The organism is Lactobacillus sp. ESL0700 (genome assembly GCF_029392095.1).
GTDB lineage: Bacteria > Bacillota > Bacilli > Lactobacillales > Lactobacillaceae > Lactobacillus.
In genome coordinates, this window is sequence record NZ_CP113930.1 from 229,488 (window position 1) to 690,860 (window position 461,373).

The 461,373-nt window shown below is 38.6% G+C and carries 439 protein-coding genes, 36 tRNA genes, 6 rRNA genes, 1 pseudogene, 2 riboswitches and 1 other annotated feature (2 of these 485 running past the window's edge); of the genes and pseudogenes, 408 read left to right on the forward strand and 74 right to left on the reverse strand.

What is annotated here, in order from left to right; genetic code table 11:
* On the forward strand, positions 1–590 hold the 3' portion of the coding sequence (gene rpoN, locus OZX63_RS01175) for an RNA polymerase factor sigma-54 (RefSeq protein ID WP_277143900.1). 673 nt of this gene lie to the left of the window's left edge; the window shows 590 of its 1,263 coding nt (coding positions 674–1,263); its start codon lies off the left edge, out of view; the stop codon is at positions 588–590.
* A 49-nt stretch (positions 591–639) separates the two neighbouring features.
* Here the strand turns inward: rpoN and OZX63_RS01180 are convergent, their stop codons facing one another.
* Complete coding sequence (locus OZX63_RS01180) at positions 640–1,581, reverse strand: aldo/keto reductase (RefSeq protein ID WP_277143902.1); 942 nt, start codon at positions 1,579–1,581, stop codon at positions 640–642.
* A gap of 161 nt (positions 1,582–1,742) precedes the next feature.
* On the opposite strand from OZX63_RS01180, the gene OZX63_RS01185 reads away from it, so the two are divergent.
* The 12 genes from OZX63_RS01185 to OZX63_RS01240 all read left to right on the forward strand — a co-directional run bounded on the left by OZX63_RS01185 (position 1,743) and on the right by OZX63_RS01240 (position 13,142).
* On the forward strand, positions 1,743–2,240 hold the full coding sequence (locus tag OZX63_RS01185; protein ID WP_277143904.1) for a cupin domain-containing protein: 498 nt from the start codon (positions 1,743–1,745) through the stop codon (positions 2,238–2,240).
* A gap of 337 nt (positions 2,241–2,577) precedes the next feature.
* The gene (locus OZX63_RS01190; RefSeq protein WP_277145077.1) at positions 2,578–3,489 is read left to right on the forward strand and encodes an L-lactate dehydrogenase; all 912 of its coding nucleotides are present in this window, start codon (positions 2,578–2,580) and stop codon (positions 3,487–3,489) included.
* A 276-nt stretch (positions 3,490–3,765) separates the two neighbouring features.
* Complete coding sequence (locus tag OZX63_RS01195; protein ID WP_277143906.1) at positions 3,766–4,119, forward strand: helix-turn-helix domain-containing protein; 354 nt, start codon at positions 3,766–3,768, stop codon at positions 4,117–4,119.
* Between the two features lie 34 nt (positions 4,120–4,153).
* Positions 4,154–4,942 carry an ATP-binding cassette domain-containing protein gene (locus tag OZX63_RS01200; protein WP_277143908.1) on the forward strand — a complete coding sequence of 263 codons (789 nt, stop codon included), beginning with the start codon at positions 4,154–4,156 and terminating at the stop codon, positions 4,940–4,942.
* Positions 4,935–5,690 (forward strand): ABC transporter permease, encoded by a 756-nt coding sequence (locus OZX63_RS01205; protein ID WP_277143910.1) that lies wholly within the window; start codon positions 4,935–4,937, stop codon positions 5,688–5,690. Before OZX63_RS01200 ends, OZX63_RS01205 begins: the two co-directional genes overlap by 8 nt.
* Positions 5,691–5,712: 22 nt before the next feature.
* Entirely contained in the window at positions 5,713–6,477 is a 765-nt protein-coding gene (locus tag OZX63_RS01210; protein WP_277143912.1) for an ABC transporter permease, read from the forward strand.
* Positions 6,478–6,582: 105 nt separating this feature from the next.
* Complete coding sequence (locus tag OZX63_RS01215) at positions 6,583–7,413, forward strand: CPBP family intramembrane glutamic endopeptidase (protein WP_277143914.1); 831 nt, start codon at positions 6,583–6,585, stop codon at positions 7,411–7,413.
* 320 nt (positions 7,414–7,733) lie between these two features.
* Positions 7,734–8,819: an ABC transporter ATP-binding protein gene (locus OZX63_RS01220; RefSeq protein ID WP_277143916.1), complete on the forward strand. Its 1,086-nt coding sequence runs from the start codon at positions 7,734–7,736 to the stop codon at positions 8,817–8,819.
* Positions 8,819–9,685 carry a sugar ABC transporter permease gene (locus OZX63_RS01225; RefSeq protein WP_277133352.1) on the forward strand — a complete coding sequence of 289 codons (867 nt, stop codon included), beginning with the start codon at positions 8,819–8,821 and terminating at the stop codon, positions 9,683–9,685. The genes OZX63_RS01220 and OZX63_RS01225 overlap by 1 nt, the downstream gene beginning before the upstream one ends.
* Positions 9,686–10,510, forward strand: coding sequence for a carbohydrate ABC transporter permease (locus OZX63_RS01230; RefSeq protein WP_277133353.1), 825 nt, complete (start codon positions 9,686–9,688; stop codon positions 10,508–10,510).
* The gene (locus OZX63_RS01235) at positions 10,494–11,789 is read left to right on the forward strand and encodes an MBL fold metallo-hydrolase (protein WP_277143918.1); all 1,296 of its coding nucleotides are present in this window, start codon (positions 10,494–10,496) and stop codon (positions 11,787–11,789) included. Before OZX63_RS01230 ends, OZX63_RS01235 begins: the two co-directional genes overlap by 17 nt.
* Before the next feature lie 45 nt (positions 11,790–11,834).
* A complete protein-coding gene (locus tag OZX63_RS01240) occupies positions 11,835–13,142 on the forward strand; it encodes an extracellular solute-binding protein (RefSeq protein ID WP_277143920.1) in 1,308 nt (435 codons plus the stop codon).
* A 79-nt stretch (positions 13,143–13,221) separates the two neighbouring features.
* Here the strand turns inward: OZX63_RS01240 and OZX63_RS01245 are convergent, their stop codons facing one another.
* On the reverse strand, positions 13,222–14,100 hold the full coding sequence (locus OZX63_RS01245) for a LysR family transcriptional regulator (RefSeq protein WP_277143922.1): 879 nt from the start codon (positions 14,098–14,100) through the stop codon (positions 13,222–13,224).
* Positions 14,101–14,243: 143 nt separating this feature from the next.
* On the opposite strand from OZX63_RS01245, the gene OZX63_RS01250 reads away from it, so the two are divergent.
* A complete protein-coding gene (locus OZX63_RS01250) occupies positions 14,244–15,488 on the forward strand; it encodes an MFS transporter (protein WP_277143924.1) in 1,245 nt (414 codons plus the stop codon).
* A gap of 13 nt (positions 15,489–15,501) precedes the next feature.
* Positions 15,502–17,004: an FAD-binding protein gene (locus OZX63_RS01255; protein WP_277143926.1), complete on the forward strand. Its 1,503-nt coding sequence runs from the start codon at positions 15,502–15,504 to the stop codon at positions 17,002–17,004.
* Positions 17,005–17,063: 59 nt separating this feature from the next.
* Here the strand turns inward: OZX63_RS01255 and OZX63_RS01260 are convergent, their stop codons facing one another.
* The gene (locus OZX63_RS01260; protein ID WP_277143928.1) at positions 17,064–17,648 is read right to left on the reverse strand and encodes a hypothetical protein; all 585 of its coding nucleotides are present in this window, start codon (positions 17,646–17,648) and stop codon (positions 17,064–17,066) included.
* Between the two features lie 177 nt (positions 17,649–17,825).
* Between OZX63_RS01260 and OZX63_RS01265 the strand changes: the two genes are divergently transcribed.
* The 11 genes from OZX63_RS01265 to OZX63_RS01315 all read left to right on the forward strand — a co-directional run bounded on the left by OZX63_RS01265 (position 17,826) and on the right by OZX63_RS01315 (position 32,332).
* Positions 17,826–19,664: a beta-glucoside-specific PTS transporter subunit IIABC gene (locus OZX63_RS01265; RefSeq protein WP_277143930.1), complete on the forward strand. Its 1,839-nt coding sequence runs from the start codon at positions 17,826–17,828 to the stop codon at positions 19,662–19,664.
* Between the two features lie 2 nt (positions 19,665–19,666).
* Positions 19,667–19,972 (forward strand): hypothetical protein, encoded by a 306-nt coding sequence (locus OZX63_RS01270; protein WP_277143932.1) that lies wholly within the window; start codon positions 19,667–19,669, stop codon positions 19,970–19,972.
* A gap of 12 nt (positions 19,973–19,984) precedes the next feature.
* The gene (locus OZX63_RS01275) at positions 19,985–21,403 is read left to right on the forward strand and encodes a 6-phospho-beta-glucosidase (protein ID WP_277143935.1); all 1,419 of its coding nucleotides are present in this window, start codon (positions 19,985–19,987) and stop codon (positions 21,401–21,403) included.
* A 45-nt stretch (positions 21,404–21,448) separates the two neighbouring features.
* Positions 21,449–22,420 carry a nitronate monooxygenase gene (locus OZX63_RS01280; RefSeq protein ID WP_277143937.1) on the forward strand — a complete coding sequence of 324 codons (972 nt, stop codon included), beginning with the start codon at positions 21,449–21,451 and terminating at the stop codon, positions 22,418–22,420.
* A 125-nt stretch (positions 22,421–22,545) separates the two neighbouring features.
* Entirely contained in the window at positions 22,546–24,036 is a 1,491-nt protein-coding gene (locus OZX63_RS01285) for a hypothetical protein (RefSeq protein WP_277143939.1), read from the forward strand.
* Between the two features lie 269 nt (positions 24,037–24,305).
* The gene (locus OZX63_RS01290; protein WP_277143941.1) at positions 24,306–25,607 is read left to right on the forward strand and encodes an extracellular solute-binding protein; all 1,302 of its coding nucleotides are present in this window, start codon (positions 24,306–24,308) and stop codon (positions 25,605–25,607) included.
* Positions 25,608–25,746: 139 nt separating this feature from the next.
* A complete protein-coding gene (locus OZX63_RS01295; protein WP_277143943.1) occupies positions 25,747–26,664 on the forward strand; it encodes a magnesium transporter CorA family protein in 918 nt (305 codons plus the stop codon).
* Between the two features lie 14 nt (positions 26,665–26,678).
* Positions 26,679–27,602 (forward strand): serine hydrolase, encoded by a 924-nt coding sequence (locus OZX63_RS01300; RefSeq protein WP_277143945.1) that lies wholly within the window; start codon positions 26,679–26,681, stop codon positions 27,600–27,602.
* 124 nt (positions 27,603–27,726) lie between these two features.
* Complete coding sequence (locus OZX63_RS01305) at positions 27,727–28,290, forward strand: TetR/AcrR family transcriptional regulator (protein ID WP_277143947.1); 564 nt, start codon at positions 27,727–27,729, stop codon at positions 28,288–28,290.
* Positions 28,291–28,304: 14 nt separating this feature from the next.
* A complete protein-coding gene (locus OZX63_RS01310; RefSeq protein ID WP_277143949.1) occupies positions 28,305–31,175 on the forward strand; it encodes an MMPL family transporter in 2,871 nt (956 codons plus the stop codon).
* 137 nt (positions 31,176–31,312) lie between these two features.
* Positions 31,313–32,332 (forward strand): zinc ribbon domain-containing protein, encoded by a 1,020-nt coding sequence (locus OZX63_RS01315; RefSeq protein WP_277143950.1) that lies wholly within the window; start codon positions 31,313–31,315, stop codon positions 32,330–32,332.
* Between the two features lie 54 nt (positions 32,333–32,386).
* Here OZX63_RS01315 and OZX63_RS01320 read toward each other — a convergent pair whose 3' ends face one another.
* The 3 genes from OZX63_RS01320 to OZX63_RS01330 all read right to left on the reverse strand — a co-directional run bounded on the left by OZX63_RS01320 (position 32,387) and on the right by OZX63_RS01330 (position 35,275).
* Entirely contained in the window at positions 32,387–33,763 is a 1,377-nt protein-coding gene (locus tag OZX63_RS01320) for an NAD-dependent succinate-semialdehyde dehydrogenase (RefSeq protein ID WP_277143952.1), read from the reverse strand.
* Between the two features lie 174 nt (positions 33,764–33,937).
* Complete coding sequence (locus tag OZX63_RS01325; RefSeq protein WP_277143954.1) at positions 33,938–34,717, reverse strand: alpha/beta hydrolase; 780 nt, start codon at positions 34,715–34,717, stop codon at positions 33,938–33,940.
* Positions 34,718–34,846: 129 nt separating this feature from the next.
* Positions 34,847–35,275, reverse strand: a complete 429-nt coding sequence (locus tag OZX63_RS01330) for a cytidine deaminase (RefSeq protein ID WP_277143956.1) — start codon at positions 35,273–35,275, stop codon at positions 34,847–34,849.
* 121 nt (positions 35,276–35,396) lie between these two features.
* Here OZX63_RS01330 and OZX63_RS01335 point away from each other — a divergent pair, with 121 nt between their 5' ends.
* The 11 genes from OZX63_RS01335 to OZX63_RS01385 all read left to right on the forward strand — a co-directional run bounded on the left by OZX63_RS01335 (position 35,397) and on the right by OZX63_RS01385 (position 46,938).
* Positions 35,397–36,005: a TVP38/TMEM64 family protein gene (locus tag OZX63_RS01335; protein ID WP_277143958.1), complete on the forward strand. Its 609-nt coding sequence runs from the start codon at positions 35,397–35,399 to the stop codon at positions 36,003–36,005.
* Positions 36,005–36,547 carry a GNAT family N-acetyltransferase gene (locus OZX63_RS01340; RefSeq protein WP_277143960.1) on the forward strand — a complete coding sequence of 181 codons (543 nt, stop codon included), beginning with the start codon at positions 36,005–36,007 and terminating at the stop codon, positions 36,545–36,547. Before OZX63_RS01335 ends, OZX63_RS01340 begins: the two co-directional genes overlap by 1 nt.
* 227 nt (positions 36,548–36,774) lie before the next feature.
* Positions 36,775–38,082 (forward strand): serine--tRNA ligase, encoded by a 1,308-nt coding sequence (gene serS, locus OZX63_RS01345; RefSeq protein ID WP_277143961.1) that lies wholly within the window; start codon positions 36,775–36,777, stop codon positions 38,080–38,082.
* A gap of 592 nt (positions 38,083–38,674) precedes the next feature.
* A 16S ribosomal RNA gene (locus tag OZX63_RS01350) occupies positions 38,675–40,242 on the forward strand.
* Between the two features lie 216 nt (positions 40,243–40,458).
* Positions 40,459–43,367 (forward strand): 23S ribosomal RNA (locus OZX63_RS01355).
* Positions 43,368–43,448: 81 nt separating this feature from the next.
* A 5S ribosomal RNA gene (rrf, locus tag OZX63_RS01360) occupies positions 43,449–43,565 on the forward strand.
* The 16S, 23S and 5S rRNA genes sit together here with 1 tRNA gene alongside, the layout of an rRNA operon.
* 11 nt (positions 43,566–43,576) lie before the next feature.
* Positions 43,577–43,649: transfer RNA gene (locus tag OZX63_RS01365), tRNA-Asn, on the forward strand.
* A gap of 152 nt (positions 43,650–43,801) precedes the next feature.
* Positions 43,802–44,806, forward strand: coding sequence for a mannose/fructose/sorbose PTS transporter subunit IIA (locus tag OZX63_RS01370; protein WP_277143963.1), 1,005 nt, complete (start codon positions 43,802–43,804; stop codon positions 44,804–44,806).
* 18 nt (positions 44,807–44,824) lie between these two features.
* The gene (locus tag OZX63_RS01375; protein ID WP_277143965.1) at positions 44,825–45,631 is read left to right on the forward strand and encodes a PTS mannose/fructose/sorbose transporter subunit IIC; all 807 of its coding nucleotides are present in this window, start codon (positions 44,825–44,827) and stop codon (positions 45,629–45,631) included.
* A 26-nt stretch (positions 45,632–45,657) separates the two neighbouring features.
* On the forward strand, positions 45,658–46,572 hold the full coding sequence (locus tag OZX63_RS01380) for a PTS system mannose/fructose/sorbose family transporter subunit IID (RefSeq protein WP_277143967.1): 915 nt from the start codon (positions 45,658–45,660) through the stop codon (positions 46,570–46,572).
* Positions 46,573–46,578: 6 nt separating this feature from the next.
* Entirely contained in the window at positions 46,579–46,938 is a 360-nt protein-coding gene (locus tag OZX63_RS01385) for a DUF956 family protein (RefSeq protein WP_277143970.1), read from the forward strand.
* Positions 46,939–46,986: 48 nt separating this feature from the next.
* On the opposite strand, the gene OZX63_RS01390 is transcribed toward OZX63_RS01385, so the two are convergent.
* The gene (locus OZX63_RS01390; protein ID WP_277143972.1) at positions 46,987–48,348 is read right to left on the reverse strand and encodes an amino acid permease; all 1,362 of its coding nucleotides are present in this window, start codon (positions 48,346–48,348) and stop codon (positions 46,987–46,989) included.
* 61 nt (positions 48,349–48,409) lie between these two features.
* Entirely contained in the window at positions 48,410–49,780 is a 1,371-nt protein-coding gene (locus tag OZX63_RS01395; RefSeq protein WP_277143974.1) for an amino acid permease, read from the reverse strand.
* A gap of 207 nt (positions 49,781–49,987) precedes the next feature.
* Between OZX63_RS01395 and OZX63_RS01400 the strand changes: the two genes are divergently transcribed.
* Positions 49,988–50,536 carry a GNAT family protein gene (locus OZX63_RS01400; protein ID WP_277143976.1) on the forward strand — a complete coding sequence of 183 codons (549 nt, stop codon included), beginning with the start codon at positions 49,988–49,990 and terminating at the stop codon, positions 50,534–50,536.
* A gap of 36 nt (positions 50,537–50,572) precedes the next feature.
* Here OZX63_RS01400 and galE read toward each other — a convergent pair whose 3' ends face one another.
* Positions 50,573–51,565, reverse strand: a complete 993-nt coding sequence (gene galE, locus OZX63_RS01405; RefSeq protein WP_277143978.1) for a UDP-glucose 4-epimerase GalE — start codon at positions 51,563–51,565, stop codon at positions 50,573–50,575.
* Positions 51,566–51,710: 145 nt separating this feature from the next.
* Here galE and OZX63_RS01410 point away from each other — a divergent pair, with 145 nt between their 5' ends.
* Positions 51,711–52,469, forward strand: coding sequence for an NADPH-dependent oxidoreductase (locus tag OZX63_RS01410; RefSeq protein WP_277143980.1), 759 nt, complete (start codon positions 51,711–51,713; stop codon positions 52,467–52,469).
* A 68-nt stretch (positions 52,470–52,537) separates the two neighbouring features.
* Positions 52,538–52,610, forward strand: a tRNA-Thr gene (locus tag OZX63_RS01415).
* A gap of 245 nt (positions 52,611–52,855) precedes the next feature.
* On the opposite strand, the gene OZX63_RS01420 is transcribed toward OZX63_RS01415, so the two are convergent.
* On the reverse strand, positions 52,856–54,067 hold the full coding sequence (locus OZX63_RS01420) for a hypothetical protein (protein WP_277143982.1): 1,212 nt from the start codon (positions 54,065–54,067) through the stop codon (positions 52,856–52,858).
* Between the two features lie 306 nt (positions 54,068–54,373).
* On the opposite strand from OZX63_RS01420, the gene OZX63_RS01425 reads away from it, so the two are divergent.
* The 4 genes from OZX63_RS01425 (at position 54,374) to OZX63_RS01440 (ending at position 57,305) form a co-directional block, all read left to right on the forward strand.
* A complete protein-coding gene (locus OZX63_RS01425) occupies positions 54,374–54,862 on the forward strand; it encodes a hypothetical protein (protein WP_277143984.1) in 489 nt (162 codons plus the stop codon).
* Positions 54,863–55,320: 458 nt separating this feature from the next.
* A complete protein-coding gene (locus OZX63_RS01430) occupies positions 55,321–55,635 on the forward strand; it encodes a hypothetical protein (protein WP_277143985.1) in 315 nt (104 codons plus the stop codon).
* 1 nt (position 55,636) lies between these two features.
* A complete protein-coding gene (locus OZX63_RS01435; protein ID WP_277143987.1) occupies positions 55,637–56,707 on the forward strand; it encodes a cell division protein FtsK in 1,071 nt (356 codons plus the stop codon).
* Between the two features lie 4 nt (positions 56,708–56,711).
* Entirely contained in the window at positions 56,712–57,305 is a 594-nt protein-coding gene (locus OZX63_RS01440) for a hypothetical protein (RefSeq protein ID WP_277143989.1), read from the forward strand.
* A gap of 128 nt (positions 57,306–57,433) precedes the next feature.
* Here the strand turns inward: OZX63_RS01440 and OZX63_RS01445 are convergent, their stop codons facing one another.
* Complete coding sequence (locus OZX63_RS01445; RefSeq protein WP_277143991.1) at positions 57,434–59,344, reverse strand: hypothetical protein; 1,911 nt, start codon at positions 59,342–59,344, stop codon at positions 57,434–57,436.
* 355 nt (positions 59,345–59,699) lie between these two features.
* Here OZX63_RS01445 and OZX63_RS01450 point away from each other — a divergent pair, with 355 nt between their 5' ends.
* The 4 genes from OZX63_RS01450 (at position 59,700) to OZX63_RS01465 (ending at position 61,880) form a co-directional block, all read left to right on the forward strand.
* Positions 59,700–60,740 (forward strand): hypothetical protein, encoded by a 1,041-nt coding sequence (locus tag OZX63_RS01450; protein WP_277143993.1) that lies wholly within the window; start codon positions 59,700–59,702, stop codon positions 60,738–60,740.
* Positions 60,741–60,917: 177 nt separating this feature from the next.
* Positions 60,918–61,043, forward strand: a complete 126-nt coding sequence (locus OZX63_RS01455) for a hypothetical protein (RefSeq protein ID WP_277143995.1) — start codon at positions 60,918–60,920, stop codon at positions 61,041–61,043.
* Between the two features lie 155 nt (positions 61,044–61,198).
* Complete coding sequence (locus OZX63_RS01460; RefSeq protein ID WP_277143997.1) at positions 61,199–61,360, forward strand: hypothetical protein; 162 nt, start codon at positions 61,199–61,201, stop codon at positions 61,358–61,360.
* On the forward strand, positions 61,350–61,880 hold the full coding sequence (locus OZX63_RS01465) for a GNAT family N-acetyltransferase (protein WP_277143998.1): 531 nt from the start codon (positions 61,350–61,352) through the stop codon (positions 61,878–61,880). The genes OZX63_RS01460 and OZX63_RS01465 overlap by 11 nt, the downstream gene beginning before the upstream one ends.
* Positions 61,881–62,237: 357 nt before the next feature.
* On the opposite strand, the gene OZX63_RS01470 is transcribed toward OZX63_RS01465, so the two are convergent.
* Entirely contained in the window at positions 62,238–62,408 is a 171-nt protein-coding gene (locus OZX63_RS01470) for a hypothetical protein (RefSeq protein ID WP_277144000.1), read from the reverse strand.
* Between the two features lie 136 nt (positions 62,409–62,544).
* On the reverse strand, positions 62,545–63,099 hold the full coding sequence (locus OZX63_RS01475) for a DUF975 family protein (RefSeq protein WP_277144002.1): 555 nt from the start codon (positions 63,097–63,099) through the stop codon (positions 62,545–62,547).
* A gap of 703 nt (positions 63,100–63,802) precedes the next feature.
* Between OZX63_RS01475 and OZX63_RS01480 the strand changes: the two genes are divergently transcribed.
* The 3 genes from OZX63_RS01480 (at position 63,803) to OZX63_RS01490 (ending at position 65,886) form a co-directional block, all read left to right on the forward strand.
* On the forward strand, positions 63,803–64,417 hold the full coding sequence (locus OZX63_RS01480) for a replication protein (RefSeq protein ID WP_277144004.1): 615 nt from the start codon (positions 63,803–63,805) through the stop codon (positions 64,415–64,417).
* Entirely contained in the window at positions 64,398–64,598 is a 201-nt protein-coding gene (locus tag OZX63_RS01485) for a hypothetical protein (RefSeq protein ID WP_277144006.1), read from the forward strand. Before OZX63_RS01480 ends, OZX63_RS01485 begins: the two co-directional genes overlap by 20 nt.
* Positions 64,599–64,659: 61 nt before the next feature.
* Complete coding sequence (locus tag OZX63_RS01490; protein WP_277144008.1) at positions 64,660–65,886, forward strand: tyrosine-type recombinase/integrase; 1,227 nt, start codon at positions 64,660–64,662, stop codon at positions 65,884–65,886.
* Positions 65,887–66,274: 388 nt separating this feature from the next.
* Here OZX63_RS01490 and gap (OZX63_RS01495) read toward each other — a convergent pair whose 3' ends face one another.
* On the reverse strand, positions 66,275–67,288 hold the full coding sequence (gene gap, locus OZX63_RS01495) for a type I glyceraldehyde-3-phosphate dehydrogenase (protein ID WP_277144010.1): 1,014 nt from the start codon (positions 67,286–67,288) through the stop codon (positions 66,275–66,277).
* Positions 67,289–67,403: 115 nt separating this feature from the next.
* On the opposite strand from gap (OZX63_RS01495), the gene OZX63_RS01500 reads away from it, so the two are divergent.
* From OZX63_RS01500 to OZX63_RS01540, 9 genes are all read left to right on the forward strand, one after another.
* Entirely contained in the window at positions 67,404–68,144 is a 741-nt protein-coding gene (locus OZX63_RS01500) for a LysR family transcriptional regulator (RefSeq protein WP_277144012.1), read from the forward strand.
* 647 nt (positions 68,145–68,791) lie between these two features.
* Entirely contained in the window at positions 68,792–70,375 is a 1,584-nt protein-coding gene (locus tag OZX63_RS01505) for an ABC transporter ATP-binding protein (protein WP_277144013.1), read from the forward strand.
* On the forward strand, positions 70,375–71,967 hold the full coding sequence (locus tag OZX63_RS01510; RefSeq protein WP_277144015.1) for an ABC transporter ATP-binding protein: 1,593 nt from the start codon (positions 70,375–70,377) through the stop codon (positions 71,965–71,967). The genes OZX63_RS01505 and OZX63_RS01510 overlap by 1 nt, the downstream gene beginning before the upstream one ends.
* 34 nt (positions 71,968–72,001) lie before the next feature.
* A complete protein-coding gene (locus OZX63_RS01515; protein ID WP_277144017.1) occupies positions 72,002–72,616 on the forward strand; it encodes a Type 1 glutamine amidotransferase-like domain-containing protein in 615 nt (204 codons plus the stop codon).
* 105 nt (positions 72,617–72,721) lie between these two features.
* Positions 72,722–73,234 (forward strand): ClbS/DfsB family four-helix bundle protein, encoded by a 513-nt coding sequence (locus tag OZX63_RS01520; RefSeq protein ID WP_277144019.1) that lies wholly within the window; start codon positions 72,722–72,724, stop codon positions 73,232–73,234.
* Positions 73,235–73,858: 624 nt separating this feature from the next.
* The gene (locus tag OZX63_RS01525; RefSeq protein ID WP_277144021.1) at positions 73,859–73,993 is read left to right on the forward strand and encodes a hypothetical protein; all 135 of its coding nucleotides are present in this window, start codon (positions 73,859–73,861) and stop codon (positions 73,991–73,993) included.
* A 259-nt stretch (positions 73,994–74,252) separates the two neighbouring features.
* Positions 74,253–74,855: a PBECR4 domain-containing protein gene (locus tag OZX63_RS01530; RefSeq protein WP_277144023.1), complete on the forward strand. Its 603-nt coding sequence runs from the start codon at positions 74,253–74,255 to the stop codon at positions 74,853–74,855.
* A gap of 166 nt (positions 74,856–75,021) precedes the next feature.
* On the forward strand, positions 75,022–75,213 hold the full coding sequence (locus OZX63_RS01535; protein WP_277134218.1) for a hypothetical protein: 192 nt from the start codon (positions 75,022–75,024) through the stop codon (positions 75,211–75,213).
* A gap of 659 nt (positions 75,214–75,872) precedes the next feature.
* Complete coding sequence (locus OZX63_RS01540; RefSeq protein ID WP_277144024.1) at positions 75,873–76,031, forward strand: hypothetical protein; 159 nt, start codon at positions 75,873–75,875, stop codon at positions 76,029–76,031.
* Positions 76,032–76,090: 59 nt separating this feature from the next.
* On the opposite strand, the gene OZX63_RS01545 is transcribed toward OZX63_RS01540, so the two are convergent.
* Positions 76,091–77,485 (reverse strand): IS3 family transposase, encoded by a 1,395-nt coding sequence (locus tag OZX63_RS01545; RefSeq protein ID WP_277144629.1) that lies wholly within the window; start codon positions 77,483–77,485, stop codon positions 76,091–76,093.
* Positions 77,486–77,976: 491 nt separating this feature from the next.
* Here OZX63_RS01545 and OZX63_RS01550 point away from each other — a divergent pair, with 491 nt between their 5' ends.
* Positions 77,977–78,906 carry a phosphate/phosphite/phosphonate ABC transporter substrate-binding protein gene (locus OZX63_RS01550; protein ID WP_277144026.1) on the forward strand — a complete coding sequence of 310 codons (930 nt, stop codon included), beginning with the start codon at positions 77,977–77,979 and terminating at the stop codon, positions 78,904–78,906.
* A 65-nt stretch (positions 78,907–78,971) separates the two neighbouring features.
* Here OZX63_RS01550 and OZX63_RS01555 read toward each other — a convergent pair whose 3' ends face one another.
* Both OZX63_RS01555 and OZX63_RS01560 read right to left on the reverse strand, forming a co-directional pair.
* Positions 78,972–80,054 carry a PTS sugar transporter subunit IIC gene (locus tag OZX63_RS01555; RefSeq protein WP_277144028.1) on the reverse strand — a complete coding sequence of 361 codons (1,083 nt, stop codon included), beginning with the start codon at positions 80,052–80,054 and terminating at the stop codon, positions 78,972–78,974.
* Between the two features lie 24 nt (positions 80,055–80,078).
* Positions 80,079–81,851 (reverse strand): oligopeptide ABC transporter substrate-binding protein, encoded by a 1,773-nt coding sequence (locus OZX63_RS01560; RefSeq protein ID WP_277144030.1) that lies wholly within the window; start codon positions 81,849–81,851, stop codon positions 80,079–80,081.
* 238 nt (positions 81,852–82,089) lie between these two features.
* On the opposite strand from OZX63_RS01560, the gene OZX63_RS01565 reads away from it, so the two are divergent.
* The 22 genes from OZX63_RS01565 to OZX63_RS01670 all read left to right on the forward strand — a co-directional run bounded on the left by OZX63_RS01565 (position 82,090) and on the right by OZX63_RS01670 (position 103,723).
* Entirely contained in the window at positions 82,090–84,837 is a 2,748-nt protein-coding gene (locus OZX63_RS01565; protein WP_277144032.1) for a TIM-barrel domain-containing protein, read from the forward strand.
* Positions 84,838–85,089: 252 nt separating this feature from the next.
* On the forward strand, positions 85,090–85,845 hold the full coding sequence (locus tag OZX63_RS01570) for a DeoR/GlpR family DNA-binding transcription regulator (RefSeq protein ID WP_277144034.1): 756 nt from the start codon (positions 85,090–85,092) through the stop codon (positions 85,843–85,845).
* A 22-nt stretch (positions 85,846–85,867) separates the two neighbouring features.
* Complete coding sequence (lacA, locus tag OZX63_RS01575) at positions 85,868–86,296, forward strand: galactose-6-phosphate isomerase subunit LacA (protein WP_277134227.1); 429 nt, start codon at positions 85,868–85,870, stop codon at positions 86,294–86,296.
* Between the two features lie 70 nt (positions 86,297–86,366).
* Positions 86,367–86,885 (forward strand): galactose-6-phosphate isomerase subunit LacB, encoded by a 519-nt coding sequence (lacB, locus tag OZX63_RS01580; protein WP_277145079.1) that lies wholly within the window; start codon positions 86,367–86,369, stop codon positions 86,883–86,885.
* Between the two features lie 204 nt (positions 86,886–87,089).
* Entirely contained in the window at positions 87,090–87,575 is a 486-nt protein-coding gene (locus tag OZX63_RS01585) for a PTS sugar transporter subunit IIA (RefSeq protein ID WP_277144036.1), read from the forward strand.
* A gap of 13 nt (positions 87,576–87,588) precedes the next feature.
* Positions 87,589–87,897 carry a PTS fructose transporter subunit IIB gene (locus OZX63_RS01590; RefSeq protein WP_277134241.1) on the forward strand — a complete coding sequence of 103 codons (309 nt, stop codon included), beginning with the start codon at positions 87,589–87,591 and terminating at the stop codon, positions 87,895–87,897.
* Positions 87,898–87,924: 27 nt separating this feature from the next.
* Positions 87,925–89,340, forward strand: a complete 1,416-nt coding sequence (locus OZX63_RS01595) for a PTS transporter subunit IIC (protein WP_277144038.1) — start codon at positions 87,925–87,927, stop codon at positions 89,338–89,340.
* A gap of 9 nt (positions 89,341–89,349) precedes the next feature.
* The gene (locus OZX63_RS01600) at positions 89,350–89,601 is read left to right on the forward strand and encodes a hypothetical protein (RefSeq protein ID WP_277144040.1); all 252 of its coding nucleotides are present in this window, start codon (positions 89,350–89,352) and stop codon (positions 89,599–89,601) included.
* 222 nt (positions 89,602–89,823) lie between these two features.
* Positions 89,824–90,687, forward strand: a complete 864-nt coding sequence (locus tag OZX63_RS01605) for a PRD domain-containing protein (protein ID WP_277144042.1) — start codon at positions 89,824–89,826, stop codon at positions 90,685–90,687.
* A complete protein-coding gene (locus OZX63_RS01610; RefSeq protein ID WP_277144044.1) occupies positions 90,671–91,027 on the forward strand; it encodes a PTS lactose/cellobiose transporter subunit IIA in 357 nt (118 codons plus the stop codon). Before OZX63_RS01605 ends, OZX63_RS01610 begins: the two co-directional genes overlap by 17 nt.
* A 39-nt stretch (positions 91,028–91,066) precedes the next feature.
* Positions 91,067–92,782, forward strand: a complete 1,716-nt coding sequence (locus OZX63_RS01615; RefSeq protein ID WP_277144045.1) for a PTS lactose transporter subunit IIBC — start codon at positions 91,067–91,069, stop codon at positions 92,780–92,782.
* Positions 92,782–94,215, forward strand: coding sequence for a 6-phospho-beta-galactosidase (lacG, locus tag OZX63_RS01620; protein ID WP_277144047.1), 1,434 nt, complete (start codon positions 92,782–92,784; stop codon positions 94,213–94,215). The genes OZX63_RS01615 and lacG (OZX63_RS01620) overlap by 1 nt, the downstream gene beginning before the upstream one ends.
* 221 nt (positions 94,216–94,436) lie before the next feature.
* Positions 94,437–95,291 (forward strand): PRD domain-containing protein, encoded by an 855-nt coding sequence (locus OZX63_RS01625; protein WP_277144049.1) that lies wholly within the window; start codon positions 94,437–94,439, stop codon positions 95,289–95,291.
* Between the two features lie 9 nt (positions 95,292–95,300).
* Entirely contained in the window at positions 95,301–95,657 is a 357-nt protein-coding gene (locus OZX63_RS01630) for a PTS lactose/cellobiose transporter subunit IIA (RefSeq protein WP_277144051.1), read from the forward strand.
* Between the two features lie 17 nt (positions 95,658–95,674).
* The gene (locus OZX63_RS01635) at positions 95,675–97,399 is read left to right on the forward strand and encodes a PTS lactose transporter subunit IIBC (RefSeq protein WP_277144052.1); all 1,725 of its coding nucleotides are present in this window, start codon (positions 95,675–95,677) and stop codon (positions 97,397–97,399) included.
* A gap of 20 nt (positions 97,400–97,419) precedes the next feature.
* Entirely contained in the window at positions 97,420–98,841 is a 1,422-nt protein-coding gene (gene lacG, locus OZX63_RS01640) for a 6-phospho-beta-galactosidase (protein ID WP_277145081.1), read from the forward strand.
* A 146-nt stretch (positions 98,842–98,987) separates the two neighbouring features.
* Positions 98,988–99,704, forward strand: a complete 717-nt coding sequence (locus OZX63_RS01645) for a GntR family transcriptional regulator (RefSeq protein ID WP_277144054.1) — start codon at positions 98,988–98,990, stop codon at positions 99,702–99,704.
* Positions 99,705–99,731: 27 nt separating this feature from the next.
* On the forward strand, positions 99,732–100,901 hold the full coding sequence (locus OZX63_RS01650; protein WP_277144056.1) for an SIS domain-containing protein: 1,170 nt from the start codon (positions 99,732–99,734) through the stop codon (positions 100,899–100,901).
* A 192-nt stretch (positions 100,902–101,093) separates the two neighbouring features.
* Positions 101,094–101,582, forward strand: coding sequence for a PTS sugar transporter subunit IIB (locus OZX63_RS01655; RefSeq protein WP_277144058.1), 489 nt, complete (start codon positions 101,094–101,096; stop codon positions 101,580–101,582).
* Positions 101,583–101,593: 11 nt separating this feature from the next.
* Positions 101,594–102,493, forward strand: coding sequence for a PTS sugar transporter subunit IIC (locus OZX63_RS01660; protein ID WP_277144060.1), 900 nt, complete (start codon positions 101,594–101,596; stop codon positions 102,491–102,493).
* Complete coding sequence (locus tag OZX63_RS01665) at positions 102,480–103,298, forward strand: PTS system mannose/fructose/sorbose family transporter subunit IID (protein ID WP_277134248.1); 819 nt, start codon at positions 102,480–102,482, stop codon at positions 103,296–103,298. Before OZX63_RS01660 ends, OZX63_RS01665 begins: the two co-directional genes overlap by 14 nt.
* A gap of 23 nt (positions 103,299–103,321) precedes the next feature.
* A complete protein-coding gene (locus tag OZX63_RS01670) occupies positions 103,322–103,723 on the forward strand; it encodes a PTS sugar transporter subunit IIA (RefSeq protein WP_277144062.1) in 402 nt (133 codons plus the stop codon).
* 76 nt (positions 103,724–103,799) lie between these two features.
* On the opposite strand, the gene OZX63_RS01675 is transcribed toward OZX63_RS01670, so the two are convergent.
* Positions 103,800–105,821 carry a hypothetical protein gene (locus OZX63_RS01675; RefSeq protein WP_277144064.1) on the reverse strand — a complete coding sequence of 674 codons (2,022 nt, stop codon included), beginning with the start codon at positions 105,819–105,821 and terminating at the stop codon, positions 103,800–103,802.
* A gap of 265 nt (positions 105,822–106,086) precedes the next feature.
* On the opposite strand from OZX63_RS01675, the gene OZX63_RS01680 reads away from it, so the two are divergent.
* From OZX63_RS01680 to OZX63_RS01715, 8 genes are all read left to right on the forward strand, one after another.
* Positions 106,087–107,082, forward strand: coding sequence for a tagatose 1,6-diphosphate aldolase (locus OZX63_RS01680; protein WP_277144066.1), 996 nt, complete (start codon positions 106,087–106,089; stop codon positions 107,080–107,082).
* Positions 107,083–107,209: 127 nt separating this feature from the next.
* Positions 107,210–108,208: an NAD(P)-dependent oxidoreductase gene (locus OZX63_RS01685; protein ID WP_277144068.1), complete on the forward strand. Its 999-nt coding sequence runs from the start codon at positions 107,210–107,212 to the stop codon at positions 108,206–108,208.
* A gap of 583 nt (positions 108,209–108,791) precedes the next feature.
* Positions 108,792–109,433 (forward strand): hypothetical protein, encoded by a 642-nt coding sequence (locus tag OZX63_RS01690; RefSeq protein WP_277144069.1) that lies wholly within the window; start codon positions 108,792–108,794, stop codon positions 109,431–109,433.
* A gap of 205 nt (positions 109,434–109,638) precedes the next feature.
* Complete coding sequence (locus OZX63_RS01695) at positions 109,639–110,613, forward strand: SIS domain-containing protein (protein WP_277144071.1); 975 nt, start codon at positions 109,639–109,641, stop codon at positions 110,611–110,613.
* A 20-nt stretch (positions 110,614–110,633) separates the two neighbouring features.
* Complete coding sequence (locus OZX63_RS01700) at positions 110,634–111,098, forward strand: PTS sugar transporter subunit IIB (RefSeq protein ID WP_277144073.1); 465 nt, start codon at positions 110,634–110,636, stop codon at positions 111,096–111,098.
* Positions 111,099–111,117: 19 nt separating this feature from the next.
* Positions 111,118–111,864 (forward strand): PTS sugar transporter subunit IIC, encoded by a 747-nt coding sequence (locus tag OZX63_RS01705; RefSeq protein ID WP_277144074.1) that lies wholly within the window; start codon positions 111,118–111,120, stop codon positions 111,862–111,864.
* Positions 111,865–111,866: 2 nt separating this feature from the next.
* Positions 111,867–112,691, forward strand: coding sequence for a PTS system mannose/fructose/sorbose family transporter subunit IID (locus tag OZX63_RS01710; protein ID WP_277144076.1), 825 nt, complete (start codon positions 111,867–111,869; stop codon positions 112,689–112,691).
* Between the two features lie 71 nt (positions 112,692–112,762).
* Positions 112,763–113,485, forward strand: a complete 723-nt coding sequence (locus OZX63_RS01715; RefSeq protein ID WP_277144078.1) for a GntR family transcriptional regulator — start codon at positions 112,763–112,765, stop codon at positions 113,483–113,485.
* A gap of 133 nt (positions 113,486–113,618) precedes the next feature.
* Here the strand turns inward: OZX63_RS01715 and OZX63_RS01720 are convergent, their stop codons facing one another.
* Positions 113,619–114,791, reverse strand: a complete 1,173-nt coding sequence (locus OZX63_RS01720; RefSeq protein WP_277144080.1) for an MFS transporter — start codon at positions 114,789–114,791, stop codon at positions 113,619–113,621.
* Positions 114,792–114,988: 197 nt separating this feature from the next.
* Here OZX63_RS01720 and OZX63_RS01725 point away from each other — a divergent pair, with 197 nt between their 5' ends.
* The gene (locus OZX63_RS01725; protein WP_277144082.1) at positions 114,989–116,044 is read left to right on the forward strand and encodes an SEC10/PgrA surface exclusion domain-containing protein; all 1,056 of its coding nucleotides are present in this window, start codon (positions 114,989–114,991) and stop codon (positions 116,042–116,044) included.
* A 62-nt stretch (positions 116,045–116,106) separates the two neighbouring features.
* Here OZX63_RS01725 and OZX63_RS01730 read toward each other — a convergent pair whose 3' ends face one another.
* Positions 116,107–116,916 carry a Cof-type HAD-IIB family hydrolase gene (locus tag OZX63_RS01730; protein WP_277144084.1) on the reverse strand — a complete coding sequence of 270 codons (810 nt, stop codon included), beginning with the start codon at positions 116,914–116,916 and terminating at the stop codon, positions 116,107–116,109.
* 79 nt (positions 116,917–116,995) lie between these two features.
* Between OZX63_RS01730 and OZX63_RS01735 the strand changes: the two genes are divergently transcribed.
* Both OZX63_RS01735 and OZX63_RS01740 read left to right on the forward strand, forming a co-directional pair.
* Positions 116,996–117,511 (forward strand): GNAT family N-acetyltransferase, encoded by a 516-nt coding sequence (locus OZX63_RS01735; protein ID WP_277144086.1) that lies wholly within the window; start codon positions 116,996–116,998, stop codon positions 117,509–117,511.
* A gap of 85 nt (positions 117,512–117,596) precedes the next feature.
* Positions 117,597–117,668, forward strand: a tRNA-Gln gene (locus tag OZX63_RS01740).
* Positions 117,669–118,483: 815 nt separating this feature from the next.
* On the opposite strand, the gene OZX63_RS01745 is transcribed toward OZX63_RS01740, so the two are convergent.
* Positions 118,484–119,476 carry an AraC family transcriptional regulator gene (locus OZX63_RS01745; protein ID WP_277144088.1) on the reverse strand — a complete coding sequence of 331 codons (993 nt, stop codon included), beginning with the start codon at positions 119,474–119,476 and terminating at the stop codon, positions 118,484–118,486.
* A 111-nt stretch (positions 119,477–119,587) separates the two neighbouring features.
* Here OZX63_RS01745 and OZX63_RS01750 point away from each other — a divergent pair, with 111 nt between their 5' ends.
* Together OZX63_RS01750 and OZX63_RS01755 are read left to right on the forward strand one after the other, a co-directional pair.
* Positions 119,588–121,060: a family 1 glycosylhydrolase gene (locus OZX63_RS01750; RefSeq protein WP_277144089.1), complete on the forward strand. Its 1,473-nt coding sequence runs from the start codon at positions 119,588–119,590 to the stop codon at positions 121,058–121,060.
* 25 nt (positions 121,061–121,085) lie between these two features.
* On the forward strand, positions 121,086–122,921 hold the full coding sequence (locus OZX63_RS01755) for a glucose PTS transporter subunit IIA (RefSeq protein WP_277144091.1): 1,836 nt from the start codon (positions 121,086–121,088) through the stop codon (positions 122,919–122,921).
* A 786-nt stretch (positions 122,922–123,707) separates the two neighbouring features.
* Here OZX63_RS01755 and OZX63_RS01760 read toward each other — a convergent pair.
* A complete protein-coding gene (locus OZX63_RS01760) occupies positions 123,708–125,708 on the reverse strand; it encodes a BspA family leucine-rich repeat surface protein (protein ID WP_277144093.1) in 2,001 nt (666 codons plus the stop codon).
* Between the two features lie 168 nt (positions 125,709–125,876).
* Between OZX63_RS01760 and OZX63_RS01765 the strand changes: the two genes are divergently transcribed.
* The 4 genes from OZX63_RS01765 to OZX63_RS01780 all read left to right on the forward strand — a co-directional run bounded on the left by OZX63_RS01765 (position 125,877) and on the right by OZX63_RS01780 (position 128,084).
* Positions 125,877–126,587 (forward strand): glycerophosphodiester phosphodiesterase family protein, encoded by a 711-nt coding sequence (locus OZX63_RS01765; protein ID WP_277144095.1) that lies wholly within the window; start codon positions 125,877–125,879, stop codon positions 126,585–126,587.
* A 93-nt stretch (positions 126,588–126,680) separates the two neighbouring features.
* Positions 126,681–127,862, forward strand: a complete 1,182-nt coding sequence (locus OZX63_RS01770; protein WP_277144097.1) for an aminotransferase class I/II-fold pyridoxal phosphate-dependent enzyme — start codon at positions 126,681–126,683, stop codon at positions 127,860–127,862.
* Positions 127,863–127,925: 63 nt separating this feature from the next.
* Positions 127,926–128,007 (forward strand) — tRNA-Tyr (locus tag OZX63_RS01775).
* 5 nt (positions 128,008–128,012) lie between these two features.
* A tRNA-Gln gene (locus OZX63_RS01780) sits at positions 128,013–128,084 on the forward strand.
* 110 nt (positions 128,085–128,194) lie between these two features.
* Here the strand turns inward: OZX63_RS01780 and OZX63_RS01785 are convergent.
* A complete protein-coding gene (locus OZX63_RS01785) occupies positions 128,195–129,214 on the reverse strand; it encodes an SLAP domain-containing protein (RefSeq protein WP_277144100.1) in 1,020 nt (339 codons plus the stop codon).
* Between the two features lie 253 nt (positions 129,215–129,467).
* On the opposite strand from OZX63_RS01785, the gene OZX63_RS01790 reads away from it, so the two are divergent.
* Both OZX63_RS01790 and OZX63_RS01795 read left to right on the forward strand, forming a co-directional pair.
* Positions 129,468–130,586 (forward strand): hypothetical protein, encoded by a 1,119-nt coding sequence (locus OZX63_RS01790; RefSeq protein WP_277144102.1) that lies wholly within the window; start codon positions 129,468–129,470, stop codon positions 130,584–130,586.
* Between the two features lie 79 nt (positions 130,587–130,665).
* Entirely contained in the window at positions 130,666–131,364 is a 699-nt protein-coding gene (locus OZX63_RS01795) for a GntR family transcriptional regulator (protein ID WP_277144104.1), read from the forward strand.
* A 49-nt stretch (positions 131,365–131,413) separates the two neighbouring features.
* On the opposite strand, the gene tagD is transcribed toward OZX63_RS01795, so the two are convergent.
* Complete coding sequence (tagD, locus tag OZX63_RS01800) at positions 131,414–131,800, reverse strand: glycerol-3-phosphate cytidylyltransferase (RefSeq protein ID WP_277144106.1); 387 nt, start codon at positions 131,798–131,800, stop codon at positions 131,414–131,416.
* A 129-nt stretch (positions 131,801–131,929) separates the two neighbouring features.
* Here tagD and OZX63_RS01805 point away from each other — a divergent pair, with 129 nt between their 5' ends.
* The 15 genes from OZX63_RS01805 (at position 131,930) to trxA (ending at position 147,114) form a co-directional block, all read left to right on the forward strand.
* Entirely contained in the window at positions 131,930–132,661 is a 732-nt protein-coding gene (locus OZX63_RS01805) for a WecB/TagA/CpsF family glycosyltransferase (RefSeq protein WP_277144107.1), read from the forward strand.
* 1 nt (position 132,662) lies between these two features.
* Entirely contained in the window at positions 132,663–133,760 is a 1,098-nt protein-coding gene (locus OZX63_RS01810; RefSeq protein WP_277144108.1) for a glycosyltransferase, read from the forward strand.
* A 76-nt stretch (positions 133,761–133,836) separates the two neighbouring features.
* On the forward strand, positions 133,837–135,315 hold the full coding sequence (locus OZX63_RS01815; RefSeq protein ID WP_277144109.1) for a nicotinate phosphoribosyltransferase: 1,479 nt from the start codon (positions 133,837–133,839) through the stop codon (positions 135,313–135,315).
* Positions 135,312–136,142, forward strand: a complete 831-nt coding sequence (nadE, locus tag OZX63_RS01820; RefSeq protein WP_277144111.1) for an ammonia-dependent NAD(+) synthetase — start codon at positions 135,312–135,314, stop codon at positions 136,140–136,142. Before OZX63_RS01815 ends, nadE begins: the two co-directional genes overlap by 4 nt.
* Before the next feature lie 125 nt (positions 136,143–136,267).
* Entirely contained in the window at positions 136,268–136,822 is a 555-nt protein-coding gene (locus tag OZX63_RS01825) for a hypothetical protein (RefSeq protein WP_277144113.1), read from the forward strand.
* 198 nt (positions 136,823–137,020) lie between these two features.
* Positions 137,021–137,509, forward strand: coding sequence for a prolyl-tRNA synthetase associated domain-containing protein (locus OZX63_RS01830; protein WP_277144115.1), 489 nt, complete (start codon positions 137,021–137,023; stop codon positions 137,507–137,509).
* 64 nt (positions 137,510–137,573) lie between these two features.
* Entirely contained in the window at positions 137,574–138,167 is a 594-nt protein-coding gene (locus OZX63_RS01835) for a histidine phosphatase family protein (protein ID WP_277144116.1), read from the forward strand.
* 141 nt (positions 138,168–138,308) lie between these two features.
* Positions 138,309–139,373 carry an LLM class flavin-dependent oxidoreductase gene (locus tag OZX63_RS01840; protein ID WP_277144118.1) on the forward strand — a complete coding sequence of 355 codons (1,065 nt, stop codon included), beginning with the start codon at positions 138,309–138,311 and terminating at the stop codon, positions 139,371–139,373.
* 97 nt (positions 139,374–139,470) lie between these two features.
* Positions 139,471–140,061 (forward strand): histidine phosphatase family protein, encoded by a 591-nt coding sequence (locus OZX63_RS01845; RefSeq protein WP_277144120.1) that lies wholly within the window; start codon positions 139,471–139,473, stop codon positions 140,059–140,061.
* A 566-nt stretch (positions 140,062–140,627) separates the two neighbouring features.
* Positions 140,628–143,267, forward strand: a complete 2,640-nt coding sequence (gene alaS, locus OZX63_RS01850; RefSeq protein ID WP_277144122.1) for an alanine--tRNA ligase — start codon at positions 140,628–140,630, stop codon at positions 143,265–143,267.
* A 52-nt stretch (positions 143,268–143,319) separates the two neighbouring features.
* Entirely contained in the window at positions 143,320–143,577 is a 258-nt protein-coding gene (locus tag OZX63_RS01855; RefSeq protein ID WP_212781015.1) for an IreB family regulatory phosphoprotein, read from the forward strand.
* A complete protein-coding gene (ruvX, locus tag OZX63_RS01860; RefSeq protein ID WP_277134294.1) occupies positions 143,577–144,005 on the forward strand; it encodes a Holliday junction resolvase RuvX in 429 nt (142 codons plus the stop codon). The genes OZX63_RS01855 and ruvX overlap by 1 nt, the downstream gene beginning before the upstream one ends.
* A gap of 1 nt (position 144,006) precedes the next feature.
* Complete coding sequence (locus OZX63_RS01865) at positions 144,007–144,312, forward strand: DUF1292 domain-containing protein (protein WP_277134296.1); 306 nt, start codon at positions 144,007–144,009, stop codon at positions 144,310–144,312.
* 57 nt (positions 144,313–144,369) lie between these two features.
* A complete protein-coding gene (locus OZX63_RS01870; RefSeq protein WP_277144124.1) occupies positions 144,370–146,724 on the forward strand; it encodes an endonuclease MutS2 in 2,355 nt (784 codons plus the stop codon).
* A gap of 78 nt (positions 146,725–146,802) precedes the next feature.
* Positions 146,803–147,114 carry a thioredoxin gene (gene trxA, locus OZX63_RS01875; RefSeq protein WP_277134300.1) on the forward strand — a complete coding sequence of 104 codons (312 nt, stop codon included), beginning with the start codon at positions 146,803–146,805 and terminating at the stop codon, positions 147,112–147,114.
* A 52-nt stretch (positions 147,115–147,166) separates the two neighbouring features.
* Here trxA and mscL read toward each other — a convergent pair whose 3' ends face one another.
* The 4 genes from mscL to OZX63_RS01895 form a co-directional block, all read right to left on the reverse strand.
* Positions 147,167–147,535 carry a large-conductance mechanosensitive channel protein MscL gene (gene mscL, locus OZX63_RS01880; RefSeq protein ID WP_277144126.1) on the reverse strand — a complete coding sequence of 123 codons (369 nt, stop codon included), beginning with the start codon at positions 147,533–147,535 and terminating at the stop codon, positions 147,167–147,169.
* 84 nt (positions 147,536–147,619) lie between these two features.
* The gene (locus OZX63_RS01885) at positions 147,620–148,975 is read right to left on the reverse strand and encodes a solute carrier family 23 protein (RefSeq protein WP_277144127.1); all 1,356 of its coding nucleotides are present in this window, start codon (positions 148,973–148,975) and stop codon (positions 147,620–147,622) included.
* The gene (locus tag OZX63_RS01890; protein WP_277144129.1) at positions 148,975–150,321 is read right to left on the reverse strand and encodes an amidohydrolase family protein; all 1,347 of its coding nucleotides are present in this window, start codon (positions 150,319–150,321) and stop codon (positions 148,975–148,977) included. Before OZX63_RS01890 ends, OZX63_RS01885 begins: the two co-directional genes overlap by 1 nt.
* Positions 150,322–150,516: 195 nt before the next feature.
* Positions 150,517–150,614: riboswitch (purine riboswitch) on the reverse strand.
* 234 nt (positions 150,615–150,848) lie between these two features.
* Positions 150,849–151,256: a YslB family protein gene (locus tag OZX63_RS01895; RefSeq protein ID WP_277144131.1), complete on the reverse strand. Its 408-nt coding sequence runs from the start codon at positions 151,254–151,256 to the stop codon at positions 150,849–150,851.
* 79 nt (positions 151,257–151,335) lie between these two features.
* On the opposite strand from OZX63_RS01895, the gene murI reads away from it, so the two are divergent.
* Positions 151,336–152,142, forward strand: a complete 807-nt coding sequence (murI, locus tag OZX63_RS01900) for a glutamate racemase (RefSeq protein ID WP_277145082.1) — start codon at positions 151,336–151,338, stop codon at positions 152,140–152,142.
* Complete coding sequence (locus OZX63_RS01905; RefSeq protein WP_277145084.1) at positions 152,139–152,759, forward strand: XTP/dITP diphosphatase; 621 nt, start codon at positions 152,139–152,141, stop codon at positions 152,757–152,759. Before murI ends, OZX63_RS01905 begins: the two co-directional genes overlap by 4 nt.
* Before the next feature lie 40 nt (positions 152,760–152,799).
* Here OZX63_RS01905 and OZX63_RS01910 read toward each other — a convergent pair whose 3' ends face one another.
* Positions 152,800–153,615: a mechanosensitive ion channel family protein gene (locus OZX63_RS01910; RefSeq protein WP_277144132.1), complete on the reverse strand. Its 816-nt coding sequence runs from the start codon at positions 153,613–153,615 to the stop codon at positions 152,800–152,802.
* A gap of 112 nt (positions 153,616–153,727) precedes the next feature.
* On the opposite strand from OZX63_RS01910, the gene OZX63_RS01915 reads away from it, so the two are divergent.
* Together OZX63_RS01915 and OZX63_RS01920 are read left to right on the forward strand one after the other, a co-directional pair.
* Complete coding sequence (locus OZX63_RS01915; RefSeq protein WP_277144135.1) at positions 153,728–154,153, forward strand: DUF948 domain-containing protein; 426 nt, start codon at positions 153,728–153,730, stop codon at positions 154,151–154,153.
* 18 nt (positions 154,154–154,171) lie between these two features.
* The gene (locus OZX63_RS01920) at positions 154,172–154,534 is read left to right on the forward strand and encodes a DUF1269 domain-containing family protein (protein ID WP_277144137.1); all 363 of its coding nucleotides are present in this window, start codon (positions 154,172–154,174) and stop codon (positions 154,532–154,534) included.
* A gap of 62 nt (positions 154,535–154,596) precedes the next feature.
* Here OZX63_RS01920 and OZX63_RS01925 read toward each other — a convergent pair whose 3' ends face one another.
* Entirely contained in the window at positions 154,597–155,703 is a 1,107-nt protein-coding gene (locus OZX63_RS01925; protein ID WP_277163672.1) for a Xaa-Pro peptidase family protein, read from the reverse strand.
* 147 nt (positions 155,704–155,850) lie between these two features.
* Here OZX63_RS01925 and OZX63_RS01930 point away from each other — a divergent pair, with 147 nt between their 5' ends.
* A complete protein-coding gene (locus OZX63_RS01930; protein ID WP_277144139.1) occupies positions 155,851–156,852 on the forward strand; it encodes a substrate-binding domain-containing protein in 1,002 nt (333 codons plus the stop codon).
* A gap of 47 nt (positions 156,853–156,899) precedes the next feature.
* Here the strand turns inward: OZX63_RS01930 and OZX63_RS01935 are convergent, their stop codons facing one another.
* Positions 156,900–158,270 (reverse strand): glycerophosphodiester phosphodiesterase, encoded by a 1,371-nt coding sequence (locus tag OZX63_RS01935; RefSeq protein ID WP_277144141.1) that lies wholly within the window; start codon positions 158,268–158,270, stop codon positions 156,900–156,902.
* A gap of 87 nt (positions 158,271–158,357) precedes the next feature.
* On the opposite strand from OZX63_RS01935, the gene OZX63_RS01940 reads away from it, so the two are divergent.
* Genes OZX63_RS01940 through OZX63_RS01960 form a run of 5 tightly spaced genes read left to right on the forward strand, consistent with a single transcriptional unit; the run spans position 158,358 to position 162,063 of the window.
* Complete coding sequence (locus OZX63_RS01940) at positions 158,358–158,690, forward strand: hypothetical protein (RefSeq protein WP_277144143.1); 333 nt, start codon at positions 158,358–158,360, stop codon at positions 158,688–158,690.
* A gap of 12 nt (positions 158,691–158,702) precedes the next feature.
* Positions 158,703–160,073 carry a bifunctional UDP-sugar hydrolase/5'-nucleotidase gene (locus tag OZX63_RS01945; RefSeq protein WP_277144144.1) on the forward strand — a complete coding sequence of 457 codons (1,371 nt, stop codon included), beginning with the start codon at positions 158,703–158,705 and terminating at the stop codon, positions 160,071–160,073.
* A 5-nt stretch (positions 160,074–160,078) separates the two neighbouring features.
* A complete protein-coding gene (locus OZX63_RS01950; protein WP_277144146.1) occupies positions 160,079–160,684 on the forward strand; it encodes a YutD family protein in 606 nt (201 codons plus the stop codon).
* Positions 160,685–161,458: a TIGR01457 family HAD-type hydrolase gene (locus tag OZX63_RS01955; RefSeq protein ID WP_277144148.1), complete on the forward strand. Its 774-nt coding sequence runs from the start codon at positions 160,685–160,687 to the stop codon at positions 161,456–161,458.
* On the forward strand, positions 161,455–162,063 hold the full coding sequence (locus tag OZX63_RS01960; RefSeq protein ID WP_277144150.1) for a TIGR01906 family membrane protein: 609 nt from the start codon (positions 161,455–161,457) through the stop codon (positions 162,061–162,063). The genes OZX63_RS01955 and OZX63_RS01960 overlap by 4 nt, the downstream gene beginning before the upstream one ends.
* A gap of 13 nt (positions 162,064–162,076) precedes the next feature.
* Here OZX63_RS01960 and OZX63_RS01965 read toward each other — a convergent pair whose 3' ends face one another.
* Together OZX63_RS01965 and OZX63_RS01970 are read right to left on the reverse strand one after the other, a co-directional pair.
* Positions 162,077–162,727: a VTT domain-containing protein gene (locus OZX63_RS01965; RefSeq protein ID WP_277144152.1), complete on the reverse strand. Its 651-nt coding sequence runs from the start codon at positions 162,725–162,727 to the stop codon at positions 162,077–162,079.
* Between the two features lie 8 nt (positions 162,728–162,735).
* Positions 162,736–163,671, reverse strand: a complete 936-nt coding sequence (locus OZX63_RS01970; protein ID WP_277144154.1) for an NAD(P)/FAD-dependent oxidoreductase — start codon at positions 163,669–163,671, stop codon at positions 162,736–162,738.
* Between the two features lie 502 nt (positions 163,672–164,173).
* Here OZX63_RS01970 and OZX63_RS01975 point away from each other — a divergent pair.
* From OZX63_RS01975 to OZX63_RS02175, 41 genes are all read left to right on the forward strand, one after another.
* Positions 164,174–165,740 (forward strand): 16S ribosomal RNA (locus OZX63_RS01975).
* A gap of 136 nt (positions 165,741–165,876) precedes the next feature.
* Positions 165,877–165,950, forward strand: a tRNA-Ile gene (locus tag OZX63_RS01980).
* 37 nt (positions 165,951–165,987) lie between these two features.
* A tRNA-Ala gene (locus OZX63_RS01985) sits at positions 165,988–166,060 on the forward strand.
* Between the two features lie 125 nt (positions 166,061–166,185).
* Positions 166,186–169,093, forward strand: a 23S ribosomal RNA gene (locus OZX63_RS01990).
* 81 nt (positions 169,094–169,174) lie between these two features.
* A 5S ribosomal RNA gene (gene rrf, locus OZX63_RS01995) occupies positions 169,175–169,291 on the forward strand.
* 3 nt (positions 169,292–169,294) lie between these two features.
* Positions 169,295–169,367, forward strand: a tRNA-Val gene (locus OZX63_RS02000).
* 4 nt (positions 169,368–169,371) lie between these two features.
* Positions 169,372–169,444: transfer RNA gene (locus tag OZX63_RS02005), tRNA-Lys, on the forward strand.
* Between the two features lie 12 nt (positions 169,445–169,456).
* Positions 169,457–169,538, forward strand: a tRNA-Leu gene (locus OZX63_RS02010).
* 32 nt (positions 169,539–169,570) lie between these two features.
* Positions 169,571–169,643 (forward strand) — tRNA-Thr (locus tag OZX63_RS02015).
* A gap of 12 nt (positions 169,644–169,655) precedes the next feature.
* Positions 169,656–169,727 (forward strand) — tRNA-Gly (locus OZX63_RS02020).
* 9 nt (positions 169,728–169,736) lie between these two features.
* Positions 169,737–169,822 (forward strand) — tRNA-Leu (locus tag OZX63_RS02025).
* Between the two features lie 9 nt (positions 169,823–169,831).
* Positions 169,832–169,905, forward strand: a tRNA-Arg gene (locus tag OZX63_RS02030).
* Between the two features lie 6 nt (positions 169,906–169,911).
* Positions 169,912–169,985, forward strand: a tRNA-Pro gene (locus OZX63_RS02035).
* 38 nt (positions 169,986–170,023) lie between these two features.
* A tRNA-Met gene (locus tag OZX63_RS02040) sits at positions 170,024–170,097 on the forward strand.
* An 11-nt stretch (positions 170,098–170,108) separates the two neighbouring features.
* Positions 170,109–170,182: transfer RNA gene (locus OZX63_RS02045), tRNA-Ile, on the forward strand.
* Positions 170,183–170,217: 35 nt separating this feature from the next.
* A tRNA-Met gene (locus OZX63_RS02050) sits at positions 170,218–170,291 on the forward strand.
* 3 nt (positions 170,292–170,294) lie between these two features.
* Positions 170,295–170,368 (forward strand) — tRNA-Asp (locus OZX63_RS02055).
* Positions 170,369–170,374: 6 nt separating this feature from the next.
* Positions 170,375–170,447, forward strand: a tRNA-Phe gene (locus OZX63_RS02060).
* Between the two features lie 20 nt (positions 170,448–170,467).
* Positions 170,468–170,538: transfer RNA gene (locus OZX63_RS02065), tRNA-Gly, on the forward strand.
* Positions 170,539–170,543: 5 nt separating this feature from the next.
* Positions 170,544–170,617 (forward strand) — tRNA-Ile (locus OZX63_RS02070).
* A gap of 2 nt (positions 170,618–170,619) precedes the next feature.
* Positions 170,620–170,709 (forward strand) — tRNA-Ser (locus tag OZX63_RS02075).
* A 940-nt stretch (positions 170,710–171,649) separates the two neighbouring features.
* A tRNA-Glu gene (locus tag OZX63_RS02080) sits at positions 171,650–171,721 on the forward strand.
* A 40-nt stretch (positions 171,722–171,761) separates the two neighbouring features.
* Positions 171,762–171,848: transfer RNA gene (locus tag OZX63_RS02085), tRNA-Ser, on the forward strand.
* A 9-nt stretch (positions 171,849–171,857) separates the two neighbouring features.
* Positions 171,858–171,931, forward strand: a tRNA-Met gene (locus tag OZX63_RS02090).
* Positions 171,932–171,934: 3 nt separating this feature from the next.
* Positions 171,935–172,008 (forward strand) — tRNA-Asp (locus OZX63_RS02095).
* Positions 172,009–172,014: 6 nt separating this feature from the next.
* Positions 172,015–172,087: transfer RNA gene (locus OZX63_RS02100), tRNA-Phe, on the forward strand.
* Between the two features lie 7 nt (positions 172,088–172,094).
* Positions 172,095–172,176, forward strand: a tRNA-Tyr gene (locus tag OZX63_RS02105).
* A gap of 4 nt (positions 172,177–172,180) precedes the next feature.
* Positions 172,181–172,251, forward strand: a tRNA-Trp gene (locus OZX63_RS02110).
* Between the two features lie 12 nt (positions 172,252–172,263).
* A tRNA-His gene (locus OZX63_RS02115) sits at positions 172,264–172,336 on the forward strand.
* Between the two features lie 7 nt (positions 172,337–172,343).
* Positions 172,344–172,415, forward strand: a tRNA-Gln gene (locus tag OZX63_RS02120).
* Positions 172,416–172,434: 19 nt separating this feature from the next.
* Positions 172,435–172,505 (forward strand) — tRNA-Cys (locus tag OZX63_RS02125).
* 43 nt (positions 172,506–172,548) lie between these two features.
* Positions 172,549–172,633: transfer RNA gene (locus tag OZX63_RS02130), tRNA-Leu, on the forward strand.
* 117 nt (positions 172,634–172,750) lie between these two features.
* Positions 172,751–173,923, forward strand: coding sequence for a glycosyltransferase family 4 protein (locus OZX63_RS02135; protein WP_277144155.1), 1,173 nt, complete (start codon positions 172,751–172,753; stop codon positions 173,921–173,923).
* A complete protein-coding gene (locus OZX63_RS02140; protein WP_277144157.1) occupies positions 173,916–174,959 on the forward strand; it encodes a glycosyltransferase family 4 protein in 1,044 nt (347 codons plus the stop codon). Before OZX63_RS02135 ends, OZX63_RS02140 begins: the two co-directional genes overlap by 8 nt.
* Positions 174,959–175,984: a lysylphosphatidylglycerol synthase transmembrane domain-containing protein gene (locus OZX63_RS02145; protein ID WP_277144159.1), complete on the forward strand. Its 1,026-nt coding sequence runs from the start codon at positions 174,959–174,961 to the stop codon at positions 175,982–175,984. Before OZX63_RS02140 ends, OZX63_RS02145 begins: the two co-directional genes overlap by 1 nt.
* 69 nt (positions 175,985–176,053) lie before the next feature.
* Positions 176,054–178,114 (forward strand): LTA synthase family protein, encoded by a 2,061-nt coding sequence (locus OZX63_RS02150; RefSeq protein ID WP_277144160.1) that lies wholly within the window; start codon positions 176,054–176,056, stop codon positions 178,112–178,114.
* 69 nt (positions 178,115–178,183) lie between these two features.
* Positions 178,184–178,417: a preprotein translocase subunit SecG gene (secG, locus tag OZX63_RS02155; protein WP_038521563.1), complete on the forward strand. Its 234-nt coding sequence runs from the start codon at positions 178,184–178,186 to the stop codon at positions 178,415–178,417.
* A 73-nt stretch (positions 178,418–178,490) separates the two neighbouring features.
* Entirely contained in the window at positions 178,491–180,827 is a 2,337-nt protein-coding gene (rnr, locus tag OZX63_RS02160; RefSeq protein ID WP_277144162.1) for a ribonuclease R, read from the forward strand.
* A 12-nt stretch (positions 180,828–180,839) separates the two neighbouring features.
* The gene (smpB, locus tag OZX63_RS02165) at positions 180,840–181,295 is read left to right on the forward strand and encodes an SsrA-binding protein SmpB (protein ID WP_277144164.1); all 456 of its coding nucleotides are present in this window, start codon (positions 180,840–180,842) and stop codon (positions 181,293–181,295) included.
* A 373-nt stretch (positions 181,296–181,668) separates the two neighbouring features.
* The gene (locus OZX63_RS02170; protein WP_277144166.1) at positions 181,669–182,325 is read left to right on the forward strand and encodes a nitroreductase; all 657 of its coding nucleotides are present in this window, start codon (positions 181,669–181,671) and stop codon (positions 182,323–182,325) included.
* 79 nt (positions 182,326–182,404) lie between these two features.
* On the forward strand, positions 182,405–183,757 hold the full coding sequence (locus OZX63_RS02175; RefSeq protein WP_277144168.1) for a hemolysin family protein: 1,353 nt from the start codon (positions 182,405–182,407) through the stop codon (positions 183,755–183,757).
* A gap of 51 nt (positions 183,758–183,808) precedes the next feature.
* Here the strand turns inward: OZX63_RS02175 and hpt are convergent, their stop codons facing one another.
* The gene (gene hpt / locus OZX63_RS02180) at positions 183,809–184,378 is read right to left on the reverse strand and encodes a hypoxanthine phosphoribosyltransferase (protein WP_277144170.1); all 570 of its coding nucleotides are present in this window, start codon (positions 184,376–184,378) and stop codon (positions 183,809–183,811) included.
* A 241-nt stretch (positions 184,379–184,619) separates the two neighbouring features.
* On the opposite strand from hpt, the gene OZX63_RS02185 reads away from it, so the two are divergent.
* The 12 genes from OZX63_RS02185 (at position 184,620) to OZX63_RS02240 (ending at position 195,632) form a co-directional block, all read left to right on the forward strand.
* Positions 184,620–185,702 (forward strand): M42 family peptidase, encoded by a 1,083-nt coding sequence (locus OZX63_RS02185; RefSeq protein WP_277144172.1) that lies wholly within the window; start codon positions 184,620–184,622, stop codon positions 185,700–185,702.
* 102 nt (positions 185,703–185,804) lie between these two features.
* Positions 185,805–187,031, forward strand: coding sequence for an MFS transporter (locus tag OZX63_RS02190; protein ID WP_277144174.1), 1,227 nt, complete (start codon positions 185,805–185,807; stop codon positions 187,029–187,031).
* 168 nt (positions 187,032–187,199) lie between these two features.
* Positions 187,200–188,003, forward strand: a complete 804-nt coding sequence (locus tag OZX63_RS02195) for a YqiA/YcfP family alpha/beta fold hydrolase (protein ID WP_277144176.1) — start codon at positions 187,200–187,202, stop codon at positions 188,001–188,003.
* Between the two features lie 4 nt (positions 188,004–188,007).
* Positions 188,008–189,816, forward strand: coding sequence for a penicillin binding protein PBP4B (gene pbp4b, locus OZX63_RS02200; RefSeq protein WP_277144178.1), 1,809 nt, complete (start codon positions 188,008–188,010; stop codon positions 189,814–189,816).
* A 2-nt stretch (positions 189,817–189,818) separates the two neighbouring features.
* A complete protein-coding gene (locus OZX63_RS02205) occupies positions 189,819–190,691 on the forward strand; it encodes a BadF/BadG/BcrA/BcrD ATPase family protein (protein WP_277144180.1) in 873 nt (290 codons plus the stop codon).
* 43 nt (positions 190,692–190,734) lie between these two features.
* Positions 190,735–191,064 (forward strand): PTS lactose/cellobiose transporter subunit IIA, encoded by a 330-nt coding sequence (locus OZX63_RS02210; RefSeq protein WP_277144182.1) that lies wholly within the window; start codon positions 190,735–190,737, stop codon positions 191,062–191,064.
* A 37-nt stretch (positions 191,065–191,101) separates the two neighbouring features.
* Positions 191,102–192,403: a PTS transporter subunit EIIC gene (locus OZX63_RS02215; RefSeq protein ID WP_277144184.1), complete on the forward strand. Its 1,302-nt coding sequence runs from the start codon at positions 191,102–191,104 to the stop codon at positions 192,401–192,403.
* 22 nt (positions 192,404–192,425) lie between these two features.
* Complete coding sequence (locus OZX63_RS02220) at positions 192,426–192,737, forward strand: PTS fructose transporter subunit IIA (RefSeq protein ID WP_277144186.1); 312 nt, start codon at positions 192,426–192,428, stop codon at positions 192,735–192,737.
* A gap of 74 nt (positions 192,738–192,811) precedes the next feature.
* The gene (locus OZX63_RS02225) at positions 192,812–193,906 is read left to right on the forward strand and encodes a MupG family TIM beta-alpha barrel fold protein (protein ID WP_277144188.1); all 1,095 of its coding nucleotides are present in this window, start codon (positions 192,812–192,814) and stop codon (positions 193,904–193,906) included.
* Between the two features lies 1 nt (position 193,907).
* Positions 193,908–194,237 carry a hypothetical protein gene (locus OZX63_RS02230; RefSeq protein ID WP_277144190.1) on the forward strand — a complete coding sequence of 110 codons (330 nt, stop codon included), beginning with the start codon at positions 193,908–193,910 and terminating at the stop codon, positions 194,235–194,237.
* Between the two features lie 88 nt (positions 194,238–194,325).
* Positions 194,326–194,414, forward strand: a riboswitch (TPP riboswitch).
* Between the two features lie 47 nt (positions 194,415–194,461).
* Positions 194,462–195,040, forward strand: a complete 579-nt coding sequence (locus tag OZX63_RS02235; RefSeq protein ID WP_277144191.1) for an ECF transporter S component — start codon at positions 194,462–194,464, stop codon at positions 195,038–195,040.
* Positions 195,041–195,053: 13 nt separating this feature from the next.
* Complete coding sequence (locus OZX63_RS02240) at positions 195,054–195,632, forward strand: ECF transporter S component (RefSeq protein ID WP_277144193.1); 579 nt, start codon at positions 195,054–195,056, stop codon at positions 195,630–195,632.
* Between the two features lie 43 nt (positions 195,633–195,675).
* Here OZX63_RS02240 and udk read toward each other — a convergent pair whose 3' ends face one another.
* The gene (udk, locus tag OZX63_RS02245) at positions 195,676–196,320 is read right to left on the reverse strand and encodes a uridine kinase (protein ID WP_277144195.1); all 645 of its coding nucleotides are present in this window, start codon (positions 196,318–196,320) and stop codon (positions 195,676–195,678) included.
* A gap of 166 nt (positions 196,321–196,486) precedes the next feature.
* Between udk and OZX63_RS02250 the strand changes: the two genes are divergently transcribed.
* The 11 genes from OZX63_RS02250 (at position 196,487) to OZX63_RS02300 (ending at position 205,967) form a co-directional block, all read left to right on the forward strand.
* Positions 196,487–199,240: a sigma 54-interacting transcriptional regulator gene (locus tag OZX63_RS02250; RefSeq protein ID WP_277144197.1), complete on the forward strand. Its 2,754-nt coding sequence runs from the start codon at positions 196,487–196,489 to the stop codon at positions 199,238–199,240.
* Positions 199,241–199,408: 168 nt separating this feature from the next.
* Positions 199,409–199,879, forward strand: a complete 471-nt coding sequence (locus OZX63_RS02255) for a PTS sugar transporter subunit IIB (RefSeq protein ID WP_277144200.1) — start codon at positions 199,409–199,411, stop codon at positions 199,877–199,879.
* 9 nt (positions 199,880–199,888) lie between these two features.
* Entirely contained in the window at positions 199,889–200,728 is an 840-nt protein-coding gene (locus OZX63_RS02260) for a sugar phosphate isomerase/epimerase family protein (RefSeq protein WP_277144201.1), read from the forward strand.
* 15 nt (positions 200,729–200,743) lie between these two features.
* Positions 200,744–201,532 (forward strand): PTS sugar transporter subunit IIC, encoded by a 789-nt coding sequence (locus OZX63_RS02265; protein ID WP_277144203.1) that lies wholly within the window; start codon positions 200,744–200,746, stop codon positions 201,530–201,532.
* A complete protein-coding gene (locus tag OZX63_RS02270) occupies positions 201,513–202,343 on the forward strand; it encodes a PTS system mannose/fructose/sorbose family transporter subunit IID (RefSeq protein ID WP_348535263.1) in 831 nt (276 codons plus the stop codon). The genes OZX63_RS02265 and OZX63_RS02270 overlap by 20 nt, the downstream gene beginning before the upstream one ends.
* A 35-nt stretch (positions 202,344–202,378) precedes the next feature.
* Positions 202,379–203,374: an SIS domain-containing protein gene (locus tag OZX63_RS02275; protein WP_277144205.1), complete on the forward strand. Its 996-nt coding sequence runs from the start codon at positions 202,379–202,381 to the stop codon at positions 203,372–203,374.
* Between the two features lie 12 nt (positions 203,375–203,386).
* Complete coding sequence (locus OZX63_RS02280) at positions 203,387–203,800, forward strand: PTS sugar transporter subunit IIA (RefSeq protein WP_277144207.1); 414 nt, start codon at positions 203,387–203,389, stop codon at positions 203,798–203,800.
* A 144-nt stretch (positions 203,801–203,944) separates the two neighbouring features.
* Positions 203,945–204,817 (forward strand): fructokinase ScrK, encoded by an 873-nt coding sequence (gene scrK / locus OZX63_RS02285; protein WP_277144209.1) that lies wholly within the window; start codon positions 203,945–203,947, stop codon positions 204,815–204,817.
* Between the two features lie 90 nt (positions 204,818–204,907).
* On the forward strand, positions 204,908–205,126 hold the full coding sequence (locus OZX63_RS02290) for a hypothetical protein (RefSeq protein ID WP_277144211.1): 219 nt from the start codon (positions 204,908–204,910) through the stop codon (positions 205,124–205,126).
* A gap of 173 nt (positions 205,127–205,299) precedes the next feature.
* Positions 205,300–205,686: a PTS lactose/cellobiose transporter subunit IIA gene (locus tag OZX63_RS02295; protein ID WP_277144212.1), complete on the forward strand. Its 387-nt coding sequence runs from the start codon at positions 205,300–205,302 to the stop codon at positions 205,684–205,686.
* Positions 205,687–205,772: 86 nt separating this feature from the next.
* On the forward strand, positions 205,773–205,967 hold the full coding sequence (locus OZX63_RS02300; protein ID WP_277144214.1) for an immunity protein: 195 nt from the start codon (positions 205,773–205,775) through the stop codon (positions 205,965–205,967).
* A 53-nt stretch (positions 205,968–206,020) separates the two neighbouring features.
* Here the strand turns inward: OZX63_RS02300 and OZX63_RS02305 are convergent, their stop codons facing one another.
* The gene (locus OZX63_RS02305) at positions 206,021–206,734 is read right to left on the reverse strand and encodes a GntR family transcriptional regulator (RefSeq protein ID WP_277144216.1); all 714 of its coding nucleotides are present in this window, start codon (positions 206,732–206,734) and stop codon (positions 206,021–206,023) included.
* Positions 206,735–206,869: 135 nt separating this feature from the next.
* Between OZX63_RS02305 and OZX63_RS02310 the strand changes: the two genes are divergently transcribed.
* Both OZX63_RS02310 and OZX63_RS02315 read left to right on the forward strand, forming a co-directional pair.
* Positions 206,870–208,231, forward strand: a complete 1,362-nt coding sequence (locus OZX63_RS02310; protein WP_277144217.1) for a glycoside hydrolase family 1 protein — start codon at positions 206,870–206,872, stop codon at positions 208,229–208,231.
* 18 nt (positions 208,232–208,249) lie between these two features.
* Entirely contained in the window at positions 208,250–209,581 is a 1,332-nt protein-coding gene (locus tag OZX63_RS02315) for a PTS transporter subunit EIIC (RefSeq protein WP_277144219.1), read from the forward strand.
* Positions 209,582–209,664: 83 nt separating this feature from the next.
* Here the strand turns inward: OZX63_RS02315 and OZX63_RS02320 are convergent, their stop codons facing one another.
* Positions 209,665–211,113 (reverse strand): 6-phospho-beta-glucosidase, encoded by a 1,449-nt coding sequence (locus OZX63_RS02320; RefSeq protein ID WP_277144221.1) that lies wholly within the window; start codon positions 211,111–211,113, stop codon positions 209,665–209,667.
* Between the two features lie 191 nt (positions 211,114–211,304).
* Here OZX63_RS02320 and OZX63_RS02325 point away from each other — a divergent pair, with 191 nt between their 5' ends.
* From OZX63_RS02325 to OZX63_RS02360, 8 genes are all read left to right on the forward strand, one after another.
* Positions 211,305–211,640: a PTS sugar transporter subunit IIB gene (locus OZX63_RS02325; RefSeq protein WP_277133773.1), complete on the forward strand. Its 336-nt coding sequence runs from the start codon at positions 211,305–211,307 to the stop codon at positions 211,638–211,640.
* 14 nt (positions 211,641–211,654) lie between these two features.
* Positions 211,655–212,149, forward strand: coding sequence for a PTS cellobiose transporter subunit IIA (locus tag OZX63_RS02330; RefSeq protein ID WP_277144223.1), 495 nt, complete (start codon positions 211,655–211,657; stop codon positions 212,147–212,149).
* 36 nt (positions 212,150–212,185) lie between these two features.
* Positions 212,186–213,544, forward strand: a complete 1,359-nt coding sequence (gene celB, locus OZX63_RS02335) for a PTS cellobiose transporter subunit IIC (RefSeq protein ID WP_277144225.1) — start codon at positions 212,186–212,188, stop codon at positions 213,542–213,544.
* A gap of 161 nt (positions 213,545–213,705) precedes the next feature.
* A complete protein-coding gene (locus OZX63_RS02340) occupies positions 213,706–214,176 on the forward strand; it encodes a DNA starvation/stationary phase protection protein (RefSeq protein ID WP_277144227.1) in 471 nt (156 codons plus the stop codon).
* 157 nt (positions 214,177–214,333) lie between these two features.
* A complete protein-coding gene (gene yidA / locus OZX63_RS02345) occupies positions 214,334–215,146 on the forward strand; it encodes a sugar-phosphatase (protein WP_277144228.1) in 813 nt (270 codons plus the stop codon).
* A gap of 106 nt (positions 215,147–215,252) precedes the next feature.
* A complete protein-coding gene (gene rpiA / locus OZX63_RS02350) occupies positions 215,253–215,945 on the forward strand; it encodes a ribose-5-phosphate isomerase RpiA (RefSeq protein ID WP_277144230.1) in 693 nt (230 codons plus the stop codon).
* Positions 215,946–216,067: 122 nt separating this feature from the next.
* On the forward strand, positions 216,068–216,988 hold the full coding sequence (locus OZX63_RS02355; protein WP_277144232.1) for a nucleoside hydrolase: 921 nt from the start codon (positions 216,068–216,070) through the stop codon (positions 216,986–216,988).
* An 11-nt stretch (positions 216,989–216,999) separates the two neighbouring features.
* A complete protein-coding gene (locus tag OZX63_RS02360) occupies positions 217,000–217,725 on the forward strand; it encodes a GntR family transcriptional regulator (protein ID WP_277144234.1) in 726 nt (241 codons plus the stop codon).
* A 72-nt stretch (positions 217,726–217,797) separates the two neighbouring features.
* On the opposite strand, the gene OZX63_RS02365 is transcribed toward OZX63_RS02360, so the two are convergent.
* A complete protein-coding gene (locus OZX63_RS02365) occupies positions 217,798–218,562 on the reverse strand; it encodes a DeoR/GlpR family DNA-binding transcription regulator (protein WP_277144235.1) in 765 nt (254 codons plus the stop codon).
* A gap of 286 nt (positions 218,563–218,848) precedes the next feature.
* On the opposite strand from OZX63_RS02365, the gene OZX63_RS02370 reads away from it, so the two are divergent.
* From OZX63_RS02370 to OZX63_RS02385, 4 genes are all read left to right on the forward strand, one after another.
* Complete coding sequence (locus OZX63_RS02370) at positions 218,849–221,248, forward strand: phosphoketolase family protein (protein ID WP_277144237.1); 2,400 nt, start codon at positions 218,849–218,851, stop codon at positions 221,246–221,248.
* A 768-nt stretch (positions 221,249–222,016) separates the two neighbouring features.
* Positions 222,017–224,686 carry a calcium-translocating P-type ATPase, PMCA-type gene (locus OZX63_RS02375; RefSeq protein ID WP_277144238.1) on the forward strand — a complete coding sequence of 890 codons (2,670 nt, stop codon included), beginning with the start codon at positions 222,017–222,019 and terminating at the stop codon, positions 224,684–224,686.
* On the forward strand, positions 224,686–225,072 hold the full coding sequence (locus OZX63_RS02380) for a nuclear transport factor 2 family protein (RefSeq protein WP_277144240.1): 387 nt from the start codon (positions 224,686–224,688) through the stop codon (positions 225,070–225,072). The genes OZX63_RS02375 and OZX63_RS02380 overlap by 1 nt, the downstream gene beginning before the upstream one ends.
* Before the next feature lie 85 nt (positions 225,073–225,157).
* Positions 225,158–225,478 carry a hypothetical protein gene (locus OZX63_RS02385; RefSeq protein WP_277144241.1) on the forward strand — a complete coding sequence of 107 codons (321 nt, stop codon included), beginning with the start codon at positions 225,158–225,160 and terminating at the stop codon, positions 225,476–225,478.
* 224 nt (positions 225,479–225,702) lie between these two features.
* On the opposite strand, the gene OZX63_RS09710 is transcribed toward OZX63_RS02385, so the two are convergent.
* Positions 225,703–226,296 (reverse strand): hypothetical protein, encoded by a 594-nt coding sequence (locus OZX63_RS09710; RefSeq protein ID WP_348535264.1) that lies wholly within the window; start codon positions 226,294–226,296, stop codon positions 225,703–225,705.
* Positions 226,269–226,550 (reverse strand): helix-turn-helix transcriptional regulator, encoded by a 282-nt coding sequence (locus tag OZX63_RS02395; RefSeq protein ID WP_277144245.1) that lies wholly within the window; start codon positions 226,548–226,550, stop codon positions 226,269–226,271. Before OZX63_RS02395 ends, OZX63_RS09710 begins: the two co-directional genes overlap by 28 nt.
* A 174-nt stretch (positions 226,551–226,724) precedes the next feature.
* Here OZX63_RS02395 and OZX63_RS02400 point away from each other — a divergent pair, with 174 nt between their 5' ends.
* Positions 226,725–227,666 carry an MraY family glycosyltransferase gene (locus OZX63_RS02400; RefSeq protein WP_277144247.1) on the forward strand — a complete coding sequence of 314 codons (942 nt, stop codon included), beginning with the start codon at positions 226,725–226,727 and terminating at the stop codon, positions 227,664–227,666.
* A 58-nt stretch (positions 227,667–227,724) separates the two neighbouring features.
* Here the strand turns inward: OZX63_RS02400 and OZX63_RS02405 are convergent, their stop codons facing one another.
* Complete coding sequence (locus tag OZX63_RS02405; protein ID WP_277144249.1) at positions 227,725–228,174, reverse strand: GAF domain-containing protein; 450 nt, start codon at positions 228,172–228,174, stop codon at positions 227,725–227,727.
* A gap of 144 nt (positions 228,175–228,318) precedes the next feature.
* On the opposite strand from OZX63_RS02405, the gene OZX63_RS02410 reads away from it, so the two are divergent.
* From OZX63_RS02410 to OZX63_RS02500, 19 genes are all read left to right on the forward strand, one after another.
* Positions 228,319–229,725 carry a DHA2 family efflux MFS transporter permease subunit gene (locus tag OZX63_RS02410; RefSeq protein ID WP_277145087.1) on the forward strand — a complete coding sequence of 469 codons (1,407 nt, stop codon included), beginning with the start codon at positions 228,319–228,321 and terminating at the stop codon, positions 229,723–229,725.
* A 201-nt stretch (positions 229,726–229,926) separates the two neighbouring features.
* Positions 229,927–231,966, forward strand: coding sequence for a BglG family transcription antiterminator (locus OZX63_RS02415; protein WP_277163674.1), 2,040 nt, complete (start codon positions 229,927–229,929; stop codon positions 231,964–231,966).
* A gap of 3 nt (positions 231,967–231,969) precedes the next feature.
* A complete protein-coding gene (locus tag OZX63_RS02420) occupies positions 231,970–232,437 on the forward strand; it encodes a PTS sugar transporter subunit IIA (protein WP_277144253.1) in 468 nt (155 codons plus the stop codon).
* A 5-nt stretch (positions 232,438–232,442) separates the two neighbouring features.
* On the forward strand, positions 232,443–232,739 hold the full coding sequence (locus tag OZX63_RS02425) for a PTS sugar transporter subunit IIB (RefSeq protein ID WP_277144255.1): 297 nt from the start codon (positions 232,443–232,445) through the stop codon (positions 232,737–232,739).
* Positions 232,740–232,774: 35 nt separating this feature from the next.
* Complete coding sequence (locus tag OZX63_RS02430; RefSeq protein ID WP_277144256.1) at positions 232,775–234,025, forward strand: PTS transporter subunit IIC; 1,251 nt, start codon at positions 232,775–232,777, stop codon at positions 234,023–234,025.
* A 17-nt stretch (positions 234,026–234,042) separates the two neighbouring features.
* Entirely contained in the window at positions 234,043–234,690 is a 648-nt protein-coding gene (rpe, locus tag OZX63_RS02435; RefSeq protein WP_277144259.1) for a ribulose-phosphate 3-epimerase, read from the forward strand.
* Positions 234,691–234,710: 20 nt separating this feature from the next.
* Complete coding sequence (gene hxlB, locus OZX63_RS02440; protein WP_277144261.1) at positions 234,711–235,262, forward strand: 6-phospho-3-hexuloisomerase; 552 nt, start codon at positions 234,711–234,713, stop codon at positions 235,260–235,262.
* 19 nt (positions 235,263–235,281) lie between these two features.
* The gene (locus tag OZX63_RS02445) at positions 235,282–236,031 is read left to right on the forward strand and encodes an SDR family NAD(P)-dependent oxidoreductase (RefSeq protein ID WP_277144262.1); all 750 of its coding nucleotides are present in this window, start codon (positions 235,282–235,284) and stop codon (positions 236,029–236,031) included.
* 234 nt (positions 236,032–236,265) lie between these two features.
* The gene (locus tag OZX63_RS02450; protein ID WP_277144264.1) at positions 236,266–237,003 is read left to right on the forward strand and encodes an amino acid ABC transporter ATP-binding protein; all 738 of its coding nucleotides are present in this window, start codon (positions 236,266–236,268) and stop codon (positions 237,001–237,003) included.
* A gap of 12 nt (positions 237,004–237,015) precedes the next feature.
* Positions 237,016–237,831, forward strand: a complete 816-nt coding sequence (locus OZX63_RS02455; protein ID WP_277144266.1) for a transporter substrate-binding domain-containing protein — start codon at positions 237,016–237,018, stop codon at positions 237,829–237,831.
* Positions 237,828–238,466, forward strand: a complete 639-nt coding sequence (locus OZX63_RS02460; RefSeq protein WP_277144268.1) for an amino acid ABC transporter permease — start codon at positions 237,828–237,830, stop codon at positions 238,464–238,466. Before OZX63_RS02455 ends, OZX63_RS02460 begins: the two co-directional genes overlap by 4 nt.
* A gap of 13 nt (positions 238,467–238,479) precedes the next feature.
* The gene (locus tag OZX63_RS02465) at positions 238,480–239,133 is read left to right on the forward strand and encodes an amino acid ABC transporter permease (protein WP_277133799.1); all 654 of its coding nucleotides are present in this window, start codon (positions 238,480–238,482) and stop codon (positions 239,131–239,133) included.
* Between the two features lie 215 nt (positions 239,134–239,348).
* Positions 239,349–240,326, forward strand: coding sequence for an SIS domain-containing protein (locus OZX63_RS02470; protein ID WP_277144270.1), 978 nt, complete (start codon positions 239,349–239,351; stop codon positions 240,324–240,326).
* Between the two features lie 15 nt (positions 240,327–240,341).
* Entirely contained in the window at positions 240,342–241,157 is an 816-nt protein-coding gene (locus OZX63_RS02475; protein ID WP_277144272.1) for a PfkB family carbohydrate kinase, read from the forward strand.
* A gap of 15 nt (positions 241,158–241,172) precedes the next feature.
* Entirely contained in the window at positions 241,173–242,795 is a 1,623-nt protein-coding gene (locus OZX63_RS02480; protein WP_277144274.1) for a peptide ABC transporter substrate-binding protein, read from the forward strand.
* Positions 242,796–242,886: 91 nt separating this feature from the next.
* Positions 242,887–243,819 carry an ABC transporter permease gene (locus OZX63_RS02485; RefSeq protein WP_277144275.1) on the forward strand — a complete coding sequence of 311 codons (933 nt, stop codon included), beginning with the start codon at positions 242,887–242,889 and terminating at the stop codon, positions 243,817–243,819.
* Positions 243,820–243,821: 2 nt separating this feature from the next.
* The gene (locus OZX63_RS02490) at positions 243,822–244,727 is read left to right on the forward strand and encodes an ABC transporter permease (protein ID WP_277144277.1); all 906 of its coding nucleotides are present in this window, start codon (positions 243,822–243,824) and stop codon (positions 244,725–244,727) included.
* A gap of 8 nt (positions 244,728–244,735) precedes the next feature.
* The gene (locus tag OZX63_RS02495; RefSeq protein ID WP_277144279.1) at positions 244,736–245,806 is read left to right on the forward strand and encodes an ABC transporter ATP-binding protein; all 1,071 of its coding nucleotides are present in this window, start codon (positions 244,736–244,738) and stop codon (positions 245,804–245,806) included.
* Positions 245,799–246,701 (forward strand): ATP-binding cassette domain-containing protein, encoded by a 903-nt coding sequence (locus OZX63_RS02500; RefSeq protein ID WP_277144281.1) that lies wholly within the window; start codon positions 245,799–245,801, stop codon positions 246,699–246,701. Before OZX63_RS02495 ends, OZX63_RS02500 begins: the two co-directional genes overlap by 8 nt.
* Here the strand turns inward: OZX63_RS02500 and OZX63_RS02505 are convergent.
* Positions 246,698–247,459: a GntR family transcriptional regulator gene (locus OZX63_RS02505; RefSeq protein ID WP_277144283.1), complete on the reverse strand. Its 762-nt coding sequence runs from the start codon at positions 247,457–247,459 to the stop codon at positions 246,698–246,700. The genes OZX63_RS02500 and OZX63_RS02505 overlap by 4 nt on opposite strands.
* A gap of 184 nt (positions 247,460–247,643) precedes the next feature.
* Between OZX63_RS02505 and OZX63_RS02510 the strand changes: the two genes are divergently transcribed.
* The 16 genes from OZX63_RS02510 (at position 247,644) to OZX63_RS02585 (ending at position 275,781) form a co-directional block, all read left to right on the forward strand.
* On the forward strand, positions 247,644–248,798 hold the full coding sequence (locus OZX63_RS02510; RefSeq protein ID WP_277144285.1) for a CDP-glycerol glycerophosphotransferase family protein: 1,155 nt from the start codon (positions 247,644–247,646) through the stop codon (positions 248,796–248,798).
* A 10-nt stretch (positions 248,799–248,808) separates the two neighbouring features.
* Positions 248,809–250,239: an oligosaccharide flippase family protein gene (locus tag OZX63_RS02515; protein WP_277144287.1), complete on the forward strand. Its 1,431-nt coding sequence runs from the start codon at positions 248,809–248,811 to the stop codon at positions 250,237–250,239.
* A gap of 2 nt (positions 250,240–250,241) precedes the next feature.
* Complete coding sequence (locus OZX63_RS02520) at positions 250,242–250,940, forward strand: glycosyltransferase (protein WP_277144290.1); 699 nt, start codon at positions 250,242–250,244, stop codon at positions 250,938–250,940.
* Positions 250,941–250,942: 2 nt separating this feature from the next.
* Positions 250,943–251,395 (forward strand): SprT family protein, encoded by a 453-nt coding sequence (locus OZX63_RS02525; protein ID WP_277144292.1) that lies wholly within the window; start codon positions 250,943–250,945, stop codon positions 251,393–251,395.
* Between the two features lie 121 nt (positions 251,396–251,516).
* Positions 251,517–252,188, forward strand: coding sequence for a MarR family winged helix-turn-helix transcriptional regulator (locus OZX63_RS02530; protein WP_277144293.1), 672 nt, complete (start codon positions 251,517–251,519; stop codon positions 252,186–252,188).
* A gap of 73 nt (positions 252,189–252,261) precedes the next feature.
* Complete coding sequence (locus OZX63_RS02535) at positions 252,262–254,013, forward strand: ABC transporter ATP-binding protein (protein WP_277144295.1); 1,752 nt, start codon at positions 252,262–252,264, stop codon at positions 254,011–254,013.
* Positions 254,014–254,081: 68 nt separating this feature from the next.
* Positions 254,082–254,167, forward strand: a tRNA-Leu gene (locus OZX63_RS02540).
* Positions 254,168–254,318: 151 nt separating this feature from the next.
* A complete protein-coding gene (locus OZX63_RS02545) occupies positions 254,319–254,966 on the forward strand; it encodes a glycoside hydrolase family 73 protein (RefSeq protein WP_277144297.1) in 648 nt (215 codons plus the stop codon).
* Between the two features lie 80 nt (positions 254,967–255,046).
* Positions 255,047–257,290, forward strand: a complete 2,244-nt coding sequence (pcrA, locus tag OZX63_RS02550; RefSeq protein ID WP_277144299.1) for a DNA helicase PcrA — start codon at positions 255,047–255,049, stop codon at positions 257,288–257,290.
* A gap of 38 nt (positions 257,291–257,328) precedes the next feature.
* Complete coding sequence (gene ligA / locus OZX63_RS02555) at positions 257,329–259,341, forward strand: NAD-dependent DNA ligase LigA (protein WP_277144300.1); 2,013 nt, start codon at positions 257,329–257,331, stop codon at positions 259,339–259,341.
* Positions 259,342–259,354: 13 nt separating this feature from the next.
* On the forward strand, positions 259,355–260,494 hold the full coding sequence (locus OZX63_RS02560) for a CamS family sex pheromone protein (protein ID WP_277144302.1): 1,140 nt from the start codon (positions 259,355–259,357) through the stop codon (positions 260,492–260,494).
* A gap of 13 nt (positions 260,495–260,507) precedes the next feature.
* Positions 260,508–260,810 carry an Asp-tRNA(Asn)/Glu-tRNA(Gln) amidotransferase subunit GatC gene (gatC, locus tag OZX63_RS02565; protein WP_277144304.1) on the forward strand — a complete coding sequence of 101 codons (303 nt, stop codon included), beginning with the start codon at positions 260,508–260,510 and terminating at the stop codon, positions 260,808–260,810.
* Positions 260,810–262,249 (forward strand): Asp-tRNA(Asn)/Glu-tRNA(Gln) amidotransferase subunit GatA, encoded by a 1,440-nt coding sequence (gene gatA / locus OZX63_RS02570; protein WP_277144306.1) that lies wholly within the window; start codon positions 260,810–260,812, stop codon positions 262,247–262,249. The genes gatC and gatA overlap by 1 nt, the downstream gene beginning before the upstream one ends.
* Before the next feature lie 3 nt (positions 262,250–262,252).
* Positions 262,253–263,683, forward strand: coding sequence for an Asp-tRNA(Asn)/Glu-tRNA(Gln) amidotransferase subunit GatB (gatB, locus tag OZX63_RS02575; protein WP_277144308.1), 1,431 nt, complete (start codon positions 262,253–262,255; stop codon positions 263,681–263,683).
* A gap of 30 nt (positions 263,684–263,713) precedes the next feature.
* On the forward strand, positions 263,714–264,634 hold the full coding sequence (locus tag OZX63_RS02580; RefSeq protein WP_277144310.1) for a diacylglycerol kinase family lipid kinase: 921 nt from the start codon (positions 263,714–263,716) through the stop codon (positions 264,632–264,634).
* Positions 264,635–264,900: 266 nt separating this feature from the next.
* Positions 264,901–275,781, forward strand: a complete 10,881-nt coding sequence (locus OZX63_RS02585; protein WP_277144312.1) for a DUF1542 domain-containing protein — start codon at positions 264,901–264,903, stop codon at positions 275,779–275,781.
* 73 nt (positions 275,782–275,854) lie between these two features.
* Here the strand turns inward: OZX63_RS02585 and OZX63_RS02590 are convergent, their stop codons facing one another.
* Positions 275,855–276,565: a Bax inhibitor-1/YccA family protein gene (locus tag OZX63_RS02590; RefSeq protein ID WP_277144313.1), complete on the reverse strand. Its 711-nt coding sequence runs from the start codon at positions 276,563–276,565 to the stop codon at positions 275,855–275,857.
* Between the two features lie 147 nt (positions 276,566–276,712).
* On the opposite strand from OZX63_RS02590, the gene rlmD (OZX63_RS02595) reads away from it, so the two are divergent.
* The gene (rlmD, locus tag OZX63_RS02595) at positions 276,713–278,059 is read left to right on the forward strand and encodes a 23S rRNA (uracil(1939)-C(5))-methyltransferase RlmD (RefSeq protein ID WP_277144315.1); all 1,347 of its coding nucleotides are present in this window, start codon (positions 276,713–276,715) and stop codon (positions 278,057–278,059) included.
* A gap of 368 nt (positions 278,060–278,427) precedes the next feature.
* Positions 278,428–281,163 carry an ATP-dependent RecD-like DNA helicase gene (locus tag OZX63_RS02600; RefSeq protein WP_277144317.1) on the forward strand — a complete coding sequence of 912 codons (2,736 nt, stop codon included), beginning with the start codon at positions 278,428–278,430 and terminating at the stop codon, positions 281,161–281,163.
* 424 nt (positions 281,164–281,587) lie between these two features.
* On the opposite strand, the gene OZX63_RS02605 is transcribed toward OZX63_RS02600, so the two are convergent.
* The gene (locus tag OZX63_RS02605; protein WP_277144319.1) at positions 281,588–282,325 is read right to left on the reverse strand and encodes a DNA methyltransferase; all 738 of its coding nucleotides are present in this window, start codon (positions 282,323–282,325) and stop codon (positions 281,588–281,590) included.
* Positions 282,326–282,439: 114 nt separating this feature from the next.
* Here OZX63_RS02605 and OZX63_RS02610 point away from each other — a divergent pair, with 114 nt between their 5' ends.
* The 8 genes from OZX63_RS02610 (at position 282,440) to OZX63_RS02645 (ending at position 291,872) form a co-directional block, all read left to right on the forward strand.
* A complete protein-coding gene (locus OZX63_RS02610) occupies positions 282,440–283,288 on the forward strand; it encodes a DNA adenine methylase (RefSeq protein ID WP_277144321.1) in 849 nt (282 codons plus the stop codon).
* Positions 283,289–283,299: 11 nt separating this feature from the next.
* Positions 283,300–284,073, forward strand: a complete 774-nt coding sequence (locus tag OZX63_RS02615) for a site-specific DNA-methyltransferase (RefSeq protein ID WP_277144323.1) — start codon at positions 283,300–283,302, stop codon at positions 284,071–284,073.
* Positions 284,070–284,999: a type II restriction endonuclease gene (locus OZX63_RS02620; protein ID WP_277144324.1), complete on the forward strand. Its 930-nt coding sequence runs from the start codon at positions 284,070–284,072 to the stop codon at positions 284,997–284,999. The genes OZX63_RS02615 and OZX63_RS02620 overlap by 4 nt, the downstream gene beginning before the upstream one ends.
* A 6-nt stretch (positions 285,000–285,005) precedes the next feature.
* Positions 285,006–286,325 (forward strand): hypothetical protein, encoded by a 1,320-nt coding sequence (locus OZX63_RS02625; RefSeq protein ID WP_277144326.1) that lies wholly within the window; start codon positions 285,006–285,008, stop codon positions 286,323–286,325.
* On the forward strand, positions 286,315–288,273 hold the full coding sequence (locus OZX63_RS02630; protein WP_277144329.1) for a DUF262 domain-containing protein: 1,959 nt from the start codon (positions 286,315–286,317) through the stop codon (positions 288,271–288,273). The genes OZX63_RS02625 and OZX63_RS02630 overlap by 11 nt, the downstream gene beginning before the upstream one ends.
* 110 nt (positions 288,274–288,383) lie before the next feature.
* Entirely contained in the window at positions 288,384–289,889 is a 1,506-nt protein-coding gene (locus OZX63_RS02635; protein ID WP_277144331.1) for a gluconokinase, read from the forward strand.
* A gap of 67 nt (positions 289,890–289,956) precedes the next feature.
* Entirely contained in the window at positions 289,957–290,424 is a 468-nt protein-coding gene (locus OZX63_RS02640; RefSeq protein WP_277144332.1) for a GNAT family N-acetyltransferase, read from the forward strand.
* Between the two features lie 248 nt (positions 290,425–290,672).
* Positions 290,673–291,872: an amidohydrolase family protein gene (locus tag OZX63_RS02645; protein ID WP_277144334.1), complete on the forward strand. Its 1,200-nt coding sequence runs from the start codon at positions 290,673–290,675 to the stop codon at positions 291,870–291,872.
* A gap of 69 nt (positions 291,873–291,941) precedes the next feature.
* Here the strand turns inward: OZX63_RS02645 and OZX63_RS02650 are convergent, their stop codons facing one another.
* A complete protein-coding gene (locus OZX63_RS02650; RefSeq protein ID WP_277144336.1) occupies positions 291,942–292,808 on the reverse strand; it encodes an AraC family transcriptional regulator in 867 nt (288 codons plus the stop codon).
* Between the two features lie 157 nt (positions 292,809–292,965).
* Here OZX63_RS02650 and OZX63_RS02655 point away from each other — a divergent pair, with 157 nt between their 5' ends.
* The 6 genes from OZX63_RS02655 to OZX63_RS02680 all read left to right on the forward strand — a co-directional run bounded on the left by OZX63_RS02655 (position 292,966) and on the right by OZX63_RS02680 (position 298,327).
* Entirely contained in the window at positions 292,966–294,282 is a 1,317-nt protein-coding gene (locus OZX63_RS02655) for a PTS transporter subunit EIIC (RefSeq protein ID WP_277144338.1), read from the forward strand.
* 1 nt (position 294,283) lies between these two features.
* Entirely contained in the window at positions 294,284–295,780 is a 1,497-nt protein-coding gene (locus OZX63_RS02660; RefSeq protein ID WP_277144340.1) for a glycoside hydrolase family 1 protein, read from the forward strand.
* Between the two features lie 33 nt (positions 295,781–295,813).
* Positions 295,814–296,152, forward strand: coding sequence for a PTS sugar transporter subunit IIB (locus tag OZX63_RS02665; RefSeq protein ID WP_277144342.1), 339 nt, complete (start codon positions 295,814–295,816; stop codon positions 296,150–296,152).
* A 28-nt stretch (positions 296,153–296,180) separates the two neighbouring features.
* A complete protein-coding gene (locus OZX63_RS02670) occupies positions 296,181–296,531 on the forward strand; it encodes a PTS lactose/cellobiose transporter subunit IIA (RefSeq protein WP_277144344.1) in 351 nt (116 codons plus the stop codon).
* Between the two features lie 88 nt (positions 296,532–296,619).
* On the forward strand, positions 296,620–297,441 hold the full coding sequence (locus OZX63_RS02675) for a Cof-type HAD-IIB family hydrolase (protein WP_277144346.1): 822 nt from the start codon (positions 296,620–296,622) through the stop codon (positions 297,439–297,441).
* 520 nt (positions 297,442–297,961) lie between these two features.
* A complete protein-coding gene (locus OZX63_RS02680) occupies positions 297,962–298,327 on the forward strand; it encodes an ester cyclase (protein WP_277144348.1) in 366 nt (121 codons plus the stop codon).
* Between the two features lie 105 nt (positions 298,328–298,432).
* Here OZX63_RS02680 and OZX63_RS02685 read toward each other — a convergent pair whose 3' ends face one another.
* Positions 298,433–299,233: a MurR/RpiR family transcriptional regulator gene (locus OZX63_RS02685; protein ID WP_277144350.1), complete on the reverse strand. Its 801-nt coding sequence runs from the start codon at positions 299,231–299,233 to the stop codon at positions 298,433–298,435.
* Between the two features lie 165 nt (positions 299,234–299,398).
* Between OZX63_RS02685 and OZX63_RS02690 the strand changes: the two genes are divergently transcribed.
* The 10 genes from OZX63_RS02690 (at position 299,399) to OZX63_RS02735 (ending at position 310,390) form a co-directional block, all read left to right on the forward strand.
* On the forward strand, positions 299,399–300,490 hold the full coding sequence (locus OZX63_RS02690) for a tyrosine-protein phosphatase (RefSeq protein ID WP_277144352.1): 1,092 nt from the start codon (positions 299,399–299,401) through the stop codon (positions 300,488–300,490).
* Entirely contained in the window at positions 300,480–300,929 is a 450-nt protein-coding gene (locus tag OZX63_RS02695; protein ID WP_277144354.1) for a PTS sugar transporter subunit IIA, read from the forward strand. Before OZX63_RS02690 ends, OZX63_RS02695 begins: the two co-directional genes overlap by 11 nt.
* Positions 300,910–301,386: a PTS sugar transporter subunit IIB gene (locus OZX63_RS02700; RefSeq protein WP_277144356.1), complete on the forward strand. Its 477-nt coding sequence runs from the start codon at positions 300,910–300,912 to the stop codon at positions 301,384–301,386. The genes OZX63_RS02695 and OZX63_RS02700 overlap by 20 nt, the downstream gene beginning before the upstream one ends.
* The gene (locus OZX63_RS02705; protein ID WP_277144358.1) at positions 301,383–302,204 is read left to right on the forward strand and encodes a PTS sugar transporter subunit IIC; all 822 of its coding nucleotides are present in this window, start codon (positions 301,383–301,385) and stop codon (positions 302,202–302,204) included. The genes OZX63_RS02700 and OZX63_RS02705 overlap by 4 nt, the downstream gene beginning before the upstream one ends.
* Positions 302,201–303,049, forward strand: coding sequence for a PTS system mannose/fructose/sorbose family transporter subunit IID (locus OZX63_RS02710; protein ID WP_277144360.1), 849 nt, complete (start codon positions 302,201–302,203; stop codon positions 303,047–303,049). The genes OZX63_RS02705 and OZX63_RS02710 overlap by 4 nt, the downstream gene beginning before the upstream one ends.
* Positions 303,050–303,389: 340 nt before the next feature.
* Positions 303,390–304,244: a PRD domain-containing protein gene (locus tag OZX63_RS02715; protein ID WP_277144362.1), complete on the forward strand. Its 855-nt coding sequence runs from the start codon at positions 303,390–303,392 to the stop codon at positions 304,242–304,244.
* Entirely contained in the window at positions 304,241–306,118 is a 1,878-nt protein-coding gene (locus OZX63_RS02720) for a beta-glucoside-specific PTS transporter subunit IIABC (protein ID WP_277144364.1), read from the forward strand. Before OZX63_RS02715 ends, OZX63_RS02720 begins: the two co-directional genes overlap by 4 nt.
* 38 nt (positions 306,119–306,156) lie before the next feature.
* On the forward strand, positions 306,157–307,602 hold the full coding sequence (locus OZX63_RS02725) for a glycoside hydrolase family 1 protein (protein WP_277144366.1): 1,446 nt from the start codon (positions 306,157–306,159) through the stop codon (positions 307,600–307,602).
* A gap of 50 nt (positions 307,603–307,652) precedes the next feature.
* Positions 307,653–307,892 (forward strand) — a binding site (T-box leader).
* Between the two features lie 44 nt (positions 307,893–307,936).
* On the forward strand, positions 307,937–309,121 hold the full coding sequence (locus OZX63_RS02730) for an amidohydrolase family protein (RefSeq protein ID WP_277144369.1): 1,185 nt from the start codon (positions 307,937–307,939) through the stop codon (positions 309,119–309,121).
* 87 nt (positions 309,122–309,208) lie between these two features.
* A complete protein-coding gene (locus tag OZX63_RS02735) occupies positions 309,209–310,390 on the forward strand; it encodes an amidohydrolase family protein (protein ID WP_277144371.1) in 1,182 nt (393 codons plus the stop codon).
* An 87-nt stretch (positions 310,391–310,477) separates the two neighbouring features.
* Here the strand turns inward: OZX63_RS02735 and OZX63_RS02740 are convergent, their stop codons facing one another.
* On the reverse strand, positions 310,478–310,675 hold the full coding sequence (locus OZX63_RS02740) for a hypothetical protein (protein WP_277163675.1): 198 nt from the start codon (positions 310,673–310,675) through the stop codon (positions 310,478–310,480).
* Positions 310,676–311,051: 376 nt separating this feature from the next.
* On the opposite strand from OZX63_RS02740, the gene OZX63_RS02745 reads away from it, so the two are divergent.
* The 6 genes from OZX63_RS02745 (at position 311,052) to OZX63_RS02770 (ending at position 317,181) form a co-directional block, all read left to right on the forward strand.
* Positions 311,052–312,515, forward strand: coding sequence for an MFS transporter (locus tag OZX63_RS02745; protein WP_277144376.1), 1,464 nt, complete (start codon positions 311,052–311,054; stop codon positions 312,513–312,515).
* 123 nt (positions 312,516–312,638) lie between these two features.
* Positions 312,639–313,640: a D-2-hydroxyacid dehydrogenase gene (locus OZX63_RS02750; RefSeq protein ID WP_277144378.1), complete on the forward strand. Its 1,002-nt coding sequence runs from the start codon at positions 312,639–312,641 to the stop codon at positions 313,638–313,640.
* Positions 313,641–313,784: 144 nt separating this feature from the next.
* Positions 313,785–314,495, forward strand: coding sequence for a lysozyme (locus OZX63_RS02755; RefSeq protein ID WP_277144380.1), 711 nt, complete (start codon positions 313,785–313,787; stop codon positions 314,493–314,495).
* Positions 314,492–315,730 carry a DEAD/DEAH box helicase gene (locus OZX63_RS02760; protein WP_277145089.1) on the forward strand — a complete coding sequence of 413 codons (1,239 nt, stop codon included), beginning with the start codon at positions 314,492–314,494 and terminating at the stop codon, positions 315,728–315,730. Before OZX63_RS02755 ends, OZX63_RS02760 begins: the two co-directional genes overlap by 4 nt.
* Positions 315,727–317,055, forward strand: coding sequence for a PTS transporter subunit EIIC (locus OZX63_RS02765; RefSeq protein WP_277144381.1), 1,329 nt, complete (start codon positions 315,727–315,729; stop codon positions 317,053–317,055). Before OZX63_RS02760 ends, OZX63_RS02765 begins: the two co-directional genes overlap by 4 nt.
* Positions 317,056–317,108: 53 nt before the next feature.
* A tRNA-Arg gene (locus OZX63_RS02770) sits at positions 317,109–317,181 on the forward strand.
* A gap of 103 nt (positions 317,182–317,284) precedes the next feature.
* On the opposite strand, the gene OZX63_RS02775 is transcribed toward OZX63_RS02770, so the two are convergent.
* The 5 genes from OZX63_RS02775 to OZX63_RS02795 all read right to left on the reverse strand — a co-directional run bounded on the left by OZX63_RS02775 (position 317,285) and on the right by OZX63_RS02795 (position 321,258).
* Complete coding sequence (locus OZX63_RS02775; RefSeq protein ID WP_277144383.1) at positions 317,285–318,367, reverse strand: site-specific integrase; 1,083 nt, start codon at positions 318,365–318,367, stop codon at positions 317,285–317,287.
* Positions 318,368–318,489: 122 nt separating this feature from the next.
* Positions 318,490–318,789, reverse strand: a complete 300-nt coding sequence (locus tag OZX63_RS02780; protein WP_277163676.1) for a hypothetical protein — start codon at positions 318,787–318,789, stop codon at positions 318,490–318,492.
* 19 nt (positions 318,790–318,808) lie between these two features.
* Entirely contained in the window at positions 318,809–320,428 is a 1,620-nt protein-coding gene (locus OZX63_RS02785; protein WP_277144387.1) for a DUF4041 domain-containing protein, read from the reverse strand.
* Positions 320,429–320,504: 76 nt separating this feature from the next.
* Positions 320,505–320,912, reverse strand: a complete 408-nt coding sequence (locus tag OZX63_RS02790) for a M48 family metalloprotease (RefSeq protein ID WP_277144389.1) — start codon at positions 320,910–320,912, stop codon at positions 320,505–320,507.
* Positions 320,913–320,916: 4 nt separating this feature from the next.
* Positions 320,917–321,258, reverse strand: a complete 342-nt coding sequence (locus OZX63_RS02795; protein WP_277144391.1) for a helix-turn-helix transcriptional regulator — start codon at positions 321,256–321,258, stop codon at positions 320,917–320,919.
* Between the two features lie 258 nt (positions 321,259–321,516).
* Between OZX63_RS02795 and OZX63_RS02800 the strand changes: the two genes are divergently transcribed.
* From OZX63_RS02800 to OZX63_RS03075, 56 genes and pseudogenes are all read left to right on the forward strand, one after another.
* Entirely contained in the window at positions 321,517–321,720 is a 204-nt protein-coding gene (locus tag OZX63_RS02800) for a helix-turn-helix transcriptional regulator (protein WP_122025102.1), read from the forward strand.
* A gap of 15 nt (positions 321,721–321,735) precedes the next feature.
* Positions 321,736–322,035: pseudogene (locus OZX63_RS02805) on the forward strand (antA/AntB antirepressor family protein); the annotation flags it as partial.
* A gap of 260 nt (positions 322,036–322,295) precedes the next feature.
* Positions 322,296–322,439, forward strand: a complete 144-nt coding sequence (locus OZX63_RS02810; protein WP_277144395.1) for a hypothetical protein — start codon at positions 322,296–322,298, stop codon at positions 322,437–322,439.
* Between the two features lie 15 nt (positions 322,440–322,454).
* Positions 322,455–322,769 carry a DUF771 domain-containing protein gene (locus OZX63_RS02815; protein ID WP_277144397.1) on the forward strand — a complete coding sequence of 105 codons (315 nt, stop codon included), beginning with the start codon at positions 322,455–322,457 and terminating at the stop codon, positions 322,767–322,769.
* A 6-nt stretch (positions 322,770–322,775) separates the two neighbouring features.
* The gene (locus tag OZX63_RS02820) at positions 322,776–322,937 is read left to right on the forward strand and encodes a hypothetical protein (protein ID WP_277144399.1); all 162 of its coding nucleotides are present in this window, start codon (positions 322,776–322,778) and stop codon (positions 322,935–322,937) included.
* A 71-nt stretch (positions 322,938–323,008) separates the two neighbouring features.
* Positions 323,009–323,362 (forward strand): hypothetical protein, encoded by a 354-nt coding sequence (locus OZX63_RS02825; protein ID WP_277144401.1) that lies wholly within the window; start codon positions 323,009–323,011, stop codon positions 323,360–323,362.
* A gap of 1 nt (position 323,363) precedes the next feature.
* A complete protein-coding gene (locus OZX63_RS02830) occupies positions 323,364–323,801 on the forward strand; it encodes a hypothetical protein (RefSeq protein ID WP_277144403.1) in 438 nt (145 codons plus the stop codon).
* Positions 323,794–324,069 carry a hypothetical protein gene (locus OZX63_RS02835; RefSeq protein WP_277144405.1) on the forward strand — a complete coding sequence of 92 codons (276 nt, stop codon included), beginning with the start codon at positions 323,794–323,796 and terminating at the stop codon, positions 324,067–324,069. The genes OZX63_RS02830 and OZX63_RS02835 overlap by 8 nt, the downstream gene beginning before the upstream one ends.
* On the forward strand, positions 324,041–325,420 hold the full coding sequence (locus tag OZX63_RS02840) for a DEAD/DEAH box helicase (protein ID WP_277144407.1): 1,380 nt from the start codon (positions 324,041–324,043) through the stop codon (positions 325,418–325,420). The genes OZX63_RS02835 and OZX63_RS02840 overlap by 29 nt, the downstream gene beginning before the upstream one ends.
* On the forward strand, positions 325,417–325,587 hold the full coding sequence (locus OZX63_RS02845) for a hypothetical protein (RefSeq protein WP_277144409.1): 171 nt from the start codon (positions 325,417–325,419) through the stop codon (positions 325,585–325,587). Before OZX63_RS02840 ends, OZX63_RS02845 begins: the two co-directional genes overlap by 4 nt.
* Entirely contained in the window at positions 325,587–326,312 is a 726-nt protein-coding gene (locus tag OZX63_RS02850) for an AAA family ATPase (RefSeq protein WP_277144411.1), read from the forward strand. Before OZX63_RS02845 ends, OZX63_RS02850 begins: the two co-directional genes overlap by 1 nt.
* A 2-nt stretch (positions 326,313–326,314) precedes the next feature.
* Positions 326,315–326,890, forward strand: coding sequence for a DUF669 domain-containing protein (locus OZX63_RS02855; protein WP_277144412.1), 576 nt, complete (start codon positions 326,315–326,317; stop codon positions 326,888–326,890).
* Between the two features lie 12 nt (positions 326,891–326,902).
* Positions 326,903–327,478, forward strand: coding sequence for a hypothetical protein (locus OZX63_RS02860; RefSeq protein ID WP_277144414.1), 576 nt, complete (start codon positions 326,903–326,905; stop codon positions 327,476–327,478).
* Complete coding sequence (locus tag OZX63_RS02865) at positions 327,462–327,686, forward strand: hypothetical protein (RefSeq protein ID WP_277144416.1); 225 nt, start codon at positions 327,462–327,464, stop codon at positions 327,684–327,686. Before OZX63_RS02860 ends, OZX63_RS02865 begins: the two co-directional genes overlap by 17 nt.
* Positions 327,687–327,688: 2 nt before the next feature.
* Positions 327,689–328,477 (forward strand): bifunctional DNA primase/polymerase, encoded by a 789-nt coding sequence (locus OZX63_RS02870; protein ID WP_277144418.1) that lies wholly within the window; start codon positions 327,689–327,691, stop codon positions 328,475–328,477.
* Positions 328,478–328,480: 3 nt separating this feature from the next.
* Positions 328,481–329,776 carry a VapE domain-containing protein gene (locus tag OZX63_RS02875; RefSeq protein WP_277144420.1) on the forward strand — a complete coding sequence of 432 codons (1,296 nt, stop codon included), beginning with the start codon at positions 328,481–328,483 and terminating at the stop codon, positions 329,774–329,776.
* A 372-nt stretch (positions 329,777–330,148) separates the two neighbouring features.
* A complete protein-coding gene (locus OZX63_RS02880; RefSeq protein WP_277144422.1) occupies positions 330,149–330,307 on the forward strand; it encodes a hypothetical protein in 159 nt (52 codons plus the stop codon).
* Between the two features lie 10 nt (positions 330,308–330,317).
* Entirely contained in the window at positions 330,318–330,509 is a 192-nt protein-coding gene (locus tag OZX63_RS02885) for a hypothetical protein (protein WP_277144424.1), read from the forward strand.
* A complete protein-coding gene (locus tag OZX63_RS02890; protein WP_277144426.1) occupies positions 330,499–330,999 on the forward strand; it encodes a phosphatidylglycerophosphatase A in 501 nt (166 codons plus the stop codon). Before OZX63_RS02885 ends, OZX63_RS02890 begins: the two co-directional genes overlap by 11 nt.
* 2 nt (positions 331,000–331,001) lie before the next feature.
* Complete coding sequence (locus OZX63_RS02895; RefSeq protein ID WP_277144428.1) at positions 331,002–331,307, forward strand: hypothetical protein; 306 nt, start codon at positions 331,002–331,004, stop codon at positions 331,305–331,307.
* Complete coding sequence (locus OZX63_RS02900) at positions 331,307–331,648, forward strand: VRR-NUC domain-containing protein (RefSeq protein WP_277144430.1); 342 nt, start codon at positions 331,307–331,309, stop codon at positions 331,646–331,648. The genes OZX63_RS02895 and OZX63_RS02900 overlap by 1 nt, the downstream gene beginning before the upstream one ends.
* A 171-nt stretch (positions 331,649–331,819) precedes the next feature.
* Positions 331,820–331,999, forward strand: a complete 180-nt coding sequence (locus OZX63_RS02905) for a hypothetical protein (RefSeq protein WP_277144431.1) — start codon at positions 331,820–331,822, stop codon at positions 331,997–331,999.
* A gap of 37 nt (positions 332,000–332,036) precedes the next feature.
* Positions 332,037–332,225 carry a hypothetical protein gene (locus tag OZX63_RS02910; protein ID WP_277144433.1) on the forward strand — a complete coding sequence of 63 codons (189 nt, stop codon included), beginning with the start codon at positions 332,037–332,039 and terminating at the stop codon, positions 332,223–332,225.
* Between the two features lie 17 nt (positions 332,226–332,242).
* A complete protein-coding gene (locus OZX63_RS02915; RefSeq protein ID WP_277144435.1) occupies positions 332,243–332,713 on the forward strand; it encodes an ArpU family phage packaging/lysis transcriptional regulator in 471 nt (156 codons plus the stop codon).
* A 262-nt stretch (positions 332,714–332,975) separates the two neighbouring features.
* Complete coding sequence (locus OZX63_RS02920; protein WP_277144437.1) at positions 332,976–333,989, forward strand: hypothetical protein; 1,014 nt, start codon at positions 332,976–332,978, stop codon at positions 333,987–333,989.
* A gap of 65 nt (positions 333,990–334,054) precedes the next feature.
* Positions 334,055–334,489, forward strand: coding sequence for a terminase small subunit (locus OZX63_RS02925; protein WP_277144438.1), 435 nt, complete (start codon positions 334,055–334,057; stop codon positions 334,487–334,489).
* The gene (locus OZX63_RS02930; RefSeq protein WP_277144440.1) at positions 334,482–335,729 is read left to right on the forward strand and encodes a PBSX family phage terminase large subunit; all 1,248 of its coding nucleotides are present in this window, start codon (positions 334,482–334,484) and stop codon (positions 335,727–335,729) included. Before OZX63_RS02925 ends, OZX63_RS02930 begins: the two co-directional genes overlap by 8 nt.
* A complete protein-coding gene (locus tag OZX63_RS02935) occupies positions 335,720–337,153 on the forward strand; it encodes a phage portal protein (RefSeq protein ID WP_277144442.1) in 1,434 nt (477 codons plus the stop codon). Before OZX63_RS02930 ends, OZX63_RS02935 begins: the two co-directional genes overlap by 10 nt.
* The gene (locus tag OZX63_RS02940) at positions 337,134–338,633 is read left to right on the forward strand and encodes a minor capsid protein (RefSeq protein WP_277144444.1); all 1,500 of its coding nucleotides are present in this window, start codon (positions 337,134–337,136) and stop codon (positions 338,631–338,633) included. Before OZX63_RS02935 ends, OZX63_RS02940 begins: the two co-directional genes overlap by 20 nt.
* On the forward strand, positions 338,620–338,874 hold the full coding sequence (locus tag OZX63_RS02945; protein WP_277144445.1) for a hypothetical protein: 255 nt from the start codon (positions 338,620–338,622) through the stop codon (positions 338,872–338,874). Before OZX63_RS02940 ends, OZX63_RS02945 begins: the two co-directional genes overlap by 14 nt.
* Positions 338,875–338,987: 113 nt before the next feature.
* Positions 338,988–339,596: a phage scaffolding protein gene (locus OZX63_RS02950; RefSeq protein WP_277144446.1), complete on the forward strand. Its 609-nt coding sequence runs from the start codon at positions 338,988–338,990 to the stop codon at positions 339,594–339,596.
* A 3-nt stretch (positions 339,597–339,599) separates the two neighbouring features.
* Positions 339,600–340,583 (forward strand): hypothetical protein, encoded by a 984-nt coding sequence (locus OZX63_RS02955; protein WP_277144448.1) that lies wholly within the window; start codon positions 339,600–339,602, stop codon positions 340,581–340,583.
* Positions 340,584–340,599: 16 nt separating this feature from the next.
* Complete coding sequence (locus OZX63_RS02960) at positions 340,600–340,995, forward strand: hypothetical protein (protein ID WP_277144450.1); 396 nt, start codon at positions 340,600–340,602, stop codon at positions 340,993–340,995.
* Positions 340,992–341,354: a hypothetical protein gene (locus OZX63_RS02965; RefSeq protein WP_277144452.1), complete on the forward strand. Its 363-nt coding sequence runs from the start codon at positions 340,992–340,994 to the stop codon at positions 341,352–341,354. The genes OZX63_RS02960 and OZX63_RS02965 overlap by 4 nt, the downstream gene beginning before the upstream one ends.
* Positions 341,351–341,752 (forward strand): HK97 gp10 family phage protein, encoded by a 402-nt coding sequence (locus OZX63_RS02970; protein WP_277144454.1) that lies wholly within the window; start codon positions 341,351–341,353, stop codon positions 341,750–341,752. The genes OZX63_RS02965 and OZX63_RS02970 overlap by 4 nt, the downstream gene beginning before the upstream one ends.
* Positions 341,749–342,159 (forward strand): DUF6838 family protein, encoded by a 411-nt coding sequence (locus OZX63_RS02975; RefSeq protein WP_277144456.1) that lies wholly within the window; start codon positions 341,749–341,751, stop codon positions 342,157–342,159. Before OZX63_RS02970 ends, OZX63_RS02975 begins: the two co-directional genes overlap by 4 nt.
* Entirely contained in the window at positions 342,140–342,352 is a 213-nt protein-coding gene (locus OZX63_RS02980; RefSeq protein WP_277144457.1) for a hypothetical protein, read from the forward strand. The genes OZX63_RS02975 and OZX63_RS02980 overlap by 20 nt, the downstream gene beginning before the upstream one ends.
* The gene (locus OZX63_RS02985; RefSeq protein ID WP_277144459.1) at positions 342,353–343,717 is read left to right on the forward strand and encodes a phage tail sheath family protein; all 1,365 of its coding nucleotides are present in this window, start codon (positions 342,353–342,355) and stop codon (positions 343,715–343,717) included.
* 13 nt (positions 343,718–343,730) lie between these two features.
* The gene (locus tag OZX63_RS02990; RefSeq protein ID WP_277132479.1) at positions 343,731–344,207 is read left to right on the forward strand and encodes a phage tail tube protein; all 477 of its coding nucleotides are present in this window, start codon (positions 343,731–343,733) and stop codon (positions 344,205–344,207) included.
* A gap of 11 nt (positions 344,208–344,218) precedes the next feature.
* Positions 344,219–344,632 (forward strand): hypothetical protein, encoded by a 414-nt coding sequence (locus OZX63_RS02995; protein WP_277144462.1) that lies wholly within the window; start codon positions 344,219–344,221, stop codon positions 344,630–344,632.
* Positions 344,633–344,862: 230 nt separating this feature from the next.
* Positions 344,863–347,937, forward strand: coding sequence for a tape measure protein (locus OZX63_RS03000; protein WP_277144464.1), 3,075 nt, complete (start codon positions 344,863–344,865; stop codon positions 347,935–347,937).
* On the forward strand, positions 347,937–348,629 hold the full coding sequence (locus OZX63_RS03005; protein WP_277144466.1) for a hypothetical protein: 693 nt from the start codon (positions 347,937–347,939) through the stop codon (positions 348,627–348,629). The genes OZX63_RS03000 and OZX63_RS03005 overlap by 1 nt, the downstream gene beginning before the upstream one ends.
* Positions 348,626–349,654, forward strand: coding sequence for a late control protein D (locus OZX63_RS03010; RefSeq protein WP_277144468.1), 1,029 nt, complete (start codon positions 348,626–348,628; stop codon positions 349,652–349,654). Before OZX63_RS03005 ends, OZX63_RS03010 begins: the two co-directional genes overlap by 4 nt.
* The gene (locus OZX63_RS03015; RefSeq protein WP_277144471.1) at positions 349,627–350,007 is read left to right on the forward strand and encodes a DUF2577 domain-containing protein; all 381 of its coding nucleotides are present in this window, start codon (positions 349,627–349,629) and stop codon (positions 350,005–350,007) included. The genes OZX63_RS03010 and OZX63_RS03015 overlap by 28 nt, the downstream gene beginning before the upstream one ends.
* 113 nt (positions 350,008–350,120) lie before the next feature.
* Positions 350,121–350,471, forward strand: coding sequence for a DUF2634 domain-containing protein (locus tag OZX63_RS03020; protein ID WP_277145091.1), 351 nt, complete (start codon positions 350,121–350,123; stop codon positions 350,469–350,471).
* Positions 350,458–351,606, forward strand: coding sequence for a baseplate J/gp47 family protein (locus OZX63_RS03025; protein WP_277144473.1), 1,149 nt, complete (start codon positions 350,458–350,460; stop codon positions 351,604–351,606). The genes OZX63_RS03020 and OZX63_RS03025 overlap by 14 nt, the downstream gene beginning before the upstream one ends.
* Positions 351,599–352,144: a putative phage tail protein gene (locus OZX63_RS03030; RefSeq protein WP_277144475.1), complete on the forward strand. Its 546-nt coding sequence runs from the start codon at positions 351,599–351,601 to the stop codon at positions 352,142–352,144. Before OZX63_RS03025 ends, OZX63_RS03030 begins: the two co-directional genes overlap by 8 nt.
* Positions 352,145–352,159: 15 nt before the next feature.
* Positions 352,160–354,280 carry a hypothetical protein gene (locus OZX63_RS03035; RefSeq protein ID WP_277144477.1) on the forward strand — a complete coding sequence of 707 codons (2,121 nt, stop codon included), beginning with the start codon at positions 352,160–352,162 and terminating at the stop codon, positions 354,278–354,280.
* 12 nt (positions 354,281–354,292) lie between these two features.
* Positions 354,293–354,688: a hypothetical protein gene (locus OZX63_RS03040; RefSeq protein ID WP_277144479.1), complete on the forward strand. Its 396-nt coding sequence runs from the start codon at positions 354,293–354,295 to the stop codon at positions 354,686–354,688.
* Positions 354,685–355,032, forward strand: a complete 348-nt coding sequence (locus OZX63_RS03045; RefSeq protein ID WP_277144481.1) for a hypothetical protein — start codon at positions 354,685–354,687, stop codon at positions 355,030–355,032. Before OZX63_RS03040 ends, OZX63_RS03045 begins: the two co-directional genes overlap by 4 nt.
* Positions 355,033–355,065: 33 nt before the next feature.
* A complete protein-coding gene (locus OZX63_RS03050) occupies positions 355,066–355,413 on the forward strand; it encodes a hypothetical protein (RefSeq protein ID WP_277144483.1) in 348 nt (115 codons plus the stop codon).
* Positions 355,414–355,457: 44 nt separating this feature from the next.
* Positions 355,458–355,874, forward strand: a complete 417-nt coding sequence (locus OZX63_RS03055; RefSeq protein ID WP_277144485.1) for a hypothetical protein — start codon at positions 355,458–355,460, stop codon at positions 355,872–355,874.
* Complete coding sequence (locus OZX63_RS03060; RefSeq protein ID WP_277144487.1) at positions 355,874–356,053, forward strand: XkdX family protein; 180 nt, start codon at positions 355,874–355,876, stop codon at positions 356,051–356,053. The genes OZX63_RS03055 and OZX63_RS03060 overlap by 1 nt, the downstream gene beginning before the upstream one ends.
* A gap of 11 nt (positions 356,054–356,064) precedes the next feature.
* Positions 356,065–356,442, forward strand: coding sequence for a hypothetical protein (locus OZX63_RS03065; protein ID WP_277144489.1), 378 nt, complete (start codon positions 356,065–356,067; stop codon positions 356,440–356,442).
* Positions 356,439–356,810, forward strand: coding sequence for a phage holin, LLH family (locus tag OZX63_RS03070; RefSeq protein WP_277144491.1), 372 nt, complete (start codon positions 356,439–356,441; stop codon positions 356,808–356,810). The genes OZX63_RS03065 and OZX63_RS03070 overlap by 4 nt, the downstream gene beginning before the upstream one ends.
* Positions 356,810–357,355 (forward strand): peptidoglycan recognition family protein, encoded by a 546-nt coding sequence (locus tag OZX63_RS03075; RefSeq protein WP_277144492.1) that lies wholly within the window; start codon positions 356,810–356,812, stop codon positions 357,353–357,355. The genes OZX63_RS03070 and OZX63_RS03075 overlap by 1 nt, the downstream gene beginning before the upstream one ends.
* 711 nt (positions 357,356–358,066) lie before the next feature.
* On the opposite strand, the gene OZX63_RS03080 is transcribed toward OZX63_RS03075, so the two are convergent.
* Entirely contained in the window at positions 358,067–358,336 is a 270-nt protein-coding gene (locus tag OZX63_RS03080) for a type II toxin-antitoxin system HicB family antitoxin (protein ID WP_277144494.1), read from the reverse strand.
* A gap of 136 nt (positions 358,337–358,472) precedes the next feature.
* Here OZX63_RS03080 and OZX63_RS03085 point away from each other — a divergent pair, with 136 nt between their 5' ends.
* Positions 358,473–358,613 carry a hypothetical protein gene (locus OZX63_RS03085; RefSeq protein ID WP_277144496.1) on the forward strand — a complete coding sequence of 47 codons (141 nt, stop codon included), beginning with the start codon at positions 358,473–358,475 and terminating at the stop codon, positions 358,611–358,613.
* 279 nt (positions 358,614–358,892) lie between these two features.
* On the opposite strand, the gene OZX63_RS03090 is transcribed toward OZX63_RS03085, so the two are convergent.
* Positions 358,893–360,779 (reverse strand): SHOCT domain-containing protein, encoded by a 1,887-nt coding sequence (locus OZX63_RS03090; RefSeq protein ID WP_277144498.1) that lies wholly within the window; start codon positions 360,777–360,779, stop codon positions 358,893–358,895.
* 199 nt (positions 360,780–360,978) lie between these two features.
* Positions 360,979–361,167, reverse strand: a complete 189-nt coding sequence (locus tag OZX63_RS03095; protein WP_277144501.1) for a hypothetical protein — start codon at positions 361,165–361,167, stop codon at positions 360,979–360,981.
* A 96-nt stretch (positions 361,168–361,263) separates the two neighbouring features.
* Between OZX63_RS03095 and wecB the strand changes: the two genes are divergently transcribed.
* The 3 genes from wecB to OZX63_RS03110 all read left to right on the forward strand — a co-directional run bounded on the left by wecB (position 361,264) and on the right by OZX63_RS03110 (position 363,177).
* Positions 361,264–362,406 carry a UDP-N-acetylglucosamine 2-epimerase (non-hydrolyzing) gene (wecB, locus tag OZX63_RS03100; RefSeq protein ID WP_277144503.1) on the forward strand — a complete coding sequence of 381 codons (1,143 nt, stop codon included), beginning with the start codon at positions 361,264–361,266 and terminating at the stop codon, positions 362,404–362,406.
* A gap of 232 nt (positions 362,407–362,638) precedes the next feature.
* Positions 362,639–362,854, forward strand: a complete 216-nt coding sequence (locus OZX63_RS03105; protein WP_277163677.1) for a hypothetical protein — start codon at positions 362,639–362,641, stop codon at positions 362,852–362,854.
* A gap of 68 nt (positions 362,855–362,922) precedes the next feature.
* On the forward strand, positions 362,923–363,177 hold the full coding sequence (locus OZX63_RS03110; protein ID WP_277144507.1) for a hypothetical protein: 255 nt from the start codon (positions 362,923–362,925) through the stop codon (positions 363,175–363,177).
* Between the two features lie 40 nt (positions 363,178–363,217).
* Here OZX63_RS03110 and OZX63_RS03115 read toward each other — a convergent pair whose 3' ends face one another.
* Complete coding sequence (locus tag OZX63_RS03115; protein ID WP_277144509.1) at positions 363,218–363,706, reverse strand: GtrA family protein; 489 nt, start codon at positions 363,704–363,706, stop codon at positions 363,218–363,220.
* Positions 363,699–364,145 carry a flavodoxin domain-containing protein gene (locus OZX63_RS03120; RefSeq protein WP_277134370.1) on the reverse strand — a complete coding sequence of 149 codons (447 nt, stop codon included), beginning with the start codon at positions 364,143–364,145 and terminating at the stop codon, positions 363,699–363,701. The genes OZX63_RS03115 and OZX63_RS03120 overlap by 8 nt, the downstream gene beginning before the upstream one ends.
* Before the next feature lie 133 nt (positions 364,146–364,278).
* Here OZX63_RS03120 and map point away from each other — a divergent pair, with 133 nt between their 5' ends.
* The 6 genes from map to OZX63_RS03150 all read left to right on the forward strand — a co-directional run bounded on the left by map (position 364,279) and on the right by OZX63_RS03150 (position 370,691).
* Entirely contained in the window at positions 364,279–365,106 is an 828-nt protein-coding gene (gene map / locus OZX63_RS03125) for a type I methionyl aminopeptidase (RefSeq protein WP_277144511.1), read from the forward strand.
* Positions 365,107–365,112: 6 nt separating this feature from the next.
* The gene (locus OZX63_RS03130) at positions 365,113–366,030 is read left to right on the forward strand and encodes a YihY/virulence factor BrkB family protein (RefSeq protein ID WP_277144513.1); all 918 of its coding nucleotides are present in this window, start codon (positions 365,113–365,115) and stop codon (positions 366,028–366,030) included.
* 68 nt (positions 366,031–366,098) lie between these two features.
* Positions 366,099–366,998 carry a UTP--glucose-1-phosphate uridylyltransferase GalU gene (galU, locus tag OZX63_RS03135; protein ID WP_277144514.1) on the forward strand — a complete coding sequence of 300 codons (900 nt, stop codon included), beginning with the start codon at positions 366,099–366,101 and terminating at the stop codon, positions 366,996–366,998.
* Positions 366,999–367,164: 166 nt separating this feature from the next.
* Positions 367,165–368,316 carry a thiolase family protein gene (locus tag OZX63_RS03140; protein ID WP_277144516.1) on the forward strand — a complete coding sequence of 384 codons (1,152 nt, stop codon included), beginning with the start codon at positions 367,165–367,167 and terminating at the stop codon, positions 368,314–368,316.
* Positions 368,317–369,528, forward strand: a complete 1,212-nt coding sequence (locus OZX63_RS03145) for a hydroxymethylglutaryl-CoA reductase, degradative (protein WP_277144518.1) — start codon at positions 368,317–368,319, stop codon at positions 369,526–369,528.
* Positions 369,529–369,530: 2 nt separating this feature from the next.
* The gene (locus OZX63_RS03150) at positions 369,531–370,691 is read left to right on the forward strand and encodes a hydroxymethylglutaryl-CoA synthase (RefSeq protein WP_277144520.1); all 1,161 of its coding nucleotides are present in this window, start codon (positions 369,531–369,533) and stop codon (positions 370,689–370,691) included.
* Positions 370,692–370,721: 30 nt separating this feature from the next.
* Here OZX63_RS03150 and OZX63_RS03155 read toward each other — a convergent pair whose 3' ends face one another.
* Positions 370,722–371,006, reverse strand: coding sequence for a hypothetical protein (locus OZX63_RS03155; RefSeq protein WP_277144522.1), 285 nt, complete (start codon positions 371,004–371,006; stop codon positions 370,722–370,724).
* Between the two features lie 119 nt (positions 371,007–371,125).
* Here OZX63_RS03155 and OZX63_RS03160 point away from each other — a divergent pair, with 119 nt between their 5' ends.
* Positions 371,126–372,037, forward strand: coding sequence for an alpha/beta hydrolase (locus OZX63_RS03160; RefSeq protein ID WP_277163682.1), 912 nt, complete (start codon positions 371,126–371,128; stop codon positions 372,035–372,037).
* A 180-nt stretch (positions 372,038–372,217) separates the two neighbouring features.
* On the opposite strand, the gene rlmD (OZX63_RS03165) is transcribed toward OZX63_RS03160, so the two are convergent.
* Entirely contained in the window at positions 372,218–373,597 is a 1,380-nt protein-coding gene (gene rlmD, locus OZX63_RS03165; RefSeq protein WP_277144524.1) for a 23S rRNA (uracil(1939)-C(5))-methyltransferase RlmD, read from the reverse strand.
* 131 nt (positions 373,598–373,728) lie between these two features.
* On the opposite strand from rlmD (OZX63_RS03165), the gene recX reads away from it, so the two are divergent.
* Together recX and OZX63_RS03175 are read left to right on the forward strand one after the other, a co-directional pair.
* Positions 373,729–374,544 (forward strand): recombination regulator RecX, encoded by an 816-nt coding sequence (gene recX / locus OZX63_RS03170; protein WP_277144526.1) that lies wholly within the window; start codon positions 373,729–373,731, stop codon positions 374,542–374,544.
* 10 nt (positions 374,545–374,554) lie between these two features.
* Positions 374,555–375,034, forward strand: coding sequence for a hypothetical protein (locus OZX63_RS03175; protein ID WP_277144527.1), 480 nt, complete (start codon positions 374,555–374,557; stop codon positions 375,032–375,034).
* On the opposite strand, the gene OZX63_RS03180 is transcribed toward OZX63_RS03175, so the two are convergent.
* The gene (locus OZX63_RS03180; RefSeq protein ID WP_277144529.1) at positions 375,035–375,496 is read right to left on the reverse strand and encodes a hypothetical protein; all 462 of its coding nucleotides are present in this window, start codon (positions 375,494–375,496) and stop codon (positions 375,035–375,037) included.
* Between the two features lie 101 nt (positions 375,497–375,597).
* Between OZX63_RS03180 and OZX63_RS03185 the strand changes: the two genes are divergently transcribed.
* Entirely contained in the window at positions 375,598–376,467 is an 870-nt protein-coding gene (locus tag OZX63_RS03185; RefSeq protein ID WP_277144531.1) for a hemolysin family protein, read from the forward strand.
* A 122-nt stretch (positions 376,468–376,589) separates the two neighbouring features.
* The gene (locus OZX63_RS03190) at positions 376,590–378,161 is read left to right on the forward strand and encodes a peptide chain release factor 3 (RefSeq protein ID WP_277144532.1); all 1,572 of its coding nucleotides are present in this window, start codon (positions 376,590–376,592) and stop codon (positions 378,159–378,161) included.
* A gap of 20 nt (positions 378,162–378,181) precedes the next feature.
* On the opposite strand, the gene OZX63_RS03195 is transcribed toward OZX63_RS03190, so the two are convergent.
* The 3 genes from OZX63_RS03195 to OZX63_RS03205 all read right to left on the reverse strand — a co-directional run bounded on the left by OZX63_RS03195 (position 378,182) and on the right by OZX63_RS03205 (position 381,213).
* Positions 378,182–378,463 (reverse strand): hypothetical protein, encoded by a 282-nt coding sequence (locus OZX63_RS03195; RefSeq protein ID WP_277144534.1) that lies wholly within the window; start codon positions 378,461–378,463, stop codon positions 378,182–378,184.
* 152 nt (positions 378,464–378,615) lie between these two features.
* Entirely contained in the window at positions 378,616–378,897 is a 282-nt protein-coding gene (locus tag OZX63_RS03200) for a DUF1827 family protein (protein WP_277144536.1), read from the reverse strand.
* A gap of 123 nt (positions 378,898–379,020) precedes the next feature.
* Positions 379,021–381,213: an ATP-dependent Clp protease ATP-binding subunit gene (locus OZX63_RS03205; protein ID WP_277144538.1), complete on the reverse strand. Its 2,193-nt coding sequence runs from the start codon at positions 381,211–381,213 to the stop codon at positions 379,021–379,023.
* A gap of 161 nt (positions 381,214–381,374) precedes the next feature.
* On the opposite strand from OZX63_RS03205, the gene OZX63_RS03210 reads away from it, so the two are divergent.
* The 6 genes from OZX63_RS03210 (at position 381,375) to OZX63_RS03235 (ending at position 386,018) form a co-directional block, all read left to right on the forward strand.
* On the forward strand, positions 381,375–381,557 hold the full coding sequence (locus OZX63_RS03210) for a hypothetical protein (protein ID WP_277134399.1): 183 nt from the start codon (positions 381,375–381,377) through the stop codon (positions 381,555–381,557).
* Positions 381,558–381,669: 112 nt separating this feature from the next.
* Complete coding sequence (locus OZX63_RS03215) at positions 381,670–381,936, forward strand: phosphocarrier protein HPr (RefSeq protein ID WP_277134401.1); 267 nt, start codon at positions 381,670–381,672, stop codon at positions 381,934–381,936.
* On the forward strand, positions 381,936–383,669 hold the full coding sequence (gene ptsP, locus OZX63_RS03220) for a phosphoenolpyruvate--protein phosphotransferase (protein ID WP_277144540.1): 1,734 nt from the start codon (positions 381,936–381,938) through the stop codon (positions 383,667–383,669). The genes OZX63_RS03215 and ptsP overlap by 1 nt, the downstream gene beginning before the upstream one ends.
* A gap of 208 nt (positions 383,670–383,877) precedes the next feature.
* Positions 383,878–384,276: a transcriptional regulator SpxA gene (gene spxA / locus OZX63_RS03225; protein WP_277134404.1), complete on the forward strand. Its 399-nt coding sequence runs from the start codon at positions 383,878–383,880 to the stop codon at positions 384,274–384,276.
* Positions 384,277–384,385: 109 nt separating this feature from the next.
* Positions 384,386–385,120: an adaptor protein MecA gene (locus tag OZX63_RS03230; RefSeq protein WP_277144542.1), complete on the forward strand. Its 735-nt coding sequence runs from the start codon at positions 384,386–384,388 to the stop codon at positions 385,118–385,120.
* Between the two features lie 67 nt (positions 385,121–385,187).
* The gene (locus OZX63_RS03235; protein WP_277144544.1) at positions 385,188–386,018 is read left to right on the forward strand and encodes a competence protein CoiA family protein; all 831 of its coding nucleotides are present in this window, start codon (positions 385,188–385,190) and stop codon (positions 386,016–386,018) included.
* Here OZX63_RS03235 and OZX63_RS03240 read toward each other — a convergent pair.
* Complete coding sequence (locus OZX63_RS03240; RefSeq protein WP_277144546.1) at positions 386,010–386,648, reverse strand: DsbA family protein; 639 nt, start codon at positions 386,646–386,648, stop codon at positions 386,010–386,012. The two genes, OZX63_RS03235 and OZX63_RS03240, sit on opposite strands and share 9 nt — an antisense overlap.
* Before the next feature lie 81 nt (positions 386,649–386,729).
* The gene (locus OZX63_RS03245; protein WP_277144548.1) at positions 386,730–387,353 is read right to left on the reverse strand and encodes a CYTH domain-containing protein; all 624 of its coding nucleotides are present in this window, start codon (positions 387,351–387,353) and stop codon (positions 386,730–386,732) included.
* Positions 387,354–387,427: 74 nt separating this feature from the next.
* Between OZX63_RS03245 and OZX63_RS03250 the strand changes: the two genes are divergently transcribed.
* From OZX63_RS03250 to OZX63_RS03260, 3 genes are read left to right on the forward strand one after another with little or no spacing between them, the layout of a single operon-like run.
* Positions 387,428–388,060 (forward strand): GTP pyrophosphokinase family protein, encoded by a 633-nt coding sequence (locus tag OZX63_RS03250; RefSeq protein ID WP_277144550.1) that lies wholly within the window; start codon positions 387,428–387,430, stop codon positions 388,058–388,060.
* On the forward strand, positions 388,057–388,863 hold the full coding sequence (locus OZX63_RS03255) for an NAD kinase (protein ID WP_277144552.1): 807 nt from the start codon (positions 388,057–388,059) through the stop codon (positions 388,861–388,863). Before OZX63_RS03250 ends, OZX63_RS03255 begins: the two co-directional genes overlap by 4 nt.
* A complete protein-coding gene (locus OZX63_RS03260; protein ID WP_277144554.1) occupies positions 388,850–389,737 on the forward strand; it encodes an RluA family pseudouridine synthase in 888 nt (295 codons plus the stop codon). Before OZX63_RS03255 ends, OZX63_RS03260 begins: the two co-directional genes overlap by 14 nt.
* A gap of 41 nt (positions 389,738–389,778) precedes the next feature.
* On the opposite strand, the gene OZX63_RS03265 is transcribed toward OZX63_RS03260, so the two are convergent.
* Positions 389,779–390,801 carry a lactonase family protein gene (locus OZX63_RS03265; RefSeq protein WP_277144556.1) on the reverse strand — a complete coding sequence of 341 codons (1,023 nt, stop codon included), beginning with the start codon at positions 390,799–390,801 and terminating at the stop codon, positions 389,779–389,781.
* A 163-nt stretch (positions 390,802–390,964) separates the two neighbouring features.
* Here OZX63_RS03265 and OZX63_RS03270 point away from each other — a divergent pair, with 163 nt between their 5' ends.
* The 20 genes from OZX63_RS03270 to OZX63_RS03365 all read left to right on the forward strand — a co-directional run bounded on the left by OZX63_RS03270 (position 390,965) and on the right by OZX63_RS03365 (position 413,743).
* Positions 390,965–393,730 carry a cation-transporting P-type ATPase gene (locus OZX63_RS03270; protein ID WP_277144558.1) on the forward strand — a complete coding sequence of 922 codons (2,766 nt, stop codon included), beginning with the start codon at positions 390,965–390,967 and terminating at the stop codon, positions 393,728–393,730.
* Between the two features lie 75 nt (positions 393,731–393,805).
* The gene (locus OZX63_RS03275; protein ID WP_277144560.1) at positions 393,806–394,186 is read left to right on the forward strand and encodes a PTS glucitol/sorbitol transporter subunit IIA; all 381 of its coding nucleotides are present in this window, start codon (positions 393,806–393,808) and stop codon (positions 394,184–394,186) included.
* 13 nt (positions 394,187–394,199) lie between these two features.
* Complete coding sequence (locus tag OZX63_RS03280) at positions 394,200–395,402, forward strand: AI-2E family transporter (RefSeq protein ID WP_277144562.1); 1,203 nt, start codon at positions 394,200–394,202, stop codon at positions 395,400–395,402.
* A 45-nt stretch (positions 395,403–395,447) separates the two neighbouring features.
* Positions 395,448–396,005: a tRNA (uridine(34)/cytosine(34)/5-carboxymethylaminomethyluridine(34)-2'-O)-methyltransferase TrmL gene (gene trmL / locus OZX63_RS03285; protein WP_277144563.1), complete on the forward strand. Its 558-nt coding sequence runs from the start codon at positions 395,448–395,450 to the stop codon at positions 396,003–396,005.
* A 3-nt stretch (positions 396,006–396,008) separates the two neighbouring features.
* Positions 396,009–396,401, forward strand: coding sequence for a DUF1149 family protein (locus tag OZX63_RS03290; RefSeq protein WP_277144566.1), 393 nt, complete (start codon positions 396,009–396,011; stop codon positions 396,399–396,401).
* A gap of 19 nt (positions 396,402–396,420) precedes the next feature.
* Positions 396,421–398,877, forward strand: a complete 2,457-nt coding sequence (locus OZX63_RS03295; protein ID WP_277144568.1) for a DNA translocase FtsK — start codon at positions 396,421–396,423, stop codon at positions 398,875–398,877.
* Between the two features lie 173 nt (positions 398,878–399,050).
* Positions 399,051–399,779 carry an SDR family NAD(P)-dependent oxidoreductase gene (locus OZX63_RS03300; protein WP_277134434.1) on the forward strand — a complete coding sequence of 243 codons (729 nt, stop codon included), beginning with the start codon at positions 399,051–399,053 and terminating at the stop codon, positions 399,777–399,779.
* Positions 399,780–399,846: 67 nt separating this feature from the next.
* Positions 399,847–400,917: a RodZ family helix-turn-helix domain-containing protein gene (locus OZX63_RS03305; protein ID WP_277144569.1), complete on the forward strand. Its 1,071-nt coding sequence runs from the start codon at positions 399,847–399,849 to the stop codon at positions 400,915–400,917.
* 28 nt (positions 400,918–400,945) lie between these two features.
* Positions 400,946–401,506, forward strand: coding sequence for a CDP-diacylglycerol--glycerol-3-phosphate 3-phosphatidyltransferase (pgsA, locus tag OZX63_RS03310; protein WP_277144571.1), 561 nt, complete (start codon positions 400,946–400,948; stop codon positions 401,504–401,506).
* Between the two features lie 158 nt (positions 401,507–401,664).
* Positions 401,665–402,840 carry an ABC transporter ATP-binding protein gene (locus OZX63_RS03315; RefSeq protein ID WP_277144573.1) on the forward strand — a complete coding sequence of 392 codons (1,176 nt, stop codon included), beginning with the start codon at positions 401,665–401,667 and terminating at the stop codon, positions 402,838–402,840.
* A gap of 1 nt (position 402,841) precedes the next feature.
* On the forward strand, positions 402,842–403,465 hold the full coding sequence (locus OZX63_RS03320; RefSeq protein WP_277134442.1) for an ABC transporter permease: 624 nt from the start codon (positions 402,842–402,844) through the stop codon (positions 403,463–403,465).
* A 3-nt stretch (positions 403,466–403,468) separates the two neighbouring features.
* Positions 403,469–404,413, forward strand: coding sequence for a glycine betaine ABC transporter substrate-binding protein (locus OZX63_RS03325; RefSeq protein WP_277144575.1), 945 nt, complete (start codon positions 403,469–403,471; stop codon positions 404,411–404,413).
* Positions 404,413–405,072, forward strand: coding sequence for an ABC transporter permease (locus OZX63_RS03330; protein WP_277144576.1), 660 nt, complete (start codon positions 404,413–404,415; stop codon positions 405,070–405,072). Before OZX63_RS03325 ends, OZX63_RS03330 begins: the two co-directional genes overlap by 1 nt.
* A gap of 136 nt (positions 405,073–405,208) precedes the next feature.
* Complete coding sequence (gene recA / locus OZX63_RS03335; RefSeq protein ID WP_277144578.1) at positions 405,209–406,315, forward strand: recombinase RecA; 1,107 nt, start codon at positions 405,209–405,211, stop codon at positions 406,313–406,315.
* Between the two features lie 131 nt (positions 406,316–406,446).
* The gene (gene rny / locus OZX63_RS03340; RefSeq protein ID WP_277144580.1) at positions 406,447–408,078 is read left to right on the forward strand and encodes a ribonuclease Y; all 1,632 of its coding nucleotides are present in this window, start codon (positions 406,447–406,449) and stop codon (positions 408,076–408,078) included.
* A gap of 110 nt (positions 408,079–408,188) precedes the next feature.
* On the forward strand, positions 408,189–409,349 hold the full coding sequence (locus OZX63_RS03345) for an MraY family glycosyltransferase (RefSeq protein WP_277144582.1): 1,161 nt from the start codon (positions 408,189–408,191) through the stop codon (positions 409,347–409,349).
* Positions 409,350–409,583: 234 nt separating this feature from the next.
* Positions 409,584–410,894, forward strand: coding sequence for a Sapep family Mn(2+)-dependent dipeptidase (locus OZX63_RS03350; RefSeq protein ID WP_277144584.1), 1,311 nt, complete (start codon positions 409,584–409,586; stop codon positions 410,892–410,894).
* A gap of 16 nt (positions 410,895–410,910) precedes the next feature.
* The gene (locus OZX63_RS03355) at positions 410,911–411,864 is read left to right on the forward strand and encodes a N(4)-(beta-N-acetylglucosaminyl)-L-asparaginase (protein ID WP_277144586.1); all 954 of its coding nucleotides are present in this window, start codon (positions 410,911–410,913) and stop codon (positions 411,862–411,864) included.
* An 18-nt stretch (positions 411,865–411,882) separates the two neighbouring features.
* Positions 411,883–412,407, forward strand: a complete 525-nt coding sequence (locus OZX63_RS03360) for a GrdB-related putative oxidoreductase (protein WP_277144588.1) — start codon at positions 411,883–411,885, stop codon at positions 412,405–412,407.
* Positions 412,408–412,429: 22 nt separating this feature from the next.
* Positions 412,430–413,743 (forward strand): PTS sugar transporter subunit IIC, encoded by a 1,314-nt coding sequence (locus OZX63_RS03365; RefSeq protein WP_277144590.1) that lies wholly within the window; start codon positions 412,430–412,432, stop codon positions 413,741–413,743.
* Between the two features lie 50 nt (positions 413,744–413,793).
* Here the strand turns inward: OZX63_RS03365 and OZX63_RS03370 are convergent, their stop codons facing one another.
* Complete coding sequence (locus OZX63_RS03370) at positions 413,794–414,453, reverse strand: YigZ family protein (RefSeq protein ID WP_277144592.1); 660 nt, start codon at positions 414,451–414,453, stop codon at positions 413,794–413,796.
* 45 nt (positions 414,454–414,498) lie between these two features.
* Here OZX63_RS03370 and OZX63_RS03375 point away from each other — a divergent pair, with 45 nt between their 5' ends.
* The 17 genes from OZX63_RS03375 to whiA all read left to right on the forward strand — a co-directional run bounded on the left by OZX63_RS03375 (position 414,499) and on the right by whiA (position 435,319).
* Entirely contained in the window at positions 414,499–415,782 is a 1,284-nt protein-coding gene (locus tag OZX63_RS03375; RefSeq protein WP_277144594.1) for a DEAD/DEAH box helicase family protein, read from the forward strand.
* Complete coding sequence (locus OZX63_RS03380) at positions 415,779–416,465, forward strand: double zinc ribbon domain-containing protein (RefSeq protein ID WP_277144596.1); 687 nt, start codon at positions 415,779–415,781, stop codon at positions 416,463–416,465. Before OZX63_RS03375 ends, OZX63_RS03380 begins: the two co-directional genes overlap by 4 nt.
* 84 nt (positions 416,466–416,549) lie before the next feature.
* Entirely contained in the window at positions 416,550–417,098 is a 549-nt protein-coding gene (gene raiA / locus OZX63_RS03385) for a ribosome-associated translation inhibitor RaiA (protein WP_277134464.1), read from the forward strand.
* Between the two features lie 131 nt (positions 417,099–417,229).
* Positions 417,230–419,629, forward strand: a complete 2,400-nt coding sequence (gene secA, locus OZX63_RS03390) for a preprotein translocase subunit SecA (protein WP_277144597.1) — start codon at positions 417,230–417,232, stop codon at positions 419,627–419,629.
* Positions 419,630–419,698: 69 nt separating this feature from the next.
* A protein-coding gene (gene prfB / locus OZX63_RS03395) for a peptide chain release factor 2 (protein ID WP_277144598.1) occupies positions 419,699–420,815 on the forward strand; the annotation gives its coding sequence in 2 pieces (ribosomal slippage) (positions 419,699–419,770 and positions 419,772–420,815; 1,116 coding nt in all).
* Positions 420,816–420,823: 8 nt separating this feature from the next.
* On the forward strand, positions 420,824–421,093 hold the full coding sequence (locus tag OZX63_RS03400; RefSeq protein WP_277144600.1) for a hypothetical protein: 270 nt from the start codon (positions 420,824–420,826) through the stop codon (positions 421,091–421,093).
* 17 nt (positions 421,094–421,110) lie between these two features.
* A complete protein-coding gene (gene hprK / locus OZX63_RS03405; protein WP_277144602.1) occupies positions 421,111–422,073 on the forward strand; it encodes an HPr(Ser) kinase/phosphatase in 963 nt (320 codons plus the stop codon).
* Positions 422,070–422,906 carry a prolipoprotein diacylglyceryl transferase gene (gene lgt / locus OZX63_RS03410; RefSeq protein WP_277144605.1) on the forward strand — a complete coding sequence of 279 codons (837 nt, stop codon included), beginning with the start codon at positions 422,070–422,072 and terminating at the stop codon, positions 422,904–422,906. The genes hprK and lgt overlap by 4 nt, the downstream gene beginning before the upstream one ends.
* Positions 422,907–422,938: 32 nt before the next feature.
* Positions 422,939–423,958, forward strand: a complete 1,020-nt coding sequence (locus OZX63_RS03415; protein ID WP_277144607.1) for an NAD(P)H-dependent glycerol-3-phosphate dehydrogenase — start codon at positions 422,939–422,941, stop codon at positions 423,956–423,958.
* Positions 423,959–424,015: 57 nt separating this feature from the next.
* Positions 424,016–424,942, forward strand: coding sequence for a thioredoxin-disulfide reductase (trxB, locus tag OZX63_RS03420; RefSeq protein WP_277144609.1), 927 nt, complete (start codon positions 424,016–424,018; stop codon positions 424,940–424,942).
* Positions 424,943–425,054: 112 nt separating this feature from the next.
* Positions 425,055–426,779 (forward strand): phospho-sugar mutase, encoded by a 1,725-nt coding sequence (locus tag OZX63_RS03425; protein WP_277144611.1) that lies wholly within the window; start codon positions 425,055–425,057, stop codon positions 426,777–426,779.
* 96 nt (positions 426,780–426,875) lie between these two features.
* Positions 426,876–428,918: an excinuclease ABC subunit UvrB gene (gene uvrB, locus OZX63_RS03430; RefSeq protein ID WP_277144612.1), complete on the forward strand. Its 2,043-nt coding sequence runs from the start codon at positions 426,876–426,878 to the stop codon at positions 428,916–428,918.
* Complete coding sequence (gene uvrA, locus OZX63_RS03435) at positions 428,908–431,757, forward strand: excinuclease ABC subunit UvrA (protein ID WP_277144614.1); 2,850 nt, start codon at positions 428,908–428,910, stop codon at positions 431,755–431,757. Before uvrB ends, uvrA begins: the two co-directional genes overlap by 11 nt.
* A 55-nt stretch (positions 431,758–431,812) precedes the next feature.
* A complete protein-coding gene (locus OZX63_RS03440) occupies positions 431,813–432,355 on the forward strand; it encodes a DUF308 domain-containing protein (protein ID WP_277144617.1) in 543 nt (180 codons plus the stop codon).
* 103 nt (positions 432,356–432,458) lie between these two features.
* Positions 432,459–433,337, forward strand: coding sequence for an RNase adapter RapZ (rapZ, locus tag OZX63_RS03445; RefSeq protein WP_277144620.1), 879 nt, complete (start codon positions 432,459–432,461; stop codon positions 433,335–433,337).
* A gap of 9 nt (positions 433,338–433,346) precedes the next feature.
* Positions 433,347–434,384 carry a uridine diphosphate-N-acetylglucosamine-binding protein YvcK gene (yvcK, locus tag OZX63_RS03450; protein WP_277144621.1) on the forward strand — a complete coding sequence of 346 codons (1,038 nt, stop codon included), beginning with the start codon at positions 433,347–433,349 and terminating at the stop codon, positions 434,382–434,384.
* Positions 434,384–435,319 carry a DNA-binding protein WhiA gene (gene whiA, locus OZX63_RS03455; protein ID WP_277144623.1) on the forward strand — a complete coding sequence of 312 codons (936 nt, stop codon included), beginning with the start codon at positions 434,384–434,386 and terminating at the stop codon, positions 435,317–435,319. Before yvcK ends, whiA begins: the two co-directional genes overlap by 1 nt.
* 44 nt (positions 435,320–435,363) lie before the next feature.
* Here the strand turns inward: whiA and clpP are convergent, their stop codons facing one another.
* Positions 435,364–435,948, reverse strand: a complete 585-nt coding sequence (gene clpP, locus OZX63_RS03460; protein WP_277144625.1) for an ATP-dependent Clp endopeptidase proteolytic subunit ClpP — start codon at positions 435,946–435,948, stop codon at positions 435,364–435,366.
* A gap of 170 nt (positions 435,949–436,118) precedes the next feature.
* On the opposite strand from clpP, the gene OZX63_RS03465 reads away from it, so the two are divergent.
* The gene (locus tag OZX63_RS03465) at positions 436,119–437,867 is read left to right on the forward strand and encodes an SH3-like domain-containing protein (RefSeq protein ID WP_277144627.1); all 1,749 of its coding nucleotides are present in this window, start codon (positions 436,119–436,121) and stop codon (positions 437,865–437,867) included.
* 234 nt (positions 437,868–438,101) lie between these two features.
* On the opposite strand, the gene OZX63_RS03470 is transcribed toward OZX63_RS03465, so the two are convergent.
* The 3 genes from OZX63_RS03470 to OZX63_RS03480 form a co-directional block, all read right to left on the reverse strand.
* The gene (locus OZX63_RS03470; RefSeq protein ID WP_277144629.1) at positions 438,102–439,496 is read right to left on the reverse strand and encodes an IS3 family transposase; all 1,395 of its coding nucleotides are present in this window, start codon (positions 439,494–439,496) and stop codon (positions 438,102–438,104) included.
* 392 nt (positions 439,497–439,888) lie between these two features.
* Positions 439,889–440,362 carry a Fur family transcriptional regulator gene (locus OZX63_RS03475; protein WP_277144631.1) on the reverse strand — a complete coding sequence of 158 codons (474 nt, stop codon included), beginning with the start codon at positions 440,360–440,362 and terminating at the stop codon, positions 439,889–439,891.
* 95 nt (positions 440,363–440,457) lie between these two features.
* Positions 440,458–441,894: an amino acid permease gene (locus tag OZX63_RS03480; RefSeq protein WP_277144633.1), complete on the reverse strand. Its 1,437-nt coding sequence runs from the start codon at positions 441,892–441,894 to the stop codon at positions 440,458–440,460.
* Positions 441,895–442,086: 192 nt separating this feature from the next.
* Between OZX63_RS03480 and OZX63_RS03485 the strand changes: the two genes are divergently transcribed.
* The 6 genes from OZX63_RS03485 (at position 442,087) to OZX63_RS03510 (ending at position 448,692) form a co-directional block, all read left to right on the forward strand.
* Positions 442,087–443,613 carry an SH3-like domain-containing protein gene (locus tag OZX63_RS03485; RefSeq protein ID WP_277144635.1) on the forward strand — a complete coding sequence of 509 codons (1,527 nt, stop codon included), beginning with the start codon at positions 442,087–442,089 and terminating at the stop codon, positions 443,611–443,613.
* 405 nt (positions 443,614–444,018) lie between these two features.
* On the forward strand, positions 444,019–445,050 hold the full coding sequence (locus OZX63_RS03490) for a sugar-binding domain-containing protein (protein ID WP_277144637.1): 1,032 nt from the start codon (positions 444,019–444,021) through the stop codon (positions 445,048–445,050).
* Positions 445,051–445,113: 63 nt separating this feature from the next.
* A complete protein-coding gene (gap, locus tag OZX63_RS03495) occupies positions 445,114–446,130 on the forward strand; it encodes a type I glyceraldehyde-3-phosphate dehydrogenase (RefSeq protein ID WP_277134490.1) in 1,017 nt (338 codons plus the stop codon).
* Positions 446,131–446,235: 105 nt separating this feature from the next.
* Positions 446,236–447,447 (forward strand): phosphoglycerate kinase, encoded by a 1,212-nt coding sequence (locus OZX63_RS03500; protein WP_277144639.1) that lies wholly within the window; start codon positions 446,236–446,238, stop codon positions 447,445–447,447.
* 20 nt (positions 447,448–447,467) lie between these two features.
* A complete protein-coding gene (gene tpiA / locus OZX63_RS03505) occupies positions 447,468–448,223 on the forward strand; it encodes a triose-phosphate isomerase (RefSeq protein WP_277134493.1) in 756 nt (251 codons plus the stop codon).
* 157 nt (positions 448,224–448,380) lie between these two features.
* Positions 448,381–448,692, forward strand: coding sequence for a hypothetical protein (locus tag OZX63_RS03510; protein WP_277144641.1), 312 nt, complete (start codon positions 448,381–448,383; stop codon positions 448,690–448,692).
* Between the two features lie 63 nt (positions 448,693–448,755).
* On the opposite strand, the gene OZX63_RS03515 is transcribed toward OZX63_RS03510, so the two are convergent.
* On the reverse strand, positions 448,756–449,643 hold the full coding sequence (locus tag OZX63_RS03515; protein WP_277144643.1) for an Rgg/GadR/MutR family transcriptional regulator: 888 nt from the start codon (positions 449,641–449,643) through the stop codon (positions 448,756–448,758).
* A 236-nt stretch (positions 449,644–449,879) separates the two neighbouring features.
* Here OZX63_RS03515 and OZX63_RS03520 point away from each other — a divergent pair, with 236 nt between their 5' ends.
* The 9 genes from OZX63_RS03520 (at position 449,880) to OZX63_RS03560 (ending at position 456,933) form a co-directional block, all read left to right on the forward strand.
* Entirely contained in the window at positions 449,880–450,422 is a 543-nt protein-coding gene (locus OZX63_RS03520; RefSeq protein ID WP_277144645.1) for a hypothetical protein, read from the forward strand.
* A 41-nt stretch (positions 450,423–450,463) separates the two neighbouring features.
* Positions 450,464–450,709: a hypothetical protein gene (locus OZX63_RS03525; protein WP_277144647.1), complete on the forward strand. Its 246-nt coding sequence runs from the start codon at positions 450,464–450,466 to the stop codon at positions 450,707–450,709.
* Positions 450,710–450,883: 174 nt separating this feature from the next.
* A complete protein-coding gene (locus OZX63_RS03530) occupies positions 450,884–451,672 on the forward strand; it encodes a hypothetical protein (RefSeq protein ID WP_277144649.1) in 789 nt (262 codons plus the stop codon).
* The gene (locus OZX63_RS03535; protein WP_277144651.1) at positions 451,659–452,342 is read left to right on the forward strand and encodes a hypothetical protein; all 684 of its coding nucleotides are present in this window, start codon (positions 451,659–451,661) and stop codon (positions 452,340–452,342) included. The genes OZX63_RS03530 and OZX63_RS03535 overlap by 14 nt, the downstream gene beginning before the upstream one ends.
* 14 nt (positions 452,343–452,356) lie before the next feature.
* Positions 452,357–452,995 (forward strand): hypothetical protein, encoded by a 639-nt coding sequence (locus OZX63_RS03540; protein ID WP_277163678.1) that lies wholly within the window; start codon positions 452,357–452,359, stop codon positions 452,993–452,995.
* A 10-nt stretch (positions 452,996–453,005) separates the two neighbouring features.
* A complete protein-coding gene (locus OZX63_RS03545; RefSeq protein WP_277144655.1) occupies positions 453,006–453,641 on the forward strand; it encodes an ATP-binding cassette domain-containing protein in 636 nt (211 codons plus the stop codon).
* Between the two features lie 161 nt (positions 453,642–453,802).
* The gene (locus tag OZX63_RS03550) at positions 453,803–455,809 is read left to right on the forward strand and encodes a hypothetical protein (RefSeq protein ID WP_277144657.1); all 2,007 of its coding nucleotides are present in this window, start codon (positions 453,803–453,805) and stop codon (positions 455,807–455,809) included.
* Positions 455,810–455,819: 10 nt separating this feature from the next.
* Positions 455,820–456,491 carry an ATP-binding cassette domain-containing protein gene (locus tag OZX63_RS03555; RefSeq protein WP_277144659.1) on the forward strand — a complete coding sequence of 224 codons (672 nt, stop codon included), beginning with the start codon at positions 455,820–455,822 and terminating at the stop codon, positions 456,489–456,491.
* Positions 456,492–456,594: 103 nt separating this feature from the next.
* The gene (locus tag OZX63_RS03560; protein ID WP_277144661.1) at positions 456,595–456,933 is read left to right on the forward strand and encodes a YxeA family protein; all 339 of its coding nucleotides are present in this window, start codon (positions 456,595–456,597) and stop codon (positions 456,931–456,933) included.
* Between the two features lie 47 nt (positions 456,934–456,980).
* On the opposite strand, the gene OZX63_RS03565 is transcribed toward OZX63_RS03560, so the two are convergent.
* Complete coding sequence (locus OZX63_RS03565) at positions 456,981–457,832, reverse strand: LysR family transcriptional regulator (protein ID WP_277144663.1); 852 nt, start codon at positions 457,830–457,832, stop codon at positions 456,981–456,983.
* A 143-nt stretch (positions 457,833–457,975) separates the two neighbouring features.
* On the opposite strand from OZX63_RS03565, the gene glpK reads away from it, so the two are divergent.
* Positions 457,976–459,493, forward strand: a complete 1,518-nt coding sequence (gene glpK / locus OZX63_RS03570) for a glycerol kinase GlpK (protein WP_277144666.1) — start codon at positions 457,976–457,978, stop codon at positions 459,491–459,493.
* A 20-nt stretch (positions 459,494–459,513) separates the two neighbouring features.
* On the forward strand, positions 459,514–461,250 hold the full coding sequence (locus OZX63_RS03575; RefSeq protein WP_277144667.1) for an FAD-dependent oxidoreductase: 1,737 nt from the start codon (positions 459,514–459,516) through the stop codon (positions 461,248–461,250).
* A 98-nt stretch (positions 461,251–461,348) separates the two neighbouring features.
* Here the strand turns inward: OZX63_RS03575 and OZX63_RS03580 are convergent, their stop codons facing one another.
* On the reverse strand, positions 461,349–461,373 hold the 3' end of the coding sequence (locus OZX63_RS03580) for a hypothetical protein (protein WP_277163679.1). Its footprint extends 191 nt past the window's final position; 25 of the gene's 216 nt are visible here — the last part of the coding sequence; its start codon lies off the right edge, out of view — the gene reads right to left on this strand; its stop codon occupies positions 461,349–461,351.

Here is a 461,373-nt window from a genome sequence, read left to right on the forward strand (position 1 = left end):
TGATTTACCGGCTAAATGACGGTCGTTTAACAATTGAGAGCTTTCAAAATCAAATCCCTGAAATTTTATTTGATGAGCGTAGTTTTTCTAAATTAAAGAAGCAGTCTGAGCAAAAGCAATATTTTTCTGAACAAAAACAGCGCTATGTTGAATTAAAAGCCGCTATTATGCATCGCCACCAAACATTAATGCGGTTAGGAAAATTTGTTGGTGAGCAGCAGTATGCTTTTTTGACTACTCTTGAAAAAGAGCAACTGCGACCATTGGGGTTAAAAGAGGCAGCTCGCGAGTTGAATTTAGCCCCAAGCACTATCAGTCGAGCAATTAAAGATAAGTACATTCAATGTCAAAATAAAATTTTTAGCTTGAAGCTGCTGTTTCCGCGAGCAGTCACAGCTGACTTGTCTCAGGCAAAGATTGAATACGACTTAATGCAGCTGATTAAGAACGAAGACCATGCTAATCCCTTGAGTGATCAACAGTTAGTTGAGCAATTTGCGGCCAAAGGAATCAACCTAAGTCGACGCGTAATTACAAAATATCGCCAAAAATTAAATATTGCTAACAGTTATCACCGCAAAACAAAATAACAGCAATCCGAGCATTTTCGGATTGCTGCTATTTGTTAATTGTTAAATTTTATGGCAAATCATTGCCGGCTGCTAAATAAATATCGTACCACTCTTGTGCGGTTAAGCTGATGTCGGCTCCCTTAGCACTATCGATGATATGTTCTGGGTTCATTGTACCGATAACAACTTGAATTTTAGCAGGATGGCGCAAAATCCATGCCGCCGCAATGGCATTCTTGGAAACCCCTTTTTGGTCGGCTAATTTTTGTAAGGCCGCATTTACTTCAGGAAACTTAGGATTGTTGATAAAGTTGCCCTCAATTTGTCCATATTGAAATGGTGACCATGACTGAACGGTCATATTATGCAGGCGCGAATAATCAAGTACGCCGCGATCGTGGTCAATGCTGCGCGCATCGGTCATATTCGTGTGGATACCAAAGTCGACTGGTCCAGTGTGCATGACGCTAAATTGCAGTTGGTTAATCAGCAGTTTTTGGCTGATGCCTTGTTGCAATAGTGCAACTTGCATCGGGTTAAAGTTAGAAACGCCGAAGTGGCGCACTTTTCCTGCAGCTTGTAATTCATCAAACGCAGCACCGATTTCGGCTGGATCCATTAAGGCATCAGGCCGATGCAATAACAAGCTATCAAGGTAATCAATTCCCATTCTGCTTAAAATGCCATCAACAGCCTCAATGATATGCTTTTTTGAAAAATCATAACGGGTAGTTTTGTAATCTAACTCCGGATTTTCGTAAATACCAGTTTTAGATTGAATGTAAAAATCATCGCGGGTTAATGACGATTGCTTAAATGCCTTGCCAAAGACTTCTTCGGACTTGCCATGACCGTAAATATCGGCTGAGTCAATATAATTAATCCCGACATCATGCGCTGTTTCTAAAGCAGTCACGGCCTCATCAGTCGTGAGTGCATTCATCCGCATAATACCTAAAGCAATGGCCGAGCCAGTAAAGTTTGTTTGACCAATTTTAATTTGTTTCATAAGAGTACCTCCATACGATTAGTATAAGTCTTTTTAAACTGAAAAGATTGCGATGTTGACTTTCAATTAGGTGGTCATGATGAAGCCTTCTCAACTTTTCTGGGTAATGGTAAAATGATTTTGATTACTAACCTTTAATTATAAGGAAGGGAACAGAATTTATGAATACTAAGGAAGATTATATTAAGCAACTTGACTTGGAGCCGCACGCTGAAGGTGGCTGGTTTAAAGATATTTCTCATAGTCCGGACAAGTATTTTGCGCCAGAAAGCAATGGCGAACGTTACCGCTACACCTCAATTGAGTTTTTACTTGATGCCACAAGTCCATCACATTTACATAAGTTAAATCACGATGAAATCTGGTTTTATCATGATGGTCAGCCGATTACAATCCATTGTATTAGTGAGACTGGTAAATACTGGACGGTAAAATTGGGCAAAGACATTAAAAATGGCGAGGTTTTGCAATACAGTGTGCCGCAGAATACGATTTTTGGGGCTGAGGTAGAAGGCGGCGAAGGCTTTTGCCTTGTAAGTTGCGTGGTAGCGCCGGGATTTGATTATCATGACTTCATTTTATATCGTCGGCAAGAATTGCTAACCAAGTATCCTAAATTAACTGATGTCATTACGCGAATGACAGTTGCAGAAAAATAGCGGACAAAAGAGTACTTCTGAAAGCAGGAGTACTCTTTTAATTTGTGGAAAAAATCTGGTCATAAATTTTATGAACAGGAAATACACACAGCATGTGTAAAAAAATCATGACCGAAATAAAAATCTACTAATTAAGGTAAAATTGGCAATAAAAATAAAGTTATCAACAGAAAATGTGGATAGTTATTCAAAATAAGTGCATTACTTTTTGCAAATTGTGCATAATTTAACCCAGATATTTATTATTTTAATTATTTTTTCAAAATAATTTTATTTTTGTAAAAATAAGATTATAATGGTACTTATATTTACAAATTTATTAACAGAAAGGGAAAATATTATGAGCAAAATAGGTATTATCGGTGATGGTCATGTAGGTTGTACTGTTGCACACCAGCTGATTGTTTCTGGATTAGTAGACGATTTGGTATTGATTGATGAAAACGAAGGCAAAGTTAAGGCAGATGCACTTGACTTTGAAGACGCAATGGCAAACTTGCACTATCATGCCAATATTACGGTTAATGACTATGCGGCCCTTGGGGATGCAGACATCATTATTAGTGCAATGGGCAATATTAAGTTGTCCGCAAAAGATCGCTTTGGCGAGTTACGTTATAATAAGCCGCGTATGGCTGCAGTTACTGATGGCATTAAGAAGAGCGGGTTCAATGGGATTATTATTTGTATTTCCAACCCCGTTGACGTAATTACAGGTTTGTATCAAGAGTTGACGGGGTTGCCGAAGAATCATGTTTTTGGGACAGGAACTTTGCTTGATACCGCTCGGATGAAGCGCGCTGTTGGTAAAAAGACGGGCGTTGATCCACGTTCAGTTATTGGCTTTACACTTGGCGAACACGGTGACTCGCAATTTACTGCTTGGTCAACGGTTAAAGTTTTGGAAAAGCCATTCATTGAAACTGCTAAGAAGAATTCTTGGAGTTTGGATGAGATGAACGAAGAAATCAAGCAAGGTGGCTACACGGTTTATGCAGGTAAGCAATACACTAACTTTGGTATTTCTGCCGCTGCTGTTCGCTTGGTTGAAGCTGTCTTGAGCGACTCACGTACAGAAATGCCAGTATCCAATTATCAAGAAGAATACGGAACATACATGTCCTATCCTGCAGTAGTTGGTCGGGATGGTATCGTGCAAAAGGTTGAATTGAATCTGACTGATGAGGAAAAGAAACAACTGAAGCAAACTGCCGACACTATTAAGGAAAAGGCAAAGAAAGAAATTTAGTGAGATAAGTAATAAAAATCAGTGAGCTGATAAAAGTTCACTGATTTTTTTGTGTAAAATTTTAAAGAATTATTGAGTATTTTGAAGCTCACATAAAATTGCATGCTGTTTTGGCTGCAACCAGATTTATGCCTTATAATTTGGGGGTATTTTATGGTTTGGCAATTATTAGTTGCGTAAATGTTAGTTGCTTTTTACCCTAATGATTAAAATAGTTGCTTGCTTATTTAATCTGTTATGACAAACTAAATGAGTAACAATTTAGGAGGATAAAAGATGATTAAATTTGCAGAACAATTAAAAACTTATCGTAAAAGTAATGCTCTGTCTCAGGATGAACTTGCAGCTAAATTACTTATTAGTAGACAAGCTGTTTCTAAATGGGAATCTGGTGATTCAACACCTGATTTAGATAATGTAGTTAAGTTAGCAGAAATTTTTAATGTTAGCCTTGATGATTTGGTATTAGGTATAAAGACAGATTCGAGAATAGATGAAACGCAGTTTGTCTTTAATCCACAAAAAAATAAATATGTTCGGCGCTATGGTACGATGAATTTTTGGGATTTCTTAAGTCATTTTTGGTGGTTACTTATCATATTCACAATTGTGCTACTTTTTAAGCTTTAGTTATAAGATAAAAAATTAGTTTAGAAGGAAATATATGCTAATAGTTGATAAACTGAATGTCTTTATTGGACACGAAAAAATTGTTAATCAGGTTAGTTTTAATATTAAGACTGGAGAAGTTGTTGGTTTAATTGGTCCAAATGGAGCTGGCAAAACAACGATAATGAAAACTGTTCTGGGGCTAACAAAATTTACCGGTGAAGTTAAAGTAAATAATAAAAAAGTTACTGAAACTAACCATTATGCATTGGCGAACGTAGGTGCACTGATAGAGCATCCAGCAATATATCCCTTTTTAACTGGTAGGCAGAACTTAGAGCTATACAGTCAGCAATCATCAAACATGGATTACTTGATTGCTGTGCTTGAAATGAATAATTATATTGATACAAAAGCTTCAGGATATTCTTTAGGAATGAAACAAAAATTGGGCATAGCAATTGCTTTTTTAAATACGCCACAATTAATTATTCTTGATGAACCAATGAATGGCCTTGATATTGAGTCGACAATTAAAGTTCGGCAACTTATATATCGTTATGCAAAAAACGGGACAGCGTTTTTAATTTCCAGTCATATTTTAAGTGAGCTACAAAAAGTGATGACTGAAAATAATTCTCTTGCAGAAGCTATCCTTGAAACTAAAAAGATTAATTTTGCTAGACAAGATAATTATTTGCTAGTAAAACCACAAAATCTGTATCAAATTCAAGATGAACTTTTAAAGCAAAATGTCCATTTACGAGAAATGTCACCAGTAACAGCTGATTTTGAACAAATTGTAGTTAATATTTTAGCTAACCAAAGGAATCAGCATGATTAGAAGTTTAAAAGAAGAAATTTATAAATTTATCCATCAAAAAAACTCACTGTATGGCCTAGTTGCTTTAGTATTGCTGATGATTTATAGTGCGCTAACTTCTAAGACTAATGCTGATAGTTTAATATCAATTTTTGGCGCAATTGAATGGATACCAATTATTTTAATTGCAATTGGTTCGGCGTTTTTTGCAATGGAATACAGCAATAATACGATTTTGCTGTTGCTATATAAAAATTCTGAAAGATCAAAAATTTATATTGCGAAATTTTTGACTATTTTACTGTATGGCATAGTATTGACTGCTATTTCAATAGTTAGTGCTCTTCTATTAAGTATAGTTTTAAAGAGTAGACAATATAATTTGTTTACAGTGATTGCTGGAAAAACAATCTCAATTCAATTTGGCTTAAATATCTTAGGAATGATAATTTACTCGCTTTTTGCTGTGGCCATGTCCTTTATGTTAATTATGTTGATAAGAGCTAATGCTGTAGTTATTTGTATTGGGCTAGCTTGGGGCTTTTTTGGTGCTAGTTTGTCAACAGCTTTAATGAAGACATTTCCAACAATTAGTAACATTCTAAAATGGAATCCGTTAAATATGGTTTTTATTTCTCAACAATTATCAAAGCCTTTTTATTGTAGAGTTTCTCAGTTAAGTAATTTGCAGTTGATCATGGGGATACTTTTTTATAGCTTGTTTTTTACAATTCTAGGTTACCTGTTATTTAGACAGAGAAGAGTGTAGTTTTTGTGAAATGAGATAAAAAATGATTCTTAATATTAAACAAGAGTTTTATAAACAGCGACATAAAAGAATTATATGGTTTATACCTGTAATTCTTTTAATACTAATGATAATGGCTTCATGTACTTTAGGATATGGAGAGTCGAAGCGTTTGTTGATGACTTGTTATGATGCACCAGACTGGATAATGTTTATTTTAGTAATTATTGGGTCAACGATGTTTTCGATGGAATTTCAAAATAATGCAATTTTGACAATATTGTATAAAGCTTCTAAAAAGTTAGACGTTTACCTATCTAAATATATTGTTGTTATTACCTATGATTGCTTTTTACATGCATTAGCAATTATTTTTACCATTGGTTTGAAGTCGATAACTCTGGGTACCACAATAACTTGGACTACTATTTATGAATATAATCAACCAATTTGGCTAAATATGCTTAATACAATGTTAATAGATTTGTTAACGACGATGCTGATTATTAGCTTAGTATTTTTGCTGTCTTGCTTGATTACTAGTAATGCAATTGTGATTACAACTAGTTTTTTGGTTATCTTTTTAGGACAAGCAGTTTCAGCAAATTTATTAAATTTGGGTAAGTTCGTTAATGTGCTTAAATGGAATCCATTAAATATGGTTAGCCTAACTAGGCAATACTATAACTTTGCAATGTATTATTCGACAACTCACCTTGAAAATGTACAAATTATATTAGGGACGTTGGTATACTTACTAATATTTTTTATCCTTGGCTACATGATTTTTAGGAAAAGGAAGTTTTAGATATTAGTACCTCTTTTTAATTGGATCTTATCATGAAAAAAGTAAACATAAATTTGAAAATGCTAATATAGGAATGTTGAGTTTCAGATGTTTTGGAGGAGAATGGTGAAAAAATTTAAAGTAAGTAATGACAGTGTGTGGACACCAGTCTTGTTTTTTGCTGTGATGGAAGTAGCATTTGTAGTTATTGCATATGGTTTAATGCTTCTTCCTGGCCTTGGATTAAGTGCATTGTATCATTTTAGAATTTTAAGTAGAGGGGCATTACTAACAGCAGCGAATAATTTGGAAGTACCGCTGATTATTATTAGATATATTCTTGCAATTTGGTTATTACTGACTCTGAATAAAAAGTGGTTACAAGAACCGTTACATTTTAAAAATTGGCACTGGTCCTTGGGCACAATATTTGTTGCGTTAATAGCTCTTATTGTTTATAGCTATGGTTTTACAACTACTAAGTTTAGTTTGAATATGAATCTCTGCTTTATCTTTGGCCCAGCAATTTTTGAAGAAATTTGGTTTCGGGGAATTATTTTATCGGCGCTAGTAAGACGATTGTCTCAGAGAAAATTTGGTGTTTTTTTTGCATTGCTGATTTCTGCAATCATTTTTGGCTGTGGTCATATTATTGGTAATAATCAACCAACTTTGCTTGATTTAATTGTTCAAGTAGTGAATGCAACTGGTTTCGGATTTTTAGTTGGTGCTTTATATTTACGTAGTAAAAATTTGTTTTTACCAATGATGCTTCATTTTATTAATGACTTTGGCGTGTACTTTTTTTCTTTGGGATGGGAAGATTTATTACCACTTTCAGCTGTGGGATGTACAATTTTAGAGCTAGTAGTTTGTGTTTGTGCCGCTATTTTATTAATTCATAATTTTAATAGCCAGGCTTGGCTTGAAGGAAATATGAGTAAGCTATATTTTTAATCAGTCGAAATAATAAAATTTTTAACTAATATTCGGTTAATTAGTTTAGTTTTAAATAATAGTTTGCCAAAAAGGTGGTAGTAAGAAATTACCGCCTTTTTGTTTTGTTCTTGTTAATGATAAAACAGAAACATTAAATCATATTTTTGGCAAATAATTAACTATTCAAGCAGTAAAAACGAATATTCGCTTTAAAAAGTAACTTACTTTTAATAAATTACGAATTTTTATTAAGAAAAGATAGTTGTGCTGAAGCGTAATTTATCTTAAAATTAGGGAGGAAAACAAACAGTTAATACAAGATATAGTGGTGCGAACGTATGGATGATAACAAATTCGTTGAAGTAAAAAATCTCAGGAAAGTCTATGACAATGGGCATGAGGCCATTAAGGACGTTAGCTTTTCTGTTAAAAAGGGGGATCTGGTTTGTCTTTTAGGGCCATCTGGCTGTGGTAAAACAACTATTTTGAATATATTAGCAGGCTTACTTAGTCCAACTGCTGGTGATATTTTATTTGGTGGCAAATCAGTAGTGAAGATTGCGCCTAAAGACCGGCACATTGGCTATGTTTTTCAAAACTATGCTTTATATCCGCACATGACGGTTCTGCAAAATGTCATGTTTCCGTTAGTAGTTGGCAAACAAAAGAAGTCGAAGACGGAAGCAGAGCAAATTGCGCGCAAGTACATGGAACTGACACAGATTACAGATTTAGCCGAAGAAAAGCCGGGCAACTTATCAGGTGGTCAGCAACAGCGGGTGGCAATTGCCCGGGCATTAGTTCAGGAGCCGCAGATTTTATTAATGGATGAGCCGCTATCTAACCTTGATGCTCGTTTGCGCTTGAAAATCCGCGAAGAAATTCGCTCATTGGTTAAGTCAGTAGGGATTACAACGCTATTTGTCACTCACGATCAAGAAGAAGCTTTATCAATCGGCGACAAAATTATCCTCTTCAATGATGGTGTTATTCAGCAGGATGATCTGGGACAGAACTTTTATTTGGAACCAAATAATTACTTTGTTGCTAACTTTGTCGGTAATCCCGTGATTGATAATTTCAAGGTTACTAAGACTGCTGATGAATTGCAGGGTAGTGATTTTACAATTAAATTGGCGGAGCTGGAGCAATCACGATTTAAGCGCAATTTACCAGATGGTGAATATACATTGTCGGTGCGGCCAGAAAATATTGTTCCGCAAGAAGATGGTGTCTTGACAACACAGATTGATGATGTCGAGTTAATCGGTCGTGAACGAATTTTGAAGTTTACCCATGATGATGTTCAGGCACGATCATTGGTGAATTTGGAATCGACATTAAGACGCGGTGACCAAATTAAATTGGCGTTGCGACTTGACCGCATCTTTCTCTTTACTCCTGAAGGAGAGCGCGTTTACTAATGAAGACAAATCAAAAAAAGGCGTGGTTGTTTTTAGCGCCGACAATTATTTTTGTTACGTTGTTCAGTATTTATCCTATTTTGCGTGCCTTTGGCATGAGCTTGCAAAAGGGGTCATTAATTGACTTAACATGGGCTGGCTTTAGCAATTATCAGTATATCTTTCATGATCCTGAATTTTGGCTGGCTATTAAAAATACCATCTTGTATGCCGTTATCTCAGTGCCAGTCGGTTTAGCGATTTCGATTATGCTAGCGTGGATTATTTTTAGCAAAGTTAAGCACAAGACCTTCTTTGAAACGACGTTCTTTATGCCGTATGTAACCTCAACAATCGCGATTGGGATTGTCTTTCGCTATATTTTTAACGGAGACTATGGAATGTTGAACTTTATCCTGCGCTGCTTGCACCTGCCAGCACCAGATTGGATTGATGATCCGGCAATGTCTTTAATTACAATTATTATCTTTGGCATTTGGTCAGGCCTGGCCTTTAACATCGTTATTTTGATGGGAGCACTGCGCAACATTGACCCTAACTTTTATACGATAGCCGATATGTATGGTGCCAGCGGCAAAGACAAGTTTTGGCGGATTACGATGCCCGAATTAGTGCCAACCATTGCCTTTTTGTTAACAATGAACATTATTGGTGCCTTTAAAATTTATACTTCGGTTTATGCCTTGTTCAATGGGCAAGCCGGGGTCGGTAATTCCGGCACAACCGCGGTTTTCTATATTTATAATAAATTCCAGATTGTTGGTACGCCGGGTGTAGCGATGGCGGCAACAGTTGTCTTATTTTTAATTATTTTGTTTGCGACATTCTTGCAGCGCAAAATGATGAAGAAGATAGGAGAAAATTAGATGAAAAAACTGCGTTTAGGTGTGTTATTCAGTTATATTATTTTATTTATCTTCGCAATTATTACGGTTTTCCCGTTCATTTATATGCTGCTGGGTGGGCTGATGAGCTTTCAAGAGACGACGTCAATCCCGCCGACGCTCATTCCGCATCATTTTGAATGGAGCAATTATGCAAAAGTCTTCGCTCGGGCTCCTTTTGCTCGGTACTTTTTCAATACAGTGCTGACTGCTAGTATTACAACGATTGTTAGCTTATTTAATTCACTACTTGGTGCCTTTGCGATGGTTAACCTGCACTTTAAGGGCAAGGGCATTGTGCAGATGGTGCTGCTCTCGTTATTAATGGTACCGGGAGAAGCGATTATTTTTACCAATTACAACACAATTGCCCACATGGGTCTGCTCAATACTTATATTGGGTTGGTGTTGCCGTTTTTAACGTCAATTTTTTATATGTATTACCTGCAAAGTTACTTTGGCTCGATTTCGGAGACAATTTATAAGGCAGCCATGATTGATGGGGCCAGTGATTGGGAGTACATTTGGAAAATCTTGGTTCCAATGTCCAAAGGTGGTCTATTTACTGTTGGCCTGCTTAGTTTTATTTCAGGATGGAACTCGTTTCTATGGCCACTCTTAGTAACTAACGAAGATACAATGCGACTGTTGAACAATGGTTTATCGACTTTTGCATCAGATGCCGGGAGCGAAACGCAACTGCAGCTAGCTGCAGCAACGCTGACGGTTTTACCAATTTTGATTTTGTACTTTATTTTTAGAAAACAGATTATCCAAGGAGTGGTACGTAATGACCTTAAAGGATAAGACAACGATTACTTTTTATAATGGTTTGACAACAATTGGCGGACCAATGATTGAGGTTGCTTATAACAAGTCGCATGTGCTGTTTGACTTAGGGGAAGTTTTTCGGCCAGAGTTAAACTTGCCCGATGAAAGTTACGCAACTTTAATTAAAAATCAGTTAATTGGGGATGTGCCAGACTTTTATGATCCACAACTAACAGGCAAGGCGATTAATCATGAACGTTGGGAGCATGCGGCTGCGTACATGTCGCACTTGCATCTTGACCACAGTAAGGCAATGAACTTTTTGGCACCAGAGATACCACTTTACGCTGGACCGATTACTGCCAAAATGCTGCCGGCATTAAATGAATTGGGCGATTTTCTGCTGCCAGCTGCAGGGCATGCAGCTAATTACACGCGGCCGATTATTGCGGCGGAATATCGGCAGCCAATCGAGGTTGGCGACATTACCCTTGAAGTGTGGCCGAGTGATCATGATGCTTATGGGGCAACTGGCTTGATTGTGACAACTCCTGATAAGAAGATTGCCTATACTGGCGATATTCGCTTGCATGGCTATCATCCCGACTGGGTGCACCAATTCTTAGCAGCTGCTAAGGGCAGTGATGTGCTCATCATTGAAGGCACTGGCGTTTCTTGGCCTGAAGAACAGCATGACCAAAATAGTGAAGAATTCACCGGTCCAAAGAATGAGCGGGAATTAACGGAGCAGATTGTTGCACTTCAACGGGAAAATCCGGAGCGCCAGATGACTTTTAACACTTATTCAACTAATGTTGAACGCTTGTTAAGAATTATCAGTGATTCACCGCGGCAAGTTGTATTGCATGCGGCACGGGCACACTTGCTCAAAGAGAGTTTGGGCAAGGATTATCCATATTATTACTTGCCACAGGATGAAAAGTTTGCTGACTTACAACCAGAACTAGCAATTTCTTACCAAGAATTGTTAGCAGATAAGGGCAAATACTTGTGGCAGGCAGTAGCTGACTTTGACAAGTTGCAAGAAGGCGGCATTTATATTCACTCAAATGCAGAACCGTTAGGTGAGTTTGACCCTGCTTATCGGCCATTTGTTGAGCAATTTGCAGCAAAGAAGATTGAGTTTAAGGCATTGCGCTGTTCTGGTCATGCGGATGTTAAAGAGCTCAAGGAAATTATTGCGGAGGTTCAGCCAGCAATGCTGATTCCGGTGCACACATTGCATCCGGAGCTGGAAGAGAACCCATTTGGAAAGCGGATTTTACCTGAGCGTAATCAAACAGTTACGCTTTAGTGAATCAAAATTTATTGTTTAGTTTTATTTTGGGAGGTTTACCAAATGAAGTTTAGTAGAAAACTAGCAGCGGCTTTTGCCACCGGTTTGGTGTTAATGGGGACAGCTGCATGTTCTAATGGTAGCAATTCTTCTTCTTCGTCATCAAGTACGGATAAGATTCCGACAAAGATTACCAAGAAGACCAATATTGTTTTCTGGCACGGAATGACTGGTGTTCAGCAGGCAACATTGAAGAAGCTGACACAGGAATTTGAGCAAAAGAACCCGAAGATTACAGTTAAGTTGGAAAATCAAGGTGCGTACAACGATTTACAAGCTAAGATTAATTCAACATTGCAGTCACCAAATAACTTACCTACAATCACGCAGGCTTATCCAGATTGGTTGTACACGGCTTCAAAGAACAAGCTGCTGGTTGACTTAAAGCCATACATTAATAATAAAAATATTGGCTGGGGTTCAAGCAGTGCTTCTGACATTAAGCCAGCATTACTTTCCGGTGCACAAATAGGCGGCGTTCAATACGGTATTCCATTCAATAAGTCGATTGAAACTTTGACCTACAATGCTGATATGTTCAAGAAGTATGGGATTAAAAAGGCACCAGCAACAATGGCAGAATTGAAGCAAGATGCCGAAACAATTTACACTAAGAGTAAGCATAAGGTTGTTGGTGCTGGCTTTGACTCATTATCTAACTATTACGTTTTGGGGATGAAGAATGAGGGCATTGACTTTTCAAGTAAAATTGACTTTGGCGGTGCTGCTTCTAAGAAAGTTATCAACTATTATGCCGATGGTATCAAGAAGGGCTACTTCAGAACTGCAGGTTCAGAGCATTACCTTTCAGGACCATTTGCTAACCAAAAAGTAGCAATGTATATCGGAACTTCTGCTGGTGAAGGCTTTGTTAAGCAAGGTGTAGGCAACAGATTTACTTATGATGTTGCTCCTCGTCCTGGTAAATACACAATGCAACAAGGGACAGACATTTACATGTTTAAGCATGCAAGTGCTGACCAAAAGGCTGCTGCCTTTCTCTTCATTAAGTTCTTGGTTTCAAAATCAAGCCAGCTTGAATGGGCTAATGCCACAGGTTACATTCCAGTTAACCAAAGTGTAGTTGACTCTAAGGCTTATAAGTCTAATAAGAAGATTAAGCTGCCAGCAAAATTGGAGAGTGCCATGAAGAACTTGTACAGTGTTCCCGTTGTTAAGGACGCTGGTGCAGCTTATGGTCAGCTTAACCCAATCATGCAGAGTATCTACGCTGCTGCACAAAAGAAGCAGAGTACAGACAGTGCCATTAAGACTGGTAAGTCAAAATTTGACGCTGCATGGAAACAATAAAAACTAAACATTTATGTAATTATTTACAATAAAAGGACCTATTCCAATTACGGAATAGGTCCTTTTTGTGATGGAAAAATTACCATTGTGACTTAGAAATGTTAATTGCCTGGGCAATGTACTTACTGACAATCGCAATTTCATCTTTCTTAGTCGAATTAACTGAAGATAAAATACCATATGACAATTTTTGCGGCGTAACTAGTGGTGTATAACGCAAATCCGAATCGCTTTTGTTATATAGGACACTAGGAACAATTCCGATGCCCATCTTTGCTCGCACATACGCAACTAAAATGGATGAATCCGTTTCTTCTTTGAAGCTGATGTCATAATCACTACTTTGCAGACTGAATTTAAGACTTTCAACTGCGGGGAAATTATCGCTGCCATTCCATAGATAAATCTTGCGGCCGATCAGATCGCTGAATTTGATACTATCTTTCAGGTAAAGTCGGTCACCTTGGGCGATTACTACGGAAAAACCTTTTTGAAATAGTTCAAGATAAACGGTTTCCTTTTTCTCACTAATAATATCTTTTTGAATAATTAATAAGTCGATGGTGTCATCGTTAATTAGGTTACTGAGGTCAAGTTTTTGGCCAGGATCGACAAAGACGGGGACCAGATCCAATTGGGTGTGGGAGTTAACCAATCTAAGTGCAATGGGCAGCCACTTTTTTTCAAAAGGTAAGTCAGTGTAGCCCATTTTTATTTTGCGCCGCTTAGTATTATTGCCTTGCTGCAAATTGCGAATGGTATCGCTAATTTCCGCTGCGGTCAGTGACATTTGGTTATAGAAGATTTTGCCTTTTTCTGTTAAAAAAATCTTGTGATAGCCGCGTTCAAAGAGCTTAATCTGTAATTCTTTTTCGAGGTTTTTAATGTTTTTGGAAACTGTCGATTGTGATAGGTACATTTCGTTAGCTGACTTAGTAAAGTTGAGATTTTTTGCCAAAGACAAAAAACAACGTATTTGCGTAGAGTTCATTTAATACAATTCCATTTCATCATAGTGCTATTCATTATTTAGTTCATCATAGCGCTAACATCAGTGTATTATCAAGTCATATTCAAAAGTATCAATGATGAGGTGATCAAATGAGTAAGCAAAAAAGGAATATTAGACCTTGGGTAGTCATGTGCTGTATCGGATTGATTTCGGCAGCTTGCCTAGGATCAAGTATGGTATTGATGGGGTCATTTTTAGCGCCGTTAAGTCAAGCGTTACATACACCAATCTCAACGTTGTCATATTATTACACCGTATTAGTATTGGCGATGGCTGTAATGACACCAAACGTACCGAAAATTTTGGCAAAAGTTAATAATAAATTATTATTCGCAATTGCTAGTTTAGCAGTTGCCGTTAGTTTATTTTTAATGCCACACTTTACAGCGGTTTGGATGTTCTTTGTAATTGCCATTATTATCGGGGTTGCAATTTCATTTATGTCATTCACACCAGTTGGAATTTTAATTGATAACTGGTTTAGTGACCAAGCTGGATTTGCTATCGGCTTGTGCTGGGCAATCACGTCTGTCTTTCAAGGGATTATGAGTCCTGTATTGTCAGTTCTGATTACTAAATATGGCTGGCAACAGAGCATGACGATATTAGCAATTATCGTTGCGGTTTTGAGTATTCCATGTGCCTTATTTGGGATTAACTTTACGCCTGAATTAGAAGGACGCAAGCCATATGGTTACAAGGAAGATGCGACTGATGACACTGAAGAAACTAGTGTAAAGCCGGTTTCTAATCACGAATTATTTAAATCTGTCACATTTTGGTTATTGCTAGCAATCGTAATCTTGTTGCAATTCCCAGCTGTAATGAACCAAATGTTCCCAACTTATGCTGCTAGTGCAGGCTTTAGTGGCGAAGTTGGTGGCTTTATGGTAACGGCCGCAATGGTGTTTGATATTTTCCTTAATCCATTAGTTGGTTCAACTTGTGATAAGTATGGTGCCGAAAAAGCCAGTTTATTCTGGTTAGCAGTTTCTGTTGTTTCGTATATCTTACTAATTCTTGCAACTAACATGCACTCGGCTAACTTAGCAATTTTCAGTGCCGGAATTAATGATATTTTCTATGTCTATTTAGGAACAGGAATCACGACAATTGCAACGGCGGCATTAGGCAAACGTGCCTTTGCTAAAGGCTTTTCGTATGTTAACTCAATTGCTTTTCTGATTGGGGCTTTTGCAATGCCACTTAACAATTTAATTGCCGAAAAATTTGGCGGTTTTAACGCTGTTTATGTGTTCTTTGCTGTAATTGCAATACTTATTATGGTCTTGGTTGCCATAATTGCGAAAAAGCATTTTGAAACAGAAAGTTAGTTAAGGAGAAGAAATGAAGAAAAACGAATATGAAATTATTGTTGTTGGTGCCAGCAATGCCGGTGGAATGGCTGCCGCAGCTGCTGCCGAAAAAGGCGGCGACGTTTTAGTAATTGATAAGGCTGGTAGTGCCGGCTACTTATACAGAGAAACGATTGCTGCAATTCACAGTAAGGCACAAAAAAAGGCGGGCGTTGAAATTGACCGTAATGAATTAGTCAATTTTATTTCAACCTTTAACCAAGGCAATGTTGACCAGCGTTTATTAAATGTTTGGGCTGACAATAGCTCAGAAATGGTTGATTGGCTTGATGATGAAGTCTTGCAGCCTCATGGTGCCTATATCAAGGCAACACCTGACGCTCATTTTGAAACAGACCGTAATCGTGCTTTTCCAACAGGAAATGAAGCTACTGCTCCTGATGGTAAGTATTGGCAAATGGGCTATGGTAACTGGGTAATTGAAAAAGCTGAAAAATTGGGTGCCGAATTTTCCTGGTGGACAATGCTTGAAAGCCTAGTTGTCGAAAATGGTCGCGTAGTGGGTGTTGTTGTTAAAGACGTGAAGACTAAGAAGACAACAACTATTAGAGCAACTAAGGGCGTAATTTTGTGTACTGGTGGTTATGGTTCTAATGAAGCATTGATGCAGAAGTGGAATCCACTTGGCTTAAAGACCAATGTTTATACCGATGGCCAACGAGACGATGGTTCCGGTATTGTTGCCGCTGTGGAAATCGGTGCTGCTAAGGATGAAGAACCAGCTTCAATCGTCTTTAACCGTGGTGCTGTTCCTGTTGGTACTAAAACAGAAAACTTCTATGAAGTTGACTTAACTCCTCCAGATGATCCCGGATATTTGTGGCTTGGTTCCTACCCAATGTTGAAGGTTAACTTGAATGGTGAACGCTTCTTTAATGAAAGTGCCCCATACCAGTTCCAAATGAGTGCTGCTTCTAAACAACCTGGTTATCTTAGTGCCATGATTTGGACTGAAGAAACCATGACTGATGAAGCATTAAGACAATATCATACTTTAGGTTGTTCACGCTTGGGCTTCCCTGGAATTTTCACAGGGGATGAGGCACGTAAAGAAGTTAATGACCGCTTGAAGGAAGGCTTAGTACAAAAGGCTGACACGATTGAAGAATTAGCTGAAAAATTGGGTCTGCCAGTTGCTAATTTAACTAAGACAGTTGCACGCTACAATGAAATGGTAGCTCAAGGCCGCGACGATGACTTTGGCAAGGAAAGTTCACGTTTAGAGCCAGTTAATAAGGCGCCATATTACGGTGCAATTTTGGGTGGCCGGCTATTGGCAACTCTCGATGGCTTACGCATTAATACTAAGATGCAAGTTATTAGTAAGCAAGACAAGGTAATTCCTGGTCTTTACGCTGCTGGTAATTGTTCCGGTGGCTTCTTCTGGGGTGTCTATCCTGATCACATTCCTGGCCTAACAGTTAGTCACGCATTAACTTTTGGTCGTTTAGCTGGAAAGTATGCAGCAGAATAATAATTCAGATTAAAAAGGTCTGTTCCGTAATTGGAACAGACCTTTTTGTGATGGGAAAATTATTTAGTGAAAGCCACGTATGAACCGAATTGCAAACATTTACTGATAATATCGGCAATTTCTTGTGCAGATGAATCTGGGCTTTCATAAAACCACCATTTAATAATTTGCATGGCTGATGCAGCGAATAAGTTTGCTTGCAATTTGTCATATTTAGTACATTCTTGCTTGATTTTTAAGATATAGTCTTTAAATTTAGCAGCAAATGTTTCTTGCATCATGGTAAATACATCTAGTTCAAGGTGATCTGACCAGAGTGTCTTTAACCAACTCTTGTGATGCAGTAGCGGCAACAAGGCTTTGGGCAGTTGTTGCTGGTAACTGGTGAAGGGATTGCTATTTTGAGGATTAAGAAAGGAAACATCAATGTATGCCGAAAATGCCTTAAGTGTTTCGCGCACCATCGTATCGCGTAGGTCATATTTATCATGATAATATTTGTAAAACGTTGATTTATTAATCATCATTGCATCTGTTAGATCGCGAATAGTTATTTTAGAAAAAGGTTTATCATTGATACATTTTGCAAAACCATTTTGAATAACTAATTTGGTTTTGGTAACGCGAAGATCTTCTTTTGTCATTGTTTTATCCAGCTTCACTACACACTTTTAATAAATAAATATACCATAATTTTTGCCCTAAAAGTTGAATAATCAACTAAAAACTACAAAAGGTTGTTTAACCAACACTTTATAAAAATCTTGTGATTTTTGTGAAAACGCAATCATGATAAATTATTTACAGAAAGAGAGGACGTTATGGATTATCAAAAAATCGCTCAAAAAATCATGAATTTGTTGGGCAACAAAGAAAATATTGATCAAGCAACCCACTGTTCAACTAGGTTGCGAGTTAATGTTAATGATATTGATCAGGTAAACTTGTCAGCTATCACAGAAATTGATGGTGTAGTTGATGCGGTATATCAAGCTGGACAAGTGCAGGTTGTGATTGGTACTGATGTCGCAAAAGTATACGATGAATTTGTTAAATTATTGCCAGAGGACACGAATTCTAAAAATACAGTTTCTAAGGAAAAGAAAGGCATTTTTTCACGACTAATTGAATTCATTGCTGGCAGTTTTACACCAATTTTGCCAGTAATTATTGGCGGAGGGTTATTAAAAGGCTTTATTGCAATTTTTGTTGCAATAAACGTATTGAATCCTAATAGCATGGATTATAAGCTTTTGTCTTTAATTGCTGATGCTAGTTTTCAGTTTTTGCCGGTATTGCTAGCCTACACATCTGCTAAAAAGCTTAAGGCTAATCCATTTATCGCTGTGACATTGGCAGGTGTATTATTGCACCCAACTTTTGCGGCAATGGTTGCTAGTGGTCATCCACTGGCACTGTTTGGCTTGCCAATTCGAGCAGTTAACTATGGAGCCAGTGTTATTCCTATCTTGTTAATTGTTTATGTACAATCAAAAATTGAAAAATGGTTAAATAACTTGCTGCCCGCAACGGTAGCTATGTTTGTTACACCAACTGTATCAATTCTTGTTAATACAATTTTGGGCTTAATTATTTTAGGGCCAATTGGCGGTTATATTGGTGATTATTTAGGAATGGCAATTGCCTTCTTAAATCAAAATGTACCATGGCTTGCGCCAACAATTTTAGGTGCCTTTTCGCCACTAATCGTAATGATGGGTATGCATTATTCTCTATTTCCGATTGCATTACAATCAATTGCTAAGTTTGGTTATGATTCATTTTTTACACCATCAGGCTTAAGTGCCAATATGGCTCAAGCAGGTGCCGGATTTGCAGTAGCTGTTAAAAATAAAAAGGCACGTTCAACAGCAATTTCAACGTCATTAACTGCATTACTAGGAATTACGGAACCTGTATTGTATGGCGTCAACTTGAAATTTAAAAAGGCTTTAATAGCAGCAATAATTGGTGGTGCTTGCGGTGGATTGTATGCTGGCTTAACTTTTGTTACTTCAACTGCAATGGCCAGTCCTGGAGTTTTAGCAATCGCGCTGTTTGCAAAAACACCAATGAACTTACTTAATGCAGTAATTACCATGGTAATTGCTTTTGGTGTTTCTTTTGTAATTGGCTTGTTGTTGCTTAAGGACAATGATTTACAAAAAGAAAATTCACAAAGTGACAGTACAGAAAAAACTACGACATTAACCGCAATTACAGAAGGAGAAATCGTAGAATTAAAAAATGTTGCTGATCAAACATTTGCAAATGGTACTTTAGGTAACGGGATTGCTTTTAATAGTACAAATGGAGATATTTATGCACCTGTATCTGGCAAGGTAACAATGGTTTTTCCAACTAAGCATGCTTTAGGTATCACTACACCAGATGGTATTGAAATTTTACTTCATTTGGGAATTAATACGGTTGAGTTACAAGGACAATACTTTACCAATTATGTTGATAAAGGAAGTTCTGTTAAGCAGGGACAAAAAATAGCACATTATGATGTTGCTAAAGTTAAAGCTGCTGGTTATGACCCAATTGCAATAATGATTATCACTAATTCAGACAAGGTAGCTTCACAAAGTTTAGTTACTGAAAAAACTACAGTTAAGCAAATGCAAGATGTCTTAAAAGTAAAAGTTAGGAGTTAAGAATGTATCAATTAAGAACATATACTATTAATAATTCTAAAAATGCTCAAATTTATTTTGATGTTCATTGGTCAAAACATATTAGTAGTTTGAAAAAGTTTGGCATAGAAACATGTGCTGTTTTTCGTACAATGTCAGAGCAAGATAAGCAGCAAGTCATCGCTATCGTTAAATGCGCAGCAGGAGAAGATATTGTATCTTTGAACGATCAATATATGGCTAGTCAAGAATTTAAGGATGACATGCGCGGCTTTGATATGACTGCAATTGAAAATGTTGAAACGGTTGATTTAATCAAAAAAGTTTAAGGAGAGGTTAATTTGGCGACAAGTAAATTTTTGTGGGGTGTAGCAACATCCGCTAGTCAAATTGAAGGTGCATATGCAGACGATCATAAGGGAATGAGCATGGCCGACTTATTACCAAGTGACAAAAAGGAACGTTTGCAGTGCATGTTAGATGGGACTTATGCACTAGCGCATTATTCACCAATACAAAAAACGTATCCGGCGCACAAAGCAATTAATTTCTATTATTCTTATCAAGAAGATATTAAATTATTAGCAGAGATGGGCATCAATGCTTTCCGCTTTTCGATTATGTGGTCCAGAATTTTTCCTAATGGCGAAGAAAGTGAACCCAATCAAGTAGGACTGCAGTTTTATATTAATTTGGTTGATGAATGTCATAAATATGGGATTGAACCGATTGTTACTATTAGTCACTTTGACTTGCCGGTTAATTTAATTAAAAAATATGGCGGCTGGCGTAGTCGTAAATTAATAAAGTTTTATTTGCGGTTATGCGAGACTTTGTTTACAGCCCTTAAAGGTAAAGTTCGGTACTGGATTACATTTAATGAGATTAATATGATTTTGAATTTACCTTTCATTGGTGGCGGCCTTTCTTTTGAATCTGGTGAAAACAAAGAACAAGTTAAATATCAGGCTGCACATAATCAATTAGTGGCATCTGCTGCAGCTACAAAATTAGGGCATGAGATTGATAAAGATAATCAATTTGGTTGTATGTTAGCGGCTGGGGATGTTTACCCGTATTCATGTTCACCGCAAGATGTTATGAAGGCACTAGAGAAAAATCAAGAGCAGTATTTCTTTACAGATATTCAGGTACGTGGTTATTATCCAAGCTATGCACAAAAGTTGTTTGCTGATAAAAAGGTAGCACTTGATATTACTGTTGAAGATAAAGAAATGCTGCAAAACACAGTTGACTTTATTTCGTTTTCTTATTATTCAAGTCGGTGTATTTCGGCTGATCCTGAAGTTATGAAAAATATGACTAGTGGCAATGCATTTGCTTCAGTTAAAAATCCCTATTTGCCTGTCAGTGAATGGGGCTGGCAAATTGATCCCTTGGGTCTGCGTATTACCATGAATCAATTGTTTGATCGCTATCAAAAGCCGTTGATGATAGTTGAGAACGGCTTAGGTGCACGTGATAAAAAGTCAGATGATGGTCAAATTCATGATGATTACCGAATTGATTATTTAACTAAACATTTAGCTGCAATGGCTGATGCAATTAATGATGGTGTTCAAGTGATTGGATATACTGCGTGGAGTGGTATCGATTTGATAAGTGCATCTACTGGCGAGATGGCTAAGCGCTACGGCATGCTTTATGTGGATTTAGATAATCAGGGTAAAGGCTCTGGTAAGAGAATCAAAAAAGACTCATACTATTGGTATCAAAATTTTTTGAAAAATAAAATTTAAAAAGCTAGTTAGCAAAAAATATATATCAGAATTGAGGTAGTAAAAATGAAAGAAAATCGTGTATGTGTAGCTTTAGGAATTGAAAAACCCGTTATTCAAGGGGCAATGGCCTTTGTTTCCACTGCAGATTTGGCTGCGGCAGTTTCTAACGCTGGTGGACTTGGCGTTCTAGGACTTGGTTATGCGCCTGAACCCATGATCCGTCAAGAAATTGCCAAGATTAAAACTTTAACTGACAAAAAGTATGCCTTGCAAGTTGACATGACTTCTCCGCGAATTAGTGAGCTTGACAAGTATATTTCTGAATATGATATTCCAGTTGTCTATGGCTGCGGGATGCAAGATTGGCCACAAAAAATTGTGACTGAATATACGACAAAATGGCATCAAGAACATCGTAAAGTCATCTTCAAGGCGTCGACTGTCGCTGATGCGGTAATCGCTGAAAAAGCTGGCGGCGATGTAATTGCAGTCAAGGGCTGGGAAGGTGGCGGCCACATTTCCTTTGAAAGCACGATGGTTTTGGCAGCTAAAGCCAAGTCAGTCTTAACAGCGCCACTAGTAGTTAGCGGCGGGATTGCTAACGGCGATACAGCTGCAGCTGCGATTGCTTTGGGTGCTGATGGAATTGAAATGGGAACAGTCTTTTTGGCAACAGCTCAAGCGGCAATTCATCCTAATGCTAAAAAGGCGCTGCTTGCAGCAGGTGACATGTCAACGGTTGAAACCAACTATTCCATTGGGCCAACGCGTGAATTAAAGAACGAATTAACCAAGAGAACTGTTGCTCTTGAACAAGGAACGAGCTTTGCTGAAGCTGCTAAAAAATTGAAGAATGCAGATTCAATTACCATTAACAAAGGACTGGTTCATGGTGATACAGAAAACGGCGCCATTATGTGTGGCCAAGATGTCAGCTTAATTAACGAACAAAAAGCAGTGACAGAAATTATTGATGGTGTTCTTGCTGGTGCCCAAGAGAGAATTAAAGAAATGCAAAATTTTAGTTGGGAATAAAAACCCTAATCTGGTAGTGAATCAAGATTGATTCACTATTTTTTATTTCAATTTGGTAAAGGCTTAACAAACACTATATTGATAGATTATAATTATTGCATGAAATTTATTGTGAGGTGTTAATAATGAAAATCAATAAAAAGATTATCTTACTGCTTGGTACAGTTATGTTAGCTGGACCTGCTATGCTAGCAAGTCAGCCTGCTCAAGTTCAAGCTGCAACTGAGCAAACTAATTTGAAAATTAATCATTCACGTGTCTATAACAAGTACGGTCAAAAGCTATGGTCTTATCGTGGTAAAAGCTCGTTAATTACTAGCAAGTCAATTAAAGTTGCTAAGCAGGTAGTACCGACAACTGATCCAAGGTCTAAAAATTATTCTTTTCATGATGAGAACTGGGATTGGTATTACTTACCATATAAAATGATTAAGGGAAAAACTTACTATAGTATTGGTCATGGCGGCTATATCAAGGCAGCCAATGTCACCAAGATTAATGGTCAAGCACTTTTGGCAAATCAAGCTACAATTAAGTTGACTAAGAAGATGTTTGATGATCAAAAGGCTAATACGATTAAGGTATATGATGCAGATTTAGGTAAAAAAGTTGCTAAACATTTTACACCAGGTCAAAAGGTCGTCGTGGATGCTGTAACAAATGGTAGTGATATCGACTATCAAATTGATGAAGGCTATTCAATTATGTATCGCATCAAGGGGAGTAACCAATTTTTAGACGAAGATATTGACGATGATGCTGTTCTAACGGCAATTTACAGTAAAAAGGATTTACAATTATTGCCATGCAGTAAGCATATGGCAATTTTGACAACCAAGAATACCAATTATTATACGTATAAAGGCGAAGTAGCTACTCAGAGCGTAATTCCTAATTCGAACTTGGTTATTGTTCCTGATAATACGCCAAATTCAGTTGTTCAGGGAATTACTGCCAAGAAGGGCAGAATTGAATATGCAACTAAGGCAGTTTATTTATGTGAACCTGGTCAAACTGAACCTGAATTATTTTATCAAGTTGAGTCTACAGTAAGAGATGGTAGCTACGGGCTTCTTAGAGCAGCTGATACTAAGTATATCTATGGTACTAAATTGTCGCCGCTTAATACTAAGGAAGATGCCTTGGCAAATAAACCGTTGGCATCAACTACTAAGCGTGCGGAATTAAAGCAGCTATTGGATCAAGCTCCAGAAATTAGGGCTAGTGAAAAATATCGTTATGCTGGTTCAAGCAACAGTTCATATGAGTATTATTTTAAAAAAGCTCAAATTGCCTATGATTCATTAATTAGTACAGATACGGATGTGCAAAAAGCGATTACCGATCTCCAACAAGCAACAACTGCACTTGATCGCGGTAAGCGGATAAAAGTTAAGGATATCAATCATTTAACCGCTGAAGAAGCTAAAAAGATTCTGCCACTTGCTAACAGTGATATTCAAAGTAAATATCCTAAAGAAAAAAATCGTTATTATAACGCAAAGTTTAATAAAGATTATACTGAGTTAGATGTTTATTTGTCAGATCATACGGTTAATCCAGCTGTAACTACTAAGGTAGGTAAGTTGAATATTGCAGATTATGTAGAAAAATAAAAAATTTAAAGACTGATTGTTTCAACGACAATCAGTCTTTTTTTTGCGGTGATTTTCACTCATTAAACTAGAACGAACTGTATATTTTTAAATCTTTATCGAATAAAATACGAACCTTATCTATCATAGGATATGATATTTTTACAAAAACCGAATTTTTGCTAAAAATTTTGTTGTAATTTTTCAAAGCTTGCTATACAATTAACAAGAATTATCAATTGACAATTTATTAAGAACAATATAATAAATTATTTGGAGGAAAATCTAAAATGAAATTCGGTAAAAAGCTTGCAACCGTTGCAGTAGCGGGCTTGGCTTTAATGGGGACTGCTGCTTGTTCAAAGAGCAATTCGTCAACTTCAACTAATAATAAAATTCCTAAAGTAACTAAGAAAACAACTGTTGTTTTTTGGCATGGAATGCAAGGTGCCCAAGAGAACACCTTGAAGAGTTTGACCAAGGAATTTGAAAAGAAAAACCCTAACATTACAGTTAAGTTAGAGGAGCAAGGTGCTTATAACGATTTACAAGCAAAGATCAATTCAACCTTGCAATCACCAAAGGACTTGCCAACAATTACTCAAGCTTACCCTGACTGGTTAGAGAGTGCTGCTAAGAACAAGGCACTGGTTAACTTGACACCTTACATTAATAACAAGGATGTTGGTTGGGGCAGTCAACAAGCAAGTGGCATTAAGTCCGACTTGCTTGATGGTGCTAAAATTAGCGGGACACAATACGGAATTCCGTTTAACAAGTCAATTGAAATTTTGATTTACAATCCAGCAATGCTTAAGCAATATGGCGTTAAGAAAGTGCCAACTACAATGGCAGAACTTAAGAGCGCTGCCCAAACAATTTACCAAAAGAGTAAGCACAAGGTTGTTGGTGCTGGCTTTGATGCCCTAGACAACTACTACGTCTTGGGGATGAAGAATGCTGGTCAAAACTTCTCCAGCAAGATTGACTTTGCTGGTAATGAATCTAAGCAAGTCATCAATTACTTTGCCGATGGTGAAAAAGCTGGTTACTTCAGAATGCCAGGTTCAGACAAGTACCTGTATATTCCATTTACCAATAAGAAGTTAGCCATGATGGTTACCTCATCATCAACAGAAACTTGGGTTAAGCAAGCTGCCAAGAAAGGCTTCACTTATGATGTTGCTGCTCGTCCAAGCAAGTACACGATGCAACAAGGAACGGACATTTACATGTTCAATCATGCAACTGCCATGCAAAAGTCAGCTGCCTTCATGTACATGAAGTTCTTAGCTTCAGAGTCTAGTCAAGCTAAGTGGGCTAAGGAAACTGGTTATATCCCAGTTAATGAAGCTGTAGCTAAGACTAAGAGTTACAAGGCTAACAAGGCATTAAAACTGCCAGCTAAGTTAGAAGATGTTTTGACTACTAACACAATGTACAGTGTGCCAGTGATTAAAGATTCTGGTGCAACTTACAGTCAATTGCCAGCAATCATGCAATCGATCTTGGCCGCTGCCCAAAAGAAGCAGAATGTTAATAATGCAATTAAGACGGGCAAGACAAAATTTGACGCCGCATGGAAGCAATAATTAAATAGAAGATTTTATAAAAAAACAGACCTCTTGGTCTGTTTTTTATTTATTGTTTTTTGCTTGAATGGTAAGATAAATAAGGCATAAGAATTGGTTATTGTAGGTCAATTAATTTAAAAAGCCAGGGGTGAGAACGGTGATTAGAGAGCAATCTTTTCCTGTGGAAACTGAGTATAGATGGTATGACATCAGTAATTTGAGTGAGGAAGACAGCAATCGGCTGCAGGATGATTTTAGTTTCACCCCGGACATGATTTCTTATATTTCTGACCGTCACGAGCGACCGCACTACGATTACGATACTCATACACAAATTCACTTGCTGGTTTACGATGTGCCGATTTGGCCGACAAAGTCAATTAAGCACTTTACGTCACACCCGATTACTTTTTTAGTATCTGGTGAAAATATTTTTACGTTCCATACTGAGTCGACTAGTTATGTGTTTGACGAATTTAACGACCGACCGATGCGGCGTAAGTTGGCTCAAGCGCAAGATGTAACGGAACTATTAATGAAGTTTCTGCTGTTTTCGTCGCAATATTTCCAGCGGGCTGTCACGCAATTAGATGTTGAACGCAATAGTCTGGACCAAAAGCTGTCTGATGATATTGATAATCATGATTTAGTTGAATTATCAAACATTGAAAAGAGTTTGGTTTATCTTTCCAGTTCCATTCAAACAAATCTAATGATGCTTAAGAGCTTGAAAAAGTCCAAGCTGAGTTTTACTAAGTATGCCGGTGAGCGGCTGGATGATGTGTTAATTGAGTCTAATCAGGCTGCTGAAATGGTGAAGATTTCTCAACAAGTAACGGCAACGTTGTCAGCGACTTCCAATAATATGATGAACAACAACTTGAACGACACGATGAAGTTCTTAACGGTCTGGTCGCTGGTGTTGACAATCCCGACAATTCTAACAGGGTTTTACGGGATGAATGTCAGCTTGCCGGTGGGCCATAAGCCGTCGGACTGGATTGCGATTACCGCTTTTACCATTATCTTAATGGTTTGGCTAATTGTGTTAATGAAACGACACCATTTCTTCTAAATTGAGGCTAATTTATGAAAAACAAAATTTTGGTCGGTTCATTAGTTGCGACTCTTGTATCATTTCTACTTTATTTAAATAATTTAAATCATGTTGAAAATACCAGTGTGCGCATTGTTAGCCCGCAGCAAAGCAAGGTAGTTAAAAATAATAAAGCGGCTAAAAAGAGCCGTGAACCCAGTGTTGATGAAGTCGAATACGCTGCCGATGTTAAAGTTGAATCTGGTAGCGACAAGGACTGGGCCCAGCAAATTGAACAGGTGATGGGCAAAGACAAGAGCTATCAGGTTAGCGTGCAGGATTTAAACTCGCGCAAGTTTGCCCGGGTTAATAATACAATTAAGGCACATGGCATAACTGCCAGCAGCCGACTGTATTTACTAGCCGCAATTTACTATCAAGAGCAGTACGGCAAATTGACATCGCACACGGCAATCAAAATTAAGAAGGCCGATCGCGTCAAGGGTGAGCAAATGTTAAAACCCGGCTATGCTTACGGGATTGCTTACTTGAAGCAGGCGATGATGCACGGCAATAAGACTGCGGCTAATGCCTTATTGCGCAAAGTTGGATCACGTAATGTTAACCGAATTATTGCAAAAATGGGTGCTACTAAGACTAGTATTGGCAAAAAGTTTACTGCTAATCCGGTAAGTACAACGACTGCGACTGACTTGACTAGTGTGATGGTTGATTTATATCAGAATAAAACTCTCAGCCGGCAGTATGCCAATCTGGCTTTAACCGCGCTTAACTTGGCACAATCAAAGCCTAAATTAGTTCGCGGTCTTCATGGGCAAATTTATGCGGCTTCTGATAGTAAATCGGCAGTGGCAATTGTCCAAGATGGTGGGCACGCATACTGTATGAGTGTCTGGAGTAGTGATGATGCGGCGTTTGCTCATTTGGGCCAGACTATTAATCGTTTCTTTAAATAGGAGTAAATCAAAGTCTTATCTTGGTAAGGCTTTTTTATTTCGCCCAAATTAATTTACAGCGTGTAGATTGTAATCTTCATATTGTAGTGATATATTATTCATCGTGCTAGTAGAGGAGGGTACAATGGTTCAAAAAAGGAGCCTTGATTTAAGTAAAGTAATTGCCAAGGCAACAGAGATGATTGAGCAGAAGGGACTTTCTGCGACAACTTTGCCAAACTTGGCCAAGGAGCTCGGTGTGCGGTCGCAATCGCTCTACCACTATGTTTCCGGCCGCAAGCAGTTATTGTCGCTTGTTGGTGCCAGTCGGATTAAGCTATTAAGCGAACGCTTGGTAGAGAATATTATTGGCTTGTCTGGTGTTGATGCCCTGCTTAAATTTGCGGATATTGTGCGAGATTTTATTTTGCATGATCCCGCATTGCTCAGTATTTTGTACCATTTAAACGAATACCAACAAGATGACGCGATTAGCCAAGAAATTATCAATATTATTTCTTTGGCCGAAAAACTAAATTTGCGTCATGACAGCAAGGTATCGCTCCATGCTCTAATTGGTGCAGTCCTTGGTTATGTTTTCTTAGATGTGTCGTCATCGTTTACTGATGAAACCGATGAGGAAGCCGATCAGGGTTACCATAAGTTGCTGCTGCAATTAGTGCAGCCAAAACAAGTTTTACAAAATTAGAAAGGAAAAGTAGAGTGCAAAAACTACTGAAAAACCATGTTTTTTCATTAATTGCATGGGTTTTAATTTTAATTGTTTCTGTGATTGCTTTGCCCAATATTACTGGGCTAACACGTGAGCACTCAAATATTTCTCTCCCACAAACTGTCCAAAGTGAAGTGGCGCAAACAATTCAAAATGATTGGGGACCGAAACAAAAGGACACTTATCAAATTGCGGTTGTATTTAATAAGGACAAGGGCAAGATAACGGATGATGATAAGGTGGCAATTAACCAAACGATTGACTATCTGAAAAATCATCAGGATAAATATGGCATTAAGCAAGTCTTAGGACCTGAGGATAACATTGCTACCAAGAAGAAATTGGAAGCAAAAGATGGTACGACTTGGATTATGCAAATTAATGTTGCCAAGAAGCACGCGCCAATTAACGATGTGGAAACGCAGTTAACTAATGCGGTTAAGACCGCAGGCGTGAAAACTTATGTGACGGGCGCGGATGTCTTGCAAAATGCCTTCACTAATTCTATTCAAGAGGGAATTAAGAAGACAGAATTAATTACCGTCATCTTTATCTTTATTGTTTTGGTAATTGTCTTTAGGTCGCCGATTGTCCCGTTAATTTCATTATTAACGGTTGGCGTATCATTTATTACGGCGTTCTCAATTGTCACCAACTTGGTGGCACATAACAATTTCCCATTTTCTAACTTCACGCAAGTCTTTATGATTATTGTGTTGTTCGGGATTGGGACCGACTATAACATCCTACTTTACGATAAGTTTAAGGAAGACCTCGGCATGGGGATGGATCGCTATCAGGCGATGAAGAGTGCCCTGAAGGTTGCCGGCAAAACGATTTTGTATTCAGGATCTTCGATTTTAATTGGCTTTACTGCTTTGAGTTTGGCTAAGTTTTCGATTTATCAATCAGCTGTCGGTGTCGCTGTCGGTGTTGCCGTTTTGCTGGTTGTCTTGTTAACCTTGAACCCATTCTTTATGGCTGTTTTAGGCGAAAAAATGTTCTGGCCGGTTAAGAAATTTACCGGTGAACATGAAGATAAATTATGGCACGGTATTTCTAAAGGCACACTAGCCCACCCAATTGTTTACTTAGCAATCTTGGCAGTTGTAGTGACGCCGTTTGCTCTCTTGTATTCAGGTCACTTGAATTATGATGATACTGATGAAATTGCCAACAATGTTCCGGCTAAAGCTGGTTTGCAAGTAGTTGAAAAGCATTTCTCCAAGGGGATGGCTGAGCCGACTACACTTTACATTAAGAGTAATCACCGCCTTGACAATGAGGCAGACCTGAAGCTGATTGACCAATTGACAAGACAGTTGCAGGCTTCCAAGGATGTTTCGTTTGTCACCTCGGTTACTCAGCCTTATGGTGAAAGCATCCAGCAACTGTACGTTAATAATCAGTTGAATACAGTTAATGATGGGGTTGATCAGGCACGCAGTGGCTTAAACAAGTTAAGTAAGGCCAGCAAGAAGGTAACATTGGGTGCTAATCAGTTAGCTAATGGTACCGATCAATTGCAAAGTGGTGCTAGCACCTTACAAGGCGGTTCTAGCAAGCTGCAAAGCGGTAGTCAGCAATTAGCATCTGGGTTAAACCAGTTGAATTCGCAATTATCGTCTAGTTCGCAGTCACTGGCTGGAGCGCAGCAGAGCATTAAGACAAACCTTGAACAGGGCTACAAAGAAAACTTGACTCGCAATGTGGCTAAAATTCCAGGCTTAACGCAAAGTCAGCGATTAGCAGTAATGCAAGCTGCTGGTGCGGCACTATCGAAGTCTTGGGCCAGCACTGCTGCAAGTATGCCAGACACTAGTGGTCAAATGGGCCAATTGCAATCAGGTGTCGGCAGTTTGGCTTCTGCTTCTAACCAATTGAGTTCAGGTGCTGCAAGTCTTAATAGCGGGATTGGTCAACTGAATTCAAGTACGGGTCAACTTAGCTCGGGTGCTGGTAAATTGGCGACTAGCACGCCGAAGATTACTTCAGGTGTTGATTCTGTCAATAGTGGTCTAGGTCAAGGTGCTTCGTACTTGACGGGCTTAGCTAGCTCATCTGCGGCTGATACTTTCTACATTCCAACTGAATTTATCAAGTCGGATATGTTCCAAGATTCTGTTAAGGTCTATTTAAGTCCAAATAAGAAGTCCGCAATGTTAATGATGGTCTTCAACTCTAATCCAAGTAGTACCAAGGCAACTAGTGAAGTTGGCGAACTCAGCCAAATGGCTAAGAAATCACTGCAGGGAACTCGTTTAGAAAAGGCAACTGTTGCAATGGGCGGCGAAAGTGCCAAAATTGCGGATATTAAGCAGGTGGCTAACGGTGACTTTATTAGAACCGCTGCAATCATGCTTGTTGGGATTGGCATTGCGCTGATTTTTGTTACCCGATCATTATTGCAACCACTGTATATTCTCGGCACGCTGCTGATTGCTTACTTCTGCTCACTGTCAATTAGTGAGTGGCTTGTTAAGGCTCTACTTGGCAATACCATGCTGACGTGGAATACGCCGTTCTTTAGCTTCATTATGTTGATTGCTCTAGGTGTTGACTACAGTATCTTCTTAATGACGCGTTACCGCGCGATTGAGGGCGGTAAGCCGAGCGAGCGCATTTTGAAGGCTTGTGGAATTATTGGAACCGTCGTTATTTCGGCAGCCATTATTCTTGGCGGTACGTTTGCAGCATTGATTCCATCTGGGATTCCAACGCTGATTGAAGTAGCGCTGGCTGTGATTATTGGCCTGATTATTCTGGTCTTTATCATGCCGATTACTTTATCAGCAGCAGTTAAGCTGACTTATGAAGGTTTGCATTGGAATCGTAAGAATAAACGAATTAAAAATAGTTAATTAAACTAAGATTGAATGACTCAACTTTGAGCTGTTCAATCTTTTTTTATTGCGAAAAATAATGATTTTGGTTGTAAACTAATAATTTTGTTTTATCATTAACTTAAAAGTAACTATAAAATTAAGGAGTGTAGTTTATGACTACTTGTCCAAATTGCGGCAAAGCAATCACCGATGACGACCAGCTGTGCCCCAACTGTCACTTTAATTTGCAAAAATATCGGCAGACGTTTTTTACAGATAGGCACGAAGAGGTAAATTATGAAGACCAAAAGATGGGCAAGAAAATTGCCAGTCGCGAAGCTTACCGGCAGGAGTTTTATCCTGATAAGCAAAATTCAACGATTAAAAAGATGCTAGAATGGATTCGAGCTAACAGTATGATTGTGTTTTTAGTAGGAATTATGTTACTGATTATCATGAGTTTTTCGCGTGGGTTAGGCTGGATTAGCTTTTTCCTGCTGTTCTTCTGGTTGTATGTTGTTTGCCTGCGGCGAGGAAAAATTGAACGCTATACTGTTGACCGGCGCTTAACAGAGAAGGTTAATCAGCTCGGCTCAAATATGTTTAATAGGGTTGAAGATCACAGCCAAAAAGTTTGGTCGCGGTCAAAAACTGCGCCGGATGGCACAGATGAAGTTGAAGAAGAAACAGTTACCGTCAAGAAGCACTTTAACTACATTCAATTGTCAGTAGTAATGACGGCATTAATTAGTTTAATAGTGTTGTTTACCGGTTCTGGAGCGTCTGTTTCCGACATTACCTATACCGGCAAGATGTCGATTACGCGAGTGGCATTGAGCCTAGCCGGACAACTGTTTGGCTCTAGTTCAACGCTTTTGCAAGGGGTCTTGATGTGTGTGATTTGGCTGCTGCTAGTGATTTTTCCGATCATAATCATGTATCAGGCCTTACAAAGCACGAAAAAGGGCAACTGGCTTGCCTTTATTTTCTCTCTAGTGGAAACCGCGTTTTTGATTTATCTTGTCTTTAGATTATCGAGCACCACGCGCGCCAATACAGGCTTATTCCACGGCCTGACTAGTCAACTATTAATGTACGCCGTGTCGGTTGGCGCCTCAACGTACTTTTTAATTCTAGCCAGTTTAATGACAACCGTGCTTGCTGGGGTTAACTTATTTAGAAAACATTCTTAAAAAGAGCAATAAAAATGCTGAGCGTTAAACTCAGCATTTTTGTTTTAGTTAAATTTACTTATGGGAAACATCGATTACAAGGTGTTCGTTAACAAAGGCCATCATCCCTAAGTCGCTCAACTCGCGGCCGTATCCGGAATTCTTAACCCCACCAAATGGTAATTCACCTGAAGTAATCCAAGTGCCGTTAATTACGGTCATACCACTTTCAACTTGAGCAGCTAATTCTTGGGCATGATCAACATCAGAACTGATGATTGATGAGCCAAGACCGTAACTTGAGTCGTTAGCAAGGGCAATTGCTTCGTCTTCGTCTTCTACCTTGTAGACCATTGCAACAGGACCAAACATTTCTTCGTCAAATGCTGGGTTCTTCTTGTCAATGTCAGTCAAGATTACGGGACTAAAGAAGGCACCGTCAGACTTAATTTCTGGATATTGATAAAAGACTTTAGCACCAGCATCAACTGCGGCCTTAACTTGCTTAGTCAGCTTATCTCTTGAGCTGACTGAGTTCATTGGTGGCAAGGTGGTTGCGTCATCCATTGGGTCGCCCGGTTTTAAGTTAGAAAAGACGTTCTTTAATTCGTGTAAAACTTCGTCGTAACGAGATTTAACAACAATAATCCGCTTGGATGAGGTACATACTTGACCGCCATTGTAAGTTCTGGCAGTGCACAGTACTTGTTTCAAAAGTTCTGGGTCAGCGTCATCTAAAATGATGAACGGGTCATTGCCGCCGAGTTCCATTGTTGACTTCTTTAAGTTCTTACCAGCATTAGCAGCAACTGAAGAACCACCACGTTCTGAACCAGTCAGGGCAACACCGGAAATCCGTGGATCAGCAATAATGTCGTCTAATTGGTCGTAAGTTGGGTAAAGGTTAATAAAGCTGCCTTCAGGTGCGCCGCCTTCTTTAACGATTTTAGCAGCTAAAGCAGCAGAACCAGGAACATTGTGGGCGTGCTTCAATAGCATTGGGTTACCAACGATGAAGTTTGGAGCAAAGACCCGGATAATTTGGTAAAGTGGGAAGTTCCACGGCTCGCAAGCCATAATCACACCAGTAGCTTGCTTCAAGTAGCAGGCACGACCAAGTTGCGATTCAACTGGTTGCGGCTTTAACATCTCTGGGCCTTTTTCAGCGTAATATTCACAAATCGAAATACAAATTTCAACTTCTTCTTTGGATTCGTGAATCATTTTACCCATTTCACGGGTCATCATTTCGGCCATTTCGTCTTCATGCTTGCGCAAGCTGTCAGCAACTTGGTGCAAAATTGTGGCACGACTTTCAGGACTTTCGTGTTGCCACTTCTTGTATAACGCATGGGCAAGATTAATTGCTTCGTCAATTTGCGTGGCTGTTGGGTTGTCGTATTCGGCAAACTTTTCATTGGTATATGGGTTGACTGATTGATATTTAGCCATATTGTTACCTCTTTTTAAAAATCATTCTAAAAACAAATAAATGTTTCAAGACACATTATAAAGCGTTATCATGTTAATTTAAATTTTTTGAACCAGACTTTACTAATAATTAATTTGCTTACAAAAAAACCGCGAAAAAGCAATATTTTCGCGATTTTTTAATTATTGTGGTGCTTACATCATTTGCGTTAAGTAGGCAAGTGAAGCATCAATGTAGTCGTTGGCATAAGCCATTGCGTGCTTTTGACCTGGGAGAACAGTAAGTTCTGAGCCGCGGTCTTCTTTAGCCAAAGTTTGGATGAAGTCCAAGACATACTTCAATGGGGATAATTCGTCGGCTGAATTAATTAGCCATAAGTGTCCCAAGTTGGAGTAGTCGTAAGATTTTGCGTCCAGCTTTTCAAGAGTAGCTGCATCGCTTGAACCGGCGTATGCTAAACCGAAGTATTTATAGAAGGAATCGTTAATTTCCTTAGGGTCGGTTAAGCCGAGTTCGCCGCGAGCATCAATTGAGGCCTTAGTGGCTTCGTGTTCTTTCATCCAAGCGGAGTAGTTGACTGGTGCTGACCAAGTAACTGTTGGGAAGCCGTACTTTCCGGCAATGTAGAGGGCCATGACGCCGCCGGAACTGGCACCAATTTGCGTAATGCCCTTGGTGTCTGAGCCGGTATAATCAGAGTCAAGCAGCCATTCAACGAACTTAACGGTATCATCATGCGCAGCTGGGAAAGTGTTGGTTGGTGCCAAACGGTAATTCGGGACAAATGCAGTGAAGCCTTTTTCTGTCATTTTAAGGCATAAGTCTTTAACGTCGCCTTTGTCGCCGCGAATCCAACCGCCACCGTGCCAAAAGATTAAAACCTTAGTCGCTTTTGCGGGCGTATCCGGCAAGTAAATGTCAGTTGCCAAGTGGTGTTCTTCATCATAAATGATATCGTTCTTAATTTTAGCCATATATTTAAACCTCCAATATAACTATATTTATTATCTCTTCTATCTTAGAATAAAATTGTGCTTTTGGCTGAAAAAATTTGGTTAATAAGTCAAATTTATTGTGAAATAGATTAATTGCCTAAACAAAAGTTAATTTTGCGCCGTTATGCGGTCCGTTCCCCACCAATTAGGAATTAGTTTGGCTAAAGTAATTGTTTTTCTTGACGCGTAATCTACCATAAATTCGGTATCTTTATTACGTGCGTCTAATTGCATGAGAAATTCGCGGCAGGCGCCGCAAGGCATACCAGAACTGCCGCCAAATGGTGGCTTGTCGCGAAAGGCGATAATGCGTTTGATGTGAGTTTGGCCCGTTGCCACATACATGTTTAACGCAGCAACGCGCTCAGCGCATAAATTTAAAACGCCGGAGCAACTTTCAATGCAAACACCAACAAAAATTTGCCCATCTTCTGCCTCTAAAGCACAGACAACGTTGCGAGCGTAAATGAAAGGTGAGACATCGCCAGGTCGGTATTCCTTGGCAGCTGCCTTATATAATTGGTTCCAAATATCCATGTTTGCCTCCTTTTAGTATTGATAATTTTAAATTATTTTAATTATTATCCCGAATTAGCTAAAAAAGCAATCATCAGTCGTGAAATTTTGGTAAAATTGACCTTATCTATGGAGGGATATTATGCACTTGTCACCAAAAGCTAGTCGGCGGTTAATTAATATTTTGACCGTTGTTAGTGGGATTATTATCATCTTACTGTGTATCTATTGGTATCGTCTGGGGATTTTTACTAGCCAGGCGAAGATGCGCGCATATTTGGCTAATAAAAAAATCATCGGGCCAGTTATTTTTGTGCTGATTCAGACAACGCAGGTTGTGTTCCCAATTATTCCCGGTGGAGTGTCGCTGCTTGGCGGGGTGGTGTTCTTTGGACCAGTAGCCGGCTTTATCTACAATTATATCGGCGTCTGCATCGGTTCGATTATCGACTTCTTTTTGGCGCGGTATTATGGTCGGCCGTTTATTCTGCACATTGTTTCTGAAAAGACACTGGACAAATATATGAAGTGGACGAAAAACCAGCGCAAGTTTAACTGGTTTTTTGCGATTTGTATTATTGCACCGATGGCACCAGATGACGTGCTATGTATGCTCGCGGGATTAACGGATATGAAATTCTGGACGTACTTTTGGATTATCGTTTTGGGCAAGCCCTGGACAATTGCAGCGTACAGTTTTGCCCTAATGTTTGGGATGGATTGGCTGCTCAAACTTGTTGGCAGTAAGTAATGGCTAAGCGAGTTTATTTGCGCCCCTTTAACTTGGCGGATGCACCGGTTATTTTAAGATGGGGCCAGGACGATTATTACTATCATTACGCTGGCTTTAGTCGCTACCAAAATTTGGCGCAGGCCGAACTTGCCGCTAAGCAATATGCTGCGCGGGATAATAGTTATGCGATTTGTCTACAAGAAACGCAGCAGGTGATTGGCCTTGTTGAATTATATGAGCGCGGGACAAATGATCAGGAATTATTGCAGACTAAAGAAGTTGGTTTCCTATTAGACAAGTCGTTTTCGGGACACGGTTATATGACTGAGGCCTTACAATTGATTTTTGCTTATGCTTTTAATCAGCTTGACCAAACTGAAATTTGGGCGGGGACTTTTGCTCATAACCTAAAATCGCAAAAATTGCTGCAGCGGTTGGGCTTTAAGTACGTTTATTTTGTCGATTTAAGTAAAATTAGTCATCTTTTTTCCTATCAAGAAAAATACTATTTGCTTGATAGGAAAGAATGGCTTAAAATAAATGCAAACACGGAATCTTAAGACTATTTCAGAGAGTTCGCGGCTGGTGTGAGCGGATAAAAGTCGTTTCCAGATTCCTTAAATGTGGGTAATTAATAGTTACACGGGCTGCGGCGCCGTTATCGCCAAACAATGAAGTGCAGTTATTTATCAAAATAACTGAAACTGGGTGGTACCGCGAAGCCATGTATGAGCCAATTCGTCCCAAGATGTAGGGATGAGTTGGCTCTTTTTTATGGAGGTAAACAATGTTAGATATTAAGGTGATTCGTGAGAATCTCGATTGGGCAAAGGAAAAGCTTGCTACGCGTGGGATTAAGCCGGAGCAATTAGATGAATTAATTGAGATTGATAAACAGCGCCGTGAAAGCCTAAATAAGACTGAGCAATTGAAGGCTAAGCGTAACGATGTTTCTAAAGAAATCGCTGAGGCTAAACGCAATAAGGAAGATGCTTCAAGCGTAATCGCTGAAATGCGTGAAGTTGGTAGTGAAATTAAGGATTTGGATAATAAGGTTAGTGAGTTAACTGACAAACAAAATTACATTTTGCTGCGGTTGCCAAACTTCCCTGATGATTCTGATCCAATTGGTCCTGATGAAAGCTACAACCAAGAAGTACGCAAGTGGAGCGAACCAACAAAGTTAGACTTCAAGCCTAAGGCTCACTGGGATTTAGGAACTGACCTCGATATTTTAGACTGGGATCGCGGCGCTAAAGTTTCTGGTGCGCGTTTTGTCTACTATAAAGGTGCAGGTGCACTTTTGGAACGGGCCGTATTTAACTTCTTCCTAGATGAAAACACGAAGGCCGGCTATACGGAAATTATCCCGCCATACTTGGTAAATGACGCTTCAATGCAAGGAACAGGACAATTCCCGAAGTTCCATGAAGATGTTTATACTATAGTAGATAATGATGATCCAGATAAGCCACGGGACCTAACTTTAATTCCAACTGCTGAAGTGCCGCTAGTTAATTACTTCCGTGATGAAATTATTCATGAAGACAGATTGCCAATTAACGTAACTGCACTGTCACCAGCTTTCAGAAGTGAAGCAGGTTCTGCTGGACGCGACACCCGTGGTCTAATCAGAATGCACGAATTCAGAAAAGTTGAAATGGTCAAGGTATGTAAGCCTGAAGAATCATGGCATGAATTAGACAATTTGACAGCAAATGCTGAACACTTACTGCAGAAGTTGAACTTACCGTATCACGTTGTTGCATTGTCAACTGGGGATGCCAGCTTCACCAGTGCCAAGACATATGATTTGGAAGTTTGGATGCCGGCTCAGGACAAGTACCGTGAAATTTCTTCATGTTCTAACTGTACTGACTTCCAGGCACGCCGTGCGCAAATTCGTTACCGCGGTGAAGACGGTAAGCTGCATTTAGCTCATACTTTGAATGGTTCTGGTTTGGCTGTTGGTCGAACAGTTGCCGCTATTTTGGAAAACTACCAGAATGAAGATGGTACAGTAACAGTTCCAGAAGCATTAGTTCCATATATGAACGGAATGACAAAAATTACTAAAGAACAAAGCTTAATTTAAGCGTTAAAGAGGTCCAGATGGACCTCTTTTTTAGTTATTTTGAAAAAAATAAAATTAATTTTGGACTGTTTTTCGCTTAAAAATAGCTAAATTCCGAATGTTTTTAACTAGTTACTCTGTTAAAATTAGAAAAATAAGGTAGTTTTCTATTAGCTTAAACTAATTAGACAGTAGATTTAAGTAAATAGCGAACAAAATGCTAAGCTTGACGAAAGCGCGTAAAGAGGGTAAAGTATTACTTGTCCTTGAGAGAGCTGGTTAGCTTAATCAAGAGCAAAAAATAAAATTAAACAAAGGTCTTGACAATAAGATTTAAGTTTAGTAAGATAATAAACGCTGCTGAGGAAAGCAAGATTTCTTCAGGAGCGGGGCAGAAAAAAGTTCTTGACAAAAGAAAATACATCTGCTAAAATAAAACAAGCGCAGTTGTAAAGCAATTTACAGCAGCGGGTAGTACCTTGAAAACTGAACAATGTTTTCGCAAAGTGTGCGGGTGTAAGAACCCAAAACAAAAAAGCGAAGTCAATTTCGCAAGCAAATAAATCCGAGATGCAAATCTTGGAACGAATGAGCAAACATTCAAACAAACATTAAAAATGAGAGTTTGATCCTGGCTCAGGACGAACGCTGGCGGCGTGCCTAATACATGCAAGTCGAGCGAGCAATTTTAGTTGAATACCTTCGGGTAGGACATTAAAAGCGCGAGCGGCGGATGGGTGAGTAACACGTGGGTAACCTACCCTCTAGATTGGGATACCATTTGGAAACAGATGCTAATACCGAATAAGAAGTAAGATCACATGATCTAGCTATGAAAGGCGGCTTTCGAGCTGTCACTAGAGGATGGACCCGCGGTGCATTAGCTAGTTGGTAAGGTAACGGCTTACCAAGGCGATGATGCATAGCCGAGTTGAGAGACTGAACGGCCACATTGGGACTGAGACACGGCCCAAACTCCTACGGGAGGCAGCAGTAGGGAATCTTCCACAATGGACGCAAGTCTGATGGAGCAACGCCGCGTGAGTGAAGAAGGTTTTCGGATCGTAAAGCTCTGTTGTTGGTGAAGAAGGATAGTTAGAGTAACTGCTAATTATTTGACGGTAATCAACCAGAAAGTCACGGCTAACTACGTGCCAGCAGCCGCGGTAATACGTAGGTGGCAAGCGTTGTCCGGATTTATTGGGCGTAAAGCGAACGCAGGCGGGAAGACAAGTCAGATGTGAAAGCCCTCGGCTCAACCGGGGAATTGCATCTGAAACTGCCTTTCTTGAGTGCAGAAGAGGAGAGTGGAACTCCATGTGTAGCGGTGGAATGCGTAGATATATGGAAGAACACCAGTGGCGAAGGCGGCTCTCTGGTCTGTAACTGACGCTGAGGTTCGAAAGCATGGGTAGCGAACAGGATTAGATACCCTGGTAGTCCATGCCGTAAACGATGAGTGCTAAGTGTTGGGAGGTTTCCGCCTCTCAGTGCTGCAGCTAACGCATTAAGCACTCCGCCTGGGGAGTACGACCGCAAGGTTAAAACTCAAAGGAATTGACGGGGGCCCGCACAAGCGGTGGAGCATGTGGTTTAATTCGAAGCAACGCGAAGAACCTTACCAGGTCTTGACATCTAGTGCAATTCATAGAGATATGAAGTTCTCTTCGGAGACACTAAGACAGGTGGTGCATGGCTGTCGTCAGCTCGTGTCGTGAGATGTTGGGTTAAGTCCCGCAACGAGCGCAACCCTTATTATTAGTTGCCAGCATTAAGTTGGGCACTCTAATGAGACTGCCGGTGACAAACCGGAGGAAGGTGGGGACGACGTCAAGTCATCATGCCCCTTATGACCTGGGCTACACACGTGCTACAATGGTTAGTACAACGAGGAGCGAACCTGTGAAGGCAAGCGAATCTCTTAAAGCTAATCTCAGTTCGGATTGCACTCTGCAACTCGAGTGCATGAAGCTGGAATCGCTAGTAATCGCGGATCAGAACGCCGCGGTGAATACGTTCCCGGGCCTTGTACACACCGCCCGTCACACCATGAGAGTCTGTAATACCCAAAGCCGGTAGGATAACCCTTCGGGGAGTCAGCCGTCTAAGGTAGGACAGATGATTAGGGTGAAGTCGTAACAAGGTAGCCGTAGGAGAACCTGCGGCTGGATCACCTCCTTTCTAAGGAAGAGCGAATAGGTGGAGAGTAGAGATACTAGAGGAAGCCTAGGAGCAACGGAAGCACACGGAGCGAGAACATTGTTTAGTTTTGAGGGTAGTACCTCAAAAGAGTTAGTACATTGAAAACTGAATATAATCCAAGAAAAAACCGAGACACAATCAAAGAGAAAAGAAACAGATTGCAAGAGCGACCGAGAGAGTAGATCTTAAGAGTAAGGTCAAGTAAAGAAGGGCGCACGGTGAATGCCTAGGCACAAGAAGGCGAAGAAGGACGCGACGAACGGCGAAATGCTTCGGGGAGCGGTAAGTACGCAGAGATCCGGAGGTATCCGAATGGGGGAACCCAATATGAGCGATCATATTACTAGCTGATGAATACATAGTCAGGTAGGGCAAGACGCAGTGAACTGAAACATCTAAGTAGCTGCAGGAAGAGAAAGAAAAATCGATTTCCCTAGTAGCGGCGAGCGAAGAGGAAAGAGCCCAAACCGATTGATTTATCAATCGGGGTTGTAGGACTGCAATAAGGTAGTGGAAGAGATAGCAGAATTATCTGGGAAGGTAAGCCAGAGAGGGTGAGAGCCCCGTAAGCGAAATTGAATTCACGCCGAGCAGGATCCTGAGTAGGCCGGAACACGAGGAATTCCGGTTGAAGCAGCGAGGACCATCTCGCAAGGCTAAATACTAATTTGTGACCGATAGTGAACCAGTACCGTGAGGGAAAGGTGAAAAGAACCCCGGAAGGGGAGTGAAAGAGAACCTGAAACCGTGTGCCTACAAGTAGTCAGAGCCCATTAAAGGGTGATGGCGTGCCTTTGTAGAATGAACCGGCGAGTTACGTTAACTAGCGAGGTTAAGTCAGAAAAGACGGAGCCGCAGCGAAAGCGAGTCTGAAAAGGGCGCGATAGTTAGTTGATGTAGACCCGAAACCAAGTGACCTACCCATGGCCAGGTTGAAGGTGCGGTAAAACGCACTGGAGGACCGAACCCACGTAAGTTAAAAATTGCGGGGATGAGCTGTGGGTAGCGGTGAAATTCCAAACGAACTTGGAGATAGCTGGTTCTCTCCGAAATAGCTTTAGGGCTAGCCTGGTGCGAGGATGATAATGGAGGTAGAGCTCTGTTTGGACGAAGGGCCCGTCAGGGGTTACTGAATTCAGATAAACTGCGAATTCCAGATATCAAAGCACTGGAGTCAGACTGCGAGTGATAAGATCCGTAGTCGAAAGGGAAACAGCCCAGATCACCAGTTAAGGTCCCAAAATCTATGCTAAGTGGAAAAGGATGTGGAGTTGCGTAGACAACTAGGATGTTGGCTCAGAAGCAGCCATCATTAAAAGAGTGCGTAATAGCTCACTAGTCGAGTGACGCTGCGCCGAAAATTTACCGGGGCTAAGCATAGTACCGAAACTGTGGATGTGTAGTAATACACGTGGTAGGAGAGCGTTCTAAGTGCGGTGAAGGCTAATCGAGAGGATAGTTGGAGCGCTTAGAAGTGAGAATGCCGGTATGAGTAGCGAAAGATAGGTGAGAATCCTATCCGCCGAAAGACTAAGGTTTCCTGGGGCAGGCTCGTCCGCCCAGGGTAAGTCGGGACCTAAGGTAAGGCCGAGAGGCGTAGCCGATGGACAACAGGTAGAGATTCCTGTACTGCGTTAAATCGTTAATAGCGAAGGAGGGACGCAGGAGGCAAGGAACGCATGGCGCTGGAAGCCATGTTCAAGCGATAAGTGAGAGAGTGAGTCAAATGCTTGCTTTCGATAATCACAAGTCGTGATGAGGAGCGAAATAAAGTAGCGAAGGTTCTGTAGTCACACTGCCAAGAAAAGCTTCTAGTGAGAGATAACGTACCCGTACCGCAAACCGACACAGGTAGTCGAGTGGAGAACACTAAGGTGAGCGAGAGAACTCTCGTTAAGGAACTCGGCAAAATCGCCCCGTAACTTCGGAAGAAGGGGTGCTGGTGTAACAGCCAGCCGCAGTGAATAGGCCCAAACAACTGTTTATCAAAAACACAGGTATCTGCAAAGTCGTAAGACGACGTATAGGTGCTGACACCTGCCCGGTGCTGGAAGGTTAAGGAGAGAGCTTAGTCGTAAGACGAAGGTTCGAACTGAAGCCCCAGTAAACGGCGGCCGTAACTATAACGGTCCTAAGGTAGCGAAATTCCTTGTCGGGTAAGTTCCGACCTGCACGAAAGGTGTAATGATTTGGGCACTGTCTCAACGAGAGACTCGGTGAAATTATAATACCCGTGAAGATGCGGGTTACCCGCGACAGGACGGAAAGACCCCATGGAGCTTTACTGCAATTTGATATTGGGTAGCTGTTAAACATGTACAGGATAGGTAGGAGCCAGAGAAGATAGGACGCTAGTCTTATTGGAGGCAATGTTGGGATACTACCCTTGTTTGATGGCTACTCTAACTAGTATCTCTAAGCGAGATATAGGACAGTGTCAGATGGGCAGTTTGACTGGGGCGGTCGCCTCCTAAAGAGTAACGGAGGCGCCCAAAGGTTCCCTCAGAATGGTTGGAAATCATTCACAGAGTGTAAAGGTATAAGGGAGCTTGACTGCGAGAGAGACAACTCGAGCAGGGACGAAAGTCGGGCTTAGTGATCTGGTGGTACCGCATGGAAGGGCCATCACTCAACGGATAAAAGCTACCCTGGGGATAACAGGCTTATCTCCCCCAAGAGTTCACATCGACGGGGAGGTTTGGCACCTCGATGTCGGCTCGTCGCATCCTGGGGCTGAAGTTGGTCCCAAGGGTTGGGCTGTTCGCCCATTAAAGCGGCACGCGAGCTGGGTTCAGAACGTCGTGAGACAGTTCGGTCCCTATCCGTCGTGGGCGTTGGAAATTTGAGAGGAGCTGTCCTTAGTACGAGAGGACCGGGATGGACATACCGCTGGTGTACCAGTTGTCTTGCCAAAGGCATAGCTGGGTAGCTAAGTATGGCAGGGATAAGCGCTGAAAGCATCTAAGTGCGAAGCCCCCCTCAAGATGAGATTTCCCATACGAAAGTAGTAAGACACCTCTAAGACTAAGAGGTAGATAGGCTAGGAGTGGAAGAGTCGTGAGACTTGGAGCGGACTAGTACTAATCAGTCGAGGACTTGACCAGAGCTTGAGCAATCTGGGATTGTGAGTAAGGATTTTCAAGAGATTATATTTAGTTTTGAGTGTAAGAACTCAAAAGAAAAAGTACGGTGGCAATAGCAAGAAGGAAACACCTGTAACCATGTCGAACACAGTAGTTAAGCTTCTTCACGCCGAGAGTAGTTGGTAGGAGACTGCCTGCGAGGGTAGGACGCTGCCGTGCTTTTTTAATATTCCGGCTTAGCTCAGTTGGTAGAGCGCTTGACTGTTAATCAAGATGTCGTCAGTTCGAGTCTGACAGCCGGAGCAAAGTGAGAGAAAGAGGACCTAGGGTCCTCTTTTTTGTGCGCTATTTTTATCTAATAATTTGTATATGCTTTCTGTTTTGAATACATGAGATTATATTGGTTAAAGGGTATAATAAGAACGGATATGTTTTTATTTAAAGGAGGAAATCACATGGTAGGAATTTTACTTGCTAGCCATGGTGGATTTGCTGATGGCATTGCTCAATCAGCTCAGATGCTATTTGGCGAACAAGAAAATTTTGCTCATGTAACTTTGTCCCCTGATGAGGGACCAGAGGATATTCATGGCAAAATGGAACAAGCAATCGCTTCATTTTCTGATCAAAATGAAGTTTTGATGTTAGTAGATCTTTGGGGTGGAACGCCATTTAATCAGGCTAATACTTTGCTTGAAGATCATTCAAACTGGGCAATTGTTGCTGGTATGAACTTACCGATGGTTGTTGAAGCTTTAACGCAAAGATTGACAAATCCTGATGCTACTGCTCAACAAGTTGCCACAGCAATCATTGCCACAGCTCGTGATGGCATTAAAACTAAACCAACCGATTTAATGCCGCAAGAAGATACAGCAGTTGCTGAGTCAGCTGCACCTGCTAAGACGCAAAAATCAATTCCAGCTGGTACAGTAATTGGTGATGGCCATATTAAAATTGTGTTAGCCCGAATTGATTCACGGCTATTGCATGGTCAAGTTGCGACTGGCTGGATTCCGACAATGCATCCTGACCGGGTAATTGTTGTATCTGATAGCGTTGCTAAGGACGAAATGCGTAAGAGCATGATTCGTGAAGCAGCACCTGCTGGTGTTAAGGCTCATACAGTTCCGCTTGACAAGATGATCGAAATTGCTAAGGATCCACGTTTTGGTAATACCCATGCATTATTATTGTTTGAAAATCCAGAGGATGTTCTAACTGTAATTAAGGGTGGTGTTGATATTAAAACTGTTAATGTTGGTTCAATGTCATATTCAGTTGGTGACGTTAATGCCAACAATGTTTTATCAATGAACCAACAGGACGTTGATACTTTCCATGAACTTGAAAAAATGGGCGTTGAGTATGACGTTCGTAAAGTTCCGACTGATAAGTCGGGCAACATGGATGCAATTTTGAATAAAGCTCAAAGTTTGCTTGATGAGCAAAAGAAGTAATGAAATAGGAGTGAAAAAATGAACGCTATACAAATGGTTTTAGTTGTTCTGGTTGCTTTCCTTGCAGGTATGGAAGGTATCTTGGATCAATGGGAATTTCACCAACCGCTGGTTGCCTGTACATTAATTGGCTTAGTTACCGGACACCTAGATTTAGGAATTATCTTGGGTGGTCAATTACAAATGATCGCTTTAGGTTGGGCTAATATTGGTGCCGCAGTTGCTCCCGACGCAGCTTTAGCATCAGTAGCTTCAGCAATTATTCTGGTTCAAAGTGGTCAAGGTACCAAAGGAATTGGGATGGCAACAGGGATTGCGATGCCTTTAGCTGTTGCTGGTTTGTTCTTAACAATGATTGTGCGGACAATTTCAACTGGTATTGTTCACATTATGGATGCCGATGCCAAAAAGGCAAATTGGCGTAAAATCAACATGTGGCAATGGATTGATGTTTGTTTGCAAGGATTAAGAATTGCTATTCCAGCTGCATTATTGCTGGCTATTCCAGCATCAACTGTTCAATATTGGCTAGGACTTATGCCTACTTGGTTAAGTGATGGTATGTCAATCGGTGGTGCGATGGTTGTAGCCGTTGGTTACGCAATGGTTATCAACATGATGGCTAGCCGTGAAGTTTGGCCATTCTTTGCAATTGGTTTTGCATTGGCAGCAATTAAAGATTTAACATTAATTGCCTTAGGTGCAATTGGTCTTGCAATGGCCGTTATGTACTTAGCTCTTGAATCAAAGGGCGGCAGTGGCAATTCTGGTTCAGATAATGACGGTACCGGCGATCCGCTCGGCGATATCATTGACGATTATTAAAGTGATATTAAGAGGAGGATTTTATAATGGCTGATCAAAAAATCAAATTAACAAAAGCCGACCGCTTCAAGGTTATGTGGCATTCACAATTTTTGCAGGCATCATGGAACTATGAAAGAATGCAAAACGGTGGTTTTGCCTACTCACTAATTCCAGCATTGAGAAAGTTATATCCGAAAAAAGAGGATATGGCGGAAGCTTTGCAACGTCACTTGGTATTCTTCAATGTTCACCCATACTTAGTTTCACCAATTATCGGGGTTACATTAGCTTTAGAAGAAGATAAGGCTAACGGTGCTAAGGTTGAAGATGAAGCTATTCAAGGGGTCAAAGTTGGTATGATGGGACCTTTGGCCGGCGTTGGTGACCCAGTATTCTGGTACACGGTCCGGCCAATTGTTGGTGCCCTTGGTGCCTCAATGGCAATTCAAGGTAATATCTTAGGACCAATTTTGTTCTTTGTTATTTGGAACGTAATCAGATTGGTATTTATGTGGTATACACAGGAATTTGGTTATCGAGCAGGTTCTGCGATTACTAACGATATGTCCGGTGGATTATTGCAAAAAGTTACTCGTGGTGCCTCAATGATGGGAATGTTCGTCCTAGGTTCATTAATTGAACGTTGGGTTAATATCACATTTACTCCGGTTGTTTCAAGGACACCGGTTCAAAAAGGTGGCTACATTGACTGGAACTCACTACCAGCTGGTGCTAAAGGAATTCAACAAGCGTTAATTGGTCAGAGTAATGGCTTATCACTGACCAAATTCAAGACGACAACACTGCAGAATAATCTTGACAGCTTAATTCCAGGTTTAGCAGGGTTATTGCTGACATTCCTTTGCATGTGGCTGCTCAAGAAGAAGGTATCACCAATTGTAATTATTATTGGTATCTTCATCATTGGTGTTGTTCTCCACGTATTGCACGTTCTTTAATCAAAAATGGTTAAGTCAAGCAATACCAAAGTCACTTTGACAATTAATGCTACGTGGTTTCGCGGCATTGCAACCTATGGCAAAGTGATGGTGGGCGATAAGGCATTTGAATTTTATAATGATCGAAATTTGAATGATTACGTGCAAATTCCGTGGGCAGAGATTACTTATGTGGTTGCTGATGTCCATTTTCATGGCCGCTATATTCCGCGGTTTGAAATTCGCACACGTAAGAATGGCACGTTTATCTTTTCAACTCGTGATAATAAAAAAGCATTGCGGGCAATTCGCAATTATGTGCCAAGCAGCAATTTGCGGCAAGCGTTAGGTTTGTGGCAAAAGCTGAAACGGCGGCTTAAATCATAATTTAGGCAAAATAAAATACTTAGATCGATTGATCTAAGTATTTTTTGTTTATTCAGCTTTTTCTTTACGCCAAAGTTTTGCAATTGCATAAAGGATGATAAAGATTGCTAACGCGGCAATCATTGCAATTCTGTTTTCTGGTAAAACCAGCAGCAGAATAATCATTAAGATGAAGAATAGTAAAGTCGCATAATCAAAGAATGGGAAGCCAGGCATCTTAAAGCTAGTTAATTGATCTTCTGGCGTCACCTTTCTGTATGCAACGTGCGAGAGTAACATAATGCACCAGATGATTAGGAACATACTGGTAGTTGTCGATGAGATAAAGGTAAACGCGTCGTTACCGATCATTACGATTAGCAGTGGTGCGAGCTCGATTAGGCAGGCGGATAGGATTAAACCATTTTGCGGCAGTTGCCGGTGTAAGTGACCAAAGGTGTGGTTCCACTTGCCCTTACCGTTAAAGGTAATCGAAAATAACAGCCGTCCGGCACTATAGAGAACACTGTTGGTTGAAGAAATAGCGGCGGAGATAACGACGAAGTTGATGAGTGAACCAGCGTCGTGAATTCCCGTTGCAGCTAGAGTTTGAACGAACGGACTAGAGCTAGTTGAAACCTTGTTCCAAGGAATAACAACTAAAATGGCCACAATTGCCAAAACGTAAAATAAGATAATTCTCGTTGGTACTTCATTGATTGCCTTACTGATCGTTTTCTTAGGATTTTGGGCTTCAGAAGCGGTAAAGCCGAGTAATTCAATCCCAACAAAACTAAAGATAACCATTTGAAACCCTGACAGGAAGCCAACGCCACCTTTGGCAAAGAACCCGCCATTGTTGAACAGGTTGTTAAAACTGACAGGACCATAAGTGGTGCTTTTACCGGTAATCATTAAGTAGGCAACTAGGATAACAAAGGCGATGACCGTTACAATTTTAATAATGGCAAAGCTGAACTCCAAATTACCAAACAATCTGGCGGATAGCATGTTAATGCCTAATAAAACGGCGATGGTAATCAGCCCCGGAACCCAAGTTGGCAAATGGGGGAACCAGTATTGGAAATAAATTCCTAACGCGGTCATTTCCGCCATAGCAAGGGTGATTAAACATATCCAGTAGAGGTAACCGGTGATAAAACCGGTGTCCTTACCCAAGTATTTTTCAATAAATTCGATATACGTGTGCTTACTGAGGTCGGAAATAATCAATTCTCCCAATGCGCGCATAAGGAAAAAGAGAAAAATACCGACGATTAGGTAAATAAGGATAACACTCGGACCAGACTTTTGAATACTGTTGCCAACACCAAGGAAAAGTCCAGTTCCGATAGTTCCACCTAATGCAATTAATTGAATGTGAGTATTGGTTAGCGATCGCTCATACTCAGTAGAATCTTTTTTGTCCATAAAATTACTCCAATTTAGTCTTTAAAATTATTTTTCGGTTGATAAGTGCGCCGTAAGCCGGCTAGATCGCCCGCTCTTGGTGCCAAACTTTGCTGACAGCCCATAAAATGACAAAAATCAGAATGGCACTAATCATTGCCATGCGGTTAGCCGGTAATGACAGTAATAAAATAATCATTAAGCCAAAAAAGATTAGTGTTAGATAGTCTAACCACGGATATAGTGGCATTTGGAAGTTGGTTAACTTGCTTATTTGTGTCTGTCTGCGGTAAGACAAGTGGGTTAAAATCATCAGGCACCAAATAATTAAAAACATACTGGTTGAAGTTGATGAGATGAAATTAAACGCTTGGTTACCAATCAGAATAATCACTAGCGGGGCCAATCCCATTAAGCAGGCTGATAAAATCAAGCCGTTTTGTGGTAATTGGCGTCGTAAATGGCCAAAAGTTTGATTCCATTTTCCCTTGCCGCCATATGTAACCGAGAAGATTAACCGACCAGAACTATATAGGAAACTATTGGTTGAGGAAACAGCGGCAGAAATTACAACGAAGTTGATAATTGAACCAGCATTACGAATACCAGTAGCTCCTAATGCCTGAACAAAGGGACTAGAATCAGTTGCAATTTTAGTCCACGGAATTACCAGCAGAATTGCTAAAATTGCCATGACATAAAACAAAATAATCCGTAGTGGCAATTCATTAATGGCCTTTTTAATAGTAACTTTAGGATTTTGCGCTTCCGATGCAGTTAAGCCGATTAGCTCAACGCCGACAAAACTAAAAATTACCATTTGAAAACCGCCAAAAAATCCAGTAGCCCCTGTAGCAAACAGACCGCCGTTTTGGGTTAAATTGTTAAAGCTAACGGGGCCATAACTTGTACGTCCCCCAGTAACTAAAAGGTAGGCAATCAGCAAGACAAAGGCGATAATCGTAATAATTTTGATAATGGCAAAACTAAATTCCAAATTACCAAATAATCGTGCTGATAGCAGGTTAATAAATAGTAAAACAACGATTGTAATTAACCCAGGAATCCAAGTCGGCAGGTGGGGAAACCAGTATTGGAAGTAAATTCCAAGAGCTGTCATCTCTGCCATGCCTAGACTTATCCAGCTAATCCAGTACAAGTAACCGGTAATAAAACCGATATTCTTACCTAAATATTTTTCGATAAATTCAATATAAGTGTGCTTGTGCAAATCGGAAAGGACCAACTCGCCCAGAGCCCGCATCAAAAAGTAAAGAAAAATGCCGACAATGATATAAATTAAAATCACGCTTGGTCCAGCTTCATGAATGCTGTTACCTACGCCCAAGAAAAGACCGGTGCCAATCGTGCCGCCGAGCGCGATTAACTGGATATGCGCGTTGGTTAGTGTGCGCTTATAGCCTGAATTGGTCTTTGGGTCTTCTGTTGTCATTTAATCACTCCAAATCTATAAGTATTATGTTACATTAGTGTTACATTATTCTATTTTAGCATTTATAAATGAGTTTTGCCTTAATAGATGAAAACTTTGCTAAATCATAACTTTTGTGATGATGAAGCCAATATTGGTAAGCTGGTACTTTTTTAGATGAAATGTTATCATTACTTTTATTAAAAAATAATTAGGAGATGGTGGAGGATGTTTACTTTTGATCGCTTTACAGTTAACGATTTGAAAATTGAATTAGTCTTGCCGGAATTAGACCAGGCACCGGCAATATTAGATTTAATTGCTAAAGACCGAGAAGAGCTCGGTCGCTGGCTGCCGTGGGCAGAAACGACTAAAACCGTTGATGATGAAGCTAACTTTATTGAAATGGTGCGCGAGCAAATGGCTAATTATCAAATGTTAGCATTAGTAATAATGGTAAATGGCCAAGTTGCAGGGATGCTTGACTTGCATAATATTAGTCGTAAAGATCAGTGCGGCGAAATCGGCTATTGGCTAGGTAGTGCATTTCAAGGTCAGGGAATTATGACGGTCGCCGTTAAACGATTGGTTAAATTAGCTTTTACAAAAATGGATTTCCATCGCATCGACTTAATGGCAGATCATGAAAACAAGCCAAGTCGCGCAGTGGCTAAGCATGCGGGACTAGAACACGTGGCCTTACTTCGGGCTAAGGTTAAATATCATGGTGAATTTCGCGATATGGATCTTTATACGATTATTAATGAGGCAAACTAAAAAGCATACTGGTAATTGTCAGTATGCTTTTGTAATTTATTTATCTTCGTAACCATTTGGATGTGATTGGTGCCACTTCCATGCGCTAGTCATGACTTCTTCGGCACTTTCATGCTTTGGCTGCCAATGCAGGATTGTTCTTGCCTTGGTGGAGTCGGCTACGAGTGAGTCAGGATCGCCGCCACGTCTTGGTCCCATAGTATAAGGGATGTCGATACCCGTTACTTTGCGAGCTGCAGCTAAAATTTCCAAATTGGAGTAGCCGTGAGCAGTACCTAAGTTGAAGACATCGGATTTCTTGGTTTTCATTAAATAATCTAATGCCAATAAGTGTGCGTCAATTAAGTCCTCAATTTGAACATAATCGCGGACGTTAGTGCCATCTTTGGTATCATAATCATTGCCAAAAATAGTAAATTTACCGTCACCAGAAAGTGCACTCTTTAAAATATTTGGAATCAGGTGAGTTTCAGGAGCATGATCTTCGCCAATTGAACCATCGCTGGCAGCACCAGCAACGTTGAAGTAGCGCAAAGCGATTGACTTAATGCCATCAGCCTTGTCAGCCCAGTGCATAATCTTTTCCATCATGACCTTAGTGTCACCATAAGGGTTAATCGGATCAAGTGGAGAGTCCTCGGTAATCGGAAGTTTCTTAGGGATGCCGTAAGTTGCGGCACTTGATGAGAAGACCAGATATTTAACGCCGACGTCATTCATTGCTTCAAGCAGTGAAATCATGCCAGCGACATTGTTGTCGTAATATTTCAACGGCTTTTTAACAGATTCAGGCACTAATGAGTAGGCTGCAAAGTGCATTACAGCATCAATTTTTTCATTTCGTAAAATTTGGCTAACTAAAAACTTGTTTTCAATATCGCCTTGATAAAATTTGGCTTGCGGATCGACAGCCTTTTGATGACCGGTGTATAAAGCATCGAGTACAACAACATCATTGCCGTTTTCAATCAACTTTTTAACAGCAATTGAGCCGATGTAGCCCGCGCCGCCAACAACTAAAACGCGCATAATTTCCTCCATATATAATTAATTTAATCAAGTAAATTTTAGCACAAGCATGGCAAGACGGAATATCTTTTTTAGCAATAATTGACAGAGAAAGTATTTTGCAATATATTTACTTTTAGTAAGAGAATGGGGAAGAAGTTAGAAAATGATACATAATTCAACAATTGATAGTCAAATTAATCACCGCTCAATCCGGAAGTTTAAGGACCAAACATTGAGCGCAGAACAACTGCAAACGTTGTACACCGTGTTTCAACATACCGCGACCAGCATGTTCATGCAGAACGCAACGTTGCTGCATATAACTGATGAAGCCAAAAGAGCCAAAATTCGAGAATTGTGCAACCAAAATTATGTGGGTGCTGAAGGGGACTTGTTCATCTTCGTCGTGGACTTATACCGGAACCAGCAGATTCGGCAGCAGCTGGGCAAGGATGATGGCCGGGTGCATATGAGTGACCTGTTTATGCAGGGGATGGACGACACGCTATTGGCATGGCAAAACGTGGCTAATGCTGTGGAAAGTATGGGCTTAGGTTATGTGCCGCTGGGAACGATTAATGATCATCCGCTAGCAATGCTTGAGGCATTGGACTTGCCCCAATTAACGTTTGCGGCTTTGGGGATGCAAGTTGGTGTGCCTGATCAAGAACCGCAATTAAAGCCGCGGCTGCCACTGCAATTTACCACGTTTGAAAATGATTATCCACGTGACTTTAAGGTCAGTGAATTGGCAGATTACGATCAATTGGTAACAACTTACTATGATTTGCGCGATTCTAACCGTCGAATTGATTCTTTCACTAAGCAGATTACCGGTGCTAAGCTCGACAGCCGGAAGATTGACCGCGATCAATTGCCGGAGTTACTGCACAAGCAGGGACTGTGCCTTGATTGGCAGTAAATTAGTTTGATTAGATATTTTTATTGCGTGACGTTTTTTCTTTTGGTATAATTTAAACGTTACGAGTTGCTGATTTAGCTCAGTCGGTAGAGCGTTTCCCTCGTAAAGAAAAGGTCGCCAGTTCGATTCTGGCAATCAGCATTTTTAATAGTAATTCAAAGTAATCAACCCTGATTTATCAACGTTTTTCGAAGATAGTTAAGGTTGATTTTGTTTAATAATAGATATTTGGCACATAAAATGGCACACAGTTTTTAGCTGTGTGTCAGAAAAATCTTTTGGAGTGAAACGGTTGTTGATATGGCGGGCTTTATGCCCGCTTTTTTTTGTGCCAAAAAAGTTTTTAAGTTTTTTATCAACAAGAAGTAACAGGCAAAATCAAAAATTTAAAGTAGAAAAGCTTTAAATTTTTGTTTACTTATTTCAATTTCGTATTCTATTATGTCAGGCCACTTATCATTTATCCAATAAAAAATTCTATTGTCAAAATTCGTTAAGCTGATGCCAGTATCAGTACTATAAAAGTTGATACCAAAGTCTCTTTTATATGAAAGAATAAGATAATCTTTTATTTTTGCAAAAAATTTATTGGAAATGTCTTCGAATAAGTCAAAATTATTTTTTATACAAGGCACATTAGAATCGTAAGTGAATAAATCAAAATTATTTTTTATACAAGGCAAATCATAATTGAATAAATCAGAGTCGTCCGTATGGAAAAACATAACATTATCTATACTATTTGATATCGATGCTAACGTGTTATTGCTATAAAGTCCTGAGTTAATATACTCTTGTTCTATATAATTCATTAAATTATTTTTATAATGTAAGTTACTATAAAAAATATGTATATAACGAGCATTATATGAAAAGGCTTTTCTTAATAACCTAGATATAGGCCATAAATTATTAAACCAATTATCGAATAAAGGATTTCGAATAAATTTAAGAAAGTTTAGTAATTTTTTCTTATTTACTATAAGTTGGTCGTCTTTCCAAAAACTGAAGCCGGTATATGTTGTAAGATGTCTAAATGATTCTGTACCAAGTTGTTTGAAGTTCACGTTATCAGGTTCAAATAAGTAGTCTGAATTAAACTTACTATCGTTTAAAAATTTAACTGTATATACATAATTATTGTTGTAATTTAAGTCGTGGTTTTCATTTTTGATATTACTGATAGCATTATCAAGCGTATTTGACCCTAAAAAATAATCCATTAGCTCTAATATTACAAAAAACTTTTGTCCTAGATTATTACTAATGTTTTTATTTTCCAATTTATTAATATCGAAAGCAAAAAAATTGTGTGCTACTTTGCTATAAAGATTGTATATGAATTCTTCTAATTCTTTATCGTTACCGTAAATAATTCTAGATTCATTAGTATCTAAATTGTTTGCTATTTCTGTCAAAGCATCATCAGGTATAAAAGTTTTATTCTTGCCTTTAAATTTTTTTCTTTCAATGTAACTAATTAGTGTAGGATCATGAGGGCAAATTTCAAATTTAGGCCTTTCGTCAGTTATTACTGATGGACGGGCTTTTTTTATGCGTTCGGAAATTGATGGTATAAGAAGATCTATTGGTTTCATTTGCTTCCTCGATTAAAAATTTCATTTGGGTATAAGGCTATCTAAAAATACGTATTTATAGATTTTATTTTACTCTTTTTTTGGGTAAGTATAGGCTGCTAAATTATACTTATAAGATTTGAGATACAAATCTTACTAAATAAATTTATATTGTCCGAAATGATGCGCATCAAAAAGGACGGAAAAGACATAATAATAAGTCACGTAATCTTAGAATTACTGCTTATTAATAAATGTTAGCCGTATTTTTTGATGTGCTTATTTTTTGTGCCCTTTTTCGTCTGATCGGACGGAAAAGGAATCAATATGGGTAAAATAGAAGCTCGCAATAACAAAAAATTAAAGAATGCAGTTACTGAATTAAAGAATGCAAAAAGTTCTAAAGATAAAGCTTTTTGGAAAAAAGAAATTAAGCATTTACTTGATCTACCTCAAGAAAATCAGGATAGGTCAGATAGAAGAGAAGGTAAATTATTATCGCTTGATTATAAATATGAAGACAAGGACGATGCAACTACATTAATGGACTACATTAGTAGCGATGTTCCTGATCCTTTGGAAGAAGCATTGAAGAACGAAGAATATGAATATTTGTATTCTGCACTTTTATCCTTACCGGATAAAAGAGATTTGATAGTGGTTATTCATTATTTGATATATGGAGAATCAGCAGTAACTATTTCTAAAATAGTCGGCTGGTCCGATAAAACAGTTACAAAGCATTATAACGATTCATTAAATATTCTAAAAAAAGAACTTCAGAAAAATAATGAAATTTACTCCGAATTTAGTTGATTTTTTGTCCTTATAAGTAGAGGTACATGATGTACCTCGATTCGTTAGGCAAGCGAATTAATTATTTTGCAAAGAAAGAATTTTCAAAAATGAAGATTGAAACATGAAAGGCGAATTCTTCACCAGTAAAAATAAATATTCAAGATTTTTCAAAAAAATATCTGAAAAACTCCGAATTTGGTCGATTTTTTGTCCTTATAAGTAGAGGTACATGATGCACCTCAGTTCGCCCGGATGGCGAATCAATTATTTTGCAAAGAAAGGATTTTCAAAAATGAAGATTAAAACATGAAAGGCGAATTCTTCACCAATAAAACTAAATATTCAAGATTTTTCAAAAAAATATCTAAAAAACTCCGAATTTGGTCGATTTTTTGTCCTTATAAGTAGAGATACACGATGTACCTCAATTTGCCCGGATGGCGAATTAATTATTTTACAAAGAAAGGATTTTCATTATGAAGATTCGAGTAAGAAAAGGCGGCTATTCCGCTGATGTTGTTAGAAATTACGTTGATCTGACTCAACCTATTCAATCGTTGAGCTCAAGATTTGATGAAGTTGTAAAGTTTGTTGATGGTAAGCCAACAAATGAAGTAGTTGCCTATAAGGCATGGTTCACCCAAGAAGGTGTTGGACCATTCCAAGTTAAGTTTACAAAGAAGGCCAAATTGCCTAAATATTTGTCAATTGTAGAGTTTGACAATCTTGAGGCTTGTGAGGTAAATTACAACGTTTATTTCCGTGCTGTTAATGTTAAGGAGATTAGATAATATGAATAAGCAAGAATTGGAGCAGTACCTGCTTCAAAGTTTAGACATGGGGCTTAGCCCTATCATTAAAGACGAATCAAGTTACAACAATAGCTTTGATTGCAAAGTGTTAGATGATGGTTTCTTATTCTTACCAAGATTGCCTTCGGGCTATCTTGTTGATGACAATCTGTACGAGAAGATATTTATCATTGCTAACGCTGCACTGTATCCACGTTTTACATTGTTAAAGCAAAATTCTGCTTACTTCGTGCCGATGGATACAGATGATATCCATACGCAACGCGCATTATTCTTCCCGTGGAAGAAAGGAATTTCTAAAAGGTTGATTATTCCTAATCTAGCCCAATTCACGCAAAGTTTGCGTGGATATAGGATACCAGTTATGAAGAACTTATCGATTGATTACGATCAAGTAACTTCGATAGCGCTTTCAGGAGCGAGTGGAGCCGGTAAGACATACCTACTAATTTACTTGCTTAGTGTTTTGAAAAAGATGTCCAAGTTAATAGTTGTAGATCCAAAATTTGATTCGCCAAGTCGGTGGGCTAAGGATAATGATGTCTTGTCCATCTATCCAAGGGCTAATAGATCAAAGTCCGACTTGGTATCTCAAGTCAATGATCAATTAAGCCGTTGTCTAAAAGAGATAGAAACACGGCAAACGCTTAAGTTTAGTGATCCTACAAGGGATTTCGATCATTTAACGATTGCAATTGACGAAACCCTGAGTCTTACAGAGGGGGTTAATAGGACGATAAAGAATTCCTTCTTCTCACTGCTGTCTCAAATTGCTTTAATGGGTCGCGCTACGCGGGTTCACTTGTTGTTAGTTAGCCAAAGATTTGATTTCAACACCATACCAGTTTCTGTTAGGGAGCAGCTAAACGTCTTAATTCAAATCGGTAACATTAATAGTAAAACGACACAATTTTTGTTTCCGGATCTGGACCCCTCAGGCATCGTGATTCCCACCGGAAAAGGCACGGGCTTAATTCAGGTTATTGATAGTGAACACCCATATCAAGTGTTACCACTACTTTGCCCAACATATTATAGTAAGAAAGTGTGAATATATGGAAAAGGTAAAGAAAAACCATTATCAACGTACAATTAGATTTGTACCATACGTATTAATAGCTATTTTAATTACGGCATGTTGTAGTCATATTCCTAAATTGAACACATCTAATGCAAACTCAGGACCTTTAGGACATTTAGAATCTATTTTTGCTAATGGCATTAATGGATTAAGCTTTATTAGCAATTTGCTGGGTCTAATTACCGTATTTTATATAATTTATTGGGCAATTACTGAATACCGTAGTCGAGCACATGATTATCCAGATGAACCAGTTATATGTATCTTATATGACTTTTATCTTTCAATCATTGGAACAATAGCTTTACCATTTTTTATAAATGATAAAAAAAATGGTTCACTTAATAAAGCGATTTTTCGGCTTATTGTTGACTTTAGATGGAACAAGTTAACTATTTTGCTGCCTGTGCCTAATGATTTAGAAGGCGATGCAAGATTGCAAGAATTCAAAAAAAGAATTTGGGAAAAAATTATAAGTCTCTATAAAGGCTGTACTTTTACAATAAAAGAAGATGTTACAATCGGCAATAGACAATATTTTGTTTATGGTGGCCACCTAAATAATTAATTAAAAAGCAAGATTACCAGGAAAATCCCGGTAGATCTTGCTTTTCTGTTTTAAAATGGTAGAATAAATGAGTAAAACTGATGGTTGGATCTCAAGGCTTAATTAATCTAAGCATTAGTTAAAAAGTGTTATGTTTCAAAGCGATGGAACATAACACTTTTTTTATAAATTTTTTGGTGTCTGTTACTCGTCACATCATCATATGTTTTGTCTGATGTGTCATTCAACTGATAAACCTTAACATCACTAACAGTTAAGTTCGGATCAATGTTTTCATCTGAAATCTTAAACCGTTTTAAGCCAGCTACCGGCTGCTTATCATCATTTTGCAGATAAGAACTTGGGTACATCACACTTGTCGCTAAAGCGTAATATGCTGGCTCGTGCTTGTTTAGGCTTAAATGACCAACAGCATCTTTGTAAGCTTTCTTAGTTGCTTCATCACCATCATTTTCATCTTTTTGCGTAAACCATTGACCCTCGTGGGTATTAGACTTACCAGATTTAGCAATGTTGTGATTAGAAACATACTTCACAATTTCTGGATTTGGTAACAATGTTTCCATATTGTTATAACCAAACTTTAGCAAGTTACCAAATTGCACTTGCCCATTAGCATCAATGTTCGCTAACTTGTGACTTGATAAAGATGACTTAGTAAAAGTAGCAGCGCGGCCTTCACCTTTAGTTTTCAGCACATTCTTGACACTAGGTGCCTTATAAGTTGCTGAACTTAGTGACAAAGCGCCACTTGGTGTAGCCCAAGTAGGACTATTAATCAATGTTGAACGTTTAAAATTCAACTTTGATCCATGTAAGAAAGTGAAGTTAGTCGATGATTGCTCACCAGACTTCGACTTAGTGCTTCCCTTAGTCGTTAAAGTCGGTGTATAGGTGATAAAACCACCAGGATCTTGGGTACCAACACTGCCGTGAATACCTTTACTCTTGGCATAATGACCCTCAGTCCAGATAACATGATCCTTATCAACACCTTTGTTGGTATAATCCGCAACTTTATCTGGTGACGAGTCAGCTTCAACTTTGGTTCCCGAAGTTTTCTTCGTCTTTGAATTACGCATACTATCGTGGAAATAAGCATGAGTATTAGCGTCCGATCCATCCATGACTAAACCTTGATTAAAGTCCAAATCTTGACCAGTAATTGGCAGTCTTGGTGCTTGCTTGGTGCCAGTGGTTACGGCATTACCCTTACTGTTAACACGCAATGGTTCTAAGTCGTTGGGCTTTTTTGAAGTATTATAGAAATATTCAACTCTAAAGCCATCAACAGCGTTATCACCTTGCGTTGATACTTTCACGCTTTCACGGTGAAACCATAACTGCACAGCTCTTGCGTGTTCATCCTTAATATTTTGGTTAGGATTTTTATCCTCAGCCTTATTGCCCATCTTATCGCCCATCCAGGTCAATTTAACGGAAATTGGCACTTTCTTTAATTGCGATAAGCCATCTTTATTCTTGTGGATATTGTAGTAATACCCAGCATGGTAATAAACGACCCCGATTTTGCCAAATGAATCTTCACGATACTCTTTTTTACTTGGTTTAAAGTAGCGAATATCAACATTCTTTTGACTAGCTGGCTTTGAGCCTTTGCCCCAAGTTTCCTTTGACGATGCCCATTTACCTTTTTCATGCTTGTTATTATCAAAGTAATACATCTTTTCAGGGCGCTTGTTGCGTACATAACCGTTGATAGTATCAGACTTTAACTTCTTATTACCTGATCCTAGCGACGGTGCTTGTTTATCAGCCGCCAAAAATACATTCCGATCCTTATAGATCTTGTTTGCTTGTTGTACTTGGTGGTTATAAAAGTTCATCTCTTGCGTTGGCTTAGAAGATTTCGTCGGACTCTTCGGTTTCTTGCGCGATTTTGACTTAGACGGTTTCTTTTTAGCAGCAACGGTGGTGGCCGTTGTCGCTAATCCCACTATGGGAGGTAAAGCGCTGCCGCTAAGTAAACATAATGCCATTAAACCTGTACCGAGTTTTTGCTCAAGTTTGTTAGACATCTTACTCAATCCTTTCCTCATAACTAACATCTAATAAATTAACAACGCACGTCTTAACACTTAACACGTGCTTACTAGCTAAAAGTCAAGCCACTATAAAACTGTTTATTAAACGCTGTCATTATCCAGCGCCTATAACACTTTTAGGTCTGCCTTTCAACTTAATTTTTATCATAGCATGTTTTTAAAAAATCTCCGCCTAATTTTCCGCTATTTTTGTAGTTGTTTTAGTCACTGTCAAAGTGATATTATATAAATAAGCCTTGAGATCCAGAATAGTTATTCGCTTATGATTAACTCACAATGAACTGCGTTAATCTTCAAAAAGAAATTATTCGAAAGGATCGAATCAATTATGCTAAAAATTAAAATGCTATCTAAAATGACTTTGGCAGTTGCCTTGCTTGGTACTACTGCTGGGTCAATCATTCCTGCTGTAAGTCAACCCACCATCGTTTCTGCAAAAGCTAAAAAGAAGCACTATAAGCTTCCTAAATATATTCAAAAAGAACTCGCTTTTTGCCCAAGTAAAAAGATTGCGCGTCAATGGGATGCTGAGGATCTTTTCACTAAAAAGGTAATCAAGTCTAAAATTAAAGAATTAGCTAAATATTATAAGCCTAATATGACTAATGGTAAACACGGCAAGACATATTACTATCAAGGATTGCCAGAAGCAGGCTATTGGGTAACTGAGCAATCATTCCACAAGACCGCAACCACTAAAGATATTGCCCACTTGCAAAGCATGGCTGATATGGGCGGTACGCAGTGGCTTAAAGAACCGATTTACTTCTACTCATACGTTGGTCAAGATACGTATAGTTTTACTGGAACACGTGTACCTGATGCTGGAACGTCAGGCAATATTGAAATAATCGGTACCAAAGATATCAGTAATAAGCAATATGCTATTATGCCAAATAATGATGGTAAAATGCTTTTAGTTCCAATAGAAGCTATTACTGCCCCAATGTATCTATATCGCTTAAAATCTGATTCTAAGAATGTTCAAACTTATGCTATTAACGAAGATGAACAAGGCAACAGACAAGCAGTTAAGCATACTGATGGTGACTTTGACGGTGAGGGCAGTTCCGTTAAAATTGGTCATTCAGGGTCTATTAACCTTAATATTACCCATCCTGACATCATCAACGGTGAAAAGTATTATGCTATGACGACTTATGATGGTGCTAGTTCGATGGGCCTAGAAAATTCGAAGTATTGGAGTGTTGCCGTTAAAGCATCTGATTTAGACAAGTTCCAACATTCAAACAAGAAATTTAACTTAAACATCTTCGGTGAAGATACTGGCTACCTTATTCCCGATCAATCTGACTTAACTAAGCCTGCTACGCTTAAACAAAATGACAAATATCAAATTGGTGACTAACGTCAAAACAAGCCCAATAAAAAGTAATGTAAACTAAATAAAAAGAAGTGATCAAATGCGATCGCTTCTTTTTTGTTTCGGGCTTGTTTTTGACGTTGATAAACTATTAACCTTAATTATCCTTGCGGACTATAATTACTCCAAACACTTTTTACAAAAGAAAGGACGGTAAGACTTATGTCAATTAATCACGAAAGCATCATTTACGTTGACGATACCCCTGAATATGAAGAATTCCGCCAAAGTGCGTTAGGTCATCCTAGCCCTGAGCGGCAAAAGAAAATGGCGGCAATTGGTAAATAGCTCAAATTAGATGAAGCGCGTTATGGCTCATAAATCAGCTTTACCCATAAAAATTTGTTAAATTTGGAAACTATTGTTTGCAGAACTATTGAATGTGATAGCAATTTCGCATTATAATAGTTTAAAAGGAAGTACATTTAGAAAGGAAATGAATCATGGTAGCAATTAAAAGACGCAACATTATTTATGCTGATGATACACCAGAATACGAAGAATTTCGCCAAAGTGCATTAGGTCATCCAAGTCAAAAGCGTACAAAACATGTTCGTATGCTTGCTAGAAAGGCTAAACAACGTAAATTAAGATATGGAATATAAATTAGATTTCTATCAAGATGTAAGTAATTATCAAACGATACTTACATCTTTTTGTTCAGGTGAAAAATCTGTTGATAAATTTTTCAACAGTAAAGTTGATGATTTAAACGAAATTTGCAATGTTTTTATTTTTCATGAAGATGACAAATGTATTGGCTGCTGTTCTTTACAAAACGACACCTGTCAAATAGCTAATAGTTATCGTAAACAGCATAATGTTAAAGTTAAAAATTTACATGAATATCCAGCAATTACTTTAACTTATTTTGGCATTAACCAACAATATCAACATCACGGCTATGGTACAGAAATGATGTTCGCCCTCTTTCAAAAACTTTATGATGCTCGTAATTCATTAGGTGCTTATTTAATTCTTGATGTAGAATCGCTCAATGATGTTGTTCCTTTTTATGAAAGTTTTGGCTTTCAACAAATTAATAAGCCAAATTTTGAACCAACAACCTTTTTAGGTATAACCGTTGCAGATATGGAAACATTTATCAATGAATATAAACGTTAAAAAATATTATATATAAAGAAACGATCAAATACGATCACTTCTTTTTTAGTTCATGCTTGTTTTTACGCCCAAATTATTAACCTTAATTATTCTGACGTACCATAATAGCTTCAAGCACTTTTTACAAAAGAAAGGTAGGTAGTATTTATGCCAATTAAAAGACGTAACATCATTTACACTGACGATACCCCTGAATATGAAGAATTTCGCCAAAGCGCCTTTAGTCACCCCAGTCCTGCGCGGCAAAAAAAGAATGTTTGAATTAGGACAAAAAGCCCGTCAACTTGAAATTAAACATGGTTTATCAACTAAGAAAAAGCACCTAAAGGTTAAGTTTTAGGTGCCTTTTCTTTTTGCCTAATTGTATAACGCTTCGTAAAATTCTTTACGGTAATCATCAACGTTGATCATATGTGACTTGAAGCTGGGATCAAGTAGCGGCTCACACGGCTCGGTCATTAATTTTACAAAGTTATCACTTTCGGCCTTGCTAATCTTAATATTTTTGCTAAATGTTGTTGCGGCCATGCTTTTCACCTTCTTTTTATCAAAACAGTTTATTTGTATTTTCATGCATCTACTTTAACGCACGACCTAACAAAAGTTCCAGCTTGTCCTTACTAAAAAAAGCATTACTTTTTTACTAAGCAACACTTTTTCTAGTTTATTCGTAGGCACCGTCTGCAATTTGCCGGTAGAAGTTAGCCTTTGTCGTTTGAATGTAAGGCGCAGCCCATAGCGCTGCTAAACCAAAGGTGATCACGATTAACAGATACCACCCGATAAAGCTCAAATTCAGCATAAACAGTTCCATCTTATGTCCCTGCATCAGTTCCTTACTTTCGCTAATGGCCGAGGTCCAACTAACTTCATCTTCACGGTCACTTTTCACTAAGTCATTCACGATATACGGCGCTAAGGCATAGGAATAACTTTTAATAATCCCTGGCACAATTAAGAGTAGCGTCCACAAAGTTGTAAAAATATACTGCATCACGTATGTTTTCAGTTGCGGTGCCCAATTACCATTACGCACAACTGCAAACGCTGACGGAAAGGCTTCGTCCTTGTACCCATCCATCAGATTAGCAAAGGTAATCATCGCACTCAGCATGAAATACCCCGAAATAAACTCAGTAATTACTAAAAAAATCTTATGCGATTCACTGCCACCAATAATTGTTAACATCCATGCAACAAACCATAAGATTGCTGTCACTCCTGCTGCCCATTTGTGTACTATCTTTTATGGACCGCAAAAAAGTGTTTTTTCGCTTACTACTTTTTTGCGGTCCTTTTGCACTATTGTTGCCTGTTTGATCTATGCCATTTTTTAAGTGCCAAGAGCGTTGCGATTTCACGAAGTGAAAAAAATCGCGAACGCTCTTGGCACTTGCCTGAATGGGCTTTGCCCATTCATCAATTGTACTATTTAACTGCTTTATCATTGTTGTACTTGCTTGCTAAACAATTATTTAACGGGGAACGAATGGGGCTACTACGACCCCCATTCGTTCAATAATCAATAATCAGAAAAGATGGTTATGTTGTAAATTATTAGCAACTTAATTAGGTTAATTGATAAGGCGCTGAGTAAGCAAATAGCCGCTCTAGTTTGAGATTCTAGCGGTTGAAATTTAGTAATCAGTAAATTACCGTGCTTTAAATGAAAACTTATATAAGGAAGTTCTGACACTAACAGAGCTTCTTTTTGTTTGCAATGGTATTGCAGCATGTGTATCAGGAGCAAGTAATTTACTAACTTTTGGAAATATTTACAAAATAGCAAAAATTTATTGGTGAAAATGACAAAAAACTCCGAGAAACTATCAAAAAATGTCCTTAAGGGTGAGGGTAAAAGTTTTGAGTAAAACTTTTAAAAAAGCCCTAAGTATTTTTAATAACCTAAGGAGGTTATAAATATGACAAAACAATTATACAAGCAGCGTTCCACAAAATGGGCATTCTTAATTTACAAAGACAGTGCACCGGAGAATTATTTAGAAGAACTTGAACATATGCATGTTCCGTTTGTATTAAGTCCGTGGCATGACAAGGATGTTAATTCGAAAACTGGCGAAATAAAGAAAGCACACAAACATGGTGCATTATACTTTGACACGCTAAAAAGCTATCCTCAGGTTTCAGAATTGATCAGTAGCAAATTGAATGGACCAGCACACGTGGAACCTGTAATGTCACCTAAAGGCATGTATGATTATTTCACGCATGCGGATAATCCTGAAAAAACACCCTATGATGTTAAAGATATTGAAAGTGGTGCAGGATTTGATTTAGATACATTCTTGATGGAACAAGATAAGGAGGCATTCAATGCTAGCGTGATTGATGTGATTGAAAAAAATGATTTTACTAAATTTAATCAATTAGTACTTTATGCCCGATACAATGATCCTAAACTGCTTAATTTTGTTATTAAGCGCGCTTATTTTGTTTCTAGATATTTGGAATCAAGACATTTTGCTGTAGTTGATAAGCATAAGGAGGCTAAAGCTGATGAAAGTTCTAAACGGTAGAGAATTATGTCGTACTTTTGGTTTTAGTACTACTTTGCTATATAAATTTAGAAAATCAGGCATGCCTTACCATCAAATAGAAGGCGATGGCAGCAGAGCCTATTACATAGCTGATGAGGTGGAAAATTGGCTACGCCAAGCAGGCTTTCATCAAGAAATTAAATCAACTTGGTCTAAATAATTGATTGGTAGTAAAATAGGAGTGAACACTGTTTCGCTCCTTTTTTGGTTAAGGGGTAACAATGATTAAAAAGATTAATTCTGGTAAACATGTAGGTAAGTGGCTAGTAAGAATTCAACCAAGAGAAAAAAGTACTGGTAAAAGAATAGCTTGGCCAGCTCAATATGCAGACAGTAAAAGGCAAGCTGTCCTGACTGAAAATCAAATGTGGGCTGATTATGAAGGTGGCGTAGATATAAATATTGGTAAAGCTGTTTTTGCTGATGAGTTTCAAAAATATGTTAATAAACGTTCAAAAACGATTAGTCCAGTAACATTAAAAACTTGGCAGGATTCCGCGAATGCTTTTCAAAAATATTTTGGTAAAACTAAAATAAATCAGGTTACTACTGAAATGGTGGAAGATTACGCTCATGATTATGTTGATAAACATAACGTGATTGTAAGTAATTCTTCAAATATTGCGAAACGACTAGTGCAAATGCGTAACTTTTTTAAATCATTGGAAGGTAAGGTAATTAGTGAGAATCCAGTTCCTGAAAAAGCTTTAAAATTATTTTTTAGGCAAAGTGATTTTTCAATTAGGCAAGAATGGTATATCTTTACGCCTGATGAATTAGCGCAGATTAGGAATTTAATTATTACTGATTTGAAGGAAAATGATTTCGTTCCTAATTGGACAGGTCGATTAGCTATTTTAATTGAAAGCTACACTGGTATGCGAATTGGTGAATTACAAGCCTTAAAATTTAAAGATATTGTTCATAAAGATGGCGTTTGGACGTTTAAGATTAACGATTCTTGGTCTGATTATATTAAAGGCTTTAATGGGTCTTTAAAAGCTCGTCCTAAAGGCTATTCAAGGACGCTTGTACCTGTACCTGATAAAGTAATTAAGCTTTTACAGATGTTTCAGGACAAGCAAAATGAATATTTACAACAATATAATTGCGAAAATTCATTAGATTTGGTTTTGTTAAACCTACATAATTTTGATGGTAAAAATGCACCAATTACGCAACATGGTATAAATGATATGTTGAAGCAAATTTGCAGTAGGTTAGGTATTAAGTCTAATCATAAACGGTTAAGTGCATATTCATTTAGACATACAATGTGTACTAATTTAGCTAATACTCCGAATATGTCTTATCCTTGGGCTGCTGAAAGAATGGGTCATTCACTGCAAATGTTTATGAAAACGTATGTGGGAATTGATCCTGATATGGATAAGCAAATGAGTATCTTATGGACTGAAAAAATGGCACCTAATTTGGCACAAAAATAAGTAAAAACTCAAAAGAAACGTTGATTTAAAAGGAATACTGAGGCGACTTCTGTTGTGGCAATCAGCATTTTTAATAGTAATTCAAAGTAATCAACCTTGATTTATCAACGTTTTTCGAAGATAAGTTAAGGTTGATTTTGTTTAATAAAAGATTTTTGGCACCAAAAATGGCACACAGTTTTAAGCTGTGTGTCAGAAAAATCTTTTGGAGCAGGATATATGTTGACACAGCGGGCTTTATGCTCGCTTTTTTGTGTGACTAAGTGTGATTAGAATAATTTTGTTGTTAATAGAATTTTGCGACACCTGACCTACAATTTATTTCGTAATAAGAAAAGATTCTCTGTAATAAACAGAGAATCTTTTAAATTGGTATTAACGTTAAAAATTATAATTTGGCGTAGTAATTCAATAGTCGTATCATATTACAAGTAAAACCAAACTCGTTGTCATACCAAGCATGAACTTTTGCAAGACAAGAACCATCACCAATATTAATTACTTCAGTCATTGTAGGATCAAAAATTGCACCGTGAGTATCGTTAATTATGTCTGATGAAACAATACCGGTATCGTCGTAGCCAAAAGTTTCATTATTTTGGGTAATTGCTTTAAAGACTTCATTAATTTCTGTCGTGGTAACAGATTTATTAAGAACAAGAGCAAGTTCAGTTAGTGAGCCGTCACGAACAGGTACTCGTTGAGCTTTTCCTGTTAGTTTGCCGTCAAGTTCAGGAATAACAAGACCGATTGCCTTAGCAGCGCCACTAGAGTGGGGAATGATATTTTCAGTAGCAGAACGATTGGCACGCTTATTTTTGCCTCGAGGACCATCGGTTAAATTTTGTGAAGCTGTATAAGCATGGATTGTGGTGAGACTTCCAGCTTTAATACCAAAATGATCATTCATTGGTTTAGCAAGTAATGCTACCGATTGTGTTGTACATGATCCTGGTGAAATAATACGATCTGAACTGGTTAAGGTATTTTCGTTAATACCATAAACTGCGGTTGGAATTTTACCTGCAGGAGCAGAAATTAAAACTTTTTTAACACCCGCTTTAAGATGAGCGCTAGCCTTTTCCTTGCTTGTATAAAAACCTGTTGATTCAAGAACTAGATCAACATTATCATTGGCAACCCAAGGAATTTTTTCAGCATCTTTTTCGGCATATACTGTATAATGCTTATCATTAACAATAATTCCTGAATCATCAGCTTGTACTTCCGCTGGAAAATCACCGTGAATTGTATCGTGCTTTAATAAATAGGCGATCATGTCCGGATCAGTTAAGTCATTGATTGCCACGACTTCAATTTCAGGATCATTTAATTCAAAAATTCTCCGAAATGCTAAGCGACCAATTCGACCAAAGCCATTGATACCAATTTTAATTGACATTGCTTTACCTCCATAAAAATATTATTTGTTAACGATTTTTAGTATAGGAGCGTTTGGTAGTTTTGAATAATACTAAATAATGGTACCATTATCATTAAAAGTGATAGGTGATGAAATGAATTTTAATGATTTAAAAATATTCCGCACGATTTATGAAGTCGGATCATTGAATAAGGCAGCTCAGACTTTAGGATATGCCCAATCTAATATCACAGCTAGACTAAAATTAATGGAGCAGGAATTAAATTCGACTCTGTTTGTTCGTATGCCCAAAGGAGTGCAGCCAACTGAAGCGGGTAATATTTTTTATAAAGCAGTTTTAAATATTCAGGCAGAGTTGGCGCAAGTGTCTGCTAAAATTAACCAGCGAAAAAAGATGCTACTAGGATCAGAAACTCTAATATCAGAAGTTCTAAGTCATAATAACGTTAATTATAAAAATTTCAGTAAAATTGTTGTTAAAAATCAGAATGATATTGTAAAGGAAGCTGCTAGTCATTTGTACGATATAGTAGTGACTTTTATAAATATGGATAATAGTCATATTTATAATTTAAATAAAGTTTGTCTAATCAGCACTAATTATGCAGCACAGCATCAGTCTGTTTTTAGTGATAAAAGTGTTCCTATCTTGATTAATAGTGATCCAGAATGTGCCTTTAGGAAAAGAACTTTGAAAGATTTGATTGATAAAACAAGAGTATTTGAAGTTGATTCCTTGCAGGCGATTGAATTATTGGTTGAACAAGGAAAAGGGATAGCGTTGTTGCCAAGTAAAGTTATAGAAGAAAGGCACTTGGTTAAAATGCGTACGGACGACATTATACTCAAATATTATTTATATCAAGCAAAGTAGATGGATTAGTTAGTCAGTATAACAAAGTCAAAGATAGCATAAAAGCCCGTTGTATCAATCTTGATATGATGGGCTTTTTACTTGTTATGAAGTATTTTAAGTAGTTGTAAATTAATCTGAAATGTTATGGTCAGTCACACTGCAGGTCACACAAAGTAAAATAAGTTAGAAATTTGTCGTCATTAATTTTTAAGAAATGAACATAATCCTTGATGTAGCGGGCTTTATGCCCGCTTTTTTGTGTGACGAAGTGTGATTAGAATAATTTTGTTGTTAATAGAATTGTTCTTTAACAAGTAAAAAATCTCCATATTCAATCAAGAAATTATTTCAATCTCAAACATTAACTTAAGTAATCGTAATTTAAGTATTGGTCAAGCTATGATCTTTTTGGGTCAATTTATTTCGCCATTTTTAATAACGGAACTACATAACTTGTTTCACTTTAATGTTTTTCAAGTTGGATGTGGATTAAGTTTGATATTACTTTTTCTGAATATAATTAAACCCGTGAGATATTAAAATAACTTGTTTTTATAATAATGTTTTTTTCCAGTTTAAAGTTGTCCCAATATTTTCACAACATTAAAGTGTTGCTAATAAGTAAATATTAGTGTTTAATTAAAAAGAAAATAAGGGGGAATTTATTGAGTATTAAAGAAATTATTAGAGTCAACGTACCAAGAGCTATTTTAATTTTAGTTATTTATATTTTTAGTTCATTTTCAAGCATTGGATCACAATATTTACTTAAATATGCGATAGATGCGATTAGTAAACAGAACTTTTCTAATTTTCTAGTCTGGATAATTACTCAAGCTGTTACTAAGTTTATGGCAACTGCATTACTTGCGGCGGCAACTTATAAATTTAATCAGCAGATGCAGGAGTATATCCACAAAGTACGAGATGAAATTTTACGCCATTATTATGCAAATGGTCAGGATAAAATTTCTAAAATAGAAAATGAATTAAGCAGTAATATGAAGATTTTAACGACTGATTATTTAGAGCCTTGGTCTATTATTGTGCAGTCTTTACTTGTGATTATGCTATCGATTAGTGCCTTATTTACACTACATTGGAGTTTGATTTTAGCAACTATCGTTGTCGCGATTATTGTGTTTCTATTACCAAAAATCATGAAAAAAAGGTTATCAACGGCAACTGCCACTGCAGCGATGCAAAATTCAGAATTGCTTGAAACTATTAGTAATTGGTTTCAAGGTTTAACTGAATTACGACGTTATCACGTTTTTTCAAAAATGAATAAGGAATTAGATCGCACTAGTCAAGCTTTAGCTCAAGCAAATATCAAAAAAGAAAATCTGCATGGTATTGCAATTGGAATTAATGGTATTGGTAATACGCTTGGACAAATTGGAATTATGGGCTATGCACTTGTTTTGCTTGTTAACCATCAAATTGATTTTGGTAGTTGGGTTATTGCTACTAGCTTTTGTTCGAATATTTTCAATGGCTTGTGGGACATAGTTGATGCAATTACATCCATTAATTCAACTAAGCAGTTGCGTGATTTAACTGGAAAATTACGTCAGTTTATTTCGCTACCACAAGTAGTGCCAGTTAATAGTGTTCAAGTTAAAAATTTGGTAGTCGAGTATCAACATGGTGAAAAAATCACTTATCCTGATTTTACAATTAATGCTGGTGATAAAGTATTGCTAACAGGGGATTCTGGTAGTGGTAAATCTACATTATTAAAAGTTTTATTGGGTGAGTTAATACCACAGCAAGGACAAGTTATTTACCAAACAGATAATGGACAGGTAATTAGTCCGCAAAATGCTATGGTTGGTTATATTGCCCAAGATAGTAGTCTATTTCCTACTAGTATTACGGACAATATTACAATGTTTGCCAATAATTTAATTGAAAAAGTCCCTAAAGTTACAGAAAAAATGCAGCTTTCTGCTGACTTAGGTAACTTTCCTGCTGGTTTAAAAACGCAGGTTAATTTGGATCAAGATAATTTATCGGGTGGTCAGAAGCAGAAGATAGTTCTGGCTAGAGCAGAAATTCGTGAACCACAGATGTTGTTACTTGATGAAGCAACTAGTGCAATTGATAGTAATGCAACTGCTAAAATTGTTCATGAATTATTACAGACTAAGCAAACTTTACTGATGGTAGCACATAATTTTAGCCCAAAATTAACGCAGCAATTCGATTATCAAATTAATTTACAAGCTAAAGAAGGTGCAAAATAATGACGATTAAAGACTTTTTTAAGCAAAATCCATTACGTTGCATTCTGATAATTTTTACAGCGGCTTTCTTTCCAGCAATGCATTTGGTTAATACTGGTTTGCTTGCAATAATAACAACAGCCGTAAAAAAATGGCAGATCCCATTTGCTTTTTGGCTAGTTGCAATTATGGCGCTAGTTTCACTGGCTGATTATTTTACTCAAGGTTGGTTTAATTCATTATTTACAAAACAAGCAGAAGAATACAGCGTAACTTTGCGCCGTAAAATAGTTCAGCATTATTTTTATGATCAATCTGATCATCAAGTTTCACAAGTACAAAACCGCTTAACTAATGATATCGAACAAGTAACTTGGGATTACTTTGCATCTTGGTGCAATATTATTATGGACATTAGCTTTTTTGTTTTTGCTTTCTTATTGTTGCTAAACTTTCATTGGTTATTGCTGGTAATTAGTATTGCAATGACAATTATTTCGTTAATTTTGCCTAAATTATTGAATAAGCGATTGCAAAAGGCAACGTTGAATATTTCTAGTGCTAATAAAATTTACCTTGATAGCCTTGAAAAGTGGCTATCTGGATTAGCGGAATTACGCCGATATTTAGCAGGTGCTAAATTATTTAAAGTAATCCAAGTAGATTCTAAAAAATTAGAAGATGCCAATGTTAAACAAGTTGGTTTACAACAAACTTTGGTAGTAATTAACGGTTTAATTTCGGAAAGTTTTAGCTTATTACTTTTTATCCTAGCGGGATGGTTGATTATAAATCATCATGTTCAATTTGGCGCTTGGATCGTTGTGGGAGACTGTCAATATTATCTTGCTAGCTCAATTGAACAAATGATTGCGGCTTACGGGCGAATTGAGGGAAGTAAGTCCCTTAATAAGCAAATTGCGGATTCCGCCACACAAAGTTCAGTAAAACAGGAAAAGAGTGTGGAGACGCCAGTTTCTTTGATGACAGAAAATTTAAGCCTTAAGTTTCTTAATGGTGAGCGACTAACTTTTCCAGACATTAATATTAAAAAGGGTGAAAAAGTGTTGCTTACTGGTGATTCTGGTGCCGGCAAAACTAGCTTACTAAAAATTTTACTTGGTGAAATTACACCTACAACAGGTAAAGTGATATTTAGGAATGAAAAAGGGCAAGAAATCATACCGAACATGAGTAAAATTGGGTATCTTCCCCAACCACCAGTTTTGTTTCCGGGAAGTATTGCCGACAATATGACAATGTTTAGCGCATGTCTAAAATCCAAATTAACACCACTGATTGAGAAAATTCAGTTTACAAGGGATGTTTCTCATTTTCCTACAGGACTAAATACGAGAATTAATTTAAACAAACTAAATGTTTCAGGAGGACAAAAGCAAAAAATTGTTTTAATTCGGGCACTAGTTCATCAAAGTAAAATTATTCTGTTTGATGAAGGAACAAGTGCCATTGATCAACAAGCAACAATCGAAATTTTGCGTGAAGTTACTTCTGGTGAACAAACAGTTATTTTTATTGCTCACAGTCTTAATGATCATATGAGACAGATGTTTGATCGTGAGATTCATTTAGTTAAAAACAAGAATCGATAATATTAATAATTGAAAATCACTATTTGGAGAAAAAATGAAGAAAAATTTTTTATGTTCTTATTTTGCTGGAGTTGTTGAACAATTTAAAGCTTTCATTCAGACTAGTAACATAAAAACTGATAAAGTTTTGTTTATTCCAACTGCTGGTAATGTTGAAGAATATACTGGATATATTGATGAGGGCCGCGAGGCCTTAACTAACTTGCATTATAAAGTTGACGAATTAAACATAGACAAAGAAAATACGGAATACGTAGCAAATAAAATATCAGCTGCCAACATGATCTATATTAGTGGAGGAAATACATTTTATTTATTACAAGAGTTAAAAAGAAAAAATCTTTTGCCATTATTAATCAATAAAATTAATAGTGGTGTTCCTTACATTGGTGAATCAGCTGGTGCAATTATTTTGGCACCTAGCATTGAATACAACAAAATTATGGATGATACACAAATTGCCCCTGACTTAAAAGATTATACGGGACTGAATATTACCGATTTTTATACGTTGCCGCATTTTATTGAACCGCCGTTTACTGATAGCGTTCAAGAAATTTTTAAAACTTATAAAGATCAACTCAACTTGCTTGCTATCAATAATTCACAAGCAATAATAGTTAATGGAGATAATTACAAAGTAATTTAATAGTTAAGAAACGATAACGTATTAAAGGGCTCTTTTGTAAATTTTGATAACAAGATACCATGAGTACTCAATAATATGAAAATATGCAGACTATTAGGAGAAAAAATGAAGACTTACGCCAATAAAGATGAGCTAGTTAATGCGATTCGCCAAAGCTATCAAAAATATATTACTGAATTTACTGATGTACCAGAACGGTTGAAAGATAAACGGATTGAGGAAGTTGATAAGACACCATCTGAAAATTTAGCTTATCAATTAGGTTGGCTAAATTTGTTATTGGAATGGGAAGAGAAGGAAAAAAGAGGGCTGCATGTACAAACTCCAACGGATGAATATAAATGGAATCAACTAGGTGATCTTTACCAGTCATTTTATCAAAAGTACGGCAAGCAAAAGTTAACTGATCAAGTTCAAGAATTAAACCAAAAGGTAGAAGAAGTATGTGCTTGGGTAGATACGCTTAGTGAGCAGGAGTTATTCGAGCCCGGTCAGCGGCAATGGGCAACTACTAAGGCTATGTGGCCGTTATATAAGTTTATCCATATTAATACGGTTGCACCGTTTACTAATTTTAGGACTAAGATTCGTAAGTGGAAAAGGTTGGTTTTGCAGTAATTTCTGTCCTAAATGGAGTATAAACAGTTTAGACTTTATCAAAAATACATATAAAAATAATATTTTATGAAAGCTATATTCATATAAAAATAATTTTGCTATAATTAAGAAACGTAGAAAAGTTAAAAAGGGCGGTGGCTACCGTTTGAAAGAAGATGATGCTTATGGCATTTAATGGACTAATACTCCAATCTCTTAGTAGAAAGGTCAGTCATTTGTGAGTGGTTACGAAGTAGCAACGATTGTGTTGCTATCAGTTACATTTCTTGTTGATTTGTTGACATATATCGACAATCGCAAGAAATAATTGCGAACAAAAACGCCCTGAGAAATAACTTTAGAGAGTTACAGGGCGTATTTGTCAAAAATATCGTTCAGTAGCCACCGTCCTTTGAAGACGGCTCTACGTAGAGAAGTCCTATTATCAGTAGGGCTTCTTTTTAGTTACACCAGTATTATAACATGTGCACGAATGGTAGGCAATTTAATGTTTAGAATAGATAATTATCAGATTTATTTATGAAGTTAGCGTAAAGTATTTGTGGGGAAAATAAAAAATAGAAGATAACCTTCTGCTAAAATGTAGTTTGAACAAAGATTACATTCAGAAAGTTTTTCTTCTATATGACTAGTTTACTACAAGACTTACACCTTTTGTTAGATAATTTGACTGCCAATACTAATAAACTGCTGGACAGTCAGCTTACTTTTGATGATGTATTAGAAATATTCATGCAGGAATTACGCCATTGGGGCTAAAAGTTTATTATCCACAAAAAGTTGACACTAACTTGCTTGCTTTATATTAGAAAATCATGTAACATAATATTTGAAAACAGGTAACTAGAGTATCTGTTAGATGTAGATTTGAGCTAGGTGGGTTGGACTTAATTGCACTTTCTCAAGGAGTCTTTGAAGGGTTGTATGTGAACACCTCGAGCCAATAGAAAACATTCTTATTTGTAAATAAGTATAGGAACTCGTAAGAGTTCCTATTTTTTTGAAAGATTATTGAATAATGGTTGTAGAATCTGAAACAGACTTATTAATATCTGCTGCAAGAGAGTATGAAAAGCTACTGGGCAAAGAAATTAAAATGGTATTGGGTCGAAAAGGTAAAAGTGAAATTATAACTCTTCTTTTTGACTCAAGCGATTTTTATCATTTGGCTGGCTTGCACAAGTTAGCAGATATCCGTGATATTTATCGAGGTGAAGCAACCGATATTTTTGACAAAATTGTGTCTGGCAGAATAGACATTTCTAATATTAACAGATCTGTATTTTTTGATAATATTATCGAACGTTTGGAAATTTTAAGTCAGATAAATGATCTGTTTACTAAAAGCAATACGATTTTTAAATTTAGAAAATTACAAACTCGAAACAGTAAAATTAATTGGAAGTATTTAGTAGAGTTTGAAACAGTTCAAGGCTATTCTGGGTACTTATTTTTGACTGAATACCGTAATAGGCCTAATAATTATGTTTGTATGACAGACTTTAAAAAACATTTAGATTATAGTATAGGCCAAATTAAAATGACCTTATTACAAACAAAATTAATTGATAGTGGAACAGAAATAGTTATTTTTCAAAGTCCTTCATATAAAGACGAATAGTGGATAATTAAACTCTTATTTATAGGCGATTGAATGAGTTTTATTTAATTGATATGTTATAGATTTGTTATCTCCCTTGATTTTATTAATAAGTGTGCATACTCTATTTTTAGATATTTAGATTAAAGATGTTATAGTTTAACTAATGATAGAGGGGAAGTTGAAAATGATGAAAGTCCTGAACGGTAAAGAATTATGTCGTACTCTTGGTTTTAGTACCACTCTACTATATAAATTTAGAAGAGCAGGAATGCCGTATCACCAAATAGAAGGTGGTAGAGCATATTACATAGCTGATGAAGTAGAAGATTGGTTGCGTCAAGCAGGCTATCATCAACAAAAAGTATGGTCTAAATAATATGAAAGGCGAATCTTGTTTTGCATCCTTTAGTTAAGAAATAGCAATGATTAGTTACAACATAAATAGTGGAAGAATGTGACCATAGTTATGAAGAATTAATGGAATTACTAAATAAATAATTATTATATTTAATAAAGGTATAATTGCACTAAAAATGGCGCACAGCTTTTAGCTATGTGCCAAAAAATCTTTTGGAGTGAAACGGTTGTTGATATAGCAGACTTTATGCCTGCTATTTTTTGTGTCAAAATTATATTTTATAAAAGCTATATTCATATAAAAATAGTTTTGCTATAATTAAGAAACGTAGAAAAGTTAAAAAGGGCGGTGGCTACCGTTTGAAAGAAGATGATGCTTATGGCATTTACTGGACTAATACTCCAATCTTTTAGTAGAAAGGTCAGTCACTTGTAAGTGGTTACGAAGTAGCAACAATCGTGTTGCTATCAGTTACGTTTCTTGTTGATGTGTTGACGTATATCGACAATCGCAAGAAATAACTGCAAACAAAAACGCCCTAGCTTTTGCTATAATAAAATACGAACATGAGTAAGAATAGATAGCGGTGACTAATTTCTAACTTAAGGAAGTGGTGCTTATGGTGTAACAACTGTTAAGCTAAAAATCTTGCAGGAAGGATTAGTTAGGTATCCACCATGGATACCGTTATTGCTTTTGGTTTATCAATTGCCATGACTATTTTAGTATTGGTAGAAATTATTAGTAGCTTAACTGAGTTAACTAATAAGGCTACTAATTTAGTCAAGGCATTAGACGAATTAAAGGCTGCTTTAAAGAAATTTAAGGTAAAATAAAAGCCGCTCTAGTTTGAGACAGTGATCTGAACCCTAAAATTAGGACAGATTATTAAATTTTAACTTAGGACTAGCTCCCGATATTTTATCGGGGCTAGTCCTTTTAATTTTATTTTGATTCTTTCGTTATTGTAGTAGTCGATATATTCTCTGATTGCTTGTTCTAATTCAGTTAGACTCTTAAAATTCTTTTCGAAGCCATAAAACATTTCTCGCTTTAAGATGCCAAAGAAGCCTTCCATTAATCCATCATCTAAGGAATTACCCTTACGTGACATTGATTGCTCAACACCATGATTCTTAAGCCATGCTTGAAATGACGCGTGCTGATACTGCCAGCCTTGATCGGTATGAAAGACTAAGCCATTTAATGCTGGATGTTTCTGCCAAGCTAACTTTAACATGTCCATTGTTTGCTTTAAATTAGGACTGCGGGAAATCGTGTAAGAAATAATTTCCTGCGTGCAGCCGTCAATAATTGGCGACAAGTATGTTTTTTGACCATTAAGGTTGAACTCAGTAACATCGGAATACCACTTGTGATCAGGTAAAATAGCGCTAAAATTACGCCGAATTAAATCAGGCTTTATTGGACCTTGAGTTCCACGGTAACTGTTGTACTTCCGCCAACCTTTGATTCTAATGCCATATAATTTCATTTTAGTCATTAATCTTTGAATCTTTTTATGATTGACTTTAATACCTAAATTTTGAATTGTTTGCGCAATACGGCGATAGCCATAACGATGTTTGTTATCTTCATATATTTTGCGTATTAGAGTCATTAACGGTTGATTCTTAGTATCTTTATCTTTCTTATTAATCGTGTAGTAATAATTACTGCGTGACATGTGCGGCAGATCAGGATTGGTATTAATAGTTTCAAGAATAAAAGTTACACTGACTTTAAGTTCACGTCTTAGCTGGGTAACTGCCGCAGCTATTTCTTCGGCTTTTGGTTCTTGTTCCTTTGGTTGACTAAGACGTGCAATTTTTTTACAAATTCGTTTTCGACAGTAAGTTTCAAGTTCTGTTCTTGTAAGTCCTTGACCTGTTGTTTGAGACGATGATTTTCCTGCTTGATCAGCTTGTCTTTGGCGTTCATGTTTAGGGCGTCCTTTCGGTTTAATAACGACATTATACCCGTTTTCTTTGTAAGAGCGTACCCAATTGGTTAACGTACTAGGAGCTTTTAATCCTAATTCAACAGAAACTCCATAAATGGCTTCCTGATTAACAATAATTCGCTTGATAGCCTGCTCTTTAAATTCAAGCGAGTAATGAGCATGAGGTTGGTCTAAGATTTTAAAGCCATGCGTTTTAATTAAAGCAATTAAATAGGTGATACCTTTTTTATTAACCCCATATTTGTCACTTAGCTTTTTTGAACCAATATGATTATTTTTCCATAAATTATAAATATCTATTTTGTCTTGTTTAGATAATTTAGCCATAGTAAAATCCCGAAATTAGTTTGTTCTAATTTCGGGGTTCATATCACAGTAGCGGTTTTTAACAAATCGTAAAGTCATCGCTTTTTAAGCGGAAACTCATGTTAAGAAGTCTTGGTACCAACAAGGCTTCTTTTTAATTACACCGATATTATAGCATGTGCATTAGTCACGGGCAATTAAAACTCATAACTAGAACTCATGAGAATTATAATACGAAAATGTTAAAAATAATACAGATTTTTCTTTAAAAAATGAATGCTTTCTGTTATTATTTTCTATGGCTGAATTTGAGTAAAAGGGGTGGTAGCTATGCCAAGCATTAAAATCGTTTCGATTTCAATTTTAACGCTGGCAGTCTCACCTTTTTATCGAGTTAGGCAGCTCGTTCAATTTTTAAATAATATCCAGACTAAAGGACTTAGTGCTTTTTACATTTGTAATTAGCCGTAAGTCTTTTTTTGTGGGCAGTTTTTGGGAGGTAATAGGTAATTATGCGTAATTTCAAAAAGTTATCGGCATTTGCTGTGGCGCTGCTGGCTACAGTTATGCTGAGTGCATGTGGCAACGGCAATCACAAGCAGAGTAATAGTGCAACACCGAAGTCACTAAATGTCCAATTTGTCCCTAGTGTTGCGGCTAACAAGATGGAGGGTCGTGCTAAACCAATAGAAAAGATGTTGTCTAAACGATTGGGGATTCCCGTTCATGTGACGGTTTCAACCGATAACAATGCCGTGATTGAAGCAATGAAATCCAAGAAGGTTGACGTTGGCTTCTTACCTGCTGATGCCTATGTTCAAGCGCATAAGCAAGGAGCTGCCGATGTCTTGCTGCAATCGGAGCGTTACGGCTTAAAGGAGCCAGGTGGTACATGGACTAAGCAACTTGTTCATACTTTACGTTCAGAAATTCTGGTTAAGAAAAATTCCAAAATTAAGAGTTGGAAGGACTTAAAGGGTAAGTCGATTTCCATTCAAAGTCCAACGTCAACGACTGGGTATATTTTCCCAATTGCGGAGTTAAAGCAGAAGGGTTTTGACGTTACCAAGAATTGTAAGTTAGTTACAGTTACCGGCCATGATCAAGGGGTCTTGAATGTTTTAAGTGGTGACACCGATGCGGCATTTGTCTTTGAAGATGCTCGTAACAATGTTCTGCAAGACAACCCGAAAGTTAAGTCGCAAGTGGTGCCAATTTACTTTACTAGACCAGTACCTAATGACACAATTTCAGTAATTCCAAGTTTGCCGAAGGCTTTTCGTGAAAAACTCGCTAAGGCCTTCATTGCGATTGGGAAGTCCAAGGCTGGTAAGAAGGTAATTGAAAGTGTTTATGACCAAGAAGGTTACATTCCTGCCAAAGACAGTGATTACAACATTGTCCGTAAGTATCAGAAGATTGCTCAAGCCGTTAAAAAGTAATTTTAATTAGCAAAAAAACACGCTCCCAGATTAATTAACTGAGAACGTGTTTTTTGTTTCTGTAATTATTCGCCTAAGTAAGCAAAGGCTACTTTTTCATCGTAAACATGTAGCATTTTATCAAGGATGAAGCGGCAGGCAAGAGCGGTAACAGCTGGGATGACGAACCAAGCAAGTAGCGCCAATAGTAAATTGATGCTGCTTGCACCAGCGTCAAGGGAAGCCAGGGGACCAACAATTCCAACAAGACCGAAGCCGGCTGAAGCAGGAGTTCCAGAAATGTGCCATAAAGCTACCGGCAATGCGGACACTGTTGAGGTGATGATTATTGGGAGCATGATAATTGGATGTCTAAATAAGTTAGGGATCATCATCTTCATAGCGCCGAGGGCAACAGCGATGGTAACGCCGGCCTTGTTAACTTTCCATGAGTGAACAACCAGCACTATTGTGGTTGCGGCGACTCCCATGGCAGCAGCTCCGGCAGCGATGCCACTAAGCTGAATGGCCATCCCGATGGCAACTGTTGAGACAGGTGTGACGATTAAGAGGGCAAACATCCATGAAATTAGAATACACATTAAAATTGGTTGAAGTTTGGTGAAGGAAGCAATAATTGCACCTAGGCCCGTAGTGATTTTACTGACAAATGGCAAAAGCAGGAAACCAATGTAGGCAGAGCCACCTCCAACGACAATTGGACTCAAGACGATTTTGACAGAGCCAAAGAGATTACCAATTAGCATTGTGAGAAAGACGGCGATAGCTGCAGTAATCATCGTGTTAATCAAGTCACCAGTACCGGATGAAATGAAAATTCCGGCTTGCTTGGTTGCAGGATTAATTGCTTGGGCGTTAAATTGGGTAACGCCAGAGCCAACGTAGGATGCGCCTGCAACAATGGCAATATCAATTGGTGCAAAGTTAAATTGATAGGCAATTAGCGCACCAATCAATAGTGGGGTTGCCACTTGGAAAACCAACAAAACATGGGTTAAACCAAGCGTGAAAGCATTGTTGCCGCACAATTTTAAGATTGCGCTCAATACGGCATTAGGAATTAAACCAACGATAATTCCTGTCGCTGTTCCTGATAAAACTTTATTAAAAAATTCCTTTGCTGTAACTTGATTTTTTGTATTATTCATAGTGTTTTTTCCTTAAAGTTGCTTTTATTTGGCAAAACCGATGTCATACCAAATTGGATGTTTGTTGGCACATTTTGATGGGTCAACTGAGTAATTGGTCAGTTTATTATTAACTGCCGTAATTGTGTATTGGCTGTCGAGTGGGACAATGTAGGCTTCCTTATTCATGTAGTTTTGCCATTTATGGAAGACCTCAACCCGATGTTTGTGATTGAAGGAAGCAGGAGCATCCATCTCATTAATCAGGCGCGTGTTTTCTGGAGTAGCAAATCTTGAGTAGTTGCCCAACGACTTTTCGCTGTATAAATTAGCTTGTGAAGGTTCAGTTGATAAGCCGAAGCCTCCAATGTAGGCATTGACGTCAGGATTGTCCTTATTCAATTTATCGTAGAAAGAGTTTTGCTCAGTGAGCCGGCCGCCTAGAAGTTTAACGTCCAAACCAATCTTGTGCCATTGCTGCAAGTAATTTTGAATAATTGGCTCTTGGGTGGCATTACCGCTCATTGCCATGAAGTTAATCTTAAGCGGCTTACCGTTAGGTTGCGTGCGCCACTTGCCCTTCTTCTTGTAGCCAGCTTTATCTAAAATTTCGTTGGCCTTTTTCAGGTTGAAGGTGTAGCCCTTGGCATTTTTATCGAAGTAATCGCCAAAGCCGGCCGGAATTAAGGTTGGAATTCTGAACTTCAATCCTTGTGTATAACGCTTATCTACTTGATCAACGTTCATTGCGTAAGCCATCGCTTGTCTAAGTGGCTTGCTGTTCATAATATTATTTTTGTCAACAACATTCTTTTCTTGCTTGCTATCCCATTTACCAACCTTGAAGCCAAGGTAATAGTAAACAAGTTGGATTTGAGCGACAAAATTGTAGCCCTTGGTCTTTTTGACTTGGTTCCACTGGGTATTAATGACGTTAATCACGTCAAATTTATGACTCCTAATTGCTTCGGAAGCGGAGTTAGTTGAAACAACTGAAGTCAAAATTTTATCCAGTTTTGGTTTGCCACGCCAGTAGTATTTGTTTGGTACCCAAGTAACTGATTGACCACGGACAATCTTTTGCACCTTATAAGGACCAAAGAAGAGCGGTTCTTTTCGAACTTGATCGCTGGATTGTAATTTATCAAACGGCACGTTTTTCAGATAATGGTAAGGAGCAGCTGTTTCGCTGTAGCAATTGCTGCCGGCATTGTACATTCCGGGGTACATCCTTTGGAAGTGAATTACAATGCTGCGGCCATTTTCGCCATCTGGGTATGTAATTCCCGAAATTGTTTTAGCCTTGCCATCATGGTATTGCTTGAGCCCGACAATGTTGGCCATTTGGTCGGTATAACGGTCGCAATTAGTCTTTTTGTTAGCGATAATTTCGTAAGAATATTCCAAATCCTTAGCGGTAACTTGCTTGCCGTCAGACCACTTAACACCCTTTTTGGCAGTTACCGTAATTGTCTTGTCTTGGCGATTAACCTTAAGTGTAGCTGGACCTTTGTCATTAATCTTGTAATGATTGTCATAGTAAAACAAGGTTTCATCGCCGAATTGGGATGCTAAATAGTCGACGACATTTTCTGAAATTTCATCTAAGAAAATTCCCTGAAATGGTGTGTCTGTTTCAAGGGCGACTTTCAGTGTGCCGCCTTGCTTGACGGGCTTTGCAGGAACTGTTGTTTTTAACTTGTCGACTTCTTGTGTTGCATTAGTATTTGAACTAGTATTGCTCTTACCGCAAGCAGTTAAAGCCATCGCTGCTAGCAAAACAGTGCCCAAATATTTAACAAATTTATCTTTCTTCATAATTATTTACCCTATCTTTTGATATTATTTTAATGAAAGTAAATTTCTATTGCTATAAATCATAACAGCGATTAAATTAAAATACAATATATTTTTTAATTTAATTTTATTATTTGAGATAATTATGTATAATGCAGATTAGGTAATTATTTTGCAATGCTAATACTTAATATCTTGGTTTTATTTTAAATTAAAATGAAAATTAAAAAGGCGTATTTGAGAAGGGATGCTAAATTAAATGGTTATTAATATATTGAAGCAAGATAACTTTTATAAAGTTAGCTATGCTAATGGGATGGTTGCACGAGTTTATTTACTTGCGACCAATATTTTTCGCTATTATGTTGATCCAACTAAGCAATATGCTCCGCCGGAGCAATCACAAGCGGGGTTACATGCCCGAATTTTGGCACCGACAGTTGATGAATATGGCTCTCATTCGGTTGACAGTAGTGTTACAGAAACTGCTGTTAATTGGGCAATTCTGACTGATGACATGAAAATCAATTTTGCTAAAGATACCGGTGCAATGAGTGTATGGATAAATGACAAGCTGGTTTTGCAGGAAACGCGTCCAGTTAGTGTCAGCGTTGATGGCAGCGTCCAATTTTTGCAATCAGATAATACAGCTAATTATTTTGGTGGCGGAACGCAGAATGGCCGCTTTAATTTATCTCGGCAACGGATTGTAGTCGCCAACACCAGTAATTGGCTGGACCAAGGCGTGGCGTCACCGGCACCATTTTATTGGTCAACTGCTGGGTATGGTGTTCTACGCTATACTTTTACGCGCGGTGAATATGACTTTGCAAGTAAAACGTCAGGACTGATCACTACAAAGCATGAAGAAAATCGCTTTGATGCCATTTACTTTTTTGCACCAACGCCCTATCAGTTAATCCATACTTATCAGGAGTTAACGGGATTGCCGCTATTGTTACCAATATTTGGCTTTTATGAAGCACACTTGAATGCTTATAATCGAGATTATTGGGTAAAGGCGGACTCGCAGGAAAAGGGTGCGATCAAATATCCGGATGGAAATTTTTATCGGGAATATCATCCTAAAGAGTTGCCGGAAGAATTAAGAGGACAGGCAATACGCGAAACTTTAAATGGTGAGCAAGGTGGAGCCGCTTATTTGTTAAGTGCGCGCGGGATGCTTGACCAATATTTGGCTAACGATATGCCGCTAGGGTGGTTTTTACCAAATGATGGTTATGGTGCGGGTTATGGTCAGACCGATTCATTACAAGGAAATTTGCAAAATTTAGCAGCCTTTATTCGGTATGCAAATAGTCGCGGAGTCGAAGTAGGCTTGTGGACCCAGCAAAGTTTATCTCCGGTGGATCCAGCTCACCCTAAGGCAAGTGATCGTGATTTTGAGCAAGAACTTACGGCTGGAGTTACGGCGCTGAAGACTGATATGGCTTGGGTCGGAGCCGGGTATTCCTTTGGCCTTAATGGTACGCAGACTGCTGCGGCAATGATTAAAAAAATTAAAGGAAAAAATTTACGTCCCTTTATTATCACGATGGATGGCTGGGCAGGTACGCATAATACTGCCGCTGTTTGGACTGGTGACCAAAAAGGTGGCCAGTGGGAGTACATTCGCTTTCAAATACCAACTTACATTGGCGAGGGCTTGTCTGGTCAACCAAATGTGGGTTCTGATATGGATGGCATTTATCTTGGGAGCAATTCTGTGGTAAATACGCGCGACTATCAATGGAAGGCTTTCACACCAATTCAACTGAATATGGATGGCTGGGGGACTAATCCGAAGAATCCATTTGCCTTTTCAGAATCAATTACTGCCATTAATCGGGCATATTTGAAGCAAAAGACAATGCTGCTGCCATACATTTATACTGCTGCTCATGAGGCAGTTGTTGCTGGTAAACCACTTGTTCGCGCCCTATTTTTAGAATATCCAGATTTATCAGAGTGCTACTCAGATTTGGCAAAATATGAATATTTGTGGGGCGATGCCTTTTTGGTTGCACCAATTTATCAAAATACTGCTGCTGATGATGCGGGCAATGATATTCGTGACGGGATTTACCTGCCTGATGAAAAGCAAATTTGGCTTGATTACTATACAGGTCAGGCATATCAGGGCGGTCAGGTCATAAACGAATTTGCGGCACCTATTTGGAAGTTGCCCGTCTTTGTTAAAGCAGGTGCAATTGTTGCTAAAGCACCAGCAACCAATACATCTAAGGAATATTTGCAGGCAAAACAAAGACGGCAATTTGAAATTTATCCTGGAAAGAAAAACCAAATCACGGTTTATGAAGATGACGGTATTTCTGCCAAGTATCAAGATGGTGCCTTTGCTCAAACAATGATTGAGGCAGAGCAGGTAAATGACCAATTATTAGTTAAAATTGCGCCAACAATTGGTCATTATGAGGGGATGAAGCCCCAGCGAACAACAGAATTGGCAATCAAAATGAATAAGCAACCAAATGAAATTGCGATTAAGTTGGGTGACCAGAACTGTGACTTGAAGCAAGCTGAAAGTTTAACTGAATTTGTTCAGGGTAGTAATGTCTATTACTTTGATGAACATTATTTGCCTAATCCGTATTTAGCTGCAGTAGGTAACAATTTAGAACAAACTTTTTTGCGGATAAAGCTAGCAGCAGTTGATGTTAGTCAGACAGGAATTGAACTACAGTTAATTGGCGTAGATACAACAGTTACACCTGAAAATTGTTTACCGAATGAACAGGTTGCAGCCAAGGCGCCAATAGATTTAAGTAGCAGCAGCACGCAAACGACGACTTTGTCGTGGCAATACGCTGATGAAAGTCTGGGTCGTGTTACTTATAATGTTAAAGTTGACGGCGTGCTTTACACTGGAATTAAAGAGCCGAAGCTGGTTGTTCACGGTTTGCTGCCAAATAAACAACATGCTTTTACAGTTCAAATTGTGACTGATAAGGGAACAACGGCGTGGAGCAATGAACAGCTGTTTTAAATATTGAAATTAATAGGAAGACTTTAGTTTAAGTCTTCCTATTTGTTTGTCCTGAATTACTGCTAAAGTGAGACAATTGTTTTAAAATGTTTAATTAGTAAGGAATAGTGTAGAAAAAAGCAACAATCTGCAATTATTTTTGTTTACTTTTTGAAAATTAAACATATTCAAACATTGACAAACAAAAAAGAACAATTATACTAAAGGTGAACTAAATTAGTTGCTGAATCTAGTTTAAAAAGTAGGTAACCAATGTTAAAAAGCGAAAGATTAAAAACGATTTTACAAGTAATTAATACTCAAAAATTTGTTACTGTGGATGAATTGGCTCAGGCACTGACAGTTTCAGATATGACAATTAGACGTGACCTAAATGAATTGGATAAATTAGGTAAAATTTCTCGAATTCATGGCGGTGCGCAATTAATATCGGATCAAACTAGAAATGAAAAGAGCTATCAGCAAAAGCGGGAAATTCATAGTAAGGAAAAGCTTGAGATTGCCAAGCGGGCCTGCAATTTGATTCATGAAAATGATTCTATTTATGTTGGTCCGGGCACTACTTTAGAATTAATGGTTGCTAATCTTAAGACTAAACGTCTGCGAATTGTAACTAATTCGCTACCTGTTTTTGAAGCAGCGCGTAACAATCTTAATGATTATGAGTTAATTATGGTTGGCGGTTCGTACAGAAGAATTAGTGGTGCCTTTTTAGGTACGCTAGCTAATAACGAACTAAAGACCATGTCATTTTCAGTTGGTTTTGTTGGTGTAAATGGGATTAAAAATACTTCTATGACAACAGCTAATTTGGAAGAAGGTCAGACTGAGAGTATAGGACTGGACTGTTCACAAAGTAAATTTGTCGTTGCAGATTATACCAAATTAAATCATAGCGACTTTCATCAGTTTTATGATTTACGGAATGTGGATGGGTTAATTACTAATCGCGAAGTAGGATCAGATGTAGAAAAGCATTACAGTCAATTTACAACTGTTTACAAGTAGTTTTACTGAGAGGAGATTAACTATGAAAGTTGTTATTGGTAGCGATAAAGATGGCTTTGAATTAAAAGAAAAGGTAAAGAATTATCTTAACAGCCATGATTATGACGTTTTAGATGTAACGCCAGAGCCAGCAGAAGACTTTGTTGAATCAAGTTTGAAGGTTACTCATGAGGTAATGGATAACGGGATTAAAAAGGCAATTATGTTTGACGAATATGGTGTTGGTTCTGCTATGGCCTCAAATAAGGTTAAAGGCATGGTTACGGCTAATGTCAATGAGGAAAGAACAGCTCATATGACCGCAATGCACAATGGTGCTAAGGCAATTGCATTAGGCAGCGGAATTGTTGGCGACAAACTGGCATACTCGATTGTGCAACACTATCTTGACACAGAATATGCTGGCGGTCGTCACCAAATTCGTTTGAATATGCTTGAGGAAATGATCTAAGGAGGTTTTGAAAATGTTTGATAATGATAGACCGCAACCAGAATTTGTTGATCCTAAAATTGATAAGCATATGGTGATTGCTTTGGGTAATGACCATATCGTTACCCCAGTGAAAATGGCTATTTCTGACCATTTAAAAGAAGAAGGTTACCAAGTTATTGATGAGGGTACGCACGATAACACGAGAACGCACTATCCAATGTATGGTAAACGAGTTGCTGAAGATGTAGCTGATGGCCGTGCCGATCTTGGTGTCGTTCTTTGTGGTACAGGAATTGGGATTTCGACCGCTGCCAACAAGAACGAAGGCGTTCGTGCAGCGATGGTTGGCGATGTTGCTCAAGCTGAATATGCTAGACGTGAATTAAACGCTAATATTTTAGGCTTTGGTGGTATTGTATTGGGTCGCGACTTTATTTTTGATATTGTCGATTCATACCTGAATGCTAAGTACGAACCTTCTGATGCTAACAGAAAATTGATTGATAAAATTGATCATATTGCTAAGCCAAATCCAGACCAAAAAGACAATGTCCATTTCTTTGATGAAGAAAATAAGAAATGGTCTGAAGGCGTATACCACGACTAATTAGAATAAATAAAAATAATAGACTTTAATCGCACACAAAAAAGGCAACTCATTAAATATGAGCTGCCTTTTTTTATATTTATTTGTGAAAAAGCGCTTGCATTTTTGCACATGGTTACATATAATATCAATAGACGAGCGAACAAAAACTAACACTATCAAACAAAAACGAAAACTCGCCTGAACTGAAAAGGAGTTTGTGCTGTGGATATTAATAATTTGTTTTCACCAGATGCTGTTTTTGTCAGTGAAGCTGAAAGTTCAACAGCTGTTTTTAAAGAGGTTTCTCATAAGTTATTTGAAGAAAAGTGTGTTAAAGATTGTTTCTTTAAAGAAATTACTGAGAGAGAAAGCTCTTATCCAACTGGGATAGACACTTCACCAATTTCAAAAGAATTACCCAATATTGCAGTTCCGCATACAGAAGGAGAATTTGTTAATACACGGCTTATTGTACCAGTTGGGTTAAAGACACCGGTTTGCTTTAAAAATATGATTGCACCAGATCAGGATTTGCAAGTTAAATTCTTATTTATGATTTTAAATAATGATCCTGAAGGACAAGCAAATATTTTAGCTCAAATTATGGACTTCTTAAGACTTACGCCGGTTCCAAAATTACAAAAGTTATTTAATTTCACTTCGACTGATAAAATTTATCAGTTTATGAGTGAAAATTTTAAAAAATAGGAGGTTTGTTTCTATGAGTAGAGAAGTTAAGTTTATTGCGGCATGTGGTGCAGGAGTAAATTCATCACATCAAATCAAGGATGCTGTTGAAGCAGAAATGAGAAAACGAGGCTACAACGTTAAAGTTGATGCCTATATGATTAAGGATGTTAATGAAGATCTGTTGTCAAAATATGATGGTTATTTGACAATTGCTAAAACTGATCTTTCATTTACGCCTAAGATTCCTTTGATTGATGCAGGACCAATTTTGTATCGTATTCCTGCAATGGCAAAACCGGTTTATGATAATGTGGAAAAAGTTGTTAAAGAAATTAATTAAGTAAAATCTTTCTGAAAGGAAATAAAAATGAATGGGATTATTAATTTTGCTAACTCACTTTTTAAGCCATTAATTGATATGGGTGCTGCAACAATTATGTTAATTGTTTTAACATTAATTGCTGTTTTGTTTAAAGTAAAATTTAGTAAAGCACTTGAAGGTGGTATGAAATTAGCGATTGCGATTACAGCTATCGGTAATATTATGAACATGTTAACTACATCGTTCCAAAAGCCGATGCAGCAATTCGTTCAACATACTGGAATTCACATGGATATGCAAGATATGGGTTGGGCTCCTCTAGCTACGATTACTTGGGGTTCGCCTTATACACTCTTTTATCTTCTAGTCCTGATTGTTTTAAATGTTGTACTACTTGTCTTAGATAAAACCAATACATTAGATGTCGATATTTTCGATGTTTGGCACCTAGCATTTGATGGACTGTTCTGTGTTTACGTTGGTGCTCCACTTTGGTTATCAACATTATTGGTATTATTCATTGGTACAATGAAGATTATCAATTCTGATTTAATGAAGCCAACTTTTAATGATCTTCTTGATGCCCCTGAGGGTAACCCAATGACCACTACACACATGAACTATATGATGAATCCAATTATCATGGTCTTTAACAAGTTCTTTGATAAATGCTTACCATGGTTAGATAAGTTTGACTTTGACTCCACTAAGTTAAATGAAAAAATTGGCTTTTGGGGTAGTAGATTTGCAATTGGTGTTTATTTAGGTGTCTTTGTATCCTTACTTGCTGGTAACAATTTTGCTACTGAAGAAGGTTGGAAAGACATGTTCACTCTGTCGTTTGTAGGTGGTTCATGTATTGAACTGTTCTCAGTAATTGGATCATGGTTTATTGCTTCAGTTGAGCCATTATCACAAGGTATCGCTGATTTTGCTACCAAGAAATTCTCTGGCCGTACATTCAACATTGGACTTGACTGGCCATTCTTAGCTGGTCGTTCAGAAATTTGGGCAGCAGCTAATGTTTTGGCACCTATTATGATGCTTGAGGCTATGATTCTTCCAGGAAACAGATTAATGCCTTTAGGTGGTATTATTGCCATGGGTGTAACCCCAGCTTTGCTAGTAGTTACTCGTGGTAAGATTATTCGGATGATTATTATCGGAACAATTGAATTACCTATCTTCCTCTGGGCTGGTACAATGGTTGGTCCATTTGTAACTAATATGGCTCATTCAGTAGGTGCTGCAATTCCTGCACATACAATGGTTTCAGACACTACTATGGAAGGGCCTGTTGAAAAATACTTGGCTTACTTAGTAGGTAATGCATGGAAGCAACATGGTATGTTTATTGTTTATGCTCTACTTGCACTTGCTGCTTACTTACTATTATTCATGTGGTACGCTAAAGAAATGAAGAAGCGTAATGCTGAATATGCTGCAGCTGCTAAAAAATAATTACTGTAGGTGGTTAAATTGAAAAAGATTAAAGTTACTTCAAAAGAAAAGGCAAGAAGAAATAGGTTGTTCATGTGGGCAATGTTTGTGGTTGTTATCAATTTATTACAATTAATTTTGAAGAATTGGATTACAAATTTGATTGCAATGGTTGGAACAATCTACGCCTTATACAAAATTGTAGTTTATGATAATCCTAAGAATCACCTTAGCCAAAAGTATTACGATTGGAAGGGCAACAAATTAAGTAATAAGAATTAAGTATGATGTAGTTGATAATCTATTTATTAAAGCAAGAAATTTCAAATATAGATATTTATATATGTAATCGCTTGCAATATGCGATGTGCTGTATTACAATAAGCATGAATTGAATAGATGGATTGTTACTATTAAATTAGGCAAAACCGCAAATCACAATTTGGGTAAACAAGCTCAATTTGAGAATTGCGGTTTTTCTTTTTTTCAAAAGAAGGCTGAGCGATGTTTAAAGTAGTTCAAGTGTTGAACAATAATGTGGCCGTTGTTCGTGATAACGATGATGAGCAAGAAATTGTTATGGGTAGAGGATTAGCCTTTCAAAAAAAGAAGGGTGACATAATCGCTGATACCAAGGTAGCCAAAGTTTTTGCATTACAAGATTCGCATACTGTTTCGGACTTAACGACACTTTTAGCTAATATTCCATTGGATTTTATCACTGAAAGCTATGACTTGATTAAACGAGCTCAAGATAAATATGGCTTTCAAGTGGAAACATATATTAATGTCACTCTGACAACCCACCTGTTTGCCGCATACCAACGCATGCAGCGTCATGAGGAGACCATTAATTATTTACCTGATTTAAGTTCTAATTATCCGCTCGCTTACCAAATTGCAGATGACTTTATGACCTATTTTCAAAAGGATTTGGGTATCAGCTTTCCTAGTTATGAAAAAAAGAGCATTGCACTTCACTTTATAAATGCACATATTGATCAACCCGAGCATAAGTCTCGTTATCCTAATCCCAACAGTCAAGTGGTTGAAATTGTTGAAAAAGAATTAGCGCGGAATCATCTAGTACGCAATTCTAAAAATGATGGTGATTTTGATCGTTTGTTAATTCATTTAAAGTATTTTGTTGCTCGTCTGCATAATCCGCAAAATAAAGAATTAATTGTTTCACAAAAGATGATTGCTGAAATTAAAGCTGAATATTCACAGGCTTGGGCAATTGTTGACAGGATAACGGAGCAGATTAGGCAACAGTTAAGCGTCAGTCTTTCAATGACAGAAAAGATGTATTTAACAATTCATATTGAGCGTTTATTACAGGAGGAAAAAGATGACATCCGAATCTAAAATTACTAAAGAAGAAATTTCAATGACAGGTTTTGCTATTGTGGCTTATGCAGGGGATGCTAGGACCTATCTAATGCAGGCAATGGATAAAGCAAGTCTGGGAAAGATTACTGAGGCAAAGGATTTAGTCAAAAAGGCAGAAGAATCAATTAACCTAGCTCATAATGAGCAAACTAAGTTACTCAGTAAAGAGGCAGACGGCAATGATCTGGACGTGACTTTTATTATGGTTCATGGCCAGGATACCTTGATGACCACGATGCTGTTAAAGGATGAAATGAAAACCATCATTGATTTGTATGAAAGAGTCAATAATTTGGAAGGAAAACCAACTGAATAATAAACCAAAGTTTAGTTAATTTTTTTAGGAGGAGAAAAAATGAATGGCTTTACAAAAGTAATGGATAAAATGAAACCATCTTTTGAAAAAATAGCAGCTAACCCGTATGTTTCTGCTATCAGAGATGGGTTCATCGCAGCCATGCCAATAATTTTGTTTTCAAGTTTGTTTACGTTATTTGCATATGTTCCTAATTCTTGGGGCTTTTATTGGCCTAAAGAAGTAGAAAATGCGATTATGCTGCCATATAACTATTCAATGGGGCTGTTAGGATTATTTGTAACTGCAACTTGTGCTAAAAACTTAACGGATTACAAGAATACTGGCTTGCCTAAAACTAACCAAATTAATGCAATGAATGTTATTTTAGCAGCTGAAATTTCGTTTATTATTATTGCAATTAAGGTTGGTAAAACTGGAATTGATTTAACATTCTTGGGTACACAAGGATTGATTGCATCTTATATTGTTGGGTTAATCATACCTAATATTTATTCTGCTTGTGTTAAGCACAATATTACAATTAATATGCCAGACCAAGTACCACAAAATATTTCTCAAACTTTCAAAGATATTTTTCCAATGGCATTTTCAGTTGGTCTGTTTTGGATAATTCAGATGGTTTTGGCTAAAGCATTTGGTGCTAACTTATCCGAATGTATTATCAACCTGCTTTCACCATTGTTTAGAGCTGGTGATACCTACGGCGGCTTAGCATTAATTGCCGGTGCGATGGCTTTCTTCTGGTTTATTGGTGTTCAAGGACCATCAATTGTTACGCCAGCCGTTGCCGCAATTGAAATGTCTAATGTTGGTTTAAACCAACAGTTAATGCATGCTGGTGTTCAAGCAACTCACGTTTTAGTTCTTAATACACAAGATTATGTTATGAACATGGGTGGTACTGGTTCAACTTTGATTGTTCCGTTCTTATTCTTATTACTTGCAAAGTCAGAGCAAAATAAGGCAGTTGGTAAAGCAGCTGTTATCCCTGGTTGCTTTTCAGTTAATGAACCAATTTTGTTTGGTGCACCAATAATTATGAACCCAGTCTTTTTCGTTCCGTTTTTGATAACACCAATGTTTAATGTCTGCTTATTTAAGTTCTTTGTTTCTACTTTACATATGAACAGTATTATTGCTACATTGCCATGGACGGTTCCGGCACCGATTGGGATTGTTGTCGGTACAGGTTTTGCGCCATTATCATTTGTTTATGTGATTTTAGCATTGATCGTTGATGTTTTGATTTGGCTTCCATTCTTCCGCTTTTATGACAATGACTTGTACAAGAAGGAACAAGCAGACGCAGCTAAATTAGCTACTGCTACTGATTCACCTGCTCAAGCTGTTACAGAAAATGTAAGTCTTAACAACGAAACTACCACTGAAACTCAGACTGCTTCAGATGAAACCTTAACACAGGACACCAATATTATGGTGATTTGTGCAGGGGGCGGTACTTCTGGCATTTTGGCTAAAGCTTTGAACAAAATGGCCAAAGAACGTAATTTACCGTTACACGCTGCAGCTCGTGCTTACGGGCAACACATGGATATTATTCATGATATGGATTTGATTATTTTAGCGCCACAAATGGACAGCATGAAGGATAATTTAGCACAGATTGCCAATAATGATGGTAGTAAGCTGGTCACAACAACTGGTCGCCAATATATCGAACTAACGCAGAATCCAGATCAAGCTTTCCAATTCGTAATGGACAGTTTAAAAAATGATGAGGGAGATAAATAATGACCGAGTTTAAATTTCCTGATAATTTCTATTTTGGTGGTGCAACAGCAGCTTATCAGTGCGAGGGCGCTACCGATGAAGATGGTAAAGGAGAAGTGATTTGGGATAAATATTTGCGTGAACAAAATACGATTAATCCTAATCCATCATGTGACTTTTATCATCGTTATTCTGAAGATTTGGCTTTGTGCAAAAAGTTTAAGATTAACGCAATTCGTGTTTCGATAGATTGGGCTCGGATTTTTCCAAATGGGACAGGTCAAGTAGAGCCACGTGGTGTAGCGTATTATCATCATGTCTTCCAAGAATGCCACAAAAATGGTGTTGAGCCATTTGTAACTTTACATCATTTTGATACGCCGCAAATTTTACAGGACAAGGGGGGCTGGTTATCGCAAGAAATGCTTGATGCCTTTCTTGCATATGCCAAGTTCTGTTTTAAAGAATATCAAAATGAAGTTAATTATTGGATAACAATTAATGAGCCAACCTCAATGGCTTGTCAGCAGTACGTTAGCGGGACCTTTCCACCCGCTTATCACGATCAGTTTTCTAAATGTTTTCAAGCAGAATATAATCAAAATTTAGTACATGCTAAGATTGTTAACGCCTATAAAGAAGCTGGTTATAAAGGAAAAATCGGTATTGTTCATGCTTTGCAGACAGTTTATCCAGCTTCTGACAGCTTGGGAGATCAACATGCTGCTGCCTTAAAAGACGTTCTAGAAAACCGATTTTACTTGGATGGTACTTTATCTGGAAAATATTCTGAAAAAACTTTGGCTTTAATAAAAGAAATTATTACTGCAAACAATCAGGAAATGATTGCGATAAAAGCTGAAGATGAAGAAATTTTGCAAAAAGCTGCACGGCAATTAGACTTTGTTGGTGTAAATTATTATTTCTCTAAGTTTATGAAAGAATACCATGGTGAGACTGAGATCAGTCATAATGGCACGGGTCAAAAGGGGACAGATGTCAATCGAATGAAGGGTGTAGGTGAAGAAGTGCATCCACAAGATTTGCCTGCAACAGATTGGGATTGGATAATTTATCCACAAGGAATACTGGATCAGCTTAAACGAATAAATGATAATTATCCGTTGGTTCATGAGATTTATATCACCGAAAATGGGATGGGCTATAAAGATAAATTTGTTAGTCCAGATAAATTGATTGATGACACTCCGAGGATCAAATATTTACACGATCATTTAGAGAAAATAGCCGAGGCAATTGAAGCAGGAATACCTGTTTGTGGTTACTTTGTTTGGTCTTTACAAGATATGTTTTCTTGGACAAATGGTTATTCAAAGCGCTACGGCCTGTTTTATGTTGATTTTAAAACTCAAGCAAGATACCCTAAGGCGAGTGCATATTGGTATAAGAAATTAGCAGAAACTAGAGAGTTACCAAAAAATATTAATTACTAAAAAAGTATTGCATTTTTGGTTGCGCTTCCATATAATATTAATAGGTGATAAGCAGCTTATATAGCATATGTACTTATTACCTGCTATAAATAAAATTTAATATTAAAGTGGATTGTTACTACTAAATTAGGCGAGACTACTAGAATTAACTGATTAACTATGTTGAAGCAGGTTATCAGTTAACTAGTAGTCTCTTTTTTTCTGAAAAAGGGGTGAGCAAAATGAAAATCAAAAAAATTTTTAATAATAATAGTGTTTTAGTCGATACTAAAAGTGGTAAAGAAGCCGTAGTTTTTGGTAAAGGAATTGGCTTTAACAAGAGTGAAAATAAGAAAATTGATTCTGATAAAATACAAAAAATTTTTTATGTTGCTGGTAAAAATGACAAAGACTCATTTCTCTATCTTTTTAGAAATATTCCAGTTGAAATCACCTCAATTGTCTTTGATATTGTGAAGCATGCTAAACAAAAATATAATTTTAAAGTTTATGACTCAATTTATTTAACGTTAAGTGAACATATTGCTGGTTCATATAAATCAATTGTTAATAAAAATTATCAGGAAAATGAAATTCCAGATTTTAAACAAAAATATCCGTTAGAATATAAAATTTCTGCAGATGCTGTTTCACTAATTAATGAAAAACTTAAAGTGAAATTTCCACAGTCAGAAGTAAGAAGTATAGCGCTACATTTTATTAATAGTAAAGTTCCAAATAATATTAAACATTTAACTGGTGAAGAAGAAATATTTGATACTTCAAAAATAATAAATATGGTTATCAATATTTTAGATGATAACAATGTATATCAAACAGCTGACAATGAGAATAATTTTCGAAGATTTTTAGTTCATTTGCAATATTTAGCTAATCGAATGAGAAATCCACCGAAAGGTAAAGATTCAATTGATAAAAAAATTCAGGCTGACATGATAAAAGCATATCCTCGATCTTATGCGATTACTCAAAAAATTTTCAAAGCATTAAAAAGAGAGTTCAATTTCGAACCGTCTGATGCAGAAGAAACATATTTTATTATTCATATTCATCAAATCATTATTAATAGTAAATAAGGAGAAAAAATGGCTACTAAAGAAGAAATCTCAATGGCAGGATTTGAAATTGTCGCATATGCAGGAGATGCTAAGACAGCATTGATAAATGCGCTAGATGAGGCGAGAAATGGTAATTATGAAAAAGCACGTGAACTTGTTAAAAGTGCAGATTCTTCGCTCAATGATGCGCACAATGCACAAACTAAATTAATGAGTAAGGAGGCAAGCGGTGAAGAAATGGAAACGACATTTATTATGTCGCATGGTCAAGATACTTTAATGACAACAATGTTGTTAAGGGATGAAGCAAAATATTTCATAGATTTATATGAAAAATACAATTCTGCTCTTGTTGAATTGAATCAATTAAAGGGTAGTAAATAATAAAAAGGAGATTAAAAATGAACGCTTTAATAAAGCAAATTGAAAAAGCTCAGCCTTTTTTTCAAAAAGTAGCTGCTAATAAATATTTGCGAGCAGTACGTGATGGTTTTATTGCTCTAATGCCAATTATTATCTTTTCTAGTTTATTTTTGTTGGTAGCAAATGTGCCACTTATTTGGCATTTTGCTTGGCCAGTTAAAGTGTCTAATGCTCTTAATATGTTTTATAACATGTCTATGGGTGTATTAGCATTAATGGCATCTTCATCTGTTTCGAAAGCTTTGACAGATTCATTAAATTTGGATTTACCAAAAACTTCGCAAATTCCAACAATTGGGGTGCAATTTACTGCTCAAGTTTCATTTATTTTGGTAGCAGTTGATACGTTAACAGATAAATTAAATAATATATATTTTGCTATTTCAATGATTGGTACTAAAGGCCTAATTTGTGCATTTCTTGTAGCTTTCATTGTACCGAATGTTTACTACATTTGTTTTAAGCATCATATTACGATTAAACTGCCAGATGCAGTACCACAAAATATTTCTAGTGCGTTTGAAAATATTATTCCATTTGCGATTAGTACAGGATTTTTCTGGGTCTTTTCACTTGCCTTCAGAGCAGTAACTGGTACCAATTTAGCTACATGGATTATTCAAATTCTGTCACCATTATTTACAGCAGCTGATGGCTACTTTGGCTTAGCAATTGTGTATGGTGCGATGGCTTTCTTTTGGTTTATTGGTATTCAGGGTCCGTCAATTGTCGAACCTGCTGTAACTGCTATTTATTTAAGTAATGTTGAATTAAATTTAGCCGCATGGAAGAGCGGAAATATTGCTGGTGCAAATAAGATTTTGGCTCAAGGTACACAATACTTTGTTGCCACTCTTGGAGGTACTGGTGCAACACTAGTTATTACATTGATGTTTGCCTTTTGGGCAAAATCTAAAGAATTAAAAGCTGTTGGTCGAGCAGCTTCAATTCCCGTACTATTCGGTGTTAATGAACCAATTCTTTTTGGTGCACCATTAATTTTAAACCCTGTTTTCTTTATTCCATTTTTATTGACACCAATTGCAAACGTTTGGCTTTTTAAGATCTTTGTTGATGTTTTCCATATGCCTGGTTTTATTTATAACTTACCGTGGACAACTCCTGGTACGTTAGGCTTAATTATGGGAACAGGATTTTCAATTGGTTCAATTATTTTAGCTATTTTATTACTAATCGTTGATACGATAATGTACTACCCATTTTTCAAGGCATACGATATACAAAAATGTAATGAAGAAGCTCAAAATGTTTCAAATAAAGAACAAGCTCCAACTTCAACTAAAGCTGAAGTCGAAAGTGCATCAGATGTGACGGAAACAAAGCCATCATCTGGAGGAATACCGCTGTCAGCAACTAAAGATGGCAAAGAGTTGAATGTATTAGTTCTATGTGCAGGCGGTGGTACCAGTGGAATTTTAGCTAAGGCATTAAATAAACTAGCTACTGAAAATTCATTACCACTATCTGTCGCTGCCACTTCATTTGGTTCTCATCATGATTTATTAAGTGGGATGGACATTGTCATTTTGGCTCCTCAAATGAATGCAATGAAAGACGAACTTAAGAAGGAATGTGATCAGAATAATGCAAAGATGATTACTACTACTGGAAAACAATACATTAACATGACGCAGCATGCGGACAAATGTTTAGATTTAATTATTGCTAATATTTCAAATTAGAATGTTAAAGGAGAATTTTAATCATGAGCATATTAAATAGAGTACAAAAGTTACCTAAGGACTTTGTTTGGGGAGGAGACACTGCTGCATATCAAGTTGAAGGTAGTACGCAAGTTGACGGCAAAGGAAAGACAATGTGGGATGATTATTTAAAAAAGCAAGGAAGATTTTCACCTGATCCAGCCAGTGATTTTTATAATCGTTATCCTGAAGATATTGCATTAGCTAAAAAGTATGGCTTAAACGCTATTCGTGTTTCAATTGCTTGGACAAGAATTTTTCCTAAGGGTTATGGACAGGTCAATCAGAAAGGTGTTGATTATTACCACCGGTTATTTAAAGAATGCTTGGATAATGGAATTGAACCGTACGTAAGTCTTCATCATTTTGATAGCCCTAAAACATTATTTGAAGATGGTGATTGGCTCAATCGTAAAAATATTGATTATTTTGTAGATTATGCTAAGTTCTGTTTTCAAGAATTTCAAGAAGTTAAAAATTGGTTTACAATAAATGAATTGATTTCTCTAGCTTATTCACAATATATCGCAGGAACTTTCCCACCTAATCATCATTTTGATGTTACTAGTGCAATTCAGGCTGAGCACAATGAATTACTTGCCCACGCACGTGTGGTTAATTTGTATAAAGAAATGGGATTACCTGGAAGAATTGGTTTGATCCATGTTTTGCAACCAGTTTATCCTATTTCTGATTCTGAAGATGATAAACATGCTGCTAAGTTAGAAGATGCATTCTTAAATAAGTTTTTGCTTGATGGCACATTTTTAGGTTATTATTCTGAAGATACGATGTCTTCAATCAATGAAATTTTGCGGTTAAACAATGCGGAGTTAGATATTCAAGATGGGGACTTAGATATTTTAGAAAAAGCAGCTTCGCAGAATGATATTTTTGGCTTAAATTATTATCAAAATCAATTTATTAAAGCATATCATGGTGAAAGTGAGAATCACTTTAACGGAACTGGAGATAAAGGTACATCTTCGTTTAAGTTTAAGGGCGTTGGTGAAACGGTAAAGAAGCCGGGAGTACCAACTACTGATTGGGACTGGAATATTTTTCCTAAAGGTCTTTATGATGTATTAAAACGAGTAAGTAAAGATTATCCAAATTGCCCAACTATCTATGTTACTGAGAATGGATTAGGGTATAAAGATAAGTTTGTTGGTGCCGATCAAATTATTGATGACCAACCAAGAATTGATTTCATTGATCAACATGTTGACGCGCTTCTTAAAGCTAGAAGTGAAGGCGTAAATGTTCAAGGCTATTTTGTTTGGTCATTACAAGATCAGTTTTCATGGGCTAACGGATATAATAAGCGCTATGGCTTATTTTATGTTGATTTTGATACTCAAAAGCGATATGTCAAAAAGAGTGCCTTATGGTTTAAAGCACTAGCAGATACTATGAAGTAAAACTGAATATTAATAAAAAGAAGGCAATTTGCCTTCTTTTTTATTTGTGAAACTGGTAATAATTACTGTAAATCATCATTGCAAATAAGCGCTTTCTTTGCTAGAATTTTAAGTGGTATCAACCAGTTGCAAAGGAGGCGTTGCCAATGCAAAAACCATTATATCGGCAAGTTATTTCAGATTTAGAAAAAAGAATTGGCCAGCTAAAGCCAAATGACAAATTACCTAGTGAGCGGCAGTTGTTAATGCAGTATTCCGTTAGTCGCAACACGATTAGACTAGCACTGCAGGACTTAGAAGAGCGGGGCTTAATCTATCGGTTACATGGCAAAGGCACTTTTGTGTCAAGCATGTACCTTAATCAAACTAATATTGGCGGGATGTATTCTTTTTCAGAGGAAGTCAAACGCGCGGGGCAAAAAGCAACTACCAAAAATTACAGCTTAGAATTGGTAGTACCTAGTAAGCAAATTGCTGAGCAATTGAACTTAAATGAGGGCGAGCAAACTTATAAATTAGTTCGTATTCGCTTGGCCAATGATGAGCCGCGAATCTTAAGTACAACATATTTACCGGAGCCACTTTTTCCGGATCTTAAACTTAGTGACTTGAAGGTTGACCCTCTTTATAGTGTGTTAAAAAATAAGTATCATCAGCTTAGTGTGATGGCTTTTGAAGATGTTCAGGCTGTGAGCTTGACCGCTGTTGAATGTAAATTCTTGGCAGAAAAAGTTGGCGCTCCAAGTTTGAAAATTTATCGTAAGACGATTAATGATAAAAATATTCCTGTTGAATTCACAATCTCGTTAGCTCGCGGGGACAGGTTTATTTATCGTTCAAGACAGTACAATCATTTAATTTAATTTTAGTGAAAGGTAGGAATTAGCAACATGTTTTCAAAAACAGATGAGGAATTAGAACAACTTAGTGCGCGCATTACGACGCGTGAAATCCAGCAACAACCACAATTATGGCAAGAAACTTGGTCAATCTACCAAGATAAAAAGGCAGAAATTCAAGCTTTTTTGGATAAGATTAATCAAAAATGGGGCAAAGTACGAGTAATCTTTACTGGGGCCGGGACGAGTGCCTATGTTGGCAATACCATCATGCCGTACCTGCAGCAACATGGTGATCGGACTAAGTATAATTTTGAATCAATTGACACCACTAAAATTGTTTCCACTCCTAAAGATTATCTTGAAGCAGAAACGCCGACTATTTTGGTTTCCTTTGCGCGCAGCGGTGATTCGCCGGAGTCAGTGGCAACAGTTGAATTAGCTAAAAAGATCGTGAAGCACCTATACCAAATTGCCATCACTTGTGCTCCGGAAGGACAATTAGCTAAGGACTTAAAGGGTGATGCAACAGGGCTGGTTGTGTTAACACCAGCTAAATCCTTAGATCAAGGCTTTGCAATGACTGGTTCATTTTCATGTATGAGCTTAACAGCGCTACTGATTTTTGATACGCTAGATGACCAGCGTAAAGAAAAGATTATTGGTGAAATTGCTCAGATGGGCAAGAGTGTGATTGAACGTGAGCCAGAAATTCAGTCATTAGTCGATACTGATTTTAACCGGATTACATACATTGGCAGTGGTAGTTTGGGTGGCTTGGCTGAAGAAACGCGGCTAAAGATTTTGGAATTAACTGCTGGTGAAGTAGCTGCCTTGTTTGACACGTCAATGGGTTTGCGGCACGGTCCTAAGTCATTTTTAGACAGCAAGACAATTGTCTTTGATTATGTTTCTAACGATTCATATACCAGACAATATGATCTGGATATTTTAAACGAGATTAAGGGCGACGACATTGTGCCGTTAGTCATGGCAGTTGGTCAAGAAAAAGATGGCCAAAATTTTGCGGGTAAATCCTTTATTTTTGAGGCTGATGAATTATTGCCTGATGCTTATCTAGCACTACCAGATGTCATGTTTGGTCAGACGATTGCATTGTTAACTTCGATTAAAGTTAACAATAAACCAGATACACCATCTCCGACAGGAACAGTTAATCGAGTGGTTAAGGGTGTAACTATTCATAAATTTATAGAATAATAATTAATATTTTAATTTTAATGAAGGACTCGTTTTATAATGAGCCTTCATTTTTTATTTTAAAAAACTTCTTATTGACAAAAAGTGGTAGGTACCTTATTATATTACTTGAAAGCGCTTTATAAATATTTTTGTGTATTGATGGTATCGGTTCCAGATTTTGAAACTTAACCATCCATAGGAGGAAGATATATGAATATTGTGGGTGCAAGAATCGATGAACGATTAGTTCATGGTCAAGTTGCCAATCTATGGACACCTAAGCTGCAGGTAGAGCGCATTATTGTGCTCGATGAAGCTGCCGCAAAGGATGATATCCAAAAGAGTGGTTTAAGAATGGCTACGCCAATGACAACTAGACTAAGTGTTTTACCAGTAGATGTTGCCGCAGATCATTTAAAGAAGGATCGTTATGGCAACCAAAGACTATTCCTAGTTGCTAAAAGACCGGAGAAGTTTTTAGATTTGCTTAATCAGGGAATTAAGCTTGATATGATCAATGTTGGTAACATGTCTAAGCGTGATGATACGACCGAATTAACTAAGCAGGTTAACATCAACGAGGAAGATGCTAAGTTGTTTAGACAGATGGCCGATCAAGGCGTTAAGTTAATTGCTCAAGTAAATCCAAGTGTTGATGCACATGACTTCTTGAAGTTAATTGATGAAAAGATGAAGTAGGAGGAAGAAAAATGGCTTGGTGGCAAATATTACTACTTACTTTATACGCAGGCCTGGAAATTCTAGATGAATTACAAATTTATTCATCATTGAATACGCCTGTTGGTGCAGGATTAATTGCCGGATTAATCATGGGCAATTTACCTGCAGGACTGTTTATTGGTGCCTCAATGCAGCTAACTGTTTTAGGTGTTGGTACCTTCGGTGGGGCTTCAAGAATTGATGCGACTACTGGTACAGTTTTAGCAACTGCCTTCTCAGTCAGCATTAAGGGTATGAGTCCACAAGTGGCAATTTCTTCAATTGCCGTTCCAGTTGCGACAATCATGGTGGAATTGGACGTTTTGGCTAGATTTGCGAACACGTACTTTTCACACAGAATTGATCACTTAATTGATGAAGAACACATTAACTATAAGGCAGTTGAACGCAACGTTTTGTACGGTGCTCTGCCATGGTCGCTTTCACGTGCTGTTCCTGTATTTATTGCTTTGGCTTTTGGTCAAGGCTTAGTTCAAACAATCGCCAATGCTTTGAATGGTGACTTGCTTTGGTTAGGTAATGGGTTGACAGTAGCCGGTGCTACATTGCCAGCTGTAGGTTTCGCAATCTTACTGCGGTACTTACCAATTAAAAAGCATGCCGCATACTTAATTTTAGGCTTCACGATTACGACACTGTTCTCAGTTTTGTTCAGCAGTATCCAGGCATTAGGTACTGGTGTTGCTGCAGCAAACAAGAGCTTTACTGCTACCTTTAACGGCTTGCCAATGCTGGCAGTTGCATTGCTAGGTTTAGCACTCGCAATTTTGCACTACAAGAATATTCCGCTTAAGAGCGCTGCACAAAAGACTGCAAGTCAAAGCAACGCAAATGATGACGAGGGGGAAATTACTGATGACGAACTCTAAACCAAAGTATAAATTAACTGATAAAGACTTTAATCAAATTAACAGAAGATCATTATTCGGCTACCAGTTAGGCTGGAACTACGAAAGAATGCAGAACAGTGGCTATCTGTACACGATTTTGCCGCAACTGCGCAAGATTTATGGTGATGATACTCCAGAATTAAGAGAAATGATGAAGACGCACATGCAGTTCTTTAACACTTCTAACTTCTTTAACACGATTATCACGGGACTTGACCTTGCCGTTGAGGAAAATGAAGGAATTGCTGGAAAAGATACGGTTACTGGTATGAAAGTTGGTTTGATGGGTTCATTTGCGGCAATTGGTGACTCAATTTTCGCTTCCTTAATTCCAGCTATCTTTGGGGCTTTAGCAGCTTCAATGGCTCATGAAGGTAACCCAACAGGAGTTATTATCTGGGTTGCAGTCTGCTTATTAATCTGCGTCTTTCGTTGGAAGCAATTACGGATTGCTTATAAGCAAGGTGTTTCTCTAGTTACTGATATGCGGGACCAATTAAATGCATTGACTGATTCAGCCACTGTTCTAGGTGTCTTCATGGTTGGTGCGTTAGTTGCCACAATGGTTAACATTAAGTTCGCTTGGGTACCACAGATTGGTAAAGTATCAATGAATATTCAGAATAATTTGGATATGATTATTCCTAAACTGTTACCTGCAGCAGTTGTTGCCTTTGTCTACTGGCTGCTTGGTAAGAAGGGCATGTCCTCTACTAAGGTAATCTTCATTGTCTTAATCCTTTGTGTAATCTTAGGTGGTACAGGAATTATCGCTAAAATTTAATTTAAGTAATTAGAAAGTATATTATGGCAGAAAAAGAATTAGTTTTGATCAGTCACGGAACGATGGCTGAAGGCTTAAAAGCCAGTGCTGAATTAATCATGGGTGAACAAGAGCATTTACATACAGTGTGCTTGTTGCCTGATGAAGGTCCAGAAGACTTTAAGAAAAAATTTACCGCTAAAATTGCTGGCATGAACCTTGAAGATGTGACAGTTTTTGCCGATTTAATGGGCGGTACTCCAGCTAACGTTGTCAGTCAGATGATTATGGGCGGTCAATCAATCCAGTTAATTTCGGGAATGAACTTGCCGTTGGTAATTGAATGGCTTAACAGTCAAATGAATGGTAACGAATCTGATTATATTACTGCCGGCAAGGCAGGGATGGTTAACATTACCCAAATGCTGGCAAACATGAAGAAGTAAAATTATTTAATGTCTAAAAATACCATGAGCTCAAAAAAAGCTCATGGTATTTTGTTGTCTGGAAGTAATGATAAATTTAATTAAAGAGCAGCTGGATTGTTTCTAATGGGTTAAGTTCAGCGGCGATTGTTGCGATACCATTTGTAACAGTTACCTGGGCAATTTTAGAGCTAACAGCTTGGCCGTTTTTGCGCACAATTGTTACTGTGTTACTTGGTAAGGGTTCACTTAGGTGCCAGCGAATTTGTGAATAAGCGTCTAGGGTAAAGTTGGCTAGCCAAGCAACGCGGCGGTTATCTTGCACATTTAATTTAACATTTGGCATGTCAATCAAATAATCGATTGGCTGGATACTATCAAGCATTTGCTGTAAAAGTCCCTGCTTGTAAGTGGTAAATTGTGATTCCCAGCCATGTTTTGGATCCTGATCCATTGGCAAGACAATAATATGCTTGTCAATTACCGCCATGACATTACCTAGCTCTTCATCAAGTGAACTATAAGCCTTAGACCAGATAGCAACGTCACTGCCTGTTTCATAAGTAAGTTTTAAATAGTTTCCGGTATGTTGAAGCATTGTAATTCTTGGATTCTTGACACCATCAACAGTGACATTATCTGCTTGTTCAAATGACTGGTAGGCAGTGCGATATGGGTGCCAAACAGCTTTTTTAATGTGCAACAGGTTACCTAGACCACGCTCAAGCAAGACGTTAACACTTTCGCCATCTAGTAAAACGGTGTTGTTGTTAAGTAAGGCAGTAATCTGACGATTGGTAAAATTCCGCAATAATTGTCCCGCAATGGCAATAGTTTGTTTTCCGAGTTTAGTGTGGGCATTAACTGGCAGAATTGTGGTCGCAAACCCAAAAGCCGATAGAAGACTAGCCCAATTCTTTTCATGTGGCAATAATTCTTCGGCTGCTTGACCAACTTTAGTATGCAAGCAATAACTGGAATCTTGATCAACTAAAATTTTAATGCCAGCTAAGTGGTTAATCTTTAAGCGGTTTTCAGATAGTTGGTTAACAAATGGCTTGATTTCGGCTAGCATTTTCGCATAATGCCAATTTTCATTAATCCCATTGCCCATCATGTCGAATAAATTAAGTAAAATTCCCTTACTGCCAATCAAAGCAGTGGTGATAATCTGGAACTTGGTAAAGGCGAGCGATTTGACTAGTGGCGAATACATGTAGCTTTCAAGTTCAGGATATAATTCCACATTTTCGCCTAAATAAGCGGCAGTAATACGGGTATATTCTTCAAAATTTCGCCCATATTGTAGTGGTGCAACTTCGTTATAGGCGGGCAAATGGGGTCTGGCTACTTGGGGATGATTTGGTCCAGCTTGAGCAGCGAACAATTGCTGCCAATCACGACCTTCAATTGCGTGCCAGTCAGGGAATGAGGTCATCTGTGCGAGGTCGGTTTTTGGACTAACTTGGTGTACTGCTTGCTCGATTAAATGTTCGTTTTCAATCATTTCCTGGCGAGCCTGATCAAGATAAATTCGCCGTTCTGGCATAGGCTTTCCTGGCTTGAGCATATTTTTAACAAAATCTTCGCGCGACTCTGCCTTGCCCAATTTTTGTTGGTAAAGTCGCATATGATAATCACAAAAACACATCAACTTTAACGGTGTGTGGTTATAATGGCGAAAATCATCTTCGAGCCATAACCACCGAGGATGAATGCTGGCATATTGAGCGTAAGTTTGCGCAAGATATTTGCGCCAAGTTGGGTCGGCAGGACAAGCCATGTCTTGCGCTTTTTGCCCATTGATGTCGACAAAGGTGTTAAAGCCAATTGCGGGATTGACCTGGTAGCCGCGGTCGGAATGCATGATTGTCGTCCAGGGGTTAAGGCTGGTAGTAACACCCATTTGCTTGAGCTTTTTCTGCAGCGGCTTAATCGCATCAAGCCAAACTTGAGTTTCTTGAGTAGTTAAATGACTGTGGTTCAGTTCTTCGCCATTTATAAAAAAGGCAACATCGTCAATTTGCCCTTTTTGAACAAATTCAAGCAATTTTTGGTCTTTTTCAGGTGTGTTGGTGCGAGGATCAAGCATGTATCTGAGCGTATAAATAAAAGACATGAAGTTCTCCTATATAAAATAATATGAGCCAAATAGTCACACTGACCCATTTTGATTGTTAATCTTTATAATTAAAATTATAAAACGCTTCCAAAGAAGATTAAAGTGCTTTAAGCGAAATTTATTTCACTTAATTCAGGCTAATTTTTACTATTTTATAAATAATCGTGAAAAGCTTTACATAAAAGGTAGATAAGCTTTAAAAGCGATTTACATGAGTATATAATAATGGTGTGCGATTAATTTGAATTAAAGGAGAAAAATAATGAGAACAATTTCTTCAGAAGTTGCTAAACATATGGCGAACTTGTCAACTGATGATGGCGTGATTAGCGCCTTGGCGATTGACCAACGTGGTTCATTGAAAAAGATGTTGGCAGAAGCTGCCAACAAGCCAGCCGACGAAACAACAATTGTTGATTTTAAGAAGGCAATTTCAAGTGAATTAACACCTTATGCTTCATCAATTTTGACTGATCCAGAATATGGCTTACCTGCAACTAAAGTTAGAGATAAGAATTGCGGGTTGCTTCTTTCTTATGAAAAGACCGGTTATGATACAACTGAGCCAGGCAGAATGCCAGACTTGATTGCTAACCAATCAGGTTTGCGGATTAAGAATGAAGGCGGCGATGCAATTAAGTTCTTGCTCTACTACGATCCAGATGAGGGTGAAGAAATTAACGATAAAAAGCAAGCCTTCGTTGAAAGAGTCGGTGCTGAAGCTAAAGCCAATGAATTACCATTGTTCTTGGAATTATTGACTTATGATGCAAATATCGCCGATGCCAAAGGTGCAGACTTTGCCAAGGTAAAGGCCGACAAAGTTTTAAAGACCATGAAGGAATTTTCAGCACCAAAATATGGTGTAACAGTTTTGAAGGTAGAAATTCCATTCAACATTAAGTTCGTTGAAGGCTTCAATGGTGATAACGAAGTTGTCTACACACAAGCTCAAGCTAAGGAATTGCTGAAGAAACAATCAGATATTACTGATTTGCCATACATCTTCTTGTCAGCTGGTGTGACGTCAGAAGAATTTATCGCTGAAATCAAGATGGCTGAAGAAGCTGGCGCTGACTATAATGGTGTTCTTTGTGGTCGTGCCACATGGAAGCCATCAATCAAGCCATTTGCTGCAGAAGGTGAAGAAGTCGGTAAGAAATGGCTGGCTACTCAAGGTAAAGAAAATATCGAAAACTTGAACAAAGCATTAACAGGAGCAAAATCTTGGCGTGACAAGTTAGCAGTTGAAAAATAAAATATTTAACTTAAATTAAAACATTCTATGGCTAAAACATAGAATGTTTTTTTGTTTTAGTGTAAATTAGTATTAAATTATTTTTAATAATCTAGAAATATTTAATTTATTTATAAGGAGATATGGAATGCTTAAAATTGTGGCTTATGGTGTTCGTGAAAACGAAGTGGCCTTTTTTGAAAAGTTAAACAAGTATCATTATGACCTGAAACTGGAACAGGAGCTGTTGACTCATGATAATGTAGCAACTGCTAAGGGTGCAGATGCCGTATTATTGCGTGCCAATTGTGTTGCTGATGCAGAAAACTTAGCTAAATTCCATGATTGGGGAATTAAGTATGTTTTTACACGGACAGTTGGCTTTAATCATATTGATTTAAAAACTTGTGCCAAATATGGGATGAAGGTTGCGCGAGTTCCTGCATATTCACCTTATGCGGTTGCAGAATTGGCGTTAACGCTGGGGATGATGCTGTTTCGCCATCTTGCACTAGCAACGACTAGTACAGACAACGGCGACTTTCGCGTGTTACCCAGCATGTTCTCTGGTGAAATCCATTCAGGAACTGTTGGAATTATTGGTACTGGTCGAATTGGTGCTACTGAAGCCAAACTTTATCATGGGTTCGGCACCAATGTTCTTGCCTATGATCCGTACCCGAGTGACTATGCGAAACAATTTGTAACATTTGTTAGTCAAGATGAATTACTTGCTAAGTCTGACATTGTATCAATTCACGTTCCATATTTCCCTGGACAAAATGATAAGCTGATTGATGCCACTTTTTTAAGTAAAATGAAGAAATCAGCCGTGCTAGTTAATACGGCAAGAACGCAGCTGGCAGATTATGATGCAATTATTACTGCTGTCAAAAATGGGACAATTGCTGGCTTTGCCTCAGATGTTTTGCCCAATGAGACCAAAGTGATGGGACAGAACTTTCACGGTCAAATTACTGATCCACAAACGAGGCAACTGCAAGAACTCTATCCTCAAGTCTTGCTCACACCGCATATTGGCTCTTACACCAGTCCGGCCCTAACTGATATGATTGCGGTTAGTTATGAAAACTTTCATCAGATTTTGCTGACTGGGCACACTGATAATGATGTTAAGTTAGAATAATTGCTAAAAAGCACAAGTTTGCAAAATAAAAAAACTTCCTTAAAAGGAAGCTTTTTTATTCTTAGGACTAATCTTCGACCTTCTTAGCCTCATTCATCGCCTTCATCAATGAAGGGTTCTTTGAGTGACAGTCCTTAATCATTTGCCAATCTTTTTCGTCTAATTTAACAACGTATTTGCTCATGATAATTTTCCTTTCATTAAAAGTACAATTTAACTATAGCACTTTTCGCAATAAGAGAAGAATAGAGTTCACAACAATTTTTGCAATTGTGTTGCAAAATTGATTGCTGTCTAGACCATTTGTTATGTGCAAGTCTAAATTTTTAATGGTAAACAATGCTTCAAGTGCTGATTCTAACAAGATTGTTAATTTAAGAAAGCGCTTTTGCAAAATATTACAATTGTTACATAAAGTTGTCATTGGGTAATCAATTCTTAAAGCCTGAGAGATAGTTCTGTTATGGTTCTGACATTTTAACACTGTAGTATAGAGACAATCAAATTGAGTAAGTCGTTTTTGGATTTGTTCAATTTTGGAAAGAAAATGATATGAAATTTTTTTATTAAGGAGAGAAAATTTTTGAAGGTAAAATCTATCTTAGTTAAATCAGCAGCAGTGGCAGCATTAACAGTTTCAGGTGCAATGGTGATGAATAGTGCAAAGACAAGCACTGTTCACGCAGCAACGGTTGCTAATGATGCAGCAGTTGTTACAGTGAACTACGTTGACGGCAACTTAATTCACGTTTGGAATAATTACGAGAATCCAGTAGCTACCGGTCAAGTTTTACCAAGTAATTCTTCTTGGAAAGTTATCAAAACCGCTTACGATGCTCAAGGTCATAAATGGTACGACCTTGGCAAAAACCAATGGGTTAGAGCTGCATACGTTAACAAAGGCTACTACCCAGCTCAAGATACACAAGTAACAACAAATAATGCAGCTACTACTAATAACACTGCTGCTACTAGTCAAAATGTTGTTGCAACTGCTTCTGATTCAGAATCCAGTGCTAAGGCATGGATTGCTGGACGCGAATCAGGCGGCTCATACAGTGCACAAAATGGCCAATACATCGGTAAATACCAACTTTCTTCTTCATACCTTAACGGCGATTATTCTGCCGCTAACCAAGAACGAGTTGCAGATAATTATGTTGCTGGTCGTTACGGCTCATGGGCAGCTGCTAAGGCTTTCTGGCAAGCAAATGGTTGGTATTAATTTTTAAGACCACCAATATCATAAAACTAAATAATCTAAATAGGCGTTAGTCAAAAAATTGGCTAACGTCTATTTTTTTGTAATTTTTTCACTAAAAGCTCAAGTATTTTTAAAGAAATCGTTTACATTTTATTTAAAAATAGTATACTTGAATTAAAGATTATATAAGATTATATAATCAAGCATAATTTAAGGAGCAGATATTATGAAAAAAGAACATATTGATCAAATCAATAGAGCGATTGAGGAAGTTAAGAAGCGGGATATCAAGAGTATTTATTTTGTAGCTTGTGGTGGTTCACAAGCAGTATTAATGCCAGGTAAATACATGATGGACAGAAATACTGATTTAATCAGCCAAGTATATACTGCAAATGAATTCGTTTATGATGCACCAAAATCCTTAGGCAAGAATTCAATTGTTATTTCGATATCACATTCTGGTACTACCCCAGAAACTGTTAATGCTACTAAATTAGGAAGAGAAAAAGGTGCCATCACCATTAGCTTTTCTCATGCTGATGAATCACCATTATGGCAAGCAACTGAATTTCCAATTCACTATGATTGGGGAACAGATGCTGATGCCAGCGATTTAAATAAGCCTGTAGTATATGGTTTAGTATTTAAGTTGTTAGAGCATTTTACTGGTGATAAAAAGTGGGCTGTTTGCTTTGACGAATTGAATAAGTTACAAGACTTAACAGTTAAGGTAAAGAAGGATCACGCTGAATCCGCTGAAAAATGGGGCCAAAGCTATAAACGCAGTGCAAATATTTACACTATTGGTAGTGGTATTAACTATGGTGAAGTTTACTCAACTGCAATGTGCTGGTTTATGGAAATGCAATGGATTAACTCAGCAGCAATCAATTCTGGCGAATACTTCCATGGTCCATTTGAAGTTACAGACTATGATGTACCGTTTATTTTAGTTAAGAGTATTGGTAATACTCGTCACCTTGATGAACGAGTAGAAAAATTTGCTAAGCAACATACTAAGTGCTTAGAAGTTCTTGATCAAGCAGATTTGCCATTAGATGATGTAAAGCCAGAAGCTAAAGAATTTATTGCAGCTATTTTATCTGGTGTTGTTATTAGACAAATGGTTGAGGCAATTGCCTACGAACGCGGTCATTCATTGGATGTTCGTAGATATATGTGGCACCTTGATTATTAATTAAGAGTGGGTAATTAAATATGATTAAACTTTTTAGAGTAGATCATCGTTTAATTCATGGACAAGTTGTTTTTTCATGGGTTAAGCAATATTCTATTAATCGAATTATTGTGGCAGATGACATAGTTCCAAACAATCCAATGGCTAAAATGGCATTGTCAATGGCTAAGCCAACAGATTGCGAATTGGACATTGTGCCGATTAATCAAGTTGCTTCTGTAGTTGAAGCAAATCCAAAAGACCAAATTATGATTTTGGCAAAAGGACCAGTTGAAGCATTAGCAGTAACAGAGCAATTACCAGAAATAACAGAAATTAATTATGGTGGCGTTGCTAAAAAAGATGGTTCAAAGCAATATGGTAAAACTATTTTTCTAAATGATGAAGAATTAGAAGCAACCAGAAAAATTATTGCTAAGAACGTTAAGATTGTGGTTCAACAGGTTCCAGCAGTTTCTCCAGAAAAAGTGGACTTTAATAAATAATAAGTAAGGAGGATGAGTTATGTTAATAAAAGCAATCCTGCTAGGCTTCGTGTCAATAGTTGGCGTTATCGACTCAAGGCTGATTGGTAGACAGAATCTTGGTCGACCATTAATTTTGAGTATGCTGACCGGATTAGCGCTAGGTAACTTAAAAGCCGGCATTATTTTAGGTGCTTCGATGGAATTAATCTCAATGGGATTTGTTGCCATTGGTGCCGCAGCTCCGCCAAACATGCAAATTGGTAGTATTGTAGCTACAGCGTTTGCAATTATTTCTGGTGCTAGTAAAGAAACAGCTCTAGCCATTGCGTTGCCAGTAGCTGTTGCAGCGGAATTTATTGATATTTTAATGAGAATGATTATTGCGCAATTTGGTCACGTAGCCGACAAGGCGATTGATGAGGGCAAATTTAAAAAGGCCCAGCATATTCATGTGATTTGGTCATTTTTATTAAACTCAATACTGTATTTTGCCTTGATTTTCGTTGCCTTTTACTTTGGTGCCAATTCGATCAAGCCGATCGTTAATAGTATTCCTACTGTAATAACTCATGGATTAACAGTTGCGGGTAATCTGTTATCAGCATTGGGATTTGCTATGTTACTGAGTACAATGCTTAGTAAAAAGCTATTTCCATATTTCTTATTCGGCTTTTTAGTAGTTGCATATTCAAATTTGAGTCTGATTGGCTTAACCTGCTTCTCGGTTTTGTTAGCCTTTATTATGGATAAAGTCAATTATGGTGGAAAGAAGGCGGCGAAATAAAAATGGAAGAATCTGAAAAGAAAAGTATCATTACAAAGAAAGACTTACGTAAGGTTTTCTTTAGATCAATGACCATTATGTGTTCGTGGAACTATGAGCGGCAAATGCATATGGGGTTTATGTACGGAATGGCTCCAATTTTAGACAAATTATATGCTAATGATTTGGAAGAAAAGAAAAAGGCCTATAAGCGTCATATGCAATTTTATAACTGTACACCGCAATTGACTTCCTTTATCATGGGGATTGCTGCTTCGATGGAAGAGCAAAATGCTCAAAATAAGGGTGAATACGATCCTGAATCAATCTCAATGATTAAGACCAGTTTAATGGGGCCATTTGCTGGGATTGGTGATTCGTTTTTCCAAGGTACAGTTAGAATAATTACTTTTGGTATTGGGCTTTCATTTGCCAAGCAAGGCAGTATTTTAGGTCCATTGCTAGCAGTTGGATTGTTTATGATACCTTCATTGCTGACTTCATATTACGGTACATTTTTAGGTTATAATTCTGGGAACAAGTACTTAACTAAGATGTATCAAGAAGGTTTAATGGACCGCATAATGGAATTTGCTTCTATTATTGGTTTGTCAATAGTTGGTGGCATGGTTGCTAGCATGGTGGATATTACGACGCCGATTAAATTTGCTGCAGGTGGTGCTAAACTAACTTTGCAGTCAATTTTAAATCAAATGTTTCCTAAAATGTTACCCTTGTTGTTTACTTTAGCAATTTATTATTTGATTAAGAAAAAGATTAATACAAATGCCCTCTTAATTGGTATTATCATTTTCGGTATAATAATAGGTGCTTTGGGAATTTTGTAAAAATAAAAGTCCATTTTCAGCTTAATGTCTGATAAATGGACTTTTTTATTGCTTTATAGTAGGATACACGTATGAAAATGCTGAAAAATGACAAACCATTATATTTACAAATTGCTTCTTTGATTAAAAGCAATATTTATTCTAATAAGTATTATCCCACACAAAAATTACCAACTGAAAGCGAACTTTGTGTTTTGTATTCAGTTAGTAAAATAACAGTTCGTAAAGCAATAAAAATTTTAGAAGCTCAGGATTTAGTTAAAAAGATTCGTGGTAAAGGTACTTTTGTAAAAGTTAAAAAAGAAAGTTTACAAATTGGAAAGAATTCAGTTGGTTTTACTGACTTTTTTTCAACCAAAGGACAACAATTAGAGAGCCAATTTTTGCAAACTCAAATTATTAATGAAGCTAATGAGTTGCCAGAAGAAATTCAAGCCAAATTTTCGGTTCCAGTTGTCTATATTAAACGTCTTTTTATTAGGGAAGGAGTGCCGATCGGGCTAGATAATCTCTATGTTTCTGGTGAGAAATTTCCTAAGTTTATTGAAAAGATGCTAACATCAAAAGGCTTGTATAATACTTTGCTAGAATATTATGGTGTCAAGATTACTAAATCAGAATTGAAAATTGATGGCATAACGGCAGATGCAGAGTATGCGGATGAATTAAAGTGTGCACTTGGTGATCCTCTGTTTGTTGTTAAAAAGGATGGCTATACTGCAGATCATCAATTGATCCATTCTTCTAAGTCAATTGTTAGGTGTGATCGCATAGAATACAAGTTTACTATTTAAAATTATAAATAGTAGAGATTAGGGAAGACAGTTTATGATGTCTTCCTTTTATTTTAAACAAAAATATCCTGTTAACTAGATACTATAAGGTATCTGTTTAACAGGATTTAATGGATTATCTTTAAAATTAATATTAACTATTAAGCGGCTTTTTATTAGTAATAATGATTCCTGAAATTAGCAGTAGCACACCTAAAATCGTATAAACAATAAAAATTGGCGTCCAGGAATGAAGCAAGCCTTGCAAGTAGCCTGATAGGGCAGGACCAACTGCCGCTAAAAGATAGCCGAATGATTGGGCTGTCCCTGACAGTTGAGCTGTTTGCCTAAAGTTAGCTGATTTCTTTTGAAAGAAAACAACACAGAGACTAAAGGCTGAACCAGCACCAATTCCTAAAATAATCGCCAGAATCACATTAGCGGTGAAATTTCCGGGGAATAGTAGTAATAGTCCTGCACCTATGGCAAAGCCACCACCGACGATACTGGATGCTAAAGCCATACCTACTTTTTTTCGAGCAATAATTGGCGTCAATAAGGACATTGGCATCCCACATAATTGAAAAATTGTTGCCAATAGTCCAGCCGTTGTCACGCTAAAGCCTGTGCTGGTCCAAAAGCTTGGCAGCCAAGTCAGCATTGAATAGTAGAGCAGTGACTGGGTACCAAAGAAGAAGGTAATTAACCATGTTAGTTGATAGTGATTAATTGAAGTAACCTTATTTTGCGTAGTTGCCTTGACATGGTGGGGTTTAGGAACAATCCGGACGACAACTGCCCATAATAAAAATCCACCGAGGCCAATTAAACTAAATAATGCCAGCGTCATTGGCAAGTTGATTTTTTTAACTAACGGAGCTGCAAGTCCAGTCCCAAGAGAAGCCACTAGTCCCATAGTAAAAGTATAAAGACTGGTGAAAACCGTCGCCTTGGTTGGAAAGTATTCTTGAATAACGGCAGGAAGCAGCACGTTACCACCGGAAATCCCGATACCAATTAATATTGTTCCTAGCAGTAGAAAGTAGCTGTTAGGGATAACGCGTAAATAGCCGCCAATTGCTAGGATTAAAAGCGTAAAAAATAGCACTTTGGCATTACCTTGCTTAATCCCCAGGTGAGCAATGACTGGCGACAATAAGGCAAACATGACTAGTGGAATGGTTGTCAGCCAGCCGCTCATACTTGGTGCCAAACCAATTTCGCTTTGCAGCCAAGGTAAAATTGGCGGAATCATTGTAATTGGCAGCCGTAAATTAGCGGCAATTAATAAGATACCTGCACCAATTAAAAAATTTTTCTTTTTCACATTAACACGTTCTTTCAATTTGTTTAATTTTCTGAAGCACCAGTAAATAACTTTAGTGGAAAAATAATATTTTGGCAAATGGACCGTTTTAATTGAAGAAGCAGAATTAAATTAATTGGCATTAACTAGCAATAAGTTTTAAAATGACAGTTAAAGCCACAAAGAGATATAGAACTATCGACTCTCGAGGAAATTAAATGAAGAAAAATAAATTTGCGCTTGCTTTAATTAGTGTTACTTTGTTGTTGATTGGTACGGCAGATGTGCAAAACACTTCTCAAACCGTCACGGCGGCAACTCAAGGCTACGTCAAAGTTAAGACAAAGAAAAAGGTCCGGCTTTATTGGGTTTCTGGGAAGCATTCTAATTATTATGCTTTACCGAACCATAAATATTCGTATAGTAGTAAAAGTCGAATTGGTAAGCGGCATGCTTCTGCCTATAAAATTGGTAATAATGCGCACTGGATTTTAGCTAAAGATGTGAAGACAGTTAAAAAAGCTAAAGCTGTTACCTATGTTAAAGCTCAAATGGTGCTGCCGCGAGGATATAATCGGGCAGAATTGCTTAAGGCATATGAGGGACATCCTAGTAAGGCGTTTGTCGCTGCTTCCATGCAGGGGATGAAGACCAATACTTTTAGTCGCAATCATCTTGCCGAAAGTAAGGCAGATAATCAAACAGAGGTTGACTTGGACAATATTACGCCAGAACAATTGACGACTTTATCGGATTTTTCTCTTAGATTAATTAATGAAGCTCGCAATAACTTAGGCCTGAAGGCTTGGGTGGATAGTGCTGGTACGCAGAAATTGGCGCAAGCAATTGCAACAGAGTACGAACAAAATGGCAGAACGATCAAGGATGGCCATTATGTGCCGGGCATTGTCCGCGCCTGCCAAGCTAACGGCTTAAATTTGAATGACAATTACGTTGAAGATATGGCTGGCTTTTATAATCAGAAGCAGACATTGTCGATGACTGAGCTGAAGAAAAGTATTTATTTTGGCATTAAACAAATGATATTTGGCTATGTTGGCAGCGGTGAAAGTGATCGCGGCAAACGTAGCAACTATCAGGAATGGGAACATGCTGGAGATTTGTTTAACACGCAAGGTTCTTTGCATGATGGTGATTATAATTACTTTGGCTTCAGCGTATCGCGGACTGATGACATTTGTTCGCTACATTTTATTAGTGTACCGACCTATGTTGTTAAAGATCAGAAGTATAATTTGAGTTTCAAGCCATAATTCTGGAATTTAAAAAGACAGTTTACAATCGATGTAAGCTGTCTTTCTTTTGCTTGATAATTCTAAAAAACAAATTTGGTAAAGGCTTGGCTAATACCGTCATTGTCATTTGAGCTAGTTATATAATCAGCTTGCTCCTTAGCCTGCTGGCTACCGTTACCCATGCACACACCTGTACCAGCAAAATTAAACATCGGAATATCATTGCGCTCATCGCCAAGTGCCATGACCTCGCTAGCATCAATGTTTAATGTAGCACAAAGCTCTTTTAAGCCATTACCCTTGTTGACCTTGGGATTGAGCAGCTCGATGAAGTGTGGATCGGAGCGAATAACATAGAGATCTTTGCCAAATTCAGCTGTAATACTATCTTGATAGCGATTAAGCAATTCAGACTCGCCGACAAAGCAACCTTTGGCAACCGAAAAGCTATCGGGCAATTCGTCTGGTGTACGTACATATAGAGGAGCGGTATTTTCGTAAGCTTGAAGATAGACAACGTAGTCAATATTATGATTAGCGGTGATGATGTGTGAATCTTCGTCCACAACATTGAATGGTAACTTGTGGGCTAATGCAAATGCCGTCATTTTACGATAAAGTTCATTGTTAACCAGATCTTTAGTGATAATTTTATCGTCAGCATCGCGTGTAATTGCGCCATTTAAGGTAACGGCGTATTGCTCTGGGCCAGTAATACCTAGTTCTGTCATATATGATTTAAGGCCTGCAATTGGCCTGCCAGAACAAAGGACAATTTTGATACCTTGGTTAAGTGCCTCAGTGATTGCCGCTTTAGTTCTGGCTAAAATCTGCCCAGCTGAATTTAATAATGTTCCGTCGGTGTCGATTGCAACTAGTTTAATTGCCATGTTATTTTCCTCCTAGCTGTTGCTATAATTACAACTATTATACTAAAATTAAACTATTAATAATAGTGGAGGAAAAAGAATGTCAGTTTATATTCGCTTGGCGCAAAACGCTGATATGTCGGCAATTATGACGATTATTAACCAAGCAAAAGAGTTGTTAAAACGCGATGGTAGCCCTCAATGGCAAGATGGGCATCCTAATAGGCTAATGTTTCAGGATGATATTATCAAGAAGCGCGCGTACGTGTTAATTGTTGACCAAGAAGTAGCAGGAGTTGCGGTCTTACAAACTACTCCTGATCATAATTACGATGAAATTGCGGGTGCATGGCAAAATACGACGACGGAATATGCAACAATTCATCGAATTGCAATTTCTGATCAATATCGCGGCCAACATTTGGGAATGATTTTTATTTCCAATTTATTGTCGCGGGGAGTATTCTTGGGCTTTCATAACTTCCGCATTGATACGCATGCTTTGAACAAGCGCATGCAGGGGTTAATCAAGAAGTCAGGCTATCAATATCGCGGCGTAATTCAAGTTGATCCAACGCCAGATGGGGCTAGATATGCGTATGAATTAAACTTATAACAAGAAAATAAAAATTTTACTTGACTTAGGCGTTACATTTCTCTATACTTATAAATGTTGAGTGACAAGTAAAAGCTCAAATGTTTGGGTTATAGCCAAGCGGTAAGGCACTAGTTTTTGGTACTAGTATGCGCTGGTTCGAATCCAGCTAACCCAATAGATGTAATTAGTCTTAATGTCAATTAGCTTCAAGCGTTGGTGTTAAGGCTTTTTTGTTGTTAGGAATTAGATAAAATTAGCTGTAATTTTAAGAATCGGTGCAAAATTTTAGGCAAAGGTAGATTAATCAAAATATTCTAAAATTGGTCTAAACGTAAAAAAGTGACCCGAAAAATGCTATAATAAATGTGTTCAGTAATTTAAATCTATTAGCTTAGATACCTCAAGAAAGCCTTAATAACGGGCTTTCTTTTTGTTTATCATTTATTTAGGTTAAACGGTTTTTAGTAAAAATTTGCGGTGCAAAATTTGGTGCATCCCTTTAGGGTGTTAAATTATTTACAATCTATTTGTTTAAGCTAAATCGCCGTAAACCGTGCTGGATAACGAACTGTTATTCAGGCGTATTTTACGGCGGTATCAAAAAATCCTCTGCATAAACAGAGGATCATTTTAATGATTGCCTAAAATGACTGGTTTTAGGACTTATGAGGCTTAAAGCCTTGCTACATTTTATAGCTTTATTTTACGTGGAATTATTAGCATTGTCAATGTATGAAATTCTGGTAAAATGACAAATGGAATTACCTGAAATCCGACTAATTTCAATAATGATAATTCTAGGAGGCAAGAAACCTTGCTATATTTTATAGTTAGCGTTGTGTCTGGTATACTCGCTAACGTTATTGCTGATCTGATTGTAGATTACATCAAAAATCACCATAAGCAATAATTTTCAAAAGGAGAGCGTGTGGGCAATACCACTGCTCTTTTTTATATTCTTAATATTTTTAATTTTACATTTAACATAGATTATATTTGTAAATTTTGATTGTTGATACGGTAGTTTTTTGGTGTCACACCCAAAAAACTTTCAAATTTTTTGTAAAAAAAGGTCATATTTTTGATACCAACATTTTCAGCTATCTCTAAAATTGGAAGAGAGGTTTCTGTTAATAGTAAACATGCTTTTTTTAGTTGTGCTTCAAGTTTTATTTCTGAAAATGCTTTTCCAGTTGAGTTCTTCAATAATTTATAAATACTACTTGTTGATAAATGAAAAGTTTGCGATAGAGAATTTAATGAACAGTTACCATCTAGTTTTTCAATTTCTTGTAAAATCATTAGTGCATTTTTATTTTTAGTGCTGAATATGATATTGTCTTTGTCTTTTTTAATTAGTCTACTTAAATAAAAAAATAAAATTGAGCAATAATTTTCTATAAGCTGTAGACTATTTGATTTTGGAAAATAATGTTCTTCAAGTATCAAATGAAATATTTGCTTAAATTTTTTTGATTGATGTGTATGAAAAATCAAAAAATTATTTTTTATTTGTTGTCCAATGATTGCATTAAGTAGAAATTTCCCTAAGGTATCTGAAGCGCTGAATTGTGATAAGAAAGTTGATGAAAAAAAGTCTTTCTTAAAAATAATATTAAAAACAATGTCGTTTTCACCTTTATATTCAACACTATTAATAACATCAGTGTCTAGTATACAGACATCTCCTTGTTTGAGAGTTATGCGCTTTTTATTGATTAAAAAAGTACATGATCCGGAATAAACGTAGTTCATTTCCATATCTTTATGAAGATGTGGGGGAATAATGGTATAACGGCTTTCTTTAATCATACCAATATTATGTGTTTTAAGTGTATTAATAAAGTCAAAAAAGAATACTTTATTTCCATGATAATTCTTTGTATGTAAGGAATTGTAAAATGGACTTAAAGCGTTTGGATGACTTAAGTGCCATTTTTCACTTTTTGTATTTCTATAAATTAGTTTATCTAAATTATTCATTTTACCGAATATGATATTAAATCTACATGATTATGATATTTAATTAATTTTTAATTACTTATATTATAGCATTGTAACCGCTATATAAATTTAAAAATTGGAGGAAATAAATTGAATAATACTAATTATGATAAAAAGTATTTACTTGGGGGAGCGATGGCATGCTCACAAGCTGAAGGTGGATTTAATGAAGGTGGAAAAGGTGTCTCTACGCAAGATTTAAGATATTTAGATCCATCTTGGACACCTCAACAAATAGAGGAAAAGCATCAAAATAATCCATTTTCTCAAGAAGAATATGATAAAGCTCTAAAAGACATGGGGACTGAGTACTATCCGCTAAGAAGGGGAAATGATTTTTATCATCATTATAAAGACGATATTAAAATGTTGGCTGATATGGGGCTTCAAATTTTTAGAACTTCTATTTCTTGGTCCAGAATTTTCCCTAATGGGGATGACTCTGAACCAAATGAAGAGGGAATTAAATACTACAGAAATATGTTTTTAGAGTGTAAAAAATATGGCATAAAAGTTTTTGCAACAATGATTCACTATGACATACCAGTAAATTTAGTTGAAAAATATGGAGGTTGGAAAAATAGAAAAATTATTAAATTTTTCGAAAATTATGTCACTGTTCTCTACAAAAGATTAGGTGATTTAGTTGATTATTGGCTTCCTTTCAATGAAATTAATGCTTCTAAATTTTCTCCTTGGGATGGTGTTTGCTTAATTCCTGGTACAGAAGAAAATATGAATCAAGAAATTTTTCAATGTTTGCATCATCAATTTTTATGTAGTGCACGTGCGGTTCAACTTGGAAGAAAATTAGTTCCTGGAAAATTGGTTGGAGGAATGATTGCCAGATTTACGACATATCCAGCAACTTCCAAGCCAGAGGATAATTTGCAGGCAATTCAGGATGATCAATATTCTAACTGGTTTTATTTAGATGTGTTGGCGCGTGGATATTATCCCGAATATATTAAACGATATTTTGATGAAATCGATGTTCATGTTCATTTTGAACCAGGAGATAAAGAATTATTACGAGATGGAACGGTAGGATTTGTATCATTTTCTTATTATTTTTCTCAAGTATCTACAAATGATGATAACTGGGAAAAGACAGCTGGAAATCTTATTATGACAAAAAAGAATCCTTATTTGAAAGAGTCAGAATGGGGATGGCAAATTGATCCAGTTGGTTTAAGAGTAACTTTGAATCAAGTTTATGATCGATACCATTTACCTGTAATAGTAGCTGAAAATGGCTTGGGGGCTGCAGATACGTTAACAGCTGATAATCAAATTCATGATGATTACCGAATTGAATATCTAAAGGCGCATTTAGAGCAGTTAGATAAAGCTGTTAAGGATGGGGTAGATTTAATTGCGTACACAATGTGGGGAATTATTGACTTAGTTTCTTGTGGTCCACTAACAATGACCAAGCGTTATGGGGTAATTTATGTTGATTTAGATAATGCAGGTAAAGGAACAGGAAAGCGCTACAAAAAGGATTCATATTATTGGTATAAAAACTGGATAAAGCAACATGTTAAAAATAATGTACTTTAAAATATTTAAAGGAGGATTTTAAGGTATGGATAAACATCAGTTAGCTCAAAAAATAATTTCTCTTTTGGGTGGGAATGAAAATATTAATAATTATTGGCATTGTGTTACTAGATTACGATTTACTGTTAATGATGATTCTAAAACTAATTTATCTGAAATAAAAAAATTGAAGGGAGTTTTAGGTACAGAACTAAGAAATAACCAATATCAAGTTGTAATAGGACCGGGTGTAGATTCACTTTTTTCAGAAGTAGAGAATATTTTAGGTCAAAAAGAAAGTGATAATTCAAATACTACACATAAAATTAGTGGGAAAATAATTTTGGATGTTATTTCGGGAGTTTTTCAACCGATTTTGCCTGCCTTGGTTGCTGGAGGAATGTTAAAAGGAATATTGGCTATAATTTTAGCGATATTTCCTGCTTTGGATAAAAATACTACTATAGCGCTTTTTAACTTAATTGCTGATGTTCCATTTTACTTTTTGCCATTTTTGCTGGCAATCTCATCTGCTAGAAAGTTTAAACTAAATGAATTTTTAGGTATTTGTATGGCTGGAGCACTATTATATCCAAGCTTTACTGCAAAGATTTCGAGTGGCAACTCTGGATTAACTTTGTTTGGATTAAAAATACCTGTATTTAATTATGCTACATCAGTATTTCCAGTTATTTTAGGTGTTGGATTAATGGCAATAATTTATCATTTTATTGATAAGTTTATTCCTGATGTTATTAAACTGGTTGTAGTTCCCGCATTAACGTTAATTATTGCAGTTCCAATTGCTATGTGGATTCTGGCTCCTTTAGGTGCTTATGGTGGACAATATTTAGCCAGTGGTATTGTTTGGCTGTTTAATAAAGCAGGACTATTGGCAGGATTTTTGTTAGGGTTCTTCATGCCTTTAATTGTTTTGACTGGAATGCATCAATCAACTTCTCCTATCCAGATTCAAAATATTGCTACTTTAGGATATGATTATTTATTACCGATTTCATTTGTACACAATTTAGCTGAATCTGGAGCTGCTTTTGGTATGTCTCTTCGAATGAAAGATAAAGAAATGAAATCTGCAGGGATGTCTACTAGCTTTTCAGCATTTTTAGGAATTTCAGAGCCTGCATTATATACGGTTAATGTAATACATAAAAATGCTCTTTTAGGTGCAATGTTTGGGTCAGGAATTGGCGGTATTTTAACTGTTTTGTTTGGTGTAAAGTGTTTTGCGTTTGTTATGCCAGGAATCACTTCGTTACCTGTATATGTCAAAGCAGGTGATGGTTTTACTAATGCAATGTTAATGATTTTCTGCTTGATTGCTGCTTTTGTTGTTAGTGCTTCAGTAGCTTATATATTTGGTAGAGAAAAAAAGAATGAAATTAAAGAACACATTGAAGGAACTGTAGAATTATGTTCTCCTGTATCTGGAAAATTAGTTTCATTAAATGAAGTTAATGACCCAGTTTTTTCTAAAGAAATGATGGGTAAAGGTTTTGCTGTAATGCCAAATTCTGGTGAAATTTATGCACCAGTATCTGGTACTGTATCAATGATTGCCGAAACAAAGCATGCGATTGGAATAACGACTGATAATGGATTAGAGATATTAGTTCATATGGGAATTGATACTGTTGAATCAAAAAATAATCCTTTTACAATTTATGTTGAAAAAAGTCAAAGAGTGAAAATGGGTCAAGAAATAGCTTTAATGGATCTTAAAAAGATTAAAGATGAAAATAAGGACCCTTCGATTATAGTGGTTATTACTAATTCACAAAATAAGATTGGAAGTTTTGATATAGCTGTTACAACAAGTGAATTAAATAGTAATACTAAAGTTGCAAGTGCAAAACTAATTTAGTAGTTTATAGCTTAAGTATCTGGAGAAAGCCTTGATAATGGGCTTTCTTTTTGTTTGTCATTTATTTAGGTTAAACAGTTTTTAGTAAAAATTTGCGGTGCAAAATTTAGTGCATTCCTTTAGAGTGGCAAATTTTTTATAGCTTATTCGACGGCAATAAAAAATCCTCTGCACAAGCAGAGGATCATTTTAATGATTGCCTAAAGTAATCGGCTTTAGGGCTTTCGAGGTTTTACCCCGTGATAAGTTTCATCGTGAATATTGTACGAAAGAACATTGGCATTGTCAACGTATAAAATTCTGGTAAAATGACTAATGGAATTATCTGAGATTTAATCACTCTTAATTATGGTAATTCTAGGAGGCGAAACTCCGATGATAAGTTTCATTATTGGTGTGGTATCTGGGATACTAGCCAATGTTATTTCTGAATTGATTTTAGATTACATCAAAAATCATAGTAAGAAATAATTTTCAAAGGGAGCGTGTGGGCAATACCACTGCTCTCTTTTTATTATAGCAGCTGAGGTACTGAGATGGTATTTGTGAGATCTAATGAACACCTGACGATTTTTTTAATGATTGCCTAAAGTAACCAACTTTAGGACTTATTGAAGCTAACCTCAAATGTTATCATTCATAATTGGCTTAGTATCAGGTATACTAGCCAATGTTATTGCTGATCTGATCGTAGATTACATCAAAAATCACCATAAGCAATAATTTCAAAAGGGAGCGTGTGGACAATACTACTGCTCTCTTTTTTATTATAGCAGGAAATTGTGCCTACTTAAAACTGTTTTCTTTAACGTATTTTCCACTATCGATGCAATAATAATTTTTGCCGTTAATTGTAACTACTGGGCCTAAGACAAGCAATGAATGATTTTTCTTTAATGACTTTTGTCGTGCTTTTTTACCAAATTGATTATAAACGTAAGCATTATGCCGTAACTTTTTAACTGTAAATTGTGGTTTTTGCTTACCGCTATACATTACATAAGTAGCGGTAGGGCACTTAGCATTTGCTTGATTGTATAGGGTCTGTAATTCGCCAGTTGTAAAGGTTTTACCGTTTGGCTTATTGACGGTTCCTGTACCGATTGCTTGAATATAGTCTTTGCCACTTGCAAGGCTTGCATCAGGATAAATCCGGTGATGACCTAGCTTTAAAATGAAGCCGTTGGGATCACCCGTGTTTTTGAGCATATCTTGAATTAAATCGGTTCGATCAAATTTGTTATGAATAATGTGGTTAGTATCGAAGTTGCTGAGATCAAGTTTGATCAGCTTAGTATCGTCTTGGAAGGTGAAGCGATTGTGCGTGACCTTTTTGGTATTAAAGCTTGATAAATTGATGGTCCGCAAGTTTTTAGCACCTTTGAACATTCCGCTCATCCGACGTAATTTCTTGGTGTTGAAACTTGATAAATCAAGGTCGATTAAACTAGTTGTACCGTTAAACATGTCGGTCATGTCGGTCACTTTTTTGGTATTAAAATGGCTTAAATCGATACTGGTTAAATTAGGAGTATCGCGGAACATGCTGTTCATATTGGTAACGTTGCTGGTGTTAAAATTGTGTACATCAATTTTGGCTAAGCCGCTACCTTTGAACATTTGGTCCATATCAGTCACATTTTTAGTATTAAAACTAGAAATATTTAGCTTGGCTAAGTTGGTATCGCCAGCAAATAAGCCTTCCATGTTGGTAACTTGGCTTGTATCAAAGCTTGAAAGGTCCAGCTCGGTCAAATTCGGGTCACTTTCAAAGACCAACAACATGCGCTTAACGTTTTTAGTATTAAAATTATGCAAATCAAGCTTGGTTAAAGCTGTGTCGCGTTCAAACATGCCACTAATGTCAGTTGCTTTGGCAGTATCCAGGCCGCTGGCATCAATTGCTGGCAGTTTGGGATTATTACTGAGCATGCTGTTAAAATCAGTTACATTATGAGTATCTAATTTACCTAAATTAAGGGCAACTAATTGCGGATTATTGGCAATCATACTGCGCATGTTGGTGACTTTACTGGTGTTTAAATTGCTAAGATTGAGTTCGGTTACACCAGTTCCTGAAAACATGTTAGCCATATTGGTAACGTTGCTCGTGTCAAAATTGGCGACGTTCAGCTTAGTAACATTCGGGGTGTAATCAAACATTCCTTCCATATTAGTAACTTTTGCGGTGTTGCACTTACTTACATCAAGGTTAGTTAATTTGTCATCACCAGCAAACATCCACGCCATGTCGGTAACCTTACTGGTATCAAAGTTGCTTAAGTCTAAATTGCGCAAATTATTGTCTTCTTTAAATAAAAAGTGCATGTTGGTTACATTACTGGTATCAACTTTGTCTAATCCAGTAATGTCTTCTAGGCCTTCAAGTTGGCAGAAAAGGTAGCGCGAATCGGCTGGTAACTTAATTTGCCCGGTGAAGACAAGGTGCTTAAGTTTACTATCTCTATAAACTTGCTCCTCAGTATCTTCGTCGCCGAATTTACTGCTGCTAGTAACAATTTGTGCTAACTGCTCAGTTCCCAATTGGTTACCTTTGGTTCCTGGACTAATGGTTAATGTCTGGGAGTTTTTATTGTACGTCCAAACACACTCACCGTCGTTACCAGTGGTGATTTGACTGTCAGTTAGTTCAGTTGACGTTTGATTGTCAGTAGGTGCAGCGGCATTAATAGTAGTATCTGTACCAGCTAAAATAGCTGCGCTAACGGCAACTGCATTGAATAGTAATAGTTGCTTTTTGTTTTTTAAAAAACATTTTTTCTTCATATTAATCTCCTATATTATTTATTACTTACCGCTATTGTAAATGTTTAGTTATTAAAAGTTAATTAGGATTAATAAAATTTTGCTTTTCTATTTAAAAGTGGGGGTAATTGGTTTAAGATAGCCTCTGTAATTTGTTGGAAGATTAATAGAGGTCTCAATAATAACATTATGAATACTGGTAAAAATAAGACAATCGTATTTGGTCATCGTGGTTATCCCGCAAAATTTGCGGAAAACTCGCTTGAAGGTTTTCGCAATGCGATTAAGAATGGCGTTGAAGGTGTTGAATTTGACGTTCACTTAACTAAGGATGGCGTCCCAGTTGTGATGCACGACGAACGTGTTGATCGCACAACTGATGGTCAGGGCTATATCAAGGATTTTACGTTAGTAGAGCTGCGGCAATTGCATTTGGCTAACGGTGAGCCGGTGCCAGAATTGCGTGAGCTCTTTGACTTGCTTAGCGGCAAGGACATTCTAATTAACTTGGAGTTTAAGACGGGAATTATTCATTATCAAGGGATTGAAAAGACGGTATTGTCTTTGGCAAAGCAATACCAATTTGTTCATCCGCTTATTTATTCGTCCTTTGATTACGTAACGTTAAAGAATTGCCAAGAAATTGATCCTAACCAGATTTACTGTTATTTGACAGATCAGGATGTTACTAACTCAGCCAAATTAATTAAGGAAAATCATTTTGCTGGGATTCATCCGGGAAAATTTCTTACTTCACAAGAAGCGATTACGCAGCGGATTTGGACTGTTGACGATCCAGCTGTTGCCAAAAAATACTTCCAGCGTCATGTCGCCGGAATTTTTACCAATAATTATCCTGTAATGATTAAATTGCGGAATCAGGTGCAGGGGCAAGTATAGTAAATTAGCCAAAAATTAAAAAATAATTGTAGAAAAATGATGATATTAATTGTATAATTTGTTCATATGAAAAAGAAAGTTTGGTGAAATTATATGGTTAAATTAATCAATTATATGAAAAAAGGCTTAGCAGATGCTCCTTCAAATCCGATTTTGAAGTTTTCTGATTATGCTAGTAAGATTCCGGATGTTGTTAAGTTCACGTTGGGTGAGCCTGACTTTAACACGCCAGAACATATTAAGGAAGCTGCCAAGAAGAGTATCGACGATAACCATTCTCACTATGCACCTTCTAACGGTACAATGGGGCTCAGAACGGCAGCAAGTCAATTTTTAGCTAAAAAATATGGTCAAAAGTATGACCCAGCTACTGAAGTTTTGGTAACTAATGGGGTAACTGAATCAATTTTTGATGCAGAAGTTGCATGCTTAAATCCTGGCGATATAATGGTTGTTCCAACACCAGCTTTCTCATTATATATGACTGATGAAACTGTGCTGGGGACAGGTGTTAAAATCGTTGAGATTGATACTTCTGAAGACGACTTTAAGTTGACACCAGCTAAGCTGCAAAAAGTTCTTGATGAGTACGGCGACAAGGTTCGGATGCTTGTAATGAACTACCCAAGCAACCCAACTGGTGCAATGTACAGTCAAGCAGAACTTGATGCTTTAGCCGATGTTGTCCGTGATAAGCCAATTTTTGTTGTCTGTGATGAAATTTACAGTGAATTAAATTACGATCAACCACATGCCTCAATGGAAAAGAGCTTGCATGATCAAGTAATCTTGATGAACGGGGTTTCTAAGTCATGGGCAATGACTGGTTACCGGATTGGGATTGTTTGTGCGCCAAAGGATATTTTGGAACAAATTGCCAAAGTTCACCAAGCAGCTAACACTACTGAGCCGACACCGATGCAAGATGCCGCTGAAGAAGCCTTTAAGAACGGGATGGATGATTCACAACCAATGAAGGCAGAATTCTTAAAGCGGCGCGATGTTCTTTACAATGGTTTAACTAAGATTGGTTTTGAATGCGTCAAGCCAAATGGTGCTTTCTACATTTTTGCTAAAATTCCGGATGGCTTAGAACAAGACGATGAAAAGTTCATTTATGAATTGGTTGATAAGGCTCGCGTAGCCGTAACTGCCGGTTCCTGCTTTGACAAAGGCGGCAAGGGCTGGATTAGATTTTCTTATGCCGTTTCGATGGATGTCATTAATGAAGGCCTGAAGCGACTGGAAAAGTTCGTCAAAGAAAATAAGAAATAAAATTTAAGTAATTTTTACTTGCAATTACGCACGTTTTTCGGTAATATAATTAACGTGCGTTATGGAGGAGTAGCGAAGTGGCTAAACGCGGCGGTCTGTAAAACCGCTCTCTCTGAGTTCGGCGGTTCGAATCCACCCTCCTCCATTGATTGGGTTATAGCCAAGCGGTAAGGCACTAGTTTTTGGTACTAGTATGCGCTGGTTCGAATCCAGCTAACCCAATAATTCTTAAAAGAATTACCCAACCCTAAAAGAAGCAACTTCTGAATAGAAGTTGCTTCTTTTTTAACAAAAAAATATCCAGCCTACCGACTGGATATTAGTTTTAATTATTAAAAGTTAGCCCGTTTAATGTAGCGGTTATTGTCAACGATGTAGTAACGTTGACCCTTGATTAAAACGGAGCTGCCGTAAGTGCGAATACTGGACTTAGCAGATAATACCTTGTGACCAATCCGCTTACCGTGCTTATTATATAGGTAAGAATTGTGAGTCAAGGTCCGCTTAGTACCATCAATGTTAGCTGCTAAGACGCGCTTATTACCGTGGTCAAATTCGTAATATTGTTTGCCATTAATTGTTTCACTAATGGCAGCGTAGCACTTAGTACCAATCTTTAAAATCAGTTTATTAGTCCGCTTGCCATTTTCGTCATAAATGTAAGCCTTGTGCTTAAGAACACCATTAATGACTAACCCATCAACATCACCAGGACGTTGTGGTGTTGGGTTGATTTCGACTAAGTCGCCTTTTTTAATGTATTGATTTTGGTCAATTAAGTAGTATTCAGTACCGTTGATGCTAACAGGATCGCCAAAGGTAGGGATGTATTGGTCTTTAGCTAAAACAATTGGCAATCCTTGGTTACCGTTTTGATCATAAATGTAAGAATCGCGAGCAAGTTCGCGAGTTTTGCGGTCAATGTTTCCGGCAGCGATATATAATTGGTTCTTTAAGTTGTAGAACTTACGGTTATTGATTAAAGTCGTACCGTAAGTTTCAACAGTTGAACCAGCATTCATTGTTACATCATTGGCCCGTTTGCCGTCTTGATTGTACAAAAAGGCATTGTGGACTAACGTTTTTTCTTCAGGATCAAAAGATTCCGTTAATTTTTGACGAACAACTGGTTTATCATCAGCATCGTTAGTCTTAGCTGGGGCACTTGTTACCTCGGCCTTAGGTGCAGTCGCGGTTTGTGTTGTCTTAGCATCAGTAGTCGCCGCATTTACAGTTTGCTTACTGAGACCAACTACGCCAGAGGTAAGAGCCAAGCCGATTAATCCAAACTTGATAATATTTTTACTTGAGAAACGATCATAGCCAGTTAATTGTTGACGGTTATGTTTCATATAGAATCCAACCTTTCTAAAGTTTCTTTAATAGTATTGTACTATTTTCTAAAATACACCTTCATTTTACCTTAAAATCAAGATTTTCTCGAATGTTTTTTGTTAAAAACAATTTGCTTAAATTAGGCCAAGCAAATTAAAATAAAGGGGAAGCAATGAGTAAGATTTACTTTTACAAGTTAGTTTTAACTATTGACCTTGAAAAAATAGTACAATGATAGCTAGTTTACTGTTCACTGAGAAAGGGATTGTTATGCCAAGACTAATTAAAGTGGGAGCTGGTGGTGGTGAAATCAGCTGGCATGAGGCGTTGAAGGATTTACGCGCTGATGATGTGATGTTTTTGGAGCCGGGATTTTATGAATTGCCGCAAGGAATTACCTTAGCAGATATTACAATTAAGGGTACTGGCAGCCTGCCCGAAGATACGACGATTTTGGGGTATGTTAATGTTGCAGCTGACAGTCGCTTCGTTAATTTAGAAAATTTATGCATTAACACAAATAATGATAATAATACTTTGTTTGTGCCGGCTGAGGCGAATACTTATCTTAGTCTGCGTAATTGTGTCATCAAGGGCTTTGGCAGTGATACGGCAGCGATTGCGGCTAACGGTAAGATTACGCTGGAACTTTATTCAACTAAGATTATGAACGGCTCGGTGTCATTGTTTGCGGATGCCGATTTTCGCTTGGAAATGAACGATTCTTCTATTGAAAATGTGGCCGAAGAATTTGGCGTTTTGGCTTTGGAAGGTCGCGGGACAGCGATAATTAATAATTCGCGCATTCACGGCAGTATTGATACTTTTGTCAAAACTAATGCCGAAGTGGATTTGAATAATTCGGTTGCCGATACGATTTTATTGCAAGGGAAAACATGGCTGAATATGCTAAACAGCAAGATTTTGTCTGATGATGACGCTTGTATGTATATTACCGATGACTCTTGGGTGAATATCGTTGATAGTTATTTCACCGGCGGAATATATTTGGATAAAAAGCCTCATGTGATTGTTCAAAATAGTCAGCTTAGTCGGATAATTGCAGTTAATGAAACGCAAATTACCCTGATTAATTCGGTAATTTTAAATCATGCGGACTTTCAAGACACCGCAAATTGTATTGCACGACGCGTAACCTTTAATGGTGGCAATGAATACCAATATTTTTTGGCACTAGGTGACAAGGCACAAATTGAAGGACACGACTTAGTGTTTAACCCTAACGGTGCAAGTTTAGCAGTTCAGGATAATGCGCAGATGCGGGTTAGTGTAGTGGCTTCAAGCGAGGAATTATTGCCAGTGGAATGCAGCTCAAAAGCCAATGTCAATATCTTAGGAATTAAATGGACCGCTAAGAAAAAATCGTGATAAAAATCTAGCCGTTTTTGTTTGTGCAAATTAGACCAATTTAGATTATAATAAAAGGACACATTTGGAGGAGTGCCTCATGGAAGAACCAATGTACATCAAAATTCATAATCAGATTAAACGCGACATTGAAAATCACGTCTATCGTGTTGGCAGCAGGATCCCTGCCGAGCGGCAGTTGGCGCTAAAGTTTGGTGTGTCCCGCATGACGCTGCGACAGGCGATTAAGACCTTAGAGGATGAGGGGATTTTGGAGCGCCGCCTTGGCAGTGGTACTTATGTTGCCAGCCAGAAGGTCCAGGAAAAAATGTCGGGCATCATGTCATTCACCGAGATTACACATGCTAACGGACAGACACCATCAAGTAAGTTAATTTCCTATCATATTGGTAAACCATCTTTATCAGAAAAAGAGCGGCTGAACCTTGCCGATAATGAAGAAATTTTGCGGATGGAACGGATTCGTTATGCCGATGAGGTGCCGATCTGTTATGAAGTGGTTACTATTCCGTATCGCTTAATTCAAAAAATGTCTAAATCTGATATTTCTTCGCACTTATACCAAACTTTGGCCAAAAACGGTTATGAAGTTGGTCAGGTGACCGAGCATATTTCGGCGGCTGTTGCTAATGAAAATGCGGCGCGCTTATTAGATGCCCGCAAGGGTGAGGCCTTAATTACAAGGTTGCAGGTAACGGAACTGACAACTGGTGAGCCGTTTGAATACACGCGAGCTAGCTATGTTGCTGATCGGTTCGAATTTACCTTTTCAAAATAAAATAAAATAAAACTCTGAATTAACTAAAGTTAGTTCAGAGTTTTTTTAATTATTTCAAGTCTTCTTTGATTTTACTAGTTGAAATCCCAGGAGTGCGAGGTAAATAGACGACCTTACAATATGGTTTAAGAAAATCGAATTTACCTTCCCAGTCATTGCCCATGACGAAGGTATCAATGTCGTATTTTTGAACATCACTAATTTTTTGTTCCCAACCATCTTCTGGGATGACTTCGTCAACGTAGCGAATTGCTTCCAAAATGTATTTGCGTTCGGCATAATTGTTGTAGGATTCCTTGTGCTTTTGCAGCTGGTTAAATTCATCAGTTGAAAGGCCGACAATTAAGTAGTCGCCCATTTCCTTTGCCCTTTTGAGCAGGCGAACATGTCCGTAGTGCAGTAGATCGAATGTGCCGTAAGTAATAACTTTTTTCATTTTGTAAACGCTCCTATTTGTGCAGCTACCTTAATCGTATCATATTTATAGTATATAAGTTAAAACATATCCCGCAAGGCCTAATTGTTTGCTAAAATAAGATTAAAAAGTGCTCTAGGAGGCTGACAATTGAGTAAAGTAAACGTTTTAGGGATTGACTTCGATAACAAAAGTTTCACCCAATTTCAAAATGAATTTGTTGGTCGGATTAATACCCACCAGTCAACTTTTGTTGTTACTGCTAATCCCGAGATTGTAATGGCGGCGAATGAAAATCCTGAATTTATGAAAATCCTGAATTTTGATGCTGATTACATTACACCCGATGGTATTGGAATTGTGAAGGCAGCTAAAATGTTAAACACACCGCTTAAGGAGCGGGTAACGGGCTATGATTTATTTGTGTGGCTGATGAAGCTCGCTAACGAGCGCAATTTGCGGGTATATTTAATTGGTGCTAAACCAAGCGTTATTCATGCTATCCAGGAAAAAATTGCCCGCGAATATTCGGGAATTCAATTAGTTGGTGCCGAAAATGGCTATTTTAACGAAGACCTGGAAGTTATGGCTTATCAGATTGAACGGACAGAACCTGACTTGGTGTTTGCTGCATTGGGTTCCCCAAGACAGGAAAAGCTGCTGTCACTTTTGCGGAAGAACTTGCTGCCCGCATTAATGATGGGAGTTGGCGGCAGCTTCGACGTCTTTTCAGGAGCTGTTAAGAGAGCACCATTATTTTGGCAGCATGCCCATCTTGAGTGGTTTTACCGTTTAGTTAAAAACCCGAGCCGCTTTAAACGGATGATGGTTTTGCCGAAATTTGTCCACGAAATTCACGAAGAAAAAAAGGAAAAGAAGTAACATGAAAGTTTTGCATGTCAACGCTGGTCTAGAAGCAGGCGGAGGGTTGACGCATATTGTTAACTTATTAACGGAAGCCAAAAAGGAAGGTGAAGATTTTACTTTACTTTGCCTTGCTGAAGGTCCAGTTGCCCAAGCTGCACGAGAAGCGGACTTGCGAGTTGCAGTGCTCGGAATTAATAGCCGCTACGATGTAGCAAGTCTAGGTAAACTTGCTGTCTTTATTAATGATGGTAATTATGACATTGTCCATACTCATGGGGCGCGGGCTAACTTGTTCTTGGCATTAATTCGGCACAAACTCAGCGCTAAGTGGTGTGTGACGGTCCATTCCGACCCTTACCTTGACTTTGCTGGTCGCGGTATGCTGGGCAAGTTGTTCACGGCGGCTAATCTTTATGCACTTAGAAAAAGTGACTGCGTGTTTGCTGTAACCAAAAATTTTGCTAACTTACTTGTGCACAAGGCGCATGTTAATCAAAATAAGGTTCATGTGATCTACAATGGTATTTTCTTTCATCAAGATAGTGAAATTCCGGCCAAATATCCCGAAGCGACGTTTAATATAATTAATGTTGCGCGCGTGGAAAAGGTTAAGGGCCAGGATTTATTATTGCGAGCTTTGAAAAATCTAGATAATGCCAATGTTCATTTGTATATTGCTGGCGATGGTTCGCAAATGACAGCGTTAAAAGATTTAGTGCAAAAGCTAGATTTGGGCCCGCAAGTGACATTTCAAGGTTTTATGACGCAAAAGCAACTGCAAAATTTATATCGGCGGATGGATTTGGCAGTTCTGACTTCGTATTCAGAAAGTTTCCCCTTAGTTCTGCTCGAAGCCTGTGATAATCTAGTGCCGCTGCTATCTACCGATGTTGGTGATATTGAAATGATGATTCCAGATCAAGATAGCGGCTTTATAGCTAAGGTCGGAGACCTTAGCTCAATTACAAATGCTTTGCGTCAGGCAGTTGCTACACCTAAAAACGAATTAGAAGAAATGGCAGTTCGCGAAAAAGCTTATATTACCGAACATTTTTCTGTTGCAAACCAGTTAGAAGCTATTATTCAAGAATATCAGGCAGTAATTAAGCGCTAAAACTATTGCTTATAATCATCTGAATGTCTATAATTAAGAACAAAAATATTAGTGAAAAAATTAATAAGGGGATAAAATGTTTTATCAAGAATTAGATCAAGATGATTCTTTGGTTTTGCATACAGACTTGTATGAATTAAATATGATGTACACCTACTTCAAAGAAGGCATCGCTGACCGTAATGCTGTTTTTGAAGCTTTTTATCGTACTGAACCATTTGGTAACGGCTATTCAGTATTTGCTGGACTAGAGCACGTTATCATGTACTTGAAAAATTTGAAATTTAAGGAAAGTGACCTCCAATATTTGAAGGAAGAAGTTGGCTACGATGATGATTTCATTGATTATTTGCGCCACTTCGAATTTAAATTGAGCGTGCGCTCAATGCGTGAAGGTGAAATTGTCTTTGCCAATGAGCCGCTGATTCAAGTTGAGGGTCCACTAGCCCAATGTCAATTAGTTGAAACGGCGATTTTAAATATTATTAACTTTCAAACGCTGCTGGCAACTAAAGCTGCACGAGTTAAATTAGCTGTTCAGGGCGATGGCGTGATGGAATTTGGCAGTCGGCGCGCGCAAGAAGCCGACGCTGCTATTTGGGGCACACGTGCCGCTTACATCGGTGGCTTTGACTCTACCAGTAATGTTCGTGCTGGCAAATTATTTGGCATCCCCGTTTCTGGAACGCATGCCCACTCACTAGTTGAGGCCTTTGGCAGCGAGTACGAGGGCTTTAAAGCCTACGCCGAAACGCATAAAGATTGTGTCTTCCTAGTTGATACTTACGATACGGTGCGCAGCGGTGTGCCAAATGCCATTCGGGTTGCTAACGAAATGGGCGATAAGATTAATTTTCAAGGTGTGCGCATTGATTCTGGCGACCTCGCCTATATTTCTAAACAAGTACGTAAGGAATTAGACGATGCTGGTTATCCAAATGCCAAAATTTTTGCTTCTAATGACCTTGACGAAACAACGATTACCAGCTTGAAGATGCAAGGTGCTAAAATTGATGTCTGGGGGATTGGTACCAAGTACATTACTGCTTTTGATCAGCCCGCTCTTGGTGCTGTCTATAAGCTGGTATCAATGGCAGATGATCAGGGTAAGATGCATGACACGCTCAAGATTTCTTCAAATGCAATTAAGGTTTCGAATCCGGGCAAAAAGCAAGTTTGGCGGATTTCGGCTAATCGGAAAAAGAAGAATGAGGGTGACTGGATTGCTCGCAGCGGTGTTGATCCGCGCAAGTTTGATTCATTGTATATGTTCCACCCGCAGTACACTTATATCAATAAGGTTGTAACTGATTACACGGCTGAGCCGCTATTGAAGGATATCTTCAAGGACGGCAAGCTTGTCTATGACCAACCTAAATTAATTGATATTAAAAAATTCTGTGCCCAAAATCTTGACGGTCTGTGGGATGAATACAAGCGGATGCTTAATCCGCAGGAATATCCGATTGACTTGTCACAAGACTTATACGACAGCAAGATGAATTTGATTAAAGATATTCGTCAAAAAATTACCGAAAGGAATGCAGCTAAATGAGACCACTGCAAAAAGAAATAATTGCTTACGAGCACGTGTTGCCAGAGATTGACCCACAAACAGAAATTAGGCGGTCCGTTGACTTCTTAAAAGATTATTTAAAGGCGAATCCCTTTTTAAAATCCTATGTGCTAGGTATTTCTGGTGGTCAAGATTCTACTTTGACGGGAAAATTAACGCAGATGGCAATTAGTGAAATGCGCGCAGAAACTGGCGATAATTCTTACCAATTTATTGCTGTGCGCCTGCCTTACGGCGTTCAAGCTGATGCCCAAGATGCAGCTGATGCCGTGACTTTTCAACAACCGGATCAGGACTTGATTGTTAATATTAAGCCAGGAGTTGATGCGACGGTTGCGAGTTTAGAAGCAGCTGGGCAGACAATTACGGATTTTAATAAAGGCAACATTAAAGCGCGGGAACGGATGATTATCCAGTATGCAATTGCTGGTGCTCATCATGGCGCCGTAGTCGGTACCGATCATGCCGCTGAGAACTTTAGCGGCTTTTATACCAAGTATGGTGATGGTGCTGCGGATGTTACACCGTTGTTCCGGTTAGATAAGCGGCAAGGTAAGCAGATGCTTGAAGCGTTGGGCTGTCCTAAGCACCTTTATCTAAAAACACCGACTGCTGATTTGGAAGAAGACCGGCCGTCGTTACCTGATGAAAAGGCGCTCGGCGTCACTTATGATGAAGTCGATGACTACTTAGAAGGCCGCACGGTTTCAGAAGCTGCTGCAAAGCAGATTGAGGCATTGTGGTTAAAGAGCGAACATAAACGGCACTTGCCCGTAACTGTGTTCGATGATTTTTATCAAAAATAAAAAGTCGCTAGCCAGTGGCTTTTTTGTTACGCTAATATTACATTTTGTAATAAAAATGTAATATTTTTGTATAATTTTGGTAAAAATCTGTTATACTATCCTTAATAAATAAAGGAGGTATTCTTATGAAAAACAAATATATTTTACTAGTAGCAGCCGCAACTTTGGCAAGTAGTGGCTTAACAGCGGTCAGTCCAGTCGCTGCAGCCGTTGAGCCGGCACAAGAAACCACTCAAAATACCAGCAATTATCTTACGACTTATCCTAAAAAATTGCGCGGCACTTGGTATTATTATGATGGTAAAAAGTTGTGTAAAGAAGTTATCGGCAAAAAGACAATAACGGATTACAGTAATGGCAAAAAATTTTCTCATCTTGTCTTGCATGCTTATGTTGCTCATGACCCAGCAACAATGGATAAAGCAGAGCTTGCCCGTACTAAGAATTGGGTAACTGCAGAAAAGAGAAAGTTCCAAAACCTTAGCTGGGTCGGCATTCATGGTTGGAGCGATGCAGCTGGCGCTGGCAACTTTATCAACGTTTCGAAATTAAAGGGACACAAAGTTCTAACAAGTGCTTATGGTGCCGGCGTTTGGGCTGACTATCATGCCTATAAAACACCAAAATTAGCTAAAAAATTACAGAAAAAGCATTATCAGCAATTTTCATACCTGCAATAGTCTAGTAATTAGGCAGGGCAAACTGAACCCTGAAGTTAGAATAACTAACTTCGGGGTTTTACTATGACTAAATTATTTAAACTTGAAAGGATTATTTTTAAGTTAATAATCTGACTTCTATTGAGCATACTTCTCTTTTTTGTTAAGTAATCTTGGGCTATACTGGAAATTAATATTTAGTTTCAGGGGGTGACCGGCATGGATAAGCAAGAAATATATCGTTATCTAAGTGCTAAAAATATTTGGCATGAAATTGTGGAGCACAAGGCTGTTTATAATATGGTAGAAGCAGCTGAAATTGACTTACCACATCCGGAAACTAGTGCGAAAAATTTGTTTTTGCATGATGATAAAAAGCGGAATTATTATCTGCTTACGGTTAAGAGCAACAGCCGAGTGGATCTTAAAAAATTTCGTCAAGATAACGGCACAAGACGGCTATCTTTTGCTTCAGCGGCTGAACTGCATACTATCTTAAAGCTAATTCCAGGCGCAGTAACTCCTTTGGGACTATTGAATGATGAGGAGCATAAAGTACAATTTTTTATTGATGAATTTTTCTTGCACCAGCCGGGAATAATTGCGGTCCATCCAAATGATAATACTGCAACCGTATGGCTGAAGACGACAGATTTAATTGAGATTGTTACTAGGCATGGTAATCCAGTTAAAATAATGAAAAGTTAAGCGCCGCCAAGCATTAGAACGCGTAAAATAGCAATAATTATTTAAATAAAGGAGCAATATATTGATGAAAGAACTTTACCTGATGCGTCATGGTGAAACTGTATTTAACAAGCGCAAGTTAATTCAGGGAGCTGTTGACTCGCCATTAACGGCGGACGGCATTAAAATGGCACAAAAAATGGGTGCATATTTAAAAACGCAGGGCTTAACCTTTGATCATGCGTATACATCAACGCAAGAGCGGGCAAGCGATACACTGGAACTAGTGACCAAGCAGCCTTATGAGCGGTTAAAGGGACTCAAAGAATGGGATTTTGGCTTGTTTGAAGCGCAACCGCAATACCTGTTGCCCAAGTTTACTTTTAAAGATCCAGCCGAAGCCAGCTTTTTTGTTCCTTATGGTGGTGAATCAACACAGCAGGTGATGGCCAGGATGCAAAAAACACTTAGCGAGATTATGGCTCATCCTAATCATCAGCGAGTGCTAGTAGTTAGTCATGGATTAGCGATGTGGATGTTTTTGGCCAATTTTATGTCTGTTGCAGAAATGGCAGAAAAAGTTAAGGATATGCCTAATTGTTGCGTCTTGCGACTGGGATATGATGCTGGTAAATTTACATTTGAGCAGATGATTGATGTGCGCAATTTACCAGAATAATTAAAATAAGCGTTACTAGCTAGTACTAGCAATGCTTTTTTAGTTAAAAGCATAAATTCTTGCTTGACCAGAAAAATTCGTGTATTGTGTTACTCAGATTAAACTTACAAAAAGTAAGTAAAAAGAAAGAATAGGTAGAACATGGTACGAATAAATGACGAATTAATTTTTGGCTTGGATTCGTTTGGCGATGTGCCGGATGATCCAGCAACTAATCAGCCAGTGACTTACGATAAGGCTCTCCAGCAGATTATTAAAGAAGCTAAGTTGGCTGATGACTTGGGCATTGACGTAATTGCTTTGGGTGAACACCACCGACCAGAATATGCTATTTCTAGCCCCGAAATTATGTTGGCGGCGATTGCTAGTGTGACTAAGAGAATTAAGCTGAGTACTGGGGTAACGGTTTTAAGTTCAGATGATCCAGTACGCGTTTATGAGCGCTTTGCAACTCTGGATAATATTTCGGGTGGTCGCGCTCAAATCATGCTTGGTCGCGGCTCGTTTACTGAATCATTTCCGCTATTTGGCTATGATTTAAACGATTACAACGAATTATTTGAAGAAAAAGTTGCCATGTTTAACGAATTACGTGAGGGTAAACCGGTAACTTGGGAAAGTGAATACACTCAGGATTTAAATAATGTCGAAATTTACCCTAAGATTACAGGCCATAAGTTAGACACTTACATTGGTGTTGGCGGTACACCAAGTTCTGTTATTCGGGCAGCGCGCTACGGCTTTCCGGTAATTATGGCAATTATTGGTGGTGACCCAGCAAGATTTCGGCCATATGTTGACTTATATAATGCCGCCGCTGCGCAATATCATAATCCGCAATATCCGTTGGGGATGCATTCACACGGGGTCATCGCGAAAACTGATGAAGAAGCATATGAGATTGGTTGGAAATATTTGCGGCGCTCAATGGATCGGATTGGTGCCGATCGTAATTGGCCGCCGATGACCAAGGAACACTTTGATTATGAAATCCAAACGGGTTCTTACTATATTGGTACTCCTGAGCATGTTGCTCACAAGATTGCCGACAAAATGACGCAAGTTGGCGTTAAACGGTTTGACTTTATTTATGGTGCTGGTGGTCAAACTGCTGCTATGCGAGAGAATATTTTACGTTTATACGGACAAAAGGTTGTGCCGATGGTGAAGGATTTGCTTAATTCTGGCGCTTATCAATTTAAATAATCTAATAGCCATGCAAGATAGGTCTTGTATGGCTATTTTAGGATTGTTAAAATATGTAAATAAAAATATCGATTGATTTTGACAAGAGAGAATTAAAATGAAAGATTTGTATTTAATGCGTCATGGCGAAACGATTTTTAATCAACGCAAGTTGGTTCAAGGCGCAGTTGATTCACCATTAACTGCAGCTGGAATTAAAGAAGCCGCTAAAATGGGCACGTACCTTAAAGAGCAAGGATTAACCTTTGACCATGCATTTGCTTCAACGCAAGAGCGAGCAAGCGATACTTTGGAACTAGTGACTAAGCAGCCGTATGAACGGTTAAAGGGATTAAAGGAATGGGACTTTGGCTTATTTGAGGCTCAGCCAGAATATTTATTGCCCAAATTTATCTTTACTGATACTGCCCAAGCCAACTTTTTTGTTCCTTATGGTGGTGAAGCAGCAATGCAGGTCATGGATAGAATGGATAAGACAATTAGCAAAATTATGGCGACGCCTGCTAATCAACAAGTGTTAGTTGTTAGTCATGGTGCTGCTATTTTAATGTTTTTAGTTAAGTGGATGACGAGCACAGAAATAGCTAAAATTAAGGATTTGCCTAATTGCAGTGTGCTGCATTTTACTTATGATACTGCTACTGGCAAGTTTGCTTTTGTGGAAATGTTTGAGCCGCACAAATTATAGTTAAATTTTTAAAAACCAAATATTTGGCTAAAAATTGTCGTAAACTTTTTTGAAAAGGCTTTTTCGCCTAGAAATGTTTTGCTATAATTAAGAAATCGAACAAGAACTAAAAAGTTTTGTGGGCAGTAACTGTTTTTGAATGTAAGACCATACTTAATAGTTAAGGTAGCGCTATTGAGTAATCATAATTTTGCAAGAAGAAGCAGTTAGAGAACCTGTAAGGTTCTTCCCAATAGTTCGGAAGTTAAAGAAGTCCTGCAAATTTGCAGGACTTCTTTTTCTTATATCGAGTTAAGGAGAAAATGCTTGTCCAATTAAAGATTGACAAAGATAGCTCAAGTAGTACAATTATTTTTAACTGAAGATATGTTTTTTGAGTTAGTCATTCAAAGAGAAAACCGTGTGCTGAGAAGGGTTCATGGCTGCTTGAAAAATGCTCCTTGCAGCGTTAAATAATAATAATTAAGAGGTAACAAACACTGTTGCAATTGAGGTGGTACCGCGTTTAGTAGCGTCCTCAAGTTTGCTGACAGTGTTTTTTATTTTATCAAAAAAGGAGAATATTAATGAAGAAACTGACAAGTTCTGAATTTAGACAAATGTTCTTGGACTTCTTTAAAGAACACGGTCACATGGTATTGCCGAGTCAATCACTGATTCCGCAAGATGACCCAACATTATTGTGGATTAACTCTGGGGTAGCCACGATGAAGAAGTATTTTGACGGTTCAGTTGTGCCAAAGAACCACCGAATTACTAGTTCACAAAAATCAATTAGAACTAACGACATTGAGAACGTTGGTAAGACCGCGCGTCACCAGACTTTCTTTGAAATGCTTGGTAACTTTTCAGTTGGTGACTACTTTAAGAAGGAAGCAATTCCGTGGGCTTGGGAGTTTTTAACTAGTCCTGACTGGTTAGGATTAGATAAGGATAAGCTATACTGTACTGTTTATCCTAAAGATACTGAAGCACAAGAAATCTGGATAAAGACTGGGATGCCTGAAGACCATATTGTGAAGCTAGAAGAAAACTTCTGGGATATTGGTGAAGGTCCATGTGGTCCTGACTCCGAAATCTTCTATGACCGTGGTCAAGAAAATAACGATGTTGCAGAAGACGACCCAGAAAACTTCCCGGGTGGTGAAAATGCACGTTACCTGGAAATTTGGAACATTGTGTTCTCACAATATAACCACTTAGCTAATGGTAAATACGTTGACCAGCCGCATAAAAACATTGATACGGGGATGGGACTAGAACGGGTTCTGTCAATCTTGCAAGATGCACCAACTAACTTTGAAACTGACTTGTTCTTGCCAATTATCCATGAAACTGAAAAAATGACCGCTGGCAAGAAGTATGAGATTGATGATGAAAACACGCCGGCATTCAAGATTATTGCCGACCACGTTAGAACTGTCAGCTTTGCGATTGCCGATGGTGCTTTACCATCAAACACTGGTCGCGGCTATGTTTTACGGCGACTAATCCGTCGTGCAGACTTAAATGGTCAACGCTTGGGTATCAAGGGTGCCTTCCTTTATAAACTAGTACCAGTTGTTGGTGAAATTATGCAAAGCCACTATCCAGAAGTGACTGAGCAAAAGAACTTTATTGCCAAGGTAATTAAGAATGAGGAAGAAAGATTCCAAGTAACCCTTGAATCTGGTTTGACTTTGCTTGATGACTTAATTGCTAAGGCACAAAATTCTACTGATAAGACCATTTCTGGTAAGGATGCCTTCAAGTTATTTGATACTTATGGCTTCCCTTATGAATTAACCTTTGAATCCGCTCAAGATGCCGGCTTAAAGGTTGATAAGAAGGGCTTTGATACCGAAATGCAAGCACAAAAAGACCGGGCACGTAATGCTCGTGGTGACTTGCAATCAATGGGTGCACAAGATGTTACCTTAATGAATATTAAGGATCAGTCCGAATTTGAATATGGTGTTTATGAAGAAAAGCACGCTAAATTAATCGATATTATCGTTAATGATGAATTGGTTGACCAGACTGATAGTGAAACTGCTACTTTAATTTTTGATAAAACACCATTTTACGCAGAACGTGGTGGTCAAGTAGCTGACCACGGTGCAATTTACGATCAAGAAGGCGAGCTTGTTGCCAAAGTAACCGATGTGCAACACGCACCAAACGACCAAAACATGCACTTTGTTCAAGTAGTTTTACCACTTGTAAAGGGTCAAGAATACGTCTTGAAGATTGACCGTGACCGCCGCGAAGGCTTGCGCCACTCACACTCAGCAACCCACTTGCTTCATGCAGCACTGCGCAGTATTTTGGGTGACCATACTCACCAGGCTGGTAGTTTAGTTGAACCTGACTATTTACGTTTTGACTTTACAGCCATTGAACCATTAACTGATAAGGAACTTAAGTCAGTTGAAGCTTTAGTCAACCAAAAGATTTGGGAAGCTTTAGACGTTAAGACGACAGTTACTGATGAAGAAACCGGTAAGAAGATGGGCGGCTTGGCCCTGTTTGACGGCAAATACGGCGACAAGGTCCGCGTTGTTCAAATGGGTGACTTCTCTAGTGAGTTCTGTGGTGGGACACACTGTGACAACACCAACCAAATCGGGATTTTCAAGATTACTTCCGAGTCAGCAGTTGGTGCCGGCGTCAGAAGAATTGAAGGAGTAATGTCCAAGAAGGCTTACGAATACTTAGCTGGACGGTCGAACTTACTCGATGATATTCAAGCAGAAGTTAAATCAACTAAGCCAGAAAACATTATTGATAAGATTGATAGCCTTGAAAAAGAACTGCATGACAGTCAAAAGCAAGTTGAAGATCTAAACTTGAAGATTAACCAAGCTAAGGCTGGTGAAATCTTTAATGACGTTGAACAAGCTGGCGATTTGACAGTTATTGCCAAGAAGGCCGACGTTAACGGAATGAATGACTTGCGTGAACTCGCTGATACGTGGAAGAGTGGCAACAAGTCCGATGTCTTAGTCTTAGCAGCAGCTAATGATGGCAAGGCAAACATGATTATTAGTTTGGGTCAAAAAGCTTTGGATAAAGGCTTGAAGGCTGGTGACTTAATTAAGCAAGCTGCACCAATCTTTGGCGGTGGCGGCGGTGGCCGTCCAAATATGGCTCAAGCTGGTGGTAAGAAGCCAGAAGGCCTTGACGATGCTATTAAGGCAGTTGTTGAAATAATTACTAAAAATTAATTGATTGAGTTTGAACTGTTTTTCAAGTAAAATTGTGTTAGGAGGAATGAAAATGAGTTCGCTAGATAAAACAATGCATTTTGATTTTAATCAAAATAAAGGCAAGAATGTTTATGATACTCTCCAAGATGTATATGATGCGCTTGAGGAAAAGGGCTATAATCCAATTAATCAGATTGTCGGCTACCTATTGTCTGGCGATCCAGCATACATTCCGCGGCACAATGACGCTCGTAATTTGATTTTGAAGCATGAGCGTGATGAAATTATTGAAGAACTTGTCAAAAGTTATCTTGGAAAAGACAAGTAATGCGTTTAATAGGTTTAGATGTCGGGTCTAAGACAGTTGGCGTTGCCGTTAGCGATGAGTTGGGGATTACTGCCCAGAAGGTAGAAACAATTCCAATTGATGAAGCTAAGTTTAGTTTTGGGATGCGCCCACTTAAAAAAATCGTGCGGCAATATGATGCGGATGGTTTTGTCTTGGGCTTACCCAAAAATATGGATGGCACATCTGGCAATTCGGTTGCGCGCAGTAAGGCTTATGGTGAGCGGCTGATCGCTAAGTTTGGCTTGCCCGTATATTATTCAGACGAGCGCCTGACAACGATTGAATCACGTCGGGTCTTAGTAGAAGAAGCTGGCATGCATGACCGCCACCAGCGCAAAGAAGTAATTGACCAAATGGCCGCTGTCTTGATTTTACAAAATTATTTAGACTTACACCGAAAGGATTAATATGACACAAGAAGTTCACGGTGATGACCGGCAAATTACCCTTGTTGATGACAAGGGCAATGAAGAATTATACGAAGTTTTATTTACATTTCATTCAGATGACTATGACAAGTCTTACATCTTACTTTATCCAGCTGCAGTAGGTGATGATGAAGAAGTTGAAGTTCAAGCATTTAGTTATGATGCTGATGATGCAGGCGATGTGACCAGCAGCGATTTGCACGAAATTGAATCAGACGATGAATGGAACATGGTTCAAGGGGTGTTGAATACTTTCTTGGATGATGACCGTTTAAGTGGTGAATAAAAAAGAAAGACTGGCTTAGCCAGTCTTTTTTTATTAATAGAGAAAAATAGACGACTAATGAATGACAAAATATTAAAAACGTTGGAATTTTCCAAAATTACGCAAAGGTTGGCTGACCAAGCAATTACGACACCAGCTAAGGAGCGGGCAATAAACTTAAAGCCTAGTGGTGACTTTGCTCAAGTCGAATTATCTTTGAAGCAGACTTTAGCGTTAGTTAATTTATTGCGAATTAAGGGTCAACTGCCGCTAACGGATTTTGAAGATGTTCGTCCTAGCACCAAGCGTTTGCGGATTAAAGCCAATTTGAATGCTAAAGAGCTAGGGAATATCCTGCTTGTTTTGGTGTTAGCCAATGAAGTTAATAGCTTTTTGGCAGATGTTAATGGCGAGCAGCTTAACTTAGAGGCAATTGCAGGAATTGCCTCTAAGTTAGATGTTCCCGAAATGTTATTGAACGAGCTTAAACGCGCGCTTGACTTCGACGGTGAGATTTTAGATACAGCTTCAAGTAACTTGGCTCGCTTGCGTCACGACTTAAAGAGTAATGACGAAGAAATCAAAATGCGAATGGATGCCTATACTAAGGGCGGCAGCAGTAAATATTTATCAGAACAGATTGTGACTATTCGTGATGACCGCTATGTTATTCCGGTTAAGCAAGAATATCGGGCAAAATTTGGTGGTGTGGTTCATGATCAAAGTGCCAGTGGGCAGACTTTATTCGTGGAACCCGGTGCAGTTCTAAGCTTGAACAATCGCCAACAGAATTTATTGGCTCAAGAGCGGCAAGAAATTCACCGTATTTTACGGCAATTGTCGGACTTGGCACGTGAAGAAGTGGCGCGACTAGATGCAATTGCTACGGCGTTAACCGAACTGGACTTTTTGCAGGCCAAGGCACATTTGGCTCGGGCAATGAAAGCAACTGAACCAAAGTTAAACCAAAATCATGAATTGAATTTATTGCAGGCACGCCACCCGTTAATTGATCCAGAAAAGGTCTTGCCTAATGATATTCGCTTGGGACTTGAATTTGATACGATGTTAATTACTGGTCCTAACACTGGTGGTAAGACAATCACGCTCAAGACAACTGGTCTCCTGCAATTAATGGCGCAGGCTGGATTATTTATTCCAGCTGCTGAGGGCAGTCAGGTCGGTGTTTTTAAAGATATTTGTGCTGACATTGGCGATGAGCAGTCAATTGAGCAGTCACTCAGTACTTTTTCATCGCACATTAACGATATTATTCAAATTATGAAAAGGGTTGACGATCAGACACTAGTTTTGATTGATGAAATTGGAGCTGGGACTGATCCAGAAGAAGGTGCCAGCCTAGCAATCAGTATTTTGGACTTTTTACGTAAGAAAAAAGCTAAAATCATGGTCACAACGCACTATCCAGAATTAAAGCTCTATGGTTATAATCGCTCACGGACAAGCAATGCGTCAATGGAATTTGATGTGAAGACGTTATCACCGACTTACCGTTTGCAAATTGGGATCCCTGGTCACAGTAACGCTTTTGCGATTGCGCGGCGGCTGGGAATGCGTGAGGATGTTGTTAAAAATGCCCAAGAATTGATGTCTGATGAAAATTCGGACATTAATACCATGATTGTGCGCTTAGACAAGCAGACCAAGGCAGCAACCGATGCTCGCAATCACTTGGAAAGTAGCCTTGACCGCAGTGAAAAGCTGGCGGAAAAATTGCAGCAGGCACTTGATTGGTATAATCAACGTGTGCAAAAGCAACTTGAATTTGCGCAAGAACGGGCAAATGAAGTTGTTGCGAAGAAGCGTAAAAAGGCCGATCAAATTATTGCTAAGTTGGAAGAGCAGCATGGCAGTGTTAAGCAAAATGAGGTAATCGCCGCCAAGGGTGAGTTCAACCAATTAGCAAAACAGGAAGAAAATCTGGCGCACAATAAGGTTTTGCAGCGCGAAAAGAAGCGTCACCACGTTACAGTTGGCGATCGGGTCAAGGTTTTGTCCTATGGCCAAGTGGGGACAATTACCAAACGCTTAGGTGAGCACCAATATGAAGTGCAAATGGGGATTATTAAAGTTAAAGTTAGTGATCGCGATGTTGAAAAAATTTCGGGTGAAACTAAGACTAAACCGCAAAAAACGGTGCGTGCCACTAGTGCTAATCGCCGCAGCAATGCCCGGAGCGAACTTGACTTGCGCGGTCAACGCTATGAAGAAGCAATGACCAACCTTGATCGCTACATTGATTCGGTTTTGTTAGCTGGACTTGATGTTGTGACAATTATTCATGGTATTGGGACTGGGGCTATTCGTAAAGGTGTCTGGCAATATTTGGCTTCAAGTAACCATGTTAAGAGCTATAATTATGCACCGGCAAATGAAGGTGGCAATGGCGCAACAATTGTTCATTTAAAGTAAAGCACTTGTAAAAAGTAAGTCAGCTTGCTATACTAAAATCATTAAGAGATAACGTAAGTTTATGTAGGAGGTATTTTCATGGTTGATGAATTAACAGATGAAAATTTTGAAGAAGAAACCAAAGATGGTGTTGTTTTAACAGACTTTTGGGCAACTTGGTGTGGCCCATGTAAGATGCAATCACCAGTTGTTGATCAATTGGCTGAAGAACGTCAAGACGTTAAGTTCACTAAGATGGACGTTGACCAAAATAAAGAAACGCCAAACGCTTTAGGAATTATGGCGATTCCAACAATGATTATTAAAAAAGATGGTAAGATTGTTGATCGTTTGACTGGTTATACACCAAAGCCAAAGCTTGACCAAATCTTAAATCAATATACTGACTAGATTAGTAAGAAAGAGCCTCCCGCAAATGCGGGAAGCTCTTTTTTTTGCTATATTATTTTTCTTTTAAGAGGTCACGAATTTCACGTAAGTAATCGTCGGTTGTTGGTCCAGCCGGTGCCTCTTTTTCTGGTTGGTGCTTAGTTAATCGGTTAATTCCTTTAACTAAGAAGAATACGATGAGCGCGATAATTAAGAAGTTAATTACCGTATTGATGAAGGCGCCGTATTTAAAAGTCGCGCCGCCAACTCGTAAAACTAGATTTGACAGGTCAATTTTGCCAATAAATAATCCAATTAGTGGGTTAATCAGGTTGTTGACTAGAGAATTGACGATATTAGTAAAGGCACCACCGATAATTACACCAACGGCCAGATCAATGACGTTGCCGCGTTGAATAAATTCTTTAAATTCTTTGAGCATTTTTTGTCCTCCTATATACCTTAATCATAGGTCAAGATGACCAAGAAGTGGTAGTAAAGAGATTAGAGTGCCGCAAAAAGAAAATTATTTTGTTGATGATGTGGCACTATTAATTATTGCCTGTTTTTTACTAAGAAGGAGATTTAGCACCACCGCAGTGATTGCGGCAATTGAAATAGGAGAGCCTAATAGATATTGCAATAATTTCGGTGCAGCTAATTTAATGCTGTTAGGTAGGAAGGTCATCGCCATAGTCATTGCAATTGGGATGCCAACAATATAATTTTTGTTAGGGAAAGCATTAATGTCACCAATGACGTTAATGCCGTTGAGCATAATAATCGCCATAATTACCAGGCTAACCCCACCGATGACCGGCTTGGGAATAGCTGATAATAGTGCAGAAATTTTACTGAAAAAGCCAAGAATAATGAACCAAGCACCAGCTGAGATAAAGACCTTTCTGCTGGCAACACCGGTAATTGAAATAATACCGGCGTTAGTGGAATAGCCAGTCATGGGGATGCTGCCTAAAAATGCCGAAATCAGGCAGCTCACACCTTCACCAATCATACCGTGGTTCCACTGTTTAGGAGTGATTTTTTCGTCAGTAGCGGCACTCATGGCAAACCAAGTTCCCGTTGTTTCGGTTGTTAAAACCAAAAAGATAATAATAAAGGTTAGGATGGCTGAAGGATTAAAGCTTACACCATAATGAAAAATTGTGGCTTGGGGAAAACTGAATAATGCGGCTTTATTGAAAGAAGTCCAATCCATCCTTCCCATTAGTGAAGCCGCAATTACACCAACAATCATGGTAATAATTACTGATGAAATCTTCAAAAATTGGTGCAGCTGCGGAATATAAGTGCCAATTATAGTCACAATTAAAAAAGTGAGCAGGGTAATACCAGCTAATTCGACATTTTGCATGGTGTTGCCACTGGCTTTAAAAATATTACTGTTTAGTGATGACGGAAAACTGCCTAGGCCAACACAAGTAATAATCGTCCCACCGACAACAGAGGGCAGGAGCTTGTTGATTACCTTTTCGTATATTCCAGTGGCACCAAACAGAATTAACATAAGTGAGCCAGCTAAACAAGAACCAATGACGGCGGCCATCCCACCGTGTTGCCCGCCACTAGCAAAGAAAACACCGACGATTGCTGTTGCGGGAACAAATGATGGTCCTTGACATAAGGGAATTTTCATAAAAAAGGCAGTTTGTAAGATTGTCCCAATTCCGCAAGCTAAGAAAGCTGATTGCAACAATTGTGAAGTTTGGTCAACGCTTAAGGCAAGCATACTGGCAATAATTAATGGCGCCACATAAACGTCCATTGCTAACACGTGCTGCAAGCCTAAAATACCGGCTTCTAGATTAGGGACATTGTCTTCTGGTTTAAATAATAGGCCGTTTGCATTTTGCTCATTCATTATTTAGCTCCCTTAGCAACTATACCTTGAGTCATTACCATATCGATTTCATTAGCAGTTGTTTCGTACATTAACTTTTGGAAAGTCTCATCAGTTGTGCGGTCAACAAATTGAGGATACTTAGAGTGGACAACTTGCAAGTCGGCCGCATAGCCAGCTTTAATCTGACCAGTTTTTAAATGTAAACTCTTAGCCCCGCCAACAGTTGCCATATAAAAAGCGGTGTGAATTGAAAACATGGAATCCCCAACGCCGCGCTTGTCAGCAGGGATCCGATTATCAACACCATCGCTTAAAATACTGGAGCACATTACCGCGTGGCGCATGGTTTCGTAAGTGCTGAGCTCATAGCCACCGCAAATATCAGTTCCTAGGCCAACGTTAATGCCTTTAGCCATGGCGTACTTTGCAGGTAAAATTGCACCGCCCTCAAAAGAATTAGAAATTGGACAGTGAGCAATTGCAACGCCACGCTTTTGGAATAAATCTAAGTCAAAATCATTTAGCATCGTGCCGTGATCCATAATTGACTTGTCGGTTAATAATCCGGCTTCATCTAACATGACAGAATCACGTTTATGAAAATTGTCTAACGCATAATCATTTTCTACCTGATTTTCACTGCAATGAGATTGAATTAATAAGTCATATTTTTTAGCTAAGTCACCTAATTGCCGCATTCCCTTAAGTGTGCAGGAGGTTAAATAGCGCGGCGTAATTACAGGGGCCATTTGCAATTTTTGCCCCTGATTAAGTTCCTTAACAATGCCAATAAATTCCTCAGTGCCGTCAATTGCTGCCTGGGTTGACTCATCGCGATAATAATCTGGGCAGGTTTCGGGATTATCCATTACGACCTTGCCAATTAAAGCACGTTGGTGCAACGTTTGGCATGCTTTCACTAGTTCGGCGTTACCAGCATTATCAACTGAACCAAAATAAAGTACTGTCGTTGTGCCGTTAGCCAGTAAGTTTGCTACTAAGCTGTCATAGACTTTGCGACTAAATTCTGCATCGCTGAATTTTGCTTCCAGTGGAAAAGTATAATTTTTAAACCAGTCGGCATTGCCACAGTTTAGTGCTAGACCAACATTGGGCCATTGTGGTGCATGAACGTGGAGATCAATAAAACCCGGAAGGAGATATTGATTAGCATCCAATTCTTGTAAAATATGATTATTTTGCGCAGCTGCTAAAGTTGGTTCATAAGCAGCATCATCTTTGTGGATAATCTGTGCAATGTTTCCATTTGCGTCTAGGCAAATTAGACTGTTTTCATGATAAGCAACTTCAGTTTTTGAAGCAGACGTAAAATAGTTTCCCTTGATAACTTTGACAAAATTCATTTTTTGATAACCTCAAATAAAAATTATTTAACTTCAAAATTTCCAATTACGAATTTAAGATAATGATCGCTAGCTTTGCCACTTTCCTAGATTCTTCCGATTTAAAAGCGATACTCCTTTTTCAAGAAACAAAAAGGCCTCTTCTACTAAAGCTATAGCAAAAGAGGCCAAAACAAAATAAGCCCTAAGGACCTTGAATTGTACTTTTTCGTCTATAGTTCGGAATTTACGGTTCCGAGTAGAAACTGTCGACCTCATTACGACAATATACAGACTAAATATTTAGTTGAATAAAGCATAGCAGAAATTTACCAAACTGACAAGAAAACTTTCGTAATAGTAGTTATTTTTACCACGAAAGGATTGTTAACGAGAAAATATGGGTTTTAGTTCTTAAGCCACTTGGCATATTCGAATTTTAAATTCGCTTACTTAATCTGAATTTTTAATAAAATTATTCGTGTTTAATCTAAAATTAGTGCAAAAAAATAGTCATAGCAATTAAGCATATGACTTAACAAAAGTGGTTAATCAAATTGTGCAATTAATTGGACCCTTTGCTTTTTTTCGTCAATGTTGACGTCACATTCGGTAATGCGGCCGTTTTGCTTTTGCATTGCCTCGGCGACGATACCAGCCTCAAGTGAAAACTCGTGACTGTCACTATTCAGGCGGTCGATGACAGTTTGACCGTTTAATTCAAAAATAATTGTTGTCCGCTTTTCTTTAATTTTGGTTAAAGTGCCAAATTCAGCTGTCGCAAAAAAGCTGTTAACATCTTCATAGGAGGCTAAATCATATTTGCGGGCGACGCGTTTACCGGCCCAATACAAAATAGCGTCATCGTCGTCGCCTAAAATTTGCGGCAAGATGAAGTCACGGTACAGCTGATTAATAAAATATACGTGTTCGCTTTGCTCATTATTATTTTGCATAAAGTATTCATCCCTTTTATTCTTTTCTATTTTACCGTAAAATTGGTAAGTAGAAAACTTTTAGGGAGAAATTTGTATGATGAACAATCGTCCAATTGGTCTGTTAGATTCCGGTGTTGGCGGCTTAAGTGTCGTAAAAAAGGTACTGCAAAAAATGCCGCATGAATCAACGGTTTTTATTGGGGATAATGCCAACATTCCTTATGGCGACAAGTCACAAGCAGACATTATTGACCTCACACGGCAAAGTGTTAAGTTTTTATTAAGTAAAAACGTTAAGCTGATTATTTTTGCCTGCAATACTGCAACGGCTGCTGCAATGGCCACTATTCAACAAGAAGTCGACCAACAAATTGTTGGTGTTATCCAATCTGGAGGACTTCTAGCGGCACAAACAACGCATAATAAAAAAGTTGCCGTGGTGGCAACGAACTATACGATTTCTCACCACGCTTATCAACAAGAAATTAACTTTCGTGATCCCGAAATTAAGGTAACCGAATTAGCTGCACCCAAGTTGGTGCCGCTAATTGAGCAAGATGCTGATGAGGCGACTTGCCTTGAAGCCGTTAAGTCGACTTTGGCGCCGATCATGACGCAGGAATTTGATACGTTGGTTTTGGGGTGCACCCATTATCCGTTAATTAAGGCTCAGTTTGCCCAAGCTCTTGGGGATAAAGTTAAGTTGGTCGATCCAGCTGATCAGGTAGCGCAATACACGGCAAACGTCATGGAGCGTGATGGTCTGTTAAGTACAGCTGATAATCAGCCGGCACATGAATATTACACAACTGGTGATGTGGCGATGTTTAATGAATTGGGCAGCAAGTTTTTAAATGATCCGGCATTTAAGGCACAACATTTGATTAAGGGAGAAGATTACTGATGAAAGAAATTCTATTTGCGACGACTAATCAAGGTAAAGTTAAAGAATTACGTGAGGCTTTTGCACAGGCAGGGATTGAGGCTGTGATTAAAACCAACGCAGACCTAGATAATCCACCAATTGTGGATGAATACGGGACAACCTTTGAACAGAATGCCAAGCTCAAGGCTCACGAACTCGCTGACTTTAGCGGAATGATTACAATTGCCGATGATTCTGGGTTAATGGTTGATGCGCTTGACGGCGCCCCGGGAGTACATTCTGCTCGTTATGCTGGTGAGGGTCATAATGATGCCCAGAATAATGCGAAATTATTGGCAGAGCTTGGCGGTGTTCCCCAAGAAAAAAGAACAGCCAAGTTTAATACAACAATTGTTGCTTCAATGCCAGGTCAGTTTAACCATGATCTTGTAGTTGATGGTCAATGTGCTGGGCAGATTCTGGCAGCACCTCGCGGTGAAGATGGCTTTGGCTATGATCCGCTATTTTATGTACCAGAAAAGGGTAAAACTTTTGCGCAAATGACTTTGGATGAAAAAAATAGCTTGTCGCATCGCGGACGGGCAATTGTTAAGTTGCTTGCGGCATGGCCGGAATGGTTGGCGCAATTTAATTAAGTAAAAAAGGTTAACTCAATTTAAGTGAGTTAACCTTTTTCTATCCTGCTAAAGTGATCTTGTTGTCTTGTAAAATCTTGAGGTAAGCCGCTAAGTAAATGTCTTGGACGTCTTTTTCTCTGCCGGGCTTAACTTGGAAGTGAATCACATAGTTGACGGTTTTGGCAGTTTGGCTAGTGATGCCGATAATCTTGGGTCCTTGCACCAAAGTCTTTTTAGCAAGTCCAACCTGGTTATTTGCCTGTTTAATCAACGTGCGGACTTTGTCAAAGTCATTTTGGACATTTAATTGCAAGTTAATATCTAGACCAATGCCGCCGTGAGCCAGATTTTGCACAATTGAAATGTTGCGGTTAGGAATGTAGATGATGGACCCGTCAGTACCCTTGAGCCGCGTGGTTCTTAGCCCTAACTGGACCACAGTACCCGTTTGATTGTTAATTTGAACAATATCACCGACGTCAAATTGGTCTTCACTTAAAATGAAAAAACCATTGACTAAGTCGCTGACAAAGCCCTGTGCGCCCATCCCTAAAGCTAGAGAAAAGATGCCGGCACTTGCTAAAAGAGTCCCAATTGGAATCCCCAAAATCGATAAAACTCCAAATAAGTAAAAGAAAATTACGGTATAGCTAAAAATACTATTTATTAAAGCAGCTACGGTTCTAGTACGCTTATTTTGGGGCCGTTTACTATGCTTTAAATAATGGTTTATAATTCTTTTGCCGCAGTAGTCAATGATATAAAAGATTGCTGTTGATAAGACTAGCTGCCAGATTACAGTGAGTAAATGTTCACCGATACTGTCCCAGTTTAATTTTAAAAACTGGCGATTTATTTTAAGTAAGTTATTCATTGCGTTGACCTTTCATGGATGTACATTAACTATAACAAAATATTTACATATCGGTTGAGATTAAAGTGTTTACATGCTAGACTTTTTTTAGAAGTAAAATTGGAGGTAGAAGATGGAAATTTCCTATGGTGCGCTAGCAGGCTTAATTGCTGCTGTCGCATTACTAATTTTAGTACTTTTCGCTATTCCGGTGCTGGTTCGTGCTGCAAAGGCTACTAAAGAAGCAAAGAAAACAATTCAAATTGCGAATGAGTCAATCCAGCAAGTTGCCAAAGACGTTGATGGCTTGCTTGACCAAACAAATGATTTGCTTGACAAGACCAACGTCTTGTTAGCTGATGTTAATGTCAAGATGAAGACCTTAGATCCAGTTGTTCAAGCAGCTGCAGATTTAGGTGAGAGTGTCTCAGATGTTAATGCTTCTTCGCGGAAAATGGCAAAGCGGTTCAGCAGTGTTCATTTTAAGCGTAATGGGGCTGTTTCTTCTGCTTTAACAGCAATGTTTGCACGGCGCAAACGTCGTAAAGGTGAAGATTAAGTAAAAGGAGTTACTTTTATGAAAAAATTTACAAGTTTTTTATTTGGTACAATCGTTGGTTGTGCCGCAGGATTTGTTGCAGGATCATTGTTTGTTACTGATGATCAAGTCGACGATTTAAAGAGTAAGGTTAAGAACAACGATACTGTTCAAGACTTGAAGAAAAAATATGACAATGGCACCGAAGTTGTTAAGAATCAATTAGCATCATTCCCGAAGAATGTTGAAGACGATTCTGAATTAAAAGACTTCGATGATATTGTGATCGATGATTCAAATGAAAATGTTGCTCAAAGTGACAATGCGGAAAACACGGTTGCTGACTTGCACGATGCCGAAAACGACACTGATGTTGAACCACCAATTTATCCACAAGAATAAGTAATGTTAATCAAAAATGCACCAGACAGATTTTTCTGCCTGGTGCATTTTTTGTTTAATAATTAATCTTTAAGTGGTAACACTTTCAATTCCTTGTCAGTGTGGGTGAATGGTTGGTAGCCGTCTTTAGTAACAACACCGCAATCTTCAATTCTCACGCCAGCAACACCGGGGATGTAAATACCAGGTTCAATTGAGAAGCACATGCCTTCTTCAATGATTAAGTCATTGCCTTGAACAATTGATGGGTATTCGTGCACGTCTTTACCAATTCCGTGGCCAAGTCTGTGGATAAAGTATTCACCATAACCGGCCTTGGTAATAATGTCTCGCGCAACGCCGTCAAGTTCTGAAGCAGTCATTCCGGGACGAACGGCATCAATTGCAGCTTGTTGGGCTTCGCGATCGATTTCATAAATTTCCCGTTCTTTAGCGCTAGGTTCACCATAAGCAACAGTCCGACTTGAGTCAGATGCATAGCCGTTGTGCATGGTTCCGAGGTCGAACAAGACTAATTCGTTTGGCTTAACTTTGGTCATTGATGGCCCAAGGTGAGGGTTAGCGGCATTGGCACCAGCCTGCACAATGGTTTCAAAACTTTCGTGCATGACACCTTTTTGTAATTTTAATTGGTAGTCAATTTGACCAGCAATATAACGTTCAGTTACGCCGGTTCTGATGGCATCAAACCCAATTTGAAAAGCAAAATCAGCTTCACGTCCAGCAGCCTGCAATTCCTTAATCTCACTAGGTGTCTTATATAGCCGGATTTTAGCGATGAAGTTAGAAACGTCCCCGCTAAAATCGGCATCTGAAAATTGTTCATGGATTAATTGATAATGGGCAACAGATAAATTATTTTTCTCTAAAGCCCACTTGTGATATTCACTCGTTCTGTTTTTAACTTTGTCGGCAATAATTGCCCAAGGATCTTCTGAATCGAGGTAGCCATAAACGTCGCCATCCCAAGCCGAATTTTTGGCTTCTTCGACATTTAATGCGGGAACGAAAACGAAGGGATCGCTGTCTTTAAAGGCAAGTAGAGCAAAGATACGCTCATGAGGTTCCATCTCGTAGCCGGTGAAGTATGCAATAGTAATTGGATTAGAAATGTAAGCTACATCATTACCAGAACTTTGTAGCCATTCTTGTAATTTATTTAAATTCATCTTAATGTTCCTTTCAAAATAAATCTTAATCATGAAAAGTATATCATGTTCTAAGTGTGAAAAAATGAAAGAATGGTTGTAAACGTTTGCACTTTTTTGCAATTCATGGTAAATTCTATATTGAGAATTTTTACGGAGGAACGAAGGATGCGTAAACAAGATATTACAATTTATGATGTTGCTCGTGAAGCTGAAGTCTCAATGGCGACAGTCTCACGGGTTGTTAATGGCAATACGAATGTGCGTAAAGACACGCGTGAACGGGTAATGGCGGTTATCAATCGCCTGCATTATCAACCAAATGCTGTTGCTCAAGGCCTAGCTTCTAAACGGACAACAACTGTGGGTTTGATTGTGCCAGACTTAACCAACCTGTACTTTGCAGAATTATCAAAAGGGATTGATGATATTGCTTTGCTGTACAAATACAACATTATTATTACAAGTATTGAAAATCGCTTGATGCGTGAAGACCAAGCAATTCAAGGTTTGTTAAATAAGCAGGTTGACGGGGTAATCTACATGTCAAATTGCTTACCAAAAGAAGCAGTTGAAGCATTTAAGCGGACTGATACGCCGGTAGTCTTAGCAGGAACAAAGGACAATCACAAGGAATTTCCGTCAGTAACGATTGATTATCAGAAGGCTGATACCGAAGCCTTGAACTTACTTTACAATGATGGCAAGCGTAACTTGGCCTTAGTTGTTGGGGATGCCGATGCTGTTGTTAATGCGGAATGCCGGATTCCAGCTTACAAGAAATTTATGGCAGAGCATCACTTGGGTGAAGGTCGAGTTTACGAGAATATCAAGGACCATTCAGATGGTTATAACTTGTATTCACGTTTGCTTCAAGACGGTGTTGACGGTGTAGTTGTTACCCGTGATATTACTGCCGTTGGCATTTTAAACTCAGCAATTGATGCTGGTAAGAAAGTGCCGGACGATTTAGAAATTATTACGGCAAGTGCAACTCAAATTGCTTCGGTTGTGCGGCCAGCATTAACCGCAATTCGTCAGCCATTATATGACATGGGTGCTGTTGCGATGAGAATGTTGACCAAGTTGATGAACAACGAGGAAGTAACAGATACACAAATTGAGTTACCATACGAATTGTTGAAGAAGCAAAGTACAAGCAACCAATAATTTTAAGTATAGAAAAACGATTCACAGTTTAGTGAATCGTTTTTTTATTAGTGAATGATTTGCATGGTGGCTTTAATTAGCTCTGGAGTAGTCTTAATTCGCGGTGCCATCTTTGGTAAGTAAGCTGTTAGCGCAATATTATGATAACGACTAATGCGCGGCAATTCGCGGTAGCTTTCCCAACTTTGCTGATCAAAAAAGCCATAGAATAAAATATCTTGCGCCTTAACCCAGCCTAATTTGGTATAAAGCCACATGCTCTTGGGACTGCCATTAAAGTTAGCAATTTTAAAAAGTGTGTTAGCTGGCAAGGTTTTATCAGTCTTTGATTGATTATCAGGCAGGTGGTAGATTGGCACCTGCTTTTGCGGTTTGGCGATGATTTGCTTATCCTGATAAGGTGCAATGTCGCGTGCGGTTAAGTCGAGGTTGACAAATTCAGCTGAGATAAAAGTTTGGTCGGCAACCTGATAATACAGCTGATTATGGGCGCGGACGCCATACATGACGTTGAGCTTTTGCCCGGGATGAATATACTTGTGCTGCTTAATGCGGACGTATGGGTTCATCATGATTGGCGTTTTGCTTTTGCCAAAATAAACGCCGCTTCGGTGAATATCGTACTTACTGGTGCCTTCTTTGGCTAGTTTATATTTAAAACCGGTGGCCGGATAATTAGTGACCACGCCGTCAACATTTTTATTAATTAGCCAGTGCCAAAGAGCAGGCGACTCATCCATTTCTGCCCAAACATAGACCTGCTTATTGAGTAAATGCAGCCAGTGAATCAGCCAAGAATGCTCTTGAATAACGTCGGATGACACGTTGACCGCGTTAACTTGTGGTAAATTACTAAAATTCATGCGCTTGAGGCTACCGACAAGCAAAATTAAATATGCGTTTGGCATTAGTGACCGCAGATGAAAGAGACTGGCCGCCGAAAAAGAGTGGATCATGACACGATTTTGCATGTGGTACTTTTTAATTGTTTGCGCGATTTCATCTTCTAACTGGTAAGATGGATCGACTGAGTGGTCCACCTTGGTTTCTAAAACAAATTTTGTATTTGGCCGCTTTTGGTAATGTTCAAAGAGCTGGTCCAAACTAAGTACATGTTCACCGTTATCATATGTTAATTGGCTAAGTGTTTGCCAAGTATTTTGTGATACAATTGCATGTGTATGAGTAACTCGAAATAAATCATCATCATGTGAGACAACTAAAACTCCGTCTGAGGACAGATGCAGGTCGAGTTCAACGTAATCGGCTCCAGAATTGAAGGCCGAGTCGTCACTCTGAATTGTTTCTTCAGGGTATTTGCTCGGATCGCCTCTGTGACCGACAACGGTAAAGCCGCTGGTCGTGACAAAGATTAAGCTAAAAAAAAGAGCCAGAATTAGATGGCTATATCGTTTCATGTGTACACCTCTATCGCTTAATACAATAGCATGGTTGCACATTTTTTGCTATATAGCAAAAGTTTTTATTTCATGGAGGCGAGGTTAATGGATCAACAATATGAAGAGTTAGATTTAATTGAAGAAATTACCAGAAACGACGGCAGCAAGTACTTTGAGATTTCGAATATTGATCAAAATGGTATTGCAGAATTGGCTGTTGATCATGGCATGATTAAGAATGTCCGAATTTTGCAATTGAATATTCCTAGGACTAAAGCGCTAATTACTTATGAAGAATATATTAATAAGAATTATCATCTGGAAACTTTAACTAACGAAAATGATTGGAAGAATCCGAGTTGGGTTGAATGGGAAAAGCCAAAAGGCAAAATTTGGGATGCCTATCAGATGATTTTGAAATCTAATCAGATTGGATAAAAGAGCAGCATAATGGAAACACTTCGCATTTTACATACCAATGATTTACACTCGCATTTTGAACACTTTCCTAAAATTGGACGTTATTTAAAAACCGCCCAGCAGGATCAGTCGGTTGACCAAGTTTTCACGTTTGATGCCGGTGATTTTATGGATCGTTCGCAGCCGCTAACTGATGCAACATACGGCCAAGCCAATATTGATTTGATGAACTCGTTTAATTACGATGCAATTACTATTGGCAATAATGAAGGAATTTCTAATTCTCATGCGGTGGTTGAGCGGCTGTTTGACCGCGCCAAGTTCCCCGTGATTTTGGCTAATTTGCGCGAGGAAGATGAGACATTGCCGCATTGGTGCGTGCAAGATAAAATCCTGACTACCAAAAAAGGCACGCGAATTGCCCTAATTGGTTTGACGGCAGCATATCCTCTGTCTTATCTGCCTAATCATTGGCACGTTAAGATGTTGAAAGAAACAATGGATGCGGTTTTGCCTAAGATTGAGGGTAAGTACGATGTTTTAATTCTACTAACTCACATTGGCTTGAACATGGATCGCTTTTTGGCAGAAAATTATCCACAGATTGACCTAATTGTCGGCGGTCATAGTCACGATTTATTAAAGCATGGTGAAGAAGTTAATGGCGTCTGGCTGACACAGACGGGCAAGTGGGGCAACTATGTTGGCAATATTCGGATGGAACTTGATGACCAGCACCACGTGCAAAAGATCGTGCCGCATGTTGAACCAACAAGTCTGATGAAGGCGGAGCCGGATGATGAAGAAGTAATTCAAAGTTATCAGGACCGTGGTCGTGACATTTTAATGCAGGAGCAGGTTGCGGATTTACCAGAAAAATTTGCGAATAATCGCGAGGCTGCTATTAAGGTGTCGCTGGATGCAATTGCTAATTTTGCTGGGACAGACCTAGCAATGCTGAGTTCTGGCTTGTTTTTAGACCCGTTTAAGAAGGGCATTTTAACAAAATACGATTTGCAAAGGAGTTTGCCGCACTCAATGCACGTTGTACGCTCAACCTTAAAGGGTAGTGACTTGTGGCGACTGGTTATGGAAATTGAAAAAAACCGGCATTTTCTCGATCATTTTCCGTTGCAGGGGATGAGCTTTCGCGGGAAGATTTTTGGGCAAATGCATTACAAGGGAATTAAATTTGATCCGATTAGTCGCGTTGTTTATGTTAATGGCAAGCAGATTGACCCGCTCAAAGAGTACGAAATCGCGGTGCTGGACCACTACGTACTAGTGCCGTTTTTTCCGACATTAGCAATTGTGGGCGATAATAAATTTTTATTTCCGCAATTTTTGCGGGAAGTTGTTGGCAATTATTTAGCCAAAAAATACCCGATTGATAGGAAGTGAAGTAAATGACGGATAAGACAGTAGCAGACAAGGCAGATAGTTCAAAAAAGCCGGAACGTAATAATAAGTTTACTGAGGACCAGCCGTTGCGCCACCCGCTGGCCGTTGTTGGCCAAGTTGGCGATCAAGTTAAGATTAACAAGCAGCTTTACCAAATACTTGTTAACAAAAGAGAAGCGCTGGATATTGAGGTTTTGCGGCAAAAGTATGATCCGTATCTCGATCAATATGACTTTTTGGTGGGGGATGTTTCCAGTGAGCATTTACGACTAAAGGGTTTCTATAAGGATAATATGCGGACAGCGATTGACCGCAAGGAGCAGACAATTGCGGATTATTTGATGGAATACTGTAATCCGGGAACAGGTTACTTTATTTTGCAGCTGCTCAGTCCGGTTCATCATTATCACTCTAGCAGCCAAAAAAATTGGCATGGCAATTACCGGCAATCTGGATACAGACGATTTGGCACTCATTCAAAGAAGACGGTGGTGTTTAAAAAGCGGCGGGTGCACAAAACCACTTTTAAGAAAAAAGAAACGGTTGCGGTCAAAAAAGAACACAGCAATCATCACTCTTTTGTAATTAAAAAGAGAAAGGGCAGCAAGTAAGTGAAAGATTACCAATTATTTTTGATTGACCTTGACGGTACGATTTATCGCGGCAAGGATACAATTGCTGCTGGTGTGCGTTTTGTTCATCGCTTAGAGCAAGCAGGCAAGGATTATTTATTCTTAACCAATAACACCACCAGAACGCCGCAGATGGTCGTGGATAAGCTGGCGGGTCATGGGATTAAGACGGACATAGAACACGTTTATACGCCCTGTATGGCGACTGTGAGCTATCTTAGAAGGCAGAGTCCGCAATTGACACCACTGAAATTTTATTTAATTGGTGAAATTGGCTTGTGGCATGAATTTTTGCAGCAAAAAGATTTTGAACTGGATCCGCACCACCCAGACTATGTCATTGTGGGGATGGATCGTGATTTAACGTACCGTAAGGTTCAGATTGCTGCCGATGCTATTAGAAGTGGCGCGACGTTTATTGGGACCAATGCCGACGTTAATTTGCCTAGCGATGAGGGATTATTGCCAGGAAATGGGTCGCAGTGTGCGATGATTGCCGTTTCCAGTGGCCAAGAACCGCTGTATATTGGTAAGCCGTCAGCGATTATTGTTGAGATGGCGCTGGCTAAAATGAAGTGCTCGAAGGAGCGGGCAATTTTGGTTGGTGACAATTATGATACTGATATTAAGGCCGGCTTTAATAGTCAGGTTGACCAATTGCTAGTGACCACTGGAATTACGCAGCCGAGCGATATTAAGGATCAGCGGCAACCAACTTATGTCGTTGGTAGTTTGGATCAATTTGAATTATGAACAAGCAAAATAGTATTCTGACGATTATTTATCATTTCGTATTTGCAATTACAAGCAGCGTAGTGGGCGCAATTGTTGCTAGTTGGCCGCTGCTCTTGGTTTTTATTGTTGTCCAAAAAACAAACAAAACGGTGAAACTGACGATTGGTCAAGTAATGCACAATTATGATCAACTAATGTGGTATTTGATTTGGCCGTTTAAGCATGTGTTGCACATGCGCGACTTGCCAACTTCACCGATGGCGGCGCAGCACTTTGCGGCGGTAAAGAAACTTTTTGTCTTGGCAATTGTTGCCTTTTTGTGCTGTTTAGCAATTCATTTTTGGGGCCGGCGGCAAAAAGGTAATGTGCTAAAGTTGAATAAGGTTTGGGCACTGCTATTTTTACTATTACCGATTGCAATTTTGCCGTTTGCCGTGACAAACTTTGACAGTTTTTTCGTTTTGTTTCATCATGTGTTGTTTGCGGGGAGTAATACGTGGTTATTTGACCCAGCAACAGATCCGATTATTAATGTGCTGACAGAGGGCTTTTTTGCCTCGTGTTTTGCCGTTGGTGGAATTATTTATGAATTATACTTTGCTGAAAAATTATTACAGCGTTAAAAAAGGAGTTCCTTTAATGGAACTCCTTTTTTAGTGCGATGTGCTTTTTTAACGCAACAATTAAAATCGGGATGACAGAAATCAAGATGATAGCTAGGATTAAAATTGAAAAATGATCCCTGACAAACGGGATGTTGCCGAAGAAAAAGCCGATGATGGTGAACACGCCGCACCAGAGAATGCCGCCGACAATGTTGTATGCCGCGAATTTACCGTAGTGCATTTTGCTGCCGCCGGAAATGAAGGGAACAAAGGTCCTAATGAACGGGATAAAGCGCCCAATTACAATTGTGATTGGGCCGTGACGTTCAAAAAACTTTTCGGCTGCCAGGCGATTTTTTTGATTAATTAACTTATTGAACCAGGCATAATGGCTGCCGGCATTAACAGATCGGGCGCCAAGCTCATAATTGCAGGCATCACCTAAGACTGCCGCCAGTAGAACCGTTAGGTACACTAGCCAAATATCAAGTTGATATTTGGGATTAACGGCCATCGAACTCGCTGCAAAAATAAGCGAATCCCCGGGTAAAAACGGAAAGATGACCAGGCCGGTTTCAATAAAAATAATGCCAAATAGGATAAGGTAGGTCCAACCGCCAAACTGATTGACGATTGCGATTAGGTGATGATCAATGTGCAAGATAAAGTTGATTAGCGCCATAAAGTCTCCTAAATACTGGTTGAGTGGATGGTTAAAGTTTTCTCTGGGAAAAGTGACCGCATAATTGAAGTAATTGCAATTTGCGCTTCACCAAAGCCAAGGCCAATCACGGGTACGCGTCCGGGATATGTGGCGGCATCACCGACAGCATAAATCCCAGAGACATTGGTCTTCATTTCCTGCCCGACCTTAATTTGTCCGCCGGCAATGTCAACGCCCCATTGTTTAACAAAATTATTGTTGGCGCGAAAACCATAAGCAACCACGATTTCATCAAATGAATGTTGGATAATGTCGGATTGCCCCATTTGTTTTAGGCCAATCTGTAATTGATTATTGACTAACGAACTGACTTTAGGAAGGTAAGGGGTCAGAATTTCAACATTTTTTAAACTTTTAAGTTGCTGAATACTGGATTCTAAACCGCGAAATTCATTTCGCCGGTGGACGAGCTTAACGTGCGTGTTAGGCTGCTGGGCTAATTCGAGTGCCCAATCAAGTGCCGAATCACCGCCGCCGAAAACGCCGACTGTTTTATCAGCAAATTTTTCAGGCTCTCTTATATAGTAGTGAATGTGTTTTTCACTCTCACTGTCCACTTTGAGCGGGAACTTTTTGGGCGTAAACGAACCAGTGCCGCTGGCAATAATGATACTTTTGACGGCAAATTCATCGTCAATAATGAAATAATCGCCATTTTTCGTAATCTCATTAACGCGGTGGTTTAGTGCAAAAGTTGCCTTTGTCTTTGTTTCTTCTGCTAAACGTTCAACTAATTCTTTACCCGTAATTTCATTAAAAACAGGGATGTCAAAGATTTTTTTGAACGGATAAAGTAGTTTTGGTTGCCCACCAACTTCCTTTAATGAGTCAAAAATGATGGTTTGTAGTCCATGCAGATGAGCAAAATTCGCGCTGAAGAGACCAATTGGACCTGCCCCCACGATTGCTATGTCAAATTTTTTTATTTTAAAAACTCCCCTCTAAACGTTGATATAACAACTTTAACATGAAACTAGAAGTAAGTCATTTTAATAAATTTAAAAAAAAGCTTGCAAAAGCAGAAACAAGTTGGTAATATTAATAACTGTCGTCGGGCAAGACAAGTCAAGGCTTGTCAGACCGGGCGGCGAAAGAAAATTAAACAAAGGTCTTGACAAGAGGATTTAAGTTTAGTAAGATAATAAACGCTGCTGAGGAAAGCAAGATTTCTTCAGGAGCGGGGCAGAAAAAAGTTCTTGACAAAAGAAAATACATCTGCTAAAATAAAACAAGCGCAGTTGTAAAGCGATTTACAGCAGCGGGTAGTACCTTGAAAACTGAACAATGTTTTCGCAAAGTGTGCGGGTGTAAGAACCCAAAACAAAAAAGCGAAGTCAATTTTGCAAGCAAATAAATCCGAGATGCAAATCTTGGAACGAATGAGCAAACATTCAAACAAACATTAAAAATGAGAGTTTGATCCTGGCTCAGGACGAACGCTGGCGGCGTGCCTAATACATGCAAGTCGAGCGAGCAATTTTAGTTGAATACCTTCGGGTAGGACATTAAAAGCGCGAGCGGCGGATGGGTGAGTAACACGTGGGTAACCTACCCTCTAGATTGGGATACCATTTGGAAACAGATGCTAATACCGAATAAGAAGTAAGATCACATGATCTAGCTATGAAAGGCGGCTTTCGAGCTGTCACTAGAGGATGGACCCGCGGTGCATTAGCTAGTTGGTAAGGTAACGGCTTACCAAGGCGATGATGCATAGCCGAGTTGAGAGACTGAACGGCCACATTGGGACTGAGACACGGCCCAAACTCCTACGGGAGGCAGCAGTAGGGAATCTTCCACAATGGACGCAAGTCTGATGGAGCAACGCCGCGTGAGTGAAGAAGGTTTTCGGATCGTAAAGCTCTGTTGTTGGTGAAGAAGGATAGTTAGAGTAACTGCTAATTATTTGACGGTAATCAACCAGAAAGTCACGGCTAACTACGTGCCAGCAGCCGCGGTAATACGTAGGTGGCAAGCGTTGTCCGGATTTATTGGGCGTAAAGCGAACGCAGGCGGGAAGACAAGTCAGATGTGAAAGCCCTCGGCTCAACCGGGGAATTGCATCTGAAACTGCCTTTCTTGAGTGCAGAAGAGGAGAGTGGAACTCCATGTGTAGCGGTGGAATGCGTAGATATATGGAAGAACACCAGTGGCGAAGGCGGCTCTCTGGTCTGTAACTGACGCTGAGGTTCGAAAGCATGGGTAGCGAACAGGATTAGATACCCTGGTAGTCCATGCCGTAAACGATGAGTGCTAAGTGTTGGGAGGTTTCCGCCTCTCAGTGCTGCAGCTAACGCATTAAGCACTCCGCCTGGGGAGTACGACCGCAAGGTTAAAACTCAAAGGAATTGACGGGGGCCCGCACAAGCGGTGGAGCATGTGGTTTAATTCGAAGCAACGCGAAGAACCTTACCAGGTCTTGACATCTAGTGCAATTCATAGAGATATGAAGTTCTCTTCGGAGACACTAAGACAGGTGGTGCATGGCTGTCGTCAGCTCGTGTCGTGAGATGTTGGGTTAAGTCCCGCAACGAGCGCAACCCTTATTATTAGTTGCCAGCATTAAGTTGGGCACTCTAATGAGACTGCCGGTGACAAACCGGAGGAAGGTGGGGACGACGTCAAGTCATCATGCCCCTTATGACCTGGGCTACACACGTGCTACAATGGTTAGTACAACGAGGAGCGAACCTGTGAAGGCAAGCGAATCTCTTAAAGCTAATCTCAGTTCGGATTGCACTCTGCAACTCGAGTGCATGAAGCTGGAATCGCTAGTAATCGCGGATCAGAACGCCGCGGTGAATACGTTCCCGGGCCTTGTACACACCGCCCGTCACACCATGAGAGTCTGTAATACCCAAAGCCGGTAGGATAACCCTTCGGGAGTCAGCCGTCTAAGGTAGGACAGATGATTAGGGTGAAGTCGTAACAAGGTAGCCGTAGGAGAACCTGCGGCTGGATCACCTCCTTTCTAAGGAAGAGCGAATAGGTGGAGAGTAGAGATACTAGAGGAAGCCTAGGAGCAACGGAAGCACACGGAGCGAGAACATTGTTTAGTTTTGAGGGTAGTACCTCACAACAGAATAGAGAACAGATACGCAAGAGACGGGCCTATAGCTCAGCTGGTTAGAGCGCACGCCTGATAAGCGTGAGGTCGATGGTTCAAGTCCATTTAGGCCCATTGACATCAGGTTATTGACTGTCGCAGAAGAGTATTTGGGGGCTTAGCTCAGATGGGAGAGCACCTGCTTTGCACGCAGGAGGTCATCGGTTCGATCCCGTTAGCCTCCATTGAGTCGAGAGACTCATGGTTAGTACATTGAAAACTGAATATAATCCAAGAAAAAACCGAGACACAATCAAAGAGAAAAGAAACAGATTGCAAGAGCGACCGAGAGAGTAGATCTTAAGAGTAAGGTCAAGTAAAGAAGGGCGCACGGTGAATGCCTAGGCACAAGAAGGCGAAGAAGGACGCGACGAACGGCGAAATGCTTCGGGGAGCGGTAAGTACGCAGAGATCCGGAGGTATCCGAATGGGGAACCCAATATGAGCGATCATATTACTAGCTGATGAATACATAGTCAGGTAGGGCAAGACGCAGTGAACTGAAACATCTAAGTAGCTGCAGGAAGAGAAAGAAAAATCGATTTCCCTAGTAGCGGCGAGCGAAGAGGAAAGAGCCCAAACCGATTGATTTATCAATCGGGGTTGTAGGACTGCAATAAGGTAGTGGAAGAGATAGCAGAATTATCTGGGAAGGTAAGCCAGAGAGGGTGAGAGCCCCGTAAGCGAAATTGAATTCACGCCGAGCAGGATCCTGAGTAGGCCGGAACACGAGGAATTCCGGTTGAAGCAGCGAGGACCATCTCGCAAGGCTAAATACTAATTTGTGACCGATAGTGAACCAGTACCGTGAGGGAAAGGTGAAAAGAACCCCGGAAGGGGAGTGAAAGAGAACCTGAAACCGTGTGCCTACAAGTAGTCAGAGCCCATTAAAGGGTGATGGCGTGCCTTTTGTAGAATGAACCGGCGAGTTACGTTAACTAGCGAGGTTAAGTCAGAAAAGACGGAGCCGCAGCGAAAGCGAGTCTGAAAAGGGCGCGATAGTTAGTTGATGTAGACCCGAAACCAAGTGACCTACCCATGGCCAGGTTGAAGGTGCGGTAAAACGCACTGGAGGACCGAACCCACGTAAGTTAAAAATTGCGGGGATGAGCTGTGGGTAGCGGTGAAATTCCAAACGAACTTGGAGATAGCTGGTTCTCTCCGAAATAGCTTTAGGGCTAGCCTGGTGCGAGGATGATAATGGAGGTAGAGCTCTGTTTGGACGAAGGGCCCGTCAGGGGTTACTGAATTCAGATAAACTGCGAATTCCAGATATCAAAGCACTGGAGTCAGACTGCGAGTGATAAGATCCGTAGTCGAAAGGGAAACAGCCCAGATCACCAGTTAAGGTCCCAAAATCTATGCTAAGTGGAAAAGGATGTGGAGTTGCGTAGACAACTAGGATGTTGGCTCAGAAGCAGCCATCATTAAAAGAGTGCGTAATAGCTCACTAGTCGAGTGACGCTGCGCCGAAAATTTACCGGGGCTAAGCATAGTACCGAAACTGTGGATGTGTAGTAATACACGTGGTAGGAGAGCGTTCTAAGTGCGGTGAAGGCTAATCGAGAGGATAGTTGGAGCGCTTAGAAGTGAGAATGCCGGTATGAGTAGCGAAAGATAGGTGAGAATCCTATCCGCCGAAAGACTAAGGTTTCCTGGGGCAGGCTCGTCCGCCCAGGGTAAGTCGGGACCTAAGGTAAGGCCGAGAGGCGTAGCCGATGGACAACAGGTAGAGATTCCTGTACTGCGTTAAATCGTTAATAGCGAAGGAGGGACGCAGGAGGCAAGGAACGCATGGCGCTGGAAGCCATGTTCAAGCGATAAGTGAGAGAGTGAGTCAAATGCTTGCTTTCGATAATCACAAGTCGTGATGAGGAGCGAAATAAAGTAGCGAAGGTTCTGTAGTCACACTGCCAAGAAAAGCTTCTAGTGAGAGATAACGTACCCGTACCGCAAACCGACACAGGTAGTCGAGTGGAGAACACTAAGGTGAGCGAGAGAACTCTCGTTAAGGAACTCGGCAAAATCGCCCCGTAACTTCGGAAGAAGGGGTGCTGGTGTAACAGCCAGCCGCAGTGAATAGGCCCAAACAACTGTTTATCAAAAACACAGGTATCTGCAAAGTCGTAAGACGACGTATAGGTGCTGACACCTGCCCGGTGCTGGAAGGTTAAGGAGAGAGCTTAGTCGTAAGACGAAGGTTCGAACTGAAGCCCCAGTAAACGGCGGCCGTAACTATAACGGTCCTAAGGTAGCGAAATTCCTTGTCGGGTAAGTTCCGACCTGCACGAAAGGTGTAATGATTTGGGCACTGTCTCAACGAGAGACTCGGTGAAATTATAATACCCGTGAAGATGCGGGTTACCCGCGACAGGACGGAAAGACCCCATGGAGCTTTACTGCAATTTGATATTGGGTAGCTGTTAAACATGTACAGGATAGGTAGGAGCCAGAGAAGATAGGACGCTAGTCTTATTGGAGGCAATGTTGGGATACTACCCTTGTTTGATGGCTACTCTAACTAGTATCTCTAAGCGAGATATAGGACAGTGTCAGATGGGCAGTTTGACTGGGGCGGTCGCCTCCTAAAGAGTAACGGAGGCGCCCAAAGGTTCCCTCAGAATGGTTGGAAATCATTCACAGAGTGTAAAGGTATAAGGGAGCTTGACTGCGAGAGAGACAACTCGAGCAGGGACGAAAGTCGGGCTTAGTGATCTGGTGGTACCGCATGGAAGGGCCATCACTCAACGGATAAAAGCTACCCTGGGGATAACAGGCTTATCTCCCCAAGAGTTCACATCGACGGGGAGGTTTGGCACCTCGATGTCGGCTCGTCGCATCCTGGGGCTGAAGTTGGTCCCAAGGGTTGGGCTGTTCGCCCATTAAAGCGGCACGCGAGCTGGGTTCAGAACGTCGTGAGACAGTTCGGTCCCTATCCGTCGTGGGCGTTGGAAATTTGAGAGGAGCTGTCCTTAGTACGAGAGGACCGGGATGGACATACCGCTGGTGTACCAGTTGTCTTGCCAAAGGCATAGCTGGGTAGCTAAGTATGGCAGGGATAAGCGCTGAAAGCATCTAAGTGCGAAGCCCCCCTCAAGATGAGATTTCCCATACGAAAGTAGTAAGACACCTCTAAGACTAAGAGGTAGATAGGCTAGGAGTGGAAGAGTCGTGAGACTTGGAGCGGACTAGTACTAATCAGTCGAGGACTTGACCAGAGCTTGAGCAATCTGGGATTGTGAGTAAGGATTTTCAAGAGATTATATTTAGTTTTGAGTGTAAGAACTCAAAAGAAAAAGTACGGTGGCAATAGCAAGAAGGAAACACCTGTAACCATGTCGAACACAGTAGTTAAGCTTCTTCACGCCGAGAGTAGTTGGTAGGAGACTGCCTGCGAGGGTAGGACGCTGCCGTGCTTTGGAGGATTAGCTCAGCTGGGAGAGCATCTGCCTTACAAGCAGGAGGTCACAGGTTCGAGCCCTGTATCCTCCATACCGAGTCGTTAGCTCAGTCGGTAGAGCATCTGACTTTTAATCAGAGGGTCGACGGTTCAAGCCCGTCACGACTCATGGCCCCATTTTGCGGGTGTGGCGGAATTGGCAGACGCGCTAGATTTAGGTTCTAGTGTTTCAGGACGTGTGGGTTCAAGTCCCACCACCCGTATTTGCCAATATTATATACCATATTTACATCTTGCCGATTTAGCTCAGTTGGTAGAGCATCTGTCTTGTAAACAGGGGGTCGTACGTTCAAATCGTATAATCGGCATTTATATATTACGCGGAAGTAGTTCAGTGGTAGAACATCACCTTGCCATGGTGGGGGTCGCGGGTTCGAATCCCGTCTTCCGCTTCATTACTTGCCGGGGTGGCGGAATTGGCAGACGCACGGGACTTAAAATCCCGCGGTTGGTTTCAACCGTACCGGTTCGACTCCGGTCCTCGGCATATAATGACGCGCCCTTAGCGCAACTGGATAGAGTGTCTGACTACGAATCAGAAGGTTGAAGGTTCAATTCCTTCAGGGCGCATTATCTCGGGAAGTGGCTCAGTTTGGTAGAGCACCTGGTTTGGGACCAGGGGGTCGCAGGTTCGAATCCTGTCTTCCCGATTGTAATCTTAATATATAATTTAGCGATTACTTTTTTTGGCGGTGTAGCTCAGCTGGCTAGAGCGTCCGGTTCATACCCGGGAGGTCGAGGGTTCGATCCCCCCCGCCGCTATACTAGAGCTTGGACCTTTAGCTCAGTTGGTTAGAGCAGACGGCTCATAACCGTCCTGTCGTAGGTTCGAGTCCTACAAGGTCCATAAACTGGATTTTGTACTTTTATTTTTTATAACATCGCGGGATGGAGCAGTTAGGTAGCTCGTCGGGCTCATAACCCGAAGGTCGGTGGTTCAAATCCATCTCCCGCAATATGGTCCATTGGAGCAGTGGTTTATCTCGTCTCCCTGTCACGGAGAAGATCATCAGTTCAAATCTGATATGGACCGTAAGATGGCTCGGTAGCTCAGTTGGTAGAGCAAAGGATTGAAGCTCCTTGTGTCGGCGGTTCGATTCCGTCCCGCGCCATTATTGATAATTTGTTTGTTGCGGGTATGGTTTAGTGGTAAAACGAAAGCCTTCCAAGCTTTAGTCGCGAGTCCGATTCTCGTTACCCGCTTTAATGGGCCTATAGCTCAGCTGGTTAGAGCGCACGCCTGATAAGCGTGAGGTCGATGGTTCAAGTCCATTTAGGCCCATTGGAGACTTACTCAAGTGGCTGAAGAGGCGCCCCTGCTAAGGGTGTAGATCGGGTTATTCCGGTGCGAGAGTTCGAATCCCTCAGTCTCCGTCATAAAGAATCTTGTTTATTCAAGGTTCTTTTTTTGTTTATTTAATTTAATTTTGAAAAACTGGCTGTTTAATAATCTCATGTGTTCCATAATTAATGTAGTTGTCGGCCGACACATCGAAATTCATCAATGTCAATGTGCTCGGCGGGGAAGTCATCGGTAGTCATCAACCTGCGGCAACGTTTTAAGTCTAGAAGTAGTAGTACGTAAAACAGTGTTGGCAGAGACATTGTTAGCCTATGTAATTTCTGTTAATGGACGATCGTAGTTAAATCGTGAATTACTTTTGCTTTACTGGATTAGTGAAAGAACAAAGCTTGTCAGCTAAGGAACTATTAACCATTAAAGAATGATGACAGCTGTGGTAAGGCATGACCGCTGCTTATGAAGCTTAATTTAAAGTGTTTTGGAGATATCTAAAGCTAAATACTGCAGGCAAGTAATAATGGCCATTGTGGACTAAGTTAAGGGCAAAATGAGCTCTGCAACTAAAAGAAGCATAATAAAAATAAGAAAAGGTTAGACTAGGGTCTTTAGTATCAAGTAAACGTTTAGTTGAGTAGTTATCATTTGAGGATATAGAAAAATTTCAATTTTAAGCGATATTAGGAAATTTGAGGCGAGATTGTGGCCTCTATTTTTGTGATTGATTTTTTCGATAATCAAATTTGAAGCGGAGTTTTATAATTAACAGTAGGCAATTGAGTAAAAAATGCTATAACAGAGATTGATAAACTAGGGTTAATGCGCTTTCTAAATAAAAAATAAAATATTTTTGCATAAAAGTCTTGCAAGATAGCTGCTAATCCTGTATTATTAATAACGTTGTGATTCAGGTATTACCTGATAGCTCAAAATTTTAAAATAAAACAGTTGACATTTTAATTAATATTAGGTATTATAATTAAGCGTCTTATGTTTTAAGAAGAAAACGAATATGACCCGTTGGTCAAGTGGTTAAGACATCGCCCTTTCACGGCGGTAACATGGGTTCAAATCCCGTACGGGTCATTACCAACAATAGATATTGGTATTTTTATTTTTACATTATGGAGGATTACCCAAGTGGCTTAAGGGGACGGTTTTGAAAACCGTTAGACGGGTTTCTCGTGCGTGGGTTCAAATCCCACATCCTCCTTTATAACATCGCGGGATGGAGCAGTTAGGTAGCTCGTCGGGCTCATAACCCGAAGGTCGGTGGTTCAAATCCATCTCCCGCAATATGGTCCATTGGAGCAGTGGTTTATCTCGTCTCCCTGTCACGGAGAAGATCATCAGTTCAAATCTGATATGGACCGTAAGATGGCTCGGTAGCTCAGTTGGTAGAGCAAAGGATTGAAGCTCCTTGTGTCGGCGGTTCGATTCCGTCCCGCGCCATCAGCCTGGAGGAGTAGCGAAGTGGCTAAACGCGGCGGTCTGTAAAACCGCTCTCTCTGAGTTCGGCGGTTCGAATCCACCCTCCTCCATAATAGGGATATCGTATAAAGGTAGTACATCGGTCTCCAAAACCGCTAGTGTGGGTTCAATTCCTACTATCCCTGTTTACCTTCATGGCGGAATTGGTGAAGGGGTTAACACACCGGTTTGTGGATCCGGCATACATGGGTTCGAATCCCATATTCCGCCCTAGTATTGGGATATAGCCAAGCGGTAAGGCACTAGACTTTGACTCTATTATGCGCTGGTTCGAATCCAGCTATCCCAATCTATTATAAATAGCTGATGGCGGTGTAGCCAAGTGGTAAGGCAGAGGTCTGCAAAACCTTAATCGTCGGTTCAAATCCGATCCCCGCCTTTTGGTTCATTACTAGAACTATTATTTAATAATTTAATACCATGGCGGTGTGGCGGAATTGGCAGACGCGTCAGACTCAAAATCTGGTGTCCTTTTCGGACGTATCGGTTCGACCCCGATCACCGCTATCATGATAAGCAGCTCCTTTCTAGGAGCTGCTTTTGTTTTACAATTAATAATTTTTCTTATAAAAATTGCACAAGTAATGCGGAATCTTTATAATACCAGTATATGGAGGTAGTCAGATGAATATTGGTATTTTTACCGATACATATTTCCCACAAATTAGTGGTGTTGCAACATCGATTAAGACACTCAAAGATGCTCTTGAAGCACAGGGACACAATGTATTTATTTTTACGACAACTGATCCGCACGTTGAAAAGGGAACAGTTGAAGCTAACGTTTTTCGATTTAGTAGTGTTCCTTTTATTTCGTTTACTGATCGGCGAATTGCATTTCGCGGCTTTTTTGAAGCGACTAAAGTGGCACGTGAAGTTAAACTGGACGTTGTCCACACGCAAACTGAATTTGCACTGGGCATGATTGGTAAATATGTTGCGCATCAGCTTAAGATTCCCGCAATCCATACTTACCACACGATGTATGAAGACTATTTGCATTACGTGTTGAATGGTCATTTGCTTAGACCATATCACGTTAAGCAGTTTACCAATGTCTTTCTCAAGAATATGGACGGCGTGATTGCCCCTAGCAAGCGCGTAGAGGCGTTATTACATCGCTATGGCGTAACTATCCCAATGAGAGTTATTCCGACTGGTGTAGCCGTTAATGAGATGAATCAGAAGTCGACGCGTAACATTCGGCAGGAATTGGGAATAGCGCCTGATAGTCCTGTTTTATTAACATTAAGCCGGATTGCTGGTGAGAAAAAAATCGACCGCATTCTAAATGCCATGCCGGAAATTATTGATGAGTTCCCTAAAACTCGGTTGGTAATTGCTGGTGATGGTCCCGATGTTGACGTGTTGAAAGAACAAGTTGAGCGGCTGACGCTTGAAGACTACGTTATTTTTGCAGGAAATGTGCCTCATGAAGATGTTGGGGCATATTACCAAATGGCTGATGTTTTCGTTTCGGCAAGTGATACAGAAACTCAGGGACTAACTTACATTGAAGCCCTAGCTGCCGGTACTAAGTGCGTTGTGTATGATACGGATTATACGGAGCATGTCTTTGATGATCCTGATTTGGGGCAAGTCTTTACAAGGCCTAGTGAGATGTTGACAGAGCTTTTGACTTATTTACAAAAGGGAGATTATCAAATTCCGCAGGCTAAGTTAGCCGATAAACTTAAGCAAATTTCGGCAGAGCATTTTGGCAGCAGCGTTTATCAGTTTTACCAAGATATAATTGCCAATTATCAAGAAAAGCACAAAGAGGATTCAAATGATTAGAATAAATATGTTCTCACAAGCTGCATCAGTTAAGGGGCAGGGGGTTGGCTCGGCCTATAACGAATTAATGAGGTTGTTAAGAACGCATTTAGTTGACGAATTTTATGTGACTAACAACAAGTATGGGGCAAGCGATTTAACGCACTACCACACGATTAATCCTACTTATTTTGTTAACAGTTTCTCACCCAGCCGGGGACGTAAGATCGGCTATGTGCACTTTTTGCCGGAAACACTGGAAGGCTCCATTGAATTGCCGGGTTTTGCTAAAAAAGTTTTTTATCAGTATGTTATCGACTTTTACAAGCGGATGGATCAGATCGTTGTCGTAAATCCGATTTTTATCGATAAATTAGTTAAATATGGCATTAGGCGAGATCGTGTTAAATACATTCCTAATTTTGTCTCTAAGAGCGAATTTTATGCTGAGAGCCAAGAAAAAAAGAATGCTTTTCGGCATCAGTTGGGGATTCCGTTAGATAAGTTTGTCGTTTTTGGCGATGGGCAAGTGCAGGCGCGCAAGGGCGTTGATGATTTTGCTAAAATGGCACAGGCGAATCCCGATATTCAGTTTATTTGGGCCGGAGGCTTTTCCTTCGGCAAAATTACGGATGGCTATGAGCATTTCAAGCAGCTGGTTGACAATCCACCACAAAATCTCAAGTTTACGGGAATTATTGACCGAGCTAAATTGGTGGACTATCTTAATATCGCTGATTTGTTTGTTTTACCGTCTTATGACGAGTTGTTTCCAATGTCGGTACTGGAAGCCTTTAGTTGTGGTACGCCGGTGCTACTGCGTGATTTAGACCTATATCATGCAATTATTAGTGGCTATTACATGAGTGGTCGTGATTTTGAGGAAATGAACGCTCAATTGCAGCTTGCAGCAAGCGACCAGTCGGTGCTGAATAAGTACAGTAATTTATCAAATTTGGCCAGTCAAAAATATTCGGAAGACCATTTAGCCCAAATTTGGGATGAATTTTATCATGAACAATACGAACTTGGTAAAAAGTTAGGACAGATTCGCTAATGAACAAAAAGCATTTATGGGGCATTCTGGTTGTGTTACTAATCAGTGGCGGCGTTCTGTTTGTTGATTTGAAGGAAACACCGGTTGCTCAGCTCTGGGCAGCAGCGCAGAATATTAATCTTGTCGGTTTAGTCGCTGTCTTTGGATTAATGCTTTTGTCCTACGTTTTTGAGGCCAGTATTTTAGCGGTTTTGGCAAAACGGAAAAACGAACCCAAACGTTCGTGCTGGTCATTTTTACGAATACCGATAATTCAAGCCCTGTTTAATGCCATTACCCCAATGTCTACTGGCGGTCAGCCGTCGCAGCTGGCGGCAATGGTGCAGATGGGAATAGAAGGCGGCCGCGCAACTTCACTGTTATTGATGAAGTTTATTATTTATCAAATTGTGGTTTTTATTGCTTATGTGGTCACGATTATCAGCGGCTTTCATATGGTTGCCACTAAATTTGGTGGTCTTGCGTTTTTCATTGCCATCGGCTTTTTAATCCATGTCAGTTCAATCGTCTTGTTATTAGCGGTGTTATTTGCTTACCAGTGGACCAAAAATACGGCTAACTGGTTGATGAATTTGCTGGCCAAGGTAGTTAATCCTAAGAGAGTAGCAGTTTGGCGGCAAAATACGATGGCGAAAATCGATACCTTTTACCGTGAAAGTCAAAAATTAAAACAAGAAAAAAAGAAGCTGCTGTTAAGCGCCGTGTTTACGATTTTGCAGCTGGCTTGCTTTTATTCAATTCCTTACATGGTGCTAGTGGCGCTTAATGTCCCAGCTGATTGGGTCAGTGTAACGCAAATGAATATTATGATTATCATGTTTATGGCAATTATTCCGATTCCTGGTGCGTCTGGTGGGGCAGAATACAGCTTTCAAACGTTGTTTTCGACCTTTATCTCATCAAGCGGCACCCTAATTTTAGGGATGTTCTTATGGCGGTTTGTGACTTACTTTTTTGGGATGATACTGGGGATCTTTGGCTGGATTTTCAAACCGCGCAAAGTCTTGAGTCCGCCAAATAATTAATTTTTGCTAAAATCACTTTGTTTAATCGCGCTTTGGCGTAATATATTAGCATGGTGAGAGGAGAATAGAATGACAAGGATCAAGTCTTTTTTGCAGTGGCTAACAGAGACCAAGCTAGGCTTTTTCATTATTGTTTTAGTAGCTTTTTGGCTAAAAACATACGCAATTTACTTAACTAAATTTAACTTGGGTGCAGTTGGTTCAATGCAGAACTTTTTGCTCCTACTTAATCCGCTGCCAGCGGGAGTATTGCTTTTAGGAATCGGTTTATTTTTTAAGGGACGTAAATCGTATTGGATTATGATTGCGATTGATCTGGTATTAAGCCTATGGCTGTTTGCCAATATCTTATACTATCGTGAGTTTTCCAACTTTTTGTCCTTATCGATTATTAAAACTTCGGGGTCGACCGCGGATAATTTAGGCAAAAGTATCGTGGGGATAACCCATGCAACCGACTTCTTGGCTTTACTTGATGTTGCCATTATTGTTGCTCTATTGTGCAGCAAGCTTATTAAGTATGACTTGCGGCCGCTTAAATTTAAGTTTAACGTGCTAGTTGAAGCCTTGGCCGTTTTGATGATTGGCTTAAACCTGCTGATGGCGCAGAAAGACCGGTCGGGCTTGTTAACCCGGACGTTTGATAACAATTATATCGTCAAGTATTTAGGGATGAACGAGTACGCTGTTTATGACGGCTTTAAGACCGCGCAAACAAGTGCGCAGATGGCGAAGGCGAATGTTTCTGATCTTGGCTCTGTGCAAAAATATCTCAAGGCTAATTATGTTAAGCCTAATCCGCAATATACCGGCGTAGCTAAGGGTAAAAATGTGTTGGTTATCCACCTTGAGAGCTTCCAGCAGTTTTTAATTGGTTACAAGTGGAAGGGCAAGGCCGTAACGCCGAACCTTAACAAGTTGTATCACGCCAAAGATACCTTGAGTTTTGCGAATTTTTATAACCAAGTTGGCCAAGGTAAGACATCTGACGCGGAAATGATGCTGGAAAATTCGCTTTACGGCTTACAATCGGGGTCGGCAATGTCGAGTTACGGTACATCGAACACCTTTGAAAGTGCGCCGGCGATTTTAAACCAGCAAGGCGGCTATACAACGGCCGTAATGCATGGCGGTGCTGGTTCGTTTTGGAACCGCAACAACGCCTACAAGCAGTTTGGGTATCAGTACTTTATGCCGCTGTCGTATTATCAGAATAAGCCCAAGTATTACATCGGTTATGGCTTGAAGGACAAAATCTTTTTTAACCAGTCGATTAAGTACATTGAGCGTCTGCCGCAGCCGTTTTATTTAAAAATGATTACGGTAACTAACCACTATCCGTATGAAATTGACAAGAAGAACCAGTCGATTGACAAGACCGATACGGAAGATGAAACCGTTGATGGTTATGTCCAGACCGCGCATTATCTTGACCAAGCAATTGGTGAATTAATGCAATGGCTGAAGAAAACGGGGCTTGATAAAAATACTTTGATTATGATGTATGGCGATCATTACGGTATTTCCGGCAATCACCATAAGGCCAGTGCCCAATTATTAAATCAGGATGAATTTACCGATTTTGATAATTTGAAGTTTCAACGGGTGCCACTGATGTTCCATATGAAGGGGCTTAAGGGCGGCATTAAGAAAACTTACGGCGGCGAAATTGATGTTTTGCCAACCCTGCTTAACTTATTGGGGATTAACGACAAGAGCACCATTCAATTTGGTCATGATCTGCTTAGTAAAGGTGCACCGCAGATTGTAGCGCAGCGTAACGGCGACTTTATCACGCCGCAATACGCGAAAGTCGGCGGTACTTATTATGATACTAAGACGGGAACGGAGATTGCCAAGCCTGATAAAAAGCTAAAGATGCAGCTGGTGGCAATTTCTAACAAGGTAACTACACAATTATCCTTGTCTGACAGGGTAATTGATGGCAACCTATTACGTTTTTATAAGCCTAAGTGGTTTAAAAAGGTCAAAGCCAGTGATTATGATTATAATAAGGACAAGGCACTGAAGAAGCTATTTAGTGTTAACAAAACTTCTTTGTGGTATCACAACCATAAGAAGACGACACAGAAGAAATTTAAGACGGATGCACCGGAACTTGAAAAATAAATACTCGAAAAAAGCCGTCTTTTATGATAAACTTTGTAAGTAATCGATCTGTATATTGGAGGCAGCGCATTGTACAATTTATTTATGACGCTACTAATTATTGTTTCAATTTTAATTGTTATTGCAACAATGATGCAGCCGCAAAAGCAACAGGATGCATTGAATGCCTTATCCGGCGGCGCAGTTTTTAGTGGCCAAACGAAGAAACGTGGTTTTGAAGCATTTATGGAAAAAGTTACAGCAGTCTTGCTGGTTCTCTTTTTCGCTTTTGCTATTGTATTAGCTTATTTGTCTTCAAAGTAAGTTTTAGTTCCTCCCGATCAAATGTTGGGGAGGACTTTTTTTATATTTTTTAATAAGGAACGGAGATTAGTGCATGGCACAAAACGAAAAAATTTTAGCTAATGTTTTAGAAATCTTTCGCCATAATCCCAAAAAACAATACCAAGTAGAGCAAATTGACAGAATGCTGCGGCGTGATCGCCTCGGTAGTTTTTCTGATATTGTCAAGGCGCTTTCCTTTTTGGAACAAGAAAAGAAAATTATTACTGACGGCAACGGCCATTATCAATTAGCCCAAGAAAATACGGTTGTTGAAGGGTCATTTCGGGCTAATGACAAGGGCTTTGGCTTTGTCAGACTTGAAGATGAAGAAGCCGATGATATTTTTATTGCTAGCGATTATACCGCGTATGCCGTTGATGGCGATAAGGTGCGCGTTAAGATTACAGCTGGCGGTAATCCGTGGAATGGTAAGGGCCCAGAAGGTCAAATTGAGGAAATTATTGAGCGCAGCCTTGATACCTTAGTTGGCGAATTTCACCCGTTGACTGATGCCCAAGTTAAGATTAGCCACTTTTTAGGCTATGTTTTGAGTACCAACAAGAAGCTGCACAAGTATCGTGTTTATGTTGGTGAAAATGGTCTAAAACCCCAAATGGGTGACATGGTTAAGGTATCAATTGCCAATTATCCAAGCAAAGATAACCCTGATTCAATGGCTGGGGTAGTAATTGAAATTATCGGTAACAAAAATGATCCCGGCGTTGATATTATGTCGATCGTTTCTGCCCATGATGTTCGCACTGAGTGGCCAGAAGATGCAATGGCGCAGGCCAATGCCATTCCCGATCATATTGAAGAAGAAGAGCGGAATAATCGTGAAGATATAACGGATCAGCCAGCAGTTACGATTGACGGCGATGATTCTAAGGACTTCGACGATGCCGTAGTTTTATGGCAATTACCTAATGGTAACTATCATTTAGGTGTTCACATTGCCGATGTTTCTCATTATGTTACGGAAAAAACACCGCTGGATGAAGAAGCATTTGCGCGCGGCAACAGTACTTACTTAGTTGACCGTGTAATTCCAATGCTGCCGTTTCGACTGTCAAATGGTATTTGTTCACTTAATGAGGGCCAAGACCGTTTAGTTTTATCGTGTGAAATGGAATTTACGCCGGAAGGTGAGCGGGTAAATTACCGCATTCATCCATCAGTAATGAGGTCACACGGCCGGTTGACTTATAACAAGGTTAATCAAGCGTTAGACCCTAATAACACTGATGAATTAGAAGAAAAGTATGTTAAATTACGACCAATGCTGCAAGACATGGCCGAATTACATAACGCTTTATACAAGAAGCGTCACCAACGTGGTGCAATTGACTTTGAAGAGCCAGAAGCTAAAATTATCGTCGATGAGCAGGGTAAGCCAATCGATATTGTCTTGCATAATCGTGGTACAGCAGAAAAAATGATTGAATCATTCATGCTGGTTGCTAACGAAACTGTTGCTGAAGACTTTTTCAGAAAGCATGTGCCATTTTTGTACCGGGTTCACGAAACGCCAGATGGTGAACGGATTAAGAGTTTCTTTGAGTTTTGTAGTGCGTTTGGTCTGAATATTAAGGCTGACCCGAACCACGTCAAACCAATTGACTTGCAGAAGGTAGTTGCTAAAACAACGGGGACACCTGAAGAAGCAGTTGTGCAAATGATGATGCTGCGCAGTTTAAAGCAGGCCCATTATTCTGAAGAAGCATTGGGTCACTTTGGTTTAGCTGCTAAGTTTTATACCCACTTTACTTCACCAATTAGACGGTATTCTGACCTCATGGTGCACCGGATGATCCATGCTTATAGCGATCAAGGTACTGGTCAAGATGTGCAGCAGCATTTTGCCAGTTACTTGCCGGATGTTGCTGAACAAACTTCAACTCAGGAAAGAGTTTCAGTCGATACCGAACGTGAAGTTAATGATTTGAAGATGACCGAGTTTATGGCCGATCAAGTTGGGCAACATTTTGACGCAGTTGTATCTTCTGTGACAAGTTTTGGGATGTTTATCCAGTTGCCTAACACGGTTGAAGGCTTGATCCACATTTCAAACTTAACCGATGATTTTTATAGCTTTAACGAAAAGAGTCTAACGTTGACTGGTCGCGGTACGCACAAGCAATACCGTGTCGGGATGCCAATTAAGGTCACTTTGATTAATGCCAATATTGAGCAACACCAGTTGGACTTCGAAGTTTATGATCCTAATGCTCCAAAGCATCCGCATCATAATCGTGGCAATAATAATCGCACTCGCGGCAGTCGTGGATTCCATAATGATCATGGTCATCGCGGCGGGCGCAATGGCAATAGTCGGAATGGTTTCCGTAAGAATGGCAACCACCCGCATTTTAGCAAGTATAAGCATTAGGACTGAAAACTGATGAAAGAAAAAAATGAAAATTTGATTGCGCAAAATAAAAAAGCACATCATGATTATTTCATCAAAGAAACATATGAAGCTGGAATTGCATTGACCGGAACAGAGATTAAATCTGTGCGTGCACGGCGAGTTAGTCTGCGTGACGGCTACGTGCAGGTAATTAATGGCTCTGCCTTTTTAGAAAATGTGCATATTAGCGAGTATAAGCAAGGCAACCGTTATAATCATGAACCACTCCGTAGTCGCAGGTTACTTCTGCATAAAAAGGAATTAACTCGACTAGCTAAAGAGCAAGCAGAGCGGGGAATAGCGATTGTACCGCTTAAAGTTTACTTGAAGCATGGCTTTGCCAAGGTCTTAATTGGTGTTGGTCAGGGTAAAAAGCAATACGACAAGCGTGAAACCATTAAAAAGCGTGACCAGGAGCGTGAGCTTCGGCGCCAGTATAAAGTTTAAAGAACGCAGTTTGATTAATTAATATTAGTCAAACTGCTTTTTTATATATAATATAATTTGAAAATAATTAAAATATTATTATCGATAACAAATAATAGGTGCTATAATTGCACTTTGGATAGCTAAATATTAATTTTGCGTTTGTTTGGCTTTGAAAATATTTTTTACTTTTTGGTTATTATTTTTGCAAAATTATGCATTATTTATTAATATTGTATTTATGTGTTTTGTCATATGTTAGGCAATATCTTGCTTAATTGTTTTAGTTAAAAATGAATTAAGCAAATGCTTTGTGATGGTATAATCTAGACGATACCATTTTTAGTAGAAAAAATAATATTTAGTAAGCTAAAATGTTAGGATTTGGGTTTTAATGAAATTTAAGGATGTATACAGTGGCGAACGTGTAACGCGTAAGTTTTCTAATAGAAAAGTCAGTGAAAAGATGCTTGCCAGAATCATTAAAAAGGCACAACAATCGCCGTCACTACTTAATTCGCAACCTTGGCGGGTATATATGGTAACCGGTGATGCACTTAGTAATTTGAGAAAAGACTTTGAGCAGAATATTAAGGATGGGATTAAACCGCATGAAGATTTTGCGACAATCTTGTCACTTAATTGGGATGCTTATCCAAGTCAAAGCTTGGCAACGATGGGCGCATCGCAACCGTACTTTTTTAATAATAAAATGGAACTGTTTACTAATGCCAATGACACGATGTTTAACGCTCAGGATGTTGCGTTTTTGACAATTCCGAAGGCGTCACCTGCTTGGTCAGTGTTTGACTTAGGGATTTTTGCTCAAAGCATCATGTTGCTGGCACTTGACGAAGGTTTGTCAATTATGCCGGCGCACTCGATGGTTTCTTATCCTGAACTAGTTCGTAAATATGCCCAGATTCCAGAAGAAGAGCTCGTGGGAATGGCAATTGGTATTGGTTACAAAGATAACTCAGCCGAAGTGAACGATCCTAAATATTTTCCACCAAGACTACCATTTGAAAAAATCTATAAATTGGTTAAGTAAGATTAATTTTGATGATTAAAAGTCTGCTATTGATGTTAAAATAGAACATAGAAGTTTTTTAACAAAAAGGTGACGAATTTTGAGTACAGCCCAAATAATTACTTACTTAATAGCGACTTTGGTGATTTTTGTCTTTGCGGCGTTTTTTGTCGCTGCAGAGTTTGCATTAGTCCAAACTCGATCAAGTCAGCTGGAAGATATGCTGACAAACAATACCGGTAATCGCCGCAAGGTAAAGCGCGCGCTGCACATGGTACACAATTTAAATGAATATTTATCAACCACACAGGTAGGAACAACGCTTGTGGGGGTTGTTTTAGGTTGGTTTTCTGCTGACACATTTGCAACTTTGTTTGAAAATCTGTTGAACTTAGCCCACCTGAATCCCTCGCTGGTAAAATCGGTAAGTGCATTGCTCGGCGTTATTTTCCTGACTTATTTAGAGGTCGTGATTACGGAAATTGTTCCCAAAAATATTGCGATTGATATGCCGGTTAGAATGCTGCTGAAGTTGGTAACACCGCTGCAAGCCTTTCATACCTTGGTTTATCCGTTTGTCTGGTTACTAAACACGAGCTCGAATGGCTTATTAAAAGTGCTGGGCTTTGAACCAGCTGATGAGGAAAATCAGGTTTATTCGCAGTCGGAAATTATTAAATTATCGCGTAAGGCGGTTCATGGTGGGTCACTTGATAAAAATGACTTAACTTACATGAAGCGGGCCTTTGAATTAAACGATAAAGTTGCCAAAGATATTATGACGGACCGGACGCGGCTAATTGTAATTGACTCAACCGATACAATTGCTCAAGCTCTGCAAATGTACCTTGAAGAAGGATCAAGTCGCTTGCCGGTTGTTCGTGATAATAATAAGGATGACATTGTAGGTTATATTTACGCGTTTGATGTGGTGCAACAGAGTCAGCTTGACGCCCATGTGCCGGTAACGCGGATTATTCGGACAATGATTACGGTGCCTGAGTCGATGCCAATTCAGGATATTTTGCATTTAATGATTAAAAAGCACACCCCGATTGTCTTGGTAGTTGATGAATATGGCGGAACCAGCGGGATTGTAACGGATAAAGATATTTATGAAGAATTATTCGGTACAGTCAAGGACGAAATCGACGATGTTTCTGATGATTACATTATTAAGGACAAGGAAGGCAATATTCATGTTTCTGGGAAAACCACGCTGTACGACTTCGAGCGTTATTTCAGAGCGGATTTAAAGAGCTTTCAAAATAGCGATATTATCACTATCGGTGGCTATATGATGGAACATTATCCGGATTTGAAAAAGGATGAGGCGGTTGAACTTGAAGGCTTTTCGTTTAAGCTGGATAGTATTGAACAAGGCTTTATGCGCTGGTTTATCGTTAAGCCAGTGGTCAAAGAAAATGCGACCGATAAGGAAGAACAAAATTAAACATAAAAAAGCGTTACTCCGATTGAAGTAACGCTTTTTTATTATGTTTAATTATTTGTTATTGGCCAGCTTGATTACCTCAGGCTTTAAGACGCCAATGTAGTTGATATTGCGAAAAGAATTCATAAAGTCTAGGCCATACCCAACGACAAATTCATTACCAACCTTTGAACCATAGTATTCAATCTCAACATCGGTTGTGCGATTGGCTTCCTTGTTAAGGAGCACGCAGCACTTAACACTCTTGGCACCACGCTTTTTAAGCATGTCCTTCATGTATTTCAAAGTAAGACCAGTGTCGACAATATCTTCAACGATTAAGACATCGCGATCCTTAACATCGGTAGTCAGGTCGGTAATTAAGTTAACCTTACCTGAAGAAACTAACCCGTCGCCGTAACTGGAAACATCCATAAAATCGATTTCTTCTTCTACGTCCATTTCGCGGACCAAATCAGTTAAAAAGAAAATCGCACCCTTAAGTGCGCCAACAACTAGTGGCTTTTTACCGGCATAATCTTCAGTCAATTGCTTGCCCAGGCGGACACACATTTGATGAATATCATCTTCAGTAAATAATTTATGATCAATAATTCTATTAATATTGTCGCTTTTTGGCATTTATCTACCCTTCACTTCAACTAATTCAAGATTCCTAATAAATTCGATTATATCATTCTTTCGCATAAAAAGTAGCTTGATTTACACTTTTTACGCGGTTTACAGCTGATTTAGGCGTTAATATTTTACTTAAATTAAAAAATGTGCTTTTTATCTGAAAATTAGCTTAACTTTTTAATTATTAGACAGTTATTTTTGCTACAATAGAAATAAATATTTTTCGCATGAAAGGTTAAGCAAAATGGAAAAAGAACAAGAAATAAAAATGTTGAAGGCTTTTTCAGATGCAAACTCAACTTCAGGCTTTGAAGGCGAGTTTGTTAAGCTGTTTACCGAAACCGTCAAAGATTTTGCCAACGTTAAGGTTGACGGAATGCTGAATGTTTATGCTTCTAAGAAAGAAAATCAGGCGGGGCGGCCCGTTATTCAACTTGATGCACACTCCGATGCAGTCGGGTTTATTACTCAGGCAGTTAGACCTAACGGGATGATTAAATTTGTTCCGCTTGGCGGCTGGGTTAAGTACAATATTCCGGCCTTGCGAGTTCGAGTTAGAAATCGCGATGGTGAATATATCCCGGGCGTTGTAGCAACTAAGCCACCGCACTTTATGACGCAGGCTGAGCGTAATAACGTACCTGATGTAGCTGATATGTCAATCGATGTTGGTTCGAGCTCACGTGAAGAAACGTTAAACGATTATAAGATTGACACTGGCTGTCCAATTTTTGTTGACGTTAAGTGTGAATACAATGAAAAGTCGGGCTTGTTCTTTGGCAAGGACTTCGATGACCGCTTTGGTGCTGCAGCGATGGCCGATGTTTTGGAAACTTTAGACGGCGAAGAAACGCCATTTAATGTTGTTGCTGCATTGTCAAGTCAAGAAGAAGTTGGCTTGCGTGGTGCGTATGTTACTGCGCGTACTGTTAAGCCGGATTTGGGAATTGTCTTGGAATCTTGTCCAGCTGATGATACCTTTACTCCCGCATGGCTGTCGCAAACTGCCTTAAAGCATGGACCGATGATGCGTGATATGGATACGTCATTCTTGCCGAATCCAAAGTTCCAACAATATGCCTGCGACATTGCCGATAAGAACCATATTCCATATACACGTTCAGTTAGAACCGGTGGCGGTCAAGATGGCGCCGCAATTTATTATGAAAATGGGGCACCGACAATTGTAATTGGCATTCCGGTTCGCTATGAGCACTCACCATATTGCTTCAGTGCTTACCAAGATTTCAAGGCAGCCGTTGAGATGACGGTGGCAATTATTCGCGACTTAACTAACGAAAAGTTGGCTAGTTTTAGTCAATTTTAAAAAAGTTTAATATTTTTATTGCAAAAAATTCGTAAACGAGTAAAATAGTCTTCCAAAGAAATAATTAGGCGACAGAGAGCGCTTGTTTCGGAGGAATTAAATATGGATACAACTAATGAGTACAGTCATGCACTAACTACAGACCAGAAGTGGACCATCGCGTCGACTTCATCGGGCTTTATGCTAGAAAACATGGATGTACTTTTTTTATCGTTTGCGATGAGTTCGATGATTGCCGATTTGCACCTATCTGGTGGTGCTGCGGGCTTGATTTCATCGATTACGAACTTGGGAATGCTGTTTGGCGGCGTCGCGTTTGGTATTTTGGGCGATAAAATCGGCCGGGTGAAAACCTTTAGCCACACCGTGATTATTTTCGCGGTAGCTACCGCCTGCATGGCCTTTGCCAATAACATTTATTTGATTTATGTCCTCCGTTTCTTGGCCGGAATTGGTGCCGGTGGGGAATACGGAGTTGGGATTGCATTAATTGCCGAGGCTTTTCCCAAAAAGGAAATTGGTAAAATGACCTCAATTGCGGCAGTTGGCGGTCAGGTGGGAGCGATTTTTGCGGCGCTAATTGCGGCTTGGATTATCCCAACGGCTGGCTGGCACATGTTATTTTTGGTTGGAATTGTGCCAGTTGTGCTCACGGTTTTCATTAGAAAGCACCTGCATGAGAGCCAACAATTTTTAACGGCTAAGGCAGAAGAAAAAGGCTCACTGCTAGCTAACGTTGCCCATAAGATGTTTGCGACACCACGGCTGGCTTGGCAAAGTCTGGGCTTGATGATTATGATGACAGTTCAAATTGCAGGCTACTTTGGTCTGATGAATTGGCTGCCGACGATTGTGCAAAAGCAATTAAATCTAAACGTTGCAAATTCAAGCCTGTGGATGATTGCAACCATTGTTGGGATGAGCATCGGGATGATGACCTTTGGTACCATCTTTGATCATTTTGGTCCGCGCCGTGCGTTTGCGATTTTCCTAATTGGTTCAGCTATCATGGTTTACACCTTGAGTTTAGCGACTAACATGATCACGCTGCTAATCATTGGCGCGATTGTTGGCTTCTTTTCCAATGGGATGTTTGGCGGGTACGGCGCGGTGATTAGTCGCCTATACCCAACGGAAATCAGGTCGAGTGCTAATAACATTATTGTTAACATCGGCCGCGCCGTCGGTGGCTTTTCATCAGTCGTCATCGGTATTTTAATGGACTACTATAATTTAACGGTTGTAATGGGCTTTTTATCAAGCTTGTACGTTATTAGCCTGTTGATTATGATTAGCTTGCCCGGATTAAAAAATTTAACAAACAACTAAAAATAATAGCCATTATGTTCGAGCTACAAAGCCCGGAGTAATGGCTTTTTTGGTTACTGCGTGAAATATTTTTACAAAATTTCGCAAAAAATGTTGTAACAGTATTTTAAATATAATATAATTATTTTGTAAGCGATTACTAAATAAACAAAATGAGAGTTAAATAATATGATTGATAATAGTCAAATTGAAACGGAAATGTTTTATTCTCCTAGTTTAAGATTGGACTGGAATTACGATGTTTACTTGCCTAGCGGCTACGATGAGAAGTCGGGGGACAAATACCCTGTATTATATTTACTGCATGGGTTAGGCGGTAATCATCGTAATTTATTAGAACGATTTGACTCCCAACAAATGCTTGATGATTTGGTTGAACAAACAGGTCAAAAGCTGATTGTTGTTTTTGTTGATGGCTTTAATTCTTTCTATATTAATGGACAAAATGGCGGGATGCAGATGGAAGACGCCGTAATGCAAAACCTAGTACCGCTGATTGAGCGGAACTATCATATTGCACAGGAGCGGTCGCAACATGCAATCGGCGGTATCTCGATGGGCGGCTATGGTGCGGCTCGTTTGGCGTTGAAGTATGCAGATTACTGGTCCAGTGCGGCTTTGATTTCGCCGGCTGTTTGGCAGCATTTGCCATTAGATAATAAATTTAGAAAGACGTTGCATGCATGGCAAAGTGATACTGAAGCTTGGTCTGAACAATTTTATGAACTGGTCTTTCCAACAAGTTATCTCAAAAAAGCTCAGGATGTCAGCTTCTATGTCGAGTCCACGGCTAAAGATACGGTGGTGCCAATCGCTGATGTTGCTTCATTTGTTAACAAATTAACACAATATCAAGTCAAGACTAAGTTCATTCAGGATAACATTGATGATCACAATTGGACTTACTGGGCAAAGGTAGCGCCGCAGGCTTACCAGTGGGTGATTGAACAATTTAAGAATGCTAGGAAGTAGTGTAATGGTTGAACAAGTAACATTTAAGCAGCTTGAAGGTGAGCCGCAAGGAGCTTTTCAAGTCACCGCAATCTATCCAGAGAAAGTGCCAGTGGCTAATGTAACAACGGCACTACTTAACAACCAAATGCAATATTTTACTTCATATCAAGGGCATGGCGAACTGGACATCTTGCTGGAGAAGCCAGTAGATTTGACGTTGTTTGTCAATGGCCAGGAAATTAGCCTTACCCAATTACCTGTTAAGGTTTGGCTGGCGCTGGATTTACGCAAGTTGACCGTTAATGGCCGAAATAAATTGCAGCTTTCTGGTACGTTTAATGAAGGCAAAGTACATCTTAAAATTCCGTTTCCAGTGCTGCAAAATCACGCTGAAGATACGGAAAATCGTGATAATGATGGTTTTAACTTAATTGATAATTTGATTAATAACCAAATTAAGTTTGGCTTTCCATCAGCACAATTGGTTGTGGTTCATAATGGTCAAATCGTTAAGCAGTCTGCTTATGGCCGGGTTAATAGCTATTCGCCAGATGGTAAAAGGTTGACAACTGCGCCCAGGGTAACTGATGAAACTCTTTATGACATTGCTTCCAATACTAAAATGTGGGCTACCAACTTGGCGTTACAAAAGTTGGTCTATGAGAAAAAGTTGGCGATTAGAAGTAGAGTCGCTGATATTTTTCCTGAATTTAAGGATCAGCCGCAAGATAAGATTAAGGGCAAGGATGATTTAACAATTCAAGATATTTTGGAGCATCAAGCTGGCTTTCCTGCTGATCCTCAATATTTTGATAATCATAACGAATTGGCTGATAAAATTTATACACAAAATCGTGACGAGATTTTAGCTAAAATTATCGCGACCCCGCTGAGTTATCAACCGGGAACAAAAACAATTTATTCCGACGTTGATTACATGCTCTTGGGCTTGATTATCGAAAAAATCACGGGTCAACGAGAGGATGACTACGTGAGAGCTAATGTTTATCAACCATTGGGACTTAAGCATATTACTTTTAATCCCTTGCAACATGGCTTTCAGCGTGCGGCAACTGCTGCGACTGAACTTGATGGTAATACTTTTGCTGGGACGGCAGATTTTAATCACGTTCGCACGACAACAATTCAAGGAGAAGTACATGACTCGAAGGCCTATTACACAATGAAGGGTGTTAGTGGTCATGCCGGCCTGTTTAGTAATGCGACGGATTTGGCAGTTTTAGCGCAGTTGGTGCTTAACCATGGTGGTTATGGTCAAACGCAACTATTTGATCTTGATACTTTGGCCGAGTTTGCTAAGCCAAAGTCAACTGATCCTACATTTGGTTTGGGTTGGCGGCGGCAGGCCGATGCAGGCTATGCGCGGATTTTTTCTAATGCTCCGACTGCTAATACAATTGGTCACACTGGTTGGACTGGCACGTTGAGTCTAGTGGATTTTGAGCGGCAGACTGTGATTATCCTGTTAACTAATAAGCGTAATTCGCCGCTTATTGATGGGCAAAAGAAGGATTTTGTCGGCGATCATTATTTAGTTGGCAAATATGGTGACATCGTTAGTTTGGTTTATTCAGCACTTGATGGCGATAGTTTTACCGCAAATAACCAGAAGCTGTGGGGGCTAATTCAGACGCGATACCAGCAGTTAACTCGGCAGCCTGAATTAGTAACTTTGGCTGACAGACATGACTTGGCTGCTATTTATCAGACATTGATTGATCGCAGCCAGCGAGACGCAGCGGCAAAAAATGTTTTAAATTCTGCTTTAGGGCAAAAAATCAAAAACTTTTTAAACAGCAATGAGGCATAACAATGAAATATCGGATTGGGATTGATAGCGGTGGCACTCATATCGTTGCCCGCGGTTTTGATAGCCAAGGTAAGTGCTTGAAGGAAGCGACAGCTGGCGTTGGGAATATCTTTTTAGACGCGCAAGCAACGATTAGCAACTTGGTTCAAGTAATTACTGAATTGACTTCAGCACTGGGTAAAGAAGACTGCACCAAAATTTTAATCGGCATTGCCGGACTGGAAACCAGTGGCAATGCGGCGGCGGTAACAACAGAACTAGAGTCAAAATTACAGCTTAAAGTTCAGCTAGTTAGTGATGCCAAGCTGGCATTAATTAACGGCTTGCATGGTCAGGATGGCACGCTGGTAATTGCCGGCACAGGTTCAATCGTCTATGGCGTTAATCAAAATCAGACCTATCGGTTTGGTGGTTGGGGCAACTTGCTTGATGATGTTGGTAGCGGCTATCAAATTGCAATAACAGCGATTAAACTCGCACTGCGTAAATATGACGAGGGTCAGACTACTTCTTTAGGGCAATTATTAATGCAGTTAGCAGCTGTAACTACGATGCCGGCATTAGTGAAGAAATGCTACGATCTAACCCGTGATCAAATTGCTGCTTTTGCTAAAGAAATTGCCCACTTGGCTGAAGCTGACCCTTTGGCTAAGCAAGCACTTGATGAGCAGGCGGATGCGTTGGCTGCTGAAGTAATCGGCTTACTAAATCGTTATAAAGAGCCTGTACCAACGCAGCTAGCGTTATCCGGTTCAGTCGTAGTTAATAATGCACAATTTAGGCAGCGACTACTTAAGCAAGTCATGCAAAGCTATCCACAAATCGATGCTCATATTGTGAATAATAATAACAGCTGTGCTGTTTTATATATATAGTTAGTAGTAAAATTGAAATAAACAACGAAAGAAGGTGAGGCCAATGGATGGAATTGAGCAGATTGCTTTTGAAATGATTAGCAATACTGGGGAAGCACGATCATTACTGATGAAGGTAATTGATGATGCTGACAAAGGGAATTTTGATAACTGCGAAGCTGATTTTAAACAAGCAAATGAATGCTTGAAGACCGCACAAAACGTGCATTTAAAGGTGATTAGCTCTGAAGCAGATCAGAAGAAACTGCCATTTAGTATCTTGTTAGTACATGCTGAAGATCAAATGATGGCGGCAGAATTAATTCGTGATTTAGCCCAATATATTGTTAATTTGAACAAAAAATTAGTTGGGCTTGAAGATAAGACAAAATAATTTTAAATAAATGTATTTACTTTAGAAGGAGGTACACATGAAATTTAATTCAGAAAAAATAGCTAACGGAATGGCTAAAGTAGCCGGTAACCGTTATATGCAGGCTATTGCCAATGGTATGACGGTTATCATTCCTGTTTCCATTGCTAGTTCTATTTTTACATTGATTGCGCAACTGCCAATTCCGTTTATTAAGCAAAACTTGGCCGCATTTCAAATTCCAGTAACATTTTCAATCGGGTTAATGGGATTGTATTCTTGTTATTCAATCGCTGCCCACTTAGCAAAATCATATAAGCTTGATCGCAACTCTAGTAGTACAATTGCGGTAATGGTTTATTTGATGTTGGCTATTACACCCGAAACAATTACCCCACAAGCAGCTAAAACTACAGGATTAGCTGCGGGAACTGTTTTCCCAACGACTAACTTTGGCTCTTATGGGCTATTTACAGCTATGTTATCTGCCTGTGTTTGTGTTTGGGTAATTCATTTCTTCAAAGAAAAGAATTTAGTTATTAAGATGCCAGATGCAATGCCACCAGCAGTTTCTAGTGCATTTACATCATTAATTCCGGCAGCTGTTTTGATTATTATTGCTTGGTTTATCAAAGTTGGTTTACACTTTGATCTTAACCAAGGATTACTTAACTTACTGCAACCATTATCACAGTTTGGTAAAGATAATCTGATTTCCGTATTAGTACCAATCTTCTTCAACTCACTGTTCTGGATGTTTGGGATTCACGGTGCGATTACTTCAACTCCAGTTGTTCCATACTGGTACGCACACTTAAACGCTAATATGGCCGCAATTACTCACGGTGCAACTGCTGCTACAGTACCACACTTTATGACTGAGCAATTCTTACAATTCTTTGTTTATATTGGTGGTTCTGGTTCAATTTTAGCTTTATGTATTTTGCTTGCATTCTTGTCCAAATCAGATACTGGTAAGGCAATGGGTGCAGTTGTATTAGTACCAAGTATTTTTAACATTAATGAACCAATTATCTTTGGTCTGCCAATTGTGTTGAACCCATACTTTGCTGCTCCATTTATTTTAGCGCCAATGGCTGATGGTGTAATTACTTGGGCAGCAACCGTAACTGGTTTGCTAAATAAGACCACGGCAATTGTGCCATGGGTATTGCCTGGGCCAATCGGAGCATTCTTTGCTACTGGTTATGACTGGCGGGCAATTGTGGTTGCTATTGTTAACGTTCTTGTTTCAATGGTAATCTACTTCCCATTCTTTAAGATGTGGGACAGACACCAAGTCAAGGTTGAAGCTGAAACTGCTGCCGCAGAGAAAGCTGAGGCAGCAGCAAAAGCATAATTGAAATTTAGGAGGAAACCTAATGAAGATTTTATTATCATGTAGTGGTGGAATGAGTTCGTCATTAATTGCTAATGGCCTTGTAAAAGAAGGTAAAAAACGTGGCATTGATGTCGAAGTTAAAGCTGTAGGAACGGAAGGCATTGCTGATGAGCTGAGTGCTGATCAATATGACATTGTTTTATTGGCACCACAAGCCGTTTTCCGCAAGCAAGCTGTTGAAGATGAGGCTAAAGACCATCATATTAACTTCTTGTTGATTCCACGGACAATGTATACTCCGCTTGCTGCAGGTAAGCTGCTTGACTTAGTTAGTGAAGAATTAGCAAAATAATTAAAAACACTTCAGCTAGTTTGGTTGAAGTGTTTTTTGCTTAATGCATAATTTGATAAATAAGGAGATTTTTTATGACAATGCGCCACATTGGGTTATCAATTTATCCCGATCACAGTGATGAAAAACAGGACGAACAATATTTACTACTTGGTGAAAAATATGGCTTCACTCGGATTTTTATGAGTATGTTGGAAGCTAAGGATGTTGCAGCCACTAAGAAAAAGTTTCAACATATTATTCAGTTTGGGAACAAGCATGGCTTTGCTACAACCTTGGATGTTTCACCAAGTATCTTTAAGCAATTAGGGATTTCATATACCGATTTGTCATTTTTTAAAGAAATAGGAGCTACTGCAATTAGACTTGATGAAGGATTTGACGGCAGAACAGAGGCAGAACTAACATTTAATCCGGAACACATGATTATTGAATTAAACATGAGCAATAATACCGGGTACTTGGATAACGTCTTGAGCTACCAAGCTAATGAACCATTTATTTATGGCTGCCACAACTTTTATCCACAAGTTGGCTGTGGGCTTGAAGATAACTTCTTTGAAGAATGTAGCAAAAACTTTAAGAAGCATGGCATTCACACCGCTGCTTTTGTTTCCAGTCAATGTGGTACACACGGACCTTGGGATGTAAATGATGGCTTGCCAACTAGAGAAGCCGACCGTCACTTACCAATTGAAGTTCAGGCCAAATCGTTATTTATGACTAACTTAATTGATGACGTGATTATTGGTAATTCTTATGCTAGTGAGGATGAGCTGCGCCGTTTAAGTGAGTTAGATAGATATGAATTATCTTTTGATGTTGAAATGTTACCGGGAATTAGTCCATTAGAGCAAAAAATTTTGCTGGAAGACAAGCATTTTCGGCGTGGCGACAGCAATGCTTTAGTTGCTCGCTCAACCATGCCGCGTGTGTGGCACAAAGCAGAGGCTAACCCAGCTCATGATAATCAAACACAATTTGAGGTTGGCGATATTTTGATTGGTAATGACGGCTTTGGTATTTATAAAAATGAATTACAAGTTGTACTTCAACCACATAGCGACGAACGGAAAAATAAGATTGCTGCGATTAAGCCAGAAGAATTGCCATTACTAAAATATTTACGACCATGGACTAAGTTTAAATTCGAAAGTCATCAAAATTAAAATGAAGCTAAATTCGTTCATTATCATAATTGGGCTACTCGTCTTATTTTGGGCAGCACGGGAATTTGTCGCTCGTGTTTATCGCGCTGGTCACCAAATTTATAGCGTTTGGGTTGAAGTAATCAGTATTTTTTTGCTAATCCCAATTTTGGTATATTGTAAAAATACAGTTGTCGTAACAGTTGCAATGGTAATTTTTACATTTAACTGCATGGTTTTCTTAATTGCCTTTAGCCGTAACTTTAACGCAATCATGCGGGGCCAAGGAAATGGCATGATTGCTAGATGGGTTCGCAAGTCAAATAATAAGCAAAATGATAAGAATAAGTAATCAATAATAATTTCTTTTTTGATGATTAGTGAAAATCGGGGATTGCTTTACTATCATTATCATTGTGGTATACTATTTTTAATTAAAAATTAGTCACTAGGGGTGCCAATAGCTGAGAATTACCCTCGGAACCTGAACAGGACAATGCCTGCGTTAGGGAAGTGTTTGAACAAGCATTTAATTTGTACTCCTTCTGACTTAAAAGTTAGTTAGGAGTATTTTTTATGTTCACAAGATCATCAAAATGGAATGTTAAGTCGGTAATTTTGGTCGCATTGATTGGAATTATTATGGGAGTGATTTATACTTACGGCTTTAATTGGGCCTACAACATTATTAAAATGGCACTTGTACCCACGGGCTTTGCACCAGTAACGGATACCGTCTTTTCGGGCTTATGGCTAATGGCGGCACCACTTGCAATGTACTTTGTCCCGACAATTGGCTCTGGTACAATTGGTGAAGTTTTAGCCTCAATTGTAGAAATGGCAATTGGTGGTCAATGGGGTGCAATAACGGTTATTTCCGGTTTGATTCAAGGAGCAACGAATGAAATCGGCTTTTTCCCGAAAACCGTACGTTATCAAAACTTTTCTTGGAAGAGTGTGATGATTGGTGCCTTCTTTGCCGGATTAGGAATTTTTATTCCGTCATACATTCTTTATGGTTGGGGTAAATTTAATATGACGGTCCAGATTGTCATGTTTATTACCAACATGATTTCAGCGCTTGTCTTTGATGGGGTGTTGGTTAAATTAATCGCTAATCTGTTTGACCGCACGCTAAAGCCACGGCTTGCATAAATCGAGGCCAATCATGTTTACAAGATCATCAAAATGGAATGTTAAAGCTATTATTTTAGTTGCCTTAATTGGGATTTTGATGGGTATCTTTTATACCTATGGCACCAATGGGCTCTATAATTTGGTTAAAATGTTGCTGCTGCCGACGGGGTACGCTCCGGCAACCGACGCCTTTTTTGCGGGGTTATGGTTAATGGCGGCGCCGCTTGCGATGTATTTTGTCCCGACAACTGGCTCGGGATTAGTGGGCGAATTGCTGGCTTCAATCGTGGAGATGGCTTGTGGCGGCCAGTGGGGCGTCACCACTGTGGTTTCTGGTTTAATGCAGGGCTTAACGAATGAAATTGGCTTTTTCCCGAAAAAATCTCGCTACCAAAGATTTTCTTGGCGCAGCGTTTTGACAGGTGCCTTTTTTGCTAGCTTTGGCTTTTTTATACCGTGCTATCTAATGTATGGCTGGTATAAATTTGCGGTTAAGGTGCAGATTGTGATGTTCTTTGTCAGTATCATCTCGTCAGTTTTATTTGACGGGGTGTTAGTTAAGCTGATTACTAACTTGTTTGATCGGGCGTTAAAGCCAAAAATAGAATAATTTTAAATAAATAAAAAGGTCGAGGATAATTTCCTCGGCCTTTTTAATTGGTTACTTCTTTTCGTAAAATTGCGTGGACTTTAGTGGTTAACATGTCAATCGCAACATCATTTGCGCCGCCTTCGGGAACAATGATGTCGGCGTAACGCTTGGTTGGCTCAATGAACTGATGATACATTGGCTTAACTGTGCTTAAGTATTGGCTAATTACGGAGTCAATTGAACGGCCACGTTCATTAATGTCGCGTTCAAGTCGTCTGATGAAGCGGATGTCGTCATCGGTATCAACATAGACCTTAATGTCCATTAAGTTCCGAATTTCTTCGCTTCCTAAAACCAAAATTCCTTCAAGAATGATGATGTCAGCAGGTTCAATATGAATAGTTTCACTGCTTCTTGTGTGTTCTTTAAAGTCATAAACTGGCATTTCAATTGGCTTGTAGTTAAGTAAGTCGTTGATTTGTGCTTTAAGCAAGGGAATATCGAACGCATCGGGATGGTCATAATTAATTTTCATCCGCTCGCTCATCGGAATACCGGTATTATCCTTGTAGTATGAATCCTGCGTCATGATTAGGACGTGTTCATTTTCCTGCATTTGGTCAACAATTTTATGGGCAATCGTTGTTTTTCCACTGCCCGAGCCGCCGGTAATCCCAATTACGACGGGTTTTTCAAGTTTAGACATTCAGACTCTCCTTTTTTATCACATAACATTCTACTTTAGTTTGGGTTGAAATACCACTGATAAAGTGATAAATAACAGATTTTAAATTAAAATAACCGATTTCGCCTTGAACAGTTTTTGTAAAACCGCTAACATAATTGTGAAATGAATTTACGGAGCAAGTGGTATGAATATTAAAGCGAAAATATTATCTTTAATTAAGGAAAATAATCAATCTGAAGGACACTTTTTATCAACTAGTGACTTGGCAAATAAATTAAATGTTAAAAGAAATACGGTCAGTCATTATCTTAATCAATTGGTAAAAGAAAATCAGATTATTAAAATTAACACTCGGCCTGTGATTTTTGTAGATCGCTCTAGTGTCGGGCAAGACAGCGATCAGCCATTAAAGCAGGAATATGCAAGTATTGCCGAATTGAAGCAGAGCCTTTCTGGTTCCGATACTTTTAAAAGTGTGATTGGTCATGACCAGTCACTTTATAGCCAGATTAGAAAGCTAAAGGCAGCAGCGTCTTATCCTGGGAGGTTGCCAATTCTAATTAATGGTCAAACAGGAACGGGTAAAAGCTACATTGCGCGAAAGTTTTTTGATTATTGTGTAGAGAAGGGATATATTGCCGCACAAGGAAAATTTGTTAGTTTTAACTGTGCGGAATACGCGGATAATCCGGAATTATTGACCAGTACATTATTTGGTTATGCCAAAGGAGCATTCACCGGTGCGGACGAAGCCCATAAAGGATTGTTTGATGAGGCCGATAATGGCATGCTGTTTTTGGATGAGGTTCACAGGCTAGATCCTAAGGGCCAGGAAAAATTATTTTCTTATCTTGATACAGGAACAGTCTCCTCATTAGGTGAAGCCGCGGAAAAAAGACAGGTAAACGTGCGCTTAATTTGTGCTACTACCGAAGATATTCAGAGTAGCTTTTTATCGACTTTTATTCGCCGGATTCCAGTTCAGATTACGATGCCACCGTTGAAAGAAAGGACTTCCAACGAAATTCGTTCGTTGATAATTTACTTTTATATCCAACATGCCAAGAAAATTGGGCGAAGTTTACAAATTAATAATCAAGTCTTTGCGACGCTGATGAACATGGATTTCAAAAGTAACATTGGCCAACTGAAAAATGCTGTTTTATTGTCTGTGGCTAGTGCTTTGGGCGAAGCTGACTCAGCTGGCACAGTGCAAGTTAAACTCGGAGATCTTCCGCAAGATATTTTGCTTTCTGAGGTTAATTTGGATAAGCAGGGGATGTCACAATCGCAGAGTGATATTGTCATTAACTCGGAAAGTAAATTAACCGATTTTATAAATAACCGCCAAAGCATTAACTATATTAAGCAAACTTTTGAAAATATTTTTTCTATGTATGAGCAGGAGGATTTTTCCTCTTTTCAAATTAAGGCTTTTTCTAAAGTTAATGCCTTGTGTGATTACTTAGTTTTTAAAAAAGATATTTTAGATATTGGCGAATTGCCCTTGGATTTTATTAAAAAATCACTTAATAGTGAAATAGGATACCTGCAGGACGACTTGCGCAATGACTTTAATGGCAATCTTATTGTTGCCATTTCGTATTATTTTTATTTTAGACAAGAGAATTGCTGGTCTGTTTCACCACATGAGGGGCAACTGGCAACCGAGATAATTACTAAAATGAATGAAAGTAATTATACGGCTCAGGTTGTTCAAACGGTTATTAACGTTGTAAGTAAAATGCTAAATTTGCATACTGATGAAATCGATAATCTTTTTCTGACGATTTATCTTAGTGGCGTACAACGTAAGAAAAATTCTGGCTTGATACATTGTATTTTGCTAGCTCATGGCTATTCAACTGCTAGTAGTATTGCGGATACAGTTAATAAAATTGCTGGTGAACCGCTTTTGGATGCTTTTGACATGCCGATAGATATTCAAACAGAAGATATTGCTCAAAAGGTGTCGAATTATATTCATGTTCGGCACGTAACTAATGGCTTAATCTTAATGGCAGACATGGGATCTTTGGAAAAAATTCCAGAATTACTCAAAAAAGATTTGAACTTTCCTGTGGTTATTTTTAATAATGTTTCTACTCAATTGGCACTGTTTGTTGCAAGTTATGTTAAAGAGCGTCGGCCAATTGACACGATTGTACAGAAGATGGACAAAGTAATTCATAATGATTATCGAATTGTTTATCCCAAGATGGTTAAGCAAAATGTGATTATTGTTTGTTGCTCAACTGGTGTGGGGACAGCAAATAAGATAAAGGAAATGATTCAGGAAAGTTTGCCAAAAGACGTTGATATTAAGATTATGGCATGTTCGTATGAATGGCTAAAAATTGAGGATCAGGAAAGTGCAATTAAAAGAAAATATAATGTTTTAGTTGTGATTGGGACAATTGATCCTAAATATAGCAGTGTCCCATTTATTTCCTTAGATCAATTAGTTAATGGCTCCAAAATCAGTTTGCTGCAAGGTACGTTAAAAGATAGCCTGAGTGTAGATGATTTATACAGATTTAATGATTTGATTTTGAAAAACTTCAGTATTGAAAGGGTAATTAATTCATTAACAATACTAGATACAAAAGAAGTAATTAAAAATATTGACTTGTGTATCAAGAAAATAGATGAGTATCTGGACACGAGATTGCCTAACCAAACAATTATGGCATTGTATGTACATATCAGCTGTATGATTGAAAGAATAATTCGTAATCAGGTTTTAGAAATCGAGCCGATAGATTTTAAGATAGATAAGAATAGTCAGGACAATTTTAACTATATCAAGAAGGCTTTGCATTTACTTGAGCAAGTTTATAATATTAAGATTCCACTTGTGGAAGTTGAGTATATTTATGAATTGATTTTTAAGACTAAAAATAATCAGCTAGACTACACAAAAGATGATGATTTTTGACAGTAACTTTTCAAATAAAATAGTGTCAAATTCTATCTAAAAAGTACAAAATAATTTATTAAAAGCGCAATCATAATCATGATTGCGCTTTTTTGACAGAAACTTGGCACGAAAATTGCTTATATATGTTTGAAGTGCGAATTTAATAATTTTAAGGGAGGAATTACTTTGATTAGACTTATGCGAGTAGATCATCGGTTATTACATGGTCAAGTTGCCTTTTCATGGACACAAGAGCTAGGTGTTAACTGCATTTTGATCGCGAATGATGATGTGCCAAATAATGATATTCGTAAGACAGCGATGAAATTAGCTAAACCACAGGGTGTCAAGCTAGTAATTAAAAATATTGAGAACTCTATCAAGGCTCTGCAAAGTGGCGTTACGGATAAGTATAAATTGTTTATTGTTGTTGAGTCAGTAGCGGACGCATATGCGTTAGCGACAGCATACCCCAAAATAAAACAAATTAATTTGGGTGGCACTAAGCCGGCTGATGGAACAAAACAAATCAGTAAGGCAGTTAATCTTACTCCAGACGATGAAAGTAAATTAAACGAACTTATTGAGAAGGGTTGTGAAGTTGAAATCAGACAAGTTCCTAATGATAAAAAAGTTTTCTTCAAGGATATTGAATAGGCATGACTTATGAACAATAAAATTAGTAAGACCCGATTATCAGCGATGAATTACTACTATCGCAACTTTTCGTTGGATTATTTTTTAGACTCAGTTAGTCAAGATGGGTTAACAAATATTGAATTATGGACTAGTCCGCAACATTTTTGGATTGAAAAAGATGGTCACCAAGATGTTAAGGAATTAAAAAGAAAAGTAGCAGCTCATCATTTGCAAATTATTTGTTTAACACCGCAGCAGAGTAATCCTAATCCGTATAACTTAGCGGCCAAGGACGAGAGATTGCGCAAAGGCTCATTTGGCTATTTTAAAAATCTAATTGATAGTGCAGCAGAGTTAAATGTACATCTAGTTGCTCTTAACTCTGGCTGGGATTTTTATGATGAAAATCCTGCTGAAGCTTGGGATAGATCAGTTGCAATGCTCAAGATGGTTGCTGACTATGCGAAGGATCGTGAAGTTAAAATTGCCATTGAAGCGTTACAACCAGATGAATCGCATCTAGTGAATTCGATTGTTGATTTAAAGCATTATCTAAAAGATGTAGGTAGAGATAATGTTGGCGTCAACTTGGATTTAGGTGCCATGGCTAGGAATTATGAGACTATTGCACAATATTTTGAATCATTAGGAGAAAAAATAATTCATTGCCATTTTGTTGATGGTAATCCTGTAGGGCATCGCTGCTGGGGTGAAGGCGAGCGTAATCCCGGAGAAGACTTCAATGTATTTAATTACTATGGCTATCAAGGATATTTTACTTTTGAATTTGGTCAATCCAAGTATTTTTTAAATCCTGCGGAAACTGAAAGAAAAGCATTGCGGTTTTTAAATCCGTTTTTAAAGTAGATGGGAGAAATAAACATGAGTAATGTGGGAACGTCTTTATTAATAGGCCTGATAGGGTTTATGGGACCACTGGACTTTGTTATTGGGTCTAACATGCTAAACAGACCTATCATTTTGGGTCCATTAGTTGGTCTTGTTTTAGGAAATTTGACACAGGGAATAATCATTGGTGCATCCTTGGAATTGGTCTTTATGGGTGCGATTTCGGTTGGTGCCTATCTGCCCCCTGATGTTATCGTTGGTGGTGTTTTAGGAACTGCCTTTGCGATTTCTTTGGGTAAAGGTGTTGGTGCCGCAATCGCAATTGCGATGCCAATTGCCATGCTTTCGTTAGCGATTGGTAATTTGACAAGTGTCATTTTCCCAGCGATTGCACATATTGGTGATAGATATGCTAAGCAAGGTAAGCCAGGAGGAATTACGGCATCATTATGGGGAATTGGTTTAATTGAATGTACTCGTCGGGGAATATTGTGTTTCTTAGGGTACTTCGTTGGTAATGCAGGGATGAAGACATTGCTAGGAATGATTCCGCAAAATGTAATTGATGGCCTTCAAGTAGCAGCTAACATGTTGCCCGCTATTGGGTTTGCAATTCTGTTGCAAATGATTATTAACGATACTGTACTGCCATATTTCTTCCTTGGATTTTTATTATCGGCTTATCTAAAGGTTCCAGTATTAGGGGTTGCATTGTTCGGCTTAATCATAGTTGTTGTAAAACTTCATAACGATAAGAATAAACCAGCTGTTAGTGCTAATGGATCTGTAGAGGAGGATATTGATGATGACGATGACTTCTAATGAAAAAAAGGTAACCAATAAAGATTTAAGACAGATTATGTGGCGTTCACTTACCATGGAATTTGGTTGGAACTATGAGCGTCAAATGCACTTGGCCTTTGCCTATATGATGGCGCCATTAATGAAGAAATTGTATGGTGATGATCAAAAGGAATACGCCGAATCACTGGAACGACAGATGGAATTCTTTAATTGTACGCCACAATTTGTACCATTTATTGGTGGTGTTGTGGCATCAATGGAAGAAGAAAATTCAAAAGAAAAGGATTTTGATGTTTCAACAATCAGTGCAATCAAAACTGCACTGATGGGGCCTTTATCTGGTATTGGCGATTCCTTATTCTTGGGAACCTTGAGAGTATTAGCAATTGGGATTGCAGCTTCCTTGTCCTTAAAAGGCAATATTTTAGGGCCAATACTATTTTTACTAATCTATAATGTTCCAGCTTATATCGTTAGATACTTTGGTGTAAAGGCTGGTTACAACATGGGTACTAGCTACTTAAATAAAATCCAAGCTTCTGGACTGATGGATAAGTTTAAGGATGCGGCAGGTATCTTGGGAGTTATGGTTATCGGTGCCATGACGCAGAATATGGTTGTTGTAAAGGTAGTAGCTAAATTTGGTACTGGTAAAACAGCTACGTCACTTCAAAGCATCTTAGATGGTATTCTTCCAGGACTTTTATCGTTAGTTGTTCTATATATCTTTTATGTTTTGAACAAGAAAAAGGTCAATGTCCTGTGGCAACTTTTAGGGGCAACTGTTATTGGCGTATTGCTAACCGTCTGGGGCGTACTTGGAGTTTAGTGTAAAAATAATTATTAATGAAAGAGAGAATAAAAATGCGTAAATTTAACAAACAAGAATTAGTAGACAGTATGAATGGTGCTTTAAAATTAAGACCACAGATTAATGAAGTAATTGATCCATTATATAAAAAAGGTATTTCTAATATTTGCTGGTTAGGAATAGGTGGCACTTATGCTTCTGCTATGCAAGCCGTTATTCACATGAAGGAAAAGACAGCTCTAGAAACTTTTTATCAAAACGCTGCCGAATATATCGTGACAGGTAACAAGAGAATTACTGATAAAACTCTAGTAATTATTTCTTCAGTTACTGGTAACACCAAGGAAATGGTTGATGCTGTTAAGAAATTAAATGAAGTTGGTGCAATTGTCCTAGGTTTTATGGATGATCCAAAGGCAAAGTTGGCATCAATGTTAACTTATTGCATTTCTTATCCAGAAAATGAACAATTGAAATTCTTCATGGTTGGCGACCGTTTGATGTATCTAAATGGCGAATTTCCAGATTATGATGAATTTTATCAAGAAATGGACAAGCACTTTGCTCAAGATATTGCTGATGTGCAAGAAGGTGCTGATGCATTTGCCAAAGACTTTGCTGAAAAGCACCATGATGATGCAATTCATTACTTTGTTGGTGCCGGTAATCAATGGGGTGCCACATATTCTTATGCGATGTGCTACTGGGAAGAGCAACACTGGATTAGAACTCGTGCAGTAGAAGCAGCAGAATTTTTCCACGGGATGTTTGAAATCGTCGACCGTGATACTCCAGTTACTGTTTATGTTGGTGAAGATACACAACGTCCTTTAAGTGAAAGAGTTGCAAAATTCTTACCACAAATCTGTGGCAATTATACAATTATTGATTCCAAAGACTATGATTTGCCTGGAATTTCTGAAAAATATCGTGGTACCTTGTCACCATTTGTTTTCCATGCAATTAATAATCGGATTGATGTTCATATTGAGCATATTAATCGTCACCCAATGGATATTCGTCGTTATTATCGCGCCTTACCATACTAATTGGAGGCGAAGATGGTCGGAGTATTAATTTGTACCCACGGTAATTCTGCTCAAGAGTTACTTAAATCAGCCGAGATGATTTGTGGTGAACAAAAGAATTGTGAAACTGTTAAATTTGCAATGGGGGAGTCATTGGATAAATTGCAGGCAGAGCTTGATGAAAAAATCAGTTTGCTAGATGATACAGTTCTTTGTTTAACGGATCTAAAAGGTGGCACGCCATTTAATACCTTAGTTAGGTTAACTCAAAAATATCCACAAATGGAGATAGTCACCGGTGTAAACATTCCAATGTTGTTACAATTATTTATTAATCGCGGACAGATGGCAGTATCTGAACTGGTTGATTCAATTGTCGATGCAGGTAAAGTAGGTGTATATCGCTATCAGGCTGCTAAACCTGATACTAATGATGAAGATTTTTAAAGAGCAATAAATTTATTTTCTAAATCTCGAAGGTAAAACTTCGAGATTTTTTGAATGTAACTTTTATTTTTGAACTTGATTGAGTTAAACTTAAATAGTTAAAATAATGAAGTTATTAAAATGTTAAGTATCAAGGAGATAAAAATGTTATTTGGCTCAATTGAAGGTGGCGGAACAAAATTTGTCTGTGCAGTAGGTAATGAAAATTATCAGGTTAAGGATTCAATTTCGTTTCCGACAACGACGCCGCAAGAGACATTGCAAAAGGCAGCCGATTATTTTAAACAATTTGACATAGCAGCTATTAGTATTGCGTCTTTTGGGCCGGTTGAAATTCGACAAACAGCAGCTAATTATGGTTATATTACAACCACTCCCAAAAAGGGCTGGCAGAATACAGATTTCGTCGGCTTCATAAAAAAGCAAATAAATGTTCCAATCTTTTTCACAACTGATGTTAACGGATCCGCATATGGAGAATATGTCATGTCGCTATTATCTAATGAAGACATTGATTCGCTGGTTTATTACACGATTGGCACTGGCGTTGGCGGTGGTGCGATTATTGATGGCAAACTAGTTGGTTCTTTAGGACACCCTGAAATGGGCCACGTTTTACTTAAGCGCCATCCTGATGATTTAGAATTTAAGGGTGTATGCCCATATCATCATGATTGTCTTGAGGGGCTTGTTTCTGGGCCAACATTTGAAGCACGTTTAAATAAAAAAGGCAAGGATGTGCCATTGACCGATCATGTATGGGATATTATGAGTTACTACGTGGCCCAAGCTGTTTTGCAAGTAACATTAATTTTACGACCAGATAAAGTAGTCTTTGGTGGCGGGGTAACTAGCGAAGCATTTTTGCAAAAAGTCCGCCGCGATTTTGCTCAAATGTTAAATGGTTATGTTAGTGTGCCGGACTTAGATAAGTATATTGTAATGCCGGCAATTGCTGGTAATGGTTCGGCAACAGTGGGTAATTTTGCCTTGGCTAAACGCTTGTTAAAAGAATAGTATTTTCATCAAAAATATATTGCCTTTTTGATAAATGTACCTATAATGTATGTATAAAAATATCTTTAATAAAAGTTGAAGGCGATATTTATGAATAATATGTTGATAGGAATCGTTTTAGGTGTATTGTTACTTTGTGCTGGTGCTTGGGAAGCTTTTGCAATGCATAAAAATATTGGTTTTAATAAAACTCATGCTAGCAAAGAGACTTCGCCATTTTTGTTAGGTTCTTACTGGATGGAGCTAGTCTTTAGTATCGTATTCATCGTTGGCGGTATTGTAATGCTGATTGGTTCAGTGATAGCTTAAGACATTTTATAAAGAATTTAAACTTTAGCAATCTTCTTAAAGGGTATAATGGATTAAATAGCTTGCTTGTGAATGATAATATATGCTATTAATGAACAGTTTACTTATTTTTTGCAAGCGCTATAATTAAAATATAAAACTTAATATTTAATACATTTTAGGAGACTAATAAGATGGCTGAAGAAAAAAATACTGCTAAAGAAGAAACCTCAGAAGACCAGGAACAAGCAACTTTAATGGCAGCAATGGGCTTGATTGCTAATGGTGGTAATGCCAAAAGTTTAGCATTTGAAGCAATTCGCGCTGCTAAAAAAGGCGACATTGACACTGCTAGATCGAAGTTAAAGGAAGCTGATGATTCCTTACTTCAGGCGCATAATTCACAAACAGATATGTTAACTAAGGAAGCACAAGGCAAGCACACACAAGTTACTCTGCTAGTTGTGCACTCACAAGACCATTTGATGAATGCCATTACTTTTAGAGATTTGGCAGGAGAAATGGTAGATTTGTATGAAAAGTTGTACAAAGCTGATGCGTTAGAAAAAGACAGTGAATAATCTTGATCAAAAAGAGGCCTTGGTAGGCCTTTTTTTGTACAATAATATAATTATTTCTAAAAGCTACAAGAAAGGGGTGCTTTACAATGATTGCAAAGATTTCTCAAATTATTATTGTTTTGTTAGGCGTTTGGGAATTGTATGCTGTGTATAAGACTTATCATGGCGCTAAAGTGCATGGTGGTAAAAGCACATCGGCATTTTTGCCGCTGGCTTTGTGGTCAGGAATTGTCTTTGGCTTTGCTTTAATTGGTTCAGGCTTAGCATTTTTATTTAGCTGATGTTGAAATTAACAATTGATTTTGCGATATTACGGCAACGTAATATCGTTTTTTTATACCTGATTTAGTGTTAATTCACCTTGATCATAACGGTTGCGTGTCTGTGAAAATTCGAAAGGAGTTCCATTATTTAAAAAACATATTTGTTCAACTTCAAAAACTGGGTCATCTGGCCCACATTCTAAATATAGTTTGTCGTATGCATCGGGCTTGTCAGCTCGAAAGGTACGATTGGCTTTACCAATTTTAAGATGAAGACTGTTTTCAATATAACTATAGATTGATCCTTTAAGTACGGCAATTGTAATTCCTGGAATGATCTTTTGTGGCATAACTGTATATTCAAGTCTTACAGGGAAATTGTTTAGTAACCGTTGTCTGATAATATCATAGACTAGATCATGTGGATTGATCTTGAGCAAAGCTTTTTCTTTTGCTGTGGGTTCTCTTGTTGCAAAGGAAATAATATTGCTAGTTAAGTATTTAGTATTTTCAATTCTCGATGTAAAGCCAACGTGTTCATTAGCGTTATCTTTTTTGGAAATTTCAATTTCTTCTTCAGTTAAAATATATGTTCCGTGACCTTTAACTGGTCTAACAATCCCCTTATAGTTTAGAAATCGTAGTGCCTTAACAATTGTAACTTTACTGGTGTTGTAAATTATGGCTAGTTGTTGGATATAAGGTAATTTATTTTGATATTTGTGTATTAGGATATCTTTTTCGATATTGTTGGCAATCGCAATATATTTTGGTTTGACAGACATGATAACCTCTTTTCTCCGTAAGTAAACATTAATCTTTACTTACGTCTTAGCAAAGATTTACTTTAAATTCAAATGGAATTATTATCTTAATTGAAAGCGATTGCAATTACTTTTAATTAGGAGAGAAGAGATTATATGACTGAATTTTTCTGGGGTAATTCAACCTCAAGTATGCAAACTGAAGGTGGCTGGAATGAAGGCGGTAAGAGCTTATCCGTCTATGATATTCGCAAGCCAGGACCTAATGTCAGTGACTGGCATTTTGCTAATGATAATTATCATCATTTTACTGAAGACTTTGATTATTTACAAGATTTGGGAATGAATATGTATCGTTTTCAAATTTCTTGGTCGAGAGTAATTAAAGATGGTGATGGTGAGATTAACGAGGAAGGCTTGAAATATTATGACAAGCTTGTTGACGCCTTATTGAAGCGAAATATTAAGCCAATGATTTGCTTATATCACTTTGATATGCCACTGCATTTGGCTGAAAAGTATAACGGCTTTATTGATAAGAAAGTTTGTGCGGCGTTTATCAGATATGCCAAAGTAGTCGTTGATCATTTTGCAGATCGTGTAAAATATTGGATTACATTTAATGAACAAAATATTTATCATACGTCAGGAGCTTTTAAAATTGCTGGCTATCTTAAGGGTGAAGAGACGTTAACAGAGTTATATCAAATTTCACATAATGTAATGTATTGTCATGCAGCAGTAGCAAATTATATTCATGAACAAACTGATGCACAGGTTGGTGGCATGTTGGCTTATAACCAAGTTTATCCAGCAACGGCAAGTCCTAAGGATAGTTTTGCTGCTCATCAAATTGATGAATTTTTAAACTTCAATTTATTAGATGCTTTTAGTTATGGTAAGTATTCTGCAGCTGTTTTACAGTTTGTCAAAGAGAAGCAACTTAAAATCAACTACACAGAAGAAGAACTTAAGCAAATTTCTGCCTTAAGAAGTGACTTTTTAAGTTTTAGCTATTATTCATCAAGCACAATTGATGCAAGTAAAATCCCTGAAGGAACAGCACCAAATATGTATTTAGATTTTGGTAGAAAAGAAAATCCATATCTAAAGTCAACGGAGTGGGGCTGGCAAATAGATCCGATGGGATTTAGGGATGTCTTGAACAAAATTTATCATAGATACCATCTTCCTGTTTTTCCAATTGAAAATGGAATCGGTGTTCGTGAAAAATGGGATGGTAAAAATCCAATAGAGGATGATTACCGAATTGATTATCATCGTAAGCATATTATGGCTATGCAAGATGCAATTAATAAAGATGGCGTAAATGTTATTGGTTATCTTGGCTGGGGACTAATTGATATTTTAAGTTCCCAAGGTGACATGGATAAACGTTATGGAGTTGTTTATGTTAACCGCACTAATCATGATTTGCGTGATATGAAGCGGGTCCCAAAAAAGAGCTATTATTGGCTGCGCAAAGTAATTCATTCAAATGGTAAAGATTTATCTTAATTCATGGGGGTGTTTGTAATGAATGATGCAACGAATACACAAAATCATCCAAAATTACAAAGATTTTTAGATAAGTTTACAGAAATATCTGTAAAGGTAGGTAATCAGGTTCATCTGCGTTCATTAAGGGATGCATTTGCGACGTTGATGCCAATGTTTATTTTAGCTGGGGTGGCAGTTTTATTTAATAATGTTATTTTTACTTGGCTTTTTAAAGGAGCGACCTTAGCTAGATTGCAAGTTTTTGGTACCGCATTAACTAATGGTACTTTAAATATAGCTAGTATTTTAATTGCACCGATGATTGCTTATTTTTTAGCTAAAAATAAGTCTTTCAACAATCCAATTTCAGCATCTGCTATTGCAATATCTGCTGTTTTTATTATGTTAGCAATTAATGTTAGTGTTGTTCCTAATGGCGCAAAAGCAGCAGTAAGTGTTACAGGTGCGGTTTTATATTCGCAGGTTGGTACAACAGGAATGTTTGCTGGTATCATTATTGGACTGATTGCCACCGAAATTTATATGAAATTATCAAGTGTTAAAGCATTGAAGATAAATTTAGGTGACCAAGTTCCTCCAGCGGTTGGACAAAGCTTTTCAGTTTTATTACCATCTTTGTTAACTTTGGGGTTATTCGGGATAATTGCGGCAATTTTTGCCTACTTTAATACTGATTTGGTAACTTTAATTTCTCGGTTAATTCAAGAACCATTACGGCAAGTTAATACTTCATTACCAGGCTTTTTGTTAATTTATTCTACGGGGAATTTCTTATATACGTTAGGTATTCACCAAACTGTCATTAATGGTTCGCTACTTGATCCATTAAATTTAGTAAATATGAATGAAAATATGGCAGCAGTAGCTGCCGGTAAACAACCGACTCATATTATTAATACCGACTTCGTAACTGTTTATTCGCAAATGGGTGGTACTGGACTGACAATTGCATTAATTATTGCAGTTTTACTTGTTTCTCATTATCAACCATACAAGGATGTTGTTAAATTAGCTTCTGTTCCAGGGATATTTGAAATTAACGAGCCAATAATCTTTGGTTTCCCAATTGTTTTCAATATTCCAATGATTATTCCATTTGTGCTAAGTCCTGTTATTGGCTCATTAATTGGTTATTTTGCTACAGTAATTGGATTTGTTAAGCCATTAAGTGTGCTTGTTCCGTGGACAACACCGCCAATCCTAAGCGCGATTATTGCTAGTGCGGGTGACTGGAAAGTAGTGCTAGTCCAAATTATTATATTGGCTGTATGTACTATCTTTTACATTCCATTTATTAAAATTTCTGAGCGAGTTGCTCTAAAACAAGCTGAAGTAGCACAAGGTTAAGTCAGCAAAGGTAATTTTATATACGCAAAAAAGGTTTCTATAAATAATGTAGAAACCTTTTTCGTTTTGAATTATTAGAACTATTAATCTAAGTCTTGACCGTTTGACTTAATTACTTTTTGGTACCAGTAGAATGAATCCTTGCGTGACCGCTTCAGAGTACCTTCACCAGCGTCGTTTTTGTCAACGTAAATAAAGCCATAACGCTTATCCATTTGACCAGTGCCGGCGGATACCAAGTCAATTGGTCCCCAAGGTAAGTAGCCCATTAAGTCTACACCGTCAAGAGCAACAGCCTTTTCCATTTCAGAAATGTGTTTACGTAAGTAGTTAACACGATAGTCATCGTGGATTGAGCCGTCTGCTTCAACCTTGTCATAAGCTCCAAGTCCATTTTCAACAATGAATAATGGTAGGTGGTAGCGGTCTGTCAAATGGTTTAATGCAATTCGTAAACCTTCTGGGTCAATTTCCCAGCCCCAGTCACTACGTTCTAGTGTTGGGTTAACGTCAATTGCTTGAGCGAGATCGCTTAGTTCGTCAGGCTTAACCTTTTTAGCGGAAACAGTCGTGGTTTGGTAGTAGCTAAAGCCAATATAGTCAACTGTACCTTCTTTTAGAACAACCCGATCTTCATCAGTAATATCAGGACGATAGCCATGACGTTCAATGTAGGCTTCAACTTCTTTAGGATATTCACCAAAAGCATGAACATCTGAGAACCAGTCACGTCTTTGTTCAAATTTATCGGCTAATAATACATCATCAGAAGATGGTGTCAATGGTCTTACTGGTGAGTAATTAATCATGCAGCCGATTTGAAGGTTAGGATTAATCTTGTGCCCAACATTAACAGCTAAAGCTGAAGCAACTAATTCATAATGAGCAGCTTGGAACATTGCGGCTTCTTTTTCTTGATCTGACATGCCCTTTTTAAATAAGATGCCTGAATTGGTAGCCATTGAAAAGTCATTGCCGTAGTCTGATTGATTATCGATTTCGTTAAAAGTCATCCAATACTTAACTTTATCTTGGTAACGTTTGAAGCAAACTGTTGCAAAACGTAAGAAGAAGTCGATTACTTTCCGATTAGTAAAGCCGTTATACTTTTTAGCCAAATGGAATGGCATTTCAAAGTGGGACAAGGTAACAACAGGTTCAACCCCATATTTATGGCAAGTGTCGAATAATTTGTCGTAAAATTCCAGTCCTGCTTCGTTTGGTTCCTGATCATCACCATTAGGGAAAATCCGTGTCCAAGCAATTGAAGTTCTAAAGGCCTTAAAGCCCATTTCAGCCATCAACTTAATATCTTCATCATAATGATGGTAAAAATCAATTGCGCTATGGTTAGGATAATTCTTACCGGGAATAATACCGTCAGTTATTTCTCTGGGCTTAGTGGCAGAGCCAACAGTCATGACATCGGCCATTGACACGCCTTTATTATCTTCATTCCAAGCACCTTCTAATTGGTGAGCGGCAACTGCACCACCCCATAAAAAGTCATCTGGCATTTTTGCTGAATACATAAGAAACCTCGCTTAATAATTTTAATCAGTTAATAACGCTTACAAATAGCATTGTATAATAAAAATTTGTATTTTCAATAATAACTTTTAAGATAAACAAAAAATTAATATTTATTTGCACTTTTTTGAAAACGCTTTATAATATATTGCATAGAACAATATCTATAGGATACATTTTAGGAGGAAATATTATGGCAGAACAAACTATTATGCTGAATTGTGCAGCAGGAATGAGTACATCATTGTTGGTAACTAAGATGCAGGAAGCAGCAAAAAAGCAAGGCATCGATGCAAAGATTTTTGCATGTCCAGCATCAGAAGCACCTCAGCATTTAGACCAAGAAACCATTGATTGCTTATTGTTAGGGCCGCAAGTTCGTTATATGGAAGACGATATGAAAGGCAAGGTTAAAGGCAAGGGCAAAGATGGTAAGGATGTTCCTGTTGCTGTAATTGATATGCAAGCTTATGGCATGATGAATGGTGAAAAAGTCCTTAAGCAAGCCGAAGACTTGATTAACGGTTAGAGGTATTAGATAGGATGGCCAATGAAAAGGATGAAATAGCTCGTAAAAAATATGAAGATAATTTGAAATATCTTTATTTTAGTCGGTATCTAATGTTGAGATATTCAGTCACTGCGTATTTGTTTACAAACATATTTTGGCTAATTTTTTCATTACCATATAAAAAGATAGTTGGAATTATTACTGCCGCAATAATGACAATTTTTGTGGCGATAGCGGCTATTGAACAGCTAAGTAAAATGCATAATCATGACTTAGATGTGCCGATAACCAGAGTCTATTTTTGGATTCAAATCATTGTAAATGTCTTGCTGATTGTTTTGTTAGAGTTTCCAATAGGAAAGTATTTTTTCCCGTTTGTTTCTGATCAAAGCAGTAAGGTACTAATTCTTACCATTTTATTAGTTGGGATAGTTCTTGCTTGTTGTTGTGAAGTACGAATTAAAAATATCGTTAAGGGAAAAGATCGCTATGCCAAGGTAATTGCAACATTTAAAAAGAATAATTAAGGCCAGATAAGGCTTTACTGTTAGGAGGAAAACTTTATGGCTGAAGAAGAGAAAAAGCCGTTGAAAGACCGAATATCTGTATTAATCGGTAAGTTTGCGGCTACTAGATTTGTTCGTGCGATCATGGATGCTGGCTACAGTGTAATTTCGTTTACTATTGTTGGAGCGTTTTTCCTGATTTTGACAGTTTTACCTGATGTAGTTAGAAACCCAGGATTTACAAGCTTTTATAATAGTACGATTGGTCGTTTTGACAATTTATATCAAGCTGTTTATAACGCTACTATGGGAATTTTGGCATTAGTCTTTTCAGGGACGTTTGCTTATTCCTATACCAAGATATACCGCGATGAGGAACACATTAATTTGATCCCAGTTAACGGCTTAATGATGTTCTTAATGGCATTCTTTATCACCGTACCAGAATTAATCTGGAAAAATGGTACAGTTCAATTTGTTACCATGTTTACTAAAGATAAGATGCTAGCAGGTGGTTACCAAGCTTCAGAAACTGCCGGTGTTTACCGGATTGGTGCCGTTGGTATCTTTATTGGTTTAGTAATTGCGTGGCTAACTGTTCAGATTTATCGTTACACAATTAAGCATAATTGGCGAATTAAAATGCCAGCTTCAGTACCAGCTGGGGTATCAAACTCGTTTAGTGCCTTGATTCCTACAGCTTGTGTATCAATTATCGTTGCTGCAATTAATATGGCATTGGTCTTAGCAGGAACGGATTTGTTTAAGGTACTGTTTGTCCCATTCTCATTTATTAGTAACATTGCTGATAGTTGGTGGGGAATCTTAGTTATCATATTCTTAATTCACTTCTTATGGTGGTTTGGAATTCATGGTGCAACAATTATCAGTTCCTTCTATACGCCAATTGTATTGGCTAACTTGCAGGCCAACCAACATGGTGGTGCTTATCACGTGTTTGCTGGTGAATTTACGAATGCGTTTGTTACGATTGGTGGTTCTGGTGCAACATTAGGTGTTGCTATTTGGTTATTGTTACGTGCTCGTTCGGCACAATTAAAGGAAATAGGTAAAGTAGAAATTGTTCCTGCAATCTTCAATATTAATGAACCATTGATTTTTGGTTTGCCAGTAGTTTACAATGCTAACTTAATGATTCCATTTATTGTGGCTCCAATGGCTTCAAGTTTGGTAGCTTATCTAGGAATTGCAACACACTTGGTTCCTAAGATTATTGCACAACAACCATGGCCGTCACCAGTTGCATTAGGTGGACTGGTTGCAACGGGTAGTTGGCAAGGTGCAGTTTTGTCAATTGTTTGTGCGATAGTTGCATTCTTAGTTTGGTATCCATTTATCAAGCACTATGACAATGTTTTACTGAAGCAAGAAAAAGAAGCTGCAGCACAAGCTTAAAAGTTAATTTTAAACAAAACAACTAGTTTATGACTAGTTGCTTTTTAGTTATAAATAGCATAAAGTCTTACTTTTTTCACAAACAAGTTTTTAGTATTATAAGCATGTTTTTGGTATGATACAAATGTAACCAAAAGTGTTTGAATAGGAGGAATTTTATTATGAAATATCCTAAGACTAAAGAAGTTTTAAATCAATTAGTAGCGGATTTGACGCAATTGCACATGATTGTGCACCAACACCATTGGTACATGCGCGGTGAGCGCTTTTTGAAGTTACATCCATATCTTGATAAGGTAATGGACGAATTGGCTGATCAACAAGATTTAGTTGCAGAACGGTTAATTACCTTAGATGGTTCACCAGTTTCAACTCTTAGCGACATTGCTAAAACAACTAAAATCAAGGACGAAGAACCAAACTGGAACGAAACAATTGATGAGCGTTATGCCAAGATTATTGCTGGTTATCGGCAATTAGAGCAAGACTATCAAAGAGGTTTGGAAGTCAGCGACGAAGAAGGCGATTATTCAACTAATGACTTGTTCACCACTTGTCATACAGAGGTTGAAAAGCGAATTTGGATGATGTCTGCAGAGATTAATCAGGCACCAGGAATTGATCCAGAATAATTAATGCTAAAATAAAAAGCTTGAATTTAGGCTGTGAACATACAGTCGATTCAGGCTTTTTTGTTTATTAAAATCTTGCAACTAAACTTCTTAATTTATCTTGGAATGGTGCTGACTCTGCGGTATTCTTAAATAAAAAGAAAGAGATTAAGTCTAGATGACAAAGATTAAATTAATAGCAATCGATGTTGACAATACATTGGTCAATGCCAAGAAACAAATTGTGCCGCAGGTTAAAGCTGCAATTCAGGCTGCTAAGAAGAAAGGAATCAAAGTAGTTATTTGCACAGGACGTTCGCTGTCGGGAACGCAGCAGTACTTAACCGAATTAGGCTTGGCTGATTGCGATGATCAGTTTATTGTTAGTCTAAATGGTGCAGTAGTTGAGACTACTAGTGGTCAGGTGATTTTTGATCGTCATTTGCCATACAATGATTATTTGCGTTTGGAGCAGATTGCGCGCCAGTTGCACCTTCATTTTCAAGCTGTTGACGCTGAGCGAATTTACACAGCTAATCGCGATATTGGACATTATACTGTTTATAATTCACGCGTAGTTAAAATGGAAATTTCTTACCGTACTAAAGAAGAAATGGCCGACATTCCGATTTATAAAGTGATGTATTTAGACGAGCCTGAGCTTTTAAACAAGGCGATGACTAGTCCGTTATTCCAAGGCGTTCAGGACGAGGTATCATTAACTAAAACCGAGCCGTTTTATTATGAAGGGATTGCTAAAGGCTTAGATAAGGCTGCTGGTCTTGACGCGTTATGCAACTATCTAAACTTAGATGCAGGTAATGTCATGGCAATTGGTGATGAAGCCAACGATATTTCAATGATTAAGTATGCTGGTCTTGGTGTTGCAATGGGCAATGCGACACCAGCAGTTAAGCAGGCAGCCGATCAGATTACGGCCGATTGTGAGCATGCTGGCGTGGCGCAAGCAATTGAGCAGATACTAGCGTAAAGTAGCCATTTTAGTGATGTTATTCTTAGCTTCAAATACATTAAACTTTGCTATAATAAAGTTGATTTATGAGATGACGATAATTGAATAATAGAAAGTAATAACGATGGATAAAGAAGAACAGGATAAATTAAAGAAAAAAGCCGGGATTAAAGCTGCTAGCCTTGTTAAGTCAGGGATGAAATTGGGAATAGGTACTGGCTCAACAGTAGCTTTTCTAATTGATGCCTTGGGTAAACGCAAGCAAGAAGAAGACTTGCAGTTAGCTGCAATTGCCACTACTTCCAGTAGAAGTAAGAAGCAAATGGAGAGTTGGGGCTTTAAAGTTAATGAACTCGCTGAGATTGACCAGCTTGATTTAACAATTGATGGCGCCGATCGTTTTGCAGCGAACTTTGATGGCATTAAAGGCGGCGGCGGTGCCTTAACACTGGAAAAGAACGTTGCCATTAATTCGAAAAAAGTAATGTGGATTGTTGATGAGTCAAAAGTTGTAGAACATTTGAGTGGCTTTGCATTGCCTGTCGAAGTTTTACCAATTTCTTGTGAACAAAATTTTCGCCGCTTTGCGGCTGAGGGATTAAATCCTAAATGGCGAATGGCTGATGGCAAGCGCTTTGTAACTCATTATGGTAATTATATTATTGACTTAGACCTTGACCGGATACCAGTTCCACATGGTCTTGCTGATTATCTTGATCACACTGTAGGTGTTGTTGAGCACGGATTATTCCTTGACATGTGTGATGAAGTCATTATCGCGCATCGCAACGGTGAGATTGAGGACCGGGAAAAATAAAATTCCAAGATGAATTGTTGATAGAAGTGACTATTAACAGTTCATTTTTTATTTTTTAAAGAAGCAACTAGGGCTAAGATTTGGTATGATTGACATATAAACTTTTTAAAAGAGGAAATTTAATGACAAAAAAACCTTTGATTATCAGTACAGATCCCGGAATTGATGATGCAGTTGCAATTACAATTGCGCTATTTGCTCAAGAATTAGATGTCAAACTAATTGCGGCAACTTGGGGCAATGTGACACTGGAAAAGACCTTACAAAATGCGTTAAAATTAGAAACTTTTTTACAAACAAAGGTACCAGTTGTTGCTGGCGCAACAAGACCATTGCTACGGGCAGCGATTGATGCTTCAAGTGTTCACGGCAAGTCTGGGATGGATGGTTACGATTTTCCTGAAGCTGACGACTCACTATTGCTTCCTGGCTTGGCTGCGTCAGCTATTCATGAAGTGGTTGCCAAAAGTAGTACCAAGGTAACTTTAATGCAAATTGGTCCAGCGACGGATTTTGCTCTCTACTTTAGACAATATCCAGATGACCTTGCTAAGATTGAAGAATTAGTAATTATGGGTGGTGCGATTGGCCGCGGCAACTGGGGACCATACAGTGAATATAATGTTGCAGGAGATCCCGAAGCTGCGCAGATTGTTTTTGACAGTGGTGTGCCAATCAAGGTAGCACCACTGGAATTGGGTCATCAAGCCTTTATCACGCAAGAGACTTTACAAAAAATCAAGGTTTTAGGTAAGACTGGCGACATGTTGTACCATATTTTGACTAATCTCCATGATGAAACAGAATCTGACGGTCGCGAGATTTATGATGCACTGGCTGCAGGGATGCTGCTCAATCCTAAGATGTACACTTTTAAACCAGCTTACATTGTGGTTGATACCAAAAGTCCGCATGCTTATGGGGCATCAATCATGGACTTTAACAATTTCTTTGGCAAGCCAGCTAATGCCCAAGTTGGCGTTAAGGTAGATCAAAAAGTATTTTCTGATTGGATTATTCAGGCAATTAAACAAGCAAATTAGTGAGGCAGTAAATGGCAGATTTTGTTTATCGGACTGTGATGCATGATATTAAGCAGAATATTTTAAATAATAAGTATGATGGGATGCGGCTGCCCGATGAGCGCAGCTTAGCCGAGCACTACCAAGTTAGCCGCTCATCAATGAAGCGGGCAATGGAATTATTGTCACAGCAAGGAATTGTCTTCAAAAAGCGGGGCAGTGGCACCTTCATTAATCCTCTTTATTTAAAAAATCAGTCCTTATTTCGCTATGAGGGCTCTAATTTGGGGTTAACTGATAGTTTGAAAGTGCCGGGTAAAACGCAGAAAATTAAGTTGCTTGATTTTCACGTTATTAAGGTTCCCGAAAGTATCGGGCAAGACTTATTTTTAAGCAAAAATGATTTTGTGTATGAATTTCGGCGGTTGCGGCTAATGGATGACCAGCCGTTTTTAATTGAGACTGGTTATCTGCCAATCAAGATTGTGCCGGAGCTGAAGCCGCAGCATTTGCAGAACTCACTGTTTAATTATTTGGAAGATACTCAGAATAAGGTAGTTACCAAGGCCTTTTTAAATATTACAGTTGATCCTTCGAGTACGGATGACCAAAAGCAGCTGCAGTTGAAGCCAACTGAGCCAGTTGGGGTAATGGAAGGGATTTTCTTTCTCGACGATGGTACTCCGTTTGAGTTTTCAACGATGCGCGTTCATTATCAGTACATGCGTTTTAATACATTTGTTAATTTGAATAAATAGCAAAAGAGCAAGCCTAGGCTTGCTCTTTTTGTTAGGATACGTTTTGTTTAAAGAAGGAAATTATGCATCAGTTTACTTCTTTAGAACGGAAATAATTCGCGTTGTCGGCGCAAAATTTTGCTTAAGTTGGTCAGGCAATGGCTCATCGGTAATGAGCACATCAATCTGGCTCAGAGGAACAGCCATGTAAGGAGCAACTTTCGAATTGTTAAACTTGTGCTTTTCGGCAACAACAATAATTCTTTTGGCGCGCGAAGTCGCTACTTTGATTAATTCGGCATCGCTAATCTTAGGCAAGTAAATGCCATCGCTTTTAACATTAGCCGTACCAACAAAAGCGTTATTGAAACTGATTCTTTTTAATGAATCAAGTGCTGAAACGGAGTAATTAAAGCGATGTTCCTTATTAACTTTGCCACCTAAAAGTAAGATTTCCGGAAACTCAGACCGCATCAGTTCAAGTGAATTATCAATGGAATTGGTAACGATTTGTAAATTAGTACCGCTGATTAGCTGACACAATTTTTTAAGGATAGTCGATGGCCCAATAAAGTCGCATTGCTTGGAATGGATAAAATGTTGCGCCACCTGTGCCATCTTAGTTTTAATTGGTGAGTCAATCTGGTTTCGCGTTAAAAACGGCAGGCCTTCATCATCGGTATTACTAATTAGACCGCCATGAACTCTGATTGCTTGACCAGTAGAAACTAACTGAATCACGTCGCGTCTAGCGGTATCAAACGAAATATTAAAGTGTGTAGCTAAGTCGCGGGTAATTAAATGGTTCTGCCGCTCGAGCATTTGTCTAATTTCATGTAATCGTTGCTCCTGTGTCATTCTACTTCCTCCAAAATAAATTTATCATCTTTAGTGATTATTATAAATATTTTAATTAAAAAGTCAGAATTTTTATCAGCATTTATCGGTATTTATGTATTTAAGTACTGATGAAGAAAATTGTAATCCCCTAATAACCTTGATGTAGCAACGATTTAAATTCTCAAATGCTGATTTTTAAAATTGGAACGAACCAATTTTAAAAATGGTTGAACTTTTAGAAAAACTTGCTATAATATATTGTGTAAAGAGTAATTAAGTAAGTAATTGCTAAAGGAGAAATAAAATGGCAGTTGATTACGATTCAAAAGAATTTTTAAAGAGTGTTGATGCATATTGGCGCGCAGCCAATTATTTATCTGTTGGACAGCTTTTCTTAATGAGCAATCCATTATTAAAGCGTGAATTGAAGGCTAGTGATGTTAAGCCAAAGCCAATTGGTCACTGGGGCACAATTTCACCACAAAACTTCATTTATGCTCACTTAAACCGGGTAATTAAGAAGTACAACTTGGATATGTTCTATATCGAAGGTTCAGGTCACGGTGGTCAAGTAATGGTTTCAAATGCCTACCTTGATGGTTCATACAGTGAACGCTTCCCGAACATTCCTCAAAATGAAGAAGGAATGGCTAAATTATTCAAGCGCTTCAGTTTTCCTGGTGGTTCAGCTTCACATGCTGCTCCTGAAACACCGGGTTCATTACACGAAGGTGGGGAATTAGGTTATTCTATTTCTCACGGTACTGGTGCGATTTTGGATAATCCTGATGTAATCGCTGCTGTTGAAGTTGGTGATGGTGAGTCAGAAACTGGCCCACTTGCAACTAGTTGGTTTAGCGACAAGTTTATTAACCCAATAAAAGACGGTGCTGTATTACCAATTTTACAAATCAACGGGTTCAAGATTTCTAACCCAACCATTGTTTCCAGAATGACCGACGAAGAACTAACCAAGTACTTTGAAGGTATGGGCTGGCACCCATACATTATTTCTGCTTATGATGGCGGTGAATTTGATGGTTACAAGGATCACATGCAAGTTCATGAAGAAATGGCTAAGTTGATGGATACTGTGATTGAAGAAATCAAAGCAATTCAAAAGCATGCTCGTGAAAATAATGATGCAACTTTGCCACATTGGCCAATGATTATCTTCCGTGTACCAAAGGGTTGGACTGGTCCTAAGTTTGATCTTGATGGTAACCCAATCGAAAACTCATTTAGAGCTCACCAAATTCCAATTCCTGTTGCTCAAGATGATATGGAACACAAGGATATGCTAGTTGACTGGCTTAAGAGCTACAAGCCAGAAGAATTATTCGATGAAAATGGTGCACCAACTGAACTTGTTAAAAAGGACATGGCTCATGGTGACCAAAGAATGGCCATGAACCCAATTACTAATGGTGGTAAGAACCCTAAGCGTTTGGCTTTGCCTGACTATCGTAAGTATGCTTTGAAGTTTGACAAGCCAGGTTCAGTTGAAGCTCAAGACATGGCTGAATGGGCAAAATACTTGAGTGAAGTTGCTGATCTTAACCCAGATTCATTCCGTGGCTTTGGTCCAGATGAAACTAAATCCAACAGAATGTTCAAGTTGCTTGATGACCAAAAGCGGCAATGGGAAGAGCCAATTCATGATCCAAATGATGAAAACTTGGCACCAAGTGGTCGAATTATTGACTCCCAATTATCAGAACACCAAGATGAAGGTTGGCTTGAAGGCTACGTTCTAACTGGTCGTCATGGCTTCTTTGCAACATACGAAGCCTTTGGTCGCGTTGTTGACTCAATGTTAACCCAGCACATGAAGTGGTTGCGTAAGGCTAAGGAACAATATTGGCGCAAGGATTACCCATCATTAAACTTTGTTGCTACTTCAACTGTATTCCAACAAGATCACAATGGTTATACACACCAAGACCCAGGTATTTTGACTCACATGTACGAAAAGAACCGTCCAGACTTAGTTCATGAATATCTGCCTTCAGACACGAACTCACTATTAGCAATTTCACAAAAAGCCTTTAGTGATCGTGAATGTATCAACATTTTGGTAACTTCCAAGCAACCTCGTCCACAATGGTTCTCAATTGATGAAGCAACTAAAATTGCTCAACATGGTTTGTCATACATCGATTGGGCTTCAACTGATCAAAATGCTAAACCTGATGTTGTCTTTGCTTCAACAGAAACTGAGCCAACAATGGAATCACTTGCCGCAATTGATATTTTGCACAAGGAATTCCCAGATTTGAAGATGCGTTACATTAACATCATTGACATTATGAAGTTGATGAATACCAAGGATAATCCAGACGCAATTTCAGATGAAGAATTTGATCGCTTATTCCCAAGTGATGTTCCTGTAATCTTTGCATGGCACGGTTTCAAGTCAATGATGCAATCAATCTGGTTTGGCCGTAAACGTGACAACATTCATATTCACTGCTACGAAGAAGAAGGCGACATTACCACGCCATTTGACATGCGGGTAGTGAACGAACTCGATCGTTTCCACTTAGCTAAGGATGCTGTCTTAAGTGTCCCACGCTTAGCTGATAAGAGTGCTGGCTTTGTTAACAAGATGGATAACCTGCTTGCTAAGCACCACCAATACATTCGTGATAATGGTAAGGATATGCCAGAAGTTACTGAATGGAAATGGACCGGCTTGAAGTAAATAACTTAAAAGTATCTCCATAACTTATAAAGAACCTAGTTTCAATTGAAACTAGGTTCTTTGCTTTTTTAAAAAATATAATACAGATTTGATAATTTGATAGTATTATAAGAGCTGTTTTTGTATAATAAAGACTAACATTCAGATAGCTTGAACGCGGTGGTAAATCCTGATTTTAGGGAGATGATGCGTATGGTATAAGCAAGCCATGCAGCAGAATTTGTGTTAAAGAAAGGAGGAGCCGGGTACCTTGCTGGGTACTTTATTGAGAGCTAGCTGGTCAATAATATCACTAATCTTGATGATCGATATAATTATTAAGCAAATTAATATTTTATTATCTGATCTGATTGAAATGGCGATATTATCTGATTTGCTAGCGAGTTTGGTAAGATTTTTTACCAAACAAAAATAACCGCTAAGCGTTCGCACCGCAACGGTTATTTTGTAAAATAATTAATGTAATGCCACCGCTAACAAGCGCTGACGATCCTACTACAATAGGATCGTTTTTATTACTCTAAGATATTATAGCATGAGACTTACATAGTGAACAAGCTACGGCTTTTGTAATTTAATACCAGTTTTTAATTGATTTTTCTTGTTAAAACAAGCTGAATTATTTATAATGAACATAATCATAAGGGAGTAACAGCAATTACTTGCGATAAGCCCAACAGCCGAAAGAAAAAACTTTCTGGACTTATCTTAATTAGTGAGACTTGTGTGCGGTATGCATATAAGTCTCTTTTTTATTAGGAGGTAACAATGGCCCAAGATTATTACAGACAACTGGTCCAAGAAGTAGCGCATGAGTTAGACACATCGCTTTCTCAAGGATTGACTGCAAGTCAGGTAAAGCAGCGCCGAGAAAAATATGGTGCTAACAGTCTAGCCGGTAAAAAGAAGGTCAGTCTCTGGCAGCGTTTTTTAGCTCAATTCAAGGATTTTATGATTATTGTCTTGATTATTGCGGCGCTATTATCGGGATTTGTCGCTCAAGAGTGGACTGATGCGGCGATTATCATGATTGTCGTTTTATTAAATGCGATTTTGGGTGTTGTTCAAGAGGCACGTTCAGAAGAAGCAATTAACGCGTTGAAAAAGATGGCCACGCCAAGTGCGCATGTTCGGCGTAATGGTCAAGTTGAAGAAATTCCTAGCACTGAATTGGTCCCCGGCGATGTAGTTCTGCTGGAGGCCGGCGACGTTGTACCCGCTGATTTGCGCTTAACAAGTGTTAACAGCTTAAAGGTGGAGGAGTCAGCTTTAACTGGTGAGTCGGTACCCGTTGATAAGCAAGAAGGGCAACTGGAAGAAGCGCAAGTTGCATTGGCAGATCAAGACAACATGGCTTTTGCTAATACGAATGTCACTTACGGTCGTGCTGAGGGAATTGTTACCCAAACGGGGATGAATACCGAGGTCGGTAAAATTGCGACACTGCTCAATAACACTGATGAAACCGACACGCCGCTAAAACAAAATTTGAACCAGCTGGGCAAAACATTAACGATTATGATTTTGGTCATCTGCGCTATTGTGTTTGCGGTTGGCTTTTTCACTAAGCAAGGCACAGAGCCAACCAATAAGTTGGCGATTGACATGTTCCTTGTGGCTGTGTCGTTAGCAGTAGCGGCGATTCCAGAAGGATTGCCAGCGATTGTTACCATTATTTTGGCATTGGGCACGCAAGTGATGGCTAAGCACAAGTCAATTGTGCGTAAATTGCCCGCAGTTGAGACTTTGGGTGCCACTGACGTGATTTGTTCTGATAAAACGGGAACGCTAACGCAGAACAAAATGACAGTTGAACGCGTTTATTATGCTGGACAAACTCATCAGGCTAAACAAGCGATTACCGCCAATAATCCTGCCTTACTGGCAATGCTGCTGGCAAATGATACTAAAATGTCAGATGAACAGAAGCTGTTGGGCGATCCGACAGAAACAGCGTTAGTGCAGTATGCACTTGACCACCAAATCGATGTCCAGGAGTTATTAACACAACATCGCCGCGTTCAAGAAGTGCCATTTGATTCTGAACGGAAGCTGATGAGTACTGTTAATCAAGATAGCGATCATTTCTTAGTGGCCGTCAAGGGTGCACCGGACCAACTGCTAAAACGGGTAACTAAAATTGAAGAAAACGGGCAAGTTGTCCCCATTACTGCTACTCAAAAACAAGCCATTTTAGCTGCCAATCAGACAATGGCTGAACAAGCCTTGCGCGTGCTTGGATTAGCTTATAAAGAAGTTGCACAGCCATATGATGAGCCATCAACAGATAATGTTGAACAAGAACTTGTTTTTGCCGGTTTAGTTGGGATGATTGACCCTGAGAGACCGGAAGCTAAGGCAGCAATCAAGGAAGCTAAGCAGGCTGGTATTCGGACGATTATGATTACGGGTGACTTCCAAGTAACTGCACAAGCAATCGCCCAGCGGCTTGGTATCATTAAGCCAGGCCAAGACCAACAAGTGATTACGGGAGCTCAACTTGATGAGTTAAGCGATGATTACTTGCACGAACATGTTGGCGATTACAGTGTTTATGCTCGAGTTTCACCTGAACATAAGGTGCGGATTGTTAAGGCTTGGCAGTCACAAGGAAAAATCGTGGCGATGACCGGTGACGGTGTAAACGATGCCCCAAGTCTGAAGCAAGCCGATATTGGGATTGGCATGGGGATTACTGGTACAGAAGTTTCTAAGGGTGCCAGTGACATGATTCTGGCTGATGATAACTTTGCCACAATCGTTGAAGCGGTCAAGCAGGGGCGGAAAGTCTTTAGCAATATTCAGAAGGCAATTTTGTACCTCATGAGTTGTAATGTCGGCGAAGTCTTAACCGTCTTTATGATGACGATGCTAGGCTGGGATATTTTAGCTCCTGTGCAATTATTGTGGATTAATCTGGTAACTGACACGCTGCCAGCAATTGCATTGGGACTTGAACCAGTTGAAAAAGGCATTATGAACAGGCGCCCGCGGGGTAAAAGATCGACGTTCTTTAGTGGCGGGGTAGCCAGCTCCATTATTTATCAGGGTATTTTAGAAGGAATTCTGGTGCTGACAACTTACCAATTAGGACTTAACTTTGGCCCGCATCTTGGTAATAGCAGTTTGCAGCACGGGGATGCATTAACGATGGCCTTTTTGACCCTGGGACTAATCCAATTGTTCCATGCCTTTAACTCCAAGTACATTCACCGGTCAATCTTTACTAAGCAAACATTTGCTAATAAGTGGTTTAACTGGGCAATATTAATCTCTGCCGTAGTAATGGCAGCAGTAGAACTACCATTTATGACCAAGTTCTTTGATGTAACTGAATTAAATGGTGTGCAGTGGCTGATTGTTTTACTAGCCGGTGTTTGCATGATTGTAATTGTGGAAATTGTAAAATTCTGTGAACGGAGATTGGGTGAGAAATAATGACAGAAGCAGATTTACAAAGAACAAAAATTATTAAAGATTACTTTGCTTCTTGGGTTAAACGAGATTTTACTCAGGTACCAGAATGGTTTAGTCCAGAAATATTTTATCGTGAATGTTATGGTGCCACATATCAGGGTCTACATGAGTTGATCGTTTGGTTAGCTGCCAGCTTGCCTAAGCAGACCGTCTTGGAATGGCGCATTGACGACATTGAAATCACAAATAAAAATAAATTCGTTGTGACGTGGTTCTTCCATGCTAAAGACGAAAAAGAGTATGCCTTTGATGGTGTTTCACTAATTGAATTTAAGGGTAACAAAATTATTAAGGTTAGTGAGTATTCTGCAAAACACGAATTGACAAGACCATATAAAAATCACTAAAGTCATTGATTTAAATTGTTAATTTGCTAAAATTTATCTTGTTAAATTGAAATTGACGTGTTTTTGGAGAAAAATGAGACATAAAATGATACATGAAGTTGGCATCGTTATGTTATTTCTGTTTATGCTTTTAACAGCAGTAGCAGGAATTATGAATGTTATTAAGCAAAAGCCAACGGGGTTGCAGTTGGCTTTAGATATTGGAATGGTAGTAGCAGGATTAATGGTATTTACGTACTTTATAGTGAGCTACAAAACATTCATGATTATAACTTTAATTGCTTGCATCATCATTGTGCTAGCAGCTATGCTTAACGGCTATTTAAATGGATCATTTCACCTTAGCCACCACATTATTAGAATAATTCTTATTGGCGTAATTTATATGCTGTTACTCGTAAAGTAACAAAAAAGATTGAAGGACTTAGTTCTTCAATCTTTTTAATTTCATTCGTTTTTGTATCATATCATTGATTTAAAATATCTAATACATCTTTTCTTATTCCATCGTATAAAAATGATGAAGAAACTTTTAATGGGTTTAAACCTCATAAGTCCTAAAGTTGGTTACTTTAGGCGTCATAAAAATCCTCTGTCGTAATGACATGGGATTTTAGTTTTATATAGAGTTTAAATGTTTTGATTAAAAAATTTAGATAGCTCATTGCTGTATTCAGGCATACCATTAATTTCGATTATTTTAATAAGCCAATGACAATTTTCTAAAAAACAATTTTGTGGCTGATAGTGATAAGCAATCATATTTTTAAGTAGGGAAATACAATTTTTGTAGAAGAAAACTTCAGGACTTGTTGGAATTATTTCTGCAGATTTTACAAAAAAATCTGTCTCATTATATTTGTTATTTTGAATACATAGAAAAAGAATATTTGCAATAACAACTAAAAGTGATTTTTTAATTTCGATATCTTTATTATTTTTAAACTGCTTAATTAGTTTATGCGCAATTATAATATTTTGATCAATATCATAAAGCAACATAAAATTACGATATAATTTTATGTATTTTTTGTCTAAAACACTTAAATCTAATAACAAATTTTTTATAAATTGCTTTGTATGACCATTTAAGCTGCTTAAGTCGTTATCTAATAAAGCAATGGAAGCTTCAGTAATTGCAATTTGTCTATCTTTATTAGTGATATTACTTTTTTTGATATCCAGTTTTATTTTTTCTAATTTTTTTTGGAATTTGAGTAATATGCATTATTGATAAGCTCATTAAATATTTGTTCTTGGTTATAGATTTGTTGGTCACTTTCATCCAATTCACTAAAAAAATTTATGACAGAAATATTATTGTAGTGAAGTAATTTTATTAGGTCTTCCGCAGAAAGATGATGAAGATCCTTTTCAATTCTTGTGTAATATGAACGACTAATAATGTTGCCAACCCATTTTTCCTGTGTCTTATGTTGTTGTGTACGATATTTTTTAAGTAATTTGCCAATAGTCATAAGTTTCTCCAAATTAAATAGTTCACTAATAAATGTATTATACAATATATGATTAAAGCTCAAAAATGAAGTTCATATTTGCACGTTCGTATTTGTAACAATAAAAAGATTCTTGAAAAATTTTTGTTATACTTCTTTATAAAAATTATTATCAAATAATGAAGGAACAATAAATTGACTTACTTGAATATTTTTATTTTGTCTTTCTTTGTTGTAGTTCTGACAATTCCAGTTTCCATAATTATAGCTAAAAAATTAAATTTCTTTGATTTCCCAATAGGTAGAAAAAAGCATGAAAATCCGACACCTCTACTTGCAGGGGTAAATATTTATACTTCATTTAGTATTTCTGTATTGATGGTTTCTCATAGTACTAAAAATATTAATTTGGTTTTATTATCTGGTATAATTCTCTTGATAGGCTTATATGATGATTATAAAAAAACAAAATGCCAAGATTTATCTGCTTTTAAAAAAGGTAGTCTTCAACTTTTAGTTGCTGGATTAACTTATTTAAGTGGTATAGGTATTCATTCAATAGTTTTGCCTTTTAGCAGGCTTAGAATTAGTTTTAGTCCAATTGTTAGTTTCTTTTTAACTATTATTTGGATATTTGGAATTATGACTGTAATAAACTTTAGTGATGGAATAGATGGTCTAGCTGCAACAATAGTTTTTATTTCGGCGATTACATTTTTTATTATTTTAATGATCAAAGGTTTTTATCTGGATTCATATTACTGTATGGCGCTTGCTGGATGTTGTTTAGGATATTTTATATACAATAAATATCCGGCTTCTATATTTATGGGTGATTGTGGTTCATCATTTTTAGGTTATATACTTGCAGTTATATCTTTAGATGGAATGCTGAAGCAAGCTTCAATTTCAACCATATTGGTTCCAATTGTTTGCTTGTCATTGCCAATATTTGATAATATTTTTGTCATTTTTTCTAGAATAAAGGACAAACAACCAATCTATATTGGTGATCGTAAACAACTTCATTACAGATTACTTGATAAGGGAATGTCTGTAAAAAAAGCATGGCTTTACTTGGTAATGTACTCCCTTTTGGCTTCATTTATAACATTGCTAATAATAATTTTTAAATAACAAAATATCCTTGTAAGAGTTACTTCTACAAGGATATTTTATTTAATATTGAGAAATTTCACTTCATTACTAATTCCGCAATCTTTTCTAAAAACTTCGCGTCAACTTCGTCAAAAGTTGAGAAATCATTGCTATCTAAATCTAAGACGGCAATTAATTGGTCATTTTTAATCATTGGGACGACAATTTCGGAATTAGTCGCGGCGTCGCAGGCAATATGCCCCGAAAAATTGTGGACATTAGGCACAATTTGCGTTTGCCGAGTTGCAGCTGCTGTGCCACAAACGCCCTTGCCCAGAGCAATGTGCATGCAAGCAACTGGACCTTGGAATGGCCCCAATATTAATTCATCATTTTGATAGCGATAAAAGCCGGCATAACTAACATGGGGCAGACTACTAAACAATAGGGCACTAATGTTACTCATGTTGGCAATTAAGTCATGTTCATTTTCTAGCAGGCTTTGTGCTTGCTGCAAGATTAAGTTGTAATTTTCTGTTTTTGTCATTAAAAGTTCTCCTTAAATAATAGTTTAAACCAACTTTTTAAAATTGAAAGTGCTAACAAACTTACATCAAAATTTTTCTTTTGGTAATCTAAATAAGTCGCTCTCCGCTAGAGCGAAATTAGGAGGAGTTTTTTAATGAAGAAAATGGACGCAATTGTTAAAGTCCACAGGCCATGGCTTGTAATGTCAAGCATGTTAATTGGGGCATTTGTGGGGATGTTATCTGAAACATCACTCAATATTGCTTTGCCACAATTAATGCAGGCATTCAGCGTTGGCGCGAGTCAAGTACAACTCTTAGTTACAGGATACATGCTAGTAATTGGGATTATTTTACCTTTTTCTAGTATTTTAACTAAATGGTTTACAACTAGACAGATTGTTATTTTCGGTCTAGTAGCTTTTATTATTGGTGCGATAGTTTCTGCAACAGCGCAGAGCTTTGCAATTTTACTAACAGGTAGAATGATTCAGGGACTCGGTACCGGTTTGATATTGCCACTAATGTTTACTGTGGCAATGTTAATTTTCCCACCGCAAAAGTTAGGTGCAGCCATGGGTGTGTGTGCATTAGTTATCATGCTGGCACCAGCCATCGGCCCAACTTTAACGGGAATTATTTTAGGTGCATTTACTTGGAACTTTGTTTTCTGGTTATTTGTTCCGTTCTTAGTAATTGCTTTAGTTTTAGCAATTTTTGCTTTGAAAAACGTGGGTCAAATTACCAAGCCCCACGTTGATCTTTTATCAGTAATTGAATCAGTTGTTGGCTTTTCTGCCTTAGTAATGGGTGTTAGCCTGGCAAGTGGTTTAGGCTGGAGCTCACCAATTGTTTTAGGATTATTGGTAGTTGGAATCGTTGTTTTGGTTTTGTATGCCAGAAGACAACTAAACTTAACAGTACCAGTTTTGAATTTACACGTATTTAATAAACGGGCCTTTGCCCTTGGTGCAATCAGCGTCATGCTTGATTTTGCCATTATCTTGTCAGCAATGTACCTCTTACCACAATACTTGCAACGAGGTCTATCACTGCCAGTTGCATTAACTGGAATGATCATGCTTCCAGGAGGCATTATCAACGCAGTTGTATCAGCATTTGCTGGACGGTTGTATGATTCGTTTGGTGCTAAGAAACCTGCAGTTGCTGGTTTCATCATTGCATTAATCGGAATCGTAATGTTGATTTTCTCAAATGACAAGTCATCACTAGCATACGTAGTTGCTGCCCACATTGTCCTGATGATTGGTTGTCCGTTAGCAATGTCACCTGCACAAACTCATGCTTTGAACGCATTGCAAGGACCAGAATCAGCTGATGGTAGTACCATTTTGAACACAATGCAACAGATTGTCGGTGCCTTGGCAACAGCGCTGTCAACTAGCTTCTTAAGTTTAGGACAAGCTGCTTATCAAGGTAGTAGTCATGCCGCTGCCTTTACTAATGGTGTACATTATGGTTTGTACTTTACATTAGTCTTGACAATTATCGGCATTATTATTGCCTTTAATTTTGGTGCCAGAACACCTAGTCATGATATTGAAGCCTAGTTAAGCTAAGTTAATATAACCCAAAAGATCATCACATCTTTTCTAAATTATTTTAGAAAATTTGCTGGTGGTCTTTTTTTGCTCTCTAAAAATAACTAATTGTGCTTGTGAATTTTGGGTACAGTTTATTAAAACTCGGTATGCTAAATTGGGCTTAAAGCTTGTTTTGTAAACATTGTAAACGCTTATAATTGGAAATGAATGGAGGTGAGAAAGGATTTGAATACAAAGGACAAGAATATTTTATTAAGAATTATTCAGGAAGGAAGTATTACTTCTCAAAGTTTGCAAAAGGATTTTGCTTTAACAAAAGGTCAGGTTGAATATCGAATTGCCAAAATAAACGAAGAATTGGTATTGAAGAAGTTACCGAAAATTCGGCGTAGTAAACAAAAATATTACGTGGATAAAGAAACAGCTTCTTATTTCTTAAATGACGATAAGAAGGACATCTATTTTAGTCCAGAAGAACGACGCAATATCATTATCACTTTGATTTTAGGTAGAGATAGTCCAGTTTCACTGATTGATTTAATTATTAATTTGAAAGTAAGTAAAAACACTGTACTAACGGATATTAATTCGTTACGCAAAGAATTACAAACTGTAAATCTTAATATTAAAAACACTAGAAAATTGGGCTATTTTATTGCAGGCAATGAATGGACAAAGCGAATTAGATTGCAGCAAGCTGTTAACCAAATTTGTACAACGTTTAAATTCAAAAGCGATGCAGTGACAAGTTTTATTAATTTTGAAAATTTAAGTCAGGTTCAACAAGACGTGTCAGAAATCGAGCAAGCTCTGAATAAACGCTACACAGATGAGAATTTTATTTCCTTAACATTTTATCTGTCTTTGATTTTAAAAAGAATAAAAAGAGGCAAAACAATTAAGAACGCTCAGATTGGTAAAGATAAAGACATTGAACAGACAGATGAATATCAATTCTTGATAAATAATAAAACTGTATTTTCAAATATCCCTAAATATGAGCTGCACTTTATTGCACTATGCATTTTGAGCTCAAATGTTAGTGACCAAATAAGTTCTACAGATTCATATGTCAGTCCAGAGTTAAAAAATACTCTGTGGCAGTTTATTTATAGTTTTGAGCAAAATTCATTTATTGTATTACCAAATAAGGACGAATTAATCCAAAAACTGTTTAATCACTTTAGGCCTGCATATTTCCGGATAAAGTATGGTTTTCCAACTTACAATCCGTTATACAAAGAAATCATTGAAAAGTATTCGTCTTTACATGAAATTGTTAGACAATCGGTAACACCAATTAACCAATTTTTTGGCCACGAAATTGCGAACGAGGAGATAGCCTATATCACTTTATTCGTTGGCGGGCACTTAGTAGAAAATAATCTGAATACAACGAATAACAAGATTATGACAGCAATCACTATCTGTCCCAATGGCATTTCTGCTTCTAAAATTTTGCAGGCTACTTTAGAAAAGACTTTCCCTGAATTTAGTTTTTATCCGGCTTGCACAGTGAGAGAATATAAGAATTTTATTCTACCTCATGACATTGTCTTTTCAACAGTGCCGGTTGAATCTAGCAAGAAGGTCTTTGTGATTAAAAACTTGATGGATGCCGATAATATTCAAAGCTTAAGAAACGCTGTATTTAAGGAATTGTTTAACTTGAACTATCGCGATATTAACTATGAACAAATAATTAATGTGGTTCAAAAATATTCAAAAGTCAGTGATGCTCAAGGATTAAAACGGGGCATTAAGCAATTATTAGCTACCCCGAAGAGTAAGTTAAATAGCGGCGCTACTGCAGTGAAGCCTGCAATTGTTTATTTGGAAGGAAAACAATCATGGCAAACAATTATGCAGCTGGTTTCTCAGCCTCTACTTGAGCAAGAAATTATCACAGCGACATTTTTACCAAAGCTGGAAGCTGAATATCAGAGTCAACCTGAATATATATTGATTGGCAATAAAATAGCTCTCTTGCATCTTAATCCGAGTGATATTAAGCAAAAGCTAGGTTTAAGTATTTTAGTTTCAAAGTATCCAATTAAATATGCTAATCGCAACATCCATTTGATTGCTTTATTAACTACTCCTAATAAAACAAAACACTTAAACCTTTTGTTTAAAGTCAAGCAACTTTCAGAAGATAAAGAGTTAATTAAACGACTTAGTTATTCAAATTCACAAGAAGAAGTTAAACAAATTTTAGAAACATTTTTTGAGAAAGTAGATGAGTAAAGCTTGAACTTTAGTGAGTATGTAGACGAAAAAACAATTTATCTGGGATTAGATGTCGCCAATGTGCAGGAACTATTTCAGTTTGTTGCCAATGATTTGGAAAAACACAATTTTGTACTGCCTGGATTTTTTGATTACCTAGTATCAAGAGAAAATAATTATCCTACGGGGTTAAAGCTTAACAACTATGCGGTGGCAATTCCGCATGGCGATCCTAAATATATTCAAAAGCCGTTTGTGGCTGTAATAACACTTAATCATCCAATCAAAGTCAGACAAATGGATGATGCAAATGCGGAACTAGACGTAAAGTTATTGTTTTTGTTAGGGATGAATGCGAATAGCGCTCATTTGGATCTTCTAAAAGAAATAATTTCTTTAATTCAACAAGAAAGTTTTGTCAAAAAAATCAGTGCAGCTAAAACGAAGTCAGAGGTAGTAAAGGTTATTAGACAAGAAGAAACGAAGTGAAAACCATGAAAAAATTAAATATCTTGGTAGCTTGTGGAAGCGGGATTGCGACCTCAACCATTGCGGCCAATGAAATTGAAGACGTCTGTAAAGAATACGGAATAACGAACTACAGTATTTCTAAATGCAGTATGACAGAGATGTTAAGGATGAGTAAAAACGCAGATATTGTCTTTACGACGAATAATTATCGCGGCGAAATTGACTCACCATTGATGAACGTAACTGCATTTATTACTGGCATTGGGACCGATAAGTTAAAGCAAAAGATAGGCGAAAAACTATTGGAATTGTCTAACTAATAAGTATGAAAAAACTATATTAAGAGGGTGAAAAAATGGAACAATTAGCAGAGATTTTCAGAACAATTATAAACATTGGTGCAACTGCATTACTGCCGATAATTATTTTCATTTTGGGATTAATCTTTCGAATGAAAATTGGTGAAGCTATTAAGTCCGGCCTAACTGTTGGTATTGGCTTTATGGGGTTATCTTTAGTAGTTAATCTATTGACATCATCATTGAAGCCAGCTGTTGATTATTATTCTAAGTTAGGTTCTGGATATACCATTACTGATATTGGCTGGCCTGCTATTGGTGCTGCCTCGTGGGTGGCCCCGTTTGCTGGCTTGGCTATTTTGTTAGGAATTTTAATCAATATTGTACTTGTTAGAACTGGCTTAACTAAGACAATGAATGTCGATATTTGGAATTATATGCATTTCTTGATTCCGGGTGCTTTGGCATATGTTTTGTTTAACAACTTTTGGCTTGGCCTTGTAGTTACAGTTTTAATGTCAATTGCAGCTTTGTTTATTGGTGATAAGTTAGCTAAAAAATGGGAAGACTACTTTGGCCTAGAAGGCACGACCTGTACGACAATTATTTATACTGCATGGGTAATTCCGTTCTCTTGGCTACTAAATAAGTTAATCGATATTATTCCTGGATTAAATAAAATTGATTTTAGTTTAAAGGATGCCAACAAGCATTTAGGTATTTTTGGTGATTCATCAATTATTGGTACGATTGTAGGACTATTGCTAGCTGTATTAACACATCAAGGTTTAGCTAATACGGTTAACATGGCAATCGGGATTGCCAGTGTAATGGTGCTGATGCCGAAGATGGTTAGTGTCTTAATGGAAGGAATTTCTCCAGTTGGTAAAGCAGCGCGGACAACGATGTCTAAGCAATTGGGTGAAAAAGCTGACTTACATATCGGGATGGATATTGCCTTAGGACTTGGTGATCCCACTACTGAAACAGCGACTGTAATTACAATTCCACTGGTAATTCTATGTGCACTATTTTTGCCTAATATTAAGCTCTTCCCAGTGGGACTATTAATGTCAATTATCTATATTTCAGTTGCTGGCTCACTGGTTACAAAGGGTAACCTGTTTAGAACTGTCTTAATCGGAACAATCTTTTGTGCAATTACGCTGTATCTTGAAGCTTGGGTTGCTCCTGGTGCCACACAAATGATCAAGGCTGGTGGCGTTAAAGTATCAAGTTTGTCTTCTGATTTGACTTTATCTGAACCGTGGAACTTATTGATTTACTGGCTGAAAACTATCTTTTAATTAAAGGAGATTGAAATATGGCAGAAATTTTACCGTCAATTTTTGGTGCTGATATTTTGAATTTGCAACGCGAAATTGATCGGATAGAAAAGGAAAACATTAAACTTTTACATGTGGATGTGATGGACGGCAACTTTGTCAGCAACATTGCATTTGGTCCTAATCAAGTAAAAGCAATGAAAGACTACAGCAATCTGACTTTTGATATTCATACGATGATTGCAGATCCATTAAGACATATTGAAGACATTATCAATACGGGCGCCGAAATGATTTGCGTACATTTTGAATCGACACCACAAATTCATTATGTTTTACAAAAAATAAAAAAGGCTGGTAAAAAGGCCGGTGTGGCACTTGCGCCGGGCACTTCAGAAACCGAAATTAAGTATCTATTGAATGAAGTAGATTATGTTCTGGTGATGTCAATTAATCCTGGTGAGCCAGGGCAAACGTTTTTACCACAAACGATTGAAAAAATAAAAAATGTGAAGAAAATGATTGGCAATCGTAATATTCAAATTGAAGTAGATGGTGGGATTACTGATACCTGGGCAAAAGCATGTAAAGATGCTGGTGCAGATTTATTAGTTGTCGGCGGTTATCTGTTTGGCAAAGAGCAATTCCATCTGCAATATCAAAAATTACTTGACGCAATTAAATAAAAATTTTGAAAGAAATTAATATGAAAAATTATACGATTGATATTTTAAATCAGCTGACAGACTATGCGAAAGATTTAAATACGAATGAACTGAAAGATGTTATTTTACAAATTAAGCAGGCACGACACATTTTTTTGGCAGGGGCAGGTCGCTCAGGCTTGGCAGTTCAGGCTTTTACCAATAGATTGATGCATTTAGGTTACTCTGTAAGTTTTGTTGGTGAAATTAGTTCGCCGCACTCCCAACCAGGTGATTTATTAATTATTTGTTCGGGTTCAGGTGAAACAGCAAGCTTAAAGGCATTGGCAGAAAAAGCTAAAAGTGCAAAGGTTGCGGTAGTTTTATTTACAACTGCCAAAGATTCTACGATAGCTGGGCTAGCCGATTATCAGGTGATTTTACCAGGAAAAGCTAAGGGCACGATTGCTGATGAAACTGGCTTCGAGCAGCCAATGGCGTCTTCGTTTGAACAGTTAGCATTTTTAACATTTGATGGTTTAGTAATTAATTTAATGGATGAAACTGGCGAAACGTCCGCATCAATGTTTGCTAGACATGCGGATTTTGAATAAAAATGAGAGGAAACACAAAATGAAAAAATTTGATGGCAAAGTTATATTGGTAACTGGCGCTGCTAATGGAATCGGCAAGGGCATTGCGGAAAAGTTTGCGCAAAATGGTGCTAATACTGTTATCGTGGATTTTGATGAGAAAAAGGGTCAGGCTGTAGCTGACGAATTGACAAGTAAGTATCAGAAGTCACTATTTGTCAAAACTGATGTGTCTGATTATTCTGCACTTGAAAATGTTCATGCCAAGGTAATGGAAACTTTTGGCAGAATTGATAGTTTAGTGATTGATGCCGGTATTGCGTATGCGGATACTGTGGATGAGATTTCTGTTGAGGAATGGCAGAGAGTAATTAACATTAATTTATCAGGTGCCTTTTATACCGTTAAGGCCTTTTATCAGGAATTTTTAGAAAACAAGGGCAGTATGGTCTTTATTACCTCGGGTTCCGCATTAAGTGGTACTGGTGGAGGAGTGGCATATCCTGCCTCAAAGGCTGGTGATGAAGGTCTGATGAGAGGATTGGCCAAAGAATTGGGTCCTAAGGGCGTAACCATCAATGCAATAGCTCCGCGGGTAATTGATTCAGGTTTATTAAGCGTGCATTATCCAACTAAGGAAAGCTTGAAGCCGTTATTACAGCAGATTGCTGTTAGAAGAATCGGTAAAGTAGATGACGTTGCTAACCTAGCCTATTTCTTGGCCAGCCCTGAAAATTCTTACATTCAAGGTCAAACTATATTATTAGATGGAAATAGAACCGTTAGATAGCAAAATTTTAACTGAGATAAAATAGTAATTATTATTGTTAAAACTGGTTGATACCTATAATTAGACTCTATTATTTGATAGAGTCTTTTTTTGTATAAAAATTAAATTAATATTAAATATTTAATTTTTTACTTAAAATAAGGCGTTATTTTTCTAAAAAACTAATTGGTATAGTAAAATGTATCTAGTTATAAATTAAATTTTATTGCAATGATAATGAAAGAGGCGATAACAATGTCGATGATAGAATTCCATGATGTGCAAAAGTTTTATGGCCATTTTCATGCACTGCACGACATTAATTTGAAGATTGACAAGGGCGAAACGGTGGTCCTCATTGGGCCTTCTGGCTCCGGTAAGAGTACATTGGTACGAACGGTCAACGGCCTTGAATCTATTCAAAAGGGACAGCTCATTGTTAATAATCATGACCTGTCGGATCCGAAAACTGACTTAAATATCTTACGGCGGGATGTCGGGATGGTTTTCCAGCACTTTAATTTATACAAGAATAAAGATGTGCTAGAAAACATTATGTTGGCACCGCGAATTGTCAGTCACATGCCGGAAAAAGAGAATAAAGAACAAGCAATGCGACTATTAGAAATGGTTGGCTTGGAGAAGTGGGCTCATAATATGCCTTCACAAATTTCCGGTGGGCAAAAGCAACGGGTGGCAATTGCTCGAACTTTGGCTATGCGGCCAAAATTAATTTTGTATGATGAACCAACTTCTGCGCTTGACCCAGAGATGATTGACGACGTTTTGCAAGTTATGAAGCGAGTTACAACGGAAAGTGGCATGACTTCCTTAATTGTTACTCACGAGATGGGCTTTGCCAAGGAAGTTGCCAACCGCGTAATCTTTATGGACCAAGGTAGAATTGTTGAAGATGATGCAAGTGAAAGTTTCTTCAAACAGCCTAAGACGGAAAGGGCACAACAATTTTTAAGTAAAATTATTTCGCACTAAGGAGGGACAATCATGAAAAAGAAGTTTTGGTTGTTTTCTCTGTTAGCTAGCCTGCTCTTATTAACTGGTTGTGGTCGCAGTTTAAGTGACCAATCAGTATTAGACAATGTTAAGCGCACTAATACAATTAGTTGGGGCGTTAAGGGTGACGTTAAGCTGTTTGGCCTGATTGATGTTAAAGATGGCCAACAAAAGGGCTTTGACGTTGATATGGCTAAAGCAATTACACGGCACATTTTAGGGCCGATGGGAAAAGCTGAATTTACAACGACGACTTCACAATCACGGGTTCCGCTTTTGAAAAACGGCAACGTGGATGCGGTCATTGCGACAATGTCGATTACGCCGGAACGGAAAAAGGTAATTTCTTTTTCTAAGTCCTATTTTGACGCGGGTCAATCACTATTAGTACCGAAAAATTCACCAATTCATAGTGTTAAAGACCTCAACGGCAAGACGGTCATTGGCGTAGTTGGCGCTAACTCGGTAGCTAACGTTAAAAAAGCCGCGCCAAAGGCTCGCGTAATCGAATTGCAGGATTATGCTCAGGCGATGAATGCGCTCAAGTCCCACCAAGGTGATGCTTTGACAACTGATAACGGGATTTTATTTGGGCTTGCCGTACAAAATCCGGGCTTCCAGGTTCGCGGTGGCACGTTTACAGTTGAACCATACGGAGTTGCCGTTAATAAGGGACAGACTGGATTTACTGATGCTGTTGATAAGGCAGTTTTGGAAATGCAGCATGACGGCGAATACAACCGCTTGATTAAAAAATGGTTTGGTGATGTACCAGGATTTAAGTATAAGGAGTTGTATCGCAAATGATTAATATTTTCTCTCATTTTAGTAATCAACTGCTAGTTGGCTTGGGCTGGACTGTGTTTTCGAGTGTGATTGCCTTATTCTTCAGCCTAATTATTGGTACTATCTTTGCTATTATGGAAATTGTACCTAATAAGGCCTTGCGAGTAGTTGGCCGCGCTTATGTCGAAATTTTTCGGAACATTCCCTTGTTAGTTATTACAATGTTCTTTTACCTTGTAATTCCAATGTATGTTGTGAAAATTAACGGTTTTACTGCTGGGACGATTGGCCTGACTCTATACACTTCAGCCTTTATTGCGGAAACAGTTCGTTCAGGTATTCAATCTGTAGCAGGCGGGCAAATGGAAGGCGCGCGTTCAACGGGGATGACTTACTGGCAGGCGATGCGCTACATTATTTTGCCTCAAGCCTTTAAGATTGTTATTCCGCCGCTCGGTAATCAGTTTGTTAACTTGGTAAAGAACTCGTCGGTTCTAGCTTTTGTCGCTGGGTTTGACCTAATGTATCAGGCAAACTCAATTGCCTCAACGACTTTTGATACAATTAACAGCTACCTAGTAGTTGGTGTTTTGTACCTAATTATCACGTTACCGCTGAGTTATTATATGCAGCATTTAGAAAAGAAATTGGCCTAGGGGGTGCAGAACAATGCAAAATTGGATTAATGCTTTTTCGTGGCTCAATGTTCGTTTCTTATTTATGGGACTCTGGGTAACAATTTATATTTCGGTGATTTCAGTGATTTTGAGCTTTATTTTGGGTTCAATATTGGGAATTATCAGGTATTCAAAAATTAAATTTGTTTCTGAAATTGTGGGTTTTATTATTGATATTATCCGTAATGTACCGCTTTTGTTAATTATTTTCTTCACCTATTTTGGTTTACCAAACTTTGGTCTGCGGCCAGAAACAATTCCCGCAGCAATTATTGCGATGACCGTTTTTGAATCGGCAATGATTGCGGAAATTGTGCGTTCGGGTATTAAGTCAGTTGACCCCGGCCAGATGGAAGGGGCACGTTCAACGGGAATGAGCTTTGTTCAGGCCCTGTGGCACGTAGTTTTACCGCAGGCATACAAAAACATGATTCCGACGATTATTAGTCAGTTTGTATCCTTAATTAAGGATACGTCGCTAGCCACAATTATTGTGGTGCCGGAGTTGATGCAGCACGCGCAAGTTATTTATGGTCAAAATGCCAACTATATTTTGCCGATGTTTGCGGCTTTGGCAGTGCTTTACTTTATTGTTTGCTTCACTTTATCAGTGATTGGCAATCAGATAGGTAAGAGGCTGTCGTAGTTAATTGAATTTAATTATTTAAAAGATATTTCATTTGATGAAATATCTTTTTTTGTTTGTCTTTAAAGGAATTGAAAGGTTAGCTGGCCAAAAAATTAAAGTTTATTTTGATATTTTTATTAAAATATTTTTAATAAATCGCTTGACAATTTAATTAAGTCCTATTATATTGTTATATAATATCATATAACAACAGATAACAGAAAGGTTCTAATATGAAAGAAACTTATCAACAAGAAATTAAGCAGGCAGTAGCAGCTAGCAAAAAAATTGCTACAATTAATCATATCTATTTTGTGGCTTGTGGCGGGTCAATGGCTTTTCTCCAACCTGGAGAATATATTTTAAATCGCGAATGTGAGATTCCAGCAACAGTTTTGCCATCACGTGAGTTTACTAGTCGTAATCCGCGAGCATTGAATGATCATAGTATTGTTATTTCTTGTTCACATTCAGGAACAACACCTGAAACCAATGAAGCAGTTAAATTTGCTAAAAGTAAGGGTGCATTAACAATTGCAATTACCTTTACTCCAGATTCACCGTTAGAAAAGAATTCGGATATTACTTTACATTATAGTTGGGGCAAAGGAACAGATGCTTCAGACTTAAATACCGGTGTTCTTTACGGCTTTATTTTCGAATTTTTAAAAGCTATTACAGGGGACTCTAAGTATGATAAAGGTGTTAAGGCACTAGATGATTTGGAAACAATTGCTGCCAGAACGCGTAAACAATATGATGCTATTACTAAAAAGTGGACTAGCGAATTAAAACGTGAAAAATTAATTTATGCTGTTGGCTCCGGGATCAATGCAGGAGAAACTTATTCATTCTCAGCTTGCTGGTTGCAGGAAATGCAATGGATTAATAGTAGTTATATTAATTCTGCTGAATACTTCCACGGCCCATTTGAAGTAACTGACTTTGATGTTCCATTCATTATTTGTGAAGGAATGGGAGTTACAAGACAGATGGATCAGCGTGTTGTTGATTTTGCTAAGAAGCATAGTGACAAGGTCTATGTAATTGATAACCAAGACTTTGATATGCATGAAATTGATGATGAATTCCAAGAATATTATTCACAAATTATTTCTGGAGTAGTTTACCGGCAACTAGCTGAGGGCTTTGCTTATGAACGTGGTCACTCGTTAGATATTCGTCGTTATATGTGGCACTTAGATTATTAAGGATGTGATTAATCAATGAAATTGATTGCAGTCGGTGACAATGTTACCGATACCTATATTAAACAAGGATATTATTTTCCAGGTGGTAATTGCGTTAATGTTGCAGTTGATGCCAAAAAAGCTGGCGCTGCTGCTTCGGCTTATCTAGGCATTTTTGGCGATGATGATCGTGCTGAACACATTAAGAATTCGTTAATCGCTGAAAATGTTGATTTGGTTAATTGCCGTAAGGGTTATGCGCCAACTGCTCAGCCCCGAGTTTTTATTACTGATGATGGTAATCGTGTGTTTGCCGCTGGACCTAAGAATTCGGTACAGCATCTGTTTGCTTTACAATTAACTCCCGATGATTATAAACACATTAAGCAATACGATGTTGTTCATACCGATATTTACGCCGCAATGGAAAATAATCTTTCACAGTTGCAAGAGGTAACCAAGGTTTCATTTGATTTTTCCGATTGTCGTGATGAAGACTATTTGAAGCAAGTTTTGCCACACGTTGATTTTGCCTTCTTCTCAGGTTCTGATTTAAATGATGAGCAAGTTCAACAGATGGCAAAAAGTTGTATGACTATTGGACCAAGTGTAGTGGTAATTACTAGAGGTGCTAAGACAGCTTTTGTGCTGGATGCTACTGAAAGTTATTATCAAGAGCCGCAAAAAGTTCAAATTGTCGACACAATGGGGGCTGGCGATAGTTTTATTGCGGGTTTTCTAGTTTCGTATTTAGATAAACATAATTTAAAAATTGCTGCAGAAGATGCCAGTAAAAGTGCTGCAATAACTTGTCAACTTGCTGGCGGCTTTGGACATAAGAAATCTTTTTAGAGAAGAGGAAAATTGATGAAGAAGAAAGCAGTTGTTAGTGCAGCGGTTGTAGCTTGCTTTGGCTTAATGCTTGCTGGCTGCCAGAATAATGCTAATTCAGGCACGAAGAATCAAAGTAAAATCACGATTATTCAAGATGTGCCAGTTGATTCGCTTGATCCTGTTTTGGCATATCAGAACACGTCATCGACAGTTGTTGGGAATACCTGTGAAGGTCTGTACACTATGGACAGCAAAGGTCAACCACATTTGGCTGTAGCTTCAAAGGTTAAAACGACCAATCATGGCCTGACTAAGACTTTTACAATTAGAAAAAATGCTGTGTGGTCAAATGGTGATCCTGTAACTGCCAACGACTTTGTATTCGCATGGCGGCGCTTGTCTAATCCGAAAGTTGCTTCAGCCTTTAACTTTCAACCAGGAGCAGCTGGCATTAAAAACGCTAACGAGATTGTTGCCGGTAAAAAGCCAGTTAATTCACTTGGAGTAACAGCTAAAGGAGCTAAGACTTTAGTAGTTCAGCTGAATCATGAAGTACCATATTTAGGCAAGTTATTATCATTTAGTGACTTTGCACCAATTAATCAAAAATACTTTGAAAAAACTGGTAAAAAGTTTGCTCAGGACTCAAGCCATCTGCTCAGTGAAGGGCCTTACGAGGTTAAGAACTGGAAACTGGGTGACAATACCCTTACTTTAACTAAGAATCCTAAGTATTGGGATGCTAAAAATGTCAATATTAAGGAAATTAAGATGGATGTAATCACTGATCCTGAAAAAGCAGCAATTGCTTATCAAAATGGTAGTGCTGACTATGTTCATTTAAGTGGCCAATTAGTTTCTAAATACCGTAAAGATAAAGGTTTTAAGAATACAGTTGGTAACTTTACGCAATACGTGATGTTTAACCTAAAGAAGCCGGGCTTAGATAATACCGACTTACGTAAGGCAATCTCATATAGCATTAATCGTCAAGAGATTACTGGTAGTATTCTAAAGGATGGTTCGATTCCAACACATTCAATGGTCATGAAAGATTTGGTTAAGAATCCAACTACTGGTAAAGACTTTGCTGATGAATCAACGACTGATTACTACCAATATTCACCAGCTAAGGCAAAACAATATTGGAATAAGGCAAAATCCGCTACTAAGTTAAGAAGTTTTACCCTTCTTTATGATGATAGTGATCCTTCATATGCTAATGTTGCAGCTTATATTAAGTCTCAGATTGAAAAGAACTTACCAGGTATGAAGGTTAACCTGCAGCAAGTTTCTAAAAAGACGAGAAATGATAAGTTGATGAAGAAGAACTACGATGCAACGATTACTCGTTGGGGTCCGGATTATGCAGATCCAACAGCAATTTTGAGTATGTATCAATCTAAGAATGATAGTAACTATGGTAGTTGGGGTAATGCAGAGTTTGATAAGTTAATGGCTCAGTCCGATGAGACTTCTGATCAGACTAAGAGATATAACCAGTTACTGAAGGCAAATAATATCTTGATCGATAGTGCCTCATGTCCACCACTTTACCAGATTGGTTACCCAATTTTAGAGAGACCAAATATTAAGGGCTTGGATATGCATATTGCTGGCGTACCGTTTGTCTTTAAGAATGCATCCATTAAGTAAAATTGAAGTTAAATTTTAGACGGGGCTGGGATAAAAGTTGAATTATCTCAGCTCTGTTTAATTATCCTGGTCAAGTAAAGAAGGGATGAACTTGAAAAAATATATTCTAAAGAGACTGTTAATTGCAGTGGTTACCCTGTTTTTGATTGTTTTAATTCTATTCATGATGGAAAAGGCAATGCCAGGTTCACCATTTAATGATGAAAAAATGACGCATGCACAAGTAGCAGCCTTATATAAAGCATATGGCTTGGATGGCCCCGTTTGGTTACAATTCATTAATTACTTAAAACATATGTTAACGGGTGACTTTGGTGTTTCGTATTCAATTCAAGTAAATACACCGGTAACCACAATGATTCTGCAGCACTTTATCATTTCATTGCAGATTGGCTTACAAGCCACCGTCCTTGGATCAGTACTTGGCTTTATGATGGGAATTGTAGCAGCCTTAAAGCAAAATACAATTTGGGATAACCTGATGACTGGTATTTCGGTTTTAGGAATTAGTTTACCAAACTTTGTCGTTGCCTTAATTGTTTCACTTTTATTTTCATATAAGTTGATGATTTGTCCAAGCACCTACCAACAGAGTCAGCCATTTGTTTCGAGTATTTTGCCAACAATTGCCTTGAGCACATTTACGATGGCTAGTATTGAACGCTACGTTAGAAACGACATGGTTGATATTATGAACTCGGATTATTATCGATTAGCAGATTCCAAGGGAATTAAAAAGTACCAACTAATTGGTCACCATGTTATTCGGAATACTTTGATTTCAGTTATTACTGTTCTAGCGCCATTAATGATTGACTTGATTGCCGGTAGTATGGTTATTGAAAAGGCATTCGCAATTCCTGGATTGGGAACTTTGTATATTAGTGCAATTCAGGCTAATGATTATAATGTTGTTCTAGGCATTACTTTCTTCTATGCTTTGCTCTTTATCGGCATTATGCTAATAGTTGACTTGCTCTATGGCTTGATTGATCCGCGGATTAGATTGGATGAAGGTGAATAATAATGATAAATGAAAACGATGAGTTTACCTTTGCCAAAAAGCATAAAGTAATTGATCATTATACTGGTAAATCTTATTCATTTGGTCAATTAGTTTGGCACCGTTTTTTGAAAAATAAAGGTGCTGTAGTTAGTGTAATTGTCCTAATAATAATCGCTCTAATTGCTTTTTTAGCACCACATTTAAGTCGCTTTTCGCCTAATACACCATATCCGAGTCAATCTAACTTAGCTCCGGGGATGGCAGGGCACTGGTTTGGTACCGATAATCTTGGTCGTGACATCTTTGTTCGGGTCGCTGCGGGGACTTCGGTTTCGTTAGAAGTTGCTTTAGTGGCAATGATGATTGACTTAGTTATCGGAACAAGCTACGGCTTAATTTCTGGCTATTTTGGTGGCAAAGTTGACTTATTTATGCAACGAATTACAGAAATTCTGAGTACAATTCCGATGATTATCATTGTTACTTTGCTCGTTTTAGTCATGAAGCCTGGTCTAATTAGCATTATCATGGCGATGATGATGGTTGGCTGGATTAATATGAGTCGAATTGTGCGGGCGCAGGTGCTAGAACTTAAGAGTAGTGAATATGTTCTGTCGGCGCGGACGATGGGCGAATCTAACTTGAAAATTATTTTTTCACAGATTTTACCAAATGCGTTAGGCCAAATCATTACTACCTTTATGTTATCTATTCCCAATGCTATCTTCCTGGAAGCCTTTCTTGCCTTTATTGGATTGGGTGTGCCAGCACCATTAGCATCATTAGGAACAATGATTAATGACGGGTATTCTCAAGCAATTGTCTATCCTTATATGGTTATTTTTCCTGTACTATTTTTAGCATTAATTATGCTTAGTTTTAACATTATTGCTGATGGGCTAAGAGATGCGATTGAAGGAAATTAGGTGTGATAATGAGCCAAACAGTTTTAGAAATTAAAAATTTAGAGATTGAATATCAGACAGAACATGGGAATGTCCAAGCTGTTCGTGGTATCAGTTATCACGTTGATAAGGGTGAAACCGTTGCTCTGGTTGGTGAATCAGGTTGTGGTAAGTCAGCTAGTGTTAAGGCAATCATGGGTGAACATGAGGCTAACCAAGTTATTAAAGCTGGCGAAATCAATTTTACTTATCAAACTAAGGATGGTAGTAAGACCGTTGATTTACTGAAGATTGATCCTAAGATGATGCAGAACGAAATCAAGGGTAAGGAAATTGCGATGGTCTTTCAGGACCCAATGACCTCTCTCGACCCAACAATGAAAATTAACCGTCAAATTGCAGAAGCGATTAAATCTTCTAACCCTAAGATTACTAAGGAAAAGCTTCAAGGTCGCGTTATAGAATTAATTAAAACAGTAGGAATTCAGAATCCAGAAGTTGTTGAAAAACAATATCCACACCAGTTATCAGGTGGGATGAGACAGAGAATAGTCATTGCGATTGCTTTGGCTGGCAATCCTAGCTTATTAATTTGTGATGAACCGACGACTGGTCTAGATGTGACGATTCAGGCACGAATTTTGAACTTAATCAAACATATTCAAAAAAGTCGGCAGTTGTCAGTTATCTTTATTACGCATAATTTGGGTGTTGTTGCTAACATTGCCAATAAGGTGAACGTGATGTACGCTGGAAAAATTATTGAAATGGGAACTAGTCAAGATATATTCTTTGATCCACGTCATCCGTATACTTGGGGACTTCTTGAATCAGTTCCGGATATTAATGAAGATGTAGAAGAATTGCCAACAATTGCTGGCACAATTCCTAATTTAACTCAACCTATTAAGGGAGATGCATTCGCGCCACGCAATCCGTATGCTTTAAAAATCGATTTTGAAAAAGAACCACCAATGTTTAAAGTAAATAGCCACCATTATGCGGCAACTTGGTTGCTTGATCCACGTGCTCCTAAAGTAGCAATGCCAGATTTGTTAGCTAATAGAATTCAGGAAATGAGGAAAATAGACAATGAGTAGTAACATTCTTGAAGTTCATCACTTAAAGCAATATTTTCCTGTTGCTAATAAGAAAATTGTTAAAGCTGTTGACGATGTTTCATTTAATATTGCTAATGGTGAGACGTTTGGCTTAGTAGGTGAGTCTGGTAGTGGGAAAACAACGATTGGCCGCTCAATTATTCGCTTATATCAACCGACTAGTGGTGAAGTAATCTTTGAAGACACGCAAATTGCCGGTAAATTAGCTAAGCAGCAATTGGGTAAATTACGTAAAGATATGCAAATGATCTTCCAGGACCCGATGTCATCACTGAATCCACGTAAAAAGGTGGGTGACATTATTAAATTAGGACTTGATATTCATTATCCAGAATTGGATAAAGACCAAAAGATGCAGCGAGTTGTCAAAATGCTCAAAGTGGTTGGTCTGGATAGTTCTTTTGTAAATCGTTACCCGCAAGAATTATCTGGTGGTCAGCGGCAAAGAGTTGGTATTGCACGCGTGGTAATAATGAATCCACGTTTGATTATTGCTGATGAGGCGATTTCAGCTTTGGATGTTTCTGTTCAAGCTCAAGTAGTTAACCTTTTGCAACGGATACAGCGTGAAACTGGTAGTGCCATGTTGTTTATTGCTCATGACTTGGCAATGGTTAAGCATATTTCAAGTCATATTGGGGTAATTCATTTGGGCCACATTGTGGAATTAGGAGCTACTGAACAAATTTTTGCTAATCCAATTCATCCCTACACTAAGAGTTTGCTAGCTGCGATTCCGACAACTAATCCTATTAGCGAACAAACAAAAAAACTGCCAAACTATCATGCAGTTCGGCAGCAATATGAAAATAAATCAATGGTTAATGTTAGTAGCGATCATCAAGTTTTAGATGATGGTTCTTGGAACAACTAATTTTGTTTTTTACTTAAATGAAATTGGCTATCCGATGTTGAATCAAAGGTGTAGGTCATCTCATCTCCGCGCACAACATAATGTGAAAATTCAAGAGGCTGTTTAAGTTGGTCATATGCAGTTTTAGTTACTTCAAATAACGGAACTGTTTTTGTCAATTTGAGCAGCCTTTTTTGTTCAGATGACGGCAAGATAACACTTAATTCGCGATAAGAATCCGTGGCAATTTCGTTATATTTATGCTTAAGATAGTCATATAAGGATGTAGTTTCTGTAAAGTCTACTAATAAATTAGGAAACCTCTTGGCTGAAAGCCAAGACTTATTAATAGCAATTGACTTATCATCGATTTTAAAGATTCGTTTAATATAAATTAGATCGGTATCAGGTGGTAACAGTAATTTTTGCGCAGCTTCTTTATTTTTAGTGATTTCACGTTTTAAAATGACTTGCTGGTTGTCTTTATCGCGGGCCAATGCAAATTCGGAGAAGCCTTGGACCTGATTTAATTTACCCATCATTTTTTTACTATTAACATATGTTCCTTTACCGTGAACTGTTGTCACGAGATTTTCACGAGTTAATAATTCAAGCGCCTTACGAATTGTAATGCGGCTAACTTGATATTTTTCACAGAGAAATTTCTCTGGTGGTAGTTTTTGTTCAGGTAATAAAGTTTGATTTTTGATTTGTTCTTTAATATCAATATAAATTCTTTTATATAGTGGAACAGCGGAATCTGACTGACTATGATACACAATATTTCTCCTTAATAACGCTTTATTATTATTTTAATTAATTGCTGTAAAAATAACAATTCTTAAATTTTTATGGTTACTATTGCCGAAACTATAAATTTTTAAAAAATAACGTAAAAAAGCTTGAGTTCGCTCGAGCTTTTTTTGTAGGCTTAAGGCAGAGATTATTTAGGAAAGATGGATTATGAAAAGTTTTTTGTTTCGGCTTTACTTGCAGGTAATGAGGTTCTTGGCGCATTTTACCAAAATAAATAACAAAAAAATTGTTATCCTGAATGGAGCTGGGCGCTCAGGTTCTAACGGTTATTTGTTTGCCAAATATGTGCGGGCACATCATCCCGATTACACGGTCACGTTGGTCGAACCGTGGCCAACGTCGCATTTATCCTTTAAAACTTGGCGGGAAATTGGTGCAGCCAAGTTCATTTTGACGACGCACCAACCCTTTAAAATTCGCAAGAGTCAGGTTAATATTCAATTTTGGCATGGTATTCCCTTGAAGCGAATGGGGATCATGGCTAATAATACTAAGGCTAAGGATAATCGGCGTAATTCTAAATTATGGCGTAAAACGGCGGACGTCGTTTGTTCAAGCTCGGATTTATATGAAACCTTGATGAGTGCCTGTGTTGGCATTAATGCCGCGCAATACCGTAAGCTTGGTTTTCCGCGACTTGATGCCTTGAGTCATCCGGCAATTAGTAAGCAGCAGTTAGTGCATGACTTGTTTAATGTTACTGATGAGCAAGTACAAGTTGGGATTTACATGCCAACGTTTCGTTATGAGCTAGATGATCAAAATGTCCTTGACCAAATCAAGGCGGGGAATTTTTTAGCGTTAGCTGACTTTGATGGGGCAACGTTAAATGAAACACTCAAAAAGCAGCACCAGTATTTAATTGTGAAACTACATCCCTATGAAATGCGGCTCTTTGACCAGTTAAGCAGCCAATTTTCTAATATTGCCTTTTTAAATAATGATTATTTAGTTGAAAATGATTATGATTTGTACGAATTACTTGGCGCGACTGACTTTTTGTTAACGGATTTTTCGTCGATTTATTTTGATTATCTGACTTTGGACAAGCCCGAGATTTTTATTACTAACTATCTTGAGCAATACGAACAAAAGCGAGGCTTGCTCATGGGGCCGTATGAAGAAGTCGTGCCAGGGCAATGCGTTAAGCGTCAAGATGAGCTGATTAAGGAGCTCAGGCAGGTAGCGCAGGGCGAGGATGATTACAAGAGTAAGCGGCAGTATTGGCGCTTGTTAACTAATCAAGCACCTACGCAATCATCTTGCGAGCAAATTTTTGACTTTATGACGCAAAATTATTAGAGGAAAAATTGTGAAAAAAACATTTTTAAATATTTTATATAATGCGGTTTACCAAATTTTCCTTGTGTTAGTACCGCTAATTACGGTGCCGTATTTATCGCGAATTTTAGGGCCCAAAACTTATGGCATCTATAGCAATGTGAACAATATCATGCAGTTTCTGATGATTTTTTGTACATTGTCAATTTCGTATATCGGAATGCGGACAATTGCGCAAACACGCGCATTTGGTACCAAAGAGGAGCTGACCGATGCCTTTTGGGGACTATGGTACTTTCAGGCATTAGCTGGCGTTGTGACCATTGTTCTGGTAGTTGCGGTTGCCAGTTTATTTCATATTAAATATTGGAATTATCTACTATTAATGGTGCCGTATTTAATTTCGGCCCAAGTGGATATTTCATGGTTCTTTCAAGGGCTGGCCGCATTTGGGCGTGTTGTTTTAAAAAACACGGCTGTCAAGTTGGTGTCAGTCATTTTAATTTTGCTTTGGGTTAAGACTCCGGGCGACTTGTGGAAGTACATGCTGATTATGTCAGTGTCGACAATGTTAGGCTCGTTTGTTTTCTGGTTTGATATTCACCGCTTTGTTGGTGGGCCAGTCAAGCATTTTTATAAGTACCAAACAACAATTAAGGCTATTATTACGTTGTTAATCCCGCAGATTGCCACCCAAATTTATACTTCATTGGATAAACCAATTTTGGGTATCTTTCAAAATTCAACCCAGGTGGCGTTTTATGATAACTCGCAGCGAATTTCCAATATGGTTCTAGGTGTTATTACCAGTATTTCGCTGGTAATTATGCCGAAGATGGCGAGTGAAGGTAAGGCAGAACAGCGGATTGTGTTGAAAAAATCGCTTGAGGCCACTGTTTGGCTGGGCACAATGTTTGCGGTGATTATCATGGCCAATACACGGGAATTTGTGCCGTTCTTTTTTGGCGCTAAGTTTACGCCGATGGCTCCGTTGATGTTCTTCTTTACGTTAACAATTGTGATGATTCCGACAGGTGGGGTCTTTGCCAACCAGTTTGCTTTGGCCAACCACCGCGATCGTGACTACGCACTGCCGGTAATTGTTGGTGCGGTTTTGGAAGTTGTATTAAGCTTCTTTTTAGACCAATTTTATGGTGCTACCGGGGCAATGGTCGCAATTTTAATTACCGAATTTGTTGTGTTAATTTTACGGTTGTGGATTGTGCGTGACGGCTATGACTTTAGATATTCTTTTAAAGAAGTACCAAAATATTTTGTCATTGCGGCTATCGTCTTAGTGGCAGGGATGTTATTGCCACAGCTGGTTTCATCAGCGTTTTTAGATATGGCAATTAAGTCAATCATCATGTTTGTGCTCTACATTGCTTTAATGTTTATGATGCGGCTTGACTTTAATCAAGATATTGTGCAATTAATTAGAAAGTTTCTTAAACGAGGTTAAAGATGATTCCTAAAATTATTCATTATGTGTGGGTTGGCGGCAATCCTAAGCCCAAGAATATTCAGCGGTGCATGCGAACATGGCAAAAGCACCTGCAAGACTATCAGATTATTGAATGGAACGAGCAGAATTTTGACATCCATGAAAACAAGTACGTTGAGCAGGCTTACAAGGCTAAAAAATGGGCCTTTGTGTCCGATTATATTCGTGCCAAGGCTGTTTATGAAATGGGCGGCATTTATTTAGATACCGATGTTTTAGTGTTGGATGATTTAACTTCTTTACTGAATAATCAAGCCTTTGTCGGCTTTGAAAATCGGGCTAATCCGTTTACTGCCGTGTTTGGTGCTGAGACTAAGCACCCGCTGTTAAAGGATATGCTGGCATATTATGACGACCGTGATTTCACTTTCAATAGTCAAGATCAATTAGCAGGTGTTAACACTGTGTCGGTTGCGGATATTCTAAAAGAAAAGTATGGTGCTGTTGCCAACAATCAGGAACAAGTCTTAAAGACTGGAATTCATGTTTATCCTGATGGCATTTTGTGCAATCCTTCAGCTAAGAGCAAGACCATTCATGTCTTTACGGGAACGTGGATGGAAGGGGCTAAACCGCTCAAGCGCAAACTGGTAACGGCACTAAAAGTCCGGATTAAAACTAAGCACCAAGCAGCTATGTATGCACGCTTTTTCAGGTAATAATGACTGAAGAAGAATTGCAAAGACTGGTCGAAAAAATTGCCCTAGAAGATTTTGGCTGCCCCTTTATGCATCAAGTGAAAATTAATTACCGCATGACCACTACTGGTGGGCGCTACCATTTAACAGACCACCGAATTGAAATCAACGCGCACTTTTTAGTTCCAAAATATCGCCAAGAGTTAATCGGCATTATTAAGCATGAGTTGACGCATTATTTTTTGCACTTGAGCAGGCGAGGTTATCATCACCGCGACAGCGACTTTAAATACTTGTTAAATAAGGTTGGTGGGTCGCATTTTGCCCCAGATATTGGTCTAGCTAAAAGGCAAAAGCGTAAGTATCTTTATGCTTGCCAAAAGTGCGGCCAAGAATATGCCCGAGTTCGCCAAATTAATATTCGCCGTTATCGCTGCGGCAAGTGTGGCGGCAACTTAAAATTAGTTAATAAATAAGTCATTGAATAGCAGTTTTAGCTGAGCAATGACTTTTTTATTTGACAGACTGTTAGGCACCAAACTATAATTCAAGGTATAAAGATTAGGTACCTAATAAAATTTTTAAAGGAGAGTTAAAATGAGTGCAACAAATCGAAACTTAATGAAACAATTAACTTTTATTATGCGCGCCAGCCGCTATTTTATGTACCAAAATAAACAGCCATTTTCTGGACAAAGACGAGTCTTGGCTGTTTTAAATCTGGAAGATGGTTTGACGCAAAATTATTTGGCCGAGGTCTTGGCACTTAAGCCGGGGTCATTAGCAGAATTATTAAAAAAGCTGGAACTTAAGGGTGAGATTAAGCGAGAAACTGACCCTGATGATAGACGGGTTAAGCGGGTATATTTGACCGCTGCCGGTAAAGAGCGAGTTGCTGATTTAGATGATGAGCATCAAGCAAATTCCGATGCTGACTTTTTTGCCGGCTTAACAGCTGAGGAGCAGACCAAGTTCAGCCAATATTTAGAAAAAATTGCGTCTGGTTGGGATGCCGATTTCAAGGAACAAGCAGAAAAGTTTGTTGACCCAACAACGCGGATTGCGGCAATGGCTAAGTGGCGCACGCAGATGCGCGAACGCAATTGTTCGCCAGAGGAGCGAGAACAATTTTGTCACGGAATGCGCCACTGGCGTCATCATTGCCGTGATTGGGAGCAAACAGACCGCTCGTGTGCCAATCATTATGGCCATGAATGCAACCGCGACTTTTGGCGTGATTTTTGGCATAATGAAGATGATGAAAGATAATTAAAAATAACAATTAAGAGTTTTTCCGTCAGTGAAAAACTCTTTGTTTATTTAAACGAAAGTCGGTAATTAAATGGCATTGTCATCACGCAAAAATAAAGCAGAGCAAGTTAAATTGCGGGACTTTTTCCAACTATTAAAGGGTCTTAATCTGAAGAAAACACTGTTTATACTAGGCCTTGTTTTCAGTTTGATTACCAGTGGTGCTAATCTTCTGCTGCCGCTGTTAACCAAGCAATTAGTGGATACGAGCAGTCTGGCCAAGTTTAACGTGCAGATGCTGCTAATTTTAGTAGCGATTTTTGTCGTGCAATTAATTTTGGGCACCATCGGCAGCTATATTCTGCGTTATTTTGGCGAAAGTGCCGTGAAAAATTTACGTGAGAAGTTATGGACGCACTTGCTCCAGCTGCCAGTTTCTTATTTTGATATGAATAAAGCCGGTGAAAGCAGCTCGCGGCTAGTTAATGACACGGGAATTATTAAGGATTTGATTGCTTCGCAGTTTCCTAATTTTATTACTGGTGCCATTCAGCTGCTATTTTCCATCATTATCTTGTTTGTGATGGATTGGCGCATGGCAGCATTAATGTTTATCAGTGTGCCGGTGGTGGTTGCCATTTTGATTCCGATTGGCCGCGTGATGGCGCGTCTTGGGCGGAAATTGCAGACAGCGACGGCTGAATTTAATGGCGATGTCAGTGAAAAGCTGTCCGAGGTGCGGCTGATTAAGGCCAGCAACGGGGAGAACTTTGAAGAACAACGCGGGAAAAATTTTATTGCCCGTATTTTTGCCATCGGGATTAAAGATGCCCGCGTTGAAGCCATTTTGCAGCCCATTATGACTACTGTCATGATGGCGGTGTTTGCGGGGATTTTGGCATACGGAATTGTGCGCCTGAGTCAGGGAACACTGACTTCGGGGACTTTAGTAGCCTTTATTCTTTACTTATTTAATGTAATTGCACCAGTTGCGAACTTTGCGACCTTCTTTTCACAAGTGCAAAAGGCGATGGGGTCAACGGAACGGATTCAGGAAATTTTAAAATTGCAGCCGGAAAAGGGCCAGACTGACCAGCAAGTTGATGTCGAGGGCAAGGCTTTAATCGCCAGTAATCTGCAGTTTAGTTATGATCCTGAAGAACCAGTTTTGCGATCAATTTCTTTTAGTGCTCAGCCGAACACCGTTGTTGCCTTTGCCGGTCCCAGCGGTGGTGGTAAATCAACGATTTTTGCTCTTCTTGAACGTTTCTACCAACCTGATAGTGGGCAGATTACGATTGGCGGGCAAGACATTGGGGTAATTGACTTGCACAATTGGCGGTCGCAGATTGGGTATGTTTCCCAGAACAGCGCCATCTTTTCGGGGACAATTCGCGATAATTTGCAGTATGGTTTAGAACAAAAATCAAGTGATGACGATTTATGGCGCGGGCTGTCCTTGGCATATGCCGACCAATTTGTTCGCGAGTTTCCGCATCAGCTGGAAACCGAAATTGGCGAACGGGGGATTAAATTGTCCGGTGGACAAAAGCAGCGCCTAGCAATTGCTCGTGCCTTTTTACGGGATCCGAAGATTTTGATGCTTGATGAAGCCACTGCCAGTCTTGATTCGGAATCTGAGGGCAAAGTTCAGCAGGCGCTTGATCAGCTAATGGTTGGCAGAACCACGCTGGTGATTGCCCACAGATTAGCGACAATCGTCCATGCCGACCAAATTTACTTTATCGAGCATGGTCAAGTCACGGGTCACGGCACTCATCGGGAACTTTTGGCAACGCACAAATTATATGCGCGCTATGTTCAGGAACAAATGGTTGATTAGTTTTTTCAAAAAAGGCACAAAAAACTCTTGTGCAAAAGTCGATTTTGCGTTATAGTATTGTTTGTGTCGCGGGCATGGCGGAATGGCAGACGCGCAAGACTAAGGATCTTGTGATCGTTTTTAGATCGTGGAAGTTCGAGTCTTCTTGCCCGCACTAAGTAATGGAGCTATGGCTCCATTTTTTGTTTAAGAGAGTTATTCTATAAGGAATAGCTCTTTTTATTTTAAAAATTAATTACATTACAAAATTTACGACCAAGACAGGTTATACTTAAAGTAATCATGTTTTAAGTAAGGAAAATTTTATGGCGAAACGACGTAAACACAAGGCACAATCTAGTTGGCAAATCATCTTGCGAGCATTTATCATTTTATTTTTATTAATTATTGCCTTTGTGGCCTTTCGGTATTACCGCAGACAGGCGATTCAATCTGAACAGATTAGGCAGGAGCAGCTTGCCCGCGAAGAAGCCCGCGAAAAAATCATCAGACAGCACAAGGCTTTTATTAAGCAAATTGGGCCAATTGCCAAGGAAGTTGACAAGTCTTACGACCTCTTGCCGAGCATCACGATTGCTCAGGCTTGCCTTGAAAGTGACTATGGCCAAAGCAGTTTATCGCAAAAATATAATAATCTGTTTGGTGTTAAGGGGACCAATCCCAATACGTCGGCGATTTTAACCACTAAAGAGTATGTTAAGGGCAAATGGATTGTAGTTAAGGCACGCTTTCAAATATATGATTCCTATGAGGCATCAATTCGGGCCCATGCCGAACTTTTCCAAAAGGGTACCAGCTGGAATAATAAGCAGTACCGGCACGTGCTGGCTGCCAAAGACTACCGTAAGCAGGCCCAGGCACTAGTCGAAGATGGTTATGCCACCGACCCTAATTATGCGGATAAGTTAATCAACTTAATTAAGCAGTACAATCTTGACCAATATGATAATTAAAAGGCGGGGACTTCCAGTTAGCGCCCTTATTTTTGGTACAATAAACTAGTTATGAAAAAATTTTTGTGAAGGGAATTAGAATGAGCGAAGAATCAATTTTAGCAGGATTAAATCCGCAGCAGAAAAAGGCCGTCAAGATTACCGAAGGCCCCCTCTTAGTCGTTGCTGGTGCGGGCTCTGGGAAGACCTCTGTGTTAACCAGACGGATTGCCTATCTAGTTGAAGTCAAGGGCGTCTTACCGTGGAATATTCTGGCGATAACTTTTACCAATAAGGCCGCCAGTGAGATGCGCGAGCGTGAGCAAAAGTTATTAGGGCCAAGCGCTAATGATATTTGGATGTCGACCTTCCACGCGCTGTGTGTGCGCATTTTACGCCGTGATGCAGATAAAATTGGTTATAGCCACAACTTTTCGATCGCTGACTCGTCCGAGCAGCTAACCTTGGTCAAGCATATTGAAAAAGAGTTGAACATTAACCCTAAGATGTATGAACCGCGGGGAATTTTGTCCGCAATTTCTAATGCTAAAAACGACTTATTAACACCAAGTGCATACAAGGCAAGTGCGGGCTCACCATTTGAAAAAATGGCTGCTAAAGTTTATTCGGAATACCAGCGGCGGCTGAAGCATGATCAAATTATGGACTTTGATGATTTAATCATGCAAACGCTGGTTTTGTTTAAACAAGACCCGACTGTATTGCATTATTACCAAAATAAATTCCGTTATCTGTTAGTTGACGAGTATCAGGATACCAATCAAGCGCAGTATGAGTTGTGTCACGAGTTAGCGGCGCAATACCAAAATATTTGTGTGGTTGGCGATGCTGACCAGTCAATTTATGGTTGGCGCGGTGCCAATATGGAAAATATCATGAACTTTGAGCATGATTATCGGGATGCTGGCGTGCAGACCGTTAAATTGGAACAAAATTACCGCTCGACTGGTCATATTTTAGCTGCCGCAAATGCCGTGATTAAAAATAACCGCAATCGTAAAGCCAAAAATTTGTGGACCGATCAAGGAGAAGGGGCCAAGATTACCTATTATAAGGCTCAAAGCGGCGATGATGAGGCACACTTTATCATTAGTAAAATTCAAGAAGAAGTTAAAGAAAAGCACCGTTCTTACCGTGACTTCGCTGTTTTATACCGGACCAATGCCCAGTCACGAACAGTTGAAGAGTCCTTTGTAAAGTCCAACGTGCCTTACCAAATTGTGGGTGGGCATAAGTTCTATGACCGTAAGGAAATTATGGATATTATGGCTTATCTAAAATTGGTGGCTAATCCAAGTGATGCCATGAGTTTTAACCGGATTGTCAATACGCCTAAGCGCGGAATTGGCGCGGTGACAATTGATAAGTTTATGGCGCTAGCCCAAGACAATAACTTGTCGCTGCTGGACACGTTTGATCACCTAGGAATGTCTGGAATTTCGACTAGAGCCGCACTTAAATTGAGTGACTTTGGTGCTAAACTGCGTGACGCCATTAAGTCAGCCAAAGACCAGAGCGTAACTGGCTTAACAGAAAAGATTTTGCAGGACTTTGGCTATACTGCAGCCCTCAAAAATGAGCATACAATTGAAGCCGAAACACGTTTAGAAAACTTAGATGAATTTTTGTCAGTTACCAAACGATTTGATGACCAATATGAAGCAGAAAGCGATGATAACAGTCCGCTGAGTGACTTTTTAGCAGAAGTTTCCTTATTAAGTGACCAGGATGATTTGGCAAATAATGATGACCAAGTTGCCTTGATGACGCTTCACGCGGCTAAGGGGCTGGAATTTCCAGTTGTCTTTTTAGTCGGGATGGAAGATGGTTTGTTCCCGTTGTCACGGGCACTGCTTGAGGACGACCAACTCGAAGAAGAACGCCGTCTGGCATACGTTGGAATTACGCGCGCACGCCAAGAACTATTTTTGACTAACGCGTATTCGCGAATGATGTTTGGGCGCATGCAAAATAATCCACCGTCAAGATTTTTAGAAGAAATTGACGCAAAGGATATGCAGGTAGAAAATCCTAATGCTGGTAGTGTGATTGCCAGTGGTTATCAAGCACAAACCGTTCCGTTTGCCAAGGCCGATGAACGAGCACGTGCGCAGGTCTACACGCCTAAAGTTAAACCCGCTGGTGCTGTCGGCGCCGAAAAGAAGGGCTGGAATGTTGGCGATCAAGTTGAGCATAAGTCTTGGGGCCGCGGTGTTGTGACCAAGGTTAACGGCAAAGGCGAGGATATGGAGCTTGATATTGCCTTTACTGGTAAGGGAATTAAGCGGCTTTTAGCAGCATTTGCACCGATTAAAAAGGTATAATTAAATTAATAGTTAAAGATTTAATCAGGAGGAAGACAATGGCAGATTTAACTCTTGATGAGGCCAAAAAAGAGGTCACTGAACTTAGAGCAGTGCTTAATAAATGGGCACAGGCCTATTATTCTAAAGATGCACCTGAAGTTGAAGATAATGTTTATGACCAGAAGTATCAGCGCTTAGTTGAACTTGAGCAGCAGTTTCCGCAATTAATGACGCCGGATTCGATTACGCAAAAAGTGGGTGGTCAGATTGATTCTGAGTTCACCAAAGTGGATCATGAAATTCCAATGTTGTCGATGGGGGATGTTTTCTCCAAAAAGGAACTGCAGGAGTTCGATGACCGTGTGCAAAAGCTAGTGGGTCATCCAGTTGCCTACAATGTTGAATTGAAAATCGATGGTTTATCGATTGATCTTGAATATACGGCTGGCAAGTTGGTGCGGGCTTCAACACGGGGCAATGGCCGCGTTGGTGAAGACGTGACGGCTAATGCCCGCTATATCGCTGATATTCCGCAGGTTTTGCCAGAAAAAATCACGACGGAAGTGCGTGGTGAGTGTTACATGGGCAAGGAAGCCTTCGCTAAGTTAAATGCCGAGCGCGATGAAAAAGGCGAGGCTGCCTTTGCTAATCCGCGGAATGCAGCGGCAGGGTCTTTGCGGCAGTTAAATGCCAAGGTAACTAAAGAGCGGCATTTGAGTACCTTTATTTACACTTGGGTAAATCCACCCGAGGAAATAACTAGTCAGCACCAAGCGATTAGTGAAATGGCCCGGCTGGGTTTTCATACTAATGAAACTGGCCGCAAGTTAGCCAAGATGGCCGATGTTTTTGCCTTTATTGACGAATATACGGCTAAGCGCGACACGCTGTCGTATGGTATTGATGGGATTGTCCTGAAGGTCGATGACTTAAGTCTGCAGCAAACGATGGGCAACACGGTCAAGGTTCCACGCTGGGAAATTGCTTATAAATTCCCACCGGAAGAGCAGGAAACCGTGGTTCACGAGATTAAATGGACTGTGGGTCGCACCGGTGTTGTAACACCAACGGCAATCATGGATCCTGTGCAGCTAGCCGGAACGACTGTTTCACACGCGGTTTTGCATAACGCTGATTTATTGAAGGAAAAAGATGTGCGGATTGGCGATACAGTTTTATTGCACAAGGCCGGTGATATTATTCCGGAGATTTCGCAGGTTGTTCTTGCTAAACGGCCGAAGGATTCGCAGCCGTACCCAATTCCAACAACCTGTCCCTCTTGTAAGCAAAAGCTGATTCATCTTGAGGGGGAAGTTGCACTGCGCTGCGTTAATCCGTCGTGTCCAGCTCAAATTGAAGAAGGAATTACTCACTTTGCATCGCGACCAGCGATGAATATTGATGGCTTGGGTCCTAAAATTGTCCGGCAGTTAATCACCAATGACCTAGTTCACAATGTTGCAGACCTGTATCGTTTAGATGCGGAAGATTTGGCTAAGCTAGATCACTTTAAGGAAAAGTCAATTAATAATCTGCTGACAGCGATTGCCAATTCCAAGCAAAACTCGGTTGAATTATTGCTGACGGGACTTGGCATTGACCATGTTGGTGCCAAGGCTGCTCGCTTAATTGCGCAAAAGTTTAAAAATATGACAAAGATTATGGCTGCTAGCGTGCAAGATGTTGCCGCAATCGCTACAATAGGCATGACAATTGCTGAATCTTTGACAACTTATTTTGCCCAGCCAGAAGTTGACCAATTAATTAATGAGTTGGCTAGCCGCGGCGTCAATATGAATTATCTGGGCGCAACTGAGGAAGAAACTGCCGAAATCCCCGACAATTACTTTAAAGGTAAAAAGGTTGTCTTGACGGGTTCGCTTGCTCATTTCACGCGGAGTGAATTTACGAAGAAGCTGCAATCTTTGGGAGCCAAAGTAACGGGTTCGGTTTCTAGTAAAACGGACTACGTGATTTATGGCAAAGATGCCGGCTCCAAATTTGCTAAGGCGCAACAGCTTGGGGTTCCGGTTCTCACCGAAGAAGAAGCAATTGCCCAAATCAAATAAAGGAATAACTAAATTGAAAAAATATGTGCACGTTTTAGCGCTTCTGGGAGCAGCATTAACTTTAACTGCCTGCGGTAATTTGAAAAACTCGGATTTGGCCAATAATGCGAAGACTTCGTCTACCTCAAAGGCTAAAACGTATCAAACAACTGACACGGGAAGTAATGGTTATACAGTTTTATTGAAGAACGGTCATTATCTTACCAGCCCGATTTCTGGATTAACTGCAACCGCTAATGATAATTCGGTTGATACGCGTGAACTTGAGCGCGGATTAGTCCAAATTTCTAAAGGTGTGTATTCTACTAATTCCAATGTCTTTCAGGAAGGTCAATATATTAGTGCGACAACGGCTAATGAGTGGTTGGGACGCAAGTCCAAGTCTAATCCGCAGGGGCTTAACCCAGCAGAAGGCACTAAGAAAAATTACAATCCGTACTATTTGGAAGAAATTTTAGAGCAGGATTATTTAACGGGGTCTGGTTCTAACTACCACATTAATGGGATCAGCATTGGTCTGGCGATGAACTCGGTTGATTATTACCAAAAGACTAAAGATGGTGCTGAATATCAGGCAGCGATTTCGCGTTCTGCGCAAAAATCAGCTGGTCAACAAGCAGCAGCGCAAATTATTGCTCGCTTGCGGCAGCGCAAGGCACTCAAGAATGTGCCAATTACCATCGGCCTCTTTTCGAAGTCAGCTAAAGACTCATTAGTTGGTGGAAGTTACTTTTTGAGCGGGACAGCGGCTGCTAATAGTAGTAAAATAACTAAATGGAAATCTATTTCCGTACAAACGGAAGTGCTGCCGACTGTTGGCAATAAGAAAGCAATTAATAGTAGTGATGCCTCGAGTTTCAATAGTTTTAAGGTATCAATTCAAGATTATTTCCCGAATATCAGTGGTGTAACAGCAACCTTACGCTATGAAAATGGCAAGTTAAACCAAGAAAATATTTCAATTACCACCCAGTTTTATGGCTACGAGCAGGTGCAGAGTTTTACGCGGCTAGTTTTATCAACAGCGAAGAAATACTTGGCAAATGACGTGCCGATTGAAATTAAAATTGGTTCTGTTAATGATATTCAGGCATTGGTTGCTAAAGAAACAGCAGATAGTAGTTATCAAGTCCATATTTATGGCGGTGAATAAGGAGGGTCTAATAGTGGAAATCACAGAAGACACAATTAAGCACGTGGCGGTATTGTCACGACTTGAGTTTAATGAAGACGAAATCGGTACAGTTACCGAACAAATGAGTTCAATTATCAACATGGCCGACCAATTATCAGAAGTTGATACTGATGGTGTTGCCGAAACAGTGCAAGTGGTTGATCGCGACACTGTTTTCAGAGAAGATAAGCCAGAACATTGGCAAAATCGTACAGAATTAATGAAGAATGTTCCTGAACAAGCCAACGGCTTCATCAAGGTTCCTGTAATTATTAATAAGGATGAGGACGAGTAATGAACTACTTAAATGAAGATATTGACTCATTAAACCAAAAACTTGCACAGGGCGACTTGTCAGCTGAGAAGCTTGCTCAAGATACTGTTGCAAATATTAAGAAAACTGACGATAAACTGAATGCTTGGATTACTGTTCAAGATGATGCAAAACCTGCTGCTGATTTGGACTTTGCCAAGAATAAACTTGCTGGTATTCCAATTGCCATTAAGGATAACATCATCACGAGTGGTGTTAAGACTACAGCTGCTAGTCACATTTTGGACAACTACATTCCAGTTTATGACGCTACTGTTATTGAAAGATTAAAGAAGGCACAAGCAACCTTTGTTGGTAAGACTAACATGGACGAATTTGCGATGGGTTCTTCAACAGAGCATTCATACTTTGGTGCAACCCATAACCCATGGAACTTGGACAAGGTTCCGGGTGGTTCATCCGGTGGTTCTGCCGTTGCTGTTGCTTCTGGTCAAGTTGTTGCAGCACTTGGTTCAGATACTGGTGGTTCAATCCGTCAGCCAGCTGCCTTTAATGGTATTTTCGGCATTAAGCCAACCTATGGCCGTGTTTCACGTTGGGGCTTAATTGCCTTTGGTTCATCACTTGATGAAATCGGGGTAATGAGTAAGCGCGCTAAGAGTGCTGCTGAAGTATTGAACGTAATTGCCGGCAGCGACGATCACGACTCAACTTTATCTACTCGCGAAGTTCCTGACTTTACCCAATTTATTGGTCAAGATGTTAAGGGCATGCGGGTTGCCGTTGTTAAGGAATACATGGCTGCCGTTGATGGTGAAATGCACGACGTTATCCAAAAGCAAATCGATGCTCTTGAAGATGCTGGTGCAATTATCAGTGAAGTATCATTGCCATTAACTAAGTACGTTGTTCCTGACTATTACATCATTGCTTCAAGTGAAGCTTCATCGAACTTGCAACGGTATGATGGTATTCGTTACGGCTATCGTGCAGAAGACACTAAGAACTTGCTTGACGTTTATGTTAAGTCACGTTCAGAAGGTTTCGGTACTGAAGTTAAGCGTCGGATTATGTTGGGTTCATTTGCTTTGTCAGCTGGTTCATACGACCGCTTCTTCAGACAAGCTGCTAAGGTTAGAACCTTAATTTGTGATGAATTTGACGAAATCTTTGCTAATAATGATGTTATTGTTGGGCCAACAACTACGGAACCAGCATTTGGCATCGGCAGCGAAATTTCTGACCCAATTAAGATGTACAACAACGATATTTTGACAATTTCTGCTAACTTGGCCGGTATTCCAGCAGCTAGTGTCCCAGCTGGATTGGTTGACGGGATGCCTGTTGGTTTCCAAATTATGGCTAAGCGGTTTGACGAAGGCAGCATTTTTAAGACGGCTGACTTTATTGAACGGACAAATAAGTTTTATGAAAAGACACCAGCCGGAATGGAGGATTAACTGATGAATTTTAAATCAACGATTGGATTCGAAGTCCACTTCGAATTAAAGACAAAGAGTAAAATTTTCTCACCTTCTCCAGTAAGTTATGGTGCTGAAGCTAACACTGAAACTAACGTTATCGACTGGGCAATGCCAGGGGTTTTGCCATTTGTTAACAAGGACGTTTACCGTTTGGGAATCATGGTTGCGTTAGCAACACATGCACATATCTTGCCGACCACACACTTTGACCGGAAGAACTATTACTACCCAGACAGTCCTAAGGCTTACCAGATTACGCAATTCTTCCAACCATTGGCTCGCGATGGCTATGTAGAAATCGAAGTTCATGGTAAAAAGAAGCGCATCGGTATTCACGAAATGCATATCGAAGAAGATGCTGGTAAGAACACTCACGGTACCAACGGCTTTTCATACGTTGACTTGAACCGTCAAGGTGTGCCACTACTTGAAGTTGTTTCTGAACCAGAAATTGCCGATCCAGACGAAGGTTACGCTTACCTTGAAAAGCTGCGTAAGATTGTCCAGTTTACTGGTGCTTCCGACGTTAAGATGGAAGAGGGTTCAATGCGTGTTGATACCAACATTTCCATTCGCCCAGCTGGCCAAAAAGAGCTTGGTACCAAGGTCGAAATGAAGAACTTGAACTCTTTTGAACACGTTCGTAAGTCACTTGCTTATGAAGAAAAGCGTCAGGCTCAAGTTTTGCTGTCAGGTGGTCGCGTACAATTATCAACACGCCGGTTTGACGAAGCAACTGGTAAGACTGTTCTTGAGCGGGTTAAGGAAGGCGACGCTGATTATCGTTACTTCCCAGAACCAGACCTTGCGCCAGACCACATTAGTCAAGAGTGGATTGACGAGATCGCTAAGACTTTGCCACGTTCAGCTGAAGAACGCTACAACCAATATGTTAATGACTTTGGCTTGAAGGCTTATGATGCTAACGTTTTGTTACAAACTAAGGAAAGTTCTGACTTCTTTGACAAGGCAGTTGCTGCTGGTGCTGATCCACAATTAGCTGCTAACTGGATGAACACCCAGGTTAATGGTTACTTGAATGATAATCGAGTTGAATTAACCGACATTAAGTTGACACCAGAGCACCTAGCTGCAATGATTAAGCTGATTAAAGACGGAACGATTTCTTCTAAGATTGCCAAGAAGGTCTTTGCAGAAACAATCACTAATGGGACTGACCCGAAGAAGTACGTTGAAGATAAGGGCATGGTGCAATTATCAGATACCAGTGTCTTGGCACCAATGGTTAAGGAAGTTGTTGATAACAACCCACAATCAGTTGAGGACTTCAAGAACGGTAAGGATCGTGCCATCGGTTACCTTGTTGGTCAAATTATGAAGCAAACTCGTGGTAAGGCCAATCCAAAGGTGATTAACAAGCTTTTGAATGAAGAATTAAACAATCGTTAATGTTGATTTTTAAGTAATAAGGTAGTAACTATGACTAAAAAAGCAAGATTGATTTATAATCCTGTATCTGGTCACGAACAGATGCCTAAAAATGTCGCTGATATTTTAGACGTCTTGGAACGTGCTGGCTATGAGGCGAGCGCTTTTAGGACTACACCAGAAAAGAAAAGTGCTCAGCAAGAAGCCACGCGAGCAGCAACTGAAGGGTTCGACCTCATTGTTGCGGCCGGTGGTGACGGTACCATTAATGAGGTAGTTAACGGAATTGCCTTCTTGGAAGAACGGCCAAAGATGGCGATTATTCCAGCGGGGACAACTAACGACTATGCGCGAGCATTGCACATTCCGCGGGATAGTATTGAAGAAGCTGCTAAAGTTATTTTGAATAATAAAACGCGCAAAATGGATATTGGTAAGGCCACCTTTGCTGGTGAAGATCAATACTTTGTTAATATTGCCGCCTGTGGGTCATTAACAGAACTAACTTATGGTGTACCATCAGAGGTTAAATCGGCTTTGGGTTATGCAGCGTACCTAATTAAGGGTGCGGAAATGTTACCGCATTTAACTGAAAATGAATTGCGCCTTACTTATGATGCTGGTGTCTATGAAGGCAAATTATCAATGCTGCTATTGGGGATGACTAATTCCATCGGCGGGTTTGAACAGATTATGCCTGATGCGGAGTTGAGCGATGGTTTATTCCAATTAATTATTGTTAAGCCATCTGATCCCGTGAAGCTGCTGCGCTTAATGGCGCTGGCCTTAAATGGCAAACACGTTGATGATCCAGATATCATTTATACTAAGACACGCAGTTTGAAAATCGATTTGATTGGCAAGAGTGTCGGTCAAAAGTTGCCGGTTAATCTTGATGGTGAGATTGGCGATTACTGTCCTGTTACTTTTAAAAATCTGCAGCAACGAATTGAATTTTACGTTGGTGAATAAATTAAATAGTGTTATTAATCTTTTGGGATTAATAACACTATTTTTTTACTTTTAATAATTGTAATATGCAATAGTTTTCGTGGAATAAAATTTTACGTCACAAATTATTTCCTAATTTTGCTTAATATAGCACTGAAAGGTATACATTAATCTGTTTGATATATAAAATGAAGCGCTTTAATTGATTAAAGATTTATAAAAGAATATGATGGGCTTGTAAAGTGTCTGAATATATATGTTTTATATATCTATCATGGGAGCAAAAAATGTTAGGAAAAAATAATTTTAAAGAGAGATTACGAAAAATGAGTCTTGAGTCGAAGAAAGATCGTTTTTCAATTAGGAAACTAACAATCGGCGTTGCGTCGGTCTTGCTCGGTTTTACTTTTATGGGCGTTAAGGGGCAAACTGTTAAGGCTGATACTGTACAGCCGGCACAAAGCCAAAGTACAGCAGCAAAGCCAACTGCTGAATTAGACAAAAAATCAGAAGCTAAGTCTGATACTTCTGCGAATAAGAGCAGCCAAAACTTAACGACTTATGCTGGGTTAAAGTCGTTCTTGAGGGATGATTCTTCAGTAACTGCTAAGCCAGAAGAACCTGCTAAAACTCCAGCCAAAGATGATCAGACGCCACCAACTACTGATGAACAAAAGCCGGCAACTACACCGGATGAGGATCAGAAGCCGATAGCACCTGGTCAAAATACCGACCAACCAGCTACTAAGCCAGATGAAGATGGTCAAAAACCGGACTCTGATACAGCGGTTAATATTACAACTGGCGATGAAGACAATGCTGCAGCTGCAGCAACGACAACGCAAAAACAAAAGCCACAAGCAAAGGGTCTACTTGAGACGCTTAACTTGGCAACAACTACGGAATCTTCGGTTAATGTCGGGAGTTGGGCCGGTTTAGTTCTTGCTTTTGGTAACAAGAACATTCATGAAATTAATATTATTAATGACATTCAAGCACCAACTGGTGGTTTGGGCTCCGATACTGCTGTCGCTACCAGACCTTTGGTGATTAAGTCTGCAGTTGCCGATCCAGATAATCCTGGTGATAGTCCGCGGTATACAATTGACTTTCAAATGACCCGGCCGCGGGATTTCAATATCACTTCTGATGTGAATATTACTTATGAAAACTTAAACATTTACAGTCGTACTTTTTACGGCCTAATGCAGACGAGCAGTAATACGAAAGCGATTGTTAATTTCAAGAATGTTAACTTTATTGGCTCGCAAATGATGTACGTTGGTGCTCATACCGAAGTTCATTTTTACGGCACTAATACAGCACAATCTGTTAAAACTTACACTAATAGCTGGGGTACTTACGATACTGAATTTTTGGGTACCTATCAGCAATTATTTGAGTTTACTAAAAAGGGTGGTCGCTTAATTTTTGAAAACGGCACCCAATTTACCGGAACGACATATGCCGGCAACGTTATTGAAATGAGTAAAGGAGAAAATGGCTCTGATACAATTAACGGTGAACAACTAGCTAATGATAACCAAGTGCTTGTGAAAACCGGTGCCCTTGTTACCTTAAATCCTAAGGGTGGTGAAACGCCTGACAGGGTAGACCGTGTTGAAAACAGTAATTCAGCTAACGGGATTTTAATTTATTCTGGTCAAGGTACAGTTACCATTCAACAGGGTGCCACCATGAACATCAATGTTGGTGGGACAACCGATTATATGGGTACACTCAATAACCGGCGGGCTAAGGCAATTAACTTAGCCGATGATAATTCAAGCTTAACGGTTGAAGATGGTGGTAATGTAAACATTACAACTAACGGTAATATCAGTGATAAGAAAGGAAAAGGTCCTGCCAGTACTTTAGTTAATATTGGTGGTAACTTAATCGTTGGCAAGAAAGCTAACTTTAGTATTGTTGGGACTAATATGGGTAACTTTGCCGGAACACTGATGAACATCGGTGGTACTTCCAAGATAACCGGTAGTGACTTTAGCATTAAACTGACTGATAATCCTGGAACTGGCAAGTTAACCCTGTTTAACCCAGGTAATGGGACAACGATTACTAACCCAGATGACTTTTTGCTTGATCGGGGAGCTAACAGTGCTGCCAACATTCTTTCAACAGGTAATTTTGCTCTTAATAGCGTCAGATTGAAGCAACCGGGCGAAACTGTTTCCAAAGCCTTCAGAACGTTTGGCTTTAAAGGCAACAGTAATGGTACACTGTCAACTTTAAGCAACTTGATTGAGGGGATTAGTCCGAGTGATGAAGCTGCCGCAATTGCTTTAATTAATAATCAGAACTTGTCGACTTTGGAATTTATCAGTGCAAATGATGGCTTCTTAACCATTGATCCAATTGCGGAAGACGATATTGATATTGACGATGACGACAATGAAATAATTACTGGTTATGCCAACGAAGGTGGCGCATATATTTCTGCGGTAATGCCTAATGGCAGCCGTGTGGGAACGGTAACGAGTCCGTATCATAAAGAAGCTGAGCAAGGGATTAAGTATGCGGCTGTTTCCGCTGATACTCCAGAAACCAGTGGTGCCCATCAAGGCAAGTTTAAGTTTACGGTGACGATTCCAAGCAGCCAGCTTGCTGGTGTTACATCTGGTAGCACGGCAACGTTAACTGCCACTAAGAACTTCGTTGAAGGTGATCCGTCACTGGCAGATCCGCAAAACCCACAAACAGCCAAACTTTATTCGGCTGATGAAATTTCAACCAAACGGCAAGCAGATGCAGTTAAGAAGATTAATGATGCGGCAGCGGCAGCAAAGCAGCAGATAAATACTTTGTTTGGCTCCGATACTGCTAAGGCACAGCCATATCTTGATCAGATTGATGAGTGGGTTAATAAGTCGACGGCTAATGACCCAACTTCTGCTGATTCGGTTTACGGCACAACTGATAAGGATGAAATAATTAACCGTCGCGACACAGCAATTACAGCAATTAACCAGCAGGTAACTGATGCTCAAGTAGCAAACGCTGAAAGTGCTCGGGCTGCAGCTAAAAAGGAAGTTCAAGATTACGCGGATAAGGCTAACCAATATTTAGGTACAACTACTGATGATGCCCAAATCAAGGCCTACGTTGATGCCGCCAATAAAGCAATCGATGAGGCAACAGGTGATGATATTACTGCGGCTGTTGGTCAAGCAAAGAAAGATATTTTAGCTGAGTTCAAGACTAAGGCACAGGCAGCCGTAACTAAGGAGACCAGCACTAATTCGAATAGAATTAAAAATGTTTTCGCATTATCGTCAGAGCAAAAGACGAAGTATGGTGATGAACTGCAATCAGCCTCTACAGATGGTATAGCCGCAATTACGGCAGCTGACGATTTAGATAAAGCTGGTGCTGCTTACCAAACGGCTGAGACAAATATGGGTAAGGTCTTTGCGACAGCTAGCGATGTTTCAGACTTGCGTAAATATAAGAACGGGTTGGAGCAAAAGTATCCAAGTTTAAAGGATAAACTCGAAAGTGAGTCAGCAAGTTATGAAGATCAGATTGATGCTGGCACCAGTGATTTAGCTGCTGGTAAAGCTGCCCTTGACAAGATTGTTACCGCGCATAATTCTGCAGCAACTACTGAATTGCAGACAGCTTATGATAAAGCTAAACAAGAGCTTGCAAGCAGTTCTAATTCCAAGGTTCAAGATGCGTTAACTGCAGCCCAAGATGCAATTAATGCAGTGGGCACTGCGGGTGACGAAGCTGATATGACTGCTAAAAAAGAGGCAGCCCAAACAGCAATTGACAAGTTGAACGCGTTAATTACCTTGCAAAACGAGGCTACTAGTGAAAAGTCGAAGTACGCCGCAATGTATCCTAATGATGCTTCTGTTGTCGAACAGATTAATTCAGACATTGATACCGTATTAGCAACGGGAATTGACAAGATAACAGATAGTTCTACGACTAAAGATAATTTGCAGGAAGTAACGACTGCTGGCATCGTGGGCATTGACCGCGTTGGTGCTAAGGCACAACTTGAGCAAAAGGCGCAAGAGATTAAAGATCAGATTAACAATTTGTCGGGCTTGAGTGCTGGTGAACGTGACGAGCAAATTCAAAAAGTAGATGACTTGTTGACTAACAGCAAGCATACTGGTTATCAAGATCAAATCGATCACGCAGCTAGTCAAGATGCGGTTAACACATTGACTGCTGCCGGTCTTACTGCGCTGAATAATTTGTTAACGGACCAAACATTAGCTTCTGAAAAGAATAATGCAATTACTAAATTGCAGGCTGCACAAAAAGCCGCTAATGATCAAATTGATGGTACTAGTTTGAGCGATACCGACAAGGCTAAATATAAGCAGGACATCCAAGATCAAGTTGATCAAGGAATTAGCAATATTCAAGCAGGGACTTCACAGGGTGCAATTAACGATGCCGAAGTAACTGCCGAGAATCATATTAATGGCATTGTAACTAATGCTAATAGTCAGGATACTGCATTGCAGGCTGCACAAACTGCCGCAATCAATGACCTTAATCAATATGCGCAAACTGCTAAGAATACAATTGACAGCTTGCCAGCTGATCAGGTGAGTGCTAGCGAGAAGGAAGCCTACAAGAAGCAAATTGACCAAGCGGTTACCGCTGCAACTAATAACATTAATACCGCAACAACGCCAGATGACGTTGCTAGTTCCAAGACAATTGGTAAGACTAACATTGATAAAGTTCAAGTAGCCGCCGATTTAGCGGCTGCTAAAGCCAAAGCGGTGCAAGAATTAACGGCTTCGCAGACAGCTAATAAGCAAAAAATTGATGATTTGTTTACCGCAGGCAAGATTGATGCCGATAAACAAGATGAGTTAAAGGGCAAGATTGATGACTTTTATAGCGATGCCGTTGATAAAGTCAATAATGATACCTCAACCAATCGAATTACAGTTGATAAGAATGCCGGAATTAAGGCAATGAATGGTGTGGCAACTGATGCTGCTAACACTGCTAATCAAGAAATTGCGGATGCTAAGGATAACGCGTTAGATAATGACGGTAATCCAATTGGGTTGAATAATTTGGCTGAGCAACTTAAAGAGCACATTGAGCAAGATAGTAATTTAGGGCCAAGCCAAAAATTAGATTACCAAAAGCAAATTGATGATGCTTTAAGTAGTGCCAAGGCCGATGTCGCTGCAGCAGAGACAACAGATGCTGTTAAACAGGCAGCAACTGATGGCCGGACTGCAATGTTGCAGATTAAAGATGCTGCAGATTTAAAGTCAGCCAAGATTGCTGCTGAACGAGCATTACTAGCCAAGCATGATGCCGTAATTGATGCGATTAACCAAAAGAATAATATCGATAGTGACGGCAAGGCTGCATTAATTGCTCAAGTTGAGTCTGCGTATAATACCGCTTTAGGCAAGGTTGATAATCCAACACCAGCAACGATTAACCAAGTTAATACTGAGCGTGATAATGGTATTGACAACATGCAAAACGTTTTAATCAGTGCCGGTGACCTTGATAGTTCAATTAAGGAATACCAAGATAAGCTTGACCAAGTAGCTCAGGATGCAGTCGAGCGAGTTAATAATTCGTCAATGACTGATGACGCTAAGCAAGAAGCAGTTACGGAAATTAACAAGGCCCGTGATGAAGGCAAAAAGCAGATTGCTGCCCAAGATAATTTAGCTGATATTAAGACTGCCGAAGCTGCTGGTGAAGCCGCAATTTTAAAGGCAGAAAAAGATACTAGTTTGGCTGCTGCTAAGGATGTTGCCAATAAGCAAATTGATGATGCAGTTACTAATGCTAAACAGGAGCTTAATGATCCTGCTCGCGGTCTGAATGCCGCTGAAATTGCTGCTGCTGAAGCTGCAATTGATGCAGATGCAATTGACGCTCACAATAAGATTAATGCGGCGACAACTGAAGCTGCAGTTACTGCTGCTGAAAAATTGGGTCAATCAACAATTTATCAAGAAGTTGATAAGGCAGCATTGGTGGCAAAGAAGCGCCATGCTAAAGAAGAAATTCAGGCTGCAATTGATGCAGGACAATTTAGCGAAGAAGATAAGCAGAAAGCCCAGACAATTATGGACACTGCTAATACTGAAATTGATGCTGCAACTGATAATGACAGAATTAAGGCTATCAAGGATGCTGCTTTAGAAGGAATTAAAAATATTAAAGATGCTGCTGATTTGAATACTGCCAAAGATGCTGCGATTGCTGCTCTTGATAAGGAATTAAATGGTGATGGAACTGCTGAAAATCCAGGAATTTTGGCCCAGATTGCTAATAACCATGACTTAACTCCTGAGGAAGTAACAAAATATCAGGACCAAGCTAAGGCTGCTTATACTAAGGCAGTTGCTGAAATTAATGGCTCTAAAGATGCAGAATCAATTACAGCTAGAGAACGTGCTGGAAAGCTTAATATTGACAAAGCTTTGACTGACGCCATCTTGCAAAATAAGAAGAATAAGGCTAACGCCGAACTGGAGCAGTTTGCTAAAGATGCTGCAACTGCAATTGATCAGTTAGAGTTGGATCAAACCAAAAAGGATGAACTGAAGAGTTCAGTTAACAGTGAATTGGAGAAGGCAGAGAATAAGATTAATGCTGCAACCGATGAAGCTGGAATTAATACGGCTTTAGCTGATGGCAAGACTGCCATTAGTAATATTAGCGATCATGCAACTGATGAAGAATTGACCCAAGCAGCAACGAATGCCATCGCTGATTTGCAAAATAAAGCAGATGATGTCAAGAAGCAGATTGCCCAGTCTTACCATGATGGCAAGATCGATCAGGATCAATACAAGCAATTGAACGACCAGGTTCAGACTGCCCTTGATAATGCAACAACAGCCATTAATCAGGCAAAAACTCCTGATGAAGTTTCTTCAGCAGCAGCAACTGGCGCAACATCTATTGCCGCAGTTGGCACTGCTAAGGGTGTCAAAGAAGCTCTGAATGATAATTTGACGGCTTTGAATAACGCTGCCGATCAGGCAAATCAAGCAATTGATGCGTCATCGAGTTCACCTGCTGAAAAGAAGAAGCAGAAGGCCGCAATTGAGGCTGAACGAGTTAAGGCTGCAGATAAGATTAAGGCTGCCAAGAATACCTCCGATCCAATCACCAATATGGCGGCTGCTAAGGATGATGGCGTAAAGACAATTGCGAACATTTCTAAGCTTTATGGTGACAAAGATGCCGCAATTAAAGATTTGAAGAAAAAGGCTGATGCAGCTAAAGCGCAAATTGCAGAGCTTGCTAAGAATCCATCTGATGCCGCTAACCCATATTTGAGTGCCGGTGAAGTTACGGCCGCTAACAAGGCAGTAACCGATGCATTGAATGCCGCTATTTCAACAATTAACGCAGCAGCGGATAAAGATGAAATTGATTCAGCCAAAACCGCTGGTGACGAAGCAATTACTAACTCAATTTTGCCAGCACAATTAATAGTTGAGAAGAACAAGCAAATTGCTGCAATTAATGCTTATGCTAACGGTGCAAATGGTAACGGTGCAATTGATGGCTTAGGCTTAACTGATGAGCAAAAGACCGCTTTGAAAGCCCAAATTGAGGCAGCGAGAAAGAAAGCCGTTGATAAGATTAATAATGTTCAGTTACCAGCTAACCCTACGACTGCCGATTTGACAGATGCGACAGCGGCAATTACTGACGCTGAGCAGGGTAATGTAACAAATGGCGACGTAGCTGACTTTGGTGAGGCAGGCATTAATACAATTGTTAATGCTGCTAACGATCAAGGAACGCTAAACCATAAGAATGACAACATTAAGGCACTGGAACAATATGCTGCTGACGCAAAACAGAAGATTGAACAACTGGGCTTGCCAGCAGATAAGCAGCAGGATCAAAAAGCTGCAGTTGATGCTGAAGTTACAAAGGCCAAGGCCAAGATTTTGGCTGCTGCTGATGCAACTGCTGCCGATACGGAATTATCCACAGGCAAGACAAACATTGACAATGTTTTAGGAAGTGCTCAGCTTGACGGTAAGAAGTGTGCAGCCCTTGATGCTGTTAAGGATGAACAAACTAGGGCAATCGCAATTGTTAATAAATCGAGTCTGACGCCGGAGCAAAAGAAGGCGGCAATTGCGGAGATTAACGGTGTTTATGCTGGTATCAAGCAAAACATTGAGGCAACTGCTAATGATTCTGACCTTGACACTGCTAAAACAGATGGGATTAACAAGGTTCGCGCTATTTTAAACAAAGAAAATAGTGAAAATCACCCATACTTCAATAATGAAATCGACAATACGAAGGACTTGGCAACTGATTACGGTAATTTAGTGTTAACTGCCGATGAAAAATCCAAGTACAGCGATTTAATTGCAAAAGTTGAACAAGGCATTAGTGATCTCAATGGCTCGACTGATTTAGGAACAGCAGTTAATGCTTATGACAGCGGTAGAACTGCATTGAATAAGTTGATTGCTGATAAAGAAGTCAACGACGCAGCTCAAGCAGCCAAGGATAAGATTGACCAAATTCCAGATGATGTTTTGAGCAGTGCCGACAAGGAAGCATTGAAGGCCAAAGTTGATACTGCTGCTGATAAGGCAACGAGTGCCATTAACAAGGTTGATGCACCTGCTGGGGATGTTGCCGGCAAGGCTGACAAGATTAATCAAATTAAGACAGATGGCATGAAGGATATTGCTGCTTATGATACTCAGGCATTGGATCACACTAAGACTGATGCGAAGAATAAGTTAAAGCAAGAAGCAGACGACGCCAACACGGCAATTGATAATTCTAATTTGACCGACGAGCAAAAGACAGAGCAGAAGCAAAAAGTGCAAGAAGCTTTGACAGATGCTCAAGGCAAGGTAGATGCAGCGACTGATCAAGCTGGAGTTAATACGGCTTTGTCAGATGGCAAGACAGCAATTGATGACGTTTCCAAGACGACTACAATTTTGCTTGATAAGAATCAAGCAATTAAGGACTTGCAAGACGCTGCCGATAAAGCCAATGCAGCAATTGACGCTTCTAACTTGTCTGATGAGGATAAGGCTGCAAGGAAGGCAGATGTTGCTGCTGCAGTGGAAGATGCACAATATGGTATTGGTCAAGCAACAACTAGTGATGAAATTCAAACTGCATTGACAACTGGTAAGACAGCGATTGAAAAAGTAGAAACCGATGTGAACTTGCAAGCTGCCAAGAATAAAGCAAAGCAAGATTTGCAAGATGCAGCCGACAAGGTCAACACGGCAATCGATAGTTCCAATTTAACTGACGAGCAAAAGACGGAGCAGAAGCAAAAAGTACAAGATGCTTTGACAGATGCTCAAGGTAAAGTAGATACTGCCGCTGATCAAACAGCAATTGATAAAGCTGTGTCGGATGGTAAGACAGCGATTGAAAAAGTAGAAACCGATGTGAACTTGCAAGTTGCCAAGAATAAAGCAAAGCAAGATTTGCAAGATGCAGCTGATAATGCCAATACGGCAATTGATAATTCTAATTTAACTGACGAGCAAAAGACGGAGCAGAAGCAAAAGGTGCAAGATGCTTTGACAGATGCTCAAGGTAAAGTAGATACTGCCGCTGATCAAACAGAAATTGATACTGCTGTGTCAGATGGTAAGACAGCGATTACTACTGTGACAACTGGTACGACGCTCCTTGACACACAGCACAATGCTGAAGAGCAATTGCAGTCAGCCGCAAATGATGCTATCGCAGCAATTGATAATTCAAACTTGACTGATGCAGAAAAGACAGAGCAAAAGCAAAAGGTACAGGATGACTTAACGGCAGCTAAAGACAAGGTTAACCAAGCAACTGATCCTGCTGGTGTCGCAAGTGAGTTGAGCAAGGGTAAAGAGTTACTTACTGCTAGACAAGATGCAATTACTAAGATTGACCAAGCTTACACCACGGCTAAGGAAAAACTAGCTGCAGGAAAAATTAGTCCAACGCAATTGGCTGATGCTAAGCAAAAAGCACTGACTAGCTTAAACGGCGCAACAACCAGTGATGAAATAAATAATCAGCTTGACGACTTGGTTCGTGATATTGCTAAGGCAGCCGTTCAGGACGCAGCCAATGCAGCTGATCAAGCTATTGACAGCAACACTAGTTACAGCCAATCTGATAAGACCAAGCTCAAGGACAAAATTGCCGAATTGCTAAATGCAGCAACCAAAGATCAAGGTGCAATTGATCATGCAACTGGTCACGATGGTGTAATTGTCGAACGTGACAATGCAATTGATGAAATCATCAAGCATTACACTGATAAACAGACGATTGACAATCTTCTGCATGGCAATGATAGCAGCAGTTCAAACGGCGGTTCAACAGTAACACCGACACCACTGCCAACTCTGCCAGTAAGCAATACAGCAAGTAAGAAGCAAACTTTACGGCACAACTCTTACGTCTATGATGAAAGTGGTAAGCGAGCTAATAAGTTAGTTCTGAAGGCTGGTTCAACGGTTAAGACATATGGTACCAAGGAGATTGCTGGTCAGACTTACGTAATTGTTCACAGTCAAGGTCAAGAATATTACCTAGTTGCTGAGAACATCATTGGTAAGTCAGCTAAGTTGAGCCATAATGCTTATGTCTACAACCATGCTGGCAAACGTGTCGGCAAGACCGTGCTCAAGAAGGGTAAATCGATTACAGTTTATGGCAGTCCAGTCAAGATTGCTGGTAAGCAGTACTACATTATTAGCGCTGGCAGATATGTCAAAGCCGCTGGGGTCAAGACTGCAATAAATACCGGTACTGCGAGTCAACCAACGACTTTAGGACCGAATGAAAAACCGTTAATGCACAATGCTTATTTGTACAATAAAAAAGGTGAGCGTGTCAGCGAAGTAGTGCTGACTAGCAATTCGGTTGTTGAAGTAGCAGGTAGCTTGACCGTCAATGGTCGCGAGTTTACCAAGCTGACTAACGGCTATTATGTCGCAGCTGCTAATGTCACTGGCACTGAGCAAAAGCTGACGCACAATGCGGCTGTTTACAATAAGTCTGGTAAGCAAATTGGCAAAAAGGTAATTAAGAAGGGCAAGCAGGTCACTGTTTATGGCGATCCAATTACGATTAAAGGTAAAAAGTATTACATTATTGGTCGCAACCAATATCTTAAGGCAAGTAATTTTTAGATAAATTATTTAACCCTAACAAAAAAACGCTAAGCTGAAAAGCCTAGCGTTTTTTACTTGGAAAATTATGCTGTTAATTATTGTTGTTGCTGTATCCAAAAATCTCAAGAATAAATAGAAAAATATTAATGAAGTCAAGGTAGAGCTGCAGAGCGCCTAAGACGGCCAGACCGTTGGTTGAGACCTGATTGCCATAATTGTTGTAAATCAGCTTCATCTTGTTGGCATCGCTGGCAACTAAGCCGGTGAAGATGATTACACCAATGAAGGAGAAGATGTAAGTAATTGCTGGATTATGCAAAAACAGATTAACAATCCACGCGATGAAAAAGCCGAACAGTGCGGCACCGAAATACGCGCCCCAGTTGGTTAGGTCCTTTTTGGTAAAGGTTCCAAAGGCAGCCATTGCGATGAAGACAACACTTGAGGAAACAAAGGCAGTTGTCAGCTGCGTTCCTGTGTAAAAGCCGGCAATTAGGGCAAATTCGAAACCGTAAATTACTGCCAAAATCATTAACATGATGAAGCTGGCTAGAGGATTGCGATTGGCCTTGAAGCTAATGCCCATTGATAAGGCAAAGGGAACCAGCAAGATCACCCACATCATTGCCACCGGCATCTGCATGACTGCACTTCTAAAGACGGTCATCGTCAGGTACGAGGCAAGAGCGGAAACTAGCACTGCTACACCCATCAAGGCGTACATTTTAGTTAAAAAGCTGTTAGTATCAGAGATGCTGCGGATTTGCCGCCGCTGCTCTGGATTAGTATCAAAATTATTCATAAAAATTTTCTTTCTATTTGGTTTAACTTGTTACTAAACTAACACAATTAGGCTACCTAGTGAAGTAAAAGAGAGTAAGTAATTACTTTTCTCGCATTTTCCTGTAAAATAGAGATGTTAATCAGTGTTTGTAAAAAAGGACGAAAGATGGAAAAAAATCAAATTATCGACTTAGAAATCACCGACTTGTCTTACGAGGCAATGGGAGTAGCGCATTATGAAGGGATGACGGTCTTCGTCACCAATGCGCTGCCAGGTGAAACGGTTAGTGCCAAAATCTTAAAGGTCAAGAAGCGGTTTGCTTTTGCCAAAATCGAAAAGATTATTAAGGAAAGCCCTGACCGGGTAAATATCAAGCTTAACCAATGGGTGCAAACAGGTCTGGCATCACTGGCCCACATTAAGTATGACAAACAATTGGAATTCAAGCGCAATCAGGTGGTTAACTTATTGCAAAAGGCTCATTTGGACAATGTTGAAGTTGGTCAGACTTTGCCAAGTCCAGAAGAGACAGGCTACCGCAACAAGGCGCAGGTACCGGTGCGGACAGTTAACGGACAATTGGAGATTGGCTTTTTTAGACGGCATTCACACGACTTGGTTCCACTAACTAATTTCTTTACGACCGATCCCGAAATTGATCGCGTTTTGGTTGCCGTTCGTGACATTTTGCGTGCCAGCAAGGTGCCAGCTTATGACGAAATTCATAACAAGGGTGAGGTGCGCTATCTTGATGTGCGCCGCAGTAAGGCTAATGGTGAACTGATGGTCATCTTGGTTTGCCTGCATAAGGATTTCCCTCAATTAGAAAAAATTGCCGCAGAAATCAAGAAAATTGAGGGCGTTACTAGCTTAGTCTTGAATTACAACCCGAAGAAGACCAATGTTATTTTGGGTAAGGCTGACTACTTAATCTTTGGTAAGCCGCAGATTGTTGACCAAATTGGTGATGTTAAGTTTAGAATTTCGCCAGAAAGTTTCTTCCAAATTAATTCGCTGCAAACACCAAGATTATACGACTTGGCAATTAAGCAAGCTGACCTGCAGCCAACTGATACGGTGATTGACGCTTATTCTGGTATTGGAACGATTGGCTTGAGCGTTGCCAAGCACGTGAAGAGTGTGCGCGGGATTGAAGTTGTGCGGGATGCCGTTAAGGATGCTAACGATAACGCTGAAATGAACGACATTCACAATGCTAAGTACTTTGTTGGCAAGGCCGAAGACCTGATGCCGCGTTGGGCTGATAAGGGAATTACCAGCGATGTAATTTTCGTTGATCCACCAAGAAAGGGTCTAACGCCAGAATTTATTGCTGGTGCAGTTAAAACCGGTCCGAAGAAGATTGTGTATATCTCATGCAATCCGGCAACTCTTGTGCGCGACTTGCAAGAATTCCAAAAGCTGGGTTACGACTTCAACCGGATTGATCCTGTTGATATGTTCCCACAAACGCCACATGTCGAAGCAGTTGCAGTGCTAACGAGAAAATAGAAAAAATAAATCAAAGATACTAATCTAGATTATAATAATTTAGATTAGTATTTTTTGATAGGATGTTATACCAAAAGAGTATTAGTCAGCTTAAAATTCGTGTAGTTATACATAAAATATAGTGGATTAAATCTATAATCAAAAATTATAAATAGGTTGGACTTAATTTTTATAAACTAATATATTATGTATCAATAATTCTATAAAAGCAATTGCTAAAAAACTTTGTTTAATCAGAGTTTGCTTATGATTACCTGGGTATATTTAAATATAGAATATAATATGCTGATTTTTAATTGCATATTTGATACAATATATAATATACAATTAAAAATATAAAAATAAATATATTAAAGAGCGAATACAAAATGAATAATGAATTAAATAGTCAAATTTTAACAATAAACGATAATGTATGTAGACATATTAAGAATATTAAGTTTGGTAATAGAGGAGAAGAATCTCAAGATATATTGGCACAGCTAAGAAATTTTGTTGAAGCCATAATGGTAAAAACTTATTATTTTGATAATAATATAAAGTTAAGCGAATATAATTATGAAGAAATACAAAAATCTATATCGTATGTTCAATCTAAATCAAAATATAAATTTTTAAATGATTTTCACGATCTATTGCAAGTGTCAGAATCTCATTATACAGTAAATTATGATGGTTCCGAAAGATTAATGTTGAAATATATGGAGTATCTTATAAAAATAAAAAAATATAGTATAAATAAATTTGGTTTGAAGATATTATATAATTTATCTGAGTTCCCATTAAATTTGGACAAAACTACACAAAAGTATTATTTAAAAATAGTGGAAAAAATTAAAAATCATAATAATAAAGAGTTAAAATCAAATGGAAAGTTTTATATACAAAAAGAAAAGCCTTTTTTTATTGATGAGAATACTTATTATGAAATAACTTTTGTACCCGCAAATGACTATGTGAATAAGTTTGATAGAGTAATAGCATTTAGTGATTTTAAAATCGTTACTAATTATGCAGTTGAATTAGCATTTGTGCAGGAATATATATCATATTTTGGAATTGATACACCCATATTAATTATTACAAAATGGAAATCTTCTATTAGAGATTGCGAATACAAAAATTTCACTTTCTTAGTTACTGGTGAGTCGCATTTTTTAAGAAATAAGGAAAAAGAAAGAATTTCAAATGTAATTACTCATACCGGTTTTAATCTGTTAGAAATAGTTACTGCCTCAGATGATATATTTAATAAATTTATTGCATATGTAACTGCTAATACTGTGAATAATAGTTTTACATTTGCTGAAGTATTAAAAAAATGCAGAAAAATCATTCTTAGTCAAAGCCCCGGTGAAAATTTACTTAGATACTTACTATATAATATGAATAATCGAATTATAAAGAATCAAATTTCTTACGAAAATTGTAATAAATTAAGTCAGTTATATGCTAAATATGGATGTATATTATTTGATAATCTTCCTTTAAATTTTTCTTTAGTAAATCATAATCCTAAGATAATGGACTTATTTTATTGTATAAATTTAAAAGATAGGCAAGATGAATTCCTTGCAAGAAAAGTAAAGAATAACTCCGAGGAACATAGAATTTTATTTACTTCATTAAAGGATTTAATTGATTTTGGTAATAAAGAAGAAATATTAAAACTAATTAAATCTTATAACGAGAAGATATGGTCAAAAATTGAGGATGATAATAAGCTTACTGTTTATTGCGATTGTCTGTGTATAAGTAAATATGTTAAAGATACTTGCTATATTATTAATAAATTAGAGAATATGACAAAAAATGGTGTGAAAAATTATTCTAATTTTGTTAAAAGTTGGCTTAAAAGTAATAATGGTAATAACGTTGATAGTGAAAATAAAGCGAATATTTTAAAAAATATGTTTGTTAATTCGAGAGTTGCATTAATATATGGGTCTGCAGGTACAGGAAAATCATATTTAATGAATCATGTTGCACAACTTTGGGATAAAGAAGATAAATTATTTTTAGCACAAACTAATCCAGCTATTAATAATTTGAAATCTAAAATTACAGCATCCAATTCGACTTTTTTGACTATAAATAAATATCTAAATTCTAAGGATGATGTGTTTTATGATTTACTTATCATTGATGAGTGTAGCACTGTTAGTAATTGTTTGATGAGGAAAATTATAGAAAAGTCACAGTATTATTTATTAATATTGGTAGGAGATTCATTTCAAATACAATCAATTAGATTTGGAAATTGGTTCAGCATGGCTAAAAATCTTCTTAATAAAAATTCAATTTATGAATTAAAAGAAACTTATAGGACAAAGAATGAAGGCTTAAAGCTACTTTGGGCTAGGGTCAGAAATATGGACTCCAAAGTTTTAGAGTCGCTAGTAAAAGGAAGTTATTCTACTAATTTAAATAAAAATATTTTTGAACATACAGACAATGATGAAATAGTCTTGTGCTTAAATTATGATGGGTTATATGGCGTAAATAATGTCAATAGACTTTTACAACAATCAAATAAAAACAAACCAATAAGTTGGGAATTAAATAACTATAAAATAGGGGATCCAGTATTATTTAATGATTCACCTAATCTGTCTCCGTTAATTTATAATAATCTTAAAGGTAAAATATGTGATATAAGAATATTGAATGGGGGAACTGAATTAGAACAAATACAATTTGATATCGAGGTTAATGCCGTATTTAATGAAATAGATACTTACAATTCAGGATTTACTTTAGTTAAAGAGCCGTCACTTGGAAAAAGCATCATTAGATTTGCAGTGAATAGAGAGAAAAATATTGATAATGATACAGATTATGTAAATAATACAACAATTCCATTTGAAATAGCCTATGCCATATCAATACATAAAGCTCAAGGATTAGAATACAATTCTGTAAAAATTATAATTACTGATGAGATAGGCGAGATGATAACTCATAGTATTTTTTATACTGCTATTACAAGAGCTAAGAAACAGCTAAAAATTTTTTGGAGTCCAGAAATTGAAAATAGAATATTGAAAACTATTAAACCATATGAAAGGAAAAAAGACATACATTTAATTAAAAATATATTATAAAAAAGAGGAAGTAACTATATGTAATTCACTTAAATTATAAAATTTAATTTATAATTAATTATTAATGGCCTTTTGCTACCGTAGCGGTAAAGTATTCCTTGGTATTTTTTAAGTTAATTAGATTATCTAAGCTGTAGAATATTTATTTGTGCTAATAATATTATTTTATTGTGTAGCTAACTTATTTCACTAGATATTGTCTATGCATTATTTATATTTGAATGTGGTGCTGTTTAACATTGAACAGTATTAATAGTAGTATGTCTAATATTGTTTTTTTAAGATCGAATGAGATAATTAGGATTTCTAAATTATTATTGTTATATTTAGAACTTGAAAATTATATAATACATTTTCAAGACGGTAGTTAATAGAAATTTAAATTGATTTGTATTGCACTAAAAATATTATAAAACAGTTGTAGCTAGTATTTTTTAAATACAAATAAGTATTCATGCTGCAATAGTAAAAAATCTAAATTTTTTGCTTGTTTCCATTTTTGAGTACCCTTCATATTGAATTGTTCTTTAATAACAATTTCTTTAAGTTTAAATTTGTTGCTTAAGAAAATCTGTAATATTTCTAAGCCCAATGGTTTAACATAACCATTTTTTCTAATGTCACCGATTAAGATTGCACAATATTTATTATTCTTAAGCACACGATGCGATTCTTTAGCGACTTGATCCATTTTTAATAAGAATTTTTCATAGGTTAAGAGTGATAAATCGTCTTTTTGATTTTGACTGTATTTAATAATGTTTGCATAAGGCGGATGTGTACAAATTAAATCAATTGAATTGTCTGGTATAAAGTTTAAATTGGTAGCGTTGCCTATTCCCAAATATGATTTAGTATGTTTTTGAGTTAAAAAATTTAATTTCTTTTTAGAAATATCAATTGCAGTTGGATTAATGTCAATGCCAATACCAATTCGATTTAATAATTTAGCTTCAATTAAAGTTGTACCACCACCAAGAAATTGATCTAACACGATGTCATTTTCTTTTGAGTATCTTAGAATGATGTTGCGAGGAATGTAAGGTGAAAAATTGCCGCGATATTTACTATTATGTGTTGCCCAATAACCATGATCTGGAAAAGACCAAATTGAAGTTTTTTCTAAATTAAAGTTTTCAGGATAAAATTTTAAATCGTTCATAAAAATACGTCTCCTTATAAATAGGTACGTATTTTTTTGTCAATTCACTTTGTAAAGGGTAATATATTGAATAGACTAGAGTTTGTTGAGCCAACTGAAAGGGATTTTTAATTTATGGAAAAGCAAGTAGCATTAAGACCAATTACAAAATGGGTGGGAGGCAAGAGACAATTATTGCCTGAATTGCATTCTTTAATGCCATCTTCGTATGATATTGACTCTAATACCTACTTTGAACCGTTTCTTGGCGGAGGGGCAATGCTATTTTCTTTGGCTCCTAAAAAAGCTGTTATTAACGATTTGAACGCTGACTTAATAAATCTCTATCGTGTTGTACGTGACAAGCCTGAAGAATTACTAAAGCTGTTGGAAGAGCATCAAGCCAACAATTCAAAAGAATATTATTTGAAGGTTAGAGCAGAAGATCGAAATGAAAATTTTAGCAATTTAACTAAAGTTGAAAGAGCTGCTAGATTATTGTATATGCTTAAAGTTGATTTTAATGGTATGTATCGTGTTAATTCAAAAGGACAATTTAATGTGCCATATGGTCGATATAAGAATCCCAAGATAGCTGATTACGAAAACATTATGACTGTGAGTGAATATCTTAATAAAAAGGGAGTAGAAATTTATCACGAAAACTTTAGTGAGACAGTACAAAAAGCAGATAAGGGGGATTTAGTTTATTTTGATCCACCATATATTCCTTTGTCTGAAACGGCTAACTTTACGTCTTATACCTCTGAAGGATTTAATAATAAAGATCAAGAAGAATTAAGAGATCTGTTTTTTAAATTATCAAATAGGGGAGTGAATGTAATGTTGAGTAATTCAGATACACCTAAGACTCGCGAAATGTATGCTAAAGCTAATATTCATGAAGTTCAAGCAAATAGAGCTATAAATTCGAATGCAAAAAAACGTGGTAAAATTGGTGAGTTAATAATAACTAACTACTAGAGGGATGCTAAATGAAAGAATTTTATTCTGATAAATTAGTGACTTTATTTAAAGAAGATGCATTTAATTATTTAAAATCATTAGCTAATGAAAGTATTGATTTAATAGTTACAGATCCGCCATATTTTTTAAGTAATGGCGGCTTCTCTAATAGTGGCGGTAAGATGGTTAGTGTAAATAAGGGTAAGTGGGATGAACTTGATCCGGATTCTGCAGAACAATTTTATTTGGAATTGCTTAAAGAATGCAAACGGGTTCTAAAAATAGATGGAACACTTTGGCTATTTGGTACATTACATAATATTTATTTGTTAGGTTACTTACTTAATAAGAATGATTTTAAAATTTTGAATAATATTACATGGCAAAAAAGTAATCCCGCTCCTAATTTAAGTAGAAGAATGTTTACACATTCGACTGAAACAATTCTCTGGGCACGAAAAAAAGATGGTAAGCAATATTTTAATTATGATTTAATGCGAGCAGAGAATAATCATAAGCAAATGAAGGATGTATGGACTACATCAACGATTTCTAGATCTGAAAAAAGATTTGGAAAGCATCCAACACAAAAACCATTAGCATTATTAAAAAGAATTTTAGAAGCTTCGTCAAAACCTGATTATTTAATATTAGATCCGTTTATTGGGTCAGGAACTACAGCAGTTGCTGGAAAACTGTTAAATAGAAAAGTAATTGGTATAGATTCGTCTGAAGAATATCTTGATATTGCTGTTAAGCGTTTGAGAGATTATAAAAATGAAAAAGTGGGAAAAATAAAATGAATTATGCAGAGTATATAAATTTAAGTAATGAGGAAAAATTCAACTATTTCATGTCTACAATTTTTCCTACTAACCGGACACCTAAATATTGGGTAAATTGGGATAAAGTTCGCAAAAATATTCAAGAATATGAATTATCCTTAAATACGCTTAATTATTTAGTGGGTAAAGATAATATTATGGACGAAGCAAAAATGTTGTTCCAGGCTCAGCCACAATTGTTAAGAGCAATTCCAGTTTTGTTGGCTAGTAGAGATGCAGAGTTGACTGTGTTGGAATTAGCTGATGATGGAGCTATGAATCATTATGATGTTAATTTTGATAAACCTGATATTAGTAAAATTGATATTTATTTAAAATTTATGGAAGAGACAGGATTATTAGAATTTTTACAAAAAGATCTAAACCAATCTTTGGTAGATTACGTTTATGGTGTGGAAACTGGATTAGACAGTAATGCACGTAAAAATCGTGGTGGAACGCAGAATGAAATAATCTTAGAACGAAATTTAAAAAGTTTGTGCAACTCGAATCCTAATTTGGAATATAAAACACAGGCTACTAGAAATGTTATGAAAAAAGATTGGTCTATTGATGTTCCAGAATTATTGCCGGAGGGTAAAAAGGGTGGAAGACGCTATGATGGAGCAATCTTAAATCGAAAAACAAATAAAACCTATATTGTTGAAACTAATTTTTATGGTAGTGGAGGCTCAAAGTTAAAGTCAGTTGCTGGTGAATTTAGTAATATGTATATTGAAAGCTTGAAAGGCCGTCAAGACATAGATTTTATTTGGATAACTGATGGACCTGGTTGGAAGACTGCTCGTAACCCATTAAGTGAAGCCTTCAATGCTATACCTAAAATTTTTAATTTAAATATGATAAAAAATGATTTTTTGTCAGACGCGGTTAAAGGTTTTTAATAATCAATGACTAGAAATGATAAAGCTTGGGAAAATATTTTTAATATATTTCAATTGAATAACAAATTTAAAAATACACAAGTATATAAAATCAGTGCAGATGAATTAAAAAAATATTCTCATGAAGAACCTAGATTAATGACTAAATTTGACTGGTCCAAAGCAAGACCACAAATTTTCAAAGATAATAATATCTCTAGATTACCCGATTCGCGTGGAACCTATGTTCTTGGAAAATTTAAAGCATACAAGAAATTGGATGTAAATGATATAAAACCGATAAAAGTCAAATTACCAAGTTGGATTAAATCATTTAATGGCATTAATATTACTTCTGAACAAATGGCATTGAATGTTGCACAAGCGACTGGAATGATTGATAAAGTTTTAAATGAACTTTCTCTCATTAGTAAACCTGAGCCAGTAAGTACTATAACTGGAAGAAAAAGTTCTGGTAAATTTAATTATAGTATCGATTTATATGATAATAGTAAGTATGACTTTCAAGTTAATAACAGTCAGATGGAAATAGATGGTGCATTTGAGGGATTAAATAGTTTAATGCTAATTGAAGCTAAAAGTAAGATACCACAAGACTTTTTAATCAGGCAATTGTATTATCCATATAGATTTTATTATAATTTAAATTTGAATAAATGTATTATTCCGGTTTATTTTACTTATACTGACGATATTTATACTTTTCATATTTTTAAATTTGATGATGAAAGTAACTATTCAAGTATTTATAAAATAAAACAGATAAGCTTTATAGTTGATAATGATAAAGGTATTTCTGTTGAAGATGTTAAAGAAATTAGTGCGAAGAGTACAAATAAAACAAAAAAGGCAATATTTCCTCAAGCCAATAATTTTGCTTTAATGATAAAAATACTTAATTTTTTAAAGAAACCACAAACAAAAGTGCAAATTGCAAAAGAGTGTGCTTTTGATCCTAGACAAGGTGATTATTATGCTAATGCACTTATCTATCTGGGTTTGGCCGAAAAAGAAAAGGTTCAGGGTAAATTTAACTTTAAATTATCAAAATTAGGAAAATATGTTATTAGTTTAGATAGTCTTAATAAAAGAAATAGAATAATTATAAAGCAAGTTCTATCCCAAAAAACATTTAATGATATTTTTAAATATATAATAAAAAATGATTTAAGAATACATAGTAAAGTTGTAAAAAATATTTTATTAACCAATGAAACGTCTATTAATGGTGATACTATCAACAGAAGATATAGTACAGCTATAAGCTGGATGAAGTGGATTTTTGATAGGATGAACACTGAGAAAGAGTTAATTATTGAAAGCTGACACCACACATTTATTTGATTTTTTAGCACAGAACAAAACTATTTTTGAAATTCCTGTTTTTCAGCGAAACTACGAGTGGGACGAAGAGCAGTGTGAGCAGATTTTTAACGATCTTGTACTTGCTGCACAAAACAATCGCGATCATTTTATTGGGACGATTGTTTATGTTTCTGAGACTGGTTCGAATCTAAGTCATCTCAATCGCATTATTGATGGGCAGCAGCGATTGACAACTTTAACTTTGTTGTTAAAGGCAATAGCTAATCAGGATGAAGAACATCGCCAAGAAATTGAAGAGGAATTTTTATTTAATAAATATTTAGCTACCAATAATCATTTGAAGTTTAAGCCGATTGAGCATGATATTGCTGCTTTTAATGCGGTGATGAATAACAAGCTGGCAGAATGTTCTGAACCATCTAAGATTATTGAAAATTATCACTTTTTTGAGCAAAAAATACAGAATAGTCCATTTAAAATTGCTGAATTATATCAAGCGATGAATCATTTTGAATTAGTTTTGATTGAATTAGAACATGACAATAGTGAAAATCCTCAAGAAATTTTTGAAAGCTTGAATTCAACTGGGAAGTCCTTATCAGCATCAGATTTAGTTCGTAACTTTTTGTTAATGGGGTTAAATACTGATGAGCAGCAGCAATTGTATCAAGAATACTGGCTAAAGATTGAAGCACTTTTTTCAACGAAGACTTTTGCAGAATTTTTGCGGCATTATTTAATTATGCAGACGCGTGCAATGGTTAAAAAGGACCATGTTTATGCTGCCTATAAGAATTTCTTTTATGATAAACAATTGAACTCTGAGAGTGCCTTGCGTGAGCTGACTAATTTCGCTAGACTTTACAAACAATTATTAGAGGCAAATACTGCGTCGCCAGTATTAAATAAAATTTTGTTGCACATTAACGTTATGGACAGCAGGGTTTTATATCCATATTTGTTAAAATTGCTAGCAGATGAAGAAATTGATTCAGATCAAATTATTGAACTTATGGCAGTACTTGAGAATTATTTGTTTCGGATTAAAATTTGCAGCCGATCGACAAGTGGTTTAAATAAGATTGTAGTGGCGCTTTGTGAAGACGACGATTATTTATTGGATCGAGAACTTAGACTTTTAAAGAATACTTTTCCAAGCGACAGTGAACTAAAGGCTAGTCTGATGACCACTAATTTATATAAGTTGCGTAATAACATGGCTAAGTTAACTTTGGTAATGCTAGAAGAAAGTCGCACTAAAGAAGTAATTAACTTTGAAGATGCGCAAGTTGAGCATATTATGCCGCAGCACTTAACGACCGACTGGCGTGTGCAGGTCACAAATGCGGATCGGGTTAATGAGCAATATGGTGGCAGCTTGGGTAACTTGACGTTGACTAAGTACAACCAAGAAATGAGCAATCGAACTTTTACAGAAAAGAAAGAATTTTACCGTGATTCAAACATTAATTTAACTCGTGAAGTTGCGCAAAGTTATTCTAATTGGGATGAAACAGCGATAACTACTAGAGCTAAACAGTTAATTGCGGAATTATTGCAGATTTTTCCTAAACCGAAGGTTTATAGTGAGAAGCAAGCTGAGCAGATATTAGCTGGTGAGTATAATCTTACTGATGAAGTCAATATTACTGGTAGAAAACCTACTTCACTTACTATTGGCGATACCAACTATTCAGTGACATCTTGGCGCTCAGTTTTAATTACGTTGCTGGATTATCTTTGGGATGAGGATAGCAGCAATTTAACGCAAATAAAGCAGGATCCAAGTTTACAGAAAAAGTTATTTTCAAGTTTGCGTAGCCCATCAACTTTGAAGAATGGCCTTCAAATTGAAACTAATTATTCAGCTCGTGATATTCTTGCAATTATGACGAAAATTGCTGAGGTCTGCGATATTACAAAGCAAGTAAGCTACACTATTAAATAAATTTCCCAAAAAAGTTTTTTCACCACGATGTGAGAAGACTTTTTTAATGTGCTTAAAAGCCCAATTACGCGGTATACTTAAAAGAAGGAAAATAGACACAGGAGGAAATTGTGGATTATTCAATTGGCATTGATATTGGTACGACAAGCACTAAGGCGCTGCTATACCATGACAATCAGGTGGTTGCCAGCAGTCATCGAGGTTACAAGTTGTTTCGTGATGAAACAGGCATGGCAGAAGAAAATCAGGCAGATATTCTGGACGCAGTTGTTGAGGTTTTGCGTGCGGTCATGACCAAAGTGAATTTTCAGGATGACAATTTGGCATGTATCGCTTTTTCCAGTGCTAATCAAAGCCTGATTGCCTTAGACAAGGATTTTCATTCGTTAACGCGGTTACAGACTTGGGCCGATACCCGTTCAGCGAAGTATGCGGCGGAGTTAAAGGCCACGCCGCTGGGGAAGAAGATTTATCAAAACACGGGAACGCCAATCCATCCCATGTCGTTATTGGCTAAAATAATGTGGCTGAAGCGCGACAGGCCAGAAATTTTTCAAAAAGCTGCTTATTATTGCGGCATTAAGGAATATGTTATTTACCACTTATTTGGCGCTTGGCAAATGGACATGTCGGTTGCTAGTTGCACGGGTTTGTTTAACATAAAAGCTTTAACTTGGGATGAAGTTGCTCTGCAGACTGCGGGAATTACGGCCGAACAGCTGCCGACAATTGTTGATGTGTACCAACAATTGCCTAAGCTCAAGTCCAAGTATGCCAGCTTGATTGGCTGTCCTGAAGATGTCACCTTTATTCAGGGAGCATTTGATGGCGCCTTATCCAACGTTGGCTTGGGAGCAACTGAACAGGGTGTGATGGCGCTGACTGTTGGCACTTCTGGTGCACTTCGAGTGATCACCGACCATCCCGTTCTTGATGAGCATGCAAGGACATTTTGTTATCTGCTTGATAGTAAGCATTACGTGGTTGGTGGTTCGGTTAACAGCGGCGGCAGCGTGTATGAATGGGCGGTTAGGAATTTGTTGCCGCAGGGGAGTAGATTGCCTTACGAGCAAGCAAGCTCTCTGGCAGCTCAATCACCTGCAGGTGCTCATGGCCTAATTTTCTATCCATTTTTAGGTGGTGAACGAGCACCGCTGTGGGATGCCAATGCTCGCGGCGCCTTTTTCGGCTTGAGCCAAGTACACGACCAGAGTGATATGATCCGCGCTGTGCTTGAAGGCATTGCTTACAACCTGAAGCATGTTTTGCAAATTCTTGAAAAAGTTGTTGGGCATCCTAGCGTCGTTCTTGCAGCTGGGGGCTTGGTGAAGTCAAAATTGTGGTGTCAAATCTTGGCAGATATTCTCGAATATCCCGTTGTTGTACCTGCCGACGTTGAATCGTCTTGCTTGGGAGCAAATATTGTGGGGATCAAAGCCGTGCAGAAGATTGCTGCTTTTAAAGATGGAGCACAGCAGCACGACGTGCAAGCCAAGTTTTTGCCCACCCCCGCTAATTTGCCTAGGTATCAACAACTATTCAAAATTTACCGCGATTTACTGACAAAATTGCAACCAGAATTTGCTGCAATTACTGTAATCCAAAAGGAAGGATGATATTATTTTAATTTCTAAATCTGTTGTATATCCTAATCATGAGTACCGTGAGGCTAAAAAATTATATTTGGCTGCATTTCCCAAGTGGGAACAATTTCCGTTGTGGCAGCTCAACTTGATGGCGTTGCACAAGCGTGTCCAGTTTAAGACGCTTTATGATCATGAAAAATTTTGCGGGTTAGTCTATTATGTTGTGGGCGAACGCATTATTTATTTAGTCTATCTGGCAGTTAATCCTGACTTGCGCGACCAAGGCTATGGCACGCAAATTTTGGAACATCTTAAGGCAGAATTCCCTGATCAGCAATTGACCCTAGATATTGAGCCGGTTACTAAGAGTGCTAAGAATTATCGCCAACGTGTGCGACGACTGCGGTTTTACCAGCGGAATGGTTTTCACCCGACATCTGCCAAACTAAGGGATAGTGACGGGCAATTTCAAATTTTGATAACAGGTAAGAAGCTTAATAAACCATCGGTGATTGCAACGCTCAAGCAGATGAGTTCGGGCTTTTATCATTTTAAAATTGAATAAATAAAACGTCTTTTCGCAGTTAAGTGAAGAGACGTTTTTTAATAAATTGGTGTTATTCAAAATCATAGTAATTCTAGGAGGATACAAAGTTATTTTTGATGATTAAAATTGTATGAGATTGATTATAAATTAAATATTGCGATTTAGCAACAATTTTATCGCAAATTTTGTTGTAAAAAATTACCAGTAATCATAAAATATAATCATTAAATTAAAAATAAATAAAAATATTAATCAAGGAGTAATTTATGACAACTTTATACACAAATTGCAATTTATTCGATGCAGAAAATGAAGAACTGCAACGCGATGCATGGTTATTAGTAGATGATGATGGATTAGTTGGGGCTAGTGGCCACGGCCCAGAACCAGCTACTGATGAACGAGTTGACTTGCAGGGTCAGTACGTGATTCCGGGGTTGATTAACGCCCACACGCATATCATGATGGATCCGATGAATAACCACACGGCTTATTTGTCGGAAACAGAGGCGACTGTTAACGCAATTAAGAATTTGAAGGTTTTATTGCATAACGGGGTAGTGGCAATTCGCGACTGTGGTGCTGTTAGTGACACGGACATTAAGTTAATGAAATTGATGCATCAAGGTCGAGTTGAAGGTCCAGAAATTGTGCCTTCAGGTAGACCGATGAGTATTTTGGGTGGTCATGGAGATTTTCCAGAAGGTGATGACGGCAGGGATGTTTGGGGGCACTTGACTAATTGTGGTGCTGATATGCGTCAAGCGGTGCGCGAAGAATTCAAGCATGGCGCCAAAAACATCAAGGTCATGGCAACAGGTGGCGTAATGTCGCCAACTGACCGCGTTGATGATACTGAGTTGAGCGCTGAAGAACTAAATGTAGCAGTTGAGGAAGCCCACTCTAAGCACATGACGGTAGCTTCACACGCTCAGGGAAATCGCGGGATTCAATTGTCGCTCGAAGCCGGCGTTGATTCGATTGAGCATGGTGTCTATGTGGACGAGAACCAGATGGATATGATGATTAAGCAAAAGACCTGTTTAGTGCCGACGATGAATGCTTGTCAATGTATTTTTGATGCTCCCAAAGGTTCAATTCCCGACTACATGCTTGCTAAGAATGCTAAAGTCAAGAAGGCTTTCTTTGAAAATATTAGCAAGGCAATCAAAAAGGGTGTGCGCATAGTTGTTGGAACTGATGCCGGAACCCCATTTAACCGGTTTGATAATGGGACAACTACGGAAATGCAGCTGCTGGTTGAGGTTGGCGCAACACCGCTGCAGGCTTTATTGGGTGCAACCAAGTACGCTGCGGAATTAATCCAGCTTAGTGAGGATTATGGTACTTTGACTGCTGGTAAGAAGGCCAATTTCCTTGTTTTGAAGGATAACCCGCTAGTAGATATTAAGGCAGTTGCTCAAAAGGATAAACTGGTTTACCAAAATGGTAAGTTAGTAGAATAGGTAGAAATAATTTTTAGATTAAGACTAGCTTCTGATATTTTATCAGTGCTAGTCTTTTTGCTTATCTATTTAATTTTCTCTTTTATTAGTTGATGTGCGAGCTTTATTGTTACTGCGATATTCCTGTGGGTTATAGCCGTAAAGCCGTTTAAAGTATGTACTAAAAGCTCTAGAATTAGAAAATCCATTTTTTAAAGCGATTTTAGTGATTGATAAATCAGTCATTGTTAAATCAAAATAAGCATGCTTCAATCTAGCATTAGTAAGATATTCTGTATAAGACATACCGGTATGCTTCCTGAAAAATTTAGAAAAATAGGAAGGAGAATAAGAAAAGAATGCAGCAGTATCTTCTAAAGTAAGTGGCTTCTCATAATTTTGTTCAATATACAGCATCATATTCGAAATTGTTTCTTCATAGCGCTTAGATTTTCGGAGTGATTCCTCATTAGAATTGCTTATTTCCATTTTTGTTAACAGTAAATAAATAATGTCATTTATGCAAACATTTGCTCTAAATTCAATACCACGAAACTTTTCTTCGCTCTGAATTGCTCTTAATTCTTCAATCCGGCTACGTAAAATTATTAAGTCCTGAAAGTTTTCTTTGGTTTTCTGGGTATTAAATTCTAAAGAGGGAAATATCTCTTGATAACTGCCTAAGCATTCCTTATTTATAGTTAAAGTGAGAATTACAAAGGGTGTTTTTGCTTCATACGAATGTGCTTTCGTACTATTAATAAACAGGATTTCATCCTTGTGTATTTCATGCTGCTTGGAACCAATTCTTACAGTTGCCATTCCGCTATAACAAAGTAAAAGTTCAATCGAATTATGCCAGCGGCTAGGAAGATAATATTTACCAGTATCGTGTTTAATCACTTGTACTGCGTACTTTTGACCGACTTTATAATTCATAGATTTATAACCCATCATGACTTCCTTTCTCAAGACGTTTTACTGAAAGACAAATTTTTACACAATAGGTGTCAATTTTTATCTTTTTGGTAGCGCTTTAACGTAATACCATAAAGACAGATTAAGTGCTTAATTTCAATTTGTCAAAACTTTTTAGAGGAAGGATTATTCTCAAATGAATGAAAATAAAATGTCACTTACTGACCGTTTTACCGAAATAGCGGCCAAAATTGGCAATATTACTTATTTAAAAATTTTAAGAGATGCTTTTCAAGTAATTATGCCAATGTTCGTTTTAGCTGGATTGGCTACCTTATTAAATAGTGTAGTATTTCCAGCTGTGGCCAAAGGGGATTTGTTAATCAAATTACAAACCTTTGGTACTTTGTTAAATAATGCCACTTTAAATATTTCTGCAATGCTTGTTGCACCAATGATTTCATACTATCTTTGCAAAACAAGAAAATTTGATAATCCAATGACTGCCGTCATAGTTACTATTGCTAGTATGTTTGCAATTATGCCAATTACTAACCAAGTAGCTGCTGTTAATTCAACTAAAATGATTAACGTGGCTAACATTGTTACTTACGATAAAATCGGTACTAACGGGATGTTTGCCGGTATTATCATTGGCTTTGTCGCTACTGAATTATTTATTAAACTATCCAAATTAAAGTCCTTGAAGATTAATTTAGGACAGGGGATACCACCTGCAGTTGCTTCAAGCTTCGAATTAATGCTTCCAATTTTTATCACTATTGGCGTAATTTGTTTGGTATGTACTTTATTGATTGACTTTTGGAACACAAGTTTAGTCGATGTTATTGCAATGGCCATTCAAAAGCCATTAACCAAAGTGGGTAATAGTTTTGCTGGTTTTACGTTCTTGTTCGGCTTGGCCAACTTTGTATTTTCAATTGGTATTCATCCATCAACCATTACTAGTTCAATTATGAAAGCACCCTTAATGGTTGCCATGAATGAAAACATGTCAGCTGCAGCTGCCGGTCATACAGCACCAAACATTATTAACTATTCTTTCCGGATCATTTTTGGCCAAATTGGTGGTACGGGTGCAACTTTGGGATTATTAATTGCTATCTTGTTATTTACTAAGTGGAAGCCTTATAAAGAAGTTTCTAAATTAGCTTTAGCACCAGCTATTTTCAATATTAATGAACCAATTGTCTTTGGTTTACCAGTAGTCTTCAACGTATCATTAATGATCCCGTTTGTCTTTGGACCAATTATGGGAACTACTATTGGTTACATCGCAACAGCTATTGGCTTTATTAAGCCGTTAACCGTTTTAGTACCATGGACAATCCCACCATTTGCTAATGGTTTCTTAGCCAGCGGCGGTGACTGGAAGGTAGTTGCCTTGCAAGTCATTATTGTTATTCTACAAGCCTTACTTTACCTGCCATTCTTGAAAGTTTCTGAAAGAATTGCTAGAAGAGAAGCTGCTGAAGCAGAAATGGAGAAATAACATGACAAATAGTATTTTTCCAAAAGACTTTTTGTGGGGCGGAGCAATTGCTGCTAACCAAGTTGAAGGTGCCTGGTTAGCAGACGGTAAATTACCTGATGTTACTGATACTGTTGTAGGTATTCACTCTAAACATCCTTCTATTAAATGGAACAAAGATAAGTCTATTTGGGAATTAAACCTAGACCCCAATAAAGTTTATCTTTCTCATGAAGCCATTGATTTTTATCATCGCTTTGATGAAGACTTGCGTTACATGCAAAAAATGGGCTTTAAAGCCTTTAGAACCAGTTTTGCTTGGTCAAGGATTTTTCCTAATGGGGACGAAACAAAGCCAAATGAAAAGGGCTTAGAGTTCTATGACAAAGTGATCGATACAATTATTAAATACGGTATGGAACCGGTAATCACATTAAGCCATTACGAAACACCGTTTAATCTGCTTGCTAAATACGGTGGTTGGACTAATCGCAAAATGATTAGCTTTTTCAACAAGTACAGTCAAACTGTCTTTGAGCATTTTAAAGGACGTGTTAAATATTGGATGTCCTTTAACGAAATCAATAATGCGATGAAGTATTCATACGTAGCAGGTGGTATTTTACCAGTTCCACCTAAAAATCCCGATGACCCGTTAAATGAAATTAGCGATCAGGATAAGTTTCAAGCTAGTCATAATATGTTTGTAGCACATGCAGTATCAATCAAACAATTACGAGAAATTGACCCTGAAGCCAAAATGGGTGTGATGTGTTCCTTTTCGCAGATAGCTGTTTATCCTAATAACCCTGACCCAGAAAACGTGCTGGGAGCTTATCAATTTTCACGCAGCGCTCTGTTTTACACTGACGTAATGTGCCGTGGTCACTATCCAGCATACATTAAGCGTATCTGGAAAGAACATAACTCAGCACCAATAATTAAAGACGATGATTTGGAATTAATTCAAAAATACACTTCTGACTATATCGGCTTTAGTTATTACAAGAGTAGTCTTTACGATAAATCTATCCAAATGAAAGTTGATACTGGTGGGGCAGTTGGTTTAGACAATCCATACCTTACTATTAAAGCTCCTAAGCCGTGGAGCTGGCCAATTGACCCAATTGGCCTGCGCTATGTTTTAAACATCCTAGCAGACCGTTATGAGTTGCCATTATTTATCGTAGAAAATGGTTTAGGACTTGATGAAAAGCCTGATGAAAATGGTATTATTCATGACCCAGCACGTTGTCAATATTTGAAGCTGCATATCGAGCAGATCAAAGAAGCTATTAAAGACGGCTGTAATGTTATGGGCTATCTATGGTGGGGACCAATTGACTTAGTTTCAGCTGGAACTGGCGAAATGAAAAAACGTTACGGTTTTGTCTTTGTTGACCGTAATAATGATGGTACTGGGACGCTTGAGCGTTCGCAGAAGCAAAGCTTTGATTACTATAAACAAATTATTGAAACTAATGGTGAAAATTTAGATTATAGCAAAATTGAAAAATGATAATTTATAAAAACTAAGGTAGGTATATGAATTATGGCTAAAATTAATATCATGTTGAATTGTAATCAAGGCATGAGCACTTCCCTGTTGGTTACAAAAATGCAAGAAGCAGCAAAAAGTCAAGAAATCGATGCGAATATTTTTGCATGTGCCGCTTCCGAAGCAGACAAGTTTATTCAAAAAGGCGACATTGACTGTATTCTTTTAGGGCCACAAGTAAAATACATGAAAAATGATTTTATTAATAACAAAGCTAAAGGAACTGGTAGGAATGGCAAAGATATACCAGTTGATGTCATTAGCATTCAAGACTATGGCATGATGAAAGGCAAAGAAGTCTTAAATAACGCTATTAGATTAATTAATGCGTAATAGCCTGTATATATAGTAAGGATACAAGATGACTGAATTAACTGATAAACAACAAGAAGCTCTGCAAGCGGCAATGACTTTGATTGCTAACGGAGGTAATGCGAAGAGTCTAGCTTTTGAAGCTATTAGAGAAGCCAAAAAAGGCAATTTCGAAGAAGCACGTAATAAGCTAAAAGAGTCAGATAAATCACTTTTAGAAGCTCATAATTCGCAAACTGCTATGCTTACTAGAGAAGCTCAAGGGAATCATACTCAGGTCACGCTGTTAACCGTTCACTCGCAAGACCATATGATGAACGCTATTACATTCCGAGACTTAGCTGGCGAAATGGTTGACCTTTACGAAAAGCTTTATAAAAGTAATGTAATTAAGAAATAACAAATAGGGCTTGGTTCTGATTGAATCAAGCCTTTGCTGTGCTATTTATAAACTGACTATATTGTTATATTTAGAGGGATGTAAGGTAATGAATGTAATTAATAAAGAAATTAAGCTTATAGGTATTGATGTTGACAATACTCTAGTTAACGCAAAAAAAGAAATAACTCCGGAGGTAAAAGACACAATATCAGCTGCACGATCACAAGGGATAAAAGTAGTAATTTGTACAGGTAGAGCTTTATCGGGTGTAACAAAGTATCTTAAAGAGTTAGAAATAAATAACCGTAATGACGAATATATTGTCGGTTTTAATGGTGCGGTTGTTCAATGCACAAATGGCAAGCTTTTATCTGAAAAACACCTTTCATATCAAGATTACCTAGTTCTTGAAGAAATAAGCCGAAAAGAGCAGCTGCATTTTCAAGCAGTAGATGCGGAACGTATTTATACTGCTAACCGTGACATTGGCCACTATTCTGTCTACAATTCTCGCATTGTAAACATGGAAATCTCTTATCGAACTAAAGAAGAAATGGCAAATATACCAATTTACAAGTGTATGTTTCTTGATAAGTCTAAATTACTAGACAAATTTGAAAGTGATCCGCTGTTTGCAAAAGCCAATCTAGTTTCAGACATTACTAGAACAGAACCAATCTACCTTGAAGGTGTAGCAAAAAACACAGATAAAGGTACTGGGCTTGCAATTTTATGCAAACACTTAAATATTAGGCCAGAAAATGTTATGACTATTGGGGATGAAAGCAATGATATTTCAATGATTAAATACGCTGGAATTGGTGTAGCAATGGGGAATGCCGTTACTGACGTTAAAAAGGTTTCTAACATGATAACCAATGATTGCGAACATAATGGGGTGGCCAAAGCTATTCAAGCAATTCTTTAACAATTATTAGTTTAGCTTTCAATATTTATATGCTAGAATAATCGTATAAAGAAAAAGAGCCAAGCTTGAACTTGGCTCTTAAAAGATGTTTCCGCTTAAAAGGCGGTGGCACAGTTATATTAGACTAAAGAAGTCGTCACACACTGGCTAAAGTAATGGGCGGCTTTTTTAGTACACTTATTTTTTGTGATTGTTGTCGATATACGACAGCAACGCCAGAATAAACATACCGAATGTAAACATCAGCATTAATGCTTCGTAAACGCTCACTAGCTGCTATACCTTTCAATAATTTGCTCCATGTTTCCATAGGCAACCATCTCCTTGGAATTAAACAGCCACCGCCCTTTAGCTTTATTCATCTTTGAATTAATTATAGCAAAATATTTCTATAATTTTGAACTTATTTTGACATATTTTTGAAAAATTAACGTAGTTTTTTATTTCAAATTAAAAAAGTGCTTACGAATAAAAATTATACTTAGTACAATATCTGAGTAAAGTCAGATGGAGGAAAAGCATGTCAAATAAAGAATTAATCATAAAATTTTACAATGAAGTTTTTACTAATCACGATTTAAGTAATTTAGACGATTATATGGCTGATAATTATCGTCAGCATAGTCCAGAAGTTGCCGATAAAAAGAGCGGTTTTATCGCATTTATCAAACAGTTTTGGCAGTTTAATCCTAAAATTGAGATGCTTGCAGTAACTAGTGACGAAAATATGGTACAGGTGTTTTTCAAATGTACGCTCGAAAATGGGCACATCAATAAAGTGTGTGATATTTATAGGATTGCAAACGGAAAACTGCAGGAGCACTGGGATGTGATTGAGCATAATGTTGAAGATAAAAAGACAGTCAGTGGTAATTCAATTTTTTAGTTGATCAAATATTTTTATATACACAAAAAGAAACATAACTATTTAGTATGTTTCTTTTTTATTTACAGTTTAAAGTTAAATTCAAAAAAACTAGTAGCAATTTTGTTATTTATCTCCGATAGCCTTTCTAGTATTTTGCATGGCTTCTTTAAAACTTTGTTCTTCTTGTAAGTATGAGGTCAAAATATCAATCAAATACATGTTTGAAAATTGGGAATTTATAAATTTTTTGTTATTGGCAAACCTAGGATTATATACATGAAAAGTAAGGTCACTTAATTGAGCTACTGGATTATCTAAATAACTTGTAATAGAAACAATTTTTGCTTCTTTCTTCTTTGCAAAATTTAGTGTTTTAACAACGCAATCAGTTATACCACTATTGGATACTGCAAAAAACAAATCATGCTTAGTAGCAATGCTTGCTCGCATTTGCATCCAGTACGGATCATCAATACTTAAAGCATCAATGCCCATTCTCATTAATCTTAAGCCAAAGGTTCGAGCAGAGGTACCTGAACTACTAGCACCAATTACAATAATTTGCTTTTGCTTTTTTAATAGATTTACGAATTCTTTAATCAAATTTTGGTCTACCATTTGCTGAGTATTTTTTATAACTGTTTGATAAAAATCAAATACTTCATTTAAAATGTCATTTTCTTGTTCAGGAGCAGTACTAATTAAATGTTGTCCAATATTAATCTTCATGTCTGAATAACTTTGGCAACCAATTTTTTTAACAAATCTGGTTATTGAAGCACAAGATGTAGAGGTCTTTTTTGCCAAGTCTTTAATCTTCATATTATTTATTTGAGGACTATTTTGTAAAATATAATCTGCGATTATCTTTTCGTTTTTAGAAAAAATTAAATAATTTTTTTGGATAGCAACTAGTGGATTCAAAATATTTTCCTCCTCGTAATAGCTAGATATATATGCAATAAAACTCTCTTTTATACAAATCATTATACTCTTTTTAACTATTTTTGAAAATTATTTTACAAAATATCATATTGCGAAAATTATTTTCTTGTAGTATTATCTAATCTGAAAGGGGTTACAAGATAAATGAAAGAACAACCGTATGTTTTATCTAATATTTATATGAAGCGGGATTCTGATAAGTTAATGATTAAGTTGCTAAATTCGACCCAAAAGCAATATCAATTATTAGCGGGCTCACAACCTTCTGCAGAAAATATTACTACAATTTTAGCCACTAGCAATAATGGCGATTTTGAGGTAATTGTACCACGTAAGGAATTACCTAAATATTTTATAATCAAAGCTAGTGATAATAGTTTCTCAACTAATATTTTTGCTGAAAGAGTCATCCCACTTGCTAACGCAATTAACGTTCGTGACATGGGTGGCTATGAAGCAAATGACGGGCGATTTCTAAAATGGGGCGTACTATTTCGTGGTGATCAACTATCAAAACTTGATGAAGATGACCAAAAGCTTTTAACTAATTATAATTTGCGTACCCTTGTTGATTATCGCTCACCACATGAACGTCAGTATCATCCTAATAAGTTTATTCCGACTGTTTTACAGGTATTAAATTGTGATCCACAGTCTAGTTTTTCTGAGGCTGCTGCTAATGTAGTTGATCTTAAGGGGGAAAACGAAAAATTAGTTGAGTCCATTGAAAATGGCGAGGTTCCAGAAAAATATCTTAATGACCGTGGCGAGAATGTAATTGCTAGTTACGAAGATTTAGTAACATCACCGATTGCTCAAAAAGCATACGGACGGTTACTCAAAGCAATTGTTCGTGAGGAAAATTTACCATTGTTCCATCATTGTCGGGGAGGCAAGGATAGAACAGGATTTGGCTCTATGTTAGTTTTGCTAATGCTAAATATTAAAGATGAAGATATTATTCATGACTATTTGTTGACTAAAATCATTCGTAAAGAGCGGAATCAATTAAAGTATGACTTATATCATCAATTAGTTCAGAAGAAAGAATATCTTGACTATTTAATGGCTATGATTGATACAAGAGAAGATTACATTAAAGCCGCTATGAATAAAATCAGAAAAGATTTTGGCAGTTCTGATAACTATTTCCAACAACATTTTGGATTAACAATGGCAGAAATTAACCAAGCCAGAGATTTTTATTTGGAAGAGGGGATACAGCATGGAGAATAAGACACCTGGTGTTGCAGTTATTTTAGCAAGTCATGGATATTTAGCAAAAGAAGCACTTCGAAGTGCAGAAATGATCGTTGGAAAGCAAGATAATTGTGCATATTTGGCAGTTACAGAGAATCTAAATTTAGAACAAGCTAAAGCTCAAATGCAACAAATGTTTACAGATTTAGATACGAGTAAGGGGACTATTATTCTGGTTGATATTTTAGGTGGTACTCCATCTAATGTTAGTGGCACTTTTTGCTTGGAAAAAGACAACGTTCTAGTATTAAGTGGCTTAAATTTACCAATGTTGCTAGATTTATTTACTAATCGTGATAGGTCACTTGATGAATTAGCAGAGTCGCTTACTAATTCATATAATATGGGTTTTCAAAATATATCAGAAAGATTTAAAGAAGAGGAGCAAGAAGACGATGGCAGTGGAATTTTGTAGAATAGACGATAGATTAATTCATGGACAAGTTGTAACAACTTGGTTAAATGTTAAGCAAATTGAACAAGTTATTATTGTGGATGATAAAGTTGCAGCGGATAAAATTCAATCAAATGTTTTGAAGATGAGTGTCCCACGCAATGTTAAATTACATATCTTCACAACTGAAAAGTTTTTGAAAATTGTACCTAATAATCCAGTAACCAGAAGAACTATGCTCTTATTTGCTTCACCATTTACAGTTGAGGATATTGTTGCTAGTGGTTATATGATACCAAAATTAAACATTGGTGGAATTCGAGGAAATGACGAACGTAAACAATACACTAAAGCGGTATTTTTAACTGATGATGAGCGTGCTGCTTTAGAAAAATTGCTTGAACAGGGTGTAGATATTGAAATTCAAATGGTTCCAACAGATGGAGCTGAAAAACTAAGTGAGGTCTTGAAGAAATGAAAGTCTTAATTCTAACTATTTTAGCCTTCTTATTAGGAATTGATAATGTTAGTACCAAGATGTTTAGACGACCACTACTGATGGCACCGCTAGTTGGCCTTATTTTAGGAAATTTACAGGCTAGTTTAGCAATTGGTGCTACTCTTGAAATAATGTGGATGGGTATCGGTGACGTTGGTGCTTACATGGCTCCTGATTTAATTACTGGTACGATGATTAGTACATCCCTAGCTATTATGGGTAATACCAATGGATCAATTTCAACGATGATTGCTACAGCTATTACTTTAGCAGTTCCAACTTCAATTTTAGCCCAACAATTATTGGTTTTAATTGAAACAGTAAACTGTTCTCTTAATGGCTGGGCTAAAAGATTAGCTGATAATGCAGATGTTAAGGGCACATATTGGCTAACATGGCCTTCTGCAATCTTATACGGGTTAGCTTGTGGTTTCCCAACATTTTTAGCTTTACAATTTGGTGCTGGTGCGATTCAACAAGCTATCAATGATCTACCGAAATTTATTGTTAATGGCTTGAGCACAGCTGGTTCGATTATCCCTGCAGTCGGGATCGCATTATTGATGATGACAATGCTTAAAAAGAGCGAATTGTGGATGTTCGTTATTTTAGGATTTGTATTTTCTTCATACATGAAATTGGATATTTTACCAATTACATTAATCGCATTAGTATTTGCATTTTTATACGAACGAGCAACTCGTGAACCTGAAGTTAAGGCAGTAGCTGGTAATACAGGTGAAATTAATAATTCTGAAAGTCAAGTTGATGAAGATGCGGAGGATTATGACTTATGATAGAAGAGAAAATGATCGCGCCAGAACATAAATTAAATAATCGCGATATTTGGCGCATGTTTATGCGTCTGAATACAATGCGAATTACATTAAACTATGAAACTTTACAAGGCGTTGGCTTCATGCGTGCAATTGCACCTGCATTAGCAAAAATTTATCCTGATAAAAAAGACTTATCAGAAGCTATGAAACGTCAACTAGTATTCTATAATTCGCATGTTAACTTTGATGCTGTTATTTTAGGTTTGACTGCCGCAATGGAAGAAACTACTTCACCAGATGAAAAAGATGGTATTAATCCCTTGAAGACAGGATTAATGGGACCTTTAGCTGGTTTAGGTGATAGTTTAATTAAATTTACTTGGTTACCAATTGTAGGTAGTATTGGGGCTTCGTTAGCTTTTGGTGGTAGTATTTTTGGCCCAATTTTGATGTTTATTTTATATAACATCATTAACATGGGAATGAGATATTATGCAGTTTCATTTGGTTATAAAAAAGGAATTGATTTCTTAAATAATAATCAACAAAGCGACGTAATTCAACGTATTTCGACAATGGCAAATGTTGTTGGATTAATGGTTGTTGGTGCATTGATTTCAACTGTTATCAAAGTAAAGACACCATTAAAAATTGCGGTTCATTCCAATGTTTCTAGCAAAGTAGGTAATAATGTAATTGGTGTTCAGACTATGCTGGATAAAATAATGCCAGGATTATTGAGCTTATTGGTAACCGTTGCTGTTTATTATATTTTGAAAAAGATGAACGGTAAACACGCAGCGTTAACAATTGTCATTATGATGGTACTTGTTGTTGGCCTGACTTATCTACATATTTTATAATTAATAATATACATAGAAGCTACAGCTGGTAAAGTTGTAGTTTTTTATTAGCCCTTGTCAGTAATGGCATTAAATATTTAAATTGGCTGTTCAAATAACTTAAAAAGTGAGAGTTATAGATAGTAATAAGTAAATAATTAAAGTTTATTACCTACAAAAAAGCGTTGACAATAAGTTTAACTGTGTTAATATACTGTTTGTAAGCGATTTATATTTAAAATATTGGATTAGTTACGGATAAAGCCGGCAAGACCTAATAATACCCTGTTTTAGGGTTTATTAGGTCTTTTTTTCGTTCTAATCAGCTTACATATTTACAACGTTGCAATGGGAGATAGTAATGAAACTCGTTCGAAGAATAAATAATAACGTAATTCAGGTAAATGACCAGGGCATTTCAAAAATTGTAATTGGTTCTGGTATTGGTTTTAAAGCATATCCCGGACAAACAGTTGATCCAAAAAGGATTGAACAAGTTTTTTTACCCAAGCCTAACGAAGATGTTGAACAATTTATTTCGATGATTAGTTCGCTTTCATTAGATGTTCTTTCAGTATCTAGAGCAATTTTTAAAATGGCGATTGATGGCTATAATCTCAAGCTATCGCAAAACTTTATTATTTCTTTGGCAGATCATCTGCAGTACGCAGAAGAAAGACTAACTGAAGGAATAATAATTAAGCAGCCTCTTGAAATAGAGGTTAAGCAATATTTTCCAATAGAGTGTAAAGTGGCAACTAATGCACTTGTGTTAATTAATAAAAAAATGTCTACCCCTTTTCCAGAAGAAGAGATGGTGTCGATTGCTTTGCATTTAATTAATTCAGAAAGAGCTAGTGATACCGAAGTGACGGCAATAGAATTGACAGAACTTATCTCAATGACTAAGAAAACTATTGAAAACACTTTTAAGACAAAAATTGACGAGTCAACTATTTCATTCGCACGCTTTGTTTCGCATTTAAGATATTATCTTGCACGTCAACTAGAAAATAAAAAAAGTTCTGGAACTTTAATTGACCCAAATTTAATCAAGATTATAAAAGAAAAATATGGCAAGGCGTATGGTTGTGCTGAAAAAATCAATGAATTAATGATGAAAAATTATAAGTTTGAGGCTAATGAAAATGAAACAGTATTTCTCACTGTCCACATTAATAGATTAGTCCGTAAGAAAGAGGATGAAATATCATGAGTATTGAAGAACAAGCTCGTGAAATTGTTAAAAATGTTGGTGGGCCAAATAATATTAAAAGTTTAACTCGGTGCATGACTCGCTTAAGATTCGTATTAAAAGACGACTCTAAGGTAAATGAAGATGCACTTAAAAAGTTAGACGATGTTATGGATATTAGAAAAGCTGGTGGTCAGTTTCAAGTAATTATTGGTGCCAAAATTGATAAGTATTATAACGCCGTGGTAAAAGATAATCCAGGTTTAAATGCTGAAAGTGTGGAATCAGAAACTAGTGAAAAAAAGGGTGTCTTTTCAAGGGTAGTTGAAACTTTATCTTCGATTTTGATTCCTACGTTACCACCAATTATTGGCGGCGGGATGATAAAAGGATTTCTATTTATGTTCGTCCAGTTTAACTGGATGAGTGCTAATAGTTCAGCGTATATTTTATTTAATGTTATCGCTGATTGTATGTTCTATTTCTTTCCATTCTTATTGGCTGTATCCACTGCACGTAGTTTTAAGACTAATGTTTATATGGCATTAGCACTAGCTGGTGCCATGATGTATCCAAGTATTTTACAAAGTGCAGCTAAAGGTGGCAGTTTAAAGTTATTTGGCGGGCTAGTAATACCATATATCGATTATAGTTCATCAGTTATTCCAATTATTTTAACTGTTTGGTTGATGAGCTATGTTTATAGATTTTTCAAAAAATATATTCCTGATATTATAAGTGCCATTTTTACGCCATTGCTTACCTTAGTTGTTGTTATCCCAATTGAACTTGTTGCCATTGCACCTTTGGGCTTTTATATTGGTAATTACATTGCGATTGGGATGCAATATCTAATTAATCTATCACCAATTTTAGCCGGATTTATTATTGGTGGTACTCGGCCGCTACTTGTTTTAACAGGAACTCACCACGCTGTTCGTGCAATAACGCAACAGCAGGTTGCTACTTATGGCCGGACAACGATTGGAGCAATGAATTTTGTTTCTACATTTGCACAATCGGCAGCAGCTTTGGGAGTCTATTTCTTTACTAAAAACAAAAGAATGAAAAGTTTGTCATTTAGTTCAACTATTTCAGGATTTTTAGGTGTTACAGAACCAGCTTTATATGGTGTAGTTACGAAATATAAAATTGCAATGCTTGGAGCAGTAATTGGTGGTGGCGTTGGCGGCGCAATTGCTTCTTACTTTAATGCAGCTGTTTATGGTATTGTTCTACCAAGTATATTGACGATTTCTGCAACAATAGGTAAAGGTTTTATTGGTATGGCCCTAGGTGTTCCAACTTCTATTGTTGTCACACTTTTGGTGATTTTCTTGGGAAGAAAATCGATAATCAGGCAAGATGAAGAAGACTTAGCCAAAGAAAATAATCAGAATCAAGATATAACAGTTAATCATGATAACTTAGTTTCAGCTATAAAAAATGCCAATATTATGTCTCCTGCTAATGGTAAAATTCAATCGTTATCTAGTTTAAACGACAAAACTTTTGCCAGTGGTATGTTGGGTAAGGGAATAGCAGTTAAATCTACTGACGGTAAAGTTTTTTCACCAGTAGATGGTGTAATTACTTCGGTTTTTCCGACTAAGCATGCAATTGGACTTAAAGCTGAGAATGGCGTTGAGATACTTCTTCATATCGGTATTGATACTGTAAACTTAAACGGTAAGTTTTTACATCCCGAAGTTAAAGAAGGCGACAAAGTAGTTAAAGGCCAACAAATTATGACCTTTGATTTCAAGAAAATTATAGAAGCTGGTTATGATGATGTAGTAATTATGTTGATTACCAATACTGACCAGTTACTTAATATTAATAATGTTAAAGACAGTGGGGAAACTACTAAAAGTCAGGTATTAATGACCGTTTAATTTGACTTTTAATGATTTTATAGAAAGACGTGAAAAATATGAAGGAATTTCCTGATAATTTTCTTTGGGGTGGAGCAACCTCTGCAGCACAATATGAAGGTGCGGCACAAATTGGCGGCCGAGGTCTGTCACACATGGATTTTATTCGTAGAGCAGGTAGTGGCAACAAATCTTTGAACAATATTACCAAGGCACAATTTGAAAATAATAAAAAACATCAAGATGAATATAATTTTCCATTTAGACGAGGTTCAGACTTCTATCATCACTATAAAGAAGATATTGCATTACTTGGAGAAATGGGCTTTAAAGTCTTTCGGATGAGTATTTCATGGAGTCGCCTTTTCCCTAAAGGCATAGAAGATACGCCATGTCCAGAAGGTGTCCAGTTTTATCATAATGTCTTTAAAGAATGTCATAAATATGGCATTGAACCTCTTGTAACAATGATTCATTATGAAGTTCCCGTTTATCTTACTGAAACCATAAATGGTTGGGAAAGTCCTAAAATGGTTGATTACTTTGTCCACTATACAAAATTTCTTATTGATGAATACAAAGATGAAGTAAAATATTGGATTACCTTTAATGAAATAAACATGGTCATGAATTCCTCATACTTGGGTGGTGCAATGTTCGTTACGGAATCTGATAAACCTAAAGAAACTTGTATTCAGCAAGCATTGCATCATGAGTTAATTGCTAGCGCATTAACCGTTAAGTATTTTAAAGATCACGCTCAAAATGACTTAGTTGGAAATATGATTTGTCGTTTACAAAACTATCCGTATACTTGCAAGCCAGCAGATGTGTTAGCTACGCAAGAACAAAATCAATTTAATTATTTCCCAACTGATGTGCAGGTTAATGGATCTTATCCCGAATTTATTTTGAATTATTATAAGAAAAATAATATTGAAATTAATTGGTATCCAAATTATGAAAAGATCTTAAAAGAAGGTACCGTAGATTTTACTTCTATCAGTTATTACAACACTGGAGTAATTAGCGCTGACGAAGATAAAAAAGAGCCGATCGGTAAATTTGTAAGGAAATTACCTAATCCATATGTAAATCAAACTGATTGGGGTTGGGGGATTGATCCTACTGGTTTACGAATTTCATTAAATGATATGACCCAACGCTACCATCATTTACCTATTTTCATTGTTGAAAATGGATTAGGAGCTATAGATGAGTTAACGTCAGACTTCAAAGTGCATGATCAATATCGTATAGATTATATAAAAGCTCATTTGCAAGCAATTAAAGAAGCTATTGATGATGGTTGCAATGTGATGGGGTATACTTCTTGGGGCTGTATTGACCTAGTTAGTTGTGGTACTGCTCAAATGACTAAGAGATATGGCTTTGTTTATGTAGATGCTGATAATGAAGGCAACGGTAGTTATAAGCGCTATCCTAAAGATTCTTTTTATTGGTATAAAAAAGTAATTGCCAGCAATGGTAAAGAATTAGATTAAATCTAGTTGACATCATTAAATAATGATGATAAATTAATTATGAATAAAAACAAAACATCTTGAAAAGCAGAGTAATTATTTGTGAGTCTTAAAAGAGAAGCGATGTTATGGTGAAAGTCGTTAGGCAAGCGGTAGTGAACATGGGCTTCGAATTGATGACTGCTGGCGATAGTTAGCCAGCAGCGGTATTGCAGCCGTTAGCAGTGCAAGCTATTATTAGATAGCTAGTGAGGTTTGCCGTGTAAATGGCAAACAAATTAAAGGTGGTAACACGAGCACTCGTCCTTAAATTGGGACGGGTGCTTTTTTAATTGCCAAAATAGGAGGCATTTTGATGAGCAAAACAATTTTTACCAATATTAATTTATTTAATGGCAAAGACAATGAAATTAAGGCGGATAATTATTTGCTGGTGGATGATAAAACCGGCAAAATTATCCAAACAGGCACGGGACAATTACCGCAAGCTGATAAAACCGTTGACTTAGGTGGCAAGTATGTCATTCCTGGATTAATGAATTGCCACACGCATATTTTTATGGACCCGACCACTCCTGATGGTGGCTCAAGTGCTGGCGTTGTTCCATCAACTGTTCGTGCCGTTCAACATTTGCATGACTTACTGAAATCAGGTGTTACTTATATTCGTGAATGTGGCAGTACTTATAATATCGATATCGAGCTAGAAAAATTAATTAAGGCTGGTAAGTTAAGCAAGGTGCCCGAAATTATGCCAGCAGGACATCCGTTTTCAATGACTGGTGGTCACGGTGACATGCCAAACTTTGGTCGTTTGGTTGACTCTCCTGATGAAATGCGCAAGGCTGTGCGGCAAGGAATTAAGGAAGGTGCTAAAGCGATTAAGGTGATGGCGACTGGCGGGGTCATGACAGAGAGTGATGCATTAGATCAACCCCAATTGAGTGAAGCTGAAATACACGTGGCAGTTGAGGAAGCGCACCACAAGGGATTAATTGTTGCGGCTCACGCTGAAGGCAATCCAGGTATTTTGAATGCGATCAAGGCTGGTGTGGACTCAATTGAACATGGTTTTTACGTTAATGATGAAGAAATTAAATTGATGCTGGAAAAGGGCACTTACTTAACGCCAACAATTGTTGGTGCTTGGGCCTTTATTGAGTACGCTCCCGGCAAGATTCCTGACTGGGAAATGGCTAAAATCTCTGCAGCTTGGAAAGATTTGCGCGGAAATATTACTAAGGCAAAGAACGCTGGTGTCAAGATTACTTTGGGTACAGATGCCGGTACGCCATTCAACGACTTTACGATGACGCCGCAAGAATTACCGTTATTAGTTGAGCAAGGTTTTACAAACTTCGAAGCTCTAGAGACAAGTTTAAATGATGCCAAGTTAATGAAGATTGATGATGAATACGGTACTTTGGAAGCCGGAAAATATGCAGACTTCTTGGTTTTAGATAAAAATCCGTTAGCTGATATTACAGCAGTTGTTCAAAAAGATAAGGCCGTCTACAAGAAGGGCTTGCGTGCATATTAAGGAAACAATACGTTTTTGAATTGAAGTTGTTCTCGTGCTTAAAAGAGCATAAAATGGTTTTATTTAATAAAACTAAAGGAGAACATTATGAAAGTTCTATACCAAAATTTAAATTTATTTGATGGTGAGCAAGATAGCATTCAGCCAAATTCTTGGCTGGAAGTTGATGAGCAAACTGGTAAAATCACGGCTTTGGGCAGCGGCAACGCGCCACAGGCTGATAAAGTGGTTGATTTACAAGGAAAGTACGTTATGCCGGGGCTGATTAATTGTCACGACCATATGGTGATGGACCCGACAGATCCGCGCGGTGTAACTGACTTTAACGTGGTGGAAACAACAGTTGATTCTGTTCAGCACTTGCACGAAATGCTGAAGTCTGGTGTTACCTATGTGCGTGAGTGCGGTTCAACTTTTGACATTGATTTAACAATTGCTAAGATGATTAATGAGGGCAAAATTACCAATGTACCTGAAGTAATGCCGTCAGGGCGCCCATATTCGATGACTGGCGGGCACGGTGATATTCCCAATTTTGGTTATGTTGTTGATTCTCCTGATGAAATGCGTAAGGCAGTTCGTCAAGGGCTGAAGCGTGGTGCTAAGGTAATCAAGGTTATGGCAACTGGCGGCATTATGACTGAACGCGATTTTATGGATGATCCTCAACTCAATGTTGCCGAAATTAAAGCGGCAGTTGAAGAAGCGCACCATAAAGGAATTACGGTTGCAGCTCATGCCGAAGGAATTGCAGGCATTATGAATGCGATTGAAGCCGGTGTAGATTCGATTGAACACGGCTTTTACGTCAATGATGAAGCCATTGATTTGATGTTAGAAAAGGGCACGTACCTGACACCAACAATTATTGCAGCTTGGGCCTTTCCAGAATATGCAGTTGGAATTGCACCTGACTGGGAAATGAACAAGGCAGAGAAGGCATTAGCTGATTTGCGCAAGAATATTGCTCACGCCAAAGACCGCGGTGTCAAAATAGCATTGGGTACAGATGCCGGGACAACTTTTAACGGCTTTTCTAAGACTCCTGTGGAATTACAATTACTAGTTGATGATGGTTTTAGCAATTTTGAAGCTTTGCAAACTAGTGTTAATTCCGCCAAACTTATGAAAATTGATGATGAGTATGGCACGCTAGCAGTTGGTAAATACGCCGACTTTTTGGTTTTGGATGCTGACCCACTGGCAGATATTAAAGCAGTTGCTCAGGAAGATAAGGCTGTTTATAAAAAAGGCCGACGAGCATATTAAAAAGTATAATAAAATCCCACTATCTAAAATTATGATAGTGGGATTTTTTCGTTAAAAAATTTATAAATCTTCGGTGTACATTATTATTTAGTAGCTTAATAAAGTATTTTGGGACTGGTTAAACGAAACTGCAAACAAATCATGAATTGCTTCTTTAGATGTAAAGCCATAATAGTTGGCAGTAGTTGTGTCATCAATTAGATTAAAAATTGCTTTTTCAAGATCTGAAAATATATATTTATCATTGATTTTGCCCATAAGTTTGACAATTATACAAATTTGCATTGCGAGAGCATTTGTATAAATACCATATATCTAAGGGAAATTTTATTTTTCATAATTTTGCATAAAAAACCTTCGCGATGGGACGTGTCCGTTAAGCGAAGGGATAGATCTTTCAATAATAATTTAACGGATAATGTGTAAAAAGTCAATATTTTGTTTTGGTTAATAATAAAAGAATTATACAGTATTAAGCCGAAAATATCATTATGTTAATTAATAAAAGATAAATTATTTAAAACGTTAAAAATCTTGACATGATTTGTTAAATCCCTCTTGCTTTTTTAGCAGATAGCTTCATAATTGAAACAAGAAAAATAAGTCCCTATCACTGCAACGTGGTAGGACTTTTTATGTGATTTAATTTTGAGGAGCAAGAATGACTAAAAAGCAGATTAAATATGTCACGCTGGCGCTGATGCTTGGCAATATTATGTCGGGGCTGGATGGTACGGTAATTAACACCGCGATTCCAGCAATTGTTGCCGCCTTGCATGGGATTCAGTTTATGGGCTGGATTGTTGCCATCTTTTTATTAGGGATGTCGATTTCGATTCCCTTATGGACTAAAATTGGTGAGAAAATCACTAATAAGTTGGCGTTTGAAATTTCATTGGTGCTGTTCATTATCGGCTCTATTTTTGAAGGCTTGGCACCGAATATTTTCTTCTTTCTAGTTGCCCGTTTGGTCATGGGCATTGGTGCCGGTGGCATGGGATCCTTACCCTACATCATTGTTGGTTATATTTATCCAAATATTAAAACGCGGACGCGAATCTTAGGTTATTTGACCGCGAGTTTCAACGTGGCTGCGATTATGGGGCCGCTCGTTGGTGGTACCATTATTGATACAATGTCGTGGCACTGGGTCTTTTATCTGAATGTACCAATTGGAATTATTGCGGTTATCTTGAGTATGCTATACTTCAGGCCAATAACGCCAAAATCTACCCGTAAATTTGATTTTTCTGGTGCTCTGTTACTGGCGCTAGGCTTATTAACGTTTTTAATGGGGATTCAGCTCCTAGGCTTGACTAGTAACTTAGTTGTTGCGGTATTGGTTGCAATTAGTTTGATTTTTATTGGTGGCTTTTTATGGCGAGAAAAGCGGGCGACCAACCCAATTATTCCTCTGTCGATTTTCAAAAATAAGGCGTTAAATGGCGACTTCTTACTTTTTGCGTTTACTTGGGGCGCATATTTAGCTGTCAATACTTACTTGCCGATGTGGGCGCAAGCTCTCTTGGGGACCACAGCACTTGTTGGTGGTGTAACTTTGGTGCCAAACTCAATTGTTGATATTACAGCTTCGCAAAGTGTTTCCTTTATTAGTGACCGTGTGCGCACGTTTACGCTGGTATTAATTGGAATTTTGGGGATGATAGTGTCAGTCGGCGGCATGTTTTTAGCTGACTTGCAAACACCATTGCAATGGTTGACCTTTGTTTGTGCGTTTTCTGGGATAGGTGTCGGCTTTATCTTTGTCGCACTGCAAGTTAAAGTGCAGGTAGACGCGGGGATGACTAATATGGCAACAGCGACGTCAACTTCTTATTTAATTAGAATTTTGGCGCAAACGGTGATGTCAGCTGTGTACGGCGTTATTATGAATATGGCGCTGGCACGCGGCGTCCAGCAGCATAGCGGCATTACAATGCACATGATGAACGAGCTGAGTGATGCTAAAACGGCAAAATTGTTGCCGGCACGACTATTGCCAACGATGCGGACGATTTTCCACACAGGTATTAAAGAAATTATGATGGTGTCACTACTGCTACTAGTTATTGCGTTTGGCCTAAACTTTTACTTCAATTGGCATACTGATGTGCAAAAAAATTGAAATTAGTAAGTAAAAATAAATTTAATATAGATTTAAATAAATTCTAAAATAAAACTTTAATTCTTTGCTAATATTAGTTAAAATATAAGCAAAGATTTTTTGTTTAAAGGAGGATTTATCCTAATGAAAGTTTTACTATATAATATGACACCTGAGCAAATGGTTTATGTTGATAAATGGCGCAAAAATCACCCTGAAGATGACTTGGAAACAAGCGAGGAGATTTTAGATGCGTCAACAGTTGATATGGCCAAGGGTTTTGACTGTGTCAGCATGATGCAAGTTGTTGACATTGACCAAGAAGAAGTCTACAAAAAATTGGCTTCTTTTGGCATTAAACAATTGGCTTTGCGGTCAGTTGGCTACAATATTATTAACTGGGACTATGTCCATAAATATGACTTGTTTGTCACTAACACACCTGCTTACTCACCAAGAGCCGTTGCTGAAAACACGCTGACTTCTGCCATGTATTTGCTTCGTAAATGGGGACAAATCCTTCAAAATGAAAAGCGCGACCTGAACTTTGTTCGTGAAGAAAATCTGATGAGCGACGAAATCTACAATAAGACAGTCGGAATTATCGGTTTAGGTCGAATTGGTACGGCAACTGCTGAAATTTTCAGTGCTTTGGGTGCTAGAGTTATCGGTAATGATTTGATTGAAAATCCAGCTAACGAGGCTTTCTTGGAATACACCGACTTTGACACGGTCATTAAGGAATCAGATATTCTGACTTTGCATACACCACTTGACCCGTCAATTGTGGACATGATTAGTGCCGAGCAATTTAAGCAAATGAAGGATACGGCAATTATTATTAATGATGCCCGTGGCCCACTCATTAACACAGAAGACTTGGTAGATGCTTTAAAGAATCATGAAATTGCCGGTGCTGCCTTGGACGTTTTGACAGAAGAAAATGACTTCTTCATGAAGAAATTTGACGATATATCGGAATTACCAAAGACTTATCAAGAATTAGCCAAGATGCCAAACGTTGTCATTACACCTCACTCAGCTTACTATACTAAGACATCAGTTAAGAACATGATTGAGCATAGTATGACAGATATTAAGCGGGTTCTGAATGGTCAAAAACCAGTTTATCTTGTTGAATTGTAATTGAAAATTTTAAACTAAATAGGCGATTAACTTTTTTAAGTTAATCGCTTATTTTTTGAGGTAAAATTATCAAAATTTTGTTTGTTCGCTTATAATTAGAGTATTGGTATAATTGATGTCGTTGTGGTAATAATGGAGAATTAAATGAAGCGATTTCATCACAAGTATACACTACCGGCGATTTTGCTGATGCTGGCAATTGCGATTACGCTTTTGTTTAATGGGTTATTTAACTTGAAAAGGCAGACGACATTGCCGCCGGATGCGAATTCAACTGCAATTGGTGTGGAACTTAATCAGAGTTATGGTTACGTTGCAATGCATGAATTGCAGGCAAATGGAATCTCATTTGTCTATTTACGCAGCACGCAGGGGCGGTCATTTTTTGATGATGACTACTTGGCTTATCGCGACCAAATTTTGGGAACTAAGTTAGCTTTTGGCACAAGTGTGGCGTATAGTGATGAGTCGACACCCCAGCAGCATTATACTTATTTTATGAAAAAAGTCGGCTTAAACACAGGCAGTTTGCCAATTATGGTTGTGCCAGCAGTAAGTGAGCGGCGATTGGTCTATATTAAACAGATGGCGCAATTCACGCAATTATTGCTTAACATTGGTAAGCGGGTGATGGTTGACTTGCCGATTAAATACAAAAAGTATTTTCCAGCTGGCGTCTCGTTTATTATAACTAGCAAACGCGAGCCGAATAAACTTCAATATACTTTTTGGCGGTACACGACTAATGGTCGCGTTAAAAATGTCCGCGAGTTGGAAGACGGTGGTGTTACCATGTTTGCTTATAACGGAACGGTAACACAATATAAACAGAAATATGGGCAGTTAATACAATAATGAAGCAAGAATTTGAAACAGTTTTAAATAAATTAGGTTTGAAACAGCCAACGTTAATTCAAAAAGAGACACGTGACGCGATTTTAAACGGCGCTAGTGTAGTGGCACTAGCTAAAACAGGAACGGGTAAAACGCTGGCTTATGCACTGCCAGCATTAGAGCGCGTTAAGCAAGGGATGCCCAACAGTTTAGTAATTATTGCACCAACGACCGAATTGGCCGTGCAGATTCGCCATGCGATTAATCCTTTTGTCCATGCTTTAGGCTTAAAAGGGGTTAGCTTAGTTGGTGCTGGCAACCGGCAGCGCCAGGAAGACAATCTGAAGAAGAAACATCCAGAAGTGGTTGTCGCAACTCCAGGTCGCTTTTTTGACTTCTTTTCCAGTAATCGCATTAAGGTAGAACAGATTAAGACGCTGGTAATTGATGAAGCCGATGATATTTTAGAGTTCAGTAAGATGGAGCTGCTTAGTTCTTTAGGACAAAATATGACGGCTGATGCGCAAATTTTACTATTTGGCGCAACGGAATCGGAAATTACGCAAAAAGCCGAAGAAATTTTTGATCGGACCTTTTTATTAATTGATGTGCGCAGTCAACAGGAGACAACTGTTAAGAATTATTTCTTGCAAATTGATAATGCGCATAAGATTGATTTTGTGCAGCGACTGACAAGGCTAGATCATTTCAAGGGAATTTTATTCTTTGATTCTAACCAAACGATGATGCGTTTTGCCGGAATTTTTGCTCATACCAAAACTAAATTTACGTTATTGGCAAATGAGTTTGGCAAGGAAAAGCGTGAACAAGCGCTCCATGATTTAAAAATTGGTAAAACCAAATTGCTGCTGGCAACTGATTTGGCCGCTCGCGGATTGGATATTCCTGGCGTAACTTATGTCATTAACTTCGATATTCCGAGTGAAATCAATACATATTTACACCGCGCTGGTCGGACGGGCCGTATGGGAGCCAACGGCTATGTGGTAACTCTTGGCGATGATCATGATTTTCGTGATTTGAAGAAACTCTTGGGTGATGGCACCACTTTAGAACGAGTTTACTTTGCCGGTTTTAAGTTGGTAACGCAATTGCCGCGCAAGAAAAAGGCTAAAAAGGCGGTTACTGCAGAAACTGCTGCGCCAGCACCGGTTAAAAAGAAGAAGCATAAAAAACATCAGAATAAAAATAAGGGTTATCACCCACATTATTTAAAGCAGAAGGGGGAACAATGAGTCGATTAGTAGCTTGGCTGGAAGACTATGTGCTGCCAGTAGCCAATAAAATTGGGCAAGTGGGTTGGCTTGTGGCGTTGCGGGATGCATTTATCTCCGTCATGCCAATTACCATTGCCGGTTCGGCCGCCGTATTGATAAAAAGCTTGATTGCAGTAGCGAAAACCAATCTGGGTTGGACGACTTTTGCATGGACAATGCAGCCGCTGGCGTTAGTTTGTAATGTGGTATGGCGCGGGACATTTGCTTTATTTGCACTCTTTTTGGCATTGTCACTTGGTTATCACTTTGCCAAAATCTTAGAGGTTGATCCACTTGCTGGTGCCATAGTTTCACTGTCGTCTTTAGCAATGAGCATTGCTAATTTGACAAAAGTCCAAGTTGCGGGCCATGAAATCGTGATGCAACATGCATTTGACATTGAGCAATTTTCAACCACCGGTATTTTTACGGCAATTTTGTTTGGGACGATCGGTGTTTTAATTTATGCGTTTTGTGTTAAAGCACGAATTATGATTCATTTGTCGGCTAATCTGCCTTATGCGGAACAACGGGCGTTTGACTCACTTGTACCGGCAACGATTGCAATTTTTGTAGTTGGTGCAATTAATTTCATTTTTCAAGCAGTAACTGGTACTTTCTTTGGCAATTGGTTATTACACACAATTCAGTGGCCACTAGTTAAAATGGGCCAGGGCTTCGGCATGGTGATGCTCGTAACTTTACTTGTTCAAATCTTTTGGTTCTTTGGGATTAATGGCTTAAGTGTGATGGCGCCAATGCTAGATTCAATTTGGTTGACGGCGCAGAATGTTAATATTACGGCTGTGCGTAATGGTAAACCCGCACCATTATTATGGGTTCGCGGTTCGTTTGACGTGTTTGCCTGGTTTGGTGGCGCTGGTGGAACATTAATGCTGATAGTTGCAATTTTGCTTTTTTCTAAACGCAGCGACTACCGAACAATTGCCAAAGTGGCATTAGCACCGGCAATTTTTAACATTAATGAGCCAGTTGTGTTGGGACTGCCGGTGGTTCTTAATCCGGTGTACTTCATCCCGTTTATCGTGGCGCCACTAGTTAATGTTGCCTTTTCTTATGGGGTAAGCATGATCGGTCTAGTTAATCCTGTCCAAGCAGCCGTGCCGGGAATTTTACCGCCGATTATTGGGCCGTTTTTAGCCTGCAACTATGATTGGCGCGCCGTGGTCTTGTGCATTGTTAACATGTTGATTGCCTTGGCAATCTGGACTCCGTTCGTGTTTGCGGCAGATAAATTGGCCGATGCCAACAGTCCGCGACCATATTATACAAGGCAATATTAATTACTAAAAAAATTGGCTTTTATCACGTAAATTTGGTAAAGTTAATTTTGTACGGCCCCGTAGTTCATCTGGATAGAACAATGGTCTCCTAAACCGTAGAGGTGAGTTCGAATCTCACCGGGGTCATAATTATGCTTCAAAAAGTCTTGATACATAAGCATTTCATGAATATCGTGGACTGAATTTGGACTAAAAGACCTAGCTAAATCAACAGCTAGGTCTTGTTTTTTTATAATGAGTCCAGCACCTCTTCGATATGATCGTCAGATTTTGCTTTTAATTCATCTATCATGTGAGCGTAAAAAGTTGCTGTAATTGACATGTTTGAATGCCCCAAGCGCTTACTAATTGCATAAAGGTCAACGCCTTCATAAAGTAAAATCGAAGTATGTGTATGTCGTAAGCTATGAAAGTGGAAACCTGGTTTATTAATATTACATTCAATAAGCAGTTCTTTGAGCTTTTTGTTGCAAGCAGTAGTTGAGGGCAGTTCCTCAAGACTTTTTGCAAATACATATTTTTCATTACGCTTTTGTAGTGGCTTTAAAATGTTAAGTAGCTTATTAGTTACCCTGATTGTTCGAACTGATGATGCTGTTTTAGGTTCTTTGATTCTACCAGTTACATATGAAAAAGATTTAGTAATGCTAATTGTTTTTGCCTTAAAGTTAATGTCTTTCCATGTAAGAGCCATAATTTCGCCAATTCGCATTCCTGTATAAATTGCCGTTAGAATCATATAGCGACTACTATAACGTGGATTTAATTTTTCTTTAGTTTTAGCAATTAAAGCTTGGGTCTCTTTAACAGATAAATACAAAACTTCTTTGGTTCGATTAATATCATAAACAAGATTAACTCGTGCAGTAAAATCATTATTGATTATGTGATCAACAATAGCGTCTTTTATACAACCGCGAATAATACCATTCGTTTTACGAACTGAAGCTTTTGAATGATTTTTGCCATACTGATTAATAAAATCTTGATATTGTATTCTAGTAATTTTATTCATTTTTTGTTGTTTGAAATAACGCTTGATTTCAATTTCAATATATCGATAACGACTAACCGTATTAGCAGCCTTACCGGGAATACGGAAAGCTTCTGACCATTTCTTGTAATAATCGGCAAAAGTGGGATTTTCAATTACTATATCAGACTCAGCTTTTTGTACCTCTATCTTAGATGCCCATACTTGAGCTTGCCGTTTTGTTTTAAAACCACTTTTAGATTTTTGATGGAATTGACCGCCTTGCTTAAAGGATACTCTGGCGCGCCATACATCGCCGCGTTTATCAAAAGTTGCCATTAGAAACCACACCTCCGATGTGATAAAATAAAATTTGAGCGCACAAATAGCGCAGATTATGTGAATCGATTAATAGTTATGTTTTCCAGACGGACTATTAATCGATTTTTTTGTTTTAATGATTATTTATTTTTCAATAATTCAATTATTTTTTCATTTTGTTTTCTCAATTGATCGTTTTGCTTAATTAAAAGCCAATTTTGTTCAACCATACCTGTTAATAGAATATATATGTCTCGTGGTACATCAGACTTTGAACTAAGTAGTGGATAGCCATACATTGTTTTTAATTGATGTTTAATACGTTTTAACTGAGGAAAACAATCCTTATCAATGTCGCTAAGGCTAAGATTGTTTAACCAAGTTTCCATATCTTGAGCTTTTTGCTCATCTTTTTCTTCTTTCGATTTAAATATTCCCATCATATTCTCCTACTAAAAATTACTTGTTTTGAGTATTTGTATTTTTTTCATGTTGTTCGATATATAACGTGTCACGATACTCATAGGCATCAGGATATTCGTTAAAGTTAAAAGTTAGCTCTTTATGCTCGTTAAGAACCTTTTTGAGTTCATCCATAGGTATCTTGAAGTATTCTTTACGCTTGTTTACCCGATTAACTCGTTCATTGTCAAAGCGTCTGTGCAATTCTGCTTCCAGCTTAAAGGCATCATCGCTAAACACTAAGGCATTAACATCGAATTTAAAGGGAACAGAAGCACTACCTAACTCATTAATCCTATCCATTGGTTCTAGTCGTCTAGTAACACCAATTTTGTAAACATCTTTACCAAATGATCCAATATTGGAAATAATATAAACATAACCAGCTGTAAGATTAGCAGCTCTATCTTCTAACTTTTCCTTTTGCTTGCGAATATTATCAAGTTTATCTTGCAACTCCTGTAATTCATGTTTTAGAGCCAATACTTCAGCTGTATCAGAAGTGCTTTCTAGTTTCTTAGATATACGATCTTTTGCTTGAGAAAAATGTGTTTCATCTTTTTCATATTTGGCACGTTCAGATGCAATTTCACGTTGCAATTTCTTTTCTTCACGTTCACGTTCGCGTTGTTCACGCAATTCCTCTTTTTCTGCTTCTTTTTTAAGAGCATATTCAAGAGCAATGTGAGCTTCATCCAGTTTACTGTTTAGATAATCTTCGTTTAGGTAAACACCATTGGGTTCGTTTAATTTGTTTAATTGTGTAAAAGAAGAATTAATTTTTTTCTCAACAGTTGCAATATTAGACTTGGTAACTTTATTGATGGCTGCTTCACATTCACCGTTGAAAGTTCTAAGTAATTGCTTAATATTTTTCTTTTGCAATGACTTTCCCTTAGTCTCAGAACCATCTAAGGTCATAGGTTTGAATATTCTACCCGCGATGTTGTTATGAATTAATATTTTTTGCTGATTACGGACTTTCGATAATTTATCTTTATATTTAACTGAGTCCACAAAATCATAGTGTGGTTTATATAAACCGTAACTTTCATAAGTCACTTCATCAGATAAATCAATAATTTCACTGTTCAAATTTTTTATTTTTTTATTTAATGAATCTATGGTTTCGTTAAGTCTAGATTGCTTGATAGTTTTTATAGTTAGTTCTTTATCTAAGCCGTCTACTTTCTTAGTCTTTTTATTGATAAGCTCATCCAACTCTACAGGTTTCATCTGAGAAACAGTTAGGTTTAGGTCAGCTTTACGCTTTAAGTCAGTATTGGCAGTTCTCAAAGATTTTATTTTAGCATCAGCTTTACTACTTTCTTTATTCATATTTTCAATTTTAATATTTGTTTCGCTGTTTTCCTTTGTCAGCTCATCAATTTTGTTTTTAGCTCGCTTTTGTTTGATACACAAAAAAATAATAATAGAAATTGCAATAATACCTACAATCCAAGTTGAAATTTCTGGTTCAATATATAGGTTATTTATTATTAGATTTATTACAACCACAATAAAACTAAAAACAAATATGATTCCCAAAACTGTACCGCAGCCATAATGATGCTTTTCTTTCTCTTCAGATTTGTTTGAAATAGTATCGAGTTTCATATTTGATCCTTTCTAAAATAAGTTACAGTAATATTTTAGCAAAGATTAATTATCAATAATACCGCTTACTTTAGAGTCAAAAAAACAAATCATCATTGTTTCTAAATAATTTCACTACATCATCATACATTCTAGTTGGAATACCATAAGCTTGCATAAATTGACCTGGTTCTTGGTAACAATCATATTGATTAGTCGCATAATCAAAAATCAAATTGAGTGAATAAAGATCAGCGTGTCGTTCTTTAGACGTAAGCGTAGTACCGCAATAACTTGAAATGCCCAAGTCACCATCCACTAAATGACCGATTTCATGACCAATAATGAAAGGTAGTTCAGCTTTATTTCTCCAATTTGTATTAATGATAATCAGCTTTTTAGATTTGTCAGCTAGAGACCTATATTCCTCAGCTTCACATATTTGAGCGACACTAAAGCCTTGATCAAGAGCAAAATTTAATAAATATTGTATTAAATCATTCACTTATCTACCTCTTTCTGCCGTGTTGAATATCTGAGTCCATTAAATTTTTTATGATATTTAGATAATCTTCTGGAATAGGGCGACCACGGTATGATAATAATTCATCGTTCTCAATGTCCACAGCATGATGATCCTTAGAAACAGGTGAGGGGTCATCAGTATTGCCTAGTAGGTAGTCTGTTGATGTGTGAAGAACTTTAGCCACCTTTTGCAGATTTTCTGTGGAAGGTGTTTTTGTTTTCCAATGATAAATAGAATTTGTACCTAACCCAGCCTTATCATTTACATATGAGAGCGACATTTTTCGCTCAGATGCTAATTTTTTTAATCTTTCAAATGTAGTCATATCAACCATTCCTATTATTTAAATGATTAAATTTAGCACAAGTGCAAAAATATAGTTTGACTTTTTAGCACGAATGACTTATATTTAATTCATCAAGTAATTGAGCAAGAAAAAACTAGCCTATCAATTCGGTAACTTTGGCGAGTAAAGATTGATATAGCACTGTTTCTTTGCTTATTTGTCATGGCTACATATTAGCACCTGTGCTAATTTTAGTCAAGAACTTGATTAAAAAAATACTGAAAGGAAGTGAGAATTATGGTCGAAGAAGAACTAGAAAGAGCTACTGAAAATTTGGAAATCAAATTCAAAATAGCTTTGATTAAGCGTCACATGACGCACAAAGAATTAAGTGAATTGATTGGTACTAGTCAAGCACAGGTGTCTCGTGCATTGAAAGGTGACAATATGCCTAGCTCTAAGAAAATTAGAACCAAGGCTGCAAAAATCTTAGGAATTTAGAAAGAAGGAAATGTAATGCAGGAATTAATAAAAGTGCAAGTCGAAGGTGACCAACAATTAGTTAGTGCTAGAGATTTGCACAAAGGATTAGAAATTAAGAAAAGATTTAGCGCTTGGGTTGAACAAAACTTTAAAGACTTCGAAGAAGATATTGATTTTACAAGCGTACCTACAAGTACGGTTGTTGGAAACGGCGCTGTTAAGCCACTTGTTGATTATGCCTTAACAATCGATATGGCAAAACAACTTTGCTTATTAAGTCGAACAGAAAAGGGCAAGCAGTACCGCAAATATCTGATTGAAGTTGAGAAAAAGCTTCGAGTAATCCTGACGGTAGCACTTATGTTACATACACAACAATGGTTACAGGTGAAGGGCAGAAATACTTCATTAACAAGTTGTTGGGTAGTGAGCAGCTGGAGCTAGTGTAGAAAAATGGGAAAGTGCTTAGGCGAAGTTTTAACAGATGGAACATTGAACAAAATGACTGAGTCAGAGCGTAAAGAGTTTTGGACTTCATACAATGATTTAGTTGGTTTTGCCAATAGATTTGTTAAAGAAAGGAAATAGCTAAAATGAGTGAACATAAATTTACTGAAAGAATAAGTATTGATGCTGACGATGCTTTCATCATTCTTGATGAATTAATCAGCAAGTTAAAAGAAGCAAATGAAGAAACCTCAAAATTAAAGTCTAATTTAAGTGACTTAAAAAGTTAGGAGGTAGTGATAGTAATGCAAATCCCAGTGACTAAGGAAGAACGTAAAGCTGAATTTAAGGAATTCGCTAAGGAACTACATTTAGTTCCTGAAGATGATCTGATGGGTAAAACAATCGGCATTGATGAATTTCGTAAAAAGTATTGCGGCGGAAAACACGCAGAATGGGTAAGGACATTTATTTTGGATGTCTTTAAACCGGACTGGGTAGTTAATCCACATAAGCAGCGTGTCAAAACTATTATTTTCGAGTATCCAGCTAAAAAGTGGATGAATGAGCATTATCAAGAAATTGATTGGAATGCGAAGTTAAGCGATTTAGGGAAGTGAAAGGAGATGATGAAACGATGGAACGAATTAGTAAATCGATTTTTAGGAACCGATTTGAGCGTAAAGCAAACAAGCTTGTGGACTATTCTGTTAGTCCCTGCATTAGCAGCATTAGTGACTTATCTGGTAACTTGTCCGAGCGTTTACGTAAAAGAGATTGGCATGTAAACAAAAAGTCCGCAATCACTGGTACTGATTGTGGACTAAGAAATATAAATATCTAAGGAGAATTATAGCACATGGAAGTAAAAGATGCAGCAGGTCAGCGATTAGCTGCAAGATGGCTGCGAGAAGAAAGATATTTCGAAGATAGTCGTGGCGAGGATTGTTGGACTGCGGAAGACTGGTCAGGCGAAAACTGCAAGATTGGCGAAGCCTGTGATTACGAAACTTTTCAAGAATTTGTAATTGCCCAGCTTTACACGGCAATGAATACCAATACGACTAAGGAGTTTATGGAAAAATCGGGTTATGAAAATGACCCTAAAGAGATGTTATCGGACCTGCTTTGCGAAGACGATGCTGACGACTGGTATCAAGATAAAGCGGAAGAAATATCAGATTCAGGATTAACGTATATGGGAGATTTATAGAATGGAAGAAAAACGAATTTTAAAGGTGTCTGATGGTAGGTCGATTAACTTTATTGAAAATACAATTTATTTTGATGGAGGTAATGCAGAGCCTTTTACTAAGACGGAATTATTTGAAAAGGAATTATCCTGTGCTGATTTTAATGCTGTTAATTATTTTTTCAGTGAAACTGAAATAAAGCAAAAGATTTGGGACATGGCAATTCCTTATTATGAAGAAAAGCGAATTTTTAAAATTGGTGAAACAAGCCTGTATAAATGCCATGATACATGGTATTTAAGCGACATACATGAAGTTACACAAGTAACCTTTGAAGAATTTAAAGAAGCACTTGAAGATTTATTTAATCATAGCCATGTCCTATATACAGATGATGATCTTGCAAATGATTTATGGGATAAATTCAGTGACCCTGTGGAGGATACTGACAATGACTGATTTTAAAGAATGGCTGGACACTACTGAAACGGCAATTAGTGTTTGGCCAGATGAGTTAGTGGCTGCTGCTTTAAAGAAAAACAAAACTTATGCCTCAGCTAAAAGATGGCTGGAAAAACAGAAGCCAAGTCTTGATGGCAATTTCACGGCATCACCTAGTGAAGCATTCAGGCAGAATGTCGTGAAAGCAATGTTTGAGCAAGCAATCAAAGAGGTTACTCAGTTAGCGATGGGGCAAAATGTACCAACTAAGAGAGTATCAAACTAATCTCGTTGCGCAGATTATTAAATCAATGCGTTCTGGACACCGACACATTATTGTGCAAAGTCCACCGCGAACTGGCAAAACTGTGGTCATGGCTGAAATTGCTCGCAGGACAACTTTAAAAGGTAATCGAGTAATGTTTATCATTCATCGTAAAGAAGTCTTAGAACAGGCTAAAGCAACTTTTAAAGAGCAAGATGTGGATCCTGATTTAGCCACAATGGGCATGGTGCAGACATTGACTCGTAGAGTAAATAAATTGCCAGTGCCAAATTTGATTTTGATTGATGAAGGACACCATGCCTTAGCTAAGAGTTATCAAAATATTTTGAATAAGTTTCCTCAAGCGTTTGTTTTATTCTTCACGGCAACACCTGTCAGAACAGGCAGACTGCAATTGGACCAAGTTGCTGATGATATTGTCCTGGGGCAATCAATTAAAGAATTGACTGAAAATGGTTATTTAGCACCGTTCAGATATTTTGAACCACCTAATGATTTTGATGCCAGTAAATTAAAGCGTTCATCAACAGGTGATTACACGAATAAGTCAATGGATGAAGCAATGAGTTCAACGATTTATGGTCATATTGTTAAGCAGTACAAACGAATAGCTCAAGGAATGCAGGCTGTGGTTTATACCTATTCAATTGAATCAGCCATTAATGTGGCCAAAGAGTTTTGTGAAGCAGGAATTGCTGCAGCTGAAGTTGATGGCAAGACAGAAATGGCAGTCAGAGATCGAATTGTTGAGCAATTTCGCAAGCAAGAATTGCAAGTCCTGGTTAATGTCAATCTGTTTACGGAAGGCATAGACCTGCCAAACGTTGACTGTGTGATTATGGCCAGACCGACAACATCGCTGGCATTGTACTTACAATTTTCAATGAGGTGCTTAAACCCCAGGCCTAATAAAACGGCAATCATTATTGACCATGCTAATAACTTCCAAAAGTTTGGTTATCCCGATGATGATCGCGACTGGAAACAAGCAATTATTACCCAAGATAAAGGTAAGCACAAGGCTGCTACTGAAAATATCGTGCAGATTGTACAGTGTGATTACTGTTTTGCAGTAATTAGACCTAGTGCTATTAAGAACGGTAAGTGTCCATATTGTGGCAATCCAGTTAAAGTGATTACGCCAAAAAAGATTGCTGATATTGATTTAATTGAAGCAAGACGCAAAAAAATTAATGAAATTGTTAATGACAATGTGATGCAGAACGTGGCTGATAAAAAGCCGAGTGAACTGCACTCAATGAAAGAACTAAAAGCTTATGCAAAACTACATGATTATAAACCTGGCTGGGTGTATTTCCAAGGCAAGATGAAAGGACTAATTAAGAAATGAATCTAAAACAATTTAATTCGAAAGAATTGTTAGAAGAATTATTGAGCAGGGGTTATTTAAGAAAAATAGAAACAGGACCATATAAGCATTATCGATTGAAAGCTAAATATGGTGCTGAAGACGATTTAAATCCCAACGAAGTATTTATTATTCCGGAGGCAAAATAATGATTACATTACCAAAAGTAGAAACATTAAAACCAAAGTCACAGCCACATAACTTTTTTATCTGGGGCGCAACAATGAGCGGCAAAAGTTACTTTGCCAGTTTCTTCCCAAATCCGTTAGTTCTGAATACTGACGGTAACAGTGAACAGGGCTCAGCACCAAGCATTCAGATTAGAAATGAGCGTGGTAAAGACGGCAAATTAAGACAGTCGGCAATTAAGCAGATTGATGATGTGATTTTAGCTTTGCAAAATCAAGATAAAACTAAACCGCAGTTTGAAACGCTAGTAGTTGATGTTATTGACGACATCTGTGTCATGTTTGAGCAGGCGATTTGCATTGATAACGGAGTGCAATCGTTAGCGGACATTGGCTATGGCAAAGGTTATGCAATGCTCAATTCAACCTTGCAGCAGTTCGTGATGGATTTAAAGGCATTACCGATGAACATTATTTATATCAGTCGTGAGTTATCAATTACTGACGATAAAACTAATGTAACTACTTATGTTCCATCACTAAAAACGAAGTATTACAACATCGTGAATGGCAATTGTGACCTAGTTATCCGAACGCAACGTTTAAAGGGCGATAATTTCTATCGTTCAATTGAGGCAAAGCGTACAGATTACAAACCAGAAAATATTACTAATCATCGAGTTTTGACCTTATTAGAAAAAATACCAGGTATGTTTCCAACTGAACAAAAGAAAGAGAGTAAATAACAATGGGATTATTAGATGCATTAAACCAAGTAAAACAAGAAAAATTTGATCCAAGCGAAGGCAAAACAGGCAGTGGTTTTGAAAAACTTCCTGCGGGTACCTACAACGTTAATCTGAAAGAAGTTAATCATGGAGCTTGGAATTCTGGAACTGAATATATTCGCTTCACAATGGAAGTCTTAGATGGTGAAGAAGCAGGTAGACAAGAATTTATCACGCCAACTCTGGCAGAGGTTTCTGCTAAAGGTAAACCAATTCCTGATTTCGTTTTGGCAACATCGATTAAAACGATTAAGGTTATTGGCCAAATGGCAGGTTTTGTTGTACCAGACAGTGTGTTTGCTGGACAAACGGAAACTGAAAATTATGAAGCAATTGCTAAAGCATTTCAGCCATATATTGGTAAGGTTATGCAAATGACAATTAAAGAAAGTAGAAATAAAAAGGATCCTGACAATCCTTATCGAAATTATGAATTTGCACAGTTGGAACAACCTAAAAAAGCAGCTGTAAAGAAGGACCCATTCGCAGGCTCTGGCGACACAGTAAATATTTCTGATGAAGATTTACCATTCTAAGGAGGCAAAGAAATGATTAGACCATGGAATGAAGTGCCAGAAAATGAAAGGTTTACTTATAAAGGTTACAAATGTGAAGTTTGGCGAAATCCAAATTTAGGTTTTCTCTGTGGATATGTAATGATACCTAAAGATAATAAGCTGTTTAAAGTTGATTATACTGATGATGAATTTCCAGATTTAAGTATTCATGGAGGTATTACATTTTCAAATTGTGACGAAGATAGTAATTGGTGGATTGGATTTGATTGCGGACATTTTAGCGATCTTGTTCCGGGTTTATCAGATAATGTAAGTTCTGAAAATGCTTCTTATAAAGATAAGAACTTTGTTACAAATGAATTGAAAAAGTTAGTAGATCAAGTCATGAAGTATGAAAAAAGTTTTAAATTTGTTGTTGATGGTGATGATCAGAGGTGGGCAGACGCATTTAACAATTGGAATAAAAGTCATTTTCAAGTGAATAAAATTTATCAAAAAAGTGAATGCAATATGAATGCTGCGAATATTTTTGATCACGAAGTTGCACAAGGACCTGCAATTAATTTTGTGGAAATTAAGGAGGCAAACCATGACTGGAAAAATTAGCACTAAAAGTGCATGGATTAGTTTAACTAATGGTCAAAATTGTATGGTTAAAGGCAGTCCTGACGATATTTTATGTGATGTAGAGGACTTGAATTCTAGACATGCAAGTAAATTCATTGAAGTAGAAGAGATTAGAAATAATGCGGATCCAAAAACTTATATTAGAAAAAATGCCATTGTTTCGATTGGTGAAGTGATTGAGATGTAGTCATGTTAGTTAATTTAGTCAATTATGCGATTAGCTACGCACAACATGGCTTCTCGGTAATTCCAATTGGGCAGAACAAGCGACCGCTAATTAAATTCGCTGATAGACCTGCATTAACACCTGATGAAATTGAACGGGTTTGGCAAAAATATCCATTAGCTAACATTGCACTGAAAACTGACAAGTTTTTTGTGGTTGATGTTGATCGGCACGGTGAAGTAGATGGTACAAAATCAATCAAGGCTTTAAATCATGATGAATGGTTTAAAGGCACATTGACAGAAAAAACTGCGCATGATGGTTTCCACTTCTTCTTTGCTAAACCTACTGGTGATGCAATTGCGCAAAATATTGGCTTTTTGCCAGGTGTGGACTTAAAAGCACACCCCAATAATTATGTGGTCGTTGCTCCTTCGAATTTACAAGGAAAGTCATACAAGTGGCTTAATCGCAATCCAATCAGACCGGCTCCAGTAGGTTTATTGGAATTAATTAAAAGTAAAAAGCCGGAGTTCAAACCGAATTTTAAATCAGATTATTTAAATCAAGGCAAGACACAAACAACAGCCTTATTTGAAGAAATAGTTAATGGCTTAGGTGAGACCGGTGGCCGCAACAATGCACTGGCAAGTTTTGTCGGTGGCCTATTATTTCGCAATGTTAATCCAGAAATTGCTGGGCAGTTGGCAGTGATTGCCAATGACAATACAGCTGATAAATTACCGTTAAAAGAAGTAGAAACAACTGTTAACTCAATGATTGAAAAAGAAATTCGTAGACGAGGAGGTTAGGCAATGAAGCTGGTTGAAGATAACGCTAAAAAATTAGCTAAAATGCAGACTTCCCACGATATTAATTTTTCTGAAACTGAAAAAGGTGCTTTGAAAACTAATTCAGTTATGAATGTAATGCTAATTCTACTAAATGATAAGTCACTCAAAGGTTTATTCAAATTTAATGAATTTACTGACTCAGTAGATATTTCAAGAAAGCAAAAAATTCAACTATCAACGATACCACCGCTCAACTTTTCTGAAGGTAAATATGAGGATAAGGACACAAATAGCCTAGAAGCATATATCGAAGCTAGTCCTAACTACAAGCATACAGTTTTTAAAAATGCCTTAATTGAGCAGGCAGTTGACAATGTGGCCAGAGCTAATTCATATAATCCGTTAGTCGATTATTTCAACAATTGCTTAAAAAATTGGGATAGAAAACGGCGAGTAGATAATTTCTTCCCTACTTATCTTGGAGCCGAAAAAGATGAAACTGACATTTTAATTACAAGACTATGGTTAATGGGAGCAGTGGCCAAAGCTTACAACCCTTTAGTTAAATTTGACTACGTTCTGGATTTAGTAGGTGGTCAAGGAGCCGGCAAAACAACGCTTTTGCAGAAACTTGCACCACTTGGTTTATATACTGATCAGTTCACTACCTTTACTGATAAAGATGATTTTGAAGTAATGCGAAATGCTTTAATCGTTAACGATGATGAGATGACCGCATCAAACAGAGCTTCATTTGAAGAAATTAAGAAATTCATTACAATGCAGAGATTTGAATATCGCAAGTCTTACGGTAGAAACGTCAGTCACTTCAACAAAAAGTTTGTCATTTCAAGAACGACAAACGAAATTAAGCACCTGAAAGATAAATCAGGTGACAGACGATTTATTTCAATCCTAGTTAACCCAGATAAGCAACTAAAACACCCAGTTACGGATTTAACGCAAGATTATGTTGATCAGTTGTGGGGCGAAGTAGTCTGGCTATATCAGCAGGCAAAAGACCCGTTTATTTTAGATAAACATCAAAGTGACCTATTAAAGAAGAATCGTGAACAGTTCATGTACACAACTTCACTGGAAGATGAACTTGACGACGTTTTGGAAAATACATTTGCAGATACAGACTTCATTGCTAATACAGATTTAGCATATTATCTCTTAGGTTCACAAGATGGATTTACGAATAACCGTAAAGCATCACGAGAAGTTAGGTATTACATGCAGCATAAAGGTTGGGACGCAGGTACAAGAAGGCGAGTAAATGGAAAAATAACTCGTGGATTTAGAAAAATGTGACAGTTGTAAAAGCTGGCGTAACAAGTGATTAGACGATGTTTGTGTCACTTGTGTTAGATAATTAAAATTACGTGGCACAGCGAAAACTCTTGGGAGAGTAAGTGTTAACTATGTTTTGTGCCACATAACCATATATTTATATATAACATTTATAAATAATATATATTACTTTTTATAAATGTTAGAAGAAAATTATCTGTCACATGGCACAAAATAGTCTTGAACTTTAGAGCTAGTAAGGATACAGCTGTGACAGATAATAATTTTTATCTGTCACATTAAATCAAAAAAACAGGCGATTTTTAAATTAAGACAGCTAAAATCGCTCTGTTAAATCAAAAAAACGGCATTTTTTAAATTAAGGAGATAAATATGGCGTTAACTAGATTTGGAAAAATGCTTAAGCAGCTTCTGTTTATTGAAGAATCAGAAACGGATAAAGGTTTAGCAATCAAAAATGTTAATTACACTAAAAAAACCAATTTTAATAACAAGAAAGAACGATTGATTATTTCAATCGACTATGAATAAGGAGAATGACATGCAAGGTAAAGTTTTATATTTTAAGGGTAATATTGACAATTTTAAGACTAAAGATGATGAAGTGACCATTCAGATTAAAGCAGACACGAAAGATGTGTCGCTTGATCGGTTACATGATATTGCTCAGGGTACAATCGGGATTCAATTGGAGGCGGCTCAAACTGAGCTGATTAAACAAGATGGAAAATAGAATAAAAAATCATTACCCAGACACTAAAGCATATAACTATATACTTAAAGAATTTGATGAAAAGGGCATTGATTTAAATATAATTGCTAAAGAAGCTTATGAAAGTCAATTACGACATCATACTAAAAAAGATTTGAGTTTTTATCGTAAAGCTTTAGATAAAGTTTTACATAAACGAGAAATTATGAATTATATTATGACCGGCTTAGCTTTGGATAACTTAGCTACAGCTAAAAAATTGCCTCAGCCTTTGCAATCTATTTTGGATAATGACTTAGGCGTTTATGGAACTGATGAATCAATTGCTATTGGTATGACAGGACTATATGGTTCAATTGCTCAGACTAATTTTGGTACCTTAGATACTTACAAGTCTGGTCTAGCAAAAGAAATCGATACTGATAATAGCAGAGTTAATGTGTTTTTAGATGACATTGTATCAGCGTTAAATGCTTGTACTCAGGCACAAGTAGCACATAGCGAGGCGTAGCGATGAAAGCTAGTGATTATAAAACATATAAAAGCTGGTATATACATTGGGCAATACCAGGAATTATAAGTGATTTAAGTGAAGCTGGTGCTAAATTATTAGGACTTGAAATTTTTCCAATATCACTAATTGTGGGATTACTTTCTTTGCCAAGATTAGCCACAAAAATTGGAAAAACAATCATGCTAATGGCGGTAATACTTTATTTGATAATACTAGCTGTGCAACTGATTAAAGTTATAAAGCAATATAACAAGTGGGCCAAAGAAGATTGGAATGAAGCACATGAAAAGGATAGGATAAATTAATGACAGAACTTAAAACGGAACATGATATTCAAAATTCAATTCGCCTAGCATTCTCACAGCGGCATTATCTATGTTTTCGTGCAAATGTTGGCAAGGTTTTAATGCAGAACGGGCGTTGGTTTGATACAGGGTTACCTAAAGGATTTCCCGATTTATTCGGGTATGACAATTTAAATAAGCCATTCTTTATTGAAGTTAAAAATGCAAAAGGCAAACCGAGACCTGATCAGATTAGGTTCCATGAAATGCTTTCCCAACGAAATATTTGTCACGGTATTGCTCGCAGTCCTGAAGAAGCAATTGCAATTGTGAAAGGAGACCTGATTGGGTATGGATACTAAGAAATGCGAGTATTGCCAGAATGGTAGATATATTATTGACGATGATGATAATGAGCTTTGGATAACTAAGGATAATGGCAGACCAGTAATTACAATGGATGGTAGTTGTGGCATTGTATCTAGACAAATAAATTACTGCCCGATGTGTGGTAGAAAGTTGGAGGTATAGCTATGACTGAAGAAAAAGGCTGTGCTTATTGTACAGACGGTGCTGCAAAAAGTGAAGACGACAGCGAAAGCGATATAATAGTCAAATTGCATAAACGTAGCGATCATGATAACTATCCGTATTTAAAGGTAAAAGAGTATTCGGTTCAGGGATTTCTGGGGCTTGATATTCCTGTAAGCTAATGTCCCTGGTGTGGTCGTCCTTTAGGAGGTGACTCTAATGAAAACTAATTCAATAGTTCGTTTAAATGATGGTAGGACGTCTTATCATGTTAAGGAAACAATGAAACAAATTATGGGTAAACTGTCTGATACTAAATTTATTAAGCTGACTGACCAGGCTCTCGGTCCAGTCTTAATCAATATTTCCAATATTATTTCGGTGACTAATTATGATAAATACTATTAATACAAAGGGGTAATTCGATGCAATTCTTTCGCGAGCTTGATGAAAAGAAAACAGCTGATAAAACTGAAAACTTTTTAGATTACAAATTACCACAGTTTATTGAGCAAACAGGATACTTATTGCCTGATTTAGCTAGTCCTAAGTGGTCTAGCATGCCCAAAAGTCCTAATGCAATCAACTCGCGTGAAGATAATCTACTTGAAGCAATTGAGATTGATCGTATTATGCGAGCTATTCATCAAACAATTTATCATTGTTCATCAATTAGTAAAATAATTTTAATATCTTTATTTATAAAGCGTAATTCAGTAGAGCAAACAATGCGGTTATTACCTTACGAGAAAACTCGCTATTATAAGCGATTAAAACCTAAAGCATTAATCGAATTTGCTAATAAGTATCATTATTATGAAAATCAGAATGGTGTTGATGATGATAATTTTATTGAATTAAGAATTTTCAAAAAGCAACATTCAGAGGAATTTTAGAGCAGATTATATGACTATAAAACGTGCTATATTAGTATTGTCGAAAGAGTGATGGAAAAGCTAGTTCGACAGAGAGTGGTTTTTAAGAAGTGTACAAAGGTAGCGGTGCGTTAGGTACGAAGATAGCCATGTCGGTTATAATGCAGGTTCAATTCCTGTCGCCGCTATAGTCCGTGATGACGGTAAACTAAAAATCATTCATCTCAAAAAATCTAGCTTTATTGGCTAGATTTTTGTATTATTGCAGTGAGGTGAATGAAATATGGATAAAAAATATTTTTCTAACGCTTTTCCAGCTGCCACGGCTGCGCTAGATATACATGAATATAATGGTGAAGATTTTCAAAAAGTTTTAGATTGTTTATTTTTAATAGCTAACGGTAGTATTCAATCTTCTGCTTTAAAACAACCTTTAAATATATTGGTAGCTGAAACCACTTCGTTTTGGTGTCTAGCAATTAATTTTGATAAAGCAATATTTGGTGAAACCGTTTTTAACGATATTGTGACTAAAAGAAATGATAAGGAAATAGAGCCTTTTATTAGAAAAGTATTTTTTGAAGAAATTGGTATGAATACAAATGCAATTATTAGATTACCTAAATCTTCTTTTGATAAAATATTTAATAAATTGTTGTGTATATTTAACAAAAGTGGAAAAGTCAATGAAAGAGTAAATATGCTTGCTACTTACAATTTATTTGCCGATAATGACGTAGAAAAATGTGTAATTGCAATTGCCAAAGGTTTAAGCAGAGGAAATTCATTATATGGAGGTAAAGGTATGTGGGTTAATCCAATATTTCAGGCTAAGGATTTAACAATAGATCCTAATATGTGTTTTAGTATTCTTCCATTTACTAAAGAGCGTTTAGAAATTTTAACTGATATTGTTAAGCCTGCTTTAGAAAATGATTTTAATATTAATGTGATTAAGTCTGGTGATGTTTTTGACGCTAACTTGAATATTATGGAAAGCATATGGACTTACATTAATAAAGCAAGATTTGTAATTGCAGATTTAAGTGAAAAAAATCCCAATGTATTTTATGAATTAGGAATTTGTCATACATTAGGTAAGAAAGTTATAACTATTTGTGATAAAAAGAGTTACGAAGAAGATTATAAAAATAAATTACCATTTGATATAGGTTTCATGAATACTATTTTTTATGAAAACAAGGCAGCTGGCTCTAAAAAGATGATTGATCAAATTGAAAATAACGTTAGAGCAATTATTTCAGGTAAGCCATATATTAATTCTGAGTCTATTTAGTAAAAATAATTTAATTGGCGGACACGATATCCGTCTTTTTTTATGCAGAAAGAAGGTGATAATGCTTGAGTTTAACAGTAAAACAACAAAAGTTTGCAGATGAATATATTAAATCAGGTAATGCCACGGAAGCAGCAATTAAAGCAGGTTATTCGAAACGAACAGCTTACTCAATTGGACAAGAAAACCTGAAAAAAGTTGAAATTGCTAATTACTTAGAAAAACGAATGAAAGAAATATCTGATAGTAAAGTTGCCGATCAGCAAGAAATTCTTGAGTATTTGTCATCTGTTATGCGAGGCGAGCAAACAGAAGATGTAGCAACAGCTAAAGGTATTTACAAAGATGTTCCGGTAGGAGCAAGAGATAGAATTAAAGCAGCTGAATTGCTAGGCAAGCGGTCAGCAATGTGGACAGAGAAGCATGATGTGAATGCTAGGATTGCAAGTCCAGTGCAAATAATTGATGATATTCCAAAGGATAGTGAAGAAGATGGTTAGATTATCTAGCTTGATTGCACCATCCTTTTTTAGTGTCTATCAAGATGTAAAACATCATCGCTATGCTAATTATTGGCTAAAGGGAGGACGTGGTTCAACTAAGTCCTCTTTTGTTTCGCTCGTTATCATTCTAGGCATGATGCAAGATTCAGAAGCAAATGCAGTGGTTATTCGTAAGGTTGCTGCCACCTTGCGTGATTCAGTGTTTGACCAATACTTGTGGGCAATCGACAAGCTAGGTGTGTCGGACTACTGGGCAAGCTCAACCAGTCCAATGCAACTAACGTACTTGCCGACAGGTCAACAAATACGGTTTAAAGGTGCTGACAAACCGCAAAAGATTAAGTCTCAGAAGTTTAGACATGGCTATACGAAATTCAAGCACTTTGAAGAAATATCAGACTTCAAAGGAATGGAAGAAATACGTAATATCAACCAGTCACTTAACAGAGGTGGTTCTGGCATTGTTACGTTCAGCTCTTACAACCCACCTGCTAGTCAGCGTAATTGGGTCAACGAAGCAACAGAACAGCAATCACTGCGAAAAGATACGTTAGTGCATTCGTCAGATTACCGCAGTGTGCCAAAAGAATGGCTTGGTAAAGAGTTTATTGCTGACGCTGAACAACTTAAGCTTGATAACGAAAAAGCCTACCAGCATGAGTATTTAGGCGAAGTTACAGGTACGGGCGCAGAAGTATTTGACAACATTACAGTGCGCAAGATTACTCAGCAAGAGCGCAATGATTTTGAAAGTATTTATCACGGCATGGACTTTGGATTTACTAATGATCCGACTGCTTATGTTGATATTGCTTACGAGCCAAACAGACGGCGAATACTTATTCTTAATGAAATCTATCAGCGCAGGTTAATGAATAATGAAGCAGCTGAGAAGATTAAGCAGACTGGTATTGGTCATGAATTGATTTCAGCTGATGCAGCAGAACCGAATACGATTGCTGAATTGCGCAGGTTAGGACTTAACGTTGTTGGCGCACCAAAAGGCAAAGGTAGCCGTGAGTTTACTTATAAATGGCTGCAAGGACTGAGTGAGATCGTGATTGACCCTGTTACTTGTCCGAATGCTGCGAGAGAGTTTAGAGATTACGAATATCAGCGTGATGGCATGGGTAACTTTATTGAAACATATCCAGATGGTGATGATCACACGATTGATGCGGTCAGGTATGGAATGCGTAGACAAATGGTGAAAGGAGGTTTTGTGCCATGGAAATAAGTGCAATGCAGGAATTGCTTAAAAACAAATCAAAGGAAATGGCTAAGTTTACCAATGATTACGAGAAGTCGCTACGCTATTATAAGACGCAGAATGACATTACCAATAAAAATAACGGTAAGTCTAAAACGAACAAAGATGGTAAGGATGAACCGCTAAGGCATGCAGATAACCGTGTCAGTTCAAACTTTCATCAATTGCTAGTTAATCAAGAAGCAGGTTATGTTGCCACAGTTGCACCACAAATTGATGTGGGTAGTCAGTCAGACAGTGACAAAGTTAGCGCTGTGTTAGGCGATAATTTTAATCTGACACTCAACCAGTTAGTTATCGATGCAGCAAATGCCGGTATAGCTTGGCTACATTATTGGATTGATGAAGACGGCAATTTTAGATATGGAGTAATTGAGCCTAGTCAGATAACGCCCATTTGGTCGACTGAGCTTAATCGTAAGCTATTGGCAGTGTTACGCAGTTATCGGCAGTTTGATGAAGAAAAAGGAGAGTACTTTAACGTTCATGAATACTGGACAGATAAAGAATGCCAGGCTTTTAAACAAACTAATAGCGCTGATAAGTATGAATTAGAACCATATGATTGTTTTACTAGCTATGACATGACGGCAGGCTATGAGACTGGTCAAAGTAATGTGTACAAGCACAACTTGGGTCGAGTTCCGTTTATTGCCTTTCCTAAAAATAAGTTTGAACAGCCAGACTTGCTGAAATACAAGGGACTAATTGATGCTTATGATGATATTTACAACGGCTTTATTAATGATTTAGATGATGTGCAAGAAGTTATTTTGGTGCTGACTAATTATGGCGGTGAAGATATTGACAAATTTGAAAATAATTTGAAAGTTCATAAAGCTATTAAGCTAGACAACATCGGTACTGGCGATAAGTCGGGCGTAGATAAGTTAACGATTGACATTCCAACTGAGGCTCGAGATGATGCGCTGAAGATTACACGTGAGGACATCTTTCTGTATGGCCAAGGAGTTGACCCAAGTAAATTTGAATCAACTAATGCTTCAGGTGTAGCAATTAAAATGCTGTATTCTCACTTGGAAATGAAAGCAGCTAATACTGAAACACATTTTCGGGATGCGATTAATGAGCTAGTCAGGGCAATCATGAACTATCTGCATTTATCTAATCCAGAAGGGCGTAAAATCACGCAGACATGGACGAGAACACAAGTTGAAGATGATTTAACACAGGCACAAACAATCGCTCAGTTGGCTAATTACACGTCAAAGGAAGCAATTGCAAAGAACAACCCACTTGTCGAAGATTGGCAGCAAGAACTAGAAGACCAGAAGCAAGATATTGCTGCAGGTGATCCGTATGCTACTGATGATGATTATGATAAGCCTGGTAAGTTAAACGGTGATTCAGATGACGACAAGGAAGACTAGGAACTACTGGAAGAACCGGCAACTTGAGTTAAAGCAACGTCAGTTGGACAATGCTACGGACTATGAAGCAGCATTGCGCAGTCGAATGAAAATACTGTTTAATGAAATTCAAAAAGAAACTGACAAGTTTCTGGCACGTTATGCAGCGAACAATGACATTGATGTACCTAGTGCAAGAAAGTTGCTGGCTCACGTTAACACAACTAACTGGCAGATGACACTCAAAGAGTTTGAAGAGAAAGCTAAGGCAGGTGGTTTTGACAAAGAGTTAGATAATGAATACTTTAAGAGTAGAATTGCTCGTTTAGAGAATATTAATGAGCAGTTGCAGAAGATTGGTGGTAACTTTGTCAACAAAGAGTCTGACAATATGGAAAATGCGTTAGCAAGTCAATTCCAGGACACTTATTTACACCAGAATTATAATTGGCAGGACTCACATAACGGCTTTAGCATTGATTTTACGCACTTTAATGAAACGCAGCTAAAGCAGATAGCTAATCAACCCTGGCAAGGCAATAACTTTTCTAAGAGAATTTGGAAGAATTACCATGATGTTTTGCCTGATCAGCTAACAGATGCTCTATTAAGAGGAACATTGCTTGGATATTCTGCTGATCGAGTTACAAGAATGCTCAAAGATCGTTTTGTTGACGTCACTAACAATCAAGTTCATCGCTTAGTTGTTACAGAAATGGGACACGCTGCTGAGAACGCAACAGCAGAGTTCTACGAAGATTCTAAAATTGAACAATACGAATACATGGCCACACTTGAGTCGCATACCTGCGAGCAGTGTGGTCTTTTAGATGGCAAAGTTTTCAACGTTAAAGACAGAGTTGACGGTGAGAATTACCCGTTAATTCATCCTTACTGTCGTTGCACAACTGTACCTTATGACAATACCCTGCCAGACATTGAGACACGTTGGATGCGTGACCCAGAAACTGGTAAAGGTAAAATAGTCGATAGCTTGAGCTTCAATGAATGGAAGAAGCAGTATGTTGACGAGCCTAGGTATGAAACAGTTAAGGCTTTGCTTGGTAAGCATGTTCCAAATAAGAAAAAATTTCTCGCTATTGGTAAAAATGATAATGAGTATAATAAGCTTTGGCATGATTTGAAAACTGTTAAATATATCAGAAATTCAAGTGTTGAAGGGGCCACACCTAAGAAACGAGAGATTGCAGAAGAAGCATATTATTCATTTCAAAGAGATGGTATCAATGCTTCTGGACATGCTATGTTACAGTATGCCATGCGAATGCATAGAAAAAAGACTGGTAGACTTTTGTATAATTACGAAACAATTAAACGGGTTGCAAAACTACCTGCTAATTATATTGATAGTAGAAATTCACGACTGGTATCATATTATGATAAAATAGTTGTGATAAAAGAACCTGATACAAGTGAAATAGTGACTATTATTAGACAGCGTAAGCCAGGAAAGAGGTGGAATAAAATTGAAGCAAAGTGAGAAAAAAGCAATAGATGTTCTTGAAAAAGCTTTTACTGCTGATATTTTAGGAGAATACATATTTGATATTCAAGATTATTATGCAGACGAAACAGATCAGCTTGCTGAAGATAATCCTGCTATGGAAGATTACCTAAACGATATTATTCCTGAGTTTACAGAAGGCTATGATAATCGAAAGAAAAAAGAGTGGCTTGAACAGCTACGAAAAATTATTGAAAAAGCTAAAACATTTGTTTAGCACTTAGAAATTAATCTGAGTGCTTTTTGTTTGCCCTGAGCATGGCGTAAAAAGGCTTATTTTTTATACCCTTGCGAGAAGTCAACTCGTAAAAAGATGTTAAAGGAGCAGTTATGAAAAGAGAACAGTTAAAAGAGTTAGGTTTGAGTGAAGATGTTATTGACAAAGTTATGTCAATGAATGGTGAGGACATTAATGCAGCCAAAGGCAATGCTGCCGAGCTTAGCACGGAAAATGAAAGTTTGAAACAACAGATAGCTAATAGAGATAAGGATTTAAAGAAGCTGCGGAAAGAGTCTAGCGATAATGAGGACTTGTCTAAGCAACTTAAGGATTGGCAAGACAAGTATAAGCAAGATACCGAGCAGCTTAATCAACAATTGAGCCAAACTAAGTTGGCTAATGCGATTAATCAGGCTTTGACAGCTGACAAGGTACGCAATCCAAAGGCGATTAAAGGCTTGCTGAATATGGATGACATCAAACTGAATGATAAAGGTGAATTGATTGGCTTAGATGAGCAAATAGCGGCGATTAAGAAGAGCGATGCGTATTTGTTTGACGAAGGCAGCAAACAGCCATACAACCCAGCTAGTGGTAGCCCTGCAACTAATACCAAGGCATTTAAAGATCTATCACTTGTTGAGCGTGTTCAGCTAAAGCGTGATAACCCTGAACTTTTTGAACGAGAAAATGAAGAATTCAAGAAAGGAATTGAATAAAACATGGCAGATTTAACAACAACACAAGAGTTTTTAGACCCTGAAGTCTTAGCTCCAATTATTGAAAATGGATATACAAAACAAATGGCATTCTTGCCCCTGGCTGACGTTGATAACACGCTAGTTGGCAAGCCTGGAGATACTGTGACAGTACCAACCTGGGGAACGATTGGTGGTGCGCAAGATGTAGGTGAAGGTGAAGCAATTCCAGTATCACAATTGAAGCAAGGCTTCACGACAGCAAAGGTTTCTAAGATTGGTTTAGGAGTACAGCTAACAGATGAAGCAATTCTTAATTCGGTAGGTGCTGCTGCTCAACAAGCAGTTAACCAGTTAACAAATGCGATTGCACAAGGAATTGACGATAAATTGCTAGCAGCTGCACTCACATCAAGCAACACTTTATCAAATGTTCCATTAAGTATTGATGGTATTGATACTTTTCGGGCAACATTTGGTACGCAAAGTGGTAGTCCTGCTTACACAATTATTGCCAATCCAGCAGATGCGCTTAAGATTAGCCGCTCTGTACGTGACTACACACGCGGCTCTGATACAGGTGCACAATTAGTTGTTAGTGGAGCAATGCCGTTAGCACTCGGTGCTTCTGTGGTTACTACTGACAAGATGGCTAAGGGTAAAGTAGTAGTTGTCTATTCTGGCAGTGATGACATTAAAGCTAACAGTGACCGTGACGAAAATGGCAAGATTACTGAATTCAATACTGGACGTGCATTTAAGATTTATAACAAGCGTGATTTGCTTGTAGAAAACACACGTGATGTAGCTAAGCAGATCAACAGCATTTATGCGTCAAAGATTTCAGCGCCATATATGCAGAATGCAAGTAAGGTATTGGTTGCTACGGTTAAAGATGCGCCAATTGTTTCAGCGCCAAGCACGCCTTCAAGTGAATCAGCTGCACCAAGTACGCAAGAAGATTCGACAGATGACACAAAGAAAGCGGCAACTAAGTCTAGCAAGTAGTTAAGGAGTGGTCGCAATGGACTACAAGAACTATTCGAAATATGACGATGTAGTTAAGAAGACTAAACTGCTACTACCCAATAGTGACAACAATCCAAGTTATGAAAATGTTGTTGATTTTACAGTTGAAAAAGCAATCAATGATGTTGCTAATTACTGCAATACGCCGATTGATGAGTTGCCAGCAGAGTTATGCAGCACAATTGTTAGTTTAACCGTGCAATTGCTTGATACTCACGGCTGGCTTAACAGAGAACAGAACGACAGCAACGTGGGTTCAATCACCGAGGGCGATGTTTCAGTTACGTTTAAGCAACCAAGCGAGGTCTATAAAGATTTGCAGGTAGTTAATGCCATCAGCGATGATTTTCGCTCGATATTGAACAGATTTAGGAGGTTACCACCACAATGAGTATGTTTGGCGGATTAACCAGGGCAGCACCACTGCTTTGGCATGATAAGGCAACGATTACTGGCAAGCGTGCAATTAAGCATGACGCTATCACTGATAGTGAGACCGTAACGATTGTTTCTGATGAACCGTGTAAAGTTATCCTAAAAGGGCAAAAAGCCAGCACACAGTCGTTTTTTGGTACTGACGAATATGATGCAGAATTGTTGATTAGAACCGGCATTGATATTCCGGCAGGCAGCCGTATTAGTGTAACTGATATAAATGGCAAAGTTGTCCAATATAAGCGAGCCAGCAAAGGCTATACCGGTTATGCTAGTCATCAAGAACTGGCAATGGTGAGGGATGAGAAAGCATGAGTTTAGGCACGGTTGATGATACTGAGTTTAAAGCTTTTACAGATAAGATTACGAATGCCGTAAATAGTGGTCAGTTAAAGCAAGCGATTGGTGAGAGTGCTGGTAGAATTGGTCAGCAGTCACTTAAGCAGTTCAAAGCTAATACGCCAGTTGATACTGGTAATTTAAGACGTTCTTGGACTGTATCTGGTCCGCACTATGACGGCATGAGCTGGAACATGAAACTCAGTAACAATACTGAATATGCGTCCTTTGTTGAGAACGGACACCGAACTCGTGGTGGTGGCAGTTGGGTACCTGGACAATTTTTTATGGAGAGGTCAAAAACGCAGATTGAAAGCCAATTGCCATTCTTAATTACGCCATTGTTAGTTAAGTTTAGGAATCTATTATCATGACAATTACAGAGCGCATAGCAAACGAAATAGCAACAATCTTTCCAGATGCAGTAATTTATACAGAGAACCAAGACAGCAACTTTCAGGAGCCGTCTTTTTTTATTCAAAAAATATTGACTGCAACGACACCACTACTATTTGAAAATCAAGACAGAAAATATCACTACCAGATAGTGTATTTTCCAAGCTCTGACCATCCAAATGCAGATATGGAGCGTGTGGAAGACAAGCTGCTAGACAATTTTACACAGCTAATGAATTTTGCCGATATTCATAACCGAGAATTTGATATTGATACAGCTAACATAGTGCTGGAAGTTAAATTTGAGGTTTGGACATGGGCAATCAAGCAAGATAATACGATTAAGCAAAGAAAGGTAGAGGTAAATGGCGGAGTCAAAGACTGACACAACAGTGCAGGAAAAGCCTATTAGCACTGTTACTAAGCAAGAAAATAGGTTTACGAAGAAAGCTATTCTCAATAGTAACTTGTTTGAAACCGTTGATAAGGACATTTTACGTACTGTTTTAGAAGACGATAAGACATATACAATTGAAGAATTACAAGTAGAAATTAAGAAATTTAAAGGAGGTATTTAAATGGCAGGCGGAACATGGAAAACGCAAAATAAACGGCGCCCAGGAGCATATATCAATGTTAAGGGCGTTGCTCAACCAACTTCTGACTCTAGCTTAGGAAGAACGCTGCTACTAAGCAATGCTCAGCTAAATTGGGGTGAAAAGGGAGTAATTGAATTACATAACGATAGTAATTTTAAAGAATTACTTGGGACAACGATTGATGATCCGAAACTTACAGCATTGAAACAGGTACTCAAGGGGGCTGAAACGGTCCTCTTTTTAAATACAAACGATGGTACTAGAGCCAGTCTTAACGACCCAGCTTTGCCTTGGAAGTTTATTGCCAAATATCCAGGTACAAGAGGTAATGATATTTCTATCAGTTTGGAAAAGGATCCAAATAACACAACGATTGTTAATGTGACAACGTTATTCGGCACTGAAATTGTCGATGAGCAAACAGTGACTACAACAACGGCTGGAAGCCTTGTAAGTAACGATTATATCGGCATTACTTTAACCGCTGAAGATGGTGGTCAAAGTAAGTTGGAAGCAATCAGTGCAGCTGCGAGCTACAAGTTAACTGGTGGGACAACCACGCCTGCGAATACTGAAGATCTGATGAGCGATGCAATGGAAACTGAGAACTACTCAGTTGTCACCACGGCTGGTTATCCAGAAAACAGCAATATTCATAGCTTGTTAGTTACTACGGTTAAGCGTCTAAGAGATACGGAGGGCATGAAGATTCGCGGCGTGATTCCGGCAAATTCAAGTATCAATAACGTCAATTACGAAGGCATTTCAGTTGTCGCTAACGGCTTAACGTTAAGTGATGGCACTACTTTATCTGTGACTGATGCTACCGGTTACTTTGCTGGTCTGTCCAGTTCAGTTGATGGGTCAGCATCGCTAACTTATACAGAAATTGAAGACGCAATTAGTGCTAATCCGCGCTTAAATAATGAAAAAACCATCTCAGCGCTGAATGCTGGTCAGATTGTCTTTTCAACGCGTCCAGGTCAACGAGTTGTAATTGAGCAGGATATCAATTCACTGACAAAGTTCACTAAGGATAAGCCTAAGAGTTTCAGCAAAAACAAAGTTCTGCGGGTATTGGACGAGATTGCGACTGATACTGAACAAGTATTTGAACAAAGCTACTTGGGTAAGGTTGGCAATAACGCCGCTGGCCGCGACTTGTTTAAAGCTAATCGAGTAAGCTACTTACAAGGTTTAAACGACAGTAACGTAATTCAAGACTTTAGTGCAACTGATATTACGGTTAATCCGGGCGAAGATAGTGATTCCGTTGTTGTCGATTTGGCAGTCAAGCCTGTGGACGCGATGGAAAAGCTGTACGTCACGATTAACGTAGGATAAGGAGGACAAATGAATGCCTTTAGAAGCAAGTGATTTTTTAAATGGTAGAAATGCAATTTCGACCAAGGAAGCGACTGTAACACTAACGATTAGTGGTCAAGTCTATAAGATGATTGAGTGCAACGAATTTACAGCCAAATTAGAGAAGAAAAAGGAAGATATTCAAACACTAGGTACGCACTGGAAGCGGAAGAAGACCACTTCTATTGAAGGAACTGGAACGTTGAGCGGCTACTTGATTAACTCTAATTGGATTAAGCAAGCAATGCCTTATGTTCAGAATGGTCGTGACTTGTACTTTGATATTACTTTAACGATTGAGGACAAGACGACTGATTGGGGAAAGCAAGTTGTTCAACTCAATAATGTCAACCTTGACACCATTCCGATTGCCGATTTCAAGGCTGATGATGGTGTAATGGAAGTTAAATCTGACTTCTCGTTTGAAGGATTTAGCTTAATTAATGAATTTAACGGTAGTTTAGCTTAAGGAGAATGAAAATGACTGAAAATATCAATGACTTTTTAATGAAGAATGTAGAAAATCCCGTTAAAACGGAAAACGTTAAATTTAAACGTTTTAAATCGCCGTTTAAAATTAAGTCACTATTGGCTGACGATGTGACAAAATTACGTAATCAGGCGACTAAACAAGAATTAAACAGTAAGACACATCAGTATGAGGCTCAGACTGACCAGAACAAATTCACTGACTTGATTGTCGAAGCCAGTGTTGTCTCGCCTGACCTGCATAATGCAGAACTGATGAAAAGTTATAGTGTAGTTAATGGCGATGCTGCTAAATTACTGCAAAGAATGTTAACCATTGGCGAATATAGTGAACTCGCTGACCGTATTATGAAGATTTCAGGAATCGAGGATTCCGAAGCCGTTATTAATACAGCAAAAAACTAATTGAGAACTCAGTTGGCGACTTTGGCGCTTATCATTACGTACTTAATGAATACCACTGGACACCAAAACAATGGACAGAATTAAGCGCAAGAGAGCAGTCATTAATTATTGCGTCAATTGAAGTTAGACAGAAACATGAGGAAGAAGAAATAAAGAAAATGGAAAGGGAGAGCAAGGTCTAGTGATTAGGTCTTGCCCCTTTTTTGTTATTGCAAGAAAGGAGGTTTTAGATGGGAGTAATTGAAACAACTATCAGGCTAAATGATGCTTTTAGTGGAACACTAAGAAAGCTTGAGTCAGGGCTTAGTGCTGGAACAAGCGGCTTTGACAGGCTAAAGGGTGCCTTGAGCGGTGGCAATATGTTTGGCAATGCCACTAAGCAATCCAATGGATTTTTTAAATCGATGGTTGGCGCACAGGTTGTCGGCAGTACGATTAGCAAAGGCATGGCATTAGCTGGTAGCGGCATTCGCAGTATGGTTGGCGAACTAAATGAGTCAACAGTTGCATGGGATACTTTCGATGGCAATATGCGTCAGATTGGTAAGACGCCAGCACAAATTGCTAGTGCTAGAGCTTCGATGCAACAGTTTGCTCAAGCAACCATTTATTCATCTAGTGATATGGCTTCAACATATAGTCAGTTAGCCGCAATTGGCACAAAAAATACTGGACAACTAGTTAAAGGTTTTGCTGGATTAGCCGCTTCGGCTACTGATCCAAAGCAAGCAATGAAGACCTTGTCAGAACAAGCTACCCAAATGGCTGCCAAGCCAATGGTTCAGTGGCAAGACTTAAAGCTAATGATGGAACAGGCACCAGCAGGGATGTCGGCAGTTGCCAAGAAAATGCACATGACAACTGCTCAGCTGATTGCTAATTCTCAAGGCAAGAATAGTTCATTAAAATCGGCTGACTTGCTTAAAGCGATTGCTGAAGTCGGAACAAATGCAAACTTTAGTAAAATGGCAACACAGTATAAGACTGTAGGTCAAGCAGCAGATGGACTACGTGAAACGTTAGCTAATAAATTACAACCGCAATTCAAGAAATTCAGTCAAATTGGTATTGACGCCATTAGTAAATTATCTGACAAATTAAGTGATATGAACTTTGATAGTCTTGCAGACAAGGTTTTAAATGTATTCGATAGAATTAAGTCGGCTTTCAGTGACGTGACTAAAGGATTTGAAATGTCGGGTGCAGGAATAGAAATTAAAAAAACGCTGCAAGACATAGGAAGCATTATTACTGACATCATGACCAAAGCTTCGTCTGGGGGAAATAATAATTTCTTTACTCAACTTGGTAGTTTTGCAGGTAGTGTAGTAAGTGGAGTTGCTAATACGATAGATGGAATAGCTAGAGCATTAGGACAAATGAATCCTGCTACACTTGAAGCTTTAGGTGCCGCTTTTATTATTTTAAAAAGTGGTATGAAAGGACTCGTATTTACAGCTGTTGTTGCAGGATTACGAAATATAAGTCGATTAAATCCTGGTCAAATAAAGCAAGTTGCTAAAGCAATTCAAATATTTGCTGGTGCATTGGTAGCACTGAAAGCGATAAAAGGCGTAGTTAGCGGAATATCGTTGATAGGCAGTGCTATTTCTTCTATATCTGAAATTATGGAAGTTATTGGACCAGCCATTGAAGCTGGTCTAGGAGCAGCAATTGGCACAATAGCAGCAGTATTAGGAGTTATAACAATTGTAATTTTTACAGCGGTATGGGCATGGCAGAACAACTTTTTAGGATTTCATGATTTTATTTCTAATCTTTTTAGTAATCTAGGGGCGATTTTTGAGCCGTTTAGGCAAGCTATTGGTAACTTAGGTAATGCTTTAGCGCCTGTAGGTCAATTGCTAGGTACTATTGGGATGATAATAGCAGGTGCAATAGTTGGATCTTTATATCTTTTAGCAGGAGCAGTTGCTGTGGTTGTGGACCTCTTTTCAATGTTAATTGATATTGTGTCAATTGTGATTTTTTCTTTTAGATTTCTTGTTGATGCAATTAATGTTGTATTACAAGCTTTAAGGGACTTGTTTACTTTAAATTGGAGCTTTAGTAATGCAAGAAATGCAATTAACCAAGTTAAATCCGATGTTAATGGCTTAAAAGATACTTTTAGCAACTTAGGTAATATTGGTAAAAATGGTGCAACAGCAGGATTCATAAATGCTTTGAGTAACATTGATAGTAAAGCTAAGACCACTCAATCTGATTTAAATGGGATTAAGGTACCTGACATTGCTCTGAGCAATGCCAGAGTACTAAATATGAATAATGTTGCAGCTAATAAGGCAGGATTAAATAAAAAAGTTAAAGTCGGTTATCAGTTCGATACTGATCCACTAGGAGCAGCTGGATTAAAGAATCCAGCCGTTAAGCTGCCAGTTAAAGCAGATACTTCTAAATTAAATAGTACACAACAAGCAGTTCAGTCTAAACTTGGCAGTAAACCAATTAAAATGAAAGTTGCTACTTCTAAGGTGCCAACACCAAAGGCTCCTAAGATGAAGACCATCAAAGCTAAAGTTGCTAAGCCGAAAATACCAACTCCTAAAGTACCTAAGCTAAAGACGTTGCATGTTAAAGTCGCAAGGCCAGTTATTCCACAGCCTAAGATGCCGAAGATTAAGACTATTACAGCACCACATATAAGTAACATATCAATGGCAGGTTCAGTTTCTGCAGTAAGGTCTGGTATGAATCAGGCTGTTGCTGCAGTTAGAAGTGGTGGCAATCGAATGGTAGCTGCTGTTCATTCTGCTATTACAAGGTCTGTTGCCGTTGCTAGAAGTGGCGCAGGTGCCATGCGGTCAGCAGGCGTTATGATTGGCGCTGGACTTGCAGCTGGTATGCGTTCAGAGGTTGGTGCAGTAGCCGCTGCAGCTAATGCATTAGTTGCACAAGCTAATCGAGCAGCACGTGCAAAAGCACAAATTCATTCACCATCACGGCTGTTTGCTGAGGTTGGTAGTTTTATCGGTCAAGGTATGGCTTTAGGGATGAATAAGACGGCTGGTTTAGTTGGTGCTGCAGGAGCTGGATTAATTGATGCCGCTAATACAGGTGGCACTGTGGGTGTTAATTATGCTGGTTCTGGTTCAATAACACCAGCAAGTTTGGCACGTAGCCAGGTATTTTCTAATCGTAGCAGCAACAGTAATAGCCAAGTTGTTACCATTGCTAAGGGTGCCATTGTCGTTAACGGTGCAAGCAAGCCACAACAGACAGCTGATGATGTAATTGATGCAATTGAAGAACGCATGGTTGAAATTGATAATAGGAGGCTTTAATGGACAATGATGATAGATTTGCCGTCTACTTAACTAACTATGCTGATAACTCAACAATTGAGTTGCCGCTTAATCCAAGTGACCTAAAAATCAAGTATGAATCTGATGATAAGACACAGACCGTAATTAACCTGGGTGAGATTAACCAACTGGGCCCGCTAAAGCTTAGCACGATTGAAATTGCGAGTACCTTTCCTAAAGACGATCATTTTGTTTCAACAACTGATTTTCAACAACCAACCTACTATATTGATTGGCTAAAAGAAATTCAGAAGAGTAAAGGTCGAGTACAGCTGGTGGTTGCTTCGACTGAACTAAGTAGAACAATGACGATTGCTAGCTTTGAGCCAGGATTCAAAGATGGTTATGATGGCGAGTACATTTACACTTTGGAGCTGAAGGACTATCGAAAAGCAACGTATAAGAAAGTTAAAAAGAAGAAGAAAAAGCGCAAGTCTGGTCATAAGAAGAACCGTAATAGTCCTGCTAAGAAGATTGGCAGAGGTTCAACGGTGATTGTGAATGGCAGACTGCACTTAGATAGTGATGGTCGAGGACCAGGAGCTTATGAGAAGAATGCAAAGCGTAAGATTACGAATGTTGCAACGGGCCACAAGTACCCGATTCACGTTTCAACGCTGTCAGGAGGAGCACGAGGTTGGGTTAAGAAAGGTGATGTAAAGCGAGCATGATAACCTTTTTCCAAATATGGTCTAGGGACAAAAAGAAAGGCTACGATGTTAAAAACATTGTAGCCAATCTGAAATGGGTAACGGATTTAAATTTTTCGGCCGGTCAGCTTAATTTTGACTTGATCTATCAGGACAAGACATATCTACCAGCACTTGGTAGTATTGTTAAGTTTTACTGGGACCACCATAAAGTCTTTTATGGTTATGTGTTTAACGCCAAGCTAACTCATGAAAAAGTTGTTTCTGTCGTAGCGTATGATAAGACGCGATACTTGAAGAATCAGGACAGCATTGTCTGGAAGACGGGAACAATCGCTGATCGGTTTAATAACGTCTGCAAGCGTGCAGGTATCAGTCATAAAGTGATTAATAAGCCTAAGCATAAAGTAGCTGCAGAAGTTTGTGACGGCAAGTCATATTTTGACATGCTTAAGTCAGCAATATCTAAGACGTTGCGATCAACTGGGCACATGTATTTCATCTATGCCAATTACTCAAGAGTTGAGTTATGTCGGGCACCGCGTAAGAAGCTTAAGCTGATTCTGGATCCTGATTCTGGCATGACTAGCTTCACTTTTTCTAAGGATATTGATAACACAGCAAATGTAGTTAAGATTATTCAGAAAAATGTTAAGAAGTCTAAGTCGAAAACAGCTACTGCTTCAGGCGATAATCCTTCTAAGACTAGCTTTAAGTCAGTAACTAAAAAGATGCCGAGCGTGAAGCGCTGGGGCAAATTACAGATTACGCAGAATAAGAAGAGCAAAGCTAATCATGCGCAAATGGTTAAGCAAGCGAAGAATGTCTTAAAGCAAAAGGATTTGGCCAATAAGACATTGACGATTGATTGTTTAGGAAATCTTGATTTAGTGGCTGGCAATTCGGTTGAAGTAAAAATCGTAGGTTATAAAACAATCAAGAACTGCGGGATTCTGAAAGCAACGCATAATTTTGGCACTGATTATAATTGCAGTTTAGAAATGAAGGTGATGGCATCATGGCTGGCGAACGACTCTACAGAATGATGCACGAGCGAGGCGGTTCTGACAATGAATATTGCGATATTGTTTATGGCACGGTTGATTCAGTTGACCCGTTAAAAGTACAATTGGCCAACGACATGATTTTGACCGACGATTTTATCGTGCTGGGCAAAAATATTGGCAAGATTGTATTGAATGGCAGAGTTAAGGTTTATGCCCATAGTGACAAAGTTGGCAGTGCGTCAGGCAATCGTCCTGAATTGATTGAAAAGGTCAGATATGAGCTTGATAACAGTTTAAAAGCTGGCGATAAAGTTAGTATGATCCGGGCAGATGGTGGCCAGCAATTCTACTTGTTTGAACGTGAACCAAATAAACCGCTAAAACTTGAATAAGGAGGTGATAAGTCGTGGACGATGATGATGTGATTATTGATGAAGATGATGATTTAGATACTGTTGATGAAGACCAAGATAATGATGAGGAAGTTGAAGAGGACCAACCGACGCTGACTTTTCAAATCAAGAATAGCCGCATACGTAGTAAAGCTGATGGTTTACCTGCGATGGTGCAGGCAGTGTGGAAAATTCTGAAAACTGAACGCTTTGTTTATCCAATATATTCAGATCAATATGGCAACGACTTACCAGATTTATTCGGCAAGTCGTTTTCTTATGCGCGAGTTGAGATCAAGCGAATGCTGGAAGAAGCGCTACTTGATGATGACCGGGTGACTGAAGTGACGATTGACAGCATTGAGCAGTCAGATAGCACTACGTTATCCGTGACGGGGACTTGCACCACAATTTATGGCGATGTGCCAATAGAAAGTGAAGTGAAGATAAGTGACACCAGATGATTTAGCAGCGGAATTTGAAGAACACGATGTTGACTACTATATGGAAGAAATGCTGGACGCAGTACCAGACGACATTGATAAGCGTGAAGGTTCGGTAATTTATGATGCAATTGCCCCCGCTGCTTTGGTTATGGCTCAAGAGAATCAGCGTATGGCCATGATTATTAAAGAGACATATGTAAGAACAGCAGACGGCGAGTTCTTGGACTACCGTGCGCAAGAGCGAGGGACAGCTCGATATGCGGCGACTCAAACCGAAGTTAAAGCAAAAATAACTGATAGTGATGGCAACGGATTAACAAATGTACAGGTAGGCGACCAATTTGCAAGTATTGGTGAAACGCCTATTTTTTATACCGTTACGCAAATTTATGATGACTTAACGGTTGCGATGACAGCTGATGATCCTGGCACAACACCTAACGGCTATTTGGGGCAGATTTTACCGGTTACGCCAAATGACGAGTTGTCTTGGGCCGAGATTATCGAAATTATTGCACCAGCTCGAGATGAAGAAACTGACGACCACTTACGAGCAAGACTGCTGGGTTCGGATGATTGGATTGCCTACGGTGGCAATATTGCGGACTACCTAGCAATGACCAGCAAGATTACTGAAGTCGGTGCAACACAGGTTTATCCAGTTTGGAATGGTGCTGGGACGGTTAAATTAGTTGTTTTAGATAATTCATTAATGCCGGCTAATCAGGACTTAATTATAAAAGTTAAGAATCTGATTGACCCTACCAACAGTGAAGCTCAAGGCTATGGTTTGGCACCGATTGACCATCAGGTTACCGTAACTGCACCCACAGCCTTGACCGTTGATATTGCAACGAATATACAGATTGACAGTCAACACAGTGCAGAAGCAGTGAAACAGCAGATTAACGACCAATTGACCGAGTACTTTAAGAATTTGCGAGCTTCATGGAATTTAATTGATCCTAAGACAGGACGCGGCTATGCCATGATGATTTACCGATCAAAGATATTGTCACAAATTATGCAAATTGAAGGCGTAATGAATGCCACAATTCCTAGCTTGAATGGTGCTGACAGTGATATTAAGTTGGTGTTTGATAATAATACTTCGCAATTGCCAATCCTAGGGGCGGTGACACTGAATGAGTAATAACTTGATGAATTATTTACCAGATTACTACCAAGACGTGTACGAAATGCAGGCAATTATGCATGCGCACGGGCAAGTCTTAGATGAATTTGAGAGTAAACAAATTCGAACGCTGCTCAATCAATTTGTAACACAGACCGATAGCAGGGGCATTGCGGTATTTGAGAATCAAGTCGGTGTGCAACCAAGCCCTGGCGATGATTTAGTTACTAGACAAAATCGGGTGCTGATGCACTTATTGCCACCAAGACCAATAACAATTAGATATTTACGAGAACTATTTAAGACGTTGAAAATACCGATAAATATTACAATTGATCGGCAGAATGTGATTGTTGAAGGTACTAGTTCTAGCATAAATAATACGCAAATTGACGATATTAGATATATTCTGAATGTTTATCTACCAGCTAACATGCTTTACGAAATCAAGATTGCTTTAAAACAGGCATTGATTGGCACTGATTTATTTATTGGCATTGGTATGAAGTCAAAAGTGACAACGGTAATCGATGCAAATGTATCGCAGATTTTTTAAAGGAAGTGATAAAAAATGTCAAAATATAATAAGACCGTGCTGACGAATGCTGGGATTGAATTAGCTAAGAAAGTTAACACTGGACAGGCTAAATTCAGCATTACTAAAGCAGCTACCAGTTCAGAAAATCTATCTGACAAGAGCATTGCTGAATTGCAGAATATGACTGAGCTGCCAAGCATTATGCAATATGGCGTGATTACTGATGTTGAAGATACAGCATTAGATAAAGATACTGTAATTGGCATGGACTTGAAGTTCAATAACAAAGAATTGGCACATGGATACAGCGTCAATGCGATTGGTTTGTATGCCAAAGAAGATGGTGGCAGCGAATTTTTGTATGCCATTGCCACAGCTGTTGATCCGGAGCATATGCCTGACTTTAACGACAAAGCAATGTTCCAATTCAACGTAACGATGTATGTGGTAGTTGGGCAGTCTAGCAGTGTGACGATTAACGTCACTGAAGAAGGCGTGGCGACTAAAAAATATGTTGATGACGAGCTTGAGAAAAAAGTTGATAAGACTACTTATGATAAGGATAAAAAACAGTTAGAAGACGGCATCAAAGAAGCTGGCAAGGTAGAAAGTGTAAACCTAATTAAACCGGATCCTATTTCTAAAGATGTTTCGCTTACTTCTGAGAACATACCACATTACAACAGTTCAGTTAAACAAACATTAGACAGTTTAAACAACACAAAGGCTGAAAAAGTAAATGGGGCTGCAGTAGATGATAATAAAAACATTTTTGTTCCTGTATTTGCGCCAAATTTGCTGAAAGGAACAAGTAAAGTATTACATCCTATTGCTGCTAATGATGATACTCAAATATGTACTTTACAAACAACACCGGGTAAATACAGTGTTGCTGTTAATATTGATTATTCCAAATTTTCTTCTGGGACAGCTGGCGCTCAGCTACATATAGCAGCGGGAAGCGATGGTGCAGCAGACAGTAATTTGATAGTAGCTGGTTCTCAAGGAAGAGTAATCGCTACTATTGAAATTAAAGAAGTTAGCTATGTAACTATTTCGATTCATTCTTCTAGTGCCTATGTAGGGGCTTGGAGCTGTCTTAAAGCTAGTTGCTGGCAAAATGCTAGCACACCACCAGATATGACTTGGCTGCCTAACCCTGATGATAAAGTTGATAGTAAAGACTTTAAGGTTGGTGGAACTAATCTTTTTGTCAAATCCACGCTACAGCACGGTTGGCTTGACCATACGGCACAAGGTGGAATCCAGGATAGCACTTCGGATTGGCATACGGATTATATCCGCTCAGCATACCGAACGCCTTTTATTCTAAGTTTTAGCCATCCGAGCGATTACATTAAAAGTAATCAAAGTAATGTTCAGATTGATTTTTATGATGAAAATAAAAATTGGATTGACAAAGTTAACACTGGTGCGGACTGGACAGCAGATACTGATGTGATAGCAAGAAAATTTGATGCTAGTAAAGCATATTGGTTAAGAGTGTCTGTGAATTATGGCTCAGAAGCTGAAAAAGATAGTTCTAAAACCAAACTAGAGTATGGCACAGTTGTGACAGATTGGTCACCAGCCCCGGAAGATATGACGAGCAGTAAAGATTTTAATAGTTTTAAGCAAGACACACAAAAAGCTTTAAATGGTAAAGCAGATGGGCAAGTAGACGGGCATACTGTTTATGAATTATTAAATAATTTTATAAAGCTTTGGGGCGGTGATGCCCAAAGAATGCCCGAGATTAATGGCAAGTCACAGCACTTCTTCGACCAAGTAGAATGGATCGGACGTGCTTTAACCAATAGTGGCTTTTTTGCTAATGGTAATGATGCTTATACTTTCCCTATTAGAAAAGACGATGGTAGTTACTCTAATGAGCAACTAGCCACGGCATTAAAAATGATTAGTGAGTATGCCTATTCTAATAAAGCATATGCTGATAATGCTGCAGGTAAGGCTAAAAATGATGCGGAGACCTATGCTAATGTTGCTTTAACTGCACCTAAACAGGATATTAGTAATCTTAAAGGACGAGTAACAACATTGGAAAATCGCGAATACACCCATGATTCTGGAACGGATGCAGCAGCATTAACATATTCGAAAACTCATCCTAGTGTAATTGTTTTTGGCGACTAGAAAGGAGATATTATGGCGATAACTTTTAATGGTAAGCAACATGATCATTTCTTTATGGATGGTCAGAAATGGCATAGTGCTAATTATTTTCCTAAGAAATACAAATTTGGCAAAAATCCTGGGGAAAGATGTATGATCTATGCTGTCAAAGATGATGGAATACTGCATCCCAATGGTTATGCCGCTTGGGCAGTTTGTAATCAAGCTGGTACTGCTGTTACGGAAACTTGGGTAGATAATATAGTTACACAAGATAATAAAGATTATGCCATGGTAAAAGTTGTTTTAGACGATGGTCCGGGTAGTTGGCAGTGTGAAATGGCTTATGTGAAAATGTCAGATTTCGGGGGGGTACGCCGATCAGCTAAGCCACCGGTATATCAACCTTTTAAGGTGGTGGTTGCATGATTTTTAACGGCAAAGAACATGATCATTTTTATTTAGGTGGGTATAATTGGCGTCAAAATGTAGTAGGTAAAAATGTATTAATACCAAATAATACTTCTTTTTTTGGTTTTAAAGATGAAAACGATATGGTTCCTACTTTGATAGACACTATTAACTATGATCAAACTACAACAATAACCGGTATTTTGATAAGTAATGATGGTACTGTCTTTTATCAATGTAAGAAAGTATTGGTTAATCAAGGTGGAAATTTAGATTACCTTTATTCTTCAATGTTTTTAAGGGCAACAGAAGTTAAAATAATTTCTGGGGGGGGTAAAAGCCCTAGTTATCAACCTTCTTAGAAACTTCTTCAGCATGGAAGTGATTCCATGCTGATGTACAATGGCAAACGATATGACCATTTATTTTATGCTGGTCAGAAGCTGATGATGGAAAATTATTTACCGAGATACTTTAGCTTTGCTCAAAATAATCAAACAAAAACTTGTTATGATTTTAATGTTGTAAATGGTGAACCAGTTATGACAGCAAATAATACATATCTGGGTTCAAGTATTGACGATATAAGTTTTTCTAACTACCAAAGAGTCATAATTAATCAAATTGTTAAATATAATGGTGAAGACTATGCATTAGTTAGATGTGAAATACACGCTTATGAATATTACACAGGAATTGTTTGGCTAAAAATATCGGATTTTGGCGGTGCAACACCGCTGTAACGCACTCTTAATGAGTGCTTTTTTAATAGAAAGGAAAATTTAAAATGACAGAAGAGGCAAAAACATATATTTATTATCGTAGTGACAATCAGGTGCCGTATGCAATTGACAGAGAGGAACAGCCTTTTGGTGATTATATCCCTTATCCTTTTGTGGCTGAAGCACCAGACCCATCTATTAAGTCGCCTAAGTATGACTGGAATAAGCGTGAGTGGTTTGAGTTTGCACCTGATGCTCAAGGTCAGCTAATCAATCAGCTGTCAGCTGACGTTAAAAACGTAAAGACTGACACACAATCAATTAAGGAAGATAAAGCAAAAGTTGATCAGACACTTACCTCACTTCAAACGGGCCAAACAACGATTGGACAACAAGTTGGCAATGTTGTTGATATGATGTCACAAATGATGGCAGCAATGGCAGGCACTCCTACAGCTGATACAGGAAAGGAGGCAGAATAATGTTTAATTTAAAACAATTTGCACCAATGATGGAACGGGTATATCAATCATTGTATAATTCCAAAATTTATGACAAGGCTAAAATTGCTTCGTTTGTGGTACTAGGAACGATTGACGCGGCAGCCTATAAGCGAATTACAGGTGAAGAATATGAAGCATCTACTGAAAATAGTAAGTAGGTGCTATTTTATTGGACTGGAGTAGCTTGATACAAGTAATTATAGAATCAGGTATTATTCAATTTTTCGCTGGTCTATGGACTGGACATCGTAAAAAAGTAAAAACAAACCAGCAATTAACTTCAGAAATACCAGACATTGAGAAGACATTAAAAAACTTAAACAACAAGCTAAATGATATTGGTGATGGTGTAAAAGAAGTGTTGCATTCAGAATTAGACGGTCTGTGTTTTAAAATCAAACGTCAAGATGGTGGTACAGAAGAACAGAACAATCGCTTGGATAATATCTATAAAAGTTATAAGGCACTACATGGCAATGGTGCTGGAACCAAACTATATGAAGAAACTAAGAAATTACCGATTATTGATAAGGAGACTGAAAGATGAGCATTAAAGATTATTTAGACTTAGGTTATGCAGGTTTAGTAGTTATTGCTATTGTGGCATGGGTTAGCGTTAAGGTTTATGGCGAGCACCATACTATCAAAAATAAATGGGTGGCTGAAATTCCTAATTTAGCAGCGGCCTTTGTTCATGAAGCGGAAACTACTGGCGGTGATGGCACGAAAAAGATGGACATCGTAATCACTAGTGTGGTAAATATCTTAACTAGTCACGGTGTCAAAATTGACCCTACCATTGAAGCAGCTATTCGGGCATTTGCGGAAAAAGAAGTTGCCAAGATGAATGAAAAGAAGCCAAGTAAGACTGGTACTACACCGGTAACTGATGCTAATAAGGAGGTTGCTAAATAATGAAACGTAATTATAAATACGCACTTGGTGCTAATGAAGGTAGTTCACAAGTTGCTCAACGTAGGTTTATCGTAGCTCACTCTACTGCCACACCTAATGGCGAAGCATGGGCGGTAGCACATAATATGAAAACTGGTATCAATACTAGTCAGACCTATGTTCACTTGGTTGTTGATGACAAACATATCTATGCAGTTGGTGAAATTGGTTATGTAGCTTGGGGAGCAGGAATGCCGGCGAACAACCTATCACCAGTTCAAATCGAGCTTTGTGAATTTACTAATCACAGGCGAGCAATGAAAGCCTATAAACATTATGTTAACTGGCTCAGGTGGGCTGCAAAGAAGTATGGCATTCCATTGACATTAGATGACAACGGCTACAAAGGAATTAAGACACATAGTTGGTTGGTTCAGCATGGATACAGTAATACAAACCATACTGACCCTTGGGGTTATCTAACGAAGCTTGGTATTACTAAGGATCAATTTAGAAAAGACCTAAAGAAAGGCTTTAGTGGTGCAAATATTGCGCTGACCAAGTAGAAAACGTATAATTGAATAGCGAGCGTTGGTATCTCTACGGGGACCAATACGAAAAGACCGCTCTGGAGATTAATTTCTCTGGAGCGGCCTTTTTTCGTACATAAATCGAAAGAGATTCAAAAGAGATATTATTGATATAGCAGTGTTGACAACAATTTTCGAAAAAGAATCAAACGTGTTATAATTTAGCTAATCAAGTAATTGCCACGTTTGTGGCCGACAGCAGCTATTAACTTAGTCTAGTAAGTAATCTGATCAGTTACTGAAGCTGTCTTAAAAAGATAAATGCCACTCGGATTAGCGAGTGGTATTTCAATGGACTAAATTTTGGACTAAAAAGTTAAAATTACTCAATAATATGAAATAGCAGTTTACTGTTATATCAACGTTTTTAAGGCATGTAATTACATAAAATAGCATATATAAATCTCACCGGGGTCATTGAAATATGGCGGTAAAGTCTTATAAATTAAAGTGAAAAGGCTGTGGTTATTGACCGCAGCCTTTTTAAATTCTAAAGTCGATTACTTTAGGTAGCTATTAAGTCCTTCGTGTTTATGCGCGAAGGAATTTTTTGTGTTTTATAGACTTAATAATTGCTTCTTTTCGGGAGCTTCAGATATTTGTCGTCTGTATTTTTTAATATTAATTGATACCACCATCGTAATAGTACTTTTAGCAAAATACTCAAGTACTGTTTCTAAATTTAGATTACTTTCCTTGTAACCACTTTTCCATGTCAACAGTGATATATACTACTTTATCATTAGGTTCCAATTTCCAATTTTTCGGGTCTTGTGGTTTAGGATATTCTTCGCCCTCAATCATGGTAGCAATGGCATCCTCTGCCCAATATACTACTTCTTCCCAAGTGTCACCTTGAGTAACCATACCTTGTATATTTGGAGAACTTGCAACAAAATAATGACCGTCTTCATCATTTACTTCAGTAATAATAACAGGATAAACTAATTTCTTCATATCTATCATCCTTTCCTAATCATTATATACAATAAACGTGTATAATGATTAATTAATAAAAGAATTTTTTATTTTAGCTGATAATGATTCCTTGATAATATGTGAGGAGTCCAAGTATGATGAGGAAAACAAGCAAATGAAAATACACAAATATCATTATCAAAATAAACAAGGTAATATCATTATCAATACAACAATTGATTTAAGACCTAGAAAATTTGTTGTAGCAGGATTAGTAATTGTAATAATTGCGGGAGTAATAAAAATATTAAAGTAATTAGAGTAATGAAAAATGGAAAGTGGAACGATACAACAGTGTAGATAGCATCTAACTGACATCTCGGTAAATAACATGACTAAAAAAGAAAAGAAATATTATACGTCTGCCGTCATAGCAATTGTTTTGGCAATTATATTACATCTAATTACAAAGATAATCTCAAAATCTTAATTAACTAAAAAGCATTAATAATCTCAATCATTATAAAATATTTAAGTGTTACAACATCTTGAATTGAAAGACCTAGTTGAATTAACAATTAGGTCTTATTCTTAGTTAAAGGTTTAATAATTGTTTCTTTTTAGCGTCAAAATCTTCTTTGGTGATAATGTCAGCTTCTAATAATGCTTTATAGTTTACTAGTTCTTTCATAATGTCATTAATTTGTTTCTTGTCTATTTCATGATCTTGCCAAGTATCGAGAATAGAAGTTACATGTTCTAATTGAGAATATGCGCTATTAACACGAGCACAGGGTATCTCACTTTTGACAATCAAAAATTTAATTTCAAATTCGCTGTTGTCAGTTAAAGTAATAACTAAGCCAAGATGATCCAAATATTTTTTTGTTTCATATTTGGTTACCCCCATTGGAACGTTGTTAATAAAATATTGCGTAACAAAATATTTTTCAGTTTCAATATGTTTTTTCTCATTAATGTGATATGAAACAATTTCACTCGCATCTACTAATCTGTCGGGAAATAAAAGTGTTTTGGCAATATAAATTTTTCTTGCATCAATATTAAAGTAGTAATGAGAATATCGAATGGATTTGTTTTTGAAAGCTTTTATGTATTCATCTTTTTCGTCTTTTTGTATTTGTATTTCTAAAGAAATATCTGTAAAATCTTGACCTTTGTCAATGTATTCTTTTAAATCATCAATTGTATGGGAGGCTATCCAATCGCTAACATTTTTAACTGATTCATATTTATAATTAGCCATACAATCTTGACAAATATAAGAAGAATCTTTTAATTTTACAAATTTGTCACTGTAATAAAGGTCTTGACTACAAAGTCCACATTGTTTATCAATTTTTTCAGTTAAAATGTCATAATCAGTTTTACTAGAAATACGAGCGCCACAAACAAAGAAGGCTGCCAATAGTGCCACAATGATTCTGATGAAAATGTTTATAGATGAAGCTGTCAAGTATACTGTAAAGGCCGTTATAATAAATAGCCATATTTCGAGACGCTTGTACCAAGGCTTATGAAGCTGTTCATTACGAAATTTAGGTGCTACTGGCTTGTTATCAGTAGTTAAAATAATATCAGAGAAATCTTGATTATTGTCAAGATATTTTTTCAAGTCTTCGATGGTATGAGAAGCAGCCCAAGCTCGAGATTTACTAATAGGAGAAAACTTATACTTAAGCATACAATTTTTACAAATATAAGTAGAATTTTTAAACTTTAGAAAGCGAGTTTCTTGAGAAAGATCTTGACCACAGAGTGCACAGCTTGAATTATTCTTTTTTTCAATTTCTTCATTAACTTTTTTATCCGATATAAAAAGTTTACTAACACCAAATATTGAACAAAAAGATACAAAGATTTTTATAGAGAAAGTTTCTGATGTTCCAAGTAAGTAAAGTATTAAAGCTAATAAAATGAGTAACCAAACCCAAAAGCGCTCATACCAGTATTTAGGCGATTTTTTGAATGCAATATTAGTAAAACTTTGTCCATTATTAATGTATCTCTTAAAATCATCAGTTGTGTGTTTTGCAGCCCAATTAATAGATCTACTAGTCAATGGAAAATTGTGCTTAAGCATGCAGTCTTCACAAATATATGATAGATTTTTAAATTTTAGCCGAAGTTGACAGTGGTAAAGATTTTTACCACATAGTGCACATTGTGCTGTTGGTACAAGTAGTGGGTATTTTACAGTTGCTATAATTTTTGTGTTTTCTGATTGTTTTTTAGATATTTGGCTTTTAACTTGTTTTTGGGGAAGTTTGCTTTTGCTATGCCTATGTGCTAGATAATATCCTAAAAGATAAAAAGCTAGACAGAATAATAATGAAATTTTTTCAAAAATACTAATTGATGTAGTAGTTAAACAAAATAAAGAGATTAAAATAATCAGCCCAATCCCAAAATACTTATGCCAAGATTGAGAATGTTTACTATTATGCTTTTTTCTTGCCATGTTTTTCAAAGCTCTTTTCATTATTAGTATTTTAAATACATTATCAAATAGATAAAATCAATAAAAACAATAGTTAAATCTGAAATTATTGTACTACTTTTATTAATAGCTTTATATATTTTAATTATATGGCTGGTTTTCAAATGAAATAACTGAACTTGATATGCAAGAGACTTAAAAGCAAGTAACCTGAAACTTTTCAAACCAACGGATTTTTAATAATTAATCCTGCTAAGACAGCAGCGATTACCAAGCAACTAATACCAAATATTAGTAAAATTTGTCTAGTTTTGTGACCTTGCCGCTTATCCAAGCTATAAACAAGACTGAAGCTGGCAAAAACTATAAAAAGCCCAGCAATTAATAATAAAGCAAAACTGTGATTCATATAAACGACCTTTTCTAAATTCTGTCTTAATTAAACCATACAAGCTTGTTTTTGGCCTATTAAATCGGGTATGATTATATCAAGATGGAGGCTTTTATGACTAGAATTAAGGTAATGACGGTTTTTGGCACTAGACCTGAGGCAATTAAAATGGCGCCACTTGTGCTCGGATTAAAGGCTGATGAGCGGTTTGACGAGGTGACGGTGGTTAGCGCGCAGCACCGTGAAATGCTTGATCAGGTTTTGGAAATTTTCAAAATTCAACCGGATTACGACTTTAACATAATGAAGCAGAATCAGACGCTTGAAGAAATTACGGCTAAGGTAATGATTGACTTAGCTAAAGTAATTAAGAAGGAAAAGCCGGATATTGTCTTGGTGCACGGTGATACGACGACCAGCTTTGCGGCTAGCTTAGCCAGCTTCTATGAGCAGAGCACAATTGGGCACGTCGAGGCTGGCTTGCGCACGTGGAACAAGTATTCGCCATATCCTGAAGAAATGAACCGGCAAATGACCGATGACTTGGCAGACCTATACTTTGCCCCAACTAAATTAAGTAAAGCTAATTTGTTAAAAGAAAATCACCAAGCTGACAATATTTTTGTCACGGGAAATACCGCAATTGATGCACTTAAGCAAACGGTTCAAAAAGACTATCATCATGATGTTCTTGACTTGATTGAACCAGGTCACAAAATTATTTTGGTAACGATGCATCGCCGTGAAAATCAGGGTGAACCAATGCGCCGCGTATTTAAGGTGATGAAGCAGGTAGTTGATAGTCATGAGGATGTTGAGATTATCTATCCTGTCCATTTATCGCCACGTGTTCAGCAAGTTGCCCGTGAAATTTTGGGTAATGACCCACGAATTCATCTGATTGCGCCATTAGATGTAGTTGACTTTCATAATTTAGCCAAACGCAGTTATTTCATTATGACAGATTCTGGTGGGGTGCAGGAAGAAGCCCCGTCGCTTAATAAACCAGTGTTAGTTCTGAGAGATACAACTGAGCGGCCTGAAGGTGTTAAAGCAGGAACATTAAAGCTGGTTGGAACCGAAGTTGATGCAGTACGCAAAGCAATGCTTGACCTGCTTGAAGATAAGGCTGCTTATCAAAAAATGGCGAATGCAAAAAATCCGTACGGTGATGGCCACGCCGCTGAGCGAATAATGGATGATATTGCTTATTATTTTGATAAATCAAAGACGACTAGGCCGGCAGATTTTGAATAGGGCTTAAATTTAACTAAAAATAGCTGATAGAGTAAAGCACTCTGTCAGCTTTATTTTTTTGTTTAAGAAGAAATCTGACATAAAGTTCTATTTATGCCCAAATATAAGAAAATTTATTCTCTATTATGTGATATATTTATATTATTAAAATTAGTCAAGTATTGAAAATTCACAAGGATTAACCATAGCTAAAGAAAAGGGAAAAGTAAGTAAAATGTATTTTTTTATTTGTATGGTAATGATTTTTATTCTGTTAGCGAGCTTTATCATAGGATATTTAAGGCTTATGGGAATTTTTGCTTTAATTCTTGGTATTATTTTAGTGGTGTGTGCATTAGTTACTTGGATAAAGAGAAGATCAAGTAATGAAGATCCAGATGATCGAGCTCTAAGACAAGCATATGAAATTTTAGACAGTTTGGAAAAGCACGACAAACATAAATGGTAAATATATGAAACACTAAGCTAATAAAAGCAGTTAATTACAAAAGAAGAAAGGGAGTAAAATACCATCTTATGATTTTTGCATTTATATTTTTATTCTTAATTTTTATATTGGTCATGCAATATTTAGGTATTTTATTGGTTTTTGCTTTAATTTTAGGAGCAATTTTGCTAGTGATTGCGGGTATCAGTTGCTGGAAAGAAAAAGCAAATTCAAAACCAAGTACAAATATAACAGTAAAAGAAGTAGATCCAATTACAGAAGAAGAGTACACAATTCAAAAAAGTATAAAACGACATAATAAGCGGATAAATAAAAAATTTTAAAAACAAAAAAGTCAAAAATTCACTTCAGAATTTTTGACTTTTATTTATTATTTTTATGCTTTTGCATTCGCTGTTTAGCTCTCTCAATCATCGTTGTTTCCTGTGCTTGGAAAACCGATCGTGTAGTTAGGTAATTGAAAATCCCGACTAATACTTGATCAATAATTTTAACTGGTAAAGCATTGAGGTGCAACCATGAAATACCAACGGACATAATCATTTGGTCAGGAATCAAGCTAATAATTCGATAGGTAAAAAAGACGATTAGCTTGTGCCAAGTTGAATGATCCTGGTCAACATTATTAATAAAGACGGCCTTCTGGTTAAAGAAGTAGGAAGCTAGATTAGAAATTACAAACGCAATAATGTTAGAAAAGAAAACTGCTCCGCGCCACCATTTGTGCAGGACCATAAAGACAACTGTATTAATTAATGCGGCAATAAACCCAAAAACCATGTAAACAAATAGATTGCGGTGGCGTTTAACAAACTTAATGGGATGACGCCATGGATTAATCCTATTAGCCATTTAACCGATCAGCCATTTCCTCTGCAGCTTTATCGATTGCAGCGATTGCATCATCGTCCGGTGCATTTTCAATCGTTACTGGTGCGACAACTTCTTCAGCACCAACTTGTTTGAACATTTTTTCAAAGTCAAAAACATTCTCACAAAAATGGTCGTTGTAGGTCTTGTCACCGCTGCCCATTACTGCAAAATATTTGCCGCTTAAATCTAGCTCTTTTAGTTGTTCGTAAAAGTCGGCAACATCGTCAGTCATCTTGCCCTCACCATAAGTGTAGGTCACAAAAATGCACAAGTCACTTGCCAAGTAGTCGCTAGCGTCCGTGAACTCGGCCTCGCTAGTCTCTACATCAAAATCATAATCTTGCAGATCTTCTTCTAAAATCTCTGCCATATCTGCATCATTGCCAGTCATACTAGCGTAGACAATCCTTGCCTTCATGCTGTTCATACCTTTCCTATTTAGTTCATCATATTATTATACATAATTTAGGCAGATTGATGAAATTCTTTAGTAAACTTTTAAAAAACGCTATAATGTAAGCAAAGATAATTTTTAAGAGGAGAGTTTAGTTTTGATTACAATTAAATCCGTTCGGGAACTTAAAGGGATGCAGGCTTCAGGCCGGTTACTGGCATCAATGTTTGAAGGCTTGCGTGATGTGATTAAGCCGGGAATTACGACTTGGGATATTGAAGAATTTTGTCAAGAATTTGTTAAGAGCCGTGGCGGTCGCTTATCTGAGCAAGGGTTTGAGGGTTACAAGTACGGCACTTGTATTTCGGTAAATGATCAGATTGCTCACGCAACACCGCGTAAAGATACGGTTTTAAATGAGGGTGACCTTGTTAAAGTCGATGTTACTTGCAACCTCAATGGCTTTGAGACTGATTCATGTACTACATATCCAGTTGGCAAAATTTCAGATGCAGATCGTGATTTGATGGAAACAACCAAGAAGGCAATGTATCTGGGAATTGACCAAGCAGTTTTGGGCAATCGGATTGGTGACATTGGGGCAGTAATCCAACATTTTGTCGAAGATGAACACGGCTATGGCGATGTTAAGGAGTTAGTTGGTCATGGTATCCAACCAAGTATCCATGAAGATCCAGAAGTACCTCATTGGGGCAAGGCTGGTCATGGTTTGCGCTTACGCGAAGGGATGACAATTACGGTTGAGCCAATGGTTGAAGCTGGCGGCGACTGGCGTATTGAGCAAAAGTCTGTCAGTGATCCTAATGATGATTGGGTTTATTACGCTACACCAGATGGCTCCAAGTCAGCACAGTTTGAACATACTTTTGCCATTACCAAAGATGGTCCTAAGATTCTAACTTTACAAAAGCCTTATGACGGTTACGAAAAATACTTGCCGCATTTTGACGAAATGGATGATTAAGGTTGCATGAATAAAAGTAAAGAGGCAGCACCAAATCGTGTTGCCTTATTTTATAAGACGCTATCGCTCAAATTCTCGCAAGGCGAAGTGTTAACTAGCGCGATTGTCATTGCTTATTATGTTTTGTTTTCGATTTTTCCATTAATTATTATTATCGGAAACATTTTGCCACTGTTTCATATTGATACGACGCCAATTGCCAGTTATCTTGACCTGATTTTTCCGGATCGGATCGCCAAGTTTATTATGCCGATTATTAACTCACTGTTAAAGCGTAAGTCGACCGGCTATATTTCGTTTGGTATTATTTTGGCCTTGTGGTCGGTTTCGTCATTAGTTAACGCGATTCGCATCGGGATGAATCGCATTTATGGCGTGCGCATGACAGAATTAAAGCAGAAGTGGCAGATAACGGTGTGGACGCGGTCAATTACTATTTTATTAACTAACTTAATGATTGTTATTTTTACTTTGCTAAGTTTAACTCTGATTTTTGGACAGCAAGTGTTGGAATTTTTACGGCCAATTTTTTCTTTTTCAGTTGGTGAAATTGAAAAAATCTTCAGTTACCGTTATCCAGTTGTTGGCATTATTTTGCTTGGCGCGTTATTTTATTTAAACTACGTTTTGCCTAATGTTAAGCTGAAAAAGCGGGTAATTTGGCCTGGTGTCTTTACGACCTTAATTGGCTGGCTGTTGCTATCTTATTTGTTTAGTTTTTACCTCCATCATTTTCACATCAGCTGGGAAAATTATGGCATCATTGGTACTTTTATTATTTTCATGTTATGGCTTAACATCTCTTCTATCTTGTTATTATTTGGTACCTGTGTTAATGCGGCGATTGTTTCACTTCGTGTTGGTAAAGTACAATATTCTGTTGGTCATTTAGCAGAGTATATTCAAAGAAAACGCCACCAATAAAGTTGGCGCAATTGTGCAAAATCTGGTATATTGGATTTTAAAGTATGGATAAGAGAAAGTGTAAAAATATGAAAGTAAGGAAAGCCATTATTCCGGCAGCGGGGTTAGGGACGCGGTTTATGCCCGTGACCAAAGCAATGCCCAAGGAAATGCTGCCAATTGTTGATAAGCCAACGATTCAGTTTATTGTTGAGGAAGCTAAAAGCTCGGGAATTGAAGATATTTTAATTGTTACCGGTAAAAATAAACGGTCGATTGAAGATCACTTTGATTCTAATCCCGAACTCGAGCAAAATCTGCAAGAAACAGGAAAGACCAATTTATTGCAGATGTCGCGGGAAATTACGCAACTAGGGATTAATATTTACTATACTAGGCAGCCACATCCCTTAGGTTTAGGTGATGCTATTGCCCGCGGACGCAGCTTTGTTGGGGATGAGCCGTTTGTTGTCATGCTAGGTGACGACTTGATGCTGGACAAAGTGCCGCTAACGCAGCAGCTAATCAACCGTTATAACAAGACTCACGCGTCAACAATTGCTGTCATGCCAGTGCCGCACAAGGAAGTTTCCAAGTATGGTGTCATTGAACCAGATAATGAAATTGTGCCGGGGTTAATTAACGTTAAGTCCTTTGTGGAAAAGCCTGATGTTGATAAGGCACCCAGTGACTACGCCATTATTGGTCGCTACTTGTTGACGCCAGAAATTTTTGATATCTTGGCTAACCAAAAACCGGGACGTGGCGGCGAAATTCAACTGACTGATGCCATTGACACAATGAATAAGACCCAGCGTGTTTTTGCTCATGTGTTTACGGGTGAACGCCACGATGTTGGCAATAAGGAAAGTTATCTTGAAACTTCCATTGAATATGGCCTTAATCATCCTGAAATTAAAGATGATTTGCGCAAGTATATTATTAATTTGGGTCATAAGTTAGAGACTCAAGATAAGAAAAAGAAATAAGAAATATGACTTTAAAGCATTTTAGACATTTTGTTTAAAATGCTTTTATTTTTCAACTTTATGAAAACGACTTTAAACTTTTTCTTAACCTCATCCAAACTCCTAGGTAAACATGCCAAAATCCGCTAAGATTTGGAAGTGAATCTGGTAGTAGGAGAATTTATTAATGAAAGACATTTTTGTTGTTGCTGCTAAAAGGACACCATTTGGCCGTTATCGCGGGCAATGGGCTGACCAAAACGCAGTTGACTTGGGTCAGCTGGTTCTTACGGAAACCTTGCGCAGTATCGGCGTTGAAGTTAGCGAACTTGATGCCTTATTTATGGGTAACGTCTTAGGAAGCGGTTTGGGGCAAAACATGGCACGGCAAGTGGCGATTAATGCTGGCATGAAGACAACCAGCAGCAGCGTAACTATTAATGAGGTCTGCGGGTCAAGTCTGAAGGCGTTGCGCTTAGCTCAAGGCCAAATGGAGCTCGGCGATTTTGACTTCGTTGCTGTTGGCGGTAGTGAAAGCATGACTAACGCGGTTTATTACAATGCTGCTCGCAATCAGCCGGCAGAAAATAGTATCATGATGACCGACGGCTTAACCGATGCTTTTTCTGGACAACTGATGGGGCTAACGGCGGAAAATGTCGCTGAAAAGTATCATGTTTCACGCCAAGAAATGGACAGTTACAGCTTGCAGTCGCATCAAAAAGCCGCGCGAGCTGTTAAAGAAGGTTATTTTGCTTCCGAAATGATTCCAATTAGCATTAATGGTCGCCAAATTAGCCAAGATGAAAATATTCGGCCCGATACCAATATGGCCGCATTAGCTAAACTGTCTCCTGCGTTTGTTGCAGATGGACAAGTGACGGCGGGGAATTCTTCGCCGCTCAGTGATGGCGCAAGTATGGTACTTTTGGCAACTGCCGCAAAAGTAAAGGAGTTGGGACTTAAGCCACTAGCGCGTCTTGGGGCATTTGCGGAGTCGGGCATTGACCCAGCTTATATGGGTTTTGCGCCGTATTATGCTGTGCAAAAGTTGTTACAAAAAACAGCCCATAAGATTACTGATTATGATGTGGTGGAAGTTAATGAGGCTTTTGCGGCGCCAAGCGTTGCTCTTACTCGTGACTTAGCAATTCCGCAGTCGCGCTTAAATATTTTTGGCGGGGCAATTGCGTTAGGGCACCCCTTAGCAGCCACGGGCACAAGGCTAGTAGCAACCGCGATTAATGCACTTAACCACGTTAACGGCAATCGCGCCTTGGTCACGCTGTGTATTGGCGGCGGGCAAGCAATTGCGTGCGAATTAATTAGGGTGGAATAGATGAAGTTTTATCAATTAACGCCAGAAGAGCGGCGAGCTCTGCTCACAAAGCAGGGGGTAAAATTAGATGAAATTGACCCAGCAACGTTACATCAGCTTGACCAATTGAGTGAAAATGTCGTGGGGCAATTACGCTTGCCGGTGGGATTGGTCCAAAATCTGCTGGTTAACGGTCAGCGTTATTGGGTGCCGATGGCAACGGAAGAACCCTCGGTTGTGGCAGCCGCTAATCATGGCGCCAATATTTTTAGTAAAAATGGTGGTGTCACTGCCCAAAGTGACCGGCAAGGGCTAGATGGTCAAATTATTTTGCAAAGTACGAGTGATTTTGAGCCAACTGCCTTGCTGGCGTTATTCCCCCAACTAATTGAACAAGCTAATCATGAATTTGCCAGCTTGGTTAAGCATGGTGGCGGAGTAAAACAGATTGAAATGCGCCAAGAAGCTGAATTGGTCTACCTAAAAGTATTAGTTGACCCGGCCGAAGCAATGGGAGCCAATAAGGTTAATTCAATTCTGGAATTTTTGGCTGAAAAAATGGCAAATCTGCCGGGAATTAAGGCAAAATTGTTTGCGATTTTATCAAATTATCCTAGCCAATTAACAACTGCGCGAGTTAAGTTAAATGTTGCTACACTTGGCGGAATGGCGGTTGCTAACAGGATTGCATTATTAAGTAAAATTGGCCAAACCGATGTGTACCGCGCTGTAACTAACAATAAGGGGATTATGAATGGTGTTCATGCCGTGCTTATCGCAACGGGTAATGATTCGCGTGCTGTTGATGCCGCGTGTGGCGTGCTAGCCAGTCAATCGGGACAATACGCCAGCTTAAGCAAGTGGCACGTGCAAGGCGATGATTTATGCGGGGAATTAACTTTACCGTTAGCAATTGGGACAGTTGGCGGTTCAATTACAGCCCGCGCTGATGTGCGTCAGAATTATCGTATTTTAGGAAAAAAGATTACAACGGCAGAACTAGCTAATGTGATTGCGGCAATTGGTCTAGCTAATAATCTGGCAGCCTTATTGGCGATTTCAACTGATGGCATCCAAAAGGGCCACATGAAACTACAGGCGCGTAATTTAGTTGCGAATTTATCTGCGACAGCTCAAGAAAAAGAGCAGGTCTTGCAGTTATTAACGCAAAATTGCGAGTATTCACAGGCCGCAGCCGTTAAATTTTTACAACAAGTTAGAGAAAAGGGATAGTAATGCAAGTTGGAATTGACCAGATAGGATTTTATACACCCAATAAATATGTTGATATGGTGGATTTGGCTCATGCGCGCAATGAAGATGTTGATAAATACTTGATCGGCATTGGTCAAAGTCAGATGAGTGTGGCCGATCAGACACAAGATGCCGTTTCAATGGGAATTAATGCGACACAATATCTATCGCAAATTGATCGCGAGCAAGTAGGTCTTTTGATTTTTGGAACCGAAAGCGGTGTGGATCAATCCAAGTCAGCTTCTTTATTTGTCAAAAGCGCCTTGAATTTAGCGCCCGAAGTGCGGACTTTTGAGGTGAAAGAAGCGTGCTTTGGCATGACGGCTGGTGTGATGATTGCCCGTGATTATGTCCGTCTGCATCCCCACCACAGTGCGATTGTCATCGGCAGTGACTTAGCTCGTTACGGTATCGGCACTTCTGGGGAAGTGACGCAGGGTGCGGGCAGCGTGAGTTTGTTAATTAAGGCTAACCCGCGCATTTTGACTTTAAATGACGGTCACAGCGCCTTTAGTCAAGACATTAACGACTTTTGGCGGCCCAATAATTCGGCGACGGCGCTAGTTGATGGCAAGTATTCCACGCAGGTTTACTTGGATTTCTTTCAGAGAACATTTACTGATTACCAAAAATTAAAAAAGCTGCAGCCAAGTGACTTTATGGCGCTGATCTATCATTTGCCCTTTACCAAGATGGGTTTGAAGGCTAATCGGTTAGCAATTGCTGACCAAGATGAAGCAACAAGTGAGCTGCTATCGACTAATTTTACGATGGCCGCACGTTATGGCCGAGTAGTGGGCAATATCTACACGGCGTCGCTTTATTTAAGCTTGCTTAGTTTGCTGGAAAATAGCATTTTACCAGCTGATGCTCTGATCGGTCTGTTCTCATATGGTTCTGGAGCCATGGGGGAGTTCTTTTCAGGAAAAACAGTAGCAAATTATGAAAAAATGCTCAATCCTGCTGGAACTAAAAAATTGCTGCAGCGGCGGCAAAAGTTAACGATTCCAGAATATGAACAAATTTTTACAACGGCTCTGAGTGATCCAGTTGATGGAGCGACATTAACTAGTGACGAAGAGGCAGGTTACTGGTATTTTGCGGGGACGAAAAACCGCATTCGCCAATACCGTCAAAAATAATAAAGGCAGGCTGAATTGACAGTCTGCTTTTTAAGTTAATCTAACTGAATTGGTCTCTGGTAAAATCTGGACGCCATAAAGCGGCAAGCGTTCAGCATCACTTTGCACCCACAAGGGGATGCTGCGGCCATGCATGTGTTTAACTAGGTGGAAGATTTTGGCCTTAGTCATTGGCGTTTGCCCTGGATAAAGCAAGCATTCACTTCCCGTGATTTTAAGCCGAGCAAGCGGCAGCACTTTTTGCTCAATTGTTAAATAAAAGGTTGTTTGCGCGTTTAAATCGTTGGTTAATTGGAGTAAATCCGTAAGTCTCATTTTATTATACCTATACAAAATTAAAATGTTATACTAATGATATTGTATTTTTGATAGAAAGTTGGCTTAACTCTTTGAAACAATTAAAACACAAAAAATTATGGCTTTCATTAGTTACTGTGGTTTTATTAATTTGCCTGGTATTCACTGGTGCGGGCTTTTACTTCTTTAAAGTTGCCTGTGTTCCAGGACACAAGAACTTTTTATCTTCCTCAAGTAAGGTGATTAAGAAGTCGGATCCGCTATATAAGCAAAAGACGTGGTTCAAGCAGGTTAAAAAAGAAAAATGGTACATGCAATCGGCCGATGACAAGTATCGCCTGGATGCAAATTACATTCCTAGCAAAAACTCGCGTAAGACGGTCATTATTTTGCCCGGCTACATGGATGTCAAGGAAAATATGGGAAAGTACGATGCGCTTTTTCATGAGTTAGGCTACAATACGTTAACACCAGATCCGCGCGCTCAAGGTAAGAGCCAAGGAAAATATATTGGCTACGGCTGGGTTGAAAAGGCTGATGTCAAAAAGTGGATTAATCGGGTGCTTGCCAAGAACGGTCAAAATCAGCAAATCGTTGTCTTGGGTGTCAGCATGGGTGGTGCCACGACAATGATGGTTAGTGGTTTGCAGCTGCCGAAGCAGGTTAAGGCGTTTGTCGAAGACTGTGGTTATACCAGTGTTAAGGACGAAATTGAGCATGAGGCTAAGGCGCTATACAACATGCCAGCGTTTCCAAGGTTCCCATTAGTTGAAATTTTAAGTGGGATTAATCGCGTTAAAGTTGGTTATTTCCTTAAAGATGGGTCAAGCATTAACCAGTTGCAGCAAAATCACCGACCAATGTTGTTTATTCATGGCGGTAACGATACTTTTGTGCCAACTAAAATGGTTTACAGTAATTATCGTGCTACTAAAGGTCCTAAAGAGCTTTGGGTTGCGCCAAAGTCTAAGCACGCTCACTCTTATGAGGATCATCCTCAGGCCTATAAGGCTCATGTCAGCAAGTTTTTAGCGCAATACGTCAAATAATAGCTAGTATTTGCAAGCGTTTACAATAAATGGTATGATAACTAGGTGGATAGTGTATCAGCAAAATTTAATCTCTTAAATTGTATATTGTCAAAATGCTCTGCTAATAATGAAATAATAGTAGGAATAATACCTTATCCGCAAACAAAAACAGTTGCCGCTTAGCGACAACTGTTTTTTTTATTTACGTAAGGTTAATTTGGCAATACATTCGCATCGCGGCGTTTGTGGTAACATATCCACATTCTCGATTAAACGCACATCGTAGGCTTCGGTTAGTAAAACTAGGTCTTGAGCCAACGTTGATGGATTACAGGAAATGTAAACAAAGGTTTGTGGTTTAATCTTGAGCAGCGTTTTAATTAAGCTCTTAGCCAAACCAGTTCTTGGTGGATCAACGATTAGGGCATCAATTGCGACGCCAGTTTCTTGCAAGTGCGGTAAAACCTTTTCGACGCTACCTTGAAGATAGTCGGCGTTTTTAATATGGTTGAGCTCAACGTTATGCTTGGCATCGTCAACGGCTTCAGGAATAGTTTCAATCCCGATAACTTGCTTTACTCGGTCAGCGGCTAGGATACCTAGAGTACCAACACCGCTATATGCGTCGATTAAAGTTTCATCTTCTCTGAGGTCTAAGAACTTCAATGCCTCGGAGTACAAATTAGCCGTTTGCTGCGGATTTAATTGGAAAAAGGCGCGTGGTGAAAGGGCGAACTTTTTGCCTAAAATTTCTTCAATAATCTTGTTTTTACCAGCAAGTTTTTCGGTTTTATTACCCCAAACTTGTGGGTTGCGCCAGTCGGTTTCGTTTTGATAAACGCTAGCTACGTCAGGCAAGTTCATAATTTCTTTACTTAGTGGTAGTAGATTTTTAATTTCGTGACCAACAGTAATTAAGGTTACCTGAATTTCTTTGGTTGCCTCGGCTTCGCGAACAACAATGGTCTTTAAGCCTGGCGTATGTCTGTAAGGATTAGCCACAGCCACATGCATCTTTTCAACCAAAGCCTTGATCTGCCGTTCAACCTTTTGTGTAACCTTACTTTGCGTAGGCATGACTGGTAAGTCATAAAGGTGGTGCGAGTTAGGGGCAAATAAACCTAAATTGGTCTTGCCGTGGTCTTGTTCAATTTGGTATTGTGCTTTGTTGCGGTAATGCCATTCGTCTGGTGCTGCAATGGTCGGCTTAACCTTATATTTTTGGTAGCCACGGGGATGGAATTTTTCTAAAGCCTCGAGCACATTGTCCCGTTTAAATTCCAGTTGCTTAGGATAAGCTAAATGAGCTAATTCCAGACCACCGATTGCCGGATTAACGCCCTTAGGGAAGGCAACGCGATCAGGACTTTGCTCTTTAATGCGGACAAGTTCGCCTTGAAGATAATGAGGGAAGTCCTTAATGATTTTGGCAACCACGACTTCACCCGGTAAAGCACCCGGAATAAAGATAATCTTCTTGCGGTAGTAGCCAATCCCCTCGCCGTTAATTCCAAGGCGTTTAATGGTAATAATAACGTCTTTTTCTTTTGCTTGTTTTTGTTTAAAATTTTTGCGCATAATGTTCTTTCTACAATAAATAATTAACTGTTAATTATTTATTGTACTCCTCAGAAAAAGTTTTTAGCAAGAAACACGAAAATTTGCTAGCATATAAAGGTAAGGTAAAGAGTTAGAAAGGTGAGGCCAAAATGCCAATCATTACGAAAGTCAGCAGTCAAAAGCGGCCGGGACGCTATAACATTTTTCTCGATGGGCAGTACGCCTTTTCAGCTAGTGAACAAACAGTTGCCGAATTTATGTTATTAAAGGGTCAGGAGTTAACCCCAGACGAATTAGCAGCAGTTAAAAAGTTTGATGTGAGCAGTAAAGCAACGGCGCTGGCTTCAAATTATCTCAGTTACCAAGCACGGACGGTTTATGAGGTCTTGCAGTATTTACAAAAGCATGGCATCGAGGACGAGGCCGCACAGAATGCGGTGAGCCAGTTAAGTGCGATGGGCTTTTTGGATGATCGTAAATACGTTACTTTATCAATTAAGCAGAGCCTGCGCAGCGGCACTGATGGGCCATTGACGTTAACGCGTAAGTTGACCCAGAAGGGAATTGATCCGGCGATTATTCAAGAAGAATTGGCAGAAGTGGCAGATGAGGACTGGCTGGACACGGGATTGCGCGTATTAAAATCCCTAAAAAGTCAGGTTGGCAAGGTTTCCGAGCGTGAACTAAACCGAAAAATGAACTCAAAGTTGTTGAGTCACGGCTTTTCTAGCGGCATTGTCAGTTTGGTCGTTGCAGAAGCTGACATGAAACCAGACACTGATGCCCAAGTTGAGGCGCTTAAAAAGCAGGGTGTCAAAGCCTATAAACGTTTTCGCCGGCTGCCAGAAAGCGAGCGCGAACGCAAAATCCGCAATTATCTGTTTACTCATGGCTTTGCCAGTAACGAAATCGACGCGTTTTTAGCTGGTGAGATTATTCCGCTGGATGAATTAGCTGAATATTAGGAGGATTATAATGAAACAAGCACAAGAAGAATTAACTTTTGTCGGTAGACCTTTCCCAGATGCGATGATGGATCAGGAGAAGTCCTTTTCTGGTTGCAATTTAGAAATGGAAAATGATGCTGCTTTCCAGAAATTTTTAAAAAGCAATCATTTAACAAGTAAGCGGAGCAGCTTAGTGGTGTTTGGCCCAGAAAACTTCATGTATTGGTATGGTGTTATTGCACCCAAAGAAATTGAGGTACCAGCTGGCTTAATGAAGTTTGTCTTACCGCAAACTCAGGTAGCTCGAGTTGAATTACCAGAGCAAAGTCTTGCCTTCTTCAATCAGCCACTTAACTTTGTTTTACCCGAATTAATTGGCAAGGTAACTGACGCAGGGATTCAGGTATATGAAAACATGGGCGATAGTTTGACACCATATATCTTGCAAAGTTTAGATTTAGATACAAAAAAACTGTCCCAAGACCTGTATCTTGAAGACAGTAAATAATTAATGTTGTTTGGGGTCGATTGATAAGTTGTCGTATTCGACATATGCCCCAAGACAAGTTGACAGTAACATAACCAAAAAGACGATGCCAACGGATTTACCAACAATCTGGTCGAGTGTGAGGCAATTGCGGACTAAAAACGTTGCCGCAAAGCAAAGGATAAAGTCCAGCACCATGTTGGCAAACAAGAGAAGATAGCGCCGTCTGATACTGAAGAAGCGTAGTAATTGTTTAAAGAAGCCGTCATCAACAGAGATTGCCAATAGGTCAACGGGCCGTTGAATTGTTGCCTTGATGGCAAACATGATTGTGGCGCCAACTAGTGCGCCAATGGTAGTTCTGAATAAGTCAGCCGAATGCAGCACTAGAGCGTCATAGCCAATACCGATAATCAGTAGACTGCATAAATAGGGAATTAGCAATAAAAACGTAAAAACAAGTAGAACGTGACTTTTTTTCATTAAATTAACCTCGTTTCTTACGTGCTATTCTAACATATCGCGGGCTTACATGATATAATGTTATTATTTATGTTAATGTTTTAAGAAAGAGAGCAAAAATTATGACTAGCGACCCTGCCAAGGGGAATTTATTTAAGCGAATTAAAAATAAATTTTCCCCTGCAAGCGATGAAGAAACTAAAGAACATTTAGCCACGGAAATTACGACGCTGCGTGAGCACAATCAAATTAGTGAAACGGAATGTTCCATGCTAAATAATGTTTTGGATTTTCAAGGGCGGATGGTCCGCGAGGTAATGGTCCCGCGGATTGACGCGTATATGGTGGATTGCTGTGATAGCTTTCAGGATAATCTTGACGACATTTTGCGTGAGCCTTATTCACGCATTCCTGTGTATAAGCAGGATAAGGATAAAATTATCGGTGTCATCCATATTCGGACGGTGCTGCGGAAGGCGCGAGAAAAGGGTTTTGACAATATCGATTATGAAGATGTGATGAACCCGCCATTATTTGCACCAGAAACAACCGATTTAAGTGAATTACTAGTTGAAATGCAGCAGACGCAGCAGCAACTAGCTATTTTGACGGACGAATATGGCGGCGTGGTTGGCATTGCCACAATTGAAGACTTAATTGAAGAAATTGTGGGTAATATTGATGATGAAGTCGATCATGCTGAGGTCTTATTCAATCAAATTGGTCCTAATAAATACGTTATTTATGGTAAGATGCCGCTAGTAGACTTTAACGAACAGTTTGGCACTAACCTTGAAATGGAAGATGTCGATACAATTGCCGGCTTTATGATTACTAAGCTGGGAATTATTCCAGCAAAAGGTGAAAAATTATCAGTTAAGCTTGATAATGGCATGGTATTGACAACTAGAAGAATGATGCGGTCGCGACTTATGACGGTGTTATTAACAATTCCAGAAGAAAAACAACAGAAAGAAGAGCAAGATAATTAATGAGTAAAGAGTTTCTTTTTGAACATTAAATTGACAGCTGTTTATAAAATTAATAGTTGTTAATTGGGTAGTGTAATAGTTGATACAGTTACATGAAAAGCAAAAGAAAAAGAGAGTAATTAATGAGTAAAGAACTTTTAGATAAAGTAAAAAGAAGAAGAACATTTGCAATTATCTCGCACCCCGATGCCGGGAAGACGACGATTACGGAGCAAATGCTTCTTTTTGGTGGGGTAATTCGTAGTGCCGGAACGGTTAAGGCACGTAAGACCGGGCATTATGCCACCAGTGACTGGATGGAAATTGAAAAGCAACGTGGGATTTCGGTTACTAGTTCCGTGATGCAATTTGAATATCAGGGCAAGCGCATCAACATCCTTGATACTCCAGGACACCAAGACTTCTCAGAAGATACGTACCGGACTTTAATGGCCGTGGACTCGGCTGTCATGGTAATTGACTCGGCTAAGGGTATTGAGCCGCAGACCAAGAAGCTGTTTAAGGTTGTTAAGCAGCGTGGTATTCCAATTTTTACCTTTATGAACAAGTTGGACCGTGATGGCCGCCCGCCGCTAGACTTAATTGCGGAGCTAGAGGACTTACTTGGAATTGAAGGCGTTGCGATGAACTGGCCGATTGGGTCTGGACAAACGCTGCAGGGACTGTATGATATTGCTAATAATCAGGTGGAATTGTACCGCAAGGATGGCGAGGACCGTTTTTTACCTTTAGATAAAGATGGTAAATTGCCGGCAAGTGAACCATTTAGTCAGAATCCACAATTTCAAGATACTTTGGATGAAATTGATTTGATTAAGGAAGCGGGCAATACCTTTGACCTTGATAAAATTATCAAGGGCGACCAGACACCAGTATTCTTTGGCTCGGCTTTAACTAATTTTGGTGTGGAAACTTTCTTAAAGAGCTTTGTGCAATTAGCGCCAGCTCCAGAGAGTCACGTAGTTAACGGGGATGAAGAAATAAGTCCCGATGATTCTGAGTTTTCCGGTTTTGTCTTTAAAATTCAGGCTAATATGAACCCACATCACCGTGATCGAATTGCCTTCGTCAGAGTTGGCAGTGGTGAGTTCAAAAAGGGACTTGATGTTACTTTAGCTCGGACTGATAAGCCAATCCGCTTAAATAATGCAACCGAATTTATGTCTAGCGAACGTGTGCAAGTTACGGATGCCGTTGCTGGTGATATTGTCGGCTTGTATGACACTGGTAATTTCCAAATTGGCGATAGTATCTACGCTGGTAAACGTAAGGTTGTGTATCCAGCGCTACCAGAATTTACGCCGGAATTGTTTGTGCGGGTTACTGCTAAAAATGTGATGAAGCAAAAGTCGTTCCACAAGGGGATGACACAGTTGGTTCAAGAAGGGGCCATCCAGCTTTACCGTAATTACCAGACTGATGAGTATATTTTGGGTGCCGTTGGTCAACTGCAATTTGAGGTCTTCAAGTTCAGAATGAAGAACGAATATAACTCAGATGTAGAAATGACGAGTATTGGTCACCGGGTTGCTCGCTGGATTGATCCCGATCAACTTGATCCGGCAATGTCGAACAGCCGTAACTTGCTTGTTAAGGACCGTTACGATCAACCGCTCTTCTTGTTTGAAAATCAATTTGCGGAACGCTTCTTTAAAGACAAGTATCCTGATGTTAAATTAACTGAAAAACTATAAAAGCAAAAAACGGTTGGCAATTAATGCCAGCCATTTTTCTTACGCTCTAATTTTTCCTGCTTGTGCCGCTTGATTTTGTCCTTAATGTCTAATATCGTGCAGATTGAAAAGTAAATAGCGAGAACAACAAAAGTAACGAAAACAGCTTTGGCAAAAATGCCAAAATTTGTCATGACGGTCCAGATTAAAAAGCAAATATAAATTGACGAAATAACACCAACAATTCTGCCAATCTTGCGGTCAAGATTAATCAGATGAAATAATTTGCCATCACTTAAATCTTCCAATTTTCTCTTTTTCATTTGTCATTACCCATACTTAAATTTATTTTAAAATTAAAATAATATTAGCATTATTTATGATGATTGTTAATTAAATTTTTCCGATAATTTTAAACAAATAAAAAAGCACCTTAAGAATTACCTTAAAGTGCCTAAAACTAGCAACGGTTATCTTACTTATCAACGTGAATTTCGACCACGCGTTGATTTTTATCAAAGGTTACCAAGTATGAAGGGTCACGTTCTTTAATCAAGCGTTTGATAATGAACTCAACTTCATCCTTGCGCACGCGGCGATCGTGATTTTCGATAGCAATTCCGATTGCCTTGTCGCTTTCGGTATAAACAACAGAAGTATTACCCAAAGAGTAAACTTTGACATAGTTAACATCAGTTGAGTTAAGCTGACTGTGTACTAAATCCCGATAACTATTGGTTACATCTATTAAATGCATGGATTTCACCCGTTTCTTGTAGTAGTTTTGTCAACTCTAGTATAACGCTATTTTGTTATTTTTTCTCTAAATAAAAGCATGATTATTATAATTTTGAATAATCATGCTTTTAATATATTTTAATTAAAGTTCAGTATCTGAAGTAGTTGCTGGAGCAGGATCTACTTGCTCATTAATCACAATATGGCCGTCAGCAACACTTGCAGTCAAGTTCTTGGCATCTGGATGATCAAGCTTGAAGTCGGCCACGCGATCTTCAATTTCTTCTTGAATAGTTCTGCGCAGAGGCCGTGCACCCATTGCTGGATTGTAGCCATCTTCGACTAATTTCTTCTTGGCTTCATCAGTTACCGTAATTTGCAAGCCTTGGTTTTTGACCATATTATTGGTTTCATCAAGCATCAAGTTAACAATCTTAACAAGGTCGTCCTTTGATAACTCGTTGAATTCAATGACGTCATCAAGCCGATTCAAAAATTCAGGCTTGAAGAATTGACTCATGGAGCTTCTAGCCGAATCTTTTTCTTCATCGGTGTTTTCAGCTGCAAACCCGACGCTGGTATTTTTAATTCCTTGACCAGCATTGGAAGTCATAATGATGATTGTATCTTTAAAGGAAACAGTCCGTCCTTGTGAGTCGGTCAGTCGACCGTCATCCAAGATTTGCAGGAACAAGTTCATTACCGATGGATCAGCCTTTTCGATTTCATCAAGTAAAATCAGGCTGTAAGGGTGACGACGCACTTGTTCGGTTAATTGACCAGCTTCTTCGTAACCGACATAACCAGGAGCAGAGCCGATTAATTTGGAAACAGAATAGGATTCCATAAATTCCGACATATCAAAGCGAATCATGGCATTTTCTGAACCGAACATTTGCTTAGCTAATTGCTTAGCTAGCTCCGTCTTACCGACCCCAGTTGGACCAACAAAGAGGAAGGAACCAATTGGGCGACCAGACTTGTTAAAGCCAATCCGGTTGCGGCGGATTGCGCGAGCAACCTTATCAACAGCTTGGTCTTGTCCAATAACATGGGCCTTTAAAGTTGGTGCCAAGTTTTGCAACTGGTTTTCCTCTTGCTTTTGCAAGTCGCCAACAGGAATACCAGTCTTTTCTTCAACAATCTTGTTCATGATCTTGCTGGTAATAATCGGGGACTTGTCAGGATCAATCTTTTGATCTTTTACCTTATTATACTTTTCGATTTGGTCGCGGTAATATGCGGCCTTTTCATAGTCCTCATTTTTCAGTGATTCTTGCTTCAATTGTTGAGCAGCAGCAATTCTTTCCTTAATCTTGTCCTTATCAACGTAGGGAATAGTCAGGTTCATTCTTGAACCAGCCTCGTCGAGCAGGTCGATGGCCTTGTCAGGCAAGAAGCGATCTTGAATATAGCGTTCTGAAAGTTCAGCTGCCGATTTAATTGCATCGTCGGTGTAGTGAACGTGGTGGTAATCCTCGTAGCGCTTTTGGATACCTTGCAAAATGCGAATGGTTTCCGCAACTGACGGTTCCTTGACGTCAACAGGTTGGAAACGGCGGGCTAAAGCTGAATCCTTTTCGATTTCGCGGTATTCTTTTAACGTGGTTGCGCCGACTAATTGCAGATCGCCGCGGGCAAGGGCAGGCTTAATAATATTACCAGCGTCCATTCCGCCTTCTGCGTTCCCAGCACCAACAATTTCGTGAATTTCATCGATGAACAAAATAATATCGTCATGTTGTTGCAATTCTTTAATCAGTTGCTGCATCCGCTGCTCAAATTGACCACGAATACCGGTTCCTTGAACAAGTGAAACGACGTTTAGTGAAATAATTCGCTTGTCTTGTAATTTAGCAGGCACCGAGCCGTCGACGATTTGTTGGGCTAGACCTTCCACAACTGCTGTTTTACCAACGCCGGCTTCCCCAATTAGGACCGGATTATTTTTAGTTCTTCTATTTAAAATCTCGATTACCCGAGCAATTTCTTTATCCCGACCAATCACTGGGTCAATTTTGCCCTTTTTAGCTAATGCCGTTAAGTCAGTGCCATATTGGTCAAGTAATGAACGACCACCATTATTGCCGCCGTTAGCTCTTTGCGGTTGGCCTTGATTAGCGTTGTTAAATGCAGCGCTATTACCGTTCATGCTATTAAATAAGTCATCAAAGTCTCCGAAGAAACCGTTGTTGTCATTATTCATATTAATATTTCCTTGTTGTTTAAGTTCTTGATAACATTGTCCACATAAATTAATTTCGCGGCTTTGACCATTAACCTTCGCATAAAGGTGAATGGAAGCAGGCCGCTTTTGACAGTTTTGACAAAGCAATTATACTTACCGCCTTTCATTTCAAGTTTACTAAATTATATAATTAGCACTCTCAATAATCAAGTGCTAAAACTCAAAAACTTATTTTTTGTAAGTCCAATAAATATGTTAAAATAACAGTGGTCATTAAGTAAAAAGACAAAAAAGACGGTGATATTTTAGTGGATTATCAAAAAATTCTTGAACAATTGGCTGATGGTGAGCTTGATCAATATGAGGTTGAGCCTCAAGATGCCTTTGGTTTTCAAACTGCGCTGCGCGCATTTGGCAAAAGACAAAATATAACAGGCCGCGCCTTACGTGGTGGAAAAATCATTTATTCACAGTCAAAGGTAGAAAATTGATTATGTAAACTGTTACATTTATGTTGTCTAATTCACAAAAAAATGATAGTCTAATATTTGAATAGGTATTTACTACCGTTTTGATTTTTCAATTTAAAAGGAGATAATTATAATGGAAAAACGCGATTTTCATGTTGTTGCAGAAACAGGTATTCATGCTCGTCCAGCTACGCTTTTAGTACAAGCTGCTTCTAAATTTGGTTCAGATATCAATTTGGAATACAACGGCAAGTCAGTTAACTTGAAGTCAATCATGGGTGTAATGTCACTCGGCGTTGGCAAGGGCGCAGATGTTACAATCAGCGCTGAAGGTGACGACGAAAAAGACGCCATTGCTGCTATTACAGACACAATGAAAAAAGAGGGTTTAGCTGAATAATGACCAAGACTTTAAAAGGAATTGCTGCAAGTGATGGTATCGCTGTAGCACCTGCTTATCTCTTGGTAGAACCAGATCTTTCATTTACGAAGACCACTGTTGCCGACGCTGCTAGTGAATTGGATCGCTTTAAAAAGGCGACCGATGCTTCAGTTAAAGAAGTTGAACAAATTCGCGACAGCGCAAAAAAGAGTTTAGGCGAGGACGAAGCTCAAGTATTTGAAGCCCATTTGATGATTTTAAATGACCCTGAATTTACCGGAGCCATTGAAACTGAAATCAAAGATCAAAAAGTTAATAGTGAAGCCGCACTTGATGAAACTGCACAAAAGTTTATTGCAATTTTTGAAGGAATGACCGACAACGCTTATATGCAACAACGTGCTGCTGATGTGCGCGATGTTTCTAAGCGGGTAATGGCCCATCTTTTAAATAAAGAATTGCCTAACCCAGCTGCAATTGATCATGAAGTTATTGTGGTTGCGCATGATTTGACACCTAGTGACACTGCTCAATTAAACAAGCAATTTGTTAAGGGCTTTGTAACTGATATTGGTGGTCGAACTGCGCACTCAGCAATTATGGCTCGTTCACTTGAATTACCAGCTGTTGTTGGGACTGATTCAATTACTAAGGACGTTGAAAACGGCCAAACTTTGGTAGTTGACGGTTTGAACGGTGATGCAGTTGTTGAACCAAGTGATGAGCAAGTAGCTGACTACAAGCAAAAGAGTGAAGCATTCTTAGCACAAAAGGCTGAATGGGAAAAATTAAAGAACGAACCATCAGTTACTGCTGATGGTAAGAAATTCACCATTGCAGCTAACATTGGTACGCCAAACGATATGCAAGGTGTTAATGATAACGGTGCCGAAGCCGTTGGCTTGTATAGAACCGAATTCTTGTACATGGATTCTAAGGACTTCCCAACAGAAGACCAACAATTCGAAGCTTATAAAGAAGTTATCGAAGGAATGAACGGCAAGCAAGTTATCATTCGGACAATGGATATCGGTGGTGATAAGCACCTTGATTATTGGGACTTACCAGACGAAATGAACCCATTCTTAGGTGTTCGGGCAATTAGACTGTCACTGAAGAACGAAGACATTTTCCGGACGCAATTAAGAGCATTGCTTAGAGCTTCTGCTTACGGTAAATTAGGAATTATGTTCCCAATGATCGGTACATTGAACGAATTACGTAAGGCCAAGGCAATTTTAGCTGAAGAAAAAGCTAAGTTGACAAGCGACGGCGTTAAAATTGGTGATAACTTAGAAGTTGGGATGATGATTGAAGTTCCAGCTGCTGCAGTTTTAGCTGATCAATTTGCCAAGGAAGTTGATTTCTTCTCAATTGGAACTAATGACTTAATCCAATACACAATGGCTGCTGACCGGGGTAATGATAATGTTTCTTATCTTTACCAACCAGCTAACCCATCAGTATTACGCCTAATTAAGCATACAATTGATGCAGCTCACGAAAATGGTATTTGGTGTGGCATGTGTGGTGAAGCCGCTGGCGACAGCACCATGTTCCCAATTTTATTGTCAATGGGTCTTGATGAATATTCAATGAGTGCAACCTCTATTTTGCGGATTAGAAGCTTAATGAAGAAGTTCAACACTGAAGACATTAAGGAATTGGCAAATAAAGCATGTTACATTTCTGAAACTGCTGAAGAAAATGAACAGTTAGTTGCCGACTTAATGAATAAGGTTGACAAGTAATAAAACAAAAAATGGTACATTATCAAAGGTAATGTATCATTTTTTGTTTCACCTTTAATCTTTCTTGGTAAAAAGGTCATAGTTTATTCACTTTTAGACTGTAATATAAAAATATAATTAATTACGAAAATACTACTTACAAAAAAGAAGTAATATGCTATAATAGATATTAGTTAAGAAGTAGTATGTTCAAAGGAGCGTGAAATATATGGTTAATTTATATATATCTCCGAGTTGTACCTCGTGTCGTAAGGCAAAGGCTTGGTTGAAGAAACATGACATTGCTTTTAAAGAAAGAAATATTTTCTCTGAGCCTCTTACTAAAGACGAGCTTATTCAAATTTTGCGGATGACAGAAAATGGTACCGAAGAAATTATTTCAACGCGTTCAAGAGCTTTCCAACAATTAAAAGTTAATCTTGATGATCTATCAATCGATCAATTGCTTGATTTGGTTGAGAAGAATCCGAGCTTATTAAGACGACCAATCATTATGGATGATCGGCGTTTGCAAGTTGGTTACAATGAAGACGAAATTCGTCGGTTCTTGCCACGGAAAGTTCGTCGGCTTGAACTCGAAGAAATGCAAAAGATTGCCGACTTATAATCTAGCAGTGTTTTTAATAAAAAAAGCGTTGGTTTTTTAGACTAACGCTTTTATTTTACCTGCAAAGTACGCTACAATGAATAAAAGAATCCAATGGAGGTGAAAACTCGTGCAAGTTGATCATATTAATGAAAATACTATTCGTGTCCGGATAGATAAAAATGAATTAGCTAATCGTGGATTAAAAGTTTTAGATTTATTGGGTGATCGGGATAAGATCCAGCATTTCTTTTATTCAATTTTAGATGAAGTTGATACCGATCATTCCTTTAGTCAGGATGCTCCGGTGACCTTTCAAGTAATGCCAAATAACGGCGGCTTAGACTTGTTAATTAGCAAGGTAACTGATAAAGACCGCGACCATTTGACGCAAATGTTTGGTGGTAACACAGACTCTCAGGAAGAGCCTGATGACCCGCGTAAAACGTTTATTGATTTGGATTCTGATGAGGAGCCAGATGATGACGAAACTGAAGAACCTCCTGTTAGCAGCTCTCAAGGTGATGCGCAATCGCAATCGAAGAAGCCATTTTGGAAATTTCAAAAGAAACAAGCATATAGCTTTAGCGACCTTGATCCGTTAACTGAACTAGCAGATAATTTGCGAGCTAGTGATTTATCCTCAAGTCTATACTTTGAACGAGGAGAATTTTACTTAGAATTAACATTTAATAATGAAAATTATGCGGAAATTAAACCGGCAGATGCTTGGGCAATTGCGAATGAGTATGGCATTAAAGTCAAGGCTAGCGAGATGGCGCGAGTGCGGACAACGGGTAAATGTCTGATTGCTTGTGATGCATTGGGCCATTTGCGGCAGTACTTTGGTAAAAATAATCGCTAAATAATTTTAATTAAGAAAGGCAAGTGAGTAACTTGCCTTTTTGCGTACTTAAATTTAGGTGATAAATTTGTACGCAGCATTATTAAATAAGCAATTGGTTCTGGCCGCTACTGAAGCGGCGCAAATAAAAAATAAAGCGCGAAAAAACTATTCTTGTCCGCGTTGTCATCAGCGTGTGCAGCTGATTAAAACAGCTCAAGGCGCATATTTTAAGCACTTAACGCGGTCAACTAACATGATGGGCGAAAAGGAAGAGCATGCGCTGAGTAAATTTCTTCTTAAAGAAGCGTTGCGAGAGGCTGGCTTTCACGCACAATTAGAAATTCCGCTTGCCAAAGGGCAGCTGCGAGCAGATGTTCTGGCAAATTCGCAATTAGCGTTTGAAGTGCAATGTGCGCCGTTAAGTCTGGCAGAATTTAATCATCGGCATCAGTTATATTCTGAAATTGGGGCTGTTGATGTTTGGGTTGTGGGGCGGCGCCATTATTTACAAAGGCAAATAAAAAAGTCACAACTGATTTTTTTCCGTAAAAACCAGTTGTGGCACGATTATTATTTGGAAATCAATCCTAAAAGAAGGCAATTAATTCTTAAGTACAATGTTTTACTTGAGCCGGTAACTAGCCGGGTTCATTATCAAATGATGACATTTGCTTTAAGCGCACAAGGCTTGCGACATTTGTGGTATTTTCGGCCGCAACTGAAGGCATATCAAGTTAATTCTGCTGCGCAGCGGCGGTATTTGGCGCGGCAATTAATGCAGAAAACAAAAACAGGGCAGTCAATTGCGACTGCCCTGTATGTTAAAAAGATGACGCTTGATGATTTACCAGAAAAAGTTTTTACTGAAATGCGTCACGTGGATCAACTTAATAATGTTCTTGCGTACTTAAATTAAGCGCAAATGATTAGTTTTGCGCAAAGCACAATCTTTGGTTTCTTCTTCAAAGTTTTCGATTAAGCAGGAATCATGTTTTAAAACCTTAATTAATCTGTCGTGAGCAACAATTCCTTCTAATAAAATGCCGTTGTAATTACCGCTCTCATTATAAATGATAGTGGTTGGTGTGTTGCGCACACCGAGCTTATCGGCAAGTTCCAAGTCCTGTTTGATAGACTTGTCAACGTACTTATTAGTTTTGGGACTGGTAATCTTATTAAAATCGATATTCAATTTTTTAGTGATTTTTCGGGGTAAATTTTCAGAATAATGATTAAAATTAATGTTCAAGGCCTGTTGCAATTCAAACAAATAGGCCCGAGCTTTCTTATTACCATATTCAAACTTAATCGCATGATAAAGGCGCAACGTTTGAAAAGAGGCCATAGTATACTTGGAAATGTCAGTTAACTTTTGACCTTCTTTACGTCGTCGTAAAATATCCTCTTTAATTACTTTGGTGTTAGTAATCGGAATGTAATTGAAACAAGTATCAATGTTAAGTTCATCAATGGCCTGCTTAATTAAAAGTTCTGTCTCATAACAGTAGATGCCAATTGGATTGACAAAGAGAAAAATCTCAAACATCTTTAATCTCTCCTTCAAATTTCCAGTTAGTTATAACTTTAACAAATAACTAATATAGAAACAAAGAATACGCTCACATAATTATATTCTAACACAATGACCGAAGGCGCGAGCAATTTTTGGTTGATTACTATTAGTTTTAGTTTGCTTAAAATTATAGTTGTTTTCAAGCGAAATAAGAACTTTTTTGATTAAAGAGGGATTAGAGTTTTCGATTTCTAATTCGTAATCTTCGTAAGAATCCGGGTAGGTAGTGGCATCTAATGTCAACTCACAATTTTCGGGACCGACAGCCAAAATGCGGTGAGTTTTACTAAAAGTTTGCAAGTGTAAATCAAGTTGGGCACCGAAATTATCTTGCAGGTATTGTTCAACATTACCATTAAAAGTTACGGTCGTCCTTTTTTCTGCTTGCTGGACGAATTTTTGGGCAGCTGTTAGTTTTAAATCATCATTAATTTCGACTGCTTCATGAAAGTCGTGTTGCACAAGCTTGGAGTGAGGGACTTTAAGCGTTTGTTCGGCATGATTTGTGAATAAACGCACGCGGCAACTAATCTGGTGCTTTTTTAATAAGCTATCAGGGGTATCAAAATAATAATTCGCCTGCACAAAGTCGCTTTTAACGGGGAAAGCAGCACATAATTTCTGATAAACTTCTTTGGTTAACAATGTTTTAGCTTCAATTTCAGTATTTTTAGTCATTAGTAATTACTCCAATCTGTTTACTCTTATTATATGTTAAAATGAAGATGCTGTTTGAGAAAGGAATTATTTCAATGGAAATGGATTGGGACAACTTTTTATGGCCATATACAGAGGCCGTTAATGAGCTAAAAGTAAAATTTCGGGCCCTTAGACAGAGTTTCTTAACTAAGGGAGAGCACTCGCCAATTGAGTTTGTCGTTGGCCGGGTGAAAACAGTTGATTCGATTAAAGAAAAAATGACGCGGCGGGTAATCAGTCCCGACGTGATTGAAACCGATATGCAAGACATTGCCGGTATTCGGATTGTGTGTCAGTTTGTGGACGATATTTATAAGGTAGTGGATTTAATTCATGACCGCCAAGACATGGAAGTCTTGGAAGAACGTGACTATGTGCAAAACGCTAAGCCTTCTGGTTACCGGTCTTACCACATGGTAATTTCCTATACGGTTTATTTGCCAGACGGCGCTAAAAAGTTGCTGGCCGAAATTCAGGTGCGGACGTTAGCGATGAACTTTTGGGCAACGGTCGAGCATACTTTGAATTACAAGTATCAGGGTTCTTATCCAGACGATATTTCTAAACGGCTCAAGTCAACGGCGGAAACGGCGTACAAGCTAGACGAAGAAATGTCTTTAATTAAGGATGAGGTTCAGGAAGCGCAGAAGATTTTTACCAAGAATAAAGGCAAGGAAAAATCATGAGAATAACGATTGCTCATAATACCAATGAGGAAACGTTGCGAGTGGTAGCACATTTAAAAAAGTTATTGCAGGAAAAAGACGATGTTGTTTTTGATGCTAAATATCCGGATGTGGTAATCACGGTGGGCGGTGATGGCACGTTAATTAATGCCTTTCATCGTTATGAAGCCCAAGTCTGTTCAATTCGGTTTATTGGGATTCATACTGGTCATTTGGGTTTTTATACCGATTGGCGCAGCGATGATGTTGATAAGATGGTTGACGCGCTATTTTTGCGTAAGCCCGAGTCGGCCAATTATCCGTTGTTGGAAGTTGAACTTGAAACCGAGGCGGGCGAAAAAAAGCATTTCTTGGCCTTGAACGAATCGGCGGTAAAACGAGTTTCACGTACTTTGGAAGCCAATGTCTATATTGAGGGGCAATTGTTTGAGAACTTTCGCGGCGATGGCTTGTGCGTGTCAACGCCAACTGGCTCAACTGCTTACAATAAGTCGCTTGGCGGCGCCGTAATTCATCCGCGGCTAAAGGCCTTGCAAATGGCTGAAATTGCCTCGATTAATAATCGGGTGTTTCGAACTTTGTCTTCGCCGATTGTGATTGCGCCTGACCAGTGGATTACGATTGTTCCGGATGCCGATCATTTGGTGATGACAATTGACGGCCAGCGCATTGATGTGCGTAATGCCAAAAAGATTACTTATCGGATTTCGCAAAAGGTAATTCGCTTTGATCGCTTTGGTCACACGCGATTTTGGTCGCGGGTGCAGAGTGCCTTTATTGGTGATAAAGATGACACTATTTAAGTTAAAATTTACAAGTAATAGCCCCAAAAAGTTAGGGGCTTTTTTAATGAATAATGGCTTTTCAAAGCAAGCCGTTAATAATGCTAAAAATCATGATGGCTTAATATTGGTTAACCATAAGCGGCGCTATACAAGTTACCAATTGCATCGCGGTGATGAAATTATTTTTGTACCGGGGCAGGAAAAAGCGAATCCGTGGTTGCGGCCCTCAAATAAGCCGTTAAATATCATCAAAGAAACAGCCAATTATTTGGTTGTAAACAAGCCAGCTGGTGTTTTGTCGATACCCTCACGTTATGAGGACGATGACGCGTTGGTTAATCGTGCTTTAGGATATTTTGCACAAGATAAAGAAATAACTAAGCCGCACGTAATTACCCGTCTTGATCGTGATACTTCTGGGTTAGTTTTAATTGGCAAGAATCCAATTGCACACGCGCGTTTTGCCAAGTTAAGTAAGAATGATTTTGTAAAAAAATACCATGCTGTGGTGCACGGTAATTTTGCGGAAAATAAATTAACGGGGATGATTAAGGCGCCAATCAGTCAAAAAGCCGGTACGGTTGTGCGGCAAGTTGATCCTGCAGGTCAACCAGCTGCAACTGAATACCGCGTACTTGAGCAAGTACCTGGTGCCAGTCTAGTCGAATTGCGGCTGTTTACAGGGCGCACGCACCAGATTCGCGTACATATGCAATCGATTGGGCATCCGTTATTTGGCGACCCATTGTATGGCGTGGCGGATAATTTTACAAGACAAGCTTTAAATTGTTATTATTTGGCTTTTCCGGATCCTTTTGCAACCCAGCAAGTGGAAATTAAGATCGCGGAGCCTGATGATATGCGGCGATTATGGCAAGAATTGAAAAAATAAGCATCAAAAAAAGAGTTGTGTTTACGCACAACTCTTTTTAATTATTCGAATAATACGCATGTACCTTCTGGTACGGCAATATCCTTTTGGATAGGTGTTAAACAACCGTTGTCGGCATCACGGGTATAAAGTGTGGCGTTATCAGTATTTTGGTTAGCGACAACCACGTATTCTTCGTTCTTATCCCAGTTAAAGTCACGTGGGAACTCGCCAAACGTGGAAACTCGTTGGGCAAGTTGCAAGGTGTGGTCAGATTTAACACCAAATACGGTGATTGAGTTATGGCCTCTATTGGAAACATAAACGTACTTGCCATCGCTACTCATCCGAATTGCAGCGGCGCCATTATGTTCAGTGTAGTCTTCTGGAATAGTTGAATAAGTTGCAATATTTTCAAAAGTCCAATTATTCTCATCAAACTTAACGACATTAACTTTGCTAGATAATTCGCCAGCAACATAAAAGTAGTTGCCATCAGGGCTAAAAGTAATGTGGCGGCTGCCAAAGCCCGGTTCATTCTGATAGCTGGCCAAGTGCTTCAGTTTGTTATTGCTTAATGCATAAAAGTCAACACAATCATTACCCAAGTCGCAGCTAACGAGATTACCGTTAGGTGTTTCGTTGAAGAAATGTGGGTGCGGGCCGTCGACTTGCTCAGGCCGCGGGCCCAGCGTATCAGCAGTATGCGTTACTGAATCAAGCAAGGTTAATTTACCGTCTGCAGTGTAAGAAAAGACTGCTAACACGGCTGTGTGATAATTGGCAGTGTAGAGCCGCTTTTGCTGCTTGTTGATGCCAATATATGCAGGAGATGAGCCAGCTGTTAAATAAGAATCAGTTTCTTGATATGCACCATTAACTAATTTGTATGCGCTAATTCCACCTTTATCGCCGGCATTATTAATCGTAAAAATCAGGTCATGGTCTTGAACAAAGTAGGTTGGACCACCAATTTTAATAATTTCTTTCGCCTGGCCAACTTTAGCAGAATCCTTGGTCTCAAGCGGTAATTCGTAAATTCCGGTGGCTGTTTTTTTAGTGTAGCCGCCAATTAATAGCCTCATATTTTAACCTCCAATTAAATTTTGTAATATAATTGCCTCTAATAAGTATAGCACGAGGTGCCATTATTTAATTTTAGGTAGTTAACTTTTGTAAAAAAAGTGTTAAAGTAGATTGTCGACTTTATTTTTAAAGTAGGAAATTTTAGTTAAGAAGGTACCGTTAATGGACGAAAGTAAAATTCGTGAACTTTATGCAAAAAACGATGTTGCAGAAGTTTTTACAAATTTAAATTCCTCATCCGATGGCCTAAGCTCACAAGAAGCTGCCAAAAGACTGCAAAAATATGGTTCTAATGAGATTAAAAAGTCTCAAGAAGAATCACAGTGGAAAGTATTTTTTAAAAATTTTGTCAGTATGATGGCAATTTTGTTGTGGATCTCAGGTGCGATTGCGATGTTCAGTGGCACAATTGAATTGGGAATTGCAATCTGGATGGTTAACATCATCAATGGTCTGTTTAGTTTTTGGCAAGAACGTGCGGCTAAAAGGGCAACTGATGCCTTGAACAATATGTTGCCGACTTATGTGCAGGTCATTCGTGATGGCAAAAAGGTGCAGATTGATTCCAAAGAATTAGTTCCTGGTGATGTATTTGTCTTGCAGGCTGGGAATGCAATTCCTGCTGATGCTCGATTAATCTCAGCAAGCTCAATGCAAGTTGACCAGAGTGCCTTAAACGGCGAGTCGGTGCCAGAATCCAAGACAACAAAGTATGATCCCGGTGAGGGTAGTTATGCCGAGACCAACTTGGTTTATTCAGGAACAACAGTTGGTGCCGGAACGGCGCGGGCAATTGCCTTTGCGACGGGGATGGACACCGAATTTGGGCGCATTGCGCAATTGACCCAAAAGCAAGATAAGGTTGACAGTCCGCTAACGCAAGAGCTTAACCGGTTGACCAAGCAATTATCAATTATCGCGGTTTCGATTGGGGTATTGTTCTTAATTGCAGCGATTTTCTTTGTTAAGTATCCATTCGCTAAGGCATTTATCTTTGCTTTAGGAATGATTGTTGCTTTTATTCCCGAAGGATTACTGCCAACGGTTACTTTGAGTTTGGCGCAAGGTGTTCGCCGGATGGCGAAAAAGCATGCCTTGGTTAAGGAACTGAACTCGGTTGAAACTTTGGGTGAAACAACAGTTATTTGTTCAGACAAGACTGGGACATTAACCCAAAATCAAATGACAATTCATTATATATGGACCTTGAAAAACGAATATAAGGTTACAGGTAATGGCTATGTTAATAACGGTCAAGTTGAATTAAACGGTAAGCAATTGTGGTATGAAGAAAATCCGGATTTGCACAAGTTAATTCAGATTGCTTCGCTTGATAATGACACTGCGGTGCAGCCAAGCAAGGTTAAGGGTGGCAAGCCAAAAATCTTGGGGACACCAACCGAAGCTTCATTAATTATCATGGCGCAAAAGGCTGGATTTGACCGGCAAAAAGTGCTGGTTAAGTATCCAAGAATGCGCGAATTGCCATTTGATTCTGATCGAAAACGGATGACAACAATTCACCGCTGGAATGATAAACAATACATTATTTTCACTAAGGGTTCCTTCAGTGACGTGCTTAAGCAATGTGATCAAGTACAAGTTGATGGTCAAGTACGACCAATGACCCAAGATGATATTGACCGCGCTAACAAGGTTAATGCGCAATACGCTGCTCAAGGCTTGCGTAGTATGGCAATGGCTTACCGGATTGTTGACAGAGCTGACACTGATGTCGCCAAGTTAACAATTGATACTGCCGAGACACACTTAGTCTTTGTTGGGTTAACGACAATGAGTGATCCGCCACGGCCAGAAATTTACAACGCCGTTAGACGCTGCCATGAAGCCAAGATTAAGATTATTATGGTTACTGGTGACTCAAAGCTCACAGCTAAGTCAGTTGCGGTTCAAATCGGCTTAACTTCTGATAAAGCACGTGTTATTTCCGGAACAGAACTTGAAGCGATGAGCGATGACGAGTTGCGTGAGGCCTTGAAGGGTGAAGTTATCTTCGCTCGGGTTGCTCCTGAACAAAAGTACAAGGTTGTTAAGACTTTGCAAGAAAATGGTGAAATCGTTGCCTCAACTGGTGATGGCGTTAATGACGCGCCAGCCTTAAAGCAAGCTGATATCGGGATTGCAATGGGGATGACTGGCACTGACGTTGCTAAAGACGCTGCCAATATTATCTTGACCGATGATAACTTCGCTTCAATTGTTGCCGCAATTGAAGAAGGCCGGGCTGTTTACAGTAACATTCGGAAGTTCTTGACGTATATTTTGACTTCTAATGTTCCTGAAGCCTTTCCATCAATCTTGTTCCTCTTCTCCGGTGGTTTGATTCCACTGCCAATGACAGTTATGCAAATCTTAACGGTTGACCTCGGAACAGATATGCTACCAGCATTAGGGCTTGGCGGCGAGGCCGTTGACCCAGATGTTATGAAGCAGGCTCCGAGAAAGCGCAATGAGCACCTGCTCAATCGCAGCGTTATCCTCCATGCATTTTTATGGTATGGCTTAATTTCAAGTATTATTTCCATTGGTGCATACTTCTTCGTCAACTCGCAAAATGGTTGGCCGCAAACTGCCTTAGCTTCCAGCGGACCTGTTTACATGCGGGCAACAACGATGGTCTTGGGCGCAATTGTCTTTACTCAGGTTGCCAATGTTTTGAACTGCCGGACCAACAAGGTTTCAATTTTCAAGAAGGGCTTGTTCAGCAATCACAACATTTGGTACGGGATTATCTTTGAAATCCTGCTCTTCCTTATTTTGACAGTTACACCTGGTTTACAACAATTATTCAACACAACGAGATTATTGCCGAAAGATTGGTTATTCCTCTTCTGCCTGCCAATTCCGCTAGTGCTGATTGATGAATTACGTAAATGGCTCTTTTTCCATAAAAAAGTCAAAGAATAAAAATAAAAAAACCGCTTATATATTAGGTAAGCGGTTTTTATTATGCTAAAATTAATTATTAAGGAGCATTAAAAAATGAAATGGATATCTACAATAACGCAAATTGGTAAACAAGCAATTAACCCTAAAGATAAAATGGTTATTTTGTTTGGTGAAAATGTTACTAAAGACTTAGTTGATGTATCGGTGATCCAAAAGTTTAGTGTGCAGACACCCGGTAGTACATTTGTTTTCAAAAAGGGTGATACCATCACAATTGATGGTCAAACCTATGTTGCTGCATTTGTTGGCAGTATGGTTGAAAGCAATATGCGCGCCTTGGGTCATGCAACTTTGTTTTTAGACCAGAAGAAGCCAAAGAACCCACTAGCTAATGGCATTTATCTTGAACTGGATGCTAAACAGACCTTGCCAGAATTTAAGATAGATGATGACATTGTCTATGAACACATATAATTAGGATGGTTTAATGGAAAATCAACGAAAACACTTGAAGCGCAGTATTTTTGAAAAATGGTTTTTAAATAACCGCTTTAGTATTGTGCTGCTTAATATCTTATTGTTCTTCCTTGTGATTTGGTTGTTCAATAAGATTTCTTTTGTTTTGAACCCAGCACGGCTATTTTTTAGTGCAATCTTGCCGCCGCTGTTATTAGCAGTAATTCAATATTACATTATGAATCCGCTGGTAGACTTGCTTGAGCGTAAGTTTAAAGTGCCACGGGTGATTACCATTGTTGGACTTTTTATCTTAGTGGCAGTGCTGCTTGTGTGGATTGTTAACACACTCTTGCCGATTATTCAGAGTCAGATTAATTCATTGGTTAAGCACTGGCCGTATATTTGGCATAATGCAACTATTGTCATTCAAGATAAATTAAGTGATCCGCAATTTCATAGTGTTAAAAACAACATTAACGATGCTATCACGCATGCGCAAAACATGTTATTCAAGTCGAGCCAAACAGCGGTTAATGCAGCGCTGGATAATATTTCATCAGCAATTAGCATCATTACCATTATTTTCATGACAGTTGTCACAGCACCGTTTATCCTGTTTTTTATGTTAAAAGACGGCCACCAATTACGGCCATATATTACGGAATTTGCTCCCAAACGCTGGCAAGAAAGTTTTAGTAAATTATTATATGAAATCAATGCTGCTTTAGCTTCATATATTCGTGGTCAGATTACCGTTGCTTTTTGGGTTGGCATTATGTTTTCAATTGGCTACACTATTATTGGGCAGCCATACGCAATTGCTCTGGCGGTTTTAAGTGGCGTTTTAAACTTGATTCCGTATTTTGGGACGTTTATCGCTTTTATCCCTGCTTTAGTGATTGCAATTATGATCTCGGTGCCAATGCTAGTTAAGGTGCTCATCGTGTTTGCGGTTGAGCAGACGATTGAGTCACGAGTAATTAGTCCACTGGTCTTGGGTAATAAGATGGAAATGCATCCCGTGACCACGATTTTGCTCTTAATTGGCGCCAGCTCTGTTTGGGGCCTTTGGGGCGTGATTTTTGGGATTCCAATTTATGCAATCTTGAAAATTATTATCATGCGCGTGTACAATTATTACCGTAAGGTTTCGCAGGTTTTTGCGGAGGATAAGAATGTTGCTTTAACCACAGAAGCTGCAGATAAGAAAGAAAAAATAACAAAAGAATAGAAGAAGTGTGGTTGTGAGCCACGCTTTTTTATTAAGGAGAAAACTATGACGAATCACGTTGTGTTGTATGAACCGTTGATGCCAGCTAACACTGGTAACATTGCTCGGACTTGTGCGGGGACGAATACGGTGCTAGATTTGATTGAGCCGTTGGGCTTTCAGATTGACGATAAAAAGATGAAGCGCGCGGGACTTGATTATTGGGATAAGGTAGATGTTCGGCGTCACGATGACTTAGAAGCATTTTTAAAAACATTAGGTCCGCAAGACGAGATGTACTTAATTTCGAAGTTTTCAGCGAAAAATTATGCCGAGGTTGATTATACTGACCCAGATAAAAATTATTACTTTGTTTTTGGCAAAGAAACAACTGGATTGCCTGAAACCTTCATGCGTGAGTACTATGACCGCAATTTGCGTATTCCAATGTCAGACAATATTCGCTGTTATAACCTATCTAACTCTGTGGCAATGGTCTTACTTGAAGCTTTGCGCCAGCAAGGCTTTCCGAATATGGAAACGGCCCATCATTACGAAAATGACAAGTTAAAGGATGATTATAACCGTCCTGAGCGTTACGAAAGAAATTTAGGAGAAGAATAAATAATGGATTTTGTTAAAGAAACACCAGTGATGGTTAAGAACTTTCACTATGACATTAATGAAGAACCAGAAACAAAGGATCAAGTTAATTTTGGTCTGAAAAAGGTTGAAAAGCAAAATGATGACGGGACAACTGATGCTGGTAAAGATGGCAGTTATTTTGATGTGACAGTTATTTTTGACGTTGCGCCAGCTCCTGGCGAATTTTCTGTTAGTGGGATGATTAGTCAAATTGTTCAAATTAAGGACTACTTTGGTGATGGTAGCGATCTCGATAAGACTGACTATAAGCTGCTCAGCCGCCCGTTAGTTGAGTATATTGAGACTTTAACTTATGAAGTTACGCAAATTACCTTGGATCAACCAGTTAATTTGAACTTCCAAGCTAATTTTTAGGTCCTAATTAGGTGCAATTATGCCTAAGAAAAGGAGAAAAACAACTAAAAAACGTAAGAAGGCGCAAAATACAGGGATAACTTGGTCGGTTATTGGTCTAATTCAGCTTGTTATTGCTGTTTGGGCATTTGTAAAATTTGGCATTTTGGGTAGACAAATTGCCAATTGTTTTCGTTTGTTTTTTGGCGATTCTTATTTACTGGCAGCAGGTCTGTTTGGCTTGTTTGGCTTGGTAATGCTGATTTATAACAAGCCGATGCACTTTAAATTCAAGCGCAGTTGCGGCTTGTTTTTGGCGATTTTAGGAATATTAGTAATTCAGAGCAGCATTTATTTTGAGCACGAGCTAGTTAATAATGCCTTTATGAATGTTTTTTGGCATGAGATTTCTGCCGAATTTGGTCGAGCAGCGATAACAGTGCCAGTTGGCGGCGGGATTATTGGTGCTCTGTGCTATCAATTATTTTATCAATTGCTTGGTCATCTTGGCTTACGCGTAATCGCAGTTTTATTGATCCCGATTGGGCTGTTAATGTTTTTTGATGTTAAATTTAGAACAATTATCGAAAAATTTCAGTCCGTCAGCCAGCTTTTTATAGTTAAAAACCAACAAGCAGGAACCAAAATCAAAGATAAGTATGCAGTGCTCCGTGAGAAGCAATTACAAAAACGCGAAGAGCAGCAGGCACGGGATTTAAATGATCCACTAAATTCGGAATCAGCGATTTTTCCTAATGTTAATGACTTTACTGTTGAAAAAGATGAAACTGAAGAGCCGCCTGCACAAGAGGACCCATCTGAAACAGAGCAGTTTCAACCTGCAACTACTGAGGATGATGAACCGCAAATTCAAATTGCCAGCCAGGAAGCTCCTAAAAGTGAGCCGACAGCGATTGAGCCGCGGCCAGAACCGACAGCTGATCAACAGGAAGAATCAAGTTTGCCTAAGTCACATTCGTTTGTTGATGAAGACAAAAAAATGCTGCAGGAGTTGGCAGATGTCGACCATGGCGAATTGAAAACGCAGCAGAAGACTAATCCTGAATATCGTAAACCGCCACTATCGCTGCTTAATCCAGTCAAAAATACTGACCAAAGCTCGGACAAGACGTTAATTCGGCAAAATACCCAAACCTTGCAGACTACTTTTAAGAGTTTCGGTGTCAATGTCATCATTAAGAAGGCAATTTTGGGACCAACAATTACGCGTTACGAAGTTCAACCTGCCGTTGGTGTTAAAGTTAGCAGAATTGTCAACTTAGCCGATGACTTGGCGCTGGCTTTAGCTGCTAAGGATATTAGAATCGAAGCGCCAATTCCCGGTAAACCGTTTATCGGGATTGAAGTGCCTAACCGAACGACCTCGGTTGTTGCCTTTAAGGATGTTATGCAGCATCAAGATGCCAAGGCGCAACAGGAGCCAATGGTTGTGCCTCTTGGTAAGGATGTAACGGGCCAGACAATTTCGGCTAATTTAGCTAAAATGCCGCACTTGTTAATTGCTGGTTCCACTGGTTCTGGTAAGTCCGTGGCAATTAACACGATTTTAACCAGTATTTTAATGAAGGCAATGCCTGACCAAGTTAAACTGATTTTAATTGATCCTAAGATGGTTGAATTGTCAGTTTATAATGGCGTGCCGCACTTGTTAATTCCAGTTGTAACGGATGCCAAGTTAGCTGCCAATGCATTAAGCAAGGCCGTTAAGGAAATGGAACGGCGTTATAAATTGTTTGCGGCTAGCGGTGCCCGCAACATGGGTGAATTTAACGAAAAGGTTCGCCTGAACAATCAGGATAAGTCAAAGCCGGCAATGAAGCCATTACCTTATATTTTGGTTGTGGTTGACGAATTAAGTGACTTGATGATGGTTGGTGGTCATGATGTGGAAGGTGCAATTGTTCGTTTGGGGCAAATGGCGCGGGCAGCCGGAATTCACATGATTTTGGCAACGCAGAGACCAAGTGTTGATGTAATTACGGGTTTAATTAAGGCCAATGTCCCATCGCGGATTTCATTTGCTGTCTCCAGTGGGGTTGATTCACGAACGATTTTAGACCAAACTGGAGCCGAAAAATTGCTGGGCCGCGGCGACATGCTGTATATGCCTGTTGGTGCGTCAAAGCCCGAACGAATTCAGGGCGCTTATGTGTCTTCCAGCGAAGTTGAAAAAGTAATTTCATGGGTTAAAGAGCAGCAGAAACCCGTATATGATGAAGAAATGATTCCGCAACAGGGCAGCGATAATGCGGCAGATGACGATGAGCCGGAAGATGAATTCTATAATCAGGCAGTCGACTTAGTTAGACGCCAGCAGACCGCTAGTGTTTCAATGTTGCAACGCCGCTTTAGAATTGGTTATAATCGAGCTGCAAGAATTGTGGACGAGATGGAAGCAAAAGGTGTCGTTGGTCCTTCAGAAGGATCAAAGCCGCGCCAAGTCTTGTTGCCACCTGAAGAAACAACTGAAAAGTAATTTTTAAGAAAGTTTAGCATGTGGCAATTTTAGCTAATTTTACGGCTAAATAATGTTAAAATTAACTCGAACATTGTGATCGTAAAAGTGTAGAATTGAACAAGTAATTGTTATATAATTTGTAATGCTGTACAGATTAATAGCTCTTAATTGAGCAGAAAAGGAATGTTAGAATGCAGCGAGCAATTGTTTTTGGCGCTACTGGTGGAATAGGACAGGCTATTTGTGCGGATTTGGCACGAGATGGCTGGTCGCTTTATGTCCATTGCAGTCAAAATTGGCAAGCTGCTTGTGAGTTAAGTGAAAACTTAGCCAAGCAGTTTCCCCAACAAGATTTTATTCCAATTAAACTTAGTTTTTTAGTTGATAATAATGATTTACAAACCTTTGTCCAGGGGTTATTGCCGATTAATGCGGTTGTTTTTGCACAAGGCATTACCGATTATAATTTTGTCAGCGGGCAAAATCTATCTAAGATTGACCAAGTTATGACGGTTAATCTGACGGTACCAATTAAATTAACTGGCTTGCTTGAGCCGCTATTAATTAAAAATGATTTTAGCCGAATTGTATATTTGGGTTCGGTTTATGGCGGTCAAGGTAGTGCAATGGAAGCTGTTTATAGCAGTTCAAAGGCGGGGCTAACCCGTTTTGCTCAAAGCTATGCGCGCGAAGTCGCGTCAGCTAATTTGACAGTTAATGTCATTGCTCCTGGTGCGGTTAACACACCGATGAACGCGATGTTTGCACCGGAAACGATGGAAGAAGTCAAGGGTGAAATTCCTGCTGGTCGGCTTGCCGAAGGCAGTGACATTTCATTCTGGGTCAAGAATTTGCTCAATCTTCGCTCTGGCTATTTAACAGGTCAGACGATTTATGTCAGCGGCGGCTGGCTTTTATAAATGTAAAATAAAGTAGTAGTATATGTTATACTCAAGTTGTTAGTAAAGAATTTTTAAAGAGGTAACCATGGCAGATATCGGAGATAAATTACGCAGTGCCAGAGAGGCAAAGGGACTTTCAATTGCAGATATTGAAAAAGCAACCAAAATTCAAGGTAGATATCTGACGGCAATTGAACAAAATGATTTTGATAAACTTCCCGGAGATTTTTATGTGCGGGCTTTTATTAGACAATATGCTCAGATTGTCGGCTTAGATGGCAAGCAGCTGCTTAGTGAATACCATCAAGAAGTTCCCGCTGCCCAACCAGATGAGTACGTTGAGGATTCGATTGATAACAAGAGCGAGGAAGTTCGTAAGACAACCAGCAACAAAAAGAAATTATGGAAGAACTACCTCCCACGGATTATTGTGGGTCTGGGAGTAATTGTTGTAATTTTGGTTTGTTACGTGGTCTACGCTCACTTTTCAGCAAGTCATAATCAGGATACTAATCCAGATAGAGGTGTTTCAATTTCTTCAGGAAACACTACTAAACCTAAGAAAAAGAAGCCGGTTGTAGTTAATCCAGTTAAGATTAAGGAGTTAGCTGCTAACCAATTCCAAATTACTGGCTTGAAGAAAAATCGTAATTTAGTTGTGCGTGCTGGCGATCAAAGTATCACTGTTACTATTTCATTTAATGGTGTTAGACAAGCGTCACAAACTTTGGCAGCTGGTCAAAAGCAAACGATTGCCATACCAACTAATGCCCAAAACGTTGGTGTTAACTTGAGTAATGCTTCAGGCACTAAGGTGACAGTTGGTGGTAAAAAAGTACCATATAACGACCAAAATGGCTACTTGAATTTAACTTTATTGATTGGCAAACAGCGCAGTCAGACTACGAGTCAGTCAAATTCAACTAATAATTATCGATCAAATACCAATAATGGTACCAATAGTACCAATTCTAGTCAGTCTACTCATAACTCAAATAAGCAGACAACTCATAACAACAATAGTACTAACAATAATTCACAACATAATCAAACTACCCAAAATAATGGTCAGAGCAATAACCAGACTAATACTACTAATAATGGTAACCAGTCTGGAAGTTCAACTCACTCTTCAACCACTAATAATGGCAGATAATTATCAAATATAGGAGAAGTAGTAGAGAATGAATTTACCCAATAAATTAACTGTTTTTAGAATATTTTTAATTCCAGTATTTGTGTTAATCGTCATGTTTGGCGGCAACGCAAGTACACAAGTTGGTGGCAGTACCGTATATTGGCGGTTAGTAATTGCCGCAGTTGTGTTTGCAGTTGCTTCTGCAACTGACTGGTTTGATGGTCACATTGCTCGGTCACGTAATATGGTAACTAACTTTGGTAAGTTTGCCGACCCATTAGCCGATAAAATGTTAACAATGACTGCCTTCATTATGCTGGTTGAATTAAAATTGGCACCAGCTTGGGTGGTTGTAATTATTGTTTGTCGTGAGCTTGCAGTTACTGGCTTGCGGCTGATTTTGGCAGAAAATAAGGGCCAAGTAATGGCTGCAGCAATGCCTGGTAAGATTAAAACAACTTGCCAAATGTTGTCTGTTATTTTTTTACTGATTGGTAATTTTTACTACATTGGAACAATTTTATTGTACCTTGCATTAATCTTTACGATCTATTCTGGCTGGGATTACTTCCACAGTTCATGGGATGTTTTCAAGGGTTCAATGTAACAAAATAACTGAATTTAAGTAAAAAAGCACTAACAAAGTTGGTGCTTTTTTTGTGCATATTTTTAAAATACTGAACTGGCAAAAATTCAATATTTTTGCTTAATTAATTCTTGATTGTTAGCATTAAATTAATAGAACTGTTAAAAAGGAGAATATGTATGAGTAAAAAAATTCCAATGGTTGAATTTAGAAATGTCTCGAAAGTCTACTCTAAAAGCGAAAAGCCGGCTGTTGAGAATATTAGTTTCACAATTGACAAAGGCGAGTTTTGCTGCTTAATTGGTACTTCCGGTTCTGGCAAGACAACTTTAATGCGAATGATTAATCGGATGAATAGTGTGACTAAAGGTGAAGTTTTTGTGGAAGGTAAAAACGTTAAATCGTTTAATCCCGTGAATCTCCGGCGCCATATTGGTTATGTCATTCAAAATAATGGCTTAATGCCACATATGACAATTCGCCAAAATATCGTTTTGGTTCCCAAATTGTTGAAGTGGCCAAAAGAAAAATTGGATAAGGAAGCAGAAGAATTAATTGCGATGGCAGAATTGCCCAAAGACTATTTGGATCGCTATCCTAAAGAATTATCTGGCGGACAGCAACAGCGAATTGGTGTTGTGCGGGCTCTTGCAGCGGACCAAAGTTTGATTTTAATGGACGAGCCGTTTGGTGCACTTGATCCGATTACACGTGAAAGTTTGCAAAATTTGGTGCAGCACTTACAAACTAAATTGGGCAAAACAATCGTGTTTGTCACTCATGACATGGATGAGGCACTTAAATTGGCAACGAAGATTGTTGTTTTGCATGACGGCCAGTTGATTCAGGTAGGGACACCAGAAGAAATATTGCATCATCCTGCTAACGACTTTGTAAAGACCTTAATTGGCGAGGAGCGTTTAGCAGCTGCCAAGTACGAAACGGTGCAGGTCAAAAATGTCATGTTGACTAATCCGGTTCAGATTAATCTTGGTGCGACGCTATCAGAAGCCTTAACCATGATGAAAGAGCATCATGTTGATACTTTGCTAGTAGTTGATGATGAAAATCATTTAAAGGGTTACATTTCAATTTATGCGTTGCAGCGTAAATATCAATCATTGACTAGTGTTAGTGATATTTTACAACAGGTAGCTTATACTGTCGGACCCGAAGAATATTTGCGTGATAACTTTAGTCGTATTTTAAGTCGTAATGGTCAATATATTCCAGTGGTTGATTCTGAAGAAAAGCTAGTCGGCATTGTTACGCGGTCGAGCTTAGTTAATGTCGTTTATGAATCAATCTGGGGTGGTAAATCAGCCAATAATCAATCAGCAAAAGAGGCGAAGTAATATGTCAGCTTTTTTTGCACAACATGGTTCAGAGTTAATTGTTAAAACATGGCAGCAGATTTATATCTCAGCAATTGCTTTGGCACTGGGAATTTTAGTTGCAGTGCCACTGAGTGTTATTTTGTTAAAATTTCCCCGAACAGCTAAAGTTGTTGTTGCCTTTGCCAGCATGTTGCAGACAATTCCTGCACTGGCGTTACTGGCGATTATGATTCCCTTTTTTGGAATTGGTCAAGTGCCGGCAATAATTGCATTATTTCTATATAGCTTAATGCCGATTTTGCGTAATACCTATGTTGGCTTAACAGGGGTAAATCAGGATACGATTGATTCAGCGCGCGGTCTAGGCATGACGCAGCTGCAATTAATTACGAAAGTCGACTTGCCACTAGCAATGCCGGTAATTATGGCCGGAATCAGATTATCGGCAATTTATGTAATTGCCTGGGCAACGCTGGCTTCCTATATTGGAGCCGGCGGTTTAGGTGATTTTATTTTCAACGGGTTAAGCCTCTACCAGCCGAGTTTGATTTTGGGTGGCACAATTCCTGTAATTATTCTGGCGTTACTAACTGATTACCTCTTAGGTAAACTGGAAAAAAGATTAACGCCGAAAGGAATATAGGGGGTGCGAGAAATGAAAAAACAAGTCAAAAAATTATTTTTAATTGTTAGTATTTTAATTGTAACTGTCGCTACAAGCGCGTGTGGCTTGCCTGGCTTGTCAGACAGTCAAGGCAGCAGCCAAAATATTCGCATTACAGCATTGACGACAACAGAATCACAAATAGTAGCGAATATTATTGCGCAATTGATTGAACATGAAACGCCGTATAAAGCAACTATTGTGAATAATTTGGGCTCAGCACCAATGCAGCATCAGGCGTTATATCGTCATGACGCCGATATTCAGGCTGCCGCTTATGACGGTGGTGAGCTGACTGCTAACCTTTTAATGGCACCGATTAAAGACTCTAAAAGAGCAAATGACACGGTTCGTCGTGAAGTTAAAAAGCGGTGGGATCAAACATATTTACATACGTATGGTTTTGCGAATAATTATGCTTTTATGGTTAATCAAAAAGAACAAAAACAAGATCATCTTTACAATATTTCTGACTTAAAAAAATATCAGAACAAGTTTTCTGTCGGGGTTGCGTCGGAGTGGGTTAATGCACCTGGAGTTGGCTATTCTAACTTTCAGACAGCTTACGGCATTACTTTTAGCAAGTTGCATCCGATGAATATTGGTCTAGTATATTCGGCGCTTAAAAGTGGCAAAATGAATGTCATCCTTGGTTATTCAACTGATGGGCGAATTGATAGCTACCACTTGAATTTGCTTAAGGATAACAAGCACTTTTTTCCACCGTATAATTGTGGGATGTTGATTAATAATTATGTCTTGCGCGAACATCCAGAGCTGAAGCCATTATTGACGCGATTGGTTGGTCATATTAATGTTCATGAAATTCGGGCGATGAATTATCAAGTTGATGATCATTTGCTTGAGCCCGCAACGGTCGCTCACCAGTTTTTAGTTAAGCATCATTACTTTAAGGAGGCGCAATAATGGCTAAATTATCGTTATGGCAGCAGTTTATCTATTATTATCAACACAATGGCAGTTATGTACTAGCGCAATTTAATCGGACATTTTTAATTTCAATTTATGGTGTTTTATTTGCGGCTATTATTGGCATTCCTGTTGGCATTTTTATCTCTCGCAATGCCCACTTAGGTGACTTTGTGGTTGAGATTGCTAACTTTATTCAAACGATTCCGTCTTTGGCGCTACTTTCAATTGTCATGATTGGGCTGGGACTCGGCGTAATGACGGTAATTGTCACCGTGACGCTATATTCGCTATTGCCAATTATTAAGAATACTTATACGGGCATGCGCAATGTCGATCGAAACATAATTGATTCGGGAAAAGGAATGGGCATGACAAGATTGCAGCTTTTATATTTGGTAAAGCTGCCACTATCAATGTCTGTTATTGTTGCCGGCTTGAAAAATGCGCTTGTGATTGCAATTGGTATAACCTCGATTGGTTCGTTTGTTGGTGCTGGTGGGTTAGGCGATATTATCATTAGGGGCACAAATGCGACTAATGGTAGCGCGATTATTTTAGCTGGTGCCGTGCCAACAGCGTTAATGGCGATTCTGGCGGACGTAGTTTTGAATCTTTTGCAAAAGTGGTTGCAGCCAAAAGGATTGCGCCAGTAATTTTTTCGTAAAAAAAGAGACTTTTAGCGTACTTAATAATGTGGGATAAAAGAATAAACATTTGTTCGGTTTTCCTTGCAAATAAGCAAGAAATCAAAGTATAATTAATTGGTATTAAATAGAGGAGGCAAATCGCTTGGCCAAAGACGAAAAACAAAAGGCACTGGAAAGTGCATTGAAAAAAATTGAAAAGAATTTTGGTAAAGGCGCCGTAATGCGAATGGGCGACAAGGCTGATACCGAAATTTCGACGGTTCCGTCCGGTTCGCTGGCACTTGATGCGGCTTTAGGTGTTGGCGGTTACCCACGAGGAAGAATTATTGAAATTTATGGACCTGAATCTTCTGGTAAGACGACGGTTGCTTTGCATGCTGTTGCTGAAGTTCAAAAACGTGGCGGTACCGCTGCTTATATCGATGCCGAAAACGCAATGGATCCTGCATATGCGCAAGCTTTAGGCGTTGACGTTGATGCGCTGATTTTGTCACAGCCGAATACTGGTGAGGAAGGATTGCAAATTGCCGATACCTTGATTGCCAGTGGTGCCATTGATATTTTGATTGTCGATTCTGTTGCTGCCTTAGTGCCGCAAGCTGAAATTGACGGCGATATTGGTGATAGTCACGTGGGTTTGCAGGCGCGACTAATGAGTCAGGCGTTGCGTAAGCTTTCCGGTAATATTAATAAGACCAAAACTATTGCGATTTTTATCAATCAAATTCGGGAAAAAGTTGGTATCATGTTCGGTAACCCTGAAACCACACCTGGTGGCCGTGCTCTGAAATTTTATTCAACAATTCGTTTGGAAATTAGACGCGCTGAAAAAATCAAGCAGACTGGCGGCGACATTACTGGTAACCGAGTAAAAATTAAGGTGGTCAAGAATAAGGTTGCGCCACCATTTAAGGTTGCTGAAGTCGACATGATGTATGGTAAGGGTATTTCTCAAAGTGGGGAATTGCTCGACATGGCAGCTGATAAGGATATTATTGCTAAGGCTGGTTCGTGGTACTCATACAATAATGAGCGAATTGGTCAAGGCCGAGAAAACGCTAAGAAGTACCTTGAAGAACACCAAGATATTTATAATGACGTTCAACATCAAGTTCGCCAAGCTTACGGCATTGATGAAAAATCAATCGCTGACCGTGAAGATCCGGAAAAAATTAAAGCTAAAAAAGCAAAAGATGAAAATGCGACAAAGGAAGCTTCCCAAAAAGAAGCTGACAACAAAAGCAAATAGAGTTGAAGAAATTAACCTTGACCTTGGAATTTAAGGCAAGGTTTTTTTCTTGTTGATTGACATGTGTCCCGCGGTTCTTTATCATTAATATTGTGTGAATAATCTAAAAAATAAAAAAGGCGATAGTAATCATGACAAATATAATTTTGATTCCCGTCGCAGTTGCTATTATTTCAATTATAATTGGCTTAGGAATTGGTTATGCAATTCGCAAGCACATTTGGGAAAAGAATGCCCAGAATGCGCAAAATGATGCTGACCATATTTTAACCGATGCAAAAGCACAAGTTGCTGCTGCAAAAACCGAGGTTAATGCGCAAAAGCAGGCTACCGAGGCCTTAAAGCAAAGTGCTGAAAACACTAAAAAAGAGAAAATTCTTGAAGCTCAAGAAAAAATTCAGGATTATCGGCAAAAGGTGGAAGACGAATTAAATGTTAAGCGTGACACAATTGCGCGTGACAATAATCGGCTGAAACAACGAGAAGATACCCTTGATCATAAGAATTCTTTACTTAAAGAACAAGAGAATGAACTCAACCAGAAAAAGGATCAACTACAAAAACAGCAGGAAGAACTGAATGATAAAGTTAAGACTGCTGCTGAGTTAGTCGATCAAAGACAACAGAAGTTGTATGAAGTTGCTCACCTTGACAAGCAGCAGGCTAAGAAGCTGGTGTTAGACCAATTAGCTGATGAGTTAGTCAAAGAGCGAGCAGAAATGATTAAGGACAGCAATGAAGAGGTAGCTGCTAAAGCAGACCACTACGCTCGTCAAGTAATCATTGATGCCATTCAAAGTAGTTCTGCAGATACAGTGGCTGAAACCACGGTATCTGTAGTTGATTTGCCTAATGAAGAGATGAAGGGACGAATTATTGGTCGTGAAGGCCGGAATATTCGTTCATTTGAGGCGCTGACAGGTATTGACTTAATTATTGATGATACGCCTAAAGTGGTTACTCTTAGCGGCTTTGACGCAATTAGACGTGAAATTGCCAAACGGGCAATGGAGCGGCTGGTTAAAGATGGTCGAATTCACCCTGCTCGAATTGAAGAGACGGTGGATAAGGCTCGTAAGGAAGTCAATGACGATATTTATGAGGCCGGTGAAAGCGCATTAATGGAATTGGGGATTCACAAGATGAACCCTGAACTAGTTAAGACGCTTGGGCGCTTGAAGTATCGTACTTCATACGGACAAAATGTGCTTGGTCACTCAATTGAGGTGGCCAAGCTTGCTGGTACTATGGCAGCAGAACTTGGTTTAAATGAAAAATTAGCGGTTCGCGCGGGATTATTACACGATATTGGAAAAGCCATCGACCATGATATTGAAGGTTCACACGTAGAAATTGGTGTGGAATTAGCACGGAAGTATCATGAGTCAGATGTTGTTGTTAACGCAATTGCAGCCCACCACGGGGATGTGCCGAAGTTGTCGTTTATTGCTGAACTAGTTGTTGCAGCAGATACGCTTTCTTCGGCAAGACCAGGGGCGAGAAGTGAGAGTTTGGAAAACTATATTAGACGGCTGACTGAACTTGAGCAGATTGCTAAGCGGTATGAAGGAGTTAAGCAGGCCTACGCCATTCAAGCTGGACGTGAAGTTCGGGTAATGGTCGAGCCGGAGAAGATTTCGGATGATCGAATTACCGTTTTGGCACGAGATATTCGGAATCAAGTTGAAAAAGAGCTTGATTATCCTGGCAATATTAAAATTACGGTTATCCGTGAAAAACGGGTTGTGGCAGTTGCAAAATAAAAAAGATCAGATTCAGATGAATCTGGTCTTTTTATTTGAATAGCTAATTTGTGCATTTTTGCCCAAGCCTGTATAATTAAAACCAACTAAATTATGAAAGTAGTCAAGTTATGTTTAAAATTATCGTTGAATTATTCTTTTTAGTGATCATTCAGGCGGCCATTACCCCTTTCATTAGACGATTGGCCTTTGTTTTGGGGGCAGTTGATAACCCTAATGCCAGACGTGTCAATAAAACGCCGATGCCAACTTTAGGTGGGCTAGGTATCTTTGTGACTTTTAATATTGGCGTTTTCGTGCTGCTGCGGGAACAGTTTCCAACGCATGAAACGTTCAGTATTTTGCTTGCATCAAGTGTCGTTGTGCTAACGGGGATGATTGATGATATTTTGGAGTTGCGGCCCAGACAAAAAATGTTTGGGATTTTTGTTGGTGCATTAGTAATTTATTTCTTAGGCGGCATTAAGATGAACGTTCTTAACGTGCCCTTTGTTAATAAGCAAATTAATTTAGGTTGGTGGAGTCTGCCAATTACTATCTTTTGGATTTTGGCTTTGACTAATGCAGTTAATTTAATTGATGGCTTGGACGGACTAGCCGATGGCGTGTCGATGATTTCCCTGTTTACAATGGGAATTGTTGGCTACTTTTTCTTGCATACGCGGCAATTGTATATTCCGATTGCGTGCTTTATGCTAGCGGCATGCTTGCTGGGCTTTTTACCTTATAATTTTCATCCGGCAAAAATGTTTTTGGGCGATACTGGCGCGCTGTATATCGGCTTTATGATTGCCATTTTTTCACTCAAAGGATTAAAAAACGTTACGTTCATTTCATTGCTGGTGCCGATAATTATTTTGGGCGTGCCAATTACCGATACAATTTATGCGATGATTCGGCGCAAGTTAAACAAACGCCCAGTTTCGCAGGCTGATAAGCACCATTTGCACCACCAGCTAATGCGAATGGGACTAACCCACCGGCAAACTGTGTTAACGATTTACGCGCTATCGTTAATTTTCTCCTTTATTTCATTGCTCTTTTTGCTGTCGCCAACTTGGGGAACGTGGCTGCTAATTATTGGCCTCTTGCTTGCTCTGGAGCTATTTGTGGAATCAATTGGCTTATTGGGCGAAAAGTATAAGCCATTTTTGCATTTGACGCAGAAGATAATTAGTGCGCGTAGTACTAAGGACCCGACTATCGAGGTTTGGCACTTAGGCCAGGATAAACCAGAACAGTTAAAACATCACCATAGTAATGAAGAATAGAATTAATTTAATAGCATTAAATTGTTGCTGCTGTTAAAAATAGCTGCATCATAAACTAAATAAGACCTAGTAGGCACAACGCATATTAGGTCTTTTTTTGTAGTTTAAAAAATAATATTTATTCATTAATTAGTTGAATTATTAAACAGGTAGGTTAGAATTAGATTACAAATTAATCTTGTTGTAATAATTGGTAAATACCAATTATTATAGGTGGTTACTAGAAAGGTTAAAATGGAAACACATAGAATAGATCAGGCAATTTCAGCTAGTAAAGAGCAATTTTATCAGGATTTAGCCCAATTAATTAAGATTAAAAGTGTTGCAGGACCTGCTAAAACGGGTGCCCCGTTTGGAGAAGGACCGAGAGCAGCTTTAGACTTAATTGTGCAGTTAGGCGATAAATATGGGTTTAAAACCAAGATTGTTAATGATGCGATGGCATACGTCCAATGGGGCGAAGATAACGACCATTATCTTGGTGTAATTGATCATTTAGATGTTGTCCCCGTAAGTGGCAACAAGTGGCAGAGCGATCCGTGGACGTTGACTAAACGAGATAATCGTTTTTATGCCCGAGGAATTCTAGATAATAAAGGACCTGCATTTGCGACTTTATGGGGAATGAAGCTTTTAAAGGAGTTGGGTTTTAAACCTAAGAGAACAATTCGTTTAGTATTTGGTTCCGACGAAGAAACTGGCAGTAGAGATGTTGGGCTTTATTTGCAAGCCGAAGAGCCGCCAGATTTTGGCTGGACGGCAGATTGCAAGTTTCCGGTAGTCTATGGTGAACGCGGGATTGTCAATTTCTCTATTCATACTGAAATTACGGATGGCAGTCTGGATACAATTAGTGATTTTAGCGGCGATATGAGAATGGATCACGTGCCTGATACGTTGACAGTTCAGGTTGATGGCCAAAAAGTGACTGCAACAGGTAAGAGTGTTCCAAGTAATGCACCAGAATTGGGTGTAAATGCAATTACTGAGTGGGCCAAGCAAATGTGCGCGGCTAATGGCTTAAGTGGTCAGCTGCAAGATTATTGTCGCTGGCTTGTAACAGATCTTGCCGATCAGCATTATGGTGAAGGGCTTAACATGGCATTTAGCGACCAAGATTCTGGCAAATTAATTATGACACCAACTGCTATTGTTAAAGAAAAAACGGGCATGAGAATTGATTTGGCCTTTAGATACCCAGTGTCATTCACGGAGGAGCAAGTTAAACAACGTTTAGCTGAAAATCTTCCGGCCAATAGTAAAATCTCGGTCATTAGGAGTATTCCAAGTGTGATGCACGATCCGCATGATCCGTTTATTAAAAAGTTGTCAGAGGTTTACACGGAGGTTACCGGCAAAGACGGAACGCCAGTCACAACTACTGGTGCAACCTATTCGCGAGTAATGCCTAATATTATTGCTTTTGGTCCATCATTTCCTGGGCAAAAAGGAATTGCCCATAAAGAAAATGAATGGATGAACGAGCAAGATTTGTTATTAAACATGAAAATTTATATGTTGGCTCTATTAAAAATTGCCGCATAGTTTTTAGGAGGAACTAATGACTTGGGGAACAATAGCTACTTGGCGAATGGCTGCCGAGGGTGTAGAAAAGGCTGGCGAGCTGCTGGCAAGTGACACTAGCGCAGGGGATGCTGTGGAGAAGCTGATTAATACCGTTGAAGCTTATCCATTTTATAAATCCGTTGGCTATGGCGGTCTGCCAAATGAAGAAGGCGTCGTCCAAATGGATGCTTCCTACATGGACGGTGATACCTTGGCTGAGGGTTCAGTTGCAGCAATTGAAAATGTTTTACACGCGGTTTCTGTTGCTCGGCTGCTTAGTCATAATCATTACAATAGTTTTTTAGTTGGCGAGGGAGCAACCAAGTTTGCTTTGCTTAATGGCTTTGAAATGAAAAACATGCTGACAGATAGAGCTAAATTGCGCTGGCAAAAAAAGTTGCGCCAAAGACAGCTTGATGAGCTTCATCCTTATTCAGGTCATGATACCGTCGGTGCAATTACTTTGGATACCAAGGGCTCAATGGCTGCAGCAACTTCAACTTCAGGATTATTTATGAAAAAGACTGGGCGCATCGGCGATTCGCCCTTATCAGGATCTGGCTTTTATGTTGACAGTGAAATTGGCGGTGCAGCGGCCACAGGATTAGGTGAAGACATTATGAAGGGCTGTTTGTCGTATGAAATCGTCCGCAAAATGGGTGAAGGCCTTTCACCACAAGAAGCTTGTGATCAAAGCGTTTATGCATTTGCTCGAAAACTACAAAAGCGTTATGGCAAAGCTGGTGAAATTTCAATGGTGGCAATGAATAATCAAGGACAATGGGGCATTGCTACTAACGTGGAATTTACTTTCTGCGTTGCAACACAGAAAGAGTCGGCGAAGATTTTAATGGCTAATCCCGGTGAAAATGACACAACCCTAATTGAACTGGTAACGCAAGAATGGCTAGATGCTTATGAAAAAAGAATTCATGCCCCGATTGAATAGTGAAGAGGAGGTTAGACAATGAAGGTAATCATCATTTTAGATCAAATTCAAGCTGGCTTAGGTGGCAAGGAACGTGCAGATACGCCTTTTGGCGGTAAAAAGATTGCGATGGGCAGTGCTGATAACGTTGAAAGGGCATTGGCAGATGTTGATGGCAAAATTATTGGCACCTTCTATTGTGGCACTAGCTATTTTCTTGAACACAAGGATGTCGTCCAAGAAAAATTTGCAAAAATGGCACAAAAAATGGCTGCAGATGTTGTGATTGTAGGACCAACTTTTGATTATACGGAATTTGCCGAGATGGCGGGCAGCCTTGGCTCATATATCAGCAAGGCAACGACTATCCCAGTGATTGGACAAATGGCCCAAGAAAAAAATGAAGCAATAATTAGTCAGTATCAAGATCAGTTTTTGATTGTAAAGATGCCTAAGAAGGGTGCAGCGGGACTAACAGAAGCTTTACAGAACTTGGCACAAGGCTGCAAGTTATTGGCTTCTGGAGCTGATACAGCAGAATTTAAGCAGCAATCTTGCTACTGATTTTTAAAAAGAGAGTGAAAATATGCAAAATAAGTTTGAAAAGGTTTTGATGCCACTCGCAGAGAAATTGAGCAACAATGTTGTTCTGCGCTCCTTACGTGATGGTTTCTTAATCATCACGCCATTAATCATTGTGACATCAATCTTTCTATTGATTGGTAATTTTCCCATCCCTGGTTGGGTTGAATTTTGGACTAAATTAGTTGGTCCCCAGTTTAGTGTCTGGTTTAGTGCAGTATCCAATTCTGTGTTTAGTTTTACAGGTATTTTATCAACCATCGCGATTGCTTACGCTTATGGTAAAAATCGGGGATTAAATCCAATCCAAGCCGGAATGGTTTCCTTTATTTCTTTTCTAATCCTGACTCCGACAGAAATACAGGTTGGTAAACAAACGCTTAGTGCGATTAATCTGCAATATGTGGGTCCTAACGGTATTTTCTTAGGGATTATTATTTCGTTAATCAGTGTTGAAATTTACCGGTTTGCGGTAAATCGGCATTGGACAATTAAGATGCCGGATGGCGTGCCTCCAGCAGTTACCCAATCATTCGATGCCCTGATTCCGAGTGCATTAGTTGTACTGGCATTCTTTATTATTCGTATCTTGTTCTCTTTGACAAGTTTTACAACTGCATACAATTTTATTTATAAAATTTTGCAAACGCCACTTAAGAATGTGGGAATTTCGTTGCCATCTGCCTTGCTATATAATTTCTTAGCAAGTTTCCTTTGGTTCTTTGGCATTAATGGCCCAACGATTACTAACTCAGTTTGGGAACCAATTTTCTTTGTCGCAACTCAAGATAACATGAAGGCTTTTCAAAATCATTTGCCACTACCTCATGTTTATAATCAACCGTTTATCGATATCTTTACTACTTACGGTGGTGGCGGTAGTACTTTAGCATTATTGATTGTTGTTTTTGCAATTTGTAAATCTAAACGGATTCGCGAGTTGGGCGATTTGGCAATTTTGCCCGGAATTTTCGGGATTAATGAGCCAGTTATTTTTGGGTTGCCGATTGTTCTTAACCCAGTAATCATGATTCCATTTATTGCTTGCCCAGTTTTGAATACCTTTATTTCAGGAGTTACGATGAGCTTAGGCTGGGTTGCCAAGACTAATGGTGTGTCTTTGCCGTGGACGACGCCGCCAATTATTTCAGGTTGGTTAGCAACTGGTAGTTGGACAGGTTCTGCTCTGCAAATTGTCGAATTGATACTCAATATTTTGATTTATTATCCATTTGTTAAGATGCTTGATAAGCAGTATTTGAAGGAAGAAAAAGCAGCTGCAGAAGATGAACTAGATATTGATTTTAGTGAAGTATAGTTATTAAAAATAAAAAAGACTTATTGCAATTAAACAGTAAGTCTTTTTTGTTATTTTTCATGATAATTATGCGTAGTAATTGGCAATTCATTATAGCGTTTTTCACCGTTAGTAAACGTGACTTTACCGGCAAGCAAGTTGGTTAGCTCTTTTTCAAGAGCAGCTTGGTCATCTTCATCGATAAAGAGATGAATGGCAATGTCAACGCCGTAATCGATTTTAGCAACATAAATCTCTTTTTGTTTTAAAAAATGGTCTACTTCATCAAAACGGTTATAGGCAACGTGGAAAATAACTTCCTGCTGCTGAACTCGTTTAACAACGCCGATTGCCTGTGCGCCCTCGCTAACACTGTTGGAATAGGCTCTAATTAAGCCACCAGCACCAAGTTTGATGCCACCAAAATAGCGAGTAACAACAACAGTTACATTTTTTAACTTCATTAGCTGTAACGCCTTTAATTCGGGAACACCAGCAGTTCCGGAAGGTTCGCCATTGTCGCTGGCCTTGACGTGATCGTCGTTGAGCCCGATTGTGTAGGCAAAGGTGTTGTGAGTGGCATCACGGTATTTTTTGCTAATTGTCGCAATAAATTCTTCGGCCTCGGCTACAGAAGTTGTTCTTGCCAAACTGGCGATAAAACGGCTTTTTTTGATAATAATTTCGTGGTCGCCGTTTGCTTTAATTGTTAAATAATTTTCGTTAGTCAAAAGATTTTGCCTTCTTTTTGCGTATTTATTAATGGAGGCAGTGAAATGGAAGATTTAATGAGCCTCGCAGGTCGCCAGTGGATTGGCGGTCAAGAGGATTTTAGCACAAATAAGGCACTGACGAAAATTGCTGCGATTGTTGATGACCGGTGTAATCGCTGTGGTGCCAAAGTTAGCGCCCAACTACCTAATGGCAAAAAATACTGCCGCGCCTGCTTAAATATTGGGCGAATAGTCGAAGGCGATTATTTAGTGCGCAATCAGCTGCTAGTAAGTTTTCCGCTTCTCGAAACTGGCGGGTTAACATGGCAAGGCGAACTAACTGCCGCGCAGGCACAAATTTCACAGCAGCTCGTTGATAACTTTAACCAGCACCATAATGTCTTGGTTCACGCCGTAACCGGCGCAGGCAAAACGGAAATGCTGTTTGCCTTGCTAGCGGCATGTTTTAAGTTGGGCCAGCGTGCCTGTATTGCTACGCCGCGAATTGACGTGGTAAACGAATTATATCCTAGGCTGCAAGCGGCATTTGGCCAAATTACAATTGGGATGTATCATGGTCGCAAATACCAAGAGCCGCAGCTAGACCAGTTGACGATTTGCACAACGCACCAATTATTAAAATTTTATCAAGCCTTTGATTTATTGGTGATTGATGAAGTTGACTCGTTTCCTTATGCCGATAATGCTCAGCTTCATTTTGGTGCGCAAAATGCAGTCAAAGAAAATGGGGTTCGGGTTTATTTGACGGCAACACCAACTGCTGATTTACTAGCCCAAGTCAAGGCTGGACAACTGCAAATTTTAAAATTAAAGCGGCGCTTTCACGGGGGCAAACTTCCAGTTCCTAAGGAAAAGCTGTTTTTGCGACCATTTTTAAATCGCGGTAAGGTTCATCCTAAATTGATGGCTGCGATTTTAAAAGTAATTGCGGCAGGTCATCCCTTGTTGCTATTTGTGCCGCGAATTGAGCAAATACCCCTATATTTAGCAGCGCTTAAACAAGAGGCAGAATTAGCAGATGTAGCAATGGCAGGCGTATATGCTGGCGATAAAAAGCGCATAGAAAAGGTCCAGCAATTTCGCCAGCAGCAGTTGCAGATTTTAATAACTACGACCATTTTAGAGCGCGGGGTAACATTTAATCATGTTTGGGTAATTATCATTGCCGCCGATGACCGCATTTATCAGGCGGCGAGTCTTGTTCAAATCGCCGGGCGAGTTGGTCGAGCAAAGGAAGACAATAATGGGTTAGTCTTATTTTGCTACCACAAATATACGGCGAATTTACGCAGCGCGATGAAGCAGATTAGGGCGATGAACCGATGAATAATTGTCTATTGTGCGGCCAGCAGTTTGTGCCTGCTGTTTCGCTATTGGGTGTTTTTTCATGGAAAAAGGCCCGCACGCAGCACATTTGCACTAATTGTATGGCTAAATTTCAGCGGTTAGCATCACCCAGGTGTCCCACTTGTGCCGGTGAATTATCACAAAATGGTGTGTGTTCAGATTGTCAAACTTGGCAGAGAATTTATGGCGTTAAATTATTGCAGCACCATGCTATTTTTCGTTATAACGATGCTTTTCACGACCTGATGGTTAATTACAAACGCTATGGCGATTATGTCTTGAAAGCAGTGCTTCAGGAATTGTGTTATCACGAGCTGCAGCTAGTTGCGGCGGACTATTATGTTCCTGTGCCAACTTCGCCGGCTCACTTTGATAAGCGCCAGTTTGACACAATTAGCGCAATTTATGGTGATCTGGTTCCACTAACGAAAATTTTAATTAAAAAAAGTGATTCTGGTGCTCAAGGAGAAAAGAATCGGCGTGAGCGTTTAATCACCCCGCAAAGTTTTGGCGTAAAAAATAAAATACATAATCTTAATCGAAAAAAGTTATTACTTTTGGATGATATTTATACTACCGGACGAACGCTGTATCATGCGCGGGATGCGCTAGTAGCCGAATTTCCAACAGCCATAGTTGAAAGTTTTTCAATTTGCAGGTAGGTTATCCCTTGTTTAGCGCTTTCAAGTTTTGTTATAATATAAATAACGAAAGGCTGCTAAGCAGCTCGAAAGGAGAATCTCATTATGTTAAAGTATAACGTTCGTGGTGAAAATATTGAGGTAACTGATGCGTTAAGGAGTTACGTGGAGAAGCGGCTAAAGAAGCTAGAAAAATATTTTGAATTAAATCAAGATATGATTGCTCACGTTAATTTGAAAGTTTACCGCGACCATACAGCTAAAGTTGAAGTTACTATTCCACTTCCATACTTAGTATTGAGAGCTGAAGATACAACAGATGATATGTATCGCAGCATCGACTTTGTTTCCGAAAAATTGGAACGGCAAATTAGAAAATATAAGACACGGGTAAACCGTAAGAGCCGTGAAAAAGGAATTAACGATTTCTTTGTAGAAACTCCAGAAGAAGAAAAGAAAGAAAAGCCAATCAGCGAATTTGATATTGTTCGCAATAAGCAAATTGGCTTGAAACCAATGAGTCCTGAAGAAGCAATTTTACAAATGAATATGTTGGAACATGATTTCTTTGTCTTTCAGGATGCAGAAACTAACGGCACAAGTGTTGTTTATCGCAGAAATGATGGCCGTTACGGTTTAATTGAAACTAAATAAAAATAACAATTTATTAGCTAGGGCCCCACATTTAATGTGAGGTCTTTGTTTTGTTTATTTTTCATTTTGCGTTAATCATGGTAAAATTATCTTGTGTTTTTATACTTAAGTACAATTTAAGGATCGATTTAATGGTAAACATTTTAAAGAAACTCTATAACAACGATAAACGAGAACTTAAAAAGTTCGAAAATATAGCAAGTCAGGTCGAAAGTCATGCTGACGAATACAGTAAACTTTCTGATGAGCAACTGAAGGCTAAGACGCCAGAATTTCAGGAAAGGTTGAAGAAGGGTGAAAACCTAGACGCGATTTTACCTGAAGCTTTTGCGGTTGCCAGAGAAGGTGCCAAAAGAGTCTTGGGGTTATATCCATTCCACGTTCAAATTTTGGGTGGAATTGCCCTGCACTTTGGGAATATTGCCGAAATGATGACTGGTGAAGGTAAAACCTTAACAGCCACCATGCCGGTTTATTTGAATGCGCTAACTGGTAAAGGTGTCCACGTAGTTACGGTTAACGAATACTTGTCGAGCCGTGACGAGGAAGAAATGGGTCAACTATATAAGTGGCTGGGTCTGACCGTGGGCTTGAATTTGAACTCAATGGCGCCAGATGAAAAACGGGCTGCATATAGCTGCGACGTTACTTATTCAACTAACTCGGAACTAGGCTTTGACTACTTGCGTGACAACATGGTTGTCTACAAGGAGCAGATGGTTCAAAGACCGCTTAATTACGCAATCATTGATGAGGTTGACTCAATTTTGATTGATGAGGCCAGAACGCCACTGATTATTTCCGGTGAAGCTGAACAAGCTAATGGCGATTATATTCGTGCCGACAGATTTGTTAAGACACTTCAAGAAGATAAAAGTGATGACGATGCGGATGATGATAAGGATTACGGCGATTACAAGATTGATTGGCCGACCAAGACGATTTCATTCACGCGGACAGGGATTGAAAAGGCCTGTGAACATTTTGGCTTAAAGAACTTGTATGATGTCGAAAACCAAAAATTGGTTCACCACTTGGATCAAGCGCTGCGAGCTAACTTTATTATGCTCAAGGATATTGACTACGTTGTCCAAGATGGCGAAGTTTTGATTGTCGACTCATTTACCGGACGGGTAATGCAAGGTCGGCGGTATTCTGACGGCTTGCACCAAGCGATTGAAGCTAAGGAAGGCGTTAGAATTCAAGAAGAATCCAAGACGCAAGCAACTATCACTTACCAGAACTTCTTCAGAATGTATAAAAAGCTTGCCGGGATGACTGGTACTGCTAAGACAGAAGAAGAAGAATTCCGTGAAATCTACAACATGCAGGTAATTACGATTCCGACTAACCGGCCAATTGCTAGAGTTGATAATTCAGATATTTTATATCCGACTTTGGAATCAAAATTTAATGCGGTTGTTGCTGATATTAAGGATCGTCATGAAAAAGGCCAACCTGTCTTGGTTGGTACGGTAGCTGTTGAAAGTTCAGAACGGTTGAGTAAATTACTTGATCGTGCTGGCATTCCGCACGCAGTTTTGAATGCGAAAAACCACGCTAAAGAAGCGCAAATTATCATGAACGCTGGTCAACGTGGTGCCGTAACAATTGCGACGAACATGGCCGGTCGTGGTACTGATATTAAGCTGGGGCCTGGTGTCACAGAACTAGGCGGTTTAGCTGTTATCGGAACTGAACGGCATGAGTCACGTAGAATTGATAACCAGCTTCGTGGTCGTTCTGGTCGTCAGGGTGACCCTGGTGAAACCAGATTTTACTTATCACTTGAAGACGACTTGATGAAGCGCTTTGGTGGCGATCGAGTTAAGGACTTTTTGGACCGCTTGTCAGATAATGACGATGACAAGGTAATTGAAAGTCGGTTGATCACTCGTCAAGTTGAATCTGCGCAAAAGCGGGTTGAAGGTAACAACTACGATACGCGTAAGCAAACCTTGCAATACGATGATGTTATGCGGATTCAACGTGAAATTATTTACGGTGAACGGATGCAGGTCATTGGCGAAGAAGACTCCCTGAAGGATGTTTTGGTGCCAATGATTAAACGCACAATTAATAGCCAAGTTGATATGTTCACGCAAGGTGACCGCAAGAAGTGGCGTTTGGATTCTTTACGTGACTTTATCGTTTCCAGCATTACAAACGAAGAAACTGCCGATAGTTTTGACTTTAAGACAATTACGGTGCCAGAATTGAAGCAGAAACTGTACGATATTGTTGAAGCTAACTTTGAAGAAAAAGAACGTGCTTTAGCTGATCCGTCTGAGATGCTTGAATTTGAAAAGGTAGTTATTTTGCGCGTTGTTGATGATCGCTGGACCGACCATATTGATGCAATGGATCAATTGCGTCAATCAATCAGTCTGCGTGGTTACGGTCAACTTAACCCTTTGGTTGAATACCAGGATTCAGGTTACAACATGTTTGAAGAAATGATTTCAAATATTGAGTTTGATGTAACTCGGTTATTTATGAAAGCTGAAATCAGACAAAATCTTAGCCGTTAATATAAGGTTTGAGGGAAAGCAAGGGTGCTTTCTCTTTTTTGCTGATAAATAAAAGAAAAGGACTAGACAATGGAAATTAGCGAAATTCAAAGTGCGCTAGACGAATTAAAAAAGCGACTAGATCACTTTAGGGGGTCTCTTTGACCTTGAATCAATTGATGAAAGCATTGCCGTAAATGAAGGCAAGATGCAGGAGCCGAATTTTTGGGATAATCAAGAAAAGGCCCAGCAGTTAATTGCTGACAATAATTTACTCAAAGAAAAGCGCGACTCGTTTATTCACTTGCAGGAAAATTATCAAAATGAAGTAACTGCACTGGAATTATTGCGGCTTGAGCCAGATCATGACTTGCAAGAAGAGGTTGAAACTGACTTAACCAAATTGCAGGATGAATTTCATGATTATGAAATGGATCTCCTTTTATCAGGGAAATACGATAATCACAACGCCCTGTTAGAAATCCATCCCGGTGCAGGCGGCACGGAAGCAATGGATTGGGCTTCGATGCTATTGCGGATGTACCAGCGATATGCTGATGCACGTGATTTTAAATTTGAAATCAATAATTATGAACCCGGTGAAGAAGCCGGAGTTAAGAGTGTTAGTGTTCGCGTTACTGGGAAGAATGCGTATGGGCTATTAAAGTCTGAAAATGGTGTTCACCGGTTGGTGCGGATTTCACCGTTTGACTCTGCTAAACGCCGCCACACCTCGTTTGCCTCGGTGGAAGTTATTCCTGAGATTGACGACAGCATTAAAATCGACATTAATCCCAAAGATTTGCGTATTGATGTTTACCGTTCAAGTGGAGCGGGTGGCCAGCACATCAATAAGACGTCCAGTGCTGTTCGAATTACTCACCTGCCAACGGGCTTTGTGACGACGTCGCAGGCTCAACGTTCGCAGCTGCAAAACCGTGAAACAGCGATGAATGAATTACGGGCTAAGCTGTTTCATTTGGAAGAAGAAAAGAAGCGTCAGCACAAGCAAGAACTCAAGGGCGACCAGAAAGAAATTGGCTGGGGCTCGCAAATTCGCTCCTACGTTTTTCATCCTTATAATTTAGTTAAGGATTTGCGCACTGGCTATGAAACGGCCGACACAAGTGGTGTAATGGATGGAAAGCTGCAGCCGTTTGTGTATGCATATTTGCAATGGCTGCTTAGTCAAGATAATCCAGAATAGGTGAAAAAATGAGTTTTTGGGGAATAGTAGGCTTAGTGTTAGGCGCGGCAGTCATTTTGATTATGCTATTTGCGTTCTTCCATATTTTATTTATGTTGCTGCCGGCAATTATTGTTATTGCAGTGATTATTTGGTTGATTAACCACTTTACTAAGCATGATGATTATGAAAATACGCCAAGTAGCAGCAGTGGTAATTGGACCAATTGGCAAGGCAGTAGCGTCAAGCCTAAACGGAAAAAAGCACGTGATGTGAAGACCAAGGATGTTGATAAGTAACCAAAGAGGCAGTTAAAATGGTAAATGCTGTTAAATTAGAGAAGTTAATTCGCGATAATAAGATTATTCATGTTGCACACGGCAAGCAGTATGTCGCAAAAGCAGAGATTGTGGTGTCGGATATTTACCGGCCGGGATTGGAATTGACGGGGTACTTTGACTTTTACCCTAAGCAACGTATCCAGCTGTTAGGCCGAACGGAAATTTCTTATGCAGCTAGGCTGGATCATGAAAGTCTTGTTCATGTTTTTACTAAAATGTGTACACCGCAAACACCATGCTTCTTTATTTCGCGCTCGTTGCGGGTTCCGTCTGAACTTGTGGAAGCTGCGGATAAAGCGCAGATTCCGATTTTGACCTCGGGGGAGTCGACCACCTATGTTTCAAGCATTTTAACGGAATATTTGCGTGAGCGGCTTGCAGTGCGTGATACAATTCATGGGGTTTTGGTTGAAGTCAAAGGCCTAGGTGTTTTACTGACCGGTGATTCTGGCGTTGGTAAGTCGGAAACCGCGTTAGGATTAATTCATCGCGGTCACCGGCTAATTGCTGATGACCGGGTTGATGTTTACCAAAAAGACGTTGAAACTGTTATGGGTGAAGCGCCGAAAATTTTGAAGCATTTGATGGAAATTCGTGGGATTGGAATTATTGATGTGATGGACTTGTTTGGTGTTGGTGCGGTAAAACGCCGCTCCAGCATCAAATTAGTAATCAAACTGGTTAATTGGGATAACAATGCCAATTATGATCGCCTTGGCTTTGAAGAAAGTACGCGCGATATTTGTAATGTGGAAATTCCGCAAATCACCATTCCTGTCAAAGTTGGTCGGAATATGGAAGACATTATTGAAATTGCCACCATGAATTTCCGGGCCAAAAGGTGGGGCTATGATGCGACGCGAACTTTTGATAATAATTTAACAGCCTTAATTGCCGAAAATTCCAAAAAGAATACGTCAGGAGATAAAAGTAAATGACATTAGCGATTAATCCAGTTGCCCTTGAATTGGGCGGGATTAGTATTAAGTGGTACGGCGTTATTATGGCTGTTGCAATCGTGATTGCAGCGTCAATGGCAATTATTGAAGGCAGGCGCCGGCAAATTGCCAGCGATGACTTTGTTGACCTGCTGCTGTGGGGTGTGCCGCTTGGTTATGTTGGTGCCCGCATTTATTACGTGGTTTTTGAATGGGGTTATTACTCGCAGCACCCAGATCAGATTATTGCCATTTGGAATGGCGGCATCGCTATTTATGGCGGTTTAATTGCTGGGGCAATTGTCCTGTTAATTTTTTGCCGTAAGAGAGACTTACCGCCGTTCTTAATGCTTGATGTGATTGCACCTGGCGTACTTGCCGCGCAAATTTTGGGTCGTTGGGGCAACTTTATGAACCAGGAGGCTCACGGCGGCCCGACAACCTTGCACTTCTTGCAAAGTCTTCATTTGCCGCAATTTATTATTGCGCAGATGAGAATTAACGGTGTTTATTACCAGCCAACGTTTTTATATGAATCATTTTTCAACTTAGTTGGTTTGGTAATACTTCTAAGCTTGCGCCACCGCACACACCTGTTTAAGCAGGGGGAAGTTTTTATGTTTTATCTTGGGTGGTACGCAATTGTCCGCTTTTTTGTTGAGGGACTTAGAACTGACAGCCTATATTTAGTTGGCAATATTCGCGTTTCACAATTATTAAGTTTGGTATTGTTTTTAGTTGTGATTACACTATTTATTTACCGCCGAGTAAAGGTAAAACCCAAGTGGTATCTTGATGGCAGTGGCCTCAAGTATCCGTATACCAGAGATTAAAAAGTATTGATTAAAGAAAGTTAGGAATAAAAATGACAAAAATTGCAGTTTTGGGAGCAGGTTCATGGGGAACCGTTTTGGGCTCAATGCTTGCTGATAAGGGAAACGAAGTTGTCTTGTTTGGCAATAACGAACAGGTTAACCAGGAAATTAATGAGCAACACACTAACTTGCATTATATGAAAGACTGGCGCGTTAATGAAACGGCCACAGCAACCGGTAATCTTGAAGAAGCCTTAGCTGGAGCCGAAGTTGTTCTGTTTGTTTTGCCAACCAGCGCAATTCGCAGCGTTGCTAAAAATGTGCACCAAGTTTTAGCAGCAACCGGCAACAAGCCGTTATTAGTTACTGCAACCAAGGGAATCGAACCAGGAACGAAAAAATTAATTTCTGAGATTTTAACTGAAGAAGTTTATCCAAACGATACTGATAAGATTGTTGCTATTTCTGGTCCTAGTCATGCCGAAAGTGTTGCCCAGAAGGATTTAACAGCCATTTCTTGTGCTTCGACTAGTATGGAAAATGCTAAAAAAGTTCAAGAGATGATGTCTAATGACTACGTGCGCTTTTACACCAATGATGATTTAATCGGTGTTGAAGTTGCCGGTGCCGTTAAAAACGTTATCGCCATTGCTGCGGGAATTTTAGTTGGTAAGCATTATGGCGATGATGCCAAAGCTGCCTTAATGACAAGAGGTTTAGCTGAAATTACGCGCCTTGGGGTTAATTACTTTGGTGCTAAACCTTTAACTTTTAGTGGCTTAGCTGGTATTGGTGATCTGATTGTTACTTGTACCTCTGTTAATTCGCGTAATTGGCGCTGCGGTAAGCAAATTGGTGAAGGTAAGAGTCTAGATTACGTTCTTGAAAATATGGGCCAAGTAGTTGAAGGTGCAACAACCGTTAAGGCTGTCCACGAATTATGTGCGGAAAAGCAAATTGACATGCCAATTAGTGAAGCAATTTATCGCGTTTTATATGAAAACACTAATGTCGATGATGAAATCGCTAAGATGATGGGTCGTAGTCCAAAACAGGAAATTAGACTCTAAGCGGTTACTGATGTATAATTTACTTACTAAAAATAAGAAACTACTTGAGGTGAAAACATGGCAAAGAGTTATGATGTAATTATTATTGGTGCTGGCCCCGGCGGAATGACCGCCGCACTTTATGCTTCGCGTGCTAATTTGTCAGTGTTAATGCTTGATCGTGGACTTTACGGCGGTCAAATGAACAACACTGACGCAATTGATAATTACCCTGGTTTCAGTGACGTTAAGGGTCCTGAATTAGGCGAAAAAATGTACAATTCAATCATGCGTTTTGGTACCGAATTTGAATATGGTGATGTGCAGTCAGTTGAACTTGATGGTAATACTAAAATTGTTAAAACCGATGCTGGCGAATACACTACTCAGGCCCTAATTATTGCAACTGGTGCTGATCACCGTCACTTAGGTGTTCCAGGTGAAGAAGAATATTCGGGTAAAGGTGTTTCTTATTGTGCCGTTTGTGACGCCGCATTCTTTAGGGATGAAGATATTGCGGTCATTGGTGGGGGCGACTCCGCAATCGAGGAAGGTATCTATCTTGCTCAATCTGCAAAATCCGTTACAGTCATTCATCGCCGCGATCAATTGCGCGCACAAGCTACTTTACAAAAACGCGCTTTTGCTAACGATAAGATGCATTTCATTTGGAATGCTAATACCGAGTCAATTGATGGCGATGGTCAGAAAGTTACTGGCGTTACCTATCAAGACAAGGAAACTGGTGAAGAAAAGCAGTTAGCCACACGTGGTGTCTTCATTTACGTGGGGATGTTGCCGCAAACGACACCATTTAAGGACTTGGGCGTTTTGGATGACAAAGGCTGGATTCCAACTGACGAACACATGCAGACCAAGGTGCCTGGTGTGTTTGCTTTGGGAGACGTTCGTGCTAAAGACCTGCGCCAGATTGCTAATGCAGTTGGTGAAGGTAGTGTTGCCGGCCAAGAAGCCTACAATTATTTACAAAATTTAAATGATTAATCTTAAGAATTCATCGGAAGGTGAATTCTTTTTATTTACTGCTAACGATAAATGCTAAAATAGACTAGATGAAAACGAATTTATTGTGTAAAAATTGAGGTGCATGACAGTAATGAATGCAAAAGAAATTTTTGAAAATTGGCAACAAGTCCAAAATATGCCGGATTATTTAAAAGAGCAGCTGACAACCTTGGGTCAGGATCCCAAGTGGGTTGAAGATGCGTTTGGTCAAGAAATCAATTTTGGAACCGCAGGGATGCGTGGCAGATTAGAGCCGGGGACAAACCGGATAAATTTGTTCACAATTGAGCGGGTTACTGAAGGCTTGGCTCGATTAATTGACGAAAATGGTGCTGATGCGCAAAAACGTGGTGTTGTTATTTCATTTGACTCGCGTTATCATTCACGGGAGTTTGCGGAAATTGCTGCTCGCGTCTTGGGGGCACATGGCATTCACGTTTATTTGTTTGATGATTTGCGGCCAACGCCAGAACTTTCTTTTGCAGTGCGGTACCTGCATACTTTTGCCGGGATTAACATCACGGCTTCTCACAATGCCAAACAATATAACGGCTACAAGGTTTACGGTGCTGACGGTGCCCAGATGGGACCAGAAAATGCTGCGCGCGTCTTTGCTCATGCGCAACAGGTTCAAAACATTTTTACCATTAAGGCAGCACCAGTAACGCAATTGCGGGCGCAAGGATTATTGCAATTAATCGGCGAAGACCTTGATGAAGCATATTTGGCAGAGTTAAAAACGGTTAACGTTAACTCACAAATGATTAAAGAAAATGCTGATAAGTTAACGATTATTTATTCACCGCTGCACGGTACGGGAAAGATGATTTACGACCGCGCGTTTCGGCAAGGCGGTTTTACTAACATTATCCCCGTGCCTAGTCAGTCAATTATTGACCCAGAATTCCCAACTACTAAGAAGCCTAATCCGGAATATCGGGATGTCTTTGATCCCGGCGTAGCTTTAGCCAACGAAAAAAATGCGGATTTGATTATTGCGACTGACCCAGATGCTGACCGAATGGGGGCATGTGTTCGAACCGAAAATGGTGATTTCCAAGTTTTGACGGGTAATCAAATTGCTACTTTGATGGCATATTATTTGTTAACTAATTTGAAGGATAGCGGTCAATTGACTAGTGATTATGAATTAATTGCCTCAATTGTTTCTAGTCAAATGCCGTTAAAGATTGCGCAAAGCTTTGGCATTAAGACCAAGTCAGTTTTAACTGGGTTTAAATTTATCGGTGAAGAAGTTGACCGGATGAATAAGGAACGCGACGGCAAGTTTCTGATGGGCTTTGAGGAAAGTTATGGTTACTTGTTTAAGCCGTTTGCTCGCGATAAGGATGCCATGCAGGGTGCATTAATGTTTGCGGAAGTTGCTTCATACTATGCTTCGCGAGGGATGACCGTTTTAGATGGTTTGAAAGAAATCTGGCAAAAGTACGGTACTTCTTACGAGATTACGCGGGCAATTGAAATGCCAGGCATCGGTGGTCAAAAGAAAATGGCAGCGCTAATGAGTAAATTGCGCAGTGAGCATTTGACCCAAATTAATGGTGTACCAGTGGTCAAAATGCAGGACTTTTTACTGCAAGAAGAAACCGTTAACGGACAGACAAAACCGATGACGGACTTGCCAAAGTCAAATGTTTTGAAGTACTTCTTGGCTGATGAAACTTGGCTTGCTTTAAGACCATCTGGTACGGAGCCAGTAATTAAGGCCTATGTTGGCGTCAACAAGCCAGATATTGCGGCTGCTGAAAAGGCTGCGGAAGATTATCAGGCGGCTTTGGCGGAGCTGTTAAAATAAGCTAAATAGCGTGCGAAAATATGTTCGCTGTAGTAAAATGGAATACATTAATAAAAGTTGGGCTTTTTGTCCAACTTTTTTACGAGGAGTCTTTTTATGATTAAGCGACAAGAAAAGCGTAAATTTGAACTTGTATCTAAATTTCAGCCTGCCGGTGACCAAGAGCAGGCTATTCAGCAGCTAACTCAAGGCTTTAAGAAGGGCGATAAGGAGCAAATTCTTGAAGGGGCAACTGGTACTGGTAAGACCTTCACGATGGCGAATATTATTGCTAATTTAAATAAGCCAACTCTGGTTATTTCTCACAATAAAACATTAGTGGGTCAATTGTACGGTGAGTTTAAGGAATTTTTCCCGCATAATGCCGTTGACTACTTTGTGTCCTACTATGATTATTACCAGCCTGAAGCCTATGTGCCGCAGTCTGACACTTATATTGAAAAAGATTCGGCAATTAACGACGAGATTGACCAGCTGCGCCACCAAGCAACTAGTGATCTGATGGAACGTAACGATGTGATTGTCGTGGCCTCGGTCTCCTGTATCTACGGTTTGGGTGATCCGCATGAGTATGCGGCTAGCGTGATTACCGTACATGAGAGTGAAGAATATGAGCGCAACACTTTGCTGCGTGATTTGGTAAATATTCAATATGACCGCAATGATATTGACTTTCAACGCGGGCGTTTTCGCGTGCGCGGTGATAGTGTGGAAGTTTTTCCAGCTGGTAATTCCAACCATGCATATCGGATTGAATTTTTTGGTGATGAAATTGACCGGATTGTGGAAGTTGATGCGTTAACCGGTGAGGTAATTGGTGAACGTGAAAGTATTTCACTGTTTCCGGCAACGCACTTTATGACTAATGATGAGCAGATGCGGCGTGCACTTAAGTTGATTTCACAAGAAATGAAATTGCAGGTAAAGGAATTCGAGGGCGAAGGTAAATTGCTGGAAGCCGAGCGGATTAAGCAGCGCACGACTTATGACATGGAAATGATGAGTGAGGTTGGTTATACCAACGGAATTGAAAACTATTCTCGCCACATGGAAGGCCGTAAGGAAGGCGAACCACCGTACACGCTGCTTGATTTCTTTCCCGATGACTTTTTAATTTTAATTGACGAGTCGCACGCTACAATGCCGGAAATCCGGGCAATGTATAATGGTGACCGCAATCGGAAAAAGACCTTGATTGACTACGGCTTTCGTTTGCCATCGGCACTTGATAACCGGCCGTTAAAATTACAGGAGTTTGAAAAGCACGTTAACCAAATCTTGTATGTCTCAGCTACGCCGGGTGATTACGAATTGGCGCGCACGCCGCATAAGGTTGAACAGATTATCAGACCAACGGGATTGCTAGACCCTAAGATTGAGGTTCGACCGATTGAGGGGCAAATTGATGACTTGGTAGCGGAAATTAACAAGCGCATTGACCATCATGAGCGGGTTTTTGTGACAACCTTGACCAAAAAGATGGCGGAGGACTTGACTGATTATCTCAAGGACTTAGGAATTAAGGTCCAATACCTGCATTCAGATGTTAAAACGTTGGAGCGAATGCAGATTTTGCGTGACTTACGATTAGGCAAATATGACGTGTTGATTGGTATTAACTTGCTGCGGGAAGGAATTGACGTGCCAGAGGTTTCTTTGGTGGCAATTTTAGATGCGGACAAGGAAGGCTTTTTGCGGGCTTATCGACCGTTAGTTCAGACGATGGGTCGAGCTTCGCGTAACCAAAATGGTGAAGTTATTATGTATGCCGATTCGATTACTGATTCCATGCGCGAAGCGATTGAGGCGACGCAAAGACGGCGGAAGCTGCAGATTGCTTTTAATGAAGAGCATGGTATCACACCGACAACAATTGTGAAGCCAATTCGGGATGCTATTTCAGCAACCAAGACGGCGGATGATGTGCCCGATAGTGATAGCTTTGCGGACCTTAACTTCGATGAGTTGACTGCTAAGCAGAAGAAGACAATGATTTCTGATTTGCGTAAGCAAATGCAAGATGCCGCTAAGAAGCTGGACTTTGAAGGGGCAGCAACCTTGCGGGATGCAATTATGGAATTAGAAAATTCAACGAGAAAACCGATTAAGAAAAAGGGAAAAACATTAAATGGCAAATGATAAAATCGTTATCCGTGGCGCGCGTGAGCATAACCTCAAGGATATTAATTTAACAATTCCGAAAGATAAACTGGTGGTCATCACCGGTCTGTCAGGTTCTGGTAAGAGTTCACTGGCCTTTGATACGCTTTATGCCGAAGGCCGCAGACGCTATGTGCAGTCACTATCTAGTTATGCCCGGCAATTTTTGGGACAAATGGATAAGCCTGATGTTGATTCTATTGACGGCTTAAATCCAGCAATTTCAATTGATCAAAAAACGACGTCGCATAATCCGCGCTCAACAGTCGGGACGGTCACTGAAATCAACGATTATCTGCGGCTATTGTGGGCGCGTGTTGGGCACCCAATCTGTCCTAACGACGGGACATTGATTGAACGACAATCGGCACAACAGATGGTTGACCGCATTTTAAGTCTGCCTGAGAGAAGTAAAATTCAATTGCTGGCACCAGTTGTGCGGGCAAAGCGCGGCGAGCATAAGGAAGTCTTCAAGCGAGTTCAGCGGGCCGGCTACGTGCGGGTCATTGTTGATGGCGAAATGCATGAAATTGGCGAAGATTTTAATTTGGCTAAGAATAAGCGGCACACGATTGACATTGTGGTTGACCGGTTAATTGTTAAAGAAGGAATTCGTTCGCGATTATTTGATTCTGTTGAGGCGGCTCTGCGTCTGTCTGATGGCTACATGAACGTTGATGTCATTGGGGACACCATGTTGAACTTCTCGGAATATTACGCTTGTCCTAAGTGTGGTTTTACGGTTGGTGAAATGGAACCGCGGCTCTTCTCCTTTAACGCGCCATTTGGTGCCTGTCCTGATTGTGATGGCCTCGGGGTCAAGCTGTCAGTTGACGAGGATTTGGTGGTTCCTGATAAAAGTAAGACTTTGGCTGAAGGCGCAATTGCACCGTGGAAAAATTCCAAATATTACGGTGAGATGCTGGCTCAAGCTTGCGATGCATTAAAAATTCCGTTGGATAAGCCATTTTCAAAATTAACTAAAAAGCAACAAGAGACAATTTTGCATGGCTCGACGAAAGAAATTAAGTTTCACGTTACCGGTGATTTTGGCGTTAACGATACTACGGCACCGTTTGAGGGTGCAATGGAAAATGTGGAAAGACGTTATAAGCATCCGATGTCGAAGTTCATGCGAGATGTGATGGGCAAGTACATGACTGAACTTACTTGTTCAACCTGCCACGGCAAACGCCTTAATGAAAAGGCATTGGCTGTTAAGGTGATGGGTAAGGATATTGCCGAAGCTTCAGAACTCGCAATCAACAAGGCCTTAGACTTCTTTAACGGGGTTAAGTTTGACGAGCAAGAAACAATTATTGCCAAGCCAATTTTGAAAGAAGTCCGTGATCGCCTAACCTTTTTAAACAGTGTGGGCTTAGATTATTTGACTTTATCGCGGTCAGCCAATACGTTATCCGGTGGGGAAGCACAGCGAATTCGCTTGGCAACGCAGATTGGCTCCAACTTGTCGGGGGTTATGTATGTCCTTGATGAGCCATCGATTGGATTGCACCAACGTGATAATGACCGCCTAATTACTGCCTTAAAACGGATGCGCGACTTAGGTAATTCTCTGATTGTTGTTGAGCATGATGATGAAACAATGCGCCAGGCTGATTATCTGATTGATATGGGACCTGGTGCTGGGACTTATGGCGGCGAAGTTATGGCTGCTGGGACACCGCAAGAGGTTGAAAAAAATCCTCAATCGCTGACTGGACAGTATTTAACTGGTAAAAAGTTTGTCCCTGTTCCGTTAAAACGGCGCAAGGGTAACGGTAACAAGATTACTATCACTGGCGCTGCCGAAAACAACTTAAAAAATATCAAGGTTGATTTTCCTTTGGGTAAATTTATCGTAGTCAGTGGTGTGTCGGGTTCAGGTAAATCCACGTTAATTAACATGATTTTAAAACGGGCACTGGCGCAAAAATTAAATCGCAATCAGACCAAGCCGGGCAAGTACAAGAGTATTAGCGGCTATAAGAATATTGAAAAAATCATTGATATTGACCAAAGCCCGATTGGCCGGACACCACGCAGTAATCCGGCCACTTATACCAGCGTCTTTGATGATATTCGGACGCTGTTTGCCCAGACTAATGAGGCCAAGTTACGTGGTTACACCAAGGCGCGCTTTTCGTTTAACGTCAAGGGCGGTCGGTGTGAAGCTTGTCATGGCGACGGGATTATCAAGATTGAGATGAACTTTTTGCCGGACGTTTACGTACCGTGTGAGGTTTGTCACGGCAGTCGCTATAATTCGGAAACTCTGGAGGTTACTTACCGAAAGAAAAATATTGCGCAAGTGCTGGATATGACGATTAGTGAAGCCTGCGACTTCTTTAAGAATATTCCTAAGATTGCCCGCAAATTACAGACAATTGTTGATGTGGGTCTAGGCTACGTTAAGTTAGGGCAATCGGCAACAACCTTGTCTGGTGGGGAAGCCCAACGGATGAAGCTGGCGGCTGAATTACAAAAATTGTCGACGGGCAAGAACTTTTACATTCTTGATGAGCCGACAACTGGTTTGCACACAGATGATATTAAGCGGTTGCTTGAAGTTTTACAACGGCTAGTTGATGAAGGCAATACCGTTTTAATTATTGAGCACAACCTTGATGTCATTAAAAATGCTGACTGGCTAATCGATCTTGGCCCTGAAGGTGGCGAAGGCGGCGGTAACATCGTTGCGACGGGCACTCCTGAACAAGTTGCCGAAGTGGAAAATAGTTATACTGGACAATATCTCAAGCCAGTGTTGGTGCGGGATACGAAGCTAACAAAATTGGCAGCAAAAAAGAAAAGTTAAATAGCATTTAATTATTTGCTCAGAAGTGTACAATAAAGCACAAGGAGGACTGAAAATGGATAATTTTTCTAGTTACAGAGAACATCGCGGCTTTGATTGGGCTGCATTTCTTGCAGGTGTTTTAATGATTGTGGCGGGGTTGTTCCTGCTGCGTCATCCGGGTAAGGCATTGCATGCCTTTGTTTTATTGTTTGCCATTTTGTCAATTGTTCAAGGATTTGTGTGGCTTGCGTTTTATAGTCATTTTCACTATTATATTTCCTTGAGCTGGATGTCGATTGTTTCTGGGATACTAGATATCTTAGTCGGTATTTTGTTCCTATATTCATACGATGCCGCTGGGTTGACGTTGGCATACTTGTTTGCGATTTGGTTTTTGTTTGATTCCATTTCCGGCATTATTGTTTCGTGGCATATGCGCAACCTCTCGCGATTTTATTTCTGGTTTAGCTTGATTTTAAATATTTTTGGGTTGCTAATTGCAATTAGCCTAATGTTTAATCCAGCTTTATCGGCACTAACCTTGATTTGGCTGATTTCGTTTTGGCTATTAATTTTTGGGGTTAATGAAATTGTCGTGGCTTTTGCCCGCAGATAATTAATAATGATTAAAAAGAGTCCGTTAAGGACTTTTTTTATTGGTTAAAAGGGTTATGAAACACCCGGTATGCTATAATTTAAGTGATAGGAGGCTGGCAAAAATGGCTGACAAGAAAAAGCAATTATTAATTGTCACAGGTATGAGTGGCGCCGGTAAAACGGTAACGGCACATGCTTTAGAGGATATGGGCTATTTTGTGGTCGATAATTTGCCGCCAACGCTTCTGGGGAGTTTTTGGGATTTGATTGTAAATTCTGATGACTTCACAAAAGTTGCGGTTGTGATTGATTTACGGGTGAAAAATTTTTACCGTGATTTGCTTGATGAGGTTAATTCATTAGAAGACAATGGAACCGTGCAGACGACGATCGTTTTTTTGGATGCGTCAAACGATACATTGGTTGCGCGGTATAAGGAAACACGTAGGCTACCGCCGCTTGCCAGCAGTGGTCGCTTGCTTGACGGAATTGAGCAGGAACGGCAGATATTAACCGGAATCCGCAACCGCGCGAACTATATTATTGATACTTCCGAGTTAACGACTAAGCAGCTAAAACAAAAGTTGCTTAAGGAATTTAGCGATCGGCAAAGGCAGCCGTTTTCGATTGAAGTGATGTCGTTTGGCTTTAAGTATGGGATGCCAATTGATGCCGATATTGTAATGGATGTGCGATTTTTGCCAAATCCATTTTATATACCAGAATTACGGCCGTTTACCGGCTTAGACAAGCGGGTATTTGATTACGTGATGGATAAAGAGACAACGCAGACTTTTTATGCGAAATTGCTTGACCTCTTAAAAATCGCATTGCCTGGTTATATTAAAGAAGGCAAGGAAAAACTGACGATTGCGATTGGCTGCACGGGCGGTCAACATCGCAGTGTGGCAATTGCTCAGCAATTAGCCCGTGATTTAACTAAAGGCGGTTACCAAGTCGACATTACGCATCGTGAGATCAGCCGCTACACTAGAAAATAGGTGAATTAAATGGCGTATGGAGAAGGAAAAATTATCCGGGTAATTAAAAGTAGACGTCCTAAAGTCGTAGTTATTGGCGGCGGGACTGGCTTACCCGTAATTTTAAATGCATTAAAGGATCAGAATGCCGAGATTACGGCGATTGTGACCGTTTCGGATGATGGTGGGTCGTCTGGTTCGATTCGCAACTTTATTAACGTTGTGCCGCCTGGTGATATTCGTAATGTCTTAGTGGCTCTAAGTGACATTCCGCAAGAGGAGAAAAACATTTTTCAATACCGGTTTGATTCGTCAGACTCGTTCTTTTCCGGTCACGCAATCGGCAATCTGATTATTGCAGCGTTGAATGAAATGCACGGTAATATCTTTGATGCCGTTCAGTCTTTATCCAAAATGATGCACGTTGATGGCCATGTTTTCCCCGCATCGAATGAACCTTTGACCTTAAACGCGGAGTTTATTGATGGTACCAAGCAAGCTGGCGAAAAGGAAATCACTGATAAAGACAAGCGAATTAAACGCGTTTGGGTGACAGACACTAATTCAGATGATGAGCCAGAAGCGGTTTTACCGGTTTTGGCCTCTGTCATGCAGGCAGATGCCGTTGTATTGGGCCCAGGTAGCCTGTTTACGTCAATTTTGCCTAACTTGATGATTCCGAATCTTGGTCAAGCAGTCCGCGAAACCAGCGCGGAAGTGATTTATATTTGTAATATCATGACGCAGCTGGGCGAGACTGACCATTTCTCTGATAGTGAGCACGTGGCGGTCATTAATAACCATCTTGGCGGCAATTATATTGATACAACGCTGGTTAACGGTGCCAAAATCGACATGAGCAAGTTTAATCCAGCGGATTATGACGCATACTTGGAACCTGTTAGGAATGACTTTGCGGGTTTGCGAGTTCAAGGCAGTCGCGTGATTACCGATGATTTCATTGATCAGCGCAGTGGCTTAGTCTTTCACGATGGTAAAAAGGTGGCGCGTGAGATTATCAGTTTAGCGTATGAAGCAATGTCCCGCAGAAAGAGGACCGATAAGTAATGGCAAGTTATGCGAGTAATGTTAAAAAGGAATTGACGGCATTGCCAATTCATCCTGAACATGCAAAAGCTGAATTAGCAGCATTTTTGCGGATGAATGGTGTGTTAAACTTTCACGATCATCAATTTAGTTTGGATATTACAACGGAAAATCCGGCGATTGCACGACGGATTTTTTCCTTGATTAAAACCGCTTATCGCGTTGAGCCGCTGCTCATCGTGTCACGGAAGATGAAATTGAAGAAGAACAACCAGTATCTTGTTCGCCTGCAAAATCATGTCCGTGAAATTTTAACTAATTTGGAGATTTTGTCTGCGGAATCTGGCTTACTGACGCGAATTCCTAAGCGGATTATTACCTCTAAGGAGGGCGCAATGTCTTATTTGCGTGGCGCATTTTTAGCCAGCGGCAGCGTCAACAATCCCGAGACCAGTCGTTATCATCTGGAAATTTATTCAGCTTATGAAGATCATAATGATGATTTGCTGGAATTAATGAACCATTATTTTTTCTTGAATGCCAAAACAACTAAACGCCGGCGCGGTTTTATTGTTTATCTCAAGGAAGCAGAAAAAATTGGTGATTTTCTTCATATTGTGGGCGCGTTGAATGCCATGCTGGCGTTTGAAGATTTACGGATTATGCGTGACATGCGCAACTCTGTTAATCGGCTGGTCAACTGCGATACAGCTAATTTGAAAAAAACAGCAACAGCTGCTGCCAAGCAGGTTGAAGATATTGAATTAATTGAACGCAAGAAGGGCTTGGATACATTACCGGAAAAGTTGCGTGACCTGGCGCAATTACGGCTAACTAATCCGGAGTTATCGTTAAAGGAACTGGCAGAGCAGGTGCCAGATGGTCCAATTTCAAAATCCGGTGTCAATCACCGGCTTAAAAAGTTACATGAGTTAGCAGAAACTTTAAGACAATAAAAAAGAGTTCATTTTAAAATGAACTCTTTTTTGATGTTAAGTAATTACTTTTTCTTGTTAACCATAATTTTGTCAATCAAGCCGTAATCCTTAGCTTCTTGAGCGGTCATGTAGTTGTCGCGTTCGGTATCTTTTTGGATTTTATCTAACGGTTGACCGGTAGTTTCGTGGATGATGTTGTTGATCTTTTCCCGACTCTTCAAAATTTCAGTAGCAGCAATTTGAATGTCAGTTTGCTGACCCTGAGCACCACCTAAAGGTTGGTGAATTAAGACTGTCGAGTTTGGTAATGCAAACCGTTTACCCTTGGCACCACTAGTAAGTAAGATTGAAGCCATTGAAGCGGCCATCCCGATAGCAATCGTGGAAACGTCGGACTTGATGAAGTTCATTGTGTCCATAATTGCCAAACCTGAAGTGATCACACCACCAGGTGAGTTAATGTAAAGTGAAATATCTTTGGTGTTGTCTTGAGCATCAAGGAAAAGTAGTTGCGCAATAATCGTATTTGCCATATCATCGTTAATTTCGCCGCTCAGCATGATAATCCGGTCTTTTAATAGCCGCGAATAAATGTCGTATGCACGTTCACCGCGAGCAGTTTGTTCGATAACTGTAGGTACAAGCATGTTTCTGCCTCCTAAATTTAAGTTCTAATTATTAGCACTCTAATAAGTACAGTGCTAATTAAATCACTTACATGGGTAACTGTCAATGAAAGTGTATCAATTTTGTATTTTTTGTAACGTACTTCTTATATTACAATATAGAGAGTATATTAAATTTTGGAGGAAAGATTTTGAAGCATTTTAATAAAATAGCAACTATTATGACGACTTTGATGCTGGGAGCGTCTGTCGCAACTAGCTCTCCCGCAGCAGTTCTGGCCGCTACAACTGACTCTGATGCACCTGCTTCAGACACCAGTACAAATTCTAATTCGAATTCTGTAACCAAGCCTGATGACTCAAAGGATACAACTGGCACTGATACACCAGATGCAGATAAGCCAGCTGATAATAATAAGCCTGATGACACATCAAACACTACAGATACCGATAAACCGCAAAAGCATAAAGCTAAGCCCAAGCAAAAGGTTACCGGTTATTCGATGATGACCAAGGTTGCCGGTAACAAGAATTATAAGGTTTGGAAGACAGTTTCAGACGGTAAAGTTCATACTAAAGTTGCTGATGGTAAGATTTACCAATACAATCACATTCAGTCAGACCAATTGATTGAGACCAAGAAGGCGCGTTATTGGCGAATTTATGTTGATGGCCGTGAAGTTGGCTATGTCAACGAAAATTATTTTGCTAAAAACCAAATTTCAGTACCGAAGACAATTTCTTTAGTACGGAATGATAATTATGACTTTTTCTCATCCGATGCTATTTCTTATGTCACTAACAGTATGGGAACTGTCATTGATAGCAGCCAAGTTAAAATCTCTAAGCAAGACATTTCTTGTAGTAAGGCTAAAACTTACAAAGTTAAGTACAGTTACGGCTCAGCCAAAGCTACAGTTAAGGTAACGGTAAGAAAGAGTACTAGCGAAGGAATTGTTGATCCAGACGATTATGCTTCTGTGACTGGACAACCTGGTACTGAGGATTATAAGAGCTGGAAAAAACACTATGGTTCTTCAGTTAATTACATTAGTCCAACTGAGTACACCCCAGAAACTGAATCTCATACTTTAAGTAGCAACGGCTTGACATTGAAGACCAAGTTTTATCAACCCGTATTACTAAGTGTTAAAGATCCATCAGATGATAACATTAACCGTGTGGGTCATATTCCGGAAGGAATGACGGTTTCTAATGGTTGGGCTTACACGAGTTTATTAAGTCACACTAATTTAATGTCAGGACACGTTGTCGGCTATGATTTAAACAAGCTAAAGAGTCCATATAATGCTCAGCATTTGCTTGATATGTCGCAAACTGATTTTAATAATTATGTAAAGCATATCAAGGTTAGTCAATACATCCCAATTGGCCATGGTCAAGCAATGGGCGCAAGCAATAAATATATTTACGTGATTAATAATGATCATACGCAAAAGGAAAGTACTGACTCAGTTGAATTGGTACAAATCCGCAAGAGTGATATGCAAATCAATAAGATTTGGACTTTTAAGACTTGGGTTGGTGACGATTCACAACCACGTTATTTCCAAAATGGTGTTGTAATGTCAGATACTGATATGTACACTGTTTATCACGATGCCAAGAACAAATGCTATGAGTACTGGGAATTGCAACGCAAAGGTGATAATTGGTACCCGAAGCTTGTTGGTAAGACCAATGGTAATTTTGTCAGTAACGGTGCCCCAGTTCAGGGCTTTGCTTATGATCCCGTTAACCAAAAGTTCTACTTGGCCTTTAACGATTTGATCTTTAAGATGAGTCGCAACGGTGCAATTAAGCAGGCTTACCAATTTGACACTGGTCGTGAGATTGAGGGCATGTCAGTTAGCGATAATCAGTTATACGTTAACTTGGCCCAGCGTGCAGAGTTGTTGGTTAGCATGAATATTAACTAAAAAAAGTAAGAGCTGTAAGCTCTTATTTTTTTGTCTTTGCAGCATTTTCAATTAGCTGATTAAATTGCTTACCGCTGGTGCTCATGCTATAATATAGACATAAACAAAAAAGAAGCCCTACTTGCAATAGGACTTCTTAACATGAGTTTCCGCTCAAAAGCGGTGACTTTACGAATTTTTTTCAAAAACCGCTAGAGTGATCTGAACCCTAAAATTAGGACAGATTATTAAATTTTAACTTAGGACTAGCTCCCGATATTTTATCGGGGCTAGTCCTTTTAATTTTATTTTGATTCTTTCGTTATTGTAGTAGTCGATATATTCTCTGATTGCTTGTTCTAATTCAGTTAGACTCTTAAAATTCTTTTCGAAGCCATAAAACATTTCTCGCTTTAAGATGCCAAAGAAGCCTTCCATTAATCCATCATCTAAGGAATTACCCTTACGTGACATTGATTGCTCAACACCATGATTCTTAAGCCATGCTTGAAATGACGCGTGCTGATACTGCCAGCCTTGATCGGTATGAAAGACTAAGCCATTTAATGCTGGATGTTTCTGCCAAGCTAACTTTAACATGTCCATTGTTTGCTTTAAATTAGGACTGCGGGAAATCGTGTAAGAAATAATTTCCTGCGTGCAGCCGTCAATAATTGGCGACAAGTATGTTTTTTGACCATTAAGGTTGAACTCAGTAACATCGGAATACCACTTGTGATCAGGTAAAATAGCGCTAAAATTACGCCGAATTAAATCAGGCTTTATTGGACCTTGAGTTCCACGGTAACTGTTGTACTTCCGCCAACCTTTGATTCTAATGCCATATAATTTCATTTTAGTCATTAATCTTTGAATCTTTTTATGATTGACTTTAATACCTAAATTTTGAATTGTTTGCGCAATACGGCGATAGCCATAACGATGTTTGTTATCTTCATATATTTTGCGTATTAGAGTCATTAACGGTTGATTCTTAGTATCTTTATCTTTCTTATTAATCGTGTAGTAATAATTACTGCGTGACATGTGCGGCAGATCAGGATTGGTATTAATAGTTTCAAGAATAAAAGTTACACTGACTTTAAGTTCACGTCTTAGCTGGGTAACTGCCGCAGCTATTTCTTCGGCTTTTGGTTCTTGTTCCTTTGGTTGACTAAGACGTGCAATTTTTTTACAAATTCGTTTTCGACAGTAAGTTTCAAGTTCTGTTCTTGTAAGTCCTTGACCTGTTGTTTGAGACGATGATTTTCCTGCTTGATCAGCTTGTCTTTGGCGTTCATGTTTAGGGCGTCCTTTCGGTTTAATAACGACATTATACCCGTTTTCTTTGTAAGAGCGTACCCAATTGGTTAACGTACTAGGAGCTTTTAATCCTAATTCAACAGAAACTCCATAAATGGCTTCCTGATTAACAATAATTCGCTTGATAGCCTGCTCTTTAAATTCAAGCGAGTAATGAGCATGAGGTTGGTCTAAGATTTTAAAGCCATGCGTTTTAATTAAAGCAATTAAATAGGTGATACCTTTTTTATTAACCCCATATTTGTCACTTAGCTTTTTTGAACCAATATGATTATTTTTCCATAAATTATAAATATCTATTTTGTCTTGTTTAGATAATTTAGCCATAGTAAAATCCCGAAATTAGTTTGTTCTAATTTCGGGGTTCATATCAGAGGTCAAGCTAGGCGGTTTTTTTGTGCTTGAATTTTTTCCAAGCCGCAATACAAAGCCTTAACTTTTTCGGCGTTTTTGCAGCATTATCTAACAAACTATTAAATAGCTTAATAATCCGATTAGTTAGCCATAAAAGCACCATAAGCCAAGCAAAGATTGCAATAACAGCATCCAATAGGGTACTGGACTAATACCTTCCCTTAAAATTTTGCAGTTATAGCTTTTTACACCATATGCATCATCTCCCAGTCGAGAAATTAGTCACCGCATTTCTAGCTTCTACTCATGTTGAATTAATTATAGCAAAATAAAACTAGAATTACTTTATTAAAAATAAATATAATTTACCCTTTTAACAGATCAGTATGGCTACTTTTGTATTTTTTCTGACAATCAGGACAGAGACCAAAAATTTCTAAATGACTGGCTGAGGTCACAAAGCCAGTTTGTTTTTCGGCCTCACGCCGCATTTGGTCTTCAATTGCGCGAAAGTCGGGATAAAAAACATCAGCGATTTTACCGCAATTAGTACAGATAATATGAAAGTGTGGTTTAACAAAGTAATCGTAGTGCGACGAGTTATCACCGTTTTTAATTTCAATCACAATGCCGGCTTCCACCAGTTTCTTTAAGGTATTGTAGATCGTTGCCCGATAAGTTGGGATCACATCACTGCTAACTGCTTGATAAATCGTTGCCGCTGTTGGGTGATTATGGTGTGACATCAAATATGTTAAAATTTTCAATCGCGGATGTGTGACTTTTAAGTGGTACTGTCGCAGTAATTGCTCTGCCTCATTGGTTTGTTCTGCGGTCAAAGATAATCATCTCCCTCATCTTTTTGTCTTTAGTGTATCATTTTTTGCTAATAAAAAACCGCCCAAAAAGGGCGGCGAGATAATTTTACTATAAGTTACATTTTGGCATCTTGATGGCGCTTGATTGTCGGTAAGATTAAACCAAGAAGGAATAGGACAATTGGCGTTGCAATATTTAATGTCAATGTAAATGGATCAGGTGAGTACATTCCCAAGATACAACATGCAGTTGTAACGGCAAAGCACCAGATACCAGCTGTAAATGCTAGACCTTGGTGAGTTGTCATTTGGTAAGTACTGTCAGTAATAAATTTCTTATATTGTTTACGTAATGCCACGTAAGCGACAAAGACCCACAGGTAACGAACGGGCATGATAATTGAATTTAACTTAACTAGTTGAGCCATTACAGCTTGAGCATTTGGCATCAAGGCTTGCAGGACAATTAGACCACCAGATAAGATAACAATTAACCAGATACCGTTGATATAGGCACCGTGCTTATTTAACTTGAGTAATTTATTAGGGATGAAGTCTTTTGCTTCTTTACTTCCTAAGAGCATTCTCAATGGCGCATCGATACTGATAACTAAAGTTGAAAACTGCCCGATAACATTGCACCAAGCATAAATATACATGAACAAACCACCGACGTGATAGTATTGTCCCAGCTTGTTAAAGGCCATGTAAGGACCATTAGAAATGTATTCGTTTAGATGGCTGCTGACGATTTTAGGATCGAACATCATTGCCATCGCAATAGTACCCAAAATTGCTGAGACCATAACCATTACAGCTAGCCCAATCATTGCTTTTGGAAAGTTCCTCGATGGGTCCTTTAAGTTGTTAACGTATGGTGAAATTTTCTCAGCACCACCAACGGCGAAAACTAGAATTGATAACGAGGTGAAATATTTCATGTTGAATGTTGGCATGAAATTCTTCCAGTTCCAGTTAATGTTGAGGTAGCCGGCATGCGGATTAATCACGGGTGCTGCAAACATCATGATGATAAATAAAATTGACATCACAAACATTGAAGTACCAGCGATTGTTGAGAGGGTCTTGATGACCGGCACGCCGCGGCTGGCAACCCAGCAGAAGAACAGAAAGACTGCGAGTGTGGCAAGCTGCGTCCAAGCTGTTGGCACACTGTCGTACCAGTTGGTATTGCCGAAGATACCCCAAGCCATTCCTCTTAGGCCACCCGTACCTTTACTAGAAATATAAACGATGTGGACAGCCCAAAAGGTCCAGCCAGCATAGTAGGCCCATTTTGGTCCCATTGTTGCGTTAACCCAGGAGGCAACACCACCCTCAGAATCTTTGAAAACGGAACCGAGTTCACCAACCATCAAGGCATAGGGAATAAAGAATAGCAGGAAGATCATAATCCAGCTAAAGATAACGTGGGTTCCATCGAAGTAGACAAAGCCGTTAACAACGTTCCCGAAGCTCCAAACGATGGAGAAGGCCATTGTTGCTAAGGTTGTCCACAACATTTTCTTGGAATTATCGTGTGTTTCAGTCATGAAATAATATTCTCCTTTCAGATAATTATTAATATTGTACACTAGGCTAACTTAAAAAGCTCTCATTTTTCACAAGTTAACAAGTGCGTCATAGCTTTTTCTTGAAAAATTATATAACGCAGGTAACTATTGCAGAGGACTTATAATTGTGCAAAACTATCTTTATATTGTTAATTAGAGAGTAGGAGCACTATGAAAAAGAGACAAGTTGGGAAAAGTTTACTTACTAGTGCAATTATTGCAACTAGCTTATTTGCATGTGGTAATTATCGCTCGGTAACCGCCAAAAGTTACAAAAAAGCGGTGACGAAAGTTGCGGGGAGTGGCAACTACACGATTTATCATCATGCTTCCAAAAAGGGACCAGCTGGTGCATTTACCTCAACTAAGTATTTTAAACATGCCAATTTGCAGGCAAAAAAGTCAGTAGCAACTAAAAAGGGTAAGTTTTGGCAAATTATTGTTGACGGTCGCACTGTCGGTTGGGTCAACCAGAACTTTTTTGCTAGAAACAAGATTGCAGTTGCTAAAAAAGTTAGCTTGGTTGAAAACAGCAATTATGAGTTTGAAACGCGGGATGCGATCAGCGTGGCGGCAGACAGCCAGGGAACAGCAATTAATCCTAGCAAGGTTAAGGCTTCACCAGCTAAAATTGATACGAGTAAGCCAGGAACAACCACCGTTCATTTTCAATATGGCAGTGCCAAGGCTAGCGTCGATGTCACAGTGCGTGATGATTCAGATGAAGGGGTTGCACACGCTGACCAAACGCCGCAGAGTGGGCCAACGGCAGTGTCAACTTGGAAGGGTAGTTCTAAGTCGTCATCACGCAATTGGAATGCCAAGCACCATTATGGCTTTGAAACAAAGTCGAACACGTTTAAGGCCGGGAATTTAACGCTGAGGACCCAGCTTTACCAACCGCGTTTTGTCAGTTTGGACTACAATAAGGCAGCAGATAAGATGGGACAAGTAGGGGTAATTCCTGAAGGAATTACTGTCAAAGGCAATAACTTTACGGTTGCAGTTTTCAATAATAGCAGTGATTTAAAAGGACATTTAGTGTCTTATGATTTAGATCATATTAATAAATACCGCGCGCAAAATTTGCCTGGATTAGGCTGGTCAACTTTTAAAAAGTACGCAGCACGTATTAAGGTTAGTCCTTACATTAAATTGGGTCATGGTCAATCACTGGGGTCTTCCAGTAAGTACCTTTATGTGATGGCAAATAACAACAAGGCAGGTAACTCGAAAGCTTCCGAAGAAATTTTGCAAATTCGCAAGTCAGATATGAAGATTAATCAGATTTGGTCATTCAAAATTTGGAACGGCTCATCAGCTCGTTACATTCATAATGCAACTTTTAACGGTGACAACACAATGTATTGCTTGTTCCACAATGCAAGTAACGGCCGCTATGAATACTGGAAGGTAACTAGAAGCGGCGACACTTGGACACCAGTTGAAGTTGGTGCAACGCAAAGCAACTTTATTGGCAATGGTTCACCGGTTCAAGGCTTTACCTATGATAGTGGACGTCAGCAATTCTATATTGGCTTTAACGATTACCTGTTCCGCGTTGGTGAAGATGGAACTTATAAGGGCAAAAACCATTTGCATGTTAAACGGGAAATTGAAGGCTTGTCGGTTTCCGGAAGCAAGCTTTACGTTGAATTTGCGCAACGTGGCGAGTTAACGGTTGGAAAAGCAAAATAAACAAATGAAAAAAAGCAGCTTCATTACGAAGCTGCTTTTTAGTATGGGTCCCCTGAGAGTCGAACTCAGATTTTAAGAACCGGAATCTTACGTGCGATCCATTACACTAAGGACCCAATTAGCACAACAACAAGTATACCAGAAAGTAAGAAAAAATAAAAATATTTTTGCAAAAATTCGTCAAAAAGTTATTCTGCCGGTCTAAATTCTTGTATTTTATGTCAATTTAATAATTAATATTTCACTTGAATTATTTTCAAAGCATTGTTATACTGTAAGTGTCGATTGAGGAATAGCAGATTTAATGTTTAACAAGTCTATATTTCTCTTATATTTTTAAGCAATCTGGGACAGTAAGTGACACATATTGGGTCACAATTGTCCCAGCAGGAAGGAGCGAAGGTAATGTACTCGGAATTCCCGGTGCTTGAAGCTCTCGTTCCTGATATCTTAAAAGTGTTTCGACAGAGGTATCTTGTCCTTGAGCAGATTTCGCTTAATGCACCGATTGGTCGCAGGAGCGTAGCGCAAGCTTTAGGACTTTCCGAAAGAAACGTGCGAACAGAAACGGAGTATCTTCGTGATCTTGGTTTGATTGAAATCAAGAGTTTTGGCATGTTTATGACGGAAAAAGGCAAGAAGACCTTGCAGGATGCAGCTCCCTTGATTGATCGGCATTTCAATGCCCGCAAGACAGAGATTGAGTTAGCGCACAAGTTGGGGATTGAACGGACGATTATTGTTCCGGGCGATAGCGACTTGCAGGAACGAGTTTATGAGCGCATGGGCGAAGAACTTAGTTCGGCGTTAAATCTGCTTTTGCCGTTGGGCAAGTCAATCATTACCGTTTTAGGTGGTGTTGCTCTTGCAAAGTCTGCGAAGTATTTGTCGAAGAACCTGAGCGATAATCGGCAGTTGGAATTTGTCCCGGGGCGCGGAGCCTTGGGCGAGAATGTTGCGATTCAAAGTAACACTATTGTTCAAGAAATGGCCGTTAAAACCGGCGGTAAGTATAAGACTTTATACTTACCTGAACAAATTTCAACTCAAGCTTACAAGTCACTCATTAGAGAGTCGACCTTTGCTGATGTTTTAGAAGACATTGCCAAAAGCGATGTCGTCATTCATGGCATTGGCTTAGCTCACGATATGGCTCGGCGCAGAGGTTACGATTCAATTCGTTTATCCGAATTGCGCGAGAAAAAGGTGGTCACCGAATGTTTCGGGTGTTTCTTCGATGGCCAAGGAAAGATTGTCGACCGCGTGCAACAGGTTGGCTTGCAGTTCGAGAATCTAAATAAAATCCCGCACATATTTGCCTTTGCTTGCGGCAGCCGTAAGGCTCAAGCAATCAAAGCTTATATGCCTAATGCTCCTCATCAAACCTGGTTAATTACTGATGAAGGAGCCTCAGATAAGATTTTAAAGGGGATTTGAGTCTCATTTAAAATAAATTGGTGTTTACAATTCTTACATAGTTCTTAAGGAGGACTTTAGAATATGACAGTTAAAATTGGTATTAACGGCTTTGGCCGTATCGGTCGTTTAGCATTCCGTCGGATCATGGATTTGGGCGAAAAGTCAAAGGATATTGAAGTTGTTGCTATTAACGACTTGACTACCCCTGCACTTTTGGCACACTTATTGAAGTATGACTCAACTCATGGTACTTTCAACCACGAAGTTTCAGCAACTGAAGACTCAATCGTTGTTGATGGTAAGAAATACCGCGTATACGCTGAACCACAAGCACAAAACATTCCTTGGGTTAAGAACGACGGTGTTGACTTTGTTCTTGAATGTACTGGTTTCTACACTAGCAAGGCTAAGTCACAAGCTCACCTTGACGCTGGTGCCAAGAGAGTCTTGATTTCAGCTCCTGCCGGCAACGACTTGAAGACTATTGTTTACTCAGTAAACGATGACACTTTGGATGCAAACGACAAGATCGTTTCAGCTGGTTCATGTACTACTAACTCATTGGCTCCAATGGTTGATGCTTTACAAAAAGAATTTGGCATCAAGGTAGCTACTATGACTACTATTCACGCTTACACTTCAACCCAAATGATTTTGGATGGACCTGTTCGTGGTGGTAACTTACGTGCTGCTCGTGCTGCTGCAGCTAACATTATTCCTCACTCAACTGGTGCTGCTAAGGCTATTGGTCTTGTTGTTCCAGAATTGAACGGTAAAGTTAACGGTCACGCACAACGTGTTCCAGTTGTTGATGGTTCATTGACTGAATTAGTTTCAATCCTTGACAAGAAAGTTACTGCTGACGAAGTTAACGCAGCTGTTAAGAAGTACGAAAGTCCTTCATTCGCATACAACGATGACGAAATCGTTTCAAGCGATGTTATCGGTATGACTGCTGGTGCCATTTATGACCCAACTCAAACTATGGTAACTACTGCAGGTGACAACCAATTAGTTAAGACTGTTTCATGGTACGACAATGAATACTCATTCACTTGCCAAATGATTCGTACTTTGTTGAAATTTGCTACTCTTTAATCATTAATTTTTGATTACTGCTGATAGTAAAAAGAGAAGGCGGAGGGAGATTCTTCCTTCCGCCTTTTTTTGAAAGAAAAATAATTGAGTTATCGGAGGATATAGATGGCTAAATTAATTATTTCAGATTTAGATGTTAAGGGTAAAAAAGTTTTAGTCCGTGTTGACTTTAACGTCCCGATTAAAGACGGCGTGATTGGTGATGACAACAGAATTGTTGCCGCATTACCAACAATTAAATATATTATTGAAAATGGCGGTAAGGCAATCTTACTTAGTCACTTGGGCCGGGTTAAGTCTGATGATGATAAAAAAGAATTGTCACTTAAACCAGTTGCTGAACGCTTGAGCGAACTCTTGAAGAAGCCTGTAACTTTTGTACCTGCAAATGAAGGCAAAGAAGTTGAAGACGCAATCAACAAGATGAATGATGGCGATGTTGATGTTCTTGAAAACACTCGTTTCCAAGATATTGACAATGACTTTGGTAAGCGTGAATCTAAGAATGATCCTAAGCTTGGCGAATACTGGGCAAGTCTTGGTGACATGTACGTTAACGATGCCTTTGGTACCGCGCACAGAAGTCACGCTTCCAACGTTGGAATTGCTGAAGCAATGAAGAAGGCTGGCAAACCAGTTGCTGCTGGTTACTTGATGGAAAAGGAAATCAAGTTCTTAGGCGATGCTGTTGCTAACCCAGTTCACCCATTTGTAACTATTTTGGGTGGTGCCAAGGTTTCAGACAAGATTGACGTAATTACTAACTTAATTCCTAAGTCAGACCACATTTTAATCGGTGGTGGGATGGCTTATACCTTCTTAGCTGCCCAAGGTCACGATATTGGTAAGTCATTGTTTGAGCCAGACAAGGTTGAATTGGCTAAACAATTGCTTAAAGATGCTGATGGCAAGATTGTTTTACCAGTAGATAACTTAGCTGCAACCGAATTTTCTAACGATGCTTCTCGTGAAGTTGTTGGTGACGATATTCCTGACAACATGATGGGTCTTGATATCGGTCCTAAGACTGTTGACAAGTTCAAGGAAATCTTAAAGGATGCTAAGACTGTTGTTTGGAACGGACCAATGGGTGCCTTTGAAATGTCTAACTTTGCTAAGGGTACTTTGGAAGTTGGTAAGGCTTTGGCAGATCTTAAAGATGCTACAACCATCATTGGTGGTGGTGACTCAACTGCCGCTGCTAAGCAACTAGGGATTGCACCTAAGATTACCCACATCTCAACTGGTGGTGGCGCAAGTTTGCAATACCTTGAAGGTAAAGAATTACCAGGAATTGCCTGCATTTCAGACAAGTAAATTTAGGAAAGGACGTTATTATGCGTACACCAATTATTGCTGGTAACTGGAAGTTGCACATGAATCCAGAACAAACAACTGAATTTGTTGATGCAGTTAAAGGCAAGTTGCCAGAATCTACTAAAGTTGAAGCATTAATCTGTGCTCCAGCTGTTGACCTTGATGCTTTAAGAAAAGCTGCTAAGGGTTCAGAATTAAAAGTCGGTGCAGAGAATGCTTACTTTGAAGACGAAGGTGCATTTACTGGCGAAACTTCACCTAAAGTTTTGAAAGAAATGGGCATGGACTACTGCATTATCGGTCACTCAGAACGCCGCGGTTACTTCCATGAAACTGATGAAGACATTAACAAGAAGGCTAAGGCTTTGTTTGCTAATGGCATTACCCCAATCATTTGCTGTGGTGAATCACTTCAAAGACGTGAAGCTAATCAACAAGAAGAATGGGTTGTTGGCCAAATCGAAGCTGCCTTAAAAGACTTATCTGCTGAACAAGTTGCTAGTTTGGTAATTGCTTATGAACCAATCTGGGCAATTGGAACTGGTAAGACTGCTAGTTCAGACCAAGCCGAAGAAATGTGCAAGACTATTCGCGATACAGTTAAGAACTTATATAATGAAGAAACTGCCGCAAATGTTCGCATCCAATATGGTGGTTCTGTTAACCCTGGTAACGTTAAGGAATTAATGGCTAAACCTGATATTGATGGTGGTTTAGTTGGCGGTGCCAGCCTTAAGCCAGACTCATTCTTGGCTTTGGTTAATTACCAAGACTAATTATTGATTATAATATTTAAAAACCCAGCTTCTGCATGTGCAGGGGCTGGGTTTTTAGTTTTAGTTAAATTTATTAAGGTAAGTCAATGCAACTAAAAAATGTGTTAATATGATTGGTAAAATGGTAGTAAATTAAATTAGTTGGGAGTTTGCAATAATGGAAAAAGGCAAGACCACAATTAGAGAACAATTATTGACAGAGCGCGCCTATAAGATTGGTTGGTTGATTGCGCTAGGTGAACTAGTAATAATTTTAGTTTTAGCAATTTTCAAAAAGCTCGATTTAGGTGCTGATGTTTTAGTATTGCTCTCATTGAGCTTAATGGATTTGTTTACTACTTTTTTCCAGAAGCGCCACATTACTTTTATTATTAGTTTACTATTAGGTGTACTGTTAGCCATAGTCATTTGTATTATTCTGTTTGTTGGGATAATTTGGCTTTCGGGTAATATGATTTTTACAAAATAATAAGATGCAAAAAAGCAAGCTACTGTTACTAAGACAGCAGCTTGCTTTTTTAGTTTGGAAAATTTAACTGTGTGATTTCTTTCTGCTTTCAATCTCTTTTTTTAGAGGCTGACAATTTTGATATAAATATTTTTTTAGATCTTCTGCATATTCTGGCATCCCATTTGTTTTAATAGTTTTAATAACCCAAAAACAATATTCTAAATGATATTTTTTATGATCATAATGATAGGCAATCATGCTTTTGAAAAATTCAATCATATTTTTATAAAAGAACAATTCTGGTCTTGTAGTTATTTGGGCAGCGCTATCAATGAAAAAATCAGTTTCTGAGTAATAATTATGTTCAATACATAGTCCTAAAATGTTTGAAATAATTCCTAAAACAGAAATTTGCAATTTTTCTATTTTGAGAAATTTTTGAACAATATTCTTAGATATTATCAAGTTAGTCTGTAAAGGATAAAAATGCATACAGTCACAGTAAAGTTTTAAATTAAACTCATTAAAATTTTCAATATTAAAAAGAGTCGTCTCAATTTCAACTTTACTTGCTTTATCGATTTTATCAAAATTATTATTTACCAAGGCGATTAAAGAATTAATTAGTATGAGCAATTCTTTTTTATTAAATAAATTAGAATTTGCAACTTGTTCTTTTGCATTGATTAGGTTGGTTTCTGACTTTTGATAATAAGAATTTATAATGTAATGGTATAAATGCTTTTCTTTTTCATTTGATGGATAGTTATCTGAACTTAGCTTATTTATAAATTCAATTACTGATATATGATTAAAATTTAGAAGATTAAGTAAATCTTCAAAAGATATTCGATGAACACCTCGCTCTACCTTGGCATAAAAAGATCTACTAATAATATCTCCCGACCATTCCTGTTGGGACTTTTTTTGTGCCATTCGGTATTTTTTTAGTAATTCACTAATTTCCATTTTAATTCCTTTCAAGCGCCATTTGATATTTATCATATCATAATTATAGCCAAACTTATATTTTCATAGGTCGAATACGACCATTTTTAATTATTTATACGAAATCGTTTTATTATAAATTTGTGAATTGAGAAAGGAGGAAACTAAATGATTACATTATTTCATTGGGCAATTGTTGTATTGAGTTTATAAATATTTAAAGAGCAATATTTTGTAAAGAAAGGTGGAGACTTATTATGAAGAAACTAAATACTGCAAAGGTTGTAACAGCTTTGTCAGCTTGTTTAATTATGGGAAGTACAATTTTACCTGCAAGCACAACCTTTGCTGCAGAAATGGATAATCAACAATCGGTTGTTTCAAGTAGTAATACTGTTAAACAAGATGTAACTAAAACTATTTCTAACAGAGAAATGTTTAAGTCACTTGAAGCTCAAGGTGTAGATGTTAAGGGTATTCTAGGTGAAAAAGGGTATCAAGAAGCCTTAGCTCAAGATCTTATGCGTCATGGTGGGACATATATTAAAACCCATAAACATGGCTTTACTATTTATTTAAATAGTGCAATAGTAAAAATCTTGGTTTGGGGCGGTGCTACAGCAGCCAGTTCTGTTGTTGGATCATTATTGTCTTCAGTAGGCCTTGAAGGATTAGGAGCAACTGCTATTACTCAAATTGTAAAATCAGTAATAAAAGGTTCTGCAAGTAAGGCATCAAAACGAGGAGTTTATGTCAGCTTTAGTAATAGAGGTAGTTACGTTAGCTGGGGTTACCAATAAATAGATTATTTGTGAATAACAGATAGAATGGAATGATTCAAATGAATACTATTAGAAATTATATTGCAAAAAATAGGCTAAAATATCTTGAAAAGTCTAAAAAACAGAAAAGATGGAATTTCATTTTTACTTTTATCTATTTTGGAATAATTACAGCAATTTGTCAGGCTTGGGGTAGTCAAATAACCGGATTACTGGAAAGTGCTTTGTTTGCTGTAATGGGTGGTATTGGCTATGTGTTGCTTTTAAAAATTGCTGATCATTTGTATCTTAAGTTTATTCAATAAATATTTATTCATAATTTTTAACATAAGTAGATGGAAGTATAGATTGCTTCTATCTACTTTTTGATATTATTAGTATTTATTAAAATCGCTTTATATTTTATTAGCATTATGGTATATATTAGGTTAATTAGTTGATTTTTATATTATTTATATCTTAATATATGGAGGCTGGACATGCTTTTAAGAAAACAAGTTCAAAGATTATTTTTTCGATGGCAGACCTGGTTGGCTATTTTAATAGGATTAATAATAATCGTTATTCAAGCTTTGACGATTAATAAAGTAAATGCTAATGCTGCTAATAATGCTTTTTTACATTTAACTGGTTTTGATTTTAGTGGTGCAGGTACTACTATCTACTATTTGATACTACCTTTAATGTGTGGACTAGCTGCTAGTAGTACATTGCAAGAAGATAAAAAAGATCATCGTCTGAATGAGCTTCTTACTAGGGTAACTAAAAGAAAATATTTATGTACAACTTTAATTAGTTCATTTATCGTCGGTGGTTTGGTTGGCGTTTTGCCATTGCTGATTGAAAGTTGCTATTTCTTCTTGAATTACCATGTAACCAATGTTCCCAAAGGGCGTGATTTTCAGATTATTGATCCAAATGGCTGTGGCTATAGTTTGTTTATCCGAAATACACTAGCTTTTTGGCTTTGTACCATTGTCATTGCATTTGTTTTTAGTGGCTTGTTCAGCATGATTGGGATCGTGACTTCTTATTATAATATTCACAATGGCATTGAATTGATTATGCCGTTTGTGTTAGCTTTTGCAACCATTGTGGTTGCGGATTTAACCGGTGAAGTAGAAGCTTCGCTTTATTGGGTTTTGACGCCTACTTTTAGTAATACATATTCTAATGGTATTTATTTTATCTTGGGTTATTTTGTGCTTATTACGGGATTAATTGCACTACTAACTTGGAAAGAAAGTACGAAAGATGTCTGCAATTAAACGCCTTGTTCGGGTCAATTTTCATAAAATTTTGCTAATTACGTGTGGGTTAGCCATATTATTAATTATTCTGTATCAAGTAGTTGGAATTACGAAAGATTTAGGAAAAGTAAAGGCTATTTATCAATTATTAATTCCAACTATCTTTTATTCCTTTGTCGGTATTGCTAATGCATTATTTAATACTTTGGTACAGCCATACACTAACATTATTGATTTAGTGCGTTTTACTAAAAGGGAAAATTGGTTGAAAGTCGTCTTTGGGTGGAACATTGTAACTTCCTTGTGGTCCGCATTAGTGTCATCACTAGTACTTGAAGTAACGTTAATCTGCAATCCTGCAATTACAAAAATTTACTGGTCAACATTATTATTGACGATTTTAGTTGCTTTTGAGAACCTACTTTTCATTCAAAGCTTAATTTTATTAGTTTATTTGCTAGTCCGGTGGTTAAATTACTTTTTTGTAAATTGTTTAGGTTACTTAATGGTTATGATCCTAGCAAATATTCAAATAAATAACCGAGCAATTTTTAATTTCTTAAACAGTAAGTTTCTCTTGTCTGGAGAGATGAAAGAACTGTTGTTACAATCTCTAATTATGTGGGGCATTATTATCTTATGCCAAAACATCAGTCTTTTTCTTTATGAGAGGAAAGAAAACTTATGAAGTATCATCTATATTTGCAAGAAATTTTTACTGAAAATCGCTTAGAAAAATTCATCGTGTTAATTTTTCAGCTGATATTTTGGTGGCAGTATTGTCAGCTAGTACAATTTAATTCCAAGATGAATATCTTTACCACTGTTTCGATTAGTAATCCTAATTTCATTTTTTCTAATTTAGGTTGGTTATTATATTACCTTGGTGGCGAATTTTATTTATTAGGTACCTTGCAGAATAAGTTAGCAGCTGCTAATCCTTTAATTGTAGTTAGGGACGCTAGTAAAATTAACATTTTAATTAATTCGTTGATGACTGTGTTGCTTTTTTCGATTTTATATAACTTTGCTTTTCTAAGTTTTATTTGGATTTTAAACTTTGGCAAAGTTGAATTGGTATTCATGTTCCAATTATTTTTTGCTTTGGTTTTGAGTTTCAGTGCTTTTTCGTTATTAATTTTACTATGTTCACTACAAGAAAAAATTATGGGCTGGATTATAATGTTAGTCATTTGCATTTTAGTATTGGCTTTGAAAACAAATTATCTAATTCTGATTAGTAATAATTTGAGCAGCTTGGTTAATGTTGAGAATATTTTTTGGTTTATCGTATTAAGTATTATTCTGCAACGTGTGATAAAAAAATTAGAAGTAAGATAAGGAGATTAGAATGAGCTTTTTAAAGGTACAAAATGCTACTAAGAAAATTAAGGACGAAACTATTTTGGATGACATTAATTTAACAATTGACCGAGGAACAATTAGTGGTTTTATAGGAACAAATGGCTCTGGCAAAACAATGTTGTTTCGGGCAATCTTGGGCTTTATTAAACTTAGTTCCGGTTCAATTATCGTTGATGAACAACCAGTTGGCTTAAATGAAGAGCGAAAAGTTAATGTTGGTGCAATTATTGAAACACCTAATTTTATTAATTCATATTCGGCATTGCAAAATTTACAGTACTTGGCAGCAATTAAGAATTTAATTGGTGAAAAAGAAATAATTACGGCAATGTCTGTTTTTGGCTTGAATAAATATAAAGATAAAAAAGTTAAGAAGTTTTCGCTCGGAATGAGACAAAAATTGGCAATTGTTCAAGCATTTATGGAAGATCAGGAATTATTAGTTCTTGATGAACCAACTAATGGTTTAGATGCAAGTTCAATTAAGATTTTTGAACAGTTGATGGAAAGATTACGTTCTCAAGGTAAAACGATTTTAATTGCTAGCCATGACGATCGTGTAGTTAAAACTATTGCAGACAATGTTTATCAAATGGATATGGGAAAGTGCTCAAAAATTTAAAATAATTGTCAATGTTGGAGTTAATTATAATTTTTATTTTGTTAGTACTAGTGTAATAAAGAAATGTGCAAATTTTGTTCACTTTCTTTGAAAATTATTAGAATATGATATATTAAAACGTAAAATTGCAAGTTTTATATCTTTAATATATGGAGAACTACATGCTGAGAAAAATCAAAATCTTTCTTTGTGCAATAATTGCAGTGACGATCGCTGCAATGTTATCGGAAACATTGCAGTCGTATGATAATGAGTCCTTGCCGAATAATCCGACACTTATTGAAGTTGGTGTTAAGCCTGTAAATAAACACTATGAACTTAATAATACAAATAAGAATGGTACCAAGGCTGTCTTTTTCGATAGATTAACCAAATTCGTCAAATCTAAAAATATTTCACTTAAGAAGTTACGTGTTAATAGCTTTAACAATCAAAAAAGCAAGGTAATCTATAATTTTAATAAGAAGCAGAATGACTTTTCACTCTATCGCAATGCGCGTGTTAAGCAGTTAACTAAAAAAGAACTTTACCTAGAAGATGTTTTTGGTATCTATTGTACTGATGCGCGGGGAGATTCTCTGGCAGCTCTAACTAGTTATCTGAAAGCACAGGATCTAGGAGTACAGGTTATTGATAATTCATTGTCAGTTAAAACATTATTAATGGTGGTACTGTCCAATGTATCAGAATCGCTAATCGTGATTTTTATTAGTGTAATTGGCATTTTATTTATCATTATGCTGCTAGAAAAGATTTACCGCTTCAAAGCTTATGCGGCAATGAAGATTAACGGTCTCAGTAACTGGCAAATTTTCAAGCGTGACTTTAATGCACAAGCAAAATTATTGGGCATCAGTCTACTTTTAATTATTGGTGCAATCGTTATTTGGGTATTGCATGAATTGACCTATGTGGGTTGCTTACTGTTCCTACGTTATGCCGTCGGGATAATCCTGATAATCTATCTAGGATTTTTCATATTAGATATTTTATCTTATAGCGTATTAGTCTTATTAGAACCATATCAGGCGATTAAGGGCTCCGAAAAGTCGCGCTCATTTGTTGTCATTGGTTATCTTTTGAAACTGATACTGCTAGCCTTGGTGGTAGTAAATTCGGTAACACTCAATAATCATCTTCAAACATATACACGCGATACAAAGATTATTAAGAAGTGGCGAACTAACAAAGAAATGTATTCTCTTGGGCTTAATTGGAACGATCGAAGTCGACAGGAAGAAAGGTCGGTCGAAAAATCAGGACATCAGCTGATTGTTCAAGCAAAAGATGTAATTATCTCTGCCAATTCTGAAATGTTTCATCCGGCACCTCGTTCTACTGATCCAGAAAATGGTAATGTAATTATTGCTAATGATAATTTCGTCAAGCAAAGTAATCTTCGTCCACAGGGACTAAAAATTGACACTAAAAAAATCACAATGCTTGTACCCCGTAATCGCCTAAATCAAGTGCCGCGAGCCAAAAAGCAACTGATTGAACTTATTAAGTTTCAACGTAAGATGCCTAATTATTATCAGCAGAAGCGTTTTCCTGAGATTGAAGTAAAGACGATTGCTAGCGGGCAAAAGCTGTTTAACTATACGGTTGGTTATGAAATTACGTCTTCTGTATCTGTCAATCCGATTATTATTGTGATTAATAAGAAAGTATTTTCGGATGATTATTATACAGCGGCAAGTACTCGAACGATGGTTCAGTTTCCACATCTTCGGCAACTTAGAAAATTAATACAGCGGTTTAAGTTAACTCCTTACTTAGTAGGAATAATCAGTGAGCGCTCACAATTATCAGATTATAACATGCAAGCAAGTAGAGAACTTTTAATGCTAACAGTGACAACTGTTTTGTCATTATTGCAGCTGATTTTTATTATTTTATTTGTGACCTCCACCTTCTTACAAAATGAGCGCCATAAAATGGCCGTTACCAAAGTGTTTGGTAAATCTAACGCTAAACTGACCGGACTATTTTTGCTTGCTAATCTGGGGATGGATGTTCTCGTGATTATGCTGGTTTTACTCAAATTAAATGCTATTAATTTAATGTTGTTTACCGGCGGGTATCTATTACTAGAAGGATTGATAATTTGGCTAACTTGCTGGCACGCAGAACGTAATTTATTAGTGACACTTAATCACGGAAACTAGGAGCTAAAAGATGATTAAAGTAGAAAAGCTTTCGAAGAAATTTAAACAAAAGACCATTTTTGATGATATTAATTGTAGTTTAGCAACCGGTAAAAGTTATGCCATTGTTGGCAAGAGTGGCGCGGGCAAGACAACGTTTTTGAATATTTTAAGTGGCCTAGAAAAACCGACTTCTGGGAAGATCACGATTGACAATATTACGGTAAATGCGAAAAATCAACGGAAACTATATCGGGACTATTTTGGCTTTATTTTTCAAAATTTTGGCCTGATTGATACTGAAACAGTTAAGCAAAATCTAGACTTAGGCTTTGCTAATCAGAAGTTATCACGAGCTGAAAAAGAAGCCAAAATGAAAGCCGTCTTGAGCCATTTGGGGTTAGATTATTTGGATTCAAAACAAAAAATTTATACTTTAAGTGGGGGAGAGCAGCAGCGGATCGCATTAGCCCGAATAATTCTAAAAAAGCCGCAAGTGATTTTTGCGGATGAGCCGACTGGGTCCCTTGATGCCGAAAACGGCAAGGTGGTCCTGCATTCTTTACTAAATGACTTTGGCAGGGATGCAACTGTCATTATTGCAACTCATGCCCAAGAAGTCTGGCAGCAATGTGACTATGTAATTACAATTGAAAATAAGCAAATTCGGTTAAGAGAAAACAATAACGTAGCTTCCTGTTAAAAATTCTATAAGATATTGACAATATAATATGAACATGTTATTTTAAATATGCTTAATACTGTATTATTGATATAGAACACTTGAATTGATGACGGAGATCAAAATGAAGCATATTGAAAATTTTTTCTTAAATAGTGTAGTTGTAATGGTAGCGCTAGTTGCACTTTTGTCGATGATTCATATCCCGCTTGTCGATGAGGTTAAGGATTACTTTAATCCATTTATTACGGTGCAAACCGACTATGCCAAGGTACCTAAAGGTACGCAGGATTATCGTAATATTCAGGCCTTGGATAGAGATGGTAACAAGCTGTCTTACAAGCTTGAGGAATTTGGTGGCTATGATCCTAATCAGCAATATGTTGTTGTTAAGCATAAGGGACAATTTGTAAAACATATTGATTATATCTCAAAAAGTAAAATGCCAATTGCAAAAGATTAAATACAAAAATACCAGATAGGTTTTAAAGCTTATCTGGTATTTTTATTTCATCTTACTAAACTGCTAGTTAAAATTTTACTGATGGCAGGGTCTTTATAAATTGCGACAACATCATATTGCAGACTAGGAATATTTGGTAAGTAGCAAACATCTTGCCCATAGTTAGTGGGGATTGGCAATTCTTTAGGATAGATTGCCATGCCGTGATTGAGCACAATATTGGCTAGTGCCGCGTCGAAACTATCGAGATAGATAACAGGATCATAGGCAATATTCATCTCTTTTAGGATCAGCCTAATCTTAGTTTGGACGTCATTGTTATCAGTCGCCGACCATTTTTGTAAAAATAATGGTTGGCTAGTGCTACTTTCTTGGGAATTTTTGTTGACTAAAACGCCAAAGTTGGCAGTGCCAATGCTCTTAAGATGAATATCCTTGATCTTGCTGACAGCTGTCGCAAAGCCGATTAAAATATCGTAATCACTTGCATCAAGCTTAGGAATACTGCCGGCAAAGTTTTCCGTATCTAATTGCAGCTGAATCTTTGGTATTGTTTCTTTCAAGTTTTGCGCTAACCGGATTGCCCAATGACCAAAGCCGCGCAAATAATGAATTCGCAAAGTACTGTATGAGTTATTGAGCTGGCTGACTTTCTCGCCAAAATTATAGTAATGCTTGAGCAAGGCAACAGAATAATGATAAAAGTTGACACCTGCAGGAGTAACTTTAAAGTGCGACGTGGAACGGTCAATCAGCTTAATGTTAATCTCTTTTTCCAAGTTTTTGACAGCATTGCTGATGGCAGTTTGCGAAACAAAATTTCTTTTGGCAGCTGGTGTAAAGCCTTGCGTTTCAACCACATCAACGAAATATTTAATCGCCATCAAATTATATTTCATTAGTTTTCCTCGATTCATAACTTCAACTAATAAGTTATTACTATTATATGTTAGCGCTTCCTAGATTGTCAGAGTAGAATTTTAACTGTAGCGAATGATAATTTTACTTAAAATTAACTTTAGTAGTAGAAGGAGACGCAAAGATGGCCGAAAAATATATTTTAGCGATTGATGAAGGAACAACAAGCACGCGTGCGATTATCATGGATCATGCAGGTAAAAAGGTAATTGATTCACGCAAGGAGTTTCGGCAATACTTTCCTAAGCCAGGTTGGGTAGAACACGATGCTAATGAAATTTGGAATTCGGTCTTATCAACGATTGCCAATTCCTTTATTAATTCGGGTATCAAGCCAGAACAAATCGCTGGAATTGGGATTACTAATCAGCGGGAAACGACGGTTATCTGGGATAAGAAGACTGGCTTGCCAATCTACCATGCGATTGTGTGGCAATCACGGCAGACTTCGGAATTAGCAGATCAATTGATTAAAGATGGCTATCAAGACTTAATTCATGAAAAGACGGGCCTGATTCCTGATGCTTACTTTTCAGCTACCAAGATTCGCTGGATTTTGGATCATGTTGCTGGTGCTCAAGAACGCGCTGAAAAGGGCGAGTTGTTATTTGGCACGATTGACTCTTGGCTGGTCTGGAAATTAACTGGTGGCAAGGTTCATGTCACTGACTATTCTAATGCCAGCAGAACTATGCTATTTAATATTTCTAAGCTTGACTGGGACGACGACATTCTGAAGCTGCTTAATATTCCGCGGAAAATGCTTCCAGAAGTTAAATCCAATTCAGAAATTTATGGCCAGACCGCTGATTATCACTTCTATGGTAGTCGCGTGCCAATCGCTGGCATGGCTGGTGACCAGCAAGCAGCCTTGTTTGGTCAATTGGCATTTGAGCCAGGGATGATTAAGAATACCTATGGTACAGGTGCCTTCACCGTGATGAACACGGGTGAAAAGCCAAAGTTCTCCGCTAACAATTTGCTAACAACGATTGCCTATGGCATTAATGGCAAAGTCAATTACGCCTTAGAAGGTAGTATTTATGTTGCTGGGTCCGCAATTCAGTGGCTGCGTGACCAGATGCAAATCATTGACGATGCACCACAATCCGAAGAAGCAGCGCGTAATTCAACTGACCATAATGAAGTCTTTGTTGTTCCTGCCTTTACGGGATTAGGTGCACCATATTGGGACTCTAACGTTCGCGGCTCTGTCTTTGGCTTAACTCGTGGTACTTCACGGGATGACTTTACCAAGGCTACCTTGCAGTCACTGGCATATCAAAGTCGGGATGTCATTGACACAATGCGCGTAGATACTGGTATTCCAATTCCTAAGCTCAAGGTTGACGGTGGTGCTGCCAATAATGATTACTTAATGCAGTTCCAGGCCGATATTTTAGGAATCGAGATTGAACGTGCTGCTAATTTGGAGACAACTGCATTAGGTGCCGCATTTTTAGCAGGTCTTGCAATTGGTTTTTGGAAAAATGTTGATGAGATTAAAAAGATTCAAAAGGCAGGAAAGATTTTTAAACCACAAATGAGCGCTGCAGAACGCAATAACTTGTATTCAGGCTGGCAATCGGCGGTTAAAGCAGCACAAAGCTTTTCATATCATCCTTATCAAGCAGAAGATTAGAAGCTAGGAGACTGAAGAAAATGACATTTTCATTAACAACAAGAAAAGAAGAAATTGACCGTTTAAAAAATGAACAACTAGACTTGCTAGTTATCGGCGGCGGGATTACTGGCGCTGGTGTAGCTTTACAAGCAGCTGCGGCTAATATGAAAACCGGTCTGATTGATATGCAGGACTTTGGCGGTGGCACTTCATCGCGCTCAACCAGACTGGTACATGGCGGCATTCGCTATTTGAAAACATTTGACGTCCAAGTGGTTTCAGATACGGTAAAGGAGCGGGCCGTAATTCAGCATATTGCGCCCCATATGACCCAACCTGATCCCATGATTTTGCCAATTTATGATGAACCAGGGACCACCTTTACCATGTTTTCTGTTAAGGTCGCAATGGACTTATATGACCACTTGGCAGGCATTGAGGGCGACTCACCATTAATGAAATACGCCAACTATACAATCGATAAGGAAGAAACTTTAAAGCGTGAACCGCAGTTGAATCCGGTTAACTTGCAAGGAGCAGGGGTCTACCTTGACTACCAAAACAACGATTCGCGTCTGGTAGTAGAAAATGTCAAAAAAGCTCATACGTTAGGCTGTCTTGCTGTTAGTCGGTTGAAGTGCATCGAAATTTTGCATGATGACCAAGGCCATGTAAATGGTGTGAAAGTTAAGGATCAGTTAACAGACGAAGAATTTACGATTCATGCTAATGTTGTGATTAATACATCTGGACCGTGGTCTGACACTGTAAGACAAGAGGACAAGCAGGTCTATAAGAAGCCGCGTTTACGCCCAACCAAAGGTGTGCATTTAGTAGTTGATCAATCACGGCTCAAGGTACCACAACCAACTTACTTTGGTTCAGGAACCGCCGATGGCCGCATGATTTTCACAATTCCGCGGGAAGGCAAAACATACTTTGGCACGACTGATACGGACTTTACCGGTGATTACGCGCACCCAACGGTTGAACAAAGTGACGTTGATTATCTGCTGGATATTATTAACAGAAAATATCCGTCTGCTCACTTAACAGTTGATGATATTGAGGCTAGCTGGGCCGGTGTTCGGCCGTTAATTGAGGCTGAAGTCAGCCCAACTGAAGCTGCCGATGCTGTTAGTGGTGCTAGTGTATCAGATAGTACGTCAGCTCCGTCTGCTGTTTCGCGTGGTAGCTCGCTGACAGAAGCAGAAGATGGTTTGATCACTTTAGCTGGTGGTAAGCTGACAGATTACCGGATTATGGCCAATGGTGCTTTAGCTAAAATCAAGCAAAAGCAGCATGATGAGTTTGGTAAAGATTTTGTTTTGCAAGATTCGGCTGAAATCAAGGTTGCAGGTGGCGACTTTGATTCCGATAATGCTGAAGCAGAGCTGGCAGCAATTGCTCAACGTGGTACGCAAAGTGGGATTAGCCAAGAAGATGCGACGGAAATTGCCAATCTCTTTGGTTCAGAAGCAGACCAAATTTTTGAACATGCACAAGAAATTGAGCCAGCAGAGGGCTTAACACTAGGGCAGACTGCAGCACTTGATTATTCGCTTAATGAAGAAATGGCGCTGACCCCAGTTGATTACTTGTTGCGCCGGACGTATCACGTTCTGTTTAAGAACGATACCATAGATGAAGTTAAAGTAGGTGTGATCAAGCACATGGCGGCTTACTATGATTGGGATCAGGACCAGATTAGCTGCTATGAACAAGAATTAAACACAGAAATAGCAGAGTCGAGATTGGAAAAATTTAAGAAGTAAGTATTTTAAGCAGAGTCCTGAAGGTTTTTCTTAAAATTTCCATATTTTAGTAGAAAAAATAAAGCTGTTAGAGTGAGTTGCTCTAACAGCTTTATTTATTACCATTTATGTTTCTTGGGCTTA

Coding starts and splice junctions, on each gene's coding strand:
- OZX63_RS01180 (WP_277143902.1), bottom strand. CDS start 1,581: ATGAAACAAATTAAAATTGGTCAAACAAACTTTACTGGCTCGGCCATT.
- OZX63_RS01185 (WP_277143904.1), top strand. CDS start 1,743: ATGAATACTAAGGAAGATTATATTAAGCAACTTGACTTGGAGCCGCAC.
- OZX63_RS01195 (WP_277143906.1), top strand. CDS start 3,766: ATGATTAAATTTGCAGAACAATTAAAAACTTATCGTAAAAGTAATGCT.
- OZX63_RS01200 (WP_277143908.1), top strand. CDS start 4,154: ATGCTAATAGTTGATAAACTGAATGTCTTTATTGGACACGAAAAAATT.
- OZX63_RS01205 (WP_277143910.1), top strand. CDS start 4,935: ATGATTAGAAGTTTAAAAGAAGAAATTTATAAATTTATCCATCAAAAA.
- OZX63_RS01210 (WP_277143912.1), top strand. CDS start 5,713: ATGATTCTTAATATTAAACAAGAGTTTTATAAACAGCGACATAAAAGA.
- OZX63_RS01220 (WP_277143916.1), top strand. CDS start 7,734: ATGGATGATAACAAATTCGTTGAAGTAAAAAATCTCAGGAAAGTCTAT.
- OZX63_RS01225 (WP_277133352.1), top strand. CDS start 8,819: ATGAAGACAAATCAAAAAAAGGCGTGGTTGTTTTTAGCGCCGACAATT.
- OZX63_RS01230 (WP_277133353.1), top strand. CDS start 9,686: ATGAAAAAACTGCGTTTAGGTGTGTTATTCAGTTATATTATTTTATTT.
- OZX63_RS01235 (WP_277143918.1), top strand. CDS start 10,494: ATGACCTTAAAGGATAAGACAACGATTACTTTTTATAATGGTTTGACA.
- OZX63_RS01240 (WP_277143920.1), top strand. CDS start 11,835: ATGAAGTTTAGTAGAAAACTAGCAGCGGCTTTTGCCACCGGTTTGGTG.
- OZX63_RS01250 (WP_277143924.1), top strand. CDS start 14,244: ATGAGTAAGCAAAAAAGGAATATTAGACCTTGGGTAGTCATGTGCTGT.
- OZX63_RS01255 (WP_277143926.1), top strand. CDS start 15,502: ATGAAGAAAAACGAATATGAAATTATTGTTGTTGGTGCCAGCAATGCC.
- OZX63_RS01260 (WP_277143928.1), bottom strand. CDS start 17,648: ATGACAAAAGAAGATCTTCGCGTTACCAAAACCAAATTAGTTATTCAA.
- OZX63_RS01265 (WP_277143930.1), top strand. CDS start 17,826: ATGGATTATCAAAAAATCGCTCAAAAAATCATGAATTTGTTGGGCAAC.
- OZX63_RS01270 (WP_277143932.1), top strand. CDS start 19,667: ATGTATCAATTAAGAACATATACTATTAATAATTCTAAAAATGCTCAA.
- OZX63_RS01280 (WP_277143937.1), top strand. CDS start 21,449: ATGAAAGAAAATCGTGTATGTGTAGCTTTAGGAATTGAAAAACCCGTT.
- OZX63_RS01285 (WP_277143939.1), top strand. CDS start 22,546: ATGAAAATCAATAAAAAGATTATCTTACTGCTTGGTACAGTTATGTTA.
- OZX63_RS01290 (WP_277143941.1), top strand. CDS start 24,306: ATGAAATTCGGTAAAAAGCTTGCAACCGTTGCAGTAGCGGGCTTGGCT.
- OZX63_RS01300 (WP_277143945.1), top strand. CDS start 26,679: ATGAAAAACAAAATTTTGGTCGGTTCATTAGTTGCGACTCTTGTATCA.
- OZX63_RS01305 (WP_277143947.1), top strand. CDS start 27,727: ATGGTTCAAAAAAGGAGCCTTGATTTAAGTAAAGTAATTGCCAAGGCA.
- OZX63_RS01315 (WP_277143950.1), top strand. CDS start 31,313: ATGACTACTTGTCCAAATTGCGGCAAAGCAATCACCGATGACGACCAG.
- OZX63_RS01320 (WP_277143952.1), bottom strand. CDS start 33,763: ATGGCTAAATATCAATCAGTCAACCCATATACCAATGAAAAGTTTGCC.
- OZX63_RS01325 (WP_277143954.1), bottom strand. CDS start 34,717: ATGGCTAAAATTAAGAACGATATCATTTATGATGAAGAACACCACTTG.
- OZX63_RS01330 (WP_277143956.1), bottom strand. CDS start 35,275: ATGGATATTTGGAACCAATTATATAAGGCAGCTGCCAAGGAATACCGA.
- OZX63_RS01335 (WP_277143958.1), top strand. CDS start 35,397: ATGCACTTGTCACCAAAAGCTAGTCGGCGGTTAATTAATATTTTGACC.
- OZX63_RS01340 (WP_277143960.1), top strand. CDS start 36,005: ATGGCTAAGCGAGTTTATTTGCGCCCCTTTAACTTGGCGGATGCACCG.
- serS (WP_277143961.1), top strand. CDS start 36,775: ATGTTAGATATTAAGGTGATTCGTGAGAATCTCGATTGGGCAAAGGAA.
- OZX63_RS01370 (WP_277143963.1), top strand. CDS start 43,802: ATGGTAGGAATTTTACTTGCTAGCCATGGTGGATTTGCTGATGGCATT.
- OZX63_RS01375 (WP_277143965.1), top strand. CDS start 44,825: ATGAACGCTATACAAATGGTTTTAGTTGTTCTGGTTGCTTTCCTTGCA.
- OZX63_RS01380 (WP_277143967.1), top strand. CDS start 45,658: ATGGCTGATCAAAAAATCAAATTAACAAAAGCCGACCGCTTCAAGGTT.
- OZX63_RS01385 (WP_277143970.1), top strand. CDS start 46,579: ATGGTTAAGTCAAGCAATACCAAAGTCACTTTGACAATTAATGCTACG.
- OZX63_RS01390 (WP_277143972.1), bottom strand. CDS start 48,348: ATGGACAAAAAAGATTCTACTGAGTATGAGCGATCGCTAACCAATACT.
- OZX63_RS01395 (WP_277143974.1), bottom strand. CDS start 49,780: ATGACAACAGAAGACCCAAAGACCAATTCAGGCTATAAGCGCACACTA.
- OZX63_RS01400 (WP_277143976.1), top strand. CDS start 49,988: ATGTTTACTTTTGATCGCTTTACAGTTAACGATTTGAAAATTGAATTA.
- galE (WP_277143978.1), bottom strand. CDS start 51,565: ATGCGCGTTTTAGTTGTTGGCGGCGCGGGCTACATCGGCTCAATTGCT.
- OZX63_RS01410 (WP_277143980.1), top strand. CDS start 51,711: ATGATACATAATTCAACAATTGATAGTCAAATTAATCACCGCTCAATC.
- OZX63_RS01420 (WP_277143982.1), bottom strand. CDS start 54,067: ATGAAACCAATAGATCTTCTTATACCATCAATTTCCGAACGCATAAAA.
- OZX63_RS01425 (WP_277143984.1), top strand. CDS start 54,374: ATGGGTAAAATAGAAGCTCGCAATAACAAAAAATTAAAGAATGCAGTT.
- OZX63_RS01430 (WP_277143985.1), top strand. CDS start 55,321: ATGAAGATTCGAGTAAGAAAAGGCGGCTATTCCGCTGATGTTGTTAGA.
- OZX63_RS01435 (WP_277143987.1), top strand. CDS start 55,637: ATGAATAAGCAAGAATTGGAGCAGTACCTGCTTCAAAGTTTAGACATG.
- OZX63_RS01440 (WP_277143989.1), top strand. CDS start 56,712: ATGGAAAAGGTAAAGAAAAACCATTATCAACGTACAATTAGATTTGTA.
- OZX63_RS01445 (WP_277143991.1), bottom strand. CDS start 59,344: ATGTCTAACAAACTTGAGCAAAAACTCGGTACAGGTTTAATGGCATTA.
- OZX63_RS01450 (WP_277143993.1), top strand. CDS start 59,700: ATGCTAAAAATTAAAATGCTATCTAAAATGACTTTGGCAGTTGCCTTG.
- OZX63_RS01455 (WP_277143995.1), top strand. CDS start 60,918: ATGTCAATTAATCACGAAAGCATCATTTACGTTGACGATACCCCTGAA.
- OZX63_RS01460 (WP_277143997.1), top strand. CDS start 61,199: ATGGTAGCAATTAAAAGACGCAACATTATTTATGCTGATGATACACCA.
- OZX63_RS01465 (WP_277143998.1), top strand. CDS start 61,350: ATGGAATATAAATTAGATTTCTATCAAGATGTAAGTAATTATCAAACG.
- OZX63_RS01470 (WP_277144000.1), bottom strand. CDS start 62,408: ATGGCCGCAACAACATTTAGCAAAAATATTAAGATTAGCAAGGCCGAA.
- OZX63_RS01480 (WP_277144004.1), top strand. CDS start 63,803: ATGACAAAACAATTATACAAGCAGCGTTCCACAAAATGGGCATTCTTA.
- OZX63_RS01485 (WP_277144006.1), top strand. CDS start 64,398: ATGAAAGTTCTAAACGGTAGAGAATTATGTCGTACTTTTGGTTTTAGT.
- OZX63_RS01490 (WP_277144008.1), top strand. CDS start 64,660: ATGATTAAAAAGATTAATTCTGGTAAACATGTAGGTAAGTGGCTAGTA.
- gap (WP_277144010.1), bottom strand. CDS start 67,288: ATGTCAATTAAAATTGGTATCAATGGCTTTGGTCGAATTGGTCGCTTA.
- OZX63_RS01500 (WP_277144012.1), top strand. CDS start 67,404: ATGAATTTTAATGATTTAAAAATATTCCGCACGATTTATGAAGTCGGA.
- OZX63_RS01510 (WP_277144015.1), top strand. CDS start 70,375: ATGACGATTAAAGACTTTTTTAAGCAAAATCCATTACGTTGCATTCTG.
- OZX63_RS01515 (WP_277144017.1), top strand. CDS start 72,002: ATGAAGAAAAATTTTTTATGTTCTTATTTTGCTGGAGTTGTTGAACAA.
- OZX63_RS01520 (WP_277144019.1), top strand. CDS start 72,722: ATGAAGACTTACGCCAATAAAGATGAGCTAGTTAATGCGATTCGCCAA.
- OZX63_RS01525 (WP_277144021.1), top strand. CDS start 73,859: ATGACTAGTTTACTACAAGACTTACACCTTTTGTTAGATAATTTGACT.
- OZX63_RS01530 (WP_277144023.1), top strand. CDS start 74,253: ATGGTTGTAGAATCTGAAACAGACTTATTAATATCTGCTGCAAGAGAG.
- OZX63_RS01535 (WP_277134218.1), top strand. CDS start 75,022: ATGATGAAAGTCCTGAACGGTAAAGAATTATGTCGTACTCTTGGTTTT.
- OZX63_RS01540 (WP_277144024.1), top strand. CDS start 75,873: ATGGATACCGTTATTGCTTTTGGTTTATCAATTGCCATGACTATTTTA.
- OZX63_RS01545 (WP_277144629.1), bottom strand. CDS start 77,485: ATGGCTAAATTATCTAAACAAGACAAAATAGATATTTATAATTTATGG.
- OZX63_RS01550 (WP_277144026.1), top strand. CDS start 77,977: ATGCGTAATTTCAAAAAGTTATCGGCATTTGCTGTGGCGCTGCTGGCT.
- OZX63_RS01555 (WP_277144028.1), bottom strand. CDS start 80,054: ATGAATAATACAAAAAATCAAGTTACAGCAAAGGAATTTTTTAATAAA.
- OZX63_RS01560 (WP_277144030.1), bottom strand. CDS start 81,851: ATGAAGAAAGATAAATTTGTTAAATATTTGGGCACTGTTTTGCTAGCA.
- OZX63_RS01565 (WP_277144032.1), top strand. CDS start 82,090: ATGGTTATTAATATATTGAAGCAAGATAACTTTTATAAAGTTAGCTAT.
- OZX63_RS01570 (WP_277144034.1), top strand. CDS start 85,090: ATGTTAAAAAGCGAAAGATTAAAAACGATTTTACAAGTAATTAATACT.
- lacA (WP_277134227.1), top strand. CDS start 85,868: ATGAAAGTTGTTATTGGTAGCGATAAAGATGGCTTTGAATTAAAAGAA.
- lacB (WP_277145079.1), top strand. CDS start 86,367: ATGGTGATTGCTTTGGGTAATGACCATATCGTTACCCCAGTGAAAATG.
- OZX63_RS01590 (WP_277134241.1), top strand. CDS start 87,589: ATGAGTAGAGAAGTTAAGTTTATTGCGGCATGTGGTGCAGGAGTAAAT.
- OZX63_RS01595 (WP_277144038.1), top strand. CDS start 87,925: ATGAATGGGATTATTAATTTTGCTAACTCACTTTTTAAGCCATTAATT.
- OZX63_RS01605 (WP_277144042.1), top strand. CDS start 89,824: ATGTTTAAAGTAGTTCAAGTGTTGAACAATAATGTGGCCGTTGTTCGT.
- OZX63_RS01610 (WP_277144044.1), top strand. CDS start 90,671: ATGACATCCGAATCTAAAATTACTAAAGAAGAAATTTCAATGACAGGT.
- OZX63_RS01615 (WP_277144045.1), top strand. CDS start 91,067: ATGAATGGCTTTACAAAAGTAATGGATAAAATGAAACCATCTTTTGAA.
- lacG (WP_277144047.1), top strand. CDS start 92,782: ATGACCGAGTTTAAATTTCCTGATAATTTCTATTTTGGTGGTGCAACA.
- OZX63_RS01625 (WP_277144049.1), top strand. CDS start 94,437: ATGAAAATCAAAAAAATTTTTAATAATAATAGTGTTTTAGTCGATACT.
- OZX63_RS01630 (WP_277144051.1), top strand. CDS start 95,301: ATGGCTACTAAAGAAGAAATCTCAATGGCAGGATTTGAAATTGTCGCA.
- OZX63_RS01635 (WP_277144052.1), top strand. CDS start 95,675: ATGAACGCTTTAATAAAGCAAATTGAAAAAGCTCAGCCTTTTTTTCAA.
- OZX63_RS01645 (WP_277144054.1), top strand. CDS start 98,988: ATGCAAAAACCATTATATCGGCAAGTTATTTCAGATTTAGAAAAAAGA.
- OZX63_RS01650 (WP_277144056.1), top strand. CDS start 99,732: ATGTTTTCAAAAACAGATGAGGAATTAGAACAACTTAGTGCGCGCATT.
- OZX63_RS01655 (WP_277144058.1), top strand. CDS start 101,094: ATGAATATTGTGGGTGCAAGAATCGATGAACGATTAGTTCATGGTCAA.
- OZX63_RS01660 (WP_277144060.1), top strand. CDS start 101,594: ATGGCTTGGTGGCAAATATTACTACTTACTTTATACGCAGGCCTGGAA.
- OZX63_RS01665 (WP_277134248.1), top strand. CDS start 102,480: ATGACGAACTCTAAACCAAAGTATAAATTAACTGATAAAGACTTTAAT.
- OZX63_RS01670 (WP_277144062.1), top strand. CDS start 103,322: ATGGCAGAAAAAGAATTAGTTTTGATCAGTCACGGAACGATGGCTGAA.
- OZX63_RS01675 (WP_277144064.1), bottom strand. CDS start 105,821: ATGTCTTTTATTTATACGCTCAGATACATGCTTGATCCTCGCACCAAC.
- OZX63_RS01680 (WP_277144066.1), top strand. CDS start 106,087: ATGAGAACAATTTCTTCAGAAGTTGCTAAACATATGGCGAACTTGTCA.
- OZX63_RS01685 (WP_277144068.1), top strand. CDS start 107,210: ATGCTTAAAATTGTGGCTTATGGTGTTCGTGAAAACGAAGTGGCCTTT.
- OZX63_RS01695 (WP_277144071.1), top strand. CDS start 109,639: ATGAAAAAAGAACATATTGATCAAATCAATAGAGCGATTGAGGAAGTT.
- OZX63_RS01700 (WP_277144073.1), top strand. CDS start 110,634: ATGATTAAACTTTTTAGAGTAGATCATCGTTTAATTCATGGACAAGTT.
- OZX63_RS01705 (WP_277144074.1), top strand. CDS start 111,118: ATGTTAATAAAAGCAATCCTGCTAGGCTTCGTGTCAATAGTTGGCGTT.
- OZX63_RS01710 (WP_277144076.1), top strand. CDS start 111,867: ATGGAAGAATCTGAAAAGAAAAGTATCATTACAAAGAAAGACTTACGT.
- OZX63_RS01715 (WP_277144078.1), top strand. CDS start 112,763: ATGAAAATGCTGAAAAATGACAAACCATTATATTTACAAATTGCTTCT.
- OZX63_RS01725 (WP_277144082.1), top strand. CDS start 114,989: ATGAAGAAAAATAAATTTGCGCTTGCTTTAATTAGTGTTACTTTGTTG.
- OZX63_RS01730 (WP_277144084.1), bottom strand. CDS start 116,916: ATGGCAATTAAACTAGTTGCAATCGACACCGACGGAACATTATTAAAT.
- OZX63_RS01735 (WP_277144086.1), top strand. CDS start 116,996: ATGTCAGTTTATATTCGCTTGGCGCAAAACGCTGATATGTCGGCAATT.
- OZX63_RS01745 (WP_277144088.1), bottom strand. CDS start 119,476: ATGAATAATTTAGATAAACTAATTTATAGAAATACAAAAAGTGAAAAA.
- OZX63_RS01755 (WP_277144091.1), top strand. CDS start 121,086: ATGGATAAACATCAGTTAGCTCAAAAAATAATTTCTCTTTTGGGTGGG.
- OZX63_RS01760 (WP_277144093.1), bottom strand. CDS start 125,708: ATGAAGAAAAAATGTTTTTTAAAAAACAAAAAGCAACTATTACTATTC.
- OZX63_RS01765 (WP_277144095.1), top strand. CDS start 125,877: ATGAATACTGGTAAAAATAAGACAATCGTATTTGGTCATCGTGGTTAT.
- OZX63_RS01770 (WP_277144097.1), top strand. CDS start 126,681: ATGGTTAAATTAATCAATTATATGAAAAAAGGCTTAGCAGATGCTCCT.
- OZX63_RS01785 (WP_277144100.1), bottom strand. CDS start 129,214: ATGAAACATAACCGTCAACAATTAACTGGCTATGATCGTTTCTCAAGT.
- OZX63_RS01790 (WP_277144102.1), top strand. CDS start 129,468: ATGCCAAGACTAATTAAAGTGGGAGCTGGTGGTGGTGAAATCAGCTGG.
- OZX63_RS01795 (WP_277144104.1), top strand. CDS start 130,666: ATGGAAGAACCAATGTACATCAAAATTCATAATCAGATTAAACGCGAC.
- tagD (WP_277144106.1), bottom strand. CDS start 131,800: ATGAAAAAAGTTATTACTTACGGCACATTCGATCTACTGCACTACGGA.
- OZX63_RS01810 (WP_277144108.1), top strand. CDS start 132,663: ATGAAAGTTTTGCATGTCAACGCTGGTCTAGAAGCAGGCGGAGGGTTG.
- OZX63_RS01815 (WP_277144109.1), top strand. CDS start 133,837: ATGTTTTATCAAGAATTAGATCAAGATGATTCTTTGGTTTTGCATACA.
- nadE (WP_277144111.1), top strand. CDS start 135,312: ATGAGACCACTGCAAAAAGAAATAATTGCTTACGAGCACGTGTTGCCA.
- OZX63_RS01825 (WP_277144113.1), top strand. CDS start 136,268: ATGAAAAACAAATATATTTTACTAGTAGCAGCCGCAACTTTGGCAAGT.
- OZX63_RS01830 (WP_277144115.1), top strand. CDS start 137,021: ATGGATAAGCAAGAAATATATCGTTATCTAAGTGCTAAAAATATTTGG.
- OZX63_RS01835 (WP_277144116.1), top strand. CDS start 137,574: ATGAAAGAACTTTACCTGATGCGTCATGGTGAAACTGTATTTAACAAG.
- OZX63_RS01840 (WP_277144118.1), top strand. CDS start 138,309: ATGGTACGAATAAATGACGAATTAATTTTTGGCTTGGATTCGTTTGGC.
- OZX63_RS01845 (WP_277144120.1), top strand. CDS start 139,471: ATGAAAGATTTGTATTTAATGCGTCATGGCGAAACGATTTTTAATCAA.
- alaS (WP_277144122.1), top strand. CDS start 140,628: ATGAAGAAACTGACAAGTTCTGAATTTAGACAAATGTTCTTGGACTTC.
- OZX63_RS01855 (WP_212781015.1), top strand. CDS start 143,320: ATGAGTTCGCTAGATAAAACAATGCATTTTGATTTTAATCAAAATAAA.
- ruvX (WP_277134294.1), top strand. CDS start 143,577: ATGCGTTTAATAGGTTTAGATGTCGGGTCTAAGACAGTTGGCGTTGCC.
- OZX63_RS01865 (WP_277134296.1), top strand. CDS start 144,007: ATGACACAAGAAGTTCACGGTGATGACCGGCAAATTACCCTTGTTGAT.
- OZX63_RS01870 (WP_277144124.1), top strand. CDS start 144,370: ATGAATGACAAAATATTAAAAACGTTGGAATTTTCCAAAATTACGCAA.
- trxA (WP_277134300.1), top strand. CDS start 146,803: ATGGTTGATGAATTAACAGATGAAAATTTTGAAGAAGAAACCAAAGAT.
- mscL (WP_277144126.1), bottom strand. CDS start 147,535: ATGCTCAAAGAATTTAAAGAATTTATTCAACGCGGCAACGTCATTGAT.
- OZX63_RS01885 (WP_277144127.1), bottom strand. CDS start 148,975: ATGAATGAGCAAAATGCAAACGGCCTATTATTTAAACCAGAAGACAAT.
- OZX63_RS01890 (WP_277144129.1), bottom strand. CDS start 150,321: ATGAATTTTGTCAAAGTTATCAAGGGAAACTATTTTACGTCTGCTTCA.
- OZX63_RS01895 (WP_277144131.1), bottom strand. CDS start 151,256: ATGCAAAATAATAATGAGCAAAGCGAACACGTATATTTTATTAATCAG.
- murI (WP_277145082.1), top strand. CDS start 151,336: ATGAACAATCGTCCAATTGGTCTGTTAGATTCCGGTGTTGGCGGCTTA.
- OZX63_RS01910 (WP_277144132.1), bottom strand. CDS start 153,615: ATGAATAACTTACTTAAAATAAATCGCCAGTTTTTAAAATTAAACTGG.
- OZX63_RS01915 (WP_277144135.1), top strand. CDS start 153,728: ATGGAAATTTCCTATGGTGCGCTAGCAGGCTTAATTGCTGCTGTCGCA.
- OZX63_RS01920 (WP_277144137.1), top strand. CDS start 154,172: ATGAAAAAATTTACAAGTTTTTTATTTGGTACAATCGTTGGTTGTGCC.
- OZX63_RS01925 (WP_277163672.1), bottom strand. CDS start 155,703: ATGAATTTAAATAAATTACAAGAATGGCTACAAAGTTCTGGTAATGAT.
- OZX63_RS01930 (WP_277144139.1), top strand. CDS start 155,851: ATGCGTAAACAAGATATTACAATTTATGATGTTGCTCGTGAAGCTGAA.
- OZX63_RS01935 (WP_277144141.1), bottom strand. CDS start 158,270: ATGAAACGATATAGCCATCTAATTCTGGCTCTTTTTTTTAGCTTAATC.
- OZX63_RS01940 (WP_277144143.1), top strand. CDS start 158,358: ATGGATCAACAATATGAAGAGTTAGATTTAATTGAAGAAATTACCAGA.
- OZX63_RS01945 (WP_277144144.1), top strand. CDS start 158,703: ATGGAAACACTTCGCATTTTACATACCAATGATTTACACTCGCATTTT.
- OZX63_RS01950 (WP_277144146.1), top strand. CDS start 160,079: ATGACGGATAAGACAGTAGCAGACAAGGCAGATAGTTCAAAAAAGCCG.
- OZX63_RS01960 (WP_277144150.1), top strand. CDS start 161,455: ATGAACAAGCAAAATAGTATTCTGACGATTATTTATCATTTCGTATTT.
- OZX63_RS01965 (WP_277144152.1), bottom strand. CDS start 162,727: ATGGCGCTAATCAACTTTATCTTGCACATTGATCATCACCTAATCGCA.
- OZX63_RS02135 (WP_277144155.1), top strand. CDS start 172,751: ATGAATATTGGTATTTTTACCGATACATATTTCCCACAAATTAGTGGT.
- OZX63_RS02140 (WP_277144157.1), top strand. CDS start 173,916: ATGATTAGAATAAATATGTTCTCACAAGCTGCATCAGTTAAGGGGCAG.
- OZX63_RS02145 (WP_277144159.1), top strand. CDS start 174,959: ATGAACAAAAAGCATTTATGGGGCATTCTGGTTGTGTTACTAATCAGT.
- OZX63_RS02150 (WP_277144160.1), top strand. CDS start 176,054: ATGACAAGGATCAAGTCTTTTTTGCAGTGGCTAACAGAGACCAAGCTA.
- rnr (WP_277144162.1), top strand. CDS start 178,491: ATGGCACAAAACGAAAAAATTTTAGCTAATGTTTTAGAAATCTTTCGC.
- smpB (WP_277144164.1), top strand. CDS start 180,840: ATGAAAGAAAAAAATGAAAATTTGATTGCGCAAAATAAAAAAGCACAT.
- OZX63_RS02170 (WP_277144166.1), top strand. CDS start 181,669: ATGAAATTTAAGGATGTATACAGTGGCGAACGTGTAACGCGTAAGTTT.
- hpt (WP_277144170.1), bottom strand. CDS start 184,378: ATGCCAAAAAGCGACAATATTAATAGAATTATTGATCATAAATTATTT.
- OZX63_RS02185 (WP_277144172.1), top strand. CDS start 184,620: ATGGAAAAAGAACAAGAAATAAAAATGTTGAAGGCTTTTTCAGATGCA.
- OZX63_RS02190 (WP_277144174.1), top strand. CDS start 185,805: ATGGATACAACTAATGAGTACAGTCATGCACTAACTACAGACCAGAAG.
- OZX63_RS02195 (WP_277144176.1), top strand. CDS start 187,200: ATGATTGATAATAGTCAAATTGAAACGGAAATGTTTTATTCTCCTAGT.
- pbp4b (WP_277144178.1), top strand. CDS start 188,008: ATGGTTGAACAAGTAACATTTAAGCAGCTTGAAGGTGAGCCGCAAGGA.
- OZX63_RS02205 (WP_277144180.1), top strand. CDS start 189,819: ATGAAATATCGGATTGGGATTGATAGCGGTGGCACTCATATCGTTGCC.
- OZX63_RS02210 (WP_277144182.1), top strand. CDS start 190,735: ATGGATGGAATTGAGCAGATTGCTTTTGAAATGATTAGCAATACTGGG.
- OZX63_RS02215 (WP_277144184.1), top strand. CDS start 191,102: ATGAAATTTAATTCAGAAAAAATAGCTAACGGAATGGCTAAAGTAGCC.
- OZX63_RS02220 (WP_277144186.1), top strand. CDS start 192,426: ATGAAGATTTTATTATCATGTAGTGGTGGAATGAGTTCGTCATTAATT.
- OZX63_RS02225 (WP_277144188.1), top strand. CDS start 192,812: ATGACAATGCGCCACATTGGGTTATCAATTTATCCCGATCACAGTGAT.
- OZX63_RS02230 (WP_277144190.1), top strand. CDS start 193,908: ATGAAGCTAAATTCGTTCATTATCATAATTGGGCTACTCGTCTTATTT.
- OZX63_RS02235 (WP_277144191.1), top strand. CDS start 194,462: ATGTTCACAAGATCATCAAAATGGAATGTTAAGTCGGTAATTTTGGTC.
- OZX63_RS02240 (WP_277144193.1), top strand. CDS start 195,054: ATGTTTACAAGATCATCAAAATGGAATGTTAAAGCTATTATTTTAGTT.
- udk (WP_277144195.1), bottom strand. CDS start 196,320: ATGTCTAAACTTGAAAAACCCGTCGTAATTGGGATTACCGGCGGCTCG.
- OZX63_RS02250 (WP_277144197.1), top strand. CDS start 196,487: ATGAATATTAAAGCGAAAATATTATCTTTAATTAAGGAAAATAATCAA.
- OZX63_RS02260 (WP_277144201.1), top strand. CDS start 199,889: ATGAACAATAAAATTAGTAAGACCCGATTATCAGCGATGAATTACTAC.
- OZX63_RS02265 (WP_277144203.1), top strand. CDS start 200,744: ATGAGTAATGTGGGAACGTCTTTATTAATAGGCCTGATAGGGTTTATG.
- OZX63_RS02270 (WP_348535263.1), top strand. CDS start 201,513: ATGATGACGATGACTTCTAATGAAAAAAAGGTAACCAATAAAGATTTA.
- OZX63_RS02275 (WP_277144205.1), top strand. CDS start 202,379: ATGCGTAAATTTAACAAACAAGAATTAGTAGACAGTATGAATGGTGCT.
- OZX63_RS02280 (WP_277144207.1), top strand. CDS start 203,387: ATGGTCGGAGTATTAATTTGTACCCACGGTAATTCTGCTCAAGAGTTA.
- scrK (WP_277144209.1), top strand. CDS start 203,945: ATGTTATTTGGCTCAATTGAAGGTGGCGGAACAAAATTTGTCTGTGCA.
- OZX63_RS02290 (WP_277144211.1), top strand. CDS start 204,908: ATGAATAATATGTTGATAGGAATCGTTTTAGGTGTATTGTTACTTTGT.
- OZX63_RS02295 (WP_277144212.1), top strand. CDS start 205,300: ATGGCTGAAGAAAAAAATACTGCTAAAGAAGAAACCTCAGAAGACCAG.
- OZX63_RS02300 (WP_277144214.1), top strand. CDS start 205,773: ATGATTGCAAAGATTTCTCAAATTATTATTGTTTTGTTAGGCGTTTGG.
- OZX63_RS02305 (WP_277144216.1), bottom strand. CDS start 206,734: ATGTCTGTCAAACCAAAATATATTGCGATTGCCAACAATATCGAAAAA.
- OZX63_RS02310 (WP_277144217.1), top strand. CDS start 206,870: ATGACTGAATTTTTCTGGGGTAATTCAACCTCAAGTATGCAAACTGAA.
- OZX63_RS02315 (WP_277144219.1), top strand. CDS start 208,250: ATGAATGATGCAACGAATACACAAAATCATCCAAAATTACAAAGATTT.
- OZX63_RS02320 (WP_277144221.1), bottom strand. CDS start 211,113: ATGTATTCAGCAAAAATGCCAGATGACTTTTTATGGGGTGGTGCAGTT.
- OZX63_RS02325 (WP_277133773.1), top strand. CDS start 211,305: ATGGCAGAACAAACTATTATGCTGAATTGTGCAGCAGGAATGAGTACA.
- OZX63_RS02330 (WP_277144223.1), top strand. CDS start 211,655: ATGGCCAATGAAAAGGATGAAATAGCTCGTAAAAAATATGAAGATAAT.
- celB (WP_277144225.1), top strand. CDS start 212,186: ATGGCTGAAGAAGAGAAAAAGCCGTTGAAAGACCGAATATCTGTATTA.
- OZX63_RS02340 (WP_277144227.1), top strand. CDS start 213,706: ATGAAATATCCTAAGACTAAAGAAGTTTTAAATCAATTAGTAGCGGAT.
- yidA (WP_277144228.1), top strand. CDS start 214,334: ATGACAAAGATTAAATTAATAGCAATCGATGTTGACAATACATTGGTC.
- rpiA (WP_277144230.1), top strand. CDS start 215,253: ATGGATAAAGAAGAACAGGATAAATTAAAGAAAAAAGCCGGGATTAAA.
- OZX63_RS02355 (WP_277144232.1), top strand. CDS start 216,068: ATGACAAAAAAACCTTTGATTATCAGTACAGATCCCGGAATTGATGAT.
- OZX63_RS02360 (WP_277144234.1), top strand. CDS start 217,000: ATGGCAGATTTTGTTTATCGGACTGTGATGCATGATATTAAGCAGAAT.
- OZX63_RS02365 (WP_277144235.1), bottom strand. CDS start 218,562: ATGACACAGGAGCAACGATTACATGAAATTAGACAAATGCTCGAGCGG.
- OZX63_RS02370 (WP_277144237.1), top strand. CDS start 218,849: ATGGCAGTTGATTACGATTCAAAAGAATTTTTAAAGAGTGTTGATGCA.
- OZX63_RS02375 (WP_277144238.1), top strand. CDS start 222,017: ATGGCCCAAGATTATTACAGACAACTGGTCCAAGAAGTAGCGCATGAG.
- OZX63_RS02380 (WP_277144240.1), top strand. CDS start 224,686: ATGACAGAAGCAGATTTACAAAGAACAAAAATTATTAAAGATTACTTT.
- OZX63_RS02385 (WP_277144241.1), top strand. CDS start 225,158: ATGATACATGAAGTTGGCATCGTTATGTTATTTCTGTTTATGCTTTTA.
- OZX63_RS02395 (WP_277144245.1), bottom strand. CDS start 226,550: ATGACTATTGGCAAATTACTTAAAAAATATCGTACACAACAACATAAG.
- OZX63_RS02405 (WP_277144249.1), bottom strand. CDS start 228,174: ATGACAAAAACAGAAAATTACAACTTAATCTTGCAGCAAGCACAAAGC.
- OZX63_RS02410 (WP_277145087.1), top strand. CDS start 228,319: ATGGACGCAATTGTTAAAGTCCACAGGCCATGGCTTGTAATGTCAAGC.
- OZX63_RS02415 (WP_277163674.1), top strand. CDS start 229,927: ATGGAGGTGAGAAAGGATTTGAATACAAAGGACAAGAATATTTTATTA.
- OZX63_RS02425 (WP_277144255.1), top strand. CDS start 232,443: ATGAAAAAATTAAATATCTTGGTAGCTTGTGGAAGCGGGATTGCGACC.
- OZX63_RS02430 (WP_277144256.1), top strand. CDS start 232,775: ATGGAACAATTAGCAGAGATTTTCAGAACAATTATAAACATTGGTGCA.
- rpe (WP_277144259.1), top strand. CDS start 234,043: ATGGCAGAAATTTTACCGTCAATTTTTGGTGCTGATATTTTGAATTTG.
- hxlB (WP_277144261.1), top strand. CDS start 234,711: ATGAAAAATTATACGATTGATATTTTAAATCAGCTGACAGACTATGCG.
- OZX63_RS02445 (WP_277144262.1), top strand. CDS start 235,282: ATGAAAAAATTTGATGGCAAAGTTATATTGGTAACTGGCGCTGCTAAT.
- OZX63_RS02450 (WP_277144264.1), top strand. CDS start 236,266: ATGTCGATGATAGAATTCCATGATGTGCAAAAGTTTTATGGCCATTTT.
- OZX63_RS02455 (WP_277144266.1), top strand. CDS start 237,016: ATGAAAAAGAAGTTTTGGTTGTTTTCTCTGTTAGCTAGCCTGCTCTTA.
- OZX63_RS02460 (WP_277144268.1), top strand. CDS start 237,828: ATGATTAATATTTTCTCTCATTTTAGTAATCAACTGCTAGTTGGCTTG.
- OZX63_RS02465 (WP_277133799.1), top strand. CDS start 238,480: ATGCAAAATTGGATTAATGCTTTTTCGTGGCTCAATGTTCGTTTCTTA.
- OZX63_RS02470 (WP_277144270.1), top strand. CDS start 239,349: ATGAAAGAAACTTATCAACAAGAAATTAAGCAGGCAGTAGCAGCTAGC.
- OZX63_RS02475 (WP_277144272.1), top strand. CDS start 240,342: ATGAAATTGATTGCAGTCGGTGACAATGTTACCGATACCTATATTAAA.
- OZX63_RS02480 (WP_277144274.1), top strand. CDS start 241,173: ATGAAGAAGAAAGCAGTTGTTAGTGCAGCGGTTGTAGCTTGCTTTGGC.
- OZX63_RS02490 (WP_277144277.1), top strand. CDS start 243,822: ATGATAAATGAAAACGATGAGTTTACCTTTGCCAAAAAGCATAAAGTA.
- OZX63_RS02495 (WP_277144279.1), top strand. CDS start 244,736: ATGAGCCAAACAGTTTTAGAAATTAAAAATTTAGAGATTGAATATCAG.
- OZX63_RS02500 (WP_277144281.1), top strand. CDS start 245,799: ATGAGTAGTAACATTCTTGAAGTTCATCACTTAAAGCAATATTTTCCT.
- OZX63_RS02510 (WP_277144285.1), top strand. CDS start 247,644: ATGAAAAGTTTTTTGTTTCGGCTTTACTTGCAGGTAATGAGGTTCTTG.
- OZX63_RS02520 (WP_277144290.1), top strand. CDS start 250,242: ATGATTCCTAAAATTATTCATTATGTGTGGGTTGGCGGCAATCCTAAG.
- OZX63_RS02525 (WP_277144292.1), top strand. CDS start 250,943: ATGACTGAAGAAGAATTGCAAAGACTGGTCGAAAAAATTGCCCTAGAA.
- OZX63_RS02530 (WP_277144293.1), top strand. CDS start 251,517: ATGAGTGCAACAAATCGAAACTTAATGAAACAATTAACTTTTATTATG.
- OZX63_RS02535 (WP_277144295.1), top strand. CDS start 252,262: ATGGCATTGTCATCACGCAAAAATAAAGCAGAGCAAGTTAAATTGCGG.
- OZX63_RS02545 (WP_277144297.1), top strand. CDS start 254,319: ATGGCGAAACGACGTAAACACAAGGCACAATCTAGTTGGCAAATCATC.
- pcrA (WP_277144299.1), top strand. CDS start 255,047: ATGAGCGAAGAATCAATTTTAGCAGGATTAAATCCGCAGCAGAAAAAG.
- ligA (WP_277144300.1), top strand. CDS start 257,329: ATGGCAGATTTAACTCTTGATGAGGCCAAAAAAGAGGTCACTGAACTT.
- gatA (WP_277144306.1), top strand. CDS start 260,810: ATGAACTACTTAAATGAAGATATTGACTCATTAAACCAAAAACTTGCA.
- gatB (WP_277144308.1), top strand. CDS start 262,253: ATGAATTTTAAATCAACGATTGGATTCGAAGTCCACTTCGAATTAAAG.
- OZX63_RS02580 (WP_277144310.1), top strand. CDS start 263,714: ATGACTAAAAAAGCAAGATTGATTTATAATCCTGTATCTGGTCACGAA.
- OZX63_RS02585 (WP_277144312.1), top strand. CDS start 264,901: ATGTTAGGAAAAAATAATTTTAAAGAGAGATTACGAAAAATGAGTCTT.
- OZX63_RS02590 (WP_277144313.1), bottom strand. CDS start 276,565: ATGAATAATTTTGATACTAATCCAGAGCAGCGGCGGCAAATCCGCAGC.
- rlmD (WP_277144315.1), top strand. CDS start 276,713: ATGGAAAAAAATCAAATTATCGACTTAGAAATCACCGACTTGTCTTAC.
- OZX63_RS02600 (WP_277144317.1), top strand. CDS start 278,428: ATGAATAATGAATTAAATAGTCAAATTTTAACAATAAACGATAATGTA.
- OZX63_RS02605 (WP_277144319.1), bottom strand. CDS start 282,325: ATGAACGATTTAAAATTTTATCCTGAAAACTTTAATTTAGAAAAAACT.
- OZX63_RS02610 (WP_277144321.1), top strand. CDS start 282,440: ATGGAAAAGCAAGTAGCATTAAGACCAATTACAAAATGGGTGGGAGGC.
- OZX63_RS02615 (WP_277144323.1), top strand. CDS start 283,300: ATGAAAGAATTTTATTCTGATAAATTAGTGACTTTATTTAAAGAAGAT.
- OZX63_RS02620 (WP_277144324.1), top strand. CDS start 284,070: ATGAATTATGCAGAGTATATAAATTTAAGTAATGAGGAAAAATTCAAC.
- OZX63_RS02625 (WP_277144326.1), top strand. CDS start 285,006: ATGACTAGAAATGATAAAGCTTGGGAAAATATTTTTAATATATTTCAA.
- OZX63_RS02645 (WP_277144334.1), top strand. CDS start 290,673: ATGACAACTTTATACACAAATTGCAATTTATTCGATGCAGAAAATGAA.
- OZX63_RS02650 (WP_277144336.1), bottom strand. CDS start 292,808: ATGATGGGTTATAAATCTATGAATTATAAAGTCGGTCAAAAGTACGCA.
- OZX63_RS02655 (WP_277144338.1), top strand. CDS start 292,966: ATGAATGAAAATAAAATGTCACTTACTGACCGTTTTACCGAAATAGCG.
- OZX63_RS02660 (WP_277144340.1), top strand. CDS start 294,284: ATGACAAATAGTATTTTTCCAAAAGACTTTTTGTGGGGCGGAGCAATT.
- OZX63_RS02665 (WP_277144342.1), top strand. CDS start 295,814: ATGGCTAAAATTAATATCATGTTGAATTGTAATCAAGGCATGAGCACT.
- OZX63_RS02670 (WP_277144344.1), top strand. CDS start 296,181: ATGACTGAATTAACTGATAAACAACAAGAAGCTCTGCAAGCGGCAATG.
- OZX63_RS02675 (WP_277144346.1), top strand. CDS start 296,620: ATGAATGTAATTAATAAAGAAATTAAGCTTATAGGTATTGATGTTGAC.
- OZX63_RS02680 (WP_277144348.1), top strand. CDS start 297,962: ATGTCAAATAAAGAATTAATCATAAAATTTTACAATGAAGTTTTTACT.
- OZX63_RS02690 (WP_277144352.1), top strand. CDS start 299,399: ATGAAAGAACAACCGTATGTTTTATCTAATATTTATATGAAGCGGGAT.
- OZX63_RS02695 (WP_277144354.1), top strand. CDS start 300,480: ATGGAGAATAAGACACCTGGTGTTGCAGTTATTTTAGCAAGTCATGGA.
- OZX63_RS02700 (WP_277144356.1), top strand. CDS start 300,910: ATGGCAGTGGAATTTTGTAGAATAGACGATAGATTAATTCATGGACAA.
- OZX63_RS02705 (WP_277144358.1), top strand. CDS start 301,383: ATGAAAGTCTTAATTCTAACTATTTTAGCCTTCTTATTAGGAATTGAT.
- OZX63_RS02710 (WP_277144360.1), top strand. CDS start 302,201: ATGATAGAAGAGAAAATGATCGCGCCAGAACATAAATTAAATAATCGC.
- OZX63_RS02715 (WP_277144362.1), top strand. CDS start 303,390: ATGAAACTCGTTCGAAGAATAAATAATAACGTAATTCAGGTAAATGAC.
- OZX63_RS02720 (WP_277144364.1), top strand. CDS start 304,241: ATGAGTATTGAAGAACAAGCTCGTGAAATTGTTAAAAATGTTGGTGGG.
- OZX63_RS02725 (WP_277144366.1), top strand. CDS start 306,157: ATGAAGGAATTTCCTGATAATTTTCTTTGGGGTGGAGCAACCTCTGCA.
- OZX63_RS02730 (WP_277144369.1), top strand. CDS start 307,937: ATGAGCAAAACAATTTTTACCAATATTAATTTATTTAATGGCAAAGAC.
- OZX63_RS02735 (WP_277144371.1), top strand. CDS start 309,209: ATGAAAGTTCTATACCAAAATTTAAATTTATTTGATGGTGAGCAAGAT.
- OZX63_RS02740 (WP_277163675.1), bottom strand. CDS start 310,675: ATGCAAATTTGTATAATTGTCAAACTTATGGGCAAAATCAATGATAAA.
- OZX63_RS02745 (WP_277144376.1), top strand. CDS start 311,052: ATGACTAAAAAGCAGATTAAATATGTCACGCTGGCGCTGATGCTTGGC.
- OZX63_RS02750 (WP_277144378.1), top strand. CDS start 312,639: ATGAAAGTTTTACTATATAATATGACACCTGAGCAAATGGTTTATGTT.
- OZX63_RS02755 (WP_277144380.1), top strand. CDS start 313,785: ATGAAGCGATTTCATCACAAGTATACACTACCGGCGATTTTGCTGATG.
- OZX63_RS02765 (WP_277144381.1), top strand. CDS start 315,727: ATGAGTCGATTAGTAGCTTGGCTGGAAGACTATGTGCTGCCAGTAGCC.
- OZX63_RS02775 (WP_277144383.1), bottom strand. CDS start 318,367: ATGGCAACTTTTGATAAACGCGGCGATGTATGGCGCGCCAGAGTATCC.
- OZX63_RS02780 (WP_277163676.1), bottom strand. CDS start 318,789: ATGGGAATATTTAAATCGAAAGAAGAAAAAGATGAGCAAAAAGCTCAA.
- OZX63_RS02785 (WP_277144387.1), bottom strand. CDS start 320,428: ATGAAACTCGATACTATTTCAAACAAATCTGAAGAGAAAGAAAAGCAT.
- OZX63_RS02795 (WP_277144391.1), bottom strand. CDS start 321,258: ATGACTACATTTGAAAGATTAAAAAAATTAGCATCTGAGCGAAAAATG.
- OZX63_RS02800 (WP_122025102.1), top strand. CDS start 321,517: ATGGTCGAAGAAGAACTAGAAAGAGCTACTGAAAATTTGGAAATCAAA.
- OZX63_RS02810 (WP_277144395.1), top strand. CDS start 322,296: ATGAGTGAACATAAATTTACTGAAAGAATAAGTATTGATGCTGACGAT.
- OZX63_RS02815 (WP_277144397.1), top strand. CDS start 322,455: ATGCAAATCCCAGTGACTAAGGAAGAACGTAAAGCTGAATTTAAGGAA.
- OZX63_RS02820 (WP_277144399.1), top strand. CDS start 322,776: ATGATGAAACGATGGAACGAATTAGTAAATCGATTTTTAGGAACCGAT.
- OZX63_RS02825 (WP_277144401.1), top strand. CDS start 323,009: ATGGAAGTAAAAGATGCAGCAGGTCAGCGATTAGCTGCAAGATGGCTG.
- OZX63_RS02830 (WP_277144403.1), top strand. CDS start 323,364: ATGGAAGAAAAACGAATTTTAAAGGTGTCTGATGGTAGGTCGATTAAC.
- OZX63_RS02835 (WP_277144405.1), top strand. CDS start 323,794: ATGACTGATTTTAAAGAATGGCTGGACACTACTGAAACGGCAATTAGT.
- OZX63_RS02840 (WP_277144407.1), top strand. CDS start 324,041: ATGTACCAACTAAGAGAGTATCAAACTAATCTCGTTGCGCAGATTATT.
- OZX63_RS02845 (WP_277144409.1), top strand. CDS start 325,417: ATGAATCTAAAACAATTTAATTCGAAAGAATTGTTAGAAGAATTATTG.
- OZX63_RS02850 (WP_277144411.1), top strand. CDS start 325,587: ATGATTACATTACCAAAAGTAGAAACATTAAAACCAAAGTCACAGCCA.
- OZX63_RS02855 (WP_277144412.1), top strand. CDS start 326,315: ATGGGATTATTAGATGCATTAAACCAAGTAAAACAAGAAAAATTTGAT.
- OZX63_RS02860 (WP_277144414.1), top strand. CDS start 326,903: ATGATTAGACCATGGAATGAAGTGCCAGAAAATGAAAGGTTTACTTAT.
- OZX63_RS02865 (WP_277144416.1), top strand. CDS start 327,462: ATGACTGGAAAAATTAGCACTAAAAGTGCATGGATTAGTTTAACTAAT.
- OZX63_RS02870 (WP_277144418.1), top strand. CDS start 327,689: ATGTTAGTTAATTTAGTCAATTATGCGATTAGCTACGCACAACATGGC.
- OZX63_RS02875 (WP_277144420.1), top strand. CDS start 328,481: ATGAAGCTGGTTGAAGATAACGCTAAAAAATTAGCTAAAATGCAGACT.
- OZX63_RS02880 (WP_277144422.1), top strand. CDS start 330,149: ATGGCGTTAACTAGATTTGGAAAAATGCTTAAGCAGCTTCTGTTTATT.
- OZX63_RS02885 (WP_277144424.1), top strand. CDS start 330,318: ATGCAAGGTAAAGTTTTATATTTTAAGGGTAATATTGACAATTTTAAG.
- OZX63_RS02890 (WP_277144426.1), top strand. CDS start 330,499: ATGGAAAATAGAATAAAAAATCATTACCCAGACACTAAAGCATATAAC.
- OZX63_RS02895 (WP_277144428.1), top strand. CDS start 331,002: ATGAAAGCTAGTGATTATAAAACATATAAAAGCTGGTATATACATTGG.
- OZX63_RS02900 (WP_277144430.1), top strand. CDS start 331,307: ATGACAGAACTTAAAACGGAACATGATATTCAAAATTCAATTCGCCTA.
- OZX63_RS02905 (WP_277144431.1), top strand. CDS start 331,820: ATGACTGAAGAAAAAGGCTGTGCTTATTGTACAGACGGTGCTGCAAAA.
- OZX63_RS02910 (WP_277144433.1), top strand. CDS start 332,037: ATGAAAACTAATTCAATAGTTCGTTTAAATGATGGTAGGACGTCTTAT.
- OZX63_RS02915 (WP_277144435.1), top strand. CDS start 332,243: ATGCAATTCTTTCGCGAGCTTGATGAAAAGAAAACAGCTGATAAAACT.
- OZX63_RS02920 (WP_277144437.1), top strand. CDS start 332,976: ATGGATAAAAAATATTTTTCTAACGCTTTTCCAGCTGCCACGGCTGCG.
- OZX63_RS02930 (WP_277144440.1), top strand. CDS start 334,482: ATGGTTAGATTATCTAGCTTGATTGCACCATCCTTTTTTAGTGTCTAT.
- OZX63_RS02935 (WP_277144442.1), top strand. CDS start 335,720: ATGGAAATAAGTGCAATGCAGGAATTGCTTAAAAACAAATCAAAGGAA.
- OZX63_RS02940 (WP_277144444.1), top strand. CDS start 337,134: ATGACGACAAGGAAGACTAGGAACTACTGGAAGAACCGGCAACTTGAG.
- OZX63_RS02950 (WP_277144446.1), top strand. CDS start 338,988: ATGAAAAGAGAACAGTTAAAAGAGTTAGGTTTGAGTGAAGATGTTATT.
- OZX63_RS02955 (WP_277144448.1), top strand. CDS start 339,600: ATGGCAGATTTAACAACAACACAAGAGTTTTTAGACCCTGAAGTCTTA.
- OZX63_RS02960 (WP_277144450.1), top strand. CDS start 340,600: ATGGACTACAAGAACTATTCGAAATATGACGATGTAGTTAAGAAGACT.
- OZX63_RS02965 (WP_277144452.1), top strand. CDS start 340,992: ATGAGTATGTTTGGCGGATTAACCAGGGCAGCACCACTGCTTTGGCAT.
- OZX63_RS02970 (WP_277144454.1), top strand. CDS start 341,351: ATGAGTTTAGGCACGGTTGATGATACTGAGTTTAAAGCTTTTACAGAT.
- OZX63_RS02975 (WP_277144456.1), top strand. CDS start 341,749: ATGACAATTACAGAGCGCATAGCAAACGAAATAGCAACAATCTTTCCA.
- OZX63_RS02980 (WP_277144457.1), top strand. CDS start 342,140: ATGGCGGAGTCAAAGACTGACACAACAGTGCAGGAAAAGCCTATTAGC.
- OZX63_RS02985 (WP_277144459.1), top strand. CDS start 342,353: ATGGCAGGCGGAACATGGAAAACGCAAAATAAACGGCGCCCAGGAGCA.
- OZX63_RS02990 (WP_277132479.1), top strand. CDS start 343,731: ATGCCTTTAGAAGCAAGTGATTTTTTAAATGGTAGAAATGCAATTTCG.
- OZX63_RS02995 (WP_277144462.1), top strand. CDS start 344,219: ATGACTGAAAATATCAATGACTTTTTAATGAAGAATGTAGAAAATCCC.
- OZX63_RS03000 (WP_277144464.1), top strand. CDS start 344,863: ATGGGAGTAATTGAAACAACTATCAGGCTAAATGATGCTTTTAGTGGA.
- OZX63_RS03005 (WP_277144466.1), top strand. CDS start 347,937: ATGGACAATGATGATAGATTTGCCGTCTACTTAACTAACTATGCTGAT.
- OZX63_RS03010 (WP_277144468.1), top strand. CDS start 348,626: ATGATAACCTTTTTCCAAATATGGTCTAGGGACAAAAAGAAAGGCTAC.
- OZX63_RS03015 (WP_277144471.1), top strand. CDS start 349,627: ATGGCTGGCGAACGACTCTACAGAATGATGCACGAGCGAGGCGGTTCT.
- OZX63_RS03030 (WP_277144475.1), top strand. CDS start 351,599: ATGAGTAATAACTTGATGAATTATTTACCAGATTACTACCAAGACGTG.
- OZX63_RS03035 (WP_277144477.1), top strand. CDS start 352,160: ATGTCAAAATATAATAAGACCGTGCTGACGAATGCTGGGATTGAATTA.
- OZX63_RS03040 (WP_277144479.1), top strand. CDS start 354,293: ATGGCGATAACTTTTAATGGTAAGCAACATGATCATTTCTTTATGGAT.
- OZX63_RS03045 (WP_277144481.1), top strand. CDS start 354,685: ATGATTTTTAACGGCAAAGAACATGATCATTTTTATTTAGGTGGGTAT.
- OZX63_RS03050 (WP_277144483.1), top strand. CDS start 355,066: ATGTACAATGGCAAACGATATGACCATTTATTTTATGCTGGTCAGAAG.
- OZX63_RS03055 (WP_277144485.1), top strand. CDS start 355,458: ATGACAGAAGAGGCAAAAACATATATTTATTATCGTAGTGACAATCAG.
- OZX63_RS03060 (WP_277144487.1), top strand. CDS start 355,874: ATGTTTAATTTAAAACAATTTGCACCAATGATGGAACGGGTATATCAA.
- OZX63_RS03070 (WP_277144491.1), top strand. CDS start 356,439: ATGAGCATTAAAGATTATTTAGACTTAGGTTATGCAGGTTTAGTAGTT.
- OZX63_RS03075 (WP_277144492.1), top strand. CDS start 356,810: ATGAAACGTAATTATAAATACGCACTTGGTGCTAATGAAGGTAGTTCA.
- OZX63_RS03080 (WP_277144494.1), bottom strand. CDS start 358,336: ATGAAGAAATTAGTTTATCCTGTTATTATTACTGAAGTAAATGATGAA.
- OZX63_RS03085 (WP_277144496.1), top strand. CDS start 358,473: ATGAAAATACACAAATATCATTATCAAAATAAACAAGGTAATATCATT.
- OZX63_RS03090 (WP_277144498.1), bottom strand. CDS start 360,779: ATGGCAAGAAAAAAGCATAATAGTAAACATTCTCAATCTTGGCATAAG.
- OZX63_RS03095 (WP_277144501.1), bottom strand. CDS start 361,167: ATGAATCACAGTTTTGCTTTATTATTAATTGCTGGGCTTTTTATAGTT.
- wecB (WP_277144503.1), top strand. CDS start 361,264: ATGACTAGAATTAAGGTAATGACGGTTTTTGGCACTAGACCTGAGGCA.
- OZX63_RS03105 (WP_277163677.1), top strand. CDS start 362,639: ATGGTAATGATTTTTATTCTGTTAGCGAGCTTTATCATAGGATATTTA.
- OZX63_RS03110 (WP_277144507.1), top strand. CDS start 362,923: ATGATTTTTGCATTTATATTTTTATTCTTAATTTTTATATTGGTCATG.
- OZX63_RS03115 (WP_277144509.1), bottom strand. CDS start 363,706: ATGGCTAATAGGATTAATCCATGGCGTCATCCCATTAAGTTTGTTAAA.
- OZX63_RS03120 (WP_277134370.1), bottom strand. CDS start 364,145: ATGAAGGCAAGGATTGTCTACGCTAGTATGACTGGCAATGATGCAGAT.
- OZX63_RS03130 (WP_277144513.1), top strand. CDS start 365,113: ATGAATAAAAGTAAAGAGGCAGCACCAAATCGTGTTGCCTTATTTTAT.
- galU (WP_277144514.1), top strand. CDS start 366,099: ATGAAAGTAAGGAAAGCCATTATTCCGGCAGCGGGGTTAGGGACGCGG.
- OZX63_RS03140 (WP_277144516.1), top strand. CDS start 367,165: ATGAAAGACATTTTTGTTGTTGCTGCTAAAAGGACACCATTTGGCCGT.
- OZX63_RS03145 (WP_277144518.1), top strand. CDS start 368,317: ATGAAGTTTTATCAATTAACGCCAGAAGAGCGGCGAGCTCTGCTCACA.
- OZX63_RS03150 (WP_277144520.1), top strand. CDS start 369,531: ATGCAAGTTGGAATTGACCAGATAGGATTTTATACACCCAATAAATAT.
- OZX63_RS03155 (WP_277144522.1), bottom strand. CDS start 371,006: ATGAGACTTACGGATTTACTCCAATTAACCAACGATTTAAACGCGCAA.
- rlmD (WP_277144524.1), bottom strand. CDS start 373,597: ATGCGCAAAAATTTTAAACAAAAACAAGCAAAAGAAAAAGACGTTATT.
- recX (WP_277144526.1), top strand. CDS start 373,729: ATGCCAATCATTACGAAAGTCAGCAGTCAAAAGCGGCCGGGACGCTAT.
- OZX63_RS03175 (WP_277144527.1), top strand. CDS start 374,555: ATGAAACAAGCACAAGAAGAATTAACTTTTGTCGGTAGACCTTTCCCA.
- OZX63_RS03180 (WP_277144529.1), bottom strand. CDS start 375,496: ATGAAAAAAAGTCACGTTCTACTTGTTTTTACGTTTTTATTGCTAATT.
- OZX63_RS03185 (WP_277144531.1), top strand. CDS start 375,598: ATGACTAGCGACCCTGCCAAGGGGAATTTATTTAAGCGAATTAAAAAT.
- OZX63_RS03190 (WP_277144532.1), top strand. CDS start 376,590: ATGAGTAAAGAACTTTTAGATAAAGTAAAAAGAAGAAGAACATTTGCA.
- OZX63_RS03195 (WP_277144534.1), bottom strand. CDS start 378,463: ATGAAAAAGAGAAAATTGGAAGATTTAAGTGATGGCAAATTATTTCAT.
- OZX63_RS03200 (WP_277144536.1), bottom strand. CDS start 378,897: ATGCATTTAATAGATGTAACCAATAGTTATCGGGATTTAGTACACAGT.
- OZX63_RS03215 (WP_277134401.1), top strand. CDS start 381,670: ATGGAAAAACGCGATTTTCATGTTGTTGCAGAAACAGGTATTCATGCT.
- ptsP (WP_277144540.1), top strand. CDS start 381,936: ATGACCAAGACTTTAAAAGGAATTGCTGCAAGTGATGGTATCGCTGTA.
- spxA (WP_277134404.1), top strand. CDS start 383,878: ATGGTTAATTTATATATATCTCCGAGTTGTACCTCGTGTCGTAAGGCA.
- OZX63_RS03240 (WP_277144546.1), bottom strand. CDS start 386,648: ATGTTTGAGATTTTTCTCTTTGTCAATCCAATTGGCATCTACTGTTAT.
- OZX63_RS03245 (WP_277144548.1), bottom strand. CDS start 387,353: ATGACTAAAAATACTGAAATTGAAGCTAAAACATTGTTAACCAAAGAA.
- OZX63_RS03250 (WP_277144550.1), top strand. CDS start 387,428: ATGGAAATGGATTGGGACAACTTTTTATGGCCATATACAGAGGCCGTT.
- OZX63_RS03255 (WP_277144552.1), top strand. CDS start 388,057: ATGAGAATAACGATTGCTCATAATACCAATGAGGAAACGTTGCGAGTG.
- OZX63_RS03260 (WP_277144554.1), top strand. CDS start 388,850: ATGACACTATTTAAGTTAAAATTTACAAGTAATAGCCCCAAAAAGTTA.
- OZX63_RS03265 (WP_277144556.1), bottom strand. CDS start 390,801: ATGAGGCTATTAATTGGCGGCTACACTAAAAAAACAGCCACCGGAATT.
- OZX63_RS03270 (WP_277144558.1), top strand. CDS start 390,965: ATGGACGAAAGTAAAATTCGTGAACTTTATGCAAAAAACGATGTTGCA.
- OZX63_RS03275 (WP_277144560.1), top strand. CDS start 393,806: ATGAAATGGATATCTACAATAACGCAAATTGGTAAACAAGCAATTAAC.
- OZX63_RS03280 (WP_277144562.1), top strand. CDS start 394,200: ATGGAAAATCAACGAAAACACTTGAAGCGCAGTATTTTTGAAAAATGG.
- trmL (WP_277144563.1), top strand. CDS start 395,448: ATGACGAATCACGTTGTGTTGTATGAACCGTTGATGCCAGCTAACACT.
- OZX63_RS03290 (WP_277144566.1), top strand. CDS start 396,009: ATGGATTTTGTTAAAGAAACACCAGTGATGGTTAAGAACTTTCACTAT.
- OZX63_RS03295 (WP_277144568.1), top strand. CDS start 396,421: ATGCCTAAGAAAAGGAGAAAAACAACTAAAAAACGTAAGAAGGCGCAA.
- OZX63_RS03300 (WP_277134434.1), top strand. CDS start 399,051: ATGCAGCGAGCAATTGTTTTTGGCGCTACTGGTGGAATAGGACAGGCT.
- OZX63_RS03305 (WP_277144569.1), top strand. CDS start 399,847: ATGGCAGATATCGGAGATAAATTACGCAGTGCCAGAGAGGCAAAGGGA.
- pgsA (WP_277144571.1), top strand. CDS start 400,946: ATGAATTTACCCAATAAATTAACTGTTTTTAGAATATTTTTAATTCCA.
- OZX63_RS03315 (WP_277144573.1), top strand. CDS start 401,665: ATGAGTAAAAAAATTCCAATGGTTGAATTTAGAAATGTCTCGAAAGTC.
- OZX63_RS03320 (WP_277134442.1), top strand. CDS start 402,842: ATGTCAGCTTTTTTTGCACAACATGGTTCAGAGTTAATTGTTAAAACA.
- OZX63_RS03330 (WP_277144576.1), top strand. CDS start 404,413: ATGGCTAAATTATCGTTATGGCAGCAGTTTATCTATTATTATCAACAC.
- rny (WP_277144580.1), top strand. CDS start 406,447: ATGACAAATATAATTTTGATTCCCGTCGCAGTTGCTATTATTTCAATT.
- OZX63_RS03345 (WP_277144582.1), top strand. CDS start 408,189: ATGTTTAAAATTATCGTTGAATTATTCTTTTTAGTGATCATTCAGGCG.
- OZX63_RS03350 (WP_277144584.1), top strand. CDS start 409,584: ATGGAAACACATAGAATAGATCAGGCAATTTCAGCTAGTAAAGAGCAA.
- OZX63_RS03355 (WP_277144586.1), top strand. CDS start 410,911: ATGACTTGGGGAACAATAGCTACTTGGCGAATGGCTGCCGAGGGTGTA.
- OZX63_RS03360 (WP_277144588.1), top strand. CDS start 411,883: ATGAAGGTAATCATCATTTTAGATCAAATTCAAGCTGGCTTAGGTGGC.
- OZX63_RS03365 (WP_277144590.1), top strand. CDS start 412,430: ATGCAAAATAAGTTTGAAAAGGTTTTGATGCCACTCGCAGAGAAATTG.
- OZX63_RS03375 (WP_277144594.1), top strand. CDS start 414,499: ATGGAAGATTTAATGAGCCTCGCAGGTCGCCAGTGGATTGGCGGTCAA.
- OZX63_RS03380 (WP_277144596.1), top strand. CDS start 415,779: ATGAATAATTGTCTATTGTGCGGCCAGCAGTTTGTGCCTGCTGTTTCG.
- raiA (WP_277134464.1), top strand. CDS start 416,550: ATGTTAAAGTATAACGTTCGTGGTGAAAATATTGAGGTAACTGATGCG.
- secA (WP_277144597.1), top strand. CDS start 417,230: ATGGTAAACATTTTAAAGAAACTCTATAACAACGATAAACGAGAACTT.
- OZX63_RS03400 (WP_277144600.1), top strand. CDS start 420,824: ATGAGTTTTTGGGGAATAGTAGGCTTAGTGTTAGGCGCGGCAGTCATT.
- hprK (WP_277144602.1), top strand. CDS start 421,111: ATGGTAAATGCTGTTAAATTAGAGAAGTTAATTCGCGATAATAAGATT.
- lgt (WP_277144605.1), top strand. CDS start 422,070: ATGACATTAGCGATTAATCCAGTTGCCCTTGAATTGGGCGGGATTAGT.
- OZX63_RS03415 (WP_277144607.1), top strand. CDS start 422,939: ATGACAAAAATTGCAGTTTTGGGAGCAGGTTCATGGGGAACCGTTTTG.
- trxB (WP_277144609.1), top strand. CDS start 424,016: ATGGCAAAGAGTTATGATGTAATTATTATTGGTGCTGGCCCCGGCGGA.
- OZX63_RS03425 (WP_277144611.1), top strand. CDS start 425,055: ATGAATGCAAAAGAAATTTTTGAAAATTGGCAACAAGTCCAAAATATG.
- uvrB (WP_277144612.1), top strand. CDS start 426,876: ATGATTAAGCGACAAGAAAAGCGTAAATTTGAACTTGTATCTAAATTT.
- uvrA (WP_277144614.1), top strand. CDS start 428,908: ATGGCAAATGATAAAATCGTTATCCGTGGCGCGCGTGAGCATAACCTC.
- OZX63_RS03440 (WP_277144617.1), top strand. CDS start 431,813: ATGGATAATTTTTCTAGTTACAGAGAACATCGCGGCTTTGATTGGGCT.
- rapZ (WP_277144620.1), top strand. CDS start 432,459: ATGGCTGACAAGAAAAAGCAATTATTAATTGTCACAGGTATGAGTGGC.
- yvcK (WP_277144621.1), top strand. CDS start 433,347: ATGGCGTATGGAGAAGGAAAAATTATCCGGGTAATTAAAAGTAGACGT.
- whiA (WP_277144623.1), top strand. CDS start 434,384: ATGGCAAGTTATGCGAGTAATGTTAAAAAGGAATTGACGGCATTGCCA.
- clpP (WP_277144625.1), bottom strand. CDS start 435,948: ATGCTTGTACCTACAGTTATCGAACAAACTGCTCGCGGTGAACGTGCA.
- OZX63_RS03470 (WP_277144629.1), bottom strand. CDS start 439,496: ATGGCTAAATTATCTAAACAAGACAAAATAGATATTTATAATTTATGG.
- OZX63_RS03480 (WP_277144633.1), bottom strand. CDS start 441,894: ATGACTGAAACACACGATAATTCCAAGAAAATGTTGTGGACAACCTTA.
- OZX63_RS03485 (WP_277144635.1), top strand. CDS start 442,087: ATGAAAAAGAGACAAGTTGGGAAAAGTTTACTTACTAGTGCAATTATT.
- OZX63_RS03490 (WP_277144637.1), top strand. CDS start 444,019: ATGTACTCGGAATTCCCGGTGCTTGAAGCTCTCGTTCCTGATATCTTA.
- gap (WP_277134490.1), top strand. CDS start 445,114: ATGACAGTTAAAATTGGTATTAACGGCTTTGGCCGTATCGGTCGTTTA.
- OZX63_RS03500 (WP_277144639.1), top strand. CDS start 446,236: ATGGCTAAATTAATTATTTCAGATTTAGATGTTAAGGGTAAAAAAGTT.
- tpiA (WP_277134493.1), top strand. CDS start 447,468: ATGCGTACACCAATTATTGCTGGTAACTGGAAGTTGCACATGAATCCA.
- OZX63_RS03510 (WP_277144641.1), top strand. CDS start 448,381: ATGGAAAAAGGCAAGACCACAATTAGAGAACAATTATTGACAGAGCGC.
- OZX63_RS03515 (WP_277144643.1), bottom strand. CDS start 449,643: ATGGAAATTAGTGAATTACTAAAAAAATACCGAATGGCACAAAAAAAG.
- OZX63_RS03520 (WP_277144645.1), top strand. CDS start 449,880: ATGAAGAAACTAAATACTGCAAAGGTTGTAACAGCTTTGTCAGCTTGT.
- OZX63_RS03525 (WP_277144647.1), top strand. CDS start 450,464: ATGAATACTATTAGAAATTATATTGCAAAAAATAGGCTAAAATATCTT.
- OZX63_RS03530 (WP_277144649.1), top strand. CDS start 450,884: ATGCTTTTAAGAAAACAAGTTCAAAGATTATTTTTTCGATGGCAGACC.
- OZX63_RS03535 (WP_277144651.1), top strand. CDS start 451,659: ATGTCTGCAATTAAACGCCTTGTTCGGGTCAATTTTCATAAAATTTTG.
- OZX63_RS03545 (WP_277144655.1), top strand. CDS start 453,006: ATGAGCTTTTTAAAGGTACAAAATGCTACTAAGAAAATTAAGGACGAA.
- OZX63_RS03550 (WP_277144657.1), top strand. CDS start 453,803: ATGCTGAGAAAAATCAAAATCTTTCTTTGTGCAATAATTGCAGTGACG.
- OZX63_RS03555 (WP_277144659.1), top strand. CDS start 455,820: ATGATTAAAGTAGAAAAGCTTTCGAAGAAATTTAAACAAAAGACCATT.
- OZX63_RS03560 (WP_277144661.1), top strand. CDS start 456,595: ATGAAGCATATTGAAAATTTTTTCTTAAATAGTGTAGTTGTAATGGTA.
- OZX63_RS03565 (WP_277144663.1), bottom strand. CDS start 457,832: ATGAAATATAATTTGATGGCGATTAAATATTTCGTTGATGTGGTTGAA.
- glpK (WP_277144666.1), top strand. CDS start 457,976: ATGGCCGAAAAATATATTTTAGCGATTGATGAAGGAACAACAAGCACG.
- OZX63_RS03575 (WP_277144667.1), top strand. CDS start 459,514: ATGACATTTTCATTAACAACAAGAAAAGAAGAAATTGACCGTTTAAAA.